This window comes from Candidatus Thiodiazotropha sp. LNASS1 (genome assembly GCF_964212655.1).
Taxonomy (GTDB): domain Bacteria; phylum Pseudomonadota; class Gammaproteobacteria; order Chromatiales; family Chromatiaceae; genus Thiodiazotropha.
Map to the genome: position 1 here is coordinate 3,632,435 of NZ_OZ156465.1, position 461,373 is coordinate 4,093,807.

430 protein-coding genes, 1 tRNA gene and 2 pseudogenes (2 of these 433 only partly in view) are annotated in these 461,373 nt (G+C 51.2%); 263 read left to right on the forward strand and 170 right to left on the reverse strand.

The genetic code is table 11. From position 1 onward, the window contains the following. Both mpl and AB8516_RS16095 read left to right on the forward strand, forming a co-directional pair. A protein-coding gene (gene mpl, locus AB8516_RS16090) for a UDP-N-acetylmuramate:L-alanyl-gamma-D-glutamyl-meso-diaminopimelate ligase (protein WP_369162162.1) crosses the window boundary here: on the forward strand, positions 1-232 show its 3' end. It extends 1,142 nt beyond the left edge of the window; only the last 232 of its 1,374 coding nucleotides appear in the window; its start codon lies off the left edge, out of view; it ends in the stop codon at positions 230-232. Between the two features lie 320 nt (positions 233-552). Further along, on the forward strand, positions 553-1,173 hold the full coding sequence (locus AB8516_RS16095; RefSeq protein ID WP_108290110.1) for a flavin prenyltransferase UbiX: 621 nt from the start codon (positions 553-555) through the stop codon (positions 1,171-1,173). Here the strand turns inward: AB8516_RS16095 and AB8516_RS16100 are convergent. The 7 genes from AB8516_RS16100 to AB8516_RS16130 all read right to left on the reverse strand — a co-directional run bounded on the left by AB8516_RS16100 (position 1,160) and on the right by AB8516_RS16130 (position 11,095). After that, entirely contained in the window at positions 1,160-1,468 is a 309-nt protein-coding gene (locus AB8516_RS16100) for a cytochrome c (RefSeq protein WP_369162165.1), read from the reverse strand. The two genes, AB8516_RS16095 and AB8516_RS16100, sit on opposite strands and share 14 nt — an antisense overlap. Positions 1,469-1,683: 215 nt before the next feature. Continuing rightward, a complete protein-coding gene (locus AB8516_RS16105; protein WP_369162167.1) occupies positions 1,684-4,020 on the reverse strand; it encodes a diguanylate cyclase in 2,337 nt (778 codons plus the stop codon). Next, a complete protein-coding gene (locus AB8516_RS16110; protein ID WP_369162169.1) occupies positions 4,017-5,855 on the reverse strand; it encodes a PhnD/SsuA/transferrin family substrate-binding protein in 1,839 nt (612 codons plus the stop codon). The genes AB8516_RS16105 and AB8516_RS16110 overlap by 4 nt, the downstream gene beginning before the upstream one ends. A 169-nt stretch (positions 5,856-6,024) precedes the next feature. Continuing rightward, a complete protein-coding gene (locus tag AB8516_RS16115) occupies positions 6,025-8,010 on the reverse strand; it encodes a VTT domain-containing protein (protein WP_369162171.1) in 1,986 nt (661 codons plus the stop codon). 340 nt (positions 8,011-8,350) lie between these two features. Beyond that, on the reverse strand, positions 8,351-9,634 hold the full coding sequence (gene hemL / locus AB8516_RS16120) for a glutamate-1-semialdehyde 2,1-aminomutase (RefSeq protein WP_369162173.1): 1,284 nt from the start codon (positions 9,632-9,634) through the stop codon (positions 8,351-8,353). Then, a complete protein-coding gene (thiE, locus tag AB8516_RS16125) occupies positions 9,631-10,284 on the reverse strand; it encodes a thiamine phosphate synthase (RefSeq protein WP_369162175.1) in 654 nt (217 codons plus the stop codon). Before thiE ends, hemL begins: the two co-directional genes overlap by 4 nt. Further along, positions 10,271-11,095, reverse strand: a complete 825-nt coding sequence (locus AB8516_RS16130) for a hydroxymethylpyrimidine/phosphomethylpyrimidine kinase (protein ID WP_369162177.1) — start codon at positions 11,093-11,095, stop codon at positions 10,271-10,273. Before AB8516_RS16130 ends, thiE begins: the two co-directional genes overlap by 14 nt. A 307-nt stretch (positions 11,096-11,402) precedes the next feature. On the opposite strand from AB8516_RS16130, the gene AB8516_RS16135 reads away from it, so the two are divergent. The 3 genes from AB8516_RS16135 (at position 11,403) to AB8516_RS16145 (ending at position 13,727) form a co-directional block, all read left to right on the forward strand. Continuing rightward, complete coding sequence (locus AB8516_RS16135; protein WP_069121287.1) at positions 11,403-11,879, forward strand: DUF5063 domain-containing protein; 477 nt, start codon at positions 11,403-11,405, stop codon at positions 11,877-11,879. Between the two features lie 140 nt (positions 11,880-12,019). Next, the gene (locus AB8516_RS16140; protein ID WP_108290094.1) at positions 12,020-12,388 is read left to right on the forward strand and encodes an iron-sulfur cluster assembly accessory protein; all 369 of its coding nucleotides are present in this window, start codon (positions 12,020-12,022) and stop codon (positions 12,386-12,388) included. 139 nt (positions 12,389-12,527) lie between these two features. Continuing rightward, positions 12,528-13,727: an NAD(P)/FAD-dependent oxidoreductase gene (locus AB8516_RS16145; RefSeq protein WP_369162180.1), complete on the forward strand. Its 1,200-nt coding sequence runs from the start codon at positions 12,528-12,530 to the stop codon at positions 13,725-13,727. 39 nt (positions 13,728-13,766) lie between these two features. Here the strand turns inward: AB8516_RS16145 and AB8516_RS16150 are convergent, their stop codons facing one another. Continuing rightward, positions 13,767-16,160, reverse strand: coding sequence for a thioredoxin domain-containing protein (locus AB8516_RS16150; protein WP_369162182.1), 2,394 nt, complete (start codon positions 16,158-16,160; stop codon positions 13,767-13,769). A gap of 115 nt (positions 16,161-16,275) precedes the next feature. Further along, positions 16,276-17,172, reverse strand: coding sequence for a sulfurtransferase (locus AB8516_RS16155; protein WP_369162184.1), 897 nt, complete (start codon positions 17,170-17,172; stop codon positions 16,276-16,278). Positions 17,173-17,341: 169 nt separating this feature from the next. Between AB8516_RS16155 and AB8516_RS16160 the strand changes: the two genes are divergently transcribed. The 3 genes from AB8516_RS16160 to AB8516_RS16170 are packed head-to-tail and all read left to right on the forward strand — an operon-like array spanning position 17,342 to position 20,207. Then, the gene (locus AB8516_RS16160) at positions 17,342-17,746 is read left to right on the forward strand and encodes a tetratricopeptide repeat protein (protein ID WP_369162186.1); all 405 of its coding nucleotides are present in this window, start codon (positions 17,342-17,344) and stop codon (positions 17,744-17,746) included. A 15-nt stretch (positions 17,747-17,761) separates the two neighbouring features. Then, entirely contained in the window at positions 17,762-19,522 is a 1,761-nt protein-coding gene (locus AB8516_RS16165; RefSeq protein ID WP_369162188.1) for an AAA family ATPase, read from the forward strand. Position 19,523: 1 nt separating this feature from the next. After that, a complete protein-coding gene (locus AB8516_RS16170) occupies positions 19,524-20,207 on the forward strand; it encodes a general secretion pathway protein GspB (protein ID WP_369162190.1) in 684 nt (227 codons plus the stop codon). A 44-nt stretch (positions 20,208-20,251) separates the two neighbouring features. Here the strand turns inward: AB8516_RS16170 and AB8516_RS16175 are convergent, their stop codons facing one another. Continuing rightward, positions 20,252-20,689: a ComF family protein gene (locus tag AB8516_RS16175; RefSeq protein WP_369163311.1), complete on the reverse strand. Its 438-nt coding sequence runs from the start codon at positions 20,687-20,689 to the stop codon at positions 20,252-20,254. A gap of 4 nt (positions 20,690-20,693) precedes the next feature. Between AB8516_RS16175 and AB8516_RS16180 the strand changes: the two genes are divergently transcribed. Beyond that, positions 20,694-20,834 carry a hypothetical protein gene (locus tag AB8516_RS16180; RefSeq protein ID WP_369163350.1) on the forward strand — a complete coding sequence of 47 codons (141 nt, stop codon included), beginning with the start codon at positions 20,694-20,696 and terminating at the stop codon, positions 20,832-20,834. On the opposite strand, the pseudogene AB8516_RS16185 reads toward AB8516_RS16180, so the two are convergent. Further along, positions 20,825-20,965: pseudogene (locus tag AB8516_RS16185) on the reverse strand (double zinc ribbon domain-containing protein); the annotation flags it as partial. The gene AB8516_RS16180 and the pseudogene AB8516_RS16185 sit on opposite strands and share 10 nt — an antisense overlap. An 89-nt stretch (positions 20,966-21,054) precedes the next feature. Between AB8516_RS16185 and bioB the strand changes: the two are divergent. Genes bioB through bioD form a run of 5 tightly spaced genes read left to right on the forward strand, consistent with a single transcriptional unit; the run spans position 21,055 to position 25,585 of the window. Then, a complete protein-coding gene (gene bioB, locus AB8516_RS16190; RefSeq protein WP_369162192.1) occupies positions 21,055-22,065 on the forward strand; it encodes a biotin synthase BioB in 1,011 nt (336 codons plus the stop codon). 35 nt (positions 22,066-22,100) lie between these two features. Beyond that, positions 22,101-23,261 (forward strand): 8-amino-7-oxononanoate synthase, encoded by a 1,161-nt coding sequence (gene bioF / locus AB8516_RS16195; RefSeq protein ID WP_369162194.1) that lies wholly within the window; start codon positions 22,101-22,103, stop codon positions 23,259-23,261. After that, complete coding sequence (bioH, locus tag AB8516_RS16200; RefSeq protein ID WP_369162196.1) at positions 23,258-24,031, forward strand: pimeloyl-ACP methyl ester esterase BioH; 774 nt, start codon at positions 23,258-23,260, stop codon at positions 24,029-24,031. Before bioF ends, bioH begins: the two co-directional genes overlap by 4 nt. After that, the gene (bioC, locus tag AB8516_RS16205) at positions 24,024-24,902 is read left to right on the forward strand and encodes a malonyl-ACP O-methyltransferase BioC (protein WP_369162198.1); all 879 of its coding nucleotides are present in this window, start codon (positions 24,024-24,026) and stop codon (positions 24,900-24,902) included. The genes bioH and bioC overlap by 8 nt, the downstream gene beginning before the upstream one ends. Then, positions 24,899-25,585 (forward strand): dethiobiotin synthase, encoded by a 687-nt coding sequence (gene bioD / locus AB8516_RS16210; RefSeq protein ID WP_369162200.1) that lies wholly within the window; start codon positions 24,899-24,901, stop codon positions 25,583-25,585. Before bioC ends, bioD begins: the two co-directional genes overlap by 4 nt. Here bioD and AB8516_RS16215 read toward each other — a convergent pair. The 9 genes from AB8516_RS16215 to ftsY all read right to left on the reverse strand — a co-directional run bounded on the left by AB8516_RS16215 (position 25,467) and on the right by ftsY (position 34,662). Next, the gene (locus tag AB8516_RS16215; RefSeq protein WP_369162202.1) at positions 25,467-28,247 is read right to left on the reverse strand and encodes a choice-of-anchor U domain-containing protein; all 2,781 of its coding nucleotides are present in this window, start codon (positions 28,245-28,247) and stop codon (positions 25,467-25,469) included. The genes bioD and AB8516_RS16215 overlap by 119 nt on opposite strands. 91 nt (positions 28,248-28,338) lie before the next feature. Then, positions 28,339-28,851 (reverse strand): MOSC domain-containing protein, encoded by a 513-nt coding sequence (locus AB8516_RS16220; protein ID WP_369162204.1) that lies wholly within the window; start codon positions 28,849-28,851, stop codon positions 28,339-28,341. A gap of 88 nt (positions 28,852-28,939) precedes the next feature. Continuing rightward, positions 28,940-29,398 (reverse strand): hypothetical protein, encoded by a 459-nt coding sequence (locus AB8516_RS16225; protein WP_369162206.1) that lies wholly within the window; start codon positions 29,396-29,398, stop codon positions 28,940-28,942. Next, complete coding sequence (locus AB8516_RS16230) at positions 29,391-29,825, reverse strand: nuclear transport factor 2 family protein (RefSeq protein WP_369162208.1); 435 nt, start codon at positions 29,823-29,825, stop codon at positions 29,391-29,393. The genes AB8516_RS16225 and AB8516_RS16230 overlap by 8 nt, the downstream gene beginning before the upstream one ends. Positions 29,826-29,846: 21 nt before the next feature. Continuing rightward, on the reverse strand, positions 29,847-30,500 hold the full coding sequence (locus AB8516_RS16235; RefSeq protein WP_369162210.1) for an HAD hydrolase-like protein: 654 nt from the start codon (positions 30,498-30,500) through the stop codon (positions 29,847-29,849). 417 nt (positions 30,501-30,917) lie between these two features. Next, the gene (rpoH, locus tag AB8516_RS16240) at positions 30,918-31,763 is read right to left on the reverse strand and encodes an RNA polymerase sigma factor RpoH (protein ID WP_369162212.1); all 846 of its coding nucleotides are present in this window, start codon (positions 31,761-31,763) and stop codon (positions 30,918-30,920) included. A gap of 272 nt (positions 31,764-32,035) precedes the next feature. Next, positions 32,036-32,980 (reverse strand): permease-like cell division protein FtsX, encoded by a 945-nt coding sequence (gene ftsX, locus AB8516_RS16245; RefSeq protein WP_369162214.1) that lies wholly within the window; start codon positions 32,978-32,980, stop codon positions 32,036-32,038. After that, the gene (gene ftsE, locus AB8516_RS16250) at positions 32,970-33,653 is read right to left on the reverse strand and encodes a cell division ATP-binding protein FtsE (protein ID WP_369163313.1); all 684 of its coding nucleotides are present in this window, start codon (positions 33,651-33,653) and stop codon (positions 32,970-32,972) included. The genes ftsX and ftsE overlap by 11 nt, the downstream gene beginning before the upstream one ends. Positions 33,654-33,672: 19 nt before the next feature. Beyond that, the gene (gene ftsY / locus AB8516_RS16255; RefSeq protein ID WP_369162216.1) at positions 33,673-34,662 is read right to left on the reverse strand and encodes a signal recognition particle-docking protein FtsY; all 990 of its coding nucleotides are present in this window, start codon (positions 34,660-34,662) and stop codon (positions 33,673-33,675) included. Between the two features lie 157 nt (positions 34,663-34,819). Here ftsY and AB8516_RS16260 point away from each other — a divergent pair, with 157 nt between their 5' ends. The 7 genes from AB8516_RS16260 (at position 34,820) to AB8516_RS16290 (ending at position 41,394) form a co-directional block, all read left to right on the forward strand. Next, positions 34,820-36,184, forward strand: coding sequence for a M16 family metallopeptidase (locus AB8516_RS16260; RefSeq protein ID WP_369162218.1), 1,365 nt, complete (start codon positions 34,820-34,822; stop codon positions 36,182-36,184). Positions 36,185-36,200: 16 nt separating this feature from the next. Further along, positions 36,201-37,532, forward strand: coding sequence for a M16 family metallopeptidase (locus AB8516_RS16265; protein ID WP_369162220.1), 1,332 nt, complete (start codon positions 36,201-36,203; stop codon positions 37,530-37,532). Between the two features lie 24 nt (positions 37,533-37,556). Then, the gene (rsmD, locus tag AB8516_RS16270) at positions 37,557-38,129 is read left to right on the forward strand and encodes a 16S rRNA (guanine(966)-N(2))-methyltransferase RsmD (protein WP_369162222.1); all 573 of its coding nucleotides are present in this window, start codon (positions 37,557-37,559) and stop codon (positions 38,127-38,129) included. A 62-nt stretch (positions 38,130-38,191) separates the two neighbouring features. After that, positions 38,192-38,668 carry a pantetheine-phosphate adenylyltransferase gene (gene coaD / locus AB8516_RS16275; protein ID WP_108290070.1) on the forward strand — a complete coding sequence of 159 codons (477 nt, stop codon included), beginning with the start codon at positions 38,192-38,194 and terminating at the stop codon, positions 38,666-38,668. A 106-nt stretch (positions 38,669-38,774) separates the two neighbouring features. Continuing rightward, complete coding sequence (locus AB8516_RS16280; protein WP_369162224.1) at positions 38,775-39,029, forward strand: YfhL family 4Fe-4S dicluster ferredoxin; 255 nt, start codon at positions 38,775-38,777, stop codon at positions 39,027-39,029. A 41-nt stretch (positions 39,030-39,070) separates the two neighbouring features. Then, positions 39,071-40,744, forward strand: a complete 1,674-nt coding sequence (gene ggt / locus AB8516_RS16285; protein WP_369163315.1) for a gamma-glutamyltransferase — start codon at positions 39,071-39,073, stop codon at positions 40,742-40,744. A 377-nt stretch (positions 40,745-41,121) separates the two neighbouring features. Next, positions 41,122-41,394: an Lpp/OprI family alanine-zipper lipoprotein gene (locus tag AB8516_RS16290; RefSeq protein WP_108290067.1), complete on the forward strand. Its 273-nt coding sequence runs from the start codon at positions 41,122-41,124 to the stop codon at positions 41,392-41,394. Between the two features lie 78 nt (positions 41,395-41,472). Here AB8516_RS16290 and AB8516_RS16295 read toward each other — a convergent pair whose 3' ends face one another. After that, positions 41,473-42,399 (reverse strand): L,D-transpeptidase family protein, encoded by a 927-nt coding sequence (locus AB8516_RS16295; protein ID WP_369162227.1) that lies wholly within the window; start codon positions 42,397-42,399, stop codon positions 41,473-41,475. 337 nt (positions 42,400-42,736) lie between these two features. On the opposite strand from AB8516_RS16295, the gene AB8516_RS16300 reads away from it, so the two are divergent. From AB8516_RS16300 to AB8516_RS16315, 4 genes are all read left to right on the forward strand, one after another. Next, complete coding sequence (locus AB8516_RS16300) at positions 42,737-43,492, forward strand: ParA family protein (RefSeq protein WP_369162229.1); 756 nt, start codon at positions 42,737-42,739, stop codon at positions 43,490-43,492. Positions 43,493-43,549: 57 nt separating this feature from the next. Beyond that, the gene (locus AB8516_RS16305) at positions 43,550-43,855 is read left to right on the forward strand and encodes an STAS domain-containing protein (RefSeq protein WP_369162231.1); all 306 of its coding nucleotides are present in this window, start codon (positions 43,550-43,552) and stop codon (positions 43,853-43,855) included. Between the two features lie 131 nt (positions 43,856-43,986). Continuing rightward, on the forward strand, positions 43,987-45,078 hold the full coding sequence (ychF, locus tag AB8516_RS16310; protein ID WP_369162233.1) for a redox-regulated ATPase YchF: 1,092 nt from the start codon (positions 43,987-43,989) through the stop codon (positions 45,076-45,078). A gap of 55 nt (positions 45,079-45,133) precedes the next feature. Beyond that, positions 45,134-45,210 (forward strand) — tRNA-Met (locus AB8516_RS16315). A gap of 136 nt (positions 45,211-45,346) precedes the next feature. Here AB8516_RS16315 and AB8516_RS16320 read toward each other — a convergent pair. The 6 genes from AB8516_RS16320 to AB8516_RS16345 all read right to left on the reverse strand — a co-directional run bounded on the left by AB8516_RS16320 (position 45,347) and on the right by AB8516_RS16345 (position 50,731). Beyond that, on the reverse strand, positions 45,347-45,619 hold the full coding sequence (locus AB8516_RS16320) for a TMEM165/GDT1 family protein (protein WP_369162235.1): 273 nt from the start codon (positions 45,617-45,619) through the stop codon (positions 45,347-45,349). A gap of 72 nt (positions 45,620-45,691) precedes the next feature. Then, positions 45,692-46,465, reverse strand: coding sequence for an anti-sigma factor (locus AB8516_RS16325; protein ID WP_369162237.1), 774 nt, complete (start codon positions 46,463-46,465; stop codon positions 45,692-45,694). Then, positions 46,462-46,974, reverse strand: a complete 513-nt coding sequence (locus tag AB8516_RS16330) for a sigma-70 family RNA polymerase sigma factor (RefSeq protein WP_369162239.1) — start codon at positions 46,972-46,974, stop codon at positions 46,462-46,464. The genes AB8516_RS16325 and AB8516_RS16330 overlap by 4 nt, the downstream gene beginning before the upstream one ends. 32 nt (positions 46,975-47,006) lie before the next feature. Beyond that, positions 47,007-47,255, reverse strand: a complete 249-nt coding sequence (locus tag AB8516_RS16335; RefSeq protein ID WP_369162241.1) for a hypothetical protein — start codon at positions 47,253-47,255, stop codon at positions 47,007-47,009. Between the two features lie 166 nt (positions 47,256-47,421). Further along, entirely contained in the window at positions 47,422-48,861 is a 1,440-nt protein-coding gene (locus AB8516_RS16340) for a DUF5666 domain-containing protein (protein WP_369162243.1), read from the reverse strand. 730 nt (positions 48,862-49,591) lie between these two features. Next, positions 49,592-50,731: a hypothetical protein gene (locus tag AB8516_RS16345; protein ID WP_369162245.1), complete on the reverse strand. Its 1,140-nt coding sequence runs from the start codon at positions 50,729-50,731 to the stop codon at positions 49,592-49,594. A 24-nt stretch (positions 50,732-50,755) separates the two neighbouring features. Here AB8516_RS16345 and AB8516_RS16350 point away from each other — a divergent pair, with 24 nt between their 5' ends. After that, entirely contained in the window at positions 50,756-51,790 is a 1,035-nt protein-coding gene (locus AB8516_RS16350; RefSeq protein ID WP_369162247.1) for a cytochrome c, read from the forward strand. Here the strand turns inward: AB8516_RS16350 and AB8516_RS16355 are convergent. Next, positions 51,763-52,791 carry a cytochrome c gene (locus tag AB8516_RS16355; RefSeq protein WP_369162249.1) on the reverse strand — a complete coding sequence of 343 codons (1,029 nt, stop codon included), beginning with the start codon at positions 52,789-52,791 and terminating at the stop codon, positions 51,763-51,765. The genes AB8516_RS16350 and AB8516_RS16355 overlap by 28 nt on opposite strands. A 339-nt stretch (positions 52,792-53,130) precedes the next feature. Between AB8516_RS16355 and AB8516_RS16360 the strand changes: the two genes are divergently transcribed. The 19 genes from AB8516_RS16360 (at position 53,131) to AB8516_RS16450 (ending at position 73,410) form a co-directional block, all read left to right on the forward strand. Beyond that, the gene (locus AB8516_RS16360) at positions 53,131-53,973 is read left to right on the forward strand and encodes a cytochrome c3 family protein (RefSeq protein WP_369162251.1); all 843 of its coding nucleotides are present in this window, start codon (positions 53,131-53,133) and stop codon (positions 53,971-53,973) included. A gap of 50 nt (positions 53,974-54,023) precedes the next feature. Further along, the gene (locus tag AB8516_RS16365) at positions 54,024-55,127 is read left to right on the forward strand and encodes a peptidylprolyl isomerase (RefSeq protein WP_369162253.1); all 1,104 of its coding nucleotides are present in this window, start codon (positions 54,024-54,026) and stop codon (positions 55,125-55,127) included. A 150-nt stretch (positions 55,128-55,277) separates the two neighbouring features. Further along, positions 55,278-56,942, forward strand: coding sequence for a hypothetical protein (locus AB8516_RS16370; protein WP_369162255.1), 1,665 nt, complete (start codon positions 55,278-55,280; stop codon positions 56,940-56,942). Positions 56,943-56,986: 44 nt separating this feature from the next. Beyond that, positions 56,987-57,385, forward strand: a complete 399-nt coding sequence (locus tag AB8516_RS16375; RefSeq protein WP_369162257.1) for a c(7)-type cytochrome triheme domain-containing protein — start codon at positions 56,987-56,989, stop codon at positions 57,383-57,385. Beyond that, the gene (locus AB8516_RS16380; RefSeq protein ID WP_369162259.1) at positions 57,363-58,217 is read left to right on the forward strand and encodes a c(7)-type cytochrome triheme domain-containing protein; all 855 of its coding nucleotides are present in this window, start codon (positions 57,363-57,365) and stop codon (positions 58,215-58,217) included. Before AB8516_RS16375 ends, AB8516_RS16380 begins: the two co-directional genes overlap by 23 nt. Positions 58,218-58,355: 138 nt before the next feature. Next, positions 58,356-59,063, forward strand: a complete 708-nt coding sequence (locus tag AB8516_RS16385) for a hypothetical protein (protein ID WP_369162261.1) — start codon at positions 58,356-58,358, stop codon at positions 59,061-59,063. Between the two features lie 17 nt (positions 59,064-59,080). Beyond that, positions 59,081-59,962, forward strand: coding sequence for a hypothetical protein (locus AB8516_RS16390; protein ID WP_369162263.1), 882 nt, complete (start codon positions 59,081-59,083; stop codon positions 59,960-59,962). Then, positions 59,943-60,527, forward strand: a complete 585-nt coding sequence (locus AB8516_RS16395) for a cytochrome c3 family protein (RefSeq protein WP_369162265.1) — start codon at positions 59,943-59,945, stop codon at positions 60,525-60,527. Before AB8516_RS16390 ends, AB8516_RS16395 begins: the two co-directional genes overlap by 20 nt. 6 nt (positions 60,528-60,533) lie before the next feature. Further along, on the forward strand, positions 60,534-60,914 hold the full coding sequence (locus AB8516_RS16400; RefSeq protein WP_369162267.1) for a c(7)-type cytochrome triheme domain-containing protein: 381 nt from the start codon (positions 60,534-60,536) through the stop codon (positions 60,912-60,914). A gap of 12 nt (positions 60,915-60,926) precedes the next feature. Continuing rightward, a complete protein-coding gene (locus AB8516_RS16405; RefSeq protein WP_369162269.1) occupies positions 60,927-61,994 on the forward strand; it encodes a 6-bladed beta-propeller in 1,068 nt (355 codons plus the stop codon). Continuing rightward, positions 61,991-64,387, forward strand: a complete 2,397-nt coding sequence (locus AB8516_RS16410) for a multiheme c-type cytochrome (RefSeq protein ID WP_369162271.1) — start codon at positions 61,991-61,993, stop codon at positions 64,385-64,387. Before AB8516_RS16405 ends, AB8516_RS16410 begins: the two co-directional genes overlap by 4 nt. After that, positions 64,369-65,430: a hypothetical protein gene (locus AB8516_RS16415; protein WP_369162273.1), complete on the forward strand. Its 1,062-nt coding sequence runs from the start codon at positions 64,369-64,371 to the stop codon at positions 65,428-65,430. The genes AB8516_RS16410 and AB8516_RS16415 overlap by 19 nt, the downstream gene beginning before the upstream one ends. Continuing rightward, positions 65,427-66,239: a cytochrome c biogenesis protein gene (locus AB8516_RS16420; RefSeq protein ID WP_369162275.1), complete on the forward strand. Its 813-nt coding sequence runs from the start codon at positions 65,427-65,429 to the stop codon at positions 66,237-66,239. Before AB8516_RS16415 ends, AB8516_RS16420 begins: the two co-directional genes overlap by 4 nt. Beyond that, complete coding sequence (locus tag AB8516_RS16425) at positions 66,236-66,775, forward strand: tetratricopeptide repeat protein (protein ID WP_369162277.1); 540 nt, start codon at positions 66,236-66,238, stop codon at positions 66,773-66,775. The genes AB8516_RS16420 and AB8516_RS16425 overlap by 4 nt, the downstream gene beginning before the upstream one ends. Then, the gene (locus AB8516_RS16430) at positions 66,772-69,018 is read left to right on the forward strand and encodes an ATP-binding protein (RefSeq protein ID WP_369162279.1); all 2,247 of its coding nucleotides are present in this window, start codon (positions 66,772-66,774) and stop codon (positions 69,016-69,018) included. Before AB8516_RS16425 ends, AB8516_RS16430 begins: the two co-directional genes overlap by 4 nt. A 9-nt stretch (positions 69,019-69,027) precedes the next feature. Next, positions 69,028-70,386, forward strand: coding sequence for a sigma-54-dependent transcriptional regulator (locus AB8516_RS16435; protein WP_369162281.1), 1,359 nt, complete (start codon positions 69,028-69,030; stop codon positions 70,384-70,386). Positions 70,387-70,445: 59 nt separating this feature from the next. Further along, positions 70,446-70,979 carry a tetratricopeptide repeat protein gene (locus AB8516_RS16440; protein WP_369162283.1) on the forward strand — a complete coding sequence of 178 codons (534 nt, stop codon included), beginning with the start codon at positions 70,446-70,448 and terminating at the stop codon, positions 70,977-70,979. Positions 70,980-71,019: 40 nt separating this feature from the next. Then, positions 71,020-72,150 (forward strand): two-component regulator propeller domain-containing protein, encoded by a 1,131-nt coding sequence (locus AB8516_RS16445; RefSeq protein WP_369162285.1) that lies wholly within the window; start codon positions 71,020-71,022, stop codon positions 72,148-72,150. Beyond that, complete coding sequence (locus tag AB8516_RS16450; protein WP_369162287.1) at positions 72,151-73,410, forward strand: two-component regulator propeller domain-containing protein; 1,260 nt, start codon at positions 72,151-72,153, stop codon at positions 73,408-73,410. It begins immediately after the preceding gene. 492 nt (positions 73,411-73,902) lie between these two features. Here the strand turns inward: AB8516_RS16450 and AB8516_RS16455 are convergent, their stop codons facing one another. Beyond that, positions 73,903-74,667: a HEAT repeat domain-containing protein gene (locus tag AB8516_RS16455; protein ID WP_369162289.1), complete on the reverse strand. Its 765-nt coding sequence runs from the start codon at positions 74,665-74,667 to the stop codon at positions 73,903-73,905. A gap of 55 nt (positions 74,668-74,722) precedes the next feature. After that, positions 74,723-75,484 carry a hypothetical protein gene (locus tag AB8516_RS16460; RefSeq protein WP_369162291.1) on the reverse strand — a complete coding sequence of 254 codons (762 nt, stop codon included), beginning with the start codon at positions 75,482-75,484 and terminating at the stop codon, positions 74,723-74,725. 161 nt (positions 75,485-75,645) lie between these two features. Between AB8516_RS16460 and AB8516_RS16465 the strand changes: the two genes are divergently transcribed. Continuing rightward, positions 75,646-75,891 carry a PepSY domain-containing protein gene (locus AB8516_RS16465; RefSeq protein ID WP_369162293.1) on the forward strand — a complete coding sequence of 82 codons (246 nt, stop codon included), beginning with the start codon at positions 75,646-75,648 and terminating at the stop codon, positions 75,889-75,891. Positions 75,892-76,144: 253 nt separating this feature from the next. Continuing rightward, a complete protein-coding gene (locus AB8516_RS16470) occupies positions 76,145-77,488 on the forward strand; it encodes an alginate export family protein (RefSeq protein WP_369162295.1) in 1,344 nt (447 codons plus the stop codon). A 7-nt stretch (positions 77,489-77,495) separates the two neighbouring features. Here AB8516_RS16470 and AB8516_RS16475 read toward each other — a convergent pair whose 3' ends face one another. The 3 genes from AB8516_RS16475 to AB8516_RS16485 form a co-directional block, all read right to left on the reverse strand. Beyond that, a complete protein-coding gene (locus tag AB8516_RS16475; RefSeq protein ID WP_369162297.1) occupies positions 77,496-78,923 on the reverse strand; it encodes an ATP-binding protein in 1,428 nt (475 codons plus the stop codon). Positions 78,924-78,929: 6 nt separating this feature from the next. Further along, entirely contained in the window at positions 78,930-79,583 is a 654-nt protein-coding gene (locus AB8516_RS16480; protein ID WP_369162299.1) for a response regulator transcription factor, read from the reverse strand. Between the two features lie 1,033 nt (positions 79,584-80,616). Then, positions 80,617-81,528 (reverse strand): hypothetical protein, encoded by a 912-nt coding sequence (locus AB8516_RS16485; protein ID WP_369162301.1) that lies wholly within the window; start codon positions 81,526-81,528, stop codon positions 80,617-80,619. Positions 81,529-81,859: 331 nt separating this feature from the next. On the opposite strand from AB8516_RS16485, the gene AB8516_RS16490 reads away from it, so the two are divergent. Continuing rightward, on the forward strand, positions 81,860-83,119 hold the full coding sequence (locus tag AB8516_RS16490; RefSeq protein WP_369162303.1) for an ammonium transporter: 1,260 nt from the start codon (positions 81,860-81,862) through the stop codon (positions 83,117-83,119). A 36-nt stretch (positions 83,120-83,155) separates the two neighbouring features. On the opposite strand, the gene AB8516_RS16495 is transcribed toward AB8516_RS16490, so the two are convergent. Next, positions 83,156-83,578, reverse strand: coding sequence for a 6-carboxytetrahydropterin synthase (locus AB8516_RS16495; protein WP_069121250.1), 423 nt, complete (start codon positions 83,576-83,578; stop codon positions 83,156-83,158). A gap of 124 nt (positions 83,579-83,702) precedes the next feature. Between AB8516_RS16495 and AB8516_RS16500 the strand changes: the two genes are divergently transcribed. After that, positions 83,703-84,191, forward strand: a complete 489-nt coding sequence (locus AB8516_RS16500; RefSeq protein ID WP_369162306.1) for a hypothetical protein — start codon at positions 83,703-83,705, stop codon at positions 84,189-84,191. Positions 84,192-84,207: 16 nt separating this feature from the next. Here AB8516_RS16500 and AB8516_RS16505 read toward each other — a convergent pair whose 3' ends face one another. Further along, the gene (locus AB8516_RS16505; protein WP_369162308.1) at positions 84,208-84,876 is read right to left on the reverse strand and encodes a 4'-phosphopantetheinyl transferase; all 669 of its coding nucleotides are present in this window, start codon (positions 84,874-84,876) and stop codon (positions 84,208-84,210) included. A 354-nt stretch (positions 84,877-85,230) separates the two neighbouring features. Here AB8516_RS16505 and AB8516_RS16510 point away from each other — a divergent pair, with 354 nt between their 5' ends. Both AB8516_RS16510 and AB8516_RS16515 read left to right on the forward strand, forming a co-directional pair. Further along, entirely contained in the window at positions 85,231-88,104 is a 2,874-nt protein-coding gene (locus tag AB8516_RS16510; protein WP_369162310.1) for a cadherin-like domain-containing protein, read from the forward strand. A 348-nt stretch (positions 88,105-88,452) separates the two neighbouring features. After that, positions 88,453-89,361 carry a DMT family transporter gene (locus AB8516_RS16515; protein WP_369162312.1) on the forward strand — a complete coding sequence of 303 codons (909 nt, stop codon included), beginning with the start codon at positions 88,453-88,455 and terminating at the stop codon, positions 89,359-89,361. Here AB8516_RS16515 and AB8516_RS16520 read toward each other — a convergent pair. The 6 genes from AB8516_RS16520 to AB8516_RS16545 all read right to left on the reverse strand — a co-directional run bounded on the left by AB8516_RS16520 (position 89,319) and on the right by AB8516_RS16545 (position 94,276). Continuing rightward, positions 89,319-90,593 carry a TRAP transporter large permease gene (locus AB8516_RS16520; RefSeq protein WP_108289132.1) on the reverse strand — a complete coding sequence of 425 codons (1,275 nt, stop codon included), beginning with the start codon at positions 90,591-90,593 and terminating at the stop codon, positions 89,319-89,321. The genes AB8516_RS16515 and AB8516_RS16520 overlap by 43 nt on opposite strands. Beyond that, positions 90,590-91,078, reverse strand: a complete 489-nt coding sequence (locus AB8516_RS16525; RefSeq protein WP_369162315.1) for a TRAP transporter small permease — start codon at positions 91,076-91,078, stop codon at positions 90,590-90,592. Before AB8516_RS16525 ends, AB8516_RS16520 begins: the two co-directional genes overlap by 4 nt. Positions 91,079-91,173: 95 nt before the next feature. Further along, complete coding sequence (locus AB8516_RS16530) at positions 91,174-91,476, reverse strand: cupin domain-containing protein (protein WP_369162317.1); 303 nt, start codon at positions 91,474-91,476, stop codon at positions 91,174-91,176. A 186-nt stretch (positions 91,477-91,662) separates the two neighbouring features. Then, positions 91,663-92,676: a TRAP transporter substrate-binding protein DctP gene (dctP, locus tag AB8516_RS16535; RefSeq protein WP_369162319.1), complete on the reverse strand. Its 1,014-nt coding sequence runs from the start codon at positions 92,674-92,676 to the stop codon at positions 91,663-91,665. Positions 92,677-92,923: 247 nt separating this feature from the next. Further along, positions 92,924-93,832 carry a TRAP transporter TatT component family protein gene (locus tag AB8516_RS16540; RefSeq protein WP_369162321.1) on the reverse strand — a complete coding sequence of 303 codons (909 nt, stop codon included), beginning with the start codon at positions 93,830-93,832 and terminating at the stop codon, positions 92,924-92,926. An 81-nt stretch (positions 93,833-93,913) separates the two neighbouring features. Then, a complete protein-coding gene (locus AB8516_RS16545; protein ID WP_108289128.1) occupies positions 93,914-94,276 on the reverse strand; it encodes a cell division protein BolA in 363 nt (120 codons plus the stop codon). A 328-nt stretch (positions 94,277-94,604) separates the two neighbouring features. Here AB8516_RS16545 and AB8516_RS16550 point away from each other — a divergent pair, with 328 nt between their 5' ends. Both AB8516_RS16550 and AB8516_RS16555 read left to right on the forward strand, forming a co-directional pair. Then, a complete protein-coding gene (locus AB8516_RS16550) occupies positions 94,605-95,957 on the forward strand; it encodes an alanine/glycine:cation symporter family protein (RefSeq protein WP_369162323.1) in 1,353 nt (450 codons plus the stop codon). 49 nt (positions 95,958-96,006) lie between these two features. Further along, positions 96,007-97,131 (forward strand): S1C family serine protease, encoded by a 1,125-nt coding sequence (locus AB8516_RS16555; RefSeq protein WP_369162325.1) that lies wholly within the window; start codon positions 96,007-96,009, stop codon positions 97,129-97,131. 8 nt (positions 97,132-97,139) lie between these two features. Here AB8516_RS16555 and AB8516_RS16560 read toward each other — a convergent pair whose 3' ends face one another. The 4 genes from AB8516_RS16560 to arsC all read right to left on the reverse strand — a co-directional run bounded on the left by AB8516_RS16560 (position 97,140) and on the right by arsC (position 99,253). Then, positions 97,140-97,460, reverse strand: a complete 321-nt coding sequence (locus AB8516_RS16560; protein WP_108289126.1) for a BolA/IbaG family iron-sulfur metabolism protein — start codon at positions 97,458-97,460, stop codon at positions 97,140-97,142. A gap of 110 nt (positions 97,461-97,570) precedes the next feature. After that, positions 97,571-98,251: a DnaA regulatory inactivator Hda gene (gene hda, locus AB8516_RS16565; protein WP_108289125.1), complete on the reverse strand. Its 681-nt coding sequence runs from the start codon at positions 98,249-98,251 to the stop codon at positions 97,571-97,573. A gap of 4 nt (positions 98,252-98,255) precedes the next feature. Continuing rightward, complete coding sequence (gene wrbA / locus AB8516_RS16570; protein ID WP_108289124.1) at positions 98,256-98,849, reverse strand: NAD(P)H:quinone oxidoreductase; 594 nt, start codon at positions 98,847-98,849, stop codon at positions 98,256-98,258. A gap of 56 nt (positions 98,850-98,905) precedes the next feature. Further along, on the reverse strand, positions 98,906-99,253 hold the full coding sequence (gene arsC / locus AB8516_RS16575) for an arsenate reductase (glutaredoxin) (RefSeq protein WP_201259004.1): 348 nt from the start codon (positions 99,251-99,253) through the stop codon (positions 98,906-98,908). Between the two features lie 171 nt (positions 99,254-99,424). Here arsC and AB8516_RS16580 point away from each other — a divergent pair, with 171 nt between their 5' ends. Together AB8516_RS16580 and AB8516_RS16585 are read left to right on the forward strand one after the other, a co-directional pair. Then, positions 99,425-100,657: a virulence factor BrkB family protein gene (locus AB8516_RS16580; protein ID WP_369162328.1), complete on the forward strand. Its 1,233-nt coding sequence runs from the start codon at positions 99,425-99,427 to the stop codon at positions 100,655-100,657. 156 nt (positions 100,658-100,813) lie between these two features. Then, positions 100,814-102,442: a hypothetical protein gene (locus AB8516_RS16585; RefSeq protein ID WP_369162330.1), complete on the forward strand. Its 1,629-nt coding sequence runs from the start codon at positions 100,814-100,816 to the stop codon at positions 102,440-102,442. A 41-nt stretch (positions 102,443-102,483) separates the two neighbouring features. Here the strand turns inward: AB8516_RS16585 and AB8516_RS16590 are convergent, their stop codons facing one another. Beyond that, on the reverse strand, positions 102,484-104,139 hold the full coding sequence (locus tag AB8516_RS16590) for a hypothetical protein (RefSeq protein WP_369162332.1): 1,656 nt from the start codon (positions 104,137-104,139) through the stop codon (positions 102,484-102,486). A 366-nt stretch (positions 104,140-104,505) separates the two neighbouring features. On the opposite strand from AB8516_RS16590, the gene AB8516_RS16595 reads away from it, so the two are divergent. Genes AB8516_RS16595 through AB8516_RS16615 form a run of 5 tightly spaced genes read left to right on the forward strand, consistent with a single transcriptional unit; the run spans position 104,506 to position 107,987 of the window. Continuing rightward, positions 104,506-104,988, forward strand: coding sequence for a TlpA disulfide reductase family protein (locus tag AB8516_RS16595; RefSeq protein WP_369162334.1), 483 nt, complete (start codon positions 104,506-104,508; stop codon positions 104,986-104,988). An 11-nt stretch (positions 104,989-104,999) separates the two neighbouring features. Further along, positions 105,000-105,539: a thioredoxin family protein gene (locus AB8516_RS16600; protein ID WP_369162336.1), complete on the forward strand. Its 540-nt coding sequence runs from the start codon at positions 105,000-105,002 to the stop codon at positions 105,537-105,539. A gap of 21 nt (positions 105,540-105,560) precedes the next feature. After that, positions 105,561-106,877 (forward strand): TolC family protein, encoded by a 1,317-nt coding sequence (locus tag AB8516_RS16605; protein WP_369162338.1) that lies wholly within the window; start codon positions 105,561-105,563, stop codon positions 106,875-106,877. A 14-nt stretch (positions 106,878-106,891) separates the two neighbouring features. After that, a complete protein-coding gene (locus tag AB8516_RS16610; RefSeq protein WP_369162340.1) occupies positions 106,892-107,698 on the forward strand; it encodes an efflux RND transporter periplasmic adaptor subunit in 807 nt (268 codons plus the stop codon). Then, a complete protein-coding gene (locus AB8516_RS16615; protein ID WP_369162342.1) occupies positions 107,691-107,987 on the forward strand; it encodes an acylphosphatase in 297 nt (98 codons plus the stop codon). The genes AB8516_RS16610 and AB8516_RS16615 overlap by 8 nt, the downstream gene beginning before the upstream one ends. A 40-nt stretch (positions 107,988-108,027) precedes the next feature. Here the strand turns inward: AB8516_RS16615 and AB8516_RS16620 are convergent, their stop codons facing one another. Further along, the gene (locus AB8516_RS16620; protein ID WP_369162344.1) at positions 108,028-108,696 is read right to left on the reverse strand and encodes a hypothetical protein; all 669 of its coding nucleotides are present in this window, start codon (positions 108,694-108,696) and stop codon (positions 108,028-108,030) included. Positions 108,697-108,839: 143 nt separating this feature from the next. On the opposite strand from AB8516_RS16620, the gene sfsA reads away from it, so the two are divergent. Next, the gene (gene sfsA, locus AB8516_RS16625; protein WP_369162346.1) at positions 108,840-109,550 is read left to right on the forward strand and encodes a DNA/RNA nuclease SfsA; all 711 of its coding nucleotides are present in this window, start codon (positions 108,840-108,842) and stop codon (positions 109,548-109,550) included. 27 nt (positions 109,551-109,577) lie between these two features. Here sfsA and cpdA read toward each other — a convergent pair whose 3' ends face one another. Further along, the gene (gene cpdA / locus AB8516_RS16630; RefSeq protein WP_369162348.1) at positions 109,578-110,456 is read right to left on the reverse strand and encodes a 3',5'-cyclic-AMP phosphodiesterase; all 879 of its coding nucleotides are present in this window, start codon (positions 110,454-110,456) and stop codon (positions 109,578-109,580) included. Between the two features lie 198 nt (positions 110,457-110,654). Here cpdA and AB8516_RS16635 point away from each other — a divergent pair, with 198 nt between their 5' ends. Continuing rightward, the gene (locus tag AB8516_RS16635; protein WP_108289112.1) at positions 110,655-111,605 is read left to right on the forward strand and encodes a hydrogen peroxide-inducible genes activator; all 951 of its coding nucleotides are present in this window, start codon (positions 110,655-110,657) and stop codon (positions 111,603-111,605) included. Positions 111,606-111,678: 73 nt separating this feature from the next. Here the strand turns inward: AB8516_RS16635 and AB8516_RS16640 are convergent, their stop codons facing one another. The 6 genes from AB8516_RS16640 to AB8516_RS16665 all read right to left on the reverse strand — a co-directional run bounded on the left by AB8516_RS16640 (position 111,679) and on the right by AB8516_RS16665 (position 118,504). Next, on the reverse strand, positions 111,679-113,646 hold the full coding sequence (locus AB8516_RS16640; RefSeq protein WP_369162350.1) for a bifunctional aldolase/short-chain dehydrogenase: 1,968 nt from the start codon (positions 113,644-113,646) through the stop codon (positions 111,679-111,681). A gap of 74 nt (positions 113,647-113,720) precedes the next feature. After that, positions 113,721-114,965, reverse strand: coding sequence for a NupC/NupG family nucleoside CNT transporter (locus AB8516_RS16645; protein WP_369162352.1), 1,245 nt, complete (start codon positions 114,963-114,965; stop codon positions 113,721-113,723). Positions 114,966-114,977: 12 nt separating this feature from the next. Next, on the reverse strand, positions 114,978-115,493 hold the full coding sequence (fabA, locus tag AB8516_RS16650; protein WP_369162354.1) for a 3-hydroxyacyl-[acyl-carrier-protein] dehydratase FabA: 516 nt from the start codon (positions 115,491-115,493) through the stop codon (positions 114,978-114,980). 384 nt (positions 115,494-115,877) lie between these two features. Next, on the reverse strand, positions 115,878-117,590 hold the full coding sequence (locus AB8516_RS16655) for a proline--tRNA ligase (protein WP_108289108.1): 1,713 nt from the start codon (positions 117,588-117,590) through the stop codon (positions 115,878-115,880). A 119-nt stretch (positions 117,591-117,709) separates the two neighbouring features. Continuing rightward, positions 117,710-118,054, reverse strand: coding sequence for a phenylpyruvate tautomerase MIF-related protein (locus AB8516_RS16660; protein ID WP_369162357.1), 345 nt, complete (start codon positions 118,052-118,054; stop codon positions 117,710-117,712). A gap of 6 nt (positions 118,055-118,060) precedes the next feature. Beyond that, positions 118,061-118,504: a DUF4124 domain-containing protein gene (locus AB8516_RS16665; protein WP_369162359.1), complete on the reverse strand. Its 444-nt coding sequence runs from the start codon at positions 118,502-118,504 to the stop codon at positions 118,061-118,063. Positions 118,505-118,702: 198 nt separating this feature from the next. On the opposite strand from AB8516_RS16665, the gene AB8516_RS16670 reads away from it, so the two are divergent. The 3 genes from AB8516_RS16670 to ilvC all read left to right on the forward strand — a co-directional run bounded on the left by AB8516_RS16670 (position 118,703) and on the right by ilvC (position 122,045). Further along, positions 118,703-120,421, forward strand: coding sequence for an acetolactate synthase 3 large subunit (locus tag AB8516_RS16670; protein ID WP_369163316.1), 1,719 nt, complete (start codon positions 118,703-118,705; stop codon positions 120,419-120,421). After that, positions 120,421-120,912, forward strand: a complete 492-nt coding sequence (gene ilvN / locus AB8516_RS16675) for an acetolactate synthase small subunit (protein WP_108289103.1) — start codon at positions 120,421-120,423, stop codon at positions 120,910-120,912. Before AB8516_RS16670 ends, ilvN begins: the two co-directional genes overlap by 1 nt. Before the next feature lie 122 nt (positions 120,913-121,034). After that, the gene (ilvC, locus tag AB8516_RS16680) at positions 121,035-122,045 is read left to right on the forward strand and encodes a ketol-acid reductoisomerase (RefSeq protein ID WP_369163318.1); all 1,011 of its coding nucleotides are present in this window, start codon (positions 121,035-121,037) and stop codon (positions 122,043-122,045) included. An 86-nt stretch (positions 122,046-122,131) separates the two neighbouring features. Here ilvC and AB8516_RS16685 read toward each other — a convergent pair whose 3' ends face one another. Both AB8516_RS16685 and AB8516_RS16690 read right to left on the reverse strand, forming a co-directional pair. Next, positions 122,132-122,911 carry a tellurite resistance TerB family protein gene (locus tag AB8516_RS16685; RefSeq protein WP_369162362.1) on the reverse strand — a complete coding sequence of 260 codons (780 nt, stop codon included), beginning with the start codon at positions 122,909-122,911 and terminating at the stop codon, positions 122,132-122,134. Positions 122,912-123,254: 343 nt separating this feature from the next. Further along, positions 123,255-124,016, reverse strand: a complete 762-nt coding sequence (locus AB8516_RS16690; protein WP_369162364.1) for a sensor histidine kinase — start codon at positions 124,014-124,016, stop codon at positions 123,255-123,257. A gap of 377 nt (positions 124,017-124,393) precedes the next feature. Between AB8516_RS16690 and AB8516_RS16695 the strand changes: the two genes are divergently transcribed. Further along, a complete protein-coding gene (locus AB8516_RS16695) occupies positions 124,394-126,034 on the forward strand; it encodes a response regulator (RefSeq protein ID WP_369162366.1) in 1,641 nt (546 codons plus the stop codon). Next, a complete protein-coding gene (locus AB8516_RS16700) occupies positions 126,021-126,725 on the forward strand; it encodes a sensor histidine kinase (protein WP_369162368.1) in 705 nt (234 codons plus the stop codon). Before AB8516_RS16695 ends, AB8516_RS16700 begins: the two co-directional genes overlap by 14 nt. 54 nt (positions 126,726-126,779) lie before the next feature. On the opposite strand, the gene AB8516_RS16705 is transcribed toward AB8516_RS16700, so the two are convergent. Beyond that, entirely contained in the window at positions 126,780-128,003 is a 1,224-nt protein-coding gene (locus tag AB8516_RS16705) for a diguanylate cyclase domain-containing protein (RefSeq protein ID WP_369162370.1), read from the reverse strand. 264 nt (positions 128,004-128,267) lie between these two features. Here AB8516_RS16705 and AB8516_RS16710 point away from each other — a divergent pair, with 264 nt between their 5' ends. The 3 genes from AB8516_RS16710 (at position 128,268) to AB8516_RS16720 (ending at position 132,913) form a co-directional block, all read left to right on the forward strand. Further along, entirely contained in the window at positions 128,268-129,488 is a 1,221-nt protein-coding gene (locus tag AB8516_RS16710) for an argininosuccinate synthase (RefSeq protein WP_369162372.1), read from the forward strand. Positions 129,489-129,884: 396 nt separating this feature from the next. Continuing rightward, on the forward strand, positions 129,885-130,826 hold the full coding sequence (locus tag AB8516_RS16715) for a cytochrome-c peroxidase (RefSeq protein ID WP_369162374.1): 942 nt from the start codon (positions 129,885-129,887) through the stop codon (positions 130,824-130,826). Beyond that, positions 130,823-132,913, forward strand: a complete 2,091-nt coding sequence (locus tag AB8516_RS16720) for an EAL domain-containing protein (RefSeq protein ID WP_369162376.1) — start codon at positions 130,823-130,825, stop codon at positions 132,911-132,913. Before AB8516_RS16715 ends, AB8516_RS16720 begins: the two co-directional genes overlap by 4 nt. A gap of 346 nt (positions 132,914-133,259) precedes the next feature. Here the strand turns inward: AB8516_RS16720 and leuA are convergent, their stop codons facing one another. Next, complete coding sequence (gene leuA, locus AB8516_RS16725; RefSeq protein ID WP_369162378.1) at positions 133,260-134,948, reverse strand: 2-isopropylmalate synthase; 1,689 nt, start codon at positions 134,946-134,948, stop codon at positions 133,260-133,262. A gap of 332 nt (positions 134,949-135,280) precedes the next feature. Here leuA and AB8516_RS16730 point away from each other — a divergent pair, with 332 nt between their 5' ends. Next, a complete protein-coding gene (locus tag AB8516_RS16730) occupies positions 135,281-135,742 on the forward strand; it encodes an Lrp/AsnC family transcriptional regulator (RefSeq protein ID WP_108289321.1) in 462 nt (153 codons plus the stop codon). 75 nt (positions 135,743-135,817) lie between these two features. Here AB8516_RS16730 and AB8516_RS16735 read toward each other — a convergent pair whose 3' ends face one another. After that, positions 135,818-136,225 (reverse strand): hypothetical protein, encoded by a 408-nt coding sequence (locus AB8516_RS16735; protein WP_108289322.1) that lies wholly within the window; start codon positions 136,223-136,225, stop codon positions 135,818-135,820. Between the two features lie 524 nt (positions 136,226-136,749). Here AB8516_RS16735 and AB8516_RS16740 point away from each other — a divergent pair. Beyond that, on the forward strand, positions 136,750-138,204 hold the full coding sequence (locus AB8516_RS16740; RefSeq protein WP_369162381.1) for a DUF5666 domain-containing protein: 1,455 nt from the start codon (positions 136,750-136,752) through the stop codon (positions 138,202-138,204). A 320-nt stretch (positions 138,205-138,524) separates the two neighbouring features. Next, on the forward strand, positions 138,525-139,694 hold the full coding sequence (locus tag AB8516_RS16745) for a diguanylate cyclase (protein ID WP_369162383.1): 1,170 nt from the start codon (positions 138,525-138,527) through the stop codon (positions 139,692-139,694). Between the two features lie 154 nt (positions 139,695-139,848). Here the strand turns inward: AB8516_RS16745 and AB8516_RS16750 are convergent, their stop codons facing one another. From AB8516_RS16750 to argE, 3 genes are all read right to left on the reverse strand, one after another. Then, entirely contained in the window at positions 139,849-139,989 is a 141-nt protein-coding gene (locus AB8516_RS16750; protein WP_369162385.1) for a hypothetical protein, read from the reverse strand. Between the two features lie 135 nt (positions 139,990-140,124). Continuing rightward, positions 140,125-141,453: an amino-acid N-acetyltransferase gene (argA, locus tag AB8516_RS16755; RefSeq protein WP_369162386.1), complete on the reverse strand. Its 1,329-nt coding sequence runs from the start codon at positions 141,451-141,453 to the stop codon at positions 140,125-140,127. Positions 141,454-141,470: 17 nt separating this feature from the next. Continuing rightward, entirely contained in the window at positions 141,471-142,616 is a 1,146-nt protein-coding gene (gene argE / locus AB8516_RS16760) for an acetylornithine deacetylase (protein ID WP_369162387.1), read from the reverse strand. 269 nt (positions 142,617-142,885) lie between these two features. Between argE and AB8516_RS16765 the strand changes: the two genes are divergently transcribed. Beyond that, a complete protein-coding gene (locus AB8516_RS16765) occupies positions 142,886-143,293 on the forward strand; it encodes a PilZ domain-containing protein (protein WP_069121198.1) in 408 nt (135 codons plus the stop codon). A gap of 114 nt (positions 143,294-143,407) precedes the next feature. On the opposite strand, the gene AB8516_RS16770 is transcribed toward AB8516_RS16765, so the two are convergent. Beyond that, a complete protein-coding gene (locus AB8516_RS16770; RefSeq protein WP_069121197.1) occupies positions 143,408-143,725 on the reverse strand; it encodes a hypothetical protein in 318 nt (105 codons plus the stop codon). Positions 143,726-144,004: 279 nt separating this feature from the next. On the opposite strand from AB8516_RS16770, the gene AB8516_RS16775 reads away from it, so the two are divergent. Further along, positions 144,005-144,388 (forward strand): DUF302 domain-containing protein, encoded by a 384-nt coding sequence (locus AB8516_RS16775; RefSeq protein WP_369162388.1) that lies wholly within the window; start codon positions 144,005-144,007, stop codon positions 144,386-144,388. On the opposite strand, the gene AB8516_RS16780 is transcribed toward AB8516_RS16775, so the two are convergent. Beyond that, complete coding sequence (locus AB8516_RS16780; RefSeq protein WP_369162389.1) at positions 144,383-145,303, reverse strand: AraC family transcriptional regulator; 921 nt, start codon at positions 145,301-145,303, stop codon at positions 144,383-144,385. The genes AB8516_RS16775 and AB8516_RS16780 overlap by 6 nt on opposite strands. Positions 145,304-145,414: 111 nt before the next feature. Here AB8516_RS16780 and grxC (AB8516_RS16785) point away from each other — a divergent pair, with 111 nt between their 5' ends. After that, the gene (grxC, locus tag AB8516_RS16785; RefSeq protein WP_369162390.1) at positions 145,415-145,678 is read left to right on the forward strand and encodes a glutaredoxin 3; all 264 of its coding nucleotides are present in this window, start codon (positions 145,415-145,417) and stop codon (positions 145,676-145,678) included. A 197-nt stretch (positions 145,679-145,875) separates the two neighbouring features. Here grxC (AB8516_RS16785) and AB8516_RS16790 read toward each other — a convergent pair whose 3' ends face one another. Then, complete coding sequence (locus tag AB8516_RS16790) at positions 145,876-146,157, reverse strand: DUF427 domain-containing protein (protein ID WP_369162391.1); 282 nt, start codon at positions 146,155-146,157, stop codon at positions 145,876-145,878. A gap of 141 nt (positions 146,158-146,298) precedes the next feature. Then, positions 146,299-146,973, reverse strand: a complete 675-nt coding sequence (locus AB8516_RS16795; protein WP_369162392.1) for a cysteine hydrolase family protein — start codon at positions 146,971-146,973, stop codon at positions 146,299-146,301. 441 nt (positions 146,974-147,414) lie between these two features. On the opposite strand from AB8516_RS16795, the gene AB8516_RS16800 reads away from it, so the two are divergent. The 5 genes from AB8516_RS16800 to AB8516_RS16820 all read left to right on the forward strand — a co-directional run bounded on the left by AB8516_RS16800 (position 147,415) and on the right by AB8516_RS16820 (position 153,708). Then, positions 147,415-148,590: a mechanosensitive ion channel family protein gene (locus AB8516_RS16800; protein ID WP_369162393.1), complete on the forward strand. Its 1,176-nt coding sequence runs from the start codon at positions 147,415-147,417 to the stop codon at positions 148,588-148,590. 99 nt (positions 148,591-148,689) lie between these two features. After that, the gene (locus AB8516_RS16805; RefSeq protein ID WP_369162394.1) at positions 148,690-150,072 is read left to right on the forward strand and encodes a M1 family metallopeptidase; all 1,383 of its coding nucleotides are present in this window, start codon (positions 148,690-148,692) and stop codon (positions 150,070-150,072) included. Positions 150,073-150,701: 629 nt separating this feature from the next. After that, a complete protein-coding gene (locus AB8516_RS16810; RefSeq protein WP_369162395.1) occupies positions 150,702-151,664 on the forward strand; it encodes a diguanylate cyclase in 963 nt (320 codons plus the stop codon). Beyond that, complete coding sequence (locus AB8516_RS16815) at positions 151,664-152,062, forward strand: bacteriohemerythrin (RefSeq protein ID WP_369162396.1); 399 nt, start codon at positions 151,664-151,666, stop codon at positions 152,060-152,062. Before AB8516_RS16810 ends, AB8516_RS16815 begins: the two co-directional genes overlap by 1 nt. A 665-nt stretch (positions 152,063-152,727) precedes the next feature. Next, entirely contained in the window at positions 152,728-153,708 is a 981-nt protein-coding gene (locus AB8516_RS16820; RefSeq protein WP_369162397.1) for a rhodanese-like domain-containing protein, read from the forward strand. A gap of 239 nt (positions 153,709-153,947) precedes the next feature. On the opposite strand, the gene AB8516_RS16825 is transcribed toward AB8516_RS16820, so the two are convergent. Further along, positions 153,948-154,304: a TusE/DsrC/DsvC family sulfur relay protein gene (locus tag AB8516_RS16825; protein ID WP_108289340.1), complete on the reverse strand. Its 357-nt coding sequence runs from the start codon at positions 154,302-154,304 to the stop codon at positions 153,948-153,950. A 137-nt stretch (positions 154,305-154,441) separates the two neighbouring features. Here AB8516_RS16825 and AB8516_RS16830 point away from each other — a divergent pair, with 137 nt between their 5' ends. After that, the gene (locus tag AB8516_RS16830) at positions 154,442-155,176 is read left to right on the forward strand and encodes an HAD family hydrolase (RefSeq protein ID WP_369162398.1); all 735 of its coding nucleotides are present in this window, start codon (positions 154,442-154,444) and stop codon (positions 155,174-155,176) included. 35 nt (positions 155,177-155,211) lie between these two features. On the opposite strand, the gene AB8516_RS16835 is transcribed toward AB8516_RS16830, so the two are convergent. The 4 genes from AB8516_RS16835 to AB8516_RS16850 all read right to left on the reverse strand — a co-directional run bounded on the left by AB8516_RS16835 (position 155,212) and on the right by AB8516_RS16850 (position 157,440). Further along, positions 155,212-155,826 (reverse strand): DUF2799 domain-containing protein, encoded by a 615-nt coding sequence (locus tag AB8516_RS16835; protein WP_369162399.1) that lies wholly within the window; start codon positions 155,824-155,826, stop codon positions 155,212-155,214. A 94-nt stretch (positions 155,827-155,920) separates the two neighbouring features. After that, a complete protein-coding gene (locus AB8516_RS16840; RefSeq protein WP_369162400.1) occupies positions 155,921-156,403 on the reverse strand; it encodes a hypothetical protein in 483 nt (160 codons plus the stop codon). Positions 156,404-156,409: 6 nt separating this feature from the next. Beyond that, positions 156,410-156,664, reverse strand: coding sequence for a hypothetical protein (locus AB8516_RS16845; RefSeq protein ID WP_369162401.1), 255 nt, complete (start codon positions 156,662-156,664; stop codon positions 156,410-156,412). Positions 156,665-157,206: 542 nt separating this feature from the next. Next, complete coding sequence (locus tag AB8516_RS16850) at positions 157,207-157,440, reverse strand: hypothetical protein (protein ID WP_369162402.1); 234 nt, start codon at positions 157,438-157,440, stop codon at positions 157,207-157,209. Between the two features lie 1,339 nt (positions 157,441-158,779). Between AB8516_RS16850 and msrB the strand changes: the two genes are divergently transcribed. The 5 genes and pseudogenes from msrB (at position 158,780) to AB8516_RS16875 (ending at position 162,542) form a co-directional block, all read left to right on the forward strand. Beyond that, entirely contained in the window at positions 158,780-159,838 is a 1,059-nt protein-coding gene (gene msrB, locus AB8516_RS16855; protein WP_369163320.1) for a peptide-methionine (R)-S-oxide reductase MsrB, read from the forward strand. 275 nt (positions 159,839-160,113) lie between these two features. Further along, on the forward strand, positions 160,114-160,383 hold the full coding sequence (locus AB8516_RS16860; RefSeq protein WP_369163321.1) for a DUF4573 domain-containing protein: 270 nt from the start codon (positions 160,114-160,116) through the stop codon (positions 160,381-160,383). Positions 160,384-160,473: 90 nt separating this feature from the next. After that, positions 160,474-160,704: pseudogene (locus AB8516_RS16865) on the forward strand (hypothetical protein); the annotation flags it as partial. A gap of 778 nt (positions 160,705-161,482) precedes the next feature. Then, positions 161,483-161,917: a hypothetical protein gene (locus tag AB8516_RS16870; RefSeq protein WP_369162403.1), complete on the forward strand. Its 435-nt coding sequence runs from the start codon at positions 161,483-161,485 to the stop codon at positions 161,915-161,917. A gap of 82 nt (positions 161,918-161,999) precedes the next feature. Next, the gene (locus tag AB8516_RS16875; RefSeq protein ID WP_369162404.1) at positions 162,000-162,542 is read left to right on the forward strand and encodes a TlpA family protein disulfide reductase; all 543 of its coding nucleotides are present in this window, start codon (positions 162,000-162,002) and stop codon (positions 162,540-162,542) included. A gap of 72 nt (positions 162,543-162,614) precedes the next feature. Here AB8516_RS16875 and AB8516_RS16880 read toward each other — a convergent pair whose 3' ends face one another. From AB8516_RS16880 to AB8516_RS16890, 3 genes are read right to left on the reverse strand one after another with little or no spacing between them, the layout of a single operon-like run. Next, entirely contained in the window at positions 162,615-163,073 is a 459-nt protein-coding gene (locus tag AB8516_RS16880) for a hypothetical protein (protein ID WP_369162405.1), read from the reverse strand. 4 nt (positions 163,074-163,077) lie between these two features. Continuing rightward, positions 163,078-163,689, reverse strand: coding sequence for a hypothetical protein (locus tag AB8516_RS16885; RefSeq protein ID WP_369162406.1), 612 nt, complete (start codon positions 163,687-163,689; stop codon positions 163,078-163,080). Between the two features lie 3 nt (positions 163,690-163,692). After that, complete coding sequence (locus AB8516_RS16890) at positions 163,693-164,172, reverse strand: hypothetical protein (RefSeq protein ID WP_369162407.1); 480 nt, start codon at positions 164,170-164,172, stop codon at positions 163,693-163,695. Between the two features lie 242 nt (positions 164,173-164,414). On the opposite strand from AB8516_RS16890, the gene AB8516_RS16895 reads away from it, so the two are divergent. Next, the gene (locus AB8516_RS16895) at positions 164,415-164,780 is read left to right on the forward strand and encodes a TusE/DsrC/DsvC family sulfur relay protein (protein ID WP_369162408.1); all 366 of its coding nucleotides are present in this window, start codon (positions 164,415-164,417) and stop codon (positions 164,778-164,780) included. Further along, positions 164,780-165,325 carry a peptidylprolyl isomerase gene (locus AB8516_RS16900; protein WP_369162409.1) on the forward strand — a complete coding sequence of 182 codons (546 nt, stop codon included), beginning with the start codon at positions 164,780-164,782 and terminating at the stop codon, positions 165,323-165,325. The genes AB8516_RS16895 and AB8516_RS16900 overlap by 1 nt, the downstream gene beginning before the upstream one ends. Positions 165,326-165,477: 152 nt before the next feature. Here the strand turns inward: AB8516_RS16900 and AB8516_RS16905 are convergent, their stop codons facing one another. Both AB8516_RS16905 and AB8516_RS16910 read right to left on the reverse strand, forming a co-directional pair. After that, positions 165,478-165,699, reverse strand: a complete 222-nt coding sequence (locus AB8516_RS16905) for a hemerythrin family protein (protein WP_108340462.1) — start codon at positions 165,697-165,699, stop codon at positions 165,478-165,480. A 144-nt stretch (positions 165,700-165,843) separates the two neighbouring features. Further along, positions 165,844-166,566 carry a Crp/Fnr family transcriptional regulator gene (locus AB8516_RS16910; RefSeq protein WP_369162410.1) on the reverse strand — a complete coding sequence of 241 codons (723 nt, stop codon included), beginning with the start codon at positions 166,564-166,566 and terminating at the stop codon, positions 165,844-165,846. Between the two features lie 363 nt (positions 166,567-166,929). On the opposite strand from AB8516_RS16910, the gene AB8516_RS16915 reads away from it, so the two are divergent. From AB8516_RS16915 to AB8516_RS16940, 6 genes are all read left to right on the forward strand, one after another. Next, the gene (locus AB8516_RS16915) at positions 166,930-167,274 is read left to right on the forward strand and encodes an SEL1-like repeat protein (protein WP_369162411.1); all 345 of its coding nucleotides are present in this window, start codon (positions 166,930-166,932) and stop codon (positions 167,272-167,274) included. Positions 167,275-167,656: 382 nt separating this feature from the next. Beyond that, on the forward strand, positions 167,657-168,058 hold the full coding sequence (locus tag AB8516_RS16920; protein ID WP_108340465.1) for a bacteriohemerythrin: 402 nt from the start codon (positions 167,657-167,659) through the stop codon (positions 168,056-168,058). Between the two features lie 310 nt (positions 168,059-168,368). Next, positions 168,369-168,725, forward strand: a complete 357-nt coding sequence (locus tag AB8516_RS16925) for a hypothetical protein (protein ID WP_369162412.1) — start codon at positions 168,369-168,371, stop codon at positions 168,723-168,725. Between the two features lie 205 nt (positions 168,726-168,930). Continuing rightward, on the forward strand, positions 168,931-169,218 hold the full coding sequence (locus tag AB8516_RS16930; protein WP_369162413.1) for a MoaD/ThiS family protein: 288 nt from the start codon (positions 168,931-168,933) through the stop codon (positions 169,216-169,218). 3 nt (positions 169,219-169,221) lie between these two features. After that, positions 169,222-170,328: a WD40/YVTN/BNR-like repeat-containing protein gene (locus tag AB8516_RS16935; RefSeq protein WP_369162414.1), complete on the forward strand. Its 1,107-nt coding sequence runs from the start codon at positions 169,222-169,224 to the stop codon at positions 170,326-170,328. A gap of 35 nt (positions 170,329-170,363) precedes the next feature. After that, entirely contained in the window at positions 170,364-171,251 is an 888-nt protein-coding gene (locus tag AB8516_RS16940; RefSeq protein WP_369162415.1) for a radical SAM protein, read from the forward strand. Between the two features lie 81 nt (positions 171,252-171,332). Here AB8516_RS16940 and AB8516_RS16945 read toward each other — a convergent pair whose 3' ends face one another. Next, positions 171,333-171,719, reverse strand: a complete 387-nt coding sequence (locus AB8516_RS16945; protein ID WP_369162416.1) for a cytochrome c5 family protein — start codon at positions 171,717-171,719, stop codon at positions 171,333-171,335. Positions 171,720-171,791: 72 nt separating this feature from the next. Beyond that, the gene (locus AB8516_RS16950; protein ID WP_369162417.1) at positions 171,792-172,595 is read right to left on the reverse strand and encodes a DUF2189 domain-containing protein; all 804 of its coding nucleotides are present in this window, start codon (positions 172,593-172,595) and stop codon (positions 171,792-171,794) included. 230 nt (positions 172,596-172,825) lie between these two features. Here AB8516_RS16950 and AB8516_RS16955 point away from each other — a divergent pair, with 230 nt between their 5' ends. The 4 genes from AB8516_RS16955 to AB8516_RS16970 all read left to right on the forward strand — a co-directional run bounded on the left by AB8516_RS16955 (position 172,826) and on the right by AB8516_RS16970 (position 177,614). Continuing rightward, positions 172,826-173,419, forward strand: coding sequence for a hypothetical protein (locus AB8516_RS16955; RefSeq protein WP_369162418.1), 594 nt, complete (start codon positions 172,826-172,828; stop codon positions 173,417-173,419). A 532-nt stretch (positions 173,420-173,951) separates the two neighbouring features. Then, complete coding sequence (locus AB8516_RS16960; protein WP_369162419.1) at positions 173,952-174,257, forward strand: hypothetical protein; 306 nt, start codon at positions 173,952-173,954, stop codon at positions 174,255-174,257. 439 nt (positions 174,258-174,696) lie between these two features. After that, positions 174,697-175,842: a hypothetical protein gene (locus tag AB8516_RS16965; RefSeq protein ID WP_369162420.1), complete on the forward strand. Its 1,146-nt coding sequence runs from the start codon at positions 174,697-174,699 to the stop codon at positions 175,840-175,842. Positions 175,843-176,048: 206 nt separating this feature from the next. Continuing rightward, positions 176,049-177,614 (forward strand): TIR domain-containing protein, encoded by a 1,566-nt coding sequence (locus AB8516_RS16970; RefSeq protein WP_369162421.1) that lies wholly within the window; start codon positions 176,049-176,051, stop codon positions 177,612-177,614. Positions 177,615-177,799: 185 nt separating this feature from the next. On the opposite strand, the gene AB8516_RS16975 is transcribed toward AB8516_RS16970, so the two are convergent. The 6 genes from AB8516_RS16975 to AB8516_RS17000 form a co-directional block, all read right to left on the reverse strand. Further along, complete coding sequence (locus AB8516_RS16975) at positions 177,800-178,591, reverse strand: SDR family NAD(P)-dependent oxidoreductase (protein WP_369162422.1); 792 nt, start codon at positions 178,589-178,591, stop codon at positions 177,800-177,802. Between the two features lie 774 nt (positions 178,592-179,365). Then, positions 179,366-179,905 carry a hypothetical protein gene (locus AB8516_RS16980; RefSeq protein WP_369162423.1) on the reverse strand — a complete coding sequence of 180 codons (540 nt, stop codon included), beginning with the start codon at positions 179,903-179,905 and terminating at the stop codon, positions 179,366-179,368. 128 nt (positions 179,906-180,033) lie between these two features. Beyond that, a complete protein-coding gene (locus AB8516_RS16985; RefSeq protein WP_369162424.1) occupies positions 180,034-180,759 on the reverse strand; it encodes a hypothetical protein in 726 nt (241 codons plus the stop codon). Continuing rightward, complete coding sequence (locus tag AB8516_RS16990) at positions 180,740-186,286, reverse strand: hypothetical protein (protein ID WP_369162425.1); 5,547 nt, start codon at positions 186,284-186,286, stop codon at positions 180,740-180,742. Before AB8516_RS16990 ends, AB8516_RS16985 begins: the two co-directional genes overlap by 20 nt. Positions 186,287-186,846: 560 nt before the next feature. Beyond that, positions 186,847-188,004: a ribonucleotide-diphosphate reductase subunit beta gene (locus tag AB8516_RS16995; protein WP_108294234.1), complete on the reverse strand. Its 1,158-nt coding sequence runs from the start codon at positions 188,002-188,004 to the stop codon at positions 186,847-186,849. A 55-nt stretch (positions 188,005-188,059) separates the two neighbouring features. After that, entirely contained in the window at positions 188,060-190,942 is a 2,883-nt protein-coding gene (locus tag AB8516_RS17000; RefSeq protein ID WP_369162426.1) for a ribonucleoside-diphosphate reductase subunit alpha, read from the reverse strand. Between the two features lie 1,071 nt (positions 190,943-192,013). Here AB8516_RS17000 and AB8516_RS17005 point away from each other — a divergent pair. Continuing rightward, entirely contained in the window at positions 192,014-192,466 is a 453-nt protein-coding gene (locus AB8516_RS17005) for a CBS domain-containing protein (protein ID WP_108294238.1), read from the forward strand. Between the two features lie 196 nt (positions 192,467-192,662). On the opposite strand, the gene AB8516_RS17010 is transcribed toward AB8516_RS17005, so the two are convergent. After that, positions 192,663-193,172 carry a DUF302 domain-containing protein gene (locus AB8516_RS17010; RefSeq protein ID WP_369162427.1) on the reverse strand — a complete coding sequence of 170 codons (510 nt, stop codon included), beginning with the start codon at positions 193,170-193,172 and terminating at the stop codon, positions 192,663-192,665. Between the two features lie 50 nt (positions 193,173-193,222). Next, positions 193,223-193,834, reverse strand: coding sequence for a cytochrome c (locus tag AB8516_RS17015; protein ID WP_369162428.1), 612 nt, complete (start codon positions 193,832-193,834; stop codon positions 193,223-193,225). Between the two features lie 502 nt (positions 193,835-194,336). On the opposite strand from AB8516_RS17015, the gene AB8516_RS17020 reads away from it, so the two are divergent. Beyond that, positions 194,337-195,113 (forward strand): cytochrome c, encoded by a 777-nt coding sequence (locus AB8516_RS17020; RefSeq protein WP_369162429.1) that lies wholly within the window; start codon positions 194,337-194,339, stop codon positions 195,111-195,113. Positions 195,114-195,198: 85 nt separating this feature from the next. Here AB8516_RS17020 and AB8516_RS17025 read toward each other — a convergent pair whose 3' ends face one another. The 9 genes from AB8516_RS17025 to AB8516_RS17065 all read right to left on the reverse strand — a co-directional run bounded on the left by AB8516_RS17025 (position 195,199) and on the right by AB8516_RS17065 (position 203,235). Next, the gene (locus AB8516_RS17025; RefSeq protein ID WP_108294246.1) at positions 195,199-196,497 is read right to left on the reverse strand and encodes an NAD(P)/FAD-dependent oxidoreductase; all 1,299 of its coding nucleotides are present in this window, start codon (positions 196,495-196,497) and stop codon (positions 195,199-195,201) included. 15 nt (positions 196,498-196,512) lie between these two features. Continuing rightward, positions 196,513-197,130, reverse strand: a complete 618-nt coding sequence (locus AB8516_RS17030) for a c-type cytochrome (RefSeq protein WP_108294248.1) — start codon at positions 197,128-197,130, stop codon at positions 196,513-196,515. A 186-nt stretch (positions 197,131-197,316) separates the two neighbouring features. Continuing rightward, positions 197,317-198,249, reverse strand: coding sequence for an ankyrin repeat domain-containing protein (locus tag AB8516_RS17035; protein WP_369162430.1), 933 nt, complete (start codon positions 198,247-198,249; stop codon positions 197,317-197,319). Between the two features lie 79 nt (positions 198,250-198,328). Beyond that, the gene (locus AB8516_RS17040; RefSeq protein WP_369162431.1) at positions 198,329-198,895 is read right to left on the reverse strand and encodes a NapC/NirT family cytochrome c; all 567 of its coding nucleotides are present in this window, start codon (positions 198,893-198,895) and stop codon (positions 198,329-198,331) included. A gap of 189 nt (positions 198,896-199,084) precedes the next feature. Continuing rightward, positions 199,085-199,711, reverse strand: coding sequence for an anaerobic ribonucleoside-triphosphate reductase activating protein (locus AB8516_RS17045; RefSeq protein ID WP_369162432.1), 627 nt, complete (start codon positions 199,709-199,711; stop codon positions 199,085-199,087). 2 nt (positions 199,712-199,713) lie between these two features. Then, positions 199,714-199,917 carry an anaerobic ribonucleoside-triphosphate reductase gene (nrdD, locus tag AB8516_RS17050; protein ID WP_369162433.1) on the reverse strand — a complete coding sequence of 68 codons (204 nt, stop codon included), beginning with the start codon at positions 199,915-199,917 and terminating at the stop codon, positions 199,714-199,716. After that, on the reverse strand, positions 199,901-201,946 hold the full coding sequence (locus AB8516_RS17055; RefSeq protein ID WP_369162434.1) for a ribonucleoside triphosphate reductase: 2,046 nt from the start codon (positions 201,944-201,946) through the stop codon (positions 199,901-199,903). Before AB8516_RS17055 ends, nrdD begins: the two co-directional genes overlap by 17 nt. 279 nt (positions 201,947-202,225) lie before the next feature. Continuing rightward, entirely contained in the window at positions 202,226-202,864 is a 639-nt protein-coding gene (locus AB8516_RS17060; protein ID WP_108340855.1) for an MBL fold metallo-hydrolase, read from the reverse strand. Then, entirely contained in the window at positions 202,864-203,235 is a 372-nt protein-coding gene (locus AB8516_RS17065) for a co-chaperone YbbN (protein WP_108340856.1), read from the reverse strand. Before AB8516_RS17065 ends, AB8516_RS17060 begins: the two co-directional genes overlap by 1 nt. Positions 203,236-203,425: 190 nt before the next feature. Between AB8516_RS17065 and AB8516_RS17070 the strand changes: the two genes are divergently transcribed. Further along, a complete protein-coding gene (locus AB8516_RS17070; RefSeq protein WP_369162435.1) occupies positions 203,426-204,079 on the forward strand; it encodes a hypothetical protein in 654 nt (217 codons plus the stop codon). 39 nt (positions 204,080-204,118) lie between these two features. Here AB8516_RS17070 and AB8516_RS17075 read toward each other — a convergent pair whose 3' ends face one another. From AB8516_RS17075 to AB8516_RS17085, 3 genes are all read right to left on the reverse strand, one after another. Then, positions 204,119-204,310 (reverse strand): DNA gyrase inhibitor YacG, encoded by a 192-nt coding sequence (locus AB8516_RS17075; RefSeq protein ID WP_069126730.1) that lies wholly within the window; start codon positions 204,308-204,310, stop codon positions 204,119-204,121. A 20-nt stretch (positions 204,311-204,330) separates the two neighbouring features. After that, the gene (gene zapD / locus AB8516_RS17080; RefSeq protein WP_108294266.1) at positions 204,331-205,098 is read right to left on the reverse strand and encodes a cell division protein ZapD; all 768 of its coding nucleotides are present in this window, start codon (positions 205,096-205,098) and stop codon (positions 204,331-204,333) included. Positions 205,099-205,318: 220 nt separating this feature from the next. Further along, positions 205,319-206,329 carry a dihydroorotate dehydrogenase-like protein gene (locus tag AB8516_RS17085; protein WP_369162436.1) on the reverse strand — a complete coding sequence of 337 codons (1,011 nt, stop codon included), beginning with the start codon at positions 206,327-206,329 and terminating at the stop codon, positions 205,319-205,321. A gap of 376 nt (positions 206,330-206,705) precedes the next feature. Here AB8516_RS17085 and AB8516_RS17090 point away from each other — a divergent pair, with 376 nt between their 5' ends. From AB8516_RS17090 to AB8516_RS17130, 9 genes are all read left to right on the forward strand, one after another. Further along, the gene (locus tag AB8516_RS17090) at positions 206,706-207,431 is read left to right on the forward strand and encodes a response regulator (protein ID WP_108340859.1); all 726 of its coding nucleotides are present in this window, start codon (positions 206,706-206,708) and stop codon (positions 207,429-207,431) included. 4 nt (positions 207,432-207,435) lie between these two features. Continuing rightward, on the forward strand, positions 207,436-209,016 hold the full coding sequence (locus AB8516_RS17095) for an ATP-binding protein (RefSeq protein WP_369162437.1): 1,581 nt from the start codon (positions 207,436-207,438) through the stop codon (positions 209,014-209,016). 111 nt (positions 209,017-209,127) lie between these two features. After that, positions 209,128-209,934, forward strand: coding sequence for a MipA/OmpV family protein (locus tag AB8516_RS17100; RefSeq protein ID WP_369162438.1), 807 nt, complete (start codon positions 209,128-209,130; stop codon positions 209,932-209,934). 11 nt (positions 209,935-209,945) lie between these two features. Next, on the forward strand, positions 209,946-211,022 hold the full coding sequence (locus tag AB8516_RS17105) for an efflux RND transporter periplasmic adaptor subunit (RefSeq protein WP_369162439.1): 1,077 nt from the start codon (positions 209,946-209,948) through the stop codon (positions 211,020-211,022). Further along, positions 211,019-211,681 carry an ABC transporter ATP-binding protein gene (locus AB8516_RS17110; protein ID WP_369162440.1) on the forward strand — a complete coding sequence of 221 codons (663 nt, stop codon included), beginning with the start codon at positions 211,019-211,021 and terminating at the stop codon, positions 211,679-211,681. Before AB8516_RS17105 ends, AB8516_RS17110 begins: the two co-directional genes overlap by 4 nt. Further along, positions 211,678-212,922: an ABC transporter permease gene (locus tag AB8516_RS17115; protein ID WP_369162441.1), complete on the forward strand. Its 1,245-nt coding sequence runs from the start codon at positions 211,678-211,680 to the stop codon at positions 212,920-212,922. The genes AB8516_RS17110 and AB8516_RS17115 overlap by 4 nt, the downstream gene beginning before the upstream one ends. A gap of 5 nt (positions 212,923-212,927) precedes the next feature. Further along, complete coding sequence (locus AB8516_RS17120) at positions 212,928-214,049, forward strand: serine hydrolase domain-containing protein (RefSeq protein ID WP_369162442.1); 1,122 nt, start codon at positions 212,928-212,930, stop codon at positions 214,047-214,049. Between the two features lie 138 nt (positions 214,050-214,187). Then, positions 214,188-215,069: an alpha/beta fold hydrolase gene (locus tag AB8516_RS17125; protein ID WP_369162443.1), complete on the forward strand. Its 882-nt coding sequence runs from the start codon at positions 214,188-214,190 to the stop codon at positions 215,067-215,069. 53 nt (positions 215,070-215,122) lie between these two features. After that, on the forward strand, positions 215,123-215,911 hold the full coding sequence (locus tag AB8516_RS17130) for a sulfite exporter TauE/SafE family protein (RefSeq protein WP_369162444.1): 789 nt from the start codon (positions 215,123-215,125) through the stop codon (positions 215,909-215,911). A gap of 19 nt (positions 215,912-215,930) precedes the next feature. Here AB8516_RS17130 and AB8516_RS17135 read toward each other — a convergent pair whose 3' ends face one another. Further along, on the reverse strand, positions 215,931-217,052 hold the full coding sequence (locus AB8516_RS17135) for a tetratricopeptide repeat protein (protein ID WP_369162445.1): 1,122 nt from the start codon (positions 217,050-217,052) through the stop codon (positions 215,931-215,933). 422 nt (positions 217,053-217,474) lie between these two features. Here AB8516_RS17135 and AB8516_RS17140 point away from each other — a divergent pair, with 422 nt between their 5' ends. The 3 genes from AB8516_RS17140 to AB8516_RS17150 all read left to right on the forward strand — a co-directional run bounded on the left by AB8516_RS17140 (position 217,475) and on the right by AB8516_RS17150 (position 219,610). Next, positions 217,475-218,143: a DUF502 domain-containing protein gene (locus tag AB8516_RS17140; RefSeq protein WP_369162446.1), complete on the forward strand. Its 669-nt coding sequence runs from the start codon at positions 217,475-217,477 to the stop codon at positions 218,141-218,143. A 397-nt stretch (positions 218,144-218,540) separates the two neighbouring features. Beyond that, positions 218,541-219,068 carry a hypothetical protein gene (locus AB8516_RS17145; protein ID WP_369162447.1) on the forward strand — a complete coding sequence of 176 codons (528 nt, stop codon included), beginning with the start codon at positions 218,541-218,543 and terminating at the stop codon, positions 219,066-219,068. Positions 219,069-219,085: 17 nt separating this feature from the next. Next, positions 219,086-219,610: a hypothetical protein gene (locus AB8516_RS17150; RefSeq protein WP_369162448.1), complete on the forward strand. Its 525-nt coding sequence runs from the start codon at positions 219,086-219,088 to the stop codon at positions 219,608-219,610. A gap of 71 nt (positions 219,611-219,681) precedes the next feature. On the opposite strand, the gene AB8516_RS17155 is transcribed toward AB8516_RS17150, so the two are convergent. From AB8516_RS17155 to nifJ, 4 genes are all read right to left on the reverse strand, one after another. Then, the gene (locus tag AB8516_RS17155) at positions 219,682-222,852 is read right to left on the reverse strand and encodes an efflux RND transporter permease subunit (protein ID WP_369162449.1); all 3,171 of its coding nucleotides are present in this window, start codon (positions 222,850-222,852) and stop codon (positions 219,682-219,684) included. A gap of 20 nt (positions 222,853-222,872) precedes the next feature. Next, a complete protein-coding gene (locus tag AB8516_RS17160) occupies positions 222,873-223,865 on the reverse strand; it encodes an efflux RND transporter periplasmic adaptor subunit (RefSeq protein WP_369162450.1) in 993 nt (330 codons plus the stop codon). A 542-nt stretch (positions 223,866-224,407) separates the two neighbouring features. After that, positions 224,408-225,259, reverse strand: a complete 852-nt coding sequence (locus AB8516_RS17165) for a dienelactone hydrolase family protein (RefSeq protein WP_369162451.1) — start codon at positions 225,257-225,259, stop codon at positions 224,408-224,410. 437 nt (positions 225,260-225,696) lie between these two features. Next, positions 225,697-229,272 carry a pyruvate:ferredoxin (flavodoxin) oxidoreductase gene (gene nifJ / locus AB8516_RS17170; protein ID WP_369162452.1) on the reverse strand — a complete coding sequence of 1,192 codons (3,576 nt, stop codon included), beginning with the start codon at positions 229,270-229,272 and terminating at the stop codon, positions 225,697-225,699. 304 nt (positions 229,273-229,576) lie between these two features. On the opposite strand from nifJ, the gene AB8516_RS17175 reads away from it, so the two are divergent. The 7 genes from AB8516_RS17175 to AB8516_RS17205 all read left to right on the forward strand — a co-directional run bounded on the left by AB8516_RS17175 (position 229,577) and on the right by AB8516_RS17205 (position 237,615). Continuing rightward, a complete protein-coding gene (locus AB8516_RS17175) occupies positions 229,577-230,707 on the forward strand; it encodes a 4Fe-4S dicluster domain-containing protein (RefSeq protein ID WP_369162453.1) in 1,131 nt (376 codons plus the stop codon). Beyond that, positions 230,700-231,530 carry an FAD/NAD(P)-binding protein gene (locus AB8516_RS17180; protein ID WP_369162454.1) on the forward strand — a complete coding sequence of 277 codons (831 nt, stop codon included), beginning with the start codon at positions 230,700-230,702 and terminating at the stop codon, positions 231,528-231,530. The genes AB8516_RS17175 and AB8516_RS17180 overlap by 8 nt, the downstream gene beginning before the upstream one ends. A 223-nt stretch (positions 231,531-231,753) precedes the next feature. Beyond that, on the forward strand, positions 231,754-232,542 hold the full coding sequence (locus AB8516_RS17185) for a sulfhydrogenase subunit delta (protein ID WP_369162455.1): 789 nt from the start codon (positions 231,754-231,756) through the stop codon (positions 232,540-232,542). Further along, positions 232,535-233,836, forward strand: a complete 1,302-nt coding sequence (locus AB8516_RS17190; RefSeq protein WP_369162456.1) for a Ni/Fe hydrogenase subunit alpha — start codon at positions 232,535-232,537, stop codon at positions 233,834-233,836. Before AB8516_RS17185 ends, AB8516_RS17190 begins: the two co-directional genes overlap by 8 nt. After that, positions 233,833-234,279 (forward strand): hydrogenase maturation protease, encoded by a 447-nt coding sequence (locus AB8516_RS17195; protein ID WP_369162457.1) that lies wholly within the window; start codon positions 233,833-233,835, stop codon positions 234,277-234,279. The genes AB8516_RS17190 and AB8516_RS17195 overlap by 4 nt, the downstream gene beginning before the upstream one ends. A gap of 116 nt (positions 234,280-234,395) precedes the next feature. Continuing rightward, the gene (locus AB8516_RS17200) at positions 234,396-236,777 is read left to right on the forward strand and encodes a protein kinase domain-containing protein (RefSeq protein ID WP_369162458.1); all 2,382 of its coding nucleotides are present in this window, start codon (positions 234,396-234,398) and stop codon (positions 236,775-236,777) included. A gap of 241 nt (positions 236,778-237,018) precedes the next feature. Then, positions 237,019-237,615 carry a fused DSP-PTPase phosphatase/NAD kinase-like protein gene (locus tag AB8516_RS17205; protein ID WP_369162459.1) on the forward strand — a complete coding sequence of 199 codons (597 nt, stop codon included), beginning with the start codon at positions 237,019-237,021 and terminating at the stop codon, positions 237,613-237,615. Positions 237,616-237,685: 70 nt separating this feature from the next. On the opposite strand, the gene AB8516_RS17210 is transcribed toward AB8516_RS17205, so the two are convergent. The 4 genes from AB8516_RS17210 to AB8516_RS17225 are packed head-to-tail and all read right to left on the reverse strand — an operon-like array spanning position 237,686 to position 243,361. Next, on the reverse strand, positions 237,686-238,339 hold the full coding sequence (locus AB8516_RS17210) for a molecular chaperone (protein WP_369162460.1): 654 nt from the start codon (positions 238,337-238,339) through the stop codon (positions 237,686-237,688). Positions 238,340-238,368: 29 nt separating this feature from the next. Further along, the gene (locus AB8516_RS17215) at positions 238,369-240,894 is read right to left on the reverse strand and encodes a molybdopterin-dependent oxidoreductase (RefSeq protein WP_369162461.1); all 2,526 of its coding nucleotides are present in this window, start codon (positions 240,892-240,894) and stop codon (positions 238,369-238,371) included. A gap of 33 nt (positions 240,895-240,927) precedes the next feature. Next, positions 240,928-241,779: a 4Fe-4S dicluster domain-containing protein gene (locus AB8516_RS17220; RefSeq protein WP_369162462.1), complete on the reverse strand. Its 852-nt coding sequence runs from the start codon at positions 241,777-241,779 to the stop codon at positions 240,928-240,930. Then, the gene (locus AB8516_RS17225; RefSeq protein WP_369162463.1) at positions 241,772-243,361 is read right to left on the reverse strand and encodes a NapC/NirT family cytochrome c; all 1,590 of its coding nucleotides are present in this window, start codon (positions 243,359-243,361) and stop codon (positions 241,772-241,774) included. Before AB8516_RS17225 ends, AB8516_RS17220 begins: the two co-directional genes overlap by 8 nt. Before the next feature lie 546 nt (positions 243,362-243,907). Here AB8516_RS17225 and phnD point away from each other — a divergent pair. The 3 genes from phnD to AB8516_RS17240 all read left to right on the forward strand — a co-directional run bounded on the left by phnD (position 243,908) and on the right by AB8516_RS17240 (position 247,656). Beyond that, positions 243,908-244,777 carry a phosphate/phosphite/phosphonate ABC transporter substrate-binding protein gene (phnD, locus tag AB8516_RS17230; protein ID WP_369162464.1) on the forward strand — a complete coding sequence of 290 codons (870 nt, stop codon included), beginning with the start codon at positions 243,908-243,910 and terminating at the stop codon, positions 244,775-244,777. Between the two features lie 114 nt (positions 244,778-244,891). Further along, positions 244,892-246,268, forward strand: a complete 1,377-nt coding sequence (locus AB8516_RS17235; protein ID WP_369162465.1) for an ATP-binding protein — start codon at positions 244,892-244,894, stop codon at positions 246,266-246,268. Positions 246,269-246,279: 11 nt separating this feature from the next. Continuing rightward, the gene (locus AB8516_RS17240; protein ID WP_369162466.1) at positions 246,280-247,656 is read left to right on the forward strand and encodes a sigma-54-dependent transcriptional regulator; all 1,377 of its coding nucleotides are present in this window, start codon (positions 246,280-246,282) and stop codon (positions 247,654-247,656) included. A 227-nt stretch (positions 247,657-247,883) separates the two neighbouring features. On the opposite strand, the gene AB8516_RS17245 is transcribed toward AB8516_RS17240, so the two are convergent. After that, complete coding sequence (locus AB8516_RS17245; protein WP_369162467.1) at positions 247,884-249,674, reverse strand: putative Ig domain-containing protein; 1,791 nt, start codon at positions 249,672-249,674, stop codon at positions 247,884-247,886. A 440-nt stretch (positions 249,675-250,114) separates the two neighbouring features. On the opposite strand from AB8516_RS17245, the gene AB8516_RS17250 reads away from it, so the two are divergent. Beyond that, on the forward strand, positions 250,115-250,741 hold the full coding sequence (locus AB8516_RS17250) for a YceI family protein (RefSeq protein WP_369162468.1): 627 nt from the start codon (positions 250,115-250,117) through the stop codon (positions 250,739-250,741). Positions 250,742-250,781: 40 nt separating this feature from the next. On the opposite strand, the gene AB8516_RS17255 is transcribed toward AB8516_RS17250, so the two are convergent. Further along, complete coding sequence (locus AB8516_RS17255; RefSeq protein WP_369162469.1) at positions 250,782-251,183, reverse strand: HIRAN domain-containing protein; 402 nt, start codon at positions 251,181-251,183, stop codon at positions 250,782-250,784. A 112-nt stretch (positions 251,184-251,295) separates the two neighbouring features. Here AB8516_RS17255 and AB8516_RS17260 point away from each other — a divergent pair, with 112 nt between their 5' ends. After that, positions 251,296-251,697 (forward strand): hypothetical protein, encoded by a 402-nt coding sequence (locus tag AB8516_RS17260; protein ID WP_369162470.1) that lies wholly within the window; start codon positions 251,296-251,298, stop codon positions 251,695-251,697. Here the strand turns inward: AB8516_RS17260 and AB8516_RS17265 are convergent. Both AB8516_RS17265 and AB8516_RS17270 read right to left on the reverse strand, forming a co-directional pair. Then, a complete protein-coding gene (locus AB8516_RS17265) occupies positions 251,688-251,909 on the reverse strand; it encodes a hypothetical protein (protein ID WP_108341039.1) in 222 nt (73 codons plus the stop codon). The two genes, AB8516_RS17260 and AB8516_RS17265, sit on opposite strands and share 10 nt — an antisense overlap. Positions 251,910-251,947: 38 nt before the next feature. Further along, positions 251,948-252,604 carry an HAD family hydrolase gene (locus tag AB8516_RS17270; RefSeq protein ID WP_369162471.1) on the reverse strand — a complete coding sequence of 219 codons (657 nt, stop codon included), beginning with the start codon at positions 252,602-252,604 and terminating at the stop codon, positions 251,948-251,950. Positions 252,605-252,939: 335 nt separating this feature from the next. Here AB8516_RS17270 and AB8516_RS17275 point away from each other — a divergent pair, with 335 nt between their 5' ends. Together AB8516_RS17275 and ptsP are read left to right on the forward strand one after the other, a co-directional pair. Continuing rightward, positions 252,940-253,464, forward strand: a complete 525-nt coding sequence (locus AB8516_RS17275; protein WP_369162472.1) for an RNA pyrophosphohydrolase — start codon at positions 252,940-252,942, stop codon at positions 253,462-253,464. A 146-nt stretch (positions 253,465-253,610) separates the two neighbouring features. After that, positions 253,611-255,875: a phosphoenolpyruvate--protein phosphotransferase gene (gene ptsP, locus AB8516_RS17280; protein WP_369162473.1), complete on the forward strand. Its 2,265-nt coding sequence runs from the start codon at positions 253,611-253,613 to the stop codon at positions 255,873-255,875. Between the two features lie 121 nt (positions 255,876-255,996). Here the strand turns inward: ptsP and AB8516_RS17285 are convergent, their stop codons facing one another. The 11 genes from AB8516_RS17285 to AB8516_RS17335 all read right to left on the reverse strand — a co-directional run bounded on the left by AB8516_RS17285 (position 255,997) and on the right by AB8516_RS17335 (position 264,356). After that, positions 255,997-256,752 carry a phosphate/phosphite/phosphonate ABC transporter substrate-binding protein gene (locus AB8516_RS17285; protein ID WP_108294330.1) on the reverse strand — a complete coding sequence of 252 codons (756 nt, stop codon included), beginning with the start codon at positions 256,750-256,752 and terminating at the stop codon, positions 255,997-255,999. Positions 256,753-256,767: 15 nt separating this feature from the next. Then, complete coding sequence (locus tag AB8516_RS17290) at positions 256,768-257,241, reverse strand: PAS domain-containing protein (RefSeq protein WP_108294332.1); 474 nt, start codon at positions 257,239-257,241, stop codon at positions 256,768-256,770. 35 nt (positions 257,242-257,276) lie between these two features. Further along, entirely contained in the window at positions 257,277-257,639 is a 363-nt protein-coding gene (locus AB8516_RS17295; protein WP_069125428.1) for a roadblock/LC7 domain-containing protein, read from the reverse strand. A gap of 46 nt (positions 257,640-257,685) precedes the next feature. Next, complete coding sequence (locus tag AB8516_RS17300) at positions 257,686-257,820, reverse strand: hypothetical protein (protein ID WP_369162474.1); 135 nt, start codon at positions 257,818-257,820, stop codon at positions 257,686-257,688. After that, positions 257,813-258,475 (reverse strand): hypothetical protein, encoded by a 663-nt coding sequence (locus AB8516_RS17305; RefSeq protein ID WP_369162475.1) that lies wholly within the window; start codon positions 258,473-258,475, stop codon positions 257,813-257,815. The genes AB8516_RS17300 and AB8516_RS17305 overlap by 8 nt, the downstream gene beginning before the upstream one ends. A gap of 4 nt (positions 258,476-258,479) precedes the next feature. After that, positions 258,480-259,019 (reverse strand): ATP/GTP-binding protein, encoded by a 540-nt coding sequence (locus AB8516_RS17310; protein ID WP_108294336.1) that lies wholly within the window; start codon positions 259,017-259,019, stop codon positions 258,480-258,482. 29 nt (positions 259,020-259,048) lie between these two features. After that, a complete protein-coding gene (locus AB8516_RS17315; RefSeq protein WP_369162476.1) occupies positions 259,049-260,191 on the reverse strand; it encodes a hypothetical protein in 1,143 nt (380 codons plus the stop codon). Positions 260,192-260,269: 78 nt separating this feature from the next. Continuing rightward, the gene (locus AB8516_RS17320) at positions 260,270-261,001 is read right to left on the reverse strand and encodes a hypothetical protein (RefSeq protein ID WP_369162477.1); all 732 of its coding nucleotides are present in this window, start codon (positions 260,999-261,001) and stop codon (positions 260,270-260,272) included. Positions 261,002-261,503: 502 nt separating this feature from the next. Then, positions 261,504-262,172, reverse strand: a complete 669-nt coding sequence (locus tag AB8516_RS17325) for a TIGR04211 family SH3 domain-containing protein (RefSeq protein ID WP_369162478.1) — start codon at positions 262,170-262,172, stop codon at positions 261,504-261,506. Between the two features lie 86 nt (positions 262,173-262,258). Then, the gene (gene argF / locus AB8516_RS17330; protein ID WP_369162479.1) at positions 262,259-263,164 is read right to left on the reverse strand and encodes an ornithine carbamoyltransferase; all 906 of its coding nucleotides are present in this window, start codon (positions 263,162-263,164) and stop codon (positions 262,259-262,261) included. A gap of 22 nt (positions 263,165-263,186) precedes the next feature. Further along, complete coding sequence (locus AB8516_RS17335; RefSeq protein ID WP_108294374.1) at positions 263,187-264,356, reverse strand: aspartate aminotransferase family protein; 1,170 nt, start codon at positions 264,354-264,356, stop codon at positions 263,187-263,189. Between the two features lie 270 nt (positions 264,357-264,626). Here AB8516_RS17335 and AB8516_RS17340 point away from each other — a divergent pair, with 270 nt between their 5' ends. From AB8516_RS17340 to AB8516_RS17350, 3 genes are all read left to right on the forward strand, one after another. Further along, positions 264,627-265,085 (forward strand): CopD family protein, encoded by a 459-nt coding sequence (locus AB8516_RS17340; RefSeq protein ID WP_369162480.1) that lies wholly within the window; start codon positions 264,627-264,629, stop codon positions 265,083-265,085. Positions 265,086-265,172: 87 nt separating this feature from the next. Then, positions 265,173-266,861, forward strand: coding sequence for a hypothetical protein (locus AB8516_RS17345; RefSeq protein WP_369162481.1), 1,689 nt, complete (start codon positions 265,173-265,175; stop codon positions 266,859-266,861). A gap of 91 nt (positions 266,862-266,952) precedes the next feature. Further along, positions 266,953-267,150: a hypothetical protein gene (locus AB8516_RS17350; RefSeq protein ID WP_069125409.1), complete on the forward strand. Its 198-nt coding sequence runs from the start codon at positions 266,953-266,955 to the stop codon at positions 267,148-267,150. 7 nt (positions 267,151-267,157) lie between these two features. On the opposite strand, the gene moaA is transcribed toward AB8516_RS17350, so the two are convergent. The 10 genes from moaA to AB8516_RS17400 form a co-directional block, all read right to left on the reverse strand. Next, entirely contained in the window at positions 267,158-268,132 is a 975-nt protein-coding gene (gene moaA, locus AB8516_RS17355) for a GTP 3',8-cyclase MoaA (RefSeq protein ID WP_369162482.1), read from the reverse strand. Positions 268,133-268,386: 254 nt separating this feature from the next. Beyond that, positions 268,387-268,959 carry a NapC/NirT family cytochrome c gene (locus AB8516_RS17360; protein WP_369162483.1) on the reverse strand — a complete coding sequence of 191 codons (573 nt, stop codon included), beginning with the start codon at positions 268,957-268,959 and terminating at the stop codon, positions 268,387-268,389. 85 nt (positions 268,960-269,044) lie between these two features. After that, positions 269,045-269,470, reverse strand: a complete 426-nt coding sequence (locus AB8516_RS17365) for a nitrate reductase cytochrome c-type subunit (RefSeq protein ID WP_083220735.1) — start codon at positions 269,468-269,470, stop codon at positions 269,045-269,047. Between the two features lie 49 nt (positions 269,471-269,519). Continuing rightward, entirely contained in the window at positions 269,520-270,428 is a 909-nt protein-coding gene (napH, locus tag AB8516_RS17370; protein WP_369162484.1) for a quinol dehydrogenase ferredoxin subunit NapH, read from the reverse strand. 1 nt (position 270,429) lies between these two features. Further along, positions 270,430-271,287: a ferredoxin-type protein NapG gene (gene napG / locus AB8516_RS17375; protein WP_369162485.1), complete on the reverse strand. Its 858-nt coding sequence runs from the start codon at positions 271,285-271,287 to the stop codon at positions 270,430-270,432. A gap of 78 nt (positions 271,288-271,365) precedes the next feature. Then, on the reverse strand, positions 271,366-273,936 hold the full coding sequence (gene napA / locus AB8516_RS17380) for a nitrate reductase catalytic subunit NapA (protein WP_369162486.1): 2,571 nt from the start codon (positions 273,934-273,936) through the stop codon (positions 271,366-271,368). Further along, positions 273,923-274,192, reverse strand: coding sequence for a chaperone NapD (locus tag AB8516_RS17385; protein WP_108294358.1), 270 nt, complete (start codon positions 274,190-274,192; stop codon positions 273,923-273,925). The genes napA and AB8516_RS17385 overlap by 14 nt, the downstream gene beginning before the upstream one ends. Further along, positions 274,189-274,734, reverse strand: a complete 546-nt coding sequence (gene napF / locus AB8516_RS17390) for a ferredoxin-type protein NapF (protein ID WP_369162487.1) — start codon at positions 274,732-274,734, stop codon at positions 274,189-274,191. Before napF ends, AB8516_RS17385 begins: the two co-directional genes overlap by 4 nt. A 286-nt stretch (positions 274,735-275,020) precedes the next feature. Next, on the reverse strand, positions 275,021-275,683 hold the full coding sequence (narL, locus tag AB8516_RS17395) for a two-component system response regulator NarL (RefSeq protein WP_369162488.1): 663 nt from the start codon (positions 275,681-275,683) through the stop codon (positions 275,021-275,023). Next, positions 275,676-277,610, reverse strand: a complete 1,935-nt coding sequence (locus AB8516_RS17400; RefSeq protein ID WP_369162489.1) for an ATP-binding protein — start codon at positions 277,608-277,610, stop codon at positions 275,676-275,678. Before AB8516_RS17400 ends, narL begins: the two co-directional genes overlap by 8 nt. Before the next feature lie 222 nt (positions 277,611-277,832). Between AB8516_RS17400 and AB8516_RS17405 the strand changes: the two genes are divergently transcribed. Further along, positions 277,833-278,204 carry a YajD family HNH nuclease gene (locus tag AB8516_RS17405; protein ID WP_369162490.1) on the forward strand — a complete coding sequence of 124 codons (372 nt, stop codon included), beginning with the start codon at positions 277,833-277,835 and terminating at the stop codon, positions 278,202-278,204. Positions 278,205-278,414: 210 nt separating this feature from the next. Here the strand turns inward: AB8516_RS17405 and AB8516_RS17410 are convergent, their stop codons facing one another. The 3 genes from AB8516_RS17410 to AB8516_RS17420 all read right to left on the reverse strand — a co-directional run bounded on the left by AB8516_RS17410 (position 278,415) and on the right by AB8516_RS17420 (position 282,823). Continuing rightward, positions 278,415-280,340: a M48 family metallopeptidase gene (locus AB8516_RS17410; RefSeq protein WP_369162491.1), complete on the reverse strand. Its 1,926-nt coding sequence runs from the start codon at positions 280,338-280,340 to the stop codon at positions 278,415-278,417. Positions 280,341-280,396: 56 nt separating this feature from the next. Further along, positions 280,397-280,987 carry a LemA family protein gene (locus tag AB8516_RS17415; protein ID WP_369162492.1) on the reverse strand — a complete coding sequence of 197 codons (591 nt, stop codon included), beginning with the start codon at positions 280,985-280,987 and terminating at the stop codon, positions 280,397-280,399. 228 nt (positions 280,988-281,215) lie between these two features. Beyond that, a complete protein-coding gene (locus AB8516_RS17420; protein WP_369162493.1) occupies positions 281,216-282,823 on the reverse strand; it encodes a class I SAM-dependent methyltransferase in 1,608 nt (535 codons plus the stop codon). 57 nt (positions 282,824-282,880) lie between these two features. On the opposite strand from AB8516_RS17420, the gene AB8516_RS17425 reads away from it, so the two are divergent. After that, a complete protein-coding gene (locus tag AB8516_RS17425; RefSeq protein ID WP_069125373.1) occupies positions 282,881-283,669 on the forward strand; it encodes a TIGR00266 family protein in 789 nt (262 codons plus the stop codon). Positions 283,670-283,705: 36 nt separating this feature from the next. Here the strand turns inward: AB8516_RS17425 and cobO are convergent, their stop codons facing one another. Beyond that, the gene (cobO, locus tag AB8516_RS17430) at positions 283,706-284,242 is read right to left on the reverse strand and encodes a cob(I)yrinic acid a,c-diamide adenosyltransferase (RefSeq protein ID WP_369162494.1); all 537 of its coding nucleotides are present in this window, start codon (positions 284,240-284,242) and stop codon (positions 283,706-283,708) included. 191 nt (positions 284,243-284,433) lie between these two features. Between cobO and AB8516_RS17435 the strand changes: the two genes are divergently transcribed. Genes AB8516_RS17435 through AB8516_RS17445 form a run of 3 tightly spaced genes read left to right on the forward strand, consistent with a single transcriptional unit; the run spans position 284,434 to position 288,157 of the window. Then, positions 284,434-285,435, forward strand: a complete 1,002-nt coding sequence (locus AB8516_RS17435) for a Fe(3+) ABC transporter substrate-binding protein (RefSeq protein ID WP_369163323.1) — start codon at positions 284,434-284,436, stop codon at positions 285,433-285,435. A gap of 6 nt (positions 285,436-285,441) precedes the next feature. After that, a complete protein-coding gene (locus tag AB8516_RS17440; protein WP_369162495.1) occupies positions 285,442-287,118 on the forward strand; it encodes an ABC transporter permease in 1,677 nt (558 codons plus the stop codon). Continuing rightward, on the forward strand, positions 287,102-288,157 hold the full coding sequence (locus AB8516_RS17445) for an ABC transporter ATP-binding protein (RefSeq protein ID WP_369162496.1): 1,056 nt from the start codon (positions 287,102-287,104) through the stop codon (positions 288,155-288,157). Before AB8516_RS17440 ends, AB8516_RS17445 begins: the two co-directional genes overlap by 17 nt. Before the next feature lie 167 nt (positions 288,158-288,324). Here the strand turns inward: AB8516_RS17445 and AB8516_RS17450 are convergent, their stop codons facing one another. Then, positions 288,325-289,167 carry a metal ABC transporter solute-binding protein, Zn/Mn family gene (locus AB8516_RS17450; RefSeq protein ID WP_369162497.1) on the reverse strand — a complete coding sequence of 281 codons (843 nt, stop codon included), beginning with the start codon at positions 289,165-289,167 and terminating at the stop codon, positions 288,325-288,327. A 448-nt stretch (positions 289,168-289,615) separates the two neighbouring features. On the opposite strand from AB8516_RS17450, the gene AB8516_RS17455 reads away from it, so the two are divergent. Beyond that, positions 289,616-289,855, forward strand: a complete 240-nt coding sequence (locus AB8516_RS17455; RefSeq protein ID WP_369162498.1) for a hypothetical protein — start codon at positions 289,616-289,618, stop codon at positions 289,853-289,855. A gap of 478 nt (positions 289,856-290,333) precedes the next feature. Here the strand turns inward: AB8516_RS17455 and AB8516_RS17460 are convergent, their stop codons facing one another. After that, the gene (locus AB8516_RS17460) at positions 290,334-291,179 is read right to left on the reverse strand and encodes a LysR substrate-binding domain-containing protein (protein WP_369162499.1); all 846 of its coding nucleotides are present in this window, start codon (positions 291,177-291,179) and stop codon (positions 290,334-290,336) included. Positions 291,180-291,284: 105 nt separating this feature from the next. Between AB8516_RS17460 and AB8516_RS17465 the strand changes: the two genes are divergently transcribed. Then, positions 291,285-291,686, forward strand: coding sequence for a tautomerase family protein (locus tag AB8516_RS17465; RefSeq protein WP_108290534.1), 402 nt, complete (start codon positions 291,285-291,287; stop codon positions 291,684-291,686). Between the two features lie 139 nt (positions 291,687-291,825). Here AB8516_RS17465 and AB8516_RS17470 read toward each other — a convergent pair whose 3' ends face one another. Together AB8516_RS17470 and AB8516_RS17475 are read right to left on the reverse strand one after the other, a co-directional pair. After that, positions 291,826-292,014, reverse strand: a complete 189-nt coding sequence (locus tag AB8516_RS17470) for a ribonuclease H (RefSeq protein ID WP_108290532.1) — start codon at positions 292,012-292,014, stop codon at positions 291,826-291,828. A 144-nt stretch (positions 292,015-292,158) separates the two neighbouring features. Next, positions 292,159-293,844, reverse strand: a complete 1,686-nt coding sequence (locus AB8516_RS17475) for a LysM peptidoglycan-binding domain-containing protein (RefSeq protein ID WP_369162500.1) — start codon at positions 293,842-293,844, stop codon at positions 292,159-292,161. Between the two features lie 188 nt (positions 293,845-294,032). Here AB8516_RS17475 and AB8516_RS17480 point away from each other — a divergent pair, with 188 nt between their 5' ends. From AB8516_RS17480 to dnaQ, 3 genes are all read left to right on the forward strand, one after another. Further along, positions 294,033-294,794, forward strand: coding sequence for a methyltransferase domain-containing protein (locus AB8516_RS17480; RefSeq protein WP_369162501.1), 762 nt, complete (start codon positions 294,033-294,035; stop codon positions 294,792-294,794). Then, positions 294,791-295,243: a ribonuclease HI gene (gene rnhA / locus AB8516_RS17485; protein ID WP_369162502.1), complete on the forward strand. Its 453-nt coding sequence runs from the start codon at positions 294,791-294,793 to the stop codon at positions 295,241-295,243. Before AB8516_RS17480 ends, rnhA begins: the two co-directional genes overlap by 4 nt. 274 nt (positions 295,244-295,517) lie before the next feature. After that, entirely contained in the window at positions 295,518-296,219 is a 702-nt protein-coding gene (dnaQ, locus tag AB8516_RS17490; RefSeq protein WP_108290526.1) for a DNA polymerase III subunit epsilon, read from the forward strand. A 148-nt stretch (positions 296,220-296,367) separates the two neighbouring features. Here the strand turns inward: dnaQ and fnr are convergent, their stop codons facing one another. Further along, positions 296,368-297,126, reverse strand: a complete 759-nt coding sequence (fnr, locus tag AB8516_RS17495; protein ID WP_069125344.1) for a fumarate/nitrate reduction transcriptional regulator Fnr — start codon at positions 297,124-297,126, stop codon at positions 296,368-296,370. Positions 297,127-297,298: 172 nt separating this feature from the next. Further along, positions 297,299-297,664 carry a sulfur globule family protein gene (locus AB8516_RS17500; protein WP_069125341.1) on the reverse strand — a complete coding sequence of 122 codons (366 nt, stop codon included), beginning with the start codon at positions 297,662-297,664 and terminating at the stop codon, positions 297,299-297,301. A gap of 340 nt (positions 297,665-298,004) precedes the next feature. Here AB8516_RS17500 and AB8516_RS17505 point away from each other — a divergent pair, with 340 nt between their 5' ends. The 5 genes from AB8516_RS17505 to ispD all read left to right on the forward strand — a co-directional run bounded on the left by AB8516_RS17505 (position 298,005) and on the right by ispD (position 302,850). Continuing rightward, positions 298,005-299,636: a CTP synthase gene (locus tag AB8516_RS17505; RefSeq protein ID WP_369162503.1), complete on the forward strand. Its 1,632-nt coding sequence runs from the start codon at positions 298,005-298,007 to the stop codon at positions 299,634-299,636. After that, entirely contained in the window at positions 299,633-300,466 is an 834-nt protein-coding gene (gene kdsA, locus AB8516_RS17510; RefSeq protein ID WP_369162504.1) for a 3-deoxy-8-phosphooctulonate synthase, read from the forward strand. Before AB8516_RS17505 ends, kdsA begins: the two co-directional genes overlap by 4 nt. A gap of 89 nt (positions 300,467-300,555) precedes the next feature. Next, positions 300,556-301,839, forward strand: a complete 1,284-nt coding sequence (gene eno / locus AB8516_RS17515) for a phosphopyruvate hydratase (protein WP_369162505.1) — start codon at positions 300,556-300,558, stop codon at positions 301,837-301,839. A gap of 23 nt (positions 301,840-301,862) precedes the next feature. Then, positions 301,863-302,156, forward strand: coding sequence for a cell division protein FtsB (gene ftsB, locus AB8516_RS17520; RefSeq protein WP_369162506.1), 294 nt, complete (start codon positions 301,863-301,865; stop codon positions 302,154-302,156). Further along, complete coding sequence (gene ispD, locus AB8516_RS17525) at positions 302,149-302,850, forward strand: 2-C-methyl-D-erythritol 4-phosphate cytidylyltransferase (RefSeq protein WP_369162507.1); 702 nt, start codon at positions 302,149-302,151, stop codon at positions 302,848-302,850. Before ftsB ends, ispD begins: the two co-directional genes overlap by 8 nt. Positions 302,851-303,061: 211 nt before the next feature. Here the strand turns inward: ispD and AB8516_RS17530 are convergent, their stop codons facing one another. Next, complete coding sequence (locus AB8516_RS17530) at positions 303,062-304,315, reverse strand: HDOD domain-containing protein (RefSeq protein ID WP_369162508.1); 1,254 nt, start codon at positions 304,313-304,315, stop codon at positions 303,062-303,064. A 123-nt stretch (positions 304,316-304,438) separates the two neighbouring features. Here AB8516_RS17530 and ispF point away from each other — a divergent pair, with 123 nt between their 5' ends. The 3 genes from ispF (at position 304,439) to AB8516_RS17545 (ending at position 307,253) form a co-directional block, all read left to right on the forward strand. Beyond that, positions 304,439-304,924 carry a 2-C-methyl-D-erythritol 2,4-cyclodiphosphate synthase gene (ispF, locus tag AB8516_RS17535; RefSeq protein WP_369162509.1) on the forward strand — a complete coding sequence of 162 codons (486 nt, stop codon included), beginning with the start codon at positions 304,439-304,441 and terminating at the stop codon, positions 304,922-304,924. Continuing rightward, positions 304,914-305,957: a tRNA pseudouridine(13) synthase TruD gene (truD, locus tag AB8516_RS17540; protein ID WP_369162510.1), complete on the forward strand. Its 1,044-nt coding sequence runs from the start codon at positions 304,914-304,916 to the stop codon at positions 305,955-305,957. Before ispF ends, truD begins: the two co-directional genes overlap by 11 nt. A gap of 252 nt (positions 305,958-306,209) precedes the next feature. Then, positions 306,210-307,253: an Sfum_1244 family protein gene (locus tag AB8516_RS17545; protein WP_369162511.1), complete on the forward strand. Its 1,044-nt coding sequence runs from the start codon at positions 306,210-306,212 to the stop codon at positions 307,251-307,253. Between the two features lie 16 nt (positions 307,254-307,269). On the opposite strand, the gene AB8516_RS17550 is transcribed toward AB8516_RS17545, so the two are convergent. Beyond that, entirely contained in the window at positions 307,270-307,566 is a 297-nt protein-coding gene (locus tag AB8516_RS17550) for a hypothetical protein (RefSeq protein ID WP_369162512.1), read from the reverse strand. A 105-nt stretch (positions 307,567-307,671) separates the two neighbouring features. On the opposite strand from AB8516_RS17550, the gene AB8516_RS17555 reads away from it, so the two are divergent. Both AB8516_RS17555 and AB8516_RS17560 read left to right on the forward strand, forming a co-directional pair. Continuing rightward, positions 307,672-308,091, forward strand: a complete 420-nt coding sequence (locus AB8516_RS17555) for a hypothetical protein (RefSeq protein ID WP_369162513.1) — start codon at positions 307,672-307,674, stop codon at positions 308,089-308,091. Between the two features lie 10 nt (positions 308,092-308,101). Further along, positions 308,102-308,776, forward strand: coding sequence for a Fe2+-dependent dioxygenase (locus AB8516_RS17560; protein WP_369162514.1), 675 nt, complete (start codon positions 308,102-308,104; stop codon positions 308,774-308,776). A 32-nt stretch (positions 308,777-308,808) separates the two neighbouring features. Here the strand turns inward: AB8516_RS17560 and AB8516_RS17565 are convergent, their stop codons facing one another. From AB8516_RS17565 to AB8516_RS17585, 5 genes are all read right to left on the reverse strand, one after another. After that, a complete protein-coding gene (locus tag AB8516_RS17565; RefSeq protein WP_369162515.1) occupies positions 308,809-309,393 on the reverse strand; it encodes a sigma-70 family RNA polymerase sigma factor in 585 nt (194 codons plus the stop codon). Between the two features lie 544 nt (positions 309,394-309,937). Continuing rightward, entirely contained in the window at positions 309,938-310,282 is a 345-nt protein-coding gene (locus AB8516_RS17570) for a TusE/DsrC/DsvC family sulfur relay protein (protein ID WP_369162516.1), read from the reverse strand. A gap of 82 nt (positions 310,283-310,364) precedes the next feature. After that, a complete protein-coding gene (locus AB8516_RS17575; RefSeq protein WP_369162517.1) occupies positions 310,365-311,033 on the reverse strand; it encodes a type I-MYXAN CRISPR-associated protein Cas6/Cmx6 in 669 nt (222 codons plus the stop codon). A 4-nt stretch (positions 311,034-311,037) separates the two neighbouring features. Beyond that, positions 311,038-311,808 carry a hypothetical protein gene (locus tag AB8516_RS17580; protein WP_369162518.1) on the reverse strand — a complete coding sequence of 257 codons (771 nt, stop codon included), beginning with the start codon at positions 311,806-311,808 and terminating at the stop codon, positions 311,038-311,040. Positions 311,809-311,812: 4 nt separating this feature from the next. Next, complete coding sequence (locus AB8516_RS17585; RefSeq protein WP_069125301.1) at positions 311,813-311,989, reverse strand: sulfur relay protein DsrC; 177 nt, start codon at positions 311,987-311,989, stop codon at positions 311,813-311,815. 484 nt (positions 311,990-312,473) lie between these two features. Between AB8516_RS17585 and dsrA the strand changes: the two genes are divergently transcribed. The 15 genes from dsrA to AB8516_RS17660 all read left to right on the forward strand — a co-directional run bounded on the left by dsrA (position 312,474) and on the right by AB8516_RS17660 (position 326,331). Beyond that, positions 312,474-313,715: a dissimilatory-type sulfite reductase subunit alpha gene (gene dsrA / locus AB8516_RS17590; RefSeq protein ID WP_369163325.1), complete on the forward strand. Its 1,242-nt coding sequence runs from the start codon at positions 312,474-312,476 to the stop codon at positions 313,713-313,715. 84 nt (positions 313,716-313,799) lie between these two features. After that, a complete protein-coding gene (gene dsrB, locus AB8516_RS17595; protein WP_108290500.1) occupies positions 313,800-314,870 on the forward strand; it encodes a dissimilatory-type sulfite reductase subunit beta in 1,071 nt (356 codons plus the stop codon). Positions 314,871-314,910: 40 nt separating this feature from the next. Continuing rightward, on the forward strand, positions 314,911-315,303 hold the full coding sequence (tusD, locus tag AB8516_RS17600; protein ID WP_108290498.1) for a sulfurtransferase complex subunit TusD: 393 nt from the start codon (positions 314,911-314,913) through the stop codon (positions 315,301-315,303). 15 nt (positions 315,304-315,318) lie between these two features. Then, complete coding sequence (tusC, locus tag AB8516_RS17605) at positions 315,319-315,729, forward strand: sulfurtransferase complex subunit TusC (RefSeq protein WP_369162519.1); 411 nt, start codon at positions 315,319-315,321, stop codon at positions 315,727-315,729. 15 nt (positions 315,730-315,744) lie between these two features. Continuing rightward, entirely contained in the window at positions 315,745-316,050 is a 306-nt protein-coding gene (gene tusB / locus AB8516_RS17610) for a sulfurtransferase complex subunit TusB (RefSeq protein WP_369162520.1), read from the forward strand. Between the two features lie 44 nt (positions 316,051-316,094). Then, positions 316,095-316,427, forward strand: coding sequence for a TusE/DsrC/DsvC family sulfur relay protein (locus AB8516_RS17615; protein ID WP_069125287.1), 333 nt, complete (start codon positions 316,095-316,097; stop codon positions 316,425-316,427). 78 nt (positions 316,428-316,505) lie between these two features. Beyond that, the gene (locus tag AB8516_RS17620; protein ID WP_369162521.1) at positions 316,506-317,228 is read left to right on the forward strand and encodes a respiratory nitrate reductase subunit gamma; all 723 of its coding nucleotides are present in this window, start codon (positions 316,506-316,508) and stop codon (positions 317,226-317,228) included. An 18-nt stretch (positions 317,229-317,246) separates the two neighbouring features. Further along, positions 317,247-318,788: a sulfate reduction electron transfer complex DsrMKJOP subunit DsrK gene (dsrK, locus tag AB8516_RS17625; protein ID WP_369162522.1), complete on the forward strand. Its 1,542-nt coding sequence runs from the start codon at positions 317,247-317,249 to the stop codon at positions 318,786-318,788. Positions 318,789-318,867: 79 nt separating this feature from the next. Beyond that, positions 318,868-320,814: an NAD(P)-binding protein gene (locus AB8516_RS17630; RefSeq protein WP_369162523.1), complete on the forward strand. Its 1,947-nt coding sequence runs from the start codon at positions 318,868-318,870 to the stop codon at positions 320,812-320,814. Between the two features lie 8 nt (positions 320,815-320,822). Continuing rightward, entirely contained in the window at positions 320,823-321,293 is a 471-nt protein-coding gene (locus AB8516_RS17635; protein WP_369162524.1) for a sulfur reduction protein DsrJ, read from the forward strand. Between the two features lie 2 nt (positions 321,294-321,295). Then, positions 321,296-322,048, forward strand: coding sequence for a sulfate reduction electron transfer complex DsrMKJOP subunit DsrO (dsrO, locus tag AB8516_RS17640; RefSeq protein ID WP_369162525.1), 753 nt, complete (start codon positions 321,296-321,298; stop codon positions 322,046-322,048). A 22-nt stretch (positions 322,049-322,070) separates the two neighbouring features. Further along, complete coding sequence (gene nrfD / locus AB8516_RS17645; protein WP_369162526.1) at positions 322,071-323,258, forward strand: NrfD/PsrC family molybdoenzyme membrane anchor subunit; 1,188 nt, start codon at positions 322,071-322,073, stop codon at positions 323,256-323,258. Positions 323,259-323,400: 142 nt separating this feature from the next. Beyond that, the gene (locus tag AB8516_RS17650) at positions 323,401-324,792 is read left to right on the forward strand and encodes a cobyrinate a,c-diamide synthase (protein WP_369162527.1); all 1,392 of its coding nucleotides are present in this window, start codon (positions 323,401-323,403) and stop codon (positions 324,790-324,792) included. A gap of 34 nt (positions 324,793-324,826) precedes the next feature. After that, on the forward strand, positions 324,827-325,147 hold the full coding sequence (locus AB8516_RS17655) for an iron-sulfur cluster assembly accessory protein (RefSeq protein WP_108290480.1): 321 nt from the start codon (positions 324,827-324,829) through the stop codon (positions 325,145-325,147). A gap of 77 nt (positions 325,148-325,224) precedes the next feature. Beyond that, a complete protein-coding gene (locus AB8516_RS17660) occupies positions 325,225-326,331 on the forward strand; it encodes a sulfur reduction protein DsrS (RefSeq protein WP_369162528.1) in 1,107 nt (368 codons plus the stop codon). Here the strand turns inward: AB8516_RS17660 and AB8516_RS17665 are convergent. Genes AB8516_RS17665 through grxC (AB8516_RS17675) form a run of 3 tightly spaced genes read right to left on the reverse strand, consistent with a single transcriptional unit; the run spans position 326,328 to position 327,467 of the window. Further along, positions 326,328-326,747 (reverse strand): hypothetical protein, encoded by a 420-nt coding sequence (locus AB8516_RS17665; RefSeq protein WP_369162529.1) that lies wholly within the window; start codon positions 326,745-326,747, stop codon positions 326,328-326,330. The two genes, AB8516_RS17660 and AB8516_RS17665, sit on opposite strands and share 4 nt — an antisense overlap. A 49-nt stretch (positions 326,748-326,796) precedes the next feature. Beyond that, on the reverse strand, positions 326,797-327,207 hold the full coding sequence (locus tag AB8516_RS17670; RefSeq protein ID WP_369162530.1) for an RNA-binding S4 domain-containing protein: 411 nt from the start codon (positions 327,205-327,207) through the stop codon (positions 326,797-326,799). After that, positions 327,204-327,467 carry a glutaredoxin 3 gene (gene grxC, locus AB8516_RS17675; protein WP_108290472.1) on the reverse strand — a complete coding sequence of 88 codons (264 nt, stop codon included), beginning with the start codon at positions 327,465-327,467 and terminating at the stop codon, positions 327,204-327,206. The genes AB8516_RS17670 and grxC (AB8516_RS17675) overlap by 4 nt, the downstream gene beginning before the upstream one ends. A 440-nt stretch (positions 327,468-327,907) precedes the next feature. On the opposite strand from grxC (AB8516_RS17675), the gene pepN reads away from it, so the two are divergent. The 5 genes from pepN to AB8516_RS17700 all read left to right on the forward strand — a co-directional run bounded on the left by pepN (position 327,908) and on the right by AB8516_RS17700 (position 334,747). Further along, positions 327,908-330,571, forward strand: a complete 2,664-nt coding sequence (pepN, locus tag AB8516_RS17680) for an aminopeptidase N (protein WP_369162531.1) — start codon at positions 327,908-327,910, stop codon at positions 330,569-330,571. Between the two features lie 95 nt (positions 330,572-330,666). Next, complete coding sequence (locus AB8516_RS17685; RefSeq protein WP_369162532.1) at positions 330,667-332,220, forward strand: CHAD domain-containing protein; 1,554 nt, start codon at positions 330,667-330,669, stop codon at positions 332,218-332,220. After that, positions 332,217-332,960: a ParA family protein gene (locus AB8516_RS17690; protein WP_369162533.1), complete on the forward strand. Its 744-nt coding sequence runs from the start codon at positions 332,217-332,219 to the stop codon at positions 332,958-332,960. Before AB8516_RS17685 ends, AB8516_RS17690 begins: the two co-directional genes overlap by 4 nt. 28 nt (positions 332,961-332,988) lie before the next feature. After that, a complete protein-coding gene (locus AB8516_RS17695) occupies positions 332,989-333,915 on the forward strand; it encodes an ABC transporter ATP-binding protein (RefSeq protein WP_108290466.1) in 927 nt (308 codons plus the stop codon). Between the two features lie 55 nt (positions 333,916-333,970). Next, positions 333,971-334,747, forward strand: coding sequence for an ABC transporter permease (locus tag AB8516_RS17700; protein WP_369162534.1), 777 nt, complete (start codon positions 333,971-333,973; stop codon positions 334,745-334,747). A 116-nt stretch (positions 334,748-334,863) separates the two neighbouring features. On the opposite strand, the gene AB8516_RS17705 is transcribed toward AB8516_RS17700, so the two are convergent. Next, positions 334,864-335,292: a rhodanese-like domain-containing protein gene (locus AB8516_RS17705; protein WP_369162535.1), complete on the reverse strand. Its 429-nt coding sequence runs from the start codon at positions 335,290-335,292 to the stop codon at positions 334,864-334,866. A gap of 426 nt (positions 335,293-335,718) precedes the next feature. On the opposite strand from AB8516_RS17705, the gene AB8516_RS17710 reads away from it, so the two are divergent. The 3 genes from AB8516_RS17710 to AB8516_RS17720 all read left to right on the forward strand — a co-directional run bounded on the left by AB8516_RS17710 (position 335,719) and on the right by AB8516_RS17720 (position 339,713). Further along, positions 335,719-336,606 carry a lysophospholipid acyltransferase family protein gene (locus AB8516_RS17710; RefSeq protein WP_369162536.1) on the forward strand — a complete coding sequence of 296 codons (888 nt, stop codon included), beginning with the start codon at positions 335,719-335,721 and terminating at the stop codon, positions 336,604-336,606. 136 nt (positions 336,607-336,742) lie between these two features. Then, the gene (locus AB8516_RS17715; protein WP_369162537.1) at positions 336,743-338,623 is read left to right on the forward strand and encodes a VWA domain-containing protein; all 1,881 of its coding nucleotides are present in this window, start codon (positions 336,743-336,745) and stop codon (positions 338,621-338,623) included. Then, a complete protein-coding gene (locus AB8516_RS17720; RefSeq protein WP_369162538.1) occupies positions 338,616-339,713 on the forward strand; it encodes a hypothetical protein in 1,098 nt (365 codons plus the stop codon). Before AB8516_RS17715 ends, AB8516_RS17720 begins: the two co-directional genes overlap by 8 nt. Before the next feature lie 128 nt (positions 339,714-339,841). Here AB8516_RS17720 and soxZ read toward each other — a convergent pair whose 3' ends face one another. The 3 genes from soxZ to AB8516_RS17735 all read right to left on the reverse strand — a co-directional run bounded on the left by soxZ (position 339,842) and on the right by AB8516_RS17735 (position 342,769). After that, positions 339,842-340,156: a thiosulfate oxidation carrier complex protein SoxZ gene (gene soxZ, locus AB8516_RS17725; protein ID WP_369162539.1), complete on the reverse strand. Its 315-nt coding sequence runs from the start codon at positions 340,154-340,156 to the stop codon at positions 339,842-339,844. A gap of 46 nt (positions 340,157-340,202) precedes the next feature. Then, positions 340,203-340,679, reverse strand: coding sequence for a thiosulfate oxidation carrier protein SoxY (gene soxY, locus AB8516_RS17730; RefSeq protein ID WP_369162540.1), 477 nt, complete (start codon positions 340,677-340,679; stop codon positions 340,203-340,205). A 605-nt stretch (positions 340,680-341,284) separates the two neighbouring features. Then, positions 341,285-342,769 (reverse strand): M48 family metalloprotease, encoded by a 1,485-nt coding sequence (locus tag AB8516_RS17735; RefSeq protein WP_369162541.1) that lies wholly within the window; start codon positions 342,767-342,769, stop codon positions 341,285-341,287. A 423-nt stretch (positions 342,770-343,192) separates the two neighbouring features. Between AB8516_RS17735 and AB8516_RS17740 the strand changes: the two genes are divergently transcribed. Next, a complete protein-coding gene (locus tag AB8516_RS17740; protein ID WP_369162542.1) occupies positions 343,193-343,759 on the forward strand; it encodes a DUF3365 domain-containing protein in 567 nt (188 codons plus the stop codon). A 60-nt stretch (positions 343,760-343,819) separates the two neighbouring features. On the opposite strand, the gene AB8516_RS17745 is transcribed toward AB8516_RS17740, so the two are convergent. The 4 genes from AB8516_RS17745 to AB8516_RS17760 form a co-directional block, all read right to left on the reverse strand. Then, positions 343,820-345,052, reverse strand: coding sequence for a DUF2201 family putative metallopeptidase (locus tag AB8516_RS17745; protein ID WP_369162543.1), 1,233 nt, complete (start codon positions 345,050-345,052; stop codon positions 343,820-343,822). A gap of 194 nt (positions 345,053-345,246) precedes the next feature. Then, entirely contained in the window at positions 345,247-346,293 is a 1,047-nt protein-coding gene (locus AB8516_RS17750) for an AAA family ATPase (RefSeq protein WP_369162544.1), read from the reverse strand. Between the two features lie 9 nt (positions 346,294-346,302). Further along, positions 346,303-346,860: a hypothetical protein gene (locus AB8516_RS17755; RefSeq protein WP_369162545.1), complete on the reverse strand. Its 558-nt coding sequence runs from the start codon at positions 346,858-346,860 to the stop codon at positions 346,303-346,305. 162 nt (positions 346,861-347,022) lie between these two features. Beyond that, positions 347,023-347,568 carry a Smr/MutS family protein gene (locus AB8516_RS17760; RefSeq protein ID WP_369162546.1) on the reverse strand — a complete coding sequence of 182 codons (546 nt, stop codon included), beginning with the start codon at positions 347,566-347,568 and terminating at the stop codon, positions 347,023-347,025. A 117-nt stretch (positions 347,569-347,685) separates the two neighbouring features. Between AB8516_RS17760 and surE the strand changes: the two genes are divergently transcribed. The 14 genes from surE (at position 347,686) to ccoS (ending at position 361,565) form a co-directional block, all read left to right on the forward strand. Beyond that, complete coding sequence (surE, locus tag AB8516_RS17765) at positions 347,686-348,429, forward strand: 5'/3'-nucleotidase SurE (protein ID WP_108290438.1); 744 nt, start codon at positions 347,686-347,688, stop codon at positions 348,427-348,429. Between the two features lie 2 nt (positions 348,430-348,431). After that, positions 348,432-349,091 (forward strand): protein-L-isoaspartate(D-aspartate) O-methyltransferase, encoded by a 660-nt coding sequence (locus tag AB8516_RS17770; protein ID WP_108290436.1) that lies wholly within the window; start codon positions 348,432-348,434, stop codon positions 349,089-349,091. Further along, positions 349,091-349,666 carry a YqaA family protein gene (locus AB8516_RS17775; protein ID WP_108290434.1) on the forward strand — a complete coding sequence of 192 codons (576 nt, stop codon included), beginning with the start codon at positions 349,091-349,093 and terminating at the stop codon, positions 349,664-349,666. Before AB8516_RS17770 ends, AB8516_RS17775 begins: the two co-directional genes overlap by 1 nt. A gap of 74 nt (positions 349,667-349,740) precedes the next feature. Continuing rightward, a complete protein-coding gene (locus AB8516_RS17780; protein WP_369162547.1) occupies positions 349,741-350,607 on the forward strand; it encodes a peptidoglycan DD-metalloendopeptidase family protein in 867 nt (288 codons plus the stop codon). A 125-nt stretch (positions 350,608-350,732) separates the two neighbouring features. Further along, entirely contained in the window at positions 350,733-351,761 is a 1,029-nt protein-coding gene (gene rpoS / locus AB8516_RS17785) for an RNA polymerase sigma factor RpoS (protein WP_369162548.1), read from the forward strand. A gap of 135 nt (positions 351,762-351,896) precedes the next feature. Beyond that, on the forward strand, positions 351,897-352,556 hold the full coding sequence (locus AB8516_RS17790; RefSeq protein WP_108290430.1) for a Crp/Fnr family transcriptional regulator: 660 nt from the start codon (positions 351,897-351,899) through the stop codon (positions 352,554-352,556). Between the two features lie 396 nt (positions 352,557-352,952). After that, positions 352,953-354,386, forward strand: a complete 1,434-nt coding sequence (ccoN, locus tag AB8516_RS17795) for a cytochrome-c oxidase, cbb3-type subunit I (RefSeq protein WP_069125191.1) — start codon at positions 352,953-352,955, stop codon at positions 354,384-354,386. A 20-nt stretch (positions 354,387-354,406) separates the two neighbouring features. Next, positions 354,407-355,120 (forward strand): cytochrome-c oxidase, cbb3-type subunit II, encoded by a 714-nt coding sequence (gene ccoO, locus AB8516_RS17800; RefSeq protein ID WP_108290428.1) that lies wholly within the window; start codon positions 354,407-354,409, stop codon positions 355,118-355,120. Beyond that, positions 355,113-355,325: a cbb3-type cytochrome c oxidase subunit 3 gene (locus AB8516_RS17805; protein ID WP_069125183.1), complete on the forward strand. Its 213-nt coding sequence runs from the start codon at positions 355,113-355,115 to the stop codon at positions 355,323-355,325. Before ccoO ends, AB8516_RS17805 begins: the two co-directional genes overlap by 8 nt. After that, entirely contained in the window at positions 355,315-356,166 is an 852-nt protein-coding gene (ccoP, locus tag AB8516_RS17810) for a cytochrome-c oxidase, cbb3-type subunit III (RefSeq protein ID WP_369162549.1), read from the forward strand. Before AB8516_RS17805 ends, ccoP begins: the two co-directional genes overlap by 11 nt. Positions 356,167-356,601: 435 nt before the next feature. Continuing rightward, positions 356,602-358,038 carry a cytochrome c oxidase accessory protein CcoG gene (gene ccoG, locus AB8516_RS17815; RefSeq protein WP_369162550.1) on the forward strand — a complete coding sequence of 479 codons (1,437 nt, stop codon included), beginning with the start codon at positions 356,602-356,604 and terminating at the stop codon, positions 358,036-358,038. An 81-nt stretch (positions 358,039-358,119) separates the two neighbouring features. Then, a complete protein-coding gene (locus tag AB8516_RS17820; RefSeq protein WP_108290424.1) occupies positions 358,120-358,623 on the forward strand; it encodes a FixH family protein in 504 nt (167 codons plus the stop codon). Further along, positions 358,620-361,148, forward strand: a complete 2,529-nt coding sequence (locus tag AB8516_RS17825) for a heavy metal translocating P-type ATPase (RefSeq protein WP_369162551.1) — start codon at positions 358,620-358,622, stop codon at positions 361,146-361,148. The genes AB8516_RS17820 and AB8516_RS17825 overlap by 4 nt, the downstream gene beginning before the upstream one ends. 213 nt (positions 361,149-361,361) lie before the next feature. Then, positions 361,362-361,565, forward strand: coding sequence for a cbb3-type cytochrome oxidase assembly protein CcoS (gene ccoS / locus AB8516_RS17830; RefSeq protein WP_069125165.1), 204 nt, complete (start codon positions 361,362-361,364; stop codon positions 361,563-361,565). A 40-nt stretch (positions 361,566-361,605) separates the two neighbouring features. Here the strand turns inward: ccoS and AB8516_RS17835 are convergent, their stop codons facing one another. Continuing rightward, positions 361,606-362,286 carry a hypothetical protein gene (locus AB8516_RS17835; protein ID WP_369162552.1) on the reverse strand — a complete coding sequence of 227 codons (681 nt, stop codon included), beginning with the start codon at positions 362,284-362,286 and terminating at the stop codon, positions 361,606-361,608. Positions 362,287-362,647: 361 nt separating this feature from the next. On the opposite strand from AB8516_RS17835, the gene AB8516_RS17840 reads away from it, so the two are divergent. After that, entirely contained in the window at positions 362,648-363,205 is a 558-nt protein-coding gene (locus AB8516_RS17840) for a hypothetical protein (RefSeq protein ID WP_108290420.1), read from the forward strand. On the opposite strand, the gene AB8516_RS17845 is transcribed toward AB8516_RS17840, so the two are convergent. After that, positions 363,195-363,566 carry an Mth938-like domain-containing protein gene (locus tag AB8516_RS17845; protein ID WP_369162553.1) on the reverse strand — a complete coding sequence of 124 codons (372 nt, stop codon included), beginning with the start codon at positions 363,564-363,566 and terminating at the stop codon, positions 363,195-363,197. The genes AB8516_RS17840 and AB8516_RS17845 overlap by 11 nt on opposite strands. Before the next feature lie 306 nt (positions 363,567-363,872). Between AB8516_RS17845 and alaC the strand changes: the two genes are divergently transcribed. The 13 genes from alaC to AB8516_RS17910 all read left to right on the forward strand — a co-directional run bounded on the left by alaC (position 363,873) and on the right by AB8516_RS17910 (position 380,141). Then, on the forward strand, positions 363,873-365,063 hold the full coding sequence (gene alaC / locus AB8516_RS17850; RefSeq protein WP_369163326.1) for an alanine transaminase: 1,191 nt from the start codon (positions 363,873-363,875) through the stop codon (positions 365,061-365,063). A 34-nt stretch (positions 365,064-365,097) separates the two neighbouring features. Next, complete coding sequence (locus AB8516_RS17855; protein ID WP_369162554.1) at positions 365,098-366,411, forward strand: homoserine dehydrogenase; 1,314 nt, start codon at positions 365,098-365,100, stop codon at positions 366,409-366,411. Positions 366,412-366,550: 139 nt separating this feature from the next. Beyond that, a complete protein-coding gene (gene thrC / locus AB8516_RS17860; RefSeq protein WP_369162555.1) occupies positions 366,551-367,693 on the forward strand; it encodes a threonine synthase in 1,143 nt (380 codons plus the stop codon). 42 nt (positions 367,694-367,735) lie between these two features. Further along, on the forward strand, positions 367,736-368,764 hold the full coding sequence (locus tag AB8516_RS17865) for a hypothetical protein (protein WP_369162556.1): 1,029 nt from the start codon (positions 367,736-367,738) through the stop codon (positions 368,762-368,764). 973 nt (positions 368,765-369,737) lie between these two features. Beyond that, positions 369,738-371,147: a nitrous oxide reductase family maturation protein NosD gene (locus AB8516_RS17870; protein WP_369162557.1), complete on the forward strand. Its 1,410-nt coding sequence runs from the start codon at positions 369,738-369,740 to the stop codon at positions 371,145-371,147. Between the two features lie 306 nt (positions 371,148-371,453). Continuing rightward, entirely contained in the window at positions 371,454-372,581 is a 1,128-nt protein-coding gene (locus AB8516_RS17875) for a glycosyltransferase family 4 protein (protein ID WP_369162558.1), read from the forward strand. 40 nt (positions 372,582-372,621) lie between these two features. Then, complete coding sequence (locus tag AB8516_RS17880) at positions 372,622-374,178, forward strand: MATE family efflux transporter (protein WP_369162559.1); 1,557 nt, start codon at positions 372,622-372,624, stop codon at positions 374,176-374,178. 10 nt (positions 374,179-374,188) lie between these two features. Next, positions 374,189-375,403: a glycosyltransferase family 4 protein gene (locus AB8516_RS17885; RefSeq protein WP_369162560.1), complete on the forward strand. Its 1,215-nt coding sequence runs from the start codon at positions 374,189-374,191 to the stop codon at positions 375,401-375,403. 88 nt (positions 375,404-375,491) lie between these two features. Continuing rightward, positions 375,492-376,343 carry an XrtA system polysaccharide deacetylase gene (locus AB8516_RS17890; protein ID WP_369162561.1) on the forward strand — a complete coding sequence of 284 codons (852 nt, stop codon included), beginning with the start codon at positions 375,492-375,494 and terminating at the stop codon, positions 376,341-376,343. A 21-nt stretch (positions 376,344-376,364) separates the two neighbouring features. Continuing rightward, positions 376,365-376,964, forward strand: coding sequence for a hypothetical protein (locus tag AB8516_RS17895; RefSeq protein ID WP_369162562.1), 600 nt, complete (start codon positions 376,365-376,367; stop codon positions 376,962-376,964). Positions 376,965-377,095: 131 nt separating this feature from the next. Then, a complete protein-coding gene (locus tag AB8516_RS17900) occupies positions 377,096-378,256 on the forward strand; it encodes an IS30 family transposase (RefSeq protein WP_369158744.1) in 1,161 nt (386 codons plus the stop codon). Between the two features lie 116 nt (positions 378,257-378,372). Next, complete coding sequence (locus AB8516_RS17905; protein ID WP_369162563.1) at positions 378,373-379,194, forward strand: alpha/beta fold hydrolase; 822 nt, start codon at positions 378,373-378,375, stop codon at positions 379,192-379,194. Then, positions 379,191-380,141 carry an alpha/beta fold hydrolase gene (locus AB8516_RS17910; RefSeq protein ID WP_369162564.1) on the forward strand — a complete coding sequence of 317 codons (951 nt, stop codon included), beginning with the start codon at positions 379,191-379,193 and terminating at the stop codon, positions 380,139-380,141. The genes AB8516_RS17905 and AB8516_RS17910 overlap by 4 nt, the downstream gene beginning before the upstream one ends. A gap of 117 nt (positions 380,142-380,258) precedes the next feature. Here the strand turns inward: AB8516_RS17910 and AB8516_RS17915 are convergent, their stop codons facing one another. Next, positions 380,259-381,803 (reverse strand): exosortase C-terminal domain/associated protein EpsI, encoded by a 1,545-nt coding sequence (locus AB8516_RS17915; RefSeq protein ID WP_369162565.1) that lies wholly within the window; start codon positions 381,801-381,803, stop codon positions 380,259-380,261. A gap of 304 nt (positions 381,804-382,107) precedes the next feature. Between AB8516_RS17915 and AB8516_RS17920 the strand changes: the two genes are divergently transcribed. From AB8516_RS17920 to AB8516_RS17980, 13 genes are all read left to right on the forward strand, one after another. Then, on the forward strand, positions 382,108-382,551 hold the full coding sequence (locus tag AB8516_RS17920) for a VOC family protein (protein WP_369162566.1): 444 nt from the start codon (positions 382,108-382,110) through the stop codon (positions 382,549-382,551). Between the two features lie 146 nt (positions 382,552-382,697). Next, a complete protein-coding gene (locus AB8516_RS17925; RefSeq protein WP_369162567.1) occupies positions 382,698-383,840 on the forward strand; it encodes a glycosyltransferase family 2 protein in 1,143 nt (380 codons plus the stop codon). A gap of 212 nt (positions 383,841-384,052) precedes the next feature. Beyond that, positions 384,053-385,192, forward strand: a complete 1,140-nt coding sequence (locus tag AB8516_RS17930) for a glycosyltransferase family 4 protein (RefSeq protein ID WP_369162568.1) — start codon at positions 384,053-384,055, stop codon at positions 385,190-385,192. 2 nt (positions 385,193-385,194) lie between these two features. After that, positions 385,195-386,436, forward strand: coding sequence for an O-antigen ligase family protein (locus tag AB8516_RS17935; protein WP_369162569.1), 1,242 nt, complete (start codon positions 385,195-385,197; stop codon positions 386,434-386,436). A 21-nt stretch (positions 386,437-386,457) separates the two neighbouring features. Then, on the forward strand, positions 386,458-387,591 hold the full coding sequence (locus AB8516_RS17940) for a glycosyltransferase family 4 protein (RefSeq protein WP_369162570.1): 1,134 nt from the start codon (positions 386,458-386,460) through the stop codon (positions 387,589-387,591). A gap of 9 nt (positions 387,592-387,600) precedes the next feature. Continuing rightward, entirely contained in the window at positions 387,601-388,815 is a 1,215-nt protein-coding gene (locus AB8516_RS17945; protein WP_369162571.1) for a glycosyltransferase family 4 protein, read from the forward strand. A 19-nt stretch (positions 388,816-388,834) separates the two neighbouring features. Then, on the forward strand, positions 388,835-390,241 hold the full coding sequence (locus AB8516_RS17950) for a phenylacetate--CoA ligase family protein (RefSeq protein ID WP_369162572.1): 1,407 nt from the start codon (positions 388,835-388,837) through the stop codon (positions 390,239-390,241). A 16-nt stretch (positions 390,242-390,257) separates the two neighbouring features. After that, positions 390,258-392,102, forward strand: coding sequence for an asparagine synthase (glutamine-hydrolyzing) (gene asnB, locus AB8516_RS17955; RefSeq protein WP_369162573.1), 1,845 nt, complete (start codon positions 390,258-390,260; stop codon positions 392,100-392,102). Positions 392,103-392,147: 45 nt separating this feature from the next. Further along, positions 392,148-392,963 (forward strand): class I SAM-dependent methyltransferase, encoded by an 816-nt coding sequence (locus AB8516_RS17960; protein ID WP_369162574.1) that lies wholly within the window; start codon positions 392,148-392,150, stop codon positions 392,961-392,963. A 201-nt stretch (positions 392,964-393,164) separates the two neighbouring features. Beyond that, the gene (locus AB8516_RS17965) at positions 393,165-394,004 is read left to right on the forward strand and encodes a polysaccharide deacetylase family protein (RefSeq protein WP_369162575.1); all 840 of its coding nucleotides are present in this window, start codon (positions 393,165-393,167) and stop codon (positions 394,002-394,004) included. A gap of 144 nt (positions 394,005-394,148) precedes the next feature. Next, positions 394,149-395,198: a FemAB family XrtA/PEP-CTERM system-associated protein gene (locus AB8516_RS17970; RefSeq protein ID WP_369162576.1), complete on the forward strand. Its 1,050-nt coding sequence runs from the start codon at positions 394,149-394,151 to the stop codon at positions 395,196-395,198. 10 nt (positions 395,199-395,208) lie between these two features. Then, positions 395,209-396,411: a DegT/DnrJ/EryC1/StrS family aminotransferase gene (locus tag AB8516_RS17975; protein ID WP_369162577.1), complete on the forward strand. Its 1,203-nt coding sequence runs from the start codon at positions 395,209-395,211 to the stop codon at positions 396,409-396,411. A 79-nt stretch (positions 396,412-396,490) separates the two neighbouring features. Next, positions 396,491-397,693 (forward strand): ATP-grasp domain-containing protein, encoded by a 1,203-nt coding sequence (locus tag AB8516_RS17980; protein WP_369162578.1) that lies wholly within the window; start codon positions 396,491-396,493, stop codon positions 397,691-397,693. 19 nt (positions 397,694-397,712) lie between these two features. Here the strand turns inward: AB8516_RS17980 and AB8516_RS17985 are convergent, their stop codons facing one another. From AB8516_RS17985 to map, 3 genes are all read right to left on the reverse strand, one after another. Next, positions 397,713-398,105 (reverse strand): hypothetical protein, encoded by a 393-nt coding sequence (locus AB8516_RS17985; RefSeq protein ID WP_369162579.1) that lies wholly within the window; start codon positions 398,103-398,105, stop codon positions 397,713-397,715. A 261-nt stretch (positions 398,106-398,366) separates the two neighbouring features. Further along, a complete protein-coding gene (gene glnD, locus AB8516_RS17990) occupies positions 398,367-401,000 on the reverse strand; it encodes a [protein-PII] uridylyltransferase (protein WP_369162580.1) in 2,634 nt (877 codons plus the stop codon). A 7-nt stretch (positions 401,001-401,007) separates the two neighbouring features. Next, the gene (gene map / locus AB8516_RS17995; protein WP_108289165.1) at positions 401,008-401,799 is read right to left on the reverse strand and encodes a type I methionyl aminopeptidase; all 792 of its coding nucleotides are present in this window, start codon (positions 401,797-401,799) and stop codon (positions 401,008-401,010) included. A 308-nt stretch (positions 401,800-402,107) separates the two neighbouring features. Here map and rpsB point away from each other — a divergent pair, with 308 nt between their 5' ends. From rpsB to dnaE, 17 genes are all read left to right on the forward strand, one after another. Next, positions 402,108-402,842 carry a 30S ribosomal protein S2 gene (rpsB, locus tag AB8516_RS18000; RefSeq protein WP_369163327.1) on the forward strand — a complete coding sequence of 245 codons (735 nt, stop codon included), beginning with the start codon at positions 402,108-402,110 and terminating at the stop codon, positions 402,840-402,842. Positions 402,843-402,946: 104 nt separating this feature from the next. Beyond that, on the forward strand, positions 402,947-403,831 hold the full coding sequence (gene tsf / locus AB8516_RS18005) for a translation elongation factor Ts (protein ID WP_369162581.1): 885 nt from the start codon (positions 402,947-402,949) through the stop codon (positions 403,829-403,831). Between the two features lie 17 nt (positions 403,832-403,848). Further along, positions 403,849-404,571: a UMP kinase gene (gene pyrH, locus AB8516_RS18010; RefSeq protein WP_369162582.1), complete on the forward strand. Its 723-nt coding sequence runs from the start codon at positions 403,849-403,851 to the stop codon at positions 404,569-404,571. Position 404,572: 1 nt separating this feature from the next. Further along, positions 404,573-405,130, forward strand: a complete 558-nt coding sequence (gene frr, locus AB8516_RS18015) for a ribosome recycling factor (protein WP_369162583.1) — start codon at positions 404,573-404,575, stop codon at positions 405,128-405,130. Between the two features lie 227 nt (positions 405,131-405,357). After that, positions 405,358-406,131 carry an isoprenyl transferase gene (locus tag AB8516_RS18020; RefSeq protein ID WP_108289160.1) on the forward strand — a complete coding sequence of 258 codons (774 nt, stop codon included), beginning with the start codon at positions 405,358-405,360 and terminating at the stop codon, positions 406,129-406,131. Positions 406,132-406,239: 108 nt separating this feature from the next. After that, entirely contained in the window at positions 406,240-407,058 is an 819-nt protein-coding gene (locus tag AB8516_RS18025) for a phosphatidate cytidylyltransferase (protein WP_369162584.1), read from the forward strand. Continuing rightward, positions 407,058-408,254: a 1-deoxy-D-xylulose-5-phosphate reductoisomerase gene (gene ispC, locus AB8516_RS18030; RefSeq protein WP_369162585.1), complete on the forward strand. Its 1,197-nt coding sequence runs from the start codon at positions 407,058-407,060 to the stop codon at positions 408,252-408,254. Before AB8516_RS18025 ends, ispC begins: the two co-directional genes overlap by 1 nt. Before the next feature lie 10 nt (positions 408,255-408,264). Next, positions 408,265-409,629 (forward strand): sigma E protease regulator RseP, encoded by a 1,365-nt coding sequence (rseP, locus tag AB8516_RS18035; protein ID WP_369162586.1) that lies wholly within the window; start codon positions 408,265-408,267, stop codon positions 409,627-409,629. A 197-nt stretch (positions 409,630-409,826) separates the two neighbouring features. Next, complete coding sequence (gene bamA, locus AB8516_RS18040; RefSeq protein WP_369162587.1) at positions 409,827-412,088, forward strand: outer membrane protein assembly factor BamA; 2,262 nt, start codon at positions 409,827-409,829, stop codon at positions 412,086-412,088. A 19-nt stretch (positions 412,089-412,107) separates the two neighbouring features. After that, entirely contained in the window at positions 412,108-412,623 is a 516-nt protein-coding gene (locus AB8516_RS18045) for an OmpH family outer membrane protein (protein ID WP_369162588.1), read from the forward strand. Position 412,624: 1 nt separating this feature from the next. After that, positions 412,625-413,659 (forward strand): UDP-3-O-(3-hydroxymyristoyl)glucosamine N-acyltransferase, encoded by a 1,035-nt coding sequence (gene lpxD / locus AB8516_RS18050; protein WP_369162589.1) that lies wholly within the window; start codon positions 412,625-412,627, stop codon positions 413,657-413,659. 41 nt (positions 413,660-413,700) lie between these two features. After that, positions 413,701-414,150, forward strand: a complete 450-nt coding sequence (fabZ, locus tag AB8516_RS18055; RefSeq protein WP_305782107.1) for a 3-hydroxyacyl-ACP dehydratase FabZ — start codon at positions 413,701-413,703, stop codon at positions 414,148-414,150. After that, complete coding sequence (lpxA, locus tag AB8516_RS18060; RefSeq protein WP_369163329.1) at positions 414,147-414,917, forward strand: acyl-ACP--UDP-N-acetylglucosamine O-acyltransferase; 771 nt, start codon at positions 414,147-414,149, stop codon at positions 414,915-414,917. The genes fabZ and lpxA overlap by 4 nt, the downstream gene beginning before the upstream one ends. Positions 414,918-414,959: 42 nt before the next feature. After that, positions 414,960-416,144, forward strand: coding sequence for a lipid-A-disaccharide synthase (gene lpxB, locus AB8516_RS18065; protein ID WP_369162590.1), 1,185 nt, complete (start codon positions 414,960-414,962; stop codon positions 416,142-416,144). Between the two features lie 127 nt (positions 416,145-416,271). Continuing rightward, complete coding sequence (locus AB8516_RS18070) at positions 416,272-417,855, forward strand: acyl-CoA ligase (AMP-forming), exosortase A system-associated (RefSeq protein WP_369162591.1); 1,584 nt, start codon at positions 416,272-416,274, stop codon at positions 417,853-417,855. 78 nt (positions 417,856-417,933) lie between these two features. Continuing rightward, positions 417,934-418,509: a ribonuclease HII gene (gene rnhB, locus AB8516_RS18075; protein WP_369162592.1), complete on the forward strand. Its 576-nt coding sequence runs from the start codon at positions 417,934-417,936 to the stop codon at positions 418,507-418,509. Positions 418,510-418,536: 27 nt separating this feature from the next. Next, positions 418,537-422,073 (forward strand): DNA polymerase III subunit alpha, encoded by a 3,537-nt coding sequence (gene dnaE, locus AB8516_RS18080; protein WP_369162593.1) that lies wholly within the window; start codon positions 418,537-418,539, stop codon positions 422,071-422,073. A 105-nt stretch (positions 422,074-422,178) separates the two neighbouring features. Here dnaE and AB8516_RS18085 read toward each other — a convergent pair whose 3' ends face one another. Beyond that, positions 422,179-423,516, reverse strand: coding sequence for a hypothetical protein (locus AB8516_RS18085; protein ID WP_369162594.1), 1,338 nt, complete (start codon positions 423,514-423,516; stop codon positions 422,179-422,181). Between the two features lie 240 nt (positions 423,517-423,756). Between AB8516_RS18085 and accA the strand changes: the two genes are divergently transcribed. The 5 genes from accA (at position 423,757) to AB8516_RS18110 (ending at position 427,958) form a co-directional block, all read left to right on the forward strand. Further along, positions 423,757-424,716, forward strand: coding sequence for an acetyl-CoA carboxylase carboxyl transferase subunit alpha (gene accA, locus AB8516_RS18090; RefSeq protein ID WP_108290358.1), 960 nt, complete (start codon positions 423,757-423,759; stop codon positions 424,714-424,716). A 15-nt stretch (positions 424,717-424,731) separates the two neighbouring features. Continuing rightward, positions 424,732-426,057: a tRNA lysidine(34) synthetase TilS gene (gene tilS / locus AB8516_RS18095; protein ID WP_369162595.1), complete on the forward strand. Its 1,326-nt coding sequence runs from the start codon at positions 424,732-424,734 to the stop codon at positions 426,055-426,057. 212 nt (positions 426,058-426,269) lie between these two features. Then, complete coding sequence (locus tag AB8516_RS18100; RefSeq protein WP_369162596.1) at positions 426,270-426,914, forward strand: ankyrin repeat domain-containing protein; 645 nt, start codon at positions 426,270-426,272, stop codon at positions 426,912-426,914. Between the two features lie 147 nt (positions 426,915-427,061). Beyond that, positions 427,062-427,502 (forward strand): universal stress protein, encoded by a 441-nt coding sequence (locus tag AB8516_RS18105; protein WP_369162597.1) that lies wholly within the window; start codon positions 427,062-427,064, stop codon positions 427,500-427,502. Positions 427,503-427,517: 15 nt separating this feature from the next. Continuing rightward, positions 427,518-427,958, forward strand: a complete 441-nt coding sequence (locus AB8516_RS18110; protein WP_369162598.1) for a DUF123 domain-containing protein — start codon at positions 427,518-427,520, stop codon at positions 427,956-427,958. A gap of 21 nt (positions 427,959-427,979) precedes the next feature. Here AB8516_RS18110 and trxA read toward each other — a convergent pair whose 3' ends face one another. Further along, positions 427,980-428,843 (reverse strand): thioredoxin, encoded by an 864-nt coding sequence (trxA, locus tag AB8516_RS18115; protein ID WP_369162599.1) that lies wholly within the window; start codon positions 428,841-428,843, stop codon positions 427,980-427,982. 130 nt (positions 428,844-428,973) lie between these two features. Between trxA and trxC the strand changes: the two genes are divergently transcribed. From trxC to AB8516_RS18135, 4 genes are all read left to right on the forward strand, one after another. Beyond that, on the forward strand, positions 428,974-429,414 hold the full coding sequence (trxC, locus tag AB8516_RS18120; protein WP_369162600.1) for a thioredoxin TrxC: 441 nt from the start codon (positions 428,974-428,976) through the stop codon (positions 429,412-429,414). A gap of 78 nt (positions 429,415-429,492) precedes the next feature. Further along, positions 429,493-430,950: a metallophosphoesterase gene (locus AB8516_RS18125; protein ID WP_369162601.1), complete on the forward strand. Its 1,458-nt coding sequence runs from the start codon at positions 429,493-429,495 to the stop codon at positions 430,948-430,950. Between the two features lie 35 nt (positions 430,951-430,985). Continuing rightward, positions 430,986-431,750, forward strand: coding sequence for a hypothetical protein (locus tag AB8516_RS18130; protein ID WP_369162602.1), 765 nt, complete (start codon positions 430,986-430,988; stop codon positions 431,748-431,750). A gap of 3 nt (positions 431,751-431,753) precedes the next feature. Continuing rightward, a complete protein-coding gene (locus AB8516_RS18135) occupies positions 431,754-432,836 on the forward strand; it encodes a metallophosphoesterase (RefSeq protein ID WP_369162603.1) in 1,083 nt (360 codons plus the stop codon). A gap of 3 nt (positions 432,837-432,839) precedes the next feature. Here the strand turns inward: AB8516_RS18135 and AB8516_RS18140 are convergent, their stop codons facing one another. After that, positions 432,840-433,766, reverse strand: coding sequence for a CHAD domain-containing protein (locus AB8516_RS18140; protein WP_369162604.1), 927 nt, complete (start codon positions 433,764-433,766; stop codon positions 432,840-432,842). 388 nt (positions 433,767-434,154) lie between these two features. Between AB8516_RS18140 and AB8516_RS18145 the strand changes: the two genes are divergently transcribed. The 18 genes from AB8516_RS18145 (at position 434,155) to greA (ending at position 457,556) form a co-directional block, all read left to right on the forward strand. Beyond that, complete coding sequence (locus AB8516_RS18145; protein WP_108290338.1) at positions 434,155-434,694, forward strand: DUF2058 domain-containing protein; 540 nt, start codon at positions 434,155-434,157, stop codon at positions 434,692-434,694. A 253-nt stretch (positions 434,695-434,947) separates the two neighbouring features. Next, positions 434,948-436,846, forward strand: coding sequence for a 2-oxoacid:acceptor oxidoreductase subunit alpha (locus AB8516_RS18150; protein ID WP_369162605.1), 1,899 nt, complete (start codon positions 434,948-434,950; stop codon positions 436,844-436,846). Beyond that, complete coding sequence (locus tag AB8516_RS18155; RefSeq protein ID WP_369162606.1) at positions 436,846-437,799, forward strand: thiamine pyrophosphate-dependent enzyme; 954 nt, start codon at positions 436,846-436,848, stop codon at positions 437,797-437,799. Before AB8516_RS18150 ends, AB8516_RS18155 begins: the two co-directional genes overlap by 1 nt. Before the next feature lie 55 nt (positions 437,800-437,854). Further along, positions 437,855-440,374 (forward strand): ferredoxin, encoded by a 2,520-nt coding sequence (locus AB8516_RS18160; RefSeq protein WP_369162607.1) that lies wholly within the window; start codon positions 437,855-437,857, stop codon positions 440,372-440,374. Next, entirely contained in the window at positions 440,371-441,234 is an 864-nt protein-coding gene (locus AB8516_RS18165; protein WP_369162608.1) for a (Fe-S)-binding protein, read from the forward strand. The genes AB8516_RS18160 and AB8516_RS18165 overlap by 4 nt, the downstream gene beginning before the upstream one ends. Next, a complete protein-coding gene (locus AB8516_RS18170; RefSeq protein WP_369162609.1) occupies positions 441,218-445,798 on the forward strand; it encodes a hypothetical protein in 4,581 nt (1,526 codons plus the stop codon). Before AB8516_RS18165 ends, AB8516_RS18170 begins: the two co-directional genes overlap by 17 nt. Before the next feature lie 7 nt (positions 445,799-445,805). Next, positions 445,806-447,146, forward strand: coding sequence for an electron transport complex subunit RsxC (gene rsxC, locus AB8516_RS18175; protein WP_369162610.1), 1,341 nt, complete (start codon positions 445,806-445,808; stop codon positions 447,144-447,146). Next, positions 447,146-448,153, forward strand: a complete 1,008-nt coding sequence (locus tag AB8516_RS18180; RefSeq protein WP_369162611.1) for an RnfABCDGE type electron transport complex subunit D — start codon at positions 447,146-447,148, stop codon at positions 448,151-448,153. Before rsxC ends, AB8516_RS18180 begins: the two co-directional genes overlap by 1 nt. 7 nt (positions 448,154-448,160) lie before the next feature. Then, on the forward strand, positions 448,161-448,787 hold the full coding sequence (locus tag AB8516_RS18185; protein ID WP_369162612.1) for an FMN-binding protein: 627 nt from the start codon (positions 448,161-448,163) through the stop codon (positions 448,785-448,787). A gap of 13 nt (positions 448,788-448,800) precedes the next feature. Continuing rightward, positions 448,801-449,451 carry an electron transport complex subunit RsxE gene (gene rsxE / locus AB8516_RS18190; RefSeq protein ID WP_369162613.1) on the forward strand — a complete coding sequence of 217 codons (651 nt, stop codon included), beginning with the start codon at positions 448,801-448,803 and terminating at the stop codon, positions 449,449-449,451. After that, positions 449,448-450,026 (forward strand): electron transport complex protein RnfA, encoded by a 579-nt coding sequence (locus AB8516_RS18195; protein WP_108340235.1) that lies wholly within the window; start codon positions 449,448-449,450, stop codon positions 450,024-450,026. The genes rsxE and AB8516_RS18195 overlap by 4 nt, the downstream gene beginning before the upstream one ends. A 381-nt stretch (positions 450,027-450,407) precedes the next feature. Further along, entirely contained in the window at positions 450,408-450,587 is a 180-nt protein-coding gene (locus AB8516_RS18200; protein WP_369162614.1) for a hypothetical protein, read from the forward strand. 138 nt (positions 450,588-450,725) lie between these two features. Beyond that, positions 450,726-451,292: an NUDIX domain-containing protein gene (locus tag AB8516_RS18205; RefSeq protein WP_369162615.1), complete on the forward strand. Its 567-nt coding sequence runs from the start codon at positions 450,726-450,728 to the stop codon at positions 451,290-451,292. A 103-nt stretch (positions 451,293-451,395) separates the two neighbouring features. Beyond that, entirely contained in the window at positions 451,396-451,824 is a 429-nt protein-coding gene (locus tag AB8516_RS18210) for a PIN domain-containing protein (protein WP_369162616.1), read from the forward strand. 149 nt (positions 451,825-451,973) lie between these two features. Further along, entirely contained in the window at positions 451,974-453,128 is a 1,155-nt protein-coding gene (gene carA / locus AB8516_RS18215; protein ID WP_369162617.1) for a glutamine-hydrolyzing carbamoyl-phosphate synthase small subunit, read from the forward strand. Positions 453,129-453,263: 135 nt separating this feature from the next. Further along, positions 453,264-453,539 carry a GxxExxY protein gene (locus AB8516_RS18220; protein ID WP_369162618.1) on the forward strand — a complete coding sequence of 92 codons (276 nt, stop codon included), beginning with the start codon at positions 453,264-453,266 and terminating at the stop codon, positions 453,537-453,539. 59 nt (positions 453,540-453,598) lie between these two features. After that, positions 453,599-456,808: a carbamoyl-phosphate synthase large subunit gene (gene carB / locus AB8516_RS18225; protein WP_369162619.1), complete on the forward strand. Its 3,210-nt coding sequence runs from the start codon at positions 453,599-453,601 to the stop codon at positions 456,806-456,808. 271 nt (positions 456,809-457,079) lie between these two features. Then, a complete protein-coding gene (gene greA, locus AB8516_RS18230) occupies positions 457,080-457,556 on the forward strand; it encodes a transcription elongation factor GreA (protein ID WP_069124696.1) in 477 nt (158 codons plus the stop codon). A gap of 17 nt (positions 457,557-457,573) precedes the next feature. On the opposite strand, the gene yhbY is transcribed toward greA, so the two are convergent. Further along, positions 457,574-457,870 carry a ribosome assembly RNA-binding protein YhbY gene (yhbY, locus tag AB8516_RS18235; RefSeq protein WP_369162620.1) on the reverse strand — a complete coding sequence of 99 codons (297 nt, stop codon included), beginning with the start codon at positions 457,868-457,870 and terminating at the stop codon, positions 457,574-457,576. A 425-nt stretch (positions 457,871-458,295) separates the two neighbouring features. Here yhbY and rlmE point away from each other — a divergent pair, with 425 nt between their 5' ends. The 3 genes from rlmE to folP all read left to right on the forward strand — a co-directional run. Then, on the forward strand, positions 458,296-458,934 hold the full coding sequence (gene rlmE, locus AB8516_RS18240) for a 23S rRNA (uridine(2552)-2'-O)-methyltransferase RlmE (protein WP_369162621.1): 639 nt from the start codon (positions 458,296-458,298) through the stop codon (positions 458,932-458,934). A gap of 173 nt (positions 458,935-459,107) precedes the next feature. Next, on the forward strand, positions 459,108-461,030 hold the full coding sequence (ftsH, locus tag AB8516_RS18245; protein ID WP_369162622.1) for an ATP-dependent zinc metalloprotease FtsH: 1,923 nt from the start codon (positions 459,108-459,110) through the stop codon (positions 461,028-461,030). Positions 461,031-461,096: 66 nt separating this feature from the next. Then, a protein-coding gene (folP, locus tag AB8516_RS18250; RefSeq protein ID WP_369163331.1) for a dihydropteroate synthase crosses the window boundary here: on the forward strand, positions 461,097-461,373 show its start. It continues 506 nt past the right edge of the window; only the first 277 of its 783 coding nucleotides appear in the window; the start codon lies at positions 461,097-461,099; its stop codon lies off the right edge, out of view.

Genomic DNA, 461,373 nt, shown 5'->3' on the forward strand with positions numbered 1-461,373 from the left:
CGCCGATCAGGTGATGATGTTCATGCCGGACGATCTGCAGTGGGATGCCGCTGCCGCACTGGCTTCCCTGGGGGATAGGGCCGAACTCTTTAGCGATACCGCATCAATGGTCTCCCTGGCTGTGGAAACGGCTCGACCGGGAGACCATATACTGGTGATGAGCAACGGCGGCTTTGAGGCGATACATCAGCGTCTGCTGGATGCCCTGAAAAACAGTCATTACATACAATAACGCTTGCGTCACGAGTAGCTTGATTGACTCAACACCAAACCTGTCGAAACAGGACCATTTATTTACCGCAAATGAACGCCAATCCCCGCAAATTTTCACAAAGGGTATGACAATGTACATAGCTGCCGGACAATCAATTACCCAATCAGCCATAGAGGGAGATAGCCTATGTAGGGTTTCAGATCGTTCGATACCCGGTTTGCAAATCGCTAGCCGACACTACCCTCAAAGAGAACATTTGCGTTTATTTGCGGTGATTGGCGTTCATGTGCGGCTAACTTTTTCGCAACTTGTTATCCACTGATCAGGGGAATAACCGTATGGAAAAGAGCCAAGCCCCCATCGCTGTGGCGATCACCGGCGCATCCGGCAGCGCCTATGCTTTGCGTCTTCTCGAATCGCTGATCGCGGCAGACAGGGATATTTATCTGATGATCAGCCAGGCCGGTCAGATCGTGTTGAAAATGGAGAGCGATCTGGAACTGCCCGGGCAGCCTGCAGAGATGGAAAAACTGTTGATAGAGAGATTTAATGCAAGAGCGGATCAATTACGGGTATTCGGTAGACAACAATGGATGGCACCCGTGGCGAGCGGATCCAATCCGCCCGGCGCCATGGTGGTCTGTCCCTGTACCACCGGTACCTTGTCGGCCATTGCTTGTGGTGCGAGTAACGATCTCATCGAACGTGCGGCTGATGTAGTGCTGAAGGAGCGCCGTAAGCTTATTCTGGTCGTGCGGGAGACGCCTTTCTCAGAGATTCACCTGGAGAATATGCTGAAGCTGAGTCGCATGGGGGCCGTGATCATGCCGGCCAACCCCGGCTTCTATCACAACCCTGCATCACTTCAGGAGATCATCGACTTCATGGTCGGCCGGATTCTCGATCAACTGGATATTGACCATCGTTTGATGCCCAGGTGGGGTGCTACAACGTCTTGATATAGGCGGCAACAAGCCCGGCATGCTGAGCATCGATATTCGGAAATGCCGGCATGATGTGGCCGCCATTGCGGATCTTGTCGATGATCTCTTCCGTGTTGCTGTCGGTGCCGGTCAGTTTCAACAAAAAGCCAAATTTTCCGCTGCCGTTTACACCATGGCAATTGGAGCAAGCATTGGCATAGATATCCATGCCGTCCATATCTGCAACAGGTTTGAAATCGTTATTGTCACTACAGCCGGTGAGAAGGGATCCAGCCAGGCATATGCCTGCAAGACAGGTCGTTTTCTTCATCTTGTTACCTCATTATTTACTGCGCTTATCCGGTTTCATCAATTGCAATGGCGTGACTTCATGTTCCATGCCAGCCAACAGCGCAAACAATTTCGGAACCAGAGTTTTGAGGCAGCTTAGGCTGCCGGGAGCAGATATTACTCTATTTGTTGTCTGTTCGAATAGCTTTGCGGTTGAATTGCAAACCAGTCGTCACTGATTGTTGGAATAAGCCCTTAAAGAATAGTGCAACGGTTACGACCACTGTTTTTCGAACGGTAGAGCGCCATGTCCACTCGTTTGAGCAGGGATTGAATATTGTCGTTGGGCGTAAGTATGGTCGCACCGAAACTGGCCGTTACCGTTCCTGCATGCTCGTGATCGATCCCCTCTATAGCCTCTCGAAGAGACTCGATCATCGCAAACATATCATCCTGTTGTATCTGGGGGGCGATGATCATAAATTCCTCACCACCCCAGCGGGCAAGGATGTCTGATTTGCGGATTCGGTTGTGTAACAGTTCTACCGTACTCTTCAATACCTTGTCGCCTGTATCATGACCATGGTTGTCGTTGACATCCTTGAAATGATCGAGGTCCAGCATAATCAGACCGAAATTTTGGTTGGCCAGGCTGGCCCAGGCGATTTGTTTTTTCAACTCTTCATCGAATTTTGTTCGGTTATAGATCTGAGTCAAGCGATCTGTTTCAGCAATATACTGTAGCTGCTTCTCCATCTTCACAGTGTCGGTGATATCACGGTGCGACTCGATAATCTGCACCAGGTTTTCACCGGATTCATCAAAGATCGGAGTGGCGCGTACATCCACATGCATCACTCTGCCTTCACTGTCATAATGTTTGTGTACAGCGGATACAGTATGCTTGGTCTTTAATATCTCAGTGATCGGGCAAGGATCATGTTTGCCGCTGCACGGGGTATTGCGTTTATGGGTTAGACGGTAGCATGTAACGCCTTCCTTCAGCTGTTTATCGTTGGTATACAGATTGATGGCGGACTGGTTTGCCAGTTTCAATTGATGGGTGTTGACATCGATCACAAGAGTTGGATCGGCAATGGCGTCGATTACCCGCTGGATGTAGTTGTGTGATTCCGTGAGTTGTTCTTCCACCTGTTTGAGGTGGGTAATATCGCTGATATGGATGAAGTAATGGGTCAGTTTACCAAATTCGTCACGGATGAGATGGGTTGTGTCCTGAACCCATTTGTGTTTATTGGCGTGGTCGATGATTTTATAAGGACTACGTTTGAAATCAGTGGCACGGTCCCGGTCGGCCTGGATGTTTTCCTGAGAGTATTGTTGCAGGTAGTCGGGATCGATTAGATTGGAGAATGTCAATTCGCCAGTCGTGAATTTATCAGGTTCATAGCCCAGAAAATCAGTGATATTGGAAGAAATGAACTCTACCGGCCATCCCAGCTCATTTCGCAGCTTGGCGATGATGCTTGGTCCGCTAAGGAACAGGTCATGTTCATGAGATATGCGTTTGTTTAGATTTTGAAGCTGTCGTTCATTCAGATTGCGCTTTTCGCGATTCCAGATTGCAATCGCCAGTACAACAAACAGGATTATGATTGTTGTCCCAAGCAGGTGTACACTGCGGGCAAGCTGCCTCCACAATCTTGCGTCGATCAATTCTTTCGGTATTTGTAGGAGTACCCGGAGACAGCTTGCGCAGTAACTATCCAACTTGTTGCCCGAAGGATTGATGGAGTCGAAAGTGTAAAGGCCTTGCTGGTTGATTTCCTGGCCGCGATTCAATTGTTGGATGGTGTGCCAGGCAGTGGCATGTTGCACATTGATTCCGGTCTGGGGGCTGTCGGGAAACATGAAACCCCAGTCCTGGGCGCTCTCAGGGCTCAACAATGTATAACCCTGCCAATTAAGTAATATGGCGTTCCCGGCAAAGCCGGCGGAGATTCTGCGAAACTCATTCAGGATATTATCTGCCAGGTAGTTGAGTATGACTACGCCGATGGTTTTACTGTTGTTGTCATAGACTGGTGAAGCGAATCGGATTGTCGGTTTCAGCGGCAGCTCAATCTGTTGGTTCTCGATATTCAGGTCCAGCTGGGTACTGTATATGGTGCCGGGCGGTGTGTTGATGGACTCGGTAAAGTAGTAACGGTGCTTTTTGGATTGCAGGTACTCGTCTTCAATGACAGTGGGATTTCCGTTGTTGTAGTTGACACGTATGCGCTCCTGTCCGGTGTAGTCGAGAAAGCGTATCTGATCGTAACGTTTTCGTTGCAGCACCAGGGATTTCCATGACTCCTGAATATGGTCGATTTTGATTGGGATTGTTTTTTCCGAATTCAGACCGCGAAGTTCCTGTTGTTCGATAATGTAGAGCAGATCGGAGTGTATTTCGATAAATGCCAGGCTAATCTGTTTTGTCAATTGGTTGATGAGAATGTTCGATTCGAGTTTCAGGTCGCTCACAATAGTATTTAGGGTTTGCTGATAGATACCCCAGAACAACAGGCCTCCAAAGGTGGTGATGAATACCAGAAGTAGTAGGTAGATTCGAACCAATCTGCCTGAATTCATGACGTCGCCACAGCAAGTTTGTCAGGGTTCGATACAGTGTCACGATGAAAAACGATCACTGCTCCGATAACCGTGTTCTCCTCCTTGATCGGCGTGCTGATATAATTGACTCGCAGGGGTTTGCCGTTTTTCCGCCAGATTGTCTCCTGTTCGCCACGATGCATGTTGCCATGTTCAAGTACCTTGGTTATCGGGCATTCCGATTCAGGAAACTCGCTGCCATCCTCTCTGCTATGGTGCCATGTGGCATGGCTGTTCTTATCGAGTAGCTCGTCGATGGTGAATCCCAGCATATCCGCCGCTGCAGGGTTGACAAAAATGTGATTTGCCTGGCTGTCGATGCCGATAATGCCGTCACCCGCGATATCCAGAATCAGTTCTTTTAATTGTTTGGCGTGTAACGACTCCTCCTCAATTTTTTTATACTGATCGATATCATCGATAACCGCAATCAGATGGTCGTCACCATTGCGATGATTGGGTATGGTGGAAAGTGAAAGCTGGATCCACTTGGTGGCGCCATTGGCGCAAACCAGGCGCACTTGAGCAGAGATTCTGCTCATCTTTTTACTGCGAAGTTTGTCGAAGGCTGCGGTGCATAAAGGTACATCCTCGCTGAACAGCAGTTCCTTGAGGTTTATCTCCATGATTTGTTCAGGTGTCAGTGCGACGATTTCGCTCAGTCTGTTGTTAAGACGCACTATCTTCCCGTTGAGACTGATATGGGCTAGCCCTACCGGGGCCTGTTCAAAGGTAATAATTTGCGCATGTTCGCTCTCTTCCAGGGTTCTCTTATGCGCTGTCAGTGATCGATTGAGTCGAATCAGTCGCGTGATAAGCACTATTAGGATTACCAGGACAAGCAGAACCAACAAGTACCTGTACAAGATATCAACAATCGAGTCGAGAAATTTGTATTTCAGGTTTTTGTCGTAGGGAGGCATCTCCAATTGCGCCAACAGATCATGTACTGCCTGATAGTTCTCGGGAATTGTCCATCCGTGTATGTTGGCATCAAGGGCGGCCGGGTGATCAGGGGGAAGATTCAAAAGCGCCAATGCGACGTCTTTTGCTAGGACTTTAGGCGTGTTGGATAGTTGCGATAAGGGCCATTCGGGATAAAGCGGCGTACTTATGGCATAAGGATAGTCGTCATGAAACTTGGGTGAAATGATACGAAGGTCATCCTGATTCAGCTTCCCTTCCTGAGCCATCCGTTCCAGGGTGTCGGTTCTGACGATGCCGACTTCCGCCTCCCGATTCAACACCGCGTTTACAACCGCATCATGGGTGTTGAGGAACAGCAACGAGGCGAAATCCCATTTTTCCAGACCCTCTACCCGCAACTCCCTTCGCGCCATGATCCATCCGCCGAGAGATGTGCTGTGAACTGCAGCAACACGCTGATCTTTCAGGTCAGCCAGGTTTCGAATATTCTCTAGCTCATTGAGGGTGAAGACGACACTGCCAAAACTGGATACCTGGCTTTCGTGGGACAGTTTATTGATCAGGGTGAGTACCCGACTGACCCCATATTTGACCGAAAGATTCACATAGATTCCCGGATTCACGATGACGAAATCGACCATCTGGTTTTTAACCAGGATCTGAATGTCGTCAAAAGCCATGGGTATGATTCTGAACCGATAGGCGGGCAGGGTGGTGTTCAGATAATCTGCCGTCGCGCTCCAGCGTTCCAGGCTTTTTTCAGGGCCCCTTTTTGCCAGTACGCCAATGCGTACTTCTGTTATATCCGCCAAGACCACAGAGGCGGTTAACCATAATAGCAGTATGGTGAAAAGATACCTGACTGAATATCGGGTTTGTCGTTTCAATTGCTTAAACACATTACGGATTCTGCGGCTTCCATTCCTTCGTCGTGTATCATTATTATTGTAGGACAGGGTATAACTTACTATAAGTAATTTCGGTAATTCACACATATACTTCGACCAAAGTATATTTTGCTTTAATCCGTGAGTGTGGTCGGGATCTATAGCCCGGTCATTGGTGTGGTTTCAGTATCAGTTTGATCGGAGTGCCCGGGTCAAGTTTGACACCATCCCGCAGTTGCGCAAGATTTTGTCTTAGCATGTCGATTGGCTGTTTAAATTGTCGGACCGTCCGCGGTATAGTCAACATGCCGATCACGGTTTCGGCACTTTGTAGTGTTACGTTACCGATGGATATTCTCAAACCGTCAGGTTCGAGTCTGAGTGGCGTCGACCAGAGCCTCAGCAGCAGCCGTCGTTGATCCGACAGGGGTTTGACCATGACCAATTCCTCGTGACGCGCGTCATGCGCCTGAGGCGGTATGGGCAGGGTCTCAAGCTGGGCTTTGGGAGACAACAGGCGCAACAGATTGCCCCATCCCAGCATCTCCGCCCGGTGCCAGCCATGCTGTTTAAGCAGGGCGGCGAGTTGTGCATGATCGCCAGCCAGCTGGATGTTCAGGGGATGGTCCTTGTTACCAAAGATATCATTGCGATATAGCGGTAAGCCGGCCTGGCCGTTCCACCACGCCCCCAGAGAGATTTGCACGATCTCAGGTGTGCGTTGATAGACGGCGGATCTTTCAGCTGCATTGAACCAGCCATAGCTACCGCATGATAAAAGCAACAGGAGTGTGGTCGCGATCAGGGTGGCTGGATGGGTTTCCGCTTCCACGTGGCGATAGTATGCAATACCGAGCAGGGCTATCCAGGCGATTCCCAGGGTCAGGCTACCTAGAATATCAGTGGCCCAGTGAACGCCCAAATAGAGCCTTGAGAGGGCAACTGCACCGATTGCCAAAGCAGCGATACTGTATGGAAACCAGCGCCATTCGCGAATCAGCGTCCGGGCAATCATGATCGAGAGAAATCCGTACAGGGTTACACTGCGTAACACATGCGCACTCGGGAAGGACCATGGGCCCAGGGAATCCGGTGAGTTCGGCGGTCGAGGTATGCGCAGGCTGTATTTGAGCAGCAGCGGTGCCAAGATCCCAAATGCGGTTGCCGCAAACAGATAGTAGAAGGCCCGTTGATGACCTTGCAGCAGCAGGAGTATGGCAACTCCCAAGGCAATCCAGAGAATCGGCCCGATATCACCCAGGCTGGTGAATAGCACCATCAGCTGGTCACCCCAGGGTGTGTGCAGGCTTTGCAGACCGCTATAGAACAGAAGATCGGTCTTTTTAGTCAATGAACCATCCAAAACTATGCCGGTGATCAGAACGAACAGCAATGCAGCGAGCAGCAATAGGGTTGCAAGGAATGCCAGTCCGCGGGCCTCGGGATGGTTCGGATCGGCCAGGGAGCGGGAGATCGACCTGAAACCTCTATGCAACTGCCCCCACTCGAAGCCCAGCTGGACCAGGGTGGTGGCATGGGGTTGAATCAGCCTGAACAGTGTTCGGACCAGGATGAACAGGACCCAGGCCAGAAACAGCAGTAATATCATGAGGGCGACCAGCCGGAAGGCGACCTCCGATGCGAGTTCCAGGGAGGCGCCAAACACGATACCGGGCAACAGGTATGCCGGAGCCCAAACCAGCGCCGAGAGAATGTTGGCGGCTACGAAACGCAGCGGGGGCATCCCCAACATGCCTGCGACGAGGGGGATGATGGCGCGCACGGGTCCGAAGAACCGGCCGAGGGCCACACTTTTACCCCCATAACGCTGGAAGAAGGTGATACCCCGTTGCAAGGTGGTGGGATGACGGTTGAATGGCCAGAAGTCTCGCAACCTGTCCTGAAAATGGTGCCCCAGCCAGAAGCTGAGCCCATCCCCCGCCACCGCGCCGGCGACGGCCCACCAAAAGACGGCCCAGAATTCCAGGATACCGGTGGCGATCAGTGCGCCGAAACCGAACATCAATACCACACCGGGTACAATCAGGCCGATAATGGCGACCGATTCGGAAAAGGCTACGACGAAGACCGTAAAACCTGCCCAGAGAGGGTTTTCTCCGATCCATGCCAGCAGGGGGGTGAAAAACTCACTCATCGATAGCGGCTCGCACAAACGATTGAATGACGGTCGGCAGGTGTGGAACCTGCTGCATCTATATTCTTAGGGCCTGTTAACACTCATCCAGTCGGCTCTGCTGGGACTATTTTTTTCGTCCAGCAAGGCAGAATGAGCGATGTGTAGTCGCTCTACATGAGCGAATGATAACGCCGCTGGGCGAAAAAATAGCCCCAGCCCTGCGGGTTGCGCCTGAAAAAGCGCCACTCTGCGTTGCTCGTCGTTCATTTGGAATAACCAAACTTCTCTCCTCGCGCCTTGATTGGCGCTTTTTCAGGGGCAACAGAGCCGACTGGATGAGTGTTAACAGGCCCTAACACTAATCCAATGCGGTGAATGACTCCCCGGCAGCACGGATAGTGTTTTCGATATCCTCGTCACTATGGGCATCAGAGACAAATCCCGCTTCGAAAGCGGATGGCGCCAGATAGATGCCTCGTTCCAGCATTGCATGATAAAAGGCTTTGAAGCGGTCCTGGCGACATGCGGTTGCACCGGCGTAATCGTTAACCGAGGCGTTGTCGCTGAAGAACAGGCCAAACATGCCGCCGACATGATTTTCAGCCAGCGGAACGCCGGCTGCCTTCGCCTGTTGCATGATGCCTTCTACCAGTTTTTCGACTTTAGCCGATAGCCGGTCATGGAATCCGGGCTCGGAAATCAGTTCAAGGGTCTTCAGGCCGGCACTCATGGCGACTGGATTGCCGGAGAGCGTGCCCGCCTGATAGACCGGTCCCAGGGGAGCGATCTTTTGCATGATATCCTGTCTGCCGCCAAAGGCGCCAACCGGCATACCGCCACCGATCACCTTGCCCAAGGTGGTCAAATCGGGAGTGATGCCATAGTATGCCTGCGCACCGCCCAGAGCGACCCTGAAACCTGTCATCACTTCATCGAATATCAATACTGTTCCATGCTTGTCGCAGACCTCGCGCAGGGTTTCCAGAAAGCCGGGAACAGGGGGGATGCAGTTCATATTGCCGGCCACCGGTTCAACAATGATGCAGGCGATTTTGTCACCAAGCCGATTGAATGTATCGCGTATCTGTTGGCTGTCATTGAAGTTCAATGTGATCGTGTGTTCAGCCAGGGCAGCGGGCACCCCGGGGGAGGAGGGTTCGCCCAATGTCAGCATCCCGGAACCGGCTTTCACCAGCAGCGAGTCAGAATGGCCGTGATAACAGCCTTCGAATTTGATGATCTTGTCGCGTCCGGTAAAACCTCGCGCCAGACGGATCGCCGACATGGTGGCCTCTGTGCCAGAGCTGACCATGCGGACCAGATCCATGCTCGGCACCAGTTCACAAACCTTCTCCGCCATCTGGTTCTCAAGCTCGGTGGGGGCACCAAAGCTGAGGCCCTTATTGATCACCGAGGCCACGGCCTCGATAACATCGTGATGTGAATGGCCGAGGATCATTGGCCCCCAGGAGCCGACATAGTCGATATATCGATTGCCATCCGGATCATAGATATACGGCCCTGCGGCACAGTCGACAAAAACCGGCTCGCCGCCCACACCATGGAAGGCTCGGACCGGTGAATTGACACCTCCCGGAATATGCTTCTGTGCCTGGATAAATAGGTCATGGGAACGGCTCATCGTGATTTCTCCTGCGGCTCGAATAGTCTTGTCAGTCGACGGCAGGCGGCTTGAATATCCGTCTGTCCGAACACCCCGTGTATGACAGCCAGCATGTCTGCTCCTGCACGGATCAATGGGGCGCCATTCTCCGGCGTTATCCCACCGATGGCAACCAGGGGGAGTTTGAATTTGTTTTTGGCGACCGTTAACAGCTCCGGATGAGCCTGCACTGCATTGGGTTTTACACGCGAGGGGAAAAAACGTCCGAAAGCAATATAGTCGGCCCCGGAAGCGGCCGCTCTGTGGGCGAGATCGATTCGGTTGTAGCAGGAGACGCCTATGATCGCATCCTCACCCAATATCGTGCGGGCGTACGCGGGTGCATTATCTTCAGCTCCCAGGTGAACACCGTCCGCTCCAACCCGCTTTGCCAGCTCGATATCATCATTGATGATCAGGCGTGCGGCATGAACGCTGCATAGGCGCTGTAAGGCCGTGGCATCGGCAAGGCGCCGGGAGGCACTGTCTGTTTTATCACGATATTGGATGATAGCGGCACCACCAAGCAGCGCCTGTTCCACGTGTTGCAGGAGGTGATGATTGGGACTGAGTTGCGCATCGGTAATGGCGTAAAGACCCCGCAAGCCGGATCGCTTATCTCTCGTCATGGTGCCGTAAAATTCTGTACAGTCGTCCCGGGATGGATTGGCATTTTCCCGTCTTGAATCCATGGGTCAATGCCGACCAGCTGTATTCGAGCCCCTGGGCTACCGCGACCTGCAGTGCTTCACCCGCGGCCATTCTGGCTGCGATGGCGGATGCCAGGGTACAACCGGAGCCGTGAAACACGCCGGCCAGCCGCCTGCAGGATGTGTGGATTGGGGAGGCGCCGGTCTGGTAGAGATAGTGGGTGATTTCCCTTCTCTCATCTGGTTCATGGGTACCGGTTATCAATACCGCGTCTGCACCGAGGCCGAGCAGTTGACGGCCCATGGTATCCAGCTCGGGCAATCCATTATCATCGGTTAATTTCACGGCCTCGGGTATGTTGGGTGTGATCAGACGGCACAGTGGGATCAGCGTCTGCCGAATATAATCAATCAATCTCATATTGGCGAGTTCACCGCCACCACCCGCCCTGAGGACCGGATCGAACACCACAGGGATGGTTGGATGCTTGTGTAGGACCTCAACAATCGCCTCAGCTGCGGGCAGGCTGCCGAGCAGACCGATCTTGATGATGGCTACCTGGCAGTCTGAGAGGGTCGCACTGATTTGATCCGCGAGCGTTGCGGGGGGAATAGGAACCAACTGACTGACGTTACAGCTGTCCTGTACGGTCACGCAGGTGAGCGCAGTAGCGGCATGGCAGCCATTCGCTCCGATGGACTCGATATCGGCCTGAATTCCGGCACCCCCCCCGGGGTCATGTCCGCCAATGGCTAAAACCACAGGTAAACGAGGTGATTTAACATGCATGACGGAATTGTATCCTTTTTTAATATCTGTGTGGTTTTTCTTATGGATACCCTCATCAGGGGGGTTGTGGTGGCCCAAAAAAAGGATATCCTATGCCGCCCCATCTCTTGAGAGATATATTTTTTCAATTGAAACGGGTGGATGGATTAAGGGTTTTTCCTAGGATTGAGCGCTATCACTGCTAGACTCAGGGTGTGTGAAGCAATTGAAACAGTAGTATTAAGCAGTCATTCGGTTATCGGCAGGTCAGTGGCTACAGTCTAAAGATTGTAGACACTAGTCGAGTCAGACTGTGAGGGAATGAGAGATGAGTCCACAAATAGAAGAACTTCAAGCACTGGCACGCAACTATTGTGAACTGGTAGAGAGTCTGCAGGAAGGCAATACCCAGTGGCTGCAAGAGGTTGCAGGCTTGCTGCCACGTCTGCATGCGGCTGTAGCGGCACTCAATCTCCCGACCCCGCGAAATTGTCACTACACAGCGGCTGACCTGGATGCCAGATTTGAGCTTTATACCTATCTGCGGCAGTTGTTGGGTGAACGCGACAGTTATTGGATGGAGTATGATGTGGCCGGTGACGGTCAGAGCATGAGCGGCAGCCTGGCGGATGACCTGACGGATATCTACTGTGAACTTAAAAGTGGACTCAATATGCTTGATGGGCATCCACAGAGGGCGGTCGAGGGTTGGCACTTGGGATTCCACCTGCATTGGGGGCAGCATCTGCTTGATGCCGAGCGCCATTTATACGATCTGAATGCCCGAAACCAGTTGGCAACCTGAGCATACTACAGCATCATTTCTGTTATTGGCCGCCAAACATCCATAAAAACCAACTTTTTTTCTATGTTAATTGGCATGCCGATGCCATTTCTTGGTAATATTGTGCCTATACGACCATCTTGAATTTTAGGAGACACGGCATGAATTTAAATGCCCTAAGCGAGAACGACTTAACCCTGACGAGCACTGCACAGACAAAAATGGGCGAACTGTTTCAACAGGTCGATGACAATATCGAGGGCGTGCGGGTATTCGCAACCCCTGGCGGTTGCAGCGGTATCAGCTTCGGAATGACCTTCAGTGATGCGATCAATGAAAATGACGGCATACTCCAGTGTGACGGTTTCAAGGTGATTGTCGATGATGGCACTTTGCAGTATCTGCGCGGCGTCGAGATCGATTTCATCGATCAGGGCGATGGCAATGCCAGTTTTGTGTTTAACAATCTACAGCCCGTCGGGGGTGGTTGCGGCACCTGTGGTTCCTCTTCAGGTGGTGGCTGCGGCTAGAAATCTCACCGATCATACTGCGGGAGGCGTGCGTTTGGGCACGCGGATCTTCCGTGAATCGGCCAGTACATGTTGTGATAAAAACCGTGTCCAGGGATCCTGGCACGGTTTTTCTTTGATAGGTGATTAGGGTTGTGCGATGAGCAATGGAGTTGTTGATCTATTGGTGGTGGGCGCGGGCATCAGCGGCCTGGGCATGGCGCGGATGGCCAAACGCCAGGGTATCGAACCACTGATTCTCGAGGCGGGCAGTCACATCGGTGGTGCCATCAACAGCCACAGGTTTGAGACTGACGAGGGCAGGTTCTGGGCGGAACTGGGCGGCCATACCTGCTACAACAGCTATGGGAATCTATTGCAGCTGCTTGAAGAGAGTGGGCAGCTTGGCGACCTGCAGCCGAAACGGAAATTACGCTACCGGCTGCAGACCGGTGACCGGTTGACCTCAATTCCATCCAGATTGAACTACCTGGAGCTTCTCGGGGCCTTGCCGCGCCTGTGGATGAGCAATAAGGCGGAACGCACCGTTGCAGACTATTTTGGCCATATCATGGGGCAGCGTAACTTTGAGCAGGTGCTGGGTCCCGCATTGGATGCGGTTGTCTGCCAGCCAGCCGCCGATTTTCCCGCAGATGCCCTGTTTCGCAAAAAACCTCGCCGTAAAGAGATTGTCCGCAGCTACACCGGACCTGAGGGACTGCAATCTTTTATTGGCGGTATGGCATCCGGACTTGAGATACGCCGGGATAGCCCTGTCATCAGGCTGGAAAAGGGCGATAACCGCTACCAGGCGGTAACCCGGGACGGCGCAATTCAGGCCAAGCATATTGCCCTGGCGGTGGCGCCTGATGTGGCGGCAAAAATTATGCTGGAGTCGATGCCGGATCTGGCTGCGCGTCTGCAGGAGATCGAAATGGCCTCAATCGAAAGCCATGCCGTGCTTGTGAGAGCGGATCGGGTCAGATTGCCGCCTCTGGCCGGCATCATCGGTGTCGATGATGATTTCTACTCTGTGGTTTCGAGGGATCCGGTGCCGGATGAAACCTACCGGGCCTTCACCTTCCACTTCCGGCCAAACGGGCTGGACGAGGCCGGCCGTATGGCCAGGATCAGCGAGGTTTTGGGGGTGGACATGCAGACCATCGAGTCACATGCCAGTTGCAGCAATCGTTTACCTGCATTGCGCTTGGGTCACCATGAGCGGATCTCCTGGATCGACAACACTTTGCAGGGTGGTTCTCTGGCGTTGACCGGAAACTGGTTTTCCGGGGTCTCCATCGAGGATAGCCTGATCCGCTCGAACCAGGAGTGTCAGCGCCTGTTCGGCGCGGCGGACTGATTCGGTCTCGGCCATGTCCTGTGTCCTGACCCCTGTCGATCATGGACGGGGCCGGGGAAGACTCAGTGTGACCGTCTCCGGCGCCAGACAGACCTGGTCGTTACATGCTTGCAGGCGTATCTCCAATGGTAGTATCAAGGGTGCGGCGGGGCTGCTCTCTTCGGTTGAAACCAGGGCCTGCAAGCGCACCTTGCCGCTGAAGACAGAGAGGGGTTGTTGTTGAAAGGCGAGGACCTGGCGCGTTCCCTCGGGATAGGTGACGGGTCCCATCCGCCATCCCTGTACCCTCTCCGGCAGCTTCAATCGGGTTGCTATAAGGTCTCTCGCCATGGGCTGGTTGGAGTTGATATGCCAACCATCGGGGATATCGATATCGACGCTCAAAAGCAGCTGATTCGAGCTTAACGCTACCGCTCCTTCGATTCTGATACCTCCCTGGGCGGCGTAGGCCAGTCCCCCCAACTCCCCATGAAGGTGGCTGGCCGTGGCGGTCAGGAGATAGCCATAGCTGGTTGGATTGCGTTCGATTGAAGGGGCGAAGCGGGCGATCAACGCATCCGTCTGACGGCGATAGTCAAGCTTGCCGGTACGCTGCCACAGGCGTTGCAGGACGTGGATGGCTACGGAGCTGCCGGAAGGCATGGCATTGTCCGAGCCCTCATCCTTGGGACGACCCATGGCGGTGATACCACTCTGAGCCTCATTCATAAAGAAGCCGCCTTCATCGGTATCGAAAAAACGATCAGTCAATGCATGGGCCATCTCCTCGGCCCGCTGCAGCCATTTGGTTTCCGCCGTCAGATCGTAGAGGTAGAGCAGCGCTTCGGCCAGATAGGCGTAATCCTCTTGTGTGGCGGGTATTGAGGACTCGCCATCGAGATGAACCCGCCACAACATGCCCTTGCCTCGTCGGTTGTGACGCCAGTTAAACTCCGCGGCCTTGATGGCAGCCGTGCGGTACTCGGGATTTTCCAGAATTTGCGCGGCCTGGGCGAATGCCGTGATCATCATGCCGTTCCAGGCGGTAACGATCTTATCATCCCGCAAGGGAGGAGGGCGTCTGCTTCGAACCTGCAGCAGTTTTTTGTTTATGCGATCGACCTGTGTTCTGAGGGAGTCGATGGAGAGATCGTGCTCTTCGGCATACTCCTCCAGATCCTGGTTGAGGTGGAGGATGTTCCGCCCTTCAAAATTACCCTGGGGCGTCACCCCGTACAGGCTGTTGGCCATTTCAGCATCCTGTGGCGCCAGGGCTGCCGCTATCTGCTCCCTGGTCCAGATGAAGAAGAGACCCTCTTCACCCTCGCTGTCGGCATCGGTGGCGGAGTAGAACCCCCCTTCGGGGAGCGTCATCTCCCGTAATACATAATCGAGGGTACGGGTGGCCACCCGTCGGAACTGTTCCCGTCCGGTCAGACGCCATGCCGAGAGATAGATACGGCTTAGATGGGCCTGGTTATAGAGCATCTTCTCGAAGTGGGGAACCAACCACTCATAGTCGGTGGAGTAGCGGTGAAAGCCACCCCCTACCTGGTCATAGATACCGCCGCGGGCCATGTGGTCAAGGGTTGTCTCGAGCATCTGCAACGCCTGCCTGTCAGCGCTTCTCTCCGCCTGGTCGAGGAGCAGATAGAGCCAGGGTTCACGCGGGAATTTAGGGGCCTGACCGAATCCACCCTGGATTTCGTCGAATGTGCTGTGCATGCTGTCCACCGCACTGCCGATGACAGAGCTGTCCAGCGCCTTGGCCTCTCCCGCGAGGCTGTTGCTGGCCTCAACTGCGGATGCCACCTGTTCGGCTTGTTTTTCCACATCGTTTTGACGCTCCCGCCAAAGACGCGCTATCTGCTGCAGCAGTGAAGTGAACTGTGGCGGTGTGTAGTAGGTGCCGCCATAGAACGGCTTGCCCTGGGGTGTGAGAAAACTCGACATCGGCCAGCCGCCATGACCGGTCAACAGCATCACCGCAGTCATATAGACCTGGTCCACATCAGGGTGGCTCTCCCTGTCGACCTTGATGGGGATGAAATGCTCATTCAGGAGGGCGGCAATGGCGGGGTCTTCGAAACTCTCTTTTTCCATCACATGGCACCAGTGGCAAGTGGAGTAACCGATGGAGAGGAAGACCGGTTTATTCTCCCGTTTTGCTCGTGCAAAGGCCTCTTCCGACCAGGGATACCAATCCACAGGATTGTGGGCGTGCTGTAGCAGATAGGGTGAGTCTTCGAGGATCAGGCGATTGATGTATCGCGGTGAACCGTCTTCATTGAAGTGCTCAGTGCGCGGACGATATGAGATGCCTTTGTTGAGATAGGCTGCTTTGAGTTTCTGCTCCATTTGCGGTGGCCTCTCGACTCGGTAGGTTTGACAGTGGGCAGGGGAGCTCAGGCCGAGCATCAGGCCGAACAGGATAATGGTTGTCCTGATAGACATTGAGTCGCTACTCCTTGTCTTGAACGCCATCCGCCGAGCTGCCGCAGGGTATATGCGCTATGTCATCCCCTGCGGCATTGGCGTGCTTGTGTTGCATCTCCGGTGCTATGATCGGTCAATAGCTCAATTTGACCTGCTGCTCCATGGGCAGTGACTGATCGGCAGCCCACTCCTGGGTGGAGCCGTCATAGAGTCTGGCTTGACGGTTGCCGAGAATTTCATGGGAGACGAACCAGCCCAGGGCAGCCCGGTTGCCGGTATGGCAGTAGTTGATTTGATCCCTGTTCAACGCAACCTGGCTCGAGACATAGATGCGTTGCAGATTGTCTGCGGTGTGTAGTCTGCCGCTGCCATTCACCGTCAGCCAGTCATAGTTGAGGTGGACCGCCTGGGGCAGTCTGCCTGCCCGCTCCTTGCCGCCACCACCATAGATGCCGAGATATTCAGCTCTGGTGCGGTTATCCACGATCTGGGTACCGTTATTGAGCGCCAATTTGACCTCTTTGGCTGTGGGGTTCATCTGTTTGCGGTATTTGGCGGTGAAATTTGTGGGTTTTCGCTGGTTGTTTCCCTTTTCCAGGGGATAGATGCGTTTCTCCGCATAGCCGACCAAACCACCATCGAGGATCGAGACACGGTCGTGACCGAGTACCTTGAAGGTCCAGTAAACTCTTGCGGCTGTGGCCATGTCCCCGGCACTGGCGCCCAGGGAGATCAAGACCACATGGCTGTTGTTGTCTATGCCCAACGAACCGATCAGCTTTTCAAGTACCGGCACCGGCGGCATGTTCTTCAGTTCACCCTTTTTTTCAACCCGCCACTGGGCATAATTGGTATTGATCGATCCGGGGATATGAAAACGCAGGTAGTTCTGGTTGTCCTGCAGATCGAGCAAAACCAGGTTTGGGTTCTCTCTATTGTCATGCAGCCATGACGGGCTGATCAGGGGCGCTACAGCTGCTGTCAGAATACCTGGAAACAAAAGCAGTAACAGAATAAAGAATCGTTGCATATCGGTTTCCTGAATTTACCAATTCAATACTGTGTTGATGAGAGTGCAGCATGATCGCATCTATCAACAATCAGATCGATATCAGACCGAAAAGTTTAAACTGCGTTACATGTGTGGATTTCATGCCCTGCTGTGTCAGAATAGTCTGATCAAGGAGCAATCAAGCATTATGAAATTACAATCAGGGCTCATCTTAACCTTACTTTTATTGGTGTTTGGGGATCTGCTGGCAGCCGACTTCGAAGACGCCATGCATGCCATGACCAATGGTGAATACCACGAGGCCTATAGAGGCTTCAAGCGTCTAGCGAAAAGGGATCATACCCAGTCCCAGTATCAACTGGGTATGCTCTATCTCTTCGGTAAGGGGGTGGAACAGAATACGGATCAAGGCATCACATGGTTGAAAGAGGCGGCAAACAACGGCTCTTACAGGGCGGCCAATGAGCTGGGACAGATCTATCTGTCGGGCAAGGGCGTCGACATCGATGAGAAGGAGGCTATCAAATGGCTGGAACTGGCGACAGAGATAGCAGAGCAGAACGAGGGGGAGGCCGAGGATGGCTGTGATTAGCCACCCTGGCATGGCATGAAATTCAGCGACTTCGGTTTCGAGGAAAATCCCTTCGCGATAACCCCTGATCCCCGCTATCTCTATCTCAGCAGGGGTCACGAAGAGAGCCTTGCCCATCTTATCTACGGCACCGGTCCGAATGGCGGCTTCGTGCTCCTTACCGGCGAGGTGGGGACCGGTAAGACCCTGCTGCTGCGCAGCCTGCTGGCGCAACAGCTGGATAATGTGGACATCGCGCTGATCCTCAACCCCCGCCTCTCCCGGCGGGAATTCATCGCCACCATCTGCGATGAACTGGGTATTGAATATGAGGGTCCACCCTACTCCTTGAAAATACTCATCGACATTCTAACCCGGCACCTGTTGCGGACCCATGCCGAGGGGAAACATACGGTTCTGGTGGTGGATGAGGCGCAAAATCTCAGTCCACGGGTATTGGAGCAGGTGCGTCTGCTGACCAATCTGGAGACTTCCCGGCATAAACTGTTGCGAATCATTCTGGTCGGACAACCGGAACTGCAGCAGATGCTGGAGCGCAAGGAGATGCGGCAGGTCGATCAGCGTATCACCGCCCGTTACCATCTGTTGCCTTTGAATGCACAGGAGACAGGTCGTTACATCGCCCACCGGCTTGCCGTTGCCGGGGTTCGCGAGGATCTGTTCACGCCGATGGCGCTGAGGCTGATACACCGTTTTTCAGGCGGTATCCCGAGGGTCATCAACGCCATCTGTGAACGTGCCCTGCTGGCGATCTATGCATCCGGCAGGCAGCGGGCCGGCGTCAGGCTGGTATGGCGGGCTGCACGGGAGGTCAAGGGGAAGCGCTTAGGCAACCAACGATGGGTTTGGGGTGGTGCCTTACTGATCATCCTGCTGGGTGCAATGGGTTACTGGTATAGCCAGACAGGTATCGATCAAGCTGTTGTGTCCCGTGAAGAGGCAAACATATCGGAACCGGCGATCCCGGAACTGCCCGCCGTTGTTGAAGAATCGCAGAGTGTGGAAATGCCCGTTCTGCCCGACAGGAAATCCGATCGGGATGAGAACGTCTCAATATCCCCGCAGAAGGAGATTGCTGAGCAGAATGTCTCCAGCTCACCGCAGACGTTACCCTCAACCGACGCATCGGAGTCACCAGCGGATGACTTCAGGCTGGGCAAGCTGTTCAGCCAGCCGCAGCGCCGTGTGGATATGTATCAGACATTGCTCGGCCTTTGGCATGGCGCCAAACAGTTTCAGGGTTCCATACCTCCTTGTCAGCAGGTCCGGGCATTTGGTTTGCGCTGTCTGATATCGACCGCGGAATGGTCGGCTCTGCTGGGTATGAACAGACCGCTGCTGCTGCAACTCAAACAGGATAAGCAGAGGCGCTTGTTGTTGCTGAAACATGTGGACGATGATTGGCTGCTGGTTGACAGCGGTATGCAAGAGGGGGTCATTTCCCGCACTGAGCTGATGCGCTATTGGACCGGTGAGTACATATTGCTGTGGCGCCCCCTGGCCGAGATCGCCTTGATTGGCGAGGGCTCTTCCGGCAACGCGGTTACCTGGTTGCGCAAACGCCTGCAGCGAGTGGACGGTATCGAACCGCCTGCGATCGAGGGGCTGGACCATTTTGATACCGAATTGGAGGACCGCTTGAAGGCGTTTCAGCAGCAGCAGGGATTGGCGGCGGATGGGGTGGCCGGTCAACAGACCATGATCTATCTGAACAATCTGGCAATCCCGGCGGGGACGCCGGTCCTGATCTCAACCCAAGATCTGGCGGGAGGTTGAGATGTCCCTGATTCTGGAAGCGCTGAAAAAGGCTGAACGCCAGCATAAGCTGGGGGAAGTGCCTAAAATCAATCCCGATGCGGAGCAACCGGCATCGACTGCATCTCATCGGTTGGGGTGGCTGATGATAGTGATGTTGGCCATGATACTGCTAGGAACCGGCATCTATCTGGGGAGTAGTAGTTGGTGGTCGCAGCAACCGCAACAGCATGGGCCGTCCGTCTCCAGCACAGAACCCGAGCCGCAGGGTGGTGTGCAGGAACGTGCACCCGTTGAATTGACGCTACCCGGCACTGGGGCGATGGTTGGCGACGCTGTTCCGGTTACCTCCGTCAATTCACCACAGGCGGCCATTGAACCGCAGCCGGTCATAGCAACATCACAAGCGAAAGAGATCGAAACGCCACAGGTTGTGGAGCCGGATCCCCCGCAACCACCACCGCCGCCTCGACCGCCAAAACCCTTGTACGAGATGCCGAGCGGCTTTGTCGCCAATCTGCCTTCCATGAATATCGATATACATAGCTATGATCAGCGACCGGCAAAACGGTACGTACTGATCAATATGGAGAAATATCGCGAGGGAGACTATCTCGCAGAGGGACCGAGGGTGTTGGAGATACTGCCACAGGGGGCTGTCATGGAGCATATGGGGGAGCGTTTCATTCTGCCCATTGGCAACTAGGGTCGATTGGATGAGTGATAATAGGCCCCAGGTCTCTGTTGCCATTATGATTTAGGTGTTCTTGCAACTGCCCAGACATCGACCCGTTCTGCTCCCGCTCTTATCAATATCTTACTGAGTTCGGTGACGGTCGCCCCTGTTGTGATGACATCGTCCACCAGCGCCAGATGGGCCCCCTTGACATCAGCACATACCTGAAATGCATTATGCAGGTTCCTGTGCCTTTCCTGTTCGTTCAGCTCCGACTGTGCCTTGGTCTCCTTTACACGCCGGCAGAGCCGCCAGTCGAATGGAAGCCGGCAATGTCGTGCCACCACCCGTGTGATTTCGACGGATTGATTGAATCCCCGTGCACGAAGTCTTAGGGGATGGAGTGGGACGGGAAGCAAGATATCGGGCTGCTCATGTTTTTCACCCAGGCGTTCCACAAGCAATCCGGCCAGGGGTTCTGCGAGATGGAGTTTTTGCTGGAACTTGAGCATGCCAATGAGTCGATTGACCGGGGGCTCGTATGTGAAGGCGGTGAGGCTGTTCGTAAAGGGCGGTTGTCGTCTGATACAGCGTCCGCACCATTGCGTCGATGGGACATGTGGCGGAAGCGGAAGGGCGCAGCAGGGACAGGCGTGATAATTAAAGGGCAGGGAGTTTTGGCAAGGGCGACAGAGGTGGTGTTCAAAATCACCCTTGGCGCCACACAGGATGCAGCTCCTGGGATAGAGAAGGGATCGTACATAATTTATACAGTTGTCGACTTTCATGGCCGTCCTTGGTTGACAGGGGGCGGACAATCCTTACCATAGGCCCTCCGCTGTGCGCCGCACAAATCATACACACAGGCTGGATCATCATGACCGAATCAATTTTACGCCACGACTGGAGTCTGGACGAGATAGAGGCGCTGTTCGAGTTGCCGTTCAATGATCTCCTGTTTCAGGCACAGAGTGTACACCGGGCCCACTTCGATCCCAATCAGGTACAGATGAGCAGTCTGCTCAGTATCAAGACAGGCGCCTGTGCCGAGGACTGTGGCTATTGTTCCCAGAGTGCGAAAAACGCCACAGGATTGGAAGCGGAAAAACTGATGCCGCTGGAAGATGTCGTGGCGGCGGCAGAGGCGGCGAAAGAGAAGGGTGCGAGCCGATTCTGCATGGGCGCTGCCTGGCGTAATCCGACCGACAAGAACCTGGAGCGGGTGGTCGATATGGTGGAGGCCGTTCACGATCTGGGCATGGAGACCTGCCTGACCCTGGGTATGCTGACCCAGGCTCAGGCAAATCGACTGCGCGACGCCGGTCTCGATTACTACAATCACAATCTCGACACTTCACCGGAGTTTTACGGCAACGTGATTACCACCCGCACCTTCGATGATCGGCTGCATACCCTGGCCCACATCAGGGATGCAGGCATCAATGTCTGTTCCGGCGGGATTTTGGGAATGGGTGAGTCGCGGCGGGATCGCGCCAGCATGTTGCGCGAGTTGTGCAATTTGCCCCGCCATCCGGAATCGGTGCCGATCAACATGCTGGTAAAGATCGAGGGTACGCCCCTCTACAACGCGGAGGAACTCGATCCCTTCGAGTTTGTACGCACCATCGCGGTGGCGCGACTGTTGATGCCGCACTCCTATGTACGCCTCTCCGCCGGTCGAACGGAGATGGGTGATGAGATGCAGGCACTCTGTTTCCTCGCCGGGGCGAATTCGATTTTCTATGGCGAGCGCCTTCTGACCACAGACAATCCTGAGGCGGACAGAGACATGCGACTGCTCCGGCGGCTGGGAATGAGGACCGAGCAGCTGCAGGAGACAGAGGTCAAGGCCGCCAAGGTTTCCTGCAGCCAGGCAAAGGCCGGTTAGAATCCCATTGCTTTCCTATCCGAGGATTCAGGTTGATGAAAGGGCTGGCTGAAGCGTTGCAAAAACGCCGCCACGATGGGCTCTATCGCTCCCGCCGGGTGGTATCGACGGCACAACAACCCGAACTGGTGGTTGACGGTAAACGGGTGATCGCTTTTTGCAGCAACGATTATCTCGGTTTGGCCAATCACCCCGAAGTGGTAGAGGCGATGCAGCGTGCTGCCGGGGAATATGGTGTGGGGAGCGGTGCGGCGCATCTCATTACCGGTCACAGCAATTCCCACCATCGATTGGAAGAGGCGCTGGCGGAGTATACCGGCAGGTCCAGGGCGCTGCTTTTTTCAACCGGCTATATGGCCAATATTGGCGTGATCAGCGCTCTCCTGAAGCAGGGTGACAGGCTGTTCGAGGATCGTCTCAACCATGCCTCCCTGTTGGATGCGGGTCAACTCACCCGGGCCAGGATGCAACGCTACCGGCATGCCGATCCTGAGAGCCTGCGCAGCCAGTTGGAGGGCAGCGAAGAGGGACAGGCGCTGATCGCCACGGATGGTGTGTTCAGTATGGATGGCGACCTGGCTCCCCTGCCATCCCTGGTCGAGCTTGCGCGTCGTCATCAGGCCTGGTTGATGGTGGATGACGCCCATGGCCTGGGCGTGCTGGGTGGAGGAGGCGGCGGCGTTCTCAGTCACTTCGACCTGGGCAGTGATGACGTACCCATATTGATGGGGACCCTGGGTAAGGGATTCGGTACCTACGGCGCGTTCGTCGCCGGCAGCGAGGAGCTCATCGAGACACTAATTCAGCACGCCCGAAGCTATATCTATACCACCGCACCACCGGCCGCACTGGCGGAAGCAACCCTGGTCAGCCTGCGTCTTGTCCGGCAAGAGAACTGGCGGCGCGAGCGGTTGCGGGATCTGATTGCCCGGTTTCGTCAATCGGTGCGACAGATCGGCCTGCCCCTGCTGGATTCCACCACCCCGATACAGCCGATCCTGGCCGGATCATCCCAACAGGCCGTGGCCTGGAGCCGGCTGCTTGAAAAGCAGGGTGTACTGGTCACTGCAATCCGGCCGCCGACGGTACCGGATGGGAGCGCTCGGCTTCGCATCACCCTCAGCGCCAACCATACGGATCGGCAGTTGGATCGACTGCTGGATGCCCTGTCCACACTGCCACTGGTGGTGGAATGAGGCTGGCGGCAGAGAGCCTTGGTGCGGGACCGGACTTGGTGATGCTCCACGGCTGGGGCATGAACTCATCCGTCTGGGCTGATTTCGCCACCCGGCTGGCGGACGACTACCGCGTCACCCGAATCGACCTGCCGGGCCACGGCAACAGTCCATTCGATGGTCGGCAAGAGCTCGCCGCCTGGGCCCGTGCCTGTCTCGATGCGGCGCCTGATCGGGCTGTCTGGATCGGCTGGTCACTCGGTTCCATGCTCTGTTTGCAGTGCGCCCTGCTGGCGCCGTCACGTATCGATGGGGTTGTTGCGTTGGCCGGTATGCCGCGTTTCATCCAGGCCATGGATTGGCAATATGCCATGCCGCCGACGACCCTCGATCAATTCAGTAAGGCCTTGCTTAAAGATCACGTTCAGACCCTGGAGCGTTTTCTTGCCCTGCAGATGTTGCGCAGTGATCACGCGGTACAGATGTTGAAGCGACTCAAGTCCCTATTACGTGAACGGCCGGATCCGCTGCCGGAGGCATTGCGGTCTGGATTGGAATTATTGAAATCTGTCGATCTTCGAGAACAATTGACCAACCTCAGCTGCCCCACAGCATGGATCTACGGCAACCGGGATACCCTGGCGCCGGCAAAGGCATCCGAAGATCTGCGTCAGTGGCTGCCCGGAGCGTCCATGCACATCGTGGAGGGAGCAGCGCATACTCCATTCCTCTCTCACCCGGAAGAGACCCATCAGCTGATACTTCGTAGTCTGGAGTCGATGCATGGATAAAGGACAAACCGGCGCTATCGACAAACGGCAGGCGCGAGCAGCCTTCTCCCATGCCGCTTCCCACTATGATGAAGTGGCTGAGCTTCAGCGGGAGATCGGTAGGCGCATGTTGCAGAGACTGACATACATCCGTCACCAGCCCCAGGTCGTGCTGGATGTGGGTGCAGGGACAGGTGAAGCGACACTGGCATTGAAAAAGCACTACAAGAAGGCGCGCACCATCGCTCTCGATTTCGCCATGCCGATGCTGCATCAGGTGCGTAAACGGGGAGGTTGGCTGAGGAGGCCCGTCTGCATCTGCGGCGATGCGGAACAGCTGCCACTGGCCGATCAGTCAGTGGATATGATCTTTTCCAATGCGGTCCTGCAGTGGTGCAATGACCTGCAGGGTACCTTCAGCGAGTTTCTGCGGGTTTTGCGTCCTAACGGTATGCTGTTGTTCTCCACGTTCGGTCCTGACACCCTGCAGGAGCTGCGCAAGAGCTGGTCACACGTGGATGGCCACAGCCACGTCAGCCCCTTTCCTGATATGCATGATGTGGGTGATGCCATGGTACGGGCCGGTCTGGCGGAACCGGTGGTGGACGTGGATCGCATGCGGCTTACCTACGATGATGTGTCTTCGCTGATGCGCGATCTGAAGACATTGGGTGCGCATAATGTGACCCGTAACAGGCCGCGGGGATTGACCGGAAAAGGGCGATTGCGGGCGATGTACGAGGCCTACGAGTCTTTTCGCATGGACGGTAGGTTACCGGTCAGTTATGAAGTGGTTTACGGACATGCCTGGGCGCCCCAACAACGTCAGATCGATGGTGTGACTGTCATTCCCGTGGATCAAATCGGCATCGGAAAGAGGGGACAGGGATGAGCGGCGGTTTGTTTGTCACCGGTACCGATACCGGTTGCGGTAAGACAGAGATTACCCTTGGGATAATGCACAATCTGCAGCAGCAAGGGGAGTCGGTGCTGGGGATGAAGCCTATCGCATCGGGCGCGGACATGACCCGGGATGGATTACGCAATGAGGACGCGTTGCGGATACAAGCCCAATGCAGCCGGGAGATTCCCTATTCCTCCGTGAACCCCCTGGTCTATCAACCCCCTATTGCCCCGCATCTCGCCGCCTTGGCCAAAGGTCAGCCGATCAGGCTGGATGAGATTATACAAGGCTATAACCAGCTGCAGGAGATGGCCGACAGAGTGGTCGTGGAGGGAGTCGGCGGATGGCATGTGCCCTTAGGTGACAGCATCACCCTGGCCGATCTGGTCCGTACCCTTGATCTGCCGGTAATACTGGTGGTGGGTATCAGGCTTGGCTGTCTCAATCACGCCTTGATGACGGCTGAGTGTATGCTCAACAGCGGGGTCCCATTCAAAGGTTGGGTTGCGAATCTGGTCGATCCGCAGATGCAGGCCTTGGAAGAAAACATCATCACGTTGCAGTCCTGGCTGCCGGCGCCATGTCTGGGAGAGGTTCCCCGCCTCGAGTCGCCGACACCGGATCGTGTTGCGGAATACCTCGATGGGCCGTTGTTGGATGCAATCCAGTGACAGCCGGACAGCGCCTCATTTCATCTATCCCGTCAACGCTGTCACTTTCACGCAACTGTTTCATTGCCTCGATTAGTGCTGGTATGAAATTCAACCTGACTCGCAGACAATGAAACATGACCAGCAGTAACAACAGCCATAGTGAGAATATGCCGCCGCCACCGCTGCCGGATCCGCTATCATCGGACAGGGTTGTGGTGACACCGCCCGGATCCGCAATTCTTCCGTTGGCTAGGCCGTCGGCATCGTTGGGTCCGCCGTCTTCGATCGTCAGCTCGACACACCAGGCCCCCTCGCTCAGTCCGGCCAGATAGGCGCTATCACCGGGTGAGGGGCAGAGTCCGGCCTCACCGGGGGCCGACTTGATCAAATTGTGTTCATCCACCACAAACTCGCCCCAACCTGTCGGCGTCAGCTTGCGATAGACGGATCCCGACTCAATCACCTGCCGTTGCGGTATCACGACTTTTACGCTCGCGCCCACCTGGTTGATGCCGTCGATGCGAAAGTCGAACAGGCCGCCTGCATAGGGATAGCGTTCCGCGTCCGCTTCGCCACCCAGACCGTTGGCGACATAATCGAGAATATCGCTACGGCTGATCAGGGCCCCGTGATGCTGGGCAAAAAAGGCGATATCCCCCAGGGTAAGCAGTAATCCCGAATCGGCCTCCATCAGGTAACCGTTATCGCTCCCGGATGTCTGGGGCAGGACATTGCCCGGCAATCCGGCAGGATCAAGATAGTCGGGTATGCCGTCTGCATCGCTATCGCCGCTGCCTTCAGCGAAATCGGTTTCGCCGTCGCCATCGCTGTCGACGTTGGTCAGTTCGGATGTCGCGGCCACCACCCAGAGACTCAGCTCGGTGTCGCCGCTCGCAGTGGCGTCACTGACACTCAGTCTCACCCGGTAGAGATCGGGCTCGAGACCCGCGGGCTCGAATGTCAGGCTGCCAATCTCACTGTCGAGATCAGTCAGGCGCGCGTCGCTTTCACTCCAGTCATAGCTGTGCCTGTCACCACTGTTCAAATCCTCAACGGTGGCAGTCAGGGTAACGGCGCCGCCGGTTTGACTCACGATGCGTGAAGGCACCCCCCCCTGGTGGGCGGTCAATGTCACATTGGGAATAAAATTATCGCTGCTCAACAGGATTCGGCAGCTGTTCTTTTCACCCATCACCGCATTGGTCGGTGGGGCCATCGTCAATTGCAGGCTGGCATAGTCCGATAGTTGCTCGAACAGGCCATCGGGCAGAGCAAGCATGGACTCCAGTTGAGGTTGTGCAATCTGATATGTTGCCGTCTGCAACACCTGTTCGCTGCCATCCGACAGCAATGTTCCGGACAAGGTGTAGGGGACTGAAACCGGGTAACGGGCCGCTTCCCCGTTCAAAACCAATGGGCAGCCAAGGCTGCCGTCAAGAGGGCCGTCGCGGTCCCCGCCAAAGTTGATGATCGGATCGATCCTGACGATTTGAATCCCTTCACCGGTGATCCCGTCGCTATCATCCGCCGTCCAGGTCAACAGATGGGTGCCGGGTGGAAGATCGAGCTGTCCCTCAGTGGGAGGCGGGATGACAATCCCGTTACTGACCAGATGTCTCAAGTCCGTGTCGAGTACGCCTTCATCATCGTCCCTGGCGGTTGCCATGCCTGGCTCCACGCGCGTCAGGGCGCCGGTGGCTGGTAATGTCAGGTCGATGGGAGGCGTCACAACCGGACGGGTAGTGGGTACCAGGCGGCCGGTAATGTTTGCCTCCGCACGTTCGCGGGTGCCGTGAAGATCGGTATAAGTCACTACGGCCGTTAGATAAAAGTAGCGATCGTTAATGGTCGGCACAAAGGTGCTGTTATTCGATCCGATATCCTGATCCAGTGTGGAGTAGGTCCGATAACGGCGTTTCCAGTGATAGTTGAGATCGGTGATTCCGTCCGGGTCGTGGAGGCCACTGGTATCGATCGTCAATGTCGATCCTTCTGACACCGAACCGCGTATGTATACTGAGCCCACCGGCTGATCATTGGTATTGGCGATTCCGCCGGGTGCGCCGACAGGCAGGGATATGACGCTTTCAGTGACCCCCAGGCCATCCTCGAAACTGATGGCGCAATGTATGTCATGACCGACATCGTCGTCCGTCAGCAGATAGCTCTCATATATCGCCCCGGAGATAGGCTGGCCATTGCGGTACCATTGATAGCGGGTCTCCCCCATGCCGTTGCTATCGCTGACTGTATGACTGGCTGCGACCACTTGATCCTCAGCTGCCTCACCGCTGATGATGACACGGCCTGAGGCAGGCTCATTTTCACTGACCTTGTCGATCACGATATTTTGAGAATCATGTAGCAGGAAGGGTCCTCCATTTTCGGATGTGTAGTAATTAATCGTATAACTGCCCGAAGCAAAGGGTCCGACTTCTACGCTGTTGTCGTAACATGGCGCCACAAAACCACTCTGATAGACACTGGCATAGATACTAATCTCGTCTCCCTCTGCGACCGCGCCAAAAAATTTGTCAATCCCATACGAGGGGCATCTCGAGCTAAGGGTAAATGGTTCAAAGTTGTTGGGTGTCTCGGAGGGAAGGTCCAATATGTCTGATTGGACCTGGGTGTGATGGCAGAACATCATCGCCAGTATGAACCAGTGTGCTCTACGCATGATACGCCCTGTCTCTCCTTTTCCCCGGGGGGATGAGCAGTCTAACGGGGAACAGGCTGGTGGTGCAATAATCCGGGCTGTAACGCCCAATCTATTTCGCTTCTGTTGGCTTAGCACGGGAGTATGAGACCCTGTCATGGACGCGAATCAAACCGGCTTTACAGATCCTCGCAGTGATGCCCCCATGACCTCGCATGGCGTTATATCCTCCCGCACCAAGCTGCCTTTCCATTTTGCTGCAGGGATGACAAAGACCGCTGAATTCCAGCATCGCCTCTCCGATCCGAAAGACTTTGTCTTTTAACGCCAGCAGGTTAATGCCGGAAACCGCGATATTCCGCCGCAGCAGGGAGGGGGAGACAGATTCCACGCCAAGACAGGCGGCAATCACTTGCAGGTGTTCATATTGAATCAAAGTCACCTGCCTGGGGTTCCCGGCACTGCCATTGAAGCGATCCCCATCCAACCCCTTGCCAACCGTCAGCAGGACAGAATCCAGGGTTATCATGGTCTCGCCCCGAGAGGGTCTGATACCGATCCACTCGACGCGTCCAACCTGGGGAAGCGTTTGCAGCAGATTATAAAGGGGCTTTGATTCTGTCAAATACCGACTCCTGTTGTAGAGGCGCTCATCAACTGAATTTATGTAGGTTCAATTGCGCCGATGTCGTGTGGAGTTCCCTGACAGCCAATCAGGATGCGGCATTTAACACGACACCTGTAGCGGCGGAAAAAACCAGCATATGCATGAATGCGGCTGGGCCCGGTGCGGCATGAATCAACAATCCGGGATTCTGCTTGATGTTTTCCCATGATAATCCGGGAAGGCAACTTGCACTGCAACGGTTTAGATAAGCAAAGATAGGTTTTGTTCTCTTGTTAAGTGTCGTACTTATTATTGCCGCTAACTGAATTTCAAATAGCATCAGGAACAGTTCAAGTCCTATGGCATCAATAAAAAGTGCAAGCTCAATCATTTCAGGATTGAAAATGATAAATACCACCACAAATGTGGTTGCGTATTTCCATGCTTTGCTTTTCATTTTCAAATCAGATCCCTGAATTTCCGGCATGCCGATATATGGGGTGGCTGGCGATACCAGGCATTCCGACAGCCCCGAGAGGCTGTGCTTGAATATAGGGTTAGTCACCAAGCCTGCTGGCGTAATTGTCCATCCATGCCAGGTACCTTTCCATTGTCGCAGGTGTGATTTCCTCTTCCATGGATTGTATCAATTCACCTTCAAATATGTATCTTGCTTCACCTTCCACAACAAGATCGGGTGTCCCGGAAAGTTTGTATGTGCAGCGCCAGTTCCGAGAGAGTTTATCGCCAACCACTGTTGGTTCTGTTATGGCCTGCAATCTGCGTGAATCAAATTTACGATCGTTGTTCGAAATATCGTTTTTCAGAAATTCAATTATTGAACGTCGGCCTTTGATTTTTGGATCAGGTCCACCAACGTTCCAGTACGTAGCATTCTCGGCGAAATGTTTTTCAAGTCGATCCCAATGGTCATCGACAACACAGGCCTCGAAATCTGCAGCGAACGAGTTGAAACGGTCAATGAGGTTCATGTTGCTGGAGCTAATGCCATGTTACAAGCCAATGTATTTCATTGCCTGTTTTGCACTATTGAAATCCATGATATTTTGATCATGCCTCGTCCTGTTTCCCACCAGCACGAAGTTATAGCCCAACTCCTCACAGGCCTTTTTGTCCCATTCCCCGTCCCCAAAATATGTACAGGGGACTTTAATTTTACCAATGGCTTTTTCTTTGGCGATTTTCATTATTTCGGTTCGTGAAAAATGATTGTTTGAGGATGCAATTGGGATACCAGAAATATCAATTGCTGCTGATTCCAATTTCATTAGAGCAGTTTCATACCAGCCGCCGGTAGCAACCGACAAGCTTAAATTTTCCAGTCGGCGCAGCTTGGCAATAAATTTTGCAGCGCCAGGTACCTGCTGCGCCGGATTTTTTTTGAGGTGGCTGGCTATTTTATTGGTGAAGAGCTCTTTTACTTCAGTGCGTATGCTGTTTCCCCCTGCATCAAGTCCATTTTCGATAATATACTGTTCAAGAATACCGGCGTCGCTTATGTGAGAGTACTTGGTCCAGTCAGTATCTAGATGATGACCTAAAACTTCATACACTGCCTCGAGATAGCATATTTCATCAAGCTCGTATGATCTTACGAGCGTTCCGTCAACATCAAACATAATATGGTGCAAGAGGGCACTCTCCATGCTTATTCGCTTGGGTTAGTTATCATGGATCACTATTTGCCTTCAGGACTCAGAATTTCGCCGCCTTCTGATATTGCATCTTAAAGAAACCCAATGCATCTATCCAATGCCTTGCCAAGGTACTGGCGTTTTCTTCAAATTTCCCCCTGTCGGATGGGTTCTCTTTTCTTAGTAAACCGGTGGTTGAAGTTGTTACCTGTCTATAGAAAACGCGTTATCACTATCTTTATAGACGATTATGACCTCGATTTACTGGAATTACCTATCATCATACCGGTAAAGCCATACTGTATAGATTCATGCCCATGTCATGAGGCGGGGTGCCCTGGACGAAGTGGGTCCTTTGGAAGGGGTAATGTATTGGAGCGTCGTTGCCCTGTCGGGTAACGACGAATTCTGCGCAACCTGGTTGCCAGTCTAGGCAAGGTGCGCCTTGAGCTTGGTCATGGCATTTTTCTCGATCTGACGAATGCGTTCCGCCGAGACTTGAAAACGCTCCGCCAGTTCATGCAGGGTCGATTTCTTATCGCCCAGCCAGCGTGCTTGCAGTATCTCCCGGCTGCGTTCATCGAGATCCTGCATGGCGTTGATCAGACGCTGTTTCATCTGCGACTCGCTGTCCGAGGACTCGAGCAGGGATGCGGGTTCCATGCGCATGTCGCTCAGGTAACCGGCCGGGGTCGCTGTCAACTGGTCATCATCGTCTTGCATGGGGCCGTCGAAGGCGATGTCCTGGCCTGAGAGGCGCGATTCCATCTCCATCACGGTTTCGGGTTTGACGCCCAGGTCCTGGGCCACGTCATTGACCTCTTCCTTGGAGAACCAGCCCAGACGCTTCTTGGAACTGCGCAGATTGAAGAACAGCTTGCGTTGGGCCTTGGTGGTGGCCACTTTGACGATGCGCCAGTTTTTCAGGATGTACTCGTGGATCTCCGCCTTGATCCAGTGGACGGCGAAGGAGACCAGGCGTACTCCCATATCGGGATCGAAGCGTTTGACCGCCTTCATCAGGCCGACGGTGCCTTCCTGGATCAGGTCGGGCAGGGCAAGGCCATAGCCGCTGTAGTTGCGGGCAATGCGAACGACGAAGCGGATATGCGAGGTGATCAGTGTCTGTGCAGCCTGGAGATCCTTGTGATCACGCAGCCTGATCGCCAGGGATTTCTCCTCCTCGGCGCTCAGCATGGGCAGTTGGAAAGCGGCGCTGATATAGGCATCCATACTGCCTGATGGCAGTGCTGTCAGTGCGTTTTCATTGCTCATCGAGTATCCCCTCAAATAACGGCTGGTTGAATATTAGCACTCTCTACAGAGGAGTGCCAATCGATAAATATGACCAAGAGTCAAAGTAAAAGTTCCCACTGGCCTATGGAGGTAAATTACCTTAAATACAATAAGTTAAATTGCATGGCCCGGCTTCGTTCCAATTGGAGCGTGATTCTCGTTCCCATGCTCCCGCGTGGGAATGCATAGGCAGGTGGAGTAGTGAAACGAGGTATGAGTTCCCAAGCAGGAGCGCGGTATCGAGTCGGAGATCAACCGGGTTCAATGGCGCTGAGATGCCTGCCTACCGCCAACCAGGCGCCGCTCAGTCCCAGCAGACTGCTGCCGAGCAGGAGCGAGGCGATGGTCGCGATGTCGAACGACGCAAGATTGAAGCTGCTTTCGTATAGATTGGCCAGATTGGCGATCGGTCCGCTCAGCAGGGTGATGGCGATGGCGATCAGCAGCCAGGCGATAATGCCCCCGAATAGACCGTACCAGAAGCCGGTATAGAGAAAGGGTCTGCGAATGAAGGCATTGGTGGCGCCGATGAGCTTGGTGATCTCTATTTCGGCATGACGATTCTGGATCTCGAGGCGAATGGTGTTGCCGACAATCAGCAGCACCGCCATGCCGAGCAATGCGGCAAGTACCACAACCGCCCTTTGGGCGATGACCGTGATCGCCTGCAGTCTTCGCACCCACTGCAGATCGAGTTGCACAATGTCGGCATCGGGCAGGAGCTTCAGCTCACGTACCAGAAGTTGCGCCGTCTCAGCCGTAGTGAATTCCGCCTTCGGTAGGACGATCAGCACTGCCGGCAGGGGGTTGCTGTCGAGGGCTTCCAAGGCATCGGCATAACCGCTGAGTTGCTGGAACTCATCCAGCGCTGCCTCCCGGGTGATCAGTTCCACGGTCTCGATTCGCTGATGCAGGCGCAGTTTATCCGCCAGGGATGCCGCCTGTTTATCGGAAACGCTCTGTTTCAGGAAAAGCGATATGCTGGCACCGCTGTCCCAGGCACCGCTGACATGCTGCAGGTTTCCAAGCAGCACGTGCAGGCCAACCGGCATCGCGAGGGCTATGCCGATCACGGCACAGGTCATCAATGATGCAAGATGGTTATTCACTAATCTGCCGAGGCTGGCGAGGGCCACTTGCGCATGCCGCTGGAGCCAGATCTTTGGCGTATTCAATAGCAGCTTTTTAAGAGACATTGCCGCTCTCCATCCGGGTGTCGCCAACCAGCTGCCCCTTGCTCAGTGTGAGTACACGCTTCTGCATGCGATTGATCAGGTCGATGTCGTGGGAAGCGATGAGCAGGGTTACGCCAACCTGGTTAAACTGCTTGAACAGCGCCATGATCTCCTCGGAGAGTTCCGGATCTAGGTTGCCGGTGGGTTCGTCCGCAAGCACCAGGGGAGGCTTACTGACCACTGCGCGGGCAATACCTACCCGCTGCTGTTCTCCTCCGGAGAGGGTAACCGGCGCATTGCGTTCCTTGTACAGCAGTCCTACCTTGTCGAGGGCGGCCCGGACCCGGCGTCCAATCTCTTTATGGCCGACACCGGCCACCACCAGCGGCAGCGCCACATTGTCGAACACCGTCCGGTCATGCAGCAGTCTGTGATCCTGGAAGATCATTCCCACATCGCGGCGGTGATAGGGGATCTGGCGACGCTTTAAACGGGTCAGGTTACGATCGTTGACATGCAGCTGTCCGTTGCTGGGCCGCTCCAACAGGCCGATCAGTTTCAGCAGGGTACTCTTGCCGGCACCGGAATGGCCGGTGAGAAACACCATCTCTTCAGCCTCAATACGCAGACTGACGTTGCTCAGGCCGGTATGGCCCCCGGGATAGCGTTTGCTGACATTGTCGAAGTGAATCAAGGTGCTGGTGGTTTCGTGTTTAGTTTTCAAACAGGGCGTCTACAAATTCGTCTGGGTCGAATTCACGTAAATCGTCTATGGCTTCGCCGACGCCGATGAAACGGATCGGTACCTTGACCTTGTCGGCGATGGCAAAAACCACACCGCCCTTTGCCGTGCCGTCCAGCTTGGTGATCACCAGTCCGGTCAAGCCAACGGTCTGGTTGAACTGCATGGCTTGATTGACGGCATTCTGTCCCGTACCTGCGTCCACCACCAATAGTACTTCATGGGGGGCCTCCGGATCGATTTTCTTCATCACCCGGCTGATCTTCGCCAACTCCTCCATGAGGTTGGATTTGGTATGTAGACGTCCCGCAGTGTCGGCGATCAGGACATCGATATTGCGCGAGGTGGCTGCTTGCAATGAATCGAATACCACTGAAGCCGCATCGGCACCCGTATGCTGGGCGATCACGGGGATCTGATTGCGCTCGCCCCAGGTTTGCAGCTGTTCCACTGCGGCGGCGCGGAATGTATCACCGGCGGCGAGCATGACGGATTCGCCATCCAACTGAAACTTACGTGCCAGCTTTCCAATGGTAGTGGTCTTGCCAGCACCATTGATGCCTACCATCATCATCACCAGAGGCTTGTCACCGCTGCGTTGGCTAACTGGATTTTCGCATGCCTGAAGAATCTCTCTGAGATGCTGTTTCAACAGCTGCATCAGCATTTGCGGATCGCTGAGCTCCTTGCGATCGACCCGTTCCGTCAGATCGTTAATGATACGGCTGGTTGCCTCGACACCCACATCGGCAGTGAGGAGTAAGGTCTCGAGTTCCTCCAGCAGCTCATCATCGATGGTCTTCCGTCCAAGGAGCAGATTGGCCAGTCCATCGGTGAGGTTATGGCGGGTACGTGAGAGGCGCTCCTGCAGTCTCGAAAAGAGACTGCGTTTCTCCTCTTCCGGCGGGGGGGCAGTACTACCCTGCAGTTCCTGCTTCTTGCGTTTGCCAAATCCGAACATACGGCGATTTACAACTCCGGTGTTGGAACTCTGTGAGGATCACAGGTTCATAGTTGTTGTTTGGACAATCCCGATGGCCTCTGAAAGAATGCCCGTGATCATCGAGGACGCTATTCTACAGTGCCATGGGTCCATATATAAAGAGAGGATGTATTTAATGCGAAGATTAATCACAGGCCTGGTGTTGTCGGCGCTCTGCGTGAGTTACGCGCAGGCGGGTGTTGTGGAACAACAACTCGATAACGGCATGAAGGTGATTGTAAAGCAGGATCGTCGTGCCCCGATCGCGGTCTCCCAGGTCTGGTACAAGGTGGGATCGAGTTACGAATTCGGTGGTATCACCGGTGTTTCCCATGTTCTTGAGCATATGATGTTCAAGGGCACCAAAAACCATCCGCCCGGCGAATTTTCCCGCATCATCGCAGCCAACGGCGGGGATGAAAACGCCTTCACAGGGAGAGACTATACGGCCTATTTTCAGACCATGGCCAGCGACCGGCTGGAGGTCTCGTTCGAACTCGAGGCGGATCGTATGCGCAACCTGCTGTTGCTTCCCGAAGAGTTTGCAAAGGAGGTCGAGGTGGTTAAAGAGGAGCGACGGATGCGCACCGAAGACAAGCCCCAGTCCCTGACCTATGAACGCTTTCTGGCCGGTGCCTATGAGAGTTCCCCCTATCGCAATCCCGTGATTGGCTGGATGGCGGATCTGGATTCCATGCAGGTGGAGGATCTGCAGGTCTGGTACCGCAAGTGGTATGCGCCGAACAACGCCACCCTGGTAGTGGTGGGTGATGTGGAACCCGACAAGGTAATCGCGCTGGCGCAACGCCATTTCGGTCCCCTCAAGCCGGAACAGGTGGCGCGACCCAAACCGCGTATGGAGCCGGCTCAGCGCGGCACTATACGGATCACGGTAAAGGTGCCCGCAAAGCAACCCTATATGGTGCTGGGTTATAAAACACCTGTGGTGGGCAAGGCCGATGAGGCCTGGGAGCCCTATGCCCTGGAGATGCTCGCCTATGTGCTGGACGGCGGCAGCAGTGCCCGTCTCAGCAACAACCTGATTCGCGGCAGCAAGCTGGCGGTTGCGGCAGATGCCAGTTACAGCGCCTTTTCCCGACTCCCGGGGATGCTGGTGATGGATGCGGTACCGGCTCCGGATACAACTGTCGATGTGGTTGAAAAGGCCCTGCTGAAGGAGGTTGAACGGTTCAAAACGGAGCTGGTCAGCGAGGATGAGATGGGACGGGTACGCAATCAGATTATCGCCGCCAAGGTGTATGAGAAGGATTCGGTTTTCTATCAAGCAATGCTGTTGGGGCGGTTGGAGACAGTGGGGCTCGATTGGCGTCTGGCGGATGATTATGTGGATCATTTAAAGGCCGTAACCGCGGAGCAGATCAGGCAGGTCGCGCAGAAGTATCTGGTTGAGGACAACCTCAGCGTTGCGGTATTGGAGCCACTGCCACTGGATGATTCGATGGCCAAACCCGTAGGTAAGGGGATTGCACATGCTCACTAATGCTTGGATCAGGTACATGGTTTTCTGCAGTGGTCTGCTGCTGGCTGGCTGGGCAGCAGCCGCGCCGCAAATTGAAACCTGGCAGACGGCAAACGGGGCAAAGGTGCTGTTCGTCGAAGCGCCCGAGATCGAGATGGTGGATGTGCGCATCGTCTTCGATGCAGGCAGCGCCAGAGATGGCGGCAAACAGGGCGTCACCTCATTCACCAACAGCCTGTTGAGCGAAGGCGCCGGCGATTGGAGCGCCTACCAGATCGCCGAACGTATCGAGGGTGTGGGGGCGCAGCTCGAAACCGGGTCGTTAAGGGATATGGCATGGGTTTCGGTGCGCACGTTGACTGAATCCAAGGCGCTCTCCACAACCCTTGAGACATTGGCCGCGGTGGTCGCCGAGCCCCGATTTGCCGATGAAGATATCGAGCGGCAACGCCAGTCCATCCTGGCGGGTCTGGTCCAGGACGAGCAGTCCCCCGGCAGTCTGGGTAAAAAACGGCTCTATCAGCTGGTCTTCGGGGATCATCCCTATGCCGGTGATCCCGGGGGGAGCATCGAGTCGGTAAAGGCCATAACCCGCAAGGATATTGTGGCTACTCACAAGCGGCTCTATGTGGCAAAGAATGCCCTGGTGGCGATTGTCGGAGCGGTCAGCAGGCAACAGGCCAAGTCGATTGCAGATCGGGTGACAGGCGGACTCGAGCCGGGGCAAGTGGTGCCGAAACTGCCCCCCGTTAGACCACTGCAGGACGCTGTCGATGAGCAGATTCCGTTTCCCTCGACCCAGTCCCATCTCTACATCGGACAGCCAGGCATGCGCCGTGGCGACCCGGACTATTTCACCCTCTATGTGGGTAATCACATCCTGGGTGGCAGCGGCTTGGTCTCTCTCCTCAGCCATGAGGTTCGGGAGAAGCGTGGTTTGAGCTACAGTGTCTACAGCTTTTTCCTGCCGATGCGCCAGATCGGGCTGTTCCAGATGGGGCTGCAGACCAAGAACGATCAGGCCGGCGAGGCACTGCAGGTCGTCAGGGAAACCCTTGAGCGTTTTATCAAAGAGGGGCCGACCGAAGAGGAACTGGAAGCGGCGAAGCAGAATATCACCGGTGGATTTCCGCTGCGCATCGCTTCCAACGGTAAGATCGTAGAGTACCTGGCAGTCATCGGCTTTTACGATCTGCCTCTCGACTATCTGGACAACTTCACCGATAAGGTGACTGCCGTGACCCGCAAACAGATTCAGGATGCATTCCAGCGTCGGATCGATCCCGACCGGCTGGTCAGGGTGCAGGTAGGACGCATCACACCTTTGGCTCAAGTCTCCAAACAATCAGACGCTGATAGCAGCAAGTGACACGATAAGTACAAGGTATATAAAGTGAAGTCACCTCAAACGGCTTTTCAGGTGAGAATCATTGGTGGCATGCATCGTGGTCGGCGGCTGCAATTTGCCGACATGCCGGGCTTGCGACCGACGGGAGATCGCATACGCGAGACCCTGTTCAACTGGTTGCAGCCCTATATTGAGGGCGCCCGCTGCCTCGATCTGTTCGCCGGCAGCGGTGCGTTGGGTCTGGAGGCCGCCTCCCGTGGCGCATCCGAGGTGGTGATGCTCGATACCGCCATGGCGGTGGTCAGACAGTTGGCTGAGAACAAGCGTCTACTGGGTCTCGACCAGGTCTCGGTTGTCAGGGCGGATGCATTGCAATGGTTGGAGCAGGATGCGACACCCTTCGATATCGTTTTCCTGGATCCGCCTTTCGTCGGTAACCTGCTGGAACCCTTGTGCCAGCGGCTGAGTATGGGATGGCTGGCGGATGGAGCCCATATCTACTTGGAAGATACCGCTTCCCGCGACATGCCGACCCTGCCCGAAGGTTGGGAGTTGAGGAAACGGAAATCAGCCGGTCAGGTGCACTATGGTCTGGCTTATGCCCCGCTCCCGGGCTGATAATTATCATTCATAGGTTTGGTTTCTGGTAATATCATGCCTTTTACCCAGACCGAGAGCTTATGATAACTGCCGTTTATCCTGGAACATTCGACCCCATCACCAACGGTCACAGTGACCTGGTGAGGCGGGCATCCGATCTTTTTGATCATGTCATTCTGGCCATCGCTAAGAATAGCGGTAAAAATCCGGCGTTTGATCTGGATCAGCGAAAGAACCTGGTCGAAAGGGTATTGAATGGCGTACACAATGTTGAGATACGCGTATTTGACAATCTGTTGGTTGATTTCGTGCAGGAGTGCAATGCAAACGTGATTCTGCGAGGATTGCGCGCGGTCTCCGATTTCGAATACGAGTTCCAGTTGGCGGGTATGAATCGTCGCCTGGCGCCTGAAATCGAGACGCTGTTTCTTACCCCGGCTGAGCAATTTGCATTCATTTCATCCGGTTTGGTGAGAGAGATCGCCTCATTGGGCGGGGATGTCACAGAGTTTGTCCATCCGGATGTGCAGGCGGCCCTGAGTAAACGCTTCAGTTGAAACGAATTCCCCGGGTGATACAGGATTGAATGGACCAACTGTTGATGTCGCCTCACGGCTAGTGAATAGAATTCTAATCATGTGATTTTGTTAGGAGAGTAAAAATATGGCGTTAATAATCACTGACGAGTGCATCAACTGTGATGTCTGTGAGCCTGAATGCCCAAATGGTGCCATCACTCAGGGTGATGAGATCTACGAGATCGAGCCGGATCTCTGTACCGAATGTGTCGGACACTACGATACCTCACAGTGTGTCGAGGTGTGTCCGGTGGACTGTATTCCCAAGGATCCCGATCATGAGGAGAGCTATGAGCAGTTGTACGCCAAATACCTCAAGATCACCGGCGAATCCGAATAGTCACACTGTCAATGCGGTCAAACGTTCTCAAAAAGGCTCCCATGTGGAGCCTTATTTTTCTCTTCTTCATCTGTTTTCAGCTGGCGGCGGCTGAAAGACCCGGGTCTGCCGCCATCGCGACGGCCCACCCGCTGGCCACCACAGTGGGCCATCATCTGTTGCGGGCTGGGGGGAATGCCTTCGACGCGGCGGTGGGCGTGAGTGCGGTATTGGCGGTGGTCGAACCCTACAGTTCGGGTATCGGTGGTGGTGGCTTTTGGTTATTGCATCGAGCCAGTGACGGTTTCGAGACCATGCTGGACGGTCGCGAACGGGCTCCCCTGTCAGCTGATCGCGATCTCTATCTGGATCAAGCGGGAAAGGTTATCCCGAATCTTTCGATCGATGGAGCGCTGGCGGCTGGTATCCCCGGTGAACCTGCTGCCCTGGCCCATTTGGCTCGGTACTATGGCCGCCTGTCGCTTGCCGACTCGCTGGGGCCGGCGATCAGATTGGCCAGGGAGGGATTCAAGGTCGACAGCCACTACCGCAGAATGGCAGGCTGGCGTCTGGATGTTTTGCGTGCCCATCCCGCTTCGGCCGAGCAATTTCTGCAGCAGGGTGAGGTGCCTGTGGAAGGTGCCCTGATCAAGCAGCCGGATTTGGCGGAGACCCTGGAAAGGATCGCCCTGCATGGGGCGGATGGTTTCTACAAGGGCGAGACTGCCCAACGCCTGGTGGATGGCGTGAGGGCGGCAGGCGGTATCTGGAGCCTCGAGGATCTGGCCAGCTACCGGGTGGTCGAACGGCAACCCATTGTCGGTCGCTATCGGGGATTGAAGATCACCAGCGCGGCGCCTCCCTCATCGGGGGGCATAGCCCTGATGACCATGTTGAATATCCTGCAGGGTTTCGATCTGCATGCCCAGGATGAACCGCTGCGCACCCACCTGCTGGTGGAGGCGATGCGACGCGCCTATCGGGATCGCGCCGACTACCTGGGTGATCCTGATTATGTCGACATCCCCGTGGATGCCCTGACGCATCCCTGGTATGCAGCCGGTATGGCACGCGATATTCAGCTTCACCGTGCCAGTTCGAGTGTGGGTAACATCCCACCTGCACCGGAGGGGCAGGACACCACCCACTTCTCCATACTTGATACGGAGGGAAACCGGGTGGCGGCCACCCTCAGCATCAACTATCCCTTCGGCTCAGGTTTCGTGGTGCCGGGTACCGGGGTGCTGTTGAATGATGAAATGGATGACTTCTCCGCCAGTCCCGGCGTGCCCAATGTGTATGGTTTGGTCGGAGGTGAGGCGAATGCCATTGCAGGTGGGAAACGTATGTTGTCGAGTATGACACCGACCTTCGTCGAGGATGATCGGCGGGTGGCGATTCTGGGAACCCCTGGTGGCAGCAGGATCATTACCATGGTGTTGCTGGGTATTCTGGAGATGGCTGACGGAAAGGGGCCGAACAGCTGGGTGGAAAGGCCACGTTTTCATCACCAATATCTGCCCGACATGATTCAATTCGAACCGGATGCATTCGGCGATTCTCTCAAGCATCAACTCACGGCAATGGGTCACAATCTAAAGCCTCTCGATCGCCAATACGGAAACATGCACGCGATATTGTGGGACAAGAGTGAGGGTAAGGTTGAAGCGGCATCCGATCCCCGAGGTCTGGGATTGGCCCGGGTAGTGAAGACGAGTTCTCAGAATAGAGAGTGAACAGGCCGCGAAGTTGTGGGAAAAATTTGAAAAAAGTTCTTAAATTTGGAAACTTGCCATTGAATTTGTTTGAGTTTTAGCTCAAGCTTTCGTGCCAGATGCTGCTACTCCTTCACCTGGTTCTTGTGGATGCAGCAAGATAGGGAGCCAGCAGCGACCACTGTCATGCCGGTATAGGTTGAAATCTTTGCCTTCGGTTTGACATGTAGAGGACTGTTTGTTGGGGGTCCTTGGGGAGGAGTATCCCAAATTGGCCGTGCATGCAGTTTATTCCAGGGCCTATTTGGGAAGCTCTACATCAGCGCGACCAGGTAGAAGGGGTGTGTAGCTTTTGCACACAATGTAATAAGTAATCCGTAGAGAGATCGAGAGTAATTATGAAAACCACCATGATGAAAACCGCCGCAATGATTCTTACTGTTGGCTTGTTCGCAGGTTGTGCGACAAACAACGGTCTGCAAGAGGACGTCGCCAACGCACAGGCTGCTGCCGATGCTGCCATGAAAGCAGCCAAAGAGGCGCAACTGGATGCAGCCACCGCTCAAGGTACTGCTGATGCGGCTCTGAAGGCAGCCAACTCCGCCAAAGACGCCGCTGAAGCTTGTAGCGAGCGTTGTGGCCGTATGTCTGAGAAAGCAATGGCCAAATAAGACCGGCGCCGATCGACGATAGAACCCGCGATGGGTGGGTTTTAAGGCCCCGGCAAGCAGAACGCCTGCCGGGGTTTTTTAATTGCCGTCCGCGACGGCATTCTCCCGCCACAGGTAAAGTGGCATGGGTATACCGGTCTTCTGTTCAATGAAACTGTGCAGCTGATCCCAGTCCGGCCGACGCTTATCCTCGCCCAACTTCCCGATCACCGCATTCACCAACTCGGTGTAGTTGTTGCCTCGTTGTTCGACATACTCGGACAATGGTGGATGTACCTGGACATAGAGCTCACCCTTCTGCCAGCCGGCTTTAAAGGGTTTGTCGATAATTCTGACCGGGGCGCCAATATCCACTTCCTCAAAAAAGTGTTCGACATTTTCAGGGTAGAGGCGGATACAACCGTGACTGACCCGCATCCCAACACCATAAGGCTTGTTTGTGCCATGTAACAGATAGCCGTTCATGCCCAGGTAGATGGCACGATTTCCCAATGGGTTATCGGGACCGGGTGGTACAACGGGCGGTAGTGGATCACCTTCCTCTTCATGCTCTTGAAGGATCGATTCCGGCACAGTCCAACTCGGATTCTTCTTCTTGCCGATGATGGTGGTCTCGCCGGTAGGGGTGCTCCAACCTTCTCGACCTATGCCGATCGGGTAGGTGATTACCACGGGGCGGTCTTGCGGAAAATAGTAGAGGCGCAGTTCCGCCAGGTTGATGACCAGTCCCTTACGAGGTCCCGGGGGCAGGACATACTGCTGGGGTATGACGATTTCCGAGCCTTCTCCAGGCAGCCACGGGTCCACATCGGGATTGGCCGCGACCATCTGCCGATAGCCGATGTCATAGGTGCGTGCGATATCGGAGAATGTCTCTTCATAGCGCGTGGTCAGCATAAAGATCTGTCCCACCACATCATCTCCCTCGGAAGGCAGATCAAAAGTGACGGCCCGGGCGATTCCCAGGGTGCACATACTCAACAGCAATGTTAATAACAATTTCAAAGGCATATCTACATTCGCGCTAACAGTTACTAGTTTACCTGAGGATTGACTGTTTTAGGTTAGAAATATGGGGCAGATACTGCTTCACAGGGATATGGATTGCGTAAATCGCTATGCAGTTCCTGTAATCGCTGCGCCGGGTCGGATTCTAAAGAATTGGGTTCCCGGGTCGATAGCTTGGTTGATATTGGTATTTTTCTTTTAAGATCAAGAACCTCTGAAATTTTGGCGCCTCGTCGGCTGATTCGTGGATCAATCTGGAGTGTCGACACAAGGCGGTTAGGTCTCTTACACGGTGATGGAGGCAGAATTCCCCTCAGCGGCGGACAGGACGGGCATGCGACGAATTGCGTTAATCAATCAAAAAGGTGGTGTGGGAAAGACCACGATTACCACAAATTTGGGGCATGCGCTGGCGCTTGCCGGTCACAGGGTCACTGTGATCGATCTGGATCCGCAGGGACAGCTGGCGTCCAGCTATGGTATCTTTCGCGCGCCTGCGAAGGGGATCGATCAAGTGATGTTGAAGTCGCAGGATCCGGCTTCGGTGAAACAGGGGATCAGGGATATGCTGACATTGATTCCCGCCGGCAATCGTTTACAAGAGATCGAGTATCTGCATGACGGGGGCGCATCTAGGGCCCGGCTATTGCAGCAGGCACTGGACGGTGTATTGGATGATCAGGCATTTGTCCTCTTCGATTGTCCACCTTCGTCGGGATTGTTGGTGGCGAACGCCATCTTTGCCGCCGATGAAGCGCTGATTCCGGTAAGCGGTGATCACATGTCATTGAACGGATTGGCCAAGATGCTGATCACCATAAAGAAGTTCGAACCCTACCTGGATAAACCGTTGCGCAAATGGATTGCATTAAATCGCTACTTTCCCCGCAGACGGCTCTCCAGGGAGGTTTCTGAGAAGCTGAGGAAGCACTTTCCCGATCAGCTGGTCAACACCCCGATACGGGAAGCGGCAGTGATTGCAGAATGCCCGGGCATCGGGCGCACTATCTTCGAATACAAGCCAGGCAGTCAATCGGCGAAGGAGTTTCAGACGCTGGCAACGGAGTTGCTTGAGGGCGATCCCGGGTAAAGCTTGGCCGATACATGACGATATTTAAAGCATGCATACAAGTGGCAAGGAGATACAATGTCCATATCCAGCGAGCTTTCCTCCGATGAAAAAAGCGTCACCATAGTGGTATCCGGGCGGTTTGATTTTTCCACCCATCAGGCGTTCATGCAGGCCTATAAGGCCTTTCCCAAAGGTGAGAAAAATTATGTGGTCGATCTGACCAATGCCGAGTATCTGGACAGTTCCGCGATGGGCATGCTACTGCAACTTCGTGAGCACAGTGCCAAAGATACCGACGGTGTGATTCTTAAAAACGGTAACGAGGCAGTGCAGGATGTGCTGCGAATAGCCAATTTCGGAAAATTATTCGTCATTCAGTAGTTATTGGTCTCGGCGCAGCGCTGTTTTTCTGGCAGCGGTTCATAAAGCGGGCGCCGGTAATAATATCAGAGGACTGCACATCGGCCCTCCTTTCCGGTATGCTTGCCCCTTTTTTTCAGGGGTCGTTCCAGATGGGATTCAAATGCGGTATCGTGGGTCTGCCGAATGTCGGTAAGTCAACCCTGTTCAATGCCTTGACCAAGGCTACAATCGCGGCGGAAAACTACCCCTTTTGCACCATCGATCCCAATGTCGGTGTGGTGCCCCTGCCGGATGCCCGCCTGGATGTGATCGCATCGATCGTCAACCCGCAAGCCGTCATCCCCACCAGTATGCAGTTCGTGGATATCGCGGGTCTGGTCGCCGGCGCGTCAAAAGGGGAAGGATTGGGGAATAAATTTCTCGCCAACATCCGCGAGACAGACGCCATCGCACAAGTGGTACGCTGTTTTGAGGATAGTGACGTGGTGCATGTGGCCGGTCGTGTCGATCCGGTCAGCGATGTGGAGGTTATCAATACCGAACTGGGCCTGGCTGATCTGGAGTCGGTTGAGAAAGCGCTTGAGAAAAGCGTCAGACAGGCCAAGACCGGTGACAAGAAGATATTGGCGCGTAAGGCCTTGCTGGAGAGGGTACGCGACCATTTGAACGAGGCGAAACCGGTTCGCAGCATGGAACTGGACGACGATGAAAGGGAGGAGCTCCGCGATCTGTTTCTGCTCACGATCAAACCGGTACTCTATATCGCCAACGTGGCGGAAGACGGTTTTACAGGCAATCCTCATCTGGATGCCTTATTCGCCTTGGCGGCTGGTGAAGGCGCGGAGGTGGTACCGGTTTGCGCCGCCATTGAAGCAGAAATAGTCGAGCTGGACGAAGACGAGCGAGGTGAGTTCCTGGCTGACCTGGGGCTGGAAGAACCGGGTTTGAACCGGGTGGTCAGGGCAGGTTACAAACTGTTGGGCCTGGAAACTTATTTCACCGCCGGCGAGAAAGAGGTGAGGGCCTGGACCATACCCGTAAGTGCCACGGCACCGCAGGCGGCCGGTGTCATCCATACCGATTTCGAGCGAGGCTTTATCCGTGCCGAGGTTGTGGCCTACGAGGATTTTGTCGCCTGTAAAGGGGAGCAAGGTGCGAGAGAAGCCGGTAAACTACGTTCCGAGGGCAAGGAATATGTGGTCGAGGATGGCGATGTCATCCACTTCCGATTTAACGTCTGATATTGACAGGGGGGGTATGGCAACAGTATATTCCACGCCCTCCACAACAGCTTCTGGCAAGGTAGCTCAGCTGGTTAGAGCACAGCACTCATAATGCTGGGGTCGGCAGTTCGAATCTGCCCCTTGCTACCATACAAACAATAAGTTACATAATGCCCGGCAGTGCCGGGTATGCTGTGTAAGCACTATGTAATCACAATTCCTCTGAATCCATACCCATCTTTCAATTGAAAACAGGTTGATCCAATATATCGGTCGGTCATTCGACTTATGCTTTTATGAGTGTCCAAACCCCTATTGCAACAAATCCGAAACCGGCGATGTAATGGAGATGTTTTTCACTGATATATTGTGATAGCAGGGCACCAGCTAGTACCCCGATTCCAGATGCAAGAATCAACGCCAGGGAGGCCCCAATAAATACCGTAAATTTACTTACATCTTTGTCTGCTGCAAAAAGCATGGTAGCCAACTGGGTCTTGTCCCCAAGTTCTGCAATGAAAACAACGGTGAAAACCGTAGCCAGAATTTTAAAATCCAATTCTTCACTCCATTTTATTATCTGAAGGGGTATGCCTGAGTGAACGGTACGGTGAGATAGTGTGGAAAATAGTCAGAAAATCAGTTGATTATAGACCGACTCAGCGAGAGGACGCAGTTTCTCTTTTTCCATTTCACCGGCAATGGCGTAGTTGATGGCGTCGTCAACCCAATAGAATATCGATACGTCCTGTTGCTTGGCAAAGTGGAAGGCGCTGCTGCTCTCATCGGAGTGGCAGGCATATAGGATGATGCGTTGCCCCTTCTCGTTTTCGTACATCAACAGGGCGCCTGGCCCGTCGTCGGATGAAATCAATCTTCCACCCAACAGTTGCATATCGTGGGTTTCCAGATGAGGTATGACGATTTGACGTCCCATTCGCTTGCTGAGCCAACTGACCAAGTGGTCACGTTCATCACCTGGGACTTCGACCGGGTGACGTACCTCGGGAGTATATACTGCATAGGCCATGAATGCCTCGATCACTACATGATCGGGTTCGCTCTCGGCTGTTATCGGTACCAGGGTCTGGTTCATACCAAGATAAAACCCTGAAAACAGACCGATTGAGAGCAATAATACTGCAGCGGCCATCTGCACCAAGATTCGGCGTATGCTCCAACGAGGTCTTCTCAGTTGGAGCAGGGTGAGTGGAATCGGCTCATCAAGGATAGGATCATAGATCTGTTTGAGCAGTCTGTTTATCTGTTGATACTCATCCACCTGTCGACGCGCTTCGGGGTTGTCAGCTAAATAGGTCTCAACATCGCGTCTGGCTTCGTTATCAAGCTGCCCATCCACGTAGGCATGCAGCTGCTGCTGTTCTGGTGTAAGGGTCTGTTTCATTTGATACGCCTCAGTTTTGTCGGCTCTTCGCCTTTCAAAATCTGGCGCAGGGCTTCGCGAGCCCGGTGTAACCGGGACATCACCGTACCGGTTGCGATATTCAAAACCTGCGCGACCTCTTCGTAACGCATGCCTTCGACGCAGACCAGCATAAGGATCTCCCGCTGCTCGTCGCTGAGTCGATGCAATGCGTGTTCAAGGTCACGCATCTGTATCATGCCTTCCTGACCTGACTGTCGCTGATCTGCGGTCTCCGACTGGTCAAGGGATTCCCAGGTGCTGCTGTGGCGCCTGCCACGCAGGCCGCTGACGTGAAGGTTATGCATGATGGTGAAGAGCCAGGCGCGCAGATTGGTGTCGCTCTGCCACTGAGACATCCGGCTCAATGCGCGGTCGAGACAATCCTGCACAAGGTCTTCGCTCTGATGCTGGTCCCTGGTCAGGGAACGCGCATAGCGCCTCAGGTGCGGGATATTCTCGATCAGCAATTTGGAAAAATTATCCACCATCAATCAAGTATAACTGGCTCTTTGGGCAGTCGTCACTGAATCCGAAGTATTTTCATCGCTTGGCCCAGAACCTGGACAGACCGGTCGTGCCGGCCGGCTCGGTGATAGGCTTCACCCTCTGCCCTCAGCTTTTGTACTTCGGCCAACTGTTCCGGATTTAGGTTTGGATTGGAGGTCATTGCCACATCTATCTTTTTCATGTCCATAGGGCAGTGGAAGGCAAATGTGGGTAGCGGCACCGCAAGAAGGGATCCCAGCACGAAGCCTATTGATTTATACATAGTTTTGCTCCACTCATTCACGCAATATGACCCAAGGTCCAGACTCGCTATCGCTTCTTAACTCGTGGGTATTTCAGATAGCGGGGTTTCTATGGTATTAACGGTGAAGCCTGAGTAATATTCCCAAAAGCGTCGGTGGGCGGCAAACTGCCGCCCGCATCATCCCTCAATCCTCGAATTCCACCTCATCGGCGGTGCCGTCTCCCGGCTCCTCGTCCTTGATCTTGACCAGCGAACCCACAGTCAGGCCGTTGTAAAAGGTGTCGGCACTGATCGTTGAATCATTGATGTCTTCAAACTGGGTGGTTGCCGAAGTGAAGAGCGTTACTCCTAGAATGGTTACGGAACTATTGGTGACGAAATCCTCAACAGGACCCTGCAAAACCAGATCATCGGTATTATCACGTCGCAGCTCTGTCAGAATCACTCGATTGCTGCTATCCAGCAAACCACGCACCTCAAGAAAATCACCGCTGCCCAGGTCGCTGACAGAGAGTGATTCGACGGCCTTGGTCTTGTCTTCCATGCGTGTGCGGTTATCGACGAAGACGGTAACGCTGCCGTTGCTTAGATTCAAGGTAATCGAATTATCGAGATTGGATAAACTACTGACATGGGCATCGATCTCAATGTCGTTGCCACCTCCACGAGCACCAATTTTCAAGGCCTGCAGGGTGGCGTTGACGATTGGTCCCTCCGCTTCAACCTTGATGCCATTGCCCAAGGTCAGGCCGGACGGTATGAAGAGGGCTGAGGAAGCATCAACGGCTATCCCCGAGATCATGAAATTACTATCGTCTATGTAACCGGTGATAATACCCTCAAGGCTCACTTTGCTAATGCTGTCATCTAAGCCGTCGTCTTCATGGCCTATGCGTGTGGCCTGGATCTCGCCGTTCTCATCGAGTGAACCTTTTACCTCAACGAGGTCCCCATCAGAGATTGCGCCAGTCAAACGACTGAGATCGGTGCGAATACCGCTGGGATCGTAATTGACAGTTACGCCGTTGATTAGGAAGCTCTCGCTTGTGTTATTGCTGACAGTACCCTTCAGTTCGACTTCGCTCACGCCCGGAGTGAAGCTCTCTTTACGCTCGATAAAGGTGGCATTGAGTACCAGGGAGCCGTCATAAAATCCACTCACCTCTAAAAGATCACCTTCGACAAGTGTATCGAATGTTGTGTCATGGAAGCTGGTACCAACCCTGTCCGCAATCACAGTGACACCCAATACAGTGAAGGTTTTGATCAGACCGTCTGCATCCGTGACCAGGTTGGCAACCGGACCCTGCAGTTCGTTATCGAAAACGATGCTACTGGCATTGCCTGTGTTGTCGTCATTTAAAGTAGCGGTTACCGTGACCACCATTCCCAGCTTTAGATCGCTCTCTGTGCCTGGATTATCGTCGACGGTAAAACGTGCTGAGTTGGTGTGGTAACGTACGCCATTGACGTAGATGCTGCCGAATCCGGTGATGACACCTCTTGCCGTAATAATGGTGCCGTCTTCACTTGCGCTTCCACCGCCTCCACCTCCACAGGCGGAGAGAATGAGACAGACAGCCAGCATTGTGCAGAAAATCTTTGAAGATCGACTTAATCTCATGGTGGTAACTCCTCGTTTGAAAATAGTTGTTAACTTGCCGGGCCATTCACCCATCAAATGGATCTTGTTGATCCATAATCAGATAAACGCAAAATATGGGAAATTATTCCCATTATGTTCCTGGGCCAGTTAAATCTATCTATGCTTATGAATTTATTGCGGATTAATAGGAAACGACTCGGCGCTAGTGAACATTCTTCATACTGTTTGGGCGGATTTTAGTCACCTTGAACAGCCCGATGCACACTTGCCTTTGGCAGAAAAACTCATAGTTTTTCCGCTCAGCGGTAGATCAACCGGCACATTCACTGCATCGATAAAACTTACCGTCCTGGTATTGGGGAGGGGTTTACCCTTATGGGTTGCTGCTTCATTCGCATGGGAGGCAATGACCGATGTCGGTCGAATAACCTGATTGATGACATGGGCTGCTTCATGTGGTCCGGTGGTAAAGGTACCCCGACATGGTCGCTGTGTATGTGGCTATTCAGCACAACGTCGACCTTGCCCAGGCGGTGATTATCCGCGCCTGCCACCGTACGCCCGGCATCGTAGAGTAAGCGTGAGCCATCCGGATCTTAAAACAGTATGGCGCGGTCGAATCTGCAGAACTCGCCATCATGGCTCCCCATCGGTGTCACCTTATGACCGCAACCAGAATTTTTTTCAAACCGGATATGAAACGATTTTCATCGCTTGCAGTACACTGAGATGGAGAAAATGGTCCGTTTCATTCGTTGGTATTAGCGAGGCCTGTGAAACCTTCACCTTCGGCTAGCCCGGCCGGTCTGAATATCTCGACCTTACGAAAGAACTGATCAACAATATAGACACGACCGTCTTCGTCAACATCGATACCGGCAGGCAGCATATACTTTGCCGGTCCGGCGGTTTCTGATCGCTCGCCTAGATACAGCAGTAATTCACCTTCAGGTGTGAATATCTGGAAATTACCAAATGCGGCATCAACGACATAGATGTTTCCTTCACTATCCGTTGCGATGCCCTTGGGGCGTGTAAATTGTCCTAAATGACGTCCCGCTGAGCCCCATGAGCTGATAGTCATACCTTGCTGGTTAAGGATTTGAATGCGAAAGTTTCCACCGTCGGTCACATAAAGATGGTCATTGGGACCGATTGCCACATCCCTGGGCAGATTGAATTCTCCATCTGCCTTACCGCGGGAGCCAATTGTGCGAAGGTGTGAACGGGTACGCGTATCATAAACCGCAATACTGTGTCGTGTTGACTTAACACCACCGACATCGACTACGAATAGTGTACTGCCATCCTCGCTCACTTCCACTCCACTGGGACGATCCATCTCTTTGGAAAGGTCTATACCATAACGCCATTTACCGTTGCGGTCGTAGAGCATTAATTTCTTTAATTGTATATCACATACATAGAGGTTCCCTTTGTTATCTGTCGCCACACCCAGGGGTTTGTACAGATCGCTGGCATCGCCACTGTCTCCAATGATGATAGCCTCACCCGATACAAAATCTAGAGCAAATACAACACGATGAACTGTATCACTGATAAATACACGTCCCTGGTGGACAGCGATATCAAAAGGCTTGGCGAAAGAATAACCATCTCTTTGGTTAGCTCCAGTGAGAAGGTTCTTCAAGCGTGAAATTTTGTCGGCAACATTTACTGCGCCTGTGCCAAATATAGTCTTCTCATAAAAAAAGCGCGGCTGATCGGGTGGGGCGGGGAATGCAATCGGCTTTATTTTTATCACCTCGGGGCTACCAGCGCAGCTACTGATGAGTAACATAATTACCAATGCTAGGATTGCTTTCAGGCCTGTACTTATTAGATGATGGAATATATCCGTACAGCTTAGATTTAGTTTGTATCTCATCAATTTCACCGAATCATTTATGTGATGAAGCCAATTCGACGATTGCATCCAGACTTAATTGTGCTTTGCCTATTCCAGCTGGCTACTCTATGCAGTCTGCAAGTTGGTGCATCTGACGCGCCGTTGCCATCTACCACTGCCGATATTGAAAGGCAACTGGAGAAGGGTCGTAAAATCTACAATTTCTACTGCTACTTTTGCCACGGTTATTCAGGGGATGCTAAGACCCTTGCGGCCAGGTTTCTCACTCCACCTCCAAGAAATTTTATCGCTACAGATCCAGAGAGATTAAACAAGCAACGTATTCTCGATGCAATCAGCAACGGTCGTCCCGCCACCGCCATGAAACCATTTCGAGATGTTCTCGCTGATGATGACATTGAGGCAGTCACTCTATATGTGCACACGGCATTCGTTGTCGGCAAACAACCAAATACCCAATACCATACAGTTGAAAATGGCTGGTACGAACATGACCGTTTCCGCGATAGTTTTCCCTTTGCAACAGGTGAGATTCCACTGGATGCTCCCGACGACTCGCTGACTGATAAGCAGAAAATGGGCCTGCAGGTTTACCTTGAAAGTTGTATTAGTTGTCATGACAGATCCCATGTGAAAGATCCGACCGTAAATTGGGAGCCGGTTGCCACCTCCTACCCAAGGCTTGGGTTTAAGACAGGTGACAGTCTTCTCCCTCCAGATGAAAAATCCGGCGCCAGCCCTTTCGCGAAACACGATATTGCGCCCTCCATTTCCGATCTTTCATCCGTAGAACAACTTGGCGAATCTCTGTTCCAACAGAATTGCGCCTTTTGCCATGCAGCCGATGGAACGGGTAAAAATTGGATCGGGACTTTTCTGCAACCCCATCCCCGGGATTTGACCGATCCAAAAGTCATGGCCACTATGAGCAGTGAACATCTGACAAAGGTCATTCGCGACGGTCTCGCAAACACATCGATGCCGGCCTGGAAGTCTGTACTTAACGATGAACAGATCGATGCGGTCGTTCGCTATATTCATCGCGCTTTTCACCCCTTGCCAGGATTCTTGGATTGAGTTCCACTCTGTTTCGGACGGATAAACACTTGGTAGACATATTCCACGATATCGGCAATCTGTTGTGTAGATAAAACCTTATCCCACGCCGGCATATCCGTTCCACGACTGCCCTCGGCTATGGCAGAAAAGAGTTTAGGCCTGTTCAGCGTGTGGCGCGACGCGGTATGTTGGAAATTGCGTGGTTTGGGCAGGATGAAATATGCACGTGGTCCCTTGCCATCCCCCTTGACGCCATGACAATCGACGCAATTCTTCAGGTAATAGCGCTGACCCCTCGAGGCGTCACCGGTGAGGTCTCGGCGGAGTTGCGCGCCCATATCTTCCTCATTCACCAGGTTATAATCTTCTATGACTTCATGTTTTTTATCGTGCTCGGACATGAAGGCCTGTCTGACAAAATCGACCACGCTTGAAATATCATCGTCGTCTAATTGAGATGAAAAGCCTGGCATTGCAGTATCCGCCTTCCCGTAACGCACTACCTTGAACATATGTTTGCGGGAGAGTTGATCGGCACTCCCGGGAAGTGTGAAATTTCTCGGCGGTGGTTTCAGATTCGTCAATGTCCAACGCGCCCCTTGTCCATCGTCACCGTGACAAACGGAACAGTTTTCCGCATAAAGACGACGACCTGTTTTACCGTCCTCAACTGTTGATGGCCGTATCATGGTGATTCTTATGTAATCCGCAATGGCTGCAATCTGTTCGTTGCTCAATTGGTTTTTCCAGCCGGCCATAGCCGTACCGGGTCGACCTTCGGATATCGAGAGGATCATACGATCACGGGTTAATTCGACCGATGATTGTGGTGAGGTAAAATCACGAGGAGGGGGAATCATACTGCCTCTCGCACGACTTTTACCGTCACCGCCGTCACCATGACAAACGGAACAGTATTGTGAATAGAGTCCGCCGGCATCATTCATATTGCCCATGGCAACAGGATGGACCGATAGCATCGGCAGAATAAGCGCCACACGAAATAGATGTCTCATCATAGTATGAACGATCGAAAGAGAAATTTATTCACTATGTATCTAAACAGATTTAGCAAAAACCGAACCAGGCGCCGATTTATGCAGTTGCGGTTTCCAATTTATACAAAACTGAAAAAATCTACGTTTCTCGATTAAGTTTGTTCGACCTTTGCGCTGAATAACTATCAATTCTGGGAATCTATTCCGGGAATTGAGAAATAACAGGCGCAATCTACCCACTTGATATGAGCATATCCCACGTTACTTCTATGAATACCGCCAATTCTATTCTTGGCGCAGTTATTGCAGCCTCCCGAAAAGTTACGTGTTAATTCTGTGGATATCAGATTATGGGGAGGAATGATGAACTACAAATTTATCTTAGCTGGCATTGCTTGTGCCTTGCTTTTCGCATCCAACAGCCAAGCGGCCGTTCGGGGGAGTGATCACGATCTTTCGGCTGGAGGGACGGCACAGGCAACCACATCCGCCACTACCGAGGTATGTGTCTTCTGTCATACGCCTCACGGTTCCAATACGGCAGTCAGTGCGCCCCTGTGGAATAAAGCGAGCCCCGCAACGGCCTATACTCGCTACTCTGATCTTGGAACGGCAACCCTCGATGGTTCAGAAGTTACTGTCGGATCAGTATCCCTGGCCTGTCTTTCGTGTCATGACGGGACGCAGGCAATGGATGTTGTCGTCAACGCGCCCGGTTCAGGTGGCTGGGCAGCGGCAGGAACGGAGATTGATGCCGTTGCCATTTCAGCCATGACGAATACGGGTGGTGCTCCGATTCCGATGTTGGGCACTGATCTACGGAACGACCATCCCATCAGTATCGCCTATGCAGGTGGTGGCTGTGGTGTAGGTGTCGATCCCTGTACACCGTCTACCGGAGCAACCGCCGACCGTGATTTCAACGATGCCCAGCACGCTACCATCAATGGTAACAGCCAGTGGTGGATTGATGTGGCTTCTTACGACAGTACAGGCGACGGTATCCGTGATGCAACTGGGACCGCGGATACCCGCGAGAAATCCGACATGATTCTCTACACCCGTGACTTCACCGGTGTTGATGGGCCATCTGTGGAATGCGGAAGCTGCCACGATCCTCATGAGGAGACTGCTCGACCTGTAAGCTTCCTGCGAATTGCCAATACAAACAGCGATGTCTGCCTTGCCTGCCACATTAAATGATTCTGCCTCCTGCGGCTATGTATATCCTCGATAACATCAGTTGGATAGGTATGGCAGTAGAGCGGTCCGCCAGACCAAAAGGCTGGCGGCTATCGACACCCCGGCGTAATGGATCGACGGGGCAGTCTCCCCCGACGTTTCTGCCGCCGTTAATTCTGCTGCTCATGCTCATGATCTCACTCTCCACCGCTGATGTACATTCAGCGGAAAATGAGACTGGAGAAAAGCAGGTATTCGCTACTGTTAATGGTGAATCGATTCCTATGTCAACCTACCGTGTGATTCTTCACATGGGTGCTCGGCAACGGTTTTACCATGGGCAACCACCTGAGGAGGAGCTAAAGGCCTATCGAAAGGAGGTGGGAGAACAACTGGTTGACGAGATAGTGCTTCACCAGGAGGCGATGCGACGCGGCATCGTGCCCGATCCCAAGCGTGTGAAGCAGGAAGTCGACAAAAATGTCAAGCGTCTTGCAACGCAGACTGGCTGGGAGGAGGCAAAGAAAAAGATGGTGCCTCTTCTTCACCGGGGATTGCAGCGACACGACAGGATTAGGCAGCTCAAAGATCAATTTCGCAGTGAGGTAACGCAACCCAGCGAAGCTGAGGTGCGTGTCTTTTACAATACCAATCTCGATAAATTCACTTCACCGCCGCAGTCGCGCATATCCATGATACTGCTGAAAGTGCCACCTTGGGGCAGCGCCGATATTTGGAGCCAAAAGCGTGAAGAACTGACAGCGATAAAACATGAAATTATTAAGGGAATGGAATTTAGCGAGGCGGCGAAACGTTATTCAGATGACGGCTCTGCTCCCAATGGAGGGGATATGGGCTATCTGCATCAGGGAATGCTGGGGACACAGTCCGAAGAAGCGATTTCCAAACTGGAAACCGGTGATATTTCGGACCCGATAACCTTATTGGAGGGGGTTGCCCTGTTCCATCTGATTGAACGAGCGGATGCACATATAAACCCGTTGGAAAAAGTCCGTCAGCGTGCCATTGAGTTGTTGATGAGAGAACGCCGGGAATCCGTTGTATCGGAAGAAGAGAGACGGTTACGCAACAGCGCCGATATTCACTACTCAGTCCCGGATTACTATGAACAGCGGCTGGAGTTGAGTGGCCGCGGCAAAAAGAAAAAATCTTGATCGGGAACATCGTAAAACGATGGCCGAGTCCGGGTGATGAACAAAGGTGGACTGTTGATCTTGTTTACTGGAACACTCATTACAACTACCGGAGGAGTATCTGGAACCGATTTTGATCGGTCGAGGGCCGTCTTTTCCGGCAGTCTGGGAATGCGATTCCGCGAGGTCATACCAGACTCAGGCGAAAAGTCCTTTCATCGAGCCTACACAGGGGAAGTGATCGGTAGAAATCAGATCTGGAAACCCTGGTTCGGGCATTGGAAGGGCAGACTCTCATCGAGCTGGGAAAGCAAGGAAAACGGTCGTGAGACGGAAAATGAAATCCTCTCAGGATCAGGCGAGATCAATCTGTTTCATTTAAGTAAGTTTCCGTTCTCCGCGTTTATCGATGTCAAGGATAGCCGGGTAGACGATAGCGACGCCTTGGAGCCCGGACGTGAGGAACGCCTGACACGTTACGGTTTGCGGCAATCGTTTACACCGGAATCGGGCGGCGTGAATTTCAACGTTAATCTGTTTCATGACGACCGCGAGGATCTGTTGACAGGCGATTCCGAGATGAGTACGCACGGTATTATGAGCGGTTTTCTTCACCGCGGGCCTCATCGCTTAAGCGCACTGGTATTGGCGAATGACAGGTCGCGCAGCCAAATCATGGACCGCCATAAGGATTGGCAGTCGGATTTCACCCACGCCTACAATCCGGGTGCGAAATTCAGCCTGATAACGAGTATCGGTGCAAGCGGTAGCGAGTCCGAGGATACCCTGGGGGAAAGCGAATCATCCCAGGAAAGATTGGCCACGAACATGTTGTGGAGAGCGGAAACACTGCCTGTTACCGTGCGCGGCGATTTATTTTTCAAGTCGCTATCCAGTCAATCAGAAGCCCGGCGTGACAAGGAGGAAGACGAGACAAGGGGAAATCTTTCATTAACCTACCTGCCTGATGACCATTGGCGTTTAAGGGGCAGTGTGGGTGGCCTGGTACGCACCGGCGATGTTGAAGAGAAGAGTTATGTCCAGTCATTCACGGCCGACTATACCTCGCAATTGATTCCATGGGGTGAATTTACTTACGGCTACGGCGCAGGGATCGGACTTTCAAACGAAATAAACACCGACGACGAGGATGAATGGATCGGACAGACGGAATTTTCCCATAATCTCAATCGTGCCTGGCAATATGACTGGTTCGGGCCAGTCGGCATGTCGATCACGTTTGGCCAGGACTTGAGTTACGAAAGTTCATCGATAGATGAAGATCTGGGGACATTGGTCAATCGTATCTCATATAGCCTGAACTCAACCGGTGAAGAGAGTTCGACAAATCTCAATATCGTGTTTTATGACTCCCGTAATTCCGGGCGCAATGATTTTGCCACCCAGAACATAAGCATTAACGCCATCCATAATCAGCGGCTTTCTCGCTATTCCGACTACGGAATCACATACAACGTCAATTTCACGAGACAGAGAGGGGATAACTCATCCGTGGTTGAGGACGACTTTTTTGCTGTAGATTCGAAACTTGAAATTGAAGATACCGAGTTCAGCAGTCTTGAGATCTTTTACCACAACAATCGCATGTTCAAGGTGCGAAATCTACGATTCGGCAGTCGCCTCAGGGCATCAAGCAGATCACTCTTCCTGGATGATCTAGATTCGGAATCCGGTAATGAATATTTCTGGGAAAACCGACTCGATTACAACATCGGGAAACTGGATATCGACCTACGCACAACTTGGGTTGAGCGACCAGCAGCGGATGATGCAGGCACCAAAACAATCACCTTAAACGTGCGACGGTATTTTTAAATAATGGTCATGACGCCACAATTTGCAACGCGGAGGTTCTATTAATGCGAAAAAGATATCAAATGGTATTGCCATCAATATCAATACTGTTGATTTTCGCATTTACCGTCAATGACGCAGGTGCGGAGTATGGGGATGTGGTGATCAATAACTATTCCGATGAAGCCGGTATGCGGCCAGTGGTGTTTCCCCATTGGTTTCATCGTATACGTTTCCGTTGCAAGGTATGTCATGCCGATCTTGGCTTCAAATTCCAAGCCGGTGGAAATGACATCACAATGCTCAAGATCATCGACGGCGAATATTGTGGTGCCTGCCATAACGGCGACATAGCCTGGTCAGTAGAAAACTGTAACGTCTGCCATTCCGCAACACCCGGCACCAAGACACAGGTACACGAAAGCACGCTGCAAAAATTGATTGCACCGGCTGCCGCCAAGTAACGGAGTTCAAGCAATGAAGAGCCGCCAAACGATATTTCTTCTTTACTTGGTTGTTTTTTTTGTTTCACCGGCATTTGGGGCGAATATTTCACCTGTCGGCAAAGCCAGGGTTGATGAAGTGGCTAAAGACCAAAAGGCAGTTGAGAGTCCTGGATCCGTCCCCGAAAAAAAGAAGGATAGAGATACGTCATCCAACGGTGAAAAGCATGGGACTGGTAAAAAAGAAGCCTCGCAGCAAAGCACTAACGCCAGTGATGGCAAAAAGGTGAGTGACAAAAAACAGGACCCACCGAGAAAGCAAAATGATAAGCAGATCAAACCAGGCAAGAAGCTAGCCTATAACCGCAGTCCCAACAGCTTCAATCGACTGCTGAAACCTCCATCCAAGAGAAACCCGTCGCCGGCCAAGGATGGAATTCATGATCCGGATAACGACGGCACTCATATCTTGCAGGCACCGAAGGATTCCTTCAGTCAGTTGACCAAGTCCAATTCCGGAAATCGGGTGGATTGGGTCGCGGCCATCGAAAAAGGAGAAATTAACCCTCGTTTCGATCGGCTGGATCCTGAGAAGGTCCCCATCATTCTTGACCTGAACATTGTTCGTGAAGTGAAGGGCAGCATGCCCGATGTTGTCTATCCACACAAACAGCATACAGAGTGGCTCGATTGCTCAAACTGTCATCCTGCCATCTTTGTTCCCATGAAGGGGGCTAACAATATCAGTATGGCTTCGATCCTGCTGGGTGAGAAATGCGGGGTCTGTCATGGCAAAGTCGCATTTCCTGTATCGGAATGCAGGAAGTGCCACTCCAAGAACAAAACGGAGTAGCGAATGCATTTCCGCTGCATGATGCTAAAGGCACAGATGATAACGATTCTATCAATACCTGGGTGTATACAAGCCGACTCGAATGCGACACAAGCCGGTATGGAACTTATCCAGCGAAAAGCGCAACTGGGGTACCAGATGTTGGAACAACTTAGCGTAACCAATACAGAGCAACTCAGGGATAATCTGACTCAACTGGTAGCTTCATTGAATGAAAAGGATATAGAGTCACGACTTCACAGTATGGATAAGCTTATTGCCGAGATAGCGGATTTGTATAGGCAGCGTCATGATCGTAAGGCGTTACAGAACCATCATGAAAAAAAACGCTTTCTACAAAGCCGTGAGGAGTTCAGGAGTCTATCTGAGAATCTGGAAAGCGCCTCGAAGGAAAAATTAGACGCCTCGATTGATCTGGCGACGATTAAACAGGCTTATCTTGATGAGCTCACGCATGCCGAGTCCCTGTCGGATGCCGGTGATTATAGACGTGCGATTACCGTCTTGAGCAAGGCAAAAAACACACTCATTCAGGCCATAATCCTGATCAACAAAAATCGCACTATCGAGTACAAACTCGATTTCGCCAATATTGCTGAAGAGTACGAATACGAGCTGCGACGCTATACGAGTCAAAAGATGTTAATTCAATTGGCAATCCGTGAGCAGCAACCTGGTCCCGGCAAAACGGCAAAAATAGATCAAACCCTGGCGATAGCCGATGCGCTTCACGAAGAGGCGCAATCCCATGTGCAGTCTGAACAATACCGGGAGGCATTGAACAGCCAGGAGATGGCCGTCGGCAAACTCAATTCAGTACTGCGATTGATGGGCTATTTCTTTTAACTCAAGAGGATAATGTCATGCAGTGCCTCAGACTTAAACCACTTCTCCTGATTCTGCTTGTGCAGTTGTTAACAACATCGCTCGTCTACGCAGAGGAGAACAAGAAACCGAGATTTTCCCTCGACCGGGAGGCAGTGCAGAGCCGGCTCAACAATGTCGACAGATTGATCAACACCTCATCCGGTGCGCGCCGTGTATCCGAAGGCAGTGAGCAGGCGAAAGCTTTACGCGGGCAGGCAGCCAATCATTTCCAAAAGGCGCAACTCTATTACCGGTCAGACAACATGGAACTCGCCAATGAAGAGCTACAACAGGCGACTCTCATCATGTTTCAGGCAATCAGGTTGGTGGGTACCGGCGAGGTAGGCGAGAACAAGCTTAAAAACGATTATCAGAAGAAGCGAAGCAGTCTGCAAGCGTTGCTCGAGGCACTACAAAGAGTCGCTGTCGAAAAACAGACCCCAAGTCCGGAAACGGGCAAGATTATCGAGCAGGCCGAGGCTGCTGACCGTCTCGCCGCGGCAGGCAAAATAAAAGAGGCACAAATCCAGTTGGATATTGCCTACGAAACTGTCAAGCAGGAAGTTGAAAAACTGCGCTCCGGCGATACTTTGATACGCTCACTCGTGTTCGCCAGCAATGAGGAGGAGTATGCCTACGAACTCGATCGCAACGAAACCCACTTTATGTTGGTCAAGCTGCTGCTCGAAGATCGTGATATCAATGCGGGTACTCAGTCGGCTGTGGATGAATATCTCGCAGAGGCACGACGGCTGCGTAAATTGGCGGATAAGGCATCCGAGGACGGAGATTTTGAGGAGGGCATAAAAAAACTGGAGGATTCCACAAAACAGATCGTACGTGCCATCAGGCGTGCGGGTGTCTATATACCTGGATAGGGCATTGATCTTTACATCCAGACAACTGAGCAACCACAGAGCCGCTGCTGCTTGGCTGCTATTTTCTCTGTTCTGTCACTCCGCACACTGTGATGCGCCTGCATGGAAGTCCATCACCGAAGACGGTATTCACGATCCCGGCAATCCGGCACTCTCGCTGCTGCAAGAGCCCGCCGAAGCACTCTCTCTACTGCCAACCGACAGCGCCGGAAATCAGGTTCGTTGGGTCAGGGCGCTACAGGAGGGTTATATAGAACCACGGACCAACATCTACCCTGATACCAAGATCGAAGTCCTCGATCTCGATATCATCATGCCACGCACCGGTTCTGCCAAGTATGTTCGTTTCCCCCATCGGGCCCATACCGAGTGGCTCGATTGCAGCAACTGTCACGATGCCATCTTCAAGGCTAAGGCGGGTGCCACCCCGGTGACAATGCTGCAGATCCTCTCCGGAGAGTATTGCGGCAGATGTCACGGTGCGGTGGCCTTTCCGCTGACGGAGTGCGATCGCTGTCATAGCGTCAGTACCGCAATCCCTCCCGGTGTACTCAAGGGGCAATGAATAACCATGGTGCTGACGGTAAGACATCGATTGTGGCTACTCTTCACAGCCCTGACGGTGACGACGATGGCCGGTGCGGAATACGCTGACGTCATCCTGAATCGTTATGCCGAGCAGGAGGGTATGCGTCCCGTCATATTCCCGCACTGGTTTCACAGGATTCGCTTTCGCTGCAAGGTTTGCCATAACGAGTTGGGTTTTGAGATGCGCGTGGGATCGAACGACGTCACCATGACCGACATTATCGACGGCCGCTTCTGTGGCATGTGCCACAATGGTGAGATCGCATGGTCGGTGGAAAACTGCGATCTCTGTCATTCGGGGAAGCCCGGGTTGAAGAGTGGCATATTCGGAGGACATCAGACGGGAGGGCCTGGCCGCTGGTAGCCTTGATAAGCCATGAAGCATCTATTCCTCATCATTTCGTTTTGCTTGATTCAGGCCTGCGCAGAAACACCGAAGTTGCTCTACCTGAATCTTTCAAACGGTGATGCCGCCGGCAAGCTGGAAGTCTGGCCGAAGAGTGGCGAGGTCCCCCGCTATGCCTATGCGGGAGAGCTGACCGGGCAGAATAATTTCCGCACTTCACCGGATCATCAACCCAGCCGAACCCTTAAATTTCTCTCCTGGATCGTCGGCCTGGATCCGGCCCGTGCCGAGCAGCCTGTCATCCTACAGCGGCCTCAGGGCGGGAATGTCGACAAACAGGGAAGGATCTATGTCAGTGATGTCAGCCGGCAGGCTGTATTTGTCTTTGATCCGGTCGAGGGCGAGCTGCATGTCTGGGAATGGGCCGAAAAGTCGAAGCGCTTTCTATCCCCGGTCGGCCTGGCGATTCGCGAGGATGGCGAAGTTCTAGTGGCAGACTCCGAACTCGGGCGCGTTGTCCGCCTGTCACCTGATGGAAAACCGATGGGTGTTTTTGGTGATGGCGACCTGCAGCGTCCGACAGGTGTGGCTTTGGACCATGCAAGCGGATGGGTCTATGTTGCCGATACCCGCGCCAACGATATCAAAATCTATGACTCCCAGGGAAATCTTATCGGGAAGTTCGGCAATGCCGGCGATGAGGCGGGGCAACTCAATTCCCCAACCTATATCACTGTATCCGACGGGCGTGTCTATGTTACCGATACCCTGAATGCGCGGATTCAAGTCTTCGATACCCAGGGGCGCTGGTTACAGCTGATCGGTGAGCGTGGCCACTATATCGGCAACCTCAATCGTCCCAAGGGTATCGCGGTGAGTCGCGAGGGTCTGCTCTATGTGGCCGAATCCTACTACGACTACCTGCTAGTCTTTGATAGCAATGGTGAGTTTCTGATGCCGATCGGTGGTCCCGGAAGTCAACCCGGTGAGTTCATGTTGCCGGCCGGTGTCTGGCTTGATGAACATGGCCGGGTCTATGTATCCGATATGCTCAACGGCAGGATCTCCATCTTCCAGTTCCTGGGAGCGGACACATGAGAAGGGTGTCCCTGCCGGTCTGCTTTCTGCTGTGCGCCTCAGGCGATCTCAATGCCGAGCGTATGTCGGATATCCGCAACACCAAGCACAACCTCTCGATCAGCGGACCGGGACCGGTCAGGGCAACAAGCGAGTCCGAGGTCTGTGTTTTCTGCCACACGCCCCATGGGGCCTCGGATATACCAGCAGCCCCCCTCTGGAACAGGGCGCTTTCGGGGGCCACCTATACTCCCTATACATCCACTTCCATCGATGCCCAGGATACCACGGCGGAACCGGGAGGCAGTTCCAAACTCTGTCTCTCATGTCATGATGGCACGCTGGCCATCGGCGCCGTCAACGTGGCGAACGGACAGGCCAACGCCAGCATCTCCCTGCAGGGTACGGCTGCCGGCGGTACCATCCCGGAAGGCAGCGGTGCATTGAGCGGGTTCACACGCCGTATCGGTGTCGATCTGACCAACGACCACCCGATCTCATTTACATATGACAGTGCACTGGCACTCGCCGACGGCGAGCTGCGCGATCCCTCAATCGAGTCCCACATCGCGACACGCGCATCGGGGCAAAATCCCAAGCCGGTGGTACCTCTAGAGTCGGATCGTCTCGAATGCGTCAGTTGTCATGATCCACACATCCGCGATACTGACATCTCAAAAAATATCAAATTTCTCAGGCTCAACCGCTTTCAGGAGGGGCTTCCAGGCAACTCTTTCTCAGAGATTAACGACATCGTCTGCCTGGCCTGTCATGACAAACTGGGACAGCGCTGGGTGGACTCCGCCCATGCCGATCCGGCCGTCGCCGACGAGACCTACAAGACCATACCGGCAGATTTGAGGGAGTTTCCTGCCGGGATAGCCGTCTGGCAGGCGTCCTGTCTTAATTGTCACGACACCCATACCGTACAGGGCTCACGGCGCCTCTTGCGAGAGGGTAGCGATGCCTTGGGAGGACCCACACAAGCGCGACTTGGCGGTGCTGCCGCTATCGAGAGCACCTGCTACCAATGCCATACCAACGATGCATCGTCGGTGCTGAACTTCTCCCTTGAAGTGCCGAATATCGAGGATGATTTCGTCCTTGCCCGGCATATGCCGATCACCAGTTTCGATCAGCCTGCAGGTGTCGAGGTGCACGACATAAGTGATGCCGACTTCAGTGAGGATCCTCTGTTCCTGGGCAAGGGCGATCTCAACAACAGGCATGCCGAATGCACCGACTGCCACAATCCCCATCGCCTGCAGCGCAACACCCTTTTCAACGGCAACGGTTCCAACCTGACCGGCACCCACGATCACGGTGCCTCACATTCCAATATCGCCTCAGGGGTTCTGCGCGGTACAACCGGCGTAGAGCCGGTCTACGGATCGGCGAGTTTCCACGATCTACCCCTGAGCTACACGCTCAAGCGTGGTGACGGCGGCGACGGCGCAAGCAATCTGGCAATCAGCCCATGGGTTACCCGGGAGTACCAGATCTGCCTCAAGTGCCATTCCGATTATGGCTATGATGACAACAACCTCTACCCAGTTGGCGACCGGCCTGTATTGGGCGATTCCATCGGTACCACAACCCCAGGTACTAACGGCCTGACCCAGTACACCAATCAAGCCAGGGAGTTTCAGGCGCCCGTAGCTCACCAGGGATTCGGCTCGCCCGGGGATAGCGGTGCTGACTTTGACTACCTGAGTAATAACCAGCGTTCATGGCATCCGGTTATCGCAGCAACCGGTCGAGACGGCTTACAACGCAACCAGGGAGATGAAGATATCTCGAGCAACTGGGTGCCACCCTTTGACAGCGCCGTGGGTAGCCAGACCATGTACTGCAGCGATTGTCACGGTTCCGGCACTGCCCCGGGAACCGTGGTGCCGGATGGTGGCGCAAACGGTAGACCCTGGGGCCCCCACGGGTCGAACCACAACTTCATCCTTAAGGGCGACTGGTCCGCGGACACCGGGACGGGACGTCCCCAGGATCTTTGTTTCAAATGTCATGATTACGACGTCTACGCCGGGGGCGACCGCAGCGTCGACAGCGGATTCGGGCGGGGCGACAACCTTCATGCCGAGCACTTCGAGCGGATTACCGGTAACCGGGTGAAGTGCATGTGGTGCCATGTCGCCGTGCCCCACGGCTGGAAGAATAAGGGATTGTTAGTCAATCTCAACGACGTGGGACCGGAGGCCGGACTGCCACCCGGAACCGAAGTCCCGATTCAAACCAATGCGGAGGTCTACAACCAGGAGCCTTACTACTTCAATGCCAAGCTCAAAGTGATCAATTTTGCCCAGTCGGGGGATTGGCGTCCGGACAACTGCGGCTCCGCCAGCAGCAATCCGGATGTCGGTCGGGACTGGATGGGGGCGGTATGCCAGAATCCACCCTGACAACCAAAATGAGCAGAGCGGAGCCGACAGGGATTGAACGGCAGAGGAGGAAGATTAATCCGGCCTGGTTTCGCACGCTGGCATCACTGAGGATTACCAGTTTCGGCCTGTTGCTGCTGGGCGCTGGTGGTTTGGCCACCTCACGGCAAAGCGATATCGGACAATGGCTGATTGTCGCTTCGCTGCTGCTGCTTGCCATCAATCTGTGCGCTGCGTTACTCAGCAATCCACTGTTTCGGGTAAAACCGGCACTATTTGGCATGCATGTCGGCCTGTTGCTGCTGGCGGTCTCCCTGGCATACGGTCAATTGAGCCGCTTTCGCGGCCATTTCGAAATCACCGAAGGACAAGTGTTCGATCCGCGGCAGGTGATTATCGATCGCCAGGGCGTCCTGGTGCCCATGCTGCCGGTTGAAGGTGCCTTCAAGCAGGGGACGATCTGGATAAATTATGCCCCGGGGATGATGCGCAGGGAGACTCATAGCCAAGTCGTGATGGCTGACGGCCGGTTGTCGGGAGCGACCGATGGCCGGCCGTTGATCATCGAGAAAAACCGTTTCTATGTTACCCACAACAAAGGGTTTTCGGCACTGATCACTTGGTGGCCGGCACAGGAGTCACCTGTCCGCCTGGGAGCCCTCCATTTTCCTTCCTACCCGCGACTCGCACCGATGCAGCGCCTCTCCTGGACGGCGCCTGACGGAACAGCACTGAGTTTCGAGATCACACCAAAAGCTATCCCGCAGGATGAGAACTGGACACTGAGCGGTGCAATGTCGGAAGCGCTATTGCTGGTTACACGGGACGGCACAACCACAAGTCTTCAACCGGGCGAGACCCTGCGCCTTACGGGTGGCGCGTTCCGCTTCGAAGGCATCAAGATGTGGATCGGCTACCGCATCTTCCGCGATCCGAGTCTCTACTGGTGCTTTGCGTCCGCCATGATTGTCGTCTGCTGTCTAGCCTTTCATTTGGCGGGGCGCAATCTGCGTAGGCCAAAGAGAGGTGTCGCTCAGACAGACACCAGAAAGGTAAATATATGAACGATTACACCCTGTGGCTCTATCCCGCGGCGATCGCCTATCACCTGGCGGCTGTGTTATCGATTCAGGAACTGCTCGACAGATGCAATGACTACAGCCGTTGGATCGGAGGAACGATCCTGGCTGGGACACTTTTTGTCACTTTAGCCATCGCCGGACGCTGGCTCACCTATGGCCAGGGACCTTTCCTGACCATGCATGAAGTGTTGATCAGCAGCCTGTTCAGCCTTTCATTCATCTATGGCCTGGCCTATGTTTTCGTCCCGATCACCCGGGTCGGCGCTCCTTTTGCCGCGGTTACGATACTGTTGCTTTTCATTTGGGCCGCCGAGACCGATCCCGGGATCAGGCTGTTGCCACCGACCTATGAGACACCCTGGCTATGGGTGCATGTCATCTTCGGAAAGCTCTTCCTCGGGTGTTGTCTGGTTGCGACCAGTCTTGGCGTATGGCTCATCACGCCTTTAAAGCGGTTCGTGCGCTCTGCACGTTACATGTGGGTACCACAACAGCTCGAACGGCAAGTCTGGATATGGCTCTCATTAGCTTTTTTGTTTCACAGCGTCATGCTGATCGCAGGCGCGGTCTGGGCGCAGGATGCGTGGGGACGCTATTGGGATTGGGACCCCCTTGAAACCTGGGCCTTTATCACCTGGCTCTGCATGGCGCTTACCCTGCATATGCGATCAGTCTACCCACTGGGGCCGCGCACTCTCTCATTGCTGGCGATGGGGGTGTTCGTCCTTGCCTTCCTGACTTTTTTCGGGGTGCCGTTCGTCAGTGTCAATCCCCATCAGGGGGCTGTATGAGAATGTCGCCGGACTTGCGTTTGCCGATCGCTGCCCTGGTCGCAATTGCGACATTGACCGTAGTCGCGTTAATCCGGGATGAAATCGGCAAACCTGCCGCTAAAGTTGAAATGGAACGTGAAACTGCGCAAGCCATGGAGCAATCCCCGCTCGATGATCTATTCCTGAATGCGGTGGGATTGCTGCACACGCGGCATTTTGAACCGGCAGTGCATTCATTCAACAAGCTGGTGGAGCTGGCGCCTTGGATGCCGGAAGCGGAAGTGAATCTGGCCTATGCCTTGATGGGAATGGGTCAATATGCCGAGGCACAACACCACTTCAACCATGCGCTTGAACTGAATGATCGTCAGCTGAATGCCTATTACGGCCTCGCGATTTCCTTGGAACAGCAGGGTGATTTGGAATCCGCATTGGGTGCAATGCGTGTTTACGTGCATCTTGCGGCGGATGACGATCCCTACCGGCGCAAGGCCTGGGCGGCGATCTGGGAGTGGGAAAATACACGCAATGTTGGAGAGAAGGTGATCGAATGAATAAACGATTCCTGAGCTTCACCCTATTGAGTCTGGTTGGGATGATTGCGGTTACGATCATGTTGGTCGCGGTTTTCCGGGATATCAATCAGGCTACGCTGGAAAAACATTTCCACGAACACAATGTCTTGCTTGCCCGTATTCTGCGTAATGGTTTGGTGAACGACAGGTTGCCCGAGGTATTGAAAGGGGAGCAGGAGAGTGTGGGAGACAATCGCTTCCTAACCTCGTTTGAGGCAAAACTAAAGCAATATCTCAAGGATGTATATGTTGCGAAGATCAAGATTTTCGATCTGGGAGGAATCACTATCTACTCCTCAGCTCCGGGTGAAGCGGGCAGGGATGCGAGCAGGAATCCAGGCGTCTTTGCGGCGCTTAACGGGCTCAGTTCGGGCAGTATGGTCTATAGGGACAAGTTCAACAGCTTTGACGGCATGATCGAGAACCGTAACCTTTATCAGCAGTATATTCCCATCAACGGACTGGCGGATGATCGTGTCGAGGGTGTGTTCGAGATCTACTCCGATGTCACACCTTTTCTGCAAGCCGTTTCCGACACGGAGCAGGAGTTTGTCATCGGGTTGTTGGCTGTCCTGGGAACATTCCTATTGGCGCAGGTATGGCTCTATCATCGAACGGATTCCGCTTTGGTCAAGGAGCAGGCTCAAACAAAGCAGTATCTGCAGGAACTGGAGGATCACCGCAAGGATCTGGAATCGCGTGTACAGGTACGCACCGAGGAACTCGAGTCATCACACTATTTCCTGCAATCCATCATCGATGGTATTGCAAATCCACTGTTCGTGATTAAAAAGGATTTACAGATCTCGCTGATGAACAAAGCCGCCAAGGGCTTGATCAATATGAATACGCCTAAGGAAAAAATGGCCTACTGCTACCAGATCTCCCACCGCCGCGACACACCCTGCGACGGCAGTGACCATCCCTGTTCCTTCCAGGAAGTGATGCGTACCCAATCGACCGCCACCGTGCAGCACAGACACTATGATGCCGATGACAATCCTATCATCGTCGATGTGATATCGACGCCGCTCTACGACAAACAGGGTGAAATGCAGGGTATCATCGAGGTACAGCACGATGTCAGCGAACTTGTTTATGCCAAGCAGAATCTGGCGCAAAGCGAGGCCAGGCTGCAGGCTATTCTCGATCATATTCCCGATGCTATCTTCACGCTCGATACCACAGGAAGGGTGGAGTCAGCCAACATGGCCGCCCTGGGCATGTTCAATTACCCTCACACGGAGTTGATCGGCAAAAGATTCGAGTCCCTGTTTTCCGAGGATCGTGAGGTTTTGCTCAAAAACACGAATCAGGGCGAGAACGAGTATTGCGCACGAAAACAAGGGGACGAACTTTTTCCTGTCGATCTGTGGATTGGTGATTTGCATTTAGCCCATGAGAAGCGATTGGTTGCTGTCGTAAGGGACATTACCGAAAGCAAGATAGCGGCGCAGGAACTGGAGCGAACCCGACAGCAGTACTATCACCAGGAGAAAATGGCGGCCATCGGTCAGTTGGCTGCCGGCATATTGCACGAGGTCGGAAATCCCATCGCCGCCATTGCAGGGGCGGCGGACAATATGCGGTCCGCAAATGGATGGGGTGAGCAACAGAACGGTGAGAAGCCTGATTTTCCACAAGTCGTAATCCGTAATCTGAATATGATCGAAGAGCATACCGAGCGTCTCTCGAAGATTACCCGGGACATTGCCGATTTCGCCTCCCCCCGAATCCGTAAGCGTGAGTTGACCGATATCAACGGTTTGATAAGGAGCACATCTCGACTCCTCGGTTATGACCATCGCTACCGCAAAATGGAGATCAGGCAGACCCTCGACAGTCAGTTACCTGCAGTGGAGGCGGTACCTGACCAGATAACACAGGTGTTGGTAAACCTGATTATCAATGGCCTGGACGCCTGCAACACAGGCAGGCTGCAGCCGGTGGTTGAGGTTATGACACGGGTTGTGCAGGACGGCATCGAGATAGAGGTGAAAGACAATGGCGCCGGAATGGATGAGCGGACCCTCGAACACGCACTCGAGCCTTTCTTTACCACCAAGGAGCCGGGTAAGGGCACTGGTCTCGGGCTCTCGTTGTGCAGTTCGATTATCAGTGCACATAACGGCAGATTGAGCATCGTAAGCCACTCCGGCACAGGCACATCGGCGACCGTTTACCTGCCCGGTATCGAAACTCACTCTGAGACGAATGCGTAGGAGGGCGACATGAAACAGATGCATATTTTGGTTGTCGATGATGAAGCTGCCATCCGTCAGGTGTTGGCGGAGCAACTGACCCGTTCAGGACACACGGTTGAGCAGGCGGACTGTGGAGAGGAGGCTTTGACAATGCTCCAATCCTCAGACTTTGACGTCTGTATCTGCGATCTGCGACTGCCTGATCTGGATGGCATCGAAGTCATCAGGCGCTGCCGGGCAAAAGAGATGGACATCGCTTTTCTTATGATCACCGCTTTCGCCTCGGTCGATACCGCGATCGAAGCCATGAAACTGGGCGCCTACGACTATCTCATGAAACCGGTTCAGCTTGAGGATGTACTGATTCGCCTCGACCACATCGCCGATGTCGCGCGCCTGCGTGATGAGAACCGCTATCTGCGAAAAATGGTGGAGTCCGATACCGGATCGGATACCTTGGGCCTGTCTGTGCCCATGCGGAAAATTCAGACCCTCATCAACAAGGTGTCACGCACCGACAGCACCGTCCTCATAACGGGTGAAAGCGGCACCGGAAAGAGCCACATTGCCCGTACGATCCACTATGAAAGCAATCGGCGTGACCGGGCGATGGTGACCGTGAACTGTGGTGCGATTCCGAAGGAGTTGTTGGAGAGCGAGCTATTCGGACACATCAAAGGCGCTTTTACGGGTGCGGACAGAATCAAAAAAGGTCTCTTCCGGGAGGCCGACGGTGGCACGCTCTTTCTCGATGAAATCGGTGAATTGCCGCTTACACTGCAGGTTAAGCTGCTGCATGTCATCGAGGATAAGGAGGTTAGGCCCCTGGGAGCGGAACAGTCGAGGCGGGTCGATGTGCGTATCATTGCGGCAACCAACAGGAACATTGTCGAAATGATGCAGAGCGGAGAATTCAGGGAAGATCTCTTTTACCGTTTGAATGTACTCCACATTACCCTGCCGCCACTGCGTAGCCGCAGGGAGGATATCCCCTTGTACATCGAGTATTTCCTCAACACGGAAATTTCAAGACTCGGTTTGGAGGGGAGTTACAGCATAGACCCGGAGGTGGAGGAACATTTGCTTGCCTACGAATGGCCGGGAAACCTAAGAGAACTGCAGAACGTTATCGCCCGGATGCTGGTCCTCGCGGAGGAACGCGCCATCAACATGGGCGATCTTCCATCTCATGTAACCCGGTATGAACACAATGGTAACAAATACGAATTCGGTAAAACATTCGGCTCGTTGAGAGAGCAGGTGAGGCAATTCGAAATAGGCGTGATCAAAAAGGCGATCGACGCTGCCGGCAATGATCGTGCACTTGCCGCGCGTTCACTCGATATCGGCCTTTCCACGCTCTATCGGAAACTCGAGGAAAGATAGTGTGCAAATTACCTAAAGAGCAACGACCTAGACGTAGATTCAGTATACGATCTGCAGTCATGTCAAACAAAAGACTTAACACCATTTTATTAATCCTGACCCTTATCATGCCGTCATTGTCATTCGCCGATCCTCATGAGGATTATCTGCGTGGTTTGGCGGCGTATCAGCGTGAAGACCTCATGACCGCAATCGAATCGCTGAAGATCGCCGCGGACAGTGGCCATGCCAAGGCGCAAAGCCTGCTTGGTTATATTTACGATATCGCCGAGGAGAACGAGCAAGCTTTTCACTACTACCGGCAAGCTGCGGAGCAGGGCGAGGCTGATGGCGCTTACGGAATGGGCACGCTGTACGCCACGGGAGAAGGTGTTGTACAAGACCTCTTCGAGGCGGTCAGGTGGTTTGAAAAAGCGGCCGACGCCGGCCATCCACAGGCCATAGATCTGCTAGCCACTGCCTATTTGAATGGCGGTTTGGCATTGACCAAAGACAGTGCCAAAGCGATAGATCTTTTAGAACGTGGTGCGGCGCTGGGGCATTCTCCCTCCATTGAACGTTTGAAAGCGCTCAAGGAGAAAGAGGGGATATAAAACGAATCCAAATCTAAAAACAGAAATCAGCAATCGCATAATGAACAGATCAAGCAAAATCCAAGTCACTTCCATTCTGACCTTTCTGTTTTTCGGAATGACCGCGATTTCCGCAGCAGACAGCGAGTCTGATATAGGCGACCGCCTGTCCATCGAAAATCCGACTTCCCACGGGAACATCGAGGTTCTGGAACGCTATGAGATCGGCCAAAGTGTCTATGCAAGGGCGCTTGCAGTTGAAACCGGGACAAACAGCCTGTGGGTCGGCACATCGGCGGGTGTGCACGAGATCGATCTGCGAGATCAGTCGATCCGAAACACCTTCACTCGCGAGCACGGACTGGCGAACGAGTATGTCTTCGCGATAGGCATAGATCAGGCAGGTTACAAGTGGTTCGGCACAAATGCGGGTGGCATGTCCCGTTATCGCGATGGCAAGTGGAAGACCTGGTTCCCTATGCACGGTCTAGCCGACTATTGGGTCTACGCTTTTGCCTGGCAGCCGGACGGTACGCAGTGGATTGGAACCTGGGCAGGGGCTAATAGCCTCGATCCGGCTACGGGGGAGATGAAGACCTACCTGAGCGAATTGGTGAATGAGTGGGTTTATGGCATTGCCGTCGATTCGAAAAACCGGGTCTGGTTCGGAACGGAAGGGGGAATAAGCCGTTTCGATGGCAAAGACTGGGTGTCATGGGATCATGCTGACGGTCTCGGCGAAAAAAACAGCGACAAAAAACCCTTCAGCCGCAATACGGGGCTTGGTACGCGAAGCCGTCACGACCTTGGGGTGCTCAGCGGAGGAGAAGCGACCTACAACCCCAACTATGTATTCAGCGTGTTGATCGATCAGCAGGACAATCTCTGGGCAGGCACATGGGGTGGTGGCCTCGCCTGGTTCAACGGTGAGCAGTGGCATAACTACACCGTTGACGATGGCCTCGCGGGGGATATCGTTTATTCCATCGCAATGGAACCTAGCGGTGTTCTATGGATAGGCACAAACAACGGGTTGTCGCGATTTGACGGAAATGAATGGACAACTTTTGGACGTAACGACGGCTTCAGTGATCTCAATGTATACGCCGTAGTCGTGACACCGAATGGAGAAATCTGGGCAGGCACTAAGGGGGCGGTAGTCAGGTTGGGCATCAACAAGGGTGACGGTTAAATGAAAACGAGAAACGAAAAAGCGATCTATGCAGCCATCGGAATTGTTGCCATTGTGGCTGCCTACCGGGCCGGCACACAACAAAGTACTCCGGAAACCGATTCATCACCGCAGCAAAAGCAGGCTGAAATCGAGAGTTTGCCAGAGAAAACTGTATCGAATACGCCAATACCGAGCCTGTTGCCGGATTCACACCCTCCAAGCAACCCAGACCAGGGACGCAGTGTCGATGACAAGGGTATCCGGTTCGCTCACTTCAGGGTTGGCAACAGCAACGTCAAGGCGATTTTGAATGACGGTGACACTTTGTGGGTAGGGACGTCCGGTGGTGTCATTCGTTACGACAAAACCAAGGATGAACACCGCCTCTTCGATGTGCGGTCTGGACTACTGTCCAACGGTATCTTTCATCTCAGCAAGTATGGCAAGAAACTCGTGGTCGGAACCTATGGCGGAGGACTTTCACTCTTTGATCCCGATACTGAAGACTGGGAGAACTACAACATCCAACACGGTCTAGCGGATGCGTTTATTTACGACATGCTCGAGATGGAAAACGGTGATGTCTGGATCGCCACCTGGTCCGGGGCGAATAGGGTCATAGGAGGCAAATTCGACGACCGCTCGGCTTGGCAGACATTCACTGTTGAAAACACCCAAAACGGCCTACCCAACGATTGGGTATACGCCTTGGCAAAGGGTCGCGAGGGCGATATATGGATGGCGACGGAAGGCGGTTTGGCCAACTTCAAAGATGGTGCCTGGAAAAACTGGAGGCATGAAGACGGATTGGGTGCGCCATATGAGCTGGTTAAAGATCAAATAGACTTCAAGCGGGATCCGGCAAAGGAGTCGAGTCACCATGCACGGCAAAAGGTGGAGATGGGGCTTCAGAGTATTGATGTCGCATATAACCCCAACTATATCGTTTCACTTTATGTTACGCCACAAGGCATCGTATGGTGCGGAACCTGGGGGGGAGGCCTCGCACGATTCGATGGAGCAGTATGGAGCTATTTCACCGCCAAAGATGGTCTACCAGCCAACCATGTGTTCATGCTAGAACCGGGAGAGAATGGAGAAATGTGGATAGGCACAAGCAATGGGCTCGCCAGGTTTGATGGAAAATCGTTCAAAACGCTCACCACTCATGACGGTCTGTTTGCCAATAATGTGTTCTCCTTGGCCATGGAAACAAACGGAACAATATGGGTTGGCAGCTTCGGTGGGGTTTCAAAGCTACAGAATCTAAAGCTGTAATTGTTTAGAGTGTAAAGAGATTTAGGGATTAGATGGTTGATCCACCGATTGAATCCGAAGCCAAGTACAGATCTAATTCAACAATCATATCCCAGCATTTTGATATCTAAGAGATGGGGGTGCCCACCCATGTTTACTGGCCACAGTACGGATAGTGTTGCAGACGCCCGCCTAAGTTATTGAATTAAAAGGCTAGGATTCGATAATGCCTCTCATAATGCTGGGGATCGGCAGATCGAATCTGCTCCTTGCTGCCATATAATCAAATAGTTACATAAAAACCCGGCACTGCAGGATTTTATGTAAACACTGTGTAAGCATTTTGGGGAAAAGTTCAGCTATTATGCTTTTAAACATTTATACCGAACTCAATAGATTATTCTCGCATCCAAACTAGAGTTAAAAACGCTAGTGGTAGTGGTTGTATTCAGCTGGTTCTATCCTTTTGAGGAAGGGTGGAACAGAATTAACGAACATAGCTGAGATCTACCATTAAAAGTCAGCTTCTATTTCATCCAAGATAGCGGCTACATTTCGGCGTATTCTCTCATCGGGATCATGCCTTTGATTCTTTAGATAGTGAATTGATGTTTCTCTCCCCATCTCCCCCAATGCCGCCACGGCATTTAACCGGATATCAACAGTTTGGTCCGACAACAGAGCTGCCAACGCATAAACTCCCTGCTCGCTTTCAAGTTCAGCGATAGCCCAGATTGCCGCGATCCTCACTTGCAAGTTTGGGTCATAGAGAGCTGGCTCTATATAGGCAATCATAGAGTCATCCATTTGCATACTGAGTGACTCAACGACTGTTGCCCGTATGACCGGATTGGGATCGTATAGGGCATCTGTGAGGGTATGATTAATTTCACTATGCTTATATCCGCTGATTGCATTTACTGCTGCTAGACGCAGTGCAGGTTCACTATGGGATAACATGGGTTGTAAGTGATGCATTGTATCTATAGCGAATAGATTTTCATCTTCAACCATTTCTATCCATTGGAGCTCTGCAGAATATTTCTCTTCTGGCAGATTTGTTGCGGTATCATTCAATAATTTTTGATTCTCACCCTGCACAGTATTTTCTACATTGCTCGAAGCTTGGTGGGATAGGTCTTGTACTGGAGACAGCTTACTAGTTTGTTCTATAACATTCTCATAAATAGCTATCTCGTTGTGACTCTGGGTACTACAAATCCAATAACCAGCAACAATCACGAATAGAGCCAGTAGTATTGATCCTGTAACTTTCATGGCAGTCTAGCTCCTGTCTGGATGCCCCTCCCTAACGGGAGGGGTTTGGTCAGTATCATTCAACAATAAAGCAGCTTTCAACCGCAGATTTATTACCGCTCTCTGCCCTAACGAGAATTTCAAACTTATATTCACCCTCCTCTGACAGAGTAAAAAAATCTGGATCAGCGACGGTCCATTGTGTTAGGTCACCAGGTATGATGCTGGTTGACTTGTAATCCGTGTCATCGATCTCAACAACAACTTCATAGTAACGAACCACTACATCACCTTCCTTTCCCAGTTCGTTGTGAGAACCGAGTACCGGTTCCCATGTCAAGGTTACTGGTGCACTAACGACAGGTAGTAGATCAGCATCGCAGTCTTCTGCTGCTGGCATACCGTTGATGGTTACATTGTCAGGAGCGGCAGGAATAACATGAGATAGGAATACTTCATTTTCACGCTCCTCTCCATCCAGAGTGATGCCCTCTATTTCGTAAATTCCCTCAGGAAACCGTTTGAAGAAATCCGCAGGTTCAAGTTCATCGAAAGTCGGTTCAGCACTCTCGAAAAACAGTTCGGTGATACCCTGTCGTTTGAGGCGTCCATTTGCCCGTACAGTCATCATGCGGCGCTCATTGGGATCCTCAATTTCTAGACGTTTCCACTCATCCCCATCCACTTTGCCATGAATACCGAGATCGCCATCGGTATCATTCAATTCGAAAAATAGTTCCGCTTCGTCGAATGGTATATCCTCACCTGCAATACCAGTTGATGACGCAAGAATAAAGCCCGCAGTGATAAAATAGATGGGTAGATTTACATGGTTCATATTACTTTCTCCTCTGTTGATATTTGATATTTACAGACTCCATGCATAATATATTTTGTACCCATGACCTGAAATTAGCCTGATATTAAACTGAATGTTTACTGAATATCTTTAATCAGATTACACTCATGTCGTTATGAATCATCTTCAGGAAGCAACACATGAAAATATCCACATCGATTTTAATTGGGTTTATGCTTTTTGCTAGCCAAGCTGTTGCGCTAAGTAAAAGTGATGTCAGAAAAATTATAAAAAAAGCCTATCCCGGTGCGAGAATTAGTGAAGTTGAAAAAGAGACTTATAAGGGAGAAAAGATCTATGAAGTAGACTTCATACATGATGGCGATAGACTTGAGGCCATCATTGGACTTGATGGAAGTATCATCAAGGTTGATATCGACGATTGAGTATGTAATTAGCCAGTAACAGAGACAATAAAAAACCTTACCGCAAACTCTATATAAATAATTTACGGTGCAGGAAATTATTATTTTTATTCAAGATTGTATTTGCTATGCTCTTTTCTAATCCTTGCGTCCTCTTTTAAATGGTGAAGATGTAAGCTGGTGAGCATATGCCAGCACCAGATTAGGCCCTGCTAGCCTCATACTTTATGGAGAGTTTAATTTACCTATCTGAAGATAACCTGAGGATTGCGCATTGCGGCAATTAATTCCGGTCACCATTATTTTTAGCCTCTTGCATGCATCGCCTGCTTCTGCACAGAGCGGCGGACACCTTTATGCCGATTTCGAAATTGACATTGAATTCAACGAATTAGATGGCTTGAGCCTTGGGAGTGAAGCTGAGCATAATCGACTGGTAGAGCAGGAAATGGAATTCGAATTCGATATCGAATACTGGGTAAACAACAAATTTAATCTGTTCTTTACTGGCGCATTGATTGATGAAAACGAAACCATAAAAAGTGCAGACATGAAAACCACACGCACTGGATTGGAGTTCAGAGAACTGGGGGTCGCCTACTTATTTGGTGATATCGTAGATTCTGAAATAAATCTTGGACGCGTAGAATATGAAAGCATCAGCCAGTGGTGGTCCTGGTGGGACGATGAATTGGATATCATCAGTTTGCAGTTGTGGTTTGGTGACTTTGAGACTTTTCTTGCCATTGCTGAAGAGCAGGCGCCGGAATCTACGGATCAGGATTTTATTGATCCTGAACTGGATGATGTTCAACGTCTGATTTTCAGCATGAGCTGGGAGATCATGGATGGACAGATCCTCAACATTTATTACCTCAAGCAGAATGACAATTCGCCTAACTATCGAGTTGGCGATCTTGAAGATATTGAGAAGATCGATGAAGAAGATGCTGACTTAATCTGGAAAGGTATCAGTTATGTTGCCGGGATTGAACATCACATGATAGGAGAGATCGACCTGGAACTGCACTATTCCGAGATAAGCGGTAGATTTGCTGTCTATGAGTTCGAGGATTCATCTTCGGGTGTCGTTGAGGTCAGTGAACGGGAAGATGGACATATCAATGGCACGGCCAGTGGCTACTTGTTGCGCTGGACACCTCGCGGACTGGATGAGTTCTCACTGATTATTGCTGGCGCAAAAGGGTCTGGTGACTCTGATCTGGGAGACCGTCATAACAAATCTTATCGTCAAACCGGTTTGCAGGGAGACCTTGAATCCTACGGGGAGCTATATCAGCCGGAATTATCCAATCTTAAGATCGACATGTTTGGCCTTCAGTGGCGGATAGCTGAGAACATGTCGTTTGCGTTGATGCATTTTGACTACAGGCAGGATAAGTTATCGGATGAAATACGCGACGCCACTATCGAGGTGGACCCATCTGGGGCTAGCCGGGATTTAGGCAAGGAGTTGGATCTGGTCTATAGCATAGAATATGAGGAAACCCTGGAACTGTTTTTCACTTACGCTAAATTCAAGCCAGGCAGTGCTTATGCCGACTACCGGCAAGACTCTACTGACTATATCGGTATCGACTTCGCCTATAAATTTTAATAGCCGATCACTCCAGTACCAGTGGTACACCGGAAATAGTTACCATAAACATGCTCTGGCTATCCAGATCCAAGCTAATATCAAGTTTTAGAATTCGCGCCAAAGCATACACGAGTGTGAGCCCAAGGCCTGAGTGACTGGTTTTTCCTTGTGATTTGTTTTTACGCCAGAAGCGATCCTTCATGTGCACTATATCTTCCGGTCTCAAGTCTGTAGCGACATTCTTGACCCTGAGTACGATGTGGTCATCCTGAATTTCCACGCTTAATTTAATATCCGCTTCTTGTGGACTGTAGTTGATCGCGTTGACAAATATATTACTGAGTATCATCGCGAATTTTTCCCGATCAGTGGAGATTATCAGGCCCTCTGGTATATGTTTGACCAGATTCTTACTAACCTCATGCTCATTGATCGCCATTTGCCAGACCGAATCACAAAAATCAGATAGCAGGATCTCTTGCGGATCGCTATTCAACAGGCCGGCATCAGATCTCGCCAACTCAAGAAGGGTGATGACCACCTTCTCCATCTGGTTGGAAATTTCACCCACATCCCTGAAAAATTCAGTGAGCTGTTCTCTGTCATCCGGTATCATCTGTCCCACTTCGGAGAGCGTTTTCAATTCGGAGAGCGGTGTGCGCAGTTCGTGAGCAACATTGGACGAAAAGCGCTTTTCCCGCTCAAATGCAGATTGCAGGCGCACTAGAAAATTGTTTAATTGGTCTATAATTGGCTTGATTTCAAGACTTTGCTCACCTTGTTGACTCAGACGCACGCTTAAGCTGGATTCATCAATTTCGCTCACCTGTCTCGCCAGTGTCGAGAGTGGCAATAAACCTCTTCCAACCAGGTGCCAGACCAGCAAAGAGGTGGCCATAAGTACAACAATGACGATGGTAAAGATGGTGAGCCCAATCGCAAAAAGTGTATCGTCAAGGGTTCTTCTTTCTCGGGCATAGACCAGCGAGATCGGTTTGGGCTCAGGAATCTCGACAACCCCCTCCTCATCATCTATCTCAACACGGGGCATAAAGTTGATCTCGATCAAGCGCCCGGCACGACCGTCCGGCAGTATTACATCAGCGAAATGATGCCTCCCCAGCTCAATACCGATCAACGGCAGGTCAGTGTCCAATAGCGATGGTGATTTAATCAGTAACTGAGTGCCAAGTTGCCAAAGCTGGTAATAGTGTGAATTCGGTCCTAACTCGAATTCATTCATTACGCCATCCTCGGCAAAATCAAATTCCAGACCTTCTTCGTCGAGTTCTGTCAAGGAAATCAAGGCCTTAGCCTTGTCGAGCAATGAAGTATCATATACTGTGATTACTTGTTGAGAAATCCGCAAATAGAGGAACACCGCAGTTAATGATAAAACCACGACCAAGGTACCGATGATGGTGAGATTTAATCTGCTGCGGATCGATTTCACGGGACTCTATTCAACCAAATAACCGAATCCGCGCCGCGTTTTCACAAGCCCAGGGGCACCTGATGCCTTCAAACGTTTACGTAGCGAACTGATATGTGCCTCTACTGCATTACGTGTTACGTAGCTGGCAGCGTCGTAAAGCTGATCTATGAGCTGATCGTGGGAAAAAACACGTCCTCGTCGGCGAGCGAGATATTCCAGTAGTTTAAACTCATGTGGTGTAAGACTAACTACATTTTCATTAAAGCTTACCTGGCGCTCCACTGTATCTATTTTAACACCCTCTATTTCGAGAACAGGATTTTTGATTCCAGAGTGACGTCTGTTCAAGGCCCGAAGTCGCGAAACGAGTTCATCAAATGAAAAAGGCTTGACCATATAGTCATCCGCACCGAGATCAAGACCACGAATTCGATCTTCTGTCTGATCATTCGCAGACAGAATCAGTACTTGGCTATTATTGCCTTGACTACGCATGGTCGATAGTACATTCAACCCATGCACCTTAGGCAAAACCAAATCAAGTATGATCGTGTCATACCGATTCAGTTTTATAAAAGTCAACGCCTGTTCACCGTCAAATGCCTGATCTACTGAAAAACCATGTCTTTTCAGACCGGTATATAGTGAGCGTTGCAGGCGAATGGAATCTTCAACCAATAGTATTTTCACAATCAATATATGGCTAGAATTACAGAACAATCAGCAATCTAGTTGATCATCTTAGATAAAATTTGCTCAGATATACACTCTAGTCTAGCGTATCAATCTGATATTTTGCTGAATATTAGAGTATGGGTTCATTGGGTTATAATTAGTAAAAAAGTTAGGAATTATGTTGCTTGAATTATAATTAGCAAATCACAATTCCGATTTTAGTCTGTTAGGTATATATCAATCCCTGGGACAACACCACTGCCTCGTCTATCTGAGTTATTAATGATAGAGTTGTAACCTGTAGTTTTAAAGATAATTTTCGCTACAGAGAGAAAATTATCAAACTTATTTTCTCGAGGTTTTTATTGAATGATAAACCTATAATCAATAAAAAGTGCGGCGATTGCATTTACAATTTCATCTTCTGCAGGATAAAAAATCGGGTTTTTATTGTCGTTATTATTGAATGTGACCGGTCGATGTGAATTAACTTAGTTTTGAAATAATTTCAATCAGAAAATCGGGATGTTATTTTAAAAATAAGGAACCCTTGCTGTCTTTATTTTCAGCAACAGTAGAATAGATAGAATTCTTAATTATAGTAATTGCTTTCTTTCTGGTCTTTGTTGTCTCTCGGTGCAACCCAAAAAAAACCGCAATACAAGAAAGCTGCCGAAGAAATGGTTTCTAGAATTAGTATTTGTGTCTACGCCTTCCAATATTACGAGGCCGTGATTGGGGAATTTGGCTTCTACCGTGACAGGCTTCATTTCCGGAGTTGCAAAATTCATTACAATACCTCGATATCTGCTTTTTCTTACTGCCTAAAGTGGTGCTGATATGAGAGGCTGCTGTCTCTGCAAGATTTGAATATTTATCATGTGCCCAGCGGATATAGCGCTGAGCTGTGGATAGCTGGCAACGTTCAAAGGTTGTCATGATCTCTGCTGCTTGTGCCCCTTGCTACCATACGTAAAAGGCCTGACGTTTATCAGGCCTTTTAAGTTTCAGTAGATCTCAGCCAGTCCGCAATGGTTCAGGATTCTGCAGTGTTGCTCCAGGCAAGTTGGATCTGGGTGTTGCGTCGGATCTCGGTCAGCCTCTCCCCGAACTCATGGATATTTTCATCCAATAAAGCGGATAATTCGATCTTTCCTGTGCGGGCAGTGACCAGTTCCTTACGTTTTTCTTGCAGTTGATCGAGCTCTTTGCGGAGATGGATATCTCTGAGGTAGATCACATTGGGGGCAGTCACCTGACTCATATTCTTCCGCAATTCTCTACTTGTGAGCAGGATCTGCTTGTCCAATAGGTAAATTTCATTGCTCAGGTTATTGATCACATCCAGTTGCTCATCCCAGATTGCAAACAGATTGTCGACACCCTCTTCCACCCAGTTTTGTATCTCCTGCAGGTGCTGTTCCTTAAGCATCCGCAACACATGGGAGTCGGACATGGAAATAATGTACTCAAATACCTCGAGCCAGCTCTCTTCCCGATCATTGAAGAGTTTATCCATGTAATGCAGCATGAGTCCCACCGGCTCGGTGTAGTCGTAACCCGTATAGGATTTGCTGACTGTATTCATGATATCGGCATAATTTACAGCGGTGCCGATAAAGGCCTTGTCGTCTTCCAATTGGATGCCTTTGGCGTAGATTGTAGTCAGCCGGTTGAGCATGCGAATATATCCGTCATCCTTGATCTGGCTCTTTTCCGAACGGATGAAACCGGAGATTTCGGTCAGTAATGCACGCAGCTGTTCGACATCCGGATCACTGTGCTTACGCCCGAGCAACGACTCCAGGTAGTCGAAATACTGTTTGATGATTTTGCACGACTCTTCCTGAGCCAGGACGGGAAGTCGCTCGACAGAGTTGATTCTGAAGGGTAAATCCTCCAGGTTTGTCAGATGATCTTTGTTTAGGTTCCGGTGCAGGTTGCTCATTGCCTGGCTATATTCCCAAAATACCCTATGAATTACTAGATAAATTATATTAACATTTTCTAATATATCAAGTAATTTAGCTCTAAAATGTTGTGAAATTCAATGTCATGAAATCCCTATCGGCTTGCTTATCAATAACTTGAGGTGTGCTTGAGGTTGCAGACGCCGATAGTTCCGATGGCTCAAAAATTAAGTAATTTTCATCCATTTAACTTAGAATGCAGCGTTTGGTCTCATGCCCAAGGGTAAAACTAGATTTGATGAGTTGGGGGGAAGCGTGATTGGGAATAAAAACAGTAGGTTAAGCGGTCTGTTGGCAGCTGTGCTATTTATGCCGGGCCTGTGTCTGGCGGATGATGCCGTCCTGAATGGCGCAAATACGGGCTGGATCATGGCTTCCACAGCGTTGGTGCTTTTCATGACCCTCCCTGGCCTGGCTATGTTCTACGGCGGTCTGGTGAGGACCAAGAATGTCCTCTCGGTCCTCATGCAGTGCTTCGCGATTGCCGCTATGGTCTCCATTCTCTGGTTAATCGCGGGATACAGTCTGGCTTTCGGTGAAGGTAATGCCTGGGTGGGTGATTTCAGCAAGGTGCTGATGGCGGGTATCGGGCGGGAGACCCTCTCCGGCGATATTCCGGAATCCCTGTTCATGCTGTTCCAGATGACCTTTGCGATTATCACACCCGCACTGATCGTGGGTGGATTCGCCGAGCGCATGCGTTTCTCTTCGATGCTGCTGTTCAGCGCCATCTGGTTGTTTGTGGTCTACGTGCCGATAACCCATTGGGTTTGGGGCGGCGGCTGGCTGGGCAGCATGGGCTTATATGATTTTGCCGGTGGCACGGTGGTTCACATTACCGCTGGCGTGGCGGCACTGGTGGCGGCCATGGTGATGGGGCCCCGCCATGGTTTCGGTACTGCTTCCATGATGCCTCACAACATGACCATGACCATTGCCGGGGCGGGCATGCTTTGGGTCGGGTGGTTCGGTTTCAACGGCGGTAGCGCGCTCGCTTCCGACGGCAACGCCGCCATGGCGATGCTGGTGACCCACATCTCCGCCGCAACCGGCGCCATGACCTGGCTCGTCCGTGAATGGATCAAATTCGGCAAGCCCAGTGCCTTGGGCGCTGTGACCGGAATGGTGGCCGGCCTGGGTACGATTACACCCGCATCGGGTTTTGTCGGCCCTGCGGGGGCTTTGGTGATCGGTCTGCTTGCAGGTGCGATCTGTTTCAGTGCCACCAACTATCTGAAACAGGTGTTGAAAATCGATGACTCCCTCGATGTCTTTCCTGTCCATGGGATAGGCGGTATCCTCGGCACCCTGCTTGCAGGGGTGTTTTCCTCGACCTCGCTGGGGGTCTTCTCCGGATATGGCTTTGCCGATGGTATTGAGACCATGGGTGGGCAATTCACTGTCCAGTTAATAGGTGTTGTGACAACTATTGTCTTCACCGGGATTGCAACCTTCGCAATCCTGAAACTGGTGGATGCCCTGTTGGGATTGAGAGTCGACAAGGATCAGGAGATCGAGGGTCTGGATATCGTGCTGCACGAAGAGCGTGGCTATAACGAAATCGGCTGAAGCGGTTGCAACGCATATGGGCCGATTGGATTAGTGTTAACAGGCCCTAGTTGATGGATCGCTTCTATAACTGGCCAAAGCGCTGTCTGTTTCGAATATGGCTACCTCGACGACCGGAAAGCCACCGGCTTCCACATGTTCAAAGATCAGCCGGGCGATATTCTCCGCTGTGGGGTTTGTATCCATTACATATACGGATTCTCCAGCCTGTTGCAGCAGAGGGAGAACCGGATCATCGCTATGTAGCAACATATTGTGATCCAGGGTCTGGTCGATCCAGTTTTTCACATAGTCACCGATATCGGAAAAATCGCACACCATACCCAACGGATCGAGTTGTTCGGCCTCCAGGCGGATAACGGCCTTTGCATTGTGGCCATGCAGATGACGGCATTTCCCCTGGTGGTTGAGGAGTCTGTGGCCGTAACAGAAGTGGATCTCTTTAGTGACTGAAAACATCTCGTGAAACGTGGCTCTGGAAAAGGGGCTCAGTATAAAGCCATGATTGACGGGCTGCCAGTAGTGGTAAAGGAATCAATATCGATGCCGCTAAACAGATAGCGATTTTAATCTGTGGACGGTCATGAGCGAAGAATCAGAAAGCGAAGAGTTCGAGGTGATATTCGTGGCACGAGAGGCTGTAGGTCATCTTCGGCGTCTTTCGCGTGATTTTCCCCACCTCGCCACCCAGCCGGTACGTGTAGCCATAGACACCTGGAATGAGGAGATGTTCCAAAAGGGGGAGTTGGTCCTTGTACAGAAACAGCGTGCCAAGGCCGAGCAAGACGCCCTGGAGAAGCGTGCCATCGATCTCATTGAAGAGAATCTCGTGGACGATGTTCTCGATCAGTTGAACCGGGAATCAACCAAGGAGATCGACTATTACGATTTGATCGATATGGTTGGTAAAGACCGCTATATAGAGGCCCTCACAAGGGAGGCGGTTGAATTGAAAGTCAATGCAGTCTCTTCGGAACAGGCAGCCGAACTCTGGAACAATTGCGGAAAACCCACCGTAGGAGGTGAAAGGTGGACTGCCACCGGGGTTTCCGTGCTGATGGGAAAAAGTTAAAAAACCAGGACACGTATCAACGGCTCTGGACTGCCACCGGCGTGCCGGGTGTCAGAAAGCAGCCTGTATAGAGATGTTCCTCCGCGATCAGATAGCCACCGTGAAATTGCAGATGGTGTGGAAAATCTATTTTACATGCCGCAGTGGGTCTGAATTGAAACCGCTGCCGCGAGATATCGAAATCCAGTGTGACCGATTGAAAGCCGAAAAAGCGTCCGACCAGCGGGTAGTAACATTTGTAGAGGCTCTCTTTGGCGCTGAAAATCAAGCGTCGCGGCAGATCCTGGTGATGCTGCATGAATGTCTTCTCATCCTCGGTGTCGATGTAGCGGGCAATTTTCGGTTTTAATGGCTTGAGCGGTTCCACGTCTATTCCCAGACTGACAACCTCCCCTTCCACTGCACAGACGGCGACACAGCTGTCATCACAGTGACTGATACTACCGACATATCCCCGAGGCCAGATCGGTTGTCTATCTTCACCACGCAGCAGCGGACCGTCCGGGGCATCTAGTTGTTCCAGGGCTGTGTGGGCCGCATTGCGGCCGGCACGGAACTGCCGCTGGCGTTTTGCGACACTATCTTGAATAAGCCGTTCCTCTTCCGTTCGTACAGGTGTCTCCCACATCTCGTCAGTGGCGTGGACGATCACGACATTTGCAGGGAAGAGTGAGGAGAGATTCATGCCGCGATTTTGTGTTTGATATTACGCAAAGGGCGAATTGTAACATTAATGCTGGATGCTCAGTGGTGACTTTATTTGTCGACTACCGCTGTGTATGGAAAATCTTGATTCATAGGCAAACAACAAGAAGCAGATTCCCAAGTTTTATTTTTTCCTAACTAACTTTCAATGGCTTAGCCAAGCATCCAGTGATTGCATTCACAGATTCATCCAATCATTGTGAACTAATTGTGTCATTGAGAGATTTTCCCCAAACCCGGGTTTTTTCTTTCCATACAATCAATCAGTCAAGAGGAGATGGAAGCGGATCAGGGTTAGGTCCAGGGTTTTAATACCAAGAAAAGAGGCCTGCACATGCACAAGGGTTATAAGTCAAGATTAACTATACTCATACTTATTCCACTCCTCACCTTGCCGGTGTCGGTCTTTGCCAAAGGCAAGCCGGTGAAGACGCTGCGTATTACCGAAGCTGCCTATGATGGCACGCTCTCTGTTACCGGTGACCGTGCAGCGAGAAACACGGAAGTCATTGTCAGCAACCCCAATCCCGATGTCAGTCAATCCTGGTCGACGACCAGTAACAGGCGGGGACAATGGGTGCTGAGTGTGGCTGATCCGCAACCTGTGCCCTGCCGGGTGAGCGCCAGCGATGGAGCCAACGAAGCCAGTGCGGATGTGGTCGGCGCTCCCGATGACTGCGATGGGACTGTGGTGGTCAACACGCCGCCGACCGCGATGGATGACAACGCCGAGACCGATCTCAATCAACAGGTCGTGATCGATCTCTTGGCCAATGACAGCGATGCCGACGGCAGTCTTGATCCGGCCAGCCTCGACTTCGTTTCCCTGCCAGCCAACGGCAGCCTGAGCGACAACGGCGATGGTACGGTAGTCTATCAGCCCGATACGGACTTTTTCGGCAGCGATAGTTTCGACTATCAGGTATCAGACGATCAGGGCGCTCCGTCCAATACCGCGACGGTGAGCGTAACGGTCAACTATTCGCCACCACCGCCACCGGTCGATCCGGTCTCGATCAACTCCACAAGCGCGAACACCGCATTGCCTGCATCGCCGGTGACTGAACGGCCTGTGGCAGCCTCCAGTGAATATAAAGTGCTTGCCGCCAATGACCTTGGCATGCATTGCGCCGACCTCGATTATCAGGTCTTTAGTATCCTGCCTCCGTTCAATGTCATCCATGCCCAGGTGGTAAGGCGTGGTGTCGGCAACAGTGCGCCTCGGTTGATGGACGACAGCAATATCGATCTCTATTACTCTGCCGCTTCGAACGCTGATGATCCTGCCTTGACAGACGATCCTGTATCGCCGGTCTTCAAGTCAAATTTCTGGGCCGATCCCGACATGGATGGCCGAACATTCGGTTTCGATACCTATGAACCGCTCTTCTTCGGCCTGTTGCTGCCGAGCGATATTTCGACCCAGGATGTGGGATTGCCGGTCCCTGACAGCCACCTGTTGCGTGACTGCCTGGTCGGCTACCTGGACGGTACTGCGGACGCAGCCACCACGCGCCAGGCATGTGCCATGGTGCAGCAGAACATGCCGGGTCTGTTCGTACCCTTCTCCGATAATCAACCGCAGAGGTTCAGTCGTTTCGATGTGAATATCAACTTCTTCAACGAACTGTTGGGTGGTGTGGGCCTGGGTGGCCTGATCCATGACGTCAACTGGTTTGCGGCGGATGGTATTCCGATCATGCCGGTGGACGATCAGGGTCGCTCCAATCCCTATCCTTTAATGCGGGTCGAAGCGATCGATCGCGGATCACAGGCTCAGCTCGCCTCCACCGATATCGTAGTGCCGGTAGCATCGGAAGCCGACTGTCAGACCTGTCACGCCACTGCGCTCGACTGTGCCTCGGTACCGGCCAATCCCGCTTTCGAGTGCGACGGTAGCGCTCTCAATCGCACCGCCGACTGGAATATCATGAGCATCGATGGGGACGCTGAAGGTGTCATGCCGCCGGGTGACAACGACCTGCAGCGGCTGCTGAACACCGCCAAGGTCAATATCCTGCGCCTGCATGACCGCAAACACGGCACCGATCTGGACGCCTCGCGTCCGGTGCAGTGCGCCACCTGTCACTACACCCCGGCTCTCGATCTGGCACAGCTGGGTCCCACGGACTCCCCGGGTACCAGCCAGACAGCCCATATCACGATGTCGCGGGCGATGCACGGTCATCACGGTACCATCCCGGCCGATCCGAACCGGCCTTTCGATGCGGTGACCAACAATCTGTTCCCAGACATGCCTGCGCCGGATGATCCCATGCGCCATGCTCTGGCGGTGGACCACTTCCCCCAGGCAACGGACGAATCCCAGACCGTCACCGAGTATGTGCAGGAGAAGACCTGTTACACCTGCCACCCCGGCAAGCGTACCCAGTGTCTGCGCGGTGCCATGGCTGCGGGCGGCGTGGTCTGTCAGGACTGTCACGGTCAAGCCAGACACGTGGGCAACGATTTCTCCGAGAATCTGGCCGGCACACCCTGGCCCGAAGGCGCCAATCTCAACAAACGGGTGCCCTGGGCCAGCGAGCCAGGTTGTCAAAGCTGCCACACCGGTGATGCGGTCAATCCGAATCATCCTGCCGGCGCCATTGTCGCGGATGACGGCATTCGCCTGCTGCAGGCCTTCAATCTGGTGCCGGGCAGGGATCCCTCAGGGGTAGAGGACGGTACCGAACTGGCTATCGCCCACAGTGCACCAAGCTCCCGTTTCGCCGAGAACGAGACCCTCTACCGGTTGAGTAAGGGTCACGGTGGGTTGATGTGCCAGGCCTGCCACGGCAGCACCCATGCCATATTCCCCAATCCTATGCCGAACGCCAACGACAATGTGGCTTCCAATCAGCTGCAGGGCCATGCCGGCACCATCGTCGAATGCGATACCTGCCACGATCCAAGCACCTTTGAAAATGGCGGATCGTTGGAACTGACCATGAACGGTCCTCATGGCATGCATCCAGTCGGCTCCTTCCGTTGGAATAAGTCTCATAAGGAGGCACGCAACAGCGGCGGTCAGAATTGTCGTGCCTGCCATGGCGCCAATGGCGAAGGCACGGTACTTTCGGCCATGTCCACCGATCGCATGCTGTTGTGTAAGGATGAGAAAGGAACGATGTGCAGCAACGATGACTACGCCCTCTTTCCCAAGGGGCATGAAGTAGGCTGCGCCGACTGTCATGAGAAGAAACTCTGATCGACAGGTCTTTGCCGGATGGTTGTTTTGGTTTGCCCATTCCATGACGGAATGGGCAGGCCCCATGTTACCCCGGTACTACCGAAAGATGTATAAGCGCGACGGGTTTCGTCAGTTACATAATTTTCCCTTGACCTTCTCTTTGTGAGCATGCATGCTCAACTTCATGAACAACATCCACCAGACAAAGATGACCATTAAGCACCGCCGTCTACCCGTATGGGCAGTCGCCGTTTCATCTGCGTCCGGGAGTTTGATGCGAAGTTAGCAAACACCTAAACAAGTTTTTTTTTACAAGGCCGCAGATGACATCATCTGCGGCCTTTTTCGTTATAGGAGGTAAATAAAATGTCCGTGCCGGCCGCCTATCTTGGGATCGTGCTGATTTGGGGTACCACACCGCTTGCCATCAAGTGGAGCGGTGAGGGTGTCGGCTATCTGTTTGGCGTCACCGGCCGTATGGTGATCGGCGTCATCCTGGCGTTGTTGGTGCTGCGCATGATCGGTCAGCCTCTGGTATGGCATAAGCGTGCGCGACACACCTATCTGGCGGCGGGCCTGGGCATATTCATCGCCATGACGGCTGTCTATTGGGCATCCCAGTACATACCTTCGGGATGGATTTCAGTGGTTTTCGGATTGTCGCCGATCTTCACAGGTCTGATGGCGAGGATATGGCTGCAGGAGCCGGGGCTCGATCTGCAGCGCTTTATGGCGGTATTGATAGCGCTGGCCGGGTTGGCAACGATCTTCAGCGTGGGTGTTGAGCTCGGTGTAAGCTTTGTCATGGGGCTGAGCGGTGTAATGATCTCGGTGGTCACTCACTCTGCCAGTGCGGTATGGGTGAAGCGTATCGATGCTCAGCTGCATGGCTTGGTGGTGGCGGCCGGGGGGCTGCTGGTGGCGGTGCCTCTGTTCCTCCTGAGTTGGTTCCTGCAGGGCCAGGGTTGGCCTGTGGTTATCGAACAGCGAGCCCTGACATCGATTGTCTATCTCGGTGTCGTCGGTTCGGTACTTGGGTTTGCCCTCTACTTTTACGTTTTGCGATATGTGGAGACAACCAAGGTTGCGCTGATAACACTCATGACACCGATAATCGCACTATTGGCCGGGAAGTGGCTGAACGCGGAGCAGGTGGAGACAAACGTATGGGTAGGCACAGCGCTGATTATGTTGGGACTGGCAGGGTTTGAATTGGGTGGTCGGTTACGTACTCAATTGCGATCGAGCAGGGCCAGCGAGAGTGTCGGCCAATAGGTGATAATCAATACCGCGCCAAACAGAAGGGCAAACCAGGGAAGGGTGGCGCGGTATATTTCGGCGATGGGTTTATCGAAACGATAACTGGCAATGAAGAGATTCATGCCAACCGGTGGGGTGAAATATCCGATCTGCATGTTTGCCAGAAAGATGATTCCCAGATGGACCGGATCGATTCCGTATTCAATAGCTACAGGCAATAATAGCGGGACCATTAACACCAATGCAGAGAAGATATCGAGCAGGGTGCCGAGTACCAGCAGAAAGAGGTTCAGCAGTATCAGGAATGTGAGCGGGTCTTTGACCCGCTCATTTAACCATTCGAAGAATTGGTTCGGAACATCCGCATCGATAAGGTAGTTGGTGGATGCCATCGAGAGTCCCAAAATGATCAGGATACCGCCCACCAGCAACATCGCCTCACGCATCACCTTGGGCAGCTGTTTGAGTGGTATCTCTCTGTGGATGAAGACCTCGACGACAAGCACGTAGACCGCGGTGACAGCGGCGGCCTCGGAGAGCGCGAAATAACCGCTATAGATTCCGCCGAGAATAATGATCGGCAGGGGGATCTCCCAAACTGCCTCGCGTGTGGCCGCTCTTGCCTCGGTGAGGGTGAATTCGTTCAGCGGCAGGTCCCGACCTGACCAGAGCCCCCAGGCAAGGAGTATCAACAGCATCAAAAGACCTGGAAGAAGACCCGCGAGAAACATGTCGTCCACAGTGATGGAACCGCCGATCCCCAGCTGCTGGGCCACCACCGCATACAGGATCAGCGGCAGGGCCGGGGCGAACAGCAGCCCCAGACTGCCGGATGTGGTGACCAGTCCAAGACTGAAACCCTGCCGATATCCAGCCTCCCGCAGGGCGGGATAGAGCAGGGCGCCCAGCGCCACGATGGTGACACCTGAAGCGCCGGTAAACGCCGTGAACAGGGCGCATGCCACCAGGGCGACAAAGGCCATGCCTCCGGGAACCCAGCCAAGCAGCGCCTGGGTTAGTCTTACCAGGCGGTGGGGGGCGCCGCTCTCACTGAGTAGATAGCCGGCAAAGGTGAACAGCGGGATAGCCAAAAGTACCGGCATCTCTGCCAGTCGAAAGAACTCTATGACCACAACCGACAGATCGATATCGGACCGATAGAAGCCCCACAGGGCGCTGGCGCCGACAATGGTGAAGAGTGGCGCACCAAACAACGCCAACAGGATAAGGCCCGCTGCAATTATCATTCAGCGTCCTTTTGCAGCAGTTGCAGGGGGATGTTGAACAGGAAACGAAGCGTCATGATGCCGAAGCCTATCGGTATGATGATCTCGCCCAGCCAGGCCGGCAGACTGGCGAACAGTTTGACGCCATCCAGCCATTCCATGTAGACGAAGCGTATGGCGTGCCAGGTGATGATGCCGCAGATAAAGGCGCTGAAGAGGTTGTTGATGAGCGACACCGCAAAACGACTCCGCTTCGAAAATCTATGAGAGAAGAGATCGATTCGGATGTGACGATCCTCCCGGGTGGCGGCGATAGCGCCCAACAGAGCAAGCCACAAAACCATGATGCGTAAAGTAGGATCGGCCCATATCAATCCACTGTCGAACAGATTGCGCAGTATGATCTGGCTGGCTGCAAGCAGAATCGTGGCGCTCAAAAGGATCGCCATCAGGCCATCTTCGAAAAGCAGTATCAATTGTTTTATGCGCTTCACGGTGAGTAACATGGTGCTTGCTCGTCTATCGATTGGCTAGGGTTGATTTGTCCGTGAATGATTGCCCGGGTTGCATCAATCCTGTCTGAACAGTTATCCAGTCTGAGTTATAGAATATGAATGGCAAGCCATATGCAGTGGGGCTGATGGCTGGTGGTCAAAACCCTGTGAGCGGTATTGGCCGGTATCAGTACACTATCTCCCCGATAGAGGGTGATCTCCCGATCATCCATTTCCAGTTTTGCGCTCCCCTGTAACACGCAAACCCATTCGTCGTGGTGCTGTTGCGATACTTCAGTGACGGTGTCAGGCGGGCTGAGTATGCGCTCAACTGTGACATTCTCGCTTTCCAATATGGTCTCGAAAGTCTCCTTTACTTCTACTGCCTTGTCGGGTTTGAAGAGATTCATACAGGCCCTTGTTTATGCTTGTGGTCAGATGCCTGAAAGACAGTCCAGTTGGATCGAATCGAGCTTGTGCGTTGCAAGCTTGATTGCACTGCAAATATTGGGGGATACAGTGTGGACCATGGACTGATGTGTTCGTGCTGATTGATCTCTAAGTGTAGTTCATATTGAGCAGTATCGGAGGAGAATCTAATGGGTCAATGCGATCTGTCGGTACTGCTGAATCAGGGATTGCATCCTGTTCAACATGTGTTCGCTAAAGATACTCTCTTTACTGAGTTTTTGCAGTGTCTTACCGGCATGGGCTTCCCACGCCTGTTGTTGGACTGTACTGGGACTGATGAATTCGACCCCCTGTCTTTTCAGGGCAATCATGGCTTGTTCATTGTCGGTGCGATTTTGACGGTCAATCCTGTCGAAAGCGGATTCGAGAATCTGTTTTACTATGGATTGGTCCGATTGCCGGAGCTTGTTGAATGCATTCTCCTTCAAAACCAGTGTGGCATAGAGATAGGCGAGCGGTACCTGTGTCAGATAACTGACCCGGGTATGCCATTGCAGTGCGATAGCCCCGATGGGAGCGCTGGCAATGGTATCGATGAGTCCGGTTTGCAGCCCGGTAAGCACATCGGTCAGGGGTAGGGGGACCGGTGATATGCCCAATTCCTGAAACATGGAGGCATTGATCTGATCACCTTCAGGAATCCAGATTTTTAAATCCTTCATGTTTTCTGTGGATGTCACCGGTGAATTCGAGAGCAGATAGGCAAATCCTCCCTCACTCAGGCCGAAGCTGATATATCCCTGCTTCTTGATGCCTTCGATGATCTGGGGGTCCATCACCTGACGGACTGCATCGACTTCCTGAAGATTGCGGAACTGAAATGGAAGGGTATATACCTGGGCGTCTTTGTAGATACTGCTCAGGCCGCCACCGGTAATGGCTCCGCCATGCAGTTGACCGATGCGGATCTTGCGCAGGACACTGCTGTCATTGCCCATGACACCGCCAGGATAGAAACGGATCTTGACTCTGCCGTCGGTCTGCTGCTTGATCTGTTTCGCTGCCGCCCGCATCTCTTTCATCCAGTTTGTACCATCCGGCGCCAGGGTGGCGATTTTCAAAGTGGTGCCCGCCTGGCTTATGGGATTCAACAGCAGCAGTAGCAGCAGTAGCAGCAGTGTGATGATCAAACGGAACATGGCGCATTCCTTATTACGATTTCGGCGGTGTGATCAGTGTCCATCAAATATACAGCTTTCATTACAAGGCTGTTCTTGAAAATATACAGTTTTATGTACGTTGTCAGACCGCAAATGGACGCAAAGTTTCTGAGCCTGATCTCACTTGCCCATTCTCCCTGAATTTGCGTGGGGTATCGGAGCCGACCGTGGTTAACGTGAACCGGTTCCATCCCGGTTGCAATAACGGTGAGTGTCAGAATCCGAACTAAAAATAGTCATCTTCAAGCAGCTGTCTGGCCTGTTGTTGAGCCATGACATTACTCAGGGTAAGCCCGGGTTTTATCGGATCTGCCTCGATGATTTCGTTTAACAGTCTATCGTGAAGTGTTTTATCAAAAACCAAGCGGGCATAGTGTCGAGCAAATTCCAGTTTTACAATCAGGTCATCTCCCGCAGAGTAGTCTAAGGCCTGTTCGAAATGGTGGCGGCCGACCTCTGGTCTACCCCCCAAGGCTGGAGGAATCTGACTCTTGATCACGCCGAGATAGAGCTGAGCCCGTCCACGTTCATAGCCCGGCTCAATAGAGATTATGTGTTCCAGCATGGCCTGGGCTTTGGCGAGGTCGGCAATGGCGTTCCAGTCATCGCTATGGGCCTGAATCCAAGCCGCCCAGCTGGTGGCGTAGAGATAGAGCCCCTGCAGGTCCCCGTTGCCTGCCTCATGAATTCCCTGCTTAAACTGAGCATAGGGCCCGGTTGCCTTTTCACAGATGCCGGGTCTTGTCTGGCACAAACCGCGACCGGCGTATTCCAAAGCCTTCCGGGTCAGGATTTTTTGCCGATTGGGGTCAGTCACCAATCCACCGGCGTAGGCACTGTAGAGTCTAGCGCCGGCATATAACAGTGATTGATCATCGGGATCCTCTTCAATCAGTGAGTCGAGGAGAAGGAGGTAGGCGGGCGCGCCGGATCGCACTATTTCAGGGTCCGTCTGATTGAGCATTGCATTGGAGAGATTGGCGGCCAGCCGATCCGTGGCCATGGAGACGCAGCCACTTAATATGGATAGTGAAATCACAAACAGAATCAGCAGAAAAACCCGTCGGCCAGATATACGGCACACAGGGGTTGTCATGCGCTGCAGGGTCAGATTAGTTGTAAATCGTCCGTACACACCGGTACCTGACTTGTGGGTAAATAGAAGCGTGGAATGTTCGACAGCCCGAGCCGGTTTGAATAAAAAGCCCAATCGGTATCAGCGGTGTTTTTTGCCTACCTGCTCCATGTGGTGCAGCCAGTTATTGAACATGACACCAATGGAACCGCTACCGGCACGGCGCCCCTTGAAGGTATGGAAACAGCTCTCATCCTCATCGGCGAAACGCGCAGCACCGATGTTCAGACACATATAAATGATGAAGATATCGAACAGCAGCAGGGCCATTGCGATCGGCACATGGATAACGGCATCTTTTTTCAGCCAGCTGACAATCGGTGTATGGTAGGCCAGGACAATGTAGAGGGTACCGAACAAGAGCGCTACTGCAAGCAGAGAAAAGATATCCGCCAGACGTTCATGTTTCCGGGTGTACCCTTTGAGACTTTTACAGACTGACATGGGTAGAATCCAAACACGAGTTGAGTAGAGATATCGAGAGATTAACCGGCAACACGCATGATCTCAAGTCGATTTTGCAACAGATCGAGGTTTCTTTTTGAATTCAGTAACCTGGGGTGTGTATAGTGGGCTGTGTGAAGGCTGAATTCCTGTAGCGTATAGTCTGTGAAGGTTCTGGTTCCGTAGATCAGGCTTGTGGGTGTGCAGTTTAAGTCAAGGAGTTGGCTTTACGGGAATCGTTATCAGTCGTTGGATATGCCCTTACCGGTATGGGGTGACTTTTAATAAACTTCTGATATCAAAAGCAAAAAATCGAGGGGTGTGAAGGGTGGAAAGTCTGATTGAATTGATTAAGGGCCTGAACAGCATAGTTTGGGGTCCATTGATGCTGGTGTTGATTCTGGGCACCGGACTGTTTCTCATGCTTGGTCTGAAGCTGATGCCTCTGGCTAAGCTTCGGTATGGCTTTCGCATGCTGTGGCAAGGCCGAGAGGGGAGGGGCGCGGGTGAAATCAGCCCGTTCAATGCCTTGATGACATCGCTCTCCGCGACCATAGGAACAGGCAATATCGCCGGCGTGGCGACCGCCATCGCCCTGGGTGGGCCTGGTGCGTTGTTCTGGATGTGGTGTACAGCCCTGGTCGGCATGGCGACCAAATACGCCGAAGCGGTACTTGCGGTGCGGTTTCGCGAGGTGGACGAGAACGGTAACCATGTGGGCGGCCCGATGTATTACATCAAGAACGGATTGGGCGCAAAATGGGCCTGGCTTGGTGGCCTGTTTGCCATTTTCGGCGCCCTGGCCGGTTTCGGCATCGGCAACACGGTACAGGCCAATTCGGTGGCTCACGCCTTGTCAGAGAATAGCGGACTTCAGATCGCCCCCTGGGTGACCGGGTTGGTGATGGCGGTATTGGCCGCTTTGGTGCTGATCGGCGGTATCCGCCGTATCGCAGAGGTGGCGGGTAAGCTGGTGCCCTTCATGGCCATAGCCTATCTGCTTGCCGGCGTGGTGGTATTGATGCTCAATGCCGGCGCCGTACCCGGCGCGGTGGTGGAGATTGTCAAGCAGGCGTTTACCCCAACAGCCGCCACCGGCGGATTTGCCGGCGCGGCAGTGTGGGCTGCGATTCGCTTTGGTGTGGCCCGCGGTATCTTCTCCAACGAGGCCGGCCTCGGCAGCGCCCCCATCGCCCATGCTGCGGCAGCGACCGACAACCCGGTGAGACAGGGCACGGTGGCCATGCTCGGTACTTTCATCGATACCCTGATAGTCTGTTCCATCACCGGTCTGGCTATCATGGTGACCGATGCCTGGACCAGTGGCGAAACCGGTGCGGCGCTCTCATCGCTGGCCTTCGAGCGGGCACTCCCGGGTATCGGCGGGTATGTAGTCTCCTTCGGGTTGGCGATATTCGCCTTTACCACAATACTTGGCTGGAGCGTATACGGTGAACGTTGTGTGGAATATCTCTTCGGCGTCCGCTCCATCACCCCCTTTCGTGTGGTCTGGGTGGTGATGATTCCGATTGGTGCCGTTGCCCAGGACCAACTCAATTTTGTCTGGTTGATCTCGGATACCCTGAATGCCCTTATGGCGATCCCCAACCTGATAGCCCTGTTATTGTTGAGCCCGGTAGTGTTCTCTCTGACACGGGATTACTTCAGCCAGCGTGACTGAGTATCCTCCAGGTCTGGAGTCATGAGGAGAAGTTGAGGTATGCGGTCTCTTGAGTGATCCGAGTCTGCGGCGTATTCAGCTGATCTTCGGCGGTCTGCTGCTGCTGATATTTGCCTGGACCTTCCTGCCGCAGATCGAGCAGTGGCTGGCGGGGCTTACCTCAGAACCGCGCCAGGTCACACCACGAGGCGATTTGGCGTCAGATGAGCAGGCCACTGTGGAGATATTTCAGCAGGCGAGCCCCTCGGTGGTCTATATCACCACCCTGCAACGGGTGCGTAATCCCTGGACACGGGATATCTTCAGCGTGCCTCAGGGGACCGGCTCGGGCTTCATCTGGGACGATCTCGGTCATCTGGTGACCAACCACCATGTGATCGCCGAGACAGCGCAGGCCAATGTACGACTCAACGATGGACGCAGTTATCAGGCAGTGCTGGTCGGTAGCAGTCCCGATCACGATCTGGCTGTGCTGCGGATCCGGGTCCCTTTTGACCGGCCGCCGCCGGTGCCCGTCGGCAGCAGCAGCGATCTGAAGGTAGGGCAGAAGGTGTTTGCCATCGGTAACCCCTTCGGGCTTGACTACACCCTGACAACCGGCGTGGTGTCGGCCCTCGACCGCTCTCTTCCCGAGAGTCGCAGCGGAGTTGCCGTCGATCATCTGATCCAGACCGATGCCGCTATTAATCCGGGTAACTCCGGGGGACCCCTGCTCGACAGTGCCGGCCGGTTGATTGGGATCAACACGGCCATCTACAGCCCTTCTGGGGCCTATGCCGGGATTGGTTTCGCAGTGCCTGTGGATACGGTAAACCGGGTGGTGCCGGAACTGATTGCCAAGGGGCGCTATGTAAGGCCATCACTTGGGATCTCGGTGGACGAGGATATCAACCGCACTATCCTGAGCAAACTCGATCTGGAGGGTGTGCTGGTGTTACAGGTGACCGCCGGTACCGCGGCCGAGACAGCGGGTCTGCGCAGTACCTTTATCGATCCCAATGGGGATCTGGTGCTGGGTGATGTGATTCAGGCGATCGGTGGCCGTTCAGTGACCACGGTCAATGAACTGTTGGGTCGGTTGGACGATTTTCATATCGGCGATCAGACCACCATCTCTATATGGCGCAACGGTGAAGAACTTGAATTGACAGTGGTGTTGCAGCAGGGCAAGTAGGCTCGAGTTCAACCCCGATTCGAACCTCCAAGGCAAGGTGGTGAGTCCGCTACCTTGCCTCCCTGGTCAAACCAGTCTTCCGGGGTTAGGGTGTGGAGCGCGAGGGCGTGTACACCCCCCTGCAACTCCTCCGTCAGCACTTTGTTGACTTGCCGATGACGGTTGATCAGCTTCTCTCCCTTGAAGGCTTCACTGACGAGCACAACCTTGAAATGGGATTCCGAGCCCTCCGGCACATTGTGCATATGGCTTTCGTTGACAACCTCGAGATGCAGCGGTGCGAAAGCGGACGCCAGTTTAGTCTGTATAGTCTCCTGGATGGTTGTCATATCACTACCTCGGTCATCGTTATGTATGGAGAGTATGGTCAGGCTGGCCCTAGCCCTTAAGATGCAGCAGGGCCGGCTGTAACAGTGTTTACAGCCCCAGTATACTCCATTTACAGTTTCAGGATTTCACGTACAAATGGTATGGTCAGCCGCCTTTGAGCGGCCAGGGATGCCTGGTCGAGCCGTTCAATGAGCAAGGTCAGAAAGTGGATGTCCCTGGGTGTACGCTGCAGCAGAAAGTTGGCGATCTCCACACTCATGGTCATACCCCTTCGCTCGGCATTGCTGATCAACAGCTCCAGGCGCTCGTCATCATTCAGGGGAAACAGTTGGTAACAGGGTCCCCAAGTCAGTCTTGAGGCCAGATCGGCGAGTTTCAGCGGCAGTTTTGCGGGTGGGCGGTCACTGGTGACGATCAGTTTCGCTGCTCTCTCCCGTAGTTGATTGTAGAGATTGAAAATCGCCAATTCCCAATCGTCTTTACCCGCCAATACCTCAAGATCATCGAGGCAGACCATGGAGAATGCCTCGAGTCCCTCCAACATGGCCGGCTCAAGACCATGCTCGGATTTGAATGGCAGGTAAGCGGGTTGACCTTGCTCCTGTTGTGATTGATGGCAGCAGGCCTGGAGCAGATGGCTCTTGCCGCAGCCTGATGTACCCCATAAATAGATAAACGGGTCCGATCCACTGCGCAGGCGGGATACCACCTCACCATTTCGTCCGCTGATGAAGCCGGAGAAATCAACGCTGGGTCGGATGCTGAGGCTTAATGGAAGCTGGGCTGGCATGGGTTCAGGATTTCAGGCGTTTCACGGTCTCTGCCATACGTCTGCCCTGGGTCTTGCATATGCGTTTCTCTTCATCGCTCACCGGCAGCTTGCTGTCACCACCGGCCAGATGGCTGGCGCCATAGGGTGTGCCGCCGCTTTGGGTATGCAGCAGGGCGGTTTCACTATAGGGAACGCCTTGTATCAACATTCCATGGTGCAGCAGGGGGAGCATCATCGACAGCAGGGTGCTCTCCTGTCCGCCGTGCAGGCTGGATGCTGAGGTGAAAACCGAGGCAGGTTTGTCGATCAGGGCGCCGCTCATCCAGAGTCGGCTGGTGGTGTCGAGAAAATATTTCATGGGTGCGGCCATATTGCCGAAACGGGTTGGACTACCCAGTATCAAGCCATCGCACTCGCGCATATCGGTCTCACTGACGTAGGGAGGGCCGCTTTCGGGTATGGTGTCTTCAGCCGCTTCACAGAGTGCGGAAACTTCGGGAACAGTGCGCAACCTGGCTGTGACACCCGGTATCTCCTCGACACCTCGTGCAATGTCACGCGCCATTTCGGCTGTGGCGCCGTGGCGACTGTAAAAGAGAATCAACACTTCTGCCATAACTACTACCTGCTGCGTTACCTATACGGTCGGTATTTAATTCAGCCTGTTTCTGTTTATAGAATATCCAGGACCTTTTCAGGTGGCCTGCCGATTGCGGCCTTGCCGTTTTGAATGACAATCGGGCGTTCAATCAGTTTGGGATTGGCGATCATTGCGTCAATCAACTGGTCCCGACTCAGGCTCGGGTTGTCCAGTTGCAGTGCCTTGTATTCCTTCTCCTTTGTACGCATAAGCTCCCGTGGCTCCAATCCGAGCATATCGAGAATCTGCCCAAGAGTGGCCTTGTCCGGTGGCGTTTTCAGATATTCAACCACATCAGGATCGATACCCTGGTCCTGTAACAGTTGCAGGGTCTGTCTGGATTTGCTGCAGCGCGGGTTGTGGTAGATCTCAACACTCATAATCGATGACCTCCTGCTAGGCTTCAGTTGCGTCTGGCAATGCACCACCCTTCAATAAACCGGCGTGGCGGTTTGCCTCAAACTTAATTTGCCGTCATTGTATCCATACAGAGAGGATGGCTCCAGAAGCGGTTCCATAGAATCGATATTGAAAAAACGTGGAATTCAGTGATGAACCAGAAAGATTTCAGTGATAGGGGTTTCTCGGCGATCCGGCATATCAACTCATTCCTGCGCCTGTGGCTGCACCATTTCAGCCATGATGGGGGAATTCAGCATGTGGCTGCATTGACCTATACCACACTTCTCTCACTGGTGCCGTTGATGACGGTCATGTTTGCGCTGTTATCCATATTTCCCGTCTCTGACAGAATCTCGGAGCAGATCGAAAACTTCCTGTTTCAGAATTTCGTCCCCGCAGCCGGTGAAGCTGTACAGCAACACCTTAAAAATTTCAGTCAAAAGGCAGCTCAGCTTACCGGTGTTGGTTTTCTGTTTCTGATTTTGGTGGCGCTGCTGCTGATGAGTAACATCGACAAGGCGTTCAACACTATATGGCATGTCAGGCGAAAACGTTCGCCGCTTGCCAAGTTTACCGTCTATTGGGCAATTCTCTCGCTGGGGCCGATATTGATCGCGATTAGCGTCGGTGTGACCTCTTATCTGGTCTCGATTCCCTTCTTCAGTGAGGCTGAAGCAGTGGTGATGGTGCGCACAAGGTTGTTGAGTATGATGCCGGTCATGATTTCGGCACTCGCCTTTACGTTGTTATATGCCCTGGTCCCCAACCGGTCTGTGATGCTGCGCCATGCACTCGCAGGAGGAATCATAGCTGCACTTCTGTTTGAGGCTACAAAAAGGGGGTTTGCACTCTATATCACGACCTTTCCTACCTATGAGGCGATCTATGGAGCGCTTGCCGTAATTCCCATCTTTCTAATCTGGGTTTATCTGTCCTGGCTGGTTACCCTGTTGGGGGCGGAGTTCAGCTATTGTCTGGGTATCTACCGTCATGACTGGCGTGAAAGAATGGGGCAGCGTGGGGACAGGTTTTTACTTGCGGTGAAAATACTCCACCAGCTACGCGAAGCTCAACACCAGGGTGTGTCGACCACAACTCGCCAGTTGCAGGGGCAATTGCAGCATGCTACCGAAGAACAATTGGACTCTATACTCCTCTCATTGCAGAGAGCCCGTCTGGTATTGCATACGGATGATAAGGGTTGGGTGTTGGCGAGAGACCTAAGGGAAGTCACTGTGGCCGAGTTTTACAATTCCGATGCCTATGTGTTGCCGGATGACAGCCAATTGAAAATGGCCCCGGATACCCTGGGGAAATTGATTACAAAGATCAATTGCGATTTACAACAGACAATGAATTTGCCATTGGACGATTTGCTATAGCATTCTTTAAAAGTGGGAATAAACCCCCTATAGTGTGATCTGTAGGTAGATTGCACTTCAATATGGCTTGTATGTCTGCCGTTGCATTGATCGACCTATTCCGCAGCTTTCGGCAGGCATGCAGTCCGCATGTCAAATCAATGGATGATATGTCCCATGACAGTACACACAATTGTCAGCGAAGAAGGTCCGTTTTATGGGGATGGCGTTACCACAACATTCCCGTTTTCCATCGCACTGTTCGATTCCGGGCAACTCAGGGTAACCAAAATTACCAGAGTGGGTAATGAAGAAGTCTTGACGGAGGGAGTTGACTATACGGTTAATCTGAACGCGGATCAGCAACTCAATCCAGGCGGGGAGATCGGGTGGACAGGTATAAACGGCCCATTACTCAGTGATGAGGCGTTGCATATCAAGCGTGTGGTCGATCTGTTGCAACTGACGGATCTTCAAAGTCTGGGAAGTTACGCACCCGCGGAGATCGAGCGCTCCCTGGATAAATTAACCATGATCGCGCAACAGTTGAGCGATGATGTGGCAACTTTAAAGAAGTCACTTGCCGTAACTGAGACCGTTAAATTCGCCGTCTTAGGGGCCAGTGAGACAGTTTTTCCGTGGCGACAGACATGGGTGGACCTTATCGATGACGCATTCAAATCCGAAGGTCTTAAGGTTGATTTCTTTCATTCCGGGACCGGCGCCCTGACACATCATCTGGCGATGACGCAACCCGATGCTTTAACCGGAGAGACCCGGGCCGAGCTGACGAGTGAAAGCGATCCTGACGTGATCATAATGGAATTGGGGATAAATGACGCCATACTTTCCTTCGGAAATCGATCGCAGACTGAGATGATTGCAGACGCCAGGGCGTTGTATGGGTTTTTTAGGGATAACAATCCACGAGCATTGATTCTCTATTCCAGGCTGGTGCCCTATGATGAGGAAAAGCATCGTCAGGTTGCGGTAGAGAACATAAAGAAAAAATATTGTGTGCCGTTTCTGCATCAGACCTCGGGAATGCCGGGTGAAGAGAACTTATATACCTCCGAGCTTGCCGAAGTCGACAAGATAATTTCACCCGAGATGCAGGGTAGGCTCGATAACTGGCGAACCTTGGATGCCGAGTGTCAAGCGTTGGCGGATGTCTCAATCGATACTAGCTATTTTCAAGTGGCGAGATTGGGTCTGCTTTCTCATGATCGTTTTCATCCTACATCACTGGGCCATTACTTTATCATGAGTCGTGTCTGGGATGCTTTTCAGAGAGATGCAACGATCAGGGCGGCAGTTCCCGAACTTGGCAGGATCAGAGTTCTGGGAGACTTCACTAACTTTGAACTGTTATGGAGGTCTGTGCTCAAAGCGGACGCGGAACGGGATGGTTACGTCGTTGACCCGACCTTTCTGTCGGGATTTGAATATCCGATGTGGATGAACATCTACGGTGATACCAATCTGATCTACTACATAGAATATTGGGCAAATCAACAGCGACCTACAATCGATGTGACGAATACTATCGATAAATCCGGCAACAACGTGTTTCTGGTGATGATGAATGATCTATGGCCGAACCTTGAGATCGAGACTAAGTTATGGATCGAGGGTGATAGTGAACCCTCTGTATGGAACAGGGCTTCGCCCAGACAATTAACATCTTCAACAGGCGGTCACATCAGTTCCCAGCAGAATATCAACCTGCCCATTGGCAATTGGAAAATTAAGTATAAAGTCGGCAACGATGTATTTGGACCGTTTAGCGTTGCCATTACCGGTTGATGCACCAGGACCGATTGGATTAGTGTTAACAGGCCCTGGGATTAGGCGTTCTTGATTCGGTATCTTTCGAATCTTGATGTCGTCTCAAGCAGTTGTAAAGGTGTTACGCTGGGTGCCGGGATCATCTCTTCAACACGGTATTCATGGCCGATGACGAAGAAATTTTTCGGCACGATAAGAGAACTGCGGTGAGTATGACCCTGATCGATAAAGATGGCCGCTCGATCCTTTAACGGTTGCGATGTTTGTTGTTGGTTTGTCCGGCGCAAGGTAATAGGTTCGATCTTCCCGAGAATAAACTGTATCCCTATCTCCAACAGATTATCGTTACAGTTCAATGCACGCTTTATAATGCCGATTTTCCACTCATTCTCATGTCTTTGCTGGTGAGTGGAAAACAATACCAACTCACCGACAAGGGGCATATTGACGCTGCTTTTTGAGACCTTGAGCGCCACACCGGAACGGCTTTGATTTGTGCGTATCGCCGTGAATTGATGTGTGGTACTTGAATCTTCTCCACGTTGAATGCCGATGAATTGAGTCATATCGATCTCTTCATCATCGGTCTGCGACGACACGCTTTTTCCTGTGAGGTAAGCGTATATAGCGTCAATACCAATCCATATCATAACCTGTCCGGCGGTGGAGTGACGCTCACTGTCGCGTTTCAGGCGGATGTGCCAGGACTTCAGCATTCGCGCCATCAGATTAGTGGATTCCTGCATGCTCAATTTCACCAGGGCATCCGGTTTTCCCTGTTCAGATCTTTCCATCTGCCTGAGTTTCTGGTGCAGCCGTTTACTGACAGGAGTGAGATCGAACAGGGTAAAACGGGGTTGTGTCAGATTGTTCAGACACTCAGGTTGGAAAAGGTAGGGAGGTACCTCGCCCAGTCGGTCGATGACATAGTGTCCAGTAGATTCCGTCTCTTGGGTTGGGGCCGAGATAAGAGCATTTCCAGCCAGTGTATTCAGATACTCGAAACACAACCGCGGCTCACTCTCCTGCAGATGGCAGGGGTCGAGCAGTAACAACAGGAGAAAACGACTGTACTGATGGGATATGGTGGCATATTCCGGTTGTTCCTGATCCGCGTCTTCGATTTGATTGTGTTGGATCTTTTGCTCTTCAGCGTAGGTCACCAAACGCGTTACATCCCGGTACACTCTCCCGCTTCTGCAGTCGAAATCCTCGCATGCAAGCAGGTACTCCTGGACGAAATACTTGACCGCATAGTAGATCGTATGGCTGAGGCGTTGCAGGTTTTTCCTACTGGCCTTGTTGCTGACACATTCATTGGCGATATGGCAATGTCCATAGGCCATCTCCAGTATTACCTGGCGTATCAGGTGAACTGGTGCTTCCGACTTACGCTGCGCATGACTATGGGCCAGTCTTATGCAGGGCGTTGTGTAGACCTCCATCAACTCATCACGCTTTTTGACCTGTCCCGGATACCGGTTGAGACGGCTTAGACTGGTGAGTACCGTTTCCGCCAACTGTGTTTGGTTGGCAAAGGGTAATGCCGTGGCCCATTGGCGAAGCAAGGCAGGATCGGTTTCCACCAGGGGATTTTCAAACGGATCCTTTTGAGGCACAAAAAACAGTACCTGGGAGGGTGATGCGCTCCTGTGGGAGAAAAAATCAAACATGGTGATCTGAATGAGTGTTCCTTCGAGCCCTTGCTCAGACACCCACTATATCATCCCGGTTGAGACGCGGAATAGTCCTCATCTGGTTAATTTTATGGTGCCCTTGATCAAGGATGCCTTCAGGAGAGGTGGAGGTTGTTGATATGTTTTAAATTAATTCAATAAATACAGTTGCATAGGTTGCGTTATAGGGAAAATGTTCTGGTGAAAAAGGGCATTCAATGAGATGAGATCCGGAATACCGGTCAAATGAGGGGGGTTTTACGATGGATTCCGTAATATTGTGGTTTTCATGAATTGCACTTCCTGGAATTTACCCTGAGAATGCAGGTCAGAGAAAATTACCGGGTCCTGTGTGTTGTATTCGAGCCCGGCAGGCCGGTCATTGATACAAATATGGAGAGTAATATGTCCCTGATGAGTCCGTCGCTGCGTGCGCTGGGTATCTTTGCGTTATCGCTTTTATCGATCACAGCAACGGCGGAAACGGTGGATTTCGAATTGCAGGGATTGGATGGTAAAAGTTATCGCCTCTCTGACTACAGGGGTAAATGGGTATTGGTGAATTATTGGGCGACCTGGTGTCCTCCCTGCCGTGAGGAACTGCCTGAACTGGAAGTTTTTCATAATAATCATAAGGATAAGGATGCGGTCGTCCTGGGTGTAGCCATGGAACGTATCGAAAAGCCACGATTGAAGGCCTTCGTCGATGAACAGTTTCTCAGCTATCCCATTCTCATGGCTGAGCCGGCGGCACGGACAGAGCTGGGAAGGGTGCCGGGTCTGCCCACTTCCTTTCTGGTCAGTCCTGAAGGTGAACTGGTCGCCCGTCAGGTGGGACCACTGACCATGGAAGATATCGAGAGTTTTATCGATACCATGCGCGAGTAAGGAGAAAACAGATGTCACGGTATCTCATTTCAATTGCCTTACTGCTGCTTCCCTTCGGTGATATTGCCGCCGCAACACGGGATCCGGGAGACTATTTTTTCGACCAGTCGTTAGGTAATTTCAGTGACGAACTGGAGATGGCGAGGGATGAGGGCAAAAAGGGGGTGCTCATCATGTTTGAGATGGACGAGTGCCCGTTCTGCCACCGAATGAAGACCCGGGTGCTCAATCAGGTCCAGGTTCAGGACTATTTCAAACAACATTTTCTCATCTATACGGTAGACATCGAAGGAGATGTTGAGATCGCTGACTTTCGCGGCAACACCATGAAGGAGAAGGATTTTGCATTCAAGCAATTCAGAGTCAGGGCAACCCCGGTATTTGGTTTTTTCGATCTGGAAGGGAAGATGATCGCCCGGTTTACCGGGGCTACGAATGATGCCCAGGAGTTTATGTGGTTGGGAGAGTTCGTCGTCAATGATCACTACAAGACGACCAATTTTTCGCGTTACAAGCGTGAAAAGAGAAGAACGCTCCGCAAAGTTAGATAGGTAATGTTTTATTGCATGCTGATGAGTGGGAAAATTCCTTCGCCACCTATGCGAATGGTGAAATCACTGCTGCTCATGCCATCTTTGTTGCTAGGCCAACTTGCTCATGCATTGGAACCTCTACCCTCACCGCTGACCCTGCAATACGCCTTGGAACTGGCCGATCACGCACATCCCGAACGAAGCTTGATAGAAGCCGATCTTGCACAAGCCCGGGCTTTCGCTGAACAGGTTGCCGCAGATGACGATGCCCATCTCGCATTGACTGCGGAGTTGCGAGTCATCGATCCGTCTGACATTGCAGCAGACGATTCCAGAAACGACAGCCTGGCCCGACTCAATCTGAGCAAACTGCTCTATGACTTCGGTCGCACCAGTCACGCGCAAGAGGCGGCCGAGGCTGGATTGACGTCCCGGCAATGGCAATTACTCCAGGTCAGACAGCAGCGCAGACTGGATGTAATGGCAAGATTTTTCGATGTCCTGCTGGCTGACCTGGAGTTTGCCAGAGATAACGAAGCACTCGCCATCGACTACATACGCTTCGACAGGGCGCGTACGAAAAATGAGTTGGGAAAGGTATCCGATATTGACATGTTGGAGCTCGAATCCACCTATCAGCAGTCGCTACGCAAGATGACGGCAAGTCAGAACAGGCAACGCATCACTCGCTCGCAGCTGGCGATCAGCTTGAATCGGCCGCTGGATCTGCCGGCCGAATTGGAGTCTCCGCAGTTTGGCTCATTGGGGGAACTGCCTGAGATAGAGACACTGGTTGAAAAGGCGTTGCGGGAGAATCCGAAAATCAGGGCCCTACAAGCCGAGCTGCGGGCGGCGAAGAAACAGCTCCAGGCCAGTGAGGCGGAAGACAACCCGGTATTGCGCGCCGAATTGGAGGCGGCTGCATACCAACGTAGGCTGGGGGGACGCAATCCTTTGACTGCGGCCCTGGTGATCGAACTACCGCTCTATCAAGGTGATCGGGTTGCATCGGATATTGCGGTACAGCGGGCGCATGCAGATAGGAAACAGGCCGAACTGGCAGCTTATGAACTCGTTTTGCGGCAACAACTCTTGGACTTCTGGATGGAGCTGCAGAGGTTGAAGGTTGAACGCCAGGGATTGCGGGTGACAGAAGATTTTCGCGATCTCTCCCTGGATCGTAGCCGCACCCTGTATGAACTGGATATGGCGGCCGATTTGGGTGATTCCATGTCCCAGATTGCCGATATACAACTGCAGCGGGCAAGAAATGATTATCAGATCCATTTGACCCATGCCCGTATCAAAGCGCTTACAGGCGATCTTTTGATGTCGCCTGAAAATAAGAGTGAGTGAATGGGGAGATAAGGATGATGAAGGGTATGCTTAAAGTCCTGAACACGGCTTATATGACGGCCGGAATCATATTGATATGTCTGTTATTCAGCGGCCAGTTGATGGCACGGGACCTGGAGGCGGTCATCGACTGGAATAACAGGACAGAGCTGACTACCCTGGTCAGCGGTATGGTGGGCCGTGTGAATGTGGACGTGGGTGCCTCCGTGAAGCGTGGGGAGGTGCTTCTGGAACTCGATCAGCGTAGGTATCAATCAAGGCTCGCCGCTGCGGCATCACGCCTTGAAGCAGCATCTCAGCAGAATGAAGAGGCAAAACGAGAGTTGGACCGGGCATTGGAACTATACGATCGAACCCTGCTGTCGGATCATGAGCGGAAGCAGGCTGAAATTGCCGCGGCCAGTTCAGATGCCGCCTATCGTGAAGCGGAAGCCAAATTGGTCAAGATCCGCTTGCAACGGGAGTACAGTCGGATAACCGCGCCTTTTGATGGCGTTGTAGAGTCTATTCACGTGCAACCCGGTCAAGCGGTAATCAATCGGTATTCGGCCATGCCTCTGATGACACTGTTTGACAACAGCCGAATGAAGGCGCTTGCCGAGCTCGATGAGCATACAGTGAATGGTTTGAAGCAGGGTATGGGCGTACAGGTGGGCATACATGGGCAATGGTTGGAAGGGACGATCCACAGGCTGGGTATGCATCCGATAGCGCGGGATGCCAATGGTTCAAAGTATCTGCTGGAGGTAGTGTTTTCCCCTGCCTCAGATAGGGTGATTCGTGCCGGTGAGAAGGCGGTTGTGAGGCTGAGTGATGAGTGAAAGGGCTGACAATGGTAGTGCGAAGATCTGTGTCCGCTGTCATGTGGCGGGACGGGTGCAAGGCGTCTTCTACCGGGCGACAACTCGGCATGAAGCCCGGCAATTGGGTATCAAAGGCTATGCCAAAAATCTCCACGACGGTCGTGTGGAGGTTGTGGCATGCGGTAGCGTAGAGGCGATCGAGGCCCTACAGTCCTGGCTAAGCAAAGGTCCGGCGGATGCCAGAGTGACCGGTGTCTCCTGCGAGGCAATCGATTATCGTGATTACCAAAGCTTCACCATCGCCTGAGTCGTGGTGAACCTAGGGCCTGTTTACTGGCCCAGGAATGCTATTCCGAAAATCCCGGCTTATCCAGGGGCCTGAATTTCATTTGACTCTCCTGTGTGCCATATTGCGCCTCCGGGCTTGGTTTATAACTCTGTTGCATGGTTTGCACGCCTTGAGTGCCGGCGGTCTGACCGGCCGGTTGCCGAGCGGCTGGATAGCCTAAGGGTGCAGGGGATTGCGGGGTTACAGTTGCGGGTATCTCTGCACTATCCGTTGACCGCTCACCGCTGTTCAAGGGGCGGAAACGGAATCCCTCGCCATGGACAGGTTGATCCGAAACTGTGGATCCATAGCCTGACACGGGTGGAGCTTGAGGGGGCTTCACATCGACTGCAGCTGTCGGAGTTTGCTGCGTTGGAGTGTTTGCAGGATGGCTGCCGGCGTGCGGTTGTGGCTGATAGCCCGGGTATACGGGCGGATAACCGTAAGCCGCACCGGGGTAGCCGTAGCCCGGGTGATAGCCCGGGGGTGGGGTATGCCTGTAGTTGTAGTAGTCATCAGAATATCGGTTTGAACCGCCAAAGAAATTACGCATCGGGTTGAACATGCCACCCATCATATTTCCCGGGTTCACGTTATATTGCCTGTTGCTATAGTCGGAATCGTCTGCCTGAAGATGGGTGGAGATCAATAATGTGCCGCTGATTAACAGCCATATCTTTGATTTCATTTTCAGCTCCCTCGCTGCATAGGTCGTTTGATTCGTTAGTTCTGAAACTACGAATTTTAGTTATGTAATATGTGTGTATTGGAAGAAGCATATACGTTATCAACTGCCATAAAATCGTAATAATGAAATAATACACGATCACTATGCAACTACCACCGCTTACCAATGGAAGAATCCTCAGGCGCTATAAGCGGTTTCTCGCGGATATAGAATTGCCTGAAGGCAAGGTCGTGACCGCACACTGCCCGAATACCGGCAGTATGCTCGGTTGCTGGCAACCCGGTGCGTCGGTGCAGATCAGTCACAGCGACAATCCAAAACGGAAGCTGGCGTGGACACTGGAGAGAGTGGATATGGGGCAAGGCTGGGTTGGTGTACATACCGGTCGCACCAACCCGGTCATCGAGGAGGCGATCAGGGAGGGGCGGGTGGATGATCTGTGCGGTTACCGTTCCGTACGTCGAGAAGTCGTATTCAGGCATAAGGATGAGAAATCGAGGTTCGATCTCTACCTTGCCGAGGGTGACCGCGCCAACGCCTGGGTGGAGGTTAAGAACGTGACCCTGTGGCAGGGAACCGCATTGAGTTTCCCCGATGCAGTGACACTACGAGGCCGCAAACACCTGATGCAGCTTGCCGAGGCCTGTCGGCAAGGATACAGGGGGATCATGGTCTACGCGCTGAATCGCCCTGAGGGCGACTACTTTAAGCCTGCCGACGAAATCGACCCGGACTATGGAGCGACGCTACGCCGTGTTGTCCAGGAGTTTGGTGTAGAGATCCTTGCGCTGCGAATCGAGCACGGCAAGAACAGCATGCGGGTAACAACATCCGTAGAAGTTGTCTTGGACTGAACTGTTTATACTTCCGCTGGCCGCTGATCAATACCCCATGGAAGCGAGATCGAGTCCCGATGGGATTTTCGGCAGTGAGTTGAGGCCCGTCCGGATAGTGCCGTCGGGTTGCAGGCTCATCCATCTGTAGCCTGGCGGAATGGCGTCGATGGCGAAATCGTCGACCCTGGGAATGAACTGCACGCAGGTCGAGGGTGAACCCATCAGGCGTACACCTCGGTATTCGGTGTCGAATGCCTGATGGATATGTCCGCAGAGGACCGCCTGGACCTGCGGATTGGCATCAATCAATTTGAAGAAGGCGTCCGGGTTCTCCAGCACCATGGTATCCATCCAGCGACTGCCGACAGGAACCGGATGGTGATGCAGGCAGATCATGGTGTGTTTGTCGGCATGGGCCCGCAACAGCACTCCCAGTAGTTCCAGTTGATTCTCATCGATACGGCCGCTGTCACTATTGGCTATGGTCGAATCGAGGAATATCAAGGACCAGCCTTTCGCCTGCACACTCGGAATACAGTGTACATTGTCCTGATTCAGGATCTGTTTCATCTTGCCCGGTATATCATGGTTCCCGGGCAGGCAGTATGTGGGGATTTCGGTCAGCTGTAATCTGCCCAGCAGCCGTTTATAGCCTGAGTCAGAGGCATCATGCACCAGATCGCCAGTGGCCAGAATGAAATCCGGATTGCCGGTTTCCTGCAGTGCCTGGGCAAGCACATGGTCAAATGTTTCTAAGGTATTGATTCCCAAAAGGCAGCGCGAAGGGTCGGCATAGAGGTGACTGTCCGTCAGTTGCAGCAGGTTGAGACTCTCAGCGGGGAGCTGCTTGAAATTTGGCGGCTGATTGTCAGGACTGCTGCCCATAGAACGGTTCGCTTTTCTGTTTTTTAGTCTGACGAGCAATTTATCTCTCCACGCCCCATCAGGACCCTTGTCATATTGCCATAATATTAGAACAGGATTTGCTAAAGCAAAAACCACTTTTTTACTTCTTTGCCCTATGCTTAGGGATTATTCCATATTCTCCTTCGATTTCTGTTGAGGGGTTAACATTTTTTAAGCCAATTAGTTTTTTCTATCTTAGCGGCTACACTATAGGTTATGACACTTAACGAACTCCGATACATCGTGGCAGTGGCGCAGAAACGCCACTTTGGACATGCTGCAGAGGCCTGTTACGTTAGCCAGCCGACCCTCAGTGTGGCAGTGAAAAAACTGGAGGAGGAGCTGGGTGTTGGGCTTTTTGAACGTGGTCAGGGGGAGGTGAGTCTGACAGCGGCGGGTGAACGCATCGTAACCCAGGCTCAGCGGGTGTTGGAGGAGGCCGGCATGATACGCCAACTCGCCAGCCAGAGTGTGGACCAGCTGGTGGGTCCTCTGCGGGTGGGAGCCATTTACACGGTAGGGCCCTATCTGTTTCCTCATTTGGTACCGCAACTTAAACAACTGGCAAGTGATATGCCCCTGGTGATCCGGGAAAATTACACTGCCGTACTGACAGAACAGTTGAAGCAGGGGGATTTGGATGTGATCCTTATCTCATTCCCCTATGACGAACCAGGGATTGTTACCCGCCCACTCTATGATGAATCCTTTTCCGTACTGTTACCCATGAAGCATCCGCTGACCGAGTTTGAAACAATCACCATACAGCAGCTTCAGGAGGAGAATGTTCTACTGCTCGGTGAAGGCCACTGTTTTCGCGAGCAGGTTAAGCAGATCTGTCCGGGCTGTGTGAATAAAGGCAACGGTGATGCCAACCAGCAGGAGAATCTGGAGGGGGGCTCATTGGAAACGATTCGCTATATGGTGGCCAGCGGAATCGGCATCACAGTACTACCCGATACGGCGATTGGAACCGAATATCTGCGCTGGGACCTGCTTACCACCAGGCATCTGGCGGTGAAGTCGCCTCAGCGCCGTATTGGTCTGGCCTGGCGGAAAAGCTTTCCTCGCCCCCAGGCGGTAAACCTGCTTTGGGAATCGATTCGCACCTGCCAGTTGCATGGAGTGAATCTGGTATCGGAACCTGCCCAGCTGGCTGTCGGCTGACTGCTGATACTCCCTCTTTATCTCTCCGGCGGTCAAGGCTCTATGCCTGGTGCCAGCGTGCGATAGCTGGCGTCTAAATCACCCGGTCATTGCCGCCATCCACCGGTATCTGTGCGCCAGTGGTCTTGCTGAATCGCTGATCACAAAGCTCCGATGCCAGTTCTGCCACATCTTTACTGCTGATTTCACACTTCATCAGATTGCGTTTTTTATAGTCGGCGATGCTGATTCCATAGTGACTTGCCCTGGCGGCCAGGACCTCTTCTGTCCAGATGCCGGTGTCGAAAACGGCATCGGGATGGAGTGTATTGATGCGAATGGCATCACTCGCCCACTCCAGTGCAACCACCCTTGCCAACTGTGTCAGCGCGGCCTTGGATGCGGAATAGGCGGCTGCTCCCTGGCCAGGTGCGGGTACGTTTTTCGATCCGATGACGACGATCCTGCCGCCGTGGGGTGCACGTTTCAGATAGGGATGGCAGGTCCGCAGCAGGCTCAGGTTTGCATCCAGATTGATGCCCATGACCTGACGCCACTGGTCATCCTCCAGTTCCGATACAGGGCAGCCACCTGGGAAGATACCGGCGTTCAGAACCAGCATATCGACACCCCCAAAACGCATTACTGCCTGTTCCAGAGCCGCTTTTACGCTGTCGATGTCGCTGATATCACAGTGCAGCCCAAGGAAATCCGCATGTGTTTGTTGATCGACGATATCCGGTGTTTTATCCAATCCGACGACTGCGGCGCCACGTTGCAGCATCGAATCGACGCAGGCCCTGCCGATTCCCGAGGCAGCACCGGTGATTAAAGCCACCTCCCCCTGGAAAGGGGGAGACTGACTGTTTTTAAGCAGTTTTGCCTGCTCGAGTTCCCAGTACTCCACATCGAAGATGGCCTGAGTCTGTAGGGCCTGCCAGCCGCCCAGCAGCTCGGCCCGCTGGATGATTGCCATGGTGTGCCGGTAGATATCGGCCACGATGCCTGCATCACGGCTGTTTTTGCCGACACAGAGCATGCCGAGTTCCGGATCGAGTATGACTCTGGGGGCCGGATCCAGCATCTCCACAGGGGTTCTGGAGGAAGGGGCGTGATGTTCAAAGTAGCGTTGATAGTCTGCGACGTATTCGATGACATCACGGCCCAGCATGGGCAGCTGTTTGGTGCGAATGACATGATCGGGTGTGGCCGGTCCGCGCTGGGAGATTTTTGCAAGGTCTTGGCGTTGGCAGAATGCAAGCTCAGCATGCTCCCGATGACTCTGCAGGATAACCGGAAAGCCTGCAACATCGGAGATCTCCTTGCGCAGGTCCGCCAGCAGCTGAGGCTTAATTTCATGTTCTGTGCATTGCTGAGGGAGTTCCCAGGCCCCGGATTGCTGTATATGGCGCTCGGCTTCGTCAACCAGCTGGATCATGCGTTCATAGCACAGTTGCGCAGTGTCGCCAAAGGTAAACAGGCCATGGTTCATCAACACCATGCCGATGGTATCCTGATGGGCATTGCACGGAAACAGTGTCGCCACAGATTTCGCCAGATCAAAACCCGGCATCACATAGGGAATGACCACCACCCGGTCGCCGTAGAGTTCACGAATGATCCGCTCCCCTTGCGGCGTGTTTGTCAGTGTTACGATGGCATCTGCATGGGTATGATCCACATATTTGAAGGGGAGAACCGCATGCAGGATCGCCTCTACCGACGCCGTTGGCGCGGCGGCCAGGGTTTGCTGGGTTTTCAACTGGTTGATCATTTCGCTGTCACTGAGTGACTCGAGCTGAGCCAGTCGCAGCAGATGGTCCATGCGGACGGGGGTGAAACCTTCACGTTCGATTGTTGCCAAGTCCCAGCCACTGCCCTTGACGTAGAGGACCTCCTGCTGCTCACCGAACAGGTTTGGTTCGCTGATTTTTACCGATGTGTTGCCGCCCCCATGCAACACCAGCGATGGATCTGCACCGAGCAGGCGGGAGCTGTAGACGCGTAGATCCAGTTCACTCTCGCAGGCTGCTGCTTCGACGTCATTCCAAAGGCTTTTCATCAAATAAGTTCCGGGTTATTTCACTCGGTTGTTGCAAGCATACACAAGCCCTGAAGAATCAGAACTTCTTTCATTCACCATATCAGACCGACCACCGTACCGGTGAGCAGGGTAGCCAGTGTGCCGGCGACAATCGACTTGATGCCCAAAGCAACAATCTCGCTGCGACGTTCCGGTACCATCGATCCCAGTCCACCGAGCATGATACCCAAGCTGCCGAAATTGGCGAATCCGCAAAGGGCGTAGATGAGAATCAGGCGGCTGCGCTCACTCAAGGCGTCCGCCGGTAAGCGGATAAGATCAATATAGGCCAAGAGTTCATTGAGGACCGTCTTGGTACCCAGCAGTGAACCGGCGGTGATCGCCTCCGACCAGGGGATGCCCATGAGCCATGCCAACGGGGCCATCAGCCAGCCCAGGAGGCGTTGCAGGCTCAGTGGCTCCCCTGCGATATCCGGCAGCAACTCAAGCATCTGGTTGAGAAGGCTGACCAGAGCGACCAAGACAATCAGCAAGGCGACAATGTTGGCCAGCAGTTTCAATCCCTCGATGGTTCCATTGGTGATCGCCTCCATACCGCTGCTGAACGGCTGCAAATCGAGCAGCTCACCAGCCGTGCCGGGCTGGGTTTCGGGCACCATCAGCCGGGAGATCATGACGGCTGCGGGTGCGGAGATCAACGAGGCGGTCAGCAGATGCCCGACGGGATTGTCTATAACGCCCTCGAGGAGGCTGGCGTAGAGTACCAGCACGGTGCCGGCGATGGTTGCCATACCGAGGGTCATCAGGCTGAAGAGTTCGCTACGTGTGAGTTTGCTCAGGTAGGGGCGGATCAACAGGGGCGATTCCACCATGCCGACAAACACATTGGCTGCCGCGCCCAGGCCCAGGGCGCCTCTGATACCCAGGCTCTTCTGCAGCAGCCATGAGAAGAATCTCACTACCAGCGGAAGTATCCGCCAGTAGAAGAGCAGGGCTGAGAGGGCGCTGATCACCAACACCAGCGGGAGGGCGCGAAAAGCGAGAACGAAGCTGCTACCGCCATCGCTCGCCAGAAAAGGGGATTCGGCGCCACCCAGATAACCGAACACGAAGCCGGTACCCGCTTCTGTCGCCTGCTGCAGTGACAGCAATATCTGATTGAGTTGGATAAACAGTGCCTGGAACAGGGAGAGTTTCAGCAACAGCAGTGCGAGAATCAGCTGAAGGATCAGTCCGGCAACCGGCACGCGCCAGTGGAAGGCCTGTCTGTTTTCACTGATCAACCAGGCCAGCAGGGGGATGAGGAACAGACCGGTCAATCCCTGCAACATGGCCATCGGCCGGAAGGATCAGAAATTGTCGGTGGAGGTGAAGAGACCGACACGCAGGTCCTTCGCGGAATAGATCTCACGGCCATCGACCTTCATCACCCCGTCGGCCACACCCAAAACCAGCTTACGGGCTATCACCCGCTTGATGTTGATGTGGTAGGTAACCTGCCTGGCAGTGGGCAACACCTGGCCGGTAAACTTCACTTCACCGACGCCGAGCGCCCGACCGTGTCCCGGATTACCAATCCAGGCGAGAAAGAAGCCCACCATCTGCCACATGGCATCGAGTCCGAGGCAGCCCGGCATCACCGGATCACCGGGAAAATGGCAATCGAAGAACCACAGATCGGGTTGGATATCGAGTTCGGCCAGGATCTCGCCCTTGTTGAATTCCCCGCCGTCATCCGTGATTTTGATGATACGGTCCATCATCAACATATTGGGTGTCGGCAGCTGAGCATTGCCTGGACCAAACATATCACCATGGCCGCAACTCAACAGCTCATCGCGGTTGTAAGCGTTTTGTCTGGTCATCTTGGTTCTGCCTCTCTGTGAAATCGCCCGGTGCGGGTATAAAAGCGGCATAGTTTCCCCGCTTCAGCGGTAAGCTGTCAAATCCCCGTCCCTGTTCTTTGCGGTAGTCCTATAGTTATTACTCCGCAAAACCGCTAAGGGACGCCGATCACCGCCAATGAACGCAAATGTTATCCCATGTTCAGGTTCACTGAGTCTCCGCCTGTTCTGAAAAACCTTCAATGGATAGCTGGCAACGCATATCAAAGGATCCAGACCTCTAACCGAAGTTAAGTGCCAATCCTATTGATCTATAAACCGCACGCTAAACAATTTTTTTCACGTACTTTGGCTTTTGTTGTTTGTTTGCGGTGATCGGTGTCCATTCGTGGGTTGATTTATATCTCATCGATCAAGGATGAATCCGACAATCTCCTCGAGGGGAATAAAGCTGTTCTCACTCTCCTGGCGTCCCCGGTACTCCACCTTGCCTCCGTCGAGGGATTTTTCACCTACCACGATGCGGTGGGGGATGCCGATCAACTCCATGTCGGCGAACATGAAACCGGGGCGCACGCTGCGGTCGTCGAGCAGTACCTGGATGCCGGCGGCCTGCAGATCGGCGTACAGCTTCTCCACTGTCTCCCGCACCCGCTGGGATTTATCCATCTTCATGGGGCAGAGGGCGACCTGGAAGGGGGCCAGGGCGGTAGGCCATGCGATACCCTTGTCGTCGTGGTGCTGTTCAATGGCGGCTGCCACCACACGGGTGACGCCGATGCCGTAGCAGCCCATGGTCATTACCACCGCCTTGCCATTCTCGTCGAGAACGGTGGCATTCATGGCGTCGCTGTACTTCTTACCGAGCTGAAAGATGTGGCCCACCTCGATGCCACGGGCGATAGTGAGTATGCCCTGACCGTCGGGGCTGGGATCGCCCTCCCGCACGTTGCGAAGATCGGCAATCTCCGTCGGCTCCGGCAGGTCGCGGCCCCAGTTGATACCGAAGTAGTGTTTGCCGTCCTGATTGGCGCCGGCGCTGAAGTCGGCCATCTTGGCCACCGTGCGGTCGACGATATAGGGAATCGGCAGCTTGACCGGACCGAGGGAGCCGGGGCCGGCACCGATGGCGGCGCGGATTTCCGCCTCCTCGGCGAACTGCAATGGGGAGGCCGCCTGGGTCAGCTTGTCCGCCTTGATCTCGTTCAGGTCGTGGTCGCCACGCACCAGCAGGGCCACCAGTTCGGTATCCATCTCCTCCGATGCTTTTACTACCAGGGTCTTGACTGTCTTCTCGATGGGCTGGTCGAACTGTGCCACCAGCTCCTGGATGGTCTTGGCGTCCGGGGTGTCGACCAGGGTCATCTCCATACCGGGTGCCGGACGCTCCCCCACCGGTGCAACCGCCTCGGCCAGCTCCACGTTGGCGGCGTAGTCGCTGATGGTGGAGAAGGCGATGGCGTCCTCGCCCGATTCGGCCAGCACGTGGAACTCATGAGAGCCGCTGCCGCCGATGCTGCCGGTATCAGCCGCCACCGGGCGGAAATCGAGGCCGCAACGGCTGAAGATGCGGGAGTAGGTTTGGTGCATCACCTCGTAGGTCTGCTGCAGGGAGTCCTGGTTAAGGTGGAAGGAGTAGGCGTCCTTCATGAGGAACTCGCGGGCGCGCATGACGCCGAAGCGGGGGCGTATCTCATCCCGGAATTTGGTCTGGATCTGGTAGAAGTTGACCGGCAGTTGTTTGTAACTGCGCAGCTCGTTTCGCGCCAGCTCTGTGATGATCTCCTCGTGTGTGGGGCCGTAGCAAAACTCCCGCTGGTGGCGGTCGTGCAGGCGCAGCAGCTCAGGGCCGTACTGCTCCCAGCGGCCCGATTCCTGCCATAGTTCGGCGGGCTGCACTGTCGGCATCAGCACTTCCAGGGCACCGGCCCGGTCCATCTCCTCGCGCACGATGTTCTCCACCCTGCGCAGTACCCTCAGGCCCAGGGGGAGCCAGGTGTAGAGACCGGCCGCCAACTTGCGGATCAAACCGGCACGCAACATCAACTTATGGCTTGCGGTCTCGGCATCGGCGGGTGTCTCCTTGACGGTGTGTAGAGGGAAGTTTGAAGTACGCATGGGTCTGGCTCGGCCTGGTAGTGAAAAGGCGTGATTCTATCCCGCTTCGGGTGGCGGGTCACGGCCGGAGAGGTATTTGAGTGTGTATGTGGGCGAATAAATCGAACCGCCGACGGTCCTTAGAAGGTCGAGGAGTTCCAGCCCCATTGATGGCGTTCAGCGGCGCTGAACTCTATGTAAACCCTGTCGGGAGATATGGACAGTTGCCGCTCCATCAGCTGACATAAGGCGTTGGATATCTGCCGTGTCTGATCATCCGGAAGGCCAATGCTTTTCAGCTCCAGATAGGCCAGCGCGTCACGGCTGCCCGCAAACAGCATTTGAGGGTTGTGTTCGATGCTGACCATGACATACCGCTCGGGTTTACCAAGGACGGCTGCCACTGATTCAGAGGCATGCTTAAGCAACTGGTCCAGCCTGTCCTGGTCGATAGGCTGATTTGTGGTGATCTTGAGCAGCGGCATCTATGGTTACCTTTTGCAGTGCTCTTTGATCTGTTCCCTCGCCTGCTGCATCTTCTTTTGGCGATCCTCCTCGGTCAGGCGGACATAGCCATCCTCAGTCTTGTACAGACGGTTCCCCAAGGCCGTGAGCTGCTCCAGATTCTTTCGGGCAGTATTACAGTTTTTCCTGTTTTCAGCTTTGATTTCAGCCTGCTCTTTCTTCTGCGCCTTTTTCAGTGCCCTGTCTTCGGCACTGTCTGCCAGTCTTTGCCGCAGTTCTTCAAGTTGCTTTTTTGAATCGAAGCCACTGCCCGCGGGTGTAGTCCTTATCTTCACGGTTTCAGCTTTGACGTCCGGTGGTGGTGATTGTGAGTAGGTTACCACGCCCTCTTCGTTGACCCAGCGATAGGTTTCAGCGGAAGCGACGGTTAAAAATGGAAGTAATAGCGCGAGTAAAAGTGTCTGTTTCACGGATTGGATCCCTGTGTCATACATCATTGATCAGGATCATTATGGAGCATGTTACCCGAATGGCAAGTAATGAGAGAAGCTGAAAGTACAAAATGAGAGGGGATATCCGCTTGACCTATAAAGGTAGTATTAGTATTTTGCACTGTTTCTATAAGTTTAGTGTCCGAAAAGACAATCGGCGCAATTGGAGGCCTCAAGGTGGAACTCAGCGGTGGCGAGATCATCGTTCAATGTTTGAAAGATGAGGGTGTGGAGCATGTGTTCGGTTATCCGGGCGGTGCTGTACTGCATATCTACGACGCTATTTTCAAACAGAAGGATGTGAAACATATCCTGGTGCGCCACGAACAGGCGGCGGGACACGCGGCCGACGGCTATGCGCGCGCCACCGGCAAACCGGGCGTCGTTCTGGTGACCTCCGGCCCGGGGGCAACCAATGCGGTGACTGGCATTGCCACGGCCTTCATGGACTCAATCCCGATGGTAATTCTTACCGGCCAGGTCCCGACGCCGGTGATCGGCAGTGATGCGTTTCAGGAAGTCGATACGGTTGGCATTACACGCCCCTGCGTGAAGCACAACTTTCTGGTCAAGCGGCTGGAAGATCTGGCCGAGACCATCAAGAAGGCCTTCTACATCGCCACCAGCGGCCGTCCCGGGCCGGTCGTGGTCGATATACCCAAGGATGTGACGGATCCTGGGATCAAGATTCCCTATAAATATCCCAACAAGGTCAAGATGCGCTCCTACAATCCGGTGATCAAAGGCCATCTTGGGCAGATCAAGAAAGCGGTCAAGATCATGATGGAGGCCGAGCGCCCGGTCTTCTATACCGGTGGCGGGGTGGTGTTGGACGATGCCGCCAAACCGCTGACCGACCTCGTGGACAAGCTGGGGTTTCCGATCACCCAGACCCTGATGGGATTGGGGGCCTATCCGGGTAGTGGCAGGAACTTCCTCGGTATGCTCGGCATGCATGGCACCTACGAAGCGAATATGGCGATGCACGAGACCGACGTGCTGATCGCTGTCGGCGCCCGTTTCGATGACCGGGTCACCGGCCATGTAAAACAGTTTTGCCCGGATGCAACCATCATCCATATCGATATCGATCCTTCATCGATCTCCAAGAACGTCCGTGTCGACGTACCCATCGTGGGTCCGGTCAAACAGGTGCTTCGGGACATGCTGAAGGTGGTCGACGAAGGTGATGTGCAACCCGGGAAGCAAGCCTTGAAACAGTGGTGGGAGCAGATCGAAAAATGGCGCTCTATGGATTGTCTGAAGTATGACCAGAAGAGCGAGCAGATAAAGCCGCAGCATGCGGTCGAGATACTGCACAAGGTCACCAAGGGAGACGCCTATGTGACTTCCGATGTGGGTCAGCACCAGATGTTCGCAGCGCAATTCTATCGTTTCGACAAGCCGCGACGTTGGATCAACTCGGGAGGGCTCGGCACCATGGGTTTCGGCCTGCCCGCGGCGATGGGGGTTCAGATGGCCTTTCCGAAGGCCGAGGTGGCGGTGGTCACCGGCGAATCGAGTATCCAGATGTGTATCCAGGAGTTGGCGACCTGCCTTCAATACGAGCTGCCGATAAAGATAATTTTGCTGAATAACGGATATATGGGCATGGTGCGGCAGTGGCAGGAGTTTTTCTACGAGAGCCGCTACTCCCAGTCCGGCATGAGCGTGACACCGGATTTCGTCAAATTGACCGAGTCCTACGGTCACGTGGGCATGCGTGTTGATAAAACGAAGGATCTGGAGGGAGCGATGAAGGAGGCCTTCTCTCTCAAGGACCGGCTGGTCTTCCTGGATGTGGTGGTCGATCCCTCGGAGAATGTCTATCCGATGATTGCGGCAGGCAAGGGGCATCATGAGATGTATCTGTCACCCGGGAGTGAGTTGGTCTGATGAGACATATCATATCTATTCTATTGGAGAATGAGTCCGGCGCACTGGCACGGGTGGCAAATCTGTTCTCAGCGCGCGGCTACAACATCGAATCGTTGACGGTGGCGCCCACCGAGGATCTGAGTCTCTCCCGCATGACCCTGGTAACCAGCGGTAGTGACGAGATCATTGAACAGATCACCAAGCAGTTGAATAAGCTGATCGACACGGTAAAGCTTGTCGATCTCACCGAAGGCAGCCATATCGAACGTGAGATGATGATGATCAAGCTGCGGGCGGAACGTACCCAGCGTGAGGAGATCAAGCGCCTGGTGGATATATTCCGCGGCAAGATCATCGATGTCACCGACACCAGTTACACCGTCGAGCTGACGGGTGCGGCGAGCAAACTGAATGCCTTTATCGAAGCGGTGGACGAAGATCTGATCATCGAGGTGGTGCGCACCGGTCCCTCGGGCATCGGCCGCGGACCGAAGGGGCTGGGGCTCTGAGGATAGTTTGTCATCTGCGACTTTCCAGATGCGGTGCGGCAAGCCGCACCGTGTATGACGTTCATTTGCGGCGTAAGACCAGAATATAAAACACTACATTTTCCGAAGGAAACAACATGGCTATCAACGTTTATTATGACAAAGACTGCGACCTGAGCATCATCAAGGGAAAGACGGTCTCCATTATCGGCTACGGCTCACAGGGTCACGCCCATGCCAACAATCTGCAGGACTCGGGTGTGAACGTCGTCGTCGGTCTGCGTGAGGGCTCTCCTTCGGCCATCAAGGCACAGAACGCAGGACTGACGGTGAAGTCGATCGAAGAGGCGGTGCAGACCGCCGATGTGGTCATGATCCTGGCCCCTGACGAGTTCCAGGCCAGGCTCTATCGCGAACAGATCGAGCCCAATATCAAGGAGTCTGCGGCGCTCGCCTTTGCCCATGGTTTTGCGATCCACTATAACCAGATCGTGCCGCGGGAGGATCTTGACGTAATTATGATCGCGCCCAAGGCGCCCGGCCACACCGTACGCAGTGAATATCAAAAGGGTGGTGGCATACCCGATCTGGTTGCTATCTATCAGGATGCCACAGGCACGGCCATGGATACTGCCCTGTCTTATGCCTCCGCCATCGGCGGTGGTCGAACCGGAATCATTGAAACCACCTTTAAGGATGAAACCGAGACCGATCTGTTTGGTGAACAGGCGGTGCTGTGCGGTGGTGCCGTGGAACTGGTCAAAGCCGGTTTCGAAACACTTACAGAAGCGGGTTACGCACCCGAGATGGCCTATTTCGAATGTCTGCATGAATTGAAATTGATCGTCGATCTGATGTATGAGGGAGGCATCGCCAACATGAACTACTCCATCTCCAATAACGCAGAGTATGGTGAGTATGTGACCGGCCCCAGAGTGATCAACGATGAGAGCCGCAAAGCGATGCGGGAGGCTCTGCGCGACATTCAAAGCGGCGAGTATGCCAAGCAATTCGTTTCTGAGGGCGCCCTTGGTTATCCTTCGATGACCGCCTACCGCCGACTCAATGAGGCTCACCCCATCGAGCAGGTGGGTGAGCGTCTAAGGGCCATGATGCCTTGGATTAAAAAGATCGTGGATAAGTCAAAGAACTGATCCATATTCAAGTATCCGGGTGGGGTGCGGCTCTGCCGCACCCTGAACCATACGAGCCGTACGAGCTTTCGCGTACGAAATTGCTTTCAGGTTCTATAGATGGATGGTGCGCCAAACTGTTCATGGATTTGATTGCTGACCTGAGGCGAGATTCGGATCGCCTGGGCAAGACTGTGCAGATATTGAGCTTCCGCCTGACTGTCTAGATCTATGGCCATCAGCGATATGGCATAGACTTGTTGCTCCAACCCTTGCGGTATGGAGCGAACGAATCCCTCCAGATCCAACGGCTGTGCAAGTTCATTGCGAACGAACTCGATCTCGTCCTGGGTAACCTCACCGAGCTTACCGAGAATCTTCTGCTGTTCTTCCTTGTCGACCTTGCCGTCGGCCTTGGCGGCATTGATCATGGCGCGAATCATCAGGGCCGCCTGATCCGTCGCCTGCTGATAATCCATACCCTGGGGCAGATGATCGCTGGACTTGAAGTGGGTCACAGGCTGGGCGCCCTGCTGTCCGCCGAATTGGGACATGGCGGCACCCAGCAAACCTCCCAATCCCGCGCCTCCGGCGCCACCGCCAAGCAGACCGCCAAGCAGATCGGTGAGATCACCGCCGCCAGGCTGGCTGGATCGTGTCCTGCTGCCACCGCCCAGCAGGTCTCCGAGACCACCTGTTCCCGTTTGAGCACCCCCGCCACCCAGAACGCTGCCCAGGATATTGCCGAGTCCACCACCAGTCGAGGTTTGGCCGCCTCCCATCATGGATCCGATAACCGAACCCAATATGTTGGAGCCGGAACCGCGGGACAAGACACCGCTGTTGAGTATGCTGCCAAGCAATTTAATCGCATCTATGTTAGCCATTATTCATCATCCCATTTGTAGCTGTCATTACTCAGGTGGTTTCCGATATGCACAGTAAACGAACTGAGGCTGTAGCGACTGTATAATAGTACCCTGAAACCATGAAATAACGCTGATGCCGGTTATAACCGAAGTGAAATTCTCGAGAGCCTGTGAGCAAAGCCTTGGGTCGCTCCGCATCAATTCATTGATATACGATACACCTTGCCGTGTTGTGAGTCCCAGGGTGACATCAAAGTTAACAATTTAGCGCGTCTTGTCGATGAAATAAAACCCGCCTGGGCAAGGGTTTATGACATTCCGCGCTTAACGCGGGGAGATGATGAAAGTCTGGGGATTTTGATCAAATGTCGCAGAGTGTCATTGTTCGAAGTGGAAAATACGCCTGAATTTCGACTCCCGAATTGACGGCGGTAGCGATTTCCAGTTTGCCGTTCACCGATTCCACCCTTTCGCGCATGCTCATTAATCCCAGGCCAAGCCCTTTGTGGATAGAGGCAATGTCGAATCCTATGCCATTGTCAATGACACTCAAGTGGACCGATTCATCTTGCAGGGAGAGTGTGACTCCGATTCGGCTTGCACGGGAGTATTTCAGGGCATTGTTTAATGATTCCTGTACGATGCGGTAGATTGCTGTTCTGTAAGCAACGGGTATCTGGTCCTCTTCAATCCTGTAATCGGTCACAATCTTTAAAGATGGGGAGGCCTGAGAGATCTGCCTGCATTGCCAGGAGATGGCCGCCAGGACACCGAGGTCATCGAGGATGGAGGGTCGAATGGCGCTGCATATGGACCTGACTTCACCAATCGCTTCTTTCACCATCGTTGAAATCTGTTGTAACGAGGCTTTGTGGTCATGTGGTGACAGGCTGGGGAATGAATTGCTGTCGTAATGATTCAGGCATTGTTTTACCTGCAATCCTATCGTAGTCAAAAGCTGCCCCAAGCCGTCATGCAACTCTCGCGATAGTCTTTTTCTCTCCTCCTCTTCATTGATCGAAGATGAAGAAGAACTCTTCTGCCGCGTAGGAATTTTGTTTGTATCCGGTAATTGAGAGTGAGTGAAGGCGTCACGAATTGTATTCTTTTTAGCTACCGACATTTTTTTCTCTTATTAGCGAACTTGAGCGGATCTACAGGTTCGAGGGTATTGCAATCCAATATATCCATTGGTTGATCAAATACTCTTTAACATGATGGATATAGCGTTTGTCCATTTAACAGCTTGAGTGATCTGTTAAGTTAATTCCTTAAACAGGGCCGATGTTATGATCTGCTTATTGGTAAAGGTATTTTGGTGTTTAGTGTTGAGGAGTATTGGTAATAGAAATAGTCATCTTATTCGTAATCTAATTGATCTAAATCAAGAGAGTTTACAATTTCGTTTAAGCGCGTACAGGTTTACGCGATATGAGAATTATGTACCGAGGCGCTTTTCCTAGAGCCTCTCATGCTTAACCAAGGGATAGATATATTCTCATGGAAGAACTGCGGCAAAACCTCAACTACCTGATAATCGACGATTTTGACCAGATGCGGGTCTCCTTTAAGGGGATGCTTACCAGTTATGGCGCAACCGATGTTACAACCTGTGCTTCGGGTGAAAAGGCTCTGAAGCTGCTGGCAAACAACAGTTATGACGTAGTGATATGTGACTATAACCTGGGTGATGGAAAAGACGGGCAGCAGGTTCTTGAAGAGGCGAGGTATCTCGGGTACCTGGGTCATGCGGCCACCTTTTTCATGATCACGGCAGAAAGCAATATGCCGATGGTGATGAGCGCATTGGAGCATCAGCCTGATGACTATATGGTGAAACCGATTAACCGGGAGGTGTTGCATCATCGTTTGACAGTGGCCTTAAACAGAAAACGTCAATTGAAGGCGATTGATGATGCACTTATTCGTGATGACAAATTGTGTGCCATAGATCTATGTCGGGACCGCTGCGGTAAGGATCTCAAACAGCGACTCTATCTGGCTAAGCTTCAGGCAGAGCTGTGCTTGGATATCAAGCGTGTTGACGAAGCCGAAAAGATCTATCAAGAGATTTTGGCGATTCGTGATTTTCCCTGGGCTCGTTTCGGATTGAGCAAGATCGATTTTCTGAAAGACAATCATCACCAGGCGGAGGAGGAATTCAGAGCGCTGATTGAACAAAACCATCTCTACCTCGAGGTCTATGATTGGCTGGTACGGCTGTTGGAGAAGAGAGGGGATACCGAAGAGGCGCAACAGCTGTTGCAAGAGGCGGTTGATTTATCCCCCAAAGCGGTTGTCAGGCAAAGGAAGCTTGGACAGCTGGCGGAGTGCAACGGCGATGCCGTCAGGGCCGAGAGGGCCTATCAGGCTGCCGTACGCTGGGGAAGAAATTCGTGTTTTGCCAGTGCTCAGGAATATAGGTGCTTGGCGAATATCTACCAAAACACTGGCCGCAGACCGAAGATGGTAAAGTTGCTCAGTGAAGGGCGTAAACGCTTCAGTCATCAGCCTGCAGACCGTATCCAAATGCTATGCGGCCAGGCGCTGGCGCAACATCATCAGGGCGTGATGAAAGGTCTTGAAATCTATCTTGATGAGATAGTACGCCTGGTTGATGAGCATAAAAGGGATGTTACAGCCCATCATTTACTGGATGCTGCCGATGACCTGTTTCAATTGTCAAAATCCGATGAGGCGCAGGAGCTGTTAAAAGTACTGCTCGGCAATCACCATGATGATGAACGCTGGATAGACCGTGTCCGACAACTGATGCTGCAGCATGGCAGGGATCATGCTATTGAAGAGTTGGTTTCTATAGCCAGGACTGAATTGCAGCAGATACATATAAAGTGTACCGAACTGCTACGTTCAGACAGACTGAAGCAGGCGATTACTTTGCTGAACGACACCATTGAGCGTTATCCAAGGAATAGAACGCTGATGTTGATGGCGGCGGGTGCAATGATCAATTACATGCGTGTTAACGGTATTGATCCAGGTTACCATTTCAGGTGCCGATTCTCGCTTAACCGATTGCTTGAAAGGGATCACCAGGATACAGATGCGGGCCGCTTTCTTGATATGTTGAATAAGATTACACCGGTTTCAGTTGAGGAGGGTCTTGGTGGACAGAATTAAGAGTGACAGGGATGGGGTCGATCTAAAATCGGCTTTTGCAATGGTGTCCCATGACATAAAAAACTCACTGGGAATATTACTCAAATTCATCGGTACGATTTCAGAGAGCAGTGAGATGGCAGGGTGTGCCGAAATTCGACAATGCGCTGATATGGAATATGAGGTGCGCAGGATCAATAACAATCTGGTTAAGTTGTTGACCCTGTTCAAGGTCGAGGAGGGGGTGTATCTGTTGAATGTGGATGCCCATTCAGTCAAGGATTTTCTTGACGAGGCACTGCTGGAGCATGCTGTCATAATGAGGCAAAAGGGGATCGAGTACGATATCGAGTGTGACCACGACCTGTATTGGTATTTCGACAGAAATCTGATGATGGGTGTTATGGGGAATGCGATCAGCAATGCCTTGCGTTATACCGGTGATAGAATTCGACTGACTGCGGATGCGTCGCCCCATGGTTTGACTATTGGGGTCGAGGACAATGGCGAGGGATTTCCCAGTAATATGCTGGCACAACAAAGCGGATTCATGAATCCTGAGTCGGGCTTTATCACCAATAATACCGGCTTAGGACTCTTTTTTACCCAGACTGTGCTGGATCTACATCAGCATGACGGAGTTCGTGGCCGTGTTGAGTTGGCAAATCGTGCAGATCCTGGCGGAGGCGTCTTCTCAGTACTGTTACCCTAGGGATTCGTAGATGATTGGTGGCTGATCACTCAACGCTGGAAGTTCAGCCCGTTACTAACCGGGTTGTTTGATTTTATCCTGTAACTCCTCTATTTCCGACGAGGTGCTTGCATTATGGTCATGGGCGTCATATTCAATGCGGTTTCGTCCCAGCTGCTTACTACGGTAAAGTGCGTCGTCAGCCCGCTTGATTAATTTATATTGGGATGGATAGTCATGAACCTCGGTGGCCACTCCAATGCTCAGGGTAAGATGTTCACCGACAGGCGAGTTGGGATGAGGTATGGCTAAGGCGGCAATTTCCTGTTTGATGCGCCTGGCAACTTTTTTTCCGCCGCTTAAATCCGTATTGGGTAGAATGATAATGAACTCTTCTCCCCCGTAGCGCGCGCACAGATCGCCGCCACGTTGTAGTGACGAATGGATTGATTTCGCCACTTTTACAAGACAGTCATCACCCTCCAAGTGGCCGAGGGAGTCATTGTAAAGCTTGAAATAATCAATATCACAGATCATCAGTGTCAATGGGGTTGAGTTGCGGCTGGCGCGACGGTATTCGGCAAGTAGTCGATCGATAAAATGACGGCGGTTCGGAATGCCGGTCAGCGCATCGATGATTGATTGCTGATGCATTTTTTTGTAGCTTGCGGATAGCTTTTGAGAGAGATTGGTGATTAACGCTATGCCGATCATGCCTATAACGATGTGGCCAATAACCAATCCCCAGATTGGAGCTGTATTGACATCGGGAATTGTGACGCTGATACCCCCGCGTATTTCTCCTTCTTCATACCCCTGCTTTTCATGACAGCGAAGACAAGCGCGAGTGGTAACCAAGGGGGCCATGTAGAAGAAACGCAATCCGTTTTGATCCTCAATCAAGTGGCTGTATTCTTGTGTGTCACCGGTCTCGAACATGAGAAGCGCTTCCCGTTCCAGGTCGGTGGGTTGGTTACTTGGGCGGATCGGGTTAAGACTGGTGATGTGTAACTGGATGCCGTTGTTATGCGCAGCGAGTTCCGATATTTGCCGGGTCATATAGGCTGGATTGATCAGGGTTAAGGTCAGTTCATCGCTTACCGCAATATCCCGGTTATCGATATCGAGATATTCGTTGGGCGGGGTGGATTCGGAGACGGGCACATAGACACCGCCATGACTGGCACTCCAATCTCTGACCAGCTTGATATGGTCAAACATCAGGCGAGCGGCATCTTTCAGAAAATGGTGATGTTCATCTTGAGTGTGTTTGACGTTCCAGCCGAGAGAGATCAGCACCACCAAGCTCCAAGCGGTCAGAAGGATGATAGCTAATCTTTTAGAGTTCAAAAGCTTTCGCCGTTAGCGCTATTCAGTGCACAGATGAAAATTGAGGGGCGAGTCAGGTAGAGTATAGCAGCTAATAAGTCTTTAATTTTAAGATGTTATTTGGTCGAATATGTATTCGCCGTCCGCACCTGTCGGGTGCTTCGCGACATATCATCTGATTCAAGATGGGTTATAATGGGCTGTTTCAAAAGCATCTTTTCTGGGAGATAGCAGATGTCGAAAGATGGCATTAAGAAGGTGGTTCTGGCTTACTCGGGCGGTCTCGATACATCGATTATCGTCAAGTGGCTGCAGGATGAGTATCAGTGTGAGGTGGTGACCTTTACTGCGGATATCGGGCAAGGTGAGGAAGTCGAGCCAGTGCGCGCCAAGGCTGAGGCGGCAGGTATCAGGGAGATCTACATAGAGGACCTGAAAGAGGAGTTTACCCTTGACTATGTGTTCCCGATGTTTCGCGCCAATGCCATCTATGAGGGTGAGTATCTGCTGGGGACCTCCATAGCAAGGCCTCTGATCGCCAAGCGCCTGATAGAAATCGCCAACGAGACCGGAGCAGACGCCATCTCCCACGGCGCCACTGGCAAAGGCAACGATCAGGTGCGTTTTGAATTGGGCGCCTATGCATTGCGGCCCGATATCAAGATCATCGCGCCATGGCGTGAGTGGGATCTAAATTCCCGGGAAAAGCTCTTGGCCTATGCAGAGGCCAATGGAATCTCAATCGAGATGAAGCGGGAGGGCAAGAAATCACCCTATTCGATGGATGCCAATCTGCTCCACATCTCCTATGAAGGGTATGACCTTGAAGATCCGTGGAATGAGCCCGGCAGCGATATGTGGCGTTGGACGGTCTCCCCGGAAGAGGCCCCTAACCGGACAACCTATGTCGAGATCGGGTTTGAAAACGGTGACCCGGTCTCCATTGACGGCGAGAAGCTTTCCGCGGCGGCACTGTTATTGAAACTCAACCAGTTGGGCGGTGAGAATGGTATCGGGCGAGCCGATATTGTGGAGAATCGCTATGTGGGCATGAAGTCGCGCGGCTGTTACGAGACACCCGGTGGTACGATTCTGCTCAAGGCGCACCGTGCCATGGAGTCGTTGACCCTGGACCGGGAAGCCGCGCATATGAAGGATGAGCTGATGCCCCGGTACGCCAAGCTGGTCTACAACGGTTACTGGTTCACGCCGGAAAGGGAGATGTTGCAGGCCGCTATCGATCACACCCAACAGGTGGTCAATGGTGTGGTGAGAGTCAAGCTCTACAAGGGCAATGTGGACATTGTCGGGCGTCGCTCCAATACCAATAGTCTGTTCGATGAGTCGATTGCCACGTTTGAAGACGACGCCGGGGCCTACAACCAACAGGATGCGGAGGGGTTTATCAAGCTCAATGCCCTGCGCCTGCGGGTAGCCGCCTCGAAGAAAAAGTAGCACCCTGACCTGTCTTCATGAATAAGGCCGGGTATTATCGAATACTTGGCCTTTTTTATTTATTTCAGAGCGTTGTGGCTGTGGTTGCCGCAGTTCCCACCTTCGTATGTAAATTCCATTCAATGCGGAGATTGCCAATACCGGGGGAGGCTCACTGTCCATTTGGATACCCTCCCGCAAGATGCCGTGCATAGAATCACTATGTGGAGCCTGTATAACAATTTTACAATTCATTTTGCAGAGTGGGCTGTATACCAACAAAATCAATCATCTACGAAAAGAGCAGAGTGGCCGCTGGTTTAAGAAACCGTAGTCTCAGCCGATACCACTGGGTATGTCGTTTCGACTCCCGTTGTCAATTTGGGGGGGGAATCAATCAATGATCGGAAATATTCGATGCCGAGAGTATTTATACTAAGTATCCTCTTGCTGGCATCGCACCTGCTCAATCAGGCCATGGCCCTGCAACCCCTGCAGCCATTGCCTCAAGAAGTGGCCTATGACGAAGGCAAGGCACGATTGGGCAAGCGCCTGTTTTTCGATACCCTGCTCTCCAAGGACCGCAGTGTGTCCTGCGCCACCTGCCACGACCCCGATCACGGCGGCGCCGAGCCACGCCAGGTCTCCATTGGAATCGGAAACCAGAAGGGCACACTGAATGCGCCGACGGTTTACAATTCATATTACAATTTCAGGCAGTTCTGGGATGGCCGCGCCCTTGACCTGAAAGAACAGGCAGCCGGTCCTCTGCACAACCCTATAGAAATGGCTATGACGGCTGAGGAGGTAGTGCAGCGTCTCAACGATCATGCCGAATATCCGCTGCTTTTTTCACGCGTCTATCATCAGTCTCGCGTCCGGTTCGAAGATGTCACCGATGCCATCGCTGAGTTCGAGAAGGCCCTGTTTACACCGGACAGCCCTTTCGATCGCTACCTGAGAGGTGAAATTGAACTGGCGGCAGATGAAAAAGAGGGTTATCTGTTGTTCAGAACCATGGGTTGCGTCACCTGCCATAACGGTATCAATCTGGGTGGGAATTCGTATCAATATATCGGTGCGGTCAATCCGCTTGAGAAAGACGTTGAAGCCGGTGACCTCTATGCCCGTACCGGCGATCCCTTCGATCGCAACCGGTTCAAGGTGCCGAGCCTGCGCAATATTGAACTCACCTCACCCTATCTGCACGACGGTAGCAAAAGCACTCTGGGCGAAACGCTGGCGACCATGGCCTTCCACAATCTGGGGTTTGATCTCACAGCGGAGGAGAACCGTCAGCTGACCGCTTTTCTCAAGACGCTGACCGGCAAACGCCCTGCGATACTGGAGTCGCCGTGAGGCTTCAATTCAAGATCTATGTGGCATTGATTCTCGCCCTGCTGGCGGGATTGACCTTTTTTTATTCCAAGTCACGAACTGATGCGCTGCTGTCAGGTCATAATCAGGTTATCCATAATCTGGCAGAGATGGAGCTGATGAACAAGCGTGTGGACGAAGAGATATGGAGTACCGCCTACCGTCTCTATCACAATTATGATGAAGTGCACCGACTGATAAAGGAGATCAGGAATTTGGGGGGGGAGATACATGTCCTGGATTTCCTCGCCTCAGCGGAATACCGACCTTTCTGGGAAAAGCTAGACAAATTCAACCAGCTGTTGGAACAAAAGGAACAGGACATCATCCGTTACGCCACACTCAATTCCCTGGTCAAGAACTCGGTCTCCCATGTACCGGGACTGACGCATCGCTACATAAAGAATTTCGTCAATGAAGACCAGACGTACGTAGAGGACCTGTCGCAAGCGACCTCCCTCGTGTTTCTTGCCAGCAACGCTATGGATGCCGAGCTGCTGACCGGATTCAAGGAGGTGCTGCAAAGGCTGCAAGACAAGGAATTTGCCGATCCGGATAGAAAACGATTCAATCGGGTGTTTCTGTCGCATGCCCGAATCGTCGACAGATACCTGGCTCAGTACGTACCGGTTTTTACGGGGATTCTCGATATCCCCATCGATAAAGCCCTGCATGGCGCCAGTGAGCTGTTTCTCGATATCAGTAAACGGCAGGCAGAGAGTGTCCATCTTTGGTCACTGTTGATCACGCTTGCTTTCATCGGATCCCTGGGCATGATCGTCGTTTTTTTGATCAACCTGGACAGGCGGCACAGGGAATTGTCGGATTTACATACCGCACTTGAGCAGGGTGCGACCATCGACCGTCTGACCGGTTTACAAAACCGTTTCGCTTTCGAGCGTTCACTCAAGACTGACACTGAGCAGGCGCTTATCATTATCAACATCGATGGCTTCAAACATATTAATAACTTTTACGGTCATGAGGCCGGAGACAGTATTCTTGTGCAGATGGCAGCGGTTTTACAGTCTGCCCTAGCCCCGTTGGGGCATGGATTGTTCCGCCTCGGCGGTGACGATTTCGGTGTTCTTGTCGAAGGTGGAACGGATGATCCGGAAATGCTCGCTCGTAAACTGATACGGACAATGGAGCATGCGCTTTTTAGCTTTGACGACAATCCGGTACCGATCAATGTGACTGCCGGCCTGTCAACAGTCGCCCCGCTACTGGAAACGGCCAATCTGACACTCAACCAGATCAAGCGTACCCGGATGAAGTTTCTCGCCTACGATCCTGATGTGGGTCAAAAGGCCAGGATGAGAGACAACCTGAGTATGATCCGCGTATTGAAAGAGGCGATCAACAATGACGCGGTCATACCCTATTTCATGCCGATCATGAATAATCGCAGTCAGTGTATTGAGCATTACGAATGTCTGGTTCGCGTCATGACCGAGGATGGTACGCTTCTACTGCCCGATGAATTTCTGTCTGTTGCGAGAGAGGGGCGTCTGAATGCGGATCTGACACGGATCATGATTGAAAAGAGCTTTAAGGCATTTGCCGATACTGAGCTTGAGTTTTCGGTCAATCTTGCAATTGAGGATATTCTTGATCCGGAGGTGACAGAATTCCTGTTCCATCGACTTGAACAGTCACCCGGTATAGGACGGCGTCTGACTCTGGAGATACTGGAGAGTGAAGAGGTCAAAAGCTACGAAGCGATTGCGGATTTCGTCAGACGCTCGGCAGACTACGAATGCAGGATAGCTATCGATGATTTCGGCAGCGGTTACTCAAACCTGCGCCATCTATTGGAACTGAATATTCATACGCTGAAAATCGATGGATCGCTGATACGGAACATCATGGAGGATCCGCATGCCGCGCAGGCCATTCAGGCAATCACCACGCTTGCGCATAAAATCGGCATCACTTCGATAGTTGCAGAATATGTATGCTCAAAAGAGATCCAGGCTCGGGTCAGCGAAATGGGGATTGAGTATTCACAGGGATTCCATATCGGCCAGCCCCTGCCTCATTTACTTGAGCTGTCGAAGCTGGATTGAACACTCTCGGCTATCCACTCTACCTCTCCCCAGCAGTGGGCCTTGTAAAAGCAAGCCGCTAACAGACGTAAATCTTAATCAGTTCGCAAATGAGCGCAATTTCTGTATTTTTTATCTATCCCATATGGAGCGGCAGGTTAGGGGCTGTGTTGAAACATGTTGTACAGCAAATAGATATCTTACGTTTATTCGCGTTCATTTGCGGACATGAAAAACATTCGCGAGTATTCGCGGTTTACTAATACCACTCGCTATCGCCAGGTCACCGATTCAGTGACTGAATATTGTGAGTAATCAGGAGTTATTTTGTATCGGTTGCGACAATTCAGCAGTTGTCAGATCAATACTATCCTGTCATGCCGATATTCATCGCGCGTTCCTGTGCGATCTGATAAAGATTCAGTGCCGATATAAGGGATTTAAGTGAAGCGCTGACACTATCCTGATCAAATGCCGCTCCGGCGAATGATTGGCCATCTATATCAAGCAGTACATAGGCAACAGCTTCCGCGTCGGTACCCTCACCGATCGCATGTTCATGATAGTCAAGAACCCGCGCCTGTGTGTGAAAGGCTTGAGTCCAGGCGTCCATAAATGCAGAGATTGCCCCCTCACCCTGTCCGTGAATAGTCCTGGCTTGGTCGTTGTCTGACAGCTTGACATCGATCACGTCACTTCCCTGGTGGGAGTCAAGGCGGTAGCCTTCCAGCCTGGTGGGACGGATGTCGGCCACAAAGTGGTTTTGAAAGAGTTCAAAGATGGTTTTACTGTCGACCTCACCCTCACATGATTCGCTTGTCCGTTGCACAATGGCGGACAATTCCGTCTGGATCCAGCGCGGCAACATCAGAGCGTAATCCCGTTCCAGGACGTAGGCCACCCCTCCCTTGCCCGACTGGCTGTTGACCCGGATTACCGCCTGATAATCCCGGCCGATATCCTGTGGGTCGATCGGCAGATAGGCGACCTGCCAGGGTTCGTCCGATTGCTGGCGATGCAGACATTTACGAATAGCATCCTGATGGGAACCGGAGAAGGCGGTATACACCAACTCCCCCACCCAGGGGTGTCGCGGGTGCACCGGCAGGCCTGTGCACTGAGCATAAATCTGAATAATCTCGTCAGGTCTGGAGAGGTCGATCTCCGGATCAATACCCTGACTATAGAGATTCATGCCCATTGTAATCAGGTCCATGTTGCCGGTTCGCTCACCATTGCCCATCAATGTACCCTCAACCCGATCGGCGCCGGCAAGCAGGGCGAGTTCTGCGGCGGCTATCGCGCATCCACGATCATTATGGGTGTGAACAGAGACGATTACCGATTCGCGGTTCTGCAGATGTCGGCAGAAGTATTCAACCTGGTCTGCAAACAGATTTGGGGTGCTGCTCTCTACCGTGGCGGGCAGGTTGATAATACAGGGATCATCCGGTGTGGGCCGCCAGACATCGATGACCGCCGCGCAGACCTCCACGGCGTAATCCCATTCGGTATTTGAAAAACTCTCCGGTGAATATTGAAACACCCATTCGGTTTCAGGGTGGTTGGCGGCCTCACTTTGCAGCATTTCTGCTCCTTGAACAGCGATTTCCCTGATACCGTCGCGATTACGGTCAAAAACCCTTTCACGCTGCACCGTGGAGGTGGAATTGTAGACATGTACAATTGCCCGGTGTACGCCCTTCAAGGACTCAAAGGTCTTGCGGATCAATGTTTCACGGGCTTGCACCAGAACCTGGATCGTGACGTCGCGTGGAATCTGATCCTCTTCGATCAGCCAGCGCACGAAGTCATAATCGGTTTGGCTGGCGGCGGGGAAACCGACTTCTATCTGTTTCAGACCGAGCTTCACCAGGAGTGCCCACAAACGGCGTTTCTGTACCACATTCATTGGTTCAAGCAATGCCTGGTTGCCATCGCGTAAATCGACGCTGGCCCAGATCGGAGCGCTATCGATCGTCTGGTTTGGCCACTGGCGGTCATGCATCGGCACGGCCTGCATAGGACGGTATTTACGGTGGTCAAATCGGTTCACGGTGAATCTCCTGCAGCAGGTTTATTGGCTAACTATGTGAGCTCTTCCTGGCAACCGGGATGTCGCCACCGGCCATAACCAAATCCCTGGTCTTTATATGGCGATGAGGACTCCCCTGTGCAAACCCTTATGGGGTGATTGCCCCGTACCCGGAACTTGTGATTCCGGATCTTAATGAGTACGGCTTGTGGCCGATGGTGAAAGATTAATGCAGAATGACCGGCAATGGATTGCGAAATATACTTTAATATTTGCAAAAAAAATAAAATAATAGCTAAAATATATAAAATAACGCAATAAAATAGCGAAATATTTGACGATAGGGCAACTTGATGAATCTGGACCGCTACGATCGACACATACTAGATGAACTGCAGCGGGATGGACGTATCAGTAATCAGGACCTGGCCGAACGGATCGGTCTTTCTCCCTCGCCCTGCCTGCGTCGGGTACGCGCGTTGGAGGAGTCCGGCATCATCACCGGATATAGGGCCCAACTGGATGCGGGCAAATTGGATCTCAAACTGATGGCGCTGATACACATCGCCATGGATCGCCATACCCCCGAGCGTTTTGAAAATTTCGAACATAAGATCAAAAATCTGCCGGAGGTTCTGGAGTGTCTGCTGATCACCGGCCAAGATGCGGACTATCAAGTCAAGGTGGTAGTGCGGGATATGGAGGCCTATCAGGCCCTTTTATTGAATAAGATCACACGTATCGAGGGGGTAACGGGTGTCCACTCCAGTTTTGTCATGCGCAAGGTAGTGGATAAAAGGGCGTTGCCGGTTTGAGGCGGCGATCTACAATCAATTATTGATGGGGCCGGCATCTATTGCCCCGCTGAGTCCCACAACCTGATCCTTCGTCTATGCGCTGTTTTGCGCCTCGGTCAGTAATGGGGTCTGATAAAAGTGTTGGGACAGCCAGTTGACCGCCTCTTCCTCATCATAGAAGGACTTTACCGGGATATCCTTGAAATAGGTATTGGCCGCAATGCGCGTCATGATCACATCCTTGTGATCCCGTTCTATGAAGGCAACTGCCTTCAAGCGCCGTTTCGTCTGCTGAAGCATGGCTATCTGCACTGGAATTGAGATAGCGTAGCGCCCCTTTCTTACGATCAGTGTGGGAAGTGGGAGAGTGAACCTGTCCAAATAGTCAGTGACGGGTTTGATATCCTGTTCTGCCAGTTCTCCATTCGTATAGATGACAGCATGCAGATAGCGACCATCTTCTATACAGAGGGAGACTTTTCCAGTGTCAAGCGGTTCCATGCATATGATTATAGCCGATCCCGCACGACTGTATGTGTCCGAAATTTTCGGCTGTAAAAAATTAAGTCGCGTTGCTGTTTGAGTGTTCATGTAGCTGTTTCCATGCATTTGCACAGGCCCGATATGAGGTATGAGAACTGCCCCGTATCGAGGCTGTTAATCGCTCCTCTCTCTATTACGCAGGTGTCTATGATTGAAATTTGGGCCGGCGGCGGAGTCGCCACCACGAAAGGACATCGATTTGGCGCAGATCATCGGCTGTCAAGTGGGAGTCACCTTCCCTTCATCACTGCCATTCATGTCGTGCCGGTATGGGTGTAATCATAAATAATATCTTTATATTCAGTAGCTTAAATATTTTTTTCCATGGTAGTGTCTTAAGCAAATATTAATAAAAATCCACTTGAATAATTTTGGATTCGTCATATACTTTCTTCTGAAAATGGGAAAAATATCCCAAATTATCCACATACGACTATATACAACGCATTTGCCTGGGAATGTGTGTAGCGGAGGATATGTTAATGAATCAGTCTAAATCAGTAATGTTTGCTTCTACCTTTCTTATCGCTTTACTTGGGGCCTGTGGTGGTGGTGGGAGCGGTGACAGCGCTACCAGCAGCGGTGGTGATTTCATCACCGTTGGCAGGATCGACGGGTTTGGCAGTGTTTATGTCAATGGCATCAGGTTCGATACTTCACATACCCAATATCGGGTCGACGACGAACAGGGCTATGACGATTCATCGCTGGCGGTGGGAATGAAGGTGCGGGTGGAAGGATCAGTGAATCGGGATGATATGACGGGTGTTGCCGATGTCATTACCTATGATGATGACCTGGAGGGCCCGATAGATAGCGGATCTCTTGTGAAAAACAGTGAAGTGGCCACTTTTACCATCTTAAGGATGGCTGTCATGGTGGATGCCAACAGTACTGTGTTCGATGACGGGGCATCGTTTGAAGGCCTTGCCGAGGGACAAGAGATCGAAGTCAGTGGCTTTTTCGATGGCAGTCAGATTGTCGCATCCCGGCTTGAACTGCAAAACGATAATGATAGCGATTATGAGATAAAGGGAACGGTCACCAGCTATGACGGCAGTGAGATCACGCTGGTTTTGCAGAACGGAGTGGTAGCCGGGCCGTATCCCATCAGTTTAAATGTCGATTTGGATATACCTGCCGATCCTCTCGGCCTGTTTGTTGAGCTGAAGCTTGACAGCAGCGGGGGGCCTGCAGAGGTTGTTCGCATCGAGAGCGATGACATCGATCTTCTCGATGATGATGACGAGGATGTCTCACTGCGCGGGATTCTTTCAGGCGACGGAAATGGTGGATTTTCAGTGAATGGGGTCCAGATCGAAATTTCCCCGGTTACACGCTATGAACCCGATACACTTGAGGGCAACCTCGATGCAGGGATGGAGGTGGAAGTCGAAGGTCATATGCAGGGTGACATCTTGATCGCCGAAAAGATAGAGGCTGAAGACGGCGAGATCGAAATTGAAGCCCGGGTGAGCGGTGTTCAAAGCGTCGACGCGAAGAATGGTACGGTTAGCCTGGACCTGGGTAACAGTCAGAGTCTGAATATTGTGACCGATAACTCGACACTGTTTGAGGATAGTTCCGATTTTGATCAGGATGACGATGGCAGCTTCAATCTCGATGAGTTGATGGATGGAGATTATGTTGAAGTGGAGCTTAAGCGCATGGGTGATCAGTATATTGCCATCAGTATAGAGCGGGAGGATGAGTCGTCAGCGACAAAAGTAGAGGCACCGATCGATGCATTCAGCAGCCAGGTTTCTGTCACCCTGGTCGGCGCTGTATTCACTGTGTATGAAGCTACGGAATACAAGCTGGATGATGATCTGACAGACGCTGACTCATTTTTCAGTCAGTTGAATATCGGCGAAAGGGCCAAGATAAAGGACCGGGACGGGGATGCTTCCGTCGAAGAGATTGAATTGGAACGATAAGGTTTTTCGGAGCCATTAGCCTATACTTTTTCACTGTATCAATGTTTTGCCAGAGCTTGGCGGCAGATGCTTCGATAAGAGGCGTCTGCTGTCATTTTTTTGTGAGTGACTTGAGGCCATGCAAATATACTGCTCATGCATTGATCAACTCCTTTCGAGTACAATGGCGTCAGGTAAGCCAATACTAAAAGGCTTTGGTATTTGCCTGTGTAATTAGTGGTTGTTTGGCTTGTTGACCGGTGCTTGTTGTAAATGCGCCCTTTGATATATGCTCGTATAAATAAACAAGATTGGGGTCTCCTGACCCATTGGAACAGGCCATGTCGGTATTCAGATCGTTTATTCAACATCTCGGTGATAACTCCCGCATCTACTCGATAGGTGAACTGGATAAACTCATTTCCTCGGATGAGCATCCGGCGTATATGCGTAAGCACCGCGCTGAGCTGTTGCTTGAACGAATACGCTTTATCGCTTCGCTGTTATCAATCTTGATTCCCCTCTGGCTGGTCATCGACTTCTTGCTTCTGCCATTAAATCTGTTTTGGCCAATTGTGGCGATCAGGTTGTTGTCGACTGTACATTTTGTCTATCTGGCACGTTATCGTACAGAACAGGCCACGCTAAAAACGAGCCTGCTCCTGCTGGCAGGAATGCTGATCAATCTACCGCTGACATTCTTCGCCTCGGCTCACTATTTGGCGATGGTTCCACCAGAAAGTGTTTATCATCTTCCGATGGCGCTATATACACTCTTGCCCTACATCGCAGTTGGCCTGTTGGGATTGTTTCCACTGACACTCCTGGAGTGTGCGGTATTGGCACTGCTGATAGCCATGTTGACTGTGACAGGTTGGAGTTACTATGCGACTGTACCGGCATTGGAGCTATTGCCGACCTTGTGGCTGCTGATAATCATTCTGGGGATTGTGTTATTCACATCCACGATTCAGTTGCAGTATATGATCTCAATGATAACACGTACGGATCACGATCCCGTGACGGGTGCGCAGACCAGAAAGTCCGGAGTGCAGAGTCTGGCAAAAGCCTTTCAGCAGGCTAAATTACAAAATGAATTTCTGAGTATCGCGCTTGTTGATCTCGATAATGTGCAGAATATCATCGCAGAATTTGACTACGCGACTTATGACCATGTCGTACTGGAAGCGGCCGATATATTATCCGATGGCCTGCGCCACAACGATATGCTGGTCCATTGGGGGGAAAAGGTTTTTATGATGATTTTGCCGGGCACGGATTGCAAGGGGGCAAGGATTATTGCGCAACGAGTTCTCAATCAGGGCCTCGGCACCCTGCCTGATGGGCGTCCGGTCACGGCCAGTATCGGGGTTTGCGAAAGATCAGCCGATGAAATTGAGGAATGGTCCGGCATGTTGGAACTGGTTGATAACCGCAGAGATGACGCGAAGAGACAAGGTAAGGACCGGTATATCATTTGCAATGAAGAAATAGGAATGGCTGCAGAATAGGTTATTGTCTTTAAACCAGGCTTCAATCTTATCGGCGGAGCCGGGTGTGCAACAAAGCCAGCCCCGCGCAGCCTGGTATCCTTTCGTAAAAGTTGGTTTGTCGATCTGTTGTTACGCCTCATGCAGCAGGATGCTGAGGCGAGAAACCCATTGTTTATTGAAGCTTTAGAAACTCCGGTATAAGCCAGGGATCTCCCAAAACAACGCTCACATGGTTAATGATCAACAACATAAAGCCCATTAACAGCAGGGTATAGCCGGTTAGGCGCTGGAGGTCCGCTACTGCCTCTGTCATGGTTGTCTCCTCATCTGTTTTCAGATCACGAAACTATTATTAGCAGGAGATCCATGAATATAACAGAGTATTTTAGTAGGGAAATGTGCAGCCGCCCTGGAACTTCCCGGTGTGGCCGTTCTGAGAATGGCCGGCTCAGATCTTCTTCATGAAGACTTTTGCGTTACGACGGTAGTTGTAGAGTGCCTGTTTGCGCATTGGCAGGTTACGCAGATCGGCCTGTACAAAACCCCGTTCCCTGAACCAGTGAGCGGCTTGGGTGGTCAATATGAAAAGCTTATCTATCCCATTCTGCTGCGCTTTCCTTTCCATATAAGCCAACAGCCGGTCACCCCGATCACTGCCCCGATAGTCGGGATGTACCACCACACAGGCCAGTTCGGCCATCGCCTCCTTGGGATAGGGGAAGAGTGCGGCACACGCAATCGCCATGCCATCCCTCTCCATTAGGGTGAAACCGTCGATCTCTGTCTCCAGCAGCTCACGGGAACGACGAACCAGAACACCTGTCTTCTCAAGCGGCTCAATCAGTTCCAGCAGGCCGCCCACGTCATCGATACGGGCAGTACGGGTCTCTTCATAGGGCTCGGCGGTGATAAGCGTACCGATACCGTCCCGGGTGAAGAGCTCTTTCAACAGCGCCCCGTCTCGCTTACGGTTGACGATATGGATGCGCTTGACGCCACTGCGGCATGCATAGACGGCAGCCTCTAGATGATGCCTGAGATCATCCGGTAACTTTTTACGCCGTTGCAGTAACGCATCAACCTGTTTTGGAACAATATTCGTGATCAGTTGGTTGCGCGAGTCAGTCACCCCTTTGGCTTCGACAAGAGAGATCAGTTTTTCGGCGCCCAATGCAACTGCCACCGATGCGGCGACATCGGCGGAACTCAGATTGAATACCTCGCCTGTAGGGGAGTACCCCAGCGGCGGTACAATGGCGATGGCCCCTGCCTGTAGCCGTTGTTCCAGCCCTGTTGCGTCCACACGACGAACCTCACCGGTATGACAGTAGTCGATGCCGTTCCTGACACCGATCGGCTTGGCGGTGACAAAGTTTCCCGAGGCAGCCCGGATGCGGACACCCGCCATGGGCGAGTTTGCCAATCCCATCGACAACAGGGCCTCTATCTCCACCCGTACCGATCCGGCAGCCTCTTTTACACAGGTCAATGCAGCATTGTCGGTGACGCGCAGGCCTTCGACATATGCTGTTTTCACACCCCGGGTCTTGAGTCGTTCCTCGATTTGAGGACGGGCGCCGTGAACCAATACGAGGCGTATTCCCAAACCATGCAAGAGGGCGATGTCGTGTATCAGGTTGGCGAATCCGGCATCCACAACCGCCTCTCCCCCGAAGGAGATGATGAAGGTACGGCCTCGATGGGCATGGATATACGGGGATGAGTCCCGAAACCAGTCGACGAAGCTGTCTGGAACGTTGTTCGTGGGTTTTGTCATACAGTTTAACCCATTGTCTATAAACAGAATTGCCTGATCAGAGACTGTATCAGGTTGATCGCGGGTTGAATATGTTTTAGCGGCAGATATTCGTCCGGCTGGTGGGCCTGTTCGATGCTGCCAGGGCCGCAGATAACAGTCTGCATTCCCATGCTGTTGAAAAAGGGGCCTTCAGTACCGAAGGCAACCGCTCCCGACTCGGCGCCGGTGAGCTGTTCCACAGCTTGGACAATTGCAGCCTCCTGCGGCGTCTCCATTGCCGGGATGCCGTCGAAGACCGGCGTCAACTCCCAGTTCAAGTCGGCGTCATGCAGGCGTTTACTCAGCCTTTGTCTCAATTCACCACGCAGATTATTCAGGGACATCCCGGGCAATGGACGAAGATCGAACTGCAGTTCACACTGACCGCAGATCCGATTTGGGTTGTCTCCGCCATGGATATGGCCCAGATTGAGCGTCGGAAACGCGACCTTGAAGGCCTGGTTTTGATAACGCTGTTGCAGTTCGCTTCGCCATTGTATGACTTCGCCAAGGACCTGGTACATAGCATCCAGGGCATTCACTCCGAGGGAGGGATCACTTGAGTGCCCCGACTTGCCAATGATCCGAATCGACTCCATGGAGATACCTTTGTGCAGCCTTACCGGTTTCATGTCGGTTGGCTCGCCTATAATCGCATGACGTCCCAGCCGGCGATGCAGATCGGTGAGTGACTTAGCGCCACACATTGTACTCTCTTCATCCGCTGTGGCGATGATGACCAGAGGCTGTTTCAGTTGCTGCAGCGGCACTTCCCGAATCGCTTCGAGTATCACGGCAAAAAAACCCTTCATGTCAGCGCTTCCCATACCGTAGAAACGCCCGTCCCTTTCTTGCAGTTTCAGCGGATCACTGTGCCATTTCGCTTCATCGAAGGGAACGGTATCGGTATGGCCCGAAAGCACCAGACCCTCATTCCCCTGGCCGGCGCTGGCGATGAGATTGAATTTGTCAGGATGACCGGGAATGGTGAGTACTTCGGTCCTGAAACCCAAGGCATCGAACCAGCTCTCGAGGTGCTCGATGACCTCCCGGTTGCTCATATCCCAGGCAGGGTTGACGCTGCTGACTGAAGCGGCGTTGATCAGGCAGCTTAGCGTGCCTTGTAATGTCATTCTTTTCATGGCTCAGATTCTGTGGTCATGGATGACATCTTGCAACCCGGTTAAGCAGGGTGACAGGCCTTTCATTCCGAATTGACTGCAATACTTCACGAAAAAAGGATATGGATCTGAAGAGTCACATTAACAGTCATAGTGAATTTCATCGTAACTTGCAAAAATCCGCTTCCTTTGCTTTTGTTATAACCAGGATTATGATAACAGGAGTTGTTCCCGCTAATTGTGTTATCAGAATTTGCCACAGTCCTGGATTGTGGTGAGAAAAAACAGAAATGCGCCTATATATCCGACATCCGACTGATGTGCCGATCGATTTCCAGATTGGTGGGCAAGCCTCCACCAATCGCGAAACCTTGACTAACTACAGTGAAGGCGGGCTCTGTTTTATGTCCGATGTGAAGATAGATGCCGGCACCGAGATCCATATCGCTATCCCCATTACACCGCCACAATTTCACGCCACAGGTATCGTGGTATGGTGCCATAAGGAACGGGACAATTATCTTGTAGGCATCAAATTCTCTGAGGAGGAGACTGCCTATGCGGTACGCATGGTAGAACAGCTCTGTTATATCGAACACTATAAGCAAAGCATAAAACAGTCACAGGGACGCGATCTCACGGGAGAAGAGGCAGCCCTGGAATGGATCGATAAATATGCCGGTGATTTTCCCACATAAGACGCTTTGTTTGTCTGATGGTTGTTCCAATCCCGGGGATCATCGGCCTATCACGCAGTGTGTCGATCCTGCCTCCGCATGCGGGGGATGCTGTTGCACATAGGCGTATCGGCCCTATTTCATCAGAACGGCTGCCGCGAATGCGCCAATACTCAACAGAAAGAATACCGCGGCGGAGGGTTTCCACATCGTATAGTTCAATGTCTGTGCATTGCTGTTGTGCATCACAATCGTTAGAATCCCGGCGATCAGAAAGATCCCGCCTGCGGCGTAGGCGATTACCTGCAGGTATTCGATCTTGACCCGGGTCGAGCCTGAGACGCCTCCGCCGATGGTTTCGAATTTGTTGGCCAGGAGGGGCGCCGAGAAAAGGAGCGTCAGAAACAGGCTCCGTGCCAGGTATCTTATATAGCGAACAGGTCCAAGAGTCACTGTGATAGCCCTCAATTAAACATTATCAAGTGTAGTCATTCCAGTTGTCGGCAGTAGGCTCTATTTCTTCACTCAGCACCCCATGGCCATGCCGATCGGATATAGGCCAAGATTGCCTGTATGAATCGGCCAAGTCAGGTCAACGGCTCCAACGACGGGAAGGAACACATAATTCTCATGGGGCCTATTTGGCGTTTATCAATGCTATCCTCGGGTAGTTTACGGAGCATTGTCTGCCACAACGAATGTGTCTAAGCATATATATACAAGAGGTGTTTAATGTATAGCTTTAAAACCAGTGTTGAAGGTGATCTGGAACGGGTTGAAACTCGGGTCGTGGAGGCCCTGAAAAATGAAGGATTCGGGGTGCTGACGGAGATTGACGTCCAGGCGACGATGAAAATGAAGCTGGGTATCGATAAACGTCCCTATAAGATATTGGGCGCCTGCAACCCATCATTGGCGAATCAGGCGATCGATGCTGAACCGGATATCGGCCTGTTATTGCCCTGCAATGTAGTCATTCGTCAGGAGGAGGACGGTGGTATTACAGTTGCCTTCATGGATCCGGTTGCCGTGTTGCAACTCGTGGAAGGAGAGAAAATCGCGGATATGGCAAGGGATGTAAAAAGCCGCCTGGAAAGGGTGCGTGATGCACTATGACCCGGTTTCGCTCTGGTTTGGCGGTTTGTTTTTCCGCGCCACTCCCGGGCCATAGCCAAACTGTCTTTTAAACGCCTTTGCGAATGCGGCTTCCGACTGGTAGCCGGAGAGTGCCGCAACCTGAGCCACAGAGTGGTTTCCGGTCTGAAAGAGTTGATGAGCCTGGGTCATGCGCCAGCGGCTCAGATAGTGCATTGGCGACAACCCGACTAGGTGGTTGAAACGTCCGGAGAATGCTGAACGCGACATACCGGCAACTTGCGCCAGGCGTTCGACATTCCAGTTATGGGAGGGTGATTCGTGAATTCTGCTCAAGGCCTTGCCTATCTTCTCATCGGCCAGTGCGGCGACGAATCCCACATCGCTGCTGTTATTCAAGTAATGTCTTATCGTATTGATAAACATGACCTCCGACAGTTTATCGATCACCAACGCTCCACCAAGCTGAGTGGCCTCGATCTCATGAATCAACAGCTGCCGTAATGAATGGGAGAAGGGAACGCCAGTGGTGCCGTCATTACGGATGATCATGACAGCCGGCAGCGCGTCGACGAGTGGATTCCAACTATCCCGGTCAAAGTCGAAATAACCGCAAATCAAAGTGACACCGGGACCTGTGGATGACTCGTCGGGCAACTGATTGCGGGGAAAGTCCTCGGCAACCGGGTGTTGGCTGTTACTGATGGTATGTTGGGCGTCGTGTGGAAAAACGATCAGGTCATCGCCGGCTAGTGCAATCGGCTCCTCCCGATCAGGCATGTGCAGCCAGCACCCTCCGCTGGCCACCAGGTGGAACGTGGCGCGACGCTGGCCTGAGGTGTCCACTGCCCAATCGCCACGAAAACAGGCATGTAGAAAAACGCTCGCCTTGAGGTGCAGCGATTGTAATATTTCGCTCAGTACATCCATGTCCATAAATTTAGCAAATTTATACGAATAGACATAAAAAAAACACAAATAGTCATAGTTTGTCTTTTAAGTAAGCTTAATAATAGCCTCCGTGTTAACTAATAGCGGAGAGATTAAATGTCTGACGTATCCATTTACACCAAGCCGAATTGTCCCTATTGCAGTCATGCAAAGGCGTTGTTGGCGTCGCGCGGTATCGCCTATGAAGAGCTGGATGTCACTGAAGATCCCGGGATTCTCACCGAAATGGTTGAGCGTACCGGCGGCAGGACCTTCCCGCAGATTGTGGTGGGTTCCCAGGCAATTGGCGGTTATGACGACCTGCGAAAGCTGGATGGCAACGGTCAGTTACTGCCGCTGTTACAGTTCCAAGCCGCGTAATCCCGATAGACGAGGAGGGCGACGGTTACCTGGCGGCAATGTTCAATTTTCGCTATATGGCGAATGCGGTATGGAACACTGATAAGACCGTAAAACGGATTGCAGCAGTTGGGCAATCGTCTGCTTGGGCGAAAAAAACCTGAGTGGATGTACGATGGAAAGCCGTGGTCGGGACCGTCCGGCCATACGGCTTTTCATCACTCGGTGACCTCCACACCATGCCAAAATGCCACATAGTTCTTGATCTCCGCGGCGGCCGATGAAGGTGAGGGGTAGTACCAGGCCGCATCACGATTGATCTTATCGCCGACACAGATTGTGTAATAGTTGGCCATGCCTTTCCAGACACACAGTGACGTCGTATCACTGTTTCTGAAGTACTCTCGGTTTAATGAATCAGGCGGGAAGTAATGGTTGCCCTCAACGATCAGTGTTGTGTTGCTTTCTGCCAGTAATCCGCCATTCCATATCGCTTTCATATTTGTACCATTGTGTGGGGTAAAGCATACAATCCAAGATCATAATGACAATGAGGTATTCAAAGAGTGGTTGGGTATATCCATCGTGTAGCCGGAAGCTATATAAGTGGTATTTTCAGAATCGGCGTGCACCAAGATTGATTATGCGAGATCCATGATATCTATCAGCTCTTTACTGGATATGACGTGGCAATAGATCATATTGATAATTTCCAGCTCCCGATAGTGCAGTTCATCAGTACCTGCCGCGCAGCAGTCTTCAACAACCACTACATTAATGCTCTCGTCTGCAAGGCTTCTCACAGTGGAAGAGACGCATTGGTCTGTAAATATACCGCACATGATGACATTTTCGATTCCCATGTTGTGCAGCACTAATCTAAGGTTGGTGCCGGTAAGCGCGCTGTCTGTTGTTTTGCTTACCACGATCTCTCCTGCTGCAGGGCTTAACTCAGGCACTATTTGCGAGTCTTCCGAATTTGTCGGCAGCAGCAGGTAGTTCCAGCCCGGTTTCTTTTGACTGAGTGACCGGTCGCGCCCGTCATCGAGGAGGCAGGCAATCCTGGCATGGAGAACATCCATCTCTTTTCGGCGAAAGCGGTCCTGCAGATCGCGGGTGGCGGGAATGACAATCTCATTCATTCGCTTTCTAAAAGGTGCCCAACGTGCTCGTTCAATTGGGTCTTCAGCAGGTTTCATGTAAATATTCTGTATGTCTATGGTCAGCAATGCGGTGTTTTGATAGCGAAGATCGAGGTCCTGAGGGTCAGGTGCGCCTTCATAGTAAAAAGAACGATATGCCTGTTTCCAGTTCATCTCTCCTCCCAAAAAAATTGTCAGGACACGAGCGATAATTCAATGATGGCGACCCGTCAGAGGAAATCGGGATGCCGGATCTGATTTAAATTGTAGCGGAATGGTGCGTTGAGTGCCGATTGAGCGTATGCGGTTGGGAAGAGGCCTGTCCTATGCTGTATCGAGACCAGTAAAAGGACCAGGCGGATATTGAAGGTTTATACTGAAAATATGGTGCAGTCAGCCGTGATGAGGCCGTCGTAAATGGTGAACAAACGTTAATATCAGTTAAAAATGATAAGACAATATTATATCGTAAAGTTTTAATTTGAAGGTGTCATCAATAGCAGGCTCGGTCTTGTTGTAGTGTATTGAGTCTGTCCTGATATAGTGTCATTGTTAATGATTGAATATCGAATGATGCTTCTATGAACAGTTTCGAAATAAGGATTGAATGTGGCCATGGCAAGTGAAAACGAAGATACAGAGATATTGGAAACCGGCGAGCCAGTGGAGTCGGCATTGAAGTCTGGCATGGAGCAACTGGTTGATAAGATAGATGTACCTGATCAGTTAGAGCCGTTAATAGCGTTGTTCGGCAATCACCCATGGGTAAAGGGTCTGATTGTATTACTGATCTTTATTGTTTTGGCCAAGGTGGTTGAGTGGATCGTGATGCCGTTGGTCAGAAGGCTTACTTCCCATACTTCAACCCATATCGATGACCTGATAGTACAATATCTGCGCAGTCCGTTGTTCTGGACATTGGCCCTGATCGGTGTTGTGGCATCATCTTCAATGGTGGGGATCGAAGAGAGTATTCGCAGTACACTGGTATCCTTCGTTCTTTCTGTTCTGATACTGGTATGGATGCTGTTCGTTGTCCGGATTTCAAAACTGCTGCTGTCTGAAGCCAGTCGCAGGGCTAAACCGAATGCAATGGTGAGACCTCAAACGCTTCCTCTCTTTACCAATATCGCAGCCATAACCATTATTGTATTCGCCGTTTATTTCATGTTTCAGTCATGGCATGTAGATATGACGGCGTGGTTGGCGTCTGCGGGTATCGCGGGTATCGCCATTGGTTTTGCAGCGAAAGATACTCTGGCCAATCTGTTTTCCGGTGTCTTCATTATGGCGGACTCACCTTATAAGATCGGTGATTACGTTGTCCTGGATGATGGGGGTGGCATACGGGGCAAAGTCACCCACATTGGGATTCGCAGCACACGCCTGCTTACTCGGGATGATGTTGAGGTGACGATACCGAATTCAATTATGGGCAACTCGAAGGTCGTCAATGAGTCAGGTGGGCCGCATGTAAAATACCGTATCAGAGTTGCGGTGGGTGTCGCCTATGGCTCTGACATTGACCAGGTGCGGGATGTTTTAATGTCTGTGGCTCATGAGTCGGAGACGGTTTGCGATCAACCTGAGCCGCGTGTGAGGTTTAGGGCTTTCGGCGCCTCTTCCCTGGATTTTGAACTGCTCTGCTGGGTTGACAATCCTGAATTGCGTGGTCGTGTGCTGGATGCCCTCAATTCAGCTGTTTATAAACGGTTTTTAGTGGAAGGGATAGAGATTCCCTTTGCGAAACAGGATCTCTATATCAAAGAAATGCCGGACAATGCTGTTTGATCTGCCGTGCACGAGTATATCGCAGACAAAAACGGCTGTTGATTACATCAACGCATGGGCATATCTTATTGTTGAATGGGAATCAAGAGTTACAGTTTCATGGATGTATCAATCAGCCGGTTGCAACTTTTAAGACACACACCGACGCCTGTATGTGAACATGCATTGCAATTTTCGGCATTTTTTCTATTGCTCGCTTCACTATTGACTGCATGTGTCACTGATAGGAATGATGTAAACAGCGATACCCTCCCGGATGCTTCGACTGACTGGTCCAGGGACATCTTACATACCAGCCTGAATATTGATCTGCAAACAATGACGGGAATTGCCGACCTGGTGCTGTTGGGTTCACTATTATCATCAGCTGCCTCTTTTGAGATTGGTGATCTGACGATCATTAATATTGTTTCAAATGGGGATCAGCTGAAGTTTAATGTAACGCAGGGACAGCTAGATGTGGGTATACCTTTGTCGGCTGAGCCGCAGACGATAACAATAGAGTACTACTTTAACCTGCATGATAACTTTGATGGCATACTTGCCAGCGGTGTAACTTTCACCTGGCCATATCACTGCGGCAATATTTTTCCATGCAAGTCGCAGCCAGCTGAAGGGAGTGGTTTTGAATTGGTGGTTAATGGGATACCGGACGGCGAGGTCAGTATACATCCTGAATTGATTACTGCCGATGCCCCATCATATATGTTGGCTTGGGCAGTTGGTGATTACGATTACAGCATGCTTGGTGTAACGGCAGACGGTACCGAGGTGGGTATCTACTATTTTCCGGATGAGGAAGAAAGTGCTTTAAATGGAACCCGGTATCTGAGAGATGTCTTCGACTGGTACGAACAGACATACGGCCAATACCCCTTCGGTGAGAAAGTCGCTAGTGTCTCTGTCAGATGGCCTGCAGGCGGGTTTGGCGGCCTGGAACATCATCCATTTTGGCATATAGCTGGTGAATCCTTAAACGATCCGGTGGTACATGCGCATGAGGCCTCTCATGGCTGGTTTGGCAATGGTGTTCGTATCGGATGCTGGGAGGATTTCGTGTTATCTGAGGGTATTGCATCCTATCTTGCGGCTCGGGCTCTCAATGAGGTTGCGGGCGAAGAATATGGTAAGCAAATTTGGGTATCATATGAAAACAAACTCGATCAATTGCAAAACAGCGATGAGAATAAGATTGCCTGGCCAGAGGGTTGTAATGAGATAGATATCCTGGAGGATGGCCTGTATGGCGCTGCGCCCTATATGAAGGGTGCATTCTTCTTCAAGCACCTTGAGTACAAGTTGGGAAAAGAAGTGCTGGACAGGTTGCTGAGAGACTTTTTCATTATGAACAGCGGACATGCCGTTAACATGCAAATGTTAATCACAGCAATAAAAGAGGGCAGCACATACGACCCTACGGCCTGTGCCCAGGCGTGGTTGCGTATGGAGTCTGTTGTGGATACTGATGCCTGCATCTACTGAGTATATGTTAATGTGTTTCTAGTGCGAATGCTTCCCGTATGCGAGCCAGACGAATACCATATCGATATGATTCTCAATTCAGTTACGCTGTACACTAATCCAGACAAAGTCGGCCTTGATTGATAAATCAAAGATCTGAAGTATGCAAGATCCAAACAATAGGATCTCGAACGTTAAGCGCCAAAGAACCCATTCCAAACCCTCTCTTCGCCGGGCTATCGATAGATTATCCTCGGTGTAATTGTTACAGGATTGTAAACTTTCATTACACTACCGGCCAATTATCAGGTAACGGGTTGTTATAACCCGATTTTCGGTATATTTATAGGTTGCGTTAAGCAGTGTTCATAAAAAGACAAAAACCGGAGCTTTGAATCAAAGACAGCGTTTGCCCGCTTTTATGGTTGAATCGTAAGGATCTATATAATTATTCAGATGAACAGAAAGGGTTAGGGTCCAGGAAACAACGCGTTGGTCTCGGGACTTTTCATGCTGTGAACCAGGATTGATCTATAACAAAACTTCACTATCGCCAGTCGAAAGACAATGAATGGTTTTGTGCATACTTTAAGGACAGAAGAAGTGAAAATAGTAAATAATAAATAAATTATATGCAGAAATATAATATCGTGTTAAAAGAAGCACAAAAATCAGGATATGAACTATCGAATGCGCAATTGCTTATAATTGATAATGACGATGAAAACATCCCAGTCTTAAATCGATTACTTAAGAACGATTACAATACTACGTGCGCCAGTTCCGTTGATGATCTGAAATGTCTGTTAAGTCGACAGCAATATCCGGATCTTGTTATATTCGATCCGTTTAAATGCGCAGATGATGGTCTTGATGTCTGCCGGACACTAAAGGAAAATCCGAATACTGCCAACATTCCAGTGGTGCTGATTGCCAACAGGCAGGATCCAAATCATGAGATTAAGGCGCTATCTTCAGGGGCGGTAGACTTTATAATAAAACCATTCAGCCTTTCTGTTATAAAGGCTAGAATCAATAGCCACCTTACCGCCAAATATAGAGCGGATCTGTTGGAACAACTCTCAAATATTGATCCGCTGACTCGTATACCCAACCGTCGCAGGTTTGACAATACACTTGAGCTGGAGTGGAGACGAGCAATACGCGGGGGATCGTATATTGCGATACTGATGATCGATTTGGATGGTTTTAAAGTATATAACGACATGTATGGACACAGTATAGGTGATGAGTATCTGAAGAAGGTGGCTCACTGTCTGTCGGGGTTATTACAGAGGCCGGGTGATATAGTAGCGCGCTATGGTGGTGAGGAATTTGTTGTTTTACTTCCAGAATGTAACCTGCAAAACGCTTTTAAGATAGCTGAACGTTTCCGCTCGGCTGTAGAACACATATCAAGGCAGAACAAAGAAACCGACCAAAAGAATCTAGGCACTGCCAGTATTGGTTGTGCTGCCATGAAAGCCACAATTAACCAATCCGCCAGACAACTCATAGTAAAGGCAGATGAGAAATTATATATGGCAAAATCACTTGGGAAAAACAGGGTATGTTGCGGTGATTATCTGTTGGATAGCGTGAGTCAAAAATAATGCAATATAGACTACAAGGCTGGTCAAAAAAGTATGAACTTGGTATCAAAGAGATAGACCTGCAACACCAGTACTTCTTTAAGTTAATTACCAGACTTGCAGATGAGTTAAAAAACAGTAGTGACCTCCCTTACCAGAAGTCCCTCTTCACCGAACTGGGTTTATATACCCATTTCCACTTCGTAAGCGAAGAAAACCTAATGCATCGCTCTGGTTATTCGGGCTTGCAAGAGCACAAGAAACTACACAATAAACTCATTGACGGATTGAATAAGAATAAATTACTTTTTGAGGAGGGACATATTGAAGCAATTCAGGTGATAGACTTTTTAGAAATGTGGTTTATAAGTCATACGGTTAAAGAGGATAGGAAGTTTGCGGAATACATAAACGGGTAAAATCTAATAATACTGCAATATCATACCCAAGCGTTGTCCGTACCTGTATTGATTTAAACTGGCCGGAAATAGATCTGTTGGTAGTAGCCACACAGAAGCACGATTAATTGCATGCTTCTGATAAAACAAATTTAGTAGTAAGCTCAACCTCCCTTTCCCAGCTGATAACCTGTCCGCTTTCCGTATTGTGGTCAGTCCTGGTACTCGTATGTTGAAAACAGTTGGCATAGAACCATTTTATGGCAAAGGGTAAGAGAAACGTTGTCAGTGTAATGACTATAATCATACCGGCATAAACTTCGATATTGAATATGCCGGTTGACCGCCCCAGTTCAGCGTCTTGTCCGATTTTGCCGGCAGCAAGAAGTTTTGTCCGGCACGAAGGGATTGCAATTGATAGAAAATGTTTAAGGCATTCATTTGGAGTCGTATATTAGGTAGCCTTATTGCTTGATGAAGCGGCTGACTGATTATGATCTGTAAATGTCGCATTCCTCCATGTTTACGGGTATTGTGCTTGGATTCTTGTCTGGTTCGCCCAGGCAGGTGTTTGTTGTATTTGTTGATGTCCATTTACAGTAGCGAATTGTGAGTTGTAAGCGGATCTGATCTTGGTAGTTTAAATGGATGGTGTATTACATTGTAAATTGAAAAGGAGAGCATTAATGAGTTTAAGGAGAGTTTTGTTCCCATATTTGGAAGTAGTCTTGTTATGGATATATTTCAGCAGTATAGAGGCAGCCCAGTTTGATAGCAGCTGGCTGGTGGATTCGGCTCAGTTAAAGGAACTTTTGCAGCAGCAGGCGAAGGTTGTTTACGTAGTCAAAAACGCGAATGACAGACCCTCTGATGTGATTCCTGGTACGGATATTCGTCGGGTACTTTCCTGGCAGCCAGACAGTGAGGGTGACTCCTTTGCAATTCGCACATTCAGTAATACGCTGTCTTATCCGGATGGAAAAAAATATCCCAAGGCCATGCCAACTGCGGAGCAGTGGACAGGCACTATGCGCAGGTTGGGTATCGATCAAAATGACACGGTTATAGTAGTGGGTAATATGGAATTCGCTACCAGATTTTCCAGAACGGTTGTTGAATATGGGGGTTCTGCCGTTGTCTACAACGACAGTTCTACTGAAAACATACTGGTGCCATACGCAATGGTTGACGTTGAGCCTGACGAACTGGTGCCAGGTAACTTCACGGCAATCAGCAATAGTTCAATAAAGCTCTCATTGGAGAACAACATTGGAACACGCTCTGATTCAACTATCCGGTTCTGGGATATTCGAGAATCAGTATACCCAGCCGGGATAAAAACCAAAACTTACGTATATGCACAAGGAACACTGTTGAGTGCCAGTAATGCATTAAAATTTACAGATCTTCTTGATGTCGACGGTACCTGGTATCAATCAGCGGATGCTATATCTGAAGTGCTTAATAGTCACTTTGGGCACCCGGGTAGGCAGGAAGACTTCAGGCATGTCATTGTGTGTGACAGTGAAGGTTTGTCGAATATCGTCATGTGGGTAGCCCGCTCGTTAGGTTATGAAAATGTTTTTGTCTTGGCAGGTGGATTGCACGAATTCACAATGTATGGGGACAATCATCGATACGTCAACCTGATAAAAAACGTTGACTGACTCTGGGCGGCACTTAATTACGAACCTTTGAAATGATCAGAGGTTCAATAAGTATACGCATCTATTTCGATACAGCCCGGAATCCATAAAACAGTTCAAAATAGTGTACTGGATTCCGGGTCTGGTCTCTGCTTTGCATAGCGCGATAACATTCCCGATCGCTTTTGTATGTCCGGTCTGAAATGCTTTCGTACCAACACGATATAAAGTGATTACGGGTTACATTTAACTGAGTCGTTCTAGGCTTCCGTGTCTGATGGCAATGGCTTAGGGAGACCGGCAAGTTTGGCAAGTTGCTTGTCGGGGCCATGCGGAAACAGTTGATAGAGGTATTTATCAATCGAGCGTCTGTCCACTATCGGGTCCTGGCCTAAATTCCCCGCAATCATATGAATAACCTCTCGAGTTGACGGAGTGTTCTGCTTTTCAAGGTAGAATTCTCTGGCCTTATGAATCAGCAGTGAGTGTTCCGTAGAAATCTCCAATCCCTCGTTTATAGCCAGATGTTCAGCCACATCTTCGTTCCAGTCCTCCAGATTAACGAGAAAGCCTTCCTCGTCAAGATTGATCGTCTTACCATTTACAATGATGGACATACGTTTCTCCTTTTTTATATCATCAAGACAGGCGGTCTTGTCAGTATAGTGTCAGGATGGGAGGGGACTTGGAATACCACAAAAAATATGTGTATAAAATCAGATGACAATTCAATAATCATATTGCCATTAGCGGTTTGATCGGAATAAATATGAATGCGTTCCAGATCTCAATCAACCAGAAAATCATGAAATCACCATACAAGGCCATTTTATTTGATCTTTTCGGCACCCTGATCAGTGTCTCAAAAGCTGCCGGCGACAGTGGCCGTTATACGGCTGATATCTTGGATTTGGATCGCGAGGCATGGAATCAGGCGTGTTTCAGCGAGCACCACGATATACTGAGCGAAACCGATCATCTAGAAACCGTTAGACGTATGGCGCACAGTCTCGATCCAACCATCCCACTCTCCACAATTCACAAAGCAGCTGAAGCGCGTCAGGTCCGTTTTGATACGGCATTGACCGCTATAGAACCAGGTATCATAAAAACCCTTGAGACTCTTAGTGAGAGAGGTCTGACACTGGGGCTTATTTCCAATGCCTCGACGGGTGAGGTGCGTGCATGGTCTGATTCGCCTCTTGCACCACTCTTCACAACGGTGCACTTCAGTTGTAAGCATGGGGTGAAAAAGCCTGAGCCGGAAATCTATCGGATGGCTCTGGCTGAAATGGAGATTAATTCGAGCCAGGCCCTTTTTGTCGGGGATGGCAGCAGCAATGAACACATGGGTGCAAAAAAGTGTGGTATCGACAGTCTTCTCGTGACCTATTTCCTGGATACGAAGAATAAAGACGATTTGAAACGCCGCGGTTTAGGTTCAAAGGGTAAAATTTCCCACATCCGCGAGCTGCAATCACGGTTGTGATAAAGAGAGACGGCGACACTCACAGTTCAAGTTGTTTAGTAGCGGTAACGTTCCTCTACTTCCTCCAAGTTGTTGCGTTCATACGTTACTCTATCCTGGAGCTCAGTCAGTTTGACCTCCGCTATATCCAACTCGTCACTCAGTTCTTTAACCTCAACCAAAAGTGCTCTGCGTTGTTTACTGCTAATTCCATCACTGATCAATCTGGCCTCAGAATCCTCAAGCTGCTGGTATAGTGTATCGACCAGTTTTTGCTGCTGTTTCAATCTGCGTTCACTTGCCAACAGTTTGGATTTGGCGTTATAGACCTCACGCCCATCCTGCCAAGCTTGCTTAAACGCCCTGGTGAGGGGTGGGAGGCAGACGGGATTTAACTTGCTACCGGATTTTCCAAGCTCAAAGCCATTTTGTCGTGTGCAGTATTCACTCAGACCAGCCAGCCGCCCCTGCTCATAAAGTTCAGCATCCGGTGCTATGCCATGATTTGCACAGGCTTTTCGATGATTGCCGAGATAAGAGAGGCTATGACCCTTAGCGCCATCCTCATATCCGATAACGTACCAGTCAGCAACCTGGCACTCATCCTTATCCATGGTTGCACAGCTTGCCAGTGAAAACAGAACGGCAATATGAACTAAGTGTCTGATCATAATTTATTCCGATAACGTAGTGTGGTGTAAGAGAGTGTACAGTTGAAATCCTATCCGTTGCCAGTTGTTTGATAGAATGTTCCTGAACGTCTAATCATGGCTGGACGTAGAAACTGCCTGGTGCCATGGGATCGAAGGCGTAGTGGTGATACAGGTTGCTCTCTGCTTCTGACCAACCGCCATAGTCAAGTGTATTACCACCAGGGAAATAATCAGTAAAATCAGAAATCAGGAAACGCAGTACAACATAATCGTAACCAGGGCCACCTTCACCCATCTCTCCATCTGAGTGACCGAGATGGTGATGTATATCACCATCGGGGAAGCCGTAGTTGGTGTAGATATAGGGCGGCTCTCCATATTCCAGGGAAAAGGCAAAAAAGAGATCTATACCATCGATACCTTCTCCACCGGCTCCAGTATTGAAATCACCGTCGGAATTGAAGTTAACACTGATACCTTGTCCGGTAACTGTCTGAGCTTCGATTTCACCCGAAGCGGTAACCGGAACTGCTGTAGTGGGTATAGGGCCGGCAAAATCAAAGCGGATATAGAGAAAGCCGTTATCGATTCCCATCGAAAGTCAGATTACATCAATCGGTAGGTAGCGCACTGGTGTACTGTAGGGAGGCGCGCCACCCGGTGCCATCTCATAATCGTTGGATGATTCAGATATGGTGGCAGTAAAGACGGCGTTGATGTCACTTGGCCATGGCTCTGAAAAGATGACAGAATTTATATATGAATCACCACCTGAATCACCGCCGTTCCCACCTCCACAGCCGAACAGGCAGGACAGGAAGAAAATAATTCCTAGCGGACTCCAATTGATGTGCATGATCATTCCCGGTGAACTGATACAGGGACTCTGTGGTTTAGCGGCGTTTTAGCGAAATGCTTGAAGCTGGTTGAAACAATGTCGACGTGTATGGGCTGGTTGCGGGTGCCGACTTAACAATTTAGTACCAGGCCAAGGATACCGGCATTGGTGCATAACCAAATAAGAGGATAATTTAAGGCTCAAGCGCAGGTTAACCCTTACCCTCCTTTCCCTCATATGACCTGGAACTCAAATACGGTTGCTAATGTGTACTGACAGTCGTTAAAGAGACAATGGGCGGTGTGACAGATGAGGCTATCAAGGCCAGTCAATACATCCGGTATAATCATCGGTGTACCGAACAACGAACTTATTTGAAAACAAGAATACAGATATGACTCAAAGCCTATATCCCATCATCGTTTTGTTTGGACTCCTGAACAGGCATTTTCTGCCGGATAACAGAATTGTGTGGGTAAAAGCCATATTTCAGAGTACTGTTAAGGATTGCTTCACCCGGTTAAATTACGGAAAAAAAGGAAAGCCATTTAGTGACAATCTTATTCTCTTCCTGTGGCAAGTTTTGCAACAATACCGTGTAGTGCCACCTCAGCATTCTCAAAGGCGTCAGAGAGATCATCTATTGTGGCTTCTCCCTGCCTGGCGCCGTTAAGGCCCTTTGCAATATTCTCCATCAGTTCTGCGATTATTGAGAGCGCTTCATCACCGCCTGCACTATGGGCTTGTATGGCGGCGTCTGTGATTTGGCTGTTAACGGCAGTGGGAAATGACATTTCAAATACCTCAATTGTTTTATAATGATTTTATTAGTAACCAAACCGAATTAAAACTGCCCATATTTAAAGGAATTGTAGGAATTAAAATAACACGAACTATAGATTCCTTTTATTTGTCATTTGGCTGCAACAGTCAACTCAACCGTCTCATCTGAATGTTATGTTGCCTATAGGGATATACTGCTTCGGTAAACGGGCCACGATCGGGGGAAAATATACTGGCCCTTATTGATGGACGATTTTTTTAAGAAAAACTGTAGAGAAATACAAGCTGTTTGAGGAAAAACCGGGCGATGTGCTGTTGCAACATCGCCCGCCTGCAATGGCAGGTAGCGAGGAGAGTTCCTGAAAGCACCTTATGGATATCGAAGTGCTTGTCTTGCTAACCTTCCTGACATTAATGCTAAATGATCCTTCCATTGATCCAACGTCCTTGTCACCAACTGTGTTCGTCGACAAACCGGGCACTCATAACGCGACTGTTCAATTTTCACATCCTTCTGTGTCTCGATCTCGGCCATCAACGAAGAACAGTGTGTGCAGTGCATTTTGTTTACCCCTAATAAAAAGTTTTTAATTCCGTAGTGAATGAATTCGCTCTACTCATACCTCTTCAGGGTCTCGAGCGCAGCCAAATTCCATAACTCGAAAAACAACATTCCAGAACACTACCTGTTTGAGCCAGGTGTCAAACCTTGCAGAGAAATACCGCTTTTTCTGGCTTGTCATATGGGCAATATTTCTGGTTATTACGATTGGCTGCAAGAATTACGATGCAAGTGCATTAGCCGAGATAATCTGCTTTTTGCCAACATTAGTCGGTCTGTCCCCCCGTAACCAGACTATATCGACTAACCATAGCGTAACCCGTCTAAAGATACAAGATATTGTGTTGGTAAGAATCGCGACCACAATATCTGGGTGTTCATCGGGGTGGTAGTCGTTTTATCTCAGTTCAAATGGATATGCGAGATTGGCAAAGTGGTTTCTCACCTTTTGAAGGTATCTTGTTGAACTAAACCTGGGTTATTGCACTGCTAGTTCAAACAACTTAAGTAAACCTGAGAACCGGTTTTATCCAGCTTAGGGGGAAACGGGGGGTTACCACCGGAAGTAACCTGAATACCTTGTTTTTTATAGGATTAATTCGGCGATAAAATCGTGATTTTATCGTGATAGGCCGGTGAACTTTGCTATTCATATTTAGAACAAATCTAATTGTTATGTAGAGGATAACCTAATGAAGTTAACTGTGTGGAGTGGCCTGCTGGCATTAATGGCGCTTTTTTCCGGTTGCGCCCAGTCGGTGACTGAACAGGCTGAGCTGCCTGATGAGATGCTTCAGGGACTGTCGGTCGCGACTTTTGCCGGTGGTTGCTTCTGGTGCATCGAGGCGGGATTTGAAGAGTTGCCAGGCGTCAAAGAGGCGGTTTCTGGCTATAGCGGTGGTAGGGATAAAAATCCGACCTACCGGAAAGTTGCAAGAGGACGCACCGGGCATACCGAAGCTGTGCAGGTCTATTACGATCCTGAAGTAATCAGTTATACGGGCTTGATTCAGGGACTATGGAGGATGATGGATCCCACAGATTCCCGAGGCCAATTCTATGATCGCGGCAGACAGTACCGCCCGGCCATCTTTTATCACAATCAAAAACAGAGAATGATTGCGGAACGTTTACGCGACGAATTGGCCGCCTCGGGACGCTACAAGAAACCGGTTACGATTGAGATTGTTCCGTTCAAATCGTTCTACAAGGCGGAAAAGAAACACCAGGATTATTACAGGAAAAATCCGATCCGGTACAATTTCTATACCTTCAACTCAGGCCGCTATCAGTTCGTTGATGAGGTCTGGGGTGAGGAGCGGTTTGTGGATTACACCCAATATCGCGACGAACCAGCTGAGGAAACCGCGCCGGCCGGGAAGAGTGCCCGCTATAGCAAACCGACTGAAGCAATTATCAGGAGTATGCTCACCCCGCTGCAGTACCGCGTGACTCAGGAGAACGATACAGAACAGCCGTTCAACAACGCATACTGGGATGAGAAGCGGGAAGGGATCTACGTCGACATAGTGACTGGTGAGCCTCTGTTCTCGTCCACCGACAAGTACAGGTCAGGGACCGGTTGGCCCAGTTTCACCAAACCGATTCAGCCGGAAGTGGTGACGGAAAACGAGGAGCGTTCGCTGTTTGGTGTGCGTACCGAGATCCGCAGCCGTATCGGCGACTCCCATCTCGGCCATTTATTTGATGATGGTCCGGCACCGACAGGTCTGCGATATTGCATTAACTCGGCAGCATTGCGGTTTGTGCCCAGGGCGCAGATGGAATCGCAAGGCTACTCAGAATACCTGAAGCTGTTTTTTGAAATGATGGCTGAGAGTTCATAATTCCGGATCAACAACACCCGCTCAAGCATGCTTGAATAAGGAGTTTGAATTTTCAGGAATAAAAAAAACGCATATCAGCCGATCACAATGATCGGCGATATGCGATTATACAAGACTAGTTAATCTAGTTTTTTGTTGCACAACTTTTTTTATTTTTTCTCACATCTACCCATTAACAATAAGAGACCTTAACAATGCTGCGTGTCTCTTTACGCTCACTTTTTGTGCTAAGCGCCAGTCAGTTAGCTGCATATTATTGATATTATTGGTCGTTTTTGTATTGCTCCATTATTGGCCGGACATGCCTCCCATGCCACCCATGCCGGACATCCCGCTCATGCCACCCATGCCGGACATCCCGCTCATACCGCCCATGCCGGACATGCCGCTCATGCCACCCATGCCGGACATGCCGCTCATGCCACCCATGCCGGACATGCCGCTCATGCCACCCATGCCGGACATGCCGCTCATGCCACCCATACCGGACATGCCACTCATGCCAGACATTCCAACAGGATAAAGATGGACACCTTGAGGTGTAACCTTATAGGTACCATACATCCCCGACATACCACTCATGCCGGACATCCCGCTCATGCCTCCCATACCGGACATCCCGCTCATGCCACCCATACCGGACATCCCGCCCATGCCACCCATACCGGACATCCCGCTCATGCCACCCATACCGGACATCCCGCTCATGCCACCCATACCGGACATGCCGCTCATGCCACCCATACCGGACATGCCGCTCATACCGGACATCCCGCTCATACCGCCCATGCCGGACATCCCGCTCATTCCTGACTGTTTATCCGCAAACGCAACTGATGCACTTGAGAGGGCCAATGAGAGAGTGATGATTGAGGCTAGTTTCTTCATGATTCGATCTCCAAATAGTGTAATTTTAATTTTGTAAGCTGCTGTTTTAATGTGCCTAATCGGCATAAGCTGCGTGCAAAAAACACACCATGAGACGATTCGGTTTCTGCACCGGGAAACTAAAGTGATGATATGCCCTTGATTTATAAATAATTTACACAAGAGATTTAGGGTGGGATATGATTGATGGCAGGCAGCTGTAAAAGAATGTTTATTTTTAAATACTTGACAGATTGGCAGTCTTTACACTGGATACTGACAATTTGTCATATCGAATTAACAAGGATCAGAGTCCCTTGTAGAGATATTTTCAGCATGTGTCTGTCCACATCATACAGCGAGGCCATCACGACCCACTACAGCATGTCTGCCACTCAATTGGTAAGTCTTGTTCCGACTTAAATCAAATAAATGAAATCATCCATCTCTGAGTTGCTGAAACTCTGTACGAGTCATGTACTGCCATCTTACGGCAACTAAATACCGCCTCTGTGATTTTGATTTTGCCAATGGAGCGGCACTTAACCGAGAATGATGTTTTGGTGTGATAGTCTCTGCTCGCAATCTGATTCATCCCTGTCCGTACAGATCTTTACTAAGTTGTATATAGCCACTTTTTCCAATTATATTGAAACCGTTTTTCCCTCCGCTGCGTAAGTGATTGTGACGGGAGTATCCGATGCCGTTTCAGAAGAATGCTCCCGGTTGTAGTTCTTATATTTACAAACTTGTTTAACAACAGAGGAGGGTACTTGAATGAAATCCCTATCATTTGGTTGGATTAAAACGGTGTTGCCACTGGCCGCACTTTTTGCTGCGCCCATGTGGGTTAATGCTGAAACATTCACTGGTACGATAAATGGCCATGAGTGCGCACACAACGGCGACTCTTGTCCAGTTGAGAAACTTGATCCGCATATCGCGCTCGAGTCCGATTTTGTCTTGATGGTAGGTGAGGGTGATTATCTCTTCATGCCTAACCTGTCAAGGGATATCAAAGTCAGATACGTTCTCGATAACGTTCAGATCAAAGGTGAAAAACATCCGAGATTCAATTCCATCAAGGTTTCTGAATTTAGCGTGAAGAAGGGTGGTAAGTATGTCACGGTGTGGACGCAGAAACAGGCGGATTTCGAATATGAAGCGCTCTACAGAGATGGTTTGGCCTTTCCTGGACAGAAAGTCAATTGAACCATAGGTTAAGCCAATTTGAAATTGGCGCTGGGTTCAGTTTTCAGCTGAACCCAGGTTAAGCTGCTTGAGGTGGATTTGAATGAAAAGTTCAATACTTGTTGTGCTCTATCTCATATTTGCCTCTACAGCCTCCTGGTCTGCGGGATTAGGTATACGCACCTACTCGGATCCAAAATCTGCGTCTGACTTTTCCCTGCCGGATTTAACTGGGCGGATACACGAAAAGTCCGATTACAGGGACCAGGCTTATATAATCAGTTTTTGGGCGACCTGGTGTGTGCCCTGCATCAAAGAGCTGCCGGATTTGCAACGGGCGGCTGAGATCCTTGATGAAGAGAATATCACCGTTCTTACAGTCAACAGCGGTGAAACTCGTGAGGTCATCGAACGGTTTTTAGTGCAACGTTCCGTTACACTCCCCGTTCTCCTGGACCAGGACTCCAGTATGCTGCGGCAATGGCGGGTGCTGGCTCTCCCTACCTCATATATCGTCAATGCGAAGGGACAGATTGTGGCACGTGTGGTGGGAGGCATTGACTGGGATGAGCTGTCCATACTGGCGCATGTACGTGCCTTGGTGGCAGCCAATCAAAACGATGATTCAGATCGTGAATCAAACTGACATATTCTCCTGAGCCATGATATGGGAAGCTAGAATTAATGGGAACAGCAGTGACTTTGATTCCTTACTATTTTATTGCTTGGGTGGGAAGGCGGGCGCTGCCTCGTATTTGTAGTCACCCTGGTCCGTCATGTAGCCACGCATATCAATGATGATATTGGTCTTGTGACGTCTACCCTCGCGGGCACGAACCGCATCGAAAAAGGTTTTACGCATTTTCCCGCCGCCTTCCGTATCCTGGTCGATGCTGAAGACGATATGCAGGGGTTCACCCGGTTTCCCCAGCGGGTGGGCGAGGGCATGCACGCGTTCGTTGTGAATTGTGTAGACCAGGATCTCCATCTTGTCATGCAGGTATGGAATACGAATGGAGAAGCCGGAACCCAAAGCGATATAGGCAATCAACAGGAAAAAGAGGGTGCCCAGAATATAACCACCATAACGGCGACCTGCAGAGATGATTACCAGTACGCCCCAAATTGCGATGAGAAAAAGAAACAGGTACTTGGCAGTCAGTGGATCGTTTAACATATGATTATTTTTCCAGTCTTCTCAATGTGCCGTGGAAGATTTCGAACGGCTCAAAGGATTTACTCTCCTCTATCAGTTGCCGGTCCCGCATCTCAAATGAGATGACGCCTTTCTCCTGACCGGGATATTCCAAAGTCATCCTCTCTTCGTAGACGACATGCATAAGACGTCCTTCCCTATATCGAATGGAAATATTGACATCCACCGGGGTATTGCCCATACCGTTGTCGCTGTAGTAAACAATGGAAAAACGGTAGCGTCCGTCCGGGATGCCGCGAGAGAAGATGAACTCGTAGTTGAGTCCCGAGAAGTCCACATCGCGACCCAGGTCGTCACGTACCAGGTTGAATATCTCTCCGTAGGGTGAGGCATAGCCGACGTTTTCATTTTTTTTGGGGGCGTTGGCCCAGAGGTCGATATCGGCGGGGCTGTCAGGCGCCCAGGTGATCTCGGCAATCATGTCACCGGCGGCTTTCTCTATCTCGGTCCGGGTGCTCTCCTGCTGGACCTTGATAAGGGGGATCAGCAACACAACCAGAGTGAGCATCAGCAGTGCCAGCAGAATCAGCAGGTCACGAAAAACAATGGACATGCTGTCTTCGCGTGGACGGGTCATGATTTACTCTTCCTCAGATACTGGCTCTTCCGATCTGGCGGGGCCGTAGAGCATATCCCGGATTTTGTTCATGGCTTCCATGATCATGGCCGCAGACAAGCCGATCATGGTGGTGTCGATGGCGAAGGAGACAGACTTCAGAAACTGGCCGATCTCAGCAGAGAGGGTGGCGGCATCCTGCAGGTCTCTGACATCGATACCGGCCAGGGCTATGGAAAAGCCCAGTACCGTACCGAGCATACCCAGACCGGTTGTCAGCCAGGACCAGAAGTGCGCATCGGTCTTTCGGCCGCTAAAGGCGAAGGCCTCCACCAGCAAGACAATGGACAGGATAATGCCGAAAAACCAGAGAGTTAAGGTGTTACCGAGAATACGGTCCAGATAGCCCAGGCTGTAGAGGGTGAAGATCAGAGCCCCGAACGTGAGGAGAATGGCAAGCTCGAACAGTCTGGCCCAGGGTGCTTCAGGTTGTTGTGCGTCCATCGTGGTTACTGCCTACAAATAATACGAGTATCGCACGTGGAACGTGTTCTTATCGGAGCCTCGTGCAGCTGTTATTTACTTGTGCGGTACTATCTTGCCAGTTGATAACTCGACAAGAAATACCCAAAACGTGGCAGCTAAGACAATCCTGACAAAACACTAAAAAGCTGGGTGTCACAACACGGATATGTTGATTCATCAGCAGCGTTATTGAAGCGGATGTCCATGTTGTTTGAAGCAGTATGAGTACCAACCCTTACGCTACCCGAGTCGAATACCTCGACGTCGACGGCAAACGGATAGCCACCGACCAGGAGGGCTATATCCAGGATATGGACGATTGGACAGTGGGGTATGTCTACGCGCTTGCGAAAAAAGAGCGTTTGGAGATTACAGAGGATCACTGGGACGTTATCCGTTACATCCGGGACTACTACCAGATGCATAGGGTGCAGGCCCAGGTACGGGACATGATCAAACACTTCAAACAGGTGTGGGGCCCGTCGCGTGGCAACAACCGTTATCTGCATGACATATTTCCCCGTGGCGGACCACAGAAGCAGGGTAATCGCCTGGCCGGTATCCGCAGGACCAAAGGAGAGCACTGATGAGAGTCGAGCGGGATAAGGTCGTCACCATCGAATATCGCATGATGGACGCCAAAAATGAGCTTGTCGACAGCAGCGACTACAGCGATCCACTCTCCTTCATCCAGGGACGCGAGACGGTTTTCCCCGCCATCGAAAAGCGGATTGAGGGTTGCCAGGTGGGAGACAGGCGGGAGTTTGTATTGGAAGCGGATGAGGCTTATGGTCCCAGAAACGAAGAACTCATTCGTGTGATCCCGCGTGACCGCTTTAACCATGACGGCGAGGTGGAAGTGGGTATGACCTTCAGTGCCGGTGCGCCGACAAACCGGAAACCGGTGACCGTGATCGAAGTCGATGAGGATGAAATCACGGTGGATGCCGACCATCCCCTGGCGGGGGAGTCTCTTAATATCGATCTTATCGTGGTCGATGTGCGCGATGCTGTAGAAAAAGAGCTTGCCGATGGTGTGGTGCAGGAGATGGCTGACGTCTATGCGCGCGAAGTGGCAGCCGAAGAGAGAAACACCACGACATATTCCGTTTTGGTTAAAGGCCCCGTGTAATCCGGTGAATGTCGTTAGTATTGTCTGCCGGCCCGAATTAGAGTTTTAGTTCGCCATTGAAAATCAATTTCAGGTTCAATCAATTTGCCTCGTCTACAAAGGTTGCTGGACATCGGAGGATGATTGGGTCTGATGTCTTTCTTCAGTCAGGGTTATCTGTTGATTTTTAAATCGGGCAGATTGCTGCTGCCGATTACCTGCAATACGATACCGACGCCCACAAAGAATACAATGCTGGCCATCAGACTGGCCGTGACGGGATCCTGGCCTCCCTCTCCGAAATAGAGGGCAGCCGCTCCGCAGAGGATACCGGTGAAATAGCTGATGAATGCAATGGCCATCAGGATTTTTTGGAAAGGTGTGCGCTGTTTCAACTGGTTATCCCGCCTGAGGTAAGAGGTTAGTCTAGAGCAATACTAACTGAATAATGGCCCTATTACCCCCCCTGGTTCTGTCAACACGCTAAGCGTGTGACGGTTCAGCTTCATTTGTATGATGATAAGCCGGATCTCTATAGGTCAGATAGCGATATCCAGATCGATAGAGTCCTTGAGGATGCGAATTCGACGCTTTGAATTGACGATATATCCTGCTTTGTCGAGCTTGCCCAGCATTCGGCTGATCGATTCCGGTGTGGCGCCCAGGTAGCGTGCGATATCGGTTTTTGTCATGGTCAATTTGATTTCGTTTGTCTGATTGCCCTGCCGAACCCTCACACGATGCAGAAGATCGGTCAGGAACCCCATCAGCCTTTGTGCCAACAAATGGTGATGGGTGGATAGGGCTTCATGCTCTTTATGTGCGATCACTCGGCCCAATTCGGCTATCAACTGGTTCTGCAGGTCGGGATATTCCTTCGCCAGGATCGCCCAATTGTCGAAGGTCAGTTCACATACCCAGGTTTTTTCGATGGCCAGGGCATCCGTGGCGAATCTGCGCTGGTGGATGCCATCCGCGCCGAACAGTTCCCCTGCCATGTAGAAACCGCTGATATGCAGATCCCCATCGAATGTGACCGTCTCTGTCTTGACGGTGCCGGCATGGACGACATATAGCGCATTACAGGATTCTCCCGCACGGTAGATATACTCACCGGGAAGATAGGGACCGATATTGGTGGTGGTGGTCTGTCCAGCTTGGTCTATTTGGTCACAATTGAGTCCGACATTGACGAAAAAACGCCGGAACAGACAGTGGGCACAGCGATGGTGTTGCTTTACTACACGTAGTTTGGGACTCATGGTTAGCCTGTGATCGGAATGCAATGAAGCGGGTTGAAATAGGCTTTCATCGGGTATCGGGCATATATCGGCATCTTCTGGTTGCCGGGATAGTATACGCGATCATAAGTGTGGAATGTAGAGATATCATTGACAATTTTAAATGGCTCAGGAACCTTTTTCATGTAAAGAGTTGTCTTTTTGAGTGATCATCAGATTGCATGTCCAGGCTGATTTTCTCGAACAGGCAGAGTGTGGTGATATTGGGATTGTTACTGATTTCCCTTTTGCCAATGGTGGGGCATTGTCCCAAATACCCATTTCAGCCTTATCAGGATAAACATCATGATAATCAGATCAATACTCCTCCTAATAATTTTGATAATGCCGCTCACATCAGCTATTGCCGGATTTGAAGAGGGTGAGGCGGCGAATCGCAAGGGTGACCGGAATGCCGCCTTTGCCGAGTATCGGGCAGCGGCGTTGGCCGGTGACAGTCGCGCCTATGGGAAGCTTGGCAGTATGTATCTCTATGGTCTCGGCACCAAGAGGGATTACAGTATGGCCTATGTGTGGTTTGGTTTGAGCAAGGAGTCCGGTGATAAATATGGAGAACGTTTCCAGCAGACAGCTGCATCGGTGATGTCGGCCGAGGAGGTCCGGCAGGCAGAGGTGCTGCTGAATGACTACCGTATGAAGCTCGCAGGTCAGGAAGAGCAGGCCAATTAGCTGATGCCAGCCCTCTTTTTAGAAAAACCATTGTCCGCACACTGACCGGTGAATTCTGCAGAATGCCGGGCCGGCGTAAAAAATGACTCTGACCTGATTGTTCGTCGTGTGCGACACGCCCATGATGCGTAGTCGTCATTATGACGGAATATTTCCAACTCTATACCACAGGTATTTACTCTGATTTATCCCAACCAAGAGCACTTGATATAGGGTAAGGCGTATTCGGGATTATTTTGTTAAAGAGTGAATAGAGCTGCACGAAAATGGCAAATAGGGTTACCGATTCGCCTGTTCTGATAGACGAATAAAAGACGTAAGCTATCAAAAAGACAGCTTGGATAGATAATTGCTTAAAGTCACGTCAAGTGGAGAAGTGATTATGAAAGATTTGGTTTGGAACAAAACACTAAGTGTCGAGGTCGATGAGATCGACGAAGACCATCGCAGACTGGTGGATCTGTTCAATATTCTCAATCATGCTGTAGCGGATGGGGATCCAGCGGACTATCAAGAGGCGGTATTGGAAGAACTGATATGTTGCACCGTCTGGCACTTCAGGCATGAAGAGCGCTTGATGCTGAAGTATGCCTATGAAGAATTTGAAGAGCACAAGACGGAACATCGGAATTTAATTGAAAGCGCCAAAGAGCTGCAGCAGAAATTCCTGCAGACAGATAGACAGATCGCGAACAAGGATTTTGAGTTTCTGGAGCATTGGCTGACCGAGCATATCCTGGTTGCGGATATGAAGTTGGGCGCTTATCTTGCCGAAGTGATGTAGTCGTCGTTTACCAGAGGTTTTTTTACGATAAAGAGGGTCAGAGAGCAATTGACTCTGATTTAATAAGCAATTTCCGCTGACCCCGTTTACGTTCTTTTGAATGGTAATATTCACCTAACAAAATATTTCCTGCTGTATATAGTGGTTGCATCGGAATTCCGAAAATGCCAACCGGGTGGCGAGTAGTGAATTGTGCCGAGTGATTCATGGCAGCCGGCCATTTGGATATGTTTTTGCCGATACATGGACAATAAACTGGTTCGTTATGTCTGCAAGCTGAACCAGACATCAGCATAAGGAGATATAGAATATGACTTATATTAACCGAGTCGTTCTTTTTACCGGTGCGCTGGCAACAATGATTGTTATATCAAGCGATACAGCCCTGGCAGCCTGTAATGCAACGGTGAATGGTCGTCCGATGACTCAGCAGGAGTGCGCCTTATCCATGCAGGTCTACGGCTATGTCATTCCGGGAGACTATCTGATGGATGGCTATGGCAACTGGGTCAATGCCAATAATCCCATGCACCGGGGGAATACCTACAGGGATGCACAAAGTTCACGTGGCGGTTCCTGGGGTGGCGGATCCTACGTCAGCCCCAGTACTGTGTATGACTCAAGCGGTGGTTGTGAAGGGGGCGACTGCGTCAATATCATCGATTGAAATTTACCTCATTGCTTATCACAGTTGATTGCATAGCGATAAACCTGCTGATTGGGGATGCGTCCCGGCCCTGGAACGGTTAAATGGGAACGGATCCGAGTTGAGTGGCTGTCCGGTCGTCATCGCGATGGCATCTGTATGGGTAATGGGGTAATAGCCTGAATATCATCAACCGTAGTGAGAGCATGTTATTTCGGCCGGTTATTTGTCTACCATTCAACCTATGCCGACGCTCTCGTTTACCTCCAATCTCACACGCCACACCCCTTGCCCGGACGCGGCCTTCGAGGCGGCGACGGTGGCCCAGCTCTTCGACTGTTATTTCAGCCAGTGGCCGGACGTGCGGAGCTATGTGCTGGATGATCAGGGGGCGGTGCGTAACCATGTCATCGTGATGGTGGATGGCCGGGGTCTGCATGACCGGCGGCGATTGAGCGACGCATTGGGATCGGAAAGCGAGGTCTTCGTCATTCAGGCACTCTCGGGAGGCTAGACCATGGGTGATCGTTTACTGGTGGGAACGCATAAAGGACTGTTTCGCGTGGTACGGGTAGGCGAGGGGTGCTGGGAGATCGAGCGGAGCTGGTTTTTAGGTGATCCGGTTTCCACGGTATTGGCGGTGCCGGGCAGCGGTCACATCCATGCCGCTCTGGACTTGGGCCATTTCGGCGTCAAAATGCAGCGTTCCCGGGACGACGGCGACAACTGGATCGAGGCATCGGTGCCCGCCTATCCCGACAAGCCGGACGGTCTGGAGGACAAGGATCCTTTCCGCGGCCTTGAGATCCCCTGGAGCACCCAGAAGATCTGGTCCCTGGCGGCAGGCATGCCCGGGGAACTCTGGTGCGGTGTCATCCCCGGCGGTCTCTTCCGTTCCACCGACGGTGGCGACAGTTGGACACTGATGCGGGCCCTGTGGGACGACCCTAGACGCAGGCAATGGATGGGTGGTGGCTACGACTTCGCCGGCATCCACTCGATCTTGGTCGATCCCCGCGATCAGGCCCATGTCACGGTCGGTGTATCGGTTGGCGGGGTCTGGACCACAACCGACAGCGGGGCCAACTGGGAACTGATCGGCGAGGGTCTGCGCAGCGCCTATATGCCGCCTGACCAGGCAGCCGATCCACTCACCCAGGATCCCCATCGCATCGTGCATTGTCCCGCTTCTCCGGACCGCCTCTGGATGCAGCACCATAACGGCATCTTCGTCAGTGACGACGGAGGCAGGCGCTGGCGGGAGCTGGAGGATGTCCATCCATCCGGTTTCGGTTTTGCGGTTGCGGTACACCCCACCGATCCCGACACCGCCTGGTTCGTCCCCGCCCAAAAGGATGAGCAGCGCATTCCCGTTGATGGGCGGCTGGTGGTTACCCGCACCCGCAACGGTGGCGAACGGTTCGAAGTCCTCGCTACCGGCCTGCCGCAGACCCACGCCTACGACCTGGTCTATCGGCATGCTCTGGCGGTCGATGACCCGGGTGAAAGGCTCGCCTTCGGCAGCACCACAGGCTCACTCTGGGTCAGCGAGGATCAGGGCGACACCTGGCAGGCCATCAGCCATCATCTGCCGCCAATCTTGTGTGTTCAGTTCCTCGTCTGACAACCTTGAAAGCTTGCTGATACTATAATCGCCCCATGTTGTTAAACTATATCGAACCCGTCTTCCGTCCCCCCAGCGAAGCGGAGTCATTGATCCTGCAGGTCACCAATGGCTGTTCCTGGAACAGATGCACCTTCTGTGAGATGTATACGGAACCGCAGAAGCGATTCAAACCCAACCCCATCGAAGCCATCCGTGAAGAGCTAGCGCAATTTGTTAGCATGAACATTCCGGTGCGGCGTGTGTTTCTCGCCGACGGCGATGCGATGACGCTCTCATATCGCCGATTGCATCAGATCATGCAGGCCATTAACGAATATCTACCCGATATCCAACGGGTATCGGCTTATTGCCTGCCGCGCAACATCAAAAACAAGTCAGTCGATGAATTGCAGGCACTGCGTCAGATGGGCCTGGATCTGGTCTATGTCGGTTGCGAAACCGGCGATGATCTGGTGCTGGAACGGGTCGAAAAAGGCGAGACCTGGCAAACTTCGCTGGATGCCCTGTTGAAGCTGCAGCAGGCGGGAATCAGGCGTTCGGTGATGATTCTGAACGGCCTTGGCGGGGTACGCTACAGCGAACAGCATGCACTCAATTCGGCTTCGTTGATGAACGAATCGCAACCCGAATATCTCGCCACGCTGGTGGTCAGCTTCCCAAAGGGGCAGCAGCGTCTGGTGCAGGGTTACGCCGGGGAGTTCGAAGCGTTGAATCTGCGTCAGCTGCTCGAGGAGATGGAGATACTGCTATCCGCACTCGAACTCGAAAAAACGATATTCCGCAGCGATCATGCGTCGAATTATCTGATACTCAAAGGCGTGCTGAGTAAGGACAAGGAGCGGTTATTGAGCCAGGTCCGAAGCGCCATCGCACACCCCGAGTCGATGAGACTTCGCGCGGAATGGCAAAGAGGTTTGTAAGGCTTTAACCTCAACGCTGAAATGGGCTCTATCCGTTGAAAATTGCCTGTAATAAATGCATGCAACCTGAAAGGAATGCGGTCACTTATCTGCCAGGGCCTCAACTGAAGCAATCATGTAGTCAACTGCCTGGCGAACCTGTTCATCCTTGAGACGGTCATTGCCGCCCCGGGGTGGCATGCGATACTTACCGTCGTCCCCCTTGATGCCGCTCAACGCACTCCGATAGAGGGCAGGCGCGCCTTTTTCGATCCGTGGAGCCCATGCGATTGTATCTGTCACAGCCGGCGCACCTGAGACCCCCAGGAGGTGACAGTTACGACAGGTTCCCATCCAGATACTGCGTCCCTTTGCAAGACGTTTTTCCGCGAAACGCGGCATATCCGGTATTGCCCCGGCTTCCGGCGGCTGCTCGCCACAGCCGGTGAGCAGATAGAGACAGATTGTGGAAAATAGGACGCGTGACATAATTGCGCTTAATCGAAACAGGGAAACAAGAGCAGGAGTATAGATCAAAGATCTATTATTGGAGGTCGTTCCTCAATCCAATTGACGGTCATTGATTGTCACCAGGTCACGGTAAGCGTGCCAGGTGCCATGGGCAGCCAGGGGGAATCCGATAATAAAACCGAGAAATGCCGTCATGAAACAGGCATAAATAATAGTGACCAGCATCCCTCCCCATAGCAGCATGGACACCAGGTTGTAGCGAACCGCGGCCAGGCTGGTACGCATGGCGGATATGAAACTGACAGGACGATCCATCAGCATTGGGATGGAAACCGCACTGAGGGCAAACACCGCGATGGCCACCATTCCACCGACAAAGGTGCCTACAGAGAGTATCTGGAGGCCCTCCCAGGAACCTAGGACCACCGATATGTATCCCTGCCAATCGGAAGGAATCTGGCCGTCATAAAAAGAGAAGAATATCAGTCTTGCCAGCATAAACCAGACAACAAAGCTGACCAGCAATACCACTCCCATACTGAATAGCTGAAACCTGTTTTGGGACCAAGCGAGGCTCGCCACTTTCAGACTGGAATTCTCGTTATGCTCCAGCTGCTGGCTGATTGAGTATGGACCTATACCGATGAATGGCGCGATCAGCAGAAAACCCGCCAGTAACGGTAGAAGCAGGTAATAGTTACCGGTGACGATGACTCCAACGGAAATCACAATGCTCAGCAGGGTTAGACTGGTGCCGAAGAACAGGCTCTGGCCAGGTGCCTGTTGAATATCTTTCCAAGCCGCGGCGAGCCACTGCCAAACCTGCTCCGTGGGTATCTCATTTATCCCAATGTTTTCCGTTTTGTTAATTTTAAGTGTGTAAACTTGTTTCATGATCAAACCAAAAGAACCCGTGGTCAGTAGGAGACCAACCGAGAATAGCAGAAATGGCTGTTCTTTGAATACTGACATCTTACCATCCCAGCGAAGATCTCAGGTGGTATTGCGCATTTAAGTATGGCCCTGGGTTTGTATCGTTAAAGTAGCTGATTCTTATAAAGCACATGGGCAATTGATCCGTTAATATGGATTAATGTCGCCTGACTGAGGAGGTGTGACCGAGAATGAGGGGATGGATACTATTTGCTGCGATTGCGGGTCTCGTTTGGTGGTTGCTGTCCGAGGATCCGATTCGTTATGGGCCAGGCGTTATTGCAGCAAAGCCGCCGATTCAGATTGCCGTCGATGATATGCAGGTCTTCCATCATCGGGGTTACTCGATAAAACCTATGGCCCGGTTCGAGATGTCTGCCCGGGTGCTTGGTCGTGAAGATTACAGCTTTGACCGGGAGGCGGAACTGGCGCCGATCGACCTCGCCGTGGGTTGGGGGCCCATGTCAGATGAACATGTCCTGGACAGGATCGAGATCAGTCAAGGTGGACGCTGGTATCGCTGGCACGCCCGGGAGATGCCATTGAAGAGGCGGGAGATCCAGTACAACAGCGCCAATATGCATATGATCCCAAAAGACGAGGTTATCGCTGATTTGCTCGATGAAGTGCGGCTTGGCCATATCGTGCATCTGCGGGGCTACCTGGTAGAGGCCCGCGCACCGGATGGCTGGTACTGGCGCAGTTCATTATCCAGAAAGGACACAGGAGCCCGGGCCTGTGAACTCATCTATGTCGAAAGCCTGTCGATCGAAGGACCGAGCTGAGTGAGATGGTGAGGTGAGGGAAATTGAAGGTAGCAAAGAGCATACAAGGGATCGTAGAGGAATTGTTTCTTATACTAGAGGCAATTCCTCTCTGGCCCCATTATTCCGAATATAAGAAGAAATTGTTCTGTGACCCCATTTCTTAGTTGAGCCTTGTAGCGGTGAAGATATAAAGATATATCAAAATAAAATATCAAAACTTAGCATATAACGGTAAACTACACTGATCATGAAAAACAACACATTTTCTCTTTCTTTGATAGTCACTATATCGTTAATGTTTGCTGCCTGTGGCGATGCTATCGAACCACCTCACCAAAGTCCGTCACAATAACAGCACACCCAACCACCGTAAGCCGTTTCGCTGCCACTGAAAAATCCGAGCTTCGAACAGTCTGATCAATACCTTGAAGGCTGGGGGTTTTCACAGCATGCGGGAGAACAGGCGTACGCAGTATCCATCGACACAACTGACAGTACCGATGGCAAAAACAGTTACCGTATCGAACACAAGCTGGTTCAGGCCTGGGGAATGATCAGTCAATGGTTACCGCTTGATTATGTCACGGGAAAATCCATCAAACTGACCGACATGATTAAAAGCGAAAACCTGGGTCCGGATGGTTTCGACCTCAATCTGGTGTTTCGAAAAGCCAAACGAAAAGTCATTGGAAATATCGGTACAGAAGTAATCACAGGCACCAATAGCTGGCAACGGATTGTAGCAACAGGCGTTATCCTTGCCGATACGGCTCATTTGCAGATTACAGCAGTGTTGAATGACGCTGGTACTGCTTGGCTGGATGATGTTCGGGTTAGCATCACCGATGAGAACTGATGCCTAGCTGGAATATAAAGGGGGTCAGAGAGCAATTGTCACAAAAAAAAGCTATTCCTCCCTGGCCTTGTTTTTCTTGAATTATTCAAGGCTATAACTATTCTTCCTAGGAAAGCATTCTGTACACTTGCTTATTACTATTTAGGGGATTTCTTATGCTCCTTGGGTTGAGGATTTGTTAACAAGAAAATAGGTGTCTGATATATTAATACTCCTCGATTGTAGTGGCATACAGCCATGATAATTTGTGTAACAGAAAGTAGATTTACAACTAATTATGGAACAGATCGCATGTTAATAATTATTATTAATGCGATTGGAGAAATGCGAACAAGAATTTTATGGATCATCAATCTTAATAAAAAGGGGGTCTGTCTCATAAAGATTTACAAGTAATGCATTCTGAAGGATTCATATTAATCTAGAGGGAGAATCGACGATGTTTACTAGTAATGGAGTCAAGTATTATTTGCTACTAATTTTCATTTATTTTTCAATTCATAACGCACATAGCAGAATAACAGATCAATACGCATTTACAGCAGAACCCAGTGAACAACAACAAGACTGCTCTAGTGTTATTGGTGAAGATCGACAAAGGGAGTGTTATTGCAAAAAAAGACCCTTTCTTTGTGATGATCGGGAAAGTCGATTCTCTTCATATAAACCAAACTACGCTATAGGTCAAAGCACAGATGGCGATGATGGCTCCTTCGAGGTTAGATACTCACTTCGTTATAATTTTTTACGCCCACATTGCATGCCGATTAAAAAACCAAAAAACAAAAATGACTATATTCCAGAACTGGATTGCCTCAGAGCATATGAAGAAAGGATTGGCGACATATTCTTCACCTTTACAGGCGAATTTGATTTTTTTCTTGGGACAAGAGATTCAAGCCCGGTAATTAATAGATTAAGCAACCCAGCATTTAACTTTAGGAAGCATTTTGAAAAAGCCTTATCATATGAGTCACATACTATTGAATGGGTCAATTTAAGCATTGAGCATAGATCAAATGGCCAAAGTACGAATGCAGATGAAATGATAACGGAACCTGAGTCATCTGATTTTGGAAGATTTAGGGCGCAAGTCGAGCTAGAGGCTGGAAATCAAGAATACTTCGACTCAATAAGTAGAAGTGCAAATTATATTGCAGTTGAAAGTAAGATTAACTTTGGGACAGGCCATTCAGACAATGTACTGTGTGATACCACATTTAAATGTGTCAATGCATGGGTGAGTGCAAAGCTTTATCTATCAGATGAATCAGATGTGTTTTGGGGCGATCTATCAGATAAAGGAGTTAATATAGAAGACTACGATAGAATAAAAATCATAGTTTCAGATACCTTTAATACAAATATATCATCATTCCCCACTTCTGAGATAGGCCTCGAATGGACAATTGGTGATGAATTACTTGATACTGACTCGTTTGACTTCTATATAGTTCTACCCTGGGTTCCTAATAATAACTTTAGACTTCCACTTTATCTACGAGCTCATTATGGTCCCATGAGTACACTTTCAGATTACACAAAAGATCAAAACTCTGTAGGTATTGGCCTAGTATTTAAGTAAAGGGAGTAAAGGGAGTAAAGGGAGTAAAGGGAGTAAAGGGAGTAAAGGTAAAGAGGTTCACTTTTACCCGAATGTCACTTGCTTATGCCAAGAATTACTGTCATCCCGGCGCAGGCCGGAATGACGAAAATCCTGAAATTTGTCTTAAGTAAGTGCCATTCTTCTCTGACCCCATTTCTCACAATTGGATCTGATAGGGTATTGGAATGCCTTTGATTTTCGTAAGTTATCGTCGCGAAGACAGTGCCGGTCATGCTGGCCGTTTGTTCGATCGTTTGCAAACGCATTTCGGCAAGGACAATGTATTCTGGGATGTTTCCGGTAGTATTGAGCCAGGCGAGAAATTTGACTTGGCAATCGAACGTGCAGTCACTAGCTGCGATGTGCTTCTTGCCGTGATCGGCAGGCGGTGGTCAGACAGCCGCGACGTGGATGGTAACCGTCGGTTGGATAAGGACGATGATTTCGTGCGTCTCGAAATCGGCAAGGCGTTACAGCGCGATGTAAAGGTCGTCCCTGTTTTGGTGGATGGCGCTGAACTGCCCGGTGCCGATGAATTGCCCGAGGAACTCGCGCCCCTCACGCGGCGCCAGGTAATCGAACTGACCGAAACGCGATGGGATTTCGATGTCACGAAGCTTGTGGAAAGTATCGAACGGAGTTTTGTCGACGAACACAGCGTGGGCCGCAAGGGCTGGATACTGCTAGCCAGTACTACACTGGTAGTGGCAATTATACTCGGCGTCTGGCTATTGCAGGTCCAGATGGCACCTGATTCGGTGCCCGAAGTCGTGGATGTTCCGCCCAAGGTGTCGGATGGCGTTACCTCCAAGCCGGATCGTAGTGCCGTTAGCGGAACGCAAGAACGAGTTCTAGTGCCGGCGTTGAAGGGAATGTCGCTGGATGCTGCCCGCACGCGTCTACAGGAGGCAGGGCTGAAGGTGGGTGATCTGACTTTTCTCACTTTGGGCAAGTTCGCAGCCGGTACTGTGTATTGCCAACGTTCGAAAGAGGGAGTATTGGTGCGAAGCGGATCAGCCATAGGTCTTTGTGTGGAGCGCGAGAAACTTCCCGGCATCCACTTTTCCGGTCAGATCTTCATGACCAACAACCGGGTTTTCGATCTAGATGGTGTAACAGGCTCGGCGCGCGGCGGCTTCGACATTCGTTTCGACACGTCGAACCCCTCGCAAAAACTTCTACAACCGAAGGAAGGTGCTGTTATGGTCGATATGGAACGTCGAATGGTTGATGCCGAAAAATGCGCGACAGCTCCCCTATCGGACCAACCTGTACGGGTTCTGGTAGGACACACCTATTGCCTGCGGACCAGTGCCGGACGCTATGCGGCTATCCGCGTCGAGGATATCGCCGAAAAATTGAAGCTGAGCTTCGACACTTATTCTGAAGCACGTGTTAACCGCGGTTCGATCACGCTTGTGGACGGCGAAAGCTACCACTTCAGCAGCGGTGACAGCGGCCGGTACAGAGGCGGCGATTTTTATGTCACGATAGACGAAAATGGTGGCATGCAGTTCAATGCCAACAACGCTGGTCAGAAAGGTGTGCTTGATTTGGGAGACATTGGCTTGCTCGATAGCGCCGAAGTCAATACGGCATCATTATCCGGTTTTTACAAGTTCGGCGTACCAGCCATTCCGGGGCATATCTACGTTTCGCCCGCACGTGAGGGCGAGGAGGGACACTTCATCATATTTACGGTATCCGGGATGACAGAACATTCACTGACCATCGACTACCGTTTCGAGTGATTGCTTGGGAGCCTTGCATGGCAAGTTCAGCCATTGGCGTCTCGTTCCCACCGACTCGTCAATAAGGTAACAGAATCTCCGGGACGAATCTCCGGGACACCCGTTAATTGTTTCGATGCCAATCTCTTCTTCAGTTTATAACCAACTATATTTTGCGGGTGTGCCCGATTACGGTTGTGGAAAAATCAACCATAGGCTTCACAGGTCTCAAACAGCCTTTTTATGGTATTGCGGTCTTTGCTGAATCCGCAAGGGACTGCCTTGCGTTTCTCGAAATAACGTCCCGTTGTCTCGGTCCTGGCGCTGCCAATGGCTAGCCAGACAGGGGTATCCGCCCCCTCCTCAGGGCTCTGGTGACCGCCGAAGCCGAGGTTGTTGCTTAGGGTTGAGTTTACGTCGCCGGGATGGCAGGCGTTGACACAAACTTGTTGGTCAGCCAGACGTTCAGCAAAGGCGGTGCTCAGGATACGGTCAGCCTGTTTGGACTGACGGTAGGCGGTATCGTTATTGTAGCGACGTTGGCGAAACTCCAGGTCGTCCAGGTCCAGTCCTCCCGCCCAGTAGCTTGCCACGTTCACCACTTGCGCCCCTCCGGATGCGAGCAGGTATGGGGTGAAGGCTCGGATCATGCGAAAATAGCCCAATACGTTGGTGGCGAACTGTAGTTCCACCCCCTCCGGGGATTCCTCCCGCCGACGGGGTGTGATGGCTGCGTTGTTGACAAGGATATGCAATGGACCATTCCAACGTTCAGCGAGATCGCGTATTGCATCGCCCCGGGAAAGGTCGGCCAACTCAAAGCGCACATGGGAATTACCCGTTTCGCGCCGGATACGTTGCACGGCGCGTTCCGCCTTGTCCTGGTTGCGGACAACCAGCACCACCTCCCGCTCACCATCGGCTGCCAATCCTTTAGCAATGGCCTCACCAATAGCGCCGGTGGCGCCTGTTACGATGGCGCAGGTTCGGTACGGCATCGGTTCCTCACTTGTTTGGAATCAAAGGCTCTTGGATCGAATATAGCAGTATTTAATGACCTGAACGTAAGCAAACTCACTACAGTAGATCAGCATCCAGGACGGTTGTGCAACATTATGGAATTATGCGGGTGTCCCTAAATATCAGTAGATCAGCATCCAGGGCGGTTGAACAACATTATGGAATTATGCGGGTGTCCCCAAATATCAGAATCACCGTCATCCCGGCGCAGGCCGGGATCCAGAATACTTGATGGTGAGGGTATTCCTGGATTCCGGCCTGCGCCGGAATGACGAAAATTCTCTGAAATTCGTTTTAAGCAAGTGCCATTCTTCTCTGACCCAATCTCTCGATTTCTCGTTATCATTGTTTATGTAATAGACTGAGTTATCGATCATTGTCACCAGAACACTGCCAGCCCCTCGTTTCTAATTTCTTAATGAACTCGACAGTTTTTCGCTCACAATAACTATCGTCATTTTCAGCTTTCCATAATGTACGTGGCATTACGTTTTCGTCTGGTTTTGTATAATAGACTTTGCAGGGCAATCTGGCGGGTTCATTTGGATAGAAGATAACCATGTTCCTTGTTAGTTCCGCATAGTGACAGGTCCATGAATTTGCGAAACTCTCAGCTGGCATCATAAGAATAGTTAGTAGAAGCATCCAGGATTTGTAAATCAGATTCTTCATGACATCTCTCCAAATATATTCACACATAGATCCAACTTCAGGTGACGGCCAAAAGCGGACATTCAAGGCTATCTTTTATATTAGAAAGCAACATTCCGTGCTTCTTGCCTAACTCCATTTCCATACTCTTCTAACAAAAATATTCGTGAAGGAATGTCTAGCTCTAAGTAAATACCCAATTTATAGTTACAGACATGCTCAGGATGAACCAACCCATCTGCTGACCAAACATCATCGAAACTTGACTTCGTTAAGGCTCTTAATCGCTTTCGATCATTATCTTTTTCTACTTGCGGGCGGCTCGACTTCTTCATTTCTAAAGCAATCAGATTATCATTATTTACGGTGTTACCACGACTATGAAGAATTAAGTCACAATTAATTGTAACAACCTCATAATTTTCATCCAGAATCGTTTTAATTTCTCCGTCTTGCTTTCGATTGTACTCAGGGTCTACAAAGTAGTCCTCTAAATCATACTCCTGTAAAAGATTGCTCATGTGGATGGATAAACGTCCACAAAGATTTCTCTCATTGACATCACCGAGAATACTTTCACGATCAGACTCAATGAATATCTCGAATGAACGTTTAAACAACTCTTTTAATTTATTTACCAATTAACTACTCCATTACATCTATCGCAGTTTACATTCGGCCAGAAGCGGACATCTGTCAACTCACGCATATATTGACCATCAGGCCACCTTATACTGTATTCCTTAATAAAAATTGGGAGATTAACATATTAGTAAGTACGCGCCTCAACCAAATACGGCCATACCTTCTCCGCTATTTCAAACGGTAATTCATCGCAAACTGATTTCATCGAAGATACCGTAGCCCCCTTAATCTCAGGTGCCAAAGACCATATCCCTGACAAAAGCGACCCCTTTTCAGTATCGAGCAGATTATATTCATTACGACTAAAAGTGATCTCATATATAGCATTGACTAAATGAGGCACCGCATCACGAACTAATTCACCACCATCATCTGTAAATGCTTGGACAATATTCTGTATTTGCTCTTTTATATGGGATAACCCATCTTCAAACCCGTAAAGTATACATACCTTTGTAGCGTACGAAATAGAAACGCAGAAAGAGGCATACTCTAGTTTTAGGAGTTCGTAGAAGTCGGTATTTTTAACGAGGTTTTCAAAAGCAACATGCATATTTTCGGGTAACTTATGATGCGGATATAGGCAAAACAAATTCATCCAAATATTAACTAAATTGTCTTGATAAGAACCATCTATAAGATCCTTGTGGGTTCTTGCACGCACATCCTTAATTTGTTCCGCATTGAGTTCGTCAGTATTACCAAACCGGCCAAGCACCTCACAAGCATTTTGATCGAAGTAAGTGTTTATGATATTTGGTGCGATTTCTTGGTCTGCGTAAATATAGAAATGAATTATCTGAGCTCCATCGTGTTCGATAGTTACATGTTCACGAATAACAGACCTCAATTTTTTTTGTAAGGTCTTTAGGGTCTATATTATTTAGGGCATAGCCAATCGACTGAAAAACATAGTTCATCTCATGAATATGTTTTGCATCTGAAATATCGGTAAAGGTTCGTTTTCCAACAAGGTTTTCGGAAAGTCCTAATTCACGTTCTTTTGACCTAAAAAACTCTTCAATATCATTTCCCGGATCGCCAATTTCCATCAGAATGGAAATAACTTTATTTGCATGTAACCACGATATCTTTTGTTTCGTAAGTTTTGACCACTGATGAGTATGAACTGATTTTTCTATATCGTGCGACATCCATCTTAGAATCGCAAAAAATGTAGCGTTGAGTTGTCCAATATTCTTACTTGTCAAATATGCTTCGAGGCGCAACAAAGCTTTTTTAGCAGTCTTCTTGTATCCAAATTCAATAGCAAGATGTACATAATGCATAAGAGCCGTAAATGATAGTGTTGAATTACCGATATCATTTATCACTTGATTTCTATCTTTTTTACTAAGCTTACCAAGCTTTGATAAAATCGGGTCTGGCAGGTAACAAGGTAAATTAACATGTCGCTTAATGGCCTCCAACAAGCCATATTCCGCAATTAGTTCTTCTAATGATAGATTTAAATCGTTTTGATCTTCTTTGATAGGGTCAATTCGTAAGTACTGTGGCAACATTTTAATGCCAGAGCTTATTTCAACTGACGATATTTTTCCTGTTTTACGAATTTCACTACTGAGGTTTTCATAAAATTTAACAGCGCTATTTCTTAATAAGTCATGCAGGGACTCAATTCTTTCAGAAGGTTCTTCGCATGTTGTTATAGATTGCAACTTAACCCTTAATTCACGCTCAGAGATGTCTAATATTAGCTTATCCTTTACCAGCCTTTCGATCCTTTCCTTTTCTTGTTCCAGGAACAATAAGTTCTCAATGCTTGCAAGTCTAAAGGTTTTACTGTCATCAACGTTTTCAAAAATAAATACTGGGTAGCGGCTGTTCTCTTCTTCTAAAAATTTGACTAAGAATTTCTCCTTATCGTCATATGTACTAACTTCCCTAGGACTTCCTTTAGCAGCTTCAATCAAGTTATGTGCCAGCAGAACAGTTTCAAAATAATAATTATAAACAGGAAGAAGCGTGACCTCTTCTCCAAACCCAAATTTCCTGCGCACTTCTTTATCCGAAACTAATTCATCTCTAATGTCTGCTGGACATGCCCTAATAAGCCCCATCATCATTTTCTTATATAATTCAGTTGCCACTTCCTCATCTAGCTCTTCATCTAGTTCTTCTTTAGCCTCCTCTTTGATATTCCCCAAAGACTCCATCGTTAGGTATTCTGATAATGTAGATATGAATTTCTTAAAAAGCCCTGCATTATTTTGTAACCTTTTGGAGATTATGGCTTTGTAACACCAGTCTAAATATTCTTCTTGTAAAGTCCTATCTTCGCTAACCTTCTTAGGCGAATTAAATGCCATTGCGTTGGTGAAATAGTTAACATGCCTAACAAGCCAGTATTTATCTTTGTCATCTTTAGACTTAATCCATTGTGGAGATATCGGAAAATTTTCTATATATAGATTATCTATTATCCAGTCACATTCAGCTTTTTTTCTATCAAGGTCTTTATGTGTGTCATCCCATATTGAAAGAATAGCTCGGTTAATCGTTTGGTGATATTGAAGAAGGAACTGTACATCCCCATTCTGATTAGGAACTCGTTCTTTCTGTGTTGGGCTTAAAAGACCCGAATTATCTTGAAAACACCCAGAGTAGTACCTTCTCAGAAGTGCTAATTCCGGAGTTTCCACAATCGCCCCGTTATTAGATCTAGCATCCGTGAGATAGATTTGTAGGCCACTTGACGACAATGGTATAAAACGAGCGTTAGCTTTTCTAAGCTGAGACACTAAGTCTCGCTTCCTATTTTTGTTTATTTTTCCGTACTCTACTAACGCATCTAGGACATCGAGCACGCATATTGTCGGATTTGTACCAGCATTATTGTATCCGTTAATCATCCTATCGTCAGACCAAATCATATATCTTTTTTCATTTGGGATTTTTAGAAGTGAATGCAATATAACTGTTTGAAAGCTTCCTGTGGCTATAAGCTCTTGATCTTCTGTAGAGTTATTTGCAGGCAATACTGAGTAAATCCCATTCTCTATTTTCTCACTTATGTTTGACCTTAACTCGCCAATCCAACTAGATAACTCCTGTCTATTTTTGTGTCCCAACAAAGTCTGCTTACAATCTTCAATAAAGAAATTAGTAACAATGATATTGTACGTATCTACAAAAGAAGAAAGTAAACCGGATATAGCTATCTCTACTAACAGACCATCATCACAATATATATTCTCTCCAGCATGCAAATTGTCTTTACCTGTATCAAATACGCCTTCCCCACCCAGCCTGTTAATAGCGTCATTTAATGTAGCTTGACTTATTCTCCCCTTCTGCTCCAAATCGCGAGCTACAAAGCTACAGTTAATTCTACATTCCAGAGAAACTTTGTTATCGTCATTTGAGATATTTGACCATGTTAAATATCTTGCTCCAAGTTTATCAATTTTCGATATTTTATCAGCGAACTCTTTTTCATCTATGACAGTAAACGTTCCTTTATCTATTTCCTTGATGATCTCAGTAACTGCCTCTATTCGGTCTGGCTGTCCCTGACTAATATCATTCTTCATATGATGAAGAAACTGAGAGGTTTCAAATGGTATTGATATCGGGGAAAACGTAGCTTCTATGTGATCAAGGATTCCCAGATGCTGGCACAGCAAAAGAGATGTAATATCCATACATATGTTCCATTCCGTCGGGCTTGCTGGATATTTCTCGAAAACCTGCCTTCCCCCATGTCTTATAAACAGAGGCTTTGTAGTGGCTGGATTTCCTATTTCCTCAGCGACATTCAAGCTAGAATGATACAAAACGGCAAGTGAGATATTCTCCAGTTCTGATACTAAATGTATTGGCGCCTGGCATAGATTATAAAAATCTACTTTTTTTTGTTGGCGCGCAGGAGCTGATTGAACCATCTCAATGATTTCATCAAAGCTCTTTAGCTCTACACCGGGAAGTAGACCTTTTTCAGCATCTGTATAGAACCTTCTCGAAAGGTCGCTCATTTCTGATACTATGCCCAAGGTTAAACATAAATGATGAGCCGCAGCCACCCTTTCACGTTCAATTCCTTTTTCGTCGGCAGCTTTCAATAATTCGATCGAAAAGTCTCTATCTTCATTTGACAATAAGAAAGAGTACCTAAGTAGCTGGCCAGCATTTAAATTAGTAAATGGCCTTAATTTTTTGAGAGTAGAAATAAATTTCGGAATATTGCCTTGAGTAACATATATTTCTGCAAGGCCAATAACATCGTTGGTATCTTCTGTTTCTTCAGCTAAATCTCTTGCATCTTTAATCGCTTGTGGCAAATGTCCTAGTGACTGTTGGGCAGCAAGCTTTATCCTCCTCACATTTAGTGGCATCTCTCCTTCACCAAAAACACCCTTATAGGTCTCTAAGATTCCAAATATCGATGAGTATTGAATTTTTTCATATAATGCTTGTAAGACTAGCTCCGTTATAAACTCCGTTCCTACTTCGCTGACTATCTCATTGGCATTGTTAGAGATAAAATCTAATTGCTTACCGTAAAAGAGCTGCTGAACAGCATCACTTAATAAATCCTTAGGTTTGCTCCCATTAAGAATCTCTGATGCAAAACGTTCAAGATCTGTAAAGTCTTTAGATGATATCCCACGCCTAACTGCCTTGTTAAAGTAAATCCTATCCTTATAAATTGGATCTGCGCTCTCAATTTCTTCGTCGGAAACACCTTCATCACTTGTCTGAACAATCCAGTATTTCCATAAATCTTTCTGGCCTTCAGATACAAAAATAGCTTTGCTTGATTTTAATACATTAGCAGCCTGATCAACCTCTTCTAGCCTGATTAATATTGAACACAAGCCCAATACACTAGTAACATTGGCTTTACCTTCCTTAATCAGGTTATTAAGCGATCTCTTGCTCTTTTGGCATAATTTTTTATCTAAAAGATTTCTTGATACACCCCACGCCAGAGCAGTCGAATGACAAGGGTTTGATGTTAATAGCTCTATACAATAGGTCTCGGCCTCTTTCCGTTTCTCCATGTCATTACAAAGACATGCCAATTTCCAAGTTTCGAACGCGCCAGCATCTTCTTCACCCAATTCACACTGAGCTATCAAACGTTCGAAAATGTCGTGAGCTTCTCTTAAAGCATCTATACTCGATTTATTTTTTTTGATAAGAGACCAATCTACAGGCTCAGGCCACGACAATATATGTTTAGGCACCCCCGAAGGAGAAAGCGCCTTGTAGTAAAGTAGCGCTCCTTTGGTTTGTAAAATCACCTTATCATTCAAAAATATTTTTTCGGCTTCATTTATCTCGGTTATCGCATCTTTTAAATTCTTCTCATATAAATAGCACCCAGCAAGTATTCTATGCTTTTCGGCTCTTTTCTCTCCGTCACAATCGTAATTTGAGAGGACTTTTCTAGCTTCTTCGTGCTTATCTAATGCGGAAAGTAACGTTGCTTTCAACGTTGTGATATTTTCGTCTGAACTTTCTTTAATTGAGTTGTATGCTTCTTCAGCACCCTCTTTAGTCCATTTTATTAAGGTTCTTAGTTGAGATACTCCTTCTGGAATAAATAGCTCGTCAGCTTGTGATGCGAGTACTTCGGCTTGCTCTGTATCTTGATATTGTAGGAGCTTTATGTTTGCTTCAATTCTAAGAATTTTAGCTCTAGTTTCCCGTTCCATTACCTCCCATCTAACAGTATCAGACTTTATACTATTGATTTCAGATAATGAGGTTCTAAACTTACCCTCTCTGAACAACTTCACAACAGCATCAAAATCTTTAGAAGCGTATTTGTTAACCGTATCTATGTAAATATCCCTTGAAATGCTGTCTGGTTGAAACCCTTTAAGTTCAGCTCCACAAATCTTTTTCAAAAAATGCTCTGGAGGTTCAAAAAACCGAGAAACTATTTCTGGCTGACCTTTCAAATACTGGGTAATATTCCGATCCGACCAAGGTTCAAACTCAACGCCTTTTTTGGCAAGCTTTTTTCTACAAGCCTCAATAGCATCTTGTCGCTTTATCTGAGATAAGCTACATGCCACTAACAAGTGAAATGTTTTAACATTTATTTCTGCCCAATGCGTATCCCAGTGAGACAGAAACTCATCCACAGCATCAGTTATTTTTTGAGGACCGAAACTCTGGTAACATTTGCTTTGCCCTACCTCAATCGCGCCGTCTTTTCTGTCTGCCTTAATATCCATGCCATAGTCTGTCTCGCCACGAACGCCGTATCGGTCAGCCTTTTTTATATCGGGTAAACTATCAATAACGCTGCATGTTAATTCCTCAAATACATCGTCATTTAACCTCCACAACTCAGGGGGCGCTTCTGAGTTAAGTCCTGGCTTTACTTTATCCTGATTTCCCATAGTGAAACTTATAATTTTTATTTAAAAAGAAGCTATTTTTTCGGGTTCTCGGAATTCTACCGATTTCATCTTAAAACTCGCTCCACCTTCGTAACATATACTAGGCTTGAAAACAGAAAATATATTCAGTTAATCGCCAATCCTTTTTACCAATAAGTACAATTCAATTGGCCTATCATTTCCAAATCAATCATCAAGGCATGTAAATTCGGAATTAGAGGTAAACGACTTTAGCAAATGTCCGCTTTGGGTCGGTACCAGAAGTTTGGCCAATTCAGTCCTTAACATTCACTTGGGTTGCAAAGCAGTAGTTATTTCCATTCAGTTAGCAAGTTTGCACGCAGTATGCGGTGCAATATATACGTGATTTATACGATCCGAGAATAGGGAATTAAACCGGCTGATCAAAAAATAACTGAATGCAGTGAGTTATGCCTTCCATGGCAAATCCAAAAATATCTATAAGATTATCGAACAAATCTAAGAATGGTCATTATGAGTCTAGTTTTAACCTGTAAACATCCAATTTATGGTGAATCCCTGCTTTACAACTTTTCAGTTCAGTCCCACTTCAAGGCCCCACCCGTCTGATACTCCGTAACCCGTGTCTCAAAAAAGTTCTTCTCCTTCCGCAAATGCGCCTGCTCATCCAACCAGGGTAGGGTGGCCTCAGCCCCGGGAAAAGGCTCATCAATCCCAAGCTGCCTGGCACGCCGATTGGCGATAAACCGGAACTGCCCCACATGGTCCTCCTGGGAGTAACCGAGAATAGGATCGCGCAGGATGTAACTCGCATAACCGATCTCGGCGGCTTCCGATTCGTCCCACATCTCGCGCAGCACCTGTTTGTCGAGGGTGATGTTCTCTTCCTGGATGATCTGTTTGACCACCCGGATGCCGAAGGAGGCGTGCAGCACTTCGTCGCGCATGATGTATTGCAGTTGCTCGGCGGTGCCTTTCATCAGGCCGCGGCGCTGCAGGGCGAAGATGGGGCTGAAGCCGTTGTAGAACCAGCAGCCTTCGAAGATGGCGGCGAAGAAGATGTAGGCCATGACGAAGTTCTGCAGCTCATCCGGGTCGCGCAGGTCGATGTCGGCGCGCAGGATGGAGGCGAGGCGGCGGTTGGTGATCTGGATCTTCTTGTTGATCTCCGGCACCACCCGGTAGCGGTTGTAGATCTCGCCCTGGTCGAGGCCGATGGTTTCGATGCAGTGCTGGTAGGTCCAGGTATGCAGCGACTCCTCGTAGACCTGGCGCGCCTGGTAGATCTGCAGTTCGGGTGCCGACATCTTCTCCATCACCGCCAGGCCGATGTTGCGCATCGCCAGGATGTCGGAGGTGGTGAGGTAGGAGAGCACGTTCTCGTAGACGTGGCGCTCCTCCAGGGTCAACTTGTGCTGGTAGTCGTGGACATCCTGGGCCATGTTGATGTCCAGCGGGGTCCAGTGATTCTTGTTGGCGTTGAGAAAGTACTCCCAGGCCCAGGGATACTTGAAGGGCGCCAGCTGGTTGATGTCGGTCATGCCGTTGATGACCCGCTTGTCGTCCGGGTTGACCGGTTCCATGGAGGTCATGGCCTCGGCCTGCTCTTCAGCCTGTATGGCGCGGGCCGCCTCTTCCACCACATGGGGATGGGCCGGTTGGGTCTCGGTGTTCGCAGGGGCCGGCGTCGATTCGATGGGCGCCGGCTTCGCGAGTGGATCGTCCCAGTTCAGCATCTTGTGTTCCTCTCTATTCTTTTATCGCTTGAGTGGTGGCTTTTCATTGAATCGCCTACTGGCAGGCCTCGCAGTCCGGATCGAGGATGGAGCAGGCCTGGGGCGCTTCGCCGCCGGCGCCGATCAAGTCGACACCACTACCGCTGTCCTCCTGCTTGATCGAGGTCTTCTCGGCGCCGGTGGCCCCCATGGAGCGCAGATAGTAGGTGGTCTTGAGGCCGCGTACCCAGGCCAGCTTGTAGAGGTTGTCCAGTTTCTTGCCGGAAGGCTCGGCCATGTAGAGGTTGAGTGATTGCCCCTGGTCGATCCATTTCTGGCGCCGGGAACCGGCCTCCACCAGCCAGCGGGCGTCTATCTCGAAGGCGGTGGCGTAGACCGCCTTGAGCTCCGCTGGAATACGGTCGATGGGCTGCAGGGAGCCGTCGTAGTATTTCAGGTCGTTGATCATCACCTCGTCCCACAGTCCCAGCTTCTTCAGATCGTGCACCATGTAGGGATTGACCACGGTGAACTCGCCGGAGAGGTTCGATTTGACGAACAGGTTCTGGTAGGTCGGCTCGATCGACTGGCTGACACCGCAGATGTTGGAGATGGTCGCGGTGGGGGCGATCGCCATGGTGTTGGAGTTGCGCATCCCCTGGATCCGGATCTTCTCCCGCAGAGCGTCCCAGTCGAGGGTCTGGCTCTCGTCCACCTGCAGGTAGTCGCCCCGTTCCGCCTTCAGCAGCTTGAGGGAGTCGATGGGCAGGACGCCCTGGCTCCACAACGAGCCCTCGTAGGTGGAGTAGCGGCCACGCTCGGCAGCCATGTCTGAGGATGCCTGGATGGCGTAGTAGCTCACCGCCTCCATGGAGCGGTCGGCGAACGCCAGGGCCTCTTCCGAGGTGTAGGCGAGGCGCTGTTTGTAGAGGGCATCCTGGAAACCCATGATACCGAGGCCGACCGGGCGGTGGCGCAGGTTGGAGTTGCGCGCCTGGGGCACGCTGTAGTAGTTGTAGTCGATGACGTTGTCGAGCATGCGCATCGCGGTGGTCACCGTCTTCTCCAGTTTCTTCAGATCGAGACCGTTTTCATCCACATGGGCGGTGAGATTGACCGAGCCCAGGTTGCAGACCGCGATCTCCTGGTCGTTGGTGTGCAGGGTGATCTCGGTGCAGAGATTGGAGCTGTGCACCATGCCCATGTGCTGGTTGCTGTAACGCATGTTGCAGGGATCCTTGAAGGTGATCCAGGGATGGCCGGTCTCGAACAGCAGGCCGAGCATCTTGCGCCACAGGTCCATCGCCTTGACGGTTTTACTCACGTCCAGCAGTCCCTTGGCCGCCTTCTCCTCATAGGCGAGATAGGCCTTTTCGAAGGCCTTGCCGGTGAGCTCGTGCAGATCCGGGGTGTCGTTGGGCGAGAAGAGGGTCCAGTCGGCCTCTTCGGCGACCCGCTGCATGAAGAGATCGGGGATCCAGTTGGCGGTGTTCATGTCGTGGGTGCGGCGGCGTTCGTCACCGGTGTTCTTGCGCAGCTCCAGGAACTCCTCGATATCGATGTGCCAGGTCTCCAGGTAGGCGCAGACAGCCCCTTTGCGCTTACCGCCCTGGTTGACCGCCACCGCGGTGTCGTTGGCCACCTTGAGGAAAGGCACCACGCCCTGGGACTTGCCGTTGGTGCCCTTGATGTGGGCGCCGAGGCCGCGCACCCGGGTCCAGTCGTTGCCCAGGCCGCCGGCGAACTTGGAGAGCAGGGCGTTGTCCTTGATGCTGCTGTAGATGCCGTCCAGGTCGTCGGGCACGGTGGTCAGATAGCAGCTGGAGAGCTGCGGGCGCAGGGTGCCGGAGTTGAACAGGGTCGGCGTGGAGCTCATGAAGTCGAAGGAGGAGAGCAGGTCGTAGAACTCGATGGCCCGTGTCTCGCGGTCGATCTCATTGATCGCCAGGCCCATGGCGACGCGCATGAAAAAGGCCTGGGGCAGCTCGAAGCGAATGCCGTCCTCGCTGTGGATAAAGTAGCGGTCGTAGAGGGTCTGCAGCCCCAGGTAGGTGAACTGCAGGTCCCGTTCGGGCTTGATGGCGGCGATCAGCCGGTCCAGGTCGTACTGGCCGAGACGGCCGTCGAGCAGTTCCAGCTCCTGGGCCTGCTGGATATAGCGTTTGAAATAGCTGCAGTAGCTGTCGGCCATCTCCGCCTGGGTGTTGACCGGGGTGTCGAGACCGAGGAAGCCGAGGGCCTCCCGGCGCAGGATGTCGAGCAGCAGGCGGGCGGCGACCTGGGAGTAGTTGGGCTCCTGATCGATCAGGGTGCGGGCGCTCATCACCAGGGTCTGGGAGACGTCGCTCTCTTTCACTCCGTCGAACAGGTTGCGGCAGGCCTCCTGCAGGATGCGGCCGGCATCCACCTCGTCCAGACCGATGCAGGCCTCGTTGACCAGGGCCTGCATCCGTTCGATGTCGAGGGGGCGGCTGGAGCCGTCGGCCAGGGTGACATTGACGATATGCTCTTGAGGAATGCCTTCGACCTCGGCGCGCTTGGCCTCCTCTTCCAGGCGCTTCTGTGACTGGCGCTCGCGATAGAGGACATAGGAGCGGGCGGCCTTGTGTTCACCGGAGCGCATCAGCGACAGCTCCACCTGATCCTGGATATCCTCGATGTGCACGGTGGCGTTGTCGGGCAGACGGCGGGTCAGTGCGCCGACCACCTGGTCGGTGAGGGCCTGGACGGTATCGTGAACACGGCTGGAGGCGGCCGCACTCCCGCCCTCGACGGCGAGGAAGGCCTTGGTCATGGCAACGCTGATCTTGCTGGGGTCGAAGTGAGTAACCTTGCCGTTCCGGCGGATCACCTGGATGCCGCTGGTGGTGCTGGCGCGCGCGTGTGTTTGAGGCTCCTGCATCATGGTCGGCTGGGTAACTGAAACGGAAGCGTCGCTATTGGCTGCTTGTGTGGCCATCTCTTCTCCTGAATGTGTTCGCATCGTAGCCATTACTGCGCCGGGTCTACGGATCTGACTGCCCTGGCTGTCGATTGTCTATAGGTGGTTAAACTATTGTCTTTGTCATGCGGACAGGGTGGCCGGTTTGCGCGGGTCGTTGCATGCCCTGTCTGCGTCAGGCCTCTTGCCGTGGGGGGCGTCTAACCCCGAGGCCGGTTTTTCTCTCTATGGCCGATTATTTTTCCGGCCTTATCCTCTGGTCGTTGATGTGGTATCAAAAGCCAGATTATTAATACAGTAAACACAATATATATCCTATTTGGCTGATGTCAACCACAACATATTGTGTATGAAGCTGTGGAAAAGGGTGCTCTCTCTGTGCGTGAATTGTGGATAAGTTATGGATTATTATGACCTTTTCTCAAGAAATCATCGGTTTACAGTACAGGGTGGTGATTGACCTCGAAGGCCTGTCAGGCGGAGAGAGGCGAAAAAATTATTTCTGGGTGGAAATGGACTTAAGCGGATCGGGAATTTAGTTCTCCATATGACAGACCTGTTCACTTCCGAACCTGATTATCCATCAGTCTCAGCGATGTGCTCTAGCCTGCCTCATCGTCACTGAGGGCGCTGTGAATACAGGTCGCAAACAGTCGCATATATGAATAGTGCGCAAATGAACGCGAAAAAACGCTATTTTAGCGGTTAATACCATAAGTATCGGTGAGACACCCCCACTAACGTCGTGTCGCACAAGCTGCAGGATAGGGTTCATCCAATCTACCCTGTTGAAGAACTAATAAATACGCTTGCGTTCATTTGCGGACTTAAAACTATTTTGCGAGCATTCGCGGTTTTCTTATAAAGTGCACGATCACCTTATCGTTGGCCGGGTATCGTGGGTAATCATGTTTCCGAATTAAGCATTGGTTTGCCCATAATTCCGATCAGGTTGGGGGAGGAAAAGGGTTGGCAACCAGATCCAGAATGCGTATCGTTAACGGCCTGTAAAACAACGGTATTTGACCAGAGGCCGTTGGATTGTCTGAACGGGCCCTGAAACATTCGAACTGACGAGGAGTTTTATAAATGCTGGTAAGCGAAATCATGACAAGAACACCAAAAACGGTGACTCCGGATACCAAGCTTCTGGAGGTGGTCTCTCTGATGTGCCTGTTTCGTTACAGCGGCCTTCCAGTGGTAGAGGAGGGTAAATTGTTGGGCATCATAGCGGAAAAGGATGTGTTGCATCGCATGTTCCCAACCCTCGAGGAGGTCATGGATGGAATGTCGGCACCTGACTACGACAGCATGATGCTGCAATATAAGGATGTGGTGAATCTACAGGTGTCCGATCTCATGACGCCGAATGTGATAACGGTCAGCCCGGATATGCACATACTGCGAGCCGCCACGATCATGGCGCGCCACAAGTTCCGCCGTATCCCGGTTGCCGATGGCGGACAGTTGGTGGGGATGCTCAGCCTGGGCGATATTCACAAGGCGATCTTCCAGGCCAATCTGGCCGAGAGTATCAGTTGATACCAGGCATTGTGATCCGTTAGGAAAGCCAGCCGCGAATGAATGCTAATCACCGCGAATAAACGCAAATCTATTGGCCTTATAAAGCAGAAGGATTGTTTGTAAGCCAAAGCATGTTATCGCAAGAACAGAAGCGTAACTGTTTCACAATACCATCGGCGAAAATTTGCGGTGATTAGCGACCATTTGCGGCCAATCAGAACTCGCCGGTGGCGCCGGCAACCATCACATCGAGCATTGCCTGGTTGACGCGAATCGCGATCTCCGTGAGCTCGGGCGGCAGCAATTCACTGTTGATCAGCATATCCAGATTCAACATCATCAGCCAGAGCTGACCGTCCTTATCTTCCACCATGGCGATACGGCAGGGCATGTAGGCGGCGTAGATTGGATCGTGAATGATCATCTTCCGCGCATCCTCCGGGTTACAGAACTGGAAGATGTCGAGATAGGGGGTTTTAAGGCCGCGTGCCTCCAGCTCTTTGGATACCTGCTGTCTGGCGACATATTTCAGATTGATCTCCGCTGCGCGGGACATCAGCGCCTGTACCGCATCATCTCTGGTGACCCCATCCTTGACACTCATCTGCACCACCGTCTGTTTGATGTCGGTGATATTGATTTCAGGTTGATCACCAGCCAGGGCAGAGGCAGTCAAGAATAGGCTCAGCAGCAAAGCGAGTCCCAGTGCTTGTATCGATTTCATAGCATTCTCCCGAATGTTTCGGTTTATTGATTTATTGTGAAATTGTCCGTTTACTTTTTATTGTTGGGCGCCATCGATGAAATATAGGCAAGCAATGCCTCTATATCCTGGTCCGACAATTCGTCAAAGGTTTCATCTTCCGGATCGTCGTCATGTACCCGCTTGTCCCACTGGAACATCTTCATCTGCCGAAAGAGGTAACGTGGGTATTGCAGCGCCAATGCCGGGATCCCCTTGCGTGATTTTCCCATGCCGTTCTTGCGGTGGCAGCTTTTGCAGTCGCCATTATAGAGCTCTTCACCCCGTGCCACATTACCGGGCCAGAGCGGGATGTTGTTTAAGATGGGATTGATCTTTTCAAGATTGATACTTTCATAGTAGGCAGCGATGTCATCGACATCCTCTTCGCTGATTGAATGCAGGGACGAGGTGACTACCATGCGGGGATTGATCCTGTCTCCCTTGATGTAGGCTTCGATCTGTTTGATCATATAACCGGCTGGCGTGCCGGCAAGTCTGGGTGAGGCCGGCCCTGGCGTTCCCTGTCCGTAATGACCATGGCACAGGGCGCAGCTGCGCGCCTGTTTCCTGCCATTATCAAGATCGACTGCATGCGCAAACATGGGGATGGATAACAGGAGGGTTATCAGTAGCCTGTTCATAGTTAAGCGGCTCCTTCTTATTAGGATGGTCGTTAAAAAAACAAGGTATGTATTGGTATATAAACCCAACCGCGAGCCGCAGAAGCCGTGTGCCTCAGTCCGATATGGATTGAGGCAGTGAATAAATCATTGCTCTTTTGGCACCCCTAGCTGGAGATCTTTTTCAGGATTATTATTCCGGTTTTGTATGGGCCGGTGATCGATTAACACGATCATTTTTATCGTTTCTGATTCTCACAAAACTGCCTGTCGCTTTCAATTATTCTTATTCTTTATCAACCCTAAAATAATCAATGGAATTGGGTTGACCTGTGCTTTATTTATTGTGTCCTGGCAATACCCTGGCTATATTACATCTTACATAGAATAAATACTGAAGCAGTGAAAACTACCTGACCTGTTGCATTTCTTAATTCAGGTATAGCTTGGTTTGCAGTCTCGATTGAGTGATTTATTTCTGATCGCACTGTACGATGACGATAAATTACATTATGGAGTTTCAATGAGAAAGTCTATTTGGGTAACTTCCTTATTGTGCGTATTGGCTACGGGGCAGGTGGTCGCACAACCAACCGACGATGCTATGCGTGAATATGAGCAGGCAATGGAATTGACCCCGAACCTGGAGAACGGAAAAAAGGTATATCGAATCTGCTCCGTTTGTCACACTCCGGAGGGATGGGGCCTCGAGAGTGGCGCCTATCCTCAGGTGGCCGGCCAGTTGCCGACAGTACTGATCAAGCAGTTGGCCGATATTCGTGCCCGTAACAGAGACAATCCCACCATGCTGCCGTTCACTTCCCCAAACCTGCTTGGCGGGGCTCAGGAGATCGCGGATGTGGCGGCCTATATCTCACAATTGCCGATGTCGCCGTACAATGGTGTGGGACACGGGAATGACCTTGTATGGGGTGAAAAACTCTATAAGGACAACTGTACCGAGTGTCACGGTGAGATGGGTGAGGGTGATCTGGAGGATCACATCCCCGCCATATACGGACAGCACTACCGCTATTTGCTACGTCAGTTCGAGTGGATAAAGATTGAACGCCGTCGTAACGCCGACAAAAAGATGGTTAAGCAGATTCACAACTTCAGCCATCGCGATATTCGAGCCGTTCTCGATTATGTTTCGCGCATCAGACCGCCAAAGGAGAAGATTGCAAAAGAGGGGTGGCGAAATCCGGATTTTCCCAACTTTGCCAGGCCGGCGCACTTGCACTCCGGCGCTGGTTACGCCATCGATAAACGGCCGGGCAGGCCCATGCGGCCTGAATAGGTCCGTTACGGAGCACGGCAGGGCATAAAAAAAGCGGGGTTTAACCCCGCTTTTTTATTATGCCGGTCCTTGGCATGCAGTCGGTTTACATGAAGATATCATTGGTGATATTGGTAAACCAGCTGTGGGCGTATGCGACTTCGCGCGCACGCATCTCCGGTGTTGCGTCGGTTGGCGTCAGACCACCGGATACCTTGGTGATCTTGGAGCCGTCCTCGGCCAGCTGATAGACAGCCGCGACGGAGATACCCCAATCCTTGCCAACAATGGAGTAGCAGGTGTTGACATAGGCCGGTGTGCCGGGCTCCTGACCGTTCAACAGGGCTGCCACGCTTGCGGCGCAGACCTTCGCTTCGGAATTGGCGGCATAACCGGATTTCGGCATACCTTTGGCAATCGAGGCGTCACCGATCACATGGATGTTCTTGTGAATGGTGGATTCGAAGGTATGCAGGTTGATGGGGCACCAGCCGCTGTCGTTGGTCAGGCCGGCCGCAAAGGCGATCTTACCCGCCTTCTGGTTCGGGATGACGTTCAGAACATCAGCTTTTATCGTGTCATCGAAACCGGTAACGACAGATTTCGAGCCGGCATCAACCTTGATCACGGCATTGTCGTTCGAGCCCTGAGCACTGCCACGCCACTCGATCATGGAGTTGTCGGTCTCATAGCCGTAGAGTGCCTTCCAGCCCTGGGTGAAGAGCCCCATTTTGGAGAACTTAGGCTTCGGATCGAGGATGATGATCTTCGACTTCGGCTTATGCTGCTTCAGATAGTGGGCTATCTGAGAAGCACGCTCATAGGGTCCAGGAGGACAACGGAAGGGGTTGCCGGGAGGCGCGATAACGACAGTGCCGCCATCCTTCATGGCTTCCAGTTGCTTGCGCAGGGTAACGGTCTGGGAACCGGCTTTCCAGGCGTGCGGAATCTCCTCAGCCACCTTGGCGTCGTATCCATCGATGGTTTCCCACTTGAAGTCGATACCTGGAGCAACGATACAGCGATCGTAAGGGAAGCTCTTGCCGCCGGCTGTCTTGACGGTCTTGGCGTTGGCATCGATGGCGGTGACCACATCATGGACAACGTTGACGCCGTGTTTGCCGAGTCCGGCATAGCCGAATTTGATGGAGTCGATACTACGGTCGCCGCCCAATACCTCGTTGGACAAGTAGCAGGTGTAGTAGTTTTTGTTGGCTTCGATCAGGGTGACTTCGATGGTTGGATCGGCCATGCGCAGATATTTGGCAGCAGTGGCACCACCGGTACCGCCGCCGACAACAACCACTTTCTTGGAAGCGCCCAAGGCGATATAGGGGGTACCCATCATGCCGATGGCAGTAGCCGCACCCGCGCCTTTAACAAATCCTCTTCGAGTAATCTTCATATCTCTCATTCCCCCTTATTGCTTGCCCTGGGCGTAGTAGTTGAAGAGCGCCTCGAAGCCGGCATCGCCCTCTTTCTTGATCATCTGATTGACCTTTTTCTTCATCTTCTTCGTCATCTCACGATCGCCCGCTTTGTAGTCGGCCATTGTGTAGTGAAGATAAGGTATCAGCTGACCCATCAGAATACCGGAGTCATCCTCTGCCGATGTGCCGCCGTCAGCATGGCATTTCTCGCAGTATTTATCGTGTAGCTTGGCGCCTTTCTTGGCCAGCTTCGGATCAGAATCCTGCTTGGCAGGAACAAAGGGCTGTTTGGCGAAGAATTCGCCCATGGCCTTAATCTCATCATCGGAATAGCCCTTGGCGATCCGTCCCATGATGGTGTTTTTAACCGAACCATCTTTGAAACCCAGCATCACCTCTTCGAAATAGATGGCAGAGATGCCGCCGATGCTCGGGGTTGCCGGGCCCGCGCTTGCGCCGTTGGTTCCATGGCAACCAGCACAGGTAACGGCAAGCATGTTGGCACTGGCGCCCGTCATCGTCTTGGGCTTGTCAGCAGCGAAGGCCGCAGATGAAGCACTGATTGCCAGTGCGCCGATCAGGGCTCTCTTTAGTTTTGTGTACGCCATGTTACCTCCTTTGGTATTAAAAACAGGCTTACATTATTTTAGATCAGGGTGCAAAGTGCGCCCTGTCGTATGAACCGGAGCAGCGATTGGAACTGTTCCTGTTGCAGTAGACTCAGATGGGTATCCTCCACGCCTCGAGAGAGGCAAATATTGGGAAATACTTCCCCCACCTGGGCAATGCCCTTTTTATTTTAGAAGGCCCGCAACCTCGACATGCTTTTTCTTTTCAGCGATGTCCAATGCAGTGTGGCCCTCATTGTCTTTATTCATTTTATTTGCGCCGTGTTTAAGCAGCAGCTTAACCATCGGCTGTGAACCTTTACGGGCGGCTTCCATCAACGGTGTGATGCCGTCTGTATCCGCCAGATTGACATCGGCGCCGGCCACGAGCAGCAAGCGTGTGGCCTCGAGCCTATCCTGTCCCACGGCCCAGATCAGGGCGGTAGCGCCGTCATTGTCTTTGGCGTCGAGATTGGCATAGTGGTCGATAAGCACCGTAACCGCACTGTTATTGCCACTGTCGGCGGCAAGTATCAATGCCGTGGAGCCATTCTTATCCCGGCTTTCAATCTCTGCGCCATGCTTCAGGAGCATGGCAGCGGTGTCGGCATGTCCTTTCTCTGCCGCCATCATCAATGCGTTGTGACCATGTTTGTCCGAGGCCTTGGGATCGGCACCCTTGAACAGCAGTTGTTCAACCATGTCTGTGATGCCGTAGCGCGATGCGATCATCAGCGAATCCCAGCCGGCGCGTGTGCGATCATGCAGATTGGCGCCCCGTTCCAGCAGCATGGCCGTCAGGGCGGGATGGCCGTTCTCGGCAGCGAATGTCAAAGCCGAACAGCCTGCTACGGTCCGCGCGTTCACATCCGCACCCCGGTTCAGCAGTACCACCACGCTTTCGAAATTGTCGTTCTCGACAGCCATCATCAGCGCGGTTTTACCGAATTTGTTTGCCGTGTCGACCGGGATACCTCTGTCCAACAGGGCGGTTATGGTTTCGACATCACCGATGCTGGCGGCCAAGCGCAGATCTTTCTCGTCCTGTTTGTCACCGGCATACAGGGGCGACATTAAAAGAAGCACAATGGTCGCAAGGAGCAGTCTGGTGTATTTCATTGCTTTCCTGTCAAGAGACTTAACTTCATATTTCATTGAGCAAAGCCAGTGAATTATATCAAACCCGCTTCAAGAGCGGTTAGGACTCATCGTCCTCTTCCGGTTCGTCCGGCTCCTCGTGCGCGACGCCTTTATGACAATCGATACAGGCCTTGCCCTCATCCATTGCCTTCGGGTGGCGTTTGCGGGCACTGCGATCCTGCTCACTCAGGTCCATATTGGCAAATTCATGGCAGGAGCGGCACTCACGGGAGTCGGAAGCGCGCATCTTCTCCCAGACCCTGGTCGCCATATCCCAGCGGAGGGCCTCATACTTTTCCTTGGTGTCGATGGTGCCCATGATCTCGTGATAGACATCCTTTGCGGCCATCACCTTTGCGATCATCTTGGGGATGAAAGGCTTGGGTACATGACAGTCCGCACAGGTGGCCTGCACACCTGAAGCATTCTTGTAGTGAGCTGTCTCCTTGAACTCTTCCAGGTTGACCTTCATGGAGTGACAGGAGGTACAGAAATCCATCTCATTGGTGAATGCAAGGCCCATACTGAACAGACCGGAAAAGATGATACCACCAATAAAAATTATGCCCGCTAGGATTATAGAAATTTTACCCGCGGACCTGTAGCCAGCATGCTGTCTGAACATACTCCACCCTCGAAATTCTGCAAGGAAAACGTTCTGTATTCCTTGTGTCGTTTGTAGCTATCCCGTCTACTTCCTGTTAGACCGGGTTATTTTTCTTGACTGGGGGATGTTACGTCAAGTCGAATGTCAATGCAAAAATTACTCTGTAAACAATTGCATGTGACATTATTAGTAGGAACTAATCTAGCTCTAACTGACCTGTTGGACCGGGCGTTCTTGCGGCAAATGACGATAAGTCTGCCACTTATGATTGATCTCACCCAGGGTCTTGAGTTCCTCTAGGAGGCGGTTTCGGTAGTCTGGATTGTCTATGGCGGGAAAAAGCGTGGTGCGTATTTCATGGGCTACGCCGCTGGCGGCCAACAGGCGGGCGGAGCGCCAGGCCGACTCCCCGGAATGGCGCGCCCCGGTCAGTGCGGGATAATCTTCCACCAGGGCCTTGATATCCAACCCCACCCAATCGATCAACGGCAGCAGTTGCTCGAAGCGTTCTGGATAGATACCCGCCGTATGCAGGCCGACCAGAAAACCCATCGATTTAATATCTCTGACGGCCTGTGCGATTGATCGCTGGAGTGTCGGTTCACCGCCGCTGAACACGACTCCATCCAGTAAACCGATACGGACTGAGAGAAATTCGAGAATCTCCTTCCAGGATGGCCGGTTGTCGTTTCGTCGCGGCAGTAGCTCCGGGTTTTGACAGTAGTGGCAACGCATAGGGCATCCCTGGCAGAACACCACGGCCGCCAGATGACCCGGGAAGTCGATGGTGGTCATGGGGGTCAACCCCCCCACCCGAAGCGCTTCGCCCGGCATGATCAGCTGTCGATGTCCACCGTTTCTTCATCCGTGGAGAAATGGGGCGAGGCGGAGGTCCGAGCCTGAACGAAGTAGCGGCGCTCCGCCTGCTCCGACTGTTTGCCGGGATTGAATGCGGAGATGGGGCGGTGGTAGCCCATCACCCGTGTCCAGATCTCGCAACGGGTGCGTTCCTCATCTTTCAGTTCAGTGGTGTGATGCATGGTTGATCTCCTGTTGTTTGCGCAGTATGAGTTCGTGATCGCATTTGGGACAGAATTCGTGCTCTCCGTTCAGATAGCCGTGCCGCGGGCAGATGGAGAACGTCGGTGTGATGGTCAAGTAAGGTATGCGGAAACTCTGCAGGGCGCGCCTGACCAGTTTTGCACACGCCTCGTCGCTGCTGATCCGCTCATTCATATAGAGGTGCAGCACGGTGCCGCCGGTATATTTTTGCTGCAGCGGCTCTTGATGCTGCAGAGCAGCAAAGGGGTCGTCGGTAAAGCCCACCGGGAGCTGGGATGAGTTGGTGTAGTAGGGTTTCTCTACACTCCCCGCCTGCAGAATGTCCGGATAACGTTTTCTGTCCTCCTTGGCGAAGCGGTAGGTGGTTCCCTCTGCCGGTGTCGCCTCCAGGTTGTAGAGATTGCCCGTCTCCTCCTGAAACGCCACCATGGTCTGGCGTATATGGTCGAGGAAGCGATGCGCGAAATCAGCGCCTTCGGCTGTGGTTATGTCCTCCCGGTCGTCCGTGAAGTTACGGATCATCTCGTTGATGCCGTTGACGCCGAGGGTGGAGAAGTGATTTCTCAAGGTCCCCAGATAGCGTTTTGTATAGGGAAAGAGACCGGCGTCCATATGGCGCTGTATCACCTTGCGCTTGATCTCGAGACTGTTGCGGGCCAGTCTCAGGAGTTCATCCACTCTTGCCATCAGGGCAGCCTCATCGCCGGCGTAGAGATACCCCAGGCGCGCGCAGTTGAGGGTTACCACACCCAATGAACCGGTCTGTTCCGCCGAGCCGAAGAGCCCGTTGCCCCGCTTCAGCAATTCCCGCAAATCGAGTTGCAGGCGACAGCACATGGAGCGCACCATGTTCGGACTCAATTCGGAATTCAGGAAGTTCTGGAAATAGGGCAGACCATATTTTGCCGTCATCCTGAACAGCCGCTTTGCGTTTTCACTCTCCCAGGGAAAGTCGGGAGTGATGTTGTAGGTGGGTATGGGAAAGGTGAAGACCCGGCCTTTTGCATCCCCGGCAGTCATTACCTCGATATAGGCGCGGTTGATCAGGTCCATCTCATGCTGCAGCTCGCCGTAACAGAAGGGCATCTCCTGGCCGCCGATGACGGGGACCTGGTGGCGCAGGTCCTCGGGACAGACCCAGTCGAAGGTCAGATTGGTGAACGGGGTCTGGGTACCCCAACGTGAGGGAACATTGAGGTTGTAGATCAACTCCTGTATGGCCTGATGGACCTGCTCATAGCTGAGGTTGTCTTTGCGCACGAAGGGCGCCATGTAGGTGTCGAATGAGCTGAAGGCCTGTGCGCCGGCCCATTCATTCTGCAGGGTACCGAGAAAGTTGACGATCTGGCCGACGGCGCTGCTCATGTGCTTTGGAGGCGCGGACTCCACCTTGCCGGGCACCCCGTTCAAGCCTTCATGCAACAGGGTGCGCAGGGACCAGCCTGCGCAATAGCCGGCAAGCATGTCGAGGTCGTGGATATGTATATCAGCCGTGCGGTGGGCTTCACCGATCTCAGGGGGATAGACATGATTGAGCCAGTAGTTGGCGATCATCTTGCCGGAGGCGTTGAGGATTAATCCGCCCAGGGAGTAGCCTTGGTTCGCGTTCGCGGAGACCCGCCAGTCGGTGCGCTGCAGATATTCGCTGACAGAGGCGCTGACATCCAGCAGGGTGCGGCGGTCTTCCCTCAGCTTTTTGTGTTGTTCGCGATAGACGATATAGGCACGGGCTGTCTTCAGGTGGTTGGCGCTTATCAGTACCTGCTCGACGATATCCTGGATACGCTCGATGCTAGGGATCATTTTCCGGTAGCCTGTATGGCTCAACACCTTGATTACATGGGCGGTCAGTAAACCGGCCTCGTCACCACTGAATTCGCCGCTGGCATCACCCGCCTTGAGGATGGCGTTTTGTATCTTGTCACTATTGAAATCGACCTCAGCGCCATCGCGCTTGGTGACCTTGGCGGGCAGCCAGGATTCTCTCTTCAAGGCGTGGGCATGCATGATCGGTGACCCTCCAGGTGATTTATTTTTAAAGCACTATATGTAGCGGTGTATATGAAGTAAAACACTATATATTGTGTTTTCAAGGTAAATACTTGACCCAGGTCAATTGCCCGTAAAATCTTCTTCAGATTAGAGCCGTTTTAAGATTCAGGGAGTTAGAATGGGGTGTTGATAAATCACCCTAAGTTCTGTTCAAAATAGGGGAACCCTGCAGGAGGTGACATGACCCGGCAGCCATCCAATCAGCTGGGCCGATTGGATTAGCGTTGCCAGTCCTTAGCAACCGTCGCAGACAAAGGGATTGCTGCGTCGCTCTTCGCCGAAAGTGGATTCCGGACCGTGCCCGGGGATGAATCTCACGCCGTCACCCAGCGGCCAAAGGCGATTACGGATCGAGTGGATGAGGGTGGCGTAGTCCCCACGGGGAAAATCGGTACGACCGATGGAACCATTGAAAAGCACGTCCCCGACCTGGGCTATTTGCGAGGCGCGATGAAAGAAAACCACATGTCCGGGTGTGTGGCCAGGGCAGTGATGGACCTCCAGATGCTCATCCCCAACGGTGATTTCATCTCCCTGGTCCAGCCATTGGTCGGGTTGACAGGCGGTACTGCCGCCAAATCCGAACATGGCGGCTTGTTGCTGCATATTATCCAGCAGGAAGGCATCTTCACGATGCGGCCCGATTATCGGCAGATTCAGCATCCGGGCCAGTTCGCCGGCGCCGCCGGCATGGTCGAGATGACCATGGGTGAGCAGAATGCGCTCAGGCACGAGTTCAAGTGCGTTGAGCTGATCCACGATCAGCCGGGTATCGCCACCCGGATCGATGATGGCTGCATTGCGGGTCTTATCACACCAGAACAGGGTGCAGTTCTGTTGGAAGGGGGTGACGGGAATGATTTTATAGTGCATCAGGCGAGCTTCTTCAGCATGGTCTCCAATTGTGATTCCGTTTTCGCTCCCAGAGCGACCTGCGTGACCACATTGTCTTTCATCATTACCAGTGTGGGTGTGGCCCTGATATTGAAGATCCTGCTTGTCTCGGGATCCTCACGGACATCAACTTTTACGATACCCTCGTATTGCCTCGCCAAACGATCGATGATCGGTGTCATGGCACGACAGGGCGAGCAGCGTTGGCTGTAGAAATAGAGCATTCGGTTGCCGTTCAGATTACTATCGATCTTTCTGCCGACCAGGCGTTTTGCCGATAGATAGCTGAACATCGGCACAAGTATGAGAAAACTTGCAACCAACAGTAACACGATCATTATCCAGGACATAGTGAGTGTTTACCTCGTCTCTGCAAATACCGATTCACAGATGGTTTTTCAGGATCTATTAACAGATCCTGGGCCGGCCGGATACAATGACAGCCTACTTTCAGTGCAATAACGAGTCAAAGCTTGTCAGATTCCTATTTCTGGCAGCATGACTTATATCCTTTAAAGTATGGGTCTGCGGATGGATCAGATGACAATTATTTTCGCCGTCGGAGGATTATTGATCCTCACCCTGATACTGGCAAGTATTGCCCACCGGTATCATGCTTTCGTGGAGGAACGGCGGCAGCATGTGCAACGCATCCTGAAACGTGTGGAAGAGATCGATGGGATTATTCAACGTATGGTTGGCCTGCCCATACCGGTTGAACTGGAACGGCTTTTACGACGGGACATAGTTGCGCGTTTGCAGGCAGTGAAAGGGATCCATGCCGGATTTAAGGGTATCAACGGAATGATAGCCCAGGCTCATCAGGCCGTTGAACAGGCCGCGGTGAGCGCTGCAACAGGCGATTTGAGCGAACAGCAAGTAAAGCGTTTTTCACGGCTGACAGGTGAAATCGAGTGGCTGCTGAAGGAGGACAGGTTACTGGTGGGGATAAACGATCAGGAGCGGGAGCGACTGCTGGAGATGATCGACACCCGACGGATGGAAACCCTTTATGGCTACCATATGCGTGAAGCCAGCCGCAAGCTAAAGGGCAACCAGCTCCATCAGGCCCAGTGGCACTGTGAGCAGGTGAAATCGATGCTGTCGAGCCATGGCTTGGAGAATGATCAGATCGAGGACTGGTATCAGGAGGCCGATCAGCTGCACCAGCAGGTTGTCCGACGCCTTTCGTGAACCTGGCCGGCTGTTCGATTATCAGGTGGGATGCTGTGGTTAATTGCCGTTCTCGCCCTCAGGGTGGTCACCCAGGGGTTCCGAAATACGGTGATTCTCATCCAGCCAGTCTCCCAGGTCGATGAGTCGACAGCGTTCACTGCAGAAAGGTCGCCAGGCGGAGTCCGATGACCAGGCGACGGCTTTACCGCATGTGGGGCATGGTACGGTTCTCTGATCTTCTTTACCCATGGGATTGGTGTTAACAGGCCTTAAAAGATACAGGCGGTGAGTTGGAAATCGATATCGTGCGTGGTCTGCACTGGCTTACCGGTATCCAACACCTCCATAAAGCGGATACTGAAACGATGCTTGTTGCCGCTGATCTCGGTGAAGATGGCACTGTTTCTGGGGAGACCGACACGGATCAACTGGGCAGGGGATGAGCTGTCGAGGGTTTTCTGGAAGAAGCCCTGAAGGGCCCGCTCCCGGGTTGGCAGGTTACTGCCGCGAACCAGGTTCAGTAACAAAACCACTGCTTCACGCACCGGATGCAGCTCCTGCATCCACTCGCTCATTTGATTTTGACGGACCTCATGGGGTTGATTCAACCAGTGGTGGTATTGGGGCAGATCGAAATTGCAGCCGCCTCCCGGGATGCTGCTGCGCTGCAGAATGGTGGTGAGAAACTCATTATTGCGCAGTTTGCGGGCGATCTGCCCATCCATGCGATAGACTTGATGAATCGCCTGTTCGAGATCATCCAGTACCTGTCCCAGTGCCTGCATGTCTACACCGGGCTGCTGCCGTACCCGTTCCAGGCTTGTGGTATGGCGTTCCAACTCTTTGAGAATCTCCGTCTTGAGGTCCGAGCGGCCGAAGACCGTGATAATACTGAGCAGGCCGTCTATCGCGGCCCGGTTACTCCAGCTGTCCGCCAGCGGGCGGAAATGATCCACGTGAAGAAACAGATGCTCGAGCCGGAGAAAGGTACGAATCCTTTCGTTCAACGGATGCTCAAAGTGAATCAAATCGGACACGAGAGATCAGTCTTCCATTAGTTATTGTCTGGGTCTGTGATTACATGGGCCTGTTAACGCATTTCGAACCGGCCCTGGTAGTCGCAATAACAATCCGGCTGTGAGCCGGTCACAATGTTGCGGTCTTGGACAGCCGTTATTATGTCAGGGCTTGTTGATTACTGCTAACCCGGATCGGAGTTATTGACGCTTTTGCTATCGGGTTTGCAACTCTTGATATCTATCCGCGCACACCCGGACTGACCCTGAAGCTGTCGATGATGTTGACATAGTTGATCCGTTCAAAGGCACTCGGATCGGCAACGCTGATCTGACTGACCCTGCCGCGAAACTCGCCAATCGATTCAAATCCCTGCTCTTCCATCCAGGCTTCAATACCCGAAATGATGGGCTGAATTGCCCCGGGGCCCTGTTCCAGCAGCAGGCTGCAGAGGTGGACCACATCGGCGCCCGCCAGCAGCAGCTTGATGGCATCCTCCGAAGTGTGTACACCGCCTGTGGCGCCGAGAGAGAGCTGGGTGCGGCCATGCAGAATAGCGATCCAGCGCATTGCCAGCAGGGATTCGGCGGAGGTCGAGGTCTGCAAACTGGCGCTGAGGCGCAGATTATCGATATTGATGTCGGGCTGGTAGAAACGGTTGAACAGCGACACGCCGCCGGCGCCCGCCATCTCAAGTTGTTTCACCACGTTCGCCAGCGAACTGAAGGCCGGAGATAGTTTCATGTTGATAGGAATTGATATCTGCTGTTTCAGTTGGCTGAGCAGTTCCACATAGCGCTGTTCGACTTCGCTGCCGCTGACATCGACATCGGCGGCGACATGGTAGACATTCAATTCCAGGGCATCGGCGCCTGCCTGTTCCATCTCCTCGGCATGGGTGATCCAGCCGCCCGGCGTGGTGCCATTGAGGCTGGCGATGACGGGAATTTCCAGGGCCTCCTTCAAAGCCCGCAGATTCTCCAGATAGCGCTCCTGGCCGTTGGAGAAGTCATAGTGGTGGGGCAGGAAGCTGTCCGCCTCGGCAAAGCCGGTCTCCTGGTGGTGGAGGAAGCGCACCATGGTCTCCTCCTCAGCGGTGACGGCCTCCTCGAACAGGGAATACATGATGATCGCGGCAGCACCGGCGTCTTCCAGACGGCGGGCGTCGTCGATGCTGCGGGAGAGGGGGGATGCGGAGGGCACCAGCGGATTTTTAAGCTGCATGCCCAGATATTGGGTGGTCAGATCCATAACACTCTCTCGGCGGTTGGCAGGTAAGCATAGTTTTACATGTATATAGCATGTAAACGACTTGGTGGCAGAGGTAAACACAGAAATACCAGGTCGGGGTGTGTATATTCATCCCAGACTGGAAAGACCAATTGATGTTAAAGGGGTGCTTTCCATAAGCCTGAATTTCTGGGAATGTGATCAGGCGTTTCACCTTCGATATGGCTGGCTACAAACTGTTACAGAGCAATACCATCGGTAACAGGGAGGTTTCGCCGATCGTGCTAATGTAGTGTTGGCAGCGTGGTGTCAGCGCAATAGTCTGTCCAATCATATGCAACAGTCAGTGATGGTGCGTACCTCATTGTTGAAAGATGTTTCAGGAGAGTGTCGATCGATGCAGGTCAATACTGAACTCGAAATCACAAAGGTTCTGCTGGTGGAGGATGATGTACAGCTCGCGGAGCTGGTGCAGGAGTATCTCCAGCGCTATGAGTTCAAGGTGAGTCTGGAGCACCGTGGTGATACAGCTCCTGTGCGGGTGAGGGAGCAGAAACCAGACATCCTGGTGCTTGATCTGAATCTGCCGGGTCGGGACGGTTTGGATATCTGCCGTGAGCTGCGCATGGAGTTTCCGGGTCCGATCGTGATGTTCACGGCCCGGGACGAGGATGTAGACGAAATCGTCGGGCTTGAATTGGGCGCCGATGATTATCTCACCAAGCCGGTGGAACCGCGGGTCCTGCTGGCCAGGCTTCGCACCCTGTTGCGGCGCTATCGCCAGACCGGGAACAATCGGCAGGATGGAGATGAAGGGTTGCAATTCGGAGGGCTCTGTATCGACGCCAGTGCGCGGGCGGTGACGATCGACGATAAGGGTGTGGAACTCTCCACAGGCGAGTTCGATCTTTTATGGCTGTTGGCCGGCAAGGCCGGCAAGGTGGTCGACCGGGACAGCGCACTGAAAACCCTGCGCGGATTCGGCTATGACGGCCTCGACCGGTCAGTGGATATCGGCATCTCAAGGTTGCGGCGTAAACTCGGTGACGATGCCAATCATCCCTATCGCATCAAGACCGTGCGGGGAAGAGGCTATCTGTTCGTGCCGGATGCCTGGGACTGATTACATGGCGCGGCTCTACCTCACTCTCTATGGCGTGCTCTTCATCACCATCGGTTTCTTTTTCGCCAGTCTGAACTGGCTGCCGGAGCTGGTTCTGCACGGCACCATCCAGCGCTATTATGAACGCGCCATGCTCGGTGCATATGATCTGGTCGAGGCGCGATTTACAGGTAAGCCCGAGTCCGGCTGGGAACAGGTGATCAGCGAACTGGAGCCCCATTTTCGCTATGGACTCGGTCTCTATAACCTTGAGCAGATCGATGCTTCCGGGAAACAAAAGAGCAGGGTGCAGGCCGGTGAACTGATTTTCCTCGAAGTGGGAGAGCAGACCCGTTTCTATAGACGAGTATTCGATTCCGATCGCTACCTGATGATGGTGCTGGGGGCCAATCCCGAGCAGGAAGAGCGTGATCAGGTGGAGGGTATCGTCTACCTGATCGAGTCAAAGTTTCTGGCCAGAAAACCCTCGGATTGGTCATCGGTACTGGCAGAATTGGATCGTGTCTTCGATATGCCCTTGGCGTTGTTCACTATCGGCGATCCCGCGCTTCCGCAGGAACGGTTGAATGATATTGAAGCGGGTAAGATCGTGATCCTGGGTCTGGAGGAGATGAATGAAACCTATTACAAACGCCTGGGGGATTCGGATCAGGTGTTTCGAGCGGGTCCGTTTCCGGTGCCGACCCTGATACGTTACTTCAATCCTATCCTGTTCTTTACCCTGGCATTGCTGGTCGCATTGGCGGTCTATGTCTGGGTGCGTCCGGTGTGGCGCGATCTCACGCGTATCGATCGCGGAGTGCGCAATTTCGGTAGCGGGGATATGGATGCCCGCCTGCTGGTGAGGCGACGCTCGGCGTTGAAAACGTTGGCGGATACTTTCAACGCCATGGCAGATCGTATGCAGCGCCTGGTCCACTCCCATCGGGAGTTGACCGGCGCCGTCTCCCACGAACTGCGGACCCCCATCGCGCGCCTGCGCTTTCGGTTGGATATGTTGGAGGAGCCCTTGCATGAAGGCGACAGGGAACGCCATATCGGTGCGATGCGCAGGGATATCCAGGAGTTGGAAGAGCTGGTCAGCGAATCCCTCAGCTACTCCAGGCTGGATCGGGAACGACCCGATCTGGTGCTGGAGCCGGTCGAACTCAACGAGTGGTTACAGGCCCTGCTGATCGATCTGGAAGAGCTGCAGCCAACCCAGGAGATCCGCTGTGAACTCGTGCCTGGCAGCATCGATGCGACGGTGGAACTGGACAGCCGACTGATGGGACGGGCGGTCAAGAATCTGCTGAGGAACGGCCGTCGGCATGCGGCTTCACGTGTCGTATTGAGCGGTGACCGCCGGGATGGGGAAGCCCGTATCATGGTCGAGGATGACGGTTCCGGCGTACCCGAGCAGGAGCGGGAACGGATCTTCGAACCCTTTGCGCGTCTGGACGCGGCCCGCGACCGGGAATCGGGCGGTGTCGGCCTGGGGCTTGCCATTGTCAATCAGATCGCCCGTTGGCACGATGGCCGAGTGTGGATCGAGGCCTCATCCATGGGGGGTGCACGCTTCGTCATCGCCTGGCCTGTTACATAACTCAATCCTCTGTTACAGCCTGATACAAATCCCTACAAGCCCACAACAGACGGCTGCATCGCCAACCCATAAGCTGAAGTCATCAGTTGAACAAACTTGGGAGATGAAAAGATGACTTCAGGATTCAAACCACGACAGATCGCACGTTCCCTGCCCCTGTTGGCAGTCGCAACGCTCATGTCACTCACCTCGCATCAGATCGCTGCGGGCGAGTGGCGGGTCGGTGCAAACGTGGCAGGTGGGCGGACCCCGTTCCTGGGTGAGGACAATCTTGCCGCACTGATTCCCATGGTTGCCTATAAAGGCGAACGATTCTATGCGAATCTCGGTAATCCCGGTCTCTCCTTTTTCAACGGCAGCTCGAACTTCGGAGGTCTGGGATACCGCGTAGTTAAAGAAGATAACTACAACATCGACCTGGTGGGAAGAATCCGCGCCATGGGCCTCTACCCGGAAGATAATGATGATCTGGAGGGTATTGACGATCGGGATCCCGGCTTCGATGTGGGTGTCACAGCCCGATGGCAGACCGGGGTCGGCGAGTTGAATGCCCAGTTGCTGGCCGATGTCAGTAACACCTCCAAAGGGCAGGAGGTGATCCTCAGTTACGCCTATCCCCTGAAATATGGTCAATGGAGCCTGCGGCCGGAGCTGGGGATCAGTTGGCAGAGCGGCGATATGGCCGACTACTACTTTGGGGTCGACAGAGACGAGGCCACTGCCCGCCGTGCCGTGTATGAGGCGGGATCGGCAGTGACGCCCTTTGCCGGGGTCGAGTTTGAATATGCGTTTGATCAAAAGATCGATCTGATCGGCGGTGTCGGTGTAGGCCGGCTCGCGGATGAAATCAGCGACAGTCCGATTGTGGATGAACGCAATCTGGCCGGCGGTTACCTTGGATTGAGCTACAAATTCTAAGGTGAGCGGGAATGAAACCTGTACGCGGCCTGGTTACCTTTCTTGTCGGGGCGACACTTCTGTCCGTGCTCTACCTGGGATTGATTGAGCGGCCACAGACGGTTGAGACCATCCCCGTGGAAAGAGGTGATCTGGAACTGGTCATCAGGGTGACGGGAGAGGTGATCAACGATCGTCAGGTTGCATTGACCGCCCTGGTTGATGGCCAGGTGAACCGCATCGACACGGCCCTGGGCGCCAAGGTCAGGGCGGGACAAGTGCTTGCCTCCATGGATAATCGGGCGGCTGCGGCCAGCCGGCAACGGGCTACGGCCTTTCTGCAGCAGCAGGATGTGCGCCGCCGGGAAGAGCGGATGCGATACCAGCGCTTCGAGAAACTTGCCGCCAAGGGGGCTGTCTCCAGCGAGAAACTGGAGCAGGCGAAACTCCATTGGGAAGCGGCAAGCGCAGCCTGGGAGGTGGCCAGGGCCGATCTGAAACTGGCCGATGTGGCACAGGAGTGGCAGCAGGTACGTGCCCCGTTCGACGCGGTGGTCATCGGCAAATCGACGGAGGTGGGCCAGTGGGTTGAGGCGGGTACCCAGCTTTTCACCCTGGTGGCCCAGGCGCGTTGGGAGATCGAGGCCCATGTGGATGCGGTGGATAGCGGACGCGTGAAAACGGGGCAGTCGGTGCTGGTGCGCTGTGACGCCTTCCCCGGATCGGCATGGCGCTCCACAATCAGCTGGATCGGCCCCAGTGTGGAGCGGGAGAAGGACAAGCGTCTCAATACCTTTCGCGTGCGGCTCGGTCTGGGAGAGGATCCACCCCCCCTCCTGCTGGGACAGCAGGTGGATCTTGAGATAGCCGTGGAGCGACGCCATGGGGTGTTGCGGGTGCCTTTTGCGGCCCTGCAGGAGCGGGATGACCGAATCGAAGTGGCGCTGATCGAAGCGGGTCGGCTGCACTATCGAAGTATTGTGACCGGACTCGAGGGTGACGCCCATGTGGAGGTGACCGAGGGTCTCGAAGAGGGCATGCGGATCGTGCGTCTGGATGGAGCGGGTTTCGATCAGGGACTTCGGGTGAGTACAGGAGTTGAGCCATGATCGAGATCCAGGGCTTGAGAAAATCCTATTGGCGGGGCGGGGTGGAGCTGGTGGTGATTCGGGATGTGGATCTCCATGTTGCCCGGGGTGAGTTCGTTGCCATCATGGGGCCGTCGGGGTCCGGCAAGAGCACCCTGCTCAATATCATCGGTTGCCTCGACGCGGCGGACCGTGGTCTGTACCGTTTGAGCGGTGAGACGGTGGATCATGCCATACCGTACAGGCTTGCACGCTTGAGGGCGTGTTATATCGGCTTCATCTTTCAGTCTTTCAACCTGATCGCCACCCGTAACGCCCTGGAGAATGTGGCCCTGCCGCTCCTCTATCAGGGGGTATCCGGTTCCGATCGTCATGAGCGGGCAATGTCTGTCTTGGACCACGTGGGTATGGCGGATCGTGCCTCCCACCTGCCGAGTGAACTCTCCGGTGGTCAGCAGCAACGGGTTGCGATCGCCCGCGCTCTGGTCAATCGGCCTTCGCTGTTGATAGCGGACGAGCCCACCGGCGCCCTGGACAGTCGTAACAGCGGGCAGGTGCTGTCCCTCTTCAAGACCCTGCATGCCGAAGGGCATACCCTGCTGATGGTGACCCACGATTCCGCCGTTGGCGAGTGCGCCGACCGGATCGTCAGGCTGCGCGATGGAGCGATCGCATCATGAAGGGGTTGCGCGTCTCCATCGAACTGATCAAAGAGGCCTTGCGGGCACTGCGGGAGAATCGCCTGCGATCCTTGTTGAGCGTGGTGGGTATCGCTATCGGCATCGCAGCCGTGATGACTGTCAGTGCAGTGAGTAGTGGCGGCAAGGCCTTCGTCATGAAGGAGCTGGAGACCTTCGGACTGCGCTCCGTCTGGGTCTTTCGCGACTATAACGACAAGGACCCCAACCGGCGGATACGCACGGGATCGGGTTTGCTGGAAAAGGACCTGGCTGTGTTGCATGGTGATTGCTGTCCGGCGGTACGCACGATCAGTCCGGTGTTGCTGGTGGAGAAACAATCGATCATCCAATGGGGCAATCGCTACAGCAATGCCTCGATCAAAGGGGTGAATGCTGAATTTCTGACGATCAATAACGATCGCCTGAAACAGGGACGCGGTTTCAGGGGACAGGAGGTTAAGGCCCGACGTCCCGTGGTGTTGATCGGAGAGACCGTGGTGAAGGACCTGTTTCCACAAGTGGAAAATCCCGTCGGCCGGTATCTGCGTATCGGCGGAAGAAAGTTCCGGGTGATCGGCGTCCTGCAATACAAAAGCCGCGATCTGCTGGCAAGTATCGGTTCGGAGGGCGGCGAGGATGCGAATAACCGGATTCTGTTGCCCTATACCGTGGTACAGCAGATCAACGGCAAGCGGGAGATCAGTTACCTGCAGGCGGAGGCGGTCTCGCTGGCCCAGGCAGAGAGGGCGGCGGCTCAAATCAAGCAGGTATTGCAGCGTCGTCATCGCGACACCTATCGGTATAACCAGGTGACACTCGCCTCCTATCTGAAGACCGTGGAGCGGATCCTTGGAGGGATAACCGCCATGGGCGTGGTGGCGGCTTCCACCGCCCTGTTGGTGGGCGGTATCGGCGTGGCGGGAATTATGAGCACCGCGGTGGTGGAGCGAATCCGCGAGATCGGCGTGAGGATGGCGATCGGCGCGACACGCAGACAAATCCTTTTCCAGTTCCTGGCGGAGGCAGTCCTGATCAGCGTCATCGGCGGTTTTACCGGCCTGGGGGTGGGTTTGATCCTGGGTGGCCTGCTCGATCTCGTCACCGGATTTCCGCTGATACCGACAACCGGCGGCATCCTGATCGGCTTTATGGTGTCGGTCCTGGTGGGTTTGGCGTCCGGTTACTATCCGGCGCGGCGGGCTGCAGGCTTTTTGCCGGTTGAGGCACTCAGGAGAGAGTAAGCATCATGCTGAATCGACATGACATGGCAGAGGGTAAACGCGTTGGGGGTGGGCGGGCCAAGAATCTGACAAAAGCGGACATTACCGACCTTATCGAGCAAGCAAGGCACGATCACAATATTCCTGCCTTTGCGGTGGTCGTGATGGACGCTGTGCGTATCATCGCATCGGATATCCAAGGTAAAAGGGTCGTCGGTTCAAATGCGGACGCTTCACTGAATGATTTTTTTCATATCGGTTCTTGCTCTAAATCGATTTTGGCGGTGATGGCGGGAAGGCTGATTGAGCAAGGCAAACTCAATTGGGGTACGAAGTTCTTTGCAATATTCCCGGAGCTGAAAAGGGTGGCAAGAAACGAGTATCGTGATATCACACTAGAGGATTTGCTGTTATGCCAGGCCGGCATATTGCCCTATACCAAGGGAGACGAATTCGCCAGTCTGGATGCCTCCGTATCTCAATCAAGGGAGACATTTATAGCTTATCTTTTACAGCAGAAACCTGCTGCGAAAAAGAGGGCAAAGGGACGCTTTAAACACCTCTACTCGAATGCGAGTTACACCATGGCCGCCGTGATGTTGGAAAGGGTTGCCGGTGTTTCCTGGGAGGATTTAATTCAGCGGACCCTTTCTGATGAGTTAGGGCTCCCGGTTGTATTTGGTTGGCCAAACGGTCTCAACTATAACCAGCCATGGGGACATGCGGAACTCAACGGCAGTCTGCAAGCCTTTTCACCTGGCCATGAGTATCGGCTTCACAGAATCATAGCGCCTGCCGGTGACCTGAGTTTAAAGCCTCTGGATTATGCGAAATATGTTCAGCTTCACCTGCAAGGGCTAAAGGGTGTGGACAACTATCTCGCCGCCGCGACTTATCAGACCATTCATTACCGTCAACAGGGATTTTCTCTGGGTGTGGCGAGCGGATCATCGTGGGGCGAGCGCTATTCAATGTTTGATGGCAGTGCGGGTACATTTTACTGCGCCAGCATGATTTTTCCCGATTCGAATATGGCATTTGTCATCATGGCCAATTCAGGTACGGAGCAGGCAGTGAAAGGTATCTCCTGGCTAACCAAAAAGATCATAAAAAAGTACTTTAACCTGTGGTGGATGTTTTGGATGTGACTTTATCGAAATTGTCCGAACACCCTGCTGTCTCGGCATTTGACAGCAAGGCGCAGCAGCTGCAAGCCATTGGAGAGCGAGATACGGTTTAGTGTAACGGGCGGGATCAACGGCAGGACTTCAGCATAAGGTGATGAGATGAAAATACGATTCTTGAAAGGCCTGGCAGTCGTGGTGATCGGTGGCTGCCTGTTGACGGCTTGTACAACACTGCGCCACAGCGAGCGTATTGAAATGGAGGGGGGTTCTGTCGGCTATGCCTCCGTTGGTGAAGGCGATGTGACCATCGTGCTGGAATCGGGATTGGGTGACGGTATGACAAGTTGGGACGGGATCATGGATGAGCTTACGCAAATCTCACGGGTTTTTGCCTACAGCCGGCCAGGTTATTTTCCCAGCAGTGCATCGAACAGATCGCGCAATCCTGAACAGATCGTGGATGAACTGCGCCTGTTGCTGAAACGGACGGGGCATTCACCTCCCTATCTATTGGTCGGGCACTCCCTGGGAGGACTCTATGTGCTTAATTTCGTCGAGCGTTATCCGGGTGAAGTGGCCGGTGTGGTATTGGTGGATGGTCGTCACCCGATGATGACCCAGGCCTGTCTAAAGCGGGCGCTCAACGGTTGTTCCCTGCCAAGTCTGATGCAATCCCTGCTTCCCGGGCATGCCGTGGATGAATACAAAGCCGCACAAACATCGAGATTGCCTGTCACCATGGGTGACAAACCACTGGCTGTAATCAGCAGAGCGCCGGGGCATGGAATGAATTCGGCTGGCTGGGATACGCTGTGGTCGGAGATGCAGGTCGATCTGGCCGAATTGAGCCGTCGCAGTATACACCTGGTAGCCAGGCGTGGCGGGCATTACGTCCACAAGGATGAACCAGACAGGGTGATTGAGGGGATCAACTGGGTTTTATCCAGGGTGCGGAGCGATACCCGGAACGGGATTGATATGAAGGGTCGTGTGGACAATCGAGGGTATGCTCGCCTCACCCCTGTGCGCAGTATCCGTTGAACTGATTACACCAGCTGTTCAATGGGTGAGGATTCGGTTACAGTCGGGCGGTCATGACTTACCAACCGCTATTTCTGTTCGGCGCAGGGTTTTTGGGGGGTATGCTGAATGCAATCGCAGGTGGCGGTAGTTTCATTACATTTCCCGCGTTGCTGTTAGTCGGTGTACCACCCGTCAGCGCCAATGCGACCAACACCTTCGCCTCCTGTGCCGGGTACCTGAGTGGGAGCTATGCCTTGCGCAGGGAGCTGGCCGCCTGCCGGACTCAATTGCCGCGTATCATCGGCATAAGTGCCATAGGTGGCGGTCTGGGTGCGCTGTTGCTGTTGCAAACACCGGAGTCGATTTTTCGGCAAGCGATACCCTGGTTGCTGCTCTTCGCCACCCTTTTGTTTATCTTTGGCGGGCGTATAAACCGGAACCTGAGAGACTTCGCCACAAGATATCGGCATGCTTCGCTTCTCGGCGGGCTGCTGCTGGTACTGCTATTGGCGGGGGTCTCCGTCTATGGAGGGTTTTTCAATGCAGGCCTCGGGATAATCATTCTCAGCTATCTGGCACTGGCGGGCTATAACGATATCAATACCATGAACGGCGTGAAACTGCTTATCTCCACGGTTGTATCGCTGGTCGCCATCCTGCTGTTTATCTATGATGGGATGATTGCCTGGTTTGCGGGCATAACGGTCATGCTCGGTACTTTGGCCGGGGGTTATATGGCTGCCCACCTGTCACGCCGGCTATCTCAACGCAGCGTGAGGTCGTTTATCATTTTTGCCGGCAGCGTCATAACACTCTATTTCTTCTACGAGACCTACTTTCAACCCGGCCCGACCGGGTGAGTGTCAACACCCCCTGTCTCTAGCTCGACAGTTCCTGTCCCACAGGCGTGACTGGGCCCGTCGGTATTGGGTCGGCGGGTCCGACAAATGTTTTTTTGATCTTGAGCATGATATCGCTTGAAAGCGCATCGAGTTTCGCTTCCACTTCATTGAGCTTGCCTTGCCGGTCGTCGGCAGGAACCAACAATTGACGCAGCAATGGGACCAGCTCAAGCGCATAATCGGTTTGATGATTGTTCTCCAACGCCTGCAGCAGCGCCTGGTCGGCATTGATGTAGTCTTTCAGTTTGCAGTAGACACAGGTGGTGCGCAGGTAGATGGCGCACTGTCGCTTTTCCTCATTGTTGAGCCCGTGGTCAAGCACTGCGTAATGCTCCTTTGCCTGGTAGTAGTCTGCCGCGTCGTATGAGGCATCCGCTTCAGCCAGCAGATAACGGTTGCAGACGCCGATCCAGTAATCGATACGGTCACCGTAAAGATTGAATTTATGATTCCTGATTTCGGCTTTTGTCAGCCACTCACGGGCTTCCACGAAATGTCCCAGCCGAATATAGTGGCGGCCGATTGTATAGGCGCTCTGGGCATATTTTTTATTGCCCTGCTCGAATCTCTCTATAACCGTGTTGATGATGCCCTCGGTGTCCTGCAGTTCGATATTCATCTCCAGTTCCGCAAAGACATCGAGATGCTTACGTGAAAGCTCGCTCATCTGATGCAGGGCTTCCCTGGCGGCCTTGTGAACCTCCTCGGGTTCCTCCTCATCGGCGATGATGTCAACCAGCACCAGCAAGGCCCCGTCATCCCTTGACTCCCCCAGTGCCCTGGCGGAAGCGCAGCGTTCGGCCACGTCGTCCGATCTCAACAGGAACTTCATGCAAAAGAGCATCATTTCACCGATATGATCTTGTTTGCGTCCCCAGAAAACAAGCCCGATGATGAGTGCAGCTCCCACGGCGAGGGAAATCAGCAAAGCAATGATCAAAGTGGTGGCCATGCCATTGTCATGATTGTTGCCCAAGGCGCCCTCTGCGGCTTGGATGTCGGTTGTGATCACCAAGGCAACGATCGCGGTTAAGGAGAAGATCCGGGCGGATCGTCCAAAAATACCTGTTTTTATGTGGCGGGTGGTGGCAGTTAGCATATTCGTATCCATGTTCGTGTGCGCAGTACCGCTCACAGACCGGGTCTAGATAAACACTGTTACATATGTAATGAAGCAAAGTCCAGAGCTGCCGCTCAGTCAAACAAATTTATTAAATAATGACATTTCGCCCCGTTCCTGGTGATGCTCATAGTACCGTTATAGTCTTAAATTAGTTCTGAGACAGATAGTTACCATAAATACTTGTGGGTAAACCGGTAGACAAATAGCCATAAGCATCCTTTGATACATATTCTATGGATATCCATAGTGTTTTCCATCCGCCATATTTTATATCTTCAACACTGACCGCAGAAAGGGGTCTATGGGTGGCCGTTTTTCGAGGCTTGGTTATGTACAATAGGCTAAGTAATGGTTACGCATGCACAATATTCATTCACAGTAATAACATATAGGCAGACATGAGCGGGACAAAATCTCGAACGCTGCATATTCAGCGCTATCTGATCAGCGGAATAATCACACTGATTCCCCTTTGGGTCACATGGCTTGTTTTCAAGTATATCTTCAATCAGCTTTCCAAGCTGGGATCACCATGGGCCAGGATGCTTTCGCGCAGCATCCAGAACGAGTACCCATCAATCGCCCAATGGCTTCTTGAACCATGGTTTCAAAATACCTTGGCCGTTTTCATCATGCTCCTGGGTCTCTATCTTGTTGGCTGGTTGGTGAGCCGGGTGATCGGCCGCAAGATCCTTTTCTTTTTCGAATCGACCGTACAGCGCCTGCCTGTAGTTCAGAATGTTTACGGATTGGTGAAAAAACTGATATCAGCATTGGAGCAGAAACCGGAAAATGTGCAGCAAGTCGTGTTGATCGAGTTTCCATCCTCCGATATGAAGACGGTTGGCTTCGTGACGCGAACCATGGTTGACGCCAACAGCGGCAAAGAGCTCGCGGCGGTGTATGTGCCTACGACACCGAATCCCACATCCGGTTATCTCGAAATAGTACCGCTTGAAAACCTGGTATCGACGGATTGGAGTATTGATGAGGCGATGAGTTTCATTATCTCAGGCGGTGCGGTGGCGCCTGATCGAGTGCCTTATACGAATCATAATTCAGACTGATTGTGCTTAACATGGCACAAGTCTCTGAAATCACTGCGTGGTCCGGATTGTGACTAACGCAGTCGTCTACCACAAGTAATCAAACTAGTGCGCTTGGCCAATACCATGCCGAAGCGGGAGGGCATCGCTTCGCCTGCCGATAAGGACATGCTGGATATGTATGTAAAGCAAAGAACTAACCAAGTGGCGGTGGGATAGTAAAACAACATTTCTCAGCGATCGGGGTGAATAATGAGCTAAATTGCTGTTCAATAACTGCCGGTCTCAAGGAGAAGGACTTCTGTTCTTCCTGCACCCAGGCTATATTAGCTTTTGTAGTGCATTAGGGAATCTAGTAAATAAGACACATACCGTGACAGCAATTGAGAGTCGCTGGATGGAAAAACTTGGTTTTTAGATGATGTGGCATTTCGGCTTGAAACACCAATACCCGACACAAAAAACCGGACTCGGTCCTGCCGGAAAGTTACTTGAACGAGCCCGGCAGCGAATCGCCTCCCTGGAATTATTGATTTCCGGTAGTACGCTCTTTTTGGATCGGATGCCACTGCTGCGGATATTTCGACGACAGGTGACTGCAGAGGTCTCCATGTTGTCTGAAGGGATAAATAGAACCGTGGGATTTCGTGTGGAGTTTAAAACTCCCTATCTGCATCTTCCTGTTGAGATCGACAAGACCCAGATCGGCAGCGAAGATAATCAGCTCGGATTCAGGCCTGCGGCATTCAGATTTTTTGATTGGCAGTCATGGGTACACATGACCGGAGAGATCAGCTGGCTGAGAGAACGCCAGGTTGAAGTCAGTGGGAAGACACACGATTTTGTCTCGGGATTCGAGTATCGGGTTGCGGCAGTGCCCACTGCTTCAGAAAACTTGGGGATCCGACTGCAGAAGGAATCGATGGAACAGCCAGGGTCCTGGTAAACCGCGATATCAGACAAATGAAATTCGAGCCGGTTTATTGGATGCTGGAACGAGGGAGTGACGGCTATCATATCGTGGCAATAAACAATAATGACTTGATGATATTGATCGTATCCCTCTCTGAAATTGGCAGCGGAAACGAGCAAATATACGAGAAGATGATTGCACGCCTGACTGATTGGGTAAGGTTCAGATTTAAAGGAAAAAGTCAGGAACACACCATGTTGGCTTTTCTGGTATACGTCAGGGATTGGGGGCCACTTGGTATGGAACCGTTATACCGTGGCTTAAAAGACGTGTTAACGCGATTAGATATTACAGGCGCTGAGCGAATTCTTTTCGATTTTTATGCGGATAATTGGGGTCTGCGGGATAATCGGCACGGCCGGCTGCTCGTCGTAAAAACACTTGAAGTCTTGGAAACCCAAGAAGCCCACCGTGCCCTCGAAGCCATCAGCGCTCATACACAGAGCCAGAACATCCCGCCCGAGGAATCGCAACTGATTCGAAATGCTATACGCACATACAAAGAAAAAGCATAAGCACGAGCCGCAGAATAAGACACTAACGACAGGCCCTAGGAGCGGATATTCAGGTAATCAGGTTTCACTGGCTAGAGGGTTGATCCTGACTCAGTGCCACCGGTTGCTTTTGGGGAACGACGAAAAAACAATGCCGCCATGATTAATGCAGGCAAGAACGTCAAGGTAACGATCGCGGTTCCAACCAGCCCGCACAGCACGATAACACCAACACCACGATAGAGTTCAGTACCCTCGCCCGGGATCAGGACAAGTGGCGCCAGTCCGCACACGGTCGTCAATGTCGTCATGGCGATGGGCCTTAGGCGTATGGCGACCGCATCGCGCACAGCCTGTTGTGCCGCCATGTGGTGTTCCCGGACATTGACCATGGCCTGATGCACAATCAGAATGGGATTGTTGACCACGGTACCCATAAGGATGAGAAAACCAAGCATAGTGATCATATCGAATGGCTGGCTCATGGCCGGGTAACCAACGGCTGGCAGCCAGGCGCCGATCTGGTTCATCAACCAGAGCCCAACAAGTCCGGAAGCGATTCCCAGCGGTATAGTGGTCATGATCAACAAGGGATAACCCCAGTGGGAAAAGATAGCGACCAGGACCAGATAGATAATGACAAGGGCCACCAGGTAGTTGGCAGTCAGTGATTCGCGGGTGGCCTGCAATTGATCGCTGGCGCCGGAGATGATGATTTTTACATTGCTGGGTACGACGCCGCTATCCAGCAGATATGTCACCACGTCGCGTTTGACGATCTCCAGCCCTGTCTCCAAGGCGATGTTGTCTGGCGGTATGATGCTTAGGGTTACGGTGCGTTTACCATTGACGCGGCGGATGTTGCTGGTATCGACTGACTCCACGATTCTTGCCAGCGATGCCAGAGGCACCACGGCATTGGTGGGAGTATAGACCGGCAGGCTATCCAAACTTTCCAACGAGGCGTTGCTGCCCGCACTGCTGTAGAGATAGATATCGATCTTGTCATCTTCAAGGAAGAACTCATCGACAAAGGCGCCGTCGGTCAAGGCGGCGATGGTGAAGCCCATGTCGGCATTGGATATACCGGACTGCGCCAGTCGCTCCCAATTGGGCTTGATCTCGATCAAGGGTTGAGAGAGGGTCAGCGAAGCGGGTTGCGAACGGACCCTCGGTTTTTCGAAAACCTGCTTGGCGCGGGATTCGGCTCGTGCCGCAACCGCATAGATGGTCTGCAGGGAGGGACCTGAGATGTCGAGGTTGATGCTGCGAGTACCGCCGCTATTGCTGGTTATGATGGAGCCGCGTGATACAAACGAACGCATACCGACATACTTTTCATACTGCCTGTCAACGGCATCCATCAGCGGCTTGATATGTTTAGGATCCTTTGGCTGAGCGATAATGCGCAGGCGAGTGGCCTGAATGCTCAGATTGAAATAGGCCATGGCCGGTACTTCGGTCTCGCCACGGTCAAATCGGCTCGGGCCATGCTCTAGAAAGGGCATGAAATACTCCTGCACTTCATGGCCGATGCGCGTCATGGTTTCGAGATTGTAGCCGGTGGGCGGACTCATGCTGGCAAACAGCTTCGGCTCCTCGCCTTCCGGCAGGTATTCAGCCGGAGGTGTGAGGTAGACGATGATCGCGCCACAGATACCGATCACCACCACGATGACGCCCAACTGATGTATGCGTGTCCCGACTATCCATTCGACACGCCTGATCAGGAATTCTCTCCACCCCACCTTGCCTGTAGACCGATGCCCCCCCTGGCTGCCGCTAAAGACGTGTGCGGCTGCCGAAGGTATCACGGCAATCGCCACCAGCATGGAGGCGATGATGGAAGCAGAGATGGCGATGGCCACATCGGAATACAACTGCCCCGCCTCTTCGGCGATAAACACGATGGGCACGAACACCAGCACCGTGGTCAGGGTCGAGGCGAGCACCGCTGGCCAGACCTTGCGCACTCCGTCAACGGCGGCCTGCCATCGGTCCAGCCCCTTGCGCCATGACAGTTCAATGCTTTCCAGCACCACGATACTGTTGTCCAGAGTCATGCCGATGGCGAATGCCACACCGGCCAATGAGATGACATTGATGGTGCGACCCGCCAAGATGAGGCCCATAAAAGCGGCGATGGTACAGATCGGTATGCCCATCACCCCGATCAGTGTTGCCTTGCCGGTGCGCAGAAACAGGAACATCACCATACTGGCCAATATTGCTCCGATAAGCAGATTAGTCCAGACGTTATAGATCGAGGCCTCTACATAACCCACGTCATCCGCCACTAGAAACATCTGCATACCTGCGGGTTTGAGCACCTCTTCGTTGATGGCCTCGACCTCCGGCATCATGGCCCGCTTGATGTCGATGACATTGGAACCCGCTTGACGTCGAACCGACATGCCGATCACCGGATCGCCGTCCGTATAAGAGAAACGGGTGATCTCGAAATGGCCGAGCCGGATCTCCGCTATCTCACCAAGACGAGTCAGGGCATCGCCCTGATGGTCAACAATCACCTCTTTGAGATCTTCGACATCGCGAACACGCCCGATGGTACGCAGCAGATAACGCCGCTTGCCGGATTCGATCTCGCCGCCGGAGACGTCACGATTTCGCTGTTGGATGGCACCGCGCACTTGGGCCACGGTGAGATTGCGTTCAGCGAGTCGAGCGGGATCGACCAGTATCTGTATTTGTCGTTCCGCACCGCCGTAGACAGAGATCTCCGACACGCCTGGCACAGTTTCCATGCGCGAGGCCACATGGTCCCGTATGAAATCCTGCATCGGGATCATGTCCAGGTTGCGCGGATTGCCCGCTAAAGGCGTAACCCGGAAATACATGAAGGAGTTGGCTGAAAAGGAGGTGGCGTAGATGCGCGGTTCATCCACGTTGTTGGGATAAGAGGGCACACGGCTCAGCGCGTTGATCACTTCGATCAGGGTATCGTTGAGGTTGATACCGAACGGGAACTCCAGTTCGACCTGGGCGCGACCAAAGGAGGCCGAGGAGACGATCCGCTGCAGTCCGCGTACGCTGCGCAAGTGTTCTTCCTGTTCGATGAGGATCTCTTTCTCGACATCCTGCGGCGTGGCGCCTGGCCAGTTGGTGCGGATGGAGAAGGTGCGAACCTCCAGATCGGGGATCATTTGCACCGGTATTTTCAAGGCGGCGACGATCCCCAGCACGATCACGATGAGCGTGCCCACAGCGACCAGAATTCCGTGTTTGACCATGGCTTCGAACATGATTCTTTCCAGTGGCCTCTTTATTCCTCACGCTTGATGATGACATTCTGCCCGTCGCGCAACGCTTCATTGCCTTGCACCACAACGGTGGTATCGGCGGCCAAGCCGCTGGTGATAGTGACCATGCCGTTGAAACTCAAACCGGTTTGAACCTGTTGTTCAGAGACCGTGGCGCTTTCTCCTTTCTGATTGACTGCCCAAACGGTGACACGACCGTCTGGGTAGCGTATCAATGCATCTCGATGGATCACGACACCTCGAGTACCGGTATTCAAACGCAGTACCGCGCTAGCCGACATCCCCGGCGCCAGCTTCACTTGGTGATCGTCTAGCGTTGCCCGAACCAGAAAGGTGCGAGTGCCCGGGTCGGTTACCGGGATAATAGTCTCGATCACGCCATCAAATGTTCGCCCAGGCAGTGCATCCAAGCTGATAAGGATCTTGGTGGTTTTATCCAGTTTGGCGTAAACGGATTGCGGGACCCGGAAATCGATACGCAGTCCCTCGGTAGCGATCAATTCGACGACGGTGTCACCCGGCTGAATCCACTCGCCCTGTTCGACCAGTCTGCGACTGATGACGCCGGCGAATGGCGCTATCAGCTTGTGGCGCTTCAGTTGCGCCGCCTGGCGTTGCTGCTCTGCCTGGAAACGCTTTACTCCAGCACCGTCAATGCGAACCTCAGCCGCCAGCGACTCGATTTCATTGACCGACACGCTGTGGCGCTTGGCCAGCACCTTGGCATCGTTCAGGCGGCGCTTGGCGTCCTCCAGTTCCTGGATCGCACTTTCCGTTGCAGCGCGAGCCGCCGCCAGGGAAAGCCTGTCCAGCTCCGAATTGAGCTGCAGGATTTCATCACCGGTCCGCACCTGGTCGCCTATCTCGATTGATATACGCTCAACGATACCGCTCACCTCAGTCGATAGTTTAGCGATACGTGCTGAGATTACGCTGCCGGTTATTGGAACCTCTTCGATTAGTGCGACCTCCTCGGCTGAGTCAACCAGAACCATCGGACCGCTCTGTTGAGCAAATGCTACGTTCCCGCAAATGAACGCCATTAACACCAAGTATCGTCTCAAAACAAAGGGGCGTGTCTGGCGCCGATTTTTTTGCGGAATATTCATATGGCCTTGGCAGGAGAAACAATGATATGACTTCATAAATCTATCACCGAAGCTCGAAAATGGAGCATTGTTTTACTATTGGAAGAATATGATTTCTCAAGGGCTTAATTGTTTTTAGTGTCTCCCGCCTGCTGAAGTCAGCTGAGTCCGGCCGAGATTTGCGTCCAGATTGCCTCCTACCCTTTGACCGCACCGCCAAAACAATAATCCATCGTAACTGTATTGTCCGTATTTGCACCAAGTTCGACAGCTTTTTTCAGAGCGTTGTTCATCAGCATACGCATTTTCTTCCGGTCTTCATACAGTTATCCGGTATGTTGATCCGCCTAATTTCGTGGTCAGTTAATCCATCCCTGTCATGGATGAGCTGTACCGTCGGGGCGTCAGACCCGGCGGAGATGTAGTATCCCGCACAGGGTCTTCCATCCTCACTGTAGATAATGACTCATAAAATCAGCGGCTCGTTGTATGGCATCTTTTGCAGCCAAATCATCAGCAAATGTGCGAATGTTCTCTGGACGAAAATCAAAACCACGCCCAACACCGGGATAGATGAATAGCTCTACATGACGATTGTTGGCCTGCATAGACTTGACAGCGGTTTCTATACTCCTCCTTCTTTGGTACTGCTCTTTTTCACCAATAAAGATGAGTGCGGGAATGACAAGATCATCAGCCTCTTTGGCGTAGCGATAAACCTGCATTGGCTCAGGTGCATTTGGGTCCTGCATATGTGGATAGTAAGAGACGTAGCAAGCGACTTCCTTGTTTTGCCGCTTCCTGGTAACAGCGACTTTCAGTGTCATGTAACCACCGCGTGTATGTGAGTAGAGACAGATTTTATCTGAACTGATATCCGGCAGACTAAGTAAATGATCAACTCCCATGTTGACGTCACTTTCCAGTGCGTAGTCATGCTCTATTGGAAATTTTTCGATGAAGCGCGCGGAAAAGACATCAGGTGCTAGAATCACGAATCCACGGGCAGCAAGTCTTTGTGCATGGCGTACCACCAAATCGTCAAGGCCGCGCCGTCCATGTTGAAACAGAATGCCAGGGTATTTCTTGTTGTCATCAGGGCGGATAATCAAAGCAGGTATTTCAACATCTCCATTTGTGTAGGATGTATGACGTATAGTCACTGTGTTGTTGACTGGTATAGTTAATCTTCCTTTCTCCCACCATTCTTCATCCCACCACTGCTTGTTTGGGTTTAGCGGATCTTCAGCCTTCGCTAAGGGGCAAAGTAACGTTATCAGGCAAAGAATGATTCTTGACATTTTTATAACTACGGTTCTTTGGTTTCAGCAATATATTGAAGTACAAAAAGATAAGCCGAAGCAGAAAGCGATTTGTAAGATATAAAATGATTGTGGATGATATAAACTAAATAAAGACCTTAAGAAATTTAGTGGAATACCTCAATCTAACATTTCGATTATACTTTCTGAAAAATAGCTATAACATTCAGTTTTAGACGCCTAGGCAACGAGTATCTCGAAACCGAAACGACAGGTTTTGGCCAAAACCGGCTATAACGCCTTCCTCAAGAAATGCCCGCTTCTACCCGTAACATCCTGGTGTTTAGTTGTAATGCATTTGGATCTGTCGGTTTACATTGTTGAGATGGTTTTAATTTACAACAATTCTTCCACAGATTAGTTCATATAGAAGTACCTGCGGTAAACTTGAGCACCTGACACGAATAGCGTATTGACTATTTATCTGTCTCTCCCACAGCCAGTTTCGCCAACTGTTCATAGAGCTGATAGCGGGTCTTGATATGCTGTTGTGCCTGACGCATGAAACGTTCCGAAAGATCCGGGTGGGTACGCTCCAATACACTGAACCGGGTTTCCGTACTGGCGAAGTCGCGATAGGGGATGGAGGGTTCCTTGGAGTCCATCTTTAAGGGATTCTCACCTTTTTCGGTCCGTCGGGGATCGTAACGGAACAGGGGCCAGTGTCCCGAGTCGACCGCCAGCTCCTGCTGCCGGATGTTGTTCGATAGATCCACGCCATGGGCGATGCAGGGTGAGTAACAGATGATCAGCGAGGGCCCCTCGTAGGACTCGGCCTCGAGAAAGATGCGCAGGGTATGCACGTCCTTGGCGCCGAAGGCCACCTGCCCCACGTAGACATTGCCGTAGGACATGGCCATCAAGGCGATATCCTTCTTATTGGTCGGCTTGCCGCTGGCGGAGAACTTGGCGACCGCACCGAGGGGTGTTGCCTTGGATGTCTGGCCGCCGGTGTTGGAGTAGGTCTCAGTGTCGAGCAGCAGGATGTTGACGTTGCGCCCGGATGCCAGGACATGGTCGACGCCGCCATAGCCGATGTCGTAGGCCCAGCCGTCACCGCCCACCAGCCAGACACTCTTTCTCGCCAGGCTGTCGGCCACCGCCAACAGTCTTTTGGCCTCCGGGGTGTCGAGATCGGCCAATTTCTCTTTCAACATATCGATACGCTGGCGCTGTTCGAATATCTCTGCCTCATTCTGCTGTTCTGCGCCAAGCAGGGCGTCGCACAGTTCACCGCCCAGTTGTTCCTGCATCTCATGGATCAGGGTGATGGCCTGGTCCCGCTGCTTATCGATGGCGATGCGCATGCCGAATCCGAATTCCGCATTGTCCTCGAACAGAGAGTTTGACCAGGTGGGGCCTCTACCCTCCGGATTGGTGGTGTAGGGAGTTGTGGGCAGATTGCCGCCGTAGATGGAAGAACAGCCGGTGGCATTGGCGATCAGCATGCGGTCGCCGAAGAGCTGGGTCGCCAGTTTGATGTAGGGCGTCTCGCCGCATCCCACACAGGCCCCGGAGAATTCGAACAAGGGCTGCATGATCATCGATCCCTTGAGGGTCGTCTGCTTGAGCCGGCTGCGATCGTACTCGGGCAGGGTAAGGAAGAAATCCCAGTTGGCGCGCTCCTGGCGGTGGTAGGATTCATCGTCCACCATATTGAGCGCCTTGTGATGAGGATCCTTTTTATCCCGGATCGGACAGATCTCCACACACAGGCCGCAGCCGGTACAGTCGTCGGGCGCCACCTGATAACTGATGTGGCTCCCCGGCTCGAAATCCTTGCCGCCCTTTACCTGGGTATGGAGGAAGCTGTCGGGGGCATTTTCGGTCAGTGCTTCGGGGAAGACCTTTGAGCGGATCGCGGCGTGAGGACAGACAAGGGGGCACTTGCCGCAGTGGGTACAGAGGTCCATCTCCCATTTCGGCAGCTGTAGCGCGATGTTGCGTTTCTCATAAGCGGTGGTGCCCACGGGCCAGGTGCCATCGGAGGGCATCAAACTGACCGGCACGGCATCCCCCAGGCCTGCGATGATCAGGGAGGTCACCTGTTGCACGAAGGGTGGGGCATCGGCGGGCACCACTGCCTTGGGAGTCTCGTCCCTGGTGACTGCCTGCGGCACCTGTACCGGGTGCAGACCGGCCAGCGCCGCATCGATGGCGTCATAGTTGCGTTGCAGCAGACGTGCCCCCTTGCGGCCATAGCTCTTCTTCACCGCCTGTTTGATCAGTTCAATGGCGCGATCCTGATCCAGCAGGTCTGAGATAGCGAAGAAGCAGGTCTGCATGATGGTGTTGATACGCCGGCCCATGCCGGTCTTGTCGGCAATTGCGTAGGCATCGATGATATAGAAGCTGAGTGCCTTATCGATGATCTGCCGCTGCATCTTACCGGGCAGGGTCTGCCACACCTCATCCGCTCCCGCACTGGTATTGAGCAGAAACACGCCACCCGGTTTGGCCTTGTCGAGCATTTCGTATCGGTCCGGAAAGGTGGGTTGGTGGCAGGCGACGAAACTCGCTTCGTCCTCGCCGATCAGGTAGGTGCTGTTGATCGGCTCGGGGCCGAAGCGCAGATGCGAGACGGTCACTGCCCCCGATTTTTTTGAGTCGTATTGAAAATAGCCCTGGGCATGGTTGTCTGTCTGCTCGCCGATGATCTTGATGGAGTTCTTGTTGGCGGATACGGTACCGTCGGCCCCCAGGCCATAGAAGAGGCAGGCGGTGACGCCCTGGCTGGCTGCGGGCCGAAAACGGCTGTCCCAGGGCAGACTGGTCTTGCTGAGGTCGTCGATGATGCCGACGGTGAAGGGGTTTCTCGGCCGGTCGAGGGCTAGCTCTTCAAAGATGCCCTTGACCATCGCCGGGGTAAACTCTTTCGAGGAGAGGCCGTAGCGGCCACCGACGATTCTTGGTAACTGACTCCGGCGCCCATCGTTGTAGGCCTGGGCGAAGGCTCCTAGTACATCCTTGTAGAGTGGTTCGCCATCGGCGCCTGGCTCCTTGGTGCGATCTAGGACGGCGATCTTCTGTACCGATGCGGGTACTGCGGCCAGCAGCCGTGCCGCATCGAAGGGGCGGAACAGGCGCACCTTGACCATGCCCACAGGCTCCCCCTCGGTCACAAGATGCTCCACCGCCTCCTGGGCGGCGCCGATGCCGGAGCCCATCAGCATGATCAGGCGCTCAGGTCGCTCCGCACCCAGATATTCGAACAGGCTGTATTGACGGCCGGTTAGGCGGGCAAAACGATCCATCGTCGATTGCAGGATGGACGGTGCATCAGCATAGAAAGGGTTGACCGTTTCACGCCCTTGGAAATAGACATCCGGGTTTTGCGAGGTGCCGCGAATCACCGGGTGGTCGGGGGAGAGCGCACGTTGCCGATGGGCCGTGATCCACTCTTCGTCGAGCATCGCCCTGATGCTTTCCTCGTTGGGCAGGTGGATCTTGTTGACCTCGTGTGAAGTGCGAAAACCGTCAAAGAAGTGGAGGTAGGGCACCCGGCTTTCCAGGGTAGCCGCCTGGGCGATCAGGGCAAAGTCCGCCACCTCCTGCACGCTGGCGGAGCAGAGCATGGCATAGCCGGTGGCGCGGCAGGCCATGACATCGCTATGGTCACCGAAGATGGAGAGGGCCTGAACCGCCAATGAACGGGCCGAGACATGCAGAACTGTCGGGGTCAGCTCTCCCGCGATCTTGTACATGTTGGGTATCATCAAAAGCAGACCCTGAGAGGCGGTGAATGAGGTGGAGAGAGAGCCCGCCTGCAATGCCCCATGTACCGTCCCGGCGGCGCCGGCCTCGCTCTGCATCTCGATCACATCCGGCACCGAACCCCAGATATTTTTTATGCCCCGGGCAGACCACTCGTCTGACCACTCCCCCATGGGCGATGCCGGCGTGATCGGATAGATGGCGATGATTTCATTGGTTAGGTGTGCAATATAAGCAGCGGCTTCGTTACCGTCGATGGTCACCATGTTTTTTTGCATAGCCTGAATTCCTGCTCTGGTTGCCGGGATAATCGTGAAAACCAAACTGATCTGCAGCGGTCATCGGTTATTTGCGTGAGGCCAATCCCGCTCCTGTTCGGTGCATTTAATATCCATGATTGATGAAGGTCATAGTACGACTGATTTTATGCTTTTTTGCCTATGCAGCATGGATTCCTTGGCTAGAATTAAGTCGAAGAAGAATCCGATTCAGATCCTGAATCCTTTAATAGCGCAGGCGCGTATTTTTTTAACTTTACGCTTTTTCCCAGTGATGACCAAGTAACGGTCACAAGGATCCAGTGTGAATTCTCAGGTCCACCCATCTGTCGAAAGGCGTCCGGGTTTTCTCCCTCGTTCGTCATTGCAGGCACTCTTCACGGTATTGTTACAGACCGGCTACAAGATATATGGTCCCCAGGTTCGTGACGGTGCGATTCAGTTCGTGTATATGGACGACCCTGAGTCGTTGCCAATGGGTGTGACCAATGAGCAGCAACCGGGACACTATCGATTGACCAGCGGGGAGAGCCGGCGACTCTTCGACTGGAATCACGGTCCACAGGCTTTGAAGCCACTCTGTTTCGCTCCTCGTGAGGTGCTCTGGCTGGAGAGTGCGGCGCCCTTCGCCTTCAAGCGCACCCTGCCGGAGGTCACGCAGACTGCAGTGATAGGCGTGCGGGCCTGTGATTTGGCGGCGTTGGCGATACTGGATCAGCACTTCGAGCTCGAGATGCGGCCGGATCCCCATTACCGGCAGCGCCGGGATAGCCTGTTGCTGATCGGGGTCGATTGCGCCCATTCAGCCTCGACCTGCTTTTGTGCCTCCACCGGTGATGGCCCGGCTCTGGATGGTGGTTACGACATCGGCATGGCGGAACTCGATGAGGGTTTTCTGATCTGGCGCCAAAGCGACAAAGGTCAGGCGATCACCGATCAATTGAAACTCCGGCCCGCCGACGATGACCAGCTGGAGGCGATGCTGCAGGCCACCACCCGGGCAGCCGGACAACAGAAGCGCCATCTGCCCGGAAGTGAGGAACTGCAACAACTCTACAAGCGTTTGGAACACAGTCACTGGGATCAGGTGGCAGAGCGCTGCCTCTCTTGCGGCAACTGTACCGCGGTCTGTCCCACCTGCTTCTGCTATCAGGTCGAACATGAAATGGCCCTGACCGGCGATAGTGCGGAGATGGTTCGCAGTTGGGATTCCTGTTTCAGTCCGACCCATAGCGATATGGGGCATTTCCAGGTCCGCAACAACATCAAGTGCCGCTATCGTCAATGGATGACCCACAAGCTCGCCGGGTGGCAGGTGCAGCAGAGGCGTATCGGTTGCACCGGCTGCGGTCGCTGCATCGCCTGGTGTCCGGTGGGAATAGATCTGACCGAGGAAGTAACGGCAGTGTTGGAGGAGGGCAGTCTCGATGTTTGATCCCCATATGCCACATGTCGCAGTGATCGATCGGCGTATTCAGGAATCACCCACAATCTTTACGTTAAGGCTTCAGTACGACTGGGAGGTGCGGCAGGCCTACGAATTCGATCCCGGACAGTTCAACATGGTGACTCTCTTCGGTGTTGGAGAGATCCCCATCTCCATCGTCAACGACCCCCTGGACAACCACTACTTCGACCATACGATCCGGGTGGTCGGGCGTGTCTCGGATGGGTTGTCGAAATTGCAACCGGGTGATCGGGTCGGTATTCGCGGTCCTTTCGGTCGGGGCTGGCCGCTGGCGCGAATGAAGGGCAAGGATATTCTACTGATCACTGGAGGACTGGGCTGTGCCCCTCTGGTGTCGGTTATCAGATTCATCATGCGCCGCCGCGAATACTATGGCCGCATCCACATCCTGCAGGGGGTCAAGCACTCCGATGATCTCATATGGCGCGAACAGTATGACGAATGGGCAAAGCTGAGAGACGTGCATATTCTGCTGGCGGCGGATGTTGTCGGTATGGGCTGGAAAGGACAACAAGGGATGGTGACTGAGCTGATCAGTCAGATTTCGGTACGACCCCATCGGACAGTGGCCCTGCTCTGTGGACCGGAGCTGATGATGCTGGCAGCCATCGCCAACCTGCGCGACATGGCGCTGGCCGACGGCAGTATCTGGTTCAGCATGGAGCGCAACATGCAGTGTGGCATCGGGCAGTGTGGCCACTGCCAGGTCGGTCCGCACTATGTGTGCCAGGACGGGCCGGTATTCTGTTATTCGGATCTGGCGGACTTTTTGGGGGCGAAAGGGTTTTAACTGACGAGTTTTGAGTTATGAGTTTTGAGTTGGTTGTGTGCGGCAAGCCGCACGGTTCTTTGATTCCCTCTAACACAGGTAGAGGGCACACGTGAGATGAAAAATCTTGAGCGTAGCGAATACAACCAACTCAAAACTAAAAACTTATAACTTAAAACTTCCGGTACCTGTGGCTGTGTAAGCTGATCTATCTGACATTCTTTGGAAGACGGAGTTTAGAAACATGACGGGTACTAAACCAAAGCTCGCAGTCCACAAATTCAGCTCCTGCGACGGCTGCCAGCTGGCGCTGCTGAATTTGGGTGAGCCACTGCTGCTGCTTCCGCAGTTGGTGGACATTGTTCATTTTGCCGAGGCAGGTCCCAGTGACCCGGTAGCCCAGGCCGATATTGCACTGGTGGAGGGGAGTGTCTCCACGCCTGAGGATATCGAGCGTATCCGGCAAGTGCGGGAGCACAGCGGCTTGCTGATCTCCATAGGCGCCTGTGCCACCGCAGGCGGGTTACAGGCACTGGCCAATTTTACTGACCGTGACAGCTGGATTGCGGCGGTCTATGAGCAACCCGACTACATCGACGCCTTGCAACACTCCAATCCCATCTCCCACTACGTCAAGGTCGATTTCGAGATCCCCGGCTGTCCGGTCAATTCCCGTCAGGTAGTGGCGGCCTTGCGCGACCTGCTGAGCGGCGTCAAACCCCGCCCGGAGCGCCAGTCGGTCTGTATGGAATGCAAGCGTAAGGGGTTGGTCTGTACCATGGTCAGCAAGGGAGAGCCCTGCATGGGACCGGTGACAGTGGCCGGATGCGGCGCACTTTGTCCATCCATGGGTCGTGGTTGCTACAGCTGTTACGGACCCCTCGAACAGATCAATGATCGTTCCTTGGCTGAGCGTTTTAACCAGCTTGGCCTCGACCGGGCAGCCGTCGTACGACGGTTCCATTTTATTGCCAATCATGCCCCTGCCTTTAAACAGGCCGGAGAGCGGCTGAAAGAAACGACCAATGAATGACACAACACGTGATATCCACATCCATGTGCCGGTCTTGACCCGGGTCGAGGGTGAAGGCGCCCTGAAGATCGATGTGGTGGACGGCGCCATCCAGAATCTGGCCCTGCACATCTATGAACCGCCGCGGTTATTCGAGAAATTTGTCGAAGACTACGAGTGCAATCAAGTCATCGACATGGTGGCGCGCATCTGCGGCATCTGTCCGGTGGCCTACCAGATGAGTGCGGTGCAGGCCTTTGAGAGCCTGTTCGGCTTTCAGCCCCCGGACTGGGTGAGGGATATGCGCCGGGCGATGTACTGCGGTGAATGGCTGCAGAGCCATGCCCTGCATATCCATCTGCTGTCAGCCCCCGATTTTCTCGGTTTCGATTCGGCTATCGCCATGGCGGCCGACTATCCGGATGCGGTGCGGCGGGGTCTTGAACTGCAGAGCCTCGGCAACGATCTGATTGCGCTTTTCGGTGGTCGTTCGGTGCATCCCGTCGGGGTTCGTGTCGGAGGATTCTATCGGGCGCCGAGAGAGGATGAAGTAGCAACCCTACTAAGACGCCTGGAGGCGGCACTGCCGGCAGCCGAGGCCCTGGTAGGCTGGACTGCCGGGCTCGAATTTCCGGACGACGAACAGGCCTTCACCAGTGTTGCTATGAGTCACCCCGATGAGTACGCCATCAATCAGGGCAACCTGATCTCGGGACAGGGCCTGGAGACCGAGATAACCTTCTATGAAAGCTATTTTCAGGAGCACCAGTCCCCCCACTCCACCGCCCTCCATTCGACGCTGGATGAACGCCCCTATCTGGTCGGTCCCCTGGCCCGGCTCAACCTCAACTTCCATCAGCTGCCCAAGCCGGTGCGCAAGATCATGGACGGGTGCGGTATCCCGTTTCCCAGTCACAACATGTTCCACAGCATTGTGGCGCGGGCCATCGAGCTTCACCTGGCGGTTTATGAGGCGATCCGGCTGCTGCAAAATTACCATCCGCCCGATGAACCCTATATCCCGCTCAAACCCCGGGAGGGTAACGCATTCGGTTGCACCGAAGCGCCGCGCGGTATCCTCTGGCACCGCTACGACGTGGACGACCGGGGAATGGTGCGTCATGCCCGCATCGTGCCGCCCACCAGCCAGAATCAAGGGCGGATCGAAGAGGATATCCGCCTTTCACTGGAGCGCTTCGGTCTGGACAATCCGGATGACGCGCTGCGCCTGAGGGCCGAACAGGTGATTCGCAATTACGATCCCTGTATCTCTTGCGCCACACATTTTCTCAGACTCCACGTTCATCGCCGATGACCCGCGTTCTCGGGGTCGGTTCACCCTTTGGCGCCGATCGACTGGCCTGGCTGGCCATCGATCATCTTGCCGGATTGGGCTGGAAGGATTGTGAACTGGTCAAGCTCGATCGACCCGGCAGCCGGCTGGTCAGCTATTTTCATGGTGTTGAGCAGGTGGTGATCATCGATGCCGTATGCTTGTCCGATCAACCGGGAAGTGTTGTTGCAATAGACCTTGAGAGGTTGCAGCAACTGGATTATCCGACCTCCAGTCATGGTTTTGGTGTGGCCGAGGCTGTGGCCCTTGCCAGGCAACTGGGTGAACTGCCGCCCCGACTCCACGTGCTGGGTATTCAGACAGGTGAAGATGTCATGCAACTGCCGGCCGTTGATCTACAGGTGCTTGCAAAGCTGGTTAGCGGCTATTTGGATACGGCATCCTTTCAGGGCCGATTGGATTAGTGTCAACAGGCCCTGGTTCGGCGATTCGGTGTCAACAAGCTCTGACACTCGTCTCATCATCCGCATAAGGTTTTCAGTGAATTGCCGATAAGAGAGATGGGGTTATTCCGGGAGTGATGATGAAGCCTAAAAAGATCGGGCGGTTTCAGGTTGGAGAACAACTGGGTGTTGGCAATCAGGGTACGGTCTATCTCTGTCACGACAGCCAGCTGCAACGCAAGGTTGCGATTAAACTGCTCAACAAGTCGCTGCAGGAATCATCGTTTCTGGATGAAGCCCGGGCGGCTAGTAAGCTCCAGCATGCCAATATCGTCTCCATCTACGAGGCCGGTGAGCACCAGCAGATACCCTACCTGGTGTTTGAGTATGCACAAGGCGAACTACTGAAAGACCTGATCAATGGTGAGCCTTTGGAGGTGGGTGATGTACTGCGGATCTTTCAGGGCCTGCTGGAAGGCATGGGCCAGGCCCACAAGGCAGGTATAGTCCATCGTGACCTGAAGCCGGCGAACATCATTATCAGCGAAGATAAGGTTCCGAAGATAATGGACTTCGGCATCGCCCGCCTTTTATCGGAGGCAAAGGGCCCGGATCGTCAACTAATCGGTACACCCAGATACCTGGCGCCGGAGTACATCCAAAGAGGCGAAGTCGGGCCGCAGGCTGATGTTTTTGCCCTTGGTTTGATTCTGGATGAGATGTTGACCGGAATGCCTGTGTTTAGCGGTCACAATCAGCAGATCGTTATCGATGCCATTCTCAAGCTGGAGGTGAAGCCTCCATCCCAGTTCAATCCGGCAGTGGATGAGAAGCTCGACCGCTTCATCCTCAAGTCCCTGGAAAAAGATCCTGTCTTACGTTACAGCGATGCAATCGAGATGTTGCAGGCCTTCAATGAGATGCGTGGCGTGACAGGGGAAAAACTGAGTGTCGAAGAAGATGCGAGCGGTACGGTGGAGTTCCTGCTCCGGCGGATGAAAAGGAAGAGCGACTTTCCCGCATTGTCGCAGTCGGTGCGCAGCATCAATGCCATGGCCGACGCCAGCAATAAGGATGTCAATCAGATGGCGGGCGTCATCGTCAAGGATTTTGCATTGACGAACAAGATCCTGAAAGTGGTCAACTCCGCCTACTATGGACGCTTCTCCGGAAGAATCGGAACCGTATCGCGGGCAGTCGTGGTTTTGGGTACACAAGCTATCCGCTCGTTGGCGGCCTCTTTGATTTTTTTCGAGCATATCGAAAACAAGCAGCAGGCCGAACACCTCAGGGAGCTGGTCTCTTCGGCGATGTTCCGTGCAACCCTGGCACACAAGGTGGCGGATGAAATCGATCAGAAGGAGGCCGAGGCCTATTTTCTTACCGGTTTGTTGAACGACCTGGGTAAGTTGCTGGTGGCATTCTATCTACCTGATGAGTCACAGGAGATTGATCGGCTGATCAAGGTCGATGGCAAGGAGCCGGTCGCGGCGCAGCACAGCGTACTGGGTGTCAGTTTCGAAAAGATCGGGATTGAGATCGCCGGACAGTGGAATTTTCCCAAGTCACTCATCGATAGTATGAAGCATTGGCAGGGGGATCATAAACCGGTCAACCGATTGGAGCGCAGACGTCTGGTCACCGCATTTGCTGATGATGCCATGGCGGTGATGATTGAATCGGGGCTCGACAGCAAATCCGCAATGGAAAGCCTGGCTAAAAAATATGATAAGGGGCTCAACATCACGAACAAGCAGATCTCTCGATTCGCCACTCGGTCGATGGAAGAGTTTCAAGAAGTGGCGAAGGCGATATCGAGCGATATATCAGATCAATTCATACAAAAACTCACCTCAAAAACCGATGATCTGCAATCCCATAAGGGGGTTGAAAAAAGTAAACCTAAAGCTATGGACAAGGACGGTTTGTCCGAAACACAGATTCTGGATGAAGAGGGTACCCAGACAGTCCAATCGACAGCCTCCGAGGATAATCCTCCAGCAACTCCGGAAGATGCGGAAACCCTGCTGATGGATGGCCTGCAGGAGGTGACGGGCATGCTGGTGGGAAACCACAGTGTATCCGAAATCTTCAACGTGGTGCTTGAAACCATGTACCGCGCGGTCGGCTTTCAAAGAGTCGTGTTGGCGCTACTGGATCGCAAGCGGGGGGAGATGGTGGGCAGATTGGGTTTCGGCAGTTCCGCCGATGAGTTTGTCGAGCTGTTCCACTTTCCCACGGTATATAGCGTGGATGTCTTTCATGGGGCATTGAAGAATGCCGTGGATGTCTATATCGCAGATACCACCGAAGGGAAGATTCAGGCCGATATTCCCGAATGGTACAAGCAGATCTCCAGTGCGGGATCATTTCTGCTCTTTCCCCTGGTGGTTAAAAACAGAGCGGTCGGTTTGATCTATGCGGATCATTCCAGTCCGCACGGTCTGGAGATCGATAAAAAGAGACTCAATCTGCTGAAGTCTCTCAGAAATCAGATTGTATTGGCGGTGAAATCCTAGGGATTGTAAGATCTGTCCAATAAACATCAATCGCCGTCAATAATCAAAAACAGCTACGGCTCGGCGTATTGGATTTGTGTTAACAGGCCTTAGGATTTGAAGCTACCGGAATATGTCTGGTGCTTGGATTTCAGTCTCACAACTGGAAGCCGTAATGTTGGGATTCAACGCCATATTTAGCATAGTGAAAGCATATAGCACTAAAGATTCGCTGATCTTGTTTCTGACATGCATCATGCTAATGTCTCCGGGACATATCAGTGCATGTGGTTGGTGGGGTGACGGTGAAGTCAATAGGGAGGATAACGAAGTAATAACGACACCGGATGGAAGGGTGTTGCCCCACATAGTAAACCAACACTCATCAAAACTACCGGGACGGATGGGTTACGGCATTGCAATACCTGATCCGGGCCGTGCCATTCCTTATCTGCAGGCGACCATGGGACGCCCGCTCAATCGTATTGCGGAGCTGAGCGCGTTCGGGTTTAAAACGGTCATCGATATCGGTACGTCTGAAAAGAGTGCTCGTCTGCACCGAAAGGAGACCGAAGTGCTTGGTATGCGCTATATAAGCATACCGGTAGACGGCAACCTGCCGAGCCGGGAGCAGGTTGAGGATTTCACTCAACATGTTGTAGATGCCAGCCATGGAATGCTGTTGGTCTATGCCCCAAGATCAGAACTGCTTGGGACTATGTGGGCGGCCTACCGGATGAATCTTGGCGCACCTGCCGGCTTCGCCATTAAGGAAGGCAGAGAACTCGGTATGCTGCCTGATCAAGAGATTACTCTTCGTAATCGTTATGGATCAAAAAAAGACCCTGAAACGCCCTAGCTGAACAGGCGTTTCGGGTCGATAAAAGTCCTTAAATAGCTGCCTTCATCGGATGGTTTGTATTGCTTATCTAGGCGGCTGTTTCGGTTACTAGACTCTGCTCTTCGAGCTTAAGGAAACTGTTTGTCAACTTAGCCAGTTCCCGGTAAAAAGGAATACCTGCCTGCGCTATCACCGCATCACAGAACTTGGGTATCCAACCCAGAATATGCTGTTGCAAGAACATGCGCTGAATTGACAGGCAGTACTCGGCACTGATGCGATCCATCTCTATCCACTTGTCGGCTTCCCAATCGGCCAGCTTCTGCATGAACTCAAGTTCAACGCTGATATGATCAGGCAGCCCCGTGAACTGGGAAGCGTAATCAAGTCCGGTTGTCTCGATAAACTTCTTCACTTCAACTGTTCTGGCGCCCCATAAACCACCTGAGTCACCATCCACTTCAGTGAAAATCGATTCATGGGCGGAAATGTGCCGTCCAGGACCTATGAACAGGCGCGAAAATTCAAGCGCAAGTTGATCGGCTATGGTTGATACGGGTTCGCTGTAAAAAGAGCTCCCCATTTCCAGCTCCATGTCCGAGAAGGCCCCCGCCAAGCGGGGCCCCCTCAGTTCGTTGATGAAGGCTTCGCTGGGCTCCTGCCGAAAGACCAGGGTCAATAACCCATACATGTCACTTCTTGTTTTGGCGTTATCGGCCATTTTATTCCAGTCGGTTCCCATTTCAGCTCTCCTCTTTCAGTAGACTCAATTTATGCCTTGGCTACCCTGACGACGGTATCCATCCACCGCTGTGTGCCGCTGATAGGATCTGATGAGTTGGGGATGATGGTATTGGGATGAGTACCATGCTTTTTCCACCATATATTCTTCACATCCGGATCAGCCGCGGCGCCTCCCGGTGTGGGAGAACGCTTGCCCGAACCATAGACCCCCGAGTGCTTGCGACCCAGGTGATGGGATATGGCGATCACACCCGGAATGATGCCTTCGGTAACATAGGCTGTGGTGGTGATCTCGCCCAGGCTGTTATAGACTCTGATCTTGTCGCCATTCTTAATACCGCGCGCTTCAGCCGTCTTGGTATTGATCCAGCCGGGATTGTCGTGCTTGATCTCGGTGAGCCACTTGCAGTGCGCGGTCCTTGAATGGGTATGTACCGCCACCTTGTAGGTGGTGAGATTCAGCTCATCATCCGCCATCTTCTGGTGTTCGGGAATCGGCGTATAGGATGGGAATGCCGGAAAACCCTTGTTGGCGAAATTATCTGAATAGAAGTCCAGATAACCTGCCTTGACGAACTTGGTATTGGGGGGATAGGCCAGGTAAGCCGTGCCATCGATATTTTGCGCGACATAGGCCTTTTTAGCGCCTTTCGTACCCAGATACCCTTGACGCTTGGCTTCGGCTTCACTGTCGACACCTGCCTTTTTCCAGTTCCAGTAGACACCGGTCTTCTCATCGAGAATCACGCCATCGCCGGACACGTCCACCTTGGTCTCATAGAAGCCGTAGTTGGGTTTGGCCTTCGGATCGTGCCATACGCCTTGCTTCTTCATATACTCGAAGCCTCCGGCCTCCCGCACACCGGGTGTCATCTCACAGGACTGACGTACGAAGTCTTCCTTGCTTGAGTATGCCAGTTCAAAGCCCATGCGCTTGGCCAGCTCAGGCCAGACATCGCCCTGGCAACGTGATTCTCCCAGGGGTTTAACCAACGGCTGCCGGATATAGAACTCGGCGATCTGGTTTGCCGACACCATGTCCTCCCAGTCCCAGCGCTCCAGGTATGTGACGTCGGGTAGGATCAAGTCTGCATACTGAGATGATTCGTCATAGACGATGGTTGTTGAAATAAGGAAGGGGATAATACTTTCATCCCGCATAATCGACTGCAGTTCCTTGTTGTCGCCATTGATGAATCCCGGGTTGTAGCAACTCCACCAGTAGACCTTCGGTCGACCCGCCTGGCCATCCTTGATCATCGGTAGCACCTGGTGGCTTACATGATGAGTCGGGTAGGCCGCTTCACCCGGAAACCCGTCCTTGACGTGGAGCGTTTTGTGGACCTTCGCCTTGGGGGAGGAGGGATGTTTCCAGCCTGCTCCAACACCCATGACACGTCCACCCGGACGATCGAGATTGTTGGTGATCGCTGACAACAGCATTGCCGCCCGCTCCTGATCCGCGCCGTGATAGTGCATTACGGTTCCACGGTAGGTGACCAGGCAGGCTGATTTGGCTTTTGCGAACCCGCGAGCGATCTTGCGTATGGTATCGGCTGGCACACCACTCTGTTTCTCTGCAAACTCGGGGGTGTACTTAGCGACATTTTTCTTCACCGCTGCAATCTTCTCATCGATAGTCGCTTTGTAGTTTTCGCTGACACGCATGAATTTGAAGTGATCCTTCCTGTAGAGTTTCTCGTTCATGATGACATTACACATGGCCAGCATCACCAGTCCGTCATGTCCCACTTTGATCGGTACCCACTGATCGGCCTTGGCCGCCGTGTTTGTCAGGCGCACGTCGAATACGTATAGGGGTACGCCACGATCAACCTTGGCCCGGATCAGGCGCTGGGCGGTCGGAATATGGTTGGTATGGGTCTCAAACTGATTGCTGCCGAAAATCACCACGTAATCGGTGTTGTCATAATCCCAGTTGTCATACATGCCCCCCCACAGACTCTCCTGTCCTACCCATTTTGCCGCCTCACAGACAGAGGTGTGATTACCGATGGTGCCAGTGCCGTAGGCCTGCATGAAGTCGTACATGGTGGCAGCCTGGGACGCCTTGTGTCTGCCGTACTGATACATGAACAGTTCAGGGGTACCCGCATCGCGCAGGGGTTTCAGCTTGGATACGATCAGGTCAAGGGCCTCATCCCAGGAAATACGTTTCCATTTGTGCTCGCCACGTTTGCCTGCGCGTTTCATCGGGTGCAGGATCCGGTCGGGGAAGTAGACCTGGTTGATGCCCGCCTGTCCCTTGGCACAGAGTTTGCCGAGTGTGCGGATGGAATCGGGATGGCCTTCGAGCTTTACCAGGCGTCCGTCCTCTACATAACCGATCATGGAGTCTCGGGTTACACACTGCCAGCAGGCCGTGGGAATTGCCTGTCTCTCCTTACCTGTTGTGGGTGAAAAATCCTTGCCGCCCGCCTGCAGTTTAAGCGATCCGGCAAATGCACTCTGACTGCAGCCCAATCCGGCTGCCAATGCGCAACCGCTGCCTGCGGTCAGTTTCATGAAATCACGACGATTTAACTTTTTCATATCAATTCCTCTCTTAATACAGGCTCTCAGGGTCTATGGAATCTGGTCCACAAAGTGGTCCAGTTTGCCCTTCTTTCGCTGTGTATAGAGGGTTTTCAACATGTTGTCGGGATCGATGTAGAACACATGAGGAATGGTTCCCTCTTCCGGAAGCAGAACGTTGTCGGCCTTGGCCAGGTTGTGCTCTTTTACAAGCTTGGAGACTTCGCTGTTCGGGTCGTTGAGGTCACCGAAAATTCGTGCACGTCCCTGGCAAGTGTTGACACAGGATGGTTCGACCCCGTTATCGACACGATGAGCACACATATCGCATTTGTCCGCAGCCTGCTTTGTCGGATCAGCGCCCGCTTTGACAAAGGGATCAAATGAACGGACGCCGTAAGGGCAGGCATCAATACATTTGCCGCAGCCGATACATTTTTCCTTGTCTATCAGGATCAAGCCATCAGGACGTTTATAGGTCGCACCCGTGCGATAACGTATGGTTTTGCCATCAGCCGTCTTGAATTTGGCCCGTTTGCCTGGAAATTCCGGACAGGCTTTGACACAAGGTGGAACACCATCTTTCTCATTGCCCTCGCAGTGATTGCACATCAGGGGTAAGAATTCCTTCTTGGTATTTGGAAATGTACCCATGGTTTTCTCTTGGACGACTGCCCGGAAACGGCCCAAAGAGACATTGTTTTCAGATTTGCAGGCCACGGTACAGGCCCTGCAGCCTATGCAGCGCCTGAGGTCCATCACCATCGCCCAACGGGGTGCTTTTGATTGAGCCGCTTCAAGACTCACCTTCGGTGTCGCCAATGCCGCAGCGCCTATCGCGGCTGTGCCTACACCACTCAGAAATTTGCGACGGTTGACGTCTGGTGTTTTGTTATCACTCATATCGTATTCTCCTACGCATCTCCTCACCCTCCGCTACAGTTGATTGTGTGGTTTTTGCAAGATCATCACTACTTCTCGTCTCTTCCAATAGCTCAATGGTGTCTTCAAAATTGCCGAATGCACCGTCGAGAATGTTTACTGCGTACTTTTTGTTATGTACGCCGTTACCAACGCGTACAATATTGAGAAGATCATTTCCCTCGGCTAGCATTTGCTCTGCTTGGGTCAATCTCTCATTGTCCAATCTATCCTTCAGTTCGGCGAAGAGATTCCTGGCTTCCTTCTCAACCTCTTCCACGTCCGCCACCTCATTGGTGAGTAATTCGTTCCAGTCACTGAGCATTTTTCTGTGTTGTTCTGTATGGCAGGCAGCACAGGTATCGCCTGAGGCGGTTCTCACGTCATGCCCTTTACTCAGTGTCTTCTTGAGATGACAGCCCATGCAGTTTGTGTTGACCTCGTACATCAGATGCGGGTCACCCGAGATATCCTCATTAACAGGAGCGCCTGAAAGCAGCAGCTTTTGGTACTTGTGCTGATCGACGTGACAGAGCTGACAATCATTGCGTACGAAATCAAGATGGTCAGTTCTGTTCTTATGTTCGATCACGCTGTGACAATCGAAGCAGTCAGCCTTGTTCGGCACATGCTTGTCATGCATGAGTTCGCGGTCGCCTGCAGTTGCCAGTAACGTCTGACTTCTGTTATGGCAGGTAAGACAGCCATTCGAGACGACATTTCCGGTATTAATCTCTCCCTCCCCGCTTACCATTTCGAAGTGGCAACTCTCACAGGCAACGCCTGATTCCTGTATTGTCTGATGAGTGATCGGTTTTTTGGTGCTGGCAGGGTCGCCTGCCTGTAACTGGCTTTGAAGCGATTTTGTCGGGATCGTGTGGCAGATATCGCAACGGGAGACCCCTTGATTGAAATCGATGGCCGGCTTGTTGACAAAGGTGATTTTCTTAATGTCCCCATTGGCCATCTCCGCTTTGTCAAGTGTGGGCTTGTCCAGTTTAAGGTGACAAAGGAAACAGATGTCTTCAGGCACCTCGAAGTGCTTTTTCTCCGTTGTCTTGAAATGGCATGTATCGCAGGTGATCTGGTGGCCATCGAGAGCCTTATCACTAAAGTGAACCTGGTGTTTGAAACGGACCCGATCAGTAAACTGTATCTCCACCGGCGCCAGTTTCTCACGGTCGTGACAGCCGGACTGTAAACAAGCGCCATCCTTGATCACAGGGCGTATGGGCAGTGGAGCATCCCGGTCATAAAGGTATGCTGCAAGGTGGCGTAATCCTTCGTACTTGGCCTTCATGGAATGCTTCTCGCCTGGTAAAAAGTGGCAATCGACACACTCCGCCTGCATGCCTTCCGGATTATTGCTCTTGTAGTGATAGTTTGACTTCCAGGCTTCATACTGCTCTGTCATGGTGTGGCAGCTGCCCCCACAAAAAGACGACTGCGACGTGTAATACTCAAAGCCGCCCCAGGCGGTTAAGAGAAAAAGAACTGTTCCCATGAAGATCAGTACCATCAGTCGCCAGGTAACTCTTAATTCAATTCCAGCGCCACTATTCATTGCCTTTGTTTTCCCCCAGTCGGGCAGACTGTGTTCACTCGGCTTTGTGTTTATATGTTTCGGAACATCAGCAAGAGTCGTTCCAGGTTATTATCTGTTTGAAAATGTGGAAAAATATAAAGTAGAAAAAATATAAATCTGGATTTAGTTACCTGTTGGTTACTTTTCGCTGAATTGTGTAACCATTGTGGTTTGTTCTTTAATTACATGCTGTTAGCAAAGCACCGCCTGACAGTATGTTACCGATAGGTAACATACCGAGATGTGGAGAAGCACTCCGGAGAAGGCTTCTTCACTGCCCATGAAAAAGCGGGTACAAACAGGTGGTCTGGATGCGGACAGTAGGCGTATGCAACTAAAAAACAACAACTTCCTGATTAAGTAATGGATTCTGCTATCCTTGCAGAATAGCAACTATAAAAGTACGGGAAAGTGTGGCCATTGAAGGTCTTTGTTCGCTGCAGGGAGCGTATGACATTTCGTAATGCAGCTACCGTGACATAACTTAGCAGTATCCCTGAGAAGTTGTTTTAGTGAGGATCCCAAGTGCGATTGACCTTTTTAATATTACTTTTCTGGATTACTCCAATTTATGCAGCCAATACGGAATCACCTATCCGTTTCGGTTTAACGGCTGTTGTGCCCACTGAAAATCTAAGATTTCTGGATCAATGGAGTCAATACCTGGAGCAAAAAACAGGTCGCAAGGTCGAGTTTGTGCAGAGAAAGTCTTATCGGGAAGTAATGGATCTGTTGGATACGGGTGTTATCGAATTCGCTTGGATCTGCGGTTATCCTTACATCCAGGCAAGAGAAACGGAATCACTTCAGCTCCTGACAGTGCCTATTTACCGGGGAGCACCACGTTATCACTCTTATATAATTGTCCATCATAGCAGTCCCTATAAACGCTTCAGCGACCTGAGAGGGAAAAGTTTCGCCTTCTCTGATCCTGATTCGAATTCAGGTTTCCTCTATCCACTGGCCTTGATTGCAAAAAAAGGAGAGAAGCCTGAGACTTTTTTCCGCCAGACATTCTTTACCTTCAATCACGCTGAGACGGTACAAGCCGTTTCCGAGCAGGTTGCAGATGCTGGAGCCGTAGACTCGTATATATGGGAGTACATTGCCGTCTTCAAGCCGGATATTACTGAAAAAACCCGAATAATAAAGAAATCGCCAAGCTTTGGTTTTCCACCTGTTGTATACCGTCTAGGTATAGATACCGACATAGTAAAACAAATGAAACATACACTTGAAAATATGCATCAGGATTTAACCGGACAGGAACTACTCGACCGGCTCAAACTGGATGGCTTCGGTGATTATTCTGATTCGTTGTTCAATGAAATCCGCGCTTTGGAAAATACAGTTCAAAGCGCCGACCCCAGGTACTCCGTGGTACAAACAGATTAATTATTCAGTATACAAATGCCCAAGATTAATCCGAAATCCTGGCCATTGGCGATAAAGTTATCCCTCACCATAACGGCCGTTGTTACATGCGTCGGGTTTTTGATCGGAATACTCATGGTTGTACAGGACTGGAAACGATTTCAAAATGATTTGGGTGAAAAAGCGCTGCTGCTATCTGAATCCATTTCAATCACTGCGCCAAAGGCTATGCTGCGAAAAGACTATTGGTCTCTTTACCTCAGTCTCAAGAATATGGCATCCAAGGGTCCTGGAGCCAGAAGCGAACACGAAATCATAGATGCGATGATATTGGATGCTGAAGGCCTGGTTCAGGCCCATCTTCATCCCGCGAAGCATCCGATAGGTCTTGTCTTTGCGCCAGATAATGAAACCGAGAAAGCTATAACCAGCCAGGCGATGGCCGCGAGAACTCCGACCGTGTTGAGCAACGGCGGTTTTTCCAAAGATGGATTTCAGGAAGGTGTCGTACCGCTGTTTTCAGATCAAAAATACCTTGGTGTGGTTCGGGTTCGTCTCTCTGTCGTCAGTCTATTCGAAAAGGCGAAATCCACAGCCGTAATCGTTCTTTTGTCGATATTGCTCTTCGTCTTTATCGGAAGTCTGCTGGGTACCATAGTATCCAGGCGGGTTGTCGGGCCTTTGACCGCAATCACACACGGGCTTGAGGCGGTAGGACGTGGAGAGATGACCGACTTTTCACCAATACCGGTGAAAGAAGGAGATGAAATAGGAAGGCTTAGTGTGACCTTCAATCAGATCATGTCTGAACTGGCGGAAAAAAAGATGCTCGAAGAGGAGATCGCAATGAGCGAGAAACTGGTCGCCTTGGGAAGAATTACCGCCGGTGTGGCGCATGAGGTAAATAATCCACTTGCAGGGCTTTTAAACTGTATAGATACGCTGCGTCAGCATCCAAACGACAAGGAGTTGATCGATCGTTACCTGCCGGTTATTGACCAGGGACTGCATCGGATTAAAGATATTGTTCATAACCTTCTCGTTGGACTCAAGAACGAGGATAGTGATGAAATGATAAACATTCAACAGGTCGACAAGCTTCATGATTTGATACTGGCGGAAATAGGTGAAAGAGATATCAAAATATACTGGAACAATACAGCAGATAGAGATACCTGTATTCCAGGAAAGACCGAACAGATAATCTGTAATTTACTGAAAAATGCTGTTGAAATCATTCCCGAAAACGGAACCATTGATTTCAACATGTATCAAGAGGGAAGGCGTCTCGTCATCAAAGTCAGTGATAATGGCCCCGGAGTTGCCTCAAATATAAGAAACCAACTATTCGATCCTTTCTTTACAACAAAGCCCAACGGCACAGGATTGGGACTGTGGGTTGTCTACCGTCTGGTTCAGAATATGCAAGGTATCATCGAGGTAGAGAGCGAGCTGGGAAAAGGTACGACTTTCCTCATCGAACTACCGGTAATCAACAGGCAGGCAGCCTGATGCAGAATAGTATGGATCAGACGATGGAGGCGGATAGCTACAAAGACTTGTGCCTGTTGTTGGTTGAAGATGATGAGATCATGCAAATATCGCTTGTTGACAGGCTACGCATAGAATCAATACCTGTGCGTGCGGTGAGTGATACTGCGAGTGCAAGAAAAGAGCTGGAAAAAGGAGATATAGATCTCGTCGTAACCGATATCCGCCTACCGGATGGTACAGGGATCGAACTCTTTACAGATATCTCAAACAATTATCCAGGCATACCTGTCATCCTCATGACGGCTTATGGCGATATATCGGACGCAGTCGCTACGGTTAAAGCCGGCGCTTTGGATTATCTAACAAAACCTTTTGACATTAATGAGTTCATCAAGAAGGTGGTGCACCAGCTCTCATGTATTTCCGACATTCAGTTAACGGCCAACAACCCTGGCACTGATAATGATTACTTCAAACCAGGTAGTGGTTGTTTGGGAAAAAGCAACGCCATGCGAAAGATCGAGAGACTTGTGGCGCGTCTCAGAGAGAGTGACAGTTCAATATTGCTTACCGGAGAGTCCGGGGTTGGCAAAGAGGTCGTTGCAAACCTGATACACAACAACAGTCTGAGGTCACAGGGTCCCATGGTCAGTGTGAACTGTGCCGCACTACCTGCCACACTGATCGAAAGTGAGCTCTTTGGCCATGAAAAGGGGGCTTTTACCGGAGCGACACAACAACGAAAAGGACGTTTTGAGCAGGCTCAAGGCGGCACCATCTTTCTTGATGAGATCGCGGAAGTATCGTCCGATATACAGGTAAAACTACTGAGAGTGCTGCAGGAGAGGGAGTTTGAACGTGTTGGCGGATCGGTTTCAATTCCACTTGATGTGAGGGTGATTGCCGCAACTCAGGCCAATCTCGATGTCGCTATTGAAAAAAATGAATTCAGGTCGGATCTTTACTGGCGCCTCAATGTAATCAATATCGACATTCCACCACTGCGGCAACGTAGGGAGGACATAGTCTATCTCGCCAGACAATTCGTCAGCCAGCTGGGGCGATGTAAAAAGGGGGGCATCAAAGGTCTGTCGAAGGAGGCTGAACTCTCTCTTCAATCCATGTCATTCCCTGGGAATGTTCGTGAACTAAAGAATGTCATTGAAAGAGCAGTCGCCCTTTGCGATGGGCCTTGGATAAGCCAAAGCGATCTTTCGATCACGGACAGCAATGCCCACACTCACGATACAACTACACTAAAAGAGACTATCGAAGAGGCTGAACGGAAGTCAATAACCAGAGCGCTAGCGGAAAATAAAGGCAAAATCAATCAGACAGCGGATTCCTTGGGTATCTCGCGCAAAAACCTGTGGGAGAAGATGAAACGCTACGAAATAGATAAGTAGCTGCCTCGGCTATGCATGAAGCTTGACCAAGGATCTAAAGATGGATTCTTCAGGTGGCTGAACGCCTATGCACCGGATGAAATGGATCCTTATTAAGCTGAAATTCGGCAGGTAAAAAAGAATGCACCGGATTTAAGGATCGTAATCCCTGGAATCCGGTGCGTGGTATAGCCAACCAATCGACTATCTGATTGCAGCTATATTCTCATGGCCGCTTCGGTCGTCAATCACATGGTGCTCTTCATGGCAACGTTGGAGTAATCGCTCTCATTGCCTTCGGTATCATAAGTGGTGACTGCGAAGTAGTAGTCGCCGACATCGAGATTGTCGATGACATAGTCGTGGATGGTGCAGTCTGCCAGGTCCATGACCTGTTGCAGGTTGTCTGCGGTTGTTCCCATATAGATCTTGTAGCCGGCGATCTCGCTCATATCGAGTGATGAGCCGTCTGTGCGTGTTGAAGGCGGAACCCATGCCAGTGATACGCTGCCTACGGTGGGTTCCGGTTCCACTACCTCGATGCTCAGAGGGCTCAGTGATGCGCTGTCGGTTCCATCCGTTACCGTGATGACGATAGCGTCGTAGCGTCCGATATCCTCGCTGTTGGGCGTGCCGCTCAGTACACCGGTTTGGGTGTTGAGGCTGGCCCATGCCGGCAGATTGGATGCGCTGAAGGTCAGCTCATCGTTGTCCGCATCGGAGGCATCGGGTGCAAACCTGTAATCATTCCCGGCGATGACGCTGGATTCGGCTGTACCGCTGATGACTGGGGCGTTGTTCGGTTCTGCCACATCATTGATGGTGATGGTGAATCCATCGAGGCTTACACTGTCACTGCCGTCAGACACAGTGATGACGATATTCCGGTATGTTCCAGCAGACTCGGAATCAGGCGTGCCGCTGAGGCGTCCGCTGTTGGGGTTGAACGCTGCCCAGTATGGCCGGTTGCTGATCGAGAATGTCAGCGCATCGCCGTCGGGATCGCTGGCGGCCGGTGTGAAGCTGTAACCGTTACCCTCTTCAATGGTGGTATCGGGTGTGCCGCTGATGCTGGGGGCGCGATTGGTGTCGCTGACAGTGATGCTGAAGGCATTCAGGGAAGCGGTGGCATTACCGTCGGAGACGCTGATGACAATTTGGTCGGTAGTGCCGGCGGAGCCATAGCCGGGGGTGCCGCTGAGAACACCGGTCGAGGGATTGAAGCTGGCCCAGTCCGGTCTGTTATCGATGGAGAAGGTCAGGCTGTCGCCATCGGCATCATGTGCCTGAGGTGCAAACCGATAGCCGGCGCCCTCTGCAACTGTGGTGGCCGGTGCGCCACTGATTGTGGGTGGCTGGTTGCTGTCGTCGACAGTGATACTGAAGGCATCGAGAGATGCGCTTGCGGAACCGTCGGAACAACTGATCACGATGTTGTTGGTGGTACCGGCAGCGTTTTGATCGGGTGTGCCGCTCAGTTGCCCTGTGGATGTATTGAAATTCGCCCAGTTGGGTCTATTGGCGATGGAGAAGGTCAAAGCGTCGCCATCGGCATCGTTTGCGCTGGGGGTAAAATGGTATGCCTGGCCCTCGGCAACCTGGGTCTGCGGTGTGCCGCTGATTACAGGAGGCCTATTCTCAGCGGGTGGCTCCGGCTCCGAGCCGCTGACGCAGTCCGCCGGTGCCCGAATAACGGTTCTTTCCTGAACAAGCGTTCCATATTCGGTACGCACGCCGCAGGGTACGTTGGCCGGATTATAGAACTTTAATCTCCAGTAGCCTCGTCTGTTGACGGTTTTGCTTCCCAGATAAAGATCCGTACCGGCGATGAAAACGTCTACCTTAACGCCTGGTGTTCCATTGCCTTTGAGAACCAGCAGATCTTTTCTTTTCCGCCATACGGCTTTCTCGAAACTGAATGATTCAGCCGGTTCGGCATAACTCTCTTCAGCGACGGTTCCGGCTTGCAGTTGGCTCATCTCGGTCAGGAAAAGTGCGGGGAGAACAACAAGTGGTAGCAGGGTGTGTAGGGCTTTCATTGTACAACCTCGATTGCGATATATCTTAGTTGTTCACTATGGCGGTCAACACCCGTTTTTATTCATTCACGAGATCACAGTTTTAGGGGACGAACTTCACACATTACGCTGTAGGGTTCCACAGTGTGAAAGAGCTCGAAAATATGAGAATGCATTTGTAAAAAAAACCGGAATTACACCGGATTCCCTTGCCTTTTATGCGTACCAATAAATTGCGAAAGAGAAGTGAGAACTGGTCGGAATCGACTATGAGAGTCAATTCAAAAAAACCTTCGTTTTTGGCACTATTTATGGGAATTTAATGTTGATTATTACCTGCATTCATATTCGGTTTTCTTATGATGTCAACGGCAATAAATTAACTGAATGACGTTTGAATAAAAGCCAGGTCAATCGGCTATTTTTATAACACTGGAATATATAAAATTTAGGAGCAGGATATGATTAAAATTCCTATCAAGCCGGCACTGGTTTTGTTCCTGGTCTTTAGTCTGTCGCAATCGGTTTCGGCATCGGATTATGTTATCGATACGGAAGGTGGACACGCCTATATCCAATTCAAAATCAGCCATCTCGGTTTCAGTTGGCTGACCGGGCGATTCAATCGCTTCTCCGGTGATTTCAGTTACGACGAAAACAACCCGTCAGCGGCGAAGATCGAAGTCATGATCGATACCCGGAGTATCGACTCCAACCATGCCGAGCGAGACAAGCATCTCAGAGATGAGGATTTCCTGAATGTCGCAGCCTATCCGGAAGCCAGGTTTATCAGCAGATCGTTTAATGAGCATGGCGAGGGTAAGGCAACCCTCGTCGGTGATCTGACCTTGAGGGGCGTTACCCGACCAGTGCGAATCGAAGTGGATCATGTCGGTGAAGGGACAGATCCCTGGGGTGGCTATCGGCGTGGATTTTCAGGCAAGACCCGCATCATCCTGGCGGATTTCGGCATAACCAAGTATCTTGGCTCCACCGCCAAGGCGGTGGAGTTGAGTCTCGGTATCGAAGGCATACGTAAAAGATCGAAAAACCGCTCGAGAAGACCGGGCGGATTACGCACTCGTTAGGGCCGCGGATTCTGATCGGATGGGTGAAGCGCATTCAACACTATCCTGAATGTAGCCACTCGACACGAAAACGGATTTTACGCCATGGATTTTCCTCTTCAAGCAGGCGTACGATGGTGGTTTCCAGCCGTTCGCCCTGGTCCAACAGCCGGGCAAGGGTGCGGTTTTCACGACGTGGGATGTATCCCAGATGCTCATTTTTAAACCACACGGCGACAGCATAGCGGTCATGTGGATTACTGGGTTCACGTTTGAGGTGGAGATGCTCACCGACTCGGAGAAAGGGCCAGATCGACGCAGCACGATGGTATTGAAACCCCGCCAGGGGTGATTCCTGAAGCACCACCCGGCGCCGAGCTGGGCATGTCAGGCCGTGAGGCGTCAGCCGTAGAGCCAATCCCGCCATCCGCAATATTGAGAATAGGATATCTTTTCTCTTCATAGGGTACACTCCCCGAAGCTTTTGGGATTAGTAACAGGTCCTGTACGAGAAGTTGAAGAATAACCCGGGTGCAGGCTCAAACCGTGAGCCCGCGGGGGAGGTGGCGACTGTCATGTTGGAATATATCTTGTTCGATGAACACTCTTGGCGTGGGTTCATCGACTATCTGCGTCAGCTGGGTCTGGATCCGCAAACCTCTGTTGCGGAAGAGGGATGGCTGATTGCCTTGCCGGAAGACCTGGATGAAGCGTTGGATGTAAAGATCGAGGCCTATTATGGTCAGTTGCTGGAGGGTGACGAGGCTGCTGTGGCGGAGAGGGAAGGGGAAGCGCATCTGCATGCCGCCGGCGTGAATGTTACCCTGGCGGATGGACGTATCGTTCAGGCCGTCATCGATCCCAAGCTGATGCAGCGCCTGTTGGGGGCCGTTTCACCGCAGGAGTTGGGTGAGTTTGTGGATGCCATAGCCGCCGCTGTGGAAAACCCGGACGAACGTCCCTTGTGTCAACGTTGAGTATCTGTCGCCTGCTCTGGCTGACCCTGTTGCCCCTGTTTCTCACGGTTCTCAGTCGAAAGTCGTTCCGCCTTTCTCTTTTCCACCATCTCTATATACTCTTTCGGTGTCTGGTGGATATTGGTTTCAGGAGGATTGTCGCTGCTTTTCATGACATACAAAATGCCGAGAATGAGCACGATCAGCACGGCAAAAAAAGCGGTGTTTCCCATAATGGATCTCCTGGCCTGCTAGGACCTGTTTACGCGAGTCAACCATGTAATTGCAGAATCCGCCAGTTGCGCTCCCTGGCGATCCCTGAGAGGATTTCGTCAGGGTTCACGGCAACCGGGTGTTCAACGGCCTCCAGAAGGGGAAGATCGTTGTGTGAATCGCTGTAGAACCAGCTTCCCTGCAGATCCTCTTGATGGTCATGCAGCCAATCGCGGAGGCGATTCACCTTGCCTTGCTTGAAGCTGGGTTCTCCCTCTACCTCTCCGGTATAGTGGCCGTCCAATCTCTCCGGCTCTGTGGCAATCAGGTGGTCGATTCCGAACTGTTGGGCAATTGGGGATGTAACAAATGCATTCGTGGCGGTAATGATCAGCAGTGTATCCCCTGCGTTACGGTGTTTTTCCACCAATTGACGGGATTGAGGACTGATGATGGGCAGGATTTTTGATTCGAGGAACTCTCTGCGCCAATCGAGCAGATTTTCCATCGTATTGTCACGCAGCGGTCTCAGGGAGAAACGCTGAAACTCGAAGATATCCAGGCGACCAGCCTTGTAGTCCTGGTAGAAACGATCGTTCTCCAGCTTATAAGCCTTGCCGTCCACAATCCCCCTTTCCACCAGGAACTCACCCCAAAGGTAATCCGAGTCCCCCGCCAGTAGGGTATTATCCAGGTCAAATATTGCCAACGTCATACTCGTGTAGTGTCCTGTACTAGGCCCTGCTAAAACCTACCCACTCCGCCCTGCAGGGACAAATATTTTGTCCACTAAGGCGATATGAGCGAAGTGTAGTCGATCTGATTGAGTGGATGATAATACCTCTGGGCGGTCAAACAGCTCCAGCCCTTCAGGTGTAACAGGGCCTGATGCCCATTTCTTTTCCTTAACTTGCGACTTACAAGTGTTTAAGTCGTGAACAGTAACGGAATATCCATAATCAGCAAAGGCTTATGTTTTACCACCTTGCCGCTCAAGGGTGAATGTGGAAGAATCCACTGTAGAGATTCCATAATAAATTGGCTGCTACCTTGATTGACACTGACGGTTATCGACCCAATGTAGGTATCATCCTGTGCAATGACAATCGCCAGCTGTTTTGGGGGCGTCGGGTCGGGCAGGATGCCTGGCAGTTTCCTCAGGGTGGCATAAAGTCGGACGAAACCCCCGAAGAGGCTATGTTTCGCGAGTTGCGAGAGGAAGTGGGACTGGGGGTAGAGCAGGTTAAGATCATGGGCACAACCCGAGATTGGCTGCGCTATCGCCTTCCCGAACGCTATATCCGCCGCAACCGTGAGCCTTTGTGCATTGGGCAGAAACAGATCTGGTTTCTGCTGCGGGCAAAATGTGGTGAGGAAGCCTTCTGTCTCGATAACTGCGAAACTCCGGAATTCGAGGAGTGGCGTTGGGTCAACTACTGGCAGCCCGTCCGCGAGGTGATCTACTTCAAGCGTAATGTCTATACCAAGGCGCTTGAGGAGCTGGCACCCCTGCTCTATCCGGAAGGGACGCCAAACCGAATTCATACAAACTATTTGAGACAGCAGCGACGTTGAATCGCCTTTTTCGACAGCCGACCATCAGAATGCTAGTCGAGGTTCCAATATTTCCCGTATACCCATGAATACCTTTAAAAAGGATCGGGATGGGTCGAAACGGCCATGCTCACCTATAACCCACCATTCGCGCAAGGAGCGCTGGCATGCTTGATACCCTCCATCGTATCGTGAAAGAGGTCAATGCAGCGCCCGATCTGGAACAGGCCCTTGATATCATCGTGACGCAGGTGAAGGGGGCGATCAGCACGGATGTCTGTTCGGTCTATCTAACCGATTTCGAACGGCGTGAACATGTACTGATGGCGACCAAGGGCTTGCATCGGGATGCTGCCGGCAAGGTGAGACTGCCTTACCACCGTGGGCTCATCGGCCTGGTCTGTGAGCGGGCGGAACCGGTCAACCTGGCGGATGCGCCCAGTCACAGCCGTTATCTGTTTACCCATGAGACGGGTGAGACCCAGTACAAGGGTTTTCTTGGCGTGCCCATCATCCAGAATCGCAAAGTGCTGGGCGTGCTGGTGGTGCGTCAGCATATTCAGCGTAGTTTCGAGGATCAGGAGGTCACCTTTCTTTTTACCCTCGCGGCGCAACTAGCCGGCGCCATCACCTACGCCCAGGCCAGTGGCAATCTGGTGACTCAGAGTGATGACCTTGCACCGCCAAACCGATTTCTTCAGGGGAGACCGGGATCTCCGGGTGTGGCGCTGGGTACTGCCGTTGTCGTCTATCCCCCGGCTGATCTGGATGCGGTGCCGGACAGATCGTCGAAGGATCCGGATTGTGAGGAGGAGGAGTTCCGTACAGCGGTTGCCGCCGTGATTCAGGACCTGATGGCGATAGAGGATCGTTTCGAGGAGACGCTGCCGGCGGAGGACCGTGCCCTGTTCGACGCCTGGCTGATGATGTTGGGAAGTGATTCGCTGATCGGTAATACGGTCAAAAGAATCCATGAGGGTAACTGGGCGTCGGGGGCGTTGCGTGAAACCATAGAGGAGCATGCCAAAGTCTTTGATGCCATGGAAGATGTCTACCTGAGAGAGCGTGCTTCCGATGTTCGGGATCTGGGCAGGCGTATTCTGATGCATCTGCAGCAGAAGGTCGCGGGTCCGACCGACTATCCGGAAAATACGGTACTGGTAGGCGATGAGGTCAGTGCAATGCAGATGGCTGAGGTGCCGCAGGGGCGTCTGGCGGGGGTTGTCTCAGCCCAGGGGGCCAGTTTTTCCCACGTGGCGATATTGGCACGGGCGATGAACGTGCCGGCTGTGATGGGGCTTAGCGATCTGCCTGTGAATCGGGTTGACGGCCGGTTCGTGATTCTCGAGGGCTATCTTGGTCGTCTCTATGTCTCTCCTGCGTCGTCAGTGATCCAGGAGTATCAACGACTTGCCAGCGAGGATCAGGCTCTCTTCAAAGAGCTTGAAGCGGAGAAGGACCTGCCCTGCGAGACGACAGACGGCGCCAAGATACCGCTGTATATGAATACCGGACTGATCTCCGAGCTGGGCTCCCAAGGCAGCTACGAGTCGGAAGGTGTCGGTCTGTATCGCACAGAGCTGCCATTCATGGTGCGTGACAGCTTTCCCGGCGAATCGGTGCAGGTGGCAAATTATCAGAGGGTAATGAGTGCTTTTCATCCCCGTCCGGTAACCATTCGCACCCTCGATATCGGTGGCGATAAACCGCTTCCCTACTTTCCGGTGGAGGAGTCGAACCCATTTTTGGGTTGGCGGGGAATACGCATCTCTCTGGATCATCCCGAAATATTCCTTACCCAGGTGCGTGCTATCCTGCGTGCCGCTATCGGTCTGGATAACGTCCGTATTCTTCTGCCGATGATCAGCCATGTGCAGGAGGTGGATGACGCACTGCTTCTGATTCAGCGTGCCCACGATGAATTGATAGAAGAGGATTATGCCGTAACCATGCCGAAGATCGGTGTGATGATCGAAGTGCCGTCCGCTGTCTATCAGGTCGATGCTCTGGCGCGCCGGATCGATTTCGTCTCCGTCGGCACCAATGACCTGACCCAGTATCTGCTTGCAGTGGATCGGAACAATGCCCACGTTGCGGATATCTACGATGATATGCATCCGTCGGTACTGCGGGCGCTTATCCAGATCGTCTCCGGGGCCAAAGCGTATCAGCGTGAAGTCAGCGTCTGTGGCGAGATGGCGGGCAATCCCGCTGCCGCTGTGCTGTTGATCGGCATGGGTGTGGACAGTCTGAGTATGAATGGGGGCAGTCTGTTACGTGTGAAGTGGGTATTACGATCAGTCTCCCGCTCCAGGGCCAGGGAATTGCTGCAGGCGGCATTGCGTTGCGAAAAGGTATCCGAAGTCAAACTGCTGCTTGGCAATGCCTTGGAAGAGATGGGATTGGGTGGCCTGATGCGTGCGGGCAGGTAATGGGGTGTTGTAAATCATGGTAATAGGTTCAGCCATTACCAATGATCTACCTCTTGTCGCGACAGTTTCAGGCTCATATCCGATTCACCGATACTTGATCACAACTTCCTTGGATGATCGCTCAGGCGGGTTGATAGGTCAGCGTATCCATCAAGTCGATCATGAATTCCATCTCTTCCTCCTCGACCTTTACCCAGCTATCGAAACCCAGAGATTGAAGCACTCCACTCCCCTTAGGATCCTCAGACATAGCCGCCAACAACTCGCTCAGCCGCTGTTGCTTGTCTGCCAGCTTGGGGCCTATCAATAAGGCATGGTGGATTATATGGATCTGACTGGTGACGAGTGGACGCAACTGCTTGCGGGTGACGCCAGACAGGGAGTTAAATGCCTCAGCCAGAAAGAAACCCAGATCAACCTGGCCTTGGATCACAGCTTTAGCAACAAGTGGGTAGCTTTCCTTCTCGTCGCGTTGCGTATTCTCGGCATTGAGTTCGGCCGGTTCAAGCATGATGGCGCACATGAGGTTGACATCGGGATCATCGGTAGCGGCGATTCGTATTCCGCTGCTTAGGTCTTCCACTACCTGTGTTGGGCTGTCATCCCGTACAGCAATAATCGCTTCATCCGCCACACCGCCGGGCCTGGCCACAGGCAGGAATCCTTTTTCGCGCACCAGCATGGCCGCATCGTAAGGATTGGCATAGATCAGATCCACCTGGTCGGATTGGATCGCGGATCGCTGATCGTTGAAATTATTGTATAGCTCCAGATGGATCCCTTCATCAAGGGCCTTCTGCAGCCAGGTGTTGAATATATACCAGCCGGAGATATGATCGGGTGTAAAGTCGGGGCTTACAGTGAGTTGAAATGGCATTTTGGAATCTCCAGCTTAGAATAGGGTTGGGTAGGTCTTGATGCACTCCTCGACCTTTCTCCGCGCAGGTTTACGGCGGACAGAGGTGTAACCGGTAATCTTGCCGTTACGCACATTGGGGATAACCGTTGCCAATACCCAATAGAAGCCGCCATCTTTTCGCAGATTTTTCACATAACCATGCCACTTTTCTCCTTTTTGCACCGTATCCCATAAATCCTTGAAGGCAGCCGGAGGCATATCCGGATGACGCAGTATGTGGTGAGGCTGGCCCAGCAGCTCATCTTCACTGTAAACGGCCATCTCCACAAAGGAGTGGTTGACCTGGGTGATGATGCCGGCGGGATCGGTACGGGAAACGATGAGGCGTCCATCCGGATATGGTGACTCGATATCCGTCACCAAAATATGGCGACTGCTGCCATCCTGGAAAGTGAGCGTATGCTCACGGTAATCGCCGACAATGTCGTCAGGGTTCATATCATGCATGGTAATGAGCTCCAAGTGATCTCACTGAATCAAAGTTAGATGAGTTTTGAGATACCTTCCGCCGCTCGTTTTACATCAAGGAAGATCAAACCAAGTTTTGTGCTGGATTTTGCCAGAACGGATATGACCGCCTCTTCACCTGCATGGGTCATGATGACATAGCCTTGATTACCCTTAATCAATACCTGTTCAAGTTCCCCACGGGCCAGTTCTTGGGCAGTTCGGTCACCCAGGGAGAGCATGGCTGCACTCATCGCGCCCACCCGGTCCTCATCCAGATTAGCGGGTAGCAGGGAGGCCATGATCAGGCCGTCAGTAGAGATGACTGCAGAGGCCTCAATGTCTGCAGAGGTGCCGTTGAGTTCACTCAGTATCGATGCCAACATGTCTTCACGCATTGTCGTTTACTCCTGGAGTGGTATAAAAAAAATTACAGCTAAGGTTCTATTTGGTGTAAGTACTGACCATATTGTTGAGCTGTGTCCGGCTCATGCCCGTTATCCGGAAGAGTTGGTCAAGCTCTTCGGCCAGGCGGAATGAATCATGGAGCTTTCGCTCCACCCTGTTGATGTCAACCATTGTCGGTTTGGTTCTCCCATAGTTTTTCTGTCGAGTAACGCAGGGTTAGTGTCCACACCAGATCGCGAAATGCCGGTTGATTGAGACAGGGACGGTCTTCGATAACCAGCACAAAGCGTTGTTGGCCGATATGCAGGGGCCAGAATCCAAGCTGGCTGTTGCCTGAGGCGTCAGCCAGCGTCCAAGCTTGTTGATTCAGGCCCAAGTTATTGGCGAGCAAGTGTTGGTGTCGTTCATAGAGGGAACCCAGATCGGCACTGACGGCGGATAGCGCTTCGGCGGCTTCATGCGGTATACCACTGGTTGCAAGGTAGAATCCCTGGTTGTCTGCCAACAGCGCCTTGCCAGTGAAGGAAACCTGCTTCAACAGTTCAGGAAGTACATCCTCCAACGGGCCCACCGGTGCCGACAGGGGGGAGTCGAGTCCAGTTAACCAGCCGAGGTCCTGTAGCCTGGAGATCAGCTCCACAGTCGCTTGCTGATCCAGTCCACTCCAGTTGGTAAGACGTTCACTATCTGCAATCGGACATCTGCTTTGCGCCAGAATGCCAAACAACAATCGTCTTGCCGGTTCCATATGGCTTGAACTCGCCGCATAGAAGGTGCCTGCAGGGGTGGGTTCCAAATAGGCAGAGGTATCCAGGTTCATGGTCATGTCATTAGTTCGCCAACGTGGGATCTAGGGAGTAGAGCAGAGACTGCACCAGTAGAGAGACATCGCCCTTTTTGCGGGCATCCACCTCCAATAGTGGCAGTGTGGACCAGCCGAGGGCAGACAGTTCTCGTTGATAATCGCCAATTGTCGGGGTGGATTTTTCATCCATACGGGTAATGCCGATGGAAACCGCTGTGCAGCCGATAAAATCTTTAAAGGCATCAAGAAAAAAGTGGAGGTCGCGAAACGGTTCGATCCGTGAATTGTCGATCAGCAATACCAAGCCGAGTCCGCCTTGTGTGAGAATGTCCCACATAAAGTCAAAACGCTCCTGACCGGGGGTGCCGTATAAGTGGATGCGCTCTTCTCCAGCCAACTGCATAATGCCGTAATCCATCGCGACTGTGGTTTGGGATTTGCGATCTTTCGTCATGTCGCTGGCCAACTCATCAGTGGTAACCATGGGCACATCTGACAGCACGCTGATAGCTGTTGTTTTACCGGCGCCTACAGGGCCGGTGAAAATGATTTTATAATTTGCCATAGGGTTTCATGATCCGGTCTCAGTATTCATCATGCAGCACGCAGATGATTCAGGATGCGCCCCAGCAGTCCTTTACGTGAAGGCTCCGCTTTTTGCATCTGAACCATTTCCTCACCCCCGGGTACTGTTTGAAGTTGTACCAAGCCCAAGTTATGGCAAGCGGAGTAAAAGGCACAGACATAGCGCGCTTCCATGCCCAGGGTGTCCGCAGTCTGGGCCAGGGAAACCGGGGTTCGGGACCACAACGCGGCGATACGAAGAAATGGTGAAATGCTCAATAGCCGGGTTAAATTAGGCCACTGCCGTAGATGTACCGGAGCATGAATGTCCGTGTTAAGCGGGAGGCGGCCGCGGGCACTCCATAAGGTCACTTTCCAAAGCAACGCATCCATATTCTGAGGTGTCTGCTTACTGAGTCGCAACAGGTTGCTTTCGTTGACGCGAGGATTCTCGAAACGAATCTCGTCCGGTTTGACTGCCATGAGGCAGCGTGGGCGTAGCCTGGAATCACTGAGGTCAGTCAAAGCAACACCGGCTTTTGGCAGCAGGGTGATACTTTTTCCGCCAGGCAGGTGGAGTGCGATCGGATATGCATCTTTCCGGCAGCGTGCTATGGCGGTCTCCAGGATGTGTTGGAATAGGTTTTGGGAATCATAAAAAAGCTTGTCGCGGTCTGCTCCATTGACTAAGTCTGTACTGTTTTCAGTACCGCAACACTCATGGGTGATACGGGTTAGAGTTTCAAGGTTGCGTACGGCATTTTGAGTGTCGTTGGCAGCGAACCCTACCGGCATTCGTTTCTCTTCAGTATCGGGCTGTCCGATAGTGATCGGTTGTACTGATGGCTTGGGGGGAGATTCAGCTTTTTGGATTTTAACCGGTGTTTTTGTTTCGGTATCTGCGTTTTTATGGATTGGTTCATTGCGATAAAAGTCAATAATTGTCTTAAGTGAATCGACCTTTATTGGTTTACGCAGGAACTGCACGCCATCAATCTCTCGATCACGCACCGAGAGTGCGAGCATAGGGCGGTGAGGATAGTGGTTGCGCTGATGCTGAAGTAGTTTTTGACCGTTTAAACTGTCTAAATCCAGTATACACAACTGCGCCTGTTGTTCCGGCACTATGGTATACTTATCTTTGTTCTGCCTTTGGAGGAACAGTTCGAGCATGGCCATATCCCTATCGCTTACTCCCAATAGTGCTATTTTGAATAGCTTTTGATCGTTTCGAGTAGACATAAAGATTCCTCAATTTTCCAGCTTACTGCGTGTCTGATTCCATTCTTCAAGCGCAATAACAATGTTGTTGCCAAGCCTCTCCTGCATGCGTATCAGGTCTTCAAGTGAACGTGTATGGCTATACAGTTCCAGTAATTCGTGATGCAGTTCAGGGGTTTTTGGTGCTTCTATCAGTGCCTCTTCCAGGATCTGCTGCGCCTTGGATACATCGCCAAAATTAAGTTCTTCTCTCGCTAGGTCCAATGGATTCTGTTGTTTTAAGCTGGGCGTGGTTCGAGAGGTTTCTTTTTTTACGAGAATTGTATTCCCCGCAAAAAAGTTGCCGAGCACGGAATGGCGACTGGGTGGCAGCGACTGATCAGGTCGCAGTCCAGGTTTATAGTGCTTGAGAAACAGGTCATAGCGGTCTTGCGGCAGTATTTTTTTCAATTGTCGTAAAAGGCTGCCCCGTAGACTGATGCCCTTGTCGCCAAGTACCAAGTGAAGGTCCAGCATGGCGCCGAATGATGCATCAGCTTCATTGCATGCCAAGTGTAAGCGTACTCTGCGAACATGGTTGATCAGGTTGAATGGTTCGCGTGCGACAGAATATGCTAAATGTTTCGACCACAAGTTCAGGTCAACACCTTTAGGAATGGTTAAATCCCATTGAGGCTGATCAATGAAGGCCATCTGCATCGGATAGCCGGCCGTCTCAGCAGTGTATTCATCAAAATGAGGATTTTTTTGAGCGTCTGACATTAAAGCCACCTAATATCCATGTTCCCCTGAATGTCACGAAACCAGACAAGCAGAGACCCCTTCATTAATCCAGGGTAAAGAGTTGATTAAATTAAGCTTTAATGTCAGATAGAAGGATCAGCCTACACCCTTGAGTGCATCCCTTCAGTATTGCGTATGGTGGTCTGTCGCTCCAGAGAGGTTCTTGACATGTATCAGCCTAAAGATTTCCAGTTTTAACGGTAAGGATGACAATATCTTTAGTACTTTTGTGACTTAGATCACACATTATTCGAAGTAATGGTAGAAAGAAGAAGTTAATTCTGGATGTGTTTTCACGCGGTTGAATATGTGATGTCTGATTTATAGGCGGCCGTCGAGGGCTGTGGCGGCTAGTTCCTTAAAGCATGCATGCACTTGCCGCACACTTGTCATCCCCATGGCGTAGAAGGAATGGAGAGTTTATGTGCTGCCTTTTCAGGTCACGGGTATAAAGTTGTAGATAAGGCAGCAACTCAATTGTTTAAAGAGAACCCCAGTTGCTGCGGCGTCTTTGGAATCGCAGATGTGGCAGGATCAGGCCAATCAAAATGCCGGCAATGATGACACCCGCACCGATAAGGAACCAGTCACGTGTGGCCTCATTGCTGAGGCCGCGGTTTTCCTGCTTCAAATCCTCCGCTTCACGGGTCAGATCGGCAACCTGTTTGCGCAGTTCATTGCGTTCGTTGGAGATGCGAATTGCATTGGAAGCGGTTCTCTGGATGCTTTGCAGCTCCTGTTCCTGCTTGTCCTTGATCTGTTGCAGCTTTTTGTGTGAGGCCAGTAGTTCACGGTGATTCTTCTGCAGGTCGGCAAGGTTACGCCGCAGTTCACCCGGAGCTGCCTTCAACGCATCAATCTCCTTGCGCATGGTCTCCAATTGAGTACGTGCGACAGGTTCACTCAGCAGTTGCCTGGTTAGCACGAAGCCCTCTTTGGTGCCCACCCGAACCTTGCTGTAGCCGCTCTCCTTGTTGGTGGAGATGACCTCCACTGCAGTGCCGGTGTTGATGTAACGGGTTATGCGGTGTTTGATGCTCTCGCCGGTACGCATGGCGATCTTGAAGTCGTCAGTAACATAGTAGGTTTTTGCCTGAACCATCGCAGGCAGTAGCAGCAGGCAGAAGATCGAAATAGTGAATCTCTTCATGGCAATCTCTCAGTCCGACGATTATCGGGCATTTTACAACTCTAAGCGTTCCTTGTTACAAAACAGACCACATTTTAACAGGCTGTTTACCTGCCGAGCAGTAGAAACTCCATCAACGCCTTTTGAGAGTGGAGACGATTTTCCGCTTCGTCCCATACCACGCTCTCTTCTCTGTCAATGACGGATGCGCTTACCTCTTCACCGCGGTGGGCAGGCAGACAGTGAAAGAAAAGCGTGTCATCGGTCGCCCGTGCCATCAGCTCGTCGTTCACCTGGTAACGGGCGAACGCCTTCTCCCGCTGCACCTGTTCCTCCTCCTGTCCCATACTGGCCCAGACATCAGTGACGATCAGGTCGGCATCTTCTGCCGCAAGCAGGGGATCTCTCACAATGGAAACCTGTTCCTTCGCAGCCTGCAAGACCGTTGGATCGGGATCGTAACCCTCCGGACATGCGATGTTCAAGTGGAAGTCGAACCGTCTCGCTGCGTTGATATATGAGTGGCACATGTTATTCCCGTCGCCGATCCAGGCCACACGTTTGTCGCGGATATCACCCCGATGCTCGAAATATGTCTGCATATCCGCCAGCAGTTGGCAGGGATGGAGCAGATCGGTGAGTGCATTGATGACAGGCACCTTGGAGTGGGCGGCGAATCGCTCCAGGACAGATTGATCGTAGGTGCGGATCATGATGATATCGAGCATACGTGACAATACGCGCGCACTGTCTTCAATCGGTTCGCCACGCCCCAGTTGAGTATCCCTGGGTGAGAGAAAGAGGGCGTGTCCACCCAGCTGCGACATCCCCACCTCAAAGGAGACGCGGGTACGGGTGGATGATTTCTCGAAAATCATGCCGAGATTTTTGCCCTTCAGTGGCGTATGGGTATCGCCTCGATGCTGTATGCGCTTGAGTTCACTGGCTCTGCGGATCAGCGCATGCAGTTCATCGCTGCTGAGATCGAGAAGTGATAGAAAATGCCTTGTCATAGTTACTGTCTCAAACCGACAATCAAAGATATCCCAGGATCAATGCACTGACCTTGTCGATGATCTCTTCGCATTCGGCGTCACTGATGATCAGTGGAGGTAACAGTCGTACAACCTTATCGGCAGTGACATTGATCAGTATGCCCTGATCAAGGGCACGGGTTACCAGCTCAAAGCATGGCCGGTCAAGTTCGATACCGATCATAAGGCCGGATACGCGAATCGAGACCACTCCCTGTTGTTCGCCAAGCTTGGATTGAAAGCCGTTTCGCATGCGTTCACCCAGCTGTGCGGCCCTTGCTGCCAACTGGTGGGACTCAATTTGCTCCAGTACCGTCAGAGCAACTCGGCAGGCGAGTGGATTGCCGCCGAAGGTGGAACCGTGATTCCCGGGTGAGAACATCTCGGCCGCGGCACCCCTCGCCAGGCAGGCGCCGATAGGAACGCCGTTGCCCAATCCTTTCGCCAGGGTCATGACATCCGGCAGGATGTCGTTATGCTGGTGACTGAACATGCGGCCGGTGCGCCCGATCCCGGTCTGGATTTCATCCAGCATCATCAACCAATCGTTTTCATCGCAGATCTCGCGTATCCGATTGAGGTAATCCCCGTCGGGGATGTTGATCCCGCCTTCACCCTGGATGGGTTCAACAAGCACCGCTACTACGTTGTTGCTGTTGTTGGCGATTTCGGTGATCGCTTCGATATCATCGTATGGAACACGCACAAAACCCTGAACCAGGGGCTCGAATCCGGCCTGAACCTTGCGGTTGCCGGTGGCGGTCAGCGTGGCAAGGGTGCGACCATGGAAACTCTGGTCCATGACTATGATTGCGGGATTCCTGACCCCTTTTTTGTTGCCATGGAGACGGGCGATCTTTATCGCCGCTTCGTTGGCTTCGGCACCGGAATTGGCGAAAAAAACCCGGTCCATCGAGGCCATTTCGCAAAGTTTGGCACCCAGCTTTTCCTGGTAGGCAATGCCATAGATATTGGATGTGTGGAGCAAGGTTCCGGCCTGGTCACACAAGGCATCTCGAATCTCAGGGTGTGCATGTCCCAGCCCGCAGACGGCAATGCCGGCAATGGCGTCAAGATAGGAACGGCCCTGATCATCCCACAGCCGGGCGCCCTCACCCCGTAGGAAGGTTATAGGTAACCGATTGTAAGTCGTCATCAGAGAGTCGACCATGTGCATACCCATAAAACAAAAAAGGCATCCGTTTAGGACGCCAGTCAATGCGTTAGTCCCGCCAAATCGACAGGGAATCAAGTAGTTTACCTAGCCAGATGCAGTTTTTCAAACTTCTGTGCTGGCAGGGTCTGTGGATACCGATCTTGATTTCATAACCATGCAATGAGATGAATGGCGGCCTTCGACTATACGGCAGTTGGAGATTGGATGGCGGTTAGGCACAATGGACGATCCTTCTTGAATCAATCCTTGTAGAGGTGGAGAGTTATGTCGATTGCTATGACCCTGCATATCATTGGTGTCATTATTTGGGTTGGAGGGATGTTTTTTGCGCATATGGTTCTGCGTCCCGCGCTCAATGATTCTCTGGAGGCCCCACAACGTTTATCGCTTCTTTTGCGAGTATTTGATGGTTTCTTTCCCTGGGTTTGGGTGGCTGTCATTGCCATTGTGGCCAGCGGATTCTGGATGTTGTTCATGTTCTATGAAGATAACATCGGATTGTGGTTGGGATTTATGACGGTAGTGGGTATCTTGATGTCCGCTATTTTCGTTTTTATCTATGCCATTCCCTACAAACAGATTAGGGTGGCGCAAAAAGAGGATGACAAGCCGAAGTTAGTGGAGGCCGTCAGCCTGATACGACAACTGATACTGATTAATCTCACCTTTGGAATGCTGGTCACTGTAGTTGCTGTCGTGGGTAAGTATGGCCTGCTTCAATAATCCACGAGGGATGTTTCTCAAATCACTGGTCGTGTCGGAGAATGATGCCTGAAAACACAGAGTACAGATATTTATGGTGACATGATTATGGCTATGTCGATTTACTTGTTCTGCCGGCGCCTGATTGGAATTAGTATCGTTGCGCTCTTTCTGATCATGCCTTGTCCGGTTCTTGCGGAGGAGGATGCTGGAGGGTCCACAGACAAAGAGAGAAATACCCTCTCTACACTGCTCAATCTGGTAACCATCAGAGAGAATATAGAAGGGGATATTGCATCATTAAGCAGATCCGTCGCCGCTGCGGAGTCGGAGACGCAAAAGGCTTCATTGAAACAACAGCTGCTGAAACTGGATGCCGAGCTATCACGCACTGTTGAGAATTTTGAGAATATCTCCGCGGGGATCGATCTAACAAGCCTGCGTAGCGAGGATGAGACTCAGTTCGATCTCAAGCAGGAGTTGTTCTCTTTGCTCAAGCCTGCCATCGACGAGATGAAGGATATGACATCGAAGGTGCGTCAGAAATCGGAGTTGAAGGAGAAGATCGCCTATTACGGTGAAAGGCTGAAGATACTCGATAACGCCCTGAAAAATATTGAAGCCTTGCGTATGGAAAGTGATTCGGACAAGTTGAAGGCGTCCCTCGACATACTTACTGAAAAATGGCTCAAGAGTCACACATTCATGAGCAGCGAATATCAAGCGGCAGAATTACAGCTTGATGAAATACTCGCTTCCGAGGTCTCGATCACCGATGCATCACAGGACTATTTGAAACAGTTCTTTCAACGCCGCGGGCTCTATCTGATTGAAGCGATATTGGTGGTTGCGATCATTATTCTCCTCTCCAGGATGAGTGACAAGGCGATGAGACGCCTGATGCCTGGTTTTAAAAAGAGACACCGCAGTTTTCGTGTCAGGCTATTGGAGCTTGTGCATCGGATAGTGACTACCTTGCTGATCATCATTGGGCCCATGGTGGTTTTCTATGTTGTCGAAGATTGGGTGTTGTTCAGTTTGGGTATTCTGCTGCTGTTGGGAATGGCATGGGGGCTTCGCCAGGCCTTGCCCAGATATTGGCACCAGATACAGTTGTTTCTGAATATTGGCTCAGTGCGTGAGGGGGAGCGCATATTTTTGGATGGATTGCCCTGGCGGGTTGAGCAGATCAATGTCTTCTCCATCCTGGAGAATCCGGATGCAGGACTTGGTCTGCGAGTACCCATCGATGAACTGGTTGATCATAAATCGAGACCCAGTAATCCGGATGAGCCATGGTTTCCTTGCCAAAAGGGCGACTGGGTGATTCTCAGTGATGGAGTCAGGGGTCGAGTGACCGGAATTTCCCCGGAACTGGTGCAGCTGGTGGAACGGGGCGGCGCACAACTGACCTACCAAACCAGTGATTTCCTTGCCGCATCACCACGCAACCTGGCAACAAACTTCCGTATTAAAGAGGTGATTGGCGTCAGTTATGCACTTCAGGAGAAGAGTACGGATACTATCCCGGAAATCCTGCGGAACACGATTCAGCTGCGACTGGAGCAGGAGGGCTATACTGAACATCTGCTCAATTTGCGTGTTGAATTTTCTCAGGCCAACAGCTCTTCACTCGATATCACCGTGATTGCGGATTTCAGCGGTGAACTCGGGGAACTCTACAATCGCCTGCGCCGTGCTATTCAACGTTGGTGCGTGGATGCCTGTACTGAAAACGGATGGGAGATACCGTTTCCTCAAATGACCCTGAGTGGCAGTCTAGGCAAACTCCCTTGAAAATGGCCTATGCTTACCGATGCGGGGACGCGTAAGAACGCCTCCCAGGTGTTACCACCTGCTTCACTCTAATAAAAGAATAGGGGGTAGTATGAAACTGGAATACGAAGTCATCGAAGATCAATACGACGATACCACGCACATCAGAAGCATGACGGAACAGGCCCGTATACCGGGAGGTGGGTGGTTGATACGTACCACGCTCTATACACCCCACCAAATCGGTGTAGATGTACTGAGACTACCTGCCGTTAAAAAGAAAGGCGCCCTGTATAAACCCGTGGGCTGATGCTTATTCAGCCGCCAAGGGCCGACATCGGGCGAATGATCGCGGTCGGCGTTTCGCCGAAATGATGTCGTTCCGGTTTGCGTGCAATGGCGGAGTGAATTGCCGCCTGTATGTCTGCATCCGTTGCACCCTCGCGCATCAGGGGACGCAGTGCCAGCTTATCTTCCTGTCCAAGGCAGAGATGGAGATCGCCGCTCACGGAGACTCGTACACGATTGCAGGTTGCACAGAAGTGTTGTGACTGCGGGGTGATGAACCCGATTACGAGATCGGAGTCATCGATCTGGAAATAGCGAGCCGGACCGCTTCCACGCATCGCCGCGGGTTGTAACTTATAGCGTTTATTAAGCCGTGCCTCGATCTCGGAGAGCGGCATGTAATGCTCAGAGGCAGACAGTCCGCCCTGACCGACCGGCATGGTTTCGATAAAGCGCAGGGTGAGGCCCCGTTCCATGCAGTACTCGATCATGCTCTCGACTTCATCGTCGTTGATGCCCCGCATGATGACCATGTTCAGTTTTATCGGTGTCAGACCAACCGCCTGTGCACTGGCTATACCTTCCAAAACCGGTTGCAACCGGCTGCCGGTGATCGTTTTAAATTTTTTCTCGTTGAGTGAATCGAGACTGATATTGAGTCGTGTCACGCCCGCATCGCTCAATGGTCCGGCAAATTGGCTGAGGCGGGAGGCATTGGTGCTGAGGGACAACTCCTCGATACCTTGAAGGGCGGCGATACGGCGGGCAATGTCCTCCAGCTCCTTGCGGACGAGAGGCTCACCTCCGGTGAGTCTGACATGTTTGACGCCAAGCGCGGCAAATTGAGCGATGAGCCGTTCCACTTCATCGGTAGTGAGCCAATCATCGGGTGTCTCGAACGTTCTATGGCTCCTGGGAAGGCAATAAAAACAGCGAAAATCACAGCGATCTGTGACGGATAGGCGCAGGTACTCGATCCGTCTGCCGAACGTGTCACTTAGCATGGCCGCCTCTCACACAATCATTTTCTGTCATTATAGACCTATCAGTCAAACTAATCATTCAACGGTATTGGGAAAAGGTCAACTGTTTTCCCTCGGTCGCTGAATATGCCGCTACAGCTTCTCAAAGACTGCATTCATAACCTGGGTGGCTGACGGTGCATCCTGCTAATAAGGGATTTGCCGACAGGAATTCTTAACCGTTTGATTACAAAGTACTTTTAATTGAGCGCAGGAAAAATGTCCGTATGTCCATATCAAAACTCGGCGTTGGGATCGAACCCTTCGGGGAGTGAATGGGCAATCCCTTTATGGCAATCGATACAGGTTTTTTGCGGTTCCTTTCCATCCACAGCGTCCCAGTAGTGAGGATCGTGCTGCTCGGAACTGCGTGGTGCCTGTCTGTCCAGATCCATTGAGACGAACTTGTGGCAGTTACGGCACTCCCGGGAGTCGGTCTTCTTCATCGAGCGCCAAACATTCTGTGCCAGCTCGAGACGCTTGGCTTCGTACTTCTCCGGCGTGTCGATGGTTCCCAGCATCTTGTGGTAGAGCTCATTGGTTGCCTGAATCTTGCGCACGACTTTGTGGATCCACTCCTTGGGGACATGGCAGTCAGGGCAGGTGGCGCGAACACCGGTCCTGTTGGTGAAGTGGATCGTCTCCTGCAGCTCTTGGTAGACCGTCTGTTCCATTTCATGGCATGAGATACAGAAGGTTTCGGTATTTGTCATCTCCATTGCGGTATTGAATCCACCCCACAATATGACACCGGCAACGATACCGACGGCTATCAGGAACAGCCCGCCTTTTTTCTTACTTTCGTTCATACTTACTTTTCACTAGTTGATTTGTCTACTGCTATTCAGTGAATCGTGGTCGCCTCCATTCGAGGCGACCCGATTCGGCTGAATACTATTTGGCACCTTGAAAGTTGTTTTGCACCAGGGGATCCGCGCCCACCTGGGGTGCATGGCACTGGTTACAGAAGTATCGGCGGCTGGAGATAGTCTTCAGAACCTTGCCCTCACGATCCTCATAGTGGCTATCACCCACCTTGGGCGCCTTCTCTTTCTCGTAGGTGGCTTCGCTGTGACATTTCATGCAACCGTTGTTCTTCAGGTTGACTTCGTATTTGTCCACTTCGTGCGGCACCATGGGCGGTTGCAGCTTGAAGCTTCTTTCGATGCCGCCTTTCACATTGACGAGCTTCAGGTCGGCCGGTTTTTTCGCCATGGTGTCGAGTGCATCGCCACGCAGCGATTGAACGTCGGCCAACAGGGCAGTCGACAGGAACATGGTTGCGATTGCCGCAAGTGTCAGTAGTGCGATTTTTTTCATACCTTTCTCCATCATCACTCTCATAAACAGAATTGGTTTGATGTGCCGGTCAGGCCCGGACACCCCGATTGACTTCAACCTCTCGCTTGTACTCGTCGATTTTTTTGGCGTGACGTCCGCCATAACTGAAAACCTCTGGTGCACAGATATCGATACAGCGCCCACAATTGGTGCAGTCGGAAGAGAGAATCACCGGGCTCAGCCCCTTCTTCTCCCCCTTCAGCGCCGGCTTGATCACCTGCGGTTCCGGACAGACCACGTAGCACTCCATACAGTCGTTGCAGGCCTGACGCTCAAGGGCGTTGACCCGCAACAGGCTCTTACTGCCGACCAGGTTGTAGAAAGCACCCACTGGACAGATGTGTCCGCACCAGCCGTCCTTCGCCACAATCAGATCGAACAGAAAGATCCCCAGGACCATGATCCAGGCTGCACCCATGCCGAAGACAATGCCGCGGAACATCATGGAGACCGGATTGACCAGTTCCCAGATGATGCCCCCGGTCACCACCAGCGGCAGGATCAACGTCAGCGCCAACATCCAGTAGCGGGTGGAACGCGAGAGCTGCGAGGTGGTTCTGATCCCCAGCTTGCGCCGCAACCAGGCGGCCAGGTCGGTGACCATGTTGACCGGGCAGACCCAGGAGCAGTAGACCCGGCCTCCCACCAGGAAGTAGAAGACCAGCACGATGACCACGCCGATAATGGCGGCAGTCTCCGGAACCACTCCCGACAGACTGGCTTGCAGCAACACATAGGGGTCGGTCAGCGGCAGCACGTCCAGGGTCAGGTTTGAGGCCAGGTTGCCCTTCACGATCCAGATGCCGAGCCAGGGACCGGTCAAGAACAGCGCCAGAATCCCGAGTTGACTGAGTCGCCTCAGGATCAGGAACTTGTGGGCCTTGAACCAGCCTTTTTCGGCAATGGCATCGTCACCCAATGTCTTCATGTCTAACATGCTACTTGTCCATGAAACCGCTATTGAGTGTATCCAGAGGATTGGAGGAGAAGGGTGTCTCCCCGGCCTCGCCTTCGATGATCAAGCCTTCACCCTGCAGGTCGTAACGCACCCCTTCGGGCAGGTTGTAACGATGCTCGGTGTCGGGAGTGACCAGTGACTTGCCCGCTTTCTCTTTCTCCTTCCAGCCCAAACGGTAGTGCTTGCCCAATTCACCCTTCGCAAGGTGCATGGGAAAGACCTTGATGGCCGCCTCTTCCAGAATGCATGCGCGTTCACAGAGTCCGCAGCCGGTACAGGCTTCGGAGTGGACTATGGGAATGAACAGGGCATGCTTACCGGAACGGGTGTTGTGCTGCATGTCCAGGGTGATGGCGCGATTGCGGATCGGACAGACGTTGAAGCAGACTTCACAACGCAGTCCGTGGAACGCAATGCAGTTCTCCTGGTCGATGAGCACAGCCAGGCCCATACGCGAATCTTCGATATCTTTCAGGTCATGGTCGAGGGCGTTGGTGGGACAGGCCACCACACAGGGAATGTCCTCGCACATCTCACACGGCCCGGTACGGGCGATGAAATAGGGCGTTCCCGTGGCGACTTCGTCACCGACCTCACCCAGAAACAGAATGTCGTAGGGACAATCGCGCACACAGAGGCCGCAGCGAATGCAGGCGCCGAGAAAATCCTCCTCCGGCAAGGCGCCGGGGGGGCGAATGTAGTTGGCCGGCATGGTAGAGGCCCGTTTCGAATAGGCGCCCAGTCCCAGTCCGACCAATCCTACACCACAGGCGGTTTTGAGCATATTGCCCAGAAACTGCCGGCGGTTGATCTCGTTTTTTCTCTCTGTTTCTGACATGACTGATGTGATACTGCGATTCAGTGCTCCGTTTTCAGTTAACCGCCGGTCCGGTTGCCCGGACCGGCACCGTACAAGCTATGCGCGTGTCACCTTGACACCGCACTTCTTGTAGTCCGTCTCTTTCGAGAGCGGATCGGTCTGGTCGAGGGTCAGTTTGTTGACCAGGCGTCCCGCATCGAACCAGGGCACGAAGATCAGGCCCTCGGGACACTTGTTGCGACCCTTGGTGTCGACCTTGCACACGATCTCGCCACGACGGGTGGTGAGCTTGGCCAGCGCACCGTTACGCAGACGACGTTTCTTGGCGTCTTTCGGGTGCATGTAGACCACCGCGTCGGGTACCGCACGATAGAGTTCGGGAACGCGACGGGTCATTGAACCGGAGTGCCAGTGCTCCAATACACGGCCGGTGCAGAGCCACAGATCGTACTCTTTATCCGGCGGCTCGGCGGCCGGCTCATAGGGCGCGGTGATGATGTTGGCCTTGCCGTCAGGCTTGCCGTAAAACTTGACCCCTTCGCCCTTGGCGACATGGGGATCGTAGCCTTCGCGGAAACGCCACAGGGTCTCCTTGCCGTCGATCACAGGCCAGCGCATACCGCGGACTTTGTGGTAGGTATCGAAATCGGCCATCTCGTGACCCTTCTTCGGGATGCCCTCGACGGAATTGAAGAGACGATACTCTTCAAACAGCCCCTTCTGTACGTAGAAGCCGAAGTCAGCCGACTCGTCGTTGTCGTACTTGTTGCCGCGGCTGTCGGTGACCTGTTCCACTGGGAACTTGTCGACCTGGCCGTTGGCGAAGAGCACATCAAACAGGGTCTTGCCCGCATACTCGGGCTTCTTCGCGATGAGATCTGCAGGCCAGACATCCTCGACCTTGACGTATTTGGCGAACTCCATGACCTGCCAGACGTCAGATTTGGCCTCACCCGGTGCGGCAACCTGCTGACGCCAGAACTGGGTACGACGTTCTGCGTTACCGTAGGCACCCTCCTTCTCTATCCACATGGCGGTCGGCAGGATCAGGTCTGCGGCCTGGGCCGATACCGTCGGATAGGGGTCGGAGACGGTGATGAAGTTGTCCGGGTTGCGCCAACCGGGATAACTCTCGTCATTCATGTTGGCCGCAGCCTGCATGTTGTTGTTACACATGACCCAGAAGGTATTCATCTTGCCGTCGTTGAGGGCGCGATGCATGGCGACCGCATGGATCAGGGTCTTGCCCATGGGCTTGCCGCTGATGTCGGTCTGATCGGCGCCATCGGTCTTGCCGTTGGCCCTGGGGATCGTACCGGCCGGCAGCTTCCAGGTCTTCTCGGCGAACTTGCAGTGGGCATCCTTCTTGGTCACCAGGTCTGCGGGCAGACGGTGGGTGAAGGTGCCGACCTCGCGTGCGGTACCGCACGCGGAGGGCTGACCGGTCAGTGAGAAGGGGCTGTTGCCGGGTTCTGAGATCTTACCCATCAAAAGGTGGACGTTATAACAGAGGCCGTTGACCCAGACACCGCGGGTATGCTGGTTGAAACCCATGGTCCAGTAAGATGAGACCTTCTTCTTGGGATCGGCGTAGGCCTTGGCCAGTCTCAACAGTTTGTCCTTCGGCACCTTGGAGAGCTTGGCAGTGTACTCCAGGGTATAGGGCTCAACCGACTTGGCGTACTCTTCGAAACTGATCTTGGTGAGCTTGCCCTTGGCCCGGTTCTTGGCTGCCTTCTCACGAGGATCGTTGGCACGCAGACCGTAACCGATATCGGTCGGGGTCTTGGTGAAGTTGACGTGCTTGTCGATGAACTCCTTGTTGTAGGCCTTGTTCTGGATGATGTAGTTGGCGATATAGTTGAGAATCGCCAGATCGGTCTGGGGCTCGAATACCATGCCGTTGTCCGCCAGCTCGTAGCAGCGATGCTCGAAGGTGGAGAGCACATGGACTTCACAGCCGGGCTTGGTCAGACGGGTGTCGGTGAGACGGGACCAGAGAATCGGGTGCATCTCCGCCATGTTGGCGCCCCACAGCACGAAGACATCGGCGTGCTCCAGATCGTCGTAACAGCCCATCGGCTCATCGATACCGAAGGCGCGCATGAAGGCGCCCACCGCAGAGGCCATGCAGTGACGGGCGTTGGGTTCCAGGCTGTTGGAACGGAAACCGGCCTTCAACAGTTTCTGCGCAGCATAGCCTTCCCACACGGTCCACTGACCGGAGCCAAACATGCCGACGCCTTTCGGGCCCTTGGCCTTACGGGCAGCGACCCATTTCTCGGCCATCGTCTTGAAGGCCTCTTCCCAGGAAACGGCTTCGAATTTGCCGTTCTTGTCATACTTGCCGTTGGTCTTGCGCAACAGCGGTTTGGTCAGCCGATCCTCACCATAGAGGATCTTCGGCAGAAAGTAGCCCTTGATACAGTTGAGGCCCTTGTTGACCGGTGCGTCAGGATCGCCCTGACTGGCCACGACTTTACCGTCTTTTACACCCATCAGTACGCTGCAGCCGGTACCGCAGTAACGGCAGGCAGCCTTGTCCCAACGAATGCCGTCGTCTGCATCGGCAGCAACGGTTTGGCTGACCGGTAGGGTAACACCAGCCACGGAGGCTGCTGCGGCCACTGCATTACTCTTAATAAAATCTCTTCTAGTTAATTTCACGGTTCATTTCCTCCATCGACTCTTCACCGCCAAAGTGATAAATCAAAACAGTGTTCACGACGCCTTTCACGTCACGAAGGGCATTCATGGTGTCTGACACGGGTGACATCGACTCACCCTCGTCCTCAATAGTGACAATCAATTTGTCTTCCTCGGTTCCTCCATGGACCTCGACTCCCTGGAACCCTTGCAGGCGTTGGCACACCTCGGCTCCCTGGGTCGGTTTGGTATGGACGATCAAGCTGCATATATTCATGGATTGAGCATCTCCTCACGGACTTTTGTTGATACCGCGTGGTCATTTGAAATGGGGGTAATTGTTATTGATTTACTCGGACAAACTGCGACGCAGGCCCCGCAGCCGGTACAGATTGAGAGATCGGGTTGCGGCTGTGAGCGGCCACCCGTCTGAAGCTGAAACCGAATTGCACGTTCCTCGCAGATGTCGCCGCAGCTTCTGCAGACAACGCCATTGAGGGAGAGGCACGACTGTTCGATTTCGATCTCAAGCAACCAGGGTGGAGTGGATAAATCGTCGGGGAATTCCAAAGCCTTGGGTTGGCACACCTTTACGCAGTCGCCGCAAAATGTGCAATGACCCCGTGTGAAGTCAATCACAGGGAAGCCGCCTGACCCGTTGATGATAATTGCGGGTTGGCATGCCTTGATGCACTCATCGCAACGGTTGCAGAGTTCCAGGAAGCTGGAATCCCCAATCGACCAGGGTGGATGTATGCCTCTGTGGCGACTGTTGACGTCGCCACGGAGGAACTGAACTCTGTCTATGGATATATCCACAATCATGCCTCAATCGAGGTAGTCGAATCGGCGAAAGCTCACCGGATTAAGTGACAATTTCTCAATGAGCCTAAAGTGTTTCACCAGAGGGGTGCGACCGCTTTGACACGGATCAAGGATTGAATGGAAAAGATTAAGAATTTATTAATAGAATCAAGAAGTTACCAATATTTTGGTAGTCCCTGTTACTACTATTTGGGTAGATTGTATATCGTATGAGGTAGAGAATCGGGTTGATGGAGGAAAATAATGACTTGAACGGATCGGTTGGAGGCAGTTGAAATGATTAACGGCCAGCGGTGATTCCCTCTTTCAATGCCCACACGGCCGCTTCGGTTCGGGAGTGCAGGTTGAGCTTCTTGAGTAGATGCTTGACATGTACCTTGACCGTTCCTTCAGAGATATTCAGGACATTCGCAATTTGTTTGTTGCTCTGGCCCTGGGCTATGCATTGCAAAATCTCCTTCTCCCTGGCAGTCAGCGAGGTGATGGGATCCTTCACTTTGAGTTTGTCATCCTCCCTCAGTGCTTTCGCCAGTAATTGAGTCAGGTGGTCGCTGATCACCAGGGAGCCTTTCACCGCCTTACGGATCGATTTCAGGATATCCTCGGGTTCCATATCCTTCAGCAGATAGCCGTCCGCACCCAGGCGTAAGGCGGTCAGAACATCCTCTTCATTATCGGACACGGTGAGCATAAGCACCCTGGAATCGATCTCCTGTTCTCTGATCGCCTTCAGGGTTTCGAGTCCGTTCATGCCCTTCATATTGATATCCAGCAGGATCAGGTCCGGATTGAACTGTTTCGCCACTACCAGTCCGTCCGGTCCGTTGGCGGCCTCACCCACCAACTCCAGGGTATCATCCATATCGATCAGATCGGATACACCCTTCCTGAACAGAGGATGATCATCGATAGTGAGTACGGTGTAGGATTGCTGTTCAGCCATGTTTTAACTGCTCGATTAACATCTTTTTGGATTCACTGTTGGAGGCGTCCGTAATATTGAAATTGAGATCTATGCGGGTGCCGCCACCTGCCGGTTCGTTGATGGTCAGTGTTCCGCCCAGCCACTCAGCACGCTCTTTCATGATAGGCAGTCCATAATGCTGCATCATATCACTTTCGTCATTGATTCCGATGCCGTCATCCTCGATGCTGACATTGACCCGTCCCGTCTGATTGCACTCCAGCACCACCCTGGCCCGTCTTGCATTGGCATGGCGAATGACGTTCGAGAGCGCCTCGCGGATGATCTGTATGATGTGAATCTCCGCATTGGGCGTGAATTGACAATTTCCGATATGGTTGGTGTATTCAATAACAATTCCTGATCTGTTTTCAAACTCCTCAACAGTCTCCCTGATCAGTTTGCCCAGGTCGGCGTCGGTCACCCGGAGTCTGAAGGTGGTCAACAGTTCCCGCAGTTGTCGATAGGCGCCGTTGAGCGCAGAACGCAAGGCCGCGCTAACCAATAAAATATCTTTTTTATCACGCTCATCGTTTATCGACTTTTCCAACTTGGCTACCTGGATCTTCAGGTAGGAGAGGGATTGGGCAATGGAGTCATGCAGCTCTCTTGCAATGACACTGCGTTCCTCCATTAATGAGAGCTTTCGACTCTGGGTCACTTGCTGTGCGACGTTGATTGCCAGGGCAATATGGCTGGCAACGGTCTCCAACAGGCGCTCCTGCCACTCCTCCAGCTGCGTGGTTACGGGAAATTCCACCAGCAATACGCCGTATTGCTGGGTCTTGTCCCTGATTGGTGTGGAAAACACATTGACAGGCGCATGGGTATCTGACTTGGCGATTTTGAAGGTATGTGATCTGCCCTCGCCGAGGCAGACCGCACACTGATTGTCCGGTTTTTCCTTTGAAAGGATATCGGTGTCTCGCGTGGAGGCATATCGATAGGCATGTTGATCACCGGGCTGACCGAGACAGATTGTGCCGTTATTCACGCCCAATAACGCCTCGATATCGTGTATCACCGCGATCAGTACATCTTCGCTCAACGTGGAGTCGCTCAACCGCTTGGTCGCGGAATAGAGCAGTTCCAGTGTGCGATTGCTCTGTTCCAGATCATGGGTCTTTTTTCGTACCCGGTTTTCAAGATCCGCATAGATCACGGAAAGATCCTCGGCCATTACATTAAACGCCTGACCCAGTTGACCCAGTTCGTCATCACTGAGATAGCGGCTACGTATGGAAAAGTCGCCGTGTCGTGCCGCATTGGCGCAGGCCAGCAGATCACGCAGCGGATTGAGTACCCGTGTCTTGGTCAGATAGAGGCTGATCAGCGCAACCAGAAACGTCAGGGTCAACAGTATGATCTGGATGATTCTGAGTTGTTGATTTATCTCTTCGGCATCGAATTCGAGGGCCTCGACAAATCTGTGGATATCGTCGACGAAGTTGTCCACCAATGACAGATAGTTACGCTGACTGATGTCGAGTTGGCGCCTTTCATTGTTCGATAGGGAAGTGGATGCGCTCAATTTCAGGTAATCTTCCAAATTGGGCAGCATCAGCTCCCGCCATTGGGATTCGACTTTTTCATAGCTTTCGGTGACTTTTTTATGGGGTCCCTTTGTCAGTACATCGTGGATTCGGTGACTGAACAGGCGCTGGTTATATTCAGTGACCAGCTCCCTGGTCCGGGTGGTGGCCAATTCGTCATGGAACTTCGTTCTATGCACCAGGCTGCTGGCGATACGATAGGATTGCATGCGCAATGTACCGGCCTGATTGATGGCTGCGGCATAACCTTCGGCGGTTTCAGCAATGATCATCGAACTCACCATTCCCGATACCGCCAGGATGAAGAGGATGGTGATAACCGTTCCGAATCGGAGTAGAAGAGAGTTTTTCACAGTGGGATACTCTACTGATTAGTGTCTCAAGGTGACCGATGTTATCAGTGTGGGATACAGTCGTCAGCCACCATGCCATAATGGGAGCGGTCTTGGCCAAGGGTATGTCGGTCCACTCTGGTCCGGGAGTGGATAAGGGTCAGGGATAACGACTATATTTACCATTGATTGGTGTCACTCGTACGCCGCATCCCTAATGTTTCCGTCAATCAGGGGTTGAATATGTCGTCGGAGCAGTCAAATGAGAAACTGGACCGGATCGTCGCTCAGGCCCGTCGTGACAGGGAACAGCGGGAGAAGGGTTATCGGGAACAGGCGCTGAAGCTCTATCCATGGGTTTGCGGCCGTTGTGCGAGGGAGTTTACCCGGGAAAATCTCAGAGAGCTGACGGTACATCATCGCGATCATAACCACGATAACAATCCTCCGGACGGCAGCAATTGGGAATTGCTGTGTATCTATTGTCATGATAATGAACATTCGCGCCACCTCGATGCGGATGCCGGGTACTCCTCTGCCGAAACAGCTGCGAATCGTGCCAGTACCTATCAGCCTTTCGGTGACTTGGCCGATCTGCTGAAAAAGAAAAAGTAATCTATTTGGTCGCCGGGTTAATAGGCACTGTCTGGGAAGAATAGCGCTTACTTAAACCAAGAATCACCGTCATCCCGGCGTAGGCCGGGATCCAGAATGCTTGATGGTGACGGTTTTCCTGGATTCCGGCCTGCGCCGGAATGACGAAATCCTGCAATTCGTCTTAAGTAAGCCCCGTTCCGGTCTGGGAATGTTTTCGAGTGAGGTTAATCAGAGCTGACGCGATACAGAGCGATCGCTCATTAAGGGGAGCGGTATATGTAGGGCTGAGCCGATCGCCCTCAGTAGTTCCAGCTCTTCAGTGGTGACCTGGGTGTCGGTAAGGATTGTTTCCATCAATGCGGTAATGAGCCGCTCCTTCTCCTTGTTCTTGAGGTCGTCGAGTTGATCCAGCGCCATATCCAGTGTTTTTACCCAATCGGTCGGCCGCTGCATGGGTAGATCTTCCAGCCCAATACTGTTGATGCCGTTTTCATAGCTGCGATGAATCAGCTCACTCTCTTTATGGCCATGATCGGCAAGGATAGCGATCACATCCCGAACCGCCTGAGCCTGGTCCGCCAGGGTTCGGTTACCGCCGGTGTGGCTTTGGGCGGGGTTGAGCGCATCCGTCAGGTGGAGACTGATCACCTTCGCAAGCAGAAACTCAAATACCTCTATCTTGCCATCGAGATGTACGATCTCGGTAACGGTGTCGAGCAGACGATGAATGAACTCGACCGGTCGACGTTTCAGGGCGGGGAAGGCGATCTCCAGCAGGGGAAGGCGCTGCTCAGGTTGGATCGGCATGGCGGATGTCATCAGGTATCGCACTTGTGTTTCACTCTCCGCTCCCAGTCTGCGGGCGATGGCAAAGAGCTGTTGGTCGCGTATTGACTCCTCCTTGTCGAGCAGAATGCAGAGTAAGAGCTCCGGTGCCCACTCGGTTGAACGGGCCGCCGAGACCAGACTCTCGGGCAGGGTGGCAGCAAGGGCCGCCGCAGCCATAATCTGCTCCCAGCCGGGTCGACCTATTCCCTCGATGATCGTACGCGGATCGAAGGGGGCGCGTTTCGCGCTGGCCGCCTGGGTTGCGGCAGCCTCCCGTTCCGCTTCTCTTCGTGAGCGTCGCAGCATGCGTTTGGCAATTTCACCCAGCTCCTGTTCCCGAAACCCAGGTTCGATACGTTGAATGCGTCCTATGATGGGAGGATGGGTGGCAAATAGCGTGGCCCGCATTCCCTGTCCGAACAACATATGGGCAATCTCCTCACTGTCCCTGGTTAAAGAGGCGCCCTGGCTGTGCGCGGCAATCTTTTTCAGCGCGCCGGCGATACCTTGTGGGTTGCGGGTAAACTGCACTGCGGAGGCATCGGCCAGGTACTCCCGCTGACGGGAGACGGCAGCCTTGATCCAGCGGGCGAAGAAGAGACCGATATAGCCGATGGCGGTGAGTGCTGCGGCAAACAGGATTATCGCACCAGCGTTATTGTTTTTTGAACTTGAGGAGAAGCGAGCGCCGGAGAGGATGCGCCGCCCGGCAATCGCCAGGATCATGATGCCGAACAGGGCGCCGATAAGCCGTATGTTAAGGCGCATGTCACCATTGAAGATATGACTGAATTCGTGGGCGATGACGCCCTGCAGCTCCTCGCGGTTCAAATTTTCGAGGGTGCCCCGGGTTACCGCCACCGCCGCGTCACTGGGTGAATAACCGGCGGCAAAGGCATTGATGCCGGATTCCTGCTCCATGATGTAGATCTCGGGCACCGGCACGCCGGAGGCGATGGCGATCTCTTCCACCACGTTGCGCAGACGCTGACGTAGCGGGTCTTTTGGATCGGCTTCTACCGGCACCCCTCCCATTTGGCGTGCCACAGCACCGCCGCCATCCTTCAGGCTGGCGCTACGGAAGAGACTGGCCAGCCCGATCGCGGCGCCGGTTCCTCCGCTACCGAACAGCAAAATGGCGCTGTTGTCAGTAAGAAAGCCACTCAGGGTTTGGCTTGTTCCCGCCGTGTCACTGAGCACGTTGCCAAACAGCAGTAGCAACACCGCATCGATGGTGATGACAATGATTACGACAGCAAGCAAAAACAGCAACACCAGGCGTCGTGTGTTGCGCTTGGCTTGGTCCTGATGTTCGAAGAAATTCACGTTCCGTGATCCTATCTAGGGCCTAGTAACAGATCGCCTCAATGAAAGACGAAATATTAATTAAATGAGACCTTCGGTACCTCACGTTTGGCTTCATCCTCTATTTCCAATAGGGTTGCGGCCTGGAATCGGAACCAACCTGAGATCAGGTTGCTGGGAAAGGACTCCCGGTCGATGTTGTATTGCATCACAGCGTCATTGTAAGCCTGGCGGGCAAATGCGACCTTGTTTTCTGTGCTCACCAGTTCTTCAGAGAGTTGCATCATGTTTTCATTGGCCTTTAAATCGGGATAGGCCTCCGCCAAAGCGAAGAGCCGTCCCAGGGCGCCGCTCAGTCCCCTTTCCGCCTCTGCAAGTTGTTTCATTGCATCGGGATCGGAGGGGTCCTTGGCCGCTTGCTGCAAACCGCTCACCGCCCGGTTACGCGCCTCGATCACCGCCTCCAGGGTCTCTTTCTCGTGCTTCATATAACCCTTCGCCGTCTCCACCAGGTTTGGAATCAGGTCATGGCGTCTTGTCAGCTGCACATCGATCTGAGCGAAGGCGTTTTGATAGCGGTTACGTCCGGTGATTAGCTTATTGTAGAGGCCAACACCGAATCCGATGAGGCCCAGAATGATTACCAGTAGCACGATCAGTGTTGTCATTGTTTGTGGCCCTCCGGCAGAATTTGGCGATGGTGATGAGGTGGCTTAGATTCTATGCCCCAATGATTAGAATTTCAGCCGTCAACCGATTTACAAGAACAAAATGTCACCAGTTTTTACATATTAATACGGTATCAATATCTGGGAACCTCTTATTGTTTTGTGCTTTCATGGACTTGTGAGAATACCGCCTAAGTTAGCGGTGATCTATTAATTCTTACTCAGTCTCTATTGCTGCCATCGGTTGAGAAGCGATTTAAATCTACGCCTGATTTTAGAGAGAGTATTGAGTGACGGGTTCTTAAGCTCAGGTATAGTGGCAGTTATTGTATCAGTGATCTCGCGCAGTTGTACGGAGGTCTGGCTTGAATTGCGTGACCTGGCTGGCATGGATTGGATTTGCCGTTGAGCCTGCTTAAGGAAGTAGTGGTTGAGAAACTGACTTTTGAAATCGACTTGTAGGCTTTTGGCAGCAACTAGCGCAGCCAGTTCGTAGTAGTGCCCCGTTGATGCATCAATGCCTCGAAGATACTCGGCTCGATGATAGAGATAGATTGCCAGTGAATAGGGGACTGTCATACCAAAATCAAATAGGGATGTTTGTTGGTTTACCCGCTCTGCCAGTTCCAGGGGGGCTTCAAAAGAGAGGTTGAATAGGCGGTAAAATATTTTGTCGATCTTCCGAGAAACGCCATGCTCATCAAATGGAGTATTGGATTTGACGGCAGATATGTAGTAGTTAATCAGCTGGCCGAGATAGACTCGGTCGTCAAGTTTTGCTTCAGTTGTGATTTTCGCATCGTAATATGCAGTCATCCGCATCTCAGTTGAGGATGTGGATTCGAGTGTAATGGGCCGGTCGGATAGGTATGCGATAATAGTGTTACCGTTCAACTCGATGGCAGAATGTAGAAAACCAGCTTGTTTGGAAAGTTGCCGAAGCTGTTTCTGTGAGAGTACGAAGTAGTGGGCACCAGGCGACAATATTGCATACAACTCACCTGGGGTAGTTAGTTTGTGAATTGATGATGAGCAGGGGGTTGTAATGAGCAGGACTCCGTCAGGCTCAAGGTATGAACGTATCTCCTTTAAGAATGCAAGTGGATCGCTAACGTGTTCGAGGACTTCGGTGGCATAGATGAAACTGAATCTTCTGTTGCGCAACTCCTCAGCTTCATGGGTATACGCATTGATGATAGGAATATCCAACAATTCTGCCCCTTTGATGCCGTAGGCTGAAGGCTCGAGTCCGAGGGCATCTATCTGCCATACTGTACGGCAATAATCGAGGGCGACACCGACATTGCAACCGATCTCCAACATGGACTTGTAGCGATGGTAGGGAAGGCGTTCAAGAAGTGGGATTTTCCATCCCAAACCTGCGTTTAACTCCAGGTAGAGATAGATCAGATAGATAAAATTTGGATCTTGAAGATCCATCTCGGCCGATGGATATGGGGTGATCAACTTCCTTGCGTTTATTGTGAAAGCGCTTCCACAACCACCACACCGTGCAACTTCGAGCTGGCCATGTTCGGGATGCCAATGCAGCGCGTTGAGGATAATCTTATTGCCTTGTTTGTTGCCGCAGACAATACACGGGTGGTCGGTGGAGCTAGGTGTAGTTAACCAACTGACCAAGGACATAAATCGCTTTCCCTTGCTGGAGAACCTGCGGGCAGCATACATGCCCATTGTTACATAGGTCAACTTGGCAATTGGCACGCTCCAAATCAAAACTACAATAGTATCAATGGTTACCGGCACGATGGCAATCAAGCGCGGAGAATTTGCCAAGCTTAAATTAGAAAAATTACTTGATATTATTTTGTACATTGGTGAAATGTTTCGCTGTCAATCAATCTATTTTGAGCCCGAAAAGGAGTGAGATCGATGCGTTGTCATGAAGTGGACTATGAGATCCTCGGATCCGAAATGCAGCTGGTGGAAGTGGAACTGGATCCCGGCGAGACGGTGATCGCCGAAGCGGGTGCCATGACCTATATGGAGGAGGGGATCGATTTCGAGACCAAGATGGGTGACGGTTCCAATGCGGATGAGGGTTTGATGGGTAAGCTCTTTTCCGCGGGCAAGCGGGTCTTTACCGGCGAGTCGATCTTTACCACTCATTTCACGAATCGGGGTAACGGTAAAAAAAGGGTCTCATTTGCCGCCCCCTATCCAGGCAATATCGTGCCCCTGAATATGCAGCAGCTGGGTGAAAAGGTGACCTGTCAGAAAGACGCCTTTCTCTGTGCGGCCCTCGGCACCAAGGTCGATATCGCATTCAATCGCCGCCTTGGCGTAGGGCTGTTCGGTGGTGAGGGCTTTATCCTGCAGGCCCTGGAGGGGGATGGCATGGCCTTCATCCAGGCCGGTGGTACGGTCATTGAAAAACGCCTTTCCGGGGAGACTTTGCGGGTGGATACCGGTTGTCTGGTCGGATTCACCGGAGGCATCGATTATGACATCCAGCGCGCGGGCAACCTCAAGTCCATGGTGTTCGGTGGCGAGGGTATGTTCCTGGCGACCCTGAAAGGGCAGGGTACCGTCTGGTTGCAGAGTCTCCCATTCTCGCGCATGGCCGACCGGATCCTGGCGAACGCGCCTTCATCGGGCGGCGGTGATCAGGGAGAGGGTTCCGTACTCGGCGGTATCGGTAGGTTGCTGGACGGTAAATAGTACCGGCGGAATCTATAGGATTGGTGATGACGGGTGCTAGAACTCAATCCCCTGTTCAGCATGAATGCCCTGCTCAAAGGCGTGTTTGACCAATCTCATCTCTGTTACCGTATCTGCGATGTCTATGACCTCTTTGGATGCGCCTCGTCCGGTCAGGATCAGGTGCATCCAGGGCGGCTTCTCCTGTTGGATGAAGGCTGCAATCTCCTGCCCGCTGATCCAGCCGTATTGGCAGACGTAGTTGATCTCATCCAGCACCACCAGATCGTAGTGCCGGGTGCGGATCTTCTCCTGGCAGAGTTGCCAGATCTCCCGGCTGGTGCGGCGGTCCTGCTCGGGATTTTTGGTATCCCAGGTGAATCCGTCTCCCAGGGCATGCCACTCGATATTCTCGAAACGGCCGGCCGCCTTCTGCTCCCCTGTCTTCCACTTTCCCTTGATGAACTGGATTACCAACACCTGCATATCCCAGCCGGCCGCCCTGAAGACGGTGCCGAAGGCGCTGGATGACTTGCCCTTGCCCTCGCCGGTGAGCACCAGGGTTATGCCGTTTCGTTTCTCTCGCTCTTTCATTCATTAACCTTCTATCTGATCAGATGGAGTGGCAGATCATGGTCCGACTCTGGCAGTGTCGGTGCCCGCTGCCCTTCCAATAGACTGTTGCGAATCTAAATAAGAATCGTTATCATTCTTTTAATCCTGCACTATTATGTTATATGAGTATCTTATTGGAGGTAATTGTGTTACATGTTTCAAAACCCATTATGCTGGGTCTGCTGCTAACTTTCATAGCGCCGTCCCTGACCCTGGCGGAGGAGGTGGTCAATCTCTACTCGGCCAGAAAAGAGAAACTGATCAAACCGCTGCTCGATCGATTCAACGAAGAGACCGGTATCAAGGTCAATCTGGTCACCGGGAAGGCCGATGCCCTGCTGCAGAGGCTGCAGAGTGAGGGACGCAACACACCGGCCGACATGCTGATCACTACCGATGCAGGTCGACTGCATCGGGCTAAAGCGGCGGGGGTCACCCAGGCGGTGGAATCCGAGGTCCTTCGGGCCTTGGTGCCGGAGAGTTTTCGCGATCCGGATAGCCACTGGTACGGCCTCTCATTGCGGGCTCGGCCCATCCTGTATGTCAAAGGAAAGGTGGATCCGTCGAGATTATCGACTTATGAAGCACTGATAGATCCTGACTGGGATAACAGAATCTGTATCCGCTCGTCCGGCAATATCTACAATCAATCCCTGGTGGCTTCGATGATCGCCGCCAATGGTGCGGAAGCGACGGAGACCTGGGCCAAAGCCTTCGTCAAACAGTTCGCGCGTCCACCCAAGGGAGGGGACCGGGATCAAATCAAGGCTGCTGCGGCCGGCTTGTGTGATATCGCCATTGCGAATACCTACTACCTTGCCGGCATGCTGACCTCCAAAGACAAGGCGCAACGCGATGCCGCGGCGAAACTGGCAGTCTTCTGGCCGAATCAGCAGGGTCGGGGTGCGCATGTGAATGTGAGTGGAGCGGCCCTGACCAAAGCGGCAAAAAACAGGAAAAATGCAATCAGGCTGTTGGAATTCCTTGTCAATCGTGACTCTCAGGCCTGGTATGCTGAGGCGAATGGGGAATATCCGGTTCGAACAGATGTGGAACCGAGCGAACTCCTCAAAGAATGGGGCGATTTCAAGATGGACCGGCTCAACCTGGCTCAGCTGGGTCTACTCAATCCGGATGCACTGCGAATGATGGATCGGGCGGGATGGAAGTGATCTGAGGTGCGATCCACGGCCAACCGATTTTCCTGGCCCCACCTCTCCATCAGGCTGAATGGGTGGAGTGTGGCGGTACTCTCGTTAGCACTTTTGCTGGCGGTGCCTGTGATCGTTGTACTCAGCTATCTTTTTGAACCTGCCGGTGAGGTCTGGCGCCATCTGGCTGATACGGTTTTACAGGACTATGTCATCAACTCCCTGCTGTTGATGGTTGGTGTGGCTATCGGTGTGTTGTTGTTGGGTGTCAGTACGGCCTGGCTCACCAGTATGTGCCAGTTTCCAGGGAGATCGGTGTTCGAATGGGCATTGCTGCTGCCGATGGCGATACCCGCCTACATCATTGCCTATACCTATACCGGTCTGTTCGATTTTGCCGGACCTGTGCAGACTATGATCCGGGAGTGGACCGGCTGGGGTTACGGCGACTACTGGTTTCCTGAGATCCGTTCCATCGAAGGTGCGGCATTGATGCTCGCACTGGTGCTCTATCCTTATGTCTATCTGTTATCGAGAGCCGCCTTTCTGGGGCAATCGATCTGTGTGCTGGATGTCAGCCGTACCCTGGGCAATGGTCCCTGGCGGACTTTCTTTACGGTCGCTCTACCCTTGGCCAGACCCGCAATCGTGGCGGGTCTCTCACTGGCCCTGATGGAGACCCTGGCCGACTACGGTACGGTGCAGTATTTTGGCGTCTCGACCTTCACCACTGGAATATTCCGTACCTGGTATGGCTTAAACAATGCGGCCGCAGCGGCACAACTCTCAGCCATGTTGTTGCTGGTGGTTTTCGCTTTGATCATTCTGGAAAAAATTTCCCGCAAACAGGCGCGCTATCACCATACCAGTCAACGCCATCAGGCATTGACCCGCTTCGAGTTGAATGCCAGGCAATCGGTGATGGCCTTCCTGATCTGTTCAGGGGCGTTGTTGTTCGGGTTCATCCTGCCCGCAGGCCAGCTATTGTGGTGGGCATTGACCACCGCAGAGGAGAATCTCGATAGCCGTTTTTTGAATCTGATCACCCATACAATCGTGTTGGCGGGTACCGCTTCGCTGCTGGCACTGATGTTGGCGCTGTTGCTGGGTTACGGGAAACGGCAACAGAAGAGCTGGTCGACCCTGTTTGCGGTGAGGCTGGCGGGGATGGGCTATGCCATTCCGGGTACGGTTATCGCCATCGGTGTCATGATACCATTTGCCGCCTTTGACAATGTGCTCGATAGCTGGGCTAGAGAACAGTTCGGCTGGTCAACCGGGCTGCTGCTGAGCGGTACCTTGATCGCCTTGGTGTTCGCTTACCTGGTACGCTTTCTGGCGGTATCCCTGCAAACGGTTGAAGCGGGATTGGGCAAGATCCGGCCGACCATGGACGAAGTGGCTCGTTCGCTGGGTACCGGTTCCGGGGAGATTGTGCGCAGGGTGCATATACCGATGTTGAAAGGGAGTCTGCTGACAGCCCTGTTGCTGGTGTTTGTGGATGTTTTGAAAGAGCTGCCCGCTACTCTGATATTGCGCCCCTTCAATTATAATACCCTGGCTGTCAGGGCCTATGAATTGGCCTCTGACGAACGCTTGGCGGATGCCTCATATGCAGCGTTGACGATTGTTGTCGTGGGTATTCTCCCGGTGATACTGTTGAGTCGTACCATAACCCGGTCTCGCCATGCCAAATCAGCTTGAAGTCAGACACGCCAGTGTACAATATGGCCGCCAGGTCGTGGTGGACGATGTCAGCTTTGAACTGGAGAGCGGTGTTATAGGTTGTCTGCTGGGGCCGAGCGGCTGTGGCAAAACCAGCCTGCTGCGTGCCATTGCGGGATTCGAACCCTTGGTCCAGGGAGAGATTCTGCTGCATGGGCGTCAGGTCTCACGTCCGGGGCACACACTTGCCCCCGAGAAGCGCCGGGTTGGTATGGTGTTTCAGGACTTCGCCCTCTATCCCCACCTTACCGTTGGGGAGAATGTCGCCTTTGGACTGCGTGGGATCAGTGGTAAGTCACAACGACAACGACAACGACAACGAGTTGGCGAGTTGTTGGTGTTGGTCGGTCTCAGCGGCCTGGAGGATAAATATCCCCATCAGCTTTCCGGTGGGCAACAACAGCGGATTGCATTGATCCGGGCCATGGCGCCAAGACCGGAGATACTGCTGCTCGACGAACCCTTTTCCGGTCTCGATGTGGAGCTGAGGGAACAGTTAGCGGGAGAGGTTCGGGCGATATTGAAAAGAGAGGGTGTGACAGCGATCCTCGTGACCCACGATCAATTGGAAGCATTCGCGTTGGCTGACATCATCGGTGTATTGGGTAGCGGGCGTTTACGTCAATGGGACAGCGGCTACCACATCTACCACAAGCCGGCGGATCGATTCGTGGCGGAGTTTGTCGGACAGGGCGCTATGATCCCGGGTCGGGTATTGGCGGGTGGTCGTATCGAATCGGCACTCGGCACCATGTCCGCCGATTTCAAGCGGCAACACCAGGCAGGGGATTCAGTTGAGCTGTTGCTGCGTCCCGACGATATCATTCATGATGACGAGAGTGACTTTAAGCTGAAGATCGTTGGTAAGGTTTTTCAAGGCGCCGAGTATCTCTATACGCTCTCCCTGGATGACGGCACCGAGTTGCTCTGTCTGGTGCAGAGTCATCACGATCATGCGGTCGGTGAAAGGATAGGCGTGCGTCTTGCCGTGGATCATGTAGTGGCATTTCCCGGCTGACTGTTCACGCAGGCCCTGGGAAATGAAAAATTAAACCGGCGTGAGCAAAACGAACCCAACCACCAACACCTCAACAGTCGAAACTTTTCAGCCGCTTTTGTGATTTACCTGCCCCCATTCCATGGCTCTGCATGATGTGTAATCGACGGGTGTGTGGTCCCGCCTCATCAGCTTCTTTGGTACTGATTGTTAAGTACTTCAACCCTGGTTTTGATCCTGTGATGTGAATTGACACACTGGTCTAGATGTTTGGCGCGGTTGAGCAGCGTTTGAAAATAGAGATCCGGGCCAGGGGGCGGTGGCGCAATCTCGCTCTGTCTGCAAGTCTTGAAGGAGCGGTTGGATACTTTCTGCAGGCCTTCATTTGAGCTGCCGGCTTGCTTTATATCGCGAATGAAGCGGTTAATGAAATAGGGATCAAATGTATCCGCGATCTTCGAGGATACAGCTCCAATGGGCGCCAACTGTTTAGAAATGTCTTGCTCTACTTTTTTAATCCTTTTCAGCAGTGCGATTTCATTATCCAGGTAACGCTCTGTATTGTCTGGATCGATCCGCACCAGTAACGGCGTGATCTGTTTGACTGCCATAATGGCGATACGTGGATCACTCCAGAAATGGAGATCGCGGGAGATTTGTCGCTGGTCGCCGATCTCCTCATAGTCCCTTTTCAACAGTAGGGGGAGTGTATTCGAGAGCGTCATAAAGTGATCGGCTATTGGCGGAAATTTATCCAGGGCATGCCCGACGGATTTTTCCAGGCCTGATCCCACCCAAATTACCAGGTCGGCGCTCAGCAGCCCGCTCGTTTGAAAGGGATCCAAATCTCCCGCCATATCTGACTCGCTTTGAAACAGCAATATTGGTTCAGCTGCTCCCTGCATTAAAGCGGCCACAAGGGAATGTAATTCAGGCAGTGAGACAACCACTCTTGGTGCTGCGTTGAGTGGATTGATTAGAATTAAGGTAACAACCAGGACTGTAAGCTTCAGCCGCACTATTTTTAGCATCTCTTCATCCTCAGGGTATTTTTGGTCAATACTCACAATCAAGAAGTGTGCCGTAAAAATAAATTTCATAAAAACAATGATGTATGTTTTTTTACTTACTTTTTTAGTGTGTCAGAAGACGCGTAATTGAGTGAAATGCCATAGACATATAGTTGGAGGTCAATCCGACATTCGGTAATGGATCCATGAAACTGAGATTGCTGAAATAAGCTGGGGACACCGAGCAGGTAAATTGAAATACAACATTATATGAGGCAAACAACTAACCCTGTATTTATCTCGAATTTGTTCTATAAGAATCCTAACCACTGATTAAACTTGGCAAGGCTGAGGAAGTCATAGAATAGTAACCACACCGCAACGAGGATCGCTGAGTGATCTTTCGTGGCAGAACCGCATTCTCTCGTGACGCAAATAGCCATCGACTGGAATTCCGGCCGAAACGATCATGGGTATCGAGCAGGATGGGTGCAACCATACCGGCGATGTGTTTCGCCTATTGAATGGGGAGCAACACATCAGGTGGCCCCGGAGAGATGAGATGATAACCGATCAAATAACGCGGACGATTCGTAAACGATTTGCAACACTCCCGAATTGGCTGCAACATTTGACCGCTGCCAGCTTTCTGTTCTTCCTTGCCAAAGGCTTGCTCTGGATTGGCTTGGCAGCCTGGGTGATTTTGTGACCACCCATCGTTTCATCTTTCGATCAAGGGTGATGGAGGGAGCCTTCACGTCAGGCTGAATTGTATTTGGGAGCAGCTGGTCATGCCGATGGCCCTAGCAAGCCGCAAATAGACGCATCTTATGAAAAGTCCGCAAATATTCGCAAATAAGCACCTTTTTCAGCAGTTTAAACCAAGAGTGACGGTGAGACACTCCTCACTCGTGCCGAGTCACACAAGCTGAAGGATAGGTTCTATACAATCCATCCCAGTGGAGAGTTTTAAAGTAGATTTACTTATTCGCTTTCATTTGCGGACTTAGAACTGTTTTGCGAGTATTTGCGGCTTGCTTACACAGACACCTCAGTAAGGGTGAGGTAGGTTAAAGCACATAGCTGAGAATGGTGGGTAATCAGAAAACTAAAAACCTTTCTGAAGTGTTCATGGTTAACAGGCCTACGCTTTTCCATGGCTGAGCATGAAAGGTAACAAGGATTGCCTAAACCACTATATCCTCAGTCTTCAAATATTCACGGATAATGATATCGAGTGCATTGAGCGCATCACTGCTGCGGAACGAATTTCGGTAGAGGGCCAGCTCCACCGGTTTGAGTGCCGGCAGTGGTGATTTCTCAGAACCCTTTGCGGCAAGTCTTGCCGTGACTCCCAGGCCTGCCTCGACTGCGGCGAGAATACCAGGCAGGCTGGGGCTGGTATAGGCAACCCGCCAGGGGATACCGGCCTGATCCAGTGCGCCGATCACCCTGGAGCGGAACAGACAGGGGGGCGCAAACATTACCAGGGGCAGGACTTGAGAGGGCTGCCATAGGAAAGGTTTTGGTACGATCCACTGAATTGGAATGAGTCCCAGACATTCGCCCTCATCGCCGGGACTTTGAAATGCAACAGCCATATCGAGTTGCTCAGCATGGATCGCCGACACCAGACGTGAACTGGTATCTATCTGAACATCGAGGCGTACCGCCGGATGGCTGCGGGTGAATTGCGCCAGGATGGCCGCCAGGCCTCGGTCGGCGAAATCCTGTGCGACTCCCAAGCGCAGGTGCCCTTGCAACGGGTCTGGCCGCAGTACGGACGCAGCCTCATCATTTAAATCCAGGATACGTCGTGCATAGTTAAGCAGCAGTTCGCCCGACTCGGTCAGAATACGTCGGCGGCCGGACTTCAGAAACAATGCAGTGCCACTCGATTCTTCAAGGCGTTTCATCTGCAGACTGATTGCTGACTGTGTGCGATGTAAACGCTTCGCAGCTTGAGAAAAGCCGCCATGATCAGCAATGGCAACCAGGCTTCGCAACAGGTCGATATCAAGATTCTGCGCCATAATTCATAAGTATTGCAAATGTATTAGTTAAATAATAGTCATTATATTAATGTTTTCACTGTTGCTAGTCTGATCATGTCGCCACTACAGATTTCGGAGTAACCAATGCCAGTTATCGTAATCGCACTTTCAGGTAGGCAGCTGCCCCTGTTGCAACAACAGGATTTGCAGCGAATGACGACTCGTCTGATTGAGGAGATCATGGGTAAGCGCCGATCTGTAACCGCGGTTATGGTGCAGTCGCTGCCATCCGCAAATTGGGCGATTGGAGGGGAAGCGCTCAACGACCATCTGCGCGCCGCCCAGGTGGATATCACCATTACCGCCGGTACAAATACGGCTGAAGAGAAGGCCGGCATGATCGATGCGGTCCATCAAATGCTGAATGACCGAGTGGGTCCACTCGCCGAGGCGAGCTATGTGGTCATTCATGAAGTGGCCGCGGATGCTTGGGGGTATGCGGGACTTACCCAGCAGTCGCGTCAACAGATGAGGCAGTTGATATGAATCGGGAGTTTAAGGCGGAACCAAAGCGACGCGAAGATGGGAGTCTCGATATCGAACACTACTTGCAGCTGGGCCGCTTTATGCGTGCAACGGCCTTGATCAGGGGGTGGATGAAAACGGTTAAAAGGTTGAGGCCGAATCAGCAGGTAAACAGGCGATCAATAGCATCCAGCCCTTCCTGCACGATCTCATCCAGCTCTTCCGGATCGTCATCATGTTCATAGGCAAGCATGGAATAGGTTGCCAGTGATTTCAGCCCAAGTGCGATCTTTTCCACATCGACAAGGTTTAACTCGACCCCATCTCTTAAATGGCACTCTTCACTCATAGGAAACATCTCGTAAATACTGCTTAGCTTACCGATACTCTGACAGGCGCTGGTCTGCTGTCAAAAAATTAGGCGCTTTTATTGATGCAGATCAAGTGTGAAACATATCTGGCGCTTTCGTTCCGGCTGCACAACCCTGTTGCCTCAGAGGGTCTGTTCAGTGACATCCACATAGAGTTTAAGTCGTTGACCAGGTTGAAGATATTTGCTTCCAAGCGTGTTCCATCGCTTGAGATCGGCTACGGAAACCTTGAAGCGCTGAGCGATACGGGAGAGTGAGTCACCGCGTCTGACTCTATAGTGCAGCCTGCTCTGTGTGCCTGATGGCTGTAGGTTGAGAAGAGAGAGTTCTGAAGCGGGGGCCTTTTTTACCCAGATGACCAGTGTTTGCCCCGGCTTGAGGGGATCACCCGGGGCCATTCCGTTCCAGGCTGCGAGTTTACGATGACTTACGGAATGGAGCTTGGCTATCTTCCACAGGCTATCGCCCGGTTTGACTGTATAGTGTTGTTTGTGGCCATTGCGGGATCTGTTTTGGATTGCCGCCTTGCGTTGCTCGGCGCTGAAGGTGTATTGGTTGAGTCCCTTGCTGGAGACAGGGATCAACAGGTGCTTTCCAGCACGGATTTTGCTGCCTTTGAGTTTGTTTATCTGCCTCAACACCTTAGTGGTCGTACCATGTTTACTGGCGATGACACTCAGTGCATCCCCCTGCTTGATTTTGTAGCGTTTCCATGTCAATCGCTCTTCGGCGGGGAGCGTCTCGAGTTTTCGCAGAAAAGTCTCAACCTTGTCCAGTGGCAGGCTGAGTCTGTGGGGGCCGTCTGGGTCGGTAGCCCATCGGTTCAGGCCTGGGTTGAGGAGATAGAGATCCTGAATGGAGAGATCCGCCATCTCCGCCGCCAGGGCGAGATCGAGCTGAGACTGGATGTCGACAGTGGTGAAATAGGGTTCATCAGCAATGGGTAGCAGTGTAGCTTTGTAGCGCTGTGGATTCCTGAATATCTCAGCCAATGCCAGCAGGCGGGGTACATAGGCGCTGGTCTCATCAGGTAATTTCAGTGACCAGTAATCGGTTGGCTTGCCACGTTTTTGATTGTGTCGAATCGCACTACGTACCGTCCCGGCCCCCGAGTTATAGGCGGCAAGCGCCAATTCCCAGTCATTATTGAACTGACGGCTGAGCGACTGCAGATAGTCCAGTGCCGCATGGGTTGAAGCCACGATATCCCGCCGACCGTCATACCACCAGTTCTGTTTCAACCCGTAATAACGACCGGTGGATGGGATAAACTGCCACATACCGGCAGCGCGCCCCGGTGAATAGGCAAACGGCCGATAGGCGCTCTCGACGGCGGGAAGCAAGGCGATTTCACTGGGGATGTCCCTTTTCTCGATCTCCTGCAATATGAAATGAAGATAGGGTTGTGAACGCTCCTGAATGCGTTGAATATAACCTGGATGCTTTTTGTACCAGTTCAATTCACGGTCAATGCGGTGATTATGGGGAAAGGTCAATCGATAACCATCCAACATCCGGCTCCATAGATCGGCAGGTTTTTCTGCGAGCGTCAATTCCGTGACGGCGGCCTGCAGCTCCTCGGCGATTTCCGGCAGCTCATCGGCAGTCATGGTGCTCTCGTCAGCACTTGGGTGGGTTTGCAATACTTGCGTAGCGGCCGGGGAGAGGGGGACCTGCTGCAATGCGGTCGTCGCCTCCCCATTGGGCAGGCTTTGACAGGCAGCGAGTAGGCAGGTGGCGAATAGATTCATGATACGCAGAGGCGACTTGAAAAACGGCATCGATCTTTTAAGGCTTGTTGTGGACATACTCTATATCGGAGGAAAATAGTATCAGAGCCGCGTATCATTTCCATGGCCGGTACTCCAAATTGTGTGGTATCCCGTGGTTCTGTCCTCGGGTATACCGCCTGATAACCTGAGACCTCGTAAGAGGCGTACTGAACTACACAGATTACCTGACAGTTATGTCGGTGGTAAAGTCGATACCTTGATATATGAGAGAAAATAAGCTGTTGAATTTGGGATCTTGTAGGCAGAAACAGCTACAAACATGGTTCGAGAGTGACTTGGGCAAGCTGTTGGCCGAGCAGGAGGCGGAATGCCTGGATCCCAGGATTGCCACGCTGTTCGGCTATCATGTGGTTCAGCTCGGGCTTCCCTGCAGGAATCAGGATTTTCTGAGGATGAGCCCTGCGCGGAACCGGGTGGTCATGGGCAGCGGAGATGATTGTACAGGCATCGATCTGCAAGCCGACAGCCATCACCTGCCTCTAGCCAGTGACAGTGTAGATGGGATGGTATTGCCCCATACCCTCGATTTTACGGCCGATCCCCATCAGGTGTTGCGTGAGGTTGAACGGGTATTGATCCCCGAGGGCAAGGTATTGCTCTGTGGTTTCAATCCCTGGAGTCAGTGGGGATTGTGGCGTCTGCTGCGTCTCAGGTCTGCCACGATCCCCTGGTGTGGTCACTTCTTCAGCGGAAAGCGGATCCAGGATTGGTTCTCATTGCTCGGCTTTGAATTGGAAGAGGTGGTTTATCTTCACTTCCGTCCCCCGGTCTCCAACTCACCCATCATGCAGAGACTGGCCTTTATGGAACGATTGGGTAAAAGGATCTATCCACTGTTTGGTGGTGTCTATGTCATACTCGCGGTCAAGCGGGAGATCACGATGACTCCGCTACGGTCGAAATGGCGGGTGAAAAAGCGGGTCTTGCCGACTGCCGCAGAACCGACGATGAGAAAAATTGAATGACTCAAGTTGTAGAACTATATAGCGATGGCGCCTGTCGTGGGAATCCCGGTCCCGGTGGTTGGGGGGTGGTCTTACGCTACGGTCGACATGAAAAACAGCTTTTCGGTGGCGAACATGAGACCACCAACAACCGTATGGAACTGATGGCGGTTATCCGTGGCCTGCAGAGCCTGACGAAAAGGAGTCGGGTGAAAGTGACCACGGATTCCCAATACGTGAAAAACGGAATCACCCAGTGGATTTACAATTGGAAACGGAATGGCTGGAGAACGGCAGCGAAAAGACCGGTCAAGAATGCCGACCTGTGGCAAATGTTGGATACAGAGGTCAACAATCATCAGGTGGAGTGGGCCTGGGTCAAAGGTCACTCCGGCCATACCGAGAATGAACTGGCGGATGAATTGGCTAACCGCGGTATCGAGGAGTTAGGGCTGGTCGACAGGTCCTAGGGCCTGTCGACACTAATCCGGTCGGCTCTGTTGCGTCTGAAAAAGCGCCAATCAAGGCGCGAGGAGAGAAGTTTGGTGTTTCCAAATGAACAACGAGCAACGCCGAGTGGCGCTTTTTCAGGCGTAACCCGCAGGGCTGGGGCTATTTTTCCGCCCAGCGGCGTTATCATTCGCTCATGTAGAATAACTACACATCACTCATTCTGCCTTGCTGGGCAAAAAAATAGTCCCAGCAGAGCCGATCGGATTAGTGTCAACAGGCCCTAGTGAACTGATGCGACAGATCGTACTGGATACGGAAACCACAGGATTGGAACCGGAGCATGGACACAGAATCATCGAAATCGGCTGTGTGGAGATGGTTGATCGTCGATTGACCGGTAATAATTTCCACCAATATCTGCAACCTGAACGGGAGATCGATGCCGCTGCCGTAGAGGTGCATGGCATCACCAACGAATTTCTTGAAGACAAACCGAAATTCGGGGATGTTGCTCAGGATTTCATCGACTACGTGAGAGGAGCGGAGCTGATCATTCATAACGCTCCATTCGATGTCGGTTTTCTCGACCATGAATTTCACCTCATGGAGAGTGCTGCGCGAATCGATAGTTTGTGCGCGGTTACTGACACCCTGGTGATGGCGAAAAAGATGCACCCGGGTCAAAGAAACAGCCTCGATGCGCTCTGTAAGCGATACGATATCGATAATTCACACAGGGAATTGCATGGAGCGCTTCTGGATGCCGAGATTCTGGCTGATGTCTACCTGATGATGACCGGGGGGCAGGCTTCGCTGATTTTGGACGGAGTAGCCAACGATGAGTTTGGTGATAATTCTGTCGATAGCATTCAACGTCTGCCTTCGAACAGGCCAAAACTGAAGGTGGTTCACGCTGACCAGCAGGAACTCGCGGCCCATGAGCAGCAACTGAAAGCCATGGGTGAGGCCTGTATCTGGTTAAAGAAACACTAGGGCCTGCAAACACTCATCCAATGGGCGCATCAGGCGCAATCCGAAGGGCTCGCTCGAGCTTTTACTCCGCCCTGCGGCGTTATCATTCGCCCATTTTCCTTGCCGGATGAAAATAAAGTCCTGGCAGGGCCTATTGTGCTTACAGGCCCTAGACTCGCGACTGACTCGATTTTGTCCTGTCCGTACCCTGAACGATTTCGTAAAGCCGGGGAATATCCAGCAATTGAACGTGCTTTCTCTCGACATGCAGCAGCTGCTCGTCCTGGAAGCGGGTGAACAAGCGGCTGACAGTCTCTACCGCGAGCCCCAGGTAGTTACCGATTTCGTGACGCGACATGCTGAGAAAGAAATCACTGGCTGAGAATCCGCGCTGTTTGAAACGTTCGGAAAAGCTGAGTAGAAAGGTGGCGAGCCGTTCCTCGGCGCTCTTTTTGCCCAGTAGAGTGAGCATCTCCGTCTCCTGGCCGATCTCGCGACTGAGCAGGCGATACATCTGGTGTTGCAGGCTGGGCATGATGGAACTTAAAGATTCCAGTTGAGAGAAGGGGATCTCACAGACCGCAGTGGTTTCGAGCGCGATTGCGGAGCAGTTATGATTGTTGTCCTGGATGGCATCCAATCCTATCAGTTCCCCGGGGAGGTGGAATCCCAAGACCTGTTCACCACCATCTTCATTGGGTGAATAGGTTTTGACTGAGCCACTGGTGATGACCCGGAGGCTGTGGAACTTGTCGCCACCACGGTAGAGATGATCGCCTCGGTGATAGGGACGTCCACGCTTGATAATGGAGTCGAGACGTTCAATGTCTTCTGGGGTCAGTCCCATTGGTAGGCATAGGGTCGAAAGACTGCAGTTTTTGCAGGCGACCTTGATATTTTCAAATGAGACAACTTTTCTGCTAGTCAAGGAACCGCTCCAGCTAAGGGTGCATTCTTGTCAGATGCTTCTTCTCACTTCTATTTTTCCAGAAGTTCTTGATCCGGATCAAGTAATTTTAAACATTTAATTATCTTAGATCATATTGCATAAAAAAAGCCGGCCATTAGGCCGACTTTTTTATGCGCTATAAGCTGGCCGCTTACTTAGCGGGTGCAGCAGGTGCCGCAGGCGCAGCAGGCGCAGCAGGCGGATAGCCGTATGGTGCGCCGTAAGGTGCGCCATAGCCGCCGTAAGGTGCACCGTAGCCGTAAGGTGCGCCGTAGCCGTATGGGCCGTAGCCATAGTAATCACGGTAGTAGTTGTTGCCGCGACCATAACCGGAACCACGGCCGCTGCCACTCATGCCAAAGCTGAAATCGCCGGAGCCATCGCCCCAGCCGTCGCCCCAGCCATCGTTATTCCAGCCACGGTTACCCCAGCCTGGACCACCACCCCACCATGCAGATGCGGTTGTGGAGACAGCTACGAGAGCAGCGACGCTCATGACCTTAGCAAATTTCATCATGCTTTCTTCCTCTTTAAAGATTGATTTTTATTACTGCTTTTTCTATTGAAAAACAATTAGTTGGTCGTTACGTGTTGTGGGTGTATAGAGGCTGATCCCGAGCCTGTTTTAATGTGGTTGGGTCTCGCCGAGTAACTGCCAACTGGTCTCTGTGGTTGTAATTTGCGGAAATCGCCAATCGATTATAGACCCTGGGGAGATAGAATTAAATGATATTCTTGAGCAGTCGCATGAGAGATATCCCATTAGTCCCACATTTATACGATTGAGAGAGGCGGTCTGATCTGTTACTGTTCCCTTCCGTCCGTTCCCCTTATCCAGCACGTTAACTAGAAGTTTCATGACTAGATTTATATTCATCACGGGCGGTGTTGTCTCCTCCCTGGGCAAAGGAATCGCATCCGCATCTCTGGCTGCACTGCTTGAGGCCCGCGGGCTCGATATCACGATGATCAAGCTCGATCCCTATATCAATGTTGATCCGGGAACCATGAGTCCATTCCAGCACGGTGAGGTCTTCGTTACCGATGATGGGGCGGAGACAGACCTTGATCTGGGACACTATGAGCGCTTCATTCGCAGCACCATGGGGCGAAACAATAATTTCACGACCGGCCAGATCTATGACAGTGTGATTCGTAAGGAGCGCAAGGGCGAGTATCTGGGCGGTACAGTACAGGTAATCCCACATATCACCAATCAGATCAAAGAGAGCGTGTTATTGGGTGCCGACGACAATGATATCTGTCTGGTGGAGATCGGCGGAACGGTGGGTGACATCGAGTCGCTGCCCTTTCTGGAAGCGATCCGCCAGATGGGGGTCGAGTTGGGACCGCAGCGGGTGATGTTCATGCACCTGACGCTGGTGCCCTATATCAAGGCCTCTGGTGAAATAAAGACCAAGCCGACACAACATTCGGTGAAAGAGCTGCGCTCCATCGGTATTCAACCCGACATTCTGGTATGCCGTTCCGAGCAGCCGTTGCCTGAAAACGAGCGCAAAAAGATCGCGCTCTTCACCAACGTACCCGAAAAAGCGGTCATTTCGGCGGTAGATGCTGACTCGATCTACCGCATTCCCGTGCTGTTGCACGCCCAGGAGATGGACGAACTGGTCAACCAGCGATTCAACCTGGATCTGCCGCCAGCGGACCTCGCTGAATGGGAGGCGTTTCTGGAAGGCCTCGACAGCCTGGCTGAAGAGGTCAAGATCGCCATGGTAGGAAAATATGTTCATCTTACAGAGGCTTATAAATCGCTCTCTGAAGCCTTGGTACATGCAGGCGTCCATACCGGAAATCGGGTTGTCATACACTATGTGGATTCAGAGCAGATCGAGCGGAGCGGAACCGAGAGTCTGGAGGGAATGGATGCCATCCTGGTACCTGGAGGCTTCGGTAACCGCGGGGTTGAGGGCAAAGTCACCGCAGTCCAGTATGCCCGCGAAAACAGAATCCCCTATCTGGGAATCTGTCTCGGTATGCAGGTGGCGGTGATTGAGTTCGCACGTCATGTCGCCGGATTGGAGGGAGCGCACAGCACCGAGTTCAAGCGCGACACGCCACATCCGGTTATCGGCCTGATCACTGAGTGGCTGAATGCGGACGGCAAGGTTGAGACACGCAACGAAGAGTCTGATCTGGGTGGAACCATGCGCCTGGGTGGACAGCAGTGTCAACTTGAGCCCAACAGTAAAACCCATCATCTCTATGGCCAGGAGGTCATTACCGAGAGGCATCGCCACCGCTATGAGTTCAATAACAGCTATCTGGACAATATTGTCACGGCAGGAATGAAGGTGTCGGGCCGCTCTGTCGATGGGCGACTGGTTGAGATAGTCGAGATCCCTGAACATCCGTGGTTCGTGGCCTGCCAATTCCATCCGGAATTCACCTCCACACCGCGCTATGGCCATCCGCTGTTTTCCGGATTCATCGAAGCAGCGAGAAAGCACCGGGATGGCACGGCATGAAACTCTGTGGCTTTGAGGTTGGGTTGGACCGGCCGCTCTTCCTGATTGCAGGTCCTTGTGTCATAGAGAGTGAACAATTGGCGCTGGATACCGCCGGGGAACTGAATATGCTGACCCAGGATCTCGGTATCCCGTTCATCTACAAATCCTCCTTCGATAAGGCGAACCGTTCATCTGCCGAGAGTTTTCGCGGACCGGGTTTGGAGCGGGGATTGGAGATTCTGCAGCGGGTCAAATCGTCGATCGGTGTCCCGGTATTGACCGATGTGCACGAAGATACCCCATTGCAAGAGGTTGCGTCTGTTGTGGATGTTCTGCAGACCCCGGCGTTTCTCTGTCGTCAGACCAACTTTATCGGAGATGTGGCCCGGCAGGGTTTGCCGGTGAATATCAAAAAGGGACAATTCCTCGCGCCCTGGGATATGACGCATGTGGTCGAGAAGGCGACGGCCTCGGGTAACGACCGGATCATGGTATGTGAGCGGGGTGTCTCCTTCGGCTACAATAACCTGGTTTCGGATATGCGCTCCCTGGCGGTGATGCGTGAGACTGGATGTCCTGTGGTCTATGATGCCACCCATTCGGTTCAGTTGCCGGGAGGCCAGGGTGCCAGTTCAGGAGGCCAGCGTGAATTTGTGCCGGTACTGGCGCGGTCAGCGGTTGCTGCAGGTGTCTCTGGTCTGTTCATGGAAACCCATCCACAACCCGATAAGGCGCTGAGCGACGGGCCGAATGCATGGCCACTGCCTAAAATGAGGGAACTGCTCGAGACGCTGATGGAGATCGATCACCTGGTAAAGGGGAAGGGTTTTGCTGAAACCTCCCTGTGACGCTGTTACAGACACCTTGCCGTAACACGATCCGATTAACTGATATCACCCAATTTAATTACTGAAAGTACACAGAATACGGAGACAATATGTCTGAAATTGTTGATGTTCGTGGTCGAGAGGTCCTCGATTCACGGGGAAATCCGACCATCGAGGCCGACGTGATCACTGCGGACGGCGCCATTGGCCGTGCGTTGGTGCCATCGGGCGCCTCTACCGGCTCCCGTGAAGCCCTCGAACTGCGTGATGGCGACAAGGGGCGCTATTTGGGCAAAGGTGTTTTGCAGGCGGTATCCCATATCAACGGGGCCATCAAAGAGGCGCTGATGGGAATGGAAGTAACCGATCAGACAGCCATCGACCAGTGCATGCTCGATCTGGATGGAACAGAGAATAAATCCAAACTGGGCGCGAACGCGTTACTCGGAGTTTCCCTGGCGGCAGCACATGGCGCAGCCCAGGAGCGAGCCCTGCCGCTGTATTGCTCACTGGCGTCCGGCCCCTACAGATTGCCTGTGCCGATGATGAATATCATCAATGGCGGCGCCCATGCGGATAACAGTGTCGATCTGCAGGAGTTTATGATACTGCCGGTGGGTGCCGGCTCGATTCGTGAAGCGGTACGTTATGGCGCAGAGGTCTTTCATGCCCTGCAGAGCGTATTGAAAAAACGTGGCCTGGCTACCGCGGTAGGTGACGAGGGGGGCTTCGCTCCCAATCTGCCCTCAAATGAAGCAGCGATCGAGGTTATCCTGGAGGCCATTGGCAATGCCGGATTCAGCGCCGGTAAGGATATCTATCTCGGCCTGGATGTGGCCAGTTCCGAGTTCTATGAAAATGGTGTCTACAACCTGGCATCGGAGGGTCGCAAGTTTTCCGCGGCCGAGTTTGCCGACTATCTATCCGCCTGGGTCGATCAGTACCCGATCATCACGATAGAGGACGGTATGGATGAGGGCGACTGGGAAGGCTGGAAACTGTTGACCGAGAAGCTGGGTCGACGGGTACAGCTGGTGGGTGACGATCTGTTTGTCACCAATACCAAGATCCTGCAGCGGGGTATCGATGAAAAAATCGCCAACTCGATTCTTATCAAGGTCAACCAGATTGGCACCTTGACCGAAACCCTGGCAGCAATTGATATGGCGACAGCCGCAGGTTACAGCGCGGTGGTGTCACACCGCTCGGGTGAGACCGAGGATACGACTATTGCCGACCTGGTCGTGGCGACAGGCACCGGACAAATCAAGACCGGCTCGCTTTCCCGTTCGGATCGCGTGGCCAAGTACAATCAACTGATGCGTATCGAGGATCAGCTCGGTGAGGATGCGGTCTATGCAGGTAAGGATGCGTTTCCTGTCACTATCGACTGATCAGTATTGACAAGGCCCAGCCCATGCGAGTCGTGGTTGCCATACTGGTCGGACTACTGCTTTTTCTGCAATACCGCCTGTGGGTGGGCGAGGGGAGCCTGGCTGAAGTCAATAACCTGAAACAGGAGATCAGCCAGCTGCAGAAGGAGCTGGTCGGGTTACGTGAACGAAACCGTGCCCTGCAGGCGGAAGTGGAGGATCTGCGCAGTGGACAGACCGCCATTGAAGAACGCGCCCGCAGTGAACTGGGCATGATCAAAGAGGGAGAGACCTTCTACCAGGTGATAACTCCCAACGAAGAGAAAGGGGATGAGTAGCAAGGTCCGCTGTTGGGTGGTAGTGCCGGCGGCGGGCGTAGGGCAACGCATGGGGGCTCAAATACCGAAGCAGTACCTGAGCATAGCTGGGCGGCGGGTCATTGACCATACCCTGGAGAGGTTCTTGCGCCACCCCCAAATAGCAGGGATATACCTGGCGCTTTCTGCCCATGACGGGCTATGGGAGGAATGCGAGTTTGCCGATGATGCGAGAATTTGCAGGGTCGAAGGTGGAGAGCAGCGCTGCCACTCAGTACTGAATGCCTTACGGGCGTTGAAGTATCAGGCTGCTGTTGAGGATTGGGTATTGGTGCATGATGCGGCTCGTCCCTGCCTCTCTCGCAAAGATCTCGATCATTTAATCGACACCTTGATCAACCATCCTGTTGGCGGTCTGCTCGGGGTGCCGGTCCATGATACCCTGAAATCGGTCAATGCCGAGGGCAATGTTGAGGGAACAGTATCCCGGGAAGGGCTTTGGCATGCCCTGACACCACAGATGTTTCGAATCGGTATCCTCTACCAAGCGCTGGAAAGCGCCGTCCATAAAGGCGCATTGGTGACCGATGACGCTAGCGCTGTCGAACTGGCGGGTTTTCAGCCTAAGATGGTTGAGGGCGATGCGGGCAATATCAAGATCACTCGCCCGGAAGACCTGCAGCTGGCCGCCGATTATCTTTCCCGTTCTGACTGATTTGATGACAAAGATGATTTAGCCGCGAATGAACGCCAATCACCGCAAATGATCGCGAAAAGGGTGATTAGGCTTGATTAGTGTTAACAGACCCTAGGACGAATTATGCCGAATGAATAATCAGTGCCATGGTATTAGTGTCACTGCCTTACTTTTTTATTTGCGTTTATTTGCGGTGATTGGCGTTTATTCGCGGCCTGCTTCTTCTCTATCAGATCGCCAGCAGTTCCCGCAGCTCCCTTATCTGGTCTTTCGCATTGTCTATGATGCCGATAGAGTGCCTCGGGGTTAGCTTGCCGAGTGCCAGCTTATGAAATGCGGGTACCAGGTCCAGGCGGGGAAGGGTGTGTATCCTGGAAGTGCCGACATAGGCATGCAACTGGGCAACAACGACCAAATCAACGTAGTCGGGTTCATGACTGATATCCTCCATCCAATCCTCCGCATGCAGGGCAGCCTGTACGAAGTAGTCTGGAAACTCCCATTTGCGTAGCACCATTGCTCCTACTTCAGCCTTCAGGTGATCGATGATCATATCGAGCTGTTTGGGGTTTTCCTCTAATTCGGGTCTTCGAGTGGCTGCACCGAGGATGGCGAGTGCGCCGATATCGTGCAACAGGCCGCATAACAGGGCCTGATCATTTTCCAGACCGGGAGTGACTTGAGCCAGTTCGTGGCAGATGGGCGCCACGTAGCTGAGGTGTTTCCAGAGATCTACCATGCGCTTTTTCAAGGGTTTTGAGCGGCTGCTGAAAAGCTTACCCAGGGCGAAGCTGATCACCAGATTGTGTGTGACGGAGCGTCCCAGGCGGGTTACGGCATCGGGAAGATTGTCGATCGGTTGCTTGCCTCGGTATGCGGCGCTGTTAACCACATTGATAATCCGTGCGGCAACCGTGGGATCGGCCTGTACCACGCGGGCGATCTCTTCACTGTCGGTATTGGAGTCATTGATAACTTTGGCGATACGCATAGTGATATCGGGCATGCTGGGCAGCTCAAGCGTACCGTTCTTGATTGCTTCATAGAACTCCCAGTAGAGGGTATCTTCCGGGCCTTGCGCATCTTTCAATTCTATGGTCTGGTTGGTACGGGCATTGGCCACCGGCGGAAGACGCTTGATTGCGTCATGCAGCTCCCTGGGTATACACAGCATGTCCACTGCGCTAACGCAGGTAATGTGATCCTTATTGGGTGACTTTTCCGCCAGTGGTGAGAGGCTGCATGGCTGATCGGCCTGGCAGGTCAGCCGTTTTCCATCCTCTGAAACCACCTCGACCTGACCCTCCAACAGGTAATAGATCTGCTCTGTCCGTTCTCCCACGGTTGCAATTCCGACCCCGGCGTTTTGGTGCTCTACATGGGTTTCGCTCAAAACATAATCCAGAACCCGCTTGGGCAGATTTCTGAGGAGAGGCACTCTCTTGATACGGTTGCTTGTGACTGAGGTTACTCTTTGAATCATGTACTTGTCGCTCTGTGGAGGGTTCCTTTGATTGTACGGGCGGTATTTAATCTGAGCTTTACGTACAATGTCAGAACATATTATCGACACTACACTATGACACTTTAAGGTGGGGTGACACGCATGCGTATAGGACAGGGTTATGATGCCCATCGATTTGAACCCGGTTCGCGCCTTGTGCTCGGGGGTATTGAAGTGCCCCATGATCATGGCTTGAAGGCCCACTCGGACGGGGATGTTCTGATTCATGCCCTGTGTGATGCCCTGCTGGGCGCGGCCGGTCTTGGCGATATCGGCAGACACTTTCCCGATGACGATCCGTCCTATGCCGGGATCGATAGCCGGATACTGTTGCGACGGGTGATGGAACAACTCCACAGCAAGGGTTTACAGGTCTCCAATGCGGATATGACTATTGTCGCTCAACAGCCAAAACTGGCTCCCTATTTGGGTGCCATGCGCGACTGCTTGGCCGGGGATCTGCAGCTTGAGGGGCAACGCATCAATATCAAGGCGACCACCACCGAAGGCATGGGCTTTACCGGGCGTGGTGAAGGCATTGCCGCCCTGGCTACTGTGTTGTTGGAGGAGCGTAGGCTTGTCGACTGATCCTCCTTGGCAACCCCTTGAAAAGATGCCGTGCGCAAGCGGCCCTACCCTTGGAAGTGGGGTGATACGCGCTACCCCTGACGATTTTCAGGTAGACGAGATACTGGGCTTCGAACCCGACGGTGAGGGTGAGCATCTGCTGTTGCATATCAAAAAGCGGCAGACCAATACTCACTGGCTGGCCGGGCAATTGGCCAGGCTGGCTGGCATCCCCGGTAATGACGTCAGTTATGCGGGCATGAAAGACCGGCATGCGGTGACGACCCAGTGGTTCTCCCTGCGCATGGCGGGTCGCCCCGAGCCGGATTGGGGACAGCTGGAGAGTGATCTAGTAGAGATTCTGCAGGTGCATCGGCATCGCCGCAAGCTGCGCCGGGGAGCCCTGCGGGGAAATCGTTTTCAAATCCGCATTCGGGATCTCAGCGTCGACAGGGAGGAACTGGTACGGCGTCTGACCCTGCTGCGGGAGCTAGGCATGCCTAACTACTTCGGTGAACAACGTTTTGGCCATGATTACCAGAATCTTGCCCTGGCTGAGCAACTCTTTTCTCGAACAAAGCCGCACATGAAGAGGCAGATGCGAGGATTGGTGATCTCAGCGGTGCGATCTCAACTCTTCAATCAGGTTCTGGCTGAACGTATTGAGCAAGGGAGCTGGAACATGCCGCTGCGGGGTGATTACTTCAAGCTTGATGGTAGTCGAGCAGGGTTTGCCGATGAGCCGGAACAGAGCGCCGATCTTTCACGACGTTGTCAATTGCAGGATATTCATCCAAGCGGGCCTATGTGGGGACGTGGCCGTCCTTTGGTCAGCAGTCTGGCCGCTGAACTTGAATCAAAGGTACTATTGGACTTCGAGGCATGGCGTCATGGTCTCGAATATGTAGGCCTGGAACAGGAACGAAGACCATTGCGGATACGTTTGCATGATCTCGCATGGTATTTCAGCGGAGATGGGTGCCTGGAATTGAGTTTTTTTCTGCCTGCAGGCAGCTTCGCTACCGTATTGTTGCGTGAACTGGTCGACTACTGATCGGATTGGTTGCTGACCGTTTTGGGTGAATCGAAACGACTTGTTTTTCTTCGCATTTTATCCACTCATTGAATACCCTGAAGAATAGGGGTGGTAAAAGGCCTCTGTCGGGATAGGATTGCTATTGAGAGTCAGAATCTTCAGAATCAGTGACAGCCATATACCCGACTCTGTTGCACATGGGTGAGGATGCAGGAATATGAGATTCACCAATAGTGTTCGCCCTCAATATCTTTACCACAAGGCGCACCAATGAAGGGCTCGTTACGCCAATTCTGTTGCGCCGTTCAACGGAATTGTCATATCTCGGATGCGCGTCATGGCGCCGACTATGGTCTCTGTACCTACCTGCTGAAAATGCGCGAATACTACCGCTGGGAGAATGGACTCGACTACGGAGCATCGTTGACCAACGAATCGGTAGGCGAGTGGCTGACACGGCGGGAGCAGCTTTGGGATTCCCTCAGTGATGACGATTTCACCCCCCTGCCGTTTGCAGGCCGGTTATTCGATCCCTTTGATGTGGATCGGATCAATGAACTGCTCGATCCCTTTGGCCTGGTCTATAGCGCGGGCTACGGTTCCAGCAACAAACCCCTCTTTTTCCTTGGCCATCTGGAACGCAGGGAAGAGCCCGGTGGTGCCTCTGTATGGGTTGCCGGGCGTGAACTGGCACGTGATCTGATGGCCCCTGCTGCAATGTGTCAAGGCGATCGAATCTTCATCCGTCAAGAGTCGTTCCGGCGCCTGCTATGGGAGAAGCTGGAAAACTGGCGTTGGCACCGTCCGGATAATGCCATGGGCCGGGCATTTGCCTATTACGATTTTGAGGATGATCTTGAGCATGCCCTCGATCAGATGGTGGAACAGGAGTTGGATGTGGTTCTACTGCATGAGCAGGGTGAGTATCATGCGGGGAAACTGCTGGGCGAGGAATGGAATCAGCTACTGACGGCGCTTGGGCATTCACCGGCTGAATTGATGGTGCGTGCGGTACGCGATCATTGGGCAGACTGTCAGGTTACACTGCCTCGCCTCATCGAGCGGGAAGATCGCGCCTCGGTCCATTTTTTTGTCGGTGGGCTTAGCGGTATGCGTAAAACCCTCTTTCCCAGCCTCATCACCGCCTACGAGAGATGGCATGCAGAGGGTGATTGGCGGCCCCTGAAAGTGTCCATCCAGGAGGGCAGGGAACACTGGTCGGCATTGGCTGGGGAAGTGCTGAAGATCCACCGAGAGCAGCCAAATCAGGCCCGGGTCGATATCAAGTCTTTGCTGGAGGGTAACAAGCTGTAATTGACCAGCAGCCTGTTTATGGCGTCTGGCTGTTGAAGCTTGTCTCTTCCGGAACACCGGTGTTGTCGATGACCACCTGTTTGACATTTGGCATTCGGGACAGGATATAGCCGCCCATCATCAAGGCGAGTTGTTCATTATCGTTTTCCAGGGCGGTTAGCAATTTGCCGGCGACCAGTTGGCAGCGTTGAGTTGGATTAGGGTTTTTTACCCATCTTTGGCCAATTTGCCAACCCCTGTCCATGTCTTTATCCATGTTGTCGAAGGACGTGCGCATGGTTTCAAGATAACCATCGGGGATCTTCAGGTCCATTGACCAGTCATCAATAATTAGATTAAGTTGCATGACCCTGTAAAAATAAAAACTACTTGGTGATTCCGTTGAGAAGCTTCTGCCTCGATCAGGGCTTCAGCAGCTATGATCAGGCTCCAGAGAGGTAAAATCAAGCATATGGATGATCGGGAATTACTCGCATTGGTCGAGCTTGGAGGATATCCCAACTTGGTGCCTCTCTATCAACGCTATGGCTATCGAGTGGAGATGGTCAATTCGGTTCGCAAGGCGCAGGCATGGCTGAAGCGGCACAGACCCAGCGTTGTTGTGGCGGAGTTTTATGCCGATCCTCAATTTCGCGATCGACTCAGTAATCTTGAATCTCTGCTCGCCACGCTTCAGCGTTATCAGGCGAATGCGAATGCGAATGCGAAGGTGATTGTGTTGTTAGATAAAAAACACCTGGATAATTTAGAGAAAGTGAAACAACGCTATCCTGTGCATGCTGTTTTAACCTTCCCCCTCAACGAGCCAGGCATGCAGGCCGTGTTGGAGAATCTGTAAGGAGAAGCGGATGCTGGTGCAAATCGATGATCTTTTACAGCAGGCGCAGTTGGACAAGATCGATCAAATATTGTCGCAGGCGGAATTCGTCGATGGCAAGTTGACTGCAGGCAAAGCGGCACAGCGGGTGAAAAACAACCAGGAGTTGAAGGGTGAGCCAAGGCAGATGGAGCTGCTGATACGAATACTCACCAGTGCCATGGCGAATAATGTGACCTTTCGTTCTGCGGTCCTGCCATACCGCATGGCAGATCCTATTTTCGCCCGCTACCAACCGGGCATGACCTATGGCGACCATGTGGATGACCCGTTGATGGGGCTCAGCGGACAACGCTTTCGCAGCGACGTCTCAATGACAATCTTCCTGCGTGAACCCGAGACCTATGAGGGTGGGGAGTTGGTGGTGCGCACCACATTTGGAGACAAACGGGTAAAGTTACCTGCGGGCAGTGCGGTGATCTATCCCTCATCGAGTCTGCACCATGTCGCTGAGGTGACCAAGGGAGAACGCCTGGTGGCACTGGCTTGGATTCAAAGTTACGTGCGGGATCCGGCGAAACGTGAGCTGTTGTATGAACTGGATCAAGCCAGGGAGCATCTGTTGGCAACGGTGCCGGACACAGAGAGCACCGGTTTAGTGGACAAGTCCTACACAAATCTGTTGCGGATGTGGGGGGATGTATAGTTGCTGCCAGACTGTGGTGTTCACTCTCGAAGTCATGTTTCCAAACACCCCCTCAGTTGCTCCAGGCCTCTGCGAATCTGTGTCTTGACAGTACCTATCGGCGTATTGGTCCGGCTGGCAAGTTCACTGTGTGTGAGGCCTCTGAAATAGGCCAGACTGATCATCTGTCGCTGGTTTTCATTCAGTTGATCCAAACAGGCCATAAGTTGGGTTTTCTCTTTGCTATGTGAACAAAATTGCAACGGCAGAGGCTGTGTGTCTATCTGTTCTATGAAGCTATAGCCATCAGACTCCATCACCTCCCGCTGACGTCGCCGTAGATGATCAAGCGCCTGGTTACGAGCAATAGTCGTCATCCATGTCATCGGTGCCGCCAGATGGGTCCGATAGCTTTCCGCTTTATTCCAGATCTTGATATAAGCATCCTGCAGGCACTCTTGGGCAGTCGCCTCTCTGTTCAGTATATGCAGCACAACACCGTACAGTTTTGCCGACGTGAGTTGATATAGACGGGCGAACGCACTCCGGTCATTCAATGCACAAGCAGCCAGGAGTTCTTTTAGTTCTTGATTTCTCTGGTTATTATATTTTGGTTGTTCTTCGTTTACGCTTGACATGACCCACTCCTAGGGAATGTTCTGAATGGTTGTATTGAGCGTAAAGCGTAGATGTCTAGCTATCGTCACAGATATATAACAATTTATGAATGCACAGTCAGAACGGAGAGGGTGGCGGTTGCCTGTAATCCCAACCGAAAGATCTGTCTCAATAATAGATACTGATCACCCTTGAGATACGATCTGTCCCCGCACCATATCGAGTGATACAGATAACTCTGTATTGTTTAGAAGGCCTGTCTTCATGGAAATCGAGTGGAGGTGACGATCTCGAACTGTGGGTTTATCCAAACATCGAAGTGCATGGAATGATAATCGTTAACCGGGTGCATCTGCAGTGAGTTTGGTTGTTATATGCGGGTGGGCAGGTAAAGCTCAGATTCATGCTGCATCGTATGGTTGAGGATGAGCAACTATAAGCGGACCCAATGGCGGATATGGGGAGGTCTATCGGAATGACACGACCGTACCCTGCAGAATCAACTCAGGGTACGGCTGCCTTGTTTGGAAAGTAACGACGTCAGTCGTTTCGCATCATATTCAATCAGTAACCACCCTTGCGCTTGGTCTCGGGCAGACCGGCGATTTTGCTTGCCTGTTTCGCCGGTCCCTTGGGGAAGTGAATGTAGAGGGATTTTGCATCCACTTTGCCCTCGTCGGTCCACACACCCTTGAAGTGTTTGACCATATTGCGCTCGTTGGGCTGGTTGCCATTGTTATTGAAATATTCGTCGCGCAGAAAGTTGATGATTTCCCAAGCCTTTTCGCTCAGATTGATGCCTTCGCTGTCAGCGATGGCCTTGGCCACATCCTCGCTCCATTCAGTGTGATCGACCAGGTAGCCGTTGGCGTCGGCCTCAATAGTTTTACCGTTTACTTCATAAGACATTGATCTCTCCTTACAAACAGATACAACGGCGGGGTCATTTCCCCGTCTATTTTGGAATTTATTCGGTTATAGGCGCGGTATCTTATACAGTCTTGTGTGGTACAAACAAGCCAAAGCCGCGAATTCGATGAGGGCCGATACCGTACTCCTGTAATGTGACCGCATCGTCCAGGGATAATCCGGCGACCATCAGGCTACGGGTAAGGAGTGGTGCCTGCGGGGTGGTGAACAGGGTGCCTTTACCGCACAGTACCTTTTTAAAACGCAGGTTGAGAGACTGCAATGACTCGACCGCAGACTGAACAAACTCATCCTCGCTCTGACCGGTCTCACAGGCCAGGTAACGGCAGTAGAGCGTTGTGGTCATTGCGAGAAACCGGGTGTGCGACTTGCCGATCTCCATTGCAAATCCATCGATGTCCAGGGTTTTACCGCTGAGTTCGGCGGCATCGTCGAGCCTCTCTTTTGGCAGTCTCAGGATCAGAGGTGTGCGACGAGAGAGATAGAGGGTTTCGCCACCGTCGCTGGGCCTTTCCCAGCCATTGCCTGAGTCGGCGCCGTAAATCAGGTGGAGACCGGCTTGCGGCTCCAGGGGAAACCAGGGCAGTTCTCTATGTATCGCATCGGAGAGGGACCAGGCATGGTCGACGGGCAGAGAGGGGCATTTGATCCTGAATATCAGATCGACCACATTATCCGGTACCACAAACTGCTCTTCATCCTGTTCTTCCTGCCAGAAGGTCGCGTTCATTTAATCAAACCTCGTCGGCTGGGATTTTCGCCCGCAGAGCATCCCTGTCGAACCACCAGTCTCCATCGATGATGACTTCGAGTACCTTGGCCAACCTGGGTAGAAACTTGCCCGGATCGTTCAATTCCATGCGCTCGACCCAGAAATCGAAGATCTCCTGCTCTTCCACTTGACTGTGGCGTCTGGCGACCTGGCCAAGCAACTGGTTGGTAAAGAACTTGAGATCCTCACGCTCCTGCCCCTGGGCACGGATATCGACCACGTAACAGGCGGTCACCGCAGCCACTGCCGCACCGTCTGATTTGTCGGGGGTCTCATCGATGAGATGTTGCAGCATGGCCACGCTTAGCTCGGGGTCAATGGGGAATGTCACACCTAGCCAGATTCCGTGGGCCAGCGCCTTGATCGAATTCGTCTGCTCCGATTGGTAAAGGATGTCGCAGGCTTCAACGGCCCTCAGCCACAACTCCTCGTCGAGTGCCTGATCCAGTACAATTTTACCGATCTGCCCGGCCTCCTGCCGCCTGTCCAGGTCGAGAAGGATATAGGCGGATTCGAGCTGTAGTTCAAGACGCTTGTCATTGGGGACATCATCAGACAGGGCAGACAGCTCTTCACGCTTCTCGTCGAGTTTGAGCTGCAGCAGCTTGCTTGATTTTATCGCATCTTCCGAACTCTCGTTGTCACCGATAAAGGCTTCAGATTCCAGGTACTTCACAATAATCTTCTCAGTTGTTGCCGGGGCCTGTTGACTGACCCTGAATGTCTCTGTCACGACCTCAGGTGAAAGTCGCTTCCAGGCGGTCTTCCCAATTGTCGGGGGTGTCGGAAAAAGGGGGTTTGACATCGATACGAAAAAACATCTCAGTCTTCGACCTTTCCTTCACCACCTCCAGCAGTCTATCGAAGCTATCGACCTCTGGGTGTTGCATCATTAATTCACTCAAATACAGCATTTTTGACTTTGTCCCTGCGGTCTGGCGATTGCCGTAGCAAAACGCAGTAAAATACTCAGGTATTGATATTGAACATCATGTGGGATGCTCGATCAAGGCTCTTCTGACCAAGTTTATCGGTAAAACCTACCCTTATGAAAGTAAGGGAGTGTTTTGAATATTAGAAATGAATTAAAGACTTTAACATATTGTTATTACTGTGTATTTTGTGTCAAATTTGACCCCATTTTACCCCAAAATTCATGAAAATATATCCCAAATGGGATAGTCATAAATATCTCTTTCCCTCCCATCGGAAGGATATTGGTCTGCATTAGACATCCCTAAAATTTCGCACCAGTAGAAACAGGCCTGTTGCCTGTAGCGCGGTTTTGGATTGCAGGTTTGTAGCCGTTTTTCTATGCCAAGGTGTTTGGCGCAGCTTGAACATCAGGCGAAGATTCAGCAAAAAGACCTGAACAAACGACCATTGGGAGAAAGAGTGATGGCAAAACAGATGCATGATACCCCCATGCTTGACCAGCTGGAGAGCGGCCCCTGGCCCTCGTTTGTCACCGGCCTCAAGCGTCTCGCCAACGATAACGACATGATGGTTGACCTGCTGGGTCAGCTCGAGACCTCATACGAGACACGCAAAGGTTACTGGAAAGGCGGTACCGTTGGCGTGATCGGTTATGGTGGCGGTATCATCCCCCGCTTTACCGAACTCAAGGGTGAGGACGGAAAAGCATTGTTCCCCGCAGCAGCCGAGTTCCACACTCTTCGCGTCATGCCGCCTCCGGGCATGCACTATGACAGCAACACCATCCGCAAATTCTGTGACATCTGGGAGAAGTACGGATCCGGTCTGATCGCATTCCATGGCCAGTCCGGTGATATCATGTTCCAGGGTTGCACCACCGACAACGTTCAGCCCGCATTTGACGAGATTAACGAGATGGGCTTCGATCTTGGTGGTGCCGGTCCGGCTGTACGTACCGGTATGTCCTGTGTCGGTGCCGCTCGCTGTGAGAATTCATGTTTCGATGAAGGCCGTACCATGCGTATGCTGGTCAACAACGCCCTCGATGACATGCATCGTCCCGCGCTGCCCTACAAATTTAAATACAAGGTTTCAGGTTGTCCCAACGACTGCATGAACTCCGTGCAGCGCGCCGACCTGGCTACCATCGGTACCTGGCGCGACGATATGAAGGTCGACCAGGACGAGGTCAAGAACTTCGTCGCTGATAAAGGCCGCAAGTATGTCATCGACAATGTCATCACCCGTTGCCCGACCAAGGCCCTGTCCCTGAATGACGACGATACCCTGGCGGTCGACAATCCTTCCTGTGTCCGTTGCATGCACTGCATCAACGTGATGAACAAGGCACTCTCTCCCGGTGACGATAAGGGTATTACCCTGCTCTGTGGCGGTAAGCGAACCCTTAAGATCGGCGATCTGATGGGTACCGTGATCGTGCCTTTCCACAAGCTGGAGACCGATGAGGATTTCGAGTGGTTGGAAGAGTTGGCGACAGAGATCCTCGACTTCTTCGCCGAAAACGCCCTCGAGCACGAGCGTACCGGTGAGATGATCGAGCGTATCGGCCTGGTCAACTTTCTGGAAGGTGTCGGCCTCGAGATCGACCCCAACATGATCGAGCGTCCGCGTATGAATCCTTACTTCCGTAGCGACGACTGGGATGAGGAAGCGGCCAAGTGGGCTGAGAGAAAGGCCCAGTAACACCGATCTAGATATTAGGGGGCAACGGGTTCGCTCGATTGCCCCTTAAAACGAATCAATTACCCTATTTTTTTGGAGGTAGGTATGTCGGAAGTTCGTATGCCGATTGAGAGTGGCGTCCCGGAGATGGAGCCCTACTTACACCCCGTGCTGAAGAATAATTACGGCCAGTGGGCTTATCATGAGCGTCCACGCCCCGGTGTGTTGCATCACGTCGCCAAAAGCGGTGACAGCATCTGGACCGTACGTGCCGGCACCCAGCGTCAGATGGATGTCTACACCATCCGCAAGCTGATGGACATCGCCGACGAGTTTGCCGAAGGTTATGTCCGCTTCACCATTCGCTCCAACATCGAGTACATGGTGAGTGAGGAGTCCAAGGTTCAGCCTCTGATCGACAAGCTGGAGTCCGAAGGTTTCCCGATCGGTGGTACCGGCAACTCTGTCTCAATGATCTCTCATACCCAGGGTTGGTTGCACTGCGACATTCCCGGTACCGACGCATCCGGTGCTGTGAAGGCTTTGATGGATGACCTCTACGATGATTTCGTGAAGGAAGAGATGCCGAACCGTGTGCGAATCACCACCTCCTGCTGCCAGATCAACTGTGGTGGTCAGGGTGATATCGCCATCAACATTCAGCATACCAAGCCGCCGAAAATTGACCATACCCAGGTCGCCAACGTTTGTGAGCGTCCTTCGGTCGTGGCCCGCTGCCCGGTAGCTGCTATCCGTCCCGCCATGGTCAACGGTAAGCCCTCCCTTGAAGTGGACGAGAAGAAGTGCATCTGCTGCGGTGCCTGCTTCCCGCCCTGTCCTCCCATGCAGATAAACGATCCGGAGCATTCCAAGTTCGCGATCTGGGTGGGTGGCAAGAACTCCAATGCCCGATCCAAGCCGACCTTCCACAAGCTGGTGGCTGCCGGTGTGCCCAACAATCCGCCCCGCTGGCCCGAAGTTTCCACCGTGGTCAAGCAGATCCTCAGCGCCTACAAGGAAGACGCCAAGGATTGGGAGCGTATCGGTGAGTGGGCTGAGCGTATCGGTTGGCCGAAATTCTTCGAGAAGACCGGTCTGCCTTTTACCAAATATCACATCGATAACTGGCGTGGCAGCCGTAACAACCTGAATGCCTCTGCGCATATCCGCTTCTAATTCAGGAAAATCGTTTGGGCAATAACAGGAAGGTCTACTGATGAAATTCGCGATTCAGGTAAATGAGGGTCCTTATCAGCACCAAGCCACGGACTCTGCATACCAGTTCACCAAAGCTGCACTGGAAGCCGGACATGAGATTATGCGTGTCTTCTTCTATCACGACGGTGTCAACAACGGCACCAATCTGACAACACCTCCGCAAGATGATCGGAACATTGTCAAGCGTTGGTCCGAGTTGGGTAAACAGCACGATCTCGATCTGGTGGTTTGCGTGGCCGCCGCCCAGCGGCGGGGTATCGTCGACGAGGGTGAGATGCAGCGCAACGGTAAGGATGCGCAGAATCTTGCTGAAGGTTTTCGCATCTCCGGCCTCGGTCAGTTGGTCGAGGCGGGCATCCAGTCGGAACGACTGGTGGTATTCGGTGATTGAGTATAGGGGTTGACGATGTCTGAAGATGTTAAAAAGTTCATGTACCTCAACCGTCGGGCCCCCTACGGCACCATCTATGCCTGGGAGTCACTGGAGGTTGTATTGATCGGCGCTGCGTTTGATCAGGATGTCAGCCTGGCTTTTCTGGATGACGGGGTCTATCAGCTGGTCAAAGGACAGGATACGGCTGGAGTGGATATGAAGAACTTCTCACCCACCTACCAGGCGCTTGGTGATTACGACGTCACCAAACTGTATGTAGAGAAGGAGTCATTGGAGGAGCGAGGATTGACCTTGGATGACCTGATGCCTCTAACCTACGAGGATGAAGATGATGATTGGGCGGAAAAGGACTCTATCCGTGTGGTCAGTCGCGCTGAAATGACGGACATCATGGAAGAACAAGATGTCATGTTCAGCTTCTAAGTCGGAGACGAGTGAATGAGTACCCTACATACTGTTAACAAATCACCTTTTGAAAAGTCTTCGATGGATAGCTGTCTGGCCTACGCCAAAGCAGGCAGTTCTGTCCTTATGTACGAAGACGGCATTTATGGCGCGATCGAAGGTACTGACTGCACACAGAAGATTGCTGCCAAAGATGGTGTGAATTTCTATGTACTGGGCCCGGACCTTAAGGCTCGCGGTGTAAGCGAAGACAAGGTCGCTGACGGCATCGAAATTGTGGACTACGCCAGGTTTGTCAGTCTCGCCGCAGAGAATGACAAGGTACAGGCCTGGGTCTGATTGTATTAACTGAATAACTTTCAACTCTATCTGGGAGAGAAAATATGGCTATCGAAGCTAACGGCAAAACCTTCGAAACTGATGAAGAGGGTTACCTGACCAATCTGGCCGATTGGGAGCCCGCTGTTGCCGAGGCAATGGCTGCGGAAGATGACCTGCCACTGACCGACGAGCATTGGGAGATCATCAACTTCCTGCGTGAGTACTATGAAGAATATCAGATTGCTCCTGCGGTTCGTGTACTGACCAAGGCTGTAGGTAAGAAGCTGGGTAAGGATAAAGGTAACTCAAAATATCTTTATGCCCTGTTTCCATATGGCCCAGGCAAGCAGGCTTGCCGTTTTGCCGGTCTGCCTAAACCGACTGGCTGTATCTAAAGGCACGTGCTTGCGATGGAGGTGCTTATTGTCCCTCCATCGCAAATCACTTGATCATTTTTTGAGGAACGCAGGATTATGTCATTTGCCTACGCGTTGCTGTTTATCGTAGCGACCTTAGTTCTTGTCCTTGGACTGGCCAGGAAAATTGTCCAGTACGCCAGAACGCCTGCTCCATTAAAGATTCCGACCACACCGGCGCCTGTCAATCAGACTGGTGTGGTTCTACGGATGTTTCGTGAAGTCGTTTTTTTTGAGAGTTTGTTCAAGAGCACCAAGTGGACCTGGGTCTTCTCATGGATGTTTCACATGGGGCTGTTTCTGGTTCTCGCGCGGCATGTCCGTTATTTTATCGACCCTGTGTGGCTGCCGATACAATTGATTCAACCCTTTGGTAAATATGCGGCCTTTGCCATGATTGCAGGGCTTGCCGGACTGCTGATCCGGAGAATATTCGTCGATCGCGTCCGCTACATCTCCTCTCCATCCGATTATCTTTGGCTGCTGCTGCTGATTTTTATCGGCCTGAGCGGTGCGACAATGACATTCCTGATCCATACTGATGTGGTTGCCGTTAAGCAGTTCTTTACCGGTTTCTGGACATTCAGCGGCGGCGATCTTCCCATGGACCCGGTTCTGCTTGTTCATCTGTCCCTGGTGGCGGTACTGATGCTGCTTCTGCCGTTCAGTAAATTGCTGCACATACCGGGTGTCTTTTTCAGCCCAACCCGTAATCAGGTGGACAATCCGCGTGAAAAACGCCATCTGGTTGATTGGGCAAGAAAGCTCGAAGAATCCTAAGGCCTATGAGGTTTACAAATGGCTGGAGCTGAGTTTGAAACACCGGAACTGACAGAATTCATTGAGGTTCCGAAACTGGTTGACGGTACCATGGAGCATATCACCTGCTTCGTGGCCAAGCCCGAACATCAGGAGGCTTTGGGCTTTCCTGGTGAAAAGGTGGAGAATTGGAAGGAGGTCGCCATCGACAAGATGGGCGATCTGTTAAGCCGCTATCGTTCATTCCAGGTGTTCATGGATGCCTGTGTGAAGTGCGGTTCCTGTACCGACAAATGCCACTACTATCTCGGTACGCAAGATCCGAAAAATATGCCGGTGGGCAGGCAGGATCTGTTGCGTAAGGTCTATCGCCGCTATTTCACCTTCGCCGGCAAGTACTTTCCCAAACTGGTCGGTGCGGTGGATCTCACCGAAGTGGTGATCGACGACTGGTACAGCTATTTCCATCAGTGCTCCCAGTGCCGTCGCTGTTCGGTCTTCTGTCCCTATGGCATCGATACAGCGGAGATCTCGATGGCGGCCAGGGAGATACTCGACTCCATCGGCATCGGACAAAAATACTGCAACGAGATTATCGGCAAGGTCCACAAGATTGGTAACAACCTGGGACTGCCAGGGCCTGCCATTGAAGACACCCTTGAGGGTCTGGAAGAGGACGTCTGGGAGGAGACCGATGTAGCGGTCAAATATCCGCTGGACGTAAAAGGCGCTGAAATCCTACTCGTGACACCTTCTGCTGACTTTTTCGCTGAGCCCCATGTGGACGGTTTGATCGGTTACGGCAAGGTTTTTCACGAAGCGGGCGTCAGCTGGACGCTCAGCACCAAGGCCTCCGAGGCAGGCAACTTCGGCATGTTTATCGGCAGCTACGAGAATATGCGTCGCGTCTCCCTGCGTATACGCGAGGCGGCGTTGGAGTTGGGAGTGAAGCGCATTGTCTTCGGAGAATGCGGGCACGCCTGGCGCATCGCCTACAGCTTTTTGAATACATTGGCAGGACCATTCGATTTTCTCAACCCCGACTACCCGGTGCCGCAGCACATATGCGAGTTCACCCTGAATGAGATAGAGCAGGGCACCCTGGAGTTCGACAAGTCTGAGAACGACGATATGTCGATCACCTTCCACGACTCCTGCAACGTGGCCCGCGCATCGCGCATGGGCGACAAGCCGGGCGGTCAGTTCGAGATACCCCGCAAGGTGATCAAGGCGGTTGTCAACAACTATCACGACATGGAGTGGGACACCATCCATGAGCGTACCTTCTGCTGCGGCGGTGGCGGCGGTCTGCTTACCGACGACCTGATGGAGGTCCGGGTGAAGGGCGCCAAGCCGCGAATGACGGCATTCAAGAATGTCATGGACGAAAAGGGCGTTACTCACCTTGCGGCAATCTGCGCCATATGCAAGAGCCAGTTCAGCAAGGTGTTCCCCTATTACGGCATGGATATGTTTCAGATCGTCAGTGTTCATCAGCTGGTGAGTAATGCAATTGTGATGAACAGAAAGACGCCGCCCGAGGAGGCTCCCGGTTACGGCGAAGACGAAGATGATGAATAGAACACGATAACTAGCGCAAACTACGATTCCTACCCTGGGGTAGGGCACGACCAAGACAAGTTCCAAGAGGAGACTGAAAATGGCAACTCCTAGTGAAGAGATGAAAAAACAGATTACTTGGCGCCGTTTTGAAGACGGTGAAAACCAGTGGGATGACTGGGGTGATAAAATCTTCCTTGAAGACACCTCCTATAAGTGCCCTACCTATATCAATCGTACACCACCTTGCCAGGGCGGTTGCCCCTCCGGCCACGATATCCGCGGTTGGCTGGCAATCGTGCGTGAACAGGAAAAGCCTTCAGAAGGTCTGGAGTGGGAGCAGTATGCATTCGAGCGTGCTGTAGAGGCCAATCCCTTTCCTTCCATGATGGGCAGAGTATGTCCGGCGCCTTGTCAGGATGGGTGTAACCGTAACGACGTTGAGGACTTCGTAGGTATCAACGCTGTTGAACAATACATCGGTGATACCGCTATCGAGAAGGGCTTCAAATTCACTCCGGGCGCTGATACCGGTAAGAAGGTGGCTGTAATCGGTGGTGGTCCCGCCGGTATGGCGGCTGCTTTTCAACTGCGTAAGATGGGTCATGCTGTGACTGTCTTCGAGAAGGATCCCGAGCTTGGCGGTATGATGCGCTATGGTATTCCAAACTATCGTATCCCACGTGACAAACTGCAGGCGGAGATCCAACGTATCGTCGATATGGGCGTTGAGATCCGGGCCGGTGTCAAGGTCGGCTCCGATGTTCCTGTAGCCGATATTGAAAAAGAGCACGATGCAGTTCTCTGGGCTCTTGGGTGCCAGAATGGCCGCGACCTGCCGGTGGATGGTTGGGTCGGTACCCCCAATTGCGTATCCGGTGTGGCTTTCCTCAAGGCCTTCAATGAAGGCCGCATGAAAGTAACCGCTGAAAAAGTGGTCTGTATCGGTGGTGGTGACACCTCTATCGACGTGATCTCTGTGGCCAGACGCCTGGGTACGAACAGTGCAGCCGGTAATCCTGAAGACGTCGTGCTCGATACCAGCATGAACCAGGACGATGCACTGGCCGAAGGGGCAGCGCCTGCCGACGCGACACTGACATCCCTGTTCACCAAAGACAAGATGTTTGCTGCCCAGCACGAGATACACGATGCGCTGCACGAGGGTTGTGAGATCCTGGACGGTGTGATGCCGTTGGAAGTGATTGTCGGTGATGCTGGCCGCGCCACAGGACTCAAAGTGTGTGACTGTACCATGGATGGTATGACTCCGATTCCTACCGAGGGTACGGAGCGCATATTGGAGGCCGATCTCATCGTTTCAGCGATTGGTCAGAGTGCCGATATGGAAGGTCTAGAAGAGATGGCCAACGACAAAAACCTGATGGACGCTGACAAGTTTTATCAGGTTCCAGGTAGGGAAGGCCACTTCGTGGCCGGCGATATCATTCGTCCTCACCTGTTGACCACTGCCATCGGTCAGGCCTCTATCGCCTGCGACAGTATCGATGCCTATTTGACCAAGAAAGAACTTGCCAAGCGTCCGAAGGTTGATGTGCACCATTTCGACCTCCTGGACAAGCTGAAAGAGGCCCACCTGGAACCTGAGGCCTTTGATAGCAGTGAAGGCGACATGCGCGGTACCAGCGATGCCAAGTATGCAGTGCATAATTATGAAGACCGTTCTCACCAGGAAGTGATTCCGGCAGATGATCTGTTCCTCGGGCACTTCTCTTTCACACCGCGCCTACTGCGTTCCGAAGATGTGCCCACAGCAGATGAAGTACTGCATCATTTCAAGGAGCGCATGAACGGTCTGAATCAGGAGCAGGTACAGGAAGAAGCCAAACGTTGCATGAGCTGCGGCATGTGCTTCGAGTGCGACAACTGCATCGTGTTCTGCCCGCAAGACGCGGTCTTCCGGGTCAAGAAAGCGGAATCGACCACGGGTCGATATGTTGATACCGATTACAACAAGTGTATCGGTTGCCATGTTTGCACCGACGTTTGTCCCACAGGATATATCCAGATGGGGTTAGGTGAATAGGAGCTGAGATGCGTAGTTCTCTCATCAGCAAAAGACTCCTCATCATACTGCTGGCTGGTCTGCTGTTACCCGCCATGCAGGCCATCGGTGAGAGTCGATATGTAACCAAAAATTCCAAGGCAGCCTCGTTGGATAGCTGTGTGGCGCCGACCGACGAGATACGTCGCAACCATATGGATTTTCTCCAACATAGCAGGGACGATACGGTTAGGGATGGAATGCGTGGTTTGAAATACAGTCTTTCCGAGTGCATCGATTGCCACGCCTCAAGGGATTCCAGCGGCCAGGCTGTATCGGTCACCAGTGAAGGCGAATTTTGCCAGGCTTGTCACGGTTACGTTGCGGTGAGCCCCGCTTGTTTTCAGTGTCATCGTACGAAACCGATGGAGAGTGGAGGGGGAGATTCGCTTGGTTACCATTCGGATGAGCATACCCCTGTCTGGGATGTGCAACAGCCTGCTGGCAGACAGAGAGACTGATCATGAGCAATAAGAGTGACCAGCCGAGTGTAGACCGCCGCCAGTTTATCGGCGGAACCGTAGCAGCTGCCGGGGCGTTGACCCTGGCGCCTGGCGTCATTTTGCACGCTGCAGGTGAAACAGATGATGCACCTTCGGGGGCGTCCGGCAAACACCGCTGGGGCATGCTGATCGATGCCAATAAGTGTGCCGAGGGTTGCAGTGCCTGTGTTGAGGCCTGTAACAACGAACATGGCCTGACCGGGTATGACAGGCCAGCGACTGACGCGGTCTGGATCCGTCCGGTCAAACTGAAGGACAAGCAAACCGGCCATGTTAATCGCATGGTTATGATGTGCCAACATTGTGAACACCCTCCATGTGTCGATGTCTGTCCCACCAATGCATCATTCAAACGAATTGATGGTGTCGTGCTTGTCGATCGCCACCGTTGTATCGGTTGTCGCTACTGTATGATGGCGTGTCCCTATAAGGCACGCTCCTTCGTGCATGAGGCACTGACTGATCAATCGGTGAATGCGCCCCGTGGCAAGGGGTGTGTCGAGTCCTGCACCCTTTGTGTACACAGGATTGATGCCGGTGTTATGCAGACGGCCTGTCAGGAGGCATGCGACAAGGAGGGTCATTCAGCGATTTTATTTGGTGATTTGAAGGATCCCAACAGCGAAATCAGTCGGGTTCTCAAATCTCGCAACTCAGTACAGATCCGGGCCGACCTCGAGTTGAATACCGGTGTTCGTTACCTCAACCTGTGATCTGTAGGGAGCTTGGAATCATATGAGTAAGATGTACTACCGCGAGCTCTACTGCGGCTCACCTATCCGCTTCTGGATGGGCTTGGCACTGCTCGGTGCATTTATCGCCGTGGGTCTGGGCGCTGCCTATTTCATGGAGCATCAGGGCCACTGGGTCACCGGCATGTCCAATCAGATCGTGTGGGGCCTGCCACACGTCTTCGCCATCTTTCTGATCGTGGCCGCATCGGGTGCATTGAACGTCGCCTCCATCGGCTCTGTTTTCGGCGGTCCACTGTACAAACCGTTGGGTCGTTTTTCCGGCCTTTTGGCGATCGGGCTGCTGGTAGGTGGCTTGATGGTGCTGGTTCTCGATCTTGGCAGGCCCGACCGCTTGATCGTTGCCATGACGGAGTATAATTTCAAGTCGATATTTGCGTGGAACGTTATCCTCTATAGCGGATTCATTGCCATAGTCGCTGTCTACCTCTGGGCAATGATTGATCGCGGCATGGAGAGATTTAAGCGTCCGTTGGGCTTTGCAGCCTTCTTCTGGCGCATTGCGCTCACCACAGGTACCGGGTCCATTTTCGGCTTTCTGGTGGCTCGCGAGGCATACGATGCGGCTATCATGGCGCCAATGTTCGTCATCATGTCGTTCAGTTACGGCTTGGCTTTCTTCATTATTACCCTTATCGCCGCCTATATGTGGGGCGACAGAGAACTTGGCGATCTGCGCCTGACCCGGCTTAAGAACCTGCTCGGTGTATTTGTCGGCGCAGTGCTCTATTTCGTGTTGGCCTATAATCTGACGAATCTCTATGCAACCCAGCATCATGGTATCGAGCGCTTCATCCTGTTGGATGGAGGTATCTATACAGTGATGTTTTGGATTGGCCAGATACTCATAGGCAGCATTATTCCGCTTTTTCTGATCTATTCGCCTGCCTTTGAAAAGTCCCGCTGGGCAATCGCGGCGGCCTCGGTTGCCGTGCTCATCGGAGGATTCTTTCAGATCTATATCATCGTCATAGGGGGACAGGCTTACCCAATGAACATGTTTCCAGGCAAAGAGGTAATCGAATCCGGCTTCTTCGATGGTCAGGTAGCAAACTATGTCCCCACATTTCCCGAGGCCGCTCTGGGTGTCGCAGGTATTGCCGTAGCACTGGCTTTAGTGGCGATTGGCGCGCGGATTATCAAGGTATTCCCAGAAACCCTCGAAGACTGACCCTTCAGACCGGATTACTGCTGAAAATCCATCACCGCTTGCCGGTGGTGGATTTTTTATCTACGAGGTAGGATGGGCTCCTGTAAAGGGTATACCAACCCGCCCCTGTTGAGTGTGATTGATCCTCTATCGATGGTTTCCCGTGTCAGCGATATACCTATCAGCCGCCCATAAATCCTCCGGCAAGACAACTCTGGCCATCGGTATTGTCAGAGTTTTGATCAAACGAGGAATCGTACTACAACCATTCAAGAAAGGACCTGACTATATCGATCCTTTGTGGCTCTCCGCCGCCGCAGGCAGGGATTGCTATAATCTTGATTTTTACACACAGACCAGAGACGAGATTCTACATAACTACGCCAACTATATGAGTGGCAGAGAGATGGCCCTTATCGAAGGTAATAAGGGGCTTTTTGATGGTGTAGATATCGAAGGCTCCAACAGCAACGCAGCGATGGCAGCCTTTTTAAACACGCCGGTGATACTGGTCATCAACTGCCGTGGCATGACTCGAGGCATCGCCCCGTTATTATTGGGTTATCAGGCATTTGACCGGAACATAGAATTGGCAGGTGTGATTCTTAATCAGGTTGGGGGGAGCAGGCATCAATCAAAGCTGATACAGGTCGTCGAACACTACACGGATATTCCGGTGTTGGGCGCTATACAGGCAGACAGCCGGCTGCAGATCGATGAGCGACACCTGGGATTGATTCCAAGCAATGAGAGTGAGACATCAGAGCAGATTATCCAACTGCTGGCAGAAACCGTTGAGCAGCATGTCGATATTGAAAAAGTGATTGAAATTGCGGCGAAATCCTCGATGCCCCCCATCAATACCACACGAACTTCGTCCTATTCACTGCCAAGAAATCCACTTAGAATCGCTATTGCACGTGACAAGGCGTTTGGTTTCTATTATCCGGATGATCTGGACAAGTTTCGTGCACTGGGTGTGGAGTTGATAGAAATCGACACCTTGAATGATAAGGAACTACCTGAAATCGATGGACTTTTCTTAGGTGGAGGCTTTCCGGAAATGGCCATGGAAGCACTCGAGGCGAACCGCCCGATGCGGGATGCGATTACGGAGTATGTGGAGCAGGGTGGACCGGTGTATGCGGAGTGCGGTGGTTTGATCTATCTGACCCGAAGCCTTACCTGGGGCGCCAAAAAATGTAGAATGGTTGGCGTGATACCGGCTGATACCCGGATGTACGAAAAACCACAGGGTAGGGGTTACGTGCGTTTGCTCGATACCGGCAGGGGTCCTTGGCCCCAGCTGGCGGAGGATGAATCGAATCGGCAGATCCACGCGCACGAGTTCCACTATTCATCGCTGGAGTCATTTGAATGTGATGAAAATGATTTTATGTATCGGGTGGAGCGTGGCGCTGGAATCAACGGTGAGTCTGACGGTTATATCTACAAAAACCTGCTGGCGAGCTATACGCATATGAGGAATGTGGGCGGAAACAATTGGGTTCAGCGATTTGTGGCGCATGTGGATGCGTTTAAAAACAAGGGATAAACTACTGTAACTGCAAAATTCAAACAGGTGACAGATGTTTAAGATAACACCTCGGGCAGCGCAACAGATACAACAGGCGGCAAAGATGGGCGGCACCGAAGGTATGGCCCTGCGTTTCGCCGCACAGAAGAAAGAGGATGGCTCATTTGACTATCTGATGGGATTCGACGATGCCAAGGATGACGATATTCAGTTCGATTCCGAAGGGGTCAGTGTGATTATGGAACCTGAGTATTTCTCCCTGCTCGATGAGACAACCATGGATTTCGCTGAATTGGACGATGGAGAGAGCCAATTCATTTTCATCAATCCTAAAGACAGCAACTACACGCCTCCGAAAGAACCTGTTCAATAGAACAGACTGCCTAAACATGATTATGCGTGGAATGAAATTCCCGTTGGCTTCGAAAGAAACAGGAATTGTTGTCTGAAATGGAGCTGACGAGTGAGGATTCACTACGCCTGAATGTGTTGCTGGCAAACAAGCCGCAAGCGATACGCATTGACGAATCCTCCATGACCCTGTTTGGATTGTCTGAAAGAGGTGAATCCAGAATAATCCTCAATCCCAATTGCCGTGACGACCTCTATCTACGCAAGGTGCGTGAGCTGCTATCCGGCCATGTGCAGGGCTCTCCCGGCGGTTACCCCGTCTATCTCAAGCGCTGGAGCCGCATGGGTCAGACCCGTGACGATAATCTCGAGCAATTGCTGCTGCTAGGAGAGCCTGAAGCAGTGGTGGCCTTTACCTGCGCCAAGGGCATAACCGACGAGTTGGCCAGACGCGCCTGGTGGATCAGCCAGGATCCTGACAATGCGCGTCGAATGCTGGATAACCCACAGATCGTGGACGGCAGTATGGGACCGGAATTGGCCCGGTTTCTGCTCGACTATCTCCCCTTTGAAACTGAATCGATGGTGATCATTGAGAGCTTACGATTGATATTGCAGCCCGGTTTGATCAGTGAACAGGAGAAGGTCAGTCTGTGGAAGCGCTGTCAACGCAAACCGACTTACTATCTTGGTTTTCTCGCGGCATTGCCGGACGATCTGCCGGTGGAGTCGGTGCCAGGGTCTATGACTGATCATGAGAAGGCCGCGCTGCTTCCATTGTCGGAACAGGGCAATCCCTTTGCCGCACAGCTGTTACGGATCCACACATCACCCGGCCAGGGTTTTATTTCCACCGTGCTGAAAGTCATCGAGAAACCGGCCAATCAGGATGTTGTGGCGACACTGCTCGATGTTGTTCGTGAATATCTGCAATCGCTTCGGCCAACAGGTGATCCCGATCTGACCCTGGAAGAGCTTGAAGCTGAAGCGGATGGATTGTGTAGTGATGCATTTGTTGCCTGCCGCGACGCTGTCAGCCGGCGGGAGACAGAAATACGCAGCCTCTATCTATTGTCCGGTCTTGGCTATGGGATCGTCAGACCGGTATTGTCTAATACCGATGCGATTGGCTCACTGATGCGGAAAAAATTGGCACCAGTATCTGAACGGTTGAAGCAACTTTTGCAGCGATTTCAGGGTGGTTAACGGCGATTACCACGCTGCCTGCCTTTATAGGCGGATACCTGCTGAATGAGGGTTTGGTACGGCAGATTCTCCAACCGCCCATAGAGTGTCGTAGCTTTGTTGATCAATTCAAAGATATCGTCGATAAGTTCAGGTATTGGGTGTTCCGGATGTATTGCGGTGAAGAGACCCCGCAATCCTCCCACCTGAAGCCGCATCGCCTTGCCATGCGAAAGAACTGCCTTGTCATCGTTTGATTTCAGGGCAAACCTGGCCTGATGACGGAGTGTTTCCAGTAGTTCCTGGCACTGTTGCAATGCTTCATCTGAAACGCAATGAACACCCTCACGTTCAGCGATACAGAGTTTTTTAGATTGTGAACAGGAGCAATGGCGAGACAGGATACTTTTTTCATAAGCACAGATGCGCTCATTCATCTCTCGATATGTTCGACGGAAAGCATCCTGGTCCATTGCTAGGCCCTAGTTAATTGGATTTTCCGGTGAATCGGTGAATCATACGCCGCTGCTTCTTGTTGGGTTTGCCATAATCCGTTCTGGGCGACATTGAACGTTCGAGCCGCTGTACCTCTGTTATCTTTTCCCTGCGCTCGATACTTTCCGCCGTTTCATCATAGAAACAGCGCGCCTCTGCTGCCGGTCTTCTTTTTGTCGCTAACACCCGCACCGTTATATCCCACTCCAAGGCGCCTTTGTGGATTCGAAGATGCGAACCCGCTTTGATCTCCTTACCGGGTTTGGTCCGCTGGCCATTGAGATGCACTTTACCGCCGATAATCGCTTCACAGGCGATCTGGCGGGTCTTGAAAAAGCGTGCAGCCCATAACCACTTATCCAGGCGGACTTTTTGGGGTGCTTGATCAAGGAATTGATTCATTCCTCTGATCTACCCAGTAAGAGATCGAGTTGACCCGATATTTCCAGCGAGGCGAGGTCATCGTAGCCACCAACATGATAGTCATCAATGAAAATCTGCGGAACAGTGTGCCTGTTGCTGCGGCGCAACATTTCCTGCATCACATCATGATTGTGTTCGATGCGAATTTCCTCATATGCGACACCTTTATTTTCCAACAGATGCTTGGCCCGAACACAATAGGGGCAGATGGCGGTTGAATACATGACGACATTTGGCATAAAACCCTATTCCTCGGCACCAGATTGCAAGTATATTATACCTAACTATTTGTAAAAAAAGGAAAATAAAAAAATATTATCCATCCTGTCTATCCTATCAGCAGAAGAAAACAAGTTCTACGACAGGGACAAACGAATGGTGTTTATATTACTTTAATCATATAGATTAGCAGATCAGTATAGTGGTAATAGCGGGTATCTCCATCCATTATTTGATCTGTTTGGCTGTCGCATTCGCGAGTGGCAATGAGTTTGATTATCCATACATAATGGTTTGTGGCGCCGGAATCACTGGGACTCACTCAGCCGCTGAATATCAGCCAATAACTCAGCGTTTATCGTCCCGGACTATTATAGGAAAATGAATGGATTCAGACCTGAGTTACTGAACCGACTCTCTGTTCCCGGCCTGCAGATCTCAGAATAGGTGATACCAACCGATGCGAACAAAAAATGCCAAAACCATTAATTTAAAGGATTACCGTCCACCGGAATACCTCATTGATGAAGTAGAGCTGGTTATTAATCTGCAGGATGAGTCAACGCATGTTACAAGTCGATTGCATATTCGAAAAAATCCGGCCAGTGAAGCCATCAAACCTGAGTTGAAGCTGGATGGTGAAGCGTTGCAGCTGCAAAGAATTGAGTTGGATGACCAGCCACTCGGTAAGGAGGCCTATCAGGTTGATGAGAGATCATTGATCGTTCCCAATGTGCCGGAGCGTTTTACCCTGACCACGCAGGTTGCTATCTATCCACAACAAAACACCAACCTCGAAGGTCTCTATCGGTCAGGCGGGCTCTATTGCACTCAGTGTGAGGCCGAGGGTTTCAGGCGTATCACCTACTATCTCGATCGGCCGGATGTGATGGCACGCTTCAGTACCACCATCATCGCCAGCCAAACTGATTACCCTGTAATGCTTGCGAATGGGAATTGTGTCGATGAGCGGGAACTGGAGGATGGCCGCCACCAGGTAAGTTGGAATGACCCCTTTCCCAAACCCTGCTATCTGTTTGCCATGGTCGCCGGCAAATTACAATTTCAGCAGGATTGCTATACCACCAGTTCCGGCAGGGAGGTCGACCTGCGAATCTACGTGGAGCCCGAGAACATCGATAAATGCGGTCATGCCATGGGCTCATTGAAAAAGGCCATGGCCTGGGATGAAGCACAATATGGACGTGAGTATGACCTGGATATCTATATGATCGTGGCGGTGAACGATTTCAACATGGGTGCCATGGAGAACAAGGGCCTCAATATATTCAATTCAAAATATGTGCTGGCCCGCGCCGATACCGCCACGGATAACGACTACCAGGGTATCGAAGGGGTCATCGCCCATGAATATTTCCATAACTGGACGGGTAACCGGATCACCTGCCGCGACTGGTTTCAGCTCAGCCTGAAAGAGGGGCTGACCGTTTACCGTGACCAGGAGTTCTCCGCTGATATGGGATCACGCGGGGTCAAACGAATAGAGGATGTGCGCCTGTTGCGCAACCATCAGTTCGCCGAAGATGCAGGTCCGATGGCCCATCCGGTGCGTCCGGACAGCTATATTGAGATCAACAATTTCTACACTGTGACAGTTTATGAGAAAGGGGCTGAGGTGGTGCGCATGCAAGCGAATCTTCTCGGGCCTGGCCTCTATAGAAAAGCAACGGATCTCTATTTTCAGCGCCATGACGGTGAGGCCGTCACCACCGATGACTTTGTTCGGTGCATGGAGGATGCCAGTGGCCGGGATCTGAGCCAGTTTCGTCTCTGGTACAGCCAGTCGGGTACGCCGGTGGTCGAGGTGGAAGCCGAGTATAAAGTACAGCAGGGCAGCTATCGACTCCGATTCCGCCAACACTGCCCGGATACACCGGGACAGCAGAATAAAAAGCCCTTCCATATACCGCTTGAAATTGCCCTGCTGAACAACGAGGGAAGAGAGCTGCAGTTGCAGTTGCAGAATGAGGCGGAACCACAAGGTACCCGGCGACTGCTTGAACTGTCTGAAGCAGATCAGCAGTTTACCTTTGTCGGCCTAGATGAAAAGCCTGTACCCTCCCTGTTGAGGGGATTCTCGGCGCCGGTGAAGCTGCGATACCCTGCGACAGATGAGGAGTTGATGTTTCTGATGGCCAGGGACACGGATCCTTTCAATCGATGGGATGCTTCCCAGGCACTGGCACAGAGAACCCTGTTGAATCTGGTGGCTGACTATCGAGCAGGTAAGACCCTGGAGCTGGCTGAAGGTCTGGTGAAGGCCTTTGAGGCCGCGCTAAGCAATGAGACCGCGGATAAGGCGCTGTTGAGTGAAGTATTGCAGCTTCCCGGTGAATCCACATTGGGTGACCAGATGGAGGTTGTCGATGTAGAAGCGATCCATCATGTCAGAGAATGGCTCAGGCATGCATTGGCCAGCCGCTTACGCCGGCGCTTGTTGGCGGTCTACCAGCAGAATGGGTCTCAATCTCCATACGATATTGATCCGGTATCCATAGCCCGGCGAAGATTAAGAAATCTGGCCCTGGACTATCTTATGCAATTGCATGAATCGGAGATCCACAAGCTCTGCTTTGAACAATTCGAGAAGGCAGACAACATGACCGACGTGATGGCGGCGCTCAGCAGTCTGGCGAATACCGATTGCCCCGAGAGGGATCTCGCTCTAGCCACCTTTGAGAAGCGATGGATTGATGAGCCGCTGGTCATGGATAAGTGGTTTGCGGTACAGGCGAATTCCCGCCTGCCCGGGACATTGCAACGGGTCCGGGCGTTGATGAACCACGCAGCCTTTTCCCTGCGGAATCCGAACAAGGTTCGCAGTCTCATCGGTGTCTTCTGCAGTATGAATATCAGTGCGTTTCACAGGATTGACGGATCAGGTTACGAATTTCTGGCCGATCAGGTCATCACGCTTGATAGATTGAATCCGCAAATAGCAGCCAGGATGATGCGGATCATGAGTCGCTGGCGTCGTTATGACGATCAGCGTCAGGCATTGATGCACACGCAATTCGAGCGTGTCCTGTCTCATTCCGAGATTTCGAAAGATGTCTATGAGATAGTCAGCAAATGCCTGGCAGAAGCCGTTGATGATCAGTAATAGATAAGGTGGATAGGGAACAGTTCTGACACTGGTAATTGTCACATCCAGCCGGGTCAGTTACTCTCTTGGTTTGTTAAATCTGAGGTTGTCCCATGGCACAACATCCACTTACCTACATGCTACCTGACGAGCTCGATCTGGATGGGCTCCGTAAGGTTCTCTCTGAAACCTATCGTTTATCTGTAGATTCCCCGGTCAAGGTGAGACAGACCTATTTTGATAGTTTTGACTGGCGTGTCTGGCAAGCAGGCGGCGAGTTGCTCCAAGAACGGGGGGAAATGGACAGGCTGTGTTGGGTGAATCGAAAAAGTCATCAACAAATTGCCTGCCAATCCATCGAATCACCTCCCGGATTTGTACAGGATATTCCTCAGGGTCCTGTCCGGGAATGCCTGGTGCCGGTATTGGAGATGCGTGTATTGTTGCCGATGGTGAATATCAATCAACAACGATACACCTTACGCATTTTGGATGCTGAAGAGAAGACGGTTGTCAGGGTTATTTTACTGAAGAATCAGTTCAGTGCGGTCAAGGGTAAAAAGAAGGGTGATTTGGATGGCCGGATCGTGCTGCAGCCGTTGAAAGGCTATGAGACTGACTTTCTCAAGCTCAAGCAACAATTCGCATCACTCAAACTCCGGCCATCGGAACAGAGTCTGTATGAGGATGCGCTGCTGGGTGTCGGGCGAAAAGTGGGTGATTACAGCTCCAAGCTCAATTTCAGACTCGATCCCGATGCGCCCGCCTATGTGACGGCTCGACAGATCATGCTCAGCCTGCTGAATACCCTGGAAGCCAATATCGATGGCACCAGGGCAGATCTGGACAGTGAGTTTCTGCACGATTTGAGGGTTGCCACACGACGTACCCGTTCTGCCATGAGCCAGATAAAAGGGGTATTTGATCCGGAGCAGCTGGAGCCTTTCAAACAGGCCTTTGGCTGGATTGGACAAATTACCGGCGAGACGAGGGATCTGGATGTCTATCTGCTGCACTATCCGGACTATCGCGCCTCCCTGCCAAAGACGATTCAAAAGGATCTTGATCCTTTTCATGCTTTCCTGCAGCAGCATCATAAACTGGCGCAGGCCGGGCTGGTGAAGAAAATCAACTCGCCCCATTTCAGAAAAAACCTGAAAGCCTGGCGCAGTTGGCTGCAGTCCCCGGGAGGGGAGAGTGATCAGGCACCCAGTGCGATGCGTCCTACGGCAAAACTCGCGGACAAACGGATTGGAAAACTCTACAAACGGGTGCTCAAAGATGGTTTGAACATTGGGGATGATTCGCCCGCAGAGCTGCTTCACGAACTCCGTAAGGATTGTAAAAAGCTGCGTTACTTAATGGAGTTCTTTCAAAGTCTCTATCCCAAACCTGCAATCCGTGAGTTGATCAAGGCACTGAAGGTGATACTTGACAATCTGGGCGAGTTTCAGGATCTGGAGGTACAGGCCAACTCATTGGAGAAATTCGGAGAACAGATGTTGAATGAGGGTGTACCGGCGAGTGCGCTGATGGCGATGGGCATACTCGTTGGCAAGCTGTTGGAGAGACAGGAACGGGCGAGGGCCGAGTTTGTTGATCTCTTTACCGATTTCAGCAGCGAATCGAATCAAAACGCCTTTCAACAGTTGTTTGGAGTGAGATGATGCATATCATCGGGGTCTATAACATTAAGGGCGGGGTCGGAAAAACAGCGACAGCCGTCAATCTCTCCTACCTTGCCGCAAGGCAGGGTTACCGAACACTGATTTGGGACTTGGATCCCCAGGCAGCCGCGACCTTCTATTTTCGTATTCAACCGAAGGTTAAGGGCAGTAAAAGGCTTGTTAAGGGAAAGCTCGATCTGGACGACGTGGTCAAGGCGACAGATTTCGACAATCTCGATATGCTGCCTGCGGATTTCTCCTATCGCAATATGGATCTGCGAATGGAGGACGCGAAGAAACCCACCAAGCAGTTATTGAAACTGTTACGCCCGCTCTCGAAGACCTATGACTACGTCTTTCTTGACTGTCCGCCGAGTATTTCTCTTGTTTCGGAGAATATTTTCCGCGCCGCAGAGGGACTGCTGTTACCGTTGATACCGACTACGCTCTCAATGCGCACTTACGATCAGCTCCTCGATTTTTTACAAGGTCACCGTATCACCGGATTGAAGTTAATGCCCTTCTTTTCCATGGTGGATCGACGTAAGCGGATGCATCTGGATATTATGGAGAACTTCCCGGACGCTCAAGGTGAACTGCTGAAGGCGCAGATCCCCTATGCCAGCGACGTGGAGAGGATGGGAATTCATCGAATGCCGGTACAGGCGTTCTCCCCCAACTGCTTTGCGGCCAGTGCCTACCAGGCATTGTGGATGGATGTACAGACTCGTCTGGGCTAGTCTCTGATATCGCCTGACAAAAAAGACTGTGTCTGCCCTTGTTATAAAAAAACTTCACAAGACCTACCGCAATGGGTTCGAGGCCCTCAAAGGAATCGATCTCAAGGTTGATGAGGGAGATTTTTTTGCTCTGTTGGGGCCGAACGGTGCCGGTAAGTCCACCGCTATCAGTATCATCGCCTCCCTGATAAACAAAAGTGCCGGTGAAGTCGTGATCTATGGCTATGATCTGGATAAGGAGAAGGATCAAGCCAAGTATCTGATCGGCCTGGTACCCCAGGAATTCAATTTCAATATGTGGGAGCCGGTGGTGGAGATCCTGGTTAACCAGGCGGGGTATTACGGGATTCCACGTAAGCTGGCATACCAAAGAGCCGAGGCGTCATTGGAAAGATTGGGTCTATGGGAAAAGCGTAACACCCAGTCTCGATGGCTTTCAGGCGGGATGAAACGCCGATTGATGATTGCCAGGGCCTTGGTACACAAGCCGAGACTGTTGATTTTGGATGAACCGACAGCCGGTGTTGATATCGAAATTCGCCGTTCGATGTGGCGTTTTATGCGTGATATCAACCAGCAGGGGACAACCATTATTTTGACGACCCACTACCTGGAGGAGGCAGAAAGCCTGTGCCGCAATATTGCTATTATTGATCACGGACGAATCGTCGAACAGACCAGTATGTCGAGATTACTGAGTCAATTGCATACCGAGATTTTTCTGCTCAATCTCGCATCACCCATAGACAGGCTGCCCGATCTGCCGGGCTATCGTGCAACTTTGATCGATCGTGAAACCCTGGAGGTGGAGGTGATACGCGAACAGAGCATGAACCAGTTGTTCGGGCAGCTTACGCAGCAGGGTATCGAGGTTGTCAGTATGCGCAACAAACAGAACCGTTTGGAACAGATGTTTGTCGACCTGGTCGACCGCTCCAAACAACAGCAGGTGTGACCAGTGGCAGTATCGGGCCTCTGAAAACACCAAACAATATGGGATAAGACACCGTATGAACCTCTGGCGAGTCTACCGAATCGCATTTCAGACGATAGTGACCAAGGAAGTGCTGCGCTTTATGCGAATATGGGTACAGACACTGCTGCCACCTGCCATAACCACCACCCTATACTTTATCATTTTTGGAAAGCTGATCGGTGAACGGATTGGTGAGATGGATGGTTATCGCTATATCGATTTTATCGTCCCTGGCCTAATCCTGATGTCGGTGATACAGAACTCTTATGCTAATGTCGTCTCATCCTTTTTTGGTACAAAATTACAGCACTATATTGAAGAGTTGTTGATTGCTCCCGTACCTCACTGGGTGGTGTTGGGCGGATACGTGGTTGGTGGTGTGGCGCGTGGCACTATGGTGGGTATCCTGGTTACGATCATATCGCTGTTGTTTACGGATCTGACAATCAACAGTTACGGTTTGACGTTATTGGTTTTTGTTCTTACTTCCATTCTGTTTGCCCTGGCTGGCTTTATCAATGCGGTTTATGCGAAGAGTTTTGACGATATATCTATCGTGCCGACCTTTGTGTTGACACCACTGACCTATCTCGGTGGTGTGTTCTACTCTATAGAGCTGCTTCCGGAAATATGGCAGCAGATATCACTGGCCAATCCAGTGCTCTACATGGTCAATACATTCAGATTCGGTATCCTTGGCGTTACGGATATCGATGTATCGGTGGCAATGATTATTATTCTGGGATTCATCGTCCTATTGACGGGGTACAGTCTGCTATTGCTGTCCCGTGGCGTCGGTATTAAGGATTAGTGTTAACAGTCCCTGGTACAGGGCACTACACTGGATGGCATATTAGCTGACTATGTGTATGAAACAATCTTTCACTGCTGAACAAAACACCCCGTAATCAAGCGGATGTAAAATACTCAACACTGTTCCCAGGGTAAGTCATGGTATCGCCAACCACCCAGAGTGCTGCGGTGATGATCGTCATCCAGATCACCTTCAAATCCCTCATCGATATGAAACACGCGCATAAATCCTCCTTCAAGCAGCACCTTGCCCGCTTCAAGGGAGCGTTTGCCGCTGCGGCAGATGAGGATCACGGGTGCACAACCCTCGTCAATGGTACAGATACTGCCGCCTAGCAGGAGTTTTCTAATATCGGTGACAAAGTGGGGATTTACCGTCCAGTCCGGTTCGTCAATCCAGGGTACGTGAACAGCCCCTTTAGGATGTCCCACAAAGAGAAACTCCATGCTGGACCTGATGTCCACTAGAACGGTACGCGGATCGTCTTGCATCATCTGCCATGCTTGTTGTGGTGTAAGGTTGTGGAGTCGAGAATCACTCATCAGTAAAATCCTATCGGTTCAGTCATTATTCATACCACTACATGGTAGATGGTTTGGCTATGAAAGCAATCCGCTTTAGCCATATGAATATCCGAATATTGATAGCACTTTCCCGAAACGGATGGGTAAAAAACTATGATTAAAGGCAGGCTGTACTTGCATGTCAATTTTTTATAAAAAAATTATCACCATGATTGGAGAAGCACAAACCCTCCCGGTCAAGGGCGTTTTTATGGGTTTCTGTATAAATTTGGAATTGACTTGTTAAACGCTTACTACAATATCATTGATTTAGCGTTTGTTTGCGGATAATCATATTTTTCCATGATTACTGATGGGATTCGCTCTGGTGAGTAGCCATAAGTTATCGATTAGTAAAATTTAGATATTCAGGCTGGTTAACACTTTTGTGTACAATCCTCCATCATGTCAAAGCACCCTCTATATCCGATCTGGCGAGTTTCCGGTTATCTGCCGTTGAACTGGCTGCACCGAATCGGCCATCTCCTGGGTCGTTTTTATATCTGGTTGCCGAACCGGGAAAAACGATCAACGGAGGTCAATCTTCGTCTCTGTTTTCCCGAAAAGTCCGATAGGGATCTGGGTCAGCTGCGTGATCGCTCAATCAGACAAATGGGCGCCACACTGATGGAAATGGCTGCAATTTGGTTCACGCCCACTGAACGTGTATTGGGTATGATCAAACAGGTCAGTGGTTCAGAGCAGCTTGTGAGAGAAGAAGGGCAGGGTTTGATAGTTCTTCTTCCACACCTGGGTAACTGGGAGATTATCGGACTGGAACTGCCGACTCATGAACAGGTGACTTCTCTCTATCGTCCCCCCAGAAACCGTGCCTACGAAACTATAGTCAAGCAGGCCAGGGAGCGCAGCGGGGCGAAACTGGTGCCGACAGATACCTCGGGTGTAAAACAGATTTATCAGACACTGCTGGAGGGTGGCGTTACTTGCATTCTGCCTGATCAACAGCCCAGGTCTGATAAAGGGGCTGTGTTCGCCCCTTTCTTTGGGGTGCCGGCATTGACCATGCTGCTGACCAATCGATTAGTCAGAAAGACCGGCGCAAAAGTGATTTTTGCCTATGCCGAGCGGCTTTCTGCCGGTGCTGGCTACCACATTCATTATCTGCCGGCGGATGAGAGGATCAGGGAAGCTGATCCGGTGGTGGCTGCGAGCGCATTGAATCATGGTATCGAATCGATCATCCGTGAATTGCCCTCCCAATACCAGTGGTCCTATAAACGCTTCCAAATACAACCGGACGGCAAGCAGTCGCCCTACCGCAAAAGCCGTTGAGATTCTGCCTGTACCACCGGGTTGATCATTCTGAATGGGAATTAAAGAGCTACCCACTCCAGCCGATAAGCGAATAAGGGGATTTGACTATATATCTGAATATTGACTCTTGATACAGGGCTAGGATGACTTCGAAATGAAAAAAGGAAAGGCCTGGGTTTTAATCGCGCTTCTGTGGATGCCGCTCTGGCATGGCCAACTGCAGGCAATGGAAGAGCAGGCGGATGTGCGTATTCTTATCGATGTCTCCGGCAGCATGAAACTGAATGACCCAAAGAACCTGAGACGTCCCGCGTTACGTCTTCTGGTCGGTCTTTTATCGTCCGAAACCCGGGCGGGTGTCTGGACCTTTGGTCAGTATGTCAATATGCAAATCCCTCTGGGACAGGTCGACAAAGCATGGAAAAAACGGGCGCGCAAGAGCTCGGAGTCGATCGGCTCACCAGGTCAGTTCACCAATATCGAGGATGCACTGAAGCGCTCAACTGAAGATTGGAGTGGTGCGCCCGGTCCCTACCGCCGTAGTGTGATACTGCTTACCGACGGAATGGTGGATATCTCCAGGGACAGGACAAAAAATGCCGCTTCAAAAAGACGCATCCTGGAGCGTATCCTGCCTCGATTGGCCGATCTGAACGCCACGGTTCATACCATTGCACTGTCAAAGAACGCCGATCACGTGCTGATGAAGAATTTGGCTGCCGAGACGGGGGGCTGGTATGAGCAGGTCGAAACCGCCGAGCAGTTGCAAAAGGTGTTTCTCAGAATCTTCGAGAAGGTCGGAAAACCGGATGCCGTACCCTTGCAGGATAATAAATTTAAGGTGGATGAGTCGATTACCGAAGCAACCCTGTTGGTATTTCACAAGCCTGGAGCACAGGAAACCGAGGTGGTGCCGCCCGACGGCAAGGCGTTCAGGGCCGATAATGCACCCGCGGCAGTCAGTTGGCATCGGGACCAGGGGTACGACATGCTGACTATCTCCGATCCTCAGGCGGGCGAGTGGAAGATTCGTGCAGAGGTCGATCCCGACAACCGGGTGATGATTGTCACTGACCTGAAAATGCAGACAACCGAATTACCCAACAGGTTGATACAGGGTACGTCACTACCTGTAATCGTAAATTTCAGTGATCACGGCAAGTTGATTCGAAAACGGGAATTTCTGGAGGTGGTCAATGTCTCCGGCATGCAGCTGGACGATACCTCAATCTCCGAAGCAAGACCCATGTTGGATAATGGTCAGGAACCGGACAAGCATGCCAATGATGGCCTGTTCACACTCTCTTTTGGTGGCGAGTCAGTCAGCAGTGGTGTGGGGGAGTTGGTGCTGAACGCAAGCGGCCCTACCTTCGTTCGAGAGAAAAGGATGACTTATGAGGTCGTACCGCCAGTCAATCTGGAAGCCTCAACACGGAGTGATGGCCGTGTGCTCGATGTGAGGATTATACCCGATGTGGAATTGATCGATTCTGCATCGCTTCATATCGATGCCTGGATGGAGAATTCCGAGGGTGAACAATTCCGCCTGCCATTGAATATCTCTCCAGGCGGTCAAGGGGGGAGTGGCGAGATCGATCTCATGAGCTTCACAGGTCCGCGCCGGATAGCAATCAAGGCAAATGCGACGGCCCTGTCAGGGGAGTCGATCAGCTATTTCGACACACCGATGGAAGTCGAGGGTATGAAACAACCGGAACCGGTAGTTGTTGCCAAACCGGAATCCCCGCCGCCTGTGCAACCCGAACCTGTATCTGAACCGGAACCGGAACCGGAACCGGAACCTGAACCAGAACCTGAACCTGAATCGGAACCGGAACCCGAGCCCGAAGCTGAAGAAGAGGGAGGATGGGGTACCGCGTTAATCTGGTTTGGCATTATTAATCTGCTACTGATCATCGGCGGTGGTGGCGCGTATTGGTGGATACATAGACGCAACCAGCGCAACATAGTCAGTCTGGTCGATGATGGGGACGTGACAAAGGTCAGTGATGACAAGGGAGAGGACAATGATTGAAGTCAGTTCCCTGGTCGCACTGATTGTCGCTGAAGTACTCATCGGTTTGGTGGTTTTGAGTGGTATATTGGTCTTATTCACGCTGCTGCGGAAAGGTCGAATACGAAGAGCAGCAGCTCATTTGGCTGAGCGTGTGAAATCCGACAAAGCAAAACGCGAACAACGTTTGAAAGTACTATTGCAGGATCGCTATCAGTATAAAGAGACCGAATTGCAACAAACTCTGCACAATATGATGCAGACAGAAATGTTGCTCTATCAAAACGTCATAAACGGCTTTCTGAAGGATGATCAGGTGCATCTGCAACAGATCGATGTGGATGTGGAAAACCTTGTTCTTGGTTATCAGGGGCTCGAGGTGTCTGCACCGGCGACCAATTCTACTCAGGCGTCGGATAGTAATGAAGAGATCACCAAGCTTAAAGAAGAAAACGAGCGATTGTCTGAAGAACTGCGTGTGACCATGGATACCATGGGTAGAATGTTGAATGAGTACTCAACCATGTTCGCGGGTGGTGCTGATACCGGTCAAGCAGCAGCACCTCCGTCTACTGAAGAGACGGAAGATAGTGAACATGTTGATGTTGGTGCGGCAGAGGCCATACAGGAGGATGTCGAGCAGGAATCGGTGGAACCTTCGATAGCCGAATCCATGATGGATGATGCACCAGTGGATGATATGGTCTCAGACATTGCAAGCGGCCCGGATATTCCGGATTTGAGTGCTGAAGAGCTGGAGCACTCCTCCTATCTTGAAGAGAATGCCGATTCGGAGGGCCAGGTTTCCGAAGCGACCGATGCAACAGAAAACGCCAGTTTGGATGAGGATGCCGTAGAGGCGGATGAGGAGGTTTCAGAGATCATCGATGAGGTGATGGAGATCGCCGATGAGATGATTGAAGACTCGATGCAAACGGATACACAGAGTGAAACCGGTGAATCCATGGTCGATGATCTGGAGAAGATTGATATAGAAATCCCCGGCGCAGAAGAGACTATGCCCGATATAAACGAAACGGAAGCGGGATCATTGGAAGATGAGTGGGCCAAGTTGTTGGAAGAGGATGCTGCAAATAAAAAAAAGGAATAGAAAAAATGTAGGTTGTACCACTATCACAGAAGTAAGAAAAAAGGACGCACTGAGGCGTCCTTTTTTCTGTTTAGGTTGCCACCACAACGGATGTGGACAACCGCTCAGCGGTTTTTTGCCGATGATACTTATTTTATGGCGCTTGTCAGGCTGTCGCTGCCGCCTTGGTTATCGCTCCAGGATAGCTCGATTTCGTCGCCCTTGGCACCGCCGGTAAATTTAAACGAAATGTAGGGGTTCTTGGAAACGCCACCACTCCATTCGGCGGTCATCACGGTATTGCCCTTATGTTTACAGACAACTTCTTGGATGAAGTGGGCAGGTATCTTTTTACCGGTCTTTTTATCCTTGCGTACACCTGTCTCCATTGGATGGGTCATCAGGGCTTTTACGGTGGTTACACCGCCTTTCTCTTTGGCGCGGATCTTAATCGATTTAGCCATGTTCTATTCCTCGTATACTGAGTAGCTGGGATCGACCCGAGAGGGGTTAACCGCCACAACCACCGATGGTGACTTTAACTTCTTTTTTGGCGCTGTGGAGTTTGCCTCCGGCCTTAACCACGCCGACAACATCTCCGGTCTTGCCCATCTTGATGCGGGTGGATACAAAACCGGTAGCGCCTGTACCCATTACGAAGTTCGCAACCAATGGGACTGGGTTATTCGAAGCGATAATGGAGATCGACTCCACACCTTCCATGCCGGTCTCCACAGTGATGGGAACCACTGCGCCGTTCTCTGCAATGTCAGGTGCCTTTACGGTAATGTCAGCAGACTCTGCCATGTCAGAGCTACCCAACAGTGCATTCAATGCTGCAGGCATTTCTTTAGCTTCAAATGCTTCTTTGTTCCAGGCCGCAAGTACCCGCTGAGGTGCCAGTAAACCTGCGGCAGCAGCAACACCTACCGTGCCTGCTGCAAGCGATCTTTTGAGGAAGATCCTGCGTTTGATTTCAGTGCTCATTCATTCTCTCCAGACTGAGAAATTTTAGTGATTAACAGTTTATTTTTTTGAAACTGATTTGGTTGGTCAATTTCATTTCCCGGTTATTCTAATCATCGACATGCCATCCACCCATCAACAAATGAGCCGCTGCACCATGACCACCGGGTTGAGTGCACGTTATCTGCCGTCATCATTGCTTGTATGCGTGTGTCAGACAAAGCCATTGAGAGTTGGCTACCGGATCTATACAACGCCTTGCTGCGCCAGGCAATCACGACGTGCTCAATCCGATGTTTCATGCGACATCAAACGCTTTAGAACAATTAAAACAAAAAAAAGTTGCGACAGCCTGCACTCACGCATCCATATTGCAATTCACTGCACGGCAAGACCTATTCAATAGTTGTTCTGTAGATGCTGGGTTTGCCGATACACATCATACCCTAAACAGGTAGCTCGTAAGAATACCTAAACAAACGACGATATCAAGTAAAAAATGTCTAATTATTAGTGATTTGTGGTTTTCAAGGCATGTCATCTGCATACTGGAGTTGGGTTTTATGCGTGGTTGATTGGGGTTTACCTGAATAGATGGCTGGGAATCGGATGCCGGTAGCACGCAGTCATTGTTTTTTGTTATCTGATTCACTCTGCGTCTTTTGTAGGTCACGCAACTTGTTGAGTCGGGACTCGATGCGTGATGTTAGGTAGAAATCCGATTTATTCGCGCTGTTTAAGGCTATCTCCAGTTGCTGAACAGCTGCCGCCAGCTCGCCATCGGCAACAAACGCCTCAGCCAGTATGCGATGTGATTCCGCTTGGTTGTCGTCCAGTTCCTCGATTTTACTGAGCAGGCGATAAAGTCTGGGTTCATTGTTACGCAAAGTTATTGATTGTTGGGTGATTTCACGCGCTTTACCCAGTTTTTTAGCCGTCGTGAGTGCTTGAATATAAGCAATTGCGAGCGGGTAGTTCTCCGGCATCAGGCTGTAATAGGTATCAAGGATCTTGAGTCCTTTTTCATGATTACCGCTTTTACCCGCTATATTTGCGCCAGCCAGGATGTACTCAATCTGGCTCGGGTTCTCTCGCAACAGTTCCTCGATAATATTTTCAGCCTTTTGAAATTTCCGATCACTCGAGAGGGCAAGTGCATACCCGTATTCATGGGCCTCCTGATTGAGATGACGTCCCTCCTTGAGACCAGAGACAAAGTGCTCGACCGCCTTGCCGGGGTCTTTGAACTGTCTGACGCGTAAGGCCTCACGAGTCAGGTGATAGCTTAAATTGCCAGGGAAATGGCGGTAGCTGTACTTTTCTGCCCGACCCAGCGCATCGGCTACGCGATTGCTGGTTACCGGATGGGTTCGAAGTATTTCGGGTATGCCGGATTCATAGAGTCGGCTTGCGTGGGTCAGGCGCTCAAAGAAAATTGGCATGGCACGGGGATCGAAATCGGATTTTGCCAGGATCTGGATGCCGACGGTATCCGCCTCCTCTTCATTACTGCGGGTAAAGTTTATTTGTTCTTGAATGGCGCCGGCCTGGACACCTGTTGCCATGGCAAGACCGGCATCGGGCGAACCGGCGACGCCGACAAGAATTGAGGCCAGTAAAAGGGCTGCGGTCTTGCCGCTCATACGGTTGGCGGCATCGAAGGCGCGTAGCAGATGTTTCTGCGTGACATGGGCGATTTCATGGGCGATGACAGATGCCAATTCACTCTCACTCTGAGTCGCCAGAATCAAGCCACTGTAGATGCCGATATAGCCACCCGGGCCGGCAAACGCGTTGATTTCAGGTTTTTCGATTACGAAAAAAGTGAATTTCTGTCCAACTGCCTCACTCTGCTTGAGTAATTTGTCACCCAACTGCTGGATGTACTCAGTTATCAGAGGATCATCCAGCACTTTTCCCGTTTTGCGCACACTGCGCATGAACTCCCTTCCAAGACGGGCTTCATCACTGGGTGTCAAATATTGATCTGACGGAGACCCGAGTTCCGGCAACTGGATCGTTTCAGCCTCCTGCGAACGGGCACTGGATATGACAGCCAGGCTGGTGAGGAGGATGAGAATGAATGGTTTTTTCAGCACACTTGTCATCATGCCATTAACTGATCCCCTGTGAGGACGGTTAGTTCCTAAAATGCCGCCGGCGTGATCCGTAAAGGGGCCATACCGCTTAGTTATCACAAATTGTTGTTGATCGCCAAGGACATTTTCTGTTGCAGTCTGCTGCTATCGGTTTGTCAGATCCTCAAATGACTTACCCAAGGTGGAATAATCGGCTATGCTCCCAGTCTATCCACTAATGGTCTGTAATACCTAATATTGGCGCCACGACGGAAGGGTGTATCCGAGGTGTCGGATTGTGAGTGAAGAATGCTCCTTGCGGGAAAGATATTCAATCCATGTTTGACCGATAGCCAGATCCTTGCTGTGACGGGATCATTTTGTTAAATCTTAGCCGCTATTTACAACCGGATACGAACATTCCGGTTTAATCGGCGATATGTTGGAGATTCATTGATGACTAAAAGCGCATTAGCCATTGCGACAGCCCTATTGATTTCAGGCAACGTGCAGGCGGATCAATCCCTGCAAACCAACATGAAGGAGGGTAAGGGTGTTATTAAGGCCTTTTTCGGCGATCTGAAAGGCGAATTGGAAAAGGGAATGAAACAGAGTGGACCTGTAGATACCATTGCCTCCTGTAATATCGTCGCCCCAAGTCTGGCCGAGGGTCACTCTCAAATGAGCGGCTGGGAGGTCGGCAGGACCAGCCTGAAGCTGCGCAATCAGAAAAATTCACCGGATGCCTGGGAAGAGGCTGTATTGAAGGAGTTCGAGACACGGAAATCCGCCGGTGAGGACCCGATGAAGTTGATCAAAGCTGAGATCGTAGAAGAGGAGGGGCGTAAGGTTTTTCGAATGATGAAGGCAATCCCCACCGCTGAGGTCTGTACCAAATGTCATGGCGAGACGATTGCTGAACCCGTGGCGGCCAAACTGGATGAACTCTATCCATCCGACAAGGCGCGGGGTTACAAAGTGGGTGACCTGCGCGGTGCCTTCACCCTGAAGAAGTCAATGTGACTCAGACCCGGGAAAAGGTAGTTGTCCGGGCGGTTATGCTTGACAAGGCACTACACGAGTTCAATTGAGCTGGATGCGTTGTCCCCATGGGGGGGTGCGTTTTCCTTTCACCAGCCAGATAACCGGATAGTGAGGTGCCTGCTTGGGAAAGGCGCCTTCTGCGTCCGTGAAGTAGACGAGCAGATCGGGTTGCATGCCTTGTGCTGAGATCCACTCAAAGATCGGCTCGAAGCTGGTGCCGCCACCTCCGGTGATCTTGGCTGGAAGCTGGAAATCCTCCCAGGCCTCATAGGCCCAGGGTGCATCCTCAGCGATTGCCGAGTCACAGGCGAGAAGTGTAATGCGGGCTCGCATCTGTCCCTTCAAGGCATTGATTTCAGAAAGAAACTCACCCATCTCATGGTCCTGTATTGAACCGCTGCTATCCAGTGCAACCACCAGTTCGACCTGATTGCTGCGAAGACTGGGTAGAATATGCTCACCTTCCCGGCGGGAGGGTCGCATATAGCTGAAATCGTCCCTGGCGATTGCGGTCATATAACGGGCAAGCAGCAACCGCCAGGGCAGCTGGGGTTGCAGCAGGTGATCCACCATGCGCGCCATGGCTCCGTCCAGCTTACCCACCTGCATTGCTTGCTGGGCTGCACCCGCGAGGCGCTGCAGCCACTGAATATTCAGTGTCTCCGCCTCATCGGGCGTGAGGGGGGGCGGTTGACTGGCGGCTGAACCGTCACCGCTTTGTTGATTCCCGCTTTCATCCCCTTCATTCTCGGTTTCGCTCTGGTCGTTCTTGTTGGAGATATTCTTCTCGGTCTTACCAGCACCTGAGCCCTTGGTGTTGTCCTGATCGTAGACGTGATTGTCCAGAGGTTCTTCATCATCCTTCTCATCCAGCAGTGGGTAGATCTCCTCGGCGGTCATACCCTCGAACTGGGGCAGGAACAGGGATCCGGGTGGAGGTTTGAGGCTATCCTCGATAAGTAACGGATTGATGGCGTAATCACACGCCATATCCCAGTGGAGTTTGTTGCGATGCTGACGTCGGGCAAAATGTGAAAGGGCACAGTGCAGTGCCTCGTGCGCCAGCATGAACTGGGTCTCATCCAGACTCAACTGATCGATGAATTCGGGGTTGTAATAGAACTGTTTTGCATCGGTGGCTGTGGCCGGGCACCAGTCCGGGTTGGCTTCCTGCATAGGGAGCCGCATCACCAATGCGCCGAGAAAGGGCTTATCCAGTATCAGCTTGGTGCGGGCCGCCGCCAGTTTGGTCTCGATCTGTTGCTTGTCCATTTGGTTTTAAAGTCCGTAAATGAACGCAAGTGAACGCAAATGTGTTTGCTTAAAGCCCATGTTGTATATTTCCATCCGCCTGACCGGTTACGCCTACAGGTCAGTATTTACATAGGGTGCGGCTTGCCGCACGCATTGTTTCGATCATGATTTTGTACAAACATTTGCGTTTATTAGTGTTCATTTGCGGATTCCTAAGATTCATAAAGCATCACATCCGACACCGCCTGGGCCCAGTCGCTGAATTGAGGTACCGCAAAAATAGCCTCACCGATGGCGCGATGCATATCGGAGACCAGCATGACCCCCATCTCCCGTTGTGGAAACTGGCGTGCATACTCCAGGATCCGGCCATGCGTGACAGTTCCGTCCCCCGCATCATGGGCGCGTATGGCGCGTCCCACCAGGGCAGCGGCTATGGCGTACTGCAGGTCAATTTCATCGGGTACCGGCACATCATCACCAGCGATAATGGCATCCAGATCGGGCATCTTGTCGAGACTGTTGACGAAGGCGTTCAACTCCACCCCTGCGGCGGGTCCGACACAGGCCTGCAGGGCACCCTGCAAGAGTTGCGGATGTTTATCAAACTTTTGCAGGGCGCGATGGGCGAATTCCCACGAACGGGGTGAAGGGAAGGCGACAGGGTTGTGCGCGGGGTCGAAGTCAAAAAGCAGTTCCGGCCGAAAGCGCAAGAATGCGATAATCCGCTCATCGATATCATTGCGATAGGCCCAGGTGACCCAGTCATCCAGGTTGGTCTCCACTTCAAAGTGGGAGAAGCGGTTGGCCAAGGGTGCTGGCATGCTGTAGGTGACACCGCGGTCTCCCTGACGATTACCTGCTGCAAAAATGGCCCATCCGTCAGGCACCTGGTACTCGCCCAGGCGGCGATCGAGAATCAACTGGTAGGCTGCGGCAGAGACCGTCGGCGGCGCCGAGGTGATCTCGTCGAGGAACAGTATTCCCGCTGCCCCATGGCGTTCGCTACTCGGCAGGATTGAGGGGACTGCCCACTCCACACTCCCGTTGGCTCTGAACGGGATGCCTCTCAGATCACTGGGCTCCATTTGCGATAACCGGATATCGATTACCGGCGCCTGGTGGTTCATTGCAACTTCACGCACCATGTCGGATTTGCCGACACCGGGGGGACCCCAGAGCATGACCGGCGTATGGTGGCCGGCGCGGGTACTGATGAACTCCTGTTCAAGGATCGTGATTAACTGGATTGGACGCATACGGATCTCCTAATCGAAGAGATTTCTGACCGCGCGTGCCAGTTGCTTGTAGACTTCAGGGGCATCCACATCCATCACCTGATCGATGACCCAGCGGTTTTCATGCTCTTCGCTGCCCATGACTTGCTGGATCTCAAAACCGAGATGGCGTAAGAAGGGATAACTGGGACCTTGCTGATCGAAATTGAACTCTGCGTACTCGCCTGAACGCTGATTATAGCGTTCAATGAATCTGTCACCATGGTCACCCGGACCAAGCAGGTCAGATGCATTGTCTTGAAAGTGTTCTGCCATTTTCATCACCAGTGCGGTGATAATCGCCACCCGGTTCTCATTGTCCACCATGCCATGGATCAGGCGGTCGCTGACTTGAGCCTCATAACACAAGTATTCAGCAATCACGGCGAGTCGTTGTTCGTCGTTTTCATACACAAAATTTTTGCCATGCAGCGTGATGGCCTTATCCAGTGCGAGGCGCCAGGCGATGAAGGCGATCGCCCCTCCCATCTCTTCCGCCGAACGCGAGGTGTCTTCGTCGTGCCACTGACTTTTGATTCTGATTGCCAATACAGCTCTCCTTACATAATGTCTCCAGGCTTAAATACCGAGACCAGGGGCAGTCAAGTCGTTTTGGGGCGATGCCATCGGAACCGATGGTGCTTGTACTGCGGATTCAATAACCAACTATTTTACTGGGTATAGGTTTAATTTCAATGATACATGCAAATATTATCGTTTGCCCTTTCTAGGATTACGCAGCAGGACATACGCTGCACCGGTACCTCCGTCCCTGCGGGTGGCTGAGGTAAAGGCGAGCACATCATCCCGCTGTCTCAGCCAGAGGTTGAGTTTTTGCTTAAGTATTGGCTGTTTTCCCTCTGAACGATAACCCTTGCCGTGGATGATACGCACGCAACGGATATCCCTTTCCTGACAGGCCTTGAGAAACCGATTCAGATCGTCCCGTGCGTAGCGCACAGTCAATCCGTGCAAGTCCAGCTCAGCGCCAATCTCCAGATAACCTCTACGCAGATCATGCATGACACGCAGTTGCACCCCGGGCCTCGCAAAATCGAGTACCTCGCCTGTCTCGACCTCCTGATCGGCATACAGATCCCGCTCGGTTCCATCTTCATCACCGACAGGGAGATTCAGTGGCCTGGGAGGCAGTTTGCGGCGATAGGGCTCAATCCGCTGCTGTTGTATCGGCTTTATATCGCCAAATGCCTCGAAAAACAGCATATTGTCGTCGGCTTTTTTCTCTTCGTCACTCATATCCCATCAACTCAACGGGTCTTTGTAACCATGGTATGGGCTGCAGAAGGGAATCTCAATCGGCGAGTGCAAAGGAGAGATGAGAAGGTTGGGACTTTCCAGTATATTGTGCCCGGTATGAAAATCCTCCTTAGCAACGACGATGGTTATCAGGCCCCTGGGCTGCGGATACTGGCCGGGCAACTATCGGCGGTAGGTGATATCGTGGTGGTGGCCCCTGATCAGGATCGTAGTGGTGCCAGCAACTCTCTGACCCTGGTCAACCCGCTACGTGCCCGTACCATGGAAAACGGCTTCATCAGGGTGGATGGTACACCGACAGATTGTGTCCATCTGGCTATCACAGGACTTCTTGAAGAAGAACCGGATCTGGTCGTCTCAGGTATCAATGCGGGTCCGAATATGGGGGACGATGTACTCTATTCCGGTACGGTGGCGGCAGCTACCGAAGGTCGCTTTTTGGGTTTTCCGGCAATTGCCATCTCCATGAATTCCCACGAACCCCAACATTTCGATACCGCGGCTCGTGTTGCAGAGGAGTTAATCAGCCGGATGGTGCATTTTCCGTTGTCGGAAAATGTGATCCTCAATGTCAATGTTCCCGATCTTCCCTATGATCGATTGCTGGGGGTACGCTCCACACGGCTTGGCCACAGACACAAGGCCGAACCAGTGGTCAAGACCAGCGATCCCAGGGGAAACACTATTTATTGGGTCGGGCCCGCAGGCGCAGAGCAGGACGCCGGACCAGGTACCGATTTTTATACAGTGAGACAGGGGTATGTCTCTGTGACGCCGCTGCAGGTCGATCTTACCCGTCACAGTGCGTTGCAGACAGTCAGCGAGTGGCTCGAGCGGTGATCATGCGGCCTGAACACCAGGGGATCGGCATGACCTCCCAACGTACAAGGCAGCGTTTGATCGATCGCCTGCGCAAAAAGGGGATTCGGCATCAGGCTGTGCTGGAGGCGATGCGGAATACCCCGCGGCACATCTTTGTCGACGAGGCACTGGCCAGTCGCGCCTATGAAGAGACGGCCCTACCCATAGGCCATGGCCAGACCATCTCTCAACCTTATACCGTCGCACGCATGACCGAGGCGTTGCTTGAGGGTGAGACGCCAGAGATGGTCTTGGAGATTGGTACCGGGTCCGGCTATCAATGCGCCATCCTGGCTCAATTGGTGCGCCGGGTATACAGCGTCGAGCGGATAGCGGCACTGCTTGATCAGGCACGCCTCAGGTTCAGGGAACTTGGCCTACGCAATATTCGTCTCAAGCATAGTGATGGGGGCATTGGTCTGCCGGAGTATGCACCTTTCGATGCAATATTGGTGACCGCTGCGCCGATGGGACTGCCGCAATCACTCCTAGATCAATTGGCAGTGGGAGGCCGCTTGGTGATACCGATTCAGAGCAGCAAAGGACAGGTCATGGTTAGGGTTACACGGACACGTGATGGATTTCAGCAGGAGCATTTGGAGTCAGCGAACTTTGTGCCATTGATGGGTGGAATGATCTGATGCCTCTCTTCTCCTCGCTCTATGCCCGTACCATGCAGTGGTCTCGCCACCCCCATGCCCCTGCCTATCTAGCGGGCTTGAGTTTTGCCGAATCCTCTTTCTTTCCCATTCCCCCGGATGTCATGTTGGCGCCGATGAGCATGGCGCAACCAAATCAGGCTTGGTTCTTCGCCGGTCTGACCACCCTGGCCTCTGTCATTGGAGGTATGCTCGGTTACCTTATCGGCGTGTATGCATTTGATTTAGTACAACCATGGTTGCACAGTTTGGGTTATTGGGAGGGTTATCTGAATACCAAGGCGTGGTTTGGCGAGTGGGGATTCTGGGCGATTTTCCTGGCAGGTTTCTCACCCATCCCTTACAAGATATTTACCATTACCGCAGGTGTTATCAGCATGGCCTTTCTTCCCTTCGTTGTTGCTTCAATAATTGGACGGGGGGCGCGTTTCTTTCTGGTAGCAGCATTGATGGCTTGGGGCGGCGCACGCATGGAGAAGGTATTGCATCGCTATGTGGATCGTCTCGGCTGGATATTGGTGATCGCCTTCTTGGTGCTGATAATTTATCTTAAATAGTCAGGGGGTTAGGTATCGTAACGCTGCTTGCCGGAAGCCGAAACCAATGTCTGCTGCTGGGGCCGATCGGTCTCATGTTGTTGCTGAGCCTGCTTTTCAGCCTAACTGCCTGTTCGTCCAGAGGTAGTGCGCCTGTCTACAACCGTTCACCAACCCCACCGCATCGGGTGGAATCAGGGCTTCAACAACAGCATCAGTCACCATCGGTTCGTCACAAAACGTCTCGAACATACTACCTGGTGCAAGGGGGGGATACCCTTTACTCAATCGCCTGGAGGCACTATCTGTCTTTGAATTCTCTGGCGGCCTGGAACGGGATTAAAGGGCCGGATTATGCAATCTATCCCGGACAGCGTTTGCGATTGAAGCCACCTGAGACAAGCGCAAGGCGGGTGAAACGTATGCCAGAGGTTGAGCGGTCGCCTGCGAAGGCTAAGCACACAACCGGTATCAAACCATTACCTGATAAGAATTCCGGCGTGACGACCGCCAGAACCCAAACAAAGCCGCTACAGAGCAAGATCGTCACAAAACCCGTAAAACCGAGACCGGTGAACAAACGTATTAAGTTAAGCTGGAAATGGCCGACCAAAGGTAAAGTAGTGCAGACCTTTTCGAAATCGGATCAGAATCGTAAAGGGATCCGAATCCAGGGTCATATGGGGCAACCTGTCAGGGCGGCCGAGGCCGGAAAGGTGGTGTATGCTGGTGGGGGATTGGTCGGATATGGGAATCTCGTTATTATCAAACATGACCAGGAGTTTTTGAGTGCCTATGGATACAATCGCAAATTGTTGGTCAAAGAGGGTGATAAACTGGCCAAAGGCGATATAGTGGCGCATATGGGATCACCAAACAGAGGTGGTCAACCGATGCTGCATTTTGAGGTCAGGAAGCAGGGGAAGCCTATTAATCCGCTGCCACTGCTACCGCGTAAATAACTAAATAAGATGGCTGTAACACTTGCTAAGTGTGATTCAGGCATGCTTCGAAATGGATTCACGGCTGTGAAAACAACCCTGATGAGCTTCAGGTCCAAGCGTGTCCTGGTTGATGGAGATGTGAGATGAGTAAAAGTCCTGTAGAGCCTGATGATTCGGATGAAAGTCCGATCATTGATGATCTCGCGGAAGATGAAGTCATCCTGTCGGATGATGCGGATGATGCGGATGATGCGGATGAGAGTGAAGAGATCGTACAAGAGAAAGCCGCGGAAGATATCAGTGATGTCTTGAAGATCAAATCACCTGAACCGGGCGATGCACAGATGGACGCCACCCGGCTCTATCTCAATGAAATAGGGATATCGAAACTACTCACCGCAGAAGAGGAGGTCTACTACGCCAGGCTGGCTCAAAAAGGCGATCAGCCAGCAAGGCAACGCATGATCGAAAGCAACCTCCGACTGGTAGTGAAGATAGCTCGTCGTTACATGAATCGTGGGCTTGCACTCCTTGATCTCATCGAGGAGGGTAACCTGGGGTTGATTCGGGCAGTGGAGAAGTTTGATCCTGAAAGGGGTTTCCGATTTTCAACCTACGCCACATGGTGGATTCGGCAGACCATCGAGCGGGCGATCATGAATCAGACACGCACGATCCGTCTTCCGATTCACGTTGTTAAAGAGATTAATGTCTATCTGCGAGCCGCCAGAAAACTCGCACAGACCCTTGATCACGAACCCAGTTCAGAGGAGATCGCCGATCTTCTCGACAGGCCGATCGATGAAGTCAAACGCATGCTGGGACTGAATGAGCGTGTGACCTCCGTGGATACCCCATTCGGCAAGGATGCCGACAAACCATTACTCGATACCATCGCTGATGAGAAGAGTATGGATCCGACGGTGGATATCCAGAATGACGGGCTAAATGCCAATCTTGATCGGTGGCTGAGTAAACTCAACGACAAACAGCGAGAGGTGGTGGAACGCCGTTTTGGTCTTCACGGCTATGAAAACTCCACCCTTGAACAGGTGGCGAACGAACTCGGTGTGACCCGGGAACGCGTCAGGCAGATCCAGATGGATGCCCTCAGGCGCCTGCGTGATATCCTAGAGAGAGACGGTTTTTCGGTAGATTCGATTTTTAAGTGATAAACCTCGCGACGGGGTGACCGTAAACTCAAATCCGGCATAAATTGAACAGTGCAAAAGTCTTGTTGCCTTATTGATACCCGAAATCTTGAGGGCCAGCTCGAGGTGGCATGCAGAGAATGTGGCCTCGATCCCATGTGTCAGGTTCTGGAGTATGCAGAGCCGGGTAGTGGTGTGCCATCCGGTATCCTGTTGAGACGACAGTCGGTAAAGAAAGGGGAGATGCTGTTCGGTGCCGAGCAGTTGTTTAAGGCTGTCTATGCCGTAAAATCGGGATCATTTAAAGCGATGATACCCGATCTCAATCGGCAGGAACGGGTCGTTGGATTCTATCTGCCTGGTGACTTGATTGGGATCGAGGGGATGGCGAATCAACACTATTCCTACTCGGTACGGGCACTTGAGGCAGGATCCGTATGTGTATTGGACATTGGCCGGCTGACTGAAAGCGGACGCTCTACCGAGGCCATACAGCGTGCGCTGATCGATATGCTCGGGAGGGAGGTCGCATTGAATCACTCCCAAACCGCCTCATTGATACGGCAGAACGCGGATCAGCGTCTGGCTGCCTTCATCCTAGCCTTGGCGCTGCGTACCTCGTTACGTGGTCTGGGTGGAGATAGGCTCTATTTGGGCATGTCAAGAAGCGATATGGCCAGTTATCTTGGTCTGGCTCGGGAAACGGTTAGTCGGGTACTGACAAGGTTTCAGAATGAGGGATTGATCCAACTGCGGAATCAGAGTCTCATGCTGCTCAGTTGGGATGGATTGCAGCAGGTTGCAGCTTCCCGTTAGAGTATCCCATCCTCGAAAGCATGGGTTCTCAGGTGGTTTTAAAGCACAATGTGACTGTCTGTATCTAATCCTACCTTCAGGGCTGCTCCGATGACTGAGCCAAACGACTCGTTTCTAGTATCATCCACACTCGGCTAACCAAAAAATGGTGTTTTTTTCAACTTTCGTTGATCTATGTCAATTTATGTGATGAGCCTATAAATTTCTTTTTGCATCAATCCCTTACCTCGTTACTGGGTCATTAGATTTTTCTAATGTTCGTATTGACATCTGAGTCATTTAAGAGTGATATATGTCACGCTGCAATTGTGGCATATGACATAGTTGGAGTGGTAGGGCTTTTCTGAAAAGTCAAATTTTAAAGTCTTGTTCAATTTAGTTTTATGAGGGGGGTTCATGGACGCCGCAGCCGAGCAGAAATACAACTTCGCAGTTGTACGCTGGTTTACCGTCATGGCCGTAGTCTACCTTGTCGTAGGCGCATTGGTGGGTGTTTACATCGCCGCCGAACTGGCATGGCCGTTTCTAAACTTCGATTTACCGTACATCACTTTCGGGCGTCTACGTCCGCTTCACACCAATGCTGTCATCTTCGCCTTCGGCGGATGTGCACTGATGGCAACCTCGTTCTACAGCGTTCAACGCACCTGCGGCGTTCGGCTATGGAGTGACAAACTGGCTTGGTTCGCTTTTTGGGGCTGGAACCTGATCATTGTGTCTGCAGTGATCACCCTACCTCTCGGCATCACCACCGCAAAGGAGTACGCTGAGCTGGAGTGGCCGATCGACTTGGCAATCGCCGTGGTCTGGCTGGTCTATTCATTCAACTTCATTATGACCATGGCAACCCGCAAGACATCGCATATCTATGTCTCCAACTGGTTCTTCCTGGGTATGATGGTGATGATCACCTACCTCCACGTGGTCAACAGCCTGGCTGTCCCGGTTGATCTGTTCAAATCCTATTCAGCCTTTTCCGGCGTTCAGGATGCGATGATTCAATGGTGGTACGGACATAATGCGGTGGGCTTCTATCTGACCGCCGGCTTCTTGGGCATCATGTACTACTTCGTACCCAAACAGGCCGGGCGCCCTGTCTACTCTTACCGTCTCTCCGTGATCCACTTTTGGGCGCTGATGTTCGGTTATGTATGGTTGGGTTCACACCATCTGCAATACACCGCGCTTCCTGATTGGGCTGGATCCCTGGGTGCCGCAGTATCCCTGGCAATGATCATTCCGTCCTGGGGTGGTGCTGTAAACGGCATGATGACCCTATCCGGGGCCTGGGATAAACTGCGTACAGACTACATCCTGCGTTTCATGATCATGTCCCTGGCCTTCTACGCCATGTCCACCTTCGAAGGACCGGTCATGTCTCTGAAGACCGTGAACGCGCTCTCCCACTACACTGACTGGACAGTTGGTCATGTGCATTCAGGTGCCCTGGGTTGGGTTGCCATGGTCGCTATTGGCGCCATCTATCATCTGATGATGCGTACCTTCCACACCGAAATGTGGTCCATGAAACTGATCAACGCTCATTTCTGGACTGCCACCATCGGTGCGGTCATCTACATCGTCGCGATGTGGGTATCCGGTATCATGCAGGGCTTGATGTGGCGTGCCTATGATGAGTACGGCACTCTGGCCTACACCTTTGCTGAGTCTGTTGAAGCCATGCATCCATACTACGCCATGCGTACGGTGGGTGGTGCGATCTTCCTGCTTGGTGCATTGATGATGCTGATCAACGTCCTGATGACCGTTGCTAAAGCATCCAGTGAAGGTAGCCTGCAGCAAGCACGTACCGCTGCGGCAACTGCTTAATTATAAGGGGGTTTCGCAAAATGGCGAATGAAAACCAATCAACAGGCTTCCAGGAGAAGATGGAGAAGAACGTTTGGTTGCTTCTGCTTATCCTGGCTTTGTCTCTTACCGTGGGCGGTATCGTCGAAATCGTACCGCTGTTTACTATGAAGTCCACCATGGAGCACAACGCTGCACCTGAACTGGTCTGGCAACGTCAGCCCGGTCAGACGCTCCATGACCATAAACCTGGTGACGGCGTGCGTCCCTATACCGCTCTTGAGCTGGCGGGGCGCGACATCTATCAGAGAGAAGGTTGCTATACCTGCCACTCACAGATGGTCCGTCCTTTCCGTGATGAGAAAGAGCGTTACGGCCACTACTCTCTGGCATCAGAATCCATGTACGACCATCCCTTTCAATGGGGATCCAAGCGTACCGGTCCTGACTTCGCCAGACTCGGCGGTAAATATTCCGATGACTGGCAACGCAAGCATCTGCGCGCACCGCGATCAGTTGTACCGGAGTCTGTTATGCCCAACTATCCATGGCTGAAAGATAATATGGTCGAGGGTAAGGATATGGCGGCGCGGTTCTCGGTTATGAGATTGCTGGGTGTCCCATACACCGACGAGGATATCGCCAGCGCCAACGGTGAACTGGTGGGCAAGACTGAAGAGGATGCCATGGTGGCATATCTGCAGGTCTTGGGGACCATGGCAAAGCTTGACGAGAACAAGGTCTATCGTGAGTAGTTTCATCGAGCATTTTCAAACTGATTGGGAGGCTATGACCACCAGTGATTGGGTAGGCCTGATCATGACGGTGGTCACCTTCATACTCATGGTAGGCGTTTATTTCTACGCCTTACGTCCGAAAAATCGGGACAAGCTGGAGAAGAACCGCTTTATCCCGATGGATGATGATGCAATTGATAGCGGAGAGAAAAATGGCGGATAACAATTCTTTTCCGGGTGAAAACAATACCGGACACGTGTGGGACGACAACCTCCGGGAGCTGACCAATCCCCCACCGCGTTGGTGGATGCTGGCCTTCTGGGCCTCGGTGATCTGGTGGGTCGTTTACGGTGTTCTCTACCCCATGTGGCCAGTAGGCCATGAGTCAAACAAAGGTCTCATTGGCTGGACTCAGATGGATGAGTACATTAAGGGTGTCGATGAGGTGGAAGCGATCCGTGCCGAATTCGAGACTCAGATAAAAGGCATGTCGGCCAAGGAGATTTTGGCTGCACCTGGTCTTTCTCAGTATGCGGAAGCTTCAGCCAAGGTGCTGTTTGGCGACAATTGTGCTGCCTGTCATGGCGGCGGTGGCCAGGGCGGTCCCGGCTATCCGGTGCTTGCTGACGATGACTGGCTCTATGGCGGTAATATTGAGGCCATCGAACAGACCATCAGCATGGGCCGTAAAGGTATCATGACGGCACATGGCAAGATCTTGTCGGATGCTGAAATCGATAGCTTGTCAAAGGCGATCGAGGCAGGTGATCCGACGTCAGATCCCAACTTTACCCAAAAGGGCTGTATTGCTTGTCATGGCATGGACGGCAAAGGTATGGCTGTCCTGGGTTCGGCAAACCTGACCGATGGCATATATCGCTTTGCGCCTGCTGAGGGTGAAAGCCTATTGGAAAGCATTAAGCACACCATCAAGTATGGCGTGAACGATGCGACCGAGCCAAAATCGCGTGAAGCCGTTATGCCGAAATTCGGTGAAAGATTGTCAGCGGATGACATCAAGAAGCTGGCTGTTTATGTACACAAGTTCGGTGGCGGCCAGTAGACTAAGACTGGATAACTATCCACTGAACTGGCATTTTTTCCACCATGACCCTGTGTGACAGGAAGCCGCACAGGGTCTTAGAAGAGTTAGGGGATTGCTATGAACGGAGATGCAGTATTCTGGGGTTCGATTGCAACTGTGGTTCTAGCCATAGTTATTTTCGTCTTTCTTGCATTCAAGATAAAAAGCCTCATGAAGAGTGATGCCGAAAAGCACAATAGCTGAGCAAGCAGATCGTTGACATAAAAAAGGGGGGGAAACCCCCCTTTTTTTATGGATTAAGGATAAATTCCGGAAAATCAGCAGTCGGAAATATGATTAGGGACGGTTGTTTAATTGATGCTAATGTATTGATAAATCGCATTGGCGTGTAATTATGCTAGCATTTATCATTTTGCCCTGAACGACATCACTGATTTCACAGGAGTTGATCCCTTGAGCGGAAATGAGAACACGACAGCCCAGCAGTCTGTGGTGGATGACCTTTATGCGGAGTCGGTGCATTGGCATCTCAATACCGGCGAGGAGACCATTCATGCCAAGCGCATGGGAGGTTACTGGCGCAATATTAAATGGCTGAGCGCTGCGGTTTGGATCATCTTTTTCATCGGTCCCTATTTTCAGTGGGGTGATCGGCAGGCGGTTCTTTTCGATATCCCCAACCGCCAGTTCCATATCTTGGGCATCACCATACTGCCGCAAGATTTCTGGATGCTCTCCCTGACACTGCTCTTCTTTGCCCTTTTGTTGGCAGTAGCCACTGCATTAGCCGGTCGTGTCTATTGTGGTTTTTTCTGTTTTCAGACTGTTTGGACCGATGTGTTTACCTGGTTGGAGGATAAGCTCGAGGGTTCACCCCAGAAACGGCGAAAACTTGAGAAGGCGCCCATCAGTTTCTCTAAGGTAAGAATCAAGGTAACCAAGCATATCCTCTGGCTCGTTATCTCGGTAGTGACCGGCATCAGCTTTGTCGCCTGGTTCTATGACGTCTTCGATCTATGGCGTGATCTGTTTACTTTGCAGGCCAGCGCGGTCGCATATGGCACCATCGCATTGTTTACCGCAGGCACCTATGTCCTCGCGGGTTATATGCGTGAGCAGGCCTGCTTCTGGCTCTGTCCCTATGCCCGTATACAGGGTGTTATGATCGATAAGACGACGGTGGTACCCACCTATGATTTTCATCGCGGCGAACCTCGGGGCAGAATCAAGAAAGGGCAACCCGAAGAGGAGAGAACCACGGGGGATTGCGTCGACTGCAAACAGTGTATTGCTGTCTGTCCCACAGGTGTGGACATCCGTCATGGCCAACAGGAGGGCTGTATCATGTGCGCCCTCTGTATCGATGCCTGTGATGAGGTCATGGTGAAGATCGGTCGGCCGAAAGGCTTGATTCGATATGAATCCTATGAGGCCTTGGAAGCGAACAAGAAACCACAACCGCTCTACAAACGGCCAAGGGTATGGATCTATGCGGCGATCATGTCGGCTGCCGTGATGGGTATAGCCTATGGATTGACCTCTCTGGCGCCGCTGGAGTTGAAGGTCATTCATGATCGTCAGCCGCTATTCGTGCTGCAGAGTGATGGCAGCATCCAGAACAAATACACCTTGAAGATTCTCAATAAGATGACTGAGGATCTTTCGGTCAAAGTTTCGGCACAAGGGCTTGAGGGTTTGATCATGGTGGATGAGGATCAGGTGACTACCGCAAGACGTGGAAAGGTAACGGCACGGACGGTATTCCTTCGAGTACCAAAAGAGTTGTTGACCGCTGAAACCTCCCCGGTCAAGTTCACAGTGCAAGGAGAGTATGACGGCCAGCAGTTGGAAGGCAGTCGGGATAGTGTATTTATCGGCCCTAAGCGTTAGAATCAACGAGTCTGAATTTGAGGGCGGGCGCAAAAGCCCGCCCTTTTTAATTGTTCTTCCAAAAAGTTATAATCCACAGCTATGACAGAGAAAAAATCAGCCTGGCAGAGTCCGTGGGTCATCGCCTGGGTGGCCATGGTGGTGATCTTCTTCACCATGAATATGATCATGATATATCTCGCCATCGACAATAATCCGGGTTTGGTGGTGGATGATTTCTACGAACGCGGCGAGGATTATGAAGAAAACATGCTCAAAAAGCAGGCAAGAAATCCCGGTTGGATCATGAGTATAGATATGCCCCGGAAAATCGATGTCGGCCAGTCGGTTGTCTGTCGTTTTTCGGTGAAGGACAAAGTGGGGAATCCCATCTCCCGGGATGGTGTGACCTTTTATGCCTATCGTCCGTCTGACGCCAAACAGGACTTTTCCGTTGCCATGAATCAAGTTGGGCCTGGTGAGTATGAAGCTGAGGTGAGCTTCCCTCTGAAGGGGGCCTGGGATACCTTGGTCAGTATTAAAAACGGGGAAGATGAATACAATACGCCCAAGCGAATTGGCGTTGGAATTGATTGGATCCCTTGAGTATCTCTCCTTTAGTACAAGCCAATCAATCAGAGGAAGACAGTCCGGAGGCCTGCTTTCACTGCAATCTGCCTGTTCCGCCTAAAGAGGATATAGTTGCCGAGATTGACGGTGAACCTCAACATTTCTGTTGTGTGGGGTGCAAAGCGGTATGCGAGGCGATCTATGCAGCGGGATTGGATGGATTCTACCTGCGCACCCCGGAAGATGGCTGTCTAGCTCCACCACCCGAAATCCCCAAGGATTTTGCACTCTACGATCTGGATGAGGTGCAGGAAGAGTTTGTCGATGACCTAGGGGAGGAGAGAGAGATACATCTGCTGATCGAAGGCATTCACTGTGCCGCCTGCGTCTGGCTCATTGAGCATACCCTCAATGCCGAAGCCGGAGTAACCTCGGCCCAGGTCAATCTGTCTGGGAAGCGGCTGCATGTGAAATGGCACAATAGCGCCATCAGTCTGTCCCGGATCATCAAACGTCTAGGCCAGATAGGTTACGCGGCGGTACCGTACGACCCGGAGATTGCTGAGGGTTCGCTGAAAAAGCAGAACCGCAATTTACTCTACCGCATGGCCTTTGCCGCATTCGGTATGATGAATCTGCTCTGGGTATCCATAGCACTCTATTCGGGCGCAAACGAGGGGGAGTTCCGCTCCCTTTTTCACTGGATCGGATTTGCTCTGGCAACACCAGTGTTGCTCTACTCCGGTTACCCCTTCTACCGTGGTGCCTGGTCCGGTTTGCGCAATCTCCATCTGGGCATGGATCTACCCATCGCCATCGGTGCGTCGATCACCTATCTCTATTCTGTCTATGTGACTGTTACCGGGAGCCTGATAGGCGAGGTCTACTATGACACAGTGGTCAATTTCCTGTTTGTTATTCTGGTCGGCCGCTATCTGGAGGCGATCTCTAAACGCCAGGCGGTAGCAGCAACACAACGTCTGCTGGACCTCCAGCCCCGGGTGGCAACCTGCCTGGTGGATGGTGAGGAGAAGATCGTTCCTATCCGGGCTGTCGGTACCGACGACACAGTCATGGTCAAACCCGGTGAAAGGATACCCGTAGACGGTGTTGTCACCAACGGGCAAAGCAGTGTCGACGAGGCTATGCTCACGGGAGAGTCCCAGGCAGTCAATAAGAAGGAAGGCGACATAGTTTCTGCGGGCACCATCAATGCTCATGGTGTTTTACAGGTTAAGGTTACCGGTTCCCTGAAGAATACTGCGCTTGGGCGTATTATACGTCTGGTTGAGGAGGCTCAAGGTTCCAAGGCCCCAATCCAGTGTCTTGCAGATCAGATTGTTCCCTGGTTCGTGGCGGTAACACTGCTATTGGCGACGGCGACCTTTCTTTTTTGGGTCGATAGCTCCTTTGAAGTGGCGTTATTGGCCGCCACTTCAGTGCTCATTATCACCTGTCCCTGCGCCTTTGGCTTAGCAACGCCCATGTCCATCGCAGTGGCATCCGGACTGGGTGCGAAATACGGCATTTTGGTTAAGAACGGTGAGGTGCTTGAAACCCTATCATCGATTAATCATGTTGTCTTTGACAAGACAGGCACCCTGACAGAGGGTGGCATGTCGGTGGTCGGGATCTATACGGAAGAGGCTGAATGGGAAGCGAACCAAACCACCCCTCCAGCCGAATCCGTGGTTGAGCTTATGCAAAAGGCATTCGCCATAGAGCGGTTTTCCGAGCACCCTACTGCCCAGGCGGTTACAAGTTGGTACCAAGCGTTTGCATCGGGAACAACCCGATTGAAGGGGAGAGAGTTTAGATATAGGCCTGGCCTGGGTGTCTCTGGGATTGTGGCGGATCAGCAACTCTGTGCCGGTAATTCGGTGATGATGGGTAACGAAGGGCTAGCACGATCTGACCGGCTTGAACAGCTAGCCCGGCAATTGGGAGAACAAGGCGTTGGCTCATTTTACATCGGCATAGATGGCCGCCAGGTCGGATTGATTGCGGTCGAGGATAGGATACGGCCGGATGCCAGGGAGTTGATCTCTGATCTCAAGGCAGAGGGTCTGCATCTCACCTTGCTGAGCGGTGATCGCCAACAGGCAGCAGAGGCGATTGCGCATCGTCTGGGGGGAATGGACGTGATTGCTGAGGTATTGCCGGAGGAGAAAGATCAGGTTGTGCGGCGACTGCAGGAACAGGGGCAACGAGTGGCAATGGTGGGTGATGGCGTCAATGATGCGCCGGCCTTGGTTCGGGCGGATGTGGGCATTGCAATGGGATCAGGAACCGATGTATCCATTGCCAGTGCGGATATAGTGTTGATGAGTAGTGAACTGGAGAAGGTGAGGCTGGCCATTGGTCTCTCCAAACGGACTCTTTTGACCATCCGTCAAAATATCGGTATATCAATCGTCTACAATATCATTATGGTTCCGCTGGCCATGGCGGCGTTTGTCACACCATTGGTCGCTGCTATTTCGATGCCACTCAGTTCACTGGCGGTAATTGGAAATTCGGCGCGTATACGAACTTTATTCAAGGGTGTTAGAGCACAGTAACAATATCTGCGAGCCCGTGCTGGAGTGGTTATAACCTGAAACAGACAGGCATATTGTTTCAGCAACCTGTAAACTGTACGCGAGAGAAACGGCAGGATTGAACGTCGATTGTTTTCGTCAGTATAAGAAAGCCGGGAGTCCGCCTGATCGCCAGGCAGACCTGGAGGTATTACTGCCTCGGTTTGTGGTTAGTCAATCTATTGGAGCAGCTAGATGGATGTCATTTATGGTTTGATACCCGGCATGATTCTTTTAGGACTTGCAGCAGTCGGAGTACTGTTTTGGGCAGCCCGAAGTGGCCAGTTTGATGACCTGGACGGGGAAGCCCACCGTATTCTGATGGACGATGACATCAAAACGACTAGGAAGAAGACAATACCCAAACAGATGATGCCGGATGCTGAAGATCAGGAGTGACTGATCAGGATCGATTGGGTCTGTGTGAACAGGCCCCAGGTCATTCCCCCATTTCATCTGTGTTGTGCGTGATATGTTCCACAAAGGACGGGATTCTCTCCAGAGGCATATATTGAATCAGCTCTTTTCCTTCAGGATTGACTCCAATACTCAGGCCTTTATGGGGATAGATCCAGTGTGTCACCCCACTCTCACCCTCACTGATTCTCTCCGAAGGTTCGCCGAATCGGCTGAGAATGAGTGATTCATCCAGATTGGCTGCGGGTACGTAGTTGATCAATTCGATAGGAAGGTTGGCCGCCAGGAGTTGGTCTTCACTGGATAATTCAACTTTATGTATGGTCTCGGATGTCCTGCTGATACGGGATCCCCGGTTGAACAATCCTTGCAGTTGGGCTGTTTCAGCCTTCAGAACCAATATAATGTCAGCCCGTAAACCGCTCAGGAAGACCCTCTCAAAGTAGGCTTCCAGCGCTGGATCTCCGGTTTCGGCAAGAAACATATTGATTTCTCCCTGCTCCTGAAAGACTTCACGGGCATCAACAAGTCGGCTGCGATTCAGGGTAAGATCGAACACTTCAACTTCATTGCTTGCATTGATAGTAATATCCCAAGGCAGTCTGGGATTAGTGTCTACTGTACGACCGCCAGGCAAAAGTATCGCTAGAGCAATCGCTACCAGCGACAACGAGACAACCCAAAAAATTATCTTTTTTTCCATATGTAAATCCGATACCAGAATTATCTTTTCAATGATCGACACCGATGAGATTTGTGCCAGGTTGTGCGCACCTGTGTATATTTGCCCAACCGCCTCTAATCTTGCAGGAATTCTACCTTGGGAAGCGGTATTTCGCTTATAACAATTCTCAAAGAGCATCCATGTTTCGGTATGGTGATCTATATCATACTGTTTTTACTACTTAATCAGCAAAATAATGGCTTGTGAAAAAGCTGATTAATGAGATTGAGGGGTGAATAGGTGTGCAATCTTTCCGCTGGTTACAGCTTTGTAGTGATGCATTCATACAGATCCGGTGGTAGTCTCATATTTCAGTTGATGATCGTTTAGGCTCAGATAGATGAAATTCGAGATTTCCGATGATTTGGTGCATAAAGCCAAGATTCCACACGATATCTTTCTTACCAATCTGATCGGTAACCATATCCTGTGGTTTGTGGCGGCGTTGGGACTTGTTCGCTCATACTGGCAACCCCTGGCACTGGTACCCATCTTCTCTTTCGTGGCGCTCTTTTACACACTATGGCGGGCCAGGAAATCACAGGATCACTGGTATGTCTGGGTGCATTGGCAGATTGCGGCTGAGCGCAGCCGTATCTTTATCTATATGTTGCTGGCCGTTCTGGTTGTCTGGTTTTTGGGTTGGATCGGATTTACCTATTTCGATATGAAAAAGGTTGCTGTGATGGCACTGATCGGAGGGGTTGGTATATTGCCTATTATGGTCACGGTATTGATTCTGATTCTCATGGAATCTGATGCATTGCACCAGGCATCATCGTGTCGATTGGGTAAAAGCGCGGTGAAAAGATATCCCTATCCAGAGGATGTTGTTGTTCTGGAGTATGACAGTGATGAGGATGCTCATGTCGAAGCGGAGGAAGGGGTTAAATCATAAACAGCGCGGCGGCCACTCGACGCCCCTCTGACATCAGTATATTGTAGGTTCGGCAAGCCGCGGCCGTATTCATTACTTCAAGTCCGATCTGGTTCTGCATCAGTGGCTGTGTCAGGCTGGGATGCGGAAAGTGTTGTCTGTCACCGGTTCCCAGAATGACGATTTCTGGAGAGAGTTCAGCGAGAAAGCTGAAATCCTCCTGGCTGAGATCGAGAAAACCACCGGGACGCCATGCTGAGATGATCCGGTCAGGGAGCACAATGCAGTTTTCTCTGTAAATGACCCCGCTGACGGTGACTTCACCCTGATCATAGCGTTGAATTGAGAGGCCATCGCTGGCCTCGTCGAGTATGAATTTCATGCGCAGACCATACCCTATTCAAACCTAGGAAAAAAGTCAGTTTCCGGCCGATCAATGGTTGCTGAGCGAATACGGTGTATCTTGAATTCTGTTTTCCAACGGGACGTAACTCTAACTTTCCATGCGGCAATCGCCTTGCAGTGGATCGCTGGTGTAATGTTCTTTACGTTCACGGCACGAAACCACTGATCGGACTTATCAATCTGGATCTATCTCATCTTGTCAATTGATCTTTGATAGTGGGTCAGTTAACTTTACCTCTTTTAACCCATTAGAAAAGTCGAGGTTCTCGTGTCAACGCCAGAGATGGAAGAGTTCCGCAGAATCAAGCGGTTGCCGCCCTATGTGTTCGCTATTGTCAATGAACTCAAGGCGGCGGCACGAGCGCGTGGGGAGGATATCATCGACTTCGGCATGGGAAACCCGGATCAGCCAACACCCCAGCACATAGTCGACAAGTTGTGTGAAGTGGCGAACCGAAAGGATACCCATCGCTACTCCATGTCAAAAGGCATACCTAGGTTGCGCCGTGCTATGAGCAACTGGTACAAATCCCGTTACGATGTGGCGCTGGATCCCGAGACCCAGGTGATTGCCACAATTGGCTCAAAAGAGGGTCTGGCCCATCTTGCACTGGCCTGTATGGGGCCGGGTGATTCGGTGTTGGTGCCAAATCCGGCCTATCCCATACACCCCTACGGCTTCATCATCGCAGGCGCCGACGTGCGTCACGTACCAATGGTGCCGGGAATCGATTTTTTCGATGAACTGGTGAAGTCAATCAAAGACTCCTGGCCGCGTCCAAAAATGCTGGTGCTCAATTTTCCAGGGAATCCAACCACACAATGTGTCGATCTGGAATTTTTCGAGAAGGTGGTGGAGATTGCAAAAGAGTACAATATCTGGGTTGTGCATGACCTGGCATATGCCGATATTGTTTTCGACGGTTATGTGGCGCCTTCAATTCTGCAAGTGCCCGGAGCTGACGAGATAGCCGTTGAATTCTACTCCTTGTCAAAGAGCTACAACATGCCCGGTTGGCGGGTTGGATTTATGTCGGGTAACAAAACCCTTGTTGCTGCCCTGGCTCGGATTAAATCCTATCTGGATTATGGTACTTTCACGCCGATTCAGGTGGCGGCAATAGCTGCTCTTGAAGGACCGCAGGATGTGGTTAAAGAGATTTGCGGTATGTACCAGAACCGTCGTGACGTACTCTGTGACGGTATAAATAATATCGGCTGGCAGGTGGAAAAACCCAAAGCGACAATGTTCGTTTGGGCGCCTATTCCAGATGCGTATAAATCAATGGGATCGCTTGAATTTTCCAAGAAACTTCTGAGTGAAGCTAAAGTGGCGGTCTCCCCAGGTATCGGTTTCGGTGAACATGGTGATGACCATGTAAGGTTCGGATTAATAGAAAATGAGCACCGGACCAGGCAAGCTGTGCGTGGAATCCGTGATATGTTTCGTAATGATGGTTTAAAAGCCTCATAAACTAATTGGACTTATTACAGCAGGAGTAGAGATCTTGAATCCAGTTAAAGTTGGTTTGTTGGGACTCGGGACCGTGGGTGGTGGTACGCTGAATGTTCTGACCCGCAATGCCGATGAAATCGCTCGTAGGGCAGGCCGGGGCATCCAGATTACCCATGCGGCAGCAAAACAATACGACCCCAGTCAGCTCATCGGACTCGAGAATGTGGAGGTTACCGATGATGCGTTTTCCGTGGTGGAGAACCCAGAGCTGGAGATTATCATTGAGTTGATCGGAGGTTATACCCCTGCACGAGAATTGGTCTTGAAGGCTATCGAGAATGGCAAGCATGTCGTCACCGCCAATAAGGCGTTGATTGCCATGCACGGCAATGAAATCTTCGAAGCGGCTCAGCAAAAGGGTGTTATGGTTGCCTTTGAGGCCGCCGTTGCGGGTGGAATTCCAATCATTAAAGCGGTTCGTGAGGGATTGGCGGCAAACCATATTGAGTGGATTGCGGGAATTATCAATGGCACCGGCAACTTCATACTCTCAGAGATGCGTGACAAAGGGCGTGAGTTTGCCGATGTCCTCAAAGAGGCACAGGCTTTGGGTTACGCTGAGGCGGATCCGACCTTTGATGTGGAAGGTATCGATGCTGCACACAAGTTGACGATCCTCGGTTCCATTGCCTTTGGTATTCCACTCCAATTCGAAAAGACCTATACCGAAGGTATTACTAAAATCGAACCGCAGGATGTCGAGTATGCAGATCAGTTTGGCTATCGAATAAAGCACCTTGGTATTACTCGCAAGACAGAGACAGGGATCGAGATGCGGGTCCACCCGACCATGATTCCCAGACGTCGTCTCATAGCCAATGTGGACGGCGTTATGAATGCCGTGTTGGTTAAAGGCGATGCGGTAGGCCCTACCCTATACTATGGTGCGGGAGCCGGCTCAGAACCTACAGCGTCGGCAGTTGTGGCGGATGTGGTCGATGTCGTGCGCATGTTGACTACAGATCCGGAAAACCGTGTACCGCATCTTGCATTTCAACCAGGTAAATTGGTTGACTTGGCGATATTACCCATCGAAGAGGTGGAAACCACTTTTTACTTACGTATGCAGGTTGTCGACAAGCCGGGAGTGGTTGCTAAAATTGCCAGCATTCTGGCTGAATCGCAGATCAGTATCGAAGCGATTCAGCAAAAGGAACCCAACGAAGGGGACAATACCGTTCCATTGGTTATGCTGACGCAGAAAGTCATCGAGAAACAGCTAAACAAAGCTATCGCGGAAATAGAGCAACTGGAAACTGTATTTGGGCAAGTGATGCGAATACGCGTCGAACGCCTCGATGGTTGAACTGTGATTTCATAAGCTTGTGAAGCCATTGTAAACGTACCGGATTCGAATACTCACAATTGTTCGATAGCAGCATTCAAATCATAATATTGATCTGATCTCTTCGATACAGTAATTAGTTTTTTTTGAGGTTTATATCATGCCATTCCGTACCCGCTATACAGGATTGATAGAAAGATACCGCGACAGACTGCCTGTTCATGATGACACCGGGATAATCAGTCTTGGTGAGGGTAATACACCGCTTATACGTCTTAACAACATCCCCCGACAGCTCGAGAGGGACGTGGATATCTATGTCAAGTACGAAGGGTTGAATCCAACAGGCTCCTTCAAGGACCGTGGCATGACCATGGCTGTAACCAAGGCTGTGGAAGAGGGAAGTAAAGCGATCATTTGCGCATCGACCGGAAATACTTCGGCTGCGGCTGCTGCATATGCAGCACGTGCAGGTATCACAGCATTTGTCTTGATACCGGACGGAAAGATAGCCATGGGAAAACTTGCTCAAGCAATGATGTATGGTGCGGTTACAATTCAGATCAAAGGGAATTTTGATGATGGTATGCGGTTGGTAAAAGATGTTGCCTCGCATGCCCCCGTAACCATAGTCAACTCGATCAATCCATATCGCCTGCAAGGCCAGAAAACCGCCTCTTTTGAGATCGTTGAGGAGTTGGGGCATGCACCCGACTATCATTGTTTACCGGTTGGGAATGCTGGGAACATCACTGCGCACTGGATAGGTTACCGTGAATACAGCTGCACCACGGCGGATCATGTTACTGAGGCATGTGCTTACTGTAACGGGAAATGTAAATTTGCGGGGGGTGCGGTTACAGGCAAACAACCAGTAATGGTAGGCTACCAGGCCTCCGGTTCAGCGCCATTTTTACGCGGGGGGCCTGTAAAAGATCCCGATACAGTCGCTACTGCGATACGTATTGGTAATCCGCAATCATGGAATCAGGCCTGGAAAGTCAAGGAAGAGTCTGGAGGTTGGTTCGATGAATGTACAGATGAGGAGATCCTGGCCGCACAAAAACTCCTGGCACAGCAAGAAGGCGTATTTTGTGAACCAGCTTCAGCCACATCACTGGCAGGCGCCATGCGTGATGTCAAATCAGGAAAAATCCCCGAGGGTTCAAGTATCGTGTGTACATTAACCGGTAATGGACTCAAGGACCCGGATACGGCGATACAACAATCAACATCACCTGTGCTCACGATTGATGCTGAACTTGACGAGGTTAAGCGAGCTATTTTAAAAAATATGGAATAGCGACGGATTCTCTGAATTGCCGGATTGCAATGTATATCTTATATGAAAGATACGAGGCACATCCATCTGCTCTTGCCAGATATACTCTGGCCACAAGAGGAAAACAAACTCGAAAAGCCACCAGTCAGACCCACTACGCTTGAAAAGATATTGACACGTTCAAAAGTCGTTCCTTTCCATGGCAACGATTTGACGGTAACACTGTTTAATTTATTCGGGATCGCGAGTGATTCAGGCTCTGACTATCCGGTTGGCGCTGTTTCATATTATGGTTATGGTGGTGTACCGGCCAAAAGGTGTTGGGCAAAAGCAACCCCGGTACATTTAATGGCAGACGGGGATAGGGTTTTATTGCTTGGCCCCGATCAATTAGATATTAAGCAAAATGAAGCAGAGAACCTAGCCAGGGATTTCAATGATCATTTCAAACAGGATGGGCTGTCTCTTTTTATTCAATATCAGGATGACTGGTATTTGCAGCTTCCTGAATGCCCGGAATTAATAACATACGATATTGATTTTGTGCTTGGGCGCCATATTGAAAACTATCTACCCAATGGTACTGATAGACCTGACTGGTTGAATATTTTTAATGAAACTCAAATGCTGTTTCATCAAAGTGACGTAAATCAACAAAGAATGGCGTTGGGGCGTGCCACGATAAATGGGTTGTGGTTTTCTGGATTTGGAGGATTGCCCGCTACAGGTCAGGGATATGACGCAATATATTCCTCATTACCGCTGGCAAAAGGATTGGCGCGACTCTCGAATACAATTCATTATGAACCGCAAAACGTCTTTGATGAGATCGGATGTATCGATGGAGAGACTATTATTATCTATATGGGATTTGCAGATTCCAAAAGGACTCTAGACCTTGCCCAATGGGAAGATGCCTTAATGCATACCAATGACTGTCTTGACAGAGTATTCAACGGCAAGTCCTGCGAAGAATTCTCTATTTACAATTGTAGGGGTGAAGCCTTTCTCTTAAGCAGGAAAAGACTGAGAAGAGGCTTTTGGAAACCCAACAAAAATATTTTCAGTGCCGCAAAAGGAAAAAGGGGATAGGTTTTACGCCAAATTCCTGATTGCACGAGTGCCTGCTGGACCAGTCTAGAGTTTGAGCACTGTTCATCTTATGTGACTCACAGTTTTCCGCGTATTTAATATGGGTAAATTGTAAAAGTCATGATATGGCGATAAACAATAACCGAGGACAAGTGATGCACTCACTCACCCGGCATACTGCTTATAGGGTGTCTGATAGATTTACCTGTTTCTGGGAAATAGATTTGTAGCTACTAGGTGAAACTGCATACCTGTACAGCTGTATGACTGAAGACTCAAAATAGGCATGCTTGCATTATGAGTATTAACTTATTGATTAAAAAGGATATTAATCCTTCTGTACAGAACTGGTATTGGATAAGATCTGCACAATTGGACATGAATCCGTTAATGAATTGGTTAAAGTCTATTATTTAAGGAAGTAGGGGACTTAGTGTATTAATTCGGTTGTCAGAAAGGACCTTAAATCCTGAATGGACCAGCGGTAATACTGCATTGCAATAGTATTTTGTGAACTTAATCATATCCAATTGCGAACTGACGCATGGAGAAACTACTATTAACTGCCGATAATAGCTTTAGATTGAGTTTTTGACACACTACAACGCCGGGATGTTTGTTAAGTGTTTGGCATGGTTTCACTGAGCTGGTAAATGTAAAATATGTTATTTATCAATATTTTATGGAGTCATACTCAAGCACCCGGAGAGCCCTGGTTGTCAGGTTTGTTGAATCAACCCGTTTGGTTGATTGCTAATGGTTACAAACGACACAATGTGATGATAATTCCATGAGTCGAGGCCTAAAGTATCGATAGCTTGATTAAAGGCTAACATGATTATTGGAAAATTTATGAGTCGACTTTCCTGATAGAAATGCAGTGAATTAAATTCTCTCTCAAGGGCCACTATATGCATCACACAAGTTACAACTACTGTAATATACACAATCTATGATTGTTGAGGGTAATATCATGAAGAAGCTGTTAATTTTTACATCACTATGTCTTGCCTTCTCAGTCGCACAGGCAAAAACGCTCTATGTCGACAATAGTACCGGCAACGATAGTACCAGTTACGAAGCTAACAGCAGTTCGAATCCCTGGGCGTCCCTTGGACGGGCCGCATGGGGAAGCACTTCCTTAACAAATACGAATACTGGTCAGGCCGCCCGTGCCGGTGATGTCGTGATAGTCAGGTCCGGTAGTTATAATGTCAGCTCAGGGACAGGTGAAAGATATATTCCTGTTTACAATCCTGCTAATTCAGGAACAAGCGGTAATCCAATTGTATTCAGGGCAGAGGGTAATGTAGTTTTGAGCTCCAGCACTAATACAATAGGTGAGCCGATTATAGGCACATATGCAAGGAGCCATATCGTCTGGGATGGCTTTATACTAGATGAGAGAAATATCAACACAAAATCGGATACAGGGCCGGTTGTTATATGGAACTCGGACAATGTAACCATTCAAAACCTAACTGTAAGAGGTATAACGTCTAGCTGGAATGACAACCACAATGCCATTCGAATTGAGCGGTCCAGAGATTCGTTAGTTCGTAACAATACACTTTACGGTACAAGGAATGCGGGCAGAAACAGAAATGGATCATCGATCATGCTCTATTATTCCAATAATATAACAATAGAAAACAATGACATCTCAGATAGTAGTGGTGGAATATTCGTGAAAGGGGCCAATGGTGGGCCAATGACGATCAGATACAACTATCTCCATAATATCGATGCTGAAGGTATTGCCATAGGTGGACTGGGCACTGCGTCGGAGCAGTATGGCGGAGAAATTTACCAGAATATCATTCGCGATAGTGCCGCCGGCATCACTTTTATTGGTTACGATTCATATAGTCCTGCCAATATTGATGTTGTAAACAATACATTCTATAACTGCTCGAATGGTGGTCTCTTCTTCAAACCCAGTACAAACGGTTATAGAGATCTCGTATTTGCCAACAATATTTTTGTCGGCAACACGCGCGGTATACAGGCAGAGGATATTTCTAATCTAAGCAGTATGACGTACAGAAATAATCTTTATAGTGGTAATGGAGTAACTTCTCGTGTCAACTACAGCAATTACAGCTTTTCGAGCTGGCAGAGTAGCTTCAACAAAGACACTGTAGGTTCTATTTCCACGGATCCGGCCTTTGCTGATACAGCGGGCAATACCCTGACTCTTTCGAACAACTCTCCGGCAATTAACGCTGGTGTAGACATTCTGAACCTGCAGGGTCGTGGAACAGGCGCTAGTATCAACTTAGGTGCGCATATCACCAGCAATGATGTTATAGGTGTAACTGGTACATTGCCTGAGCCGCCGGCTCCCAGCGCAGTACCGCCGAGCCCGGCAGTTTTGTATTAATCACTGATAAACAACTAAGTGCAACAGCGGGATACCACGGATATTATCCGAGGTATCCCGCTTTTTTTTTTGTCAAATAATTAAAAAAACAGCTGAACAAGTAGTCATTTCCATGTCAAATTCAGTTGTATCGGCCTCAAGAATCAATTTCCCGACCCTATTATTCTGTCCTTATCAGTTATTGGCAGCTATTTAGCTCGTCCTTTTGTTTTCGTGACCATCATGACATACTTGGTAAGCTTTTTTTGCTACCTGCGTTGGTATTTAATATGTATAACAAAATCAGTATGTTAGTAGGGAATAAGAATGAAAGGGCGCTATAAAATTCTGATTACGATCAGTGAATTAATTCATAGTTCGCAGGTACGCAATTTATACGATCTTTTATCAATTATAGATACAGATGTTTTTGATGTTGAAGTCGGTGCGCTAGCTACCGGCAATGAAGCTCAGGCGGATATTGAGAATTTAGGGTTTGAAGTGTTTCGCCTCAGACTCCAGCCCACACGTGGTTTTACATTAGAGAAATTAGTGGATCTGATTAAAGGTCCGTTTATTATTAGAAATAGAAAGTATGACTTAGTACATTCATTTTTATACCAATCCCTTTTTACCGAACCATTCTTTTTTAAACTCCTAACAAACTCAAAATATATATATACTAAATCCAATTTGGAGTGGAATAATCACCCAAAAAACTGGCATAAAAAATCGCAACTTGCCGATAGGATAATCAGTATTTCAAAAGCTACGGATGAATTATTGATAGATCAGGGATTTGCTGAAAAAATTAAAAAAATTTATTTAGGAATAGATACTGAGTATTTTAAATATTCAATGGAAAAAGGAGCTACATTCCGATTGGATAATGATATACCCGGTAATGCGGTTGTCTTCGGTTGTGCTGCACAGTTTATTGAGTTGAAAGAGCACATAACATTACTAAAGGCATTTGAGAGTTTAGCGGGAGTAAACAAGAATATATATCTAATCTATTGCGGGCCGAATCATAGGAATGAATATTATAACAAGTTTAAGTCCGAAATGGAGCGGTCCAAATATAGTGATCGTATCAGGGAGTTGGGTTCATTAAGTGATATGCCCAGTTTTTATTCCGCGATTGATTGTTTTGTCCTTCCGAGCAGATTCGAAGCGTTCGGTTACGTTTATGTAGAAGCAATGAGTTGTGGTATTCCTGTGATTGCATGTAGAGCAGGCGGGCCGTTGGAAATTGTTATCGACGGAGAAACCGGATATTTTTCGGAGGTGTCTGATCCATCGGATTTAGCAAGAAAAATGTCGATTTATCTGGAGAATGAAGACCTTCTGGAAAAACACGGCAAACAAAGCAGGCAAAGAGCTGTAGAAATATTTTCCAAAGAAACAATGGCAAGAAAAATGATGGACCTATACATAGAGACAATCGAACAATAGAAATCCATCTATCGACTATTCTGTTTTAAATATTTCTGCAATGATAGATAAAAAAAAGCTATTCAAGAATATCTTTTCAAACTGGGCCAATCTCGGTGTAAATATAGTTATATCGTTTTTTTTAGCGCCATTCATAGTCCATAAACTGGGAAACATTTACTACGGTGTTTGGGTAATTGTTATGCAGTTTACAGGTTATCTTTATCTATTGGATTTTGGTGTAAGGGAATCAATCATTCGCTATGTGTCAAAGTATAAAACTCAAAGGAATATTGACGAGTTAAATGAGGTACTCAGCTCAGGTCTGATTTTGTATGGTGGTATTGCTGTACTGTGTCTATTGATATCTATTGTTTTCTCTTATTCATATCCATATATTTTTGAAGTAGATAACGTAGATCTATCAACAATAAGCATGGTGGTAATTATTTGTGGCCTGACAATCGCTCAAACAATAGCTTTCAATGTCTTCAATGGCATTTTGATGGGTCTTCAAAGGTATGACATATTTAATAAAATTGGAATAATCTTTGCTTTTGTAAGGTTGGGTCTGATTCTCTATTTCCTGAATTTGGGATATGGAATTATAGCACTTTCACTAATACAATTAATAATCGGCCTTGCAAATAACTTAAGTATCTATTTTTTCTCAAAACACTTACTTGAAAAAAACAATATTCCGTTCCGCTACTCCAGAACACCACTAAAAACCAAACTGCCTATCCTCAAGAAATTATACAATTACAGCGTATACGTTTTAATAAACAATCTGGGACAAAAAGCAATATTTTATACAGATGCGTTGGTAATTGGCGCCTTCTCTTCCGTTGTGTCAGTTACATTTTATGCTATTGCGGGAAATTTAATTGAGTATCTCCGTCGCTTAATTATGATGAGCAATAGCGTTTTAAACCCGGTCGCAAGTGAGCTGGAGGCAAGCAGCAAAACAGAAAACATTGATAGTTTAATTATCAATGGCAGCAAGCTTTCCCTGCTATTGGCCCTTCCGATATGTATCGTTTTTTTCTTACTGGGAGATATGTTTATTGGTATTTGGATGGGGGAGGAGTATGTTGAACGATCATCAATTGTACTATATATACTTGCATTCAGTACTTTAATAGCAGTACCTCATACAACCATAAGCAGTATATTGTATGGAATAAATAAGCATAAAATAATCGCGAATCTGCGAATATATGAAGCAGTATCAAATCTGGCTTTGAGTGTAGTGCTGATCCACTACTTGGGGATAGCTGGTGTCGCATTAGGGACTGCAATACCTCAGGCCTTGTTTATGGTAATTGCGCTTCCGATTTTGACTAAAAGGGAAGTGAATTTTGATTATAAAATATATTTAAAAAATGTATATCTATTACCATTTTTAGCATCTTTGCCATTTATTGGGTCTATCTATTATATAAGTACAAATTACGCAACTGATTCTATGATTATATTTTTTACTTGGATATTGGTATTATTGCCGATATATATTGTTTCTGTATTTTTGATTTGTTTTAACAGCAGTGAGAGAAACCTGTTCACGAGTTATATAAATAGGGTGATGATGAGCAGATTTTCCAGAAGAAACAGTTAACAGATTGACAATGATGGGAAATGTAAAAAAAATAATGTATTGCGAGGGTAATACAGACGGTACTGTAGGGGGTTCATTTTATAGTTTATTGTACCTAACCAGTGGGCTCGATAGAACGAAATATGATCCGATGGTCGTTTTCCATGATGAACATTCCCTTTTACCGGAATATAAAAAAGCAGGTGTAAAGACTCTAATAGTACCGCCATATAAACCAATAAGTTTAGTATCAGACAATAAGTACCTAGCAAGGCTAAAAGTTATCTTCACAATATTACAGAAACCAGTGAATTTACTTGGATACCTGTTTATTTCCAGTATCAGAAAAAAAAGACTTCTAATAAAAAATAATATCGATCTACTACACTTGAACAATTCCGTATTAAGGAATAATGATTGGATGATTGGCGCATACCTAGCAGGAATACCGTGTATAACACATGAACGGGGTATCAATGATCATTATCCCCTGATATCAAGATTATTGGCTGCTAAGCTGAAAGCCATAATAAGTATATCCAAGTCTGTAACTGACACCTTGAAAAGAAATGGTATTGCCAATGAGAATATTGTAACAATACACAATGGTATTGATCCGAAAGCAGTTATTGGAAAAATTACAAATCAGGACATTCTAAAAAAACTGGGCTTAAATGAAGATCAACAAATAATAGGTGTGATGGGTAACATCAGGGAGTGGAAAGGGCAGGAAGTCGCTGTAAGAGCAATGCGAAAAATCGTGGATGAGTATCCGAATACTGTATGTCTGCTTATTGGTGATACAGCTAAAGAGGATATTTATTATAAGGATAGATTACACGTACTTATTAAGGAATTAGGTTTAGGATCAAATATTATATTTACAGGATATATAAAAAACGTATCAGACTATCTCAATATATTACAGATAGTACTACACACCTCTATCGAACCTGAGCCTTTTGGGCGTGTTCTGATAGAAGCCATGTCTCTTTCAAAACCACTGGTCGCAGCTGATGATGGGGCGGTACCGGAAATCGTCGTAAACGAAAAAACAGGATTAATTTTCAAGCCTGGAGACCATGAGCGTCTCGCAGAGTTGGTTATTAAGCTATTGCAGCACAAAAAGTATGCCGAAAACATTGGAAAGGAGGGATATAAAAGATTACTGGAGTATTTTCATATAAATGTGAATGTAGAAAAGACACAATTACTATATGATAAGATACTTTCAAATGAAATATGATTAATATATTGTATGGTCTTAGTAAAATAACTTTTAGTTTTTAAATAACATGCAACAGAATCACTTGAATTCCGACGGACGTTGACAGATGTTAGTAAATGCGATGACAGTGGATGTAGAAGACTACTATCAGGTGTCTGCGTTTGCAAAAAATATAGATAAAAGTGAATGGGAGAAATACCCTTCCAGGGTTAATACAAATACTAATTGGCTGTTGGATCATTTTGATGAGCACAATATCAAAGCTACTTTTTTTGTATTGGGATGGGTTGCTGAAAGAGAGAATCAGCTAATAAAGCGTATCTCAGATTTGGGGCATGAAGTGGCGTGTCACGGTTATAGGCATGACTTAATATATAACCAGACAAAGCAGGTATTCAAAGAAGAAACCATAAAGTCCAAGTCTATATTGGAAGATCTGATTGGTAAGCCGGTGAATGGCTACAGAGCCGCAAGCTACTCAATAACGGCAGATTCGGTCTGGGCAATCGATATTTTATGCGAGGCCGGGTTTACCTACGACTCAAGTATTTTTCCGATTGTTCATGACCGATATGGTATCCCCAATGCTGAGACCGTCCCGCACAAATATTGCACAGATTCAGGTAATGAGATAATTGAATTCCCACTTTCTACAGTTGGTATTGGTAACAAAAGATTGCCAATCAGTGGTGGAGGTTATTTCAGACTTTTTCCCTACTGGGTGACGCTGCAAGGATTGAAGATGGTTAACAAAAAGAATATCCCCTTTATTTTTTATATGCATCCATGGGAAATCGATGTTGACCAGCCAAGGATTAAGTCCTCACTGCTTTCAGAATTCAGGCACTATCAAAATTTGGATAAGTTTAAGCCAAGGCTTAAGCGCCTGATAAACCAATTCGAATTTAGCACTGTAGAAGAGGTACTTTATAAATATGGACTACTGAGTAAAGGTTAATATGATATAAAAGATTGGATAATGCATAATTTCGCAACAAGAATAATCAATTCTATCATCAGAAGAGCACAGCATATCATTATATTAATGCGTGCAAGAAAAAAGAGTAGAGAATCAATAAGTAATAGAGAAGGAAACAATATACTCGTACTTTGTTACGGTAATATCTACCGCAGCCCATTGGCCGAATATTTGCTCAAGATATTTTGTTCATCAGAAACATTTAATATTATGTCTGCCGGCTTTCATAAGAAAGAGAACAGAACATGTGAACCTGAATACCTGCAGATACTTGAAGAGTATGGTTACGATCTGTACGAACACAGATCAAAAATCGTCAGGCCTTCTGATATAAAATGGGCAGATATCATTCTTATTATGGATAGATATAATTTTGATATGCTAAAAAAAATGGATCGTGATTGTATAAGTAAGACAATGTGGATTGGCGCATTTTCAAAAAGAAAAAGTGTAGAAGTACAAGATCCATATGATAAGGGATACGATTTTACTAAAGATGTAATAAGCGATATTGAGATGTGTATAAGGGATATATGTTTAGAACTGTCAAGTAACCAGGCAGTTGTTGATAATCGCGCACTCAAAAATCAAAATATATGATAAATTCTCCGATAATAAGCGTTGAAGAGCTGGATTGTTAGATGAATTATATAAATTTTCAAAAAATGCACCGGTAGATTCAATTGGTCAATGCAACACTTCATGTTTCAATGATGAATTTGGAGTGAATAATGGCACAACGAGGGCGACCAGGGTTATCCCATGACCTAAAACAAGAAGTATGGAGAAGATGGAGATCAGGTGAGTCTCTCAGCGACATTGCGAGAGCGGTAAATAGCCAGCCTGGTTCGATTTTTGGGATATTAAGACTTCATGGCGGTATTTCACCAGCTAAACGTTGTCGAGCAGAGAATTCATTGACACTATCTGAGCGTGAAGAGATATCGAGAGGGCTAAGTGCCGGGAAGTCAATGCGTGCCATCGCTACGGACTTAAGGCGCTCGCCATCGACTATTAGTCGAGAAATTGCTAGAAATGGAGGTGCTCAGAGATACCGAGCGATCCAGGCCGACGAGAAAGCTTGGGACAGGGCTAGACGCCCTAAATTATGCTTACTGGCATTAAATGGTCGTCTTCGAAGAACGGTTACCGAAAAACTTGCTTTGGACTGGTCACCAGAGCAAATTAGTGGATGGCTTAAGAAGACATTTTCAGATGATGAAAATATGTACGTTTCACACGAAACAATTTACCGTAGCATCTATATCCAGGCACGAGGTGTACTAAAGAAGGAACTACAGAAGCATCTGAGAACTCAGCGAATTTTCCGTCAGTCCCGTTACAATAATCTTAGAGGTATTCCCAGGGGGAAGATTGTTGATGCCGTTTCAATTAGTGAACGCCCACCTGAAATAGAAGATCGTGCGATTCCAGGGCATTGGGAAGGTGATTTGATTGCAGGTAGTGCAAATACGCACATAGCGACCTTGGTTGAGCGAAAATCTCGCTTTGCTATGCTAATCAAGGTGACTGGAAAAGATACAAATACTGTTGTTTCCGCAATCAGCAGACACATTAAAAGACTACCAGTTGAGCTACGTCAATCAGTCACTTGGGATCGTGGGTCCGAGATGGCCAATCACAAGGACTTTACCGTAGCGACTGATGCAAAGGTGTACTTTTGTGATCCAAGTAGTCCTTGGCAGCGCGGGACTAACGAAAATACCAATCGATTGTTGCGTCAATATTTCCCTAAAAAGACGGATCTATCAGTTTATACACAAAGGGAGCTTAGCCAAGTAGCCAAGAAGCTAAATCAACGACCGAGAAAGGTATTGGATTTTCAAACACCAGCAGATACATTACAGCAGTGTGTTGCGCGGACCGATTGAATTTACACCAGTGAACATTAAGTGAGACAGTGAATTTATGACTTTTTTAATTTGTTCATTATATTTAAAATACAAACTATAAATATTAACCCCGGCAAATAGTGACCCAGACTACTATGGAAGAAAAGATTGATTTCATTCATATAAAGAATGAAAAAATATTCACGGTTTTCCATATTCCCGATAAAACAGATGTTAAAAAGGCGTTTGTTTTTCTTCATCCGTTTGCGGAAGAAAAATTATGGAGTCACAGAGTTTACGTAAGTTTTGCAAGAGAACTTGCCAGCCAAGGCTATTATGTGGCCAGATTCGATTTTAGAGGACATGGTGATAGTGATGGTGATTTTGTAGATTCTACATTTGAAAAGCATGTTGAAGACATTGATGCTGTAATCAATCACCTAAAAGTTAAGTTTCAAATTATGGACATTAGTCTGTTTGGACTCAGACTTGGTGCTTCACTGGCAACGGCTTATGCTTCTTCTAAAGATGAAATTAGAAATCTCATTCTATGGGATCCAGTGCTGAATGGTGAAAGGTATATGCAAGAAATATTGCGTAGTAATCTTGCAGCACAGATGGCATTGAAGGGTAAAGTAGAAATAACCAGGGATGACCTGGTTGAGCAAATGAAATCAGGTAGTCCAATTAACATTGAGGGTTATTTATTGACATATGATTATTACAATCAGCTGTCAGGGCTCGATCTACTTCGGCTGGATCATAAGAAGTCAATCAACTGTTTGATTAACCAAATAGTACGAAACCCTAAACAACCTCAGAACAAAGCATATGCTGAATTCATTGAACAATTCAGTGTGAAATCTGAATTAGTGAAATCACACGAGGAGCAATTCTGGAAGGAAATAAAGACCTTCTATCAATCTGCTGAAAATCTGAACTCTTCAACACTATCCTGGATGCATGATTTAAAATGATCTCAACTCCGGTAACCATAAAAAACAGGAACGGTTTAAAATTATACGGAATTCTTGAACAGTCTGAATCACCAGTCAAGGATACTGCCATATTGTTACTTTCGCCCGGCATAAAAATGCGTGTCGGACCTCATAGAATGTATAATAAATTGTCAAAAGTCTTCGTAGACAAGGGGTTTACTGTCTTAAGGTATGATTTTTATGGATTAGGGGATTCAGAAGGTGCTTTAGATCAAAAAGTCCTTGTCGATGTTTATAACAGTATTCAGAATGGGCGGTATATAGATGACACGATAGACGCAATGGACTGGCTTGGGACTACATATAATATTGATAAGTTCGTTTTAGGTGGTCTCTGTGGAGGAGCCATTACAGGTATGCTTGCAGGGAGTACGGATGAAAGGGTGAAAGGCTTGATAGCACTTGGCCTAATCAACGTTTTTGAGGGTGGAGAGGATAATTTCTCGAAGTTCGTGACCGAAGGACAGCTGGAAGATTTGAAAAAAGGTTACATAAGCAAATTAACAGACATAGATTCGTGGAAGCGTATCATCACACTTAAAAGTGATTTTAGAACAATATTTAAAATACTATTAAAACCAATAAGAGTGATTTCCAATAGTATAAGAGAGAGTATGAGCGCCAGCTCGAAGAAGAAAATAGAGTTCGTACATGATGAAACCAGTAACACAAATCCCAGGTTTGCACCAACATTCTTTTCAATGTTACAACAATCGAAGAAGATGCTTTTAGTGTATAGTGGAGGCGATAGATTGCTCTGGGAGTTTAAGGAAAAATTCGAGAATATATATAAATCTCATTTATCAGAATATTCACATATATACGAACTACATACTATTCCGGAAGCGAATCATATCCTTTCACTATCTGAGTGGGAGGAATCTATGCATAAACTTGTCGAAGAATGGTTAGATAAAAACTTTTAAAAAAAATTTATTTGAATTTATGCATTTCAGTCAAGTTAAGAGAATATACCTATTCTTCATAAGCGGGGCATGTAACTGATCTTATTCGAAACGAGTTACGAAAAGGGAAGGTATTATCTATAAAGCTTCGTCAAGCCTTGCCAATTGTGTTTTGTAATATGTGAAACTATCCTTAAAGAAACCTGTAAGGATGCGCCTTGTAGTATCAAGGTCGGTGCTTATAGGTGAAGAAATAATAAAAACGGTTTCGCTTTTTTGTCCAGATAGTGAGTTTACTATACCTAGTAATTTGGCTGTCAGTTCTTCATGCGTCAATTTGTCATCTATATAATACCAATTCCAAATAACACGCTTTTGCAAATACTGATTGGAAACTATAGTTTCTGCAACAGTATATGTTTTGCCACTGTCTGATAAAATATCTATTGCACGTGTTTCCACTAGTTCCCAGTTGTTTGTATCATATGGAACATTTAAATCACTAATTAATTCTTTGCCTTGCGACTGTTTTACGAAGGTGCCGATAAACAAATCTACATTTCCAGATTTATTTGAGTAACTTGTAAATAGGTTGTAATCTGATTGTTGCCAGTTAGGTCGCCATGATTGAGTTGTTGTAGTCCGATTCCAACCCTGTATTGTTGAATTTAAATCGATGGATTTAATGTCCATATCAGAGTCAGGATTGGCGTAAAGAGGAATCAATAATGGTCCTGTGCTGGAAGCTAGTAATAACAATACAGATATTGAAATTATTTTAGCCTGACTGGTTGATTTTGGATTTGAATCATTGTCTCGTATGCGGTTTTTAGCAACAGAATCACCTGTGCGGTTGTCCATATCGATCCGGCCTAAAAAAAGCAGGTAAATCATAAAGAAAATGCCAAAAACAGCCCATCCTAGCCAAATGTGGTCCTCTAATAGGGAGTGCGTCATATTCGTATAATGACCAGAGAGTACGACGATATATATTCGAACTGAGTTAGACAAAAAGGCTATTAAAGAGGCAAAAAGAATGCAAAGAAGTGACGCTCTTAGTGAGTAGTTGTAATAAAATATGTAAAGTGCTGCAGTGGTAATGGCAGCAATTTGATATCGAAGCCCGCTACATGTATCACCTACCTCAAAAATACCCTCGGGAATATGTATAAAGTATCCCTCCTGATAGGATGTGTAGCCCGTTAATTTAAGCAGCTTATCAACTAATATGGCAGTTGGTGTTTGTAGAGGCTCAGAAAATAAAAACCATAAGGGTACGGAGCTTAGCAGGATTAATATCGGGAATGAGAGCCGTAGAGTTTGTTTAAAACCAAAAAGGCTATATATATAGAATGATAGTATAAGAATAAAAAGAATCTGAGATGCTATTTGTATATATATGGATTCTGAAATATACCAGAATACCCCGAGAATTACTAAAATCAATGTTGGGAAAGGTCGAAATTCAATGCTTGATGTATATCGTTTTAATTTCCACTCATGTAAGAATAGATAAAAAGATATCGGAAGTAGCAATAGGCCGTGAGAATAGAGACTGTTTTCAGCAGTCCAATTATTATAAATACTAATAGCAGTAGAATGATAAAGGATAAATAATACTAATATTCCCAAAAAAAGCGATAAATCATAAATATAATAATTGCTAGGCGTCGATTTAGACATTTTGAGGATTTTCTTTACGGCATATAATGATTGCACGGTTAGCATGCATATTTGTATTGTAATATTAAAACTTTTTATTGATCTATTCCAGGTATAATATTAAATGCTGAATATAATATTTGATCCTTCTTATGAATGTATATTGGAGAGATCATATTTAAATCTGACTTGCCTTCACTATACAATAATTACAAAAAGAAGTGTTGTATCATGTGAATTATAATTCATGGCCGCAGAAATCAATTTATGAGACTATATATTCATAAATAAGCAGATATTCTTTAACCATAATTTATGTATTGATATGAATATTGACCACATTTGTATAGCTGTTAGATCTATAGACAGGGCTATTCCAAGAATTGCAGATATGTTTGGATATACTCAAAAAACAAACAAAATCACAAATACACGGCAAAAAGTAAATGTCGTGTTTTTAGAGAAGCAGGAATCGCTTGATATTAAACTGATAGAGCCTTCGAGTCCCGATTCCCCCTTAATTGAAAGTTTAAAAAAGGGAGAAGGTCTACACCATATCTGTTTTAAAACTGATAAAAGTGTGTCGTTGGAGTTGGATCTTTTAAAACAGAAGGGGCTTAGAGTGTTGGCGGATGCGGAAAAAGGCGAGGCTTTTGATGATGAGCTGATAGCATTTATATATGCTGGTTTTGGTTTAAATATAGAGCTTATAGATACTGACAAAAGGCGGGGGTTAATAAATACTCTAAATAATGATGAGTATAATTAACTCAAAATATAATAATAGTGAACGCAATAGATAAATAATAAAATATAAATCTACTCATGATTCTATTTGTTGATACAAATATGATACATATCGTATCTAATAATAATTGTTTGAATCTAAATATATTCGACTTGGAATAATAAATAATGATCACACTTTTCTGGCTGTCATTTGTATGTGTTATTTACGCATATTTTCTTTATCCATTACTGCTAATTGTTGTGGGTAAATACCGCAATAATGAGATTTTAATTAATGATCAGGAAATTGAGTTGCCAAGTGTTACATTATTATTGCCTGTGCATAATGAATCCAATGTTATTGAGGCAAAGTTATCTAATATAGAGAACCTGGAATACCCGGATAACTTACTAAATGTCATACTCGTATCAGATGGTTCCACTGATAATACTGTTGAAATAATCAAAAACTATGAGACTAATTTAAATTTAAAAGTCATAGTCATAGAAAACCAGCAAGGTAAAGCTAATGCGCTTAATAAGGGAGTAAATGAGATTAATTCATCAATTGTGGTGTTTACGGATGCCTCAATAATGCTTGATAAACAATCAATCCTCAAAATTGTTGTACCATTTACCGATAAGAACGTTGGTTGTGTATCTGGTGAGGATCATATCCCTGCAAATCAAGGAGGAGAAGGTCTCTATGGAAAGTATGAATTGTTCCTGCGTAATAAGGAATCAAAAATAGATTCTATAGTGGGAGCAAGCGGTTCATTTTATGCTCAAAGAACACAGTTGATTAAGCCATTTGAGGAAGGTTTGGCACCTGATTTTTTGTCTGTTTTAAATACTATCGATGCGGGTTACAGGGCAATTACTGAACCTCAGGCAAAAGGTATAATGAGTGCCTCCAAAAGTACAAGTAATGAATACAATAGGAAAGTTAGAACCCTTTTGAGAGGAATGGCGGCCCTGTTTTCTAATTTAAAGTTATTAAATGCGTTTAAATACGGTTGGTTTTCAATTTTTTTATTTTCGCATAAATTAATGAGGTGGCTAGTGCCATTTTTTCTGTTAATATTATTGATTAGTAATTATTACTTGATAGATCAGTTTGTATATAAATTATTGTTTTCAGGTCAGCTATTATTTTATTTTTTGGCGATTGCTTCTTTGCCTCAAAATAGCGTACTAAATAAAACAGCAATTGGTAAAATACCTCTATTTTTTACCATCGTTAACTTAGCAATTCTCAAAGCTTGGTTCTTGTTTTTTCAGGGTAGACGTCAGGAAATATGGAGCCCGACAAAAAGAGAAGAGAATTAACACTTCAAAATATAATACCAAATATTCACTTAACGCAATCTCTTCAAACTATGTAATGCCTTCTTTTTATCGTGAGTAAAACTATGAAGAGAGATGTACAAAAACGGTAATATTTCATATATGTCTGTGCTGAAAGTCATTAAATTATGATTATTTACCGACATATGGGAAATATCCTTACATAATATAAAGTAATGTGGATATTGAACGCTATGCCTGAGAAGATATTACAAATATTAGATTTGCGAGATTCGCCATGGATTGATGGACCAGGCAGAACCATCCTGCAGTGCGCTGACATGATAGATCGGGGCAAATGTAATATACATATTGGTGCATTTTCCGGAGAAAGTCACAACGATCATGCCTATATGAAAAAGGCAGTTGAACTGGGCTTGGATGTGGTTGCTATAAAAGAAAATAGATCATTTGACAGGCGTGTAATAGATCAGATTAAACAGGCGGTGCGAAAAAGGGCGATAGATATAATTCATACCCATGACTTTCGTTCTAATATTTATGGACTTATATGTGCGCGAAATCAGAGACTGCCATTGGTTTCAACATGTCATGGCTGGATATCAAATAATTGGAAAGGAAAAATATATACAGCAGTTGATAAATACTTATTGAGATATCATGATCAGGTTATAGTGGTATCTGAAGTAATGAAAAAGCGTCTTGTTAGGAGTGGAATAAAATCCGACAAGATTCATGTAATCAATAATGCTTTGGTGATTGATGACTACGAAATAAAACGTGAAAATAATAAATTCAGGAATGAATTCAATATTTCAAAAGATAAGAAAGTAATTGCAAATATTGGAAGGCTGAGCCCCGAAAAAAGACAAGATATCTTTTTAAATGCGGCTAAGTATCTTACCGACAAAAATAGAGACTTGATCTTTCTTATTGTTGGAGTGGGGCCGGAAGAAGAGATGCTAAGGGCGCTTGCGAATGAATTGGGTATTTCAGACAAGGTTATATTTTCAGGCTACAGAAATGATATGGTAGATGTATATAACGGTATAGATTTGGTCGTTCAAAGCTCAAATACTGAAGGTATGCCAAATGTTGTGCTTGAATCGCTCTTAATGGGTATTCCAGTGATTGCGACAAACGTAGGTGGTACTGCGCAGATTGTTCAACATAATGTGAATGGCGTGCTTATTGAATCAGAAAATTTATGTGCTTTGGAAACTGCATTGGAAGAGTATACAAACAATGTATCAAAGCATAATGAAATGGCATTGATAGGGAGGAAGCATGTCATTGAGAACTTTAACCAGGATACCAGGGTTAAAAAATTATTCAGTGTGTATGAGAGCCTGGCTGAAGAACAAAATAAATAATCATGTTGTATTTAGGCCTGTTATTATCTTTATTCCTAGATTATGTTCGACCAGCTTCGTATGTGCCGATAATTGGTCTGCTTAAAATCAATACAATAATACCGTTGATTGTTACAATTGGAGCAATATTTTATAATAGCGCGAATGATAATACTAAAATAATCAAGCATCACAACTCAAAACTGTTTCTTTTTTTCCTGTTTTTGCTTGCGATATCAGTAATCGTTGCTGATGTTACAGAATTTTCATTCAAAATATTTAAACTCGTTTTCGGTTTTATTCTGTGGTATTACATCATAATCAAAATAGTAACAGATATCGATAAGATTAAAGGCATATTTATCGTATTTGTTTTCAGTCATATACTTTTAGTAATTCTCAATCCTGATGTCGTTTTGGATCCCGCGACGAGAACATATATCTCAGGTAATGCATTTCTTGGTGATGGTAACGATTTTTCTCTGTCAGTGTCACTAACAGTGCCAATGTGCTTATTCCTTATAATGGACTCAAAGAAGACACTACATAAGGTGATATATATATTAGCGTTATTGGTATTGATATTTGCTATCGTTGGAACTCAGTCAAGAGGTGCGTCCCTGGCGCTAATGGGGACGTTCGCCTATCTGTGGTGGATGGGGCGCCAAAAAATTCTCGGTATTTTACTGATAGGTGGCGTCTTGATCTCAATACTCGCTTTTGCTCCGCCCGTGTATTTTGAGAGGATGAATACGATACGAAATTATGAATCTGAAGGTTCTGCAATGGGGCGAATAGTCGCATGGAAAACGGCAATCAGGATGGCGACAGCACATCCGATTACTGGTGTGGGGGCAGGACATTTTCCTGTAAAACTAGGTACGGATTTTAGACCGCCTGAGTTCGGGTATGAAAATTTTCCCTGGTTGACCGCCCACTCATCGTATTTCCTGATTCTAGGTGAACTAGGCTTGCCGGGAATTATCTTTTTTCTTGCATTATTGATAGGGAATTACAGAAGAAACAGCAAATTTATTCGTTTTATTAGGAAAAAATCTGATTCTATCGAGGATAGTGAAGTATACAATAAGTTGTTTTTAATGCTTAATTCAAGCTTGGTTGCATTTGCTATCGGGGGTGCATTTTTATCTGTTACGTACTATCCGCATATTTTTGTGCTTGCGGGATTGTTTGTTTCTGCGGAATTTATGTTTAAATCCCATCTTGACAAGATGAGTGAAAATGAAAACCACAAGAAAGATTAGATATTAAGATAGAGAAAGATCATGACGGTAAATAATAACAAGATTAAATTATGTCTTCTTCACTCCACATTACATATAGGAGGAGCGGAAGAGGTCACGGCAAATATCTGTAATACTATAAATAAAGATATATTTGATGTAACTGTTTGCTATCTCAAGGAAATGGGAACTATAGGTAATAAAATAGTTGATCAAGGAACGGATGTAATCGGTTTAACAAAAGAAATAAAGAAAAGTAATAAAACGGACTATTTTACCTCCTTGCGGCTTAGAAGTTATTTAAATAGAAATAACATCGATCTGGTTCATTCACATGATGTCCATTCATTGGTAGATGCCTCTCTGTGCAGGTTAACATTACCATCCATACGTTTTATACATACATTTCATTTTGGTAACTATCCGAACAGAGAGCCTGAAATGGCGAAGTTTGAAAGACTTTTCTGGCGGGTTCCAGATATGTTGGTTGCAGTAGCGGAAAAGCAAAAGAACGATGTTTGCAACTACTACAAAATACCAAGTGATCGCATAACTACAGTATGGAATGGTGTGGATGTCACAAACTTAGAGAAAAACAACGATATCATTGACGGTTACAAAAAAGAAGGGAAAGTAATTATAGGATGTGTAAATACGCTTATAGAACAAAAAGGTATGTTCGACTTGATAAAGGTTTCTAATATACTTAGAGAAAAACTACCGAATAGATTTGTATTTGTAGTGGCTGGTGACGGGCCACTTAGGACAAAATTAGAAGAAAAGATAAAGAAAGATGATCTTGAAAGTTATGTCAAATTGTTAGGATGGGTCGATTCAGCCTCAGCTGTAATTCTCCCAAAGGTGGATATATTTTTTCAGCCTTCACTTTGGGAAGCGATGTCGATGGTCTTGCTGGAAGCTATGGCAGCAAAAAAAGCGATAGTCACAACAAGGGTGGGTGAAACACCAAAAATCATTTGCAGTGCAGACCAGGGAGTCGTGGTTGAACCGGGTAATACTGAAAAAATGGCATCATCATTACAGTTATTGATAGAGCAGGTGTCTATCCGTGAAAAATATGGTTTATCTGCCGGACTTAGATACCAAGACAATTTTACAGCAGCAAAAATGGCCGCTCGGTATGAAACCCTGTATCAGAAAATAATAAACAAATAGGTAACAGCCATGAAAATTCTTTTTTTATCACAAATCATACCTTATCCACCTCATGGTGGGGTTTTACAAAGGGGGTACAACATTATTCGTGAAATTGGAAAAGATAATGATGTATATCTTCTTGCATTTCACCATCCAGATACAATTGCAAGTCAGTCGTTACTCGATGAGAGCATGGTCGAACTTAAGAAGATATGCACTGAAGTGCACTATTTTAAGTTGTGGCCTAAGCAATCAAAAATTCACAAGTTATTGGCATTTTTCCTCGGCTTCTTTTATCCGCTGCCCTTTAGTGTTCTTGCCCATAAAAGCAGTGGATTCAGAGATAAAATGCTCGATATTATAGAAAAGAATAATATTGATATTGTACATATTGATACGGTTGGACTTTCAAAATACAGGGAATTGGTACAAGACATTCCATGTGTTGTAACTCACCATAATATTGAGTCTTCATTGATGGCAAGAAGATCCAAAGTCGAATCGAATTGGTTTACAAGATATTACGTTGCGAAACAGTCTGAAAAACTGAGGAAATATGAAGCTCGGGAGAGTTCCAAATACCCTGTTAATGTAATGATGTCCAATACTGACGCAGACGAATTAAAAGAAATGACACCAGGTGTAAAGACAGCTATCGTTCCGAATGGAGTCGATATTAATTATTTTGAAGATCGCCGGGAACCGGAAGAACAGGCAATAATATATACCGGCGGCATGAATATGTTTGCGAATAAAGATGCGGTCATGTACTTGATCAGTGAAATTTGGCCATTGGTAAAAGTTAAGATACCAGACATTAAATTTTATATTATTGGGCAGGATCCACCTAAAGAACTGATCAATATTGCTTCAGAGGATAATGGAATAAAAGTCCTGGGTTATGTCGACGACATCAGGCCGTTCGTCGCTAAGTCTGCCATCTATGTCGTGCCACTAAGGGTAGGTGGTGGTACGCGTCTCAAAGTGTTAGATGCTCTGGCCCAGGGTAAGGCTATTGTGTCGACATCAATAGGTAGTGAAGGTATAGAGGTTACTGACCGTACAAACATATATTTAGAGGATACTTTTGAAGGATTCGCATCTAGTATCGTAGAACTAATCAACGATGACGCAAAAAGAAAAGAGTTAGGACGTCAGGCAAGAAAACTTGCTGAAGAGAGGTATGCCTGGCCTTCTATTGCTGAAGGATTGATTAAGGCGTACAAAAGTGTAATTCATTAGGATTAATTGAATCACTATTATGGATACGCCATTCAAGAATCTATATGACGCACTACCAGCCTCAGTGCAGAGTCTTGCGGTAACCGGGTACAGCATACTGTTAGATAGAAAGAGGTATGGAGGCGAATTTAATAAAGTAAAAAGATTTCTTGAAGAAAGTCAGTGGTATAATGAACAGCAACTAATAGAATACCAAAACAAAATGTTTACTCAGCTCATACAATATAGCTATGAGCATGTCGAGTATTACAGAAATTTAATGAGAAACTATAAGCTGAAGCCGTCTGACATAAAAACGACAGATGATTTACAGAAATTACCAGTATTGACAAAGGAGTTGATCAAGGAAAATTTTAATTCTTTGTTATCTGATGAATTTAAATCAAATAAAGTAGAGAAAGGACATACTAGTGGTACTACAGGGTCTCCGCTAGAGATTTGCTACAGTAAAAATCTTGTCAACTTTAACTATGCTATGTTAGACAGGCAGTATAGCTGGGCGGGTGTTAATCTTGCGAAATTTGGTGATAGGGTAGCTGTAATCAGGGGAAATATTATAGTTCCCCTAGATAATTTCAATCCACCATTCTGGAGATATAATTACTACCATAACCAGCTATTGTTATCATCCTTCCACTTAAAGCCTGATAATATCCCACATTATTTAGATGAGCTTCGCAGGTTTTCACCGAAGACGCTTGATGGTTACCCGTCAACTGTTTATATATTGGCAAAATACCTGAAAAACATTGGTGAAAAATTAAAGTTAGATGCAGTCTTAACATCTTCAGAAACATTGTACGATTTTCAAAGAGAAACAATCGAAGAGAGCTTTGATTGTAAAGTATATGATTATTACGGATCAGCAGAACGCGTATTATTTACCACTGAATGCGATAACCACACCGGCGGCCACATCGGGATGGAGTATGGCATTACAGAGATATGTGACAGTGGAGGCAGAAGATTGGAGTTCGGTGAAACCGGAGCAATTGTAGCAACATCACTACACAACTATGCAATGCCCCTTATCCGTTATAAAACTAATGATATGTCTGCCATAAAAAGTGATCAATGTGCATGTGGTAGAGCACACTACCTACTACATGATGTGACAACAAAAGCTGAAGATACATTGGTTCTCAAGGATGGAAGATTGATATCTCCCTCCGTACTTACACACCCGTTTAAACCATTAACATCTATTCTGGAATCACAAATAGTACAAACAGATCTGATGAGTATAACAGTAAAGTTGAGGGTGGATGCTAGCTTTACTGATGACGACAAGAAAGCGTTGGTTCACGGCCTGTCAGAGCGTTTAGGTAAAGATACATCAATAAATATACAAATCGTAGACGAGCTTGAGCGAACGTCAACTGGAAAGTTTAAGTGGGTCATATCAGAAATTGATCTGAATATATAACCAGGATTATACAGATATGTGCGGTATAGCAGGTGTACTTTACTCGGATTCGTCTAAAGCAGTCGATAAAAACAGACTGTCTTTAATGAGAGACGTATTTACATATAGAGGCCCTGACGACAGTGGCCTCTATATTTCCGGTTCTGTTGGCCTCGCACACAGAAGGCTTAGTATTATTGGTTTATCAACCGGGCACCAACCAATGTCTGATAACACTGGGAAATACTGGATAGTATTTAACGGAGAGATCTACAATTATAAAGAATTGAAAATAGAATTAGAACGGAAGGGCTATAAGTTTAATACTACATCAGATACAGAAGTCATTATTTATCTGTATAAAGAGTTTGGTTATGAATGCGTAAATCACCTAAATGGCATGTTTGCTTTTGCTATCTATAATGAAAATGATAAATCTCTTTTTCTAGCAAGAGACAGAATGGGTATAAAACCACTCTACTACAGTAAAACAAAAAAAGGATTCTACTTTTCATCAGAAATTAAGGCAATACTGGAATATGGTGATGTTGAGCGCCGAATAAATAACAAATCAATATATGAGTATTTTATGTTTAGAGGCGTGGCCGGTGAAAACACGATGTTTGAAGATGTGCTTTCACTCTTGCCTGGCCATTACATGGTAATAAAAGGCAGTAACACAAATATAGTAAAATATTGGAATCTGTTTGATATACCGAAGGACCGCACAATTGATAGACCTGCCGCACTGGAAGGCATTGAGTCATTACTTCAGGACGCAATAAAAATCAGATTGATGAGTGAAGTGCCGTTAGGTACTTTTTGTAGTGGTGGCATAGATTCTAGTCTTGTAACAGCAATTGCTGCAGGTATTGCTGGTGACAACATGAATACCTTCTCAGTCGGATTTAATGAAAGAAATTACGACGAGTCTGAATACGCAAAGCTGGTATCAGATAAATATGGTACAAAACACCACGAACTGGTGCTAAACGGTGACGAGTTCGCTAGCCTGCTCAGGCGATCTATCATGCTTAATGACGAGCCGCTTCATTTCTCAAACTCCGTACATATACTGGCATTGAGTGAACTTGCCAAGCAGAACGTTACTGTTGTGTTAACAGGTGAAGGTGCTGATGAGTTATTTCTTGGCTACCCCAGATACTTGATTCCGGAATTGCTTAATAAAATACGAGGAATATCATGGCTAGCATCACCCATTTTAAAAATACTGGCATCTATAATATCAGACCATAGACTGAAAAAGCTGAATGATTTTTCAAATATGGACAAAGATTCGTTATTGATGCTCAATTCTGCAGTCAATCAAAAAGACGTAGTGGATAGCGCAATGAAACGCAATGGTATAAACAGCCTTGATTACAGAAAATATGTTACTGCATCAATGATGAATTACGAACAAACCATGGATATGGTGTCGATACAAGATCAACTAACCTACTTGGTATCAATACTCAACAGGCAAGACAAGATGAGTATGGGGGCCAGTGTAGAGGCAAGAGTTCCGTTTATAGATTATAGGCTAGTCGAGTTTGCGAATTCAATTCCATCGCCAGTAAAAATGGAAAAAAATAATACTAAAATGTTAATAAAATTGATTGCTGAAAAATATTTACCAAGAGATCTTATCTATCGCAGAAAATCTGGATTTGGCGTTCCTATTTCCAATTGGATAAAGGAAAAAAATGGCTTGGCTAAGAATGTCAAAGATGTTCTTTATGACACAAGAAGTGATGACAATATAAACATGGATTTTGTGAGGGATCAATATCAAATGCATGTTACAGATAAAAAAGATGCTTCAGAGTTAATTTGGACATCAGTTAATTATTTAATGTGGCGGGACATATACAGTGTATAATTCTTGTCATACGGCTATTTTTAATAACCGATTTGAGAAAATTTAATGATGAATATGCACAATTCAAATGACGCAGAAGAAACACTGCAAAGTCATTCAATCCACGACGAGTGGGTTGACAACTATCGAACACCAGACAATGAAAAATTCTACAATATGGCGTTTGATTTTATAAGAGACTCGTTTGCTCAAATAGAGGGTGATACTGTATTGGATGCGGGATGCGGTAGTTGTGCAAAATCGAAAAACCTTGTAGACCGAGGATATAAAGTGGTCGGTACTGATCTATCAGATTCTGCCCTAGAGCTGGCAAGAAAAGGATTGATTGGAACCCGGTATGACAGCGAAATAGAACTCAAGTGTGAGAATCTTACAGAATTATCATTTGAGAATGAATCATTTTCCAAAGCTGTTTGTTGGGGCGTGCTAATGCATATTCCCGAAGTAGACAAAGCAATATCAGAACTATCCAGAATAGTAAAAAAAGGCGGTATGTTGGCAATAAGTGAAGGCAATATGAACTCTATACAGACTAGAGCCTTGAGATTTCTAAAGAAATTATTAGGGAGAGAAAGAGCAGTTGTCAACATCGTGAATGCAGGAATAGAAAACTGGGAAGAAACTGAGGATGGTCGCCTAATGACAAGGCAGGCAAATATAGAGTGGCTGATTAAAGAATTTCAAAAGCATGGAATGGAGCTGCAATCAAGAAGAGCTGGACAGTTCAGTGAGATGTATTGGGTTGTTCCTACAACAATTTTGAAAAAGTCCATACACCTCCTTAACAAAATCTGGTTTAAATATATAAAATTACCGGGTCCAGCTTTCGGAAATATTTTGATATTCCGCAAAAAGGTATAATTAATCTTTAAAAGGAACATGAGAAAATTATTCTCAACCATAATAAAGTTCACAAAAAAGGTGGTTTCCTACATCTTTTACTATACAGGCGTGACAGGTTATATACTTAAAAAAAAGCTGTCAAACAAGACCGTTATACTGACATACCATCGAGTATTGCCTGTCAATTTACGTGAACGAAGTTTTTCACATCAGGCGATTATGGTGGATCCTGCAAATTTCGACATGCATATAAGTGTTATAAATGAATATTTCAAAGTCATTGATACTAGTGTGCTGCTTAATAGTAAAAAGGAATGTGAGCCAAGGTGTCTTGTAACATTCGATGATGGCTGGCGAGACAACTATGAGTATGCATACCCTATTCTAATGAAACATAATTGCCCTGCAATTGTATTTATACCACTCGACTATATCTCAACTAAACAAACATTTTGGCAAGAAAAGCTAGGCTATTTAATATGGCATGCAAGTAAACTTGATTCAAAAGAATCAAGAGCTTTACTGAATAAATATGGGATTGATGAAAAATGTAAGATTGAAGGATATAAAAAGCAATCAGAAATAATTAATTATGTAAGATCCTTGAAGACAAGGACTTATGAGCAACTTGAAGAAATAACGCAAGATTTTTTGGAAGTAGTTGATTATGGTGATGGTTCTCATGTCGATAAACATATGACTTGGGATCAAATGAGGGAATTGGAACAAGACGGCATTGAAATAGGTTCACATGCCTGTAGTCATAAAATACTTACAGAACTAGCAAGAGAAGAAGTAATTGCGGAGTTAGCTAAATCTAAAGCATCAATCGAAAAAAATGTCCAAACGGTAGTAAAATCCATTGCATATCCCAATGGAGACTATAGTGATGTGATAGGAGATGTGGCGAGAAGTGAGGGGTATAAGTATGGATTCGGTACTGAATTTGGCCATGTGGAAGAGAGTAACAATAGATATAATCTAAAAAGAATCAATATTAATGATACAGTTGCAGACAGCAAACCAACTTTTCTGGCAACAATTATAGGAATATTTTAAATACTGATGAGTAACCATCTCGGTATATTTGCAAAGAGTAAATGTTTTTTATTGAATTTATTTGGACATGAAAAACAATAGATACTAGTTACAGTCAAAAGAAAATATAGACATACTGGAATTCTACATAAATATGGCCGCGAAATGATTAATAAGAATATATCAGTAAAAATCTATAGTATTAATGAAACAAATTCCAGTAAATGGAATGACTACCTAAAGAACAACGATCAAGCATGCATATATCAACTCTTTGAGTGGCAGATTATAAATAAGAGCTATTTCAAACACTCTGTATATAATATTGTTGCAGAAAGTAACAATCAAATAGTGGGGGTGCTCCCACTGGTATCACTAAAGAGTATGATTTTCGGCCACATTTTATGTTCAATGCCTTTTGTTAATTATGGTTCCAGTTGTGCAAACTCCACTGAAATTGATAAGAAATTGATAGAATATGCATGTGAATTAACAAATAAAATTGGTGCGAAGTATCTTGAAGTGAGAAGTCAAAAGCCTTCAGTTACAAATATGAAGGAATCCAAAAACAAGATATCACTGATAATAAAACTGGATGACGATTATGAGAAACTGTGGAATGGATTTAAATCAAAGCATAGGACAAACATACGTAGAGTATATAAGAACGGTATAACAGTTAAGAAAGGCGGCGTTGAATTATTGGAACCATTCTACGAAATTCTATCAAAGTCCTGGAGAGACCTTGGTACACCTATTTATTCTATTCGTTATTTTAAAACAATAACACAATATTTTAAGGACGATTATACAATATTCATAGCTTACAAAGATGATGTGCCAGTGGCTTCTGCATTTAACGGCTATTATGATGATATTGTTGAAGGTATGTGGCTTGGTTTGGATAACCAATACAGACAATATCAACCCAGTTATGTTTTATATTGGGAAATGATAAAAGATGCCTGTGAAAGAGGTTATAAAACATATCATCTCGGGAGGTCGAGTACAGACTCAGGCGGTGAGTCTTTCAAGAAAAAATGGAATGCAGAAACAAAACAATTATATTGGCAATACTACTTGAATACTATCGATAAAATGCCAAATCTAAATCCTTCAAATCCCAAATACAAGCTTTTGATAAAACTATGGAGAATGTTGCCATTGAAAGCAACACAGATCATTGGTCCATTGATATCTAAAAACATCCCTTAAGGAATGTTAAGTGTTTAAGTATTTCCCACCAAGTGGCTCACCGATTACAACACAAGAAATACTGTATTGGTTAGCTTGCAATGCTTTTTTTGCAGATAAAAGAAAGGATATTAATAAAAGTCTGAGGGATAGGTTTAAAGTTGAGCACAGTTATCTCTTTACAACAGGGCGTGGTGCTATGACTGTACTGCTCAGGTCATTAAAGAAACTGAGAAATAAGGCAGAAATAAATGAAGTAATTATACCGGCATATACATGCTACTCTGTTGCAAGCTCTATCCAGAATGCGGGTTTAAAAGTCAGACTTTGTGATGTGGATCCAATTACACTTTCTTACAATCTAGAAAAATTGCAGAAAATGCCATTTGCAAATGTATTGTGCATTGTATCGGCGAACTTATATGGTATTCCCAATCAGTTACAGGAGATAGAGAGTATAGCGAAAAAAAATGGTTTTTATATGGTTGATGATGCCGCACAATCATTCAATGCAAAATATCAAGAAAAAGAAGTGGGCACATTCGGTACGGCAGGCCTGTATAGTTTTGACAAGGGAAAAAATATAACCTCAATTGAAGGTGGGAGTATTATTACAAATAACCCGGAACTGGCAGAAATAATAGACAGTTATTACAGTAAAATACCAAGTAATTCTGTTAAAGATAACCTGCTGACCGCTATTAAGGTGATTATATATTATCTTTTTCTCAACCCATTGCTCTACTGGATTCCAGCCTCTCTACCTTTCCTGAACCTTGGTAAAACGAGATACGAGGAAAATATTCAGATAAAAAAATATTCGCGCCTGGTAGCACCAATAGCATTAATGCAAATTAAAAGATCTAACCAAATCGCAGAAAAAAGGATAGCGAACGGATTATGGTACAAAAGTAATATTGAGGAGAAAAAAACAATAAGCAAAATTAATGAATCAGATCAAGGGAAGCCTGTTTATTTGAGATATCCAATAAAAGTAAAACAACGGGAAAAAAGGGAAGCTATCCTAAATCATGCAAAAAGGTACGGAATAACTAAATCCTATCCAAAATCACTTAATCAATTGAAGGAAATAGAAGAAGTTCTAGTAAATCCCGGTGAGTTCGAGGGTGCTGAACAGATTTCAGCACAGCTAATTACATTACCAACGCATACATTTATCAATAATAACGATAGAGAAAATATTAAGAATATCATTGACGAAATGACAGCATGACTGCTGTATAACAAGAAGTAATGTATCAGCACTAGAAAAAAGAAATCAGCTACTAAAATATCAATCAAATATTATTGTTATGAAAAAAATAAGAAATATCTTAGTAACCGATGGAAACAGCAGAGCTGCACTGGCGATAACAAGATCTTTGGGTTCTAAAGGATATAAATTATTTGTTGGAGAAAGGGTCAAGCCATCATTGGCATCTAGCTCGAAGTATTGTAATGAAGCTGTTCTATATCCGGACCCCGTAAATGAATATGATAAATTCTGTAAAGCAATAAAGGAAAAAATTGATATCTTAAAAATAGACTTGATAATCCCAGTTACAGATATTTGCATTTTTCCCATCTCTAATATGGTGAAGGATGGTGTAATCGAAAATAAAACACAATTGGCAAATGATGATTCGATGAAGTTGGCGGCAAATAAAAGCGAGCTGACAAAGCAGGCAGCAGGGCTGGGGGTTCCTGTACCGCTCTCACAAATAATAGAGTCAAAAAACAACATAGCAGTACAGAATCTGAAAATTCCCTATCCAGTCGTTGTAAAGCCATCACGTTCAAGGGTCATGGTAGATGGGAAGTGGATATTTACCAGTGTAACTTATGCCGGCAGTTATGAGGAACTGCGATCAATTCTAGAGAAAACGAATAGCGAAGTATTTCCCATAATCTTGCAAGAGAGAGTTAGAGGAAAGGGTATCGGTGCATTCTATTGTTACGATAAAGGAAGGTGTATTGCTAAATTTTCACATCGAAGAATTAGAGAAAAGCCGCCATCTGGCGGTGTAAGTGTTCTAAGGGAAAGTGTGGAAATAGATCCGGACATTGATAGATACAGCCAAATATTATTAAAAAAAATAAAATGGCATGGTGTGGCAATGGTTGAATATAAATATGATGATGAAAAAGCTATTCCCTATTTTATGGAGATTAACGGTAGATTCTGGGGATCTTTACAACTGGCAATTGACGCGGGAGTGGATTTCCCAAATATCCTCGCAGATATTTCTCAGAATATAGATATTGGTGACGCAACGAACTATAAGATAGGCGTGAAAACGAGATGGTTGTGGGGAGATTTAGATTTATTGTTAATGTTAGTTATAAAAAGCAGAAGCCAATTAAAACTACCCGACGATTATGGTCCTAAATGGAAAGTTATAGCTAGCATACTCAATCCATTTGGTAAAAACCTGCATTATGAGGTGCTCAGTTTTAAGGATATAAAACCATGGTTTCATGAGAGCAGGCAATGGATTAGTAATTTAGTAAAATAAAGGGTTAATATCAGTAGAATTAATCGTCGAAGGAGATAGCTTCCTTAAGTTCAATATTAGATAATTCGCCTTCTATTCCTTGTGTATCATAAGCGGCTATCGCAAAAAAATAACTTCCAGCAGTTGGTACACCAATACGGTATTCATCGATTCCAGTACCTTGAATATCGACAAGAAGTTTTAGATTGGCATTATCATCTCCATAGTAGACCTTATATCCGGCAATGCTGGTTGATAAGAGATAGCTACCATCTGTTCGTGTTTTAGGGGATATCCATGAAAGATCTGTGTAGGCAGTAAAGGTAACTGGGTCCTGCGTGCCGCCGCCGGAACTGCCGCTACCGCCGCCACAGCCTTGAAATAGCATTGCAAAACTAAGCATACTTATGGAAATAAAAAGCTTGTGATACATGCGGTAAAGCTCCCTTGATTCTATACAGACATTAATATCACATAAAATGTCCGTAAATCAGTGAAACATATCCTAATAGTAAAAAATGTCTGTTAAAAGTAATAAATACCTGCAAAAACAGGATATAATGAATATTAGTGGATACTAATGTTCTGCTTGTACATATTGTATGTTGATGACACGCTGAATATGCGCAACATAGTTTAAAAAAGCATAATTTAAAAAAATATAAAGTAGATTAAAGAGTTATATTCCACATAATTACTCCAACATTTTCTCTATGACTGCGTTTTTCAGGCAATTCAATCTCTCTTCATCCAGGATTGGTTGATTATCCCTGTCTGTAATAAAAAATATATCCTCTACCTGTGCCCCGAGTGTGGTTATCTTGGAGTGCTTTAGTCTGATCTTGCACTCTGCAAAAGCCTGACCAACATTCGACAAAAGGCCCGGTCGATCCAATGTGACCAGGCGCATGGTTGTTCTTTGCAGTTTTGGTTCCTGGGTAAAATAGATAAACGTCTCGTGGTCAAAATGCTTGTTTTTTCGGGGAATGCGCCGAGTTACTTTGAATGGTTGGGTACCTTCCAAGCGAAGGCCATCAGAGAGTGTGTCAATGATTTCTCCGCTGCGTTGACCAATTTCAACCGGACTGCCATCCTGCTCCAGTACAAGATAGGAATTAAGTGAATGACCGTCGGATGTACTCATTACCCTTGCATTGACAATTGATAGTGCCAGTTGATCAAGCAGCATAGTCGTAACAGCAAAAAGATTGTCTCTGTCCAAGCAATAAATCAGCACTTCACTTCCGCCACGCTTTTCCGTCTGGCGCATCTGTATTAATGGCAGTGCACTTTTTGGAGTATCAATGATTGCCTTCGTATGTCGTTGTATGGCATTTGGAGAGTGTGTGAGGAAGTACTCTTTGGTAAAGGTCGCCCATAAATCGCTGATAGCTTCGTCTGGAATACTCTGCAACGTTAATTGATACAACGCTGCTGATTTCTTTTCTTCAATCAACTCATCCTGTGCAAGTGGATTTTCCAGTCCCCTGATCAGAGCCCGGTGTGTCGCATTGAACAGGTCACGCAATAGTGAGTCTTTCCAGGAATTCCAGGCTGCAGGATTTGTCGCTCTACTGTCTGCAAAGGTAAGCAAGTACAAATAAGTCAATCGGTTGAGATCGCCTACAAGTGACGCGAACTCCTGTACCACCTCTGGATCGGTGATATCTTTGCGTTGGGCGGTCATAGACATAACCAAATGATTACGTACAAGCCAACCGACCAAGTGGCTGTCATATTCACTTAAATGGTGTAACCGGCAAAAATCATAGGCATCGATAGCGCCCAGCTCTGAGTGATTGCCACCCCGTCCCTTGGCGATATCATGAAATATTGCCGCCAAATAAATAAGTTCTTCTTTTGGAAGAGTGCTCATCAACTGGCTGCAGAGTGGGTACTCTTCAGCATACTTTTCCGTGGTCAAACGCCGCAGATTTCTAACCACCATGAGGGTGTGTTCATCAACGGTATAGACATGAAAAAGATCATACTGCATTCGGCCGACAATATTTTCGAATATCGGTATGTAGACTGCCAGTATGCCATAAATATTCATGCGCCTAAGGGCGCTGGTAATACCAAACGGTTGGCGCAGGATTTCCATAAAAAGGCTTTGTGCGCGAATGTCTTGGCGGAATTTTTCGTCTATCAGATAGGTATGATTGCGTACAAGGCGAATAGTGCTGGCTCTGACTCCTCTCAACTCGGGATTTTCCTGCATTATCAAGAACAACTCCAAAAGGGAGGTAGGATATTTCTTGAATATATTCTTATGGGTGACTTCGAGAAAGTAGCCGCGTTTTTGAAAGCGTTTATTGATGGAAACCGGTTCACCCAGTTCACCCTTGAAAAGAATATCCTCCTGAAAATGCTGCAACAGCATTTCATTGAGACGGCTCAACTCCATTACGGTGCGATAGTAGTCGCGCATGAAGCACTCGACCGCCATGTTGGCATGGTCTGCATCATAACCCAGATAGGAAGCGAGTGTGCGTTGATGATCGAAAAGCAATCGGTCGTCGTGGCGACCGGTAAGCAAGTGGAGCGCGAATCTTACCCGCCACAAATGCTCCTGTCCCTCGATCAGGGTATGATACTCGGCTTCCGTGAGGAAGGCGTGTTCCACCAAGTCATGCAAACTCTTGGTCTTGAAATGGCGTTTCGCAACCCACCCAATCATATGAATATCCCTCAAACCTCCGGGACTCTCTTTAATGTTTGGTTCCAGGTTACTGATAGTGTCATCGTGTTTGGCGTGGCGAACGCGTTGCTCGTTCCATTTGGCCTCGAAGAAATCATGGCTGTTCCACATCCGACCAGGTCCGGTGGCCTCCAGCATTTCACTGAACAGCCGCGCCGAACCAACCAGGCGACGGGATTCGATCAGATTGGTCATAACAGTGATGTCCTGGTCGGCCTCTCGAACGCAGTCGTCAATAGTTCGAACACTGTGGCCGACATCAAGGCCGATGTCCCAGAGCAGGGTAAGAAACTGTGTGAGAGGATCCTTGAATGATTCAAACAGATCCTCATGGTCTAGTAGGACTAACAGATCTATATCAGAAGCCGGATGTAACTCACCACGCCCATATCCCCCAACGGCAACCAGGCAGGCTTCAATGGAGATGTCCAGATAGCGATTCCAAGCACGGACCAGGATTTCATCGATCAGCTGAGCGCGTTCGGCGACAAGCTTGCTGATGGGGGTCTGTCCGGTGGAGAAGCGTTCTTCAACGCCTTCCTTATAGTGCTTGAGTATGACCTTGCATGGCTGAATGGGAGAGCCATCTTCTGCGAATGCCTGATTCAGTGACGCGAAGTCGATCATTATTCAGTCAGTTTGATCCCATGGAAGGGATTTTACCGCGCTCTTCATCTCGCAGTGTGAGTACTTCAAAACCATTATCTTTGACCAGTATGGTGTGTTCGAATTGCGCCGAGAGACTGCGATCCTTGGTTACCACTGTCCAGCCGTCGGGTTTGAGTTTCACCTGTTGTTTACCGGCATTCACCATGGGTTCGATGGTAAAGCACATCCCCGGCTTAAGTTCGACGCCCGTCCCGGGTTGCCCATAGTGGAGAATTTGGGGGTCCTCATGAAACTCACGTCCGATACCATGCCCACAGTACTCACGTACAATTGAGTAATTGTAGCTCTCCACATGGGTTTGGATGGCATGACCGATATCACCCAAATGGCATCCGGGTTTGACCTTGTTTATACCGATCCAGAGCGCCTGCTGCGTCACTTCAATCAAACGTTTGGCCAACACCGAGGGTTGACCGATACAGAACATCTTGCTGGTATCGCCGTGGTATCCGTCTTTGATGACAGTGATGTCGATATTGACGATATCCCCCTTTTTCAGCCTCTTCTCTCCGGGTATGCCATGGCAGACGACTTGATTCACCGAAGTGCAGATCGATTTGGGGAATCCTCGATAATTGAGCGGTGCCGGGATGGCGTCTTGTTCATTTACGATGAATTCATGACAGATGCGATCCAGTTCCTGTGTGGTCACGCCAGGTTGGACATGAGGAACGATCATCTCCAATACCTCAGCCGCCAGTCTTCCGGCGATACGCATCTTTTCGATCTCTTCGGCGGTTTTTATTGTGATACCCATTTGAAAATGCTAAAAAATCCGGGGAAATGAAGGGGCTAGGGGGATTCGGCGCGATTGTCGCAACAAGCAGGTTATGGTATAAAACGCCCCGCCGAATCGCAAACGCTTCGGCGTACTAAATCCGCTGTAAGACTTAGGGTATTAACGGCGGCAAACGACACACACATATCGACACATGGGCCTGGGTGCCGGAAGATGTCGTGATTATAAGTAATAATTACTTATTAATCAGTCTCTTATGGTTGGGCCATGGGATATGTGGAGGTATAACCCGATACAATTAGGAGTCACTCATGAGTGAAGTATCAATGCGCCAAATGCTTGAGGCTGGCGTGCACTTCGGGCATCAGACCCGTTATTGGAATCCCAAAATGGGTTCCTACATCTTTGGTCATCGCAACAAGATTCATATCGTCAATCTTGAAAAGACCATGCCACTGTTCAAGGATGCGATGAATTTCATCGGGTCCCTCTCCGCCAACGGCGGTAAAGTTCTCTTCGTAGGAACCAAGCGTGCGGCACAGAATGTGATTCGGGAAGAGTCAGATCGTTGCAGCATGCCCTATGTCAACCATCGCTGGTTGGGCGGTATGCTGACAAACTACAAGACCATCAAGCAGTCAATCAAGCGGCTGAAAGAACTGGAGGCCATGTTTGAAGACGGAAGTGTTGAGCAACGCTTCAACAAAAAGGAAACCCTGGGATTGAGCAGAGAGCTGGAAAAGCTCGAGCGGAGCCTGGGTGGAATAAAGAATATGAATGGCCTGCCTGATGCGCTTTTTATAGTTGACGTTGGCCACGAGAAGAATGCCGTGGCCGAGGCGCGTAAATTGGGTATACCTGTTATAGGTGTGGTTGATACCAACAATGACCCTGATGGTATCGACTATGTGATCCCCGGCAACGATGATGCTATTCGAGCAATTCAGCTTTATGTGCAAGGGGCTTCTGCAGCCATTCTCGAAGGTCGTGCGAGTGCCGCAACCATGGTTGGCGGCAATGGCAACGAAGAGTTTGTAGAGGTATCGGAAAGCAGTTCCTGAAGCTGTGACTAAGCTCGGGGATGCCGGCTGGCGATTGGTAGATGTCCATATCCCAGCCTCCGCAATTAACAAATTTCAGCTTAATTATTTAAGGTAGACAGACTATGGCGATTACAGCCTCTCTGGTTAAGGAGCTGCGTGAACGTACAGGCGCAGGCATGATGGAATGCAAAAAGGCACTGGTTGAAACCAATGGTGATATCGATGCCGCTATTGAGCAGATGCGCAAATCCGGGCAGGCCAAAGCGGCCAAAAAGGCCGGGCGCATTGCCGCTGAAGGGGTGATTGTCATCAGCTTCAGCGAAGACAGCGGCCAGGCAGCAATGGTTGAGGTCAACTGCGAAACAGACTTTGTCGCAAAAGATGACAATTTCACTTCATTTGCAAAGGCGGTTGCCGAGCGGGTATTGGCTGGCGGTGCAGAGGATGTTGCGGGATTGATGGAACTGCCGCTGCACGAGGGCGAGGACACCACGGTGAATCAAGCTCGCGAAGCGCTGGTATCGAAGCTCGGTGAGAATATGAACGTACGTCGTTTTTCCCGTATCCAGGCCAGTAGCGGTAAGCTTTCGAGCTATCAACACGGTTCGCGCATCGGTGTCGTACTGGAGCTCGATGGTGGGGATGAGGCACTTGGCAAGGATCTGGCTATGCATATTGCGGCTACCAATCCAATCAGTCTCTCTGCTGAGCAGATGCCACAGGATCTGCTCGACAAGGAACGCGATATCGTAACCGCTCAGGCAAAGGAGAGTGGAAAGCCGGATGAGATCGTTGCCAAAATGGTGGATGGTCGTATGCGTAAGTACCTGGCTGAAAACACATTGCTTGGTCAGGCCTTTGTCAAGGATCCGGATACTACGGTGGAAAAATTGCTAAAGAGCAACGCCTCCTCGATCATCCAATATACCCGTTTCGAGGTTGGTGAGGGAATTGAGAAGAAGCAGGAAAATTTTGCGGAAGAGGTTTTGGCGCAGGCAAAAATGTAGCCCGGATAAGGATATAAATGACTGATCTGATTTGCCAGCGCATTCTCCTTAAACTCAGTGGCGAGGCCCTCATGGGCGGAGGGGATTTCGGTATTGACCCTGCTGTCATTCGACGGGTTTCAGAAGAGATCATGGAGCTGGTGAATGCAGGCATTCAGATCGGATTGGTGATCGGAGGCGGCAATATCTTTCGCGGTGCTGGCTTGGCGCAGGGTGGTTTCGACCGGGTGCGCGGCGATCACATGGGAATGTTGGCAACCGTCATGAATTCTTTGGCGATGCAGGATGCACTGTCACGGATTGATGTCGATGCTGTGGTGTTTTCTGCGCTGCAGATGCCTGATGTGTGTGAGACCTTTACTGCGAGAGGTGCGCGCTGTGCACTGGATGAAGGTAAGGTGGCGATTCTGGCGGCCGGTACAGGCAATCCCTATTTCACGACCGATTCGGCAGCCAGTCTCCGTGCTGTGGAGATAAAAGCCGACCTGATGATCAAAGCGACCAAGGTCAATGGCGTCTATTCGGCTGATCCGGTAAAGGATCCACAAGCTGTCTTTTATCCTCAATTGACTTATGATCGGGCATTGGCGGAAAACCTGCAGGTGATGGATGCAACGGCAATCGTCCTCTGTCGGGATAATGAGGTGCCACTTCGCATCATGAATATTAATGATCCAGGTGCTCTCATGCGCTTGATGCAGGGAGAAGAGATCGGTTCACTAGTGGTAAAAGGCGGCTGACATGATAGACGACATTAAGAAAGATGCTAATACCCGTATGGGCAAGAGTGTTGAGTCTTTGGTGCATGAATTAGCCAAAGTGCGCACAGGAAGGGCTCATCCCAGTCTGTTGGATCACATTCGTGTAGATTATTACGGTTCAGACGTTCCAATCAGTCAAGTTGCCAATATCAATGTCGAGGATGCGCGAACATTGACTGTCGTTCCTTGGGAAAAGAGCATGGTGGCTGTTGTTGAGAAGGCGATTCTTACTTCCGATCTAGGCCTCAATCCCATGAGTGCCGGCACTGTCATTCGGGTACCCATGCCCCCCTTGACCGAAGAGCGGCGTAAAGACCTGATACGTGTTGTACGCCATGAGGCCGAGGGTGCCAAAGTAGCGATTCGGAACATCCGTCGTGATGCCAACCATGATCTTAAGGATTTGGTGAAGGAGAAGATGATTTCCGAAGACGACGAGCGACGGGGTCAGGATGTAATCCAGGGCTTGACAGATCAGCATATCGGGCAGGTTGACGAGCTGTTGGCTGAGAAAGAGAAAGACCTCATGGAAATTTAGCCGGGGCCTGTGCAACGGTTTTTTTGGCATAAATTCTGTTTAAGGTCCTAAAATCTGGTTCATCCAACAGGTGAATTCCACCTATACTGAATCAATGTTCATGAATTCAATGCGCACAGGACAGAATTTACCAATCCCAACCCTCATAAAACCTTATTCAACGAGCCGCTGTGCGGCTATCCACGGCGATACGCCGGTAGTAACACTCAACCGGGGATTCTAGGGTAATGACTAACGGCACGACAAAGGAATCTGTACCTGTCGAGAAACGACTACCGAGGCATATCGCGATAATCATGGATGGTAACGGTCGTTGGGCTAAGAAGCGCGGCCTTCCGCGCTATGCCGGTCATCCTGCAGGGGTGGAAGCGGTTCGTGGGGTGGTTGAGGCCTGTGTCGAACTGCAGATTCCGGTACTGACTCTGTTTGCCTTCAGCAGTGAGAACTGGCAGCGGCCTCAGAAGGAGGTCAACCTCATCATGGATCTTTTCTTAAGGTCGCTGAAGAAAGAGGTTCGTCGTCTCGATCGGAATCATGTTAAGCTCAAAGTGATCGGTGATCGTAGCGCCTTCGCCACCAATCTGCAGGCGCAGATTGATGAGGCTGAACAGCAGACCGCATCCAATCAGGGCTTGTTGTTACAGGTGGCAGCCAACTACGGTGGTCGCTGGGACATAACACAGGCTGCAAAACGGCTGGCTGAACAGGTACAGAGTGGAGAAATATCGCCAGATCAGATCGATGAGGAGCGTTTTTCCCAAAATCTCTGTATTACCAATCTACCCGAACCGGACCTGTTTATCCGTACTGGCGGTGAACAGCGGATCAGTAATTTTCTATTGTGGCAATGTGCCTATACGGAACTCTATTTCACCGACCTGCTTTGGCCTGATTTCAACCGCAAAGCCCTGGATGAGGCGCTGCACGATTTTTCCTGCCGACAGCGACGCTTCGGCCGCACTGGTGATCAGGTCCAGGATCAGACCGCAGAGGCCTCTTAAGGCCTTCGATATGAAGTATCGGTCAAATGTCGGTAGCCAGCTCGATACCAGGTCGACATGGGGTGCAGTCTACTGGCAACTAACAAGCAAAATGCCGTTCAATCGCCCATGTTGAAACAGCGCGTTATCACCGCCCTAATACTTGCGCCATTGGTTGTCGCAGCGGTATTACTGCTGCCAAACCATTACTTGGCGCTGATCGTCGCCTTGGTGGTTTCAGTCGGAGGCTGGGAGTGGGCTCGGCTGAGCGGCATTGAAACCTCATTCCTGCAGATAGTCTATTCAGGTTCGCTGGTTCTCTGTCTGGTTGCACTCTACTATCTGCTACCGTCGGCATGGGTACCGGGAGTGATGTTGTTCTCTGTGGTGTGGTGGTTACTCGTCGTGTGGCGCTTGACTCGCTATCACGCCGACCAGCAACAGTCCGACAGATTACTGATGCGGGCAACTGAAGGTTTTGTCGTACTGCTACCTGCCGGGTTGGCGTTAGTCTCGATACATCGTATACACACCACCGGTCCCGGACTTCTGCTGTTTGTGCTGATCCTGATCTGGAGCGCGGATATAGGTGCCTATTTTGCCGGGCACCGTTGGGGGAAACATAAGCTTGCCCCCCAGGTAAGTCCGGGAAAAACCCGTGAAGGTGTCTATGGTGCTATGGCGAGCGCCTTGCTTTGTGCGGTATTTCTCTCTTTTTGGTTGGCTGGCAGTTTGGGCCAATCCCTGTTGATCGTCTTACTCTGTCTGATCACCATGCTTGCATCAGTGGTGGGGGATCTTTTTGAAAGCCTGACCAAACGTCTACAGGGTGTCAAGGACAGTGGGCAACTGCTACCCGGCCATGGCGGCATGTTGGACCGGATAGACAGCCTTACAGCAGCAGCCCCTGTTTTTCTGTTTGGATTAATCCTTCTGGGAGAGGCGTGATGAAGGGTTTAACCGTACTTGGATCCACCGGCTCAATAGGTGTGAGTACCCTGGATGTGGTTGCCAGGCATCCCGAGAAATATCATATCGTCGCCCTGACGGCCAAAAGTGATGTGCAGGGCATGCTGCATCAGTGTGAACGTTTCAAGCCTAAAATAGCGGTGATGGCAGATACGGAATCCGCAAACCTGTTGGCTATAGGCTTAAGTCAAAAAGGTATATCAACTGAAGTATTATCCGGATTGCGAGGGCTGGAGATAGCAGCCGCTATACCCGATGCCGAAATCGTAATGGCAGCTATCGTTGGTGCGGCGGGGCTGTTGCCTGCACTGGCAGCGGTGCGCGCTGGAAAGCGTTTGTTGTTAGCGAATAAAGAGGCGCTGGTGGTCGCGGGTAGTCTGTTTATGGCGGAAGTGGCTGCCCATGGCGCAGAGATTTTGCCGATCGATAGTGAGCATAACGCGGTTTTTCAATGCCTGCCGCCCGGAGTGGAAGAGAAGTTGACCGCAGGCGGGGTAAAACGCATCCTGTTGACTGCCTCTGGCGGGCCTTTTCGTACCATGCCGATTGAGCAATTGGCAAGCGTCACTCCGGCACAGGCCTGTGCCCATCCGAATTGGGATATGGGACGGAAAATCTCGGTTGATTCCGCAACCATGATGAACAAGGGCTTGGAGGTTATAGAGGCACACTGGCTGTTCGGGGCCGATGCAGAAGAGATTCAGGTAGTTCTGCATCCACAAAGTATCATCCACTCCATGGTTGAGTACGTCGATGGTTCAGTACTCGCTCAGCTCGGCAATCCCGATATGCGAACGCCGATCGCACATGCCCTGGCATGGCCTCAGCGAATTGAATCGGGTGTCGACAGCCTCGATCTGTTCCAGGTTGCACGGCTAGACTTTGATCAGCCTGATCTGCAGCGATACCCTTGCCTGAAACTTGCCTATCAGGCAATTCAGGCGGGCGGCACGGCGAGTGTGATCCTGAATGCGGCGAATGAGGTGGCGGTAGAGGCTTTTTTATCGGAGCGTTTGGGTTTTACCGATATTGCCTCGGTGGTTGATGAGACCTTACAGCGGATGCCGGTTGAAAATGCCGAGGATCTAGGCACTTTGCTCAATATCGACAGGCAAGGGCGTGCCATCGCGGAACAAGTCGTACATAACAGGGTCATAACCAGCGGTATAGGCTAATCATTTTTCAATGGACTCACTACTCTTCACCCTCGTTTCATTTATCGTTGCCCTGGCAATCCTGATTGCAGTGCACGAGTTTGGTCACTTCTGGGTTGCGCGAAAATTGGGTGTCAAGGTGTTACGATTCTCGATCGGTTTCGGCCGAGCCCTGTGGCGACGCACCAGCGGGGCTGATGGTACCGAATATGTGATTGCCGCCATTCCCCTGGGCGGTTATGTGAAGATGCTGGATGAACGCGAGGCGCCGGTGGAGGCAGAGGAGCAGCATCGTGCGTTTAATCGCCAGTCATTGGGTGTGCGCAGCGCCATTGTTGTGGCGGGCCCGCTGTTCAATTTCCTCTTTGCCATCCTGGCGTTCTGGCTCATTTTCGTTACCGGCGATACGGGACTCAAACCCATAGTGGGTGAGGTTGAGGGCGGCTCGATCGCGGAACAGGTAGGATTTACCCAAGGTGACGAGATACTGGCGGTGGCGGATCAGCCTACACCGACCTGGGAGAGTGTCGTCTATGTGATGTTGTCAGAAGCGCTCGACACTACCAACCTTGCTGTCAGAGTGCGTAGTCAGACGGGTGTGGAGCACATCTATCGAGTGGCAAGTGATGGTCTCTCCGGGCTGGCAGAGGATGGTTTGCTGTTGCAGAATCTCGGACTCACTCCCGATCGACCCACCCTGCCACCTGTCATCGGTGAGGTGTTGGATGGAGAACCGGCTGCATTGGCCGGCCTGAAACCCGGAGATCGTATTGTCACTGTCGACGGTGTCGATGTGGTGGATTGGAGTGATTGGGTCAATTATGTACGCAAGCGACCGGGCCAGAACCTCGATCTGGAGGTCGACCGCAATGGGGATTATATTGTATTGAGCGTCACCCCTTTGATGATTGAGGGGGATGGGGAGAGCTATGGTCGTATTGGCGCAAGTGTGGATGTGCCCGATGATCTGATGGATGACTATCGGGCTGTTGTCAGATATGGACCGATCGACGCAATAGGCCAATCTCTCTATAAGACCTGGGACCTGTCCCTGTTGATGTTACGGATGCTGGGCAAGATGATCATCGGCGAGGTTTCTGTAAAGAATCTCAGCGGCCCGATATCAATTGCGGATTATGCTGGTAAATCAGCAAGTTATGGCATCAGTTATTTTCTTAAATTCCTTGCGGTGGTGAGTGTCAGCCTGGGCGTGTTGAACCTGTTGCCGATTCCTGTTCTGGATGGCGGACATCTGTTTTTCTTCCTGATAGAAGGGATTAAAGGCCGGCCATTATCGGATCGATTTATGGAACAAGGCCAAAAAATCGGATTATTGATCCTATTGGCGATTATGAGTCTCGCCTTCTATGTCGACATAAACAGGTTTCTTGGGTAGATGTCGGCAATTATCGAAGAGTTTGGGTTGTACTGCCGCATAAAGGCTTTCAGTATCCTGATCAATTAAGATCACTTATACTAACGCGCTGTTTCGTCGCCGTAGTCGTTCTGAGCATGAATCAGCAGAACGGATAATATGAAAAAACACTGTTGTAATTATAGATAATGTCTCTATTTTCCCGGACTTTGATCCTCATGGCTCTGATGGGTGGACTGCTATTCTCCCAGCAGGCCACCGCCTTCGTGGTCGAGGACATACGGGTAGAGGGTCTGCAACGGATCTCGGCCGGCACGGTATTCAATTACCTGCCGATAAAGACTGGGGATGAGGTCGATGCAGGCAATTCTTCCCATATTATCCGCACACTCTACAAAACGGGTTTTTTCAAGGATATAAGGCTCGAACAGGATGGGAATGTCCTGATTGTGTTCGTCCGTGAAAGACCTGCTATCGCAGAGATAAATATCACTGGAAACAAGGAGTTGGATACAGAACCATTGATGGCTGGATTAAAGGATATCGGTCTTGCCGAGGGCCGGGTCTTTAAGCGGGCATTACTGGAAAAGGTCGAGCAGGAGCTCAACCGCCAATATTTCGCGCGGGGTAAATATGGGATCAAGATCCAATCAAAAGTGACTCCATTGGAGAGAAACCGTGTGGGTCTGGATATCGAGATATCAGAGGGCCTGACCGCCAGGATCAAGCACATAAACATTATCGGCAATCGGGCCTATGAAGATGACGAGTTGTTGGATAAGTTCGAATTGGGTGTGCCGTCCTGGTACGCCGTCTTCTCCAGCCGCGACAAATATTCCAAGCAAGCGCTCTCAGGCGACCTGGAGACACTGCGCTCATTCTATCTTGATCGGGGTTATATCGATTTCAAGATCGAGTCCACCCAGGTATCCATAACACCGGACAAGAAGGATATCTACATTACCGTGGTGATCGACGAGGGTGATGTTTTCACCCTCAGCGATATCAAGTTGGCCGGAGACCTGGAACTCAATCCGGAGGAGCTGTTTCCTCTAATCCACCTCAAACGGGGGGCGGTCTTCTCCCGTAAAAAACTGACAGCCAGCGCAGACAGGCTGAACCGGCACTATTCCGATGTGGGATACGCCTTTGCCAACGTCAACACCATTCCCGATATTGATCGTGAAAAGATGCAGGTGGCCATCACATTCTTCGTCGATCCGGGAAAAAGGGTCTATGTCCGCTATATCAATGTATCGGGTAATACCAACACCCGTGATGAGGTGTTGCGTCGGGAGTTGAGACAGATGGAATCAGCCTGGTTTTCCGGTGAGAAGACCCGGCTCTCAAGGGAACGCCTGCAGCGTTTGGGCTTTTTCAGTGAAGTGAATATGGAGACCCCAGCAGTACCGGGCTCCACGGATCAACTAGATGTGAACCTTGCTGTGACCGAGGCTGCATCCGGGCAGTTCAGTGCCGGTGTCGGGTTTACCCAGACCCAGGGAGTGATCTTCAATGCCAGCATCAGTGAAAACAATTTTCTCGGTACGGGGAACCGCTTCAGCGCTGGCTTCGATACCAGTGATGCAACCAAAAAGCTCTCCTTGTCCTACACCAATCCCTACTACACCATTGACGGCGTAAGTCAGGGTTATGAGCTGAGCTACCGGGAGACCGATTTCTCAGAATTGAATATCTCCAGCTATTCCACCGACGTGGGGCGTCTCGGGGTCCATTTCGGCATACCCCTGACGGAATACGACCGCTTTAGATTCAGTCTGGCCTACGAGCATACGACCTTTTTTCTTGGCTCATCCCCTTCCGATGAGATCGAGGAATTCATAGAAACCAACGGAGATAAGTTCAGCGATTTCGAATTGGTGGGCAGCTGGATTCACGACACCAGGGATCGCGCCATATTTCCCAATCGAGGTAACCGGCAGGTCTTCACCATCGAGACCAACACCCCCGGCAGTGATCTGCAGTACTACCGCGTTAGATACTCAAATGCCCACTATTTCCAGCTCACCAACTCTCTGACCTTGAAGCTGAACGGGGAGCTGGGATATGGCGATGGTTACGGGGAAGATGATGAGCTGCCGTTTTTCCGTAATTTCTATGCCGGCGGTATCGGTTCGGTCAGGGGATTCGAGGAGAATACCCTGGGACCGCAGGACTCCCAGGATGATGCTTTGGGAGCAAATGCTAGAATCGTGGGTCAGATGGAGTTACTCTTTCCCGCCTTTGGCGATGACTTTAAGGACACGGTGCGTGCCGGTTTGTTTGTCGATGTCGGCAACGTATTCGATCTGGCTGGAGATGAGAAGGTCGAGTGGGACCTGTTTAGGGCTTCCACCGGTCTGATGTTATCCTGGTTCTCGCCAGTAGGAGCCCTCTCTTTCAGCTGGGGGTATCCGATCAAAGAGGAAGAGGGTGATGATATCAAGAACCTTCAATTCAGGATTGGTAGTGGTTTCTAAACAGTTAGGGAGTGAATGGGTGAATTCGCTAAGACATATATTACTTGCTTTGACCCTTGGGTTTTTCGTGACCGGCAGTGCTGTAGCCGAGGAGTATCGTATCGGCTTCGTGAACGCCACAAAAGTCTTCGAGGAGTCGCCGCAATACAAATCAGCCAGGGAGCGGTTGCAGACCGAGTTTTCCCGACGGGAGAAAGACCTGCTCGCCTCCCAGAAGCAGCTGAAACAGCTCGAAGAGAAGCTGCAGCGGGACGGATCGGTGATGAGCGAGTCCGAGGTCAAACGGCTGGAGCGGGATATTCTCAGTCGCAGCCGCAAGTTGAAAAACGCCCAGACCGAGTTTCGTGAGGACCTCAACCTGCGCCAGAACGAGGAGTTCAAGAAACTCCGCCAGCAGGTGCGTGAAGTGATCCGGGAAGTGGGTAAGAGTGAAAAGATAGACCTTATCGTTTCAGATGGTGTCGTCTATTTCAGTAAAAAGATCGACATCTCAGATAAGGTGTTGGAAAAACTGCGTCAGTTAAAAGCTGAATAAGGTGGTATCAAGATCATCTGGATCCAGTCTCGGGGACCTGGCGGATACCGTTGGGGCGAAGCTGCTGGGTGATCCGGAAACGATGATCAGAGGGGTTGGGACGCTGCAGAGCGCACAACCCGGAGAGATCAGTTTTCTCAGTAATCCCTCCTATCGTAGATACCTTTCAGCAACACAGGCCTCGGCGGTGATCCTATATGAAAAGGATGCCGCCGATTGCCCGACTTCAGCGTTGATCTCCGATAACCCCTATCTTGCCTATGCCAGGGTGGCAACAAAGCTGTTTCCCCACAAAGCCGTTACGCCCGGTATCGATGCCACTGCGGTTGTGGGTCGGTCATCGTCGATCGACAGCAGTGCCTGGATCGGGCCCTGCGTTGTGATTGGGGAAGGTGTGACTGTTGAATCCGGTGTCTGTATAGGTCCGGGTTGTGTGGTCGAGGACAATTGCCGGATCGGTGCCGATAGCCGGTTGGTGGCGAATGTGACCCTGTGTCACGACACCCGCCTGGGTCAGCGTTGCCTGGTTCATCCAGGGGCGGTACTGGGTGCGGACGGCTTCGGCCTGGCAAATGACGAAGGGCATTGGGTCAAAGTGCCGCAACTCGGTCGGGTACGGGTTGGGGACGATGTGGAAATCGGCGCCAACACCACCATCGACCGCGGTGCGCTGGAAGATACGATCCTGCATGACGGGGTTAAGCTGGATAATCTCATTCAGATTGCGCACAACGTGGAAATAGGCCGGAATACGGCAATGGCCGGTTGCTCGGCGGTTGCCGGATCAACAAAGATTGGAGGCCATTGCACCATCGGTGGACAAACAGGTCTGGTGGGACATTTGACGATAGGTGATAATGTGCACTTTTCGGCGGCCACCCTGGTTACCCGCTCATTCACCGAGGCGGGGTACTACAGCGGTAACCTGCCCGCCATGGAAAATGGCGCCTGGAAACGCGTGATTGCCCGGCTGCGAAATCTGGAGTCGATGGCAAAAGAGATGAAATTTCTGAAAAAAAACCTGAACAACCAATAAAAAGCCGTTGAAATGAATGGCATGAGTAACTGGAGGACAGTTTGATCGCAATGGATATCAACAAGGTGCTGAGCCTGCTGCCGCACCGCTATCCTTTCCTGCTAATCGATCGGGTTCTTGAATACGAAAAGGATGCACGCCTCCTGGCGTTGAAAAATGTCACTTACAATGAACCCTTTTTCAACGGTCACTTTCCCATTCAACCGGTGATGCCGGGTGTCCTGATTGTCGAAGCGATGGCGCAGGCGACCGGACTGTTGGCGATGGAGTCCAATCCGGAAACAGTCAATGAGACGACCATCTATCTTTTCGTCGGCATCGATAAGGCTCGCTTCAAGCATCAGGTGGAGCCTGGTGATCAGCTGATCATCGAAGTCGTTCAGACCAAAATGAAGCGAGGCATCGGCTTTTTCACCTGCTCCGCGAAAGTCGAGGATAAAACCGTAGCGACGGCGGATATCATGTGTACGGCACGGGAGATAGGCAGCTGATCGACCCACGCGCAGTTATCGATCCGGATGCCGAGCTCGATGAAGGGGTCAGTATTGGTCCCTTCTCCATCATTGGTGCCGGGGTCAAGATTGCAGCAGGTACCGAAGTCGGCCCCCATGTGGTGATCAAAGGGCCGACCCAAATTGGCCGGGACAACCGGATCTACCAGTTCGCCTCGGTTGGGGAGAATCCCCAGGACATGAAATATGCCGGCGAGCCGACCATCCTGGAGATCGGCGACCGCAACGTTATCCGTGAATTTGCCACCCTGCATCGCGGCACCGTGCAGGACCAGGGTGTGACACGGATCGGCAATGACAATCTGCTGATGGCCTATATCCATGTCGCCCACGATTGTCTGCTGGAGGACCATATCATCATGGCCAATGCCGCATCCCTGGGCGGCCATGTGAAGATCGGAAGGCACGCCATTCTGGGTGGATTCACGAAAGTGCACCAATTCTGCCGGGTGGGCGCACACAGCTTCTGCGGGATGGGGTCGGCTATCAGCATGGATCTGCCACCCTATGTGATGGCATCGGGGCATCCGGCGAAACCACATGGTATCAACCGGGAGGGGTTGAGCCGCCGTGGATTCAGTGATGAAACTATTCAGCAGATCAAGCGTGCCTACAAACTGCTCTACCTTTCCAAAAAGCGTTTGGAAGAGGCACGGGAGGGAATCGACGGGATGTTGAATGAAACCCCGGAGCTTGAAATTCTTTCCGATTTTCTCAAACATAAGGGCCGGGGTATTTTACGTTAGGCCCTCCTACCCTGGCACAGGGGATACACCAGTAGAACGCGAATGTCTCTATCCCCGTCTATGCAGAACACGCAACAACAACGCCCGCCGAGGATTGGTATCCTGGCCAATGAGGTGTCAGGCGATCAGCTGGCAGCGGCATTGATCGATGCCCTGCATGCCCAACGGGCAGATATCGAGTTTGAGGGCATGACAGGACCGTTGATGGAGGCTGCGGGATGCCGCTCCCTTGCCAAGATGGATCCGGTAATGGGGTTTGCCGAGGTGATCGCTCATCTGCCGGGATTGCTGCGCAGCCGTAGAAAACTGGTGGCCCATTTTCTTGACGATCCACCCGATCTGGTATTGGGTGTCGATGCCCCCGATTTCAACCTGGCACTGGAGGCGCAACTCAAAGCGGCCGGCATCCCGACAGCGCATTTTGTCAGCCCAACGGTTTGGGCGTGGCGGCAGGGAAGAGTGAAGAAGCTGCAAAAGGCGGTTGACCTGATGCTCTGCATCTTTGATTTCGAGGTCGATTTCCTGTTGCGACACAATGTGCCGGCGGTCTATGTGGGACACCCCCTGGCGGACCAGATCCCGCTGCAACCCGCCGACCCCGGAGTGATTCGGGATGGATTGGGCCTTGATAGGGAAAAGTCTGTCGTAGCGCTACTACCCGGCAGCCGCATGAGCGAGGTAAGCAGGCTGGCTCCGTTATTTCTGCAGACAGCGTTGTGGCTGCAACAACAAAAGCCGGATCTGCAGTTTATCGCTCCCATGGTGGATCAGAAGGTCAAACAGCTTTTTCAGGAACAGATAGAATCGATCGCACCGGAACTGCCGATTATGTTGTTGAACGGCAGGCCCAGAGAGGCGATCCGTTCTGCGGATGCAGTGTTGACCGCATCGGGTACGGCTACCCTCGAGACCATGTTGTTGAAGCGTCCCATGGTGGTGGCCTACCGGCTTTCTCCACTCTCGGTCTGGTTGATTCGTCGCTTTAATCTATTAAAAACGCCTCACGTGGCGTTGGCAAATCTGCTTGCGGATAAACCCTACGCGCCTGAATTTATCCAGGAGGCGTGTAAACCTGATTCCATGGGCAGGGCCTTGCTGGATTTTCTCGATAACCCGAAAAAGTGTGGGCAGATAGCAAAGGCCTATATCAAAGTCCACGAGAAATTACGCCAAAACGCCGCCCATGCAGCCGCCCATGCAGTTCTGGAGATGCTGGCAGATAGTTAGGATCTGTCAATGCGGGCATCACTCATCAATTGATTAGACAGAGAGAGGTTTTTTTGCTCTTATTGTCACATCCGGAAAATCATATAGAACGCATCAATTTTCAGCGCAGGGATACCGATAGTTAGCGATGGCTGTACTACTCCATGATCTGATCTTCGAATCGGCCACCCGCACTCCGTCAAAGACGGCCTTAAAGTACAAATCGACCTCGCTGACCTATGCCGAACTGGCGCAACAGGTCGGCCGCTTATCACGGGCATTAGTCGACATCGGTATCGAGAAACAGGATCGCATTGCGATCTATCTGCCGAAGTGTCTGGAGAATGTCATCGCTATCTTCGCGGCAGCCGCAGCCGGTGCTGTGTTCGTACCGATCAATCCAGCCCTTAAGTCCCACCAGGTGTCGCATATTCTGTTGGATTGCGATGCCAAGGTTCTGATTACTGTACAGGGCAAGTGCAGGGCCTTGAATACGGCTCTCGGTTATTGCGTCGATCTGCAGACCGTGGTTCTGATCGATGGTGTGGACAGCGAAGAAGAAGGATTGCACGCCCAGCGTTTGCTTGCCTGGGATGAGCTGATCGCCAATCCTGTCGCTCCTCACGGCCATCGCGTGATCGATTCGGATATGGTTTCACTCATCTATACGTCAGGCAGCACCGGTGATCCGAAGGGCGTGATCCTCTCCCATCGCAATATGGTGACCGGTGCAAAAAGTGTCGCCCAATACCTGAAAAATACCTCATCAGACAGGATCCTGGCCGTACTACCTCTCAGCTTCGACTATGGTATGAGCCAGTTGACAACCGCATTTCTGGTCGGTGCCACTGCCATATTGATCAACTACCTGTTGCCTATGGAGGTACTCAACACCCTTGCCCAGGAAAAGATTACCGGGTTGGCGGCAGTACCCCCGTTATGGAATCTGTTGGTCGAGCTGCCCTGGCCGACTGAGGCCGCATCGAGCCTGCGTTATATCACCAGCTCCGGTGGTGTGGTGCCGGTTGAGACCACAGAGCTGTTACGTCAGGTACTGCCCAATACTGAGATCTTTCTCATGTATGGCCTCACAGAAGCGTTTCGATCGACCTACCTGGCACCGGATCAAATAGATAAAAGGCCCACCTCCATCGGCAAAGCCATTCCGAATGCCGAAGTGCTGGTGTTGAGAAGTGACGGTACCCCTTGTGCCGTGGATGAACCCGGCGAACTGGTGCATCGGGGATCGTTGGTGGCAATGGGCTACTGGAATGATGTCGAGGCTACCCGGCAGCGTTTTCGGCCTATCCCCAATCGGTTTGATGGCTTACCCGGCGATGAGCTGGCCGTCTGGTCGGGGGACATCGTCAAAATGGACGGCGAAGGCTATCTCTATTTCTTACGAAGAGATGATGAATTGATCAAAACGATGGGCTATCGGGTAAGTCCGAATGAGATCGAAGAGGTATTCTACCGCACCGGTCTGGTATCTGAAGTGGTTGCATTGGGTATTCCCCACACCACAATGGGTCAATCGATCGTTCTGGTAGCAATCCTCAAAAACGGTTCGGAAGTGACGGAAAAACAACTACTCGATAACTGTAAGCAGCGATTGGCGAACTACATGATGCCGGCCGAAGTTATATTACGTACCATGCTGCCGACGAATCCCAATGGCAAGGTCGATAGAAAACAACTTAGATTGGAGATAATGACGTCAATATCCGAATGAAGTAAACGTCCAATCGATTCCTGTCTACACAATGAAATTGGGCCTTAGTTTGTAACTCTATATTCAGTGAGTTGGAGCATGTCAAAAGCGTTTGCCCTGGTCGCAGGTGTTGATGAGGTAGGGAGAGGGCCCCTGGCGGGACCGGTTGTCGCAGCTGCAGTGATCCTTCATCCGGAGCGACCCATCGAGGGACTGGCCGATTCCAAGAAGCTGAGTGAAAAACGCCGGGAACAACTCTCCCAGTTGATCAAGGAACAGGCCCACAGCTGGTGTTTGGGACGGGCTGAAGTGGAGGAGATCGATCGGATAAATATCCTGCAGGCAAGCCTGTTGGCCATGAAACGGGCTGTCGAGGGGCTTCCAAGAATGCCCGGTCTGGCTATGGTGGATGGCAAGCATGCTCCGCGACTGGCCTGCAGGGTGGATACGGTGATCGGCGGGGACGCCCTTGTCGAGGCGATCAGCGCGGCATCGATCATTGCCAAGGTGGCGCGGGATCGGGAGATGGTGGAATTGGACCGCCGCTATCCCGGTTATGGTCTCGCCCGCCACAAAGGCTATCCAACCAAGCAGCACCTGGAAGGCCTGCAAGCCCTGGGCATCACCCCCATTCACCGGCGTTCTTTCGGGCCGGTCAAGAGGCTCATGACCTGAGACCGTTTCGGGGTAGAATAGGCAACTATGGAAGTCCCCTTTGTTCATCTTCGCGTTCACTCCGAGTACTCTCTGGTAGACGGCCTGGTGCGTGTCAAGCCCCTGGTCAGACAGGTGGCCGAGACGGGTATGCCGGCAGTGGCCCTGACCGATCAGTCAAACCTCTTCGCTCTTGTTCGATTTTATCAGGCCGCCCTGGCCGCCGGGATCAAACCGATTGCCGGTGTCGACGCCTGGATTCGCAATCCTGAGGATATCAATACACCCTTCCGTCTGGTGTTGTTGGTGCAGAACCAGGCGGGCTACATGAATCTGACGCGTCTGGTATCACGCAGCTACCGCGAGGGCCAGCACCTTGGGCGTCCATTGATGGAGCGGGAATGGCTGAATGGCAACACGGATGGGCTGATAGCCCTCTCCGCGGGTCGCCAGGGGGATGTGGGCCGTGCCCTGCTGGCCGGCAACCAGGCAGAGGCGGAGCGGCTGCTCAGTCAATGGTTGGAGCTGTTTGGTGACCGCTATTATCTGGAGCTGCATCGCACCGGCCGTGCCGATGAGGAGCGCTGCCTGCATGACAGTGTCGTCCTGGCAGCCGATTACGGTGTTCCCGTGGTGGCCACCAATGATGTGCATTTCCTGCAAGCGGAGGATTTCGATGCCCACGAGGTGCGGGTCTGTATTCATGAGGGCCGCACCCTCGACGATCCGAGACGGCCGAGAAATTACGGCCAGCAGCAATATCTTCGTACCCCGGAAGAGATGGCGGAGCTGTTTTCCGATATTCCGGAGGCGCTGCAGAATACGGTGGAAATCGCCAAACGCTGTACCATCGAACTGACTTTGGGTAAAAACTATCTCCCCGATTTTCCCATTCCCGAGGGAATGACCATCGAGGAGTTTCTGGCGGCCGAATCCCGCAAGGGGCTGGAGTGGCGGCTGCACTCCACCTTCGATACCCAGTGCGCCGACTTTCCACAACAGAGAAAGATCTACGACGATCGCCTGCAGGTGGAGCTGGATGTCATCAACACAATGGGTTTTCCCGGCTACTTTCTTATCGTTGCCGACTTTATCCGGTGGGCCAAGGACAATGACATTCCGGTGGGCCCCGGTCGTGGCTCGGGTGCGGGTTCGCTGGTCGCCTATGCCCTGAAGATCACCGATCTCGATCCCATCGAGCACGAGCTGCTGTTCGAGCGCTTTCTCAATCCGGAGCGTGTCTCCATGCCCGATTTCGATGTCGATTTCTGCATGGATAAACGCGATCAGGTGATCGATTACGTGGCCCAACGCTATGGACGTGATTCGGTATCCCAAATTATTACCTACGGTTCAATGGCGGCCAAGGCGGTGGTGCGTGACGTGGGCCGGGTACTGGGCCATCCCTACGGTTTCACCGACCGGGTGGCGAAGATGATCCCCTTCGAGATCGGCATGACCCTCGACAAGGCGCTGGTGGAGAGCGACGATCTGAAACAGGCCTACGCCAGCGATGATGAGGTGGGTGAACTCATCGACATGGCGAAGAAGCTGGAGGGTTGCGCCAGGAATGCGGGCAAGCATGCCGGCGGCGTGGTCATCTCGCCCGGGTTGTTGACCGATTTCACACCCCTCTACTGTGAGGCCAACGGAGAGGGACTGGTTACCCAGTTCGATAAGGATGACGTGGAGAAGGTCGGCCTGGTGAAATTCGATTTTCTCGGTCTGCGCACCCTGACCATTGTCGACTGGGCATTGAAGACGGTGAATGGGGAACGCGCCAGGCAGGGCGAGGAGCCGGTCGATATCAATGCCATCGCCATGGATGACGAGGTTTCCTTCAAATTACTCAAGAGTGCCGAGACCACAGCCGTATTCCAGTTGGAATCCCGCGGTATGAAGGAGCTGATCAAAAAGCTCCAACCCGATTGCTTCGAGGATATCACCGCCCTGGTGGCGCTATTTCGCCCGGGTCCCCTGCAGTCAGGCATGGTGGACGACTTCATCAACCGTAAACATGGCCGGGCCAAGGTCTCCTACCCGCACCCGGATCTGGAACCGATCCTGAAACCGACCTACGGCGTCATTCTCTATCAGGAGCAGGTCATGCAGATTGCCCAGGTGTTGGCGGGCTATTCCCTTGGGGGAGCGGATCTGCTGCGCCGGGCCATGGGCAAGAAGAAGCCGGAGGAGATGGCGAAACAGGGTGAGATCTTTCGCAAGGGCGCCGTGGAGCGGGGGGTTGAGGAGGAGACCGCCACCTATATCTTCGACCTGATGGAGAAGTTTGCCGGGTACGGCTTCAATAAATCCCACTCCGCCGCCTATGCTTTGGTCTCCTACCAGACCATGTGGCTGAAGGCGCACTATCCAGCTGCCTTCATGGCCGCGGTCTGTTCCGCCGACATGGACAATACCGACAAGGTGGTGCCGTTGATCGAAGAGTGTCGGCGCATGCGGCTCAGGGTCGAGGCGCCCCAGGTCAACCTGTCGGAGTATAAGTTTACCGCTACCGATAAAAAGACCGTGGTCTATGGTCTCGGCGCCATCAAGGGGGTGGGTGAGGCAGCCATAGAGGCGGTGATCGATGAACGCAACAGCAACGGTCCCTACCAGGATATCTTCGAATTCTGTCGCCGTATCGATCTGCGCAAGGTCAACCGGCGGGTAATTGAGTCGCTGATCCGTGCCGGCGCTCTCGACGGGCTCGGTGCCAATCGCGCCACTCTGATGATGCAGCTGCCGCTGGCGTTGAAGCTGGCCGAACAGCACAGCGCTATGCAGGCAGTGGGTCAGAACGACCTCTTCGGTATGGGAGATCCGCAACCGGAGGAGGCCAGTCATGCCCAGGTGATACCCAAGGATTTGGATGAATGGGAGGAGGAGCAGCGCCTGCAGGGTGAAAAAGAGACCCTCGGTCTCTACCTTACCGGCCATCCCATCGACCGCTATGCAGAGGAGCTGAGCCATATCAGCAGCAGCCGTATCGGCGATCTCAGCCTCGATGGAACGCCGGAACCGGGTCAACGACGTCGCGGTGTACCGGTGGTGGTGACAGGTCTGGTAGTCAGCGCCAGCCACCGGCAGACCCAACGGGGTCGCATGGGTACCCTGGTATTGGACGATCGTAGCGGACGTATCGAATGTACCCTCTTCAGCGAAGTCTATGAACAGCATCGGGATCTGATCGCTGCGGATAATATACTGGTGGTTTCGGGCAGCCTGAACTATGACGAATTCCGCGGTGGACTCAGCATCCGTGCCGACAATCTGCTGACCTTTGAGCAGGCACGGTCACACTATGCGGGCCTGTTAAAAATCAAAGTCTCTCTCAACGGTCTCGACATATCGGGCTTCAGCGAACAGTTGCAACAGATACTCACTCCCTTTCGAGGGGGTACCACTGGAATCAGGCTGCACTATAAGGCCAAGGATGCCTGTGGCGATATCCAGTTGGGCAAGGAGTGGCAGGTCAAACCGACTGACGAGTTACTGCGAAGACTGGAACAATATCTCGGGGCAGGCTCGGTCGATGTCGGCTATCGTCAATCGGCTGCCCAGCCGCGGCAGTCGAATCACGCTTAACTGCGCCTGGAATAGAGTACCCTCATCCGCATCATCCATTGATTGTTTATCATGGATGTGCGGGTGAGGAGACAGCGCTATTTTTGCGTCCAAGCATTATTCGGATCAGAAGGACCAGCGCCATGACACCTGGAACATGTCGAGGCCGTCTTGACTGGCGTCAGCCTGTTTTTCACTCGCCAGGTAGTTGGTCAGCCCCGTGACCTTATCCGTTGTCGTCGCATAGTGTGTGAGGCGTAACAGATCTGTGGAGACTACGTTCCAGTCAACCGACCAACTGGCGAAATCCGTCGCCTCGACGGGGATACTGATGTTGCTGTCGAACCGATCCGATGAGTGATATATATTCCAGGTGATCTCAGGCTTGCGCAACACCAGACGCCGCCAGGTATCATCCATTCCGGCAACCCCATTGTCATAAGCACTGTCGTAGTCGACACGGATCATATCCGTCACCGAGCTGCTGAAACTGAGTGTCGGTAGATAGTTGGGGACCTCGTCAAAGGCGAGACTGCTGTCGGGGTTGTTGCGCAACTTGATGACCTTGCTGACCTGGGTGCCGTCGAGGAATACATTTTCCCGCTCTACGGAGGTGAAATAGATATCATCACTCTGTCTTTTGCTTGCCGGGAGCTTCTGGAATGACGGATTGGCACTGGTATCATCCTCCTGGAACTGCACCTTAGTCCCCAATAAATCGAGTTTGCTTCTAAAGCCTTTATAGTCGGGCAGACCCAAATAGGCGCTGACATCGGGTGATACGGCTTCACCTACATCACTCGCGACGGGAGTGTAGTTGATAGTGGGGTTTGTGGCGAGATCGATGCCTCGAGCGATGTTGACGTGAAATTGGCCGAAGGTGAAGACCTGATAATAGAGATCAACAGTGGTTGGTTCATCATCATCGAGTTCGGCATCTACGCTATAGGCGGTGTTCACACCCACGCCTGCAGCCAAGCTGTACCAGTTGCTTCGGAACGCATTGGTGAAGCTGAGCTGCGCGGTGAAGTTGTCACCTGGATAGCCGATTGTGCCACCCACGTTATATGTGGCTGTAGCGTTTGTTTCGTCACACAACAGGAAATCCCTTTTGTATCTGCTCAAGCTTGTCCTGAACAGGTAGGCGCGACGTTCGGCACGGTAGTCGCAGACTGTCAGCAGTGAAAAAAATCCGGATGGATCTGTGATGTTGAGACCGATGGAAGGCCCCGTCACATCCACGTTTTGCCAGCTGCCGGAATCACCGTCCTTGTAACTGAGATAGAGGGGTAGTCCTCGGTCAAAGGTAAACGAGAGATTGGGTGTCAGTCCGCCGTCACCTGGGTCGGTGTCTATATCGGTATCGGGATCGATATCAATCAGGGTAATGTCATCATCGTCATCATTATGAAAACTGCCCAGGGTGGAGACGATGCCGAACAGGATGACGCATAGGACTAGCATGGACTGTATGGCCTTACGGCCGACATTCTTTGTTGGGGATAAACATACAGCTAACCCCGCTATGGCGCATATTGGGGTAATAAAATATCCGAAACGGTTTGAGGAATCAGGTTCCTGTCCGCAGGGGGATCAATTGCTGATCCACACAAACAGCGAGGTGAAACGCTGATCTAAAAAGAGTGCCCGAAATTAGTGCAAACCGGACTGTCCTAACACTATCGAATCCGGTATATTTCGCGTATGGATCTGAATTTTCTAGAATTTGAACAACCTATTGCCGAACTCGAAGCGAAGATCGAAGAGCTCCGCCTGGTCGGTACCGACAACGAGATCAACATCCAGGATGAGATCGCCCGGCTGGAGAACAAGTGTCAGACGTTGACCGAATCGATCTTCTCCAATCTCAAGCCGTGGGATATCTCGCAACTGTCGCGTCATCCCCAGCGGCCCTATGTGCTCGACTATATCGACCGCATCTTCGATGAGTTCCATGAGCTGCACGGTGACCGGGCCTTTGCCGACGATCATGCCATTGTTGGTGGTGTGGCGCGCCTCGAAGGGCGTCCGGTGATGGTGATCGGCCATCAGAAGGGCAGAGACACCAAGGACAAACTCTTTCGTAACTTTGGCATGCCCCGTCCCGAAGGTTATCGCAAGGCATTGCGTCTGATGGAACTGGCGGAGCGTTTCAAGCTGCCTATCATGACCTTCATCGACACCCCGGGCGCCTATCCCGGTGTCGGCGCCGAAGAGCGGGGGCAGAGCGAGGCCATTGCCCGCAATCTCAAAGTGATGTCGGGTCTGCGTACACCGATCATCTGTACCGTGATCGGGGAGGGTGGATCCGGTGGCGCACTGGCGGTCGGTGTCGGTGACCGCATCCTGATGCTGCAATACAGCACCTACTCGGTGATCTCCCCCGAGGGATGCGCCTCGATTCTCTGGAAGAGTGCGGAAAAGGCGCCTCTGGCCGCCGAAGCCATGGCGATCACCTCGGACCGGCTCAAGGAGTTGGGGCTGATCGACGAGATCGTGCCGGAACCCTTGGGCGGCGCCCATCGCGACATCGAAACAATGGCCAAGAACCTCAAACATGCACTGGTGGAGGGGATGGACAACATCACCAGCATGGCCATCGACAAACTGCTCGACACCCGTTATCAGCGGCTCATGCAGTATGGCCAGTTTTCCGGAGACTGACTGTAGGAATGCCTTGTGAACCTCACGGCCGCACGGCTGTTTGAGATACTCAGGCAACTGCCAGGCGCAACCTGTTGCCATATTGCCCTCAGTGGCGGACTCGATTCCTGCGTTCTGCTCAATCTGCTCGCTGAGCTCAGGTCCCAGCTCCCCTATGATCTTCATGCAATCCATGTCCACCATGGACTGCAGCGCCAGGCCGATAGCTGGCAAACCCACTGTGAAAGAGTGTGCCAGGGCTATGACATTCCTCTGGAGACCGTCCGGCTGACGCTCAACGTGAACAGTGGCGAAAGTTTGGAGGCAGTGGCCAGGGAGGCCCGCTACCGGGCAATGGCGGAACAGATGGGGGAGGGGGACCTGTTGCTGACGGCCCAGCACCTGGACGATCAGGCGGAGACACTCCTGTTACAATTGATGCGTGGCAGCGGCCCCGCCGGGCTTGCTTCGATGCCACCCCTGACCCACTTCGGCCCCGGCTGGCTGGCACGGCCGCTGCTGACATTTTCCCGCGAGTCGCTGGAAGCGTATGCCGGACATCACAATCTAAGCTGGCAGGAGGATCCCTCGAACAGGGACCAGCGTTTCGATCGAAACTTCATTCGCCACCAGGTCATGCCATTACTCCGTTCTCGCTGGCCGGCAGCCGCCACTACCCTGTCAAGAGCGGCTCGCTTCAGCGGTGAACTATTGATGCTGGTGAGAGAAGAGGCGGAGGAAGACCTGGCCAAGGCCCGCTCAAAAGATGGCGATACCCTTTCAATCGCGGCATTGAAGCAATTAAATTCCGTTCGACTCAGAAATCTGTTGCGTCACTGGGTCAGCGCCACAGGCGCACCCCTGCCCAGTTCGAAAAAACTTGCCCGCATCGAGCGCGAGGCTGTGCATGGTCGTATCGATGCAGTACCGCTGATTACCTGGGAGGATTGGGAGGTGCGTCGTTATCGCGACCGGCTTTATCTCTGTCGTGCCCGAGTTATAGACCTCCCCAACCAGCCTCTGATCTGGTCCAATGGCGACGAGTTGGTCTTGCCGGAAGGTCTGGGCCGGTTGATTGCCAGACCCGGTGAAGATGGGATCTCAGCGGCACATTGGCAGAATGCTAAAGTGGAAGTGCGATTCCGTCATGGCGGTGAGCGTTGCCGGCTTTTCAGACAGAGTCATCATCGTCCATTGAAAAAACTTTTTCAGGAGTGGGGCGTGCCGCCGTGGCAGCGTTCACGGATTCCATTGATATTTCTCGACGGAGAGCTCACGGCTGTACCGGGACACTGCGTTTGCGGGCCACCCCTTGCGCGATCAGGAGAGGAGGCGATAGTGGTTGAGTGGGTGAATGGGTGATTTTTTCCGATAACGGTATTTAAAATCCGTGCAAGACATACATTGGATATCATGACATTTATGGATTGCCCCTTAGCTCGATTGGGTAACCATATGGATTGAATTGAACAAACAGATAAAAAATAATACAGATGTAAGATTGCAATCCTGCGGATTCGGTTAGTATTGATCTTCATTAAGGTATCATCATCGGCTGTTGTGTAACTAAGAGTATGAGCGGACGAAGCTTTACAAACGGTTTGTTCTTCGGGGCGGGGATGGTAATCGGGTTGCTAATGCTGATGTTTTTTTTGGCACCACAAATATACCTGTCCACAGAAAATAGTAATTTTGAGAAGTTACGGGAAAAATCAAAACTGGACTGCAAAACAATGCCATTGCATTGTTTGGTCAGAGATGAAGATATTAATGGTGTTAAGACCTATATTGTTAAAGGCAGTAATCTCGAATTTACTGACAATTGGGGGAGAACCGCACTGTTTTACGCTTTATGGAACGATAAACATGAAATCTTCAAAATGCTATTGAGCGCTGGAGCAGATGCGAACACGATGGATGAAAATCAGCGGTCGGTTTTTTTTCAATCGGTTGCATGGGATAAATACGCTATGGCGAATCGATTGTTGGGAAAAGGCGCAGATATCGACAGGTACAATGGCAGTCAATATCCGGAAACCGCCCTGCATTACTGTGTCATGAAAAATAAACCGGATTGTGTGGAGTTCCTGCTGAAACACGGTGCAGACAGAACTTTAAAAGATGCATATGGATACACTGTGTATGAGAGAGTACAGATGCACAACCATATTGATGCCAAGATTGGGGATTTGTTAAACAAAGAACAACAAGTCAAATAGATATGTATTGTAGTGGTTCGTAAATATGGCACTGGCTATGTTGGGGGTGTATTTGAAATCGCCTGCGAGCTGTGATGCATTTTCCCTTTTGCAAGGTTAAGTCAGGGTAGTGGAACTGTATTAGCATGTGGCAGACAGAGGCAAGCTATGAAAATCCTGTTGGCTGTTGATCTTTCTGAATCGACAGAAAAAATTGTAAAAAAGGCTGAAGGATTGGCCGATGCGCTATCAGCAGATTTATGGTTGTTGCATGTTGCGGAGCCAGAACCGGACTTCGTTGGTTATGAAGTGGGACCGCAATCGGTTCGAGATACACTTTCACAGAAATTCCACGATCAACACAGACAGATACAAGAGATCGCCGAACGTATGCGTGAGAATGGCATTGACGCAACTGCACTTCTTGTACAGGGATCTACGGTTGAAACCATTCTGCACGAGGCCTCCAGGCTTGATGTGGATATGATTTTCATAGGATCTCATGGGCGAGGCGCCATGTATCATCTGCTTATGGGGAGTGTTACGGAAGGAGTTCTTCATGCGGCAAAATGCCCGATCCATATTGTTCCAACGCATAACCGGAAATAACGCCGGCAAGTTTGAATGAACGCAAAACCCGGGACCTATGGCCTGGTGCTGCAGGTAGATACGGGCACTGTTGTGCAGGTGGGACGTTGGGGCGCCATCGACATAAGACCCGGCTGCTATATCTACATTGGCAGTGCATTCGGGCCTGGCGGTGTGCTGGCGCGGGTCTCGAGACATTGCCGGAAAATGAAGCCGAAGCATTGGCATATCGACTATCTGCGTGAGAAAGCAGTACTTGAATCGGTCTGGTACAGCCAGAGGCAGACTCGCCTCGAGCACCGATGGGCAAAGGCGCTGGCAACTTGGGGCAATACAGAACCGGTCCACGGTTTCGGCTGCAGCGACTGCAGCTGCGATTCGCATCTCTTCTATTGCAAAAAGCCCCCGACCTTGTCCGGATTTGCCAACATAGTTGGATGCTCGGTTAAATCATGGTCCTGCGATGAGACCGGTTAGCTGGGGCAGATTGGATGAGTGTCAGTGCAGGAAGTTAAACATCCTATTGCGGTAACGCTTTACCAGATCGCCCTGTCCACCCAATAACTCGAAGATCCGCAGCATCTCTTTCTGGGCGGCATTGTCGCCATAACTGCGATCCTTCTGCAACAGGGTCATGAGTAACTCCAGTGCCCCTTCGTAATCGTTTTCCATGACCTTGTGGGACGCCAGCATGTGGATGGCCTCGCTGTCAGCCGGATTCTCCTGCAGGCGCTTTTCGAGCTCCTCGGTTGGCGGGCTGTCGGCCGTCGCCCGGTCGATCTCGATCCGCGCCAGCATGGAGGCCACTTCTGGCTTGTTCCGCTCCTCAATGGGCAGGGCCCTGAGCAGTTGCTCGGCTTCGTCCAGTTTGCCCGTGGTGGCCAGATAGCGGGCGTGGGAGATTTTGACCCGCGGACTTTCAGGATCGATCTCGCTGGCCTGTTTGAGCAGGGCGCCGGCACCCTCGGCATCACCCTGAAGCAGCATGGCATCCGCCTGGGCCAACAGAGCGTCGGACTCACGGGGTATGTGCTTGTCGAGAAAACTGCGGATCTCCGCTTCCGGCAACGCCCCCATGAATTCATCCACCACCTGTCCCTGGTGGAACAGCTTGACACTGGGAATGCTGCGGACCTGGAAATGGGCGGCCAGTTGCTGCTCCTGCTCGGTATTGACCTTTGCCACCAGGAATTTTCCCTGATATTCATCGGCCAGTTTCGCCAACGTAGGCATCAGAGTCTTACAGGGATTACACCACTCGGCCCAGAAATCGACCAGCACAGGAACGTGCATGGAGTTCTCCAGCACCAACTGCTGAAAACGGTCCGTCGTGACATCAAAGACAAAGGATTGGTCCGCCATACTGTGAATGCTCCTGTGTGTCAGCCAATAAGGGGCGCATTATACTGAATTCAGATAGAAATGGTGGACTTGAAATCTCTATTGTTGCGCCCCATCTAATGGAAAAATTCAGAGCATTGGAATCAGTATCATGAGTGAAGCCCTACATATCGTCTGCCCCCATTGTGACGGCATCAACCGGGTTCCAGCCGACCGGCTGCGGGATGGGGCGAAATGCGGCAAATGCCACCAGTCACTATTCGCCGGCCAACCCCTGGCATTGGACGAAGGACGATTCCAACGCCACGCACAGAAAAGCGACATCCCCCTGCTCATCGATTTCTGGGCTCCCTGGTGTGGACCCTGCCAAATGATGGCCCCCGCCTTCGAACAGGCGGCCGCTCAGCTTGAGCCGGCAGTGAGGTTGGTCAAGGTCAACACGGAAGCGGCTCAACAGCTGGGGGCCCGCTTCGGTATCCGCAGTATTCCCACACTGATGCTGATGCACGGTGGCAGAGAGGTTGCCCGCCAGGCGGGGGCGATGGATCAGGGGGGTATAGTAAATTGGACCCGTCAACATCTCACGGGATAGCTGGCTGTATTGGATTAGTGTTAACAGGCCCTAAGTTGTATGCTGTGCTTTTTGGCAGTGCTTGATACGAGGTATACAATGGCGAACGGTCCAGAAAACGCCAGGAAAGGATTCTTCGCCAAGCTGAAATCTGCATTTTCTCAGGCCTCCCAATACACGGAGCATCGACTGCAGGAGAGTTTTCTGCTACGAGGCGGCAGTATCCGTGTTCCCTATGAAGATATCCCGATCGAAATTGAATTTGGGAATGATTTTAGGCTTCTGCTCTATGCTGAACAGTCAGTGCATGGAAATAACCTACAGGAGCAACCCGGATTTCTGCTCATCAATCCGGAACACTATTTCAAAGAGATCAGTGGATTTCTTCGTCTGAGCAAAGGCGATCATCTTATACTTGGGTATGAGGATGATCTGCAGAAGCGTATCTTTAAGTATCCACGTAACTTGGCTAAACGTCAGCTCTCGATTATCCATGACGGCGATGCGTTATTGTTTAAAGACCTGGAAGCCGATAAGGGAACTCGGTTGATCCCGTTATTGAATGAGAAAGAGAAGAGCAGGGCCAACAGAAGACGCTTGGCGAATCTCCAGGAGATACGTCGCATCTTCGGTGGCCCCATCCAACTGCTGCCCCCCGAGGAGGCGTTGGCGGATCTCAAGGCTGTTAATGAAATTCTGGAAAAAGAGCCTTTGCGACCGAGAGACGATCGGGGAATGCCTGGCGGTGTGGTAGAACTGCCAAAAAAGATGATACCTGTCATTCTAGGTGACCTGCATGCTCAGGTGGATAATCTGCTTACTATACTGAGCCATAATGAATTTCTCGAAATGATGGGTGACGGAAAGGCAGCGATGGTCTTTTTGGGCGATGCGGTCCATTCGGAAATGGACGGCAAGCTGGCGGAAATGGAGAGTTCACTACTGATCATGGATCTGATCTTTCGACTCAAGTTGTGGTTTCCTCAGCAGGTATTCTATGTGCGCGGCAACCACGACAGTTTTTCTGAAGAGATCGGTAAGGATGGCGTGCCGCAAGGATTGCTGTGGGCCAAGGAGGTGAAACGTGTTCGCGGTGAGGCCTACAAGAAGGCAATGGAATATTTTTATGAGCTGCTCCCCTATGTTGCGGTATCGAAAGATTATGTGGCCTGTCATGCGGCACCGCCGAAGAGCAAGGTGACAATGGATATGCTGGTAAACGTACACAGCTATCCCAGCCTGATGGAGGAGTTGACCTGTAACAGGCTGTACAGGCCGAATCGACTGGCTGGTTATACCAAAGGCGACGTGAAACGCTTCCGGAGTTCACTCAGCTTGAAACCGGATGCAGAGCTTTTTGTCGGACATACCCCATTAACCCGACACGATACTCTGTGGCACAACGTTGGAGGCATTGACCATCACGATGTCGTATTCAGTGGTAATCTTCCCTGGATCGGCCTGTTCACCAGCGTCGCAGGACATATGATTCCGATTCGATATCGTAGCGAACCGCTGTTGTCGGTACTTAATGAACTCCGGGATAGCGATGATTAATCCGAGGTCTTGTCTCAATATGCTTAGTTTGTTTCATGAGTAAGCAGAGTGATCTTTCGAAAGCGGCCAAGTCGCTTAAAGAGGGGCCTGTCATCTATCAGTCAGAAGATTCTCTACTCGATGAGGATCGAGTGAAAAAGGACCTCACCCTGGCTGAACTTAATCATATCTTCAAGCTTTATCTGGCAAAAAAAAGTTCACGCCTCTCGGACCTGTCCATTCTGGGACAGTTCTCCGTGATTTTCAACGATAGCCGCATGGCGGAATGGCATAGCTTCAATAAGCGTGAGCAGAACGATGCACTCTCGGAGCTGGTGATATTGCCTGAAGTTTACAATGAACTGATCGGTAAGATCGGAGAAGCAGCGGGGGATGCACAGATAATAAGCTCGATCGTCAAGGATGCCTATCAGAATTCAATAGATAGCTTTTCTCATGCCGCCTATATACAACAGAAGTATACAAGCAGATTTCCCGGTTTTAAGGTCATTCTCTATCTCGATCAGAAAAAGAAGCATACCGTATTGTTGGTTGTTGATAATGGCTACGGTAAGAATGTCGCCAAGCCAAAAAAATCATACTTGGGTGAGGATATTGAAAACAGCTTGTCCAACAGGATCATCGAGTGGTGCATCAACAAATTCGATAAAAGCGAAGATATAGTGGACCGCAGGATCGCCTATACCGGTGGCCAGGGTATGGCCTTGAAAAAAATCAAGATAGAATTGGATCTGGACGTCAATGTGCACTATCTGACTACTGGGGCGGTATTTGAGTTGCAGCTGACCAATTTTTTCTGAACGATGGATAAACGAATAAAAGGGGGGGGTCTATTTGGCATTATTCAACGATCAATACGCTTTGCCAAACACTTGTTAACACGCTCTTACCCCCATTCCGAAGGTAGACAACATGACATTGAGTCATCGGCGCCATCAACGACGCCGATTCCAGAGGAGCATCTTCAATCCCCCGATGACTCTGTTGAAAGCCACCTCAGATGTATTGTGCTCTCCGATACTGACAACACCTTAGCCCCGGTTAAAAACACATTAGGTTACGCTGCACTCCTCAATGATCGGGGTGAGCTGACGGATGATATGAACGGTGTCGTTATATTCCACACAGGCGACCTGGTGGATAAAAAAAGTCCTGATCCCTCGGTTGTGGACTTCTGGCGGGAGGCTCGGCGACAAGCGGAGATGAAAGGTGGACGTGTAAAGATAATAGTCGGTAACCATGAGCAGGAGGTCTGGCGAAAAATCGCTGCCGGCAAGAAAATCGGTCTGGGAAAGGATCATTTGGAGAGTTTAAAGAAATTCATCGAATCGCTGGACCTGTTTTATCTGGAGAGAGGAATTCTTTTTATTCATGGTTATCCGACGCTGGAGTTTTTACGTACATTGCAACACTACGGTGAGGTGACGGAAAATAACCTGAATCAATTTAATTCGGACCACTATAAGAAAGCCTTTAAAAGCCCTGAAGCAATGCAGCTATACGCCTATACACGAGATAATAAACAGAGGAATTACCTGCTATATGATGTTAAGGATGCGGCACAATATTATAAGAAGCATGGGAAATCGATAGATATGCTTTTCAAGGCACTAAAAATAGAAATTGTCATCCACGGGCACAGGCCGCAGCGTTCAGGTACGCAGATTGACTATGAATTCAGGAAATGGCTTCCGAATGTAAGAATGATCGGCAACGATACAATGGTGAGGCGTAAGGGATTGGGTGCAACCGTGGTTCGGTCGTGCGCAGACGGGAAAACCGATATTCTGTTCATCAATACCAAAAACAAGTCTAAAAAACAGCGTAAAATCGTATCTGAATATCTTGCTGCCAATCAGAGTGAATTTTTAGCAGAGATCCAATAACTATCAGGGGTGTTTTCTCCACCAGGGTTGCTTTGCATTGATGAACTCCTCCCAACGATCATCGAACGTGTCCAACATTTCATAATATTGACGCGTACGCCAGCCGACCAGGCCTCCGGCATACTCCAGAACTTCATGGTTGTCCTCATCTTCCATCATGATATCCAGAAGATGCTTCATGACCGATACATCGTTCAAGATGCCCAGTAGATCCTGCAATCTTTTCATGTGGCGTATAAAATCATCTAATCCTTTCAATACCGGAATGAAAAATTCGGCTGCATAACGTAATTTTTTACATTCGATACGCAGCTTATGCATCTCGTGCGCTGATTCCTTATTCACATGGCTGCCGGCTTCCAATACGCCTCGTTCCAGGCTGTCCAGCAACTTACGGGAAAAGGGGACAATATTGGTTGATAAGTTGTTTCGGTGTTTAGCCTTCAATTCCGCCTGTTCCCACTCCTTACCGTCGATCCATTTAGGGAAATTGTCTTTGAAGTGTTTGTATTGGTCGCTGTCGAGCATGGCGTTGACTTGCAGGTATGCCTGTTCCCTGTGCTGGTGGGCGATTTGGGTAACCCCCTCTTCCCCCCGAAGCGGCAGTTTGCCTCGTATCGCACCAAGTCCTTCATCGATGAAGACATCCAGGTCCCGCGCCATCCCCAACTGACTGGCAAGGTCTCGTAATTCGTTGGACCAGGGTTTACTGACTTTGCGAGGAATGGCTGTACGAAAGGCCGACAGGGCTGAACGCATCCGTCTGAACGCGACCCGTGTTTGGTGTACACCCTCAATGTCGTCCCAAGAACGTGCACTCTGTTCCCATGCAAGCAGATAATTGTAATTATGTTTGAGAATGATCTGGACAGCTTCGCTGACGGATTGATCAGTATTAATGGGTGCAGGTGATTTGTTTTTTTTTGTCATTTCTAAAAAACCATTTAGAGAGCAGGTTTCATTACTAAGGTGCGGTTATGAAGCAGCCGGGCAACGGCGTTATGCTCAAAAGCTGACTTTAGCAGAAAAAATCAGATTAGGTAGTAAATTGTGGATGACGTCAAGGTTGTTAAAAAATGTGTAGCGTGAGTACGGTTCACACAACAGGGGAATAATCATCAAGCAGCTACAGAGCAATATCAGGGCAGGGGAATATGATGGGTGAAATGTAAGGTCCGGCCACATTGATCGATGCCATATGCGCCGAACGCGTAACATGGGTTTATCGACGGGTTGGATGGAGAGCAATACGTAACTGCGGTATGATGCTGACTGATCGATTTGCTCTTGATGACCTCGATTAGTACCGGAGATTGTATTGGCTAACTCACTACAGGATCAGCTGCTCAAGGCCGGCTTGACTGACAAGAACAAAGTCAACAAGGCGAAAAAGGCAAAACAACGCAAGGAGAAAGAGCAGCGGCATCGCAAGCAGAAAGCGGAAGACGAAGCCGTGCGTTGGGCAAAACAGGCGAAAGCCAAGGATGTCGAACGGGATCGTGCGCTGAATCAGAAAAAGAATGAGCAGGCGAAGCAAAAAGCGATTGCCGCCCAGATCAGGCAGTTGATTGAGATGAATCGTCTTCCGTTGGAGGAGGGCGAGGTGGTTTACCATTTCGATGACGAAGCCAAGGTGCGGCGGATTTTTATCACAGACGAGATTCATGGCCAACTGATCGGCGGGCGGCTGGCGATTGTCAAAATAGATGATCGCTATGACGTCATCCCTGCCGCAGTGGCAGACAAAATCAGTATGAGAAACCGTAATTGTATCGTTGTACGCAATGATCGTGAACAGCAGGATGATAGCGACGATCCCTATGCTGACTATATCGTGCCTGACGATTTGATGTGGTGATGGCCACTGGTGCTGATTGCCGGTAAGTCGAAGTTGTAGCTGTGAAAAAACCGTTCGATTCTTAACCTGGTTCTGCCCGATTCGCCAGCCGATTGGATTTTTCAAAATTGACTTCTTAATACCACTGCGTTTAATGTGGACTTAAACAGCAGGGAAGATACTAGGCTTTTTTCATGACGAAGCCCTGACAGAAACAGAATTAACAGGGCGCAGGAAATCGTTTCACTTCTTTGTAACGAGGGCCAATGATGTGGTGGATGCAACAACTGCCGAGGAGCTTGCTCCGAGGTTGACGCTAACCCGTGAGCACATCGTGGAGATCGTCAGCGACTCTGGTGAAGGCGCACAAAAAGCCGGCCAGACCTTTGGCACGGTATCCGCTCGAATGGGCAATGGTGTCTGGACGGTGGAGATCATTCCCGCCGAGATCCAACCCCCAGCTCGCTCACCGGCCGGTGCCAGCGGTATTCGAATTCGTCTGGCATCACATGCGGTTACCAATATGGGCGACGAAGCCGATATTGTGGTCGCCTTCAACGAACAGGTTCTCTATTCGCGTATTGTCAACGGCGCTTACAAGGAGGGTACCCAAGTGCTGTTGGAGGATAAATGGCGCGACGACAGCGTGCCTGAAATCCGTGAGCAGTATGCGAAGGCGGTTGCCGAGTTTCGTAGAAACGGCCTGATCGTTCACGAATTGCCGATTGAAACGGCCTGTCTGGAGATTACGCCGAATCCCCGGCGTGGTAAGAATATGTTCGTGCTGGGGATGTTGTGCCGTATCTATTCGCGGGATGTGGAAATTGCCAAAGGCGAGATCGCCACCACCTTCAAACGCAAGGGCGACAAGGTGATCGATATGAATCACCGCTTGTTCGATGCCGGTTACCGATTTGCCGCAGAGAAACTGGATCTGAGTTACCAGGTTCCAGCACAGCCGGCAGAGGACAGGGAGGGGAAGCGTTATATCGTCACCAATGGGAATACAGCATTGGGGCTCGGGGTGATGGCATCCGGTATGGAACTGGTTTCCATGTACCCGATCACGCCGGCAACCTCGGCATCCCACTATCTGGCGGATGTCTATCATGAGGTTGGGGGCTTTGTGCATCAGGCCGAGGATGAGATAGCCGCCGCCGGTTTCGCCATTGGATCCTCGTTTGCCGGAAAGACCGCCTGTACCATCACCTCAGGACCGGGACTGGCCCTAAAGACAGAGATGCTGGCATTGGCCGTGATGGCGGAACTCCCCCTGGTAGTGTGTGTCGTGCAGCGCGGTGGCCCATCCACCGGTCTGCCCACCAAGGTAGAGCAGGGTGATTTGCTGGCTGCGCTTTTCGGGGAACCTGGCGATGCACCCAAGGTGGTGATCGCCGCAGCCACGATTGAGGAGTGCCTGCATTTTGTGGTGATGTCGCGACGGCTTGCCGAGGCGTTCCGAACCCCGGTGATACTGCTGACAGATGCGAATCTGGCAACCGGGGTTCAACCCTACCAGAGACCGGAGCCAAGCCTGGACTGGATGGCGCCGCCCATCGATCAATCAGACTGGGATGAGCATATTCCTCCCTACAATTGGGATTCGGAGAGTGGGCTCTCCCCTCGACCCGTACCGGGTATGCCGGGTGGCCAGTACATCCTCACCGGCCTTGCTCACACCAACCACAGCAAGGTGGCCTACGATTCCGATTCAAATCAACACGGCGCGAATATGCGCAGTCGGAAATTTGCCGCCCTGGCCAGTACCCTGAAGCCACCCGTCGTGCGCGGCGATGATTCAGGCGATCTGCTGGTGGTTGGGTGGGGATCAACCCTTGGCGCCATTGAGGAGGCGGTGGATCGTGCGCGCGCTGACGGCCATCAAGTCTCTTCCCTGCATCTTCGCTTTATTTTACCCATGGAGCCCGGGCTGAAAGAGATCTTCAAGGGTTTTCGCAAAGTAATGACAGTGGAGATCAACTACAGCGATGATCCCGGTTCACCGCTGATTACCGACGAGACACGCCGTTATGCCCAACTGGCCCTGCTGTTACGCGCCCATACCCTGATCGATATCGATTGCTGGTCGGTGGTATATGGACACCCGCTGCAGCCGGGGATGATCAAGAATGAACTCGTAAAAAGACTCAAAGCAATGCAAGGAGAGGGCTGATGTTCGGATTGAAAGCTGACTGGTCACTCGAAGTCTTTGAGCGCTATTTCACCATGGGCGACTATGCGGGCGGCGAGGCCCGATGGTGTCCCGGCTGCGGTGATCATGCGGTGCTGACAGCCGCACAAAAGGTCTTGCGTGACGAGCAGCAGCGGCCGGAGATGTCTGTATGTGTTTCCGGTATCGGCTGCTCCAGCCGTATGCCTCATTATCTCGGCACATTCGGTTTTCATGGCCTGCATGGGCGTGCGCTGCCCGTTGCCTGCGGCATCAAGGCCAGACGGCCTGAACTGGATGTGTGGGTGGCGACGGGCGACGGTGATTGTTTTTCTATCGGCACCGCTCATTGGATCCATGCTCTGCGCTACAACATGGATATGACTCTGATGGTGTTTGACAATGCCATCTACGGCTTGACCAAGGCCCAGACATCTCCCACCAGCCCCCATGGCTTCAAGACCAACACCCATCCTTTCGGCGCCATACTCGAGCCGCATAATCCGTTAACGGTAACGCTGGGTGTTACCAACGTCTCTTTCGTGGCACAGGTGGCCGACTGGAATCCCCCTTTACTCTACGAAACATTAAAAGCCGCATACCGACACAAAGGGACTGGGTTTGTGCGCATTATTCAGCGTTGCCCGGTGTATGCGGACAGTTTTTCAAAAGAGCTGCAGCAGAACCCGGACCGGTTCCTGCTGTTGCAGCATCAGCGGGGAATTCCAGTGGACAAGAGTGTCAGCCGTCAATTCCCCAATCAGACGGAACACGACCCCTCGGATCTGGCCCGGGCCTTCCAGCTCGCTGCAGACACCGCGAGACTGCCGTTGGGACTGCTTTACCATAACCCGGATGCCCAGTGTTACGAGGATCTGTCGAGTCAGGGTGTGGAGATGACGCCTGAGAAAAGGCTGGAGGGCTTCAACGCAGTGTTGGACCGAATCACTATCTGATCACGAAATCGGGAAAGCTTGACGAACTCCTGATCGCAACGAGAGTTTTTCTGAAATGACAACGACACAAAAGGCCGCAGAGGAGCAATCAACCCAGTTGCCCAGCAATGAATCGGGGCGGGTGCCATCCCTGCCGACGGCAGTCAAGGATGCCCGGGCAACCCGTGAGTTGATGTTTCTTCTGCGCCATTTCCACCTGGGTGACCCTGCGGCCAAGGCGCAGTTGGAATCGATTGGCGACGACTATCTCCCGGCCTTGCTCGATCCCTATCGCGATACGTCCAGGCTACGCTATGACTACCCCCTGTTCCTTTTTCCTCCCAATACCGAAGAGACCTATCAGACAGCCGAAGAACTTGCCTGCCCCCTTGTGCAATGGCTTCAGGAGGCAGTGACCGCCAATGCACCGGAGGAGGAGAAGGCACGGATTCTGAAACACCATCTGCCCTGGCTGGAACACCATATTCGCAATCTGTTGCAGCAGCGCGAAGGACCGGTGGATGCCGGAGCGACATTGGCGGAGTCCTGCATCGCGCTACAGACGCATCTCAGTCTCAATGAACAGGAGAGAAAGAGACTGGAAGATGACCTGGACCTGTTGCTGCAGTCTGTGCCGGAGGGCGCCCAGCTGTTGGGTTATGGCCGCTATCCCTCACTCCATCTTCTGATTCATGCGGTACGCAGTCAGTTTCTCCACATGCAACGACGTTTTCAGGAGCGAATCGATGCCTCCATACGCGGCCTGAAGGAGCTCCTCGAAGTCGAATGGATCAAATCCGATGAGTCGATCGAACCCAAGATGGCCCGAGACAGCGTCGGCCTGGGCGGTGAACGCTTCGACCCCGAGATACTCTCCGCGGTGATGGATCATTCCCGGGGCACCCGGTCTATTTCAGAGGAGCGGCGTGAGCGTATCGAACATGCGCTGGAGATCATGCAAGGCTGGCATCCCGACCCGGTGCTGGTCCGTTTCCTGCACATTGGCACGCTTACCGATCCCTGGCTTCAGGAGGTCGATTTCTGCCAGGAGATCACCGATCATGATCCCTGCGCCAAAGCGATGGAAATATTCGATCGTGAGGCTGAGAAGCTGACCTCGATCTACAGTGCGGTGCGTATCGCACAGCTGGAGATCGACGCTATCTACAACCCGGAGATTCACGACCCCTGGTTCGCCAATTTCAGCTGGGAGGCCTTTTCACAAGAAGAGCTGCGAATGGTGCCCTCGGTGATTGCGTTGGGATCGGCCGATCAGGTGGCCGGCGAGGGATTGCGTACCTTTTCCCGACTGCTCAGCTCGGGGCGGCCTGTACAGATTCTGATCCGGGTGTTGGCGCATGCCGATCCCGGTGCCGGTCTCGATGGCGATCCACTCAAGAGTTACCGGACCGAATTGAGTTATCTGGGCATCAGTCATCGCCAAGCCGTTGTCGACCAGTCTTCCGCTGCCCGGCATCAGCACCTGTTGAAGTGCTACCTGATGGCTTTGGATGCCACCCGCACCAGTCTGCATGTCATCAATACGGGCATGCGCCCACCCGGCAGACTGCTTCCGCTGAATGCCTGGTTGGTGGCCGGCGCTGCCATCGAAAGCCGGGCCCACCCCTTTTTCCGTATCAACCCGGAGGCTGGCGATTCGGCAGCTGTGCGGATGGACTTCAGCGGTAATCCCCAGGCTGATCGGGACTGGCCTTTGCACCCGTTTCAGTACCTGGATGACAACGGCAATAGTGTCACCACTGAACTGGCATTCACCTTTGCCGATCATGCCCTGCTGATCGAGCGTCTACGGGATCACTTCCGACTGATCCCGGCCGGTTGCGATTCAGACGGACTGTTATCGATACAGGACTATCTGGCCATGAGTCCGGAGGATGCCTATAGACGCGTGCCGTTTGTCTGGGCCATCGACGGCAACGCCATGCTGCACCGTGTGGTGATCTCAAGAGAACTCGCACTGGCTTGCCGTGACCGCCTCAACTATTGGCACACCCTGCAGGAGATGGCGGGCGTGCGCAACCGTTATGTCGATATGGCGGTGGAAAAAACCCGGGCGGAGGAACGTGAGCTAGCCAGCAATGAGCTGGTTCGCGTACAGGCTGCACATGCCGAAGAGGTGGAGCGGGTGAGAAACGAAGCTGCCGGCGAGGCGATGCAGCGACTCACGGATGTGTTGCTTGGCCTGGATGTCGAGGGGGGATTGCGTCCCGGTGACATACCCTCCGGGTCTGTCGCCATGGTCAGTGATGAAGTGATGCCTGAACAGCAGTGCGAGGAAGCCGAGGAGAGCGGGTCACCCGAAGAAGAGCAGGAGAACCTGAGTTTTGATGACCCCTGGATCGATACTCCCCTTTGCACCAGTTGCAATGACTGCCTGCCGATCAACCCGCAGCTGTTTATCTATAACGACGAGAAGCAGGCCATGCTCGGGGATCTCGGCAATGCCACTTTTGCTCAGCTGGTGCAGGCGGCTGAACTTTGTCCGGCGAAATGCATTCATCCTGGGAAGCCCCTCAATCACGATGAGCCCGATCTGGACTCATTGATTGAACGAGCGGCGCCGTTCAACCAATGAACAGCTTTGTTATCGCACCCGCCATCATGACCGGTATCGGTCTGGTTTTTGCGGTTATCCTGGCGGTGGCCTACAGATTTCTGAAAGTGCAGGAGGATCCCCGGATCGAAGAGACCGAAGATCTGCTGCCCGGTTCAAATTGCGGTGCCTGTGGGCAACCGGGCTGCCATGCTTTTGCCGAGCAGTTGGTGCAACTCACCACATCACCGAGCAAGTGCACTGTCGCAAGCCAGGAGACGATCGATGCCGTGGCTGAACTGCTGGATGTGGATCCGGGGCAGCAAGAGAAGCGGGTGGCGCGACTGCATTGTGCCGGGGGGAAAGGCCAGGCATACCAGATCGCCGAATACAGGGGATTCGAAAGCTGTCTTGCGGCATCCGTGGTTTCCGGCGGTGGCAAAGGTTGTTCCTGGGGATGTTTCGGCCTCGGTGACTGTCAGCGAGCCTGCAGCTTCAATGCGATCAATACCAATTCAAACGGGCTGCCTGTGGTCGATATCGAGCACTGTACCGCCTGTGGTGATTGTGTGGATGTCTGTCCAAGGGATCTGTTCGAGCTGGTGCCGTTGAGCCAGCATCTTTTCGTACAATGCATGGCGCCCCTTGCCGGTGATATGGCAGTGGCGCTCTGCACCACGGCGTGCGATGCCTGTGAGCGCTGTGTAGCGGATGCGGCGCCCGGTCTGATCCACATGAAGGATAACCTGCCGGTCGTGGACTACTCAGGGGGTGGACCGGCCCATCCTGCGGCGACCTACCGCTGTCCTACCGGTGCCATTCAATGGTTGGAAGGGGGGCAGTTTGCAAACCAGGCCCCTTCACGGATTCAGAGTGAGAACCGTTATGCCCGACCTCGTTAATTCGGCTTTACGGTTATTGAAGCGCCTGCTTGGGACGCCCTCGCGCACCCAGGGCCCCTATGCGGGCAACAGCACATTGTTGGACGGTAATACGGCCGTATCTGTATTGGAAGCGGGAATCAGTGAAGGGGCCGGGCTGGGGGCGTCCTACCCGGCACTGACAGCTGACCTGGCCTGGCGCAGTGAACTGAATCAGCAACGGCTGAATTTCCTGGGTTCACCGGTCAGCATGCAGTCAACAGAAGGGGCGCGTGGGGCGCTGGCTGCGAGCATCGGTATGTCAATGAGCGGCATACGGGCAACCAGTTTTTTATCCGGGCCCGATCTGGCTTGCAGCAGTGACCTGTTGACCGTCGCCGCCGGCCGCCGGCTGCCGTTGGTCATACACCTCACTGCACGCAGTCTTGCCGGTCATGCACCGGCGCTGGGCAGTGGTCATGAAGCCTTTCATCTGGCAGCTGATTCCGGCTGTTTCCAGTTGATTGCAGCGAATGTCCAGGAGGCTGTGGATTTCTCCCTGATCGTGCGACGCGCAGCCGAGCAGTCACTGATGCCTGGCCTGGTCGGTATGGATGGAGAGCAGACGGCGCTGGCACTGCAGGAGGTCAGCCTGCCGCCTCCGGGCTTGGTGGAGCGCTACCTGGGACGACCGGATGATCTGATTACATCCCCGACTGCGGCACAGCAGTTGTTGCTGGGTGAGTCGCGCCAGCGGGTAACCCGTTGGCATAATCCTGACCGGCCTGTCATGCTGGGCGGGCTTCAGGCCCCGGAGGTGTGGGGGCAGGCCAAAGCGTCGGGGCGTGTCTTCTTTGACGATGCCCTATCGGATTGTCTCGATGACGCCTTTGTTGTTTTTTCCGAACAGACGGGTCGGCGATATCGATCACTTTCAGCTTACCGGGTTGATGACGCCAAACTGATTCTGGTGGCGCAGGGTGCTGCAATAGAGGTCCTCGAGGCAGTGGCAGACTACCTGCGTGCCAGCGACCGTTTGAAGATTGGTGTGTTGGGTGTGCGCTGTCTGCGTCCCTTCCCCGCTAAAGAGATAGCACGCTGTCTCGCAGGCGGCGCCAGTGTTTGCGTACTGGAGCGCATGGATGTCCCGCTGGCAACAGACCCGCCATTGATGAGAGAGGTGCGTGGTGCGTTTGACCATGCCGCGGAAAACCATCGGTTCGGGCTCGAAGCGCATCCGGGCTATCCATCGATAAGCGATAAACAGCGCCCCAGGTTTCTCTCAGCCATATATGGGTTGGGCGGGCTTCCCCTGCGCGGTTCGGATCTGACTTCACTATGCAGAAACCTGGATAGGATCAACCAGCAGCAGGTCTATCTGGGCATCAACTTTTCCCAAACATCCAGCGACTATCCGAAACGACAGGTCTTGTTGGACCGTTTACGCCGCAGCTATCCGGGGCTCGAGTCGATGGGACTCTACGATGAGGCCGTCTCACCCGACCTGCGGCCTGAAGGCGCCCTGACACTGGCACTGCACCGGTTGTCGGGAGCAGCCGGAGAGGGATTGATGGTGGAAACGGCCGCCTTCCTGCATCGAATCTTCGATGGTGGCGTGCGTAGCCGACCGGCGTTGTTCAGCAAATCCTGGAGCGGTGTCTGCAGCGATCGGTTCAGTTTCTGCAGTGATGAACTTAGAGATCCCGGAGACGACACCCCCGTGGATCTATCGATACTGGTGACAACCACCGGCATGCAGCGGTTGATGCCGCACCATGGTCTGGCGAAGGGAGGAACACTGCTTGTGCAGAGCGCGCTTCCCGATGAATCGGTTTGGACGCAGCTGCCCAGGGCGGCACGCTCTCACATCAGGGAAAGCGGGATACGCCTATTTAGAGTGGCCCCGACAGAGGAATCCGAGTCCCTGCCGAATGAATATCTGTTAGGTGCTGTTTCCGCCGTATTGATCAAGACTGAGCGGTTGACGACGACACCACGTCGGTTGCTGAGTCTGCGTGAAGAGCTGTTGGGAGAGTCAGTGGCCGATGTCGATGCCTGTTTGCAGCATTTCGAAGGGGGCATGAATCAGGTCAGGGAGATCAGCCTGAAACGTCTTCCTCTGGTTCCGGCGCGCTCGATTTCGGATGTCGATGATGAGGTGCCGGCCCTGGTTCGTCGATTGGGAAGCCTGGATGATGCCTATGACAGTCTGCCCCGGTTCTGGGACCAGGTCGGGGTATTGTATAAACAGGGCAAGAGCGGTGAACTGGCGCCTGATCCCTATCTGGCAGTGGGGGCCGTACCCCCCTGGTCAGCGGGATTTCGTGATTTGAGCAGGTTTCGCAAGCAACTGCCGCAATTCAATCCGCTGTTATGCACCGGATGCGGCGACTGCTGGTGCGCCTGTCCCGATTCAGCCATCAAGGTCGTCTCGATTTCTCCCGCGCGCCTGATGGATGCCGCAATCCGTCACAGTGGTGTCGAGGCGCTCAGACCGGTGGCCTCGAAACTCGCTGCCGGTATTAGTTCGTTATGTCGACAGCAGGAGAAGCCCTATTCCACATTGGAAGAGATGCTTGTCGTCAGTTATGACGGGATCAAAGAGAAACTGCCCTTTCCTCAAGACCGCAAACAAGCGATTGCGCAGGGTATTGAACAATTGCAAAGTGACATGGGCAGTCTGCAGATTGCCGTCACCAACCCGATGTTCAATGAACCCGAAACAGCGAACAGGGGGAGTGGTGAATTATTGGCGCTGGCCGTGGAGCCGGATGGTTGCAAGGGTTGCGGAATCTGTATTCAAGCCTGTGGAGAGCAAGCGCTGCAGCTCGTACCGCAGGCTACGCAATCTCTCTCCCGAGCGCGCCGGATTCAGAAGGCATGGCATGGGTTGCCCGACGGTGAGCTGAATACAATTCGCAGGCTGGCAGAGGATCCGCAAGTCGGTGTGGCGGCCGCTGCCCATCTGGCGCACTGCGCAGGGCTGGCGATGGCCGGTGGTGATGGCGTCGAACCTGGATGCGGGGCGAAATTGGCGTTGCGTCTGGCCCTTGCCATTGTCGAGGCTCAGCAGACACCGCGGTTTGAATCGTTTCTGCAACAGGTCGAGACAACCCGGGAAAAGATCACCGGATCGATCCGCAATCTATTGGCGGATGCCCTTCCTGCCGATGACCTGGATGCACTCTCACGTGGCCTGGAAAAGAGCGGCGCGAGGCAGGCTGATATGAGCAGCCTGATCGGTGAAGCGGAGGATGCCATCACCAATCAGGTGGATGCAGCCCGATTACGCCGCCTGGTGGATCTGGCGCGTGACCTGATCGATCTCACCTGGCGGCTCAGCAGTGGACGTCAGGAAATGGGGCGCGCCAGGGTAAGCATTGTGCTTTCTCCAGGTTCAGTGGTCGGTTGGGCCGGTGGTTTTCCTCACAACCCATTCTCGACACCAGTCACACTCGATGCCACCGGTGACGGCGCACAGTTGGCCGCCGGTCTGCTGGAGGGCCAACTGCGGCAGGCAACGGAAGGCTTCGTGCTGATGCGTAAGGCGCGTGCGGAGTTGGAGCAGTCCGCGGATGCGGCGCGTCTCTGGTCCGATCTCGAGACAATGACCTGGCGTGATCTCGATGATGAAGAGAGAGCATTGTGTCCAACCCTGCTGCTGGTGGGCGACAGCGGTCAGTTAGCTGGTCACGGACTGGGTCAGCTTGTCCGGGTTTTGGGCGATGAACTGCCGATTAAAACAGTATTGCTCGCCGATCTGGATCTGGGGCTTGCAGAACGGACGGGCCTGGAGTCGCCGCTGACCTCAGTGGATGACGTGGCTATCGATTTGGCGCTGCTGTCGCTTGTTCAGCGGGGGGCATTTATTGCCCAGACCTCAATCAGTGATAGGGAGCATTTTGCAGAATGCATCCAGTCTGCCTTGGCCCACAGGGGTCCGGCGCTGGTGCACTTGCATGCCCCGAGCCCCTCACGACACGGTTTCGCGCCCGATCAGACACTGTATCGTGCCCGGACGGCAGTGATCAGCCGACTCTTTCCCCTGTTCCGATACGATCCGCAAGCGGAAGGAGTATTCGGTTCCCGGATCAGCCTGGATGGTAATCCGGCGCTTACGGAGCCGTGGGAAAAAGATGCCGGGCTGGGGGTGTATACACCTGTCGATTGGGCACTCGGCGAGACGCGCTTCAGTGGCAATTTCTCACCGCTCAATCGTGACGAGGAAGCCGTAAGGCTTGCAGAGTATCTCGATCTGTCAGCCGGGGAGAGAGAAGAGAAGTCGGTTTACGTTGAACTGAACCGGCAGGGGGATGAGGTCCAGCGTTTCAGTATAGACAGGCGTTTGCTGGAGGTCACCGAGAAGCGGCAACGGACATGGCGCATGCTGCAGGAACTGGCGGGACTGGTGACGCCGTTTACCGCACGGGTGCGCGGGGAGGCGGAAGCAGCCGTGGCTGCAGAGCATGAAGAGGCGCTGCAGATACAGGCGGAAAAGTATGAGCAACGCATCAGTGACCTGACCAATCTACTCCAACAGGAGACCCGCAAAGCGATGCATGAGCGTCTGATGAGGCTTGCCGGGTATAGGGAACCGGTACAGTAATCACGATATGCCAGCGCTCTCCACACTGTTCAAACGCAGCTTCTCACACGGTATTCACCCGCAGGAATACAAACACCGGACCGCCTCCCTGCATACCCAGAGAATGCCTTTTGTAGAGCGCTACATATTGCCTTTGCACCAGCACTTGGGAGCACCCGCGAAGGCGGTGGTGGAGGCAGGGCAACAGGTAGGGCGAGGTCAACTGATTGCCGAGCCTGGGGCATTCGTATCCGCCAGTCTGCACAGTCCGGTCACCGGCCGGGTCAAGGCCATTGGAAGACGGCGTTTTCCCGGCGGACGATATGAACAGGCCATCGAGATCGAAGCCGATCTGTATGCCACCCAGCGCCTCGATGTTGAGCAGCCGCCCGACTGGCGGGGACTGTCGCTGGAGGATTTAGTCTCCGTTATTCAACGGACGGGCATTGTGGGTCTGGGAGGGGCTTCGCTTCCCGCGCATGTCAAATACTCTTTGCGTGAAGGTGTGAAGATCAAACACCTGATTGCCAATGGCGCCGAGTGTGAACCTTATCTGACCAACGATCATAGAATCATGGTGGAGCGTCCTGAGGCGTTACTGCGGGGCGTCGAGATTCTGCACAACCTGTTGGGGGCCGAGGAGTCCATTCTCGGGATCGAACTCAACAAGCCGGACGCCATCGCGGCCCTGGATAGGCGTATCCCCTCCGACAAGCCGTTTCGTGTAGCTCCCCTGAGGGTCAAATACCCACAGGGGGATTCCAAAATGATGATCAAATCCCTGCTGAATGTAGAGATACCCAAGGGACTGCATGCGGCGGACATGGGTATCATCATGAACAATGTCAGCACCCTTGTCGCTATCGCTGACTATTTCGAGTCCGGCATGCCCTATATCGACCGTATGGTGACGGTATCAGGGCCCGGTATTGAATATCCCGCCAACCTGATCGTCCCACTGGGCACCCCCGTCCGGGAGGTGCTTCGATTCTGCGGCGGGCTCAAGGAGGATACCAAAGAGGTGCTCATGGGGGGACCCATGATGGGTACTCCCATTGCCAGTCTGGATGCGCCGATCATCAAATCCAGCTCCGGAATACTGGCCTTTACCGCGGAACAGACAGCTCGTCCGAAGGAGTATCCCTGCATACGCTGTGGCAGGTGTGTGGAGGCATGCCCCTATTTTCTCAATCCGTCCAAACTGGCCCGTCTTGCCAGAGCGCGTCAGTTCGATCAGATCAAACAGGCCAATGTCACCGAGTGTGTGGAGTGTGGCTCCTGCACCTACTCCTGCCCCTCGGGTATACCCATCGTGCAACTGATACGCAGCGCTAAAAGCGAGTTGCGCGGAAAGCGGGGCAGGCACTGATGAACGACAAGGATCCGAGATTACTGGTGCAGCCATCCCCCCTGTTGAAACAGGAGATGACAACCGCTCAGACCATGAAGGATCTGCTGTATGCGTTGTTGCCAGCCACTCTGGCTGGAATTTGGCTGTTCGGTCTGGGTGCGCTTCTGGTTATTGTGGCGAGTGTCCTGGGGGCGGTGCTTACAGAATGGCTCTTCTCCCCGGGAGACCAGCGATGGCAGCGACTGCTGGATGGCAGCGGCGTGCTGACGGGTCTGTTGCTGGGCCTGACCCTGCCCCCCGCGTTACCGCTGTGGATGGCTTTTCTCGGTGGGGTAGTCTCCATTGGTATAGGCAAGGTGATCTGGGGTGGACTGGGACACAATCTGTTCAATCCGGCCCTGGTCGGGCGGGCCTTTCTGCTTGCGACCTTCCCGAATGCCATGACGACCTGGAGTGTCCAGGCAAGTGGAGATGGCTTTCTGTTGTGGTATCCCTCCAACTTTGCACTGCCATTCATGCAACCCCACTACGATGCGGTATCCGCAGCCACACCCCTGGGATTGATGAAATTCGAGCAGCAGCCGACCCCGCTGGTCGATTTGGCATTGGGTAATAGCGCAGGCTGTATCGGCGAGACCAGTGGGGTGTTGTTGCTGGCGGGAGGGATCTATCTGCTGTTGCGTCGAGATATCGACTGGCGTATCCCGGTGGGTATCATGCTTTCGGCTGCACTCTTTTCGGGTGTGCTTTACGCCATCGATACAGCTCGGTATCCGGATCCTTTATTCGCCCTGTTATCCGGGGGATTGTTGCTGGCGGCTTTCTATATGGCGACGGACCCGGTTACCTCCCCCCTGACACCGCGCGGCGCCTGGATCTTCGCCATAGGTATCGGACTGCTGGTTGTACTGATCCGGCTTTTCGGCGGCTTTCCCGAGGGGGTTATGTACGCCATCTTGTTGATGAATGCGGCCACGCCTCTGATCGACCGCTACACTCAGCCCCGCGTGTTCGGCAAGGAGTGACATTCAGTTGAATCAGCAGAGCCGACAACAGATGAAGGTCAGCGAACCCGGATCCAACCGTTTGGTGGCGACACTTGGCTTTGCGGGACTGCTATCCGGCCTGATCATCGTCTCCGTATTTGAAGCCACCCTGCCCACTATTACCGCCTATAAAGCGAAAGTTCTGCAGGAGGCGGTATTCAAAGTGTTGCCCGGCTCCACGCAACTGCAGCGATTGGTCTACCGGGATGGTCGATTGACGCCGGTGGAAGAGGTCGGGAAGGGTGAGGAATTCGTCTTCGGCGGCCAAGATGCGCAGGGTGTGCTGGTGGGGTATGCCATTCCCGGTTCAGGTCCCGGTTTCCAGGACACCATTCGATTGCTCTATGGCTATCAGCCCAAGCAGCGCAGGGTGGTTGGCATGGAGATACTCGAGAGCCGGGAAACGCCGGGTCTGGGTGACAAGATCTACAAAGATGCCGAGTTCGTTTCGAATTTCGATGCCTTATCCGTCGAACCGGAAATAGTGACCGTGAAGCGAGGCGCTAAAGCAGCGCCGAACGAGGTTGATGCCATCACCGGTGCGACTATCTCCTCCAAGGCGGTGGTGCGGATTATCAACCAGACGAACCAACAGTGGTTACAGCGTTTCTAACAGGGTGAAGAGCATGCCTGAGAAAAAACAAGACGCTTATCAGGAGTTCATCAAGGGGCTTTGGCGCGACAACCCGGTTTTTGTTCAAGTGCTGGGCATGTGTCCCATGCTTGCAGTCACCAACTCTGCGATGAATGCACTGGTTATGGGAGGGGCGACTTTTTTTGTTCTGGTGGCCTCGAGTTTTTTCGTTTCATCATTGAAAAACTGGATACCCAAACAGGTACGTATCTCCACGTATATCATTATCATCGCCACTTTTGTCACCGTCACCGACTTTACCCTTGAGGCGCTGATGCCAAAGGTCCACAAAGAGCTGGGGGCCTTCATACCCTTGATCGTAGCCAACTGCATGATCCTGGGACGGCAGGAGGCCTTTGCTGCTCGCAACTCGGTGCGTTTCGCCGTGGTGGATGCGCTGGGTATGGCCAGTGGTTTCCTGTTCGCCCTGTTCTCACTGGGTGCGGTTCGTGAGTTACTGGGAGAGGGAGCGCTGTTCGGATTCAAACTCTTCAGTGAGAACTTCGAACCCTGGGTGATCATGATCCTGCCGCCCGGCGGTTTCATCACCTTGGGCCTTTTATTGCTCTTTTTCAACTGGCTGAAAGAGCGTAAGGACAGACTGGCGCAACAACTGGATCAGATGGAGATTGAAGCACCATGAACGAACTTGTGTGGATTTTCATCAGCGCCCTGCTAATCAACAATTTTGTACTGGCCTATTTTCTCGGCTTGTGTCCTTTTTTGGGTGTATCGCAGCGATTGGAAACCGCTTTCCGATTGGGCTTGGCCACCATATTCGTGATGCTGATTACCGCATTGTGCGCCTGGCTGCTCAATACCTATATTCTGATTTATGCACCTTATCTAAGGTTGATCAGTTTTATCGTGGTCATTGCCAGCACGGTTCAATTCATTGAGATGGTGATAAAAAAGCTGAGTCCGGCTCTGTTCAAGGCATTGGGGATATTCCTTCCCTTGATCACCACCAACTGCGCGATTCTCGGTCTGGCCATCTTCGCCACCAACAAAGGGTATGGATTCACACAGGGTATGACCTATGCTTTGGGAGCAGGGTTGGGTTTTACGCTTGCTCTGGTGCTGATGGCCGGATTGCGGGAGGAGACCGAGCTGGCTGAAGTGCCTAGACTGATTAAAGGGACTGCCATGAACCTGATTATTGCCGGAATTCTCTCCATGGCATTCATGGGATTTGCCGGCCTGTTCAGTGCGGCATGACCATGTGGATACACGTGTTCGCCATATTGGGATTAGTGGCCTTGTGTGCAGGCTGGGTGGTATTTCAATTGTGGTTGAACAGGCTGGATCCTGAGAGAGTAGCGTCCTCGGACAACTGCTCAGGATGTGGTTCCTGCGCTCATTCCACGTCGAGCGAGACAGAGCGGGACTAACATCAAGGATCAGGAATCATCCCGCTTCATTTTTCGGTCAAACCGACAATTGTGCAGTTGATGGACTATTGTTTCAGATGAGCATCATCTCATTTCGATGAGTGGTGTAGGGCCGGCAAGCCGATTCAGGGACAGTATAAAAAAGCATTTAAAAAATAGTGGACGTCAGATGCCGGTATGACTCAGTGTGAGGAGGCATTGGAATTTAATGACGACCAAACAATCCGATCATGACAACGATCAACAGCAGCAGGCTGAAGCCAAACCGGGCTCGAGCGATGGTCAGTTTAAGGAGATCATGTGCTGGAAAGATCCCTTTAAGGTCTGTAAATGCGAGCATGCGCAGCAGGGCGTCTATTGTGGCCGCTTCCCCATTCCCACGGATTAGTGTTAACAGGCTCTAGCAGATAAGGATTGCTGTTTCCAGGAAATTCGAGGCTTCCTTTTGTTAAGAGGCCACACCACTGTTGCGTTACCGTCTCTGGCGGATGCCAACAATACCAAGTCGCCATGAGGAGGAGTCGATATGGGTGCCGGTGTTATACCCTTCTCTGTACATGAAGATGATGTCTGTTTCCTGTTTCAATCAACTTTCAGTGGCCGCAAGACAGGCTATCTGATCGATTTTGGCGGTGGCCTGGGTGAAGGCGAGAGTTTCAGACAGACCGCAGTCAGGGAATTCGTCGAGGAGACGGAAACCATGTATTTCTCCGACGATCTGCAACAGGCGAGCCGGAATGCCGAAAAGGTCGATCATCAGATTCCAATTGTGGACGCCTTGTTCGAAAAAACCCTTTCTGACCATCCCGATTGGTGGTGCAACAGGGCGTCAGGCAACCGGCTGCAGCCTAAAAAGTGGAGAACCTACTTCATTGAATTTCCATACCGGGACATCCAAGCGCTGAATCGTGAATGGCAGCAGGACTCGGTGGGCAGATTCAAGAAAAGACGTGAGCTGTCATGGTTGGCTTCCACTGAATTGCTTGCCCTCTACGCGAACAGGCCGGGTCGTCTATGGAAGCGTGTGCGCCAGTTGGAAAGTGCGCCGGCTCTTATTCGATCGATTGTGGAAACCAAGCTTGGGGATAGCTAGTCCCGCCGGTAGGGTGCCGTAAGGGCTCCGCTAAGGGGCTATTGAAATCAATGCGTGTAAATCGCGATATGATGGATGAAGACTCTCTGCAAACTGTATTGAAGTGATAGCAGTCGATACTGATGTAATACTACGCTGCCTACTTGAAGATGATGCCGGTCAAACTGTCATTGCGGTATGGTTGATTACAGGTAAGCGCCCTGTATTGATCACAGATGCTGTGTTGGCGGAGTTGATTTGGACGCTGAGAGGAAAAAAGTATCAGCTCAAAAAGCCCGATGCAATTGCCGTCATTCTGGCCCTTTTTCATGAGCCCAATATCAGGTTCGAGGATGGACAAGTGGTATGGATTGTATTGAACGGCTACCGTAAATCTAAGCCTGTCAACAGTAAAGAAGCGGATTTTGCCGATGCACTGATCGTCAATAAGGCCAAATCCATAGCGGTCAGAAAGAAGCAGCGGTTTCAAGGGAGCTATACTTTCGATACGGCTGCGCAGTCATTGTCCGTGCCCAATGCCCCGATAGGATAGACAGCCTCCTTTCCCATCAGTACAATACCCGCTCAACTATTTCGGGTGTTCTCCTCGATCGACACGCCCGGAACCTACTGATTTACGCATACATTGGGGCAGGCACTTCGTGACCTGCCCCTTTTTGCACGCCTGTAGTGGAGAGACTCTTGAGAAAACCCGCAATTCTGGTCCTGGAGGATGGCAGCCGGTTCAGGGGCGAAGCCATCGGTGCCGAGGGTGAGACCGTCGGCGAAGTGGTTTTCAATACGGCGATGACCGGTTATCAGGAGATTCTGACCGATCCCTCCTATCGTCAGCAGATCGTTACCCTGACCTATCCCCATATCGGCAACACCGGCATCAACCAGGAGGATGAGGAGTCCACCCAGATCCACGCCGCCGGCCTGGTGATACGGGACCTGCCGCTGATCACCAGCAATTGGCGCTCGGAGGAGTCCCTCGAGCTCTACCTGCAGCGTCACGGCATCATCGCCATTGCCGGCATCGATACCCGCAAGCTGACCCGTATCCTGCGGGAGAAGGGCGCTCAAAACGGCGCAATCATAGCGGGAGACAATATCGATCCCGCCAAGGGACTGGAGTTGGCCAAGGGATTCCCCGGGCTGAAAGGTATGGACTTGGCAAAAGAAGTCACTACCTCATTACCCTATGAATGGGCTCAGGGCTCCTGGTCGCTGGAAGAGGGCCATCCCGAGGCGCCCCATCCGATCGACGAGAAGCTGCCGTATCATGTAGTGGCTTACGATTACGGTATCAAGCGCAATATCCTGCGTATGTTGGTCGACAGGGAGTGCCGCGTCACCGTGGTGCCGGCACAGATGCCGGCGGAAGATGTTCTGGCATTGCAGCCCGATGGGGTCTTTCTCTCCAATGGACCGGGTGATCCGGAGCCCTGCGACTACGCCATCGATGCCATCGGCAAGATCGTCGATACAGGCATGCCTGTGTTCGGCATCTGTTTGGGGCATCAGTTGCTGGCATTGGCCTCCGGCGCCAAGACCATGAAGATGAAATTCGGCCATCACGGCGCCAACCATCCGGTGCAGGATCTGGAGCAGGGCACGGTGATGATCAGCAGCCAGAACCACGGTTTTGCGGTGGACGAGCAGAGCCTCCCCGATCACCTGACCGCCACCCATCGGTCCCTGTTCGATGGCACGCTGCAGGGCATTCATCGCAGCGACAAACCCGCCTTCAGCTTCCAGGGCCACCCGGAAGCCAGCCCGGGACCCCATGACGTGGCGCCGGTATTCGATCATTTTATCGATTTGATGAAAGAAAGAGATTCAAGCCGCGAATAGACGCTAATCACCGCAAATGGACACAAATAGTACGAAAAGGATTTCGGAACGGGTTATTGGATGCGCCTACACCGTCGGTAATGAGTGGGACCGGGATTTCTAGAGAGTGTTTATGAGAAAGCACTATGTGTAGAAATGGTTAGGAATGGTCTCGGGGTAGAGCGACAGAAACAATTGAACGTTACCTATAAAGGGGAAGTTGTTGGAAAGTACTTTGCAGATATTCTTGTTGAAAATTGCCTGTTGCTTGAGGTGAAGGCGGTTGCAAGATTGTCACCAGAACATAAGGCACAAGTCATCAATTATTTAAAGGCAACAGATTTAACTGTTTCGCTGCTCATAAATTTCGGAACACCCAGAACCGAAATTAAACGTATCGTCTGGCGGCATGACGATTCAAAAGTGATTTAGCGAAAATTTGCGGTGATTAGCGTCCATTTGCGGCTAATTTGAGGTTCGACGGTAGATAAATGCCAAAACGTACAGACATAAATAGCATCATGATCATAGGCGCCGGTCCGATCGTTATCGGGCAGGCGTGTGAATTCGACTACTCCGGGGCGCAGGCGTGTAAAGCGTTGCGGGAGGAGGGTTTCCGGGTGGTACTGGTGAACTCCAACCCGGCGACGATCATGACCGATCCGGACATGGCGGATGCGATCTATATCGAACCGATCACCTGGAAGACCCTCGAGCGCATCATCGAAAAGGAGCGGCCGAATGTCCTGCTGCCCACCATGGGCGGGCAGACCGCGCTCAACTCGGCCCTTGACCTGGTGCGCGAAGGGGTGCTGGAGAAGTACGGTGTGGAGATGATCGGCGCCTCGCGGGAGGCCATCGACAAGGCGGAAGACCGGGATCTGTTCCGCCAGGCGATGCGCAAGATCGGCCTCGACATGCCCCGTTCCGCCATCGCCCACAGCATGGAGGAGGCGCAGCAGGTTCAGGCACAGATCGGCTTCCCCACCATAATCCGTCCCTCTTTCACGATGGGCGGCAGCGGCGGCGGCATCGCCTATAATCCGGATGAGTTCGAGGAGATCTGCGAGCGCGGCCTCGACCTTTCGCCCACCAACGAATTGCTGATCGAGGAATCGATCCTCGGTTGGAAAGAGTATGAGATGGAGGTGGTGCGGGACCGCAACGACAACTGCATCATCATCTGCTCCATCGAGAACCTGGACCCCATGGGAGTGCATACCGGCGACTCCATCACCGTGGCCCCGGCCCAGACCCTGACCGATAAGGAGTACCAGATCATGCGCGACGCCTCACTGGCGGTGTTGCGCGAGATCGGTGTGGAGACCGGTGGTTCCAACGTCCAGTTCGCCATCAATCCGGAGAACGGGCGCATGATCATCATCGAGATGAATCCCCGGGTCTCACGTTCCTCCGCGCTGGCCTCCAAGGCCACCGGTTTCCCCATCGCCAAGGTGGCGGCCAAGCTGGCGGTGGGCTACACACTGGACGAACTGCAGAACGAGATCACCGGCGGTGCCACCCCGGCCTCCTTCGAACCCAGCATCGACTATGTGGTGACCAAGGTGCCCCGTTTCGCCTTCGAGAAATTTCCTCTGGCCGACGATCGTCTGACCACGCAGATGAAGTCGGTGGGCGAGGTGATGGCCATTGGCCGCACCTTCCAGGAGTCGCTGCAGAAGGCGCTGCGTGGCCTGGAGACAGGGAAATACGGTCTTAACGAGATCCTCGATCTCAACGAAGAGGATGTGCGCGACACCCTGGTCAGGGAGATCCGCCTGCCTGGTCCCGAGCGGCTCTGGTATGTGGCCGAGTGCTTCCGCTTCGGCATGAGTCTGGAAGAGATATTCGAGATATGCGCCATCGACCCCTGGTTCCTGGTGCAGATCGAGGAGCTTGTGAATATCGAACGCGAACTCTCCGGTCAGGGGCTGGAGGCACTGGACGGTGAGCGGCTGCGCTTTCTCAAGCGTAAGGGATTCGCCGATCGGCGTATCGCCGAGCTGGTTGACAGCAGTGAGGCCGAGATTCGTCAGCGGCGTCACGATGCCGGCATCCGGCCGGTCTTCAAACGGGTCGATACCTGCGCCGCCGAATTTGCCACCAGTACCGCCTATATGTATTCCACTTATGAGGAAGAGTGCGAGGCCGAACCCTCGAACCGGAAAAAGATCATGGTCCTGGGTGGCGGGCCCAACCGTATCGGACAGGGTATTGAATTCGACTACTGTTGTGTCCACGCGGCCTTTGCGATGCGCGACGACGGCTATGAAACGATCATGGTCAACTGTAACCCGGAGACGGTCTCCACCGATTACGATACCTCCGACCGGCTCTATTTCGAGCCCCTCACCCTGGAGGATGTGCTGGAAGTCATCCACAAGGAACAACCCGCTGGCGTGATCGTGCAGTATGGCGGCCAGACCCCGCTCAAGCTGGCCAATGACCTGGAGGCGGCGGGTGCGCCGATCATCGGTACCAGCCCCGACTCGATCGATCTCGCCGAGGATCGCGAGCGTTTTCAGCAACTGGTGGAAAAACTCAACCTCAGGCAGCCGCCCAACAGGACGGCAAGAGATACCGAGAGCGCGGTGCAACTGGCCGATGAGATCGGCTATCCCCTGGTGGTGCGCCCCTCTTATGTACTGGGCGGCCGGGCCATGGAGATCGTCTATAACGAGAACGAACTGCGGCGCTACATGCGCGAGGCGGTGAGTGTCTCAAACGATTCGCCGGTACTGCTGGATCGGTTTCTGGACGACGCCATCGAGGTCGATATCGATGCCATCAGTGACGGCAAGGAAGTGCTCATCGGCGGCATCATGGAACATATCGAACAGGCAGGCGTCCACTCCGGGGACTCTGCATGCTCACTGCCCCCCTACACCCTGTCGGCGGCGGTACAGGATCGTATGCGGGAACAGATGCGCAAGATGGCCCTGGAACTGAAGGTAATCGGGCTGATGAACGCACAGTTTGCGATCAAGGATGACATGATCTATCTGTTGGAAGTCAATCCCCGTGCCTCACGCACCGTGCCGTTCGTCTCCAAGGCGACCGGTGTGCAGTTGGCGAAGGTCGCCGCCCGCTGCATGGCGGGAACATCCCTCAAGGACCAGGGCATAACAAAAGAGGTGATTCCGGAGAACTATTTCGTCAAAGAGGCGGTCTTCCCCTTTGTGAAATTTCCCGGTGTGGATACCGTACTCGGACCCGAGATGAAATCCACCGGTGAAGTGATGGGGGTCGGCAGGACCTTCGGTGAGGCCTACAATAAGTCGATTATGGGCGCCGGCTCCGTGCTTCCCCAGGGAGGGCGGGCGCTGTTGAGTGTACGTAACGCCGACAAGGTGAGGGCCGTGCAGGTGGCGCAGGATCTGATCGATCTGGGTTTTACCCTGATGGCTACCGGGGGCACCTGTAAGGCGATTCAGGATGCCGGACTTGAATGCGCGCGGATCAACAAGGTGATGGAGGGTAGACCGCATATCGTCGACTCCATCAAGAACCAGGAAGTCAGTTTTATCGTGAATACCACAGAAGGCGCCCAGGCGATTGCCGACTCGGCGGAGATACGCCGCACCGCGCTGCAATACAAGGTCAGCTATACCACCACAATATCCGGTGCCGAAGCGACCTGTCTGGCGCTGAAACAGCTGGATGATCTGAACGTCAACCGACTGCAGGACCTGCATCAATAGATGCATGTAGAAAAAAAGTAAACAAGCCGCAAATAGACGCTAATCACCACCAATTAATGCAAACATAAGATACTTGAGGGTTACGGGAAATAGATTGCTTGTAATCAAACCTTATCAAATGGATAGTGAGAGATTTCATAGCGCCTATAAACTGATTGCCACTGAAACAGCCTAGTTTAATTGACATTTGCGTTAATTCGCGTTCATTTGCGGATTGAGTATTAACAGTATTTTCTGATAGAGATAGACAGGATTACAGAGGATAGATCCGATGAGTAAGGTACCGTTGACAGCCAAAGGCGCTGCAAAACTGCAAGAGGAACTGAAGCAGTTGAAAATCGTCGAGCGGCCGAAAGTCATCAAAGCTATTGCGGAAGCGAGAGCGCACGGCGATCTGAAGGAGAATGCGGAGTATCATGCCGCCCGTGAACAGCAGGGTTTCGTCGAGGGACGTATAAAGGATATCGAAGGCAAACTTTCCCATGCCCAGATCATCGATGTAACAAAACTGGATGCCGGCGGGAAGGTGGTATTCGGTGCAACGGTTGTGGTGTTGGAGCTGGACAATGACGAGGAGTTTACCTATCAGATAGTCGGCGATGACGAAGCCGACATCAAGCATGGCCTGGTCTCTATCAGTTCGCCAATCGCACGTGCACTGATCGGCAAGCAGGAGGGGGATGATGTATTCCTCGAGACTCCGGGCGGGCCGAGGGAGTTCGAGATTCTGGAAGTGAGATACGAGTAATAATTAACAATTCAAAATCAAACCACGATTCTGTTCTTCTTTTTCTTTGGATTGGGGCGATAGAAGATAGCCACCCGGCCAATGATCTGTACCAGTTCCGCTGACAGGCGTGCTACGATTTCGCCGCTGAGTGCTTTCCGATCCTCCTTGTCGGCACCCGCCAGTTTGACCTTGATCAGCTCATGGGTGTTGAGTGTGGTGTCGATTTCTTTGAGCACATTTTCACTCAGGCCGTGCTGACCTATGATGACCACTGGCTTGAGGTCGTGGGCGAGTTTTTTCAATGAGCGGTTTTGCGCGGCTGTAAGCGGCATGGCGGACATCTTGTTATGAATGGGGAGGCGGATTCTATATCTTTTCCACGTCGAGTGGAACATTGAGGCCTGATTAGTGCTAACGGGTTCTAAGAGCTAAGCAGGCCGCAATTGGACGCGAATCACCGCAAATGTACGCCAACATAGTGATGGCCAATCCGTCATCTATAGATACGGCTCGACAAGTAAACTCTCGAATCAAAAAAGAATCAGGTCTTAGCCCATGTCAATCACCGGATTTCATAAACATGGGTTTCAATTTGCGTTCATTTACGGTGATTCGCGTCCATTTGCGGCTATTAAATAATAGGTTTTTTAGGAATAGGATTCGGTTAAATTATCCAATCCATGCAATTTGATGTGAAATGAACGCCAATTATCATCTAACCTGTAGGTTATGCAGTCATTAAGGACTCAGCAGTCTCATGAAGCGCAGTAAAAGTAGTCGCCAATGGCTGGACCGTCATTTCAAAGACGAATATGTAAAGCGGGCGCAAAAGGCGGGTTATCGTTCCCGGGCTGCTTTTAAGTTACTGGAAATCCAGCAAAAAGATAATATTTTCAAGCCAGGCATGAAGGTTGTGGATCTGGGTGCCGCCCCTGGTGGATGGTGTCAGGTGGCCCGGGATCTGGTAGGGCAGAAGGGGCGCATCGTGGCGATGGATATACTGCCAATGGAGCCCATGGCCGGTGTGGAGTTTATTCAGGGGGATTTTCGTGAAACGCAGCCACTTGAAGAACTGGAAAAAACCCTGGATGGGGAGGCCGTGGACCTTGTAATTTCAGATATGGCGCCCAATGTTACAGGTATAGCGAGCGTTGATCAGCCAAGGGCTATCTATCTTTGCGAGCTGGCCCTTGATTTTGCTCGCGAAGTGTTAAAGCCAGGCGGCTGTTTTGTCGTTAAGATATTCCAGGGAGAGGGATTCGACACTTACCTGAAGGCGCTTCGTCACGATTTTAAGCGGGTGGTGAGCCGTAAACCCAGCTCATCGCGGGCCAAAAGCCGTGAGGTCTATCTGGTAGCGGGGAACTTTAAGATGGTGTACCGTACCAACCAGTAAGTCCAAAAAATCAGTAATTTGCACAGATAATTAGGGTTTTTTAAGGGTATTATTGACAAATCGGCCGTGCCGGATGGTGTAAAGCCATCCCCCGATCTGCAAATGCCGATATGGAAGATTTAGATCCCGCACTACGACGGGATTGATAAAGAGGTTTTTTGATTTTGAACGACATGGCAAAAAATTTGATTCTCTGGGTAGTGATCGCCATCGTTTTGATGACGGTATTCAATAATTTCTCGACTACCCAGCCGAAGGCGCAACCAATGAACTATTCCGAGTTCATTGTCAATGTGAAATCGGGGCAGGTGAAAGAGGTCGAGTTCAGCGGTAATGGGCGTGATATTACCGGTACATTGACTTCAGGGCAGCGCTTCTCCACCTACAGTCCGGGTGACGACATGCTGGTCAGTGACCTGCTCAATAGTAATGTTGAGATTAAGGCAAATCCGCCGGAGAAACCCTCTCTGTTGATGAATATTCTGATCAACTGGTTTCCGCTGTTCGTACTGATCGGTCTGTGGATATTTTTCATGCGTCAAATGCAGGGTGGTGGGGCTGGCCGTGGCGCCATGTCATTCGGTAAGAGCAAGGCTCGGATGTTGAGTGAGGACCAGGTCAAGGTGACCTTCAACGATGTGGCGGGTGTCGAGGAGGCCAAGGAAGAGGTATCCGAGATGGTCGACTTCCTGCGTGATCCCTCAAAATTCCAGAAACTCGGCGGCAAGATCCCCAAAGGTGTGTTGATGGTCGGTTCCCCCGGTACCGGTAAGACTCTGCTTGCCAAGGCGATCGCCGGTGAGGCCAAGGTACCGTTTTTCACTATCTCGGGTTCAGACTTCGTGGAGATGTTCGTGGGTGTCGGTGCCTCCCGGGTGCGCGATATGTTCGAACAGGCCAAGAAGCATGCGCCCTGCATCATTTTTATCGACGAGATCGATGCCGTGGGACGGCATCGTGGCGCCGGGCTCGGCGGCGGTCATGACGAGCGCGAGCAGACCCTGAACCAACTGCTGGTGGAGATGGATGGTTTCGAGGGTAATGAAGGGGTTATCGTGATTGCTGCGACCAACCGTCCGGACGTGTTGGATCCGGCGTTGCTGCGCCCGGGCCGATTCGACCGCCAGGTGGTGGTGCCCCTGCCCGATGTGCGCGGACGTGAACAGATTCTCAAGGTCCATCTGCGTAAGGTGGCTGCATCCGAAGATGTGAAGCCCGCCATCATTGCCCGTGGTACACCCGGTTTCTCCGGCGCCGATCTGGCCAATCTGGTGAACGAGGCTGCCCTGTTCGCCGCTCGCGCCAATAAGACCCTGGTCGGCATGGAGGAGATGGAGAAGGCGAAAGACAAGATCATGATGGGCACGGAGCGCCGTACCATGGTGATGAGTGAAGACGAGAAGAAACTGACCGCCTATCATGAGTCGGGTCATGCCATCGTCGGCCGCCTGGTGCCGTCTCACGATCCGGTCTACAAAGTGAGCATCATCCCCCGTGGTAGAGCGCTCGGCGTTACCATGTTTCTCCCTGAGGCTGATCGTTACAGCTACAGTAAAGAGCATCTGGAGAGTCAGATCTCCAGTCTGTTCGGTGGGCGAATCGCCGAAGAGCTGATCTTCGGAATCGACAAGGTCACCACCGGCGCCTCCAACGATATCAAGCGTGCCACCGATCTGGCGCGCAACATGGTCACCAAATGGGGCCTGTCGGAACGCCTCGGACCGCTGATGTACAGTGAGGAGGAAGAGGAAGTCTTTCTCGGACGCTCGGTGACCCAACACAAGAATGTATCCGACGATACGGCGCATACCATCGATGAGGAGATCCGTAGCTTTATCGACCGCAACTATGAGCGCGCCGAGAAGATACTCGACGAGAATCTGGAAAAGCTCCATGTCATGGCCAAGGCGTTGATGAAATACGAGACCATCGATACGCAGCAGATCGACGACATCATGGCAGGCAAGACGCCACGACCGCCAAAGGATTGGGATGAGGGCGATATCGGTTCTGATGATGATACCCGTCCGTCCGGCGAGTCTCCCTCTTCTGATGATGTCTCGGGGACTATCGGCGGTCCCGCCGGCCAGCACTGATATAGCTGTTTCTCATTGATTCTCGATTGTGCAGGAAAACAACTGGACCTGGGCTCACCCCAGGTCATGGGAATTCTCAACCTGACACCCGACTCGTTTTCAGATGGCGGGCGTTTCCTGAATCCAGACGTGGCTTTAAAGCACGCCCTGCACATGGTGGAGGAGGGTGCTGCCGTTATCGATATTGGCGGGGAGTCCACCCGCCCCGGTGCGCAGCCGGTATCGGTAGATGAAGAACTCGATCGGGTTATTCCCATCATAGAAAGGCTGGCGCAGGCCATTCCCGTACCGATCTCCATCGATACCAATAAACCGTTGGTGATGCGTGAAGCGGTTTCTGCCG

Coding starts and splice junctions, on each gene's coding strand:
- AB8516_RS17530 (WP_369162508.1), bottom strand. CDS start 304,315: ATGATTCAAAGAGTAACCTCAGTCACAAGCAACCGTATCAAGAGAGTG.
- AB8516_RS16175 (WP_369163311.1), bottom strand. CDS start 20,689: ATGCTCAAGTTCCAGCAAAAACTCCATCTCGCAGAACCCCTGGCCGGA.
- AB8516_RS17195 (WP_369162457.1), top strand. CDS start 233,833: ATGACCCGCGTTCTCGGGGTCGGTTCACCCTTTGGCGCCGATCGACTG.
- AB8516_RS18025 (WP_369162584.1), top strand. CDS start 406,240: ATGTTGAAACAGCGCGTTATCACCGCCCTAATACTTGCGCCATTGGTT.
- AB8516_RS16435 (WP_369162281.1), top strand. CDS start 69,028: ATGAAACAGATGCATATTTTGGTTGTCGATGATGAAGCTGCCATCCGT.
- rseP (WP_369162586.1), top strand. CDS start 408,265: ATGGACTCACTACTCTTCACCCTCGTTTCATTTATCGTTGCCCTGGCA.
- AB8516_RS16805 (WP_369162394.1), top strand. CDS start 148,690: ATGGATGTATCAATCAGCCGGTTGCAACTTTTAAGACACACACCGACG.
- rsxE (WP_369162613.1), top strand. CDS start 448,801: ATGCCTGAGAAAAAACAAGACGCTTATCAGGAGTTCATCAAGGGGCTT.
- AB8516_RS16405 (WP_369162269.1), top strand. CDS start 60,927: ATGAAGCATCTATTCCTCATCATTTCGTTTTGCTTGATTCAGGCCTGC.
- ccoP (WP_369162549.1), top strand. CDS start 355,315: ATGGCGGATAACAATTCTTTTCCGGGTGAAAACAATACCGGACACGTG.
- AB8516_RS16910 (WP_369162410.1), bottom strand. CDS start 166,566: ATGAGTCCCAAACTACGTGTAGTAAAGCAACACCATCGCTGTGCCCAC.
- ftsH (WP_369162622.1), top strand. CDS start 459,108: ATGGCAAAAAATTTGATTCTCTGGGTAGTGATCGCCATCGTTTTGATG.
- AB8516_RS17435 (WP_369163323.1), top strand. CDS start 284,434: ATGCTGGGTCTGCTGCTAACTTTCATAGCGCCGTCCCTGACCCTGGCG.
- AB8516_RS16330 (WP_369162239.1), bottom strand. CDS start 46,974: ATGGTGGATAATTTTTCCAAATTGCTGATCGAGAATATCCCGCACCTG.
- AB8516_RS17300 (WP_369162474.1), bottom strand. CDS start 257,820: ATGGTTGACATCAACAGGGTGGAGCGAAAGCTCCATGATTCATTCCGC.
- AB8516_RS16180 (WP_369163350.1), top strand. CDS start 20,694: ATGAGTCGATTGACCGGGGGCTCGTATGTGAAGGCGGTGAGGCTGTTC.
- AB8516_RS16890 (WP_369162407.1), bottom strand. CDS start 164,172: ATGGACGCACAACAACCTGAAGCACCCTGGGCCAGACTGTTCGAGCTT.
- AB8516_RS17905 (WP_369162563.1), top strand. CDS start 378,373: ATGGAAGAAAAGATTGATTTCATTCATATAAAGAATGAAAAAATATTC.
- AB8516_RS17950 (WP_369162572.1), top strand. CDS start 388,835: ATGGATACGCCATTCAAGAATCTATATGACGCACTACCAGCCTCAGTG.
- AB8516_RS17035 (WP_369162430.1), bottom strand. CDS start 198,249: ATGAAATACACCAGACTGCTCCTTGCGACCATTGTGCTTCTTTTAATG.
- ptsP (WP_369162473.1), top strand. CDS start 253,611: ATGCTTGATACCCTCCATCGTATCGTGAAAGAGGTCAATGCAGCGCCC.
- hemL (WP_369162173.1), bottom strand. CDS start 9,634: ATGAGCCGTTCCCATGACCTATTTATCCAGGCACAGAAGCATATTCCG.
- AB8516_RS16485 (WP_369162301.1), bottom strand. CDS start 81,528: ATGAGCAACCTGCACCGGAACCTAAACAAAGATCATCTGACAAACCTG.
- rpsB (WP_369163327.1), top strand. CDS start 402,108: ATGCGCCAAATGCTTGAGGCTGGCGTGCACTTCGGGCATCAGACCCGT.
- frr (WP_369162583.1), top strand. CDS start 404,573: ATGATAGACGACATTAAGAAAGATGCTAATACCCGTATGGGCAAGAGT.
- AB8516_RS17145 (WP_369162447.1), top strand. CDS start 218,541: ATGATGTGGCATTTCGGCTTGAAACACCAATACCCGACACAAAAAACC.
- AB8516_RS17475 (WP_369162500.1), bottom strand. CDS start 293,844: ATGTCCACAACAAGCCTTAAAAGATCGATGCCGTTTTTCAAGTCGCCT.
- AB8516_RS16160 (WP_369162186.1), top strand. CDS start 17,342: ATGAAATTACAATCAGGGCTCATCTTAACCTTACTTTTATTGGTGTTT.
- AB8516_RS17970 (WP_369162576.1), top strand. CDS start 394,149: ATGATTAATAAGAATATATCAGTAAAAATCTATAGTATTAATGAAACA.
- dnaE (WP_369162593.1), top strand. CDS start 418,537: ATGGAAGTCCCCTTTGTTCATCTTCGCGTTCACTCCGAGTACTCTCTG.
- AB8516_RS17255 (WP_369162469.1), bottom strand. CDS start 251,183: ATGAAGAGAAAAGATATCCTATTCTCAATATTGCGGATGGCGGGATTG.
- AB8516_RS16170 (WP_369162190.1), top strand. CDS start 19,524: ATGTCCCTGATTCTGGAAGCGCTGAAAAAGGCTGAACGCCAGCATAAG.
- AB8516_RS17920 (WP_369162566.1), top strand. CDS start 382,108: ATGAATATTGACCACATTTGTATAGCTGTTAGATCTATAGACAGGGCT.
- AB8516_RS17620 (WP_369162521.1), top strand. CDS start 316,506: ATGTCATTTGCCTACGCGTTGCTGTTTATCGTAGCGACCTTAGTTCTT.
- AB8516_RS17745 (WP_369162543.1), bottom strand. CDS start 345,052: ATGGACAAGCAACAGATCGAGACCAAACTGGCGGCGGCCCGCACCAAG.
- carB (WP_369162619.1), top strand. CDS start 453,599: ATGCCAAAACGTACAGACATAAATAGCATCATGATCATAGGCGCCGGT.
- dsrO (WP_369162525.1), top strand. CDS start 321,296: ATGAGCAATAAGAGTGACCAGCCGAGTGTAGACCGCCGCCAGTTTATC.
- eno (WP_369162505.1), top strand. CDS start 300,556: ATGTCTGAAATTGTTGATGTTCGTGGTCGAGAGGTCCTCGATTCACGG.
- AB8516_RS16940 (WP_369162415.1), top strand. CDS start 170,364: ATGTTGTTAAACTATATCGAACCCGTCTTCCGTCCCCCCAGCGAAGCG.
- AB8516_RS16685 (WP_369162362.1), bottom strand. CDS start 122,911: ATGGCTAACATAGATGCGATTAAATTGCTTGGCAGCATACTCAACAGC.
- AB8516_RS16455 (WP_369162289.1), bottom strand. CDS start 74,667: ATGAAAGTTACAGGATCAATACTACTGGCTCTATTCGTGATTGTTGCT.
- rpoH (WP_369162212.1), bottom strand. CDS start 31,763: ATGAGCAATGAAAACGCACTGACAGCACTGCCATCAGGCAGTATGGAT.
- AB8516_RS18180 (WP_369162611.1), top strand. CDS start 447,146: ATGAACGACAAGGATCCGAGATTACTGGTGCAGCCATCCCCCCTGTTG.
- AB8516_RS17120 (WP_369162442.1), top strand. CDS start 212,928: ATGCTGAATCGACATGACATGGCAGAGGGTAAACGCGTTGGGGGTGGG.
- AB8516_RS16525 (WP_369162315.1), bottom strand. CDS start 91,078: ATGTTACTCACCGTGAAGCGCATAAAACAATTGATACTGCTTTTCGAA.
- AB8516_RS16115 (WP_369162171.1), bottom strand. CDS start 8,010: ATGAGTGAGTTTTTCACCCCCCTGCTGGCATGGATCGGAGAAAACCCT.
- AB8516_RS16645 (WP_369162352.1), bottom strand. CDS start 114,965: ATGGCCATGTTGCAGGGATTGACCGGTCTGTTCCTCATCCCCCTGCTG.
- AB8516_RS17365 (WP_083220735.1), bottom strand. CDS start 269,470: ATGAAAAAAATCGCACTACTGACACTTGCGGCAATCGCAACCATGTTC.
- AB8516_RS17115 (WP_369162441.1), top strand. CDS start 211,678: ATGAAGGGGTTGCGCGTCTCCATCGAACTGATCAAAGAGGCCTTGCGG.
- nrfD (WP_369162526.1), top strand. CDS start 322,071: ATGAGTAAGATGTACTACCGCGAGCTCTACTGCGGCTCACCTATCCGC.
- AB8516_RS16450 (WP_369162287.1), top strand. CDS start 72,151: ATGAAAACGAGAAACGAAAAAGCGATCTATGCAGCCATCGGAATTGTT.
- AB8516_RS16400 (WP_369162267.1), top strand. CDS start 60,534: ATGGTGCTGACGGTAAGACATCGATTGTGGCTACTCTTCACAGCCCTG.
- AB8516_RS16425 (WP_369162277.1), top strand. CDS start 66,236: ATGAGAATGTCGCCGGACTTGCGTTTGCCGATCGCTGCCCTGGTCGCA.
- AB8516_RS16960 (WP_369162419.1), top strand. CDS start 173,952: ATGATCAGTCAATGGTTACCGCTTGATTATGTCACGGGAAAATCCATC.
- AB8516_RS17055 (WP_369162434.1), bottom strand. CDS start 201,946: ATGCATGCCCACGCCTTGAAGAGAGAATCCTGGCTGCCCGCCAAGGTC.
- AB8516_RS16840 (WP_369162400.1), bottom strand. CDS start 156,403: ATGGGAATCGATAACGGCTTTCTCTATATCCGCTTTGATTTTGCCGGC.
- AB8516_RS17630 (WP_369162523.1), top strand. CDS start 318,868: ATGGCAACTCCTAGTGAAGAGATGAAAAAACAGATTACTTGGCGCCGT.
- AB8516_RS16970 (WP_369162421.1), top strand. CDS start 176,049: ATGCCTTTGATTTTCGTAAGTTATCGTCGCGAAGACAGTGCCGGTCAT.
- greA (WP_069124696.1), top strand. CDS start 457,080: ATGAGTAAGGTACCGTTGACAGCCAAAGGCGCTGCAAAACTGCAAGAG.
- AB8516_RS17870 (WP_369162557.1), top strand. CDS start 369,738: ATGAAGAAGCTGTTAATTTTTACATCACTATGTCTTGCCTTCTCAGTC.
- AB8516_RS16095 (WP_108290110.1), top strand. CDS start 553: ATGGAAAAGAGCCAAGCCCCCATCGCTGTGGCGATCACCGGCGCATCC.
- AB8516_RS18160 (WP_369162607.1), top strand. CDS start 437,855: ATGACAACGACACAAAAGGCCGCAGAGGAGCAATCAACCCAGTTGCCC.
- AB8516_RS16750 (WP_369162385.1), bottom strand. CDS start 139,989: ATGACAGAGGCAGTAGCGGACCTCCAGCGCCTAACCGGCTATACCCTG.
- AB8516_RS17085 (WP_369162436.1), bottom strand. CDS start 206,329: ATGGATCTGACCACCCAATATCTGGGCATGCAGCTTAAAAATCCGCTG.
- AB8516_RS16230 (WP_369162208.1), bottom strand. CDS start 29,825: ATGAACCTCATTGACCGTTTCAACTCGTTCGCTGCAGATTTCGAGGCC.
- AB8516_RS16915 (WP_369162411.1), top strand. CDS start 166,930: ATGCCGCTCACATCAGCTATTGCCGGATTTGAAGAGGGTGAGGCGGCG.
- AB8516_RS17260 (WP_369162470.1), top strand. CDS start 251,296: ATGTTGGAATATATCTTGTTCGATGAACACTCTTGGCGTGGGTTCATC.
- AB8516_RS17720 (WP_369162538.1), top strand. CDS start 338,616: ATGATTGAAGTCAGTTCCCTGGTCGCACTGATTGTCGCTGAAGTACTC.
- msrB (WP_369163320.1), top strand. CDS start 158,780: ATGCTTCAGGGACTGTCGGTCGCGACTTTTGCCGGTGGTTGCTTCTGG.
- AB8516_RS17215 (WP_369162461.1), bottom strand. CDS start 240,894: ATGAAAAAGTTAAATCGTCGTGATTTCATGAAACTGACCGCAGGCAGC.
- AB8516_RS16695 (WP_369162366.1), top strand. CDS start 124,394: ATGGAAGAACTGCGGCAAAACCTCAACTACCTGATAATCGACGATTTT.
- asnB (WP_369162573.1), top strand. CDS start 390,258: ATGTGCGGTATAGCAGGTGTACTTTACTCGGATTCGTCTAAAGCAGTC.
- AB8516_RS16370 (WP_369162255.1), top strand. CDS start 55,278: ATGCGATTCCGCGAGGTCATACCAGACTCAGGCGAAAAGTCCTTTCAT.
- AB8516_RS18220 (WP_369162618.1), top strand. CDS start 453,264: ATGGTTAGGAATGGTCTCGGGGTAGAGCGACAGAAACAATTGAACGTT.
- dsrB (WP_108290500.1), top strand. CDS start 313,800: ATGTCGGAAGTTCGTATGCCGATTGAGAGTGGCGTCCCGGAGATGGAG.
- AB8516_RS17980 (WP_369162578.1), top strand. CDS start 396,491: ATGAAAAAAATAAGAAATATCTTAGTAACCGATGGAAACAGCAGAGCT.
- hda (WP_108289125.1), bottom strand. CDS start 98,251: ATGCCAGCCCAGCTTCCATTAAGCCTCAGCATCCGACCCAGCGTTGAT.
- AB8516_RS16605 (WP_369162338.1), top strand. CDS start 105,561: ATGAGTGGGAAAATTCCTTCGCCACCTATGCGAATGGTGAAATCACTG.
- AB8516_RS16600 (WP_369162336.1), top strand. CDS start 105,000: ATGTCACGGTATCTCATTTCAATTGCCTTACTGCTGCTTCCCTTCGGT.
- AB8516_RS16580 (WP_369162328.1), top strand. CDS start 99,425: ATGAACCAGAAAGATTTCAGTGATAGGGGTTTCTCGGCGATCCGGCAT.
- AB8516_RS16875 (WP_369162404.1), top strand. CDS start 162,000: ATGAAAAGTTCAATACTTGTTGTGCTCTATCTCATATTTGCCTCTACA.
- AB8516_RS18165 (WP_369162608.1), top strand. CDS start 440,371: ATGAACAGCTTTGTTATCGCACCCGCCATCATGACCGGTATCGGTCTG.
- AB8516_RS17565 (WP_369162515.1), bottom strand. CDS start 309,393: ATGTCAAGCGTAAACGAAGAACAACCAAAATATAATAACCAGAGAAAT.
- AB8516_RS17465 (WP_108290534.1), top strand. CDS start 291,285: ATGCCAGTTATCGTAATCGCACTTTCAGGTAGGCAGCTGCCCCTGTTG.
- AB8516_RS18070 (WP_369162591.1), top strand. CDS start 416,272: ATGGCTGTACTACTCCATGATCTGATCTTCGAATCGGCCACCCGCACT.
- AB8516_RS16375 (WP_369162257.1), top strand. CDS start 56,987: ATGCGAAAAAGATATCAAATGGTATTGCCATCAATATCAATACTGTTG.
- AB8516_RS17250 (WP_369162468.1), top strand. CDS start 250,115: ATGATTAAAATTCCTATCAAGCCGGCACTGGTTTTGTTCCTGGTCTTT.
- sfsA (WP_369162346.1), top strand. CDS start 108,840: ATGCAACTACCACCGCTTACCAATGGAAGAATCCTCAGGCGCTATAAG.
- AB8516_RS17020 (WP_369162429.1), top strand. CDS start 194,337: ATGAGAAAGTCTATTTGGGTAACTTCCTTATTGTGCGTATTGGCTACG.
- dsrK (WP_369162522.1), top strand. CDS start 317,247: ATGGCTGGAGCTGAGTTTGAAACACCGGAACTGACAGAATTCATTGAG.
- soxZ (WP_369162539.1), bottom strand. CDS start 340,156: ATGGCTAAATCGATTAAGATCCGCGCCAAAGAGAAAGGCGGTGTAACC.
- ispF (WP_369162509.1), top strand. CDS start 304,439: ATGCGTATAGGACAGGGTTATGATGCCCATCGATTTGAACCCGGTTCG.
- AB8516_RS17205 (WP_369162459.1), top strand. CDS start 237,019: ATGTCTCCGGGACATATCAGTGCATGTGGTTGGTGGGGTGACGGTGAA.
- AB8516_RS17295 (WP_069125428.1), bottom strand. CDS start 257,639: ATGCGTGAAGACATGTTGGCATCGATACTGAGTGAACTCAACGGCACC.
- AB8516_RS17470 (WP_108290532.1), bottom strand. CDS start 292,014: ATGAGTGAAGAGTGCCATTTAAGAGATGGGGTCGAGTTAAACCTTGTC.
- AB8516_RS17385 (WP_108294358.1), bottom strand. CDS start 274,192: ATGAATATATGCAGCTTGATCGTCCATACCAAACCGACCCAGGGAGCC.
- AB8516_RS16885 (WP_369162406.1), bottom strand. CDS start 163,689: ATGACCCGTCCACGCGAAGACAGCATGTCCATTGTTTTTCGTGACCTG.
- AB8516_RS17560 (WP_369162514.1), top strand. CDS start 308,102: ATGCTGGTGCAAATCGATGATCTTTTACAGCAGGCGCAGTTGGACAAG.
- AB8516_RS16620 (WP_369162344.1), bottom strand. CDS start 108,696: ATGAAATCAAAGATATGGCTGTTAATCAGCGGCACATTATTGATCTCC.
- narL (WP_369162488.1), bottom strand. CDS start 275,683: ATGGCTGAACAGCAATCCTACACCGTACTCACTATCGATGATCATCCT.
- AB8516_RS17505 (WP_369162503.1), top strand. CDS start 298,005: ATGACTAGATTTATATTCATCACGGGCGGTGTTGTCTCCTCCCTGGGC.
- AB8516_RS18200 (WP_369162614.1), top strand. CDS start 450,408: ATGACGACCAAACAATCCGATCATGACAACGATCAACAGCAGCAGGCT.
- AB8516_RS17450 (WP_369162497.1), bottom strand. CDS start 289,167: ATGCTAAAAATAGTGCGGCTGAAGCTTACAGTCCTGGTTGTTACCTTA.
- AB8516_RS16530 (WP_369162317.1), bottom strand. CDS start 91,476: ATGAATCTCTTCAAACCCGACAAGGCAGTAGAAGTAAAGGAGACTTTC.
- AB8516_RS17735 (WP_369162541.1), bottom strand. CDS start 342,769: ATGATGACAAGTGTGCTGAAAAAACCATTCATTCTCATCCTCCTCACC.
- AB8516_RS17415 (WP_369162492.1), bottom strand. CDS start 280,987: ATGACAACACTGATCGTGCTACTGGTAATCATTCTGGGCCTCATCGGA.
- AB8516_RS16595 (WP_369162334.1), top strand. CDS start 104,506: ATGTCCCTGATGAGTCCGTCGCTGCGTGCGCTGGGTATCTTTGCGTTA.
- AB8516_RS17935 (WP_369162569.1), top strand. CDS start 385,195: ATGTTGTATTTAGGCCTGTTATTATCTTTATTCCTAGATTATGTTCGA.
- AB8516_RS17660 (WP_369162528.1), top strand. CDS start 325,225: ATGGAGCTGACGAGTGAGGATTCACTACGCCTGAATGTGTTGCTGGCA.
- AB8516_RS17555 (WP_369162513.1), top strand. CDS start 307,672: ATGATCAGGCTCCAGAGAGGTAAAATCAAGCATATGGATGATCGGGAA.
- AB8516_RS17130 (WP_369162444.1), top strand. CDS start 215,123: ATGACTTACCAACCGCTATTTCTGTTCGGCGCAGGGTTTTTGGGGGGT.
- AB8516_RS16445 (WP_369162285.1), top strand. CDS start 71,020: ATGAACAGATCAAGCAAAATCCAAGTCACTTCCATTCTGACCTTTCTG.
- AB8516_RS17135 (WP_369162445.1), bottom strand. CDS start 217,052: ATGCTAACTGCCACCACCCGCCACATAAAAACAGGTATTTTTGGACGA.
- accA (WP_108290358.1), top strand. CDS start 423,757: ATGGATCTGAATTTTCTAGAATTTGAACAACCTATTGCCGAACTCGAA.
- AB8516_RS16500 (WP_369162306.1), top strand. CDS start 83,703: ATGAGCGAAGAATCAGAAAGCGAAGAGTTCGAGGTGATATTCGTGGCA.
- AB8516_RS16325 (WP_369162237.1), bottom strand. CDS start 46,465: ATGAAACAGACCCTTACACCAGAACAGCAGCAGCTGCATGCCTACGTG.
- AB8516_RS17910 (WP_369162564.1), top strand. CDS start 379,191: ATGATCTCAACTCCGGTAACCATAAAAAACAGGAACGGTTTAAAATTA.
- AB8516_RS16870 (WP_369162403.1), top strand. CDS start 161,483: ATGAAATCCCTATCATTTGGTTGGATTAAAACGGTGTTGCCACTGGCC.
- AB8516_RS18125 (WP_369162601.1), top strand. CDS start 429,493: ATGGCGAACGGTCCAGAAAACGCCAGGAAAGGATTCTTCGCCAAGCTG.
- AB8516_RS18110 (WP_369162598.1), top strand. CDS start 427,518: ATGAACGCAAAACCCGGGACCTATGGCCTGGTGCTGCAGGTAGATACG.
- AB8516_RS16845 (WP_369162401.1), bottom strand. CDS start 156,664: ATGCACATCAATTGGAGTCCGCTAGGAATTATTTTCTTCCTGTCCTGC.
- ftsY (WP_369162216.1), bottom strand. CDS start 34,662: ATGTTCGGATTTGGCAAACGCAAGAAGCAGGAACTGCAGGGTAGTACT.
- surE (WP_108290438.1), top strand. CDS start 347,686: ATGAAAATCCTCCTTAGCAACGACGATGGTTATCAGGCCCCTGGGCTG.
- AB8516_RS17185 (WP_369162455.1), top strand. CDS start 231,754: ATGACGGGTACTAAACCAAAGCTCGCAGTCCACAAATTCAGCTCCTGC.
- AB8516_RS18085 (WP_369162594.1), bottom strand. CDS start 423,516: ATGCTAGTCCTATGCGTCATCCTGTTCGGCATCGTCTCCACCCTGGGC.
- AB8516_RS17945 (WP_369162571.1), top strand. CDS start 387,601: ATGAAAATTCTTTTTTTATCACAAATCATACCTTATCCACCTCATGGT.
- kdsA (WP_369162504.1), top strand. CDS start 299,633: ATGAAACTCTGTGGCTTTGAGGTTGGGTTGGACCGGCCGCTCTTCCTG.
- tusC (WP_369162519.1), top strand. CDS start 315,319: ATGTCTGAAGATGTTAAAAAGTTCATGTACCTCAACCGTCGGGCCCCC.
- AB8516_RS17070 (WP_369162435.1), top strand. CDS start 203,426: ATGACAATTATTTTCGCCGTCGGAGGATTATTGATCCTCACCCTGATA.
- AB8516_RS16945 (WP_369162416.1), bottom strand. CDS start 171,719: ATGTCACGCGTCCTATTTTCCACAATCTGTCTCTATCTGCTCACCGGC.
- AB8516_RS17420 (WP_369162493.1), bottom strand. CDS start 282,823: ATGTACAAAATAATATCAAGTAATTTTTCTAATTTAAGCTTGGCAAAT.
- AB8516_RS18170 (WP_369162609.1), top strand. CDS start 441,218: ATGCCCGACCTCGTTAATTCGGCTTTACGGTTATTGAAGCGCCTGCTT.
- ccoS (WP_069125165.1), top strand. CDS start 361,362: ATGGATGTCATTTATGGTTTGATACCCGGCATGATTCTTTTAGGACTT.
- AB8516_RS16935 (WP_369162414.1), top strand. CDS start 169,222: ATGGGTGATCGTTTACTGGTGGGAACGCATAAAGGACTGTTTCGCGTG.
- AB8516_RS17985 (WP_369162579.1), bottom strand. CDS start 398,105: ATGTATCACAAGCTTTTTATTTCCATAAGTATGCTTAGTTTTGCAATG.
- AB8516_RS18135 (WP_369162603.1), top strand. CDS start 431,754: ATGGATAAACGAATAAAAGGGGGGGGTCTATTTGGCATTATTCAACGA.
- AB8516_RS16385 (WP_369162261.1), top strand. CDS start 58,356: ATGTTGGAACAACTTAGCGTAACCAATACAGAGCAACTCAGGGATAAT.
- AB8516_RS17025 (WP_108294246.1), bottom strand. CDS start 196,497: ATGAAGATTACTCGAAGAGGATTTGTTAAAGGCGCGGGTGCGGCTACT.
- trxA (WP_369162599.1), bottom strand. CDS start 428,843: ATGGCGGACCAATCCTTTGTCTTTGATGTCACGACGGACCGTTTTCAG.
- pyrH (WP_369162582.1), top strand. CDS start 403,849: ATGACTGATCTGATTTGCCAGCGCATTCTCCTTAAACTCAGTGGCGAG.
- AB8516_RS16265 (WP_369162220.1), top strand. CDS start 36,201: ATGGTTTTCTGCAGTGGTCTGCTGCTGGCTGGCTGGGCAGCAGCCGCG.
- AB8516_RS16735 (WP_108289322.1), bottom strand. CDS start 136,225: ATGGAACCGCTTGACACTGGAAAAGTCTCCCTCTGTATAGAAGATGGT.
- AB8516_RS17740 (WP_369162542.1), top strand. CDS start 343,193: ATGACTAAAAGCGCATTAGCCATTGCGACAGCCCTATTGATTTCAGGC.
- ychF (WP_369162233.1), top strand. CDS start 43,987: ATGGGATTCAAATGCGGTATCGTGGGTCTGCCGAATGTCGGTAAGTCA.
- ispD (WP_369162507.1), top strand. CDS start 302,149: ATGAGTAGCAAGGTCCGCTGTTGGGTGGTAGTGCCGGCGGCGGGCGTA.
- AB8516_RS17425 (WP_069125373.1), top strand. CDS start 282,881: ATGCGTTGTCATGAAGTGGACTATGAGATCCTCGGATCCGAAATGCAG.
- AB8516_RS17665 (WP_369162529.1), bottom strand. CDS start 326,747: ATGAATGAGCGCATCTGTGCTTATGAAAAAAGTATCCTGTCTCGCCAT.
- ccoO (WP_108290428.1), top strand. CDS start 354,407: ATGGCGAATGAAAACCAATCAACAGGCTTCCAGGAGAAGATGGAGAAG.
- AB8516_RS16145 (WP_369162180.1), top strand. CDS start 12,528: ATGAGCAATGGAGTTGTTGATCTATTGGTGGTGGGCGCGGGCATCAGC.
- AB8516_RS17635 (WP_369162524.1), top strand. CDS start 320,823: ATGCGTAGTTCTCTCATCAGCAAAAGACTCCTCATCATACTGCTGGCT.
- AB8516_RS17160 (WP_369162450.1), bottom strand. CDS start 223,865: ATGGTTCTGGTTGACTCAGCCGAGGAGGTCGCACTAATCGAAGAGGTT.
- AB8516_RS16340 (WP_369162243.1), bottom strand. CDS start 48,861: ATGAGATTAAGTCGATCTTCAAAGATTTTCTGCACAATGCTGGCTGTC.
- AB8516_RS16715 (WP_369162374.1), top strand. CDS start 129,885: ATGCCGAGAGTATTTATACTAAGTATCCTCTTGCTGGCATCGCACCTG.
- AB8516_RS16335 (WP_369162241.1), bottom strand. CDS start 47,255: ATGTATAAATCAATAGGCTTCGTGCTGGGATCCCTTCTTGCGGTGCCG.
- AB8516_RS17235 (WP_369162465.1), top strand. CDS start 244,892: ATGGTTGTACAGGACTGGAAACGATTTCAAAATGATTTGGGTGAAAAA.
- AB8516_RS17700 (WP_369162534.1), top strand. CDS start 333,971: ATGAACCTCTGGCGAGTCTACCGAATCGCATTTCAGACGATAGTGACC.
- AB8516_RS18100 (WP_369162596.1), top strand. CDS start 426,270: ATGAGCGGACGAAGCTTTACAAACGGTTTGTTCTTCGGGGCGGGGATG.
- AB8516_RS17225 (WP_369162463.1), bottom strand. CDS start 243,361: ATGAATAGTGGCGCTGGAATTGAATTAAGAGTTACCTGGCGACTGATG.
- cobO (WP_369162494.1), bottom strand. CDS start 284,242: ATGAAAGAGCGAGAGAAACGAAACGGCATAACCCTGGTGCTCACCGGC.
- ispC (WP_369162585.1), top strand. CDS start 407,058: ATGAAGGGTTTAACCGTACTTGGATCCACCGGCTCAATAGGTGTGAGT.
- AB8516_RS17715 (WP_369162537.1), top strand. CDS start 336,743: ATGAAAAAAGGAAAGGCCTGGGTTTTAATCGCGCTTCTGTGGATGCCG.
- tsf (WP_369162581.1), top strand. CDS start 402,947: ATGGCGATTACAGCCTCTCTGGTTAAGGAGCTGCGTGAACGTACAGGC.
- AB8516_RS16690 (WP_369162364.1), bottom strand. CDS start 124,016: ATGTCGGTAGCTAAAAAGAATACAATTCGTGACGCCTTCACTCACTCT.
- AB8516_RS17315 (WP_369162476.1), bottom strand. CDS start 260,191: ATGCTCGAACTGTTCCTCCAAAGGCAGAACAAAGATAAGTATACCATA.
- AB8516_RS18020 (WP_108289160.1), top strand. CDS start 405,358: ATGACTAACGGCACGACAAAGGAATCTGTACCTGTCGAGAAACGACTA.
- AB8516_RS16610 (WP_369162340.1), top strand. CDS start 106,892: ATGATGAAGGGTATGCTTAAAGTCCTGAACACGGCTTATATGACGGCC.
- AB8516_RS16505 (WP_369162308.1), bottom strand. CDS start 84,876: ATGAATCTCTCCTCACTCTTCCCTGCAAATGTCGTGATCGTCCACGCC.
- AB8516_RS16215 (WP_369162202.1), bottom strand. CDS start 28,247: ATGCGTAGAGCACACTGGTTCATACTGGCGATGATGTTCTGCCATCAC.
- AB8516_RS16635 (WP_108289112.1), top strand. CDS start 110,655: ATGACACTTAACGAACTCCGATACATCGTGGCAGTGGCGCAGAAACGC.
- AB8516_RS17200 (WP_369162458.1), top strand. CDS start 234,396: ATGATGAAGCCTAAAAAGATCGGGCGGTTTCAGGTTGGAGAACAACTG.
- AB8516_RS16995 (WP_108294234.1), bottom strand. CDS start 188,004: ATGCTGAACTGGGACGATCCACTCGCGAAGCCGGCGCCCATCGAATCG.
- AB8516_RS16850 (WP_369162402.1), bottom strand. CDS start 157,440: ATGTCATTTCCCACTGCCGTTAACAGCCAAATCACAGACGCCGCCATA.
- AB8516_RS16800 (WP_369162393.1), top strand. CDS start 147,415: ATGGCAAGTGAAAACGAAGATACAGAGATATTGGAAACCGGCGAGCCA.
- AB8516_RS18140 (WP_369162604.1), bottom strand. CDS start 433,766: ATGACAAAAAAAAACAAATCACCTGCACCCATTAATACTGATCAATCC.
- AB8516_RS17710 (WP_369162536.1), top strand. CDS start 335,719: ATGTCAAAGCACCCTCTATATCCGATCTGGCGAGTTTCCGGTTATCTG.
- AB8516_RS16440 (WP_369162283.1), top strand. CDS start 70,446: ATGTCAAACAAAAGACTTAACACCATTTTATTAATCCTGACCCTTATC.
- AB8516_RS17220 (WP_369162462.1), bottom strand. CDS start 241,779: ATGAGTGATAACAAAACACCAGACGTCAACCGTCGCAAATTTCTGAGT.
- coaD (WP_108290070.1), top strand. CDS start 38,192: ATGATAACTGCCGTTTATCCTGGAACATTCGACCCCATCACCAACGGT.
- AB8516_RS17065 (WP_108340856.1), bottom strand. CDS start 203,235: ATGTCCTGGATAATGATCGTGTTACTGTTGGTTGCAAGTTTTCTCATA.
- AB8516_RS16420 (WP_369162275.1), top strand. CDS start 65,427: ATGAACGATTACACCCTGTGGCTCTATCCCGCGGCGATCGCCTATCAC.
- AB8516_RS17775 (WP_108290434.1), top strand. CDS start 349,091: ATGCCTCTCTTCTCCTCGCTCTATGCCCGTACCATGCAGTGGTCTCGC.
- bamA (WP_369162587.1), top strand. CDS start 409,827: ATGGCTCTGATGGGTGGACTGCTATTCTCCCAGCAGGCCACCGCCTTC.
- AB8516_RS16520 (WP_108289132.1), bottom strand. CDS start 90,593: ATGATAATTGCAGCGGGCCTTATCCTGTTGGCGTTGTTTGGTGCGCCA.
- lpxB (WP_369162590.1), top strand. CDS start 414,960: ATGTCTCTATCCCCGTCTATGCAGAACACGCAACAACAACGCCCGCCG.
- AB8516_RS17095 (WP_369162437.1), top strand. CDS start 207,436: ATGGCGCGGCTCTACCTCACTCTCTATGGCGTGCTCTTCATCACCATC.
- dnaQ (WP_108290526.1), top strand. CDS start 295,518: ATGCGACAGATCGTACTGGATACGGAAACCACAGGATTGGAACCGGAG.
- bioB (WP_369162192.1), top strand. CDS start 21,055: ATGACCGAATCAATTTTACGCCACGACTGGAGTCTGGACGAGATAGAG.
- AB8516_RS16710 (WP_369162372.1), top strand. CDS start 128,268: ATGTCGAAAGATGGCATTAAGAAGGTGGTTCTGGCTTACTCGGGCGGT.
- AB8516_RS17165 (WP_369162451.1), bottom strand. CDS start 225,259: ATGTCAAGAATCATTCTTTGCCTGATAACGTTACTTTGCCCCTTAGCG.
- wrbA (WP_108289124.1), bottom strand. CDS start 98,849: ATGGCAGAAGTGTTGATTCTCTTTTACAGTCGCCACGGCGCCACAGCC.
- fabA (WP_369162354.1), bottom strand. CDS start 115,493: ATGACCAGACAAAACGCTTACAACCGCGATGAGCTGTTGAGTTGCGGC.
- AB8516_RS16965 (WP_369162420.1), top strand. CDS start 174,697: ATGTTTACTAGTAATGGAGTCAAGTATTATTTGCTACTAATTTTCATT.
- AB8516_RS16640 (WP_369162350.1), bottom strand. CDS start 113,646: ATGAAAAGCCTTTGGAATGACGTCGAAGCAGCAGCCTGCGAGAGTGAA.
- AB8516_RS17890 (WP_369162561.1), top strand. CDS start 375,492: ATGTTAGTAAATGCGATGACAGTGGATGTAGAAGACTACTATCAGGTG.
- AB8516_RS17320 (WP_369162477.1), bottom strand. CDS start 261,001: ATGTCAGACGCTCAAAAAAATCCTCATTTTGATGAATACACTGCTGAG.
- AB8516_RS17340 (WP_369162480.1), top strand. CDS start 264,627: ATGTCGATTGCTATGACCCTGCATATCATTGGTGTCATTATTTGGGTT.
- AB8516_RS16345 (WP_369162245.1), bottom strand. CDS start 50,731: ATGAGATACAAACTAAATCTAAGCTGTACGGATATATTCCATCATCTA.
- AB8516_RS16490 (WP_369162303.1), top strand. CDS start 81,860: ATGCCGGGCCTGTGTCTGGCGGATGATGCCGTCCTGAATGGCGCAAAT.
- AB8516_RS17305 (WP_369162475.1), bottom strand. CDS start 258,475: ATGACCATGAACCTGGATACCTCTGCCTATTTGGAACCCACCCCTGCA.
- AB8516_RS17455 (WP_369162498.1), top strand. CDS start 289,616: ATGGGTATCGAGCAGGATGGGTGCAACCATACCGGCGATGTGTTTCGC.
- AB8516_RS16260 (WP_369162218.1), top strand. CDS start 34,820: ATGCGAAGATTAATCACAGGCCTGGTGTTGTCGGCGCTCTGCGTGAGT.
- AB8516_RS17790 (WP_108290430.1), top strand. CDS start 351,897: ATGTGTCAGGTTCTGGAGTATGCAGAGCCGGGTAGTGGTGTGCCATCC.
- AB8516_RS17325 (WP_369162478.1), bottom strand. CDS start 262,172: ATGAAGAGATTCACTATTTCGATCTTCTGCCTGCTGCTACTGCCTGCG.
- AB8516_RS16765 (WP_069121198.1), top strand. CDS start 142,886: ATGCGCCTATATATCCGACATCCGACTGATGTGCCGATCGATTTCCAG.
- AB8516_RS16355 (WP_369162249.1), bottom strand. CDS start 52,791: ATGATGAGACATCTATTTCGTGTGGCGCTTATTCTGCCGATGCTATCG.
- AB8516_RS16660 (WP_369162357.1), bottom strand. CDS start 118,054: ATGCCGCTGCTCAAGATCACCACAAATCAGCCTATCGACCAGGACAGG.
- AB8516_RS16165 (WP_369162188.1), top strand. CDS start 17,762: ATGAAATTCAGCGACTTCGGTTTCGAGGAAAATCCCTTCGCGATAACC.
- AB8516_RS17290 (WP_108294332.1), bottom strand. CDS start 257,241: ATGCATGATATGAACCCTGACGACATTGTCGGCGATTACCGTGAGCAT.
- AB8516_RS17915 (WP_369162565.1), bottom strand. CDS start 381,803: ATGTCTAAATCGACGCCTAGCAATTATTATATTTATGATTTATCGCTT.
- rnhA (WP_369162502.1), top strand. CDS start 294,791: ATGACTCAAGTTGTAGAACTATATAGCGATGGCGCCTGTCGTGGGAAT.
- moaA (WP_369162482.1), bottom strand. CDS start 268,132: ATGCTAAGTGACACGTTCGGCAGACGGATCGAGTACCTGCGCCTATCC.
- AB8516_RS16775 (WP_369162388.1), top strand. CDS start 144,005: ATGTATAGCTTTAAAACCAGTGTTGAAGGTGATCTGGAACGGGTTGAA.
- AB8516_RS17210 (WP_369162460.1), bottom strand. CDS start 238,339: ATGGGAACCGACTGGAATAAAATGGCCGATAACGCCAAAACAAGAAGT.
- AB8516_RS17180 (WP_369162454.1), top strand. CDS start 230,700: ATGTTTGATCCCCATATGCCACATGTCGCAGTGATCGATCGGCGTATT.
- AB8516_RS17240 (WP_369162466.1), top strand. CDS start 246,280: ATGGATCAGACGATGGAGGCGGATAGCTACAAAGACTTGTGCCTGTTG.
- AB8516_RS17005 (WP_108294238.1), top strand. CDS start 192,014: ATGCTGGTAAGCGAAATCATGACAAGAACACCAAAAACGGTGACTCCG.
- AB8516_RS17885 (WP_369162560.1), top strand. CDS start 374,189: ATGATGGGAAATGTAAAAAAAATAATGTATTGCGAGGGTAATACAGAC.
- AB8516_RS16390 (WP_369162263.1), top strand. CDS start 59,081: ATGCAGTGCCTCAGACTTAAACCACTTCTCCTGATTCTGCTTGTGCAG.
- AB8516_RS17865 (WP_369162556.1), top strand. CDS start 367,736: ATGAAAGATACGAGGCACATCCATCTGCTCTTGCCAGATATACTCTGG.
- AB8516_RS17685 (WP_369162532.1), top strand. CDS start 330,667: ATGGCACAACATCCACTTACCTACATGCTACCTGACGAGCTCGATCTG.
- AB8516_RS18205 (WP_369162615.1), top strand. CDS start 450,726: ATGGGTGCCGGTGTTATACCCTTCTCTGTACATGAAGATGATGTCTGT.
- AB8516_RS17545 (WP_369162511.1), top strand. CDS start 306,210: ATGAAGGGCTCGTTACGCCAATTCTGTTGCGCCGTTCAACGGAATTGT.
- AB8516_RS17150 (WP_369162448.1), top strand. CDS start 219,086: ATGAAATTCGAGCCGGTTTATTGGATGCTGGAACGAGGGAGTGACGGC.
- AB8516_RS16135 (WP_069121287.1), top strand. CDS start 11,403: ATGAGTCCACAAATAGAAGAACTTCAAGCACTGGCACGCAACTATTGT.
- grxC (WP_369162390.1), top strand. CDS start 145,415: ATGTCTGACGTATCCATTTACACCAAGCCGAATTGTCCCTATTGCAGT.
- AB8516_RS16410 (WP_369162271.1), top strand. CDS start 61,991: ATGAGAAGGGTGTCCCTGCCGGTCTGCTTTCTGCTGTGCGCCTCAGGC.
- AB8516_RS16990 (WP_369162425.1), bottom strand. CDS start 186,286: ATGGGAAATCAGGATAAAGTAAAGCCAGGACTTAACTCAGAAGCGCCC.
- AB8516_RS17835 (WP_369162552.1), bottom strand. CDS start 362,286: ATGGAAAAAAAGATAATTTTTTGGGTTGTCTCGTTGTCGCTGGTAGCG.
- AB8516_RS16105 (WP_369162167.1), bottom strand. CDS start 4,020: ATGAATTCAGGCAGATTGGTTCGAATCTACCTACTACTTCTGGTATTC.
- AB8516_RS16820 (WP_369162397.1), top strand. CDS start 152,728: ATGAGTTTAAGGAGAGTTTTGTTCCCATATTTGGAAGTAGTCTTGTTA.
- AB8516_RS17820 (WP_108290424.1), top strand. CDS start 358,120: ATGACAGAGAAAAAATCAGCCTGGCAGAGTCCGTGGGTCATCGCCTGG.
- AB8516_RS17000 (WP_369162426.1), bottom strand. CDS start 190,942: ATGGCCACACAAGCAGCCAATAGCGACGCTTCCGTTTCAGTTACCCAG.
- argF (WP_369162479.1), bottom strand. CDS start 263,164: ATGACAAGGCATTTTCTATCACTTCTCGATCTCAGCAGCGATGAACTG.
- AB8516_RS16920 (WP_108340465.1), top strand. CDS start 167,657: ATGAAAGATTTGGTTTGGAACAAAACACTAAGTGTCGAGGTCGATGAG.
- AB8516_RS17585 (WP_069125301.1), bottom strand. CDS start 311,989: ATGCTGTATTTGAGTGAATTAATGATGCAACACCCAGAGGTCGATAGC.
- trxC (WP_369162600.1), top strand. CDS start 428,974: ATGAGTGAAGCCCTACATATCGTCTGCCCCCATTGTGACGGCATCAAC.
- AB8516_RS16950 (WP_369162417.1), bottom strand. CDS start 172,595: ATGAAACAAGTTTACACACTTAAAATTAACAAAACGGAAAACATTGGG.
- map (WP_108289165.1), bottom strand. CDS start 401,799: ATGGGTATCACAATAAAAACCGCCGAAGAGATCGAAAAGATGCGTATC.
- AB8516_RS17345 (WP_369162481.1), top strand. CDS start 265,173: ATGGCTATGTCGATTTACTTGTTCTGCCGGCGCCTGATTGGAATTAGT.
- AB8516_RS17655 (WP_108290480.1), top strand. CDS start 324,827: ATGTTTAAGATAACACCTCGGGCAGCGCAACAGATACAACAGGCGGCA.
- bioH (WP_369162196.1), top strand. CDS start 23,258: ATGAGGCTGGCGGCAGAGAGCCTTGGTGCGGGACCGGACTTGGTGATG.
- AB8516_RS16430 (WP_369162279.1), top strand. CDS start 66,772: ATGAATAAACGATTCCTGAGCTTCACCCTATTGAGTCTGGTTGGGATG.
- AB8516_RS17015 (WP_369162428.1), bottom strand. CDS start 193,834: ATGAACAGGCTACTGATAACCCTCCTGTTATCCATCCCCATGTTTGCG.
- AB8516_RS16730 (WP_108289321.1), top strand. CDS start 135,281: ATGAATCTGGACCGCTACGATCGACACATACTAGATGAACTGCAGCGG.
- AB8516_RS17780 (WP_369162547.1), top strand. CDS start 349,741: ATGTTGTTGCTGAGCCTGCTTTTCAGCCTAACTGCCTGTTCGTCCAGA.
- AB8516_RS18195 (WP_108340235.1), top strand. CDS start 449,448: ATGAACGAACTTGTGTGGATTTTCATCAGCGCCCTGCTAATCAACAAT.
- AB8516_RS17965 (WP_369162575.1), top strand. CDS start 393,165: ATGGTGGATCCTGCAAATTTCGACATGCATATAAGTGTTATAAATGAA.
- argE (WP_369162387.1), bottom strand. CDS start 142,616: ATGAAAAGAATGACATTACAAGGCACGCTAAGCTGCCTGATCAACGCC.
- ftsB (WP_369162506.1), top strand. CDS start 301,863: ATGCGAGTCGTGGTTGCCATACTGGTCGGACTACTGCTTTTTCTGCAA.
- ftsX (WP_369162214.1), bottom strand. CDS start 32,980: ATGTCTCTTAAAAAGCTGCTATTGAATACGCCAAAGATCTGGCTCCAG.
- AB8516_RS17285 (WP_108294330.1), bottom strand. CDS start 256,752: ATGCCATTTCAACTCACTGTAAGCCCCGACTTTACACCCGATCATATC.
- AB8516_RS17105 (WP_369162439.1), top strand. CDS start 209,946: ATGAAACCTGTACGCGGCCTGGTTACCTTTCTTGTCGGGGCGACACTT.
- AB8516_RS16745 (WP_369162383.1), top strand. CDS start 138,525: ATGTCGGTATTCAGATCGTTTATTCAACATCTCGGTGATAACTCCCGC.
- AB8516_RS16305 (WP_369162231.1), top strand. CDS start 43,550: ATGTCCATATCCAGCGAGCTTTCCTCCGATGAAAAAAGCGTCACCATA.
- AB8516_RS16300 (WP_369162229.1), top strand. CDS start 42,737: ATGCGACGAATTGCGTTAATCAATCAAAAAGGTGGTGTGGGAAAGACC.
- arsC (WP_201259004.1), bottom strand. CDS start 99,253: ATGAGTGTTGAGATCTACCACAACCCGCGCTGCAGCAAATCCAGACAG.
- AB8516_RS17875 (WP_369162558.1), top strand. CDS start 371,454: ATGAAAGGGCGCTATAAAATTCTGATTACGATCAGTGAATTAATTCAT.
- glnD (WP_369162580.1), bottom strand. CDS start 401,000: ATGATCGACTTCGCGTCACTGAATCAGGCATTCGCAGAAGATGGCTCT.
- AB8516_RS16780 (WP_369162389.1), bottom strand. CDS start 145,303: ATGGACATGGATGTACTGAGCGAAATATTACAATCGCTGCACCTCAAG.
- dsrA (WP_369163325.1), top strand. CDS start 312,474: ATGGCAAAACAGATGCATGATACCCCCATGCTTGACCAGCTGGAGAGC.
- AB8516_RS17060 (WP_108340855.1), bottom strand. CDS start 202,864: ATGCACTATAAAATCATTCCCGTCACCCCCTTCCAACAGAACTGCACC.
- AB8516_RS16290 (WP_108290067.1), top strand. CDS start 41,122: ATGAAAACCACCATGATGAAAACCGCCGCAATGATTCTTACTGTTGGC.
- AB8516_RS17900 (WP_369158744.1), top strand. CDS start 377,096: ATGGCACAACGAGGGCGACCAGGGTTATCCCATGACCTAAAACAAGAA.
- AB8516_RS16895 (WP_369162408.1), top strand. CDS start 164,415: ATGAGTACCAACCCTTACGCTACCCGAGTCGAATACCTCGACGTCGAC.
- tusD (WP_108290498.1), top strand. CDS start 314,911: ATGAAATTCGCGATTCAGGTAAATGAGGGTCCTTATCAGCACCAAGCC.
- AB8516_RS16795 (WP_369162392.1), bottom strand. CDS start 146,973: ATGAACTGGAAACAGGCATATCGTTCTTTTTACTATGAAGGCGCACCT.
- AB8516_RS17550 (WP_369162512.1), bottom strand. CDS start 307,566: ATGGACCTGAAGATCCCCGATGGTTATCTTGAAACCATGCGCACGTCC.
- AB8516_RS17045 (WP_369162432.1), bottom strand. CDS start 199,711: ATGCCGGGCGAAGCGCTTCGGGTGGGGGGGTTGACCCCCATGACCACC.
- AB8516_RS16365 (WP_369162253.1), top strand. CDS start 54,024: ATGGCAGTAGAGCGGTCCGCCAGACCAAAAGGCTGGCGGCTATCGACA.
- AB8516_RS17075 (WP_069126730.1), bottom strand. CDS start 204,310: ATGGGTAAAGAAGATCAGAGAACCGTACCATGCCCCACATGCGGTAAA.
- thrC (WP_369162555.1), top strand. CDS start 366,551: ATGCCATTCCGTACCCGCTATACAGGATTGATAGAAAGATACCGCGAC.
- AB8516_RS17690 (WP_369162533.1), top strand. CDS start 332,217: ATGATGCATATCATCGGGGTCTATAACATTAAGGGCGGGGTCGGAAAA.
- AB8516_RS17575 (WP_369162517.1), bottom strand. CDS start 311,033: ATGAACGCGACCTTCTGGCAGGAAGAACAGGATGAAGAGCAGTTTGTG.
- rpoS (WP_369162548.1), top strand. CDS start 350,733: ATGAGTAAAAGTCCTGTAGAGCCTGATGATTCGGATGAAAGTCCGATC.
- AB8516_RS17350 (WP_069125409.1), top strand. CDS start 266,953: ATGAAACTGGAATACGAAGTCATCGAAGATCAATACGACGATACCACG.
- AB8516_RS17940 (WP_369162570.1), top strand. CDS start 386,458: ATGACGGTAAATAATAACAAGATTAAATTATGTCTTCTTCACTCCACA.
- AB8516_RS16925 (WP_369162412.1), top strand. CDS start 168,369: ATGACTTATATTAACCGAGTCGTTCTTTTTACCGGTGCGCTGGCAACA.
- rsxC (WP_369162610.1), top strand. CDS start 445,806: ATGCCAGCGCTCTCCACACTGTTCAAACGCAGCTTCTCACACGGTATT.
- AB8516_RS17010 (WP_369162427.1), bottom strand. CDS start 193,172: ATGAAATCGATACAAGCACTGGGACTCGCTTTGCTGCTGAGCCTATTC.
- alaC (WP_369163326.1), top strand. CDS start 363,873: ATGGAAGAGTTCCGCAGAATCAAGCGGTTGCCGCCCTATGTGTTCGCT.
- AB8516_RS16615 (WP_369162342.1), top strand. CDS start 107,691: ATGAGTGAAAGGGCTGACAATGGTAGTGCGAAGATCTGTGTCCGCTGT.
- AB8516_RS17245 (WP_369162467.1), bottom strand. CDS start 249,674: ATGAAAGCCCTACACACCCTGCTACCACTTGTTGTTCTCCCCGCACTT.
- AB8516_RS17705 (WP_369162535.1), bottom strand. CDS start 335,292: ATGAGTGATTCTCGACTCCACAACCTTACACCACAACAAGCATGGCAG.
- ggt (WP_369163315.1), top strand. CDS start 39,071: ATGTGGAGCCTTATTTTTCTCTTCTTCATCTGTTTTCAGCTGGCGGCG.
- AB8516_RS17750 (WP_369162544.1), bottom strand. CDS start 346,293: ATGCGTCCAATCCAGTTAATCACGATCCTTGAACAGGAGTTCATCAGT.
- AB8516_RS16460 (WP_369162291.1), bottom strand. CDS start 75,484: ATGAACCATGTAAATCTACCCATCTATTTTATCACTGCGGGCTTTATT.
- AB8516_RS17500 (WP_069125341.1), bottom strand. CDS start 297,664: ATGATGAAATTTGCTAAGGTCATGAGCGTCGCTGCTCTCGTAGCTGTC.
- AB8516_RS17040 (WP_369162431.1), bottom strand. CDS start 198,895: ATGTTCAGACAGCATGCTGGCTACAGGTCCGCGGGTAAAATTTCTATA.
- AB8516_RS16155 (WP_369162184.1), bottom strand. CDS start 17,172: ATGCAACGATTCTTTATTCTGTTACTGCTTTTGTTTCCAGGTATTCTG.
- bioC (WP_369162198.1), top strand. CDS start 24,024: ATGGATAAAGGACAAACCGGCGCTATCGACAAACGGCAGGCGCGAGCA.
- dctP (WP_369162319.1), bottom strand. CDS start 92,676: ATGTTCCGTTTGATCATCACACTGCTGCTACTGCTGCTACTGCTGCTG.
- thiE (WP_369162175.1), bottom strand. CDS start 10,284: ATGACGAGAGATAAGCGATCCGGCTTGCGGGGTCTTTACGCCATTACC.
- AB8516_RS16100 (WP_369162165.1), bottom strand. CDS start 1,468: ATGAAGAAAACGACCTGTCTTGCAGGCATATGCCTGGCTGGATCCCTT.
- AB8516_RS17140 (WP_369162446.1), top strand. CDS start 217,475: ATGAGCGGGACAAAATCTCGAACGCTGCATATTCAGCGCTATCTGATC.
- AB8516_RS16130 (WP_369162177.1), bottom strand. CDS start 11,095: ATGCATGTTAAATCACCTCGTTTACCTGTGGTTTTAGCCATTGGCGGA.
- AB8516_RS17960 (WP_369162574.1), top strand. CDS start 392,148: ATGATGAATATGCACAATTCAAATGACGCAGAAGAAACACTGCAAAGT.
- AB8516_RS18105 (WP_369162597.1), top strand. CDS start 427,062: ATGAAAATCCTGTTGGCTGTTGATCTTTCTGAATCGACAGAAAAAATT.
- AB8516_RS16465 (WP_369162293.1), top strand. CDS start 75,646: ATGAAAATATCCACATCGATTTTAATTGGGTTTATGCTTTTTGCTAGC.
- AB8516_RS16835 (WP_369162399.1), bottom strand. CDS start 155,826: ATGATCAGACACTTAGTTCATATTGCCGTTCTGTTTTCACTGGCAAGC.
- AB8516_RS17770 (WP_108290436.1), top strand. CDS start 348,432: ATGCGGCCTGAACACCAGGGGATCGGCATGACCTCCCAACGTACAAGG.
- AB8516_RS16140 (WP_108290094.1), top strand. CDS start 12,020: ATGAATTTAAATGCCCTAAGCGAGAACGACTTAACCCTGACGAGCACT.
- AB8516_RS17265 (WP_108341039.1), bottom strand. CDS start 251,909: ATGGGAAACACCGCTTTTTTTGCCGTGCTGATCGTGCTCATTCTCGGC.
- nrdD (WP_369162433.1), bottom strand. CDS start 199,917: ATGCATCACACCACTGAACTGAAAGATGAGGAACGCACCCGTTGCGAG.
- nifJ (WP_369162452.1), bottom strand. CDS start 229,272: ATGCAAAAAAACATGGTGACCATCGACGGTAACGAAGCCGCTGCTTAT.
- AB8516_RS17125 (WP_369162443.1), top strand. CDS start 214,188: ATGAAAATACGATTCTTGAAAGGCCTGGCAGTCGTGGTGATCGGTGGC.
- bioF (WP_369162194.1), top strand. CDS start 22,101: ATGAAAGGGCTGGCTGAAGCGTTGCAAAAACGCCGCCACGATGGGCTC.
- AB8516_RS16955 (WP_369162418.1), top strand. CDS start 172,826: ATGAGGGGATGGATACTATTTGCTGCGATTGCGGGTCTCGTTTGGTGG.
- bioD (WP_369162200.1), top strand. CDS start 24,899: ATGAGCGGCGGTTTGTTTGTCACCGGTACCGATACCGGTTGCGGTAAG.
- AB8516_RS17270 (WP_369162471.1), bottom strand. CDS start 252,604: ATGACGTTGGCAATATTTGACCTGGATAATACCCTACTGGCGGGGGAC.
- AB8516_RS16235 (WP_369162210.1), bottom strand. CDS start 30,500: ATGGAGAGTGCCCTCTTGCACCATATTATGTTTGATGTTGACGGAACG.
- AB8516_RS17445 (WP_369162496.1), top strand. CDS start 287,102: ATGCCAAATCAGCTTGAAGTCAGACACGCCAGTGTACAATATGGCCGC.
- soxY (WP_369162540.1), bottom strand. CDS start 340,679: ATGAGCACTGAAATCAAACGCAGGATCTTCCTCAAAAGATCGCTTGCA.
- AB8516_RS17760 (WP_369162546.1), bottom strand. CDS start 347,568: ATGAGTGACGAAGAGAAAAAAGCCGACGACAATATGCTGTTTTTCGAG.
- AB8516_RS17880 (WP_369162559.1), top strand. CDS start 372,622: ATGATAGATAAAAAAAAGCTATTCAAGAATATCTTTTCAAACTGGGCC.
- AB8516_RS17840 (WP_108290420.1), top strand. CDS start 362,648: ATGAAATTCGAGATTTCCGATGATTTGGTGCATAAAGCCAAGATTCCA.
- rlmE (WP_369162621.1), top strand. CDS start 458,296: ATGAAGCGCAGTAAAAGTAGTCGCCAATGGCTGGACCGTCATTTCAAA.
- AB8516_RS16815 (WP_369162396.1), top strand. CDS start 151,664: ATGCAATATAGACTACAAGGCTGGTCAAAAAAGTATGAACTTGGTATC.
- AB8516_RS16655 (WP_108289108.1), bottom strand. CDS start 117,590: ATGCGTACTTCAAACTTCCCTCTACACACCGTCAAGGAGACACCCGCC.
- AB8516_RS16350 (WP_369162247.1), top strand. CDS start 50,756: ATGAAGCCAATTCGACGATTGCATCCAGACTTAATTGTGCTTTGCCTA.
- AB8516_RS17100 (WP_369162438.1), top strand. CDS start 209,128: ATGACTTCAGGATTCAAACCACGACAGATCGCACGTTCCCTGCCCCTG.
- AB8516_RS16510 (WP_369162310.1), top strand. CDS start 85,231: ATGCACAAGGGTTATAAGTCAAGATTAACTATACTCATACTTATTCCA.
- AB8516_RS17110 (WP_369162440.1), top strand. CDS start 211,019: ATGATCGAGATCCAGGGCTTGAGAAAATCCTATTGGCGGGGCGGGGTG.
- ilvN (WP_108289103.1), top strand. CDS start 120,421: ATGAGACATATCATATCTATTCTATTGGAGAATGAGTCCGGCGCACTG.
- AB8516_RS16975 (WP_369162422.1), bottom strand. CDS start 178,591: ATGCCGTACCGAACCTGCGCCATCGTAACAGGCGCCACCGGCGCTATT.
- AB8516_RS18130 (WP_369162602.1), top strand. CDS start 430,986: ATGAGTAAGCAGAGTGATCTTTCGAAAGCGGCCAAGTCGCTTAAAGAG.
- yhbY (WP_369162620.1), bottom strand. CDS start 457,870: ATGCCGCTTACAGCCGCGCAAAACCGCTCATTGAAAAAACTCGCCCAC.
- napH (WP_369162484.1), bottom strand. CDS start 270,428: ATGTTAGACATGAAGACATTGGGTGACGATGCCATTGCCGAAAAAGGC.
- AB8516_RS17615 (WP_069125287.1), top strand. CDS start 316,095: ATGGCTATCGAAGCTAACGGCAAAACCTTCGAAACTGATGAAGAGGGT.
- AB8516_RS17360 (WP_369162483.1), bottom strand. CDS start 268,959: ATGAACGAAAGTAAGAAAAAAGGCGGGCTGTTCCTGATAGCCGTCGGT.
- rnhB (WP_369162592.1), top strand. CDS start 417,934: ATGTCAAAAGCGTTTGCCCTGGTCGCAGGTGTTGATGAGGTAGGGAGA.
- tusB (WP_369162520.1), top strand. CDS start 315,745: ATGAGTACCCTACATACTGTTAACAAATCACCTTTTGAAAAGTCTTCG.
- AB8516_RS18155 (WP_369162606.1), top strand. CDS start 436,846: ATGTTCGGATTGAAAGCTGACTGGTCACTCGAAGTCTTTGAGCGCTAT.
- pepN (WP_369162531.1), top strand. CDS start 327,908: ATGCGAACAAAAAATGCCAAAACCATTAATTTAAAGGATTACCGTCCA.
- AB8516_RS17030 (WP_108294248.1), bottom strand. CDS start 197,130: ATGGCGTACACAAAACTAAAGAGAGCCCTGATCGGCGCACTGGCAATC.
- AB8516_RS17155 (WP_369162449.1), bottom strand. CDS start 222,852: ATGTTCGAAGCCATGGTCAAACACGGAATTCTGGTCGCTGTGGGCACG.
- AB8516_RS17570 (WP_369162516.1), bottom strand. CDS start 310,282: ATGTCTTATGAAGTAAACGGTAAAACTATTGAGGCCGACGCCAACGGC.
- AB8516_RS16360 (WP_369162251.1), top strand. CDS start 53,131: ATGATGAACTACAAATTTATCTTAGCTGGCATTGCTTGTGCCTTGCTT.
- AB8516_RS17190 (WP_369162456.1), top strand. CDS start 232,535: ATGAATGACACAACACGTGATATCCACATCCATGTGCCGGTCTTGACC.
- AB8516_RS17925 (WP_369162567.1), top strand. CDS start 382,698: ATGATCACACTTTTCTGGCTGTCATTTGTATGTGTTATTTACGCATAT.
- grxC (WP_108290472.1), bottom strand. CDS start 327,467: ATGCCAAATGTCGTCATGTATTCAACCGCCATCTGCCCCTATTGTGTT.
- AB8516_RS16280 (WP_369162224.1), top strand. CDS start 38,775: ATGGCGTTAATAATCACTGACGAGTGCATCAACTGTGATGTCTGTGAG.
- AB8516_RS17335 (WP_108294374.1), bottom strand. CDS start 264,356: ATGGTCGACTCTCTGATGACGACTTACAATCGGTTACCTATAACCTTC.
- AB8516_RS16545 (WP_108289128.1), bottom strand. CDS start 94,276: ATGTCAGTCTGTAAAAGTCTCAAAGGGTACACCCGGAAACATGAACGT.
- AB8516_RS16515 (WP_369162312.1), top strand. CDS start 88,453: ATGTCCGTGCCGGCCGCCTATCTTGGGATCGTGCTGATTTGGGGTACC.
- AB8516_RS16790 (WP_369162391.1), bottom strand. CDS start 146,157: ATGAAAGCGATATGGAATGGCGGATTACTGGCAGAAAGCAACACAACA.
- AB8516_RS16150 (WP_369162182.1), bottom strand. CDS start 16,160: ATGTCTATCAGGACAACCATTATCCTGTTCGGCCTGATGCTCGGCCTG.
- AB8516_RS16880 (WP_369162405.1), bottom strand. CDS start 163,073: ATGTTAAACGATCCACTGACTGCCAAGTACCTGTTTCTTTTTCTCATC.
- AB8516_RS17310 (WP_108294336.1), bottom strand. CDS start 259,019: ATGGCAAATTATAAAATCATTTTCACCGGCCCTGTAGGCGCCGGTAAA.
- AB8516_RS17405 (WP_369162490.1), top strand. CDS start 277,833: ATGTCGTCGGAGCAGTCAAATGAGAAACTGGACCGGATCGTCGCTCAG.
- AB8516_RS17460 (WP_369162499.1), bottom strand. CDS start 291,179: ATGGCGCAGAATCTTGATATCGACCTGTTGCGAAGCCTGGTTGCCATT.
- AB8516_RS16740 (WP_369162381.1), top strand. CDS start 136,750: ATGAATCAGTCTAAATCAGTAATGTTTGCTTCTACCTTTCTTATCGCT.
- AB8516_RS17845 (WP_369162553.1), bottom strand. CDS start 363,566: ATGAAATTCATACTCGACGAGGCCAGCGATGGCCTCTCAATTCAACGC.
- AB8516_RS16495 (WP_069121250.1), bottom strand. CDS start 83,578: ATGTTTTCAGTCACTAAAGAGATCCACTTCTGTTACGGCCACAGACTC.
- AB8516_RS17480 (WP_369162501.1), top strand. CDS start 294,033: ATGAGAGAAAATAAGCTGTTGAATTTGGGATCTTGTAGGCAGAAACAG.
- argA (WP_369162386.1), bottom strand. CDS start 141,453: ATGACAAAACCCACGAACAACGTTCCAGACAGCTTCGTCGACTGGTTT.
- AB8516_RS16560 (WP_108289126.1), bottom strand. CDS start 97,460: ATGACAACCATCCAGGAGACTATACAGACTAAACTGGCGTCCGCTTTC.
- AB8516_RS17895 (WP_369162562.1), top strand. CDS start 376,365: ATGCATAATTTCGCAACAAGAATAATCAATTCTATCATCAGAAGAGCA.
- AB8516_RS16585 (WP_369162330.1), top strand. CDS start 100,814: ATGACAGTACACACAATTGTCAGCGAAGAAGGTCCGTTTTATGGGGAT.
- AB8516_RS16900 (WP_369162409.1), top strand. CDS start 164,780: ATGAGAGTCGAGCGGGATAAGGTCGTCACCATCGAATATCGCATGATG.
- AB8516_RS17930 (WP_369162568.1), top strand. CDS start 384,053: ATGCCTGAGAAGATATTACAAATATTAGATTTGCGAGATTCGCCATGG.
- napG (WP_369162485.1), bottom strand. CDS start 271,287: ATGTCAGAAACAGAGAGAAAAAACGAGATCAACCGCCGGCAGTTTCTG.
- AB8516_RS17670 (WP_369162530.1), bottom strand. CDS start 327,207: ATGAATCAATTCCTTGATCAAGCACCCCAAAAAGTCCGCCTGGATAAG.
- AB8516_RS16415 (WP_369162273.1), top strand. CDS start 64,369: ATGCCAGAATCCACCCTGACAACCAAAATGAGCAGAGCGGAGCCGACA.
- AB8516_RS17090 (WP_108340859.1), top strand. CDS start 206,706: ATGCAGGTCAATACTGAACTCGAAATCACAAAGGTTCTGCTGGTGGAG.
- ccoN (WP_069125191.1), top strand. CDS start 352,953: ATGGACGCCGCAGCCGAGCAGAAATACAACTTCGCAGTTGTACGCTGG.
- AB8516_RS16825 (WP_108289340.1), bottom strand. CDS start 154,304: ATGTCCATCATTGTAAATGGTAAGACGATCAATCTTGACGAGGAAGGC.